Below are 461,373 nucleotides of genomic sequence, written 5' to 3'. Positions count from 1 at the left end.
CGGTTCGCGTACCGCACGGGGGGCGAGGTCCTGCCCGCCTTCGACCTGAGGATCCCGGCGGGCCGGACGGTGGCGGTGGTGGGCGCCACGGGCGCGGGCAAGTCGACCCTGGCAAAGCTCCTGGCGCGCTTCTACGACCCGACGGAGGGCCGGGTCCTCCTCGACGGCGTCGACCTCCGCGATCTCACCACCCCCGACCTCCGGCGCGGAGTCGTCATGGTCACCCAGGAGGCGTTCCTCTTCTCGGGCACGGTGGCGGAGAACATCGCGATCGGCCGCCCGGACGCGACGCGCGCGGAGATCGAGGAGGCGGCGAGGGCGATCGGCGCCCACGACTTCATCGCCGGCCTCCCCGACGGCTACGACACGGACGTGCGCAAGCGCGGCGGCCGGATCTCGGCGGGCCAGCGCCAACTGGTCGCCTTCGCCCGCGCCCTCCTGGCGGACCCGGCGGTCCTGATCCTGGACGAGGCGACGAGCTCGCTCGACGTGCCCGGTGAACGGGCGGTCCAGCAGGCCATGGACACGGTCCTGAAGGGCCGTACGGCGGTGGTCATCGCCCACCGCCTGTCGACGGTCGAGGTGGCGGACCGGGTCCTGGTGATGGAGTCGGGCCGGATCGTCGAGGACGGCCCCCCGTCTGCCCTGGTGACGGGAGACGGCCACTACGCGGGCCTGCACCAGGCGTGGCGGGACAGCCTGGTGGGCTGAGGAGGGCCCCACGGCCGCGAGCACACCCTCCGACGCGAACGGGGGTCGTGTTCGGGCCGCGGGGCTTGATGGGGGGCGCACGAGAACCGGTCACTCCGCCGGGACCCGCACGCGCCGTACATCACGCGGTCCCGAGCGCGGCCCCCGGAGCGCCCCCCACGCCCCCGAAAAACCGGAGTACGCCCCACCGCCCAACTCCCACGGGCGAAAACGCGCCTCCGGCCGAACACCACCCCACGTCCACCCCACAGTTCACGAAACGTCCGCTTAACGAACGCGCCCGTACCAGCAGCGGACGATTTCTGGCCAACTTGCATCCGCACTCCTGACAGGTCCCCGTCATCCCTGTCACTCTCTCCCCGGCTCCCCGAACGAAAGTCCGGAGACCGACGAACGTGCTCAACCGCTCTCCTTGCTCTGCCCGACGGACTCACCCAGGCCCGCCGGTACCCCCCTCGCAAAAGGAGTCCGCGTGAGATCCACGCCCAGCCGTCGCGCCACCGCGACCGGTGCCCTGATAGCCGCCGCCGCCATGATCGCCGTGAGCGTCCAGACGGGCGCCGCCACCGCGGCGGACACCCCGTTCGGCGTCGCGCCCAAGGCCCAGCAGGGCACGTCGGCGAACCCGGGCAAGCTCCCGGCCGACCTCACCCCCGCCCAGCGCACCGCGCTGATCAAGGCGGCCGACGCCGACAAGGCCGCCACGGCCAAGTCCCTCGGCCTCGGCGCCCAGGAGAAGCTGGTCGTCCGCGACGTCGTCCAGGACCGCGACGGCACGACCCACACCCGCTACGAGCGGACCTACGCCGGTCTGCCCGTGCTCGGCGGCGACCTGGTCGTCGAGGAGTCCAAGGCCGGCGTCCGGCAGGGCGTCACCAAGGCGGTCCGCACGGAGCTGAAGAACGTCGACACGACCGCCGAGGTCGCCCCGGCGGCCGCCGAGAAGCAGGCCGTCGGCCTCGCCCGGGCGGACGGCTCCGACAAGGCCGCCGCGAGCCGTGCCCCGCGCAAGGTGGTCTGGCTCGCCGGGGGCACCCCGGTCCTCGCGTACGAGACCGTCGTCGGCGGCCTCCAGCACGACGGCACCCCGAACGAGCTGCACGTCGTCACCGACGCCAAGTCGGGCGCGAAGCTCTACGAGTGGCAGGCCATCGAGACCGGCACCGGCAACACGCAGTACAGCGGCCAGGTGACGCTCGGCACCGCGCCCTCGTACTCGCTGACGGACACCGGCCGCGGCAACCACAAGACGTACAACCTCAACGGCGGCAGCTCCGGCACGGGAACGCTGTTCACCAACACCACCGACGTGTGGGGCAACGGCAACCCGTCCAACAAGGAGACCGCGGGCGCCGACGCGCACTACGGCGCCGCGCTCACCTGGGACTACTACAAGAACGTGCACGGCCGCACCGGCATCCGCGGTGACGGCGTCGGCGCGTACTCCCGGGTCCACTACGGCAACGCGTACGTCAACGCCTTCTGGCAGGACTCCTGCTTCTGCATGACGTACGGCGACGGCGCGGGCAACACCAAGCCGCTGACCTCCATCGACGTGGCCGCGCACGAGATGACGCACGGCGTCACCTCCAACACCGCCGGCCTGGTCTACAGCGGCGAGTCCGGCGGCCTCAACGAGGCCACCTCGGACATCTTCGCGGCGGCCGTCGAGTTCTACGCCAACAACGCGTCCGACCAGGGCGACTACCTCGTCGGCGAGAAGATCGACATCCGCGGCAACGGCACCCCGCTGCGCTACATGGACAAGCCGAGCAAGGACGGCTCGTCCAAGGACGCCTGGTACTCGGGCATCGGCTCGATCGACGTCCACTACTCCTCGGGCCCGGCGAACCACTGGTTCTACCTGCTCTCCGAGGGCAGCGGCACCAAGACGATCAACGGCGTGAGCTACGACTCCCCGACCTCGGACGGCCTGCCCGTCACGGGCATCGGCCGGGACAAGGCCGCGCTGATCTGGTTCAAGGCGCTCACCACCAAGTTCGGCTCCAACACCAACTACGCCGCCGCCCGCACGGGCACGGTCGACGTGGCCAAGGCGCTCTACGGCGCCACCAGCCCCGAGGTGACGGCCGTCGAGAACGCCTGGGCCGCGATCAACGTCGGCGCCCGTCCCGGTGGCGGCAACCCCGGTGGCAAGGTCTTCGAGAACACCGCCGACGTGTCCATCCCGGACAACGGCGCCGCGGTCACCTCGACGGTCAACGTCACCGGCGTCACCGGCAACGCCCCGAGCAACCTCTCGGTCGGCGTGGACATCGTCCACACCTACCGCGGTGACCTCGTGGTCGACCTCGTCGCCCCCGACGGCTCCGTCTACAGCCTGAGCAACCGCTCCGGCGGCAGCGCCGACAACATCGTCCAGACCTTCACCGTCAACGCCTCCTCCGAGGTCGCCAACGGCGCCTGGAAGCTCCGCGTCCAGGACAAGGCCTCGGCCGACACCGGCTACATCAACGCCTTCAAGCTGACCTTCCCGTAAGGCCACGACGAAGTGACGGACGCCCCGGGGGCAACGCCCCCGGGGCGTCCGTGCGTCCTCCGCGGGGTGGAACGCGTGATCAGGGTGCCGCCGTTCGATCTGCGTCCCGCGTCCCGTCGCGGGCGGCTTCTGCGAACCGTGGCGCCCGGGGGAGCAAGGCACCACGGTTCAGGGCGCCCGCCCCGCCCCTACCGCAACAACACCCCCGCCCCCTCCCCCGTCGTCTCCTCCGGCAGGGCCGCCAGGCCCAGCTCGGTCGGGTGGGCGAGGAGGGGGTGGGTGGGCAGGACGCGGACGGTGCAGCCGAAGGAGCCCGTGCGGTCGAGTTCCAGGGTGCCCGCGTACGGGAGGCGGCCCTCCAGGTCGGGACCGCCCGCCGGCTTGAGGGCGACCGTGCGGGGGGCGGTGAGGGTGTCGTCGGCGTCGACCCGGCCGGTGACGGCCTGGACCTCGACGTCGTCGGGGGTGAGGGTGCCGAGGGCGACCCGGACGCGGACGACCGGGGTGGCGCCCAGCTCCGCGTCGGCCACGTCGTCCGCGAGGCCGTCGCCGACCTCGACGCGGTCGACGGTCACCTTGGGCCAGGCCTCCCGGACCCGGGCCTTCCAGGCGGCGAGCTCGCGGGCCCGGTCCGGGGCGAGCGCCCGGCGGGCGGTGGCGGCCGGGGCGTAGAGCCGCTCGACGTACTCGCGGACCATGCGGTCGGCGAGGACCTTGGGGCCGAGGTCGGCGAGGGTGCGCCGGACCATCGCCGTCCAGCCGGACGGGACGCCGTCCGGGCCCCGGTCGTAGAAGCGGGGGGCGACCCGGCGCTCGATCAGCTCGTAGAGGGCGGCGGCCTCCAGGTCGTCGCGGCGCTCCTCGTCGGCGGCGGCCGCGCCGTCGGCGGTGGGGATGGCCCAGCCGAAGTCGGGCTCGAACCACTCGTCCCACCAGCCGTCGAGGACGGAGAGGTTGAGGCAGCCGTTGAGGGCGGCCTTCATGCCGCTGGTGCCGCAGGCCTCCAGGGGGCGCAGGGGGTTGTTGAGCCAGACGTCGCAGCCGGGGTAGAGGCCGCGGGCCATCGCCATGCCGTAGTCGGGCAGAAAGACGATCCGGTGCCGGACCCGGGGGTCGTCGGCGAAGCGGACGAGCTCCTGCACGAGCCGCTTGCCGCCGTCGTCGGCGGGGTGGGCCTTGCCGGCGACGACGAGCTGCACGGGCCGCTCGGGGTGGAGCAGCAGCGACCGCAGCCGGTCCTTGTCGCGCAGCATCAGGGTGAGCCGCTTGTACGAGGGGACGCGGCGGGCGAAGCCGATGGTGAGGACGTCGGGGTCGAGGACGGAGTCGGTCCAGCCGAGTTCGGCGGCGGCCGCGCCGCGCTGCCGCCAGGAGGCCCGCAGCCGGTCCCGTACGTCGGCGACGAGCCGCTCGCGCAGGGTGCGGCGCAGGTCCCACAGCTCCCGGTCGCTCGCGTCGGGGCCGAGCGGGCCGACCTCGGGGGCGACCCAGGTGGGGGCGTGGACGCCGTTGGTGATGGAGGTGATGGGCACCTCTTCGGGGTCGAATCCCGGCCATAGTCCGGCGAACATGGCGCGGCTGACGGCGCCGTGGAGGGTGGAGACGCCGTTGGCGCGCTGGGCGAGGCGCAGACCCATGGCGGCCATGTTGAAGACGCCGGGTTCGCCGCCGAGGGGGGTCTCGTCGCCGAGGGCGAGGACGCGGCCGGTGTCGACGCCGGGCAGGGCGCCGCCCTCGCCGAGGTGGCGGGCGACCAGGGCGCGGTCGAAGCGGTCGATGCCGGCCGGGACGGGGGTGTGGGTGGTGAAGACGGTGCCGGCCCGGACGGTCTCCAGGGCGCTGTCGAAGTCGAGCCCCTCGCCCTGGAGTTCACGGATGCGTTCGAGGCCGAGGAAGCCGGCGTGGCCCTCGTTGGTGTGGAAGACCTCAGGGACGGGGTGGCCGGTGAGCCGGGTGTACGCGCGGACGGCGCGGACGCCGCCGATGCCGAGGAGCATCTCCTGGAGGAGCCGGTGCTCGCTGCCGCCGCCGTAGAGACGGTCGGTGACTCCGCGCTCGCCGGGTGCGTTCTCCTCGACGTCGGAGTCGAGCATGAGCAGCGGGACGCGGCCGACCTGGGCGGTCCACAGGTGGGCGTGCAGGCTGCGGCCGCCGGGCAGGGCGAGGGTGACGCGGGCGGGGGTGCCGTCGGGCTCGCGGAGCAGGGTGACGGGCAGCTCGCCGGGGTCGAGGACGGGGTACTGCTCCTGCTGCCAGCCGTCCCTGCCGAGGGACTGGCGGAAGTAGCCGTGCCGGTAGAGCAGCCCGACGCCGATCAGGGGGACGCCGAGGTCGCTGGCGGCCTTGAGGTGGTCGCCGGCGAGGATGCCGAGGCCGCCGGAGTACTGGGGCAGGGCCGCGGCGACGCCGAACTCGGGCGAGAAGTAGGCGACGGCGGCGGGCAGGTCGCCGGACTGCTCCTGGTACCAGCGGGGGGCGTGCAGATAGGCGTCGAGGTCCTCGGCGGCGGCGCGGAGCCGGGCCAGGAAGTCCTGGTCGGCGGCGAGCGCGGCGAGCCGGGGGGCTTCGAGGGAGCCGAGGATCCGGACGGGGTCGGTGCCGGTGCCGGGCGGGGTGCCCGGACCGGGGGTGCCGAGGGAGTCGAAGAGGGCCCGGGTGGGCTCGTGCCAGGACCAGCGCAGGTTGCGCGCCAGGTCGGCGAGGGGTCGAAGGGTGTCGGGGAGGACGGGGCGCACGGTGAATCGACGGATTGCCTTCACGTGTTCCACCTTCGCAGGCGAGTACGGACCGGAGCGGACGCACCACGCTGTGTGTCCGGCATGCCGCTCCGATGGTAGCCCCGACCGGATCGGAGCAACGGGAACCGACGGGTACGGAAAGCCCTGTGACGGACCGGGCGGGAGCAACGTCCTGATGCCACAGGGGCGGTGACGGCCTCGTGTCCGACTTCAACCCTGGCCCGATTTGCTACGACCGGGTAGTTAACAAAGCGCCGGATTGCCCGAGGGTGCACCATGGGAAGGCTCCTCCGGTAACGCCCGGCACGCGCCCCTTCCTGACCCCCTTTCACCCCCTCGGTTCGGCCGTCCGGGTGAACGCGGACGGGAGAGGGCACGCCCCCGGCCCGCCGGCCGTCGGCGGAGCTAGAAAGAGCGCACCACCACCCGCACCCCCGTAACCCGTCAGGTGATGCTGTGAATCCGCTCATGGGACGCATTCCCGTACTGGACGTCCGCCCACTGGTCGACTGCGGCCGGCGCCCCGCGAAGGCGGTGGCCGGAGAGACCTTCGAGGTGACGGCGACCGTCTTCCGCGAGGGACACGACGCGGTCGCCGCCAATGTCGTGCTGCGCGGCCCGTCGGGCCGTCCCGGCCCCTGGATCCCGATGCGCGAACTGGCCCCGGGCACCGACCGGTGGGGGGCCGAGGTCACCCCGGACGCCGAGGGCTCCTGGACGTACGCCGTGGAGGCCTGGAGCGATCCGATCGCGACCTGGCGGCACGCGGCGAGGATCAAGATCCCGGCCGGGATCGACTCCGAACTGGTCCTCGCCGAGGGGGCCGAGCTGCACGAGCGGGCGGCGAAGGGCGTCCCGAAGAAGGGCGGCGGCCGGGAGGCCGTGCTCGCGGTGGCGGACACGCTGCGCGACCCGTCCCGCCCCGCCGCCGTGCGGCTCGCGGCGGCCCTGGCCCCCCGGGCGGTGGAGGTCCTGGACCGCCATCCGCTGCGCGAACTGCTCACCTCCTCGCCGAAGTTCCCCCTCCAGGTGGAGCGGGAGCGGGCCCTGTACGGCTCGTGGTACGAGTTCTTCCCGCGCTCCGAGGGGGCGCGGACGGTCGGGGGGCGCACGGTCCCGGGGAACTTCCGCACGGCCGCCGAGCGGCTGCCGGCGGTGGCGGCGATGGGCTTCGACGTGGTGTACCTGCCGCCGGTGCACCCGATCGGCGAGACCCACCGCAAGGGGCCGAACAACTCCCTGTCGGCGTCGCCGAGCGACGTGGGGGTGCCGTGGGCGATCGGTTCGCCGGAGGGCGGGCACGACGCGCTCCACCCCGACCTGGGCACCTTCGAGGACTTCGACGCCTTCGTGGCGCGGGCCCGGGAGCTGCGCCTGGAGATCGCGCTCGACTTCGCGCTCCAGTGCTCGCCGGACCACCCGTGGGTGGAGAAGCACCCGGACTGGTTCCACCACCGCCCCGACGGCTCGATCGCGTACGCGGAGAACCCGCCGAAGAAGTACCAGGACATCTATCCCATCGCGTTCGACAAGGACATGGACGGGATCGTCGAGGAGACCGTGCGGGTGCTGCGGCACTGGATGGACCACGGGATCCGGATCTTCCGCGTCGACAACCCGCACACCAAGCCGGTGGTGTTCTGGGAGCGGGTCATCGGGGAGGTCAACAAGAGCGATCCGGACGTGATCTTCCTGGCGGAGGCGTTCACCCGGCCCGCGATGATGCGGACCCTGGGCGCGATCGGCTTCCAGCAGTCGTACACGTACTTCACCTGGCGCAACACCAAGGAGGAGCTGACGGAGTACCTGACGGAGCTGTCCCGGGAGACGGCCGCGCAGATGCGGCCGAACTTCTGGGTGAACACCCCGGACATCCTGCCCGGCCTCCTCCAGAAGGGCGGCCGGCCCGCGTTCGAGGCGCGGGCGGTCCTCGCGGCGACGCTCTCGCCGTCCTGGGGCATGTACGCCGGGTACGAGCTGTGCGAGAACACCCCGCTGCGGGAGGGCGGCGAGGAGTACCTGGACTCGGAGAAGTACGAACTGCGGCCCCGTGACTGGGAGTCGGCGGAGCGCGCGGGGCGGACGATCACCCCGCTGATCACGAACCTGAACCGGATCAGGCGCCGCCACCCGGCCCTGCGCCGACTGCGGAACCTGACCTTCCACGAGGCGGACAACCCGCAGGTGATCGCGTACAGCAAGCGCTCCGGTTCGAACACCGTTCTGGTGGTCGTCAACCTCGACCCGCACCACACCCAGGAGGCGACGGTCTCGTTGAACATGCCGGAACTCGGCCTGGACTGGCACGAGACCGCACCGGTGCGCGACGAGCTCACCGGCGACACCTATCACTGGGGCAGGTCCAACTACGTGCGCCTGGAACCGGGCGTCGCGCCCGCCCACGTGCTGGCCCTGCGACCGTCCCCGCAGACCGGAGGGTCACCCACCTCATGACTGTCAACGAGCCCGTCCCCGACAAGTTCGAGGACACCCCCGCCAAGGACCGCGATCCCGAGTGGTTCAAGCGGGCCGTCTTCTACGAGGTCCTGGTCCGTTCCTTCCAGGACAGCAACGGCGACGGCGTCGGCGACCTGAAGGGCATCACGTCCAAGCTGGACTACCTCCAGTGGCTGGGCGTGGACTGCCTCTGGCTGCCGCCGTTCTTCAAGTCCCCGCTGCGCGACGGAGGTTACGACGTCGCCGACTATACGTCCGTGCTCCCGGAGTTCGGCGACCTCGCCGACTTCGTGGAGTTCGTGGACGCGGCCCACCAGCGCGGCATGCGCGTGGTCATCGACTTCGTCATGAACCACACCAGCGACCAGCACATGTGGTTCCAGGAGTCGCGGCGCGATCCGGACGGGCCGTACGGCGACTACTACGTCTGGGCCGACGACGACAAGCAGTACCCGGACGCCCGGATCATCTTCGTCGACACGGAGACCTCCAACTGGACCTTCGACCCGGTGCGCAAGCAGTACTACTGGCACCGGTTCTTCTCGCACCAGCCGGACCTCAACTACGAGAACCCGGCGGTGCAGAAGGAGATCCTGTCCGCGCTGAAGTTCTGGCTGGACCTGGGGATCGACGGCTTCCGGCTCGACGCGGTGCCGTACCTGTACCAGGAGGAGGGGACCAACTGCGAGAACCTCCCGGCCACCCACGCCTTCCTGAAGCGGGTCCGCAAGGAGATCGACGACCACTACCCGGACACGGTGCTGCTCGCCGAGGCCAACCAGTGGCCGGAGGACGTCGTCGACTACTTCGGCGACTTCCGGTCGGGCGGCGACGAGTGCCACATGGCCTTCCACTTCCCGGTCATGCCGCGGATCTTCATGGCCGTGCGGCGCGAGTCCCGCTACCCGGTCTCGGAGATCCTGGCGAAGACGCCGGCGATCCCGTCCGGCTGCCAGTGGGGCATCTTCCTGCGCAACCACGACGAGCTGACGCTCGAGATGGTCACGGACGAAGAGCGCGACTACATGTACGCGGAGTACGCCAAGGACCCGCGGATGCGGGCCAACATCGGCATCCGGCGCCGACTCGCCCCGCTCCTGGACAACGACCGCAACCAGATGGAGCTGTTCACCGCGCTGCTCTTCTCGCTGCCGGGCTCGCCGGTGCTGTACTACGGCGACGAGATCGGCATGGGCGACAACATCTGGCTGGGCGACCGGGACGGGGTGCGGACCCCGATGCAGTGGACGCCCGACCGGAACGCCGGCTTCTCCTCCTGCGACCCGGGCAGGCTCTACCTTCCGGCCATCATGGACCCGGTCCACGGCTACCAGGTGACCAACGTCGAGGCGGGCATGGCCTCGCCCTCGTCGCTGCTGCACTGGACGAAGCGGATGATCGAGATCCGGAAGCAGAACCGGGCCTTCGGCACGGGGACGTACACGGAACTCCCGGCGTCCAATCCGGCGGTGCTCGCGTTCCTGCGCGAGGACGGCGACGACCTGGTCCTCTGCGTGAACAACTTCTCGCGGTTCGCGCAGCCGACCGAGCTGGACCTGCGGCGCTTCGCGGGCCTGCACCCCATGGAGCTGATCGGTGGCGTGAAGTTTCCTGCCATCGGTCAACTCCCGTACCTCCTGACCCTGGCGGGACACGGGTTCTACTGGTTCCGCCTCAAGAAGGACTGAGACCGCGACGGTTCGGCCACGTCCGCGGCGGGGCGGTTTCGCCCGTCCCGCCGGGGGCACTGTGAACGACAGCACGATTCAGGTCCATACGGGCCTTCTTCCCGGGCCCGTACGGATCTTCCCTTTCCGACACGTCCCGCACATCCGGACAGTCCAAGCCGCCATCCGGGACACTCTGCGCATTTGAACGTATACGAACGCCAACTGCGCGCCCCGGGGAAAGGACGCGATGCCATGCCGGAGACCGCATCCGACACCCGGGCCCCGGACGCCCTCCTTCCGTCCCTCGCCCCCCTGCTCCACGAATGGCTGCCACGGCAGCGCTGGTTCGCGGGCAAGGGCCGCCGGGTCACCGGATTCACACTGGACGCGGCCACGGAGCTGCTGCCGCTGGACGGCCCGGGGCCCGGCCTCCTCCATCTGCTCGTACGAGTCGAACAGCCGGGCCGCCCGGCCGGTTCGCCCTCCGACTGCTACCAACTGCTCCTGGGCGTAAGGACCCAGCTCCCGCCCCGCCTCGCCCCCGCCCTGATCGGGCGGATCCGGCAGGGGCCGCTCGCCGGGCGGGCCGTCTACGAAGGGCTGCGCGACCCGCGGCTCGCCGGGCTCCTCTACGAGCGGCTGCGCACCCCGGGCCGGACCGGTCCGCTGCGCTTCCACGCCACCACCGCCCTGCCGGCCGCGCTCGCGCCCCGCGTGCTCGACGCCGAGCAGTCCAACTCCTCGCTCGTCTACGGCGACGCGTACATCCTGAAGATCTTCCGGCGGGTCAGTCCCGGCGCCAACCCCGACCTGGAGCTGCCGCTGGCGCTCAGCCGGGCCGGCTGCGCCCGGGTGCCCGCGCCGGTCGCCTGGTTCGAGTCGGGGGCCGCGACCCTCGGCGTCCTCCAGCCCTATCTGCGGGACTCCCGCGACGGCTGGCGGCTCGCGCTCGACGCGCTGGCCGACGGGCGGGAGTTCACCGGCGAGGCGCGGGACCTCGGACGCGCCACGGCCGAGGTGCACCTGGCGCTCGCCGGGGCGCTGCCGACGCGGCGGCTCGGCAAGGCCGAGGCCGAGCTGCTCGCCGACGCGATGGACCGGCGGCTGCACGCGGCGGCGCAGGCCGTGCCCGCGCTGCTGCCGCACGTGCCGGGGCTGCGGGCCGTCTTCGCGGCGGCGAGCGGCGCCGCCGGGGCGGGTGCGCTCCAGCGCATCCACGGCGACCTGCACCTCGGGCAGACCCTGCGGGGTTCCGACGGGGCCTGGGCGGTGATCGACTTCGAGGGCGAGCCCGCGAAGCCGCTGGACGAGCGGCGCAGCCCCCAGCCCACGGTCCGGGACGTCGCCGGGATGCTCCGCTCCTTCGACTACGCGGCCCGCACCCACCGGCCGTGGAACGCCGACTGGGCGGCCCGCTGTCGCGACGCCTTCTGCACCGGCTACGCGGAGGCGGCGGGCGCCGACCCCCGCTCGGACCCGGCGCTGCTGCGCGCCTACGAGACCGACAAGGCGGTGTACGAGGTCGTCTACGAGGCCCGGCACCGGCCGGACTGGCTGCCGGTGCCGATGGCGGCGATCGAACGGCTGGCGGCGATCCCGTGAGTACCCCGTTCGGAGCAGCGGGCCCGTCCCGCGGGCCCCGTCCCACCCGCGAGAACCCCCACCGGCCCCGTTCGGCCGAGTGTCCCGGGGTCCCCGCGGCCCGTTCCACAAGCGTGTTCCCCACGAATCCCCCCTTTCCCTCTCCCGTCCTCCAGGAGGCATCCCCGTGACCGCCCGATCCGCAGGAAAGACGTCCACAGCCAAGAAGGCGCCCGCGTCGGCCACTGCCAAGAAGGCGTCCGCGGCGGACCTGCTCGCCGTGCGGAAGGAGCCGGCGCCGGAGCGGCCCGCCGTGCGGAAGGCGCCACCGCTCGACCCGGGCGACCGGGCCCGGCTGCTCGCCGGGGAGCACCACGACCCGCACGGGGTGCTCGGCGCGCACCCGGTGCGCGGCGGGGTGGTGGTGCGGGTGCTGCGCCCGTACGCCCGGGAGGTCGCCGTCCTCGTCAAGGGCCGCCGGATCGTCCTCCACGACGACGGGGACGGGCTCTTCTCCGGGCTGCTGCCGCTGCTGCGGAAGGTGCCGGCGTACGAGCTGCGGGTGCGGTACGACGAAGGCGCCGAAGGTACGGAGCTGGAGGTGCAGGACCCGTACCGCTTCCTGCCCTCGCTCGGCGACCTCGACCTGCACCTGATCGGCGAGGGCCGGCACGAGGAGCTGTGGAAGGCGCTCGGCTCCCGGATCATGACGCACGAGGGCGTGACCGGCACCCGGTTCGCGGTCTGGGCGCCGAACGCGCGCGGGGTGCGGCTCACCGGCGCGTTCACGTACTGGGGCACGGGCCTGCCGATGCGCTCGCTCGGCTCGACGGGCGTGTGGGAGCTGTTCGTGCCCGGCCTCGGCGAGGGCACGGTCTACAAGTACGACATCGCCCGGCCCGACGGCTCGCACACGCTGCGGGCGGACCCGATGGCCCGGCGGACCGAGTGCCCGCCGAACACCGCGTCGATCGTCACCGAGTCGCACCACGCGTGGAGCGACGGCGAGTGGATGGAGCGGCGGGGCTCCCGCCCGGCCCACGAGGCCCCGCTGTCGGTGTACGAGGTGCACCTGGCGTCCTGGCGGCCGGGGCTCACCTACCGCGAGCTGGCCGAGCAGTTGCCCGCGTACGTGCGCGACCTCGGTTTCACGCACGTGGAGTTCATGCCGGTCGCCGAGCACCCCTTCGGCGGCTCGTGGGGCTACCAGGTGACGGGCTTCTACGCGCCGACGGCCCGGCTGGGCACCCCGGACGACTTCAAGTACCTGGTGGACGCGCTGCACCGGGCGGGGATCGGGGTCCTGATGGACTGGGTCCCGGCGCACTTCCCGAAGGACGACTGGGCGCTCGCGGAGTTCGACGGGCGGCCGCTGTACGAGCACGAGGACCCGCGCCGGTCGCACCACCCGGACTGGGGGACCCTGGAGTTCGACTACGGCCGCAAGGAGGTGCGGAACTTCCTGGTCGCCAACGCCGTGTACTGGTGCCAGGAGTTCCACATCGACGGCCTGCGGGTGGACGCGGTCGCCTCGATGCTCTACCTGGACTACTCGCGCGAGCACGGCGAGTGGGTGCCGAACGAGTTCGGGGGCCGGGAGAACCCGGACGCGGTGGCGTTCCTCCAGGAGATGAACGCGACCGTGTACCGGCGCTGCCCGGGGATCGTGACCTTCGCGGAGGAGTCCACGGCCTGGGACGGGGTGACGCGGCCGACGGACCAGGTGGGTCCGGGCGGCTTCGGCGGCCTCGGCTTCGGCATGAAGTGGAACATGGGCTGGATGCACGACTCCCTGGAGTACGTGCAGAAGGAGCCGGTGCACCGCAAGTACCACCACAACGAGATGACGTTCTCGATGGTGTACGCGTACAGCGAGAACTACATCCTGCCGATCTCGCACGACGAGGTCGTGCACGGCAAGCGGTCGCTGGTGTCGAAGATGCCGGGCGACTGGTGGCAGCAGCGGGCCAACCACCGCGCCTACCTGGGCTACATGTGGGCCCACCCCGGCAAGCAACTCCTGTACATGGGGCAGGAGTTCGCGCAGGGCGGGGAGTGGTCGGCGGACCAGGGGCCGGACTGGTGGCTGCTCGACCCGGCGTACGGGGCGGCGGACGACCACCGGGGCGTGCAGAACCTGGTCCGCGACCTGAACGCGGTCTACACGGCGTCGCCGTCGCTGTGGGAACGGGACACCTCGCCCGAGGGGTTCGAGTGGGTGGTCGGGGACGCGGCCGACGACAACGTCTTCGCGTTCCTGCGCTTCGACGGGCTCGGCTCGCCGCTGCTCGCCGTGTCGAACTTCTCGCCGGTGGTGCGGCACGACTACCGGCTCGGGGTGCCGGACACCTTCGCGGCCTGGACGGAGGTGCTGAACACGGACGCGGGCCGCTACGGGGGCTCGGACGTGGTCGGCACCGACCCGGTGAAGACCGAGTCGGTGCCGTGGCACGGGCGGCCGTCCAGCGTGCGGATGACGCTGCCGCCGCTGGCGACGGTGTGGTTCAGGCCGGCTTGAAGGGCGCGGCGGGCGTGAGCCCCGGTCTCAGGCCGGCCTGATCACGCCGAGTCGCTGGGTGGCCCGGGTCAGCGCCACGTACAGGTCGTTCACGCCGTGCGGGGCGCCGGCCCGGATGCCGTCCGGGTCGACGACGAGGACCGTGTCGAACTCCAGGCCCTTGGCCTGCCGGGGGTCGAGCAGGACCACCGGCCGGGTGAGGTCGGGGGCCGGGCCGTGGTCGGCGTCCGGGAGGGCGGCGGCCAGGGCGGGATGCAGCTCCGGCGGGGCGATCACGGCGAGCCGTCCGTCGGGGCGCCGCTCGGCGGCCACCGCGTCGGCGGCCTCCTTCACCGGGTCCTCGACCGTGCGGTCCCAGGGCTCGACCCCGGTCGAGCGGACCGAGCCGGGCGGCTCGAAGCCGGGGTCGTCCGCGCGTCGCACCTCGGCGGCGACGGCCATGATCTCGGCGGGGGTGCGGTAGTTGACGCCGAGCCGGACCAGGTCCCAGCGGTCCTCCACGTACGGGCCGAGAACGTCCTGCCAGGCGCCGACGCCGGCCGGGTCGCCGGTCTGGGCGGGGTCCCCGACCAGGGTCATGGAGCGGGTGGGGCTGCGGCGCATCAGGAGCCGCCAGGCCATCGCGGAGAGCTCCTGTGCCTCGTCGACGATGATGTGCCCGAAGGCCCAGGTGCGGTCGGCGGCGGCCCGTTCGGCGGCGGTGCGGTGGTCGGCCTCCTCGTGCCGCTCGGCGAACCGCTCGGCGTCGATGATGTCGTGGGCGGAGAGGACCTCGGAGGCGTCCTTGTCCTGCTCCTCCTTGTCCTCGAACTCGTAGGTGCGGGAGGCGTAGGAGACGTCGAGGACGCCCTGCGCGTACTGGATCCGCTTCTGCCGCTCGGCCTCCTGGGCGGCCCGGGCCGCCGAGTCGTCCTCGCCGAGCAGCTCGGCGGCCTCGTCGAGCAGGGGCACGTCGGCGGGGGTCCACGCGTCGCCCTCGCGCCGGATCGCGGCGGCGTCGGCGTCGGGCAGGTGGGTGGGGTCGGCGAGGTAGCCGGCGAGGAACTCCTGCGGGGTGAGGGCGGGCCAGAGGGTGTCGAGGGCGGCGTACACCTCGGCGTTCGCGGCGATGCCCTTGGCGAGCAGGGCGATGTCGTCGGGGCCGAGGAAGTTGGGGCCGCCGTAGGGGTCGGCGCCGATCCGGTCGGCGAGCTGCTCGGCGAGGGCGTCGAGGATCCGGAAGACGAAGTAGGGGCGGGCGAGGTTGTGCGGGAGGGCGGTCTCGCGGGCCTTGTGGCGGGCCTCCAGGGCCATGTCCCAGTCGACGACCAGGTCGCCGTCCTCGTGGGGGACGACGAGGGGCTCGCCGCGCTCGGGGACCCGCTGGTGGTCCCGTACGGCGGCGGCGAGGGCGTCGGCCATGGCGGCGGAGCCCTTGACGGCGGCGGCGCGCGGGGTGTCGGTGCCGGTGGCGCGGACGCCCGGGAAGAGCTCGGCGGGGGTGGCGAGGAGGACGCCGGTCTCGCCGAGGGAGGGCAGGACGTTGCCGATGTAGCCGAGGAAGGCGGGGTTGGGGCCGACGATGAGGACGGCCCGGCGGGCGAGCTGCTCGCGGTGGGCGTAGAGGAGGTACGCGGCGCGGTGCAGGGCGACGGCGGTCTTGCCGGTGCCGGGGCCGCCCTCGACGACGAGGACGCCGCGGTGCGGGGAGCGGATGATGGCGTCCTGCTCGGCCTGGATGGTCTGCACGATGTCGTGCATGCGGCCGGTGCGGGCGGCGTCGAGCGAGGCGAGCAGCACCTCGTCGGCGTCCCGGCTCTCGTGGCCGGTGCGGGTGGCGTCGGCGAGGTCGAGGACCTCGTCGTGGAGGGCGGTGACCGTGCGGCCGGTGGTGCTGATGTGGCGGCGGCGGGAGAGGCCCATCGGCTCGTACCCGGTGGCGAGGTAGAAGGGGCGGGCGACCTCGGCGCGCCAGTCGACGACGAGGGGGGTGCGGTTCGGGTCGTCCTCGCGGATGCCGAGCCGTCCGATGTGGTGGTCGCGGCCGTCGCGGAAGACGAGCCGGCCGAAGCAGAGGCCGCTCTCCCCCGCGTTGAACGCGGCGAGCAGCCCGGACTGCTCGGCGACCATCACGTCCCGTTCGAGCCGGCCCTGGTTGCTGCCGGTGCCGGGGGTGCGCAGGGCGCGGTCGACGGCGGCCTCGGCCTGGTCCCTCAGGTCGTCGAGTCGGGTGTAGAGATCGGTGATGAATCGCTGTTCATTCCGAAATTCCTCGGTTGACAATTCGACTCCCGGCGCGATACAGTGCGTTTAGTGAACTTCTCCGTGTTACTGCTGTGCATAGACACGGAATCCATAAATATACGCGATGCAATACCCCGACTGTCAATTCTAGTCGGGGTATTTCTGTATGCACTGCGGGAAACCGGGGCCGGCCCGGTGGGGCCTAAGCCAGCACGTCCTCCAGCTCCTCCAGGAGGCGGCGCTTCGGGCGGGCGCCGACCAGGGACTTCACGGGCTCGCCGTCCCGGAAGACCATGAGGGTCGGAGTGGCGAGGACCCCGTACCTCACCGTGGTCCCGGGGTTGCGGTCCACGTCGACCTCGACGATCCGCAGGCGCGCGGCCTCCTCCTCGGCGAGCGCGCCGAGCACCGGCTTGAGCTGCCGGCACGGCCCGCACCACTCGGCGGTGAACTTCACCAGGACCGGCAGCCCGGAACCCAGCACCTCCGCGCCGAAGTCCGCGTCCGTCACCTCGGTCACGCCCGTCGTGTGCGTCGTCATGTCCGTCACTCCTCTTCCTCCGCGGTTTTCCCGGTGGCTTTCTCGATGGCTTTCCCCGTGGCCAGTTCGCAGCGGGGCTCCGGGCCGTGCGGCAGTTCCGCCTCGGCCCGCAGGAGCTGGGCGCCCACCTGGGCGCGTACCGCCCGGAGCTGTTCGATCAGCCCGTCCAGCTCGGCGACCTTGCGCCGGTAGACGGCGATCGACGCGGGGCACGCGTCCCCCGCCGGGTGCCCCGCGCGCAGGCAGTCGACGAACGGCCGCGTCTCCTCCAGCTCGAACCCGAAGTCCTGAAGGGTCCTGATCTGCTGGAGGAGCCGCAGGTCGTCCTCGTCGTACGTCCGGTGCCCCAGGTCCGTGCGCCGGGCGGTCAGGAGACCGCGCGACTCGTAGTACCGCAGGGTCCGCGGGGTGGTCCCGGCCCGCTCGGCCAGCTCTCCGATGCGCATGTCCCCGACGGTAGGCCTTGACGTCGGGGTCAGGGCAAGGGCCGGTGCTCCGGGGAGGTCGGCCGGCCGCGCGGCTCCCGTGACCCGCCGTAACCATGAAAGAGCAGGAGATCAGCGTTCCCGGCCCGCGCGGGTGGGGTACGCGTGAAGGCGGCCGGTCTCGTCCATCCCGGTAGGGCGTTCCTCGCGCGGCCCGCACTCGCCCGGGTCGGCGTGCCAGTACGCCGGGGCGTGAGCTCCTGTGGCGGCGCCGTCGGGGATCGGCTCGGCCTGGCCGGTGATCGGCCGACCGCAGTACGAGCAGCGCTTCACCGGGCTGCCTTCCTCTCCTGGGCCTTGTGGCACGGGCAGTCGCAGCGTTTCGGGGGGAACAACGAGGGTGGCGCCGACGTAGACCGGGCCGGTCTTGCACCACGCGTGCTCGCCGAACCGGCAATCGGGCCGGATGACTTGCCCAGTGGGTGCGGCAGCGCTCACCGTGCGGCCTCGGGGCGGTAGGCGTCCTCGACGGCCGCCCTCAGGGCGGTGACGTCCGTGAGCCAGGTATCGCCGGGGCAGATCCGCCAGAACGGCCCCGGCCCGGCCGTCCGCCGCGCGGGCGGTACGAGCACCTTCACGCCCACTCCGAGGACGGTGGTGTTCGTGATGTCCCACCCGGCCGCGGAGCCCGTCGGCACGAGCCAGTACAGGGCCCGGTCGTCCTCGATGACGGCGCCGGAGCTGGTGCCGAGGGTCGCCAGGGCGAGGAGACCGATACTGCGCGGGACGCGGACGGCGTCCCAGGCCCGGCCGGCGGGTTGCGCCGCGGTCGCGGCGCCGAGCTGTAGTGCGGGTGATGTCATCGCCGCCTCCGTTCGGTGGGGTTCATCGTCGCCACCGGACACGAACGCACGCGATGACTTTCACCGGACTTTCCCAGGCTGAGAACTGGACCTATGGCCACTCATGAGGGTCAACGCTGGTGTACGTAGCGACTTTTGGCGACACTGAAACACGCACCCGAGGAGGTGGGCCATGCCGAAACCCGGCAACACCAAGCTCGTCGCCGCGCGCGTCGCGGCCGGCTATCGCTCCCAAGAGGCGTTCGCCGCCGCCTTGGACGTCACCGTCCGACAGGTCGGCCGCTGGGAGTCCGCGAACCCGCCCTGGCCCCAGCCCCTCCACCAGGAACGCCTCACCCGGCTGCTCGGCCAGAGCCTCACCGACCTCGGCTTCACCCCGCCCACCGGCCGCGTCGAACCCTCCGCCCCACGCCCCGGACACCTCGCCGCCCCGCGCGGCACCGGGTCCGTCCCCTCACAGAGCCGCCCCGGCATCCATCCGGCGGCCGTGGCCGATCACTACACGAGCGCCGCCATCGCCCACCGGGGTCTGTACTGGACGGTCGCACCGTCCGCGCTTCACCCCTCGGTCCTCGCGCACGCCGGACTCGGTCACGTCCTCCTCCAGGAGACCGCCGGGGCGACCCGGCAGCGCATCGCCACCGCGCTCGCCGAGACCTACCTCCTCGCCGGACGGATCGAGTTCTTCGACGTGCAGCAGCCCGAGCGTGCCGCCGACACCTGGGTCCGCGCCCTCCAGGCCGCGGGCGAGGCCGACGACCCGCTGCTCGGTTCCGCGATCCTCGCGCACACCGCGTTCATCCCCGGGTGGCGGCAGCAGCACGACGAGGCCGCCGAGCGGATGACGGCCGCCCGCACGTACGCCCGCCGGGGCCCGGCGTCCGCACTGCACCTGGCGTGGCTCGACGCGGTGGAGGCCGAGTGCGAGACCCGCTGCGGCAACACGCGAACCGCCCTGCACCTGCTGCGGCACGCGCAGACCCTTCTCGCCGACGCCACCGGGCCGGGCGCCCCGGAGTGGCTGAACTGGTTCAGCCCCGCACGGCTGGCCGCGTTCAAGGGGAACACCGAACTGAAGGCCGGCCTCCTCCCACAGGCCCGCGACACCCTCCTCGGCGCCCTGGACTCGATCCCCTCCGGCGAGGACAAGCAGAAGTCCGTCATCCTCGGAGACCTGGCCGCCGTCGAGGCCGCGGCCAAGCGCCCCGAGGAGGCCTGTGCCTACGCGCTGCGAGCGCTCGCGCAGCTACGGGACACCTGGTACGCGACCGGCATGGAACGGGTCCGCGAGGTACGACGCGCCCTGATGCCGTGGCAGCACGAACCGTGCGTGCGTGACCTCGACGACCAGTTGTACGGGTGGGAGACGACCGTCAGCGCGCTCGTTCGTTGAACCGGGCGATCTCCTCCGGCAGTTCGGTGAGGCTCTCGACCCGGAAGGTCGGGAGCTTCTCCGCTTCCTCGGTCCGCCACTGGATCGTCGCCCACGGGCCGCGGCGCACGAGCGCGGTCTCCATCCCGGCCGCGACCGCGGGACGCAGGTCGTTGTCGACGCGGTCGCCGACGTAGAGGATCTCGTGGTTCTCGTACGGCACGACCTCGGCGACCCGTACGAAGAACTCGGGATCGGGCTTGCTGGCCCCCCAGTCGTCCGAGGTGCCGATCAGGTCGACGTCGTCGGTGAACAGCTCCCGCAGGATGCCGCCCGCGCGCACGGTCTGGTTCCCGGCGATCCCCAGCCACAGCCCGTCCGCGCGGAGTCGCGCGAGCGCCGGACGGACGTCGGGGTAGAGGTCGTCCTCACCGAAGTGCTCCGGCCGGCCGGCGGCCGCGCGGGCCTCACGCTGCTCGTAGAGGTCGAAGCCGGGCCGGAACTCCTGGAAGACGTCCCGGTAGTCGCGGCCCTGGGCGATGACGGCGCCGAACACGGCGGCGAAGGTGTGGCGGGGGACGCCTAGCCAGTCGGCCCAGGTGCCGTACTCCCGGGTCTCGTCCACCAGGCACTCGCCGACGTCGAAGACCACTGCGCGAATCGTCATGGGCCGGATCCTACGGACCGGGTGGATACACGTGGAGACACGGGTCACACTTGTCCGATCTCTGCGCTGTCGGTCTCACCCCTGTGGGCGGCCCCGTAAACGACCTCTGTTCAGGGGCCTCCGGGGCAGTCAGGATGATCGACATGCGATAGGGCGAGGTCGGGCAAGTCGTCGCACGACCAGGGCTCACCGTCGTACTGGAAATCATCGCTGTTCTCCCACGGTGGTTCCGGATCACCTACGGCCGGACTGAACGCCATGGCGGGCGAGCACACATCGCTTGGGTGTGCCCCTGAGCGGTCCGCTCCCCGCGTCCCTCACCGTCACAGCGTCGGGTGAGGTCGACCTCTTCAGTTTCTGATCAGTGACAGCCCTACTGGGATTCCTCGGAACCGTCCTCGCTCGCTCCGGCGATCTTGCCACCGACGAACACCACGCCCAGCCCGAGAGCGGCTACTCCAGCGGCTGCCACCACCTTCATCCCCGCCCCCAGGAACTGCTTGCTCTCGCTGTCCTTCTCGGATACCTGCCGCACGTTTCGGTCGAGGCGATCGTGGAGGGCCTCCCGTTGTTCCCAGGTGAGGTCGTCCCGACCGAGGTCGGCCCGCAGGGCATCCCTCTGATCCTGTGAAGCCTGGTAAAAGCGGTTCTGACTGTTCTCGTTGGCTGCAAGAGTGGACTTGTGAGCCTCTGTGACCGCATCCATGTCGGCCTTGGCCAGGTCCTTGAAGGCGGGGAACTGCTCGATGAGCTTGAGTCGCACTTCGGTGGCCATCTCGGGCATCGCCGCCGCGAACTTGAGCACCTTGTCCTTGGACAGGTTCCGCCAGTTCGGGATACCCAACTTCCGCTTGATCGCTGCTTCGTTCACGTCGCCCATTCCCTGACTCCGTTCGTCTTCCCATGAGGCATCCCGGATAGTAGCGGTGCCCGCCGACGAGCCCCTCTTACTCGCCCCCGGCCTGTTCGCCATGGCTCTGTGAGCCGCATTCGGGGGCCGGGTGCACCCGTTGTGCATCAGTCACCAGCATGCTGAGACCGACGATCGCATGGTCAGGACGGCACGACCCCAGGAATCAGCCCATCCCTGAAGGCCGGTCATGGTCGGGCACCCGGGCCGGTCCCAGGCCGAACTCGCAGATCTTCGAGCATCGGGCGTCGCCGTCGGTCACGGTGTACTGGCATACGGCATCGGGCGCTCAGCCGAGCCGCTCATGCGAGATGGAGCGCCTTTCGCGCTGCCGCACCTCACTCAAGGCTCGTGTTCTGATCGGCACCCTCCGGGAGCCGATGGAAGACGACGACCGGGAGAACGCAGTCGGTTGCCCTCGGGTAGTCGGCGTAGCCAGGGGCCGTGGCGACGGCGGTGGCCCGCCAGGTCTCCGTGCCGAGTTCCACGGTGGCCGTGGGGTTCACGAAGGTATTGCGGTACCAGCCGGGGTGCCGGTCCGAGCCGCCGGCCGGGCTGACGACGAGGAGCTGGTCGCGGTTCCTGTCCTCGTGCTCCACGAAGCCGAGCGGTGTCGTGTGTTCCCTTCCGGACCTGGCGCCGGCGGTGAGGAGGAATACCCCTCCCTCGAAGGGGCCGCCGAGGCGTCCGGCGTCGGTGCGGAATTCACTGATGATCTCGGTGTTGGAGTGGAGGGGCGAAGCCGTCGCCAGGTTCCTCTTGCCTCCGCCCCTTCGCTTTCGAGCGCGGACCGGCGCGCGGCGCGAATCCCCCGTTCCAGCCGCGCGCCCCGCCGGGCGTCAGGGGTGTTTCCGGTCCGGCGGCAGCAGGGGCTTTCCCTCCACCGGGGAGGAGAGCACGATCGAGGTCGTGGTGCGGCCGAGGGCCGAGGTCTGTTCCAGGACGTCTTCGAGGTGGACGGTGTCGGTGACGGCGACCTTGAGGATCCAGCAGTCCTCGCCCACCACGTGGTGGGTCTCCAGGACCTCGGGGCGCGCGAGCAGTTCGAGGGTGCGGGGGTGCTTGAGGGTGTAGCCGCCGTGCGGGTTCACCCGGATGAAGGCCTGGATGCCGTAGCCGAGGCGGGCCGGGGAGACCCTGGCGCCGTAGCCGGTGACCGCGCCGCTCTCCTCCAGGCGGCGGACCCGTTCGGTGACGGCCGCCGGGCTGAGCCGGACGCGGCGGCCGAGCTCGCTGAGCTTGATCCGGCCGTCGGTCTGGAGGAGGTCCAGGATCTGCCGGTCGATGGGGTCGAAGGCCGCGTAAGGGGCCGCCGAGGTTTCATCGGCGCCGGCCCGCGAACGCCGTGGTTCCTTCGGTGCGATGACCGGGACGCCCATGTTTCCCCCTTCAGGCGGCGAACGCTCAACGTAACACTTGTCGGCAGAGGCGAGGGAGTGGGAATTCATGGACGTTCTGGTCATCGGCGGGAGCCGCTATTTCGGCAAGCGGGTCATCGCGCTTCTGCGGCAATCCGGGCACCGCGTCACGGTGCTCAACCGGGGTTCCTCCGGAGTGCCTTCCAGTGGGCTCTCCGGCGTGCTCCCCCGTGTGCTCTCCGGGGGGATCGAGCACCTCGTGGCCGACCGCGACGACGAGGCCGCGCTCGCGTCCGTGCTCGCGGGCCGCTCCTTCGACGTCGTCCTCGACCAGGTCTGCTACACCCCGCCCCAGGCGGAGATCGCCCTGCGGGTCTTCGCGGGGCGCGTCCGGCGCTACGTGATGACGTCGACGGTGGAGGTGTACGGGGACGAGGACTCTCCCGTACCGCTCCCGGAGACCGCCCTCGACCTGGCGTCGGTCGTCGTCGACACGGGCGCGCCCTGGGACGATCCGGAGTTCCGCGACGCCCGTTACGGGGAGGGCAAGCGGCAGGCCGAGGCGGTGTTCGCGGCCGGGGCGCCGTTCGCGTGGAGCTCGGTGCGGGTGGCGCACGTCCTCGGCGGCGACGACGACTTCACCGGCAGGCTCGACCACTACGTGCGGCGCGTCCGGGACGGCGAGCCGATCGCGGTGCCCGCGGTGAACCGTCCGGCGACCTACGTGTACGTGGAGGAGATCGCCGCGTTCCTCGCCTGGGCGGTGGAGGCGGACTTCACCGGGCCGGTGAACGCGCACTCCCACGGCCCGCTCCACACCGCCGACCTCTGCGCGGAGATCGAGCGGCAGGTGGGCGGCCGGACGGTGTTCCGGGAGGTGGGGGTCGGGGCGGGCGGGGAGTCCGGGGCCGGGGAGGTGGAAGCCGGGGAGGACGGGATCGGGGAAGCCGGGGCCGGGGAGGCCGGGGCCGGGGAGCTTTCGCCGTTCTCCTTCGTCCGTTCCTACGGGATGGACAACTCCCGTGCCACCGCGCTCGGTTACTCCTTCACCCACTCCTCCGAGTGGCTCCCGAGGGCCGTCTCCGAGGCGGTCCGGGCGGCCGGGATCGCCGGGGCGGGGCGGTGATGTCGTTCCGGACGCTGGGGGACGTACGGGTCGGGGCGGTCGGGCTCGGCACGATGCCGCTCTCCATCGAGGGGCGGCCCGACCCGGCGCGGGCCGTCGCCACGGTGCACGCGGCCCTGGACGCGGGCGTGACCCTGCTCGACACCGCCGACTCGTACCACCCGCCGGGCGGCGCGCCCGGTGAGGGCGAACTCCTCGTGGCCCGGGCCCTGGCCTCGTACGGGGGCCGTACGGACGGGATGCTGGTGGCGACGAAGGGCGGGCGGGGGCGGACGGCCGACGGCGGCTGGACCGTGGACGGCCGGCCCGCGCACCTGCGGCGGGCGGCGGAGGCCTCGGCCCGGCGGCTCGGCGGCGACGCGATCGGCCTGTACCAGCTCCACAAGCCGGACCCGGCCGTCCCGTACGCCGAATCGCTCGGCGCGGTAAGGGAGTTGCTGGACACGGGCACGGTCCGGCTCGCCGGGGTCTCGAACGTGGACACCGGGCAGATCCTGCTGGCCCGGGAGGTCCTGGGCGACCGGCTCGTCTCCGTGCAGAACCGGTACTCCCCCGCCGTCCGGGACGGTGAGGCGGAGCTGCGGCTCTGCGCGGAGCTGGGGCTCGCCTTCCTTCCGTGGAGCCCGCTGGGCGGGATCTCGCGCAGCTCCCTGGACGGGGCGTCCGCGCTGGAGGAGGACCCGGAGTTCGGGGCGTTCCACCGGGTGGCCCGGACGCGCGGGACCAGCCCGCAGCGGGTGGCGCTCGCCTGGCTGCTCTCGCTCTCGGAGACCGTGCTCCCGATCCCGGGGGCCAGCCGCCCGGAGACGGCCCGGGACTCGGCGGCCGCGGCCGGGCTCGTCCTGACCGAGGAGGAGCTGACGGAGCTGGCGGTACGGGGGTGAACGGGAGGGCCCCGGCCGCGCGTGGCGACCGGGGCCCTCCCGTTCCCGGGGCCCGGATCCGGCTCAAGGCCCGGGACTCGGGGGGCTCTTCGCGGGGGCGGGGCCCGTTCAGACGGCCGCCGGGGTCTTCTCGCCCTCCCCGTCCGCCCGCTGGTCCGGGACCGGGGTCGGGGCGTGGTCGTCGACGAGGGTCCTCTCGTCGAAGGGGATCCGGCCGGCGAGCACCTCGGTCACCCGCGCCTTGTCGATCTCCTTCGTCCACGTGCCGACGAGGACGGTGGCGACGGCGTTGCCGGCGAAGTTGGTGAGGGCGCGCGCCTCGCTCATGAAGCGGTCGATGCCGACGATCAGGCCCACCCCGTCGACCAGTTCGGGCCGGTGGGACTGGAGGCCGCCCGCGAGGGTGGCGAGGCCCGCGCCGGTGACGCCCGCCGCGCCCTTCGAGGCGATGATCATGAAGACGAGGAGGGAGACCTGCTCGCCGATCGACAGCGGGTCGCCCATCGCCTCGGCGACGAAGAGCGAGGCCATCGTGAGGTAGATGGCGGTGCCGTCGAGGTTGAAGGAGTAGCCGGTCGGCACGGTGATGCCGACGACCGGCTTGGAGACGCCCAGGTGCTCCATCTTCGCGATGAGGCGCGGCAGCGCCGACTCGGAGGAGGAGGTGGAGAGGATCAGCAGGAACTCGCGGCCCAGGTACTTCAGGAGGGCCCAGACGCTGATCCCGGCGACCAGGCGCAGGATCGCGCCGAGCACGACGAAGACGAAGATTCCGCAGGTCAGGTAGAAGCCGATCATGATGACGGCGAGGGACTTCAGAGCGTCCACGCCGGTCGCGCCGACGACGGCCGCGATGGCGCCGAACGCGCCGACCGGGGCGGCCCACATGATCATGGCGAGGATGCGGAAGACCAGCTGCTGGATGTGCCCGATCCCCCGGAGCACCGGCTCCCCTGCCGCGCCCATCGCCTGGAGCGCGAAGCCCGCGAGGAGGGCGACCAGGAGGGTCTGGAGGACCTCGCCCTCGGTGAAGGCGGAGACGAGGGTGGTGGGGATGATCCCGAGGAGGAAGTCGGCCGTGGACTCGCTCGCGCCCTCCGCCTGCTTGGCGCCGGCCTCGGCCAGCTCCTTGGTGAGGTGGAGGCCGGAGCCGGGCTCCAGGAGGTTGCCGACCAGCAGGCCGATCGCGAGGGCCACCGTCGACATGAGCAGGAAGTAGCCGAGGGCGAGGCCGCCGACGGCGCCGACCTTCGCGGCCTTCCGGACCGAGCCGACGCCGAGCACGATCGTGCAGAAGATGATCGGGGAGATCATCATCTTGATGAGGTTGACGAAGCCGGTGCCGAGCGGCTTGAGCTCGACGGCGACGCCCGGTGCCAGGAAACCGACCGCGATGCCGAGCAGTACGGCGCCGATGACGGCCAGATACAGATAGTGGGTGCGGTCCCGACGTGCGGCCACGGGGGTCCTCCTCGTGCTGGTGGGTGTCCCCCGGGCGTCCGCGTCCCGGTGGACCTCCGCGACTATCCACCAGCCTGTGACGCGGGTCACGGTTGCGTACGTTTCGTTCATGGCCGAAACGAAGGGGGCGGGGGCCGGGCGGGGCCGCGCCGCCGCCCCGGGCGGCCGGACGTGCACACTTACCCGCATGCGTGTGCCCCTCCGCCGGCTCTCCCTCCTCTCCCGGCTCCCCCGCCCCCGCAGCCTGGCCGGCCAGCTCTTCGCGATGCAGGTCGTGCTCGTGGCGGTCGTCGTGGCGGGGTGCGCGGTCTTCGCGTACCTCACGGACCGGGCGCAGGCCGAGGAGACGGCGCGGCGCCAGGCCACGGCCACCGCCGCGGCCGTGGCCGACTCGCCGTCGGTGGCCGTCGCCGCGCGCTCGGCCGACCCGTCGGCGGCGCTCCAGCCGTACGCCGAGTCGCTGCGCCGCCACGCGGACGTCGCCTTCGTGGTGGTCATGGCCCCGGACGGCACCCGCTGGACGCATCCGGAAGCGGACCAGATCGGGCGCACGTACCTCGGCCACATCGAGCAGGCGCGGCGGGGGAAGGTCTACTCCGAGACGCACCTGGGGGTCCTCGGGCCCTCCGTGCGGACGGTGGCGCCCGTCTTCGGCGCCGACGGGCGGGTCGTCGCCCTGGTCAGCGCGGGCATCACGATCGAGCGGATCAGCGCGCAGGTGCGGGAGCAGGTGACCGCCCTGCTCGGCATGGCGGGCGCGGCGCTCGCCCTCGGCGGGGCGGGGACGTACGTCGTGAACGCGCGCCTGCGCCGGCACACCCACGGCATGAACGCGACCGAGCTGAGCCGGATGCACGACTACCACGAGGCCGCGCTGCACGCCGTGCGGGAGGGGCTCGTGATGCTCGACGGGCGGCGGCGGATCGCCCTGATCAACGACGGGGCGCGGGAGCTGCTCGGTCTGGACGAAGGGGTCGTGGGGCGGCCGGCGGCCGACCTCGGCCTGCCCGCGCCGCTGACGGGGGCACTGCTGTCCTCGGAGCCGCGCGTGGACGAGACGCACCTGACGGACGAGCGGGTCCTCGTCGTCAACACCCGCCCGGTGGTGGGCGGGGAGCGGCGCGGCACCGTGGTCACGCTGCGGGACCGCACGGAGCTCCAGGCCCTGTCGGGCGAGCTGGACTCCGAGCGGGGCTTCACGGAGGCGCTGCGCTCGCAGGCGCACGAGGCGGCGAACCGGCTGCACACGGTCGTCTCGCTGATCGAGCTGGGCCGGGTGGCGGAGGCGGTGGAGTTCGCGACGGCGGAACTGGAGCTGGCGCAGGCGCTCACCGACCGGGTCGTGGACGCGGTCGGCGAGCCCGTCCTCGCCGCGCTGCTGCTCGGCAAGGCGGCGCAGGCCAACGAGCGGGGCGTGGAGCTGGTCCTCACCGAGGACAGCCGCATCGACGACGGGCGGGTGCCGGAGGCCCTGCCGGCCCGGGACCTGGTGACGATCCTCGGCAACCTGATCGACAACGCGGTGGAGGCGGCGGGCGGGACGCCGCACGCGCGCGTGACGGTCACGGTCGCGGCCCGCGCGGGGGACGGCGAGCTGCTGCTCCGGGTCTCGGACAGCGGCCCCGGCGTCCGCCCGGCCGACCGGGACGCGGTCCTCGGCCGCGGCTGGTCCACCCGCGGCCCGGGCCGCGGCCTCGGCCTGGCCCTGGTCCGCCAGGCGGTCTCCCGCGCCGCGGGCACGCTGGTCCTCACGGACGGGGAGGGGGGCGGGGCGGAGTTCACGGTACGGCTGCCGTTGCGGGGGGCGGGGCCTGCGGGGGCGGACGGGGGAGTTGATGCGGGGGCGAACGGGGGAGTCGGCGCGGGGGCGGCACGGGGGTCGGTGCCGGCGCCGCGGGAGGGGAGCGGGTCCGGGGCGGGTGGCGCTCCGGGCGCGGGTGATGCCCTGGACTCGGGTGGCGCCTCGGGCGTGAGCGGCGCCTCGGGTACGGGCAGGGCCCCGGGCACGGGTGGGACCCCGGGCACGGATGAGTCCCCGGACACGGACGAGGCCCCGAGCGCGGGTAACGCCCCAGGTGTGGACGGCATCCCGGACCCGGGCGGGTCCTCCCGTACGGGCGAAGGCGTCCGCGCGCGTGGTGGCGACGGGTCCGGCGGGATCGAGGTGGTGTCGTGAGTGCCGCTCCCCTCAGGGTGCTGGTCGTCGAGGACGACCCCGTGGCCGCCGACGCGCACGCGCTCTACGCCGGGCGCGTCGAGGGCTTCGCCGTCGTCGGGGTCGCGCACTCGCGGGCCGCCGCCGTGCGGGTGCTCGACCGGACGCCGGTCGACCTGATCCTGCTCGACCTGTACCTGCCCGACGGCCACGGCCTCCAGCTCCTGCGGGCGCTGCGCGCCGCCGGGCACGCCGCCGACGTGATCGCGGTGACCTCCGCCCGGGACCTGGCGGTCGTACGGGAGGGCGTCTCCCTGGGGGTCGTCCAGTACGTGCTCAAGCCCTTCGCCTTCGCGACCCTCAGGGACCGCCTCGTCCGGTACGCCGAGTTCCGGGCGGCCGCCGGGGAGGCCTCCGGGCAGGACGAGGTGGACCGGGCGCTCGCCGCGCTGCGGGCCCCGCACCCCGCCGCGCTCCCCAAGGGCCTGAGCGCCCCCACCCTGGAGGCGGTCACCCGCACCCTCCGGGCCGCCCCGGGCGGGCTCACCGCCGCCGAGGCGGGGGCGGCCCTAGGGATCTCCCGGATCACCGCGCGCCGCTATCTGGAGCACCTCGTCACCGAGGGCCGGGCCGTGCGGGCGCCGCGGTACGGGCAGATCGGACGGCCCGAACTCCAGTACCGCTGGCTGGAGGGATCCGCGCGCGGTCACTGAACAGGCGAAACGGTGTTACCGGGCGGTTCCCACGTTCCTACGAACCTCTGGCCTTGGGGGAACGCACCGTATCCACCCGTCACCCTCCGCACCTACGGTGGCCGCGTGCACAGACCCACCCCTCCCTTCGACGCCCAGGCCGCGCGCCGCCTGCGCGAGGGCCTCGGCATGGCCCACGGCCACGTCGCGTACGGCCTGCGGGCGCAGTACGGCGTCCTCGCCACCCCCGAGACCGTCCTCGCCTGGGAACGCGGCCGGGCGGTCCCCACCGAGCAGGAGCTCACCGCCCTCGCGGGCGTCCTGTGGTGCTCCCCCGCCGAGCTGATCGCCGCCGCCTCCACCCTGCGCGAGCACCGGGTGGCGCGCGGGCTCGCCCCCGAGGAGCTGGCGCGGCGGGTGGGGCTCGCGGCCTCCGCGTACCAGCGGATGGAGGACGAGGGGCGCTGGCGCGGCACCGAACGCCAGACGGCCGCCCTCGCCGAGGTCCTCGGCCTCGGCCCGCGCGCCCTGATCACCGCGACCGGCGGCGACGAGCGCCTCGCCGAAGTGCTGCGCGACGCGGTCACCACCCGCTGGCAGGCGTACGTGAAGCCGGTGGCGCGGACGGTCCCGCTGCCCAGGCGGACCGTGGAGTCGGCGCTCCAGCGGCTGCACACGGAGTACAACGCCCGGATGGCGGCGGTCAGCAGTTGGGGCACCCCGGGGACCACGGGCGACGAGGGACGCGCGTACCTGGACGAGGTCGTCGACCACTTCTGGGCGGCCGCCGGAACGTGACCGGGAGCGTGGGCCCACGCCTCGCACGGGTGCCGTGGGACGGCCCGTACCCTTCGAGCGGTTCCACGACTTCCTTGACCCGGGCGGCCGTCGGACCGCCGACGGCGGAACCGTGCGGTGGAGCCGGCCACAGCCCACAGGCCCTGATCCCACAGGCCCTCAGTCCCGGCGGTCGAAGTCGAAGAGCTGGCCGGCGGCGTCCGGGGCGCAGAGGGCCTGGGCGAGGCGGGACCAGGGGGCCGCGCGGTCGCCGACGACGGTGACGCAGCCGCCGGGGGCCGCGGAGCCGGCCGGGACGATCCGGTAGCCCCGGACCGGGGTGCCGTACGGCTCCAGGGAGAACTCCTCGATCCGGGTGGGGTCGCCGCACTCGGAGTCCTCGTACGGCGCGTCGGGCACGCGCCGGCCGGAGGGCAGTCCGGAGCAGCCGGCGCCGTGGTCGGGGTGGTCGGAGGCGATCCGCCACCGGCCGTCGCCCCTCTCCACGAGCGCGTACAGCGGGACGTCCGCGGCGGCGCACGGCACCTGGCGGATCTGGCCGGTCCGGGAGCCGCGCCGCTCGCCGAGGCAGAAGTCGGTGCCGACGACCCGGACGAGCACGTCCCCGGCGGCGGGGGCGGTGGGGGTACGGGGCGGGTGCCCGGTGTGGCCGTCCCGCAGGAAGGCGACGACGCTGACGCCGGCGAACACGAGGGCGGCGACCGCGACCAGCGGGACGAGGAGGCCGCGTATGCCGCTCATGCCGTGCATGCCGCTCATGCCTTGTATGCCGCGTATTCGGAACCGGTTGCCGGGGCCGGGGCCCGGGGGGTCGTCGGCGGGGGCGCCGGGCCAGAGGGGCGGGGAGTCGGGGGTGTTCTCAGGGGTGTCCCCGGGGGTGTCCTCGGAGGTGTCTTCGGGGGCGGGTGGCTCCTCGTGCGCCGGGCCGGTTTCCTCCGGGGCCGTTCTCTCGGGGTTCTCTTCGGTTGGGGCAGGCCCCTCCGGGTCCGGATCCGGGCCCTCCTCGTCCCCCCGCCGCCCCGCCAGTTCGCTCCGTACCGTCCGCCACTGCTCCAGCGCGGCCGGGCCGGTCCCGCACGCGCGGACGAAGGCGGTCAGGAGTTCCTCGCGGGGCAGGGTCGTACGGGACAGCATGTTCGCCACCGTCGAGCGCGGCAGGACGTCCCCCCGCGCCTCCGCCCGCGCCGAGAGCTCGCGGTACGTCAGACCCGACCAGTCCTTGAGCGCCTGGAGGCGCGCGAGGAACTCGGCGGGGCTCCGTGCGCCCCTCGGGTCGGGGACGTGCTCCCCCGGCGTCATCCGCGCCTCCCCCTTCCCCCGGACGGGCGGACGGCGTTGGGACGTGTCCGGGACAGGCCCCAAGCCTTGTTGATCTCGCGCTCCGGCTCAAGAGTGGAATCCGGCATTTACGGGGCGGTGCCGCACGGGAACGGCCCCGACCGTCCACGGGGGGACGGTCGGGGCCGCTTTCGGCCCACGGGCCCAGGAGGTCCGTAGGCCCGGAAGGTCCGTAGGCCCGGAAGGTCCGTAGGCCCGGAAGGTCCGTAGGCCTAGAAGACCGACTCCGCCTCGCGCATGCGGTCCGCCGGAACCCTCTTGAGCTGGGTCACGGCCTCCGCGAGCGGCACCATCTCGATGTTCGTGCCGCGCAGCGCCGTCATCCGGCCGAAGTCGCCGCGGTGCGCCGCCTCCACGGCGTGCCAGCCGAAGCGGGTGGCGAGCACCCGGTCGTACGCGGTCGGGGTGCCGCCGCGCTGGACGTGGCCGAGGATGACCGGGCGGGCCTCCTTGCCGAGGCGCCGCTCCAGCTCGACGGCGAGCTGGGTGCCGATGCCCTGGAAGCGCTCGTGGCCGAACTGGTCGATCTCGCCCTTGGCGTACTCCATGGAGCCCTCGGCCGGGTGCGCGCCCTCGGCGACGCAGATGACGGCGAACTTCTTGCCGCGCGCGAAGCGCTCCTCGACCATCTTGACGAGGTCGTCGACCTCGAAGGGACGCTCGGGGAGGCAGATGCCGTGCGCGCCGCCGGCCATGCCGGACTCCAGGGCGATCCAGCCGGCGTGGCGGCCCATCACCTCGACGACCATCACGCGCTGGTGGGACTCGGCGGTGGTCTTGAGGCGGTCCATGGCCTCGGTGGCGACGCCGACGGCGGTGTCGAAGCCGAAGGTGCGGTCCGTGGAGGAGATGTCGTTGTCGATGGTCTTCGGGACGCCGACGACGGGCATGCCGGCGTCGGAGAGCATCCGGGCGGCGGTCAGGGTGCCCTCGCCGCCGATCGGGATGAGGACGTCGATGCCGTACTGGTGGGCCAGGTCGGAGGCGGACTCGGCGGCCTCGCGCAGCCGGTTCCGCTCCAGGCGGGCCGAGCCGAGGATGGTGCCGCCGCGGGCCAGGATGCCGCTGACGGCGTTGAGGTCGAGGGGCCGGAAGTGGCCGTCGAGGAGGCCCTTGAAGCCGTCCTCGAAGCCGATGACCTCGTCTCCGTGGCCGGTCATCGCCCGGTGCACGACCGACCGGATCACTGCGTTCAGGCCGGGGCAGTCGCCGCCTGCGGTGAGGACTCCGATGCGCATCGTGCTGTGTCTCCTGCTCGGTCGCGGTCCGTGTGAGCCGGGGCAATTCTCACACGCCGGGCCCGAGGGGCGCGCTCGTCGCCGTTCCGCGCGTCCTTCCGGGCGGGCCCGCGGAGGCCCTCCGGCGGCTTCCCGGGGCCCCTTCCGCCGGTCCCTCCGACGGGCCTCCGACGGGCCTCGGGCCGGCCTCCCGGGGCCCTTCGGCCCGGACTTCCGGGCCCTTCGTCCGGCGGGCGGCTTAACCACCGCCAGGGGTATTGTCAAGGGGGTAATGCCGCCCTATCGGGGCTTTCCGAGCCCTTTTGATTGACGTACGGGCCGGGAAGGCGGAGCTGGGGCACCGCCCGGGCCCTTCCGCAGGACTGGACAGGAGACCACGGCGTGACGCGCAGCGTGTACGTGACCGGGATCGACCGCGGGGACGGCCGCCAGGTCGTCGAGCTGGGAGTCATGGAGCTCCTCACCCGCCAGGTGGACCGGGTGGGGGTGTTCCGGCCGCTGGTGCACGACGGTCCGGACCGGCTCTTCGACCTGCTGCGCGCCCGCTACCGGCTCTCGCAGGACGCCGCGACGGTCTACGGCATGGACTACCAGGAGGCGTCCGCCCTCCAGGCCGAGCGGGGCACCGACGAACTGGTCTCCCGGCTCGTCGACCGCTTCCACGCCGTCGCCCGCGACTACGAGGTCGTCCTCGTCCTGGGCACCGACTTCGCCGCCACCCAGCTTCCCGACGAGCTGGCGATCAACGCGCGGCTCGCCAACGAGTTCGGCGCCTCCGTCATCCCGGTGGTCGGCGGCAAGGGCCAGTCGGCGGAGTCCGTGCGGGCCGAGGCGCGCAACGCCTTCCGGGCGTACGACGGACTCGGCTGCGACGTGCTCGCGATGGTGGTCAACCGGGTCGCGGCCGAGGACCGGGAGGCCATCGCGGAGCGGCTCGCGGCCCGGCTGCCCGTGCCCTGCTACGTCCTGCCGGACGAGCCGGCCCTGTCCGCGCCGACGGTCGCTCAGATCACCCACGCGCTCGGCGCCACCGTCGTCCTCGGGGACGACGCCGGGCTCGCCCGGGACGCCCTGGACTTCGTCTTCGGCGGCGCCATGCTGCCGAACTTCCTGAACGCCCTGACGCCCGGCTGTCTGGTCGTCACCCCCGGGGACCGGGCCGACCTGGTCGTCGGCGCGCTCGCCGCCCACTCGGCCGGCACCCCGCCGATCGCCGGAGTGGTGCTGACCCTGAACGAGCGGCCCAGCGAGGAGATCCTGACCCTGGCGGCCCGGCTCGCGCCCGGCACCCCGGTCGTCTCGGTCGCCGGGAACAGCTTCCCGACGGCCGCCGAACTCTTCGCCTTGGAGGGCAAGCTGAACGCGGCCACGCCGCGCAAGGCGGAGACCGCGCTCGGTCTGTTCGAGCGGCACGTGGACACCGCCGACCTGCTCAAGCGGATCTCGGTGGCCCGCAGCGGCCGGGTCACGCCGATGATGTTCGAGCACGAGCTGCTCGAACAGGCGCGGGCCGACCGGCGCCGGGTGGTGCTCCCGGAGGGCACGGAGGAGCGGGTCCTGCGCGCGGCCGACGTGCTGCTGCGCCGGGACGTGTGCGACCTGACCCTGCTCGGGGACGTGGAGACCATCCGCAAGAAGGCCGCCGACCTGAGCGTGGACCTGCGCGACACGCAGCTCATCGACCCGCACACCTCGGAGCTGCGGGACGCGTTCGCGGAGAAGTACGCGGCGCTGCGCGCCCACAAGGGCGTGACCGTGGAGCTGGCGTACGACGTGGTGTCGGACGTGAACTACTTCGGCACCCTGATGGTCCAGGAGGGCCTGGCCGACGGGATGGTGTCCGGCGCGGTGCACTCCACGGCGGCGACGATCCGCCCGGCCTTCGAGATCATCAAGACGAAGCCGGACGCGTCGATCGTCTCGTCGGTCTTCTTCATGTGCCTGGCGGACAAGGTCCTGGTGTACGGCGACTGCGCGGTCAACCCGGACCCGAACGCCGAGCAGCTCGCGGACATCGCCGTCCAGTCGGCGGCCACCGCGGCCCGGTTCGGCGTGCAGCCGCGGATCGCGATGCTCTCGTACTCCACGGGCACCTCGGGCTCCGGCGCCGACGTCGACAAGGTGCGGGAGGCGACCAAGCTCGTCCGGGAGGCGCACCCGGAGCTGCGGATCGAGGGGCCCATCCAGTACGACGCGGCCGTGGAGCCCTCGGTGGCGGCGACGAAGCTGCCGGGTTCGGAGGTGGCGGGCCAGGCGTCCGTGCTGATCTTCCCCGACCTGAACACCGGCAACAACACGTACAAGGCCGTGCAGCGTTCGGCCGGCGCCGTGGCCGTCGGCCCGGTGCTCCAGGGCCTGCGCAAGCCCGTGAACGACCTCTCGCGCGGCGCGCTCGTCAGCGACATCGTCAACACGGTCGCCATCACGGCGATCCAGTCCCAGGGTCAGGAGCTCCCCGCATGACCGCGCCCACGTCCACGTCCTCGGCCTCGGCAACGTCCGCGTCCGCGTCCGTTCCCACCCGCGTCCTGGTCCTCAACTCCGGTTCCTCCTCGCTGAAGTACCAGCTCATCGACATGCGCGACGGCAGCCGGCTGGCGCAGGGGCTCGTGGAGCGGATCGGCGAGGAGACCTCGCGGCTCGTGCACACCCCGCTCGGGGCGGAGGACGGGGGCCGGCGCGAGAAGGACGGTCCGATCTCCGACCACTCGGCCGCCCTGAAGGCGGTCGCCGGGGAGCTGGCCGCGGACGGCCTGGGCCTGGACTCCCCCGAACTGGCGGCGATCGGGCACCGGGTGGTGCACGGCGGGCTGCGGTTCACCGAGCCGACCGTCGTGAACGGCGAGGTGCTGGCGGAGATCGAGCGGCTCGTCCCGGTGGCGCCGCTGCACAACCCGGCGAACCTCATCGGCATCCGTACGGCGATGGTGCTGCGGCCCGACCTGCCGCAGGTGGCGGTCTTCGACACCGCCTTCCACACCACGATGCCGGAGGCCGCGGCCCGGTACGCGATCGACGTGGAGACCGCCGACGCGCACCGGATCCGGCGGTACGGCTTCCACGGCACCTCGCACGCGTACGTCTCGCGGGAGACGGCGCGGCTGCTCGGCAAGGAGCCGGAGGAGGTGAACGTGATCGTGCTGCACCTGGGGAACGGGGCGTCCGCCTCGGCGGTGCGGGGCGGCCGGTGCGTGGACACCTCGATGGGCCTGACGCCCCTGGAGGGCCTGGTCATGGGGACCCGCTCGGGCGACATCGACCCGGCGGTCACCTTCCACCTGCGGCGGGTGGCGGGGATGTCGGCGGACGAGATCGACGTCCTGCTGAACAAGCGGTCGGGCCTGGTGGGGCTCTGCGGCGACAACGACATGCGGGAGATCCGCCGCCGGATCGACGAGGGCGACGAGCGGGCGGCGCTCGCCTTCGACGTCTACGTCCACCGTCTGAAGAAGTACATCGGGGCGTACTACGCGGTGCTGGGCCGGGTGGACGCGGTGGCGTTCACGGCGGGGGTCGGCGAGAACGCGGCGCCGGTGCGGCAGGCGGCGATCGCGGGTCTGGAGGAGCTGGGTCTGGTGGTGGACGCGGAGCTGAACGCCGCGCGTTCGGACGGGGCGCGGATCATCTCGCCGGAGTACGCGCGGGTGGCGGTCGCCGTGGTGCCGACGGACGAGGAGCTGGAGATCGCGCGCCAGAGCTACGCGCTCGTACGGGGTACGGACGCACCGGACGGGACCGCTCGGGAGGCGCTCGTACGGAGTGCGGAGGGCTCGAACGAGTGATCGCTTGAGCGGCCGCCCGCCCATTTGTACTTTCCGCCAGTCGGAATATTCCGCAGTGAAACAAACCGATAGGATCCGCCTCATGCGCCGTTCCAAAATCGTCTGCACGCTGGGCCCCGCCGTCGACTCGTATGAGCAGCTCAAGGCTCTCATCGAGGCCGGCATGAACGTGGCCCGATTCAACTTCAGCCACGGCTCCCAGGCAGAACACCAGGAGCGGTACGACCGCGTCCGGCAGGTCGCCGCGGACACCGGGCGCGCCGTCGGCGTCCTCGCCGACCTCCAGGGCCCGAAGATCCGTCTGGAGACCTTCGCCGAGGGCCCGGTCGAGCTGGTGCGCGGTGACGAGTTCACCATCACCACCGAGGACGTCCCGGGCGACAAGTCGATCTGCGGCACCACCTACAAGGGGCTGCCCGGCGACGTCTCCAAGGGCGACCAGGTCCTCATCAACGACGGCAACGTCGAGCTGCGGGTGGTCGAGGTCGAGGGCCCCCGGGTCCGGACCATCGTCATCGAGGGCGGCGTCGTCTCGGACCACAAGGGCATCAACCTGCCCGGCGCGGCCGTCAATGTCCCGGCCCTGTCCGAGAAGGACGTCGACGACCTGCGCTTCGCCCTGCGGATGGGCTGCGACATGGTCGCCCTGTCGTTCGTCCGGGACGCCGACGACGTCAAGGACGTCCACAAGGTGATGGACGAGGAGGGCCGCCGGGTCCCCGTCATCGCCAAGGTGGAGAAGCCGCAGGCCGTGGAGAACATGGAGGCCGTCGTCGCGGCCTTCGACGCGGTCATGGTGGCCCGCGGCGACCTCGCCGTGGAGTACCCGCTGGAGAAGGTCCCGATGGTGCAGAAGCGCCTGGTGGAGCTCTGCCGCCGGAACGCCAAGCCGGTCATCGTCGCCACCCAGATGATGGAGTCGATGATCACCAACTCGCGTCCGACCCGCGCCGAGGCGAGCGACGTCGCCAACGCGATCCTGGACGGCGCGGACGCGGTCATGCTGTCGGCCGAGTCCTCGGTCGGCGCGTACCCGATCGAGACCGTCAAGACGATGTCGAAGATCGTCACGGCGGCCGAGGAGGAGCTGCTCTCCAAGGGCCTCCAGCCCCTGGTCCCGGGCAAGAAGCCGCGCACGCAGGGCGGTTCGGTCGCCCGCGCGGCCTGCGAGATCGCGGACTTCCTGGGCGGCAAGGCCCTGGTCGCCTTCACCCAGTCCGGCGACACGGCCCGCCGCCTCTCGCGCTACCGCGTCCAGCAGCCGATCCTCGCCTTCACGACGGACGAGAACACCCGCAACCAGCTCACCCTGAGCTGGGGCGTCGAGTCCTTCGTCGTCCCGCACGTGGACAACACCGACGCGATGGTCGACCTCGTGGACGCCGAGCTGCTCAAGCTCCAGCGCCACAACGAGGGCGACACCATGGTCATCACGGCCGGCTCGCCCCCCGGCGTCCCCGGCACCACGAACATGGTCCGCGTCCACCACCTCGGTGGCGGCGAGCGCGCCTGACGCTCCGCGCCGGACGCGTGTGACGGTGCCCCGGTCCCGTACCCCTGTGGGTACGGGACCGGGGCACCTGTGCGTCCGGGTCAAGTGGTGACCTCGACGCCGTCGGAGTTCCATGCCCGGCTGTGGCCGGGCCCGCGCTCGGCGACGGTCACCATGCCGGGCGCGTACACGACGTCGCCGGCGACCTCACCGTCCGGGACCGGGGGCCACTCGACGTCGAGATGGTCCCCGGGGTCCAGGTCGTACTCCATGCCCGAGGGCTCGAACTGAACAACGAGCGGGGCCTCGACGGCCGATACTCGAAACCTCATCTGCTGCCTGTTCTTTCTTCCGCGGTGCGGCGCGCACCGCTACCAGTTCTTCAGGATGTACCCCATCAGGTCGGCGCGAGGGCCGGCACTGGGGTTCTGCGGAGTCACCTTGCGGATCTTGTCGTAGTACGCGAACACGGTCTCGATCTGGCTGCGCGTGAAGCCCGCCTGCTTGAGCTTGGCGATGTGCGCCGGGTTCATCAGTGCCAGGTTGTCGAGCTTGTTGGCCCACAGCACACCCCGGCCGAGCTGCGGCACGGATGTGAAACCGTGGGCTTCCGCCACGGCCTTCACCGCCGCGAGCTCATCCGTGACCTGGGCGGCCGTCCTGGCCGTACGGGCGGCACCGGCGGCCGCCTCGGCAGACAGTCCGGCGCTCTCGGCGGCGGCGACGGCCTCGGTCACACCGGAACCCGCCACGGCGGCCACCCTGATCGACCTGATCAGCTTGGCCGCGACGCCGATCACCGCCGGAGTGACGACGGCCGCGGCCCACAGGCAGCCGCTGACCTTGTGGTTCCAGCAGTCCACGAAGTCCTGCGTCAGACCGCGGGCGAAGCCTTGGAGCATGGCCGTGGTCAGGTCCCGCCCGGAGACGTGCACCTTGCGCTGTTCGGTGATGTCGATTGGCGCGGAGTCAACGTACTGCACGTCTAGGTCGCCGACGCACTCGGCGAGGGACACGTCCGGGAACTGGCAGACCAGGACGAAGTACAGCATCGTGCCGGTCACCCGGTAGTCGACCGTATAGTCGCAGCCATTAGTCCCGGTGCAGAAGCCGTCGGACGAGGCCGTGGTCGACACCCCGTACGGAACGCCGATGACCTCCGCCGCTCCGGCCATGCCGTCCGTGGACGCCTGCTCGACCTGGTTGGTGTCGCGTTGTGCCTGCTCGGTGCGAGTGGCCACGTCCTGCGCCTCTTGGGCCGAGTCCTGCGCCCGCGACACCGCGGCCTCGGCCGTGGTGGCGTCCTGTTCGGCCCGGTCGGCGACCTCGCGGGCCGTGGACGCGTCGGTCTCCGCTGCTCCGGCGGCGGCACGGGCCGAGGAGGCGTCGCGCTCGGCGTCGGTCGCCGAGGCGTCCGCCTGCGCGGCGTGGTCGCCAGCCGTGTCGGCCGCCCTCTGCGCTGCCTCGGCGTCCGCCTTCGCCTGCTCGTGATAGGCGATGGTGTTGGCCTCGGCCTTCTTCGCCGACTTGGCCGACGCGTCGGCCTGGTTGGCCGAGACCTGCGCCGCCGCCGCCGACTTGGCCGCCGCCGCGGCGTACTCGGCCGCCTGGGCCGCCGCCTCCGCCGCGGCCTTGGCATCCCCGGACGCCTTGGCGGCTAGCGCCTTGGCCTCGACTGCCGCCTTGGCCGCTTGGGCGGCCTTGGCGTTCGCGACGGCCACCTGCTGCGCCGCCGAGTCCTTCGCCCCCTGGCCGATGAGTACGGCGAGGCCAGCGGAGGAGTCGGTCTCCTTGTACGGGGAGCCCAGCTCGATGGCGTCGTTGGCCGGCTTGATGACCTGGGCCGCCGAGTCCCGGGCCGCCGAAGCGGCCTGCGCGGTGGACACCGCGAAGCCCGCGGTCTTCACCGCCGCGGCGCCGGCCGCAATGGCCTCGGCCCGGGCAGAGGTCGCGTGGCCGCGCGCCTCGGACGCCTTCTCCCGCGCGGTGGCCGCCTCCACCTTGGCGGCGGCGGCGTTCGTCTTGGCAGCCTGGGCCGCGTCGATGGCGTCGGCCGCGGCCGCGGTGGCCTTCTTTACGGCGGCCTCGGTGACGGCCACGTCCGCCTTCGCAGCATCGGCCGCGGCCTGCGCCCGCTTATGAGCTCCTTCGGCACGGGTCGCGGCGGCGCGCGCGTTGGCCGCCGCCGTGGTGGCCTCGTTGGCGGCCGACCGGGCGTTGCCCGCCGCGATGGTCGCCTGGTCGGCGGCGGTACGGGCCTGGGTAGCGGCGGCACGGGAGGCCCCGGCCGCCGACGTGCCCGCGTCCGCGTCCGCCTTCGCCTCCAACGCGTAGGCGCGGGCGACCGCGGCGTCCCGCTCACCCTCGGCTCGCAGGGCTCCGTCACGCGCCGTGGCCGCCCGCCCCTCGGCCTCAAGGGCCTCGTCCTTCTTCAGGGAAGCGGTGTTACCGGCGGTCTGGGCGGCGCTCAGCCTGTCGGCAGCCGTCTGGCGTTCTCTCTGGGCGGTGCTGTTCGCCTTCGCCGCCTTGGCACGTTCCGCGTCGGCCAGTTCCTTCTGGGTCTTGGCGTACGCGGCTTCCGACTCGGCCTTCTTCCGCTTGGCGTCCGCGTCGGCGGCGGCCGTCTTCGCCTGCGCCTCGGCGGCCTTGGCGCGGCCCTCCGCGTCCTTGGCCTTGGTGGCGTTCTCCGCGGCCAGCTTCGCCTGGTGGGCGGCGCCCTCAGCGGCGGCCTTGGCCTGTGCCTCGGCCTCCTCGGCGGCCTTGCGGCGGAACTCGGCCTTCATGGCGTGCGCCTGCGTCTCGGCGAGTGCCATCAGCGTCTTGCTGTCCGACGCCGATGCACGGGTGGCGTTCGCCGCCGTCTCGGTCGCCTTGAAGGCCGCCTGCGCGGCGGCGGCGGAGGCCTTGGAGATCTGCACGGCCTGCTGCCCGTACATCAGACCGCGACCGCGCGGCAGGCCGGCGGCGTCGGCGACGGCGTACGCCTCGCCCTTCGCCTTGTCCGCCCGCGCCGCCTCGACCTGGGCGGCGAGCGCGGCGCGCCCGGCGACGAAGACCCGGCCCTGGGCCCGCTCCCGGGCGCGTTCGATGTTCGTCTTGACCTCGGCGAACTCGGTGGCCGTCGGGTAGAACATCGTCGAACTCGGAGCTTGCTTGAGCCAGTGGGCCTGCCAGTCGGTGAGCCGGCTCGCGATGAGGGACTGGCCAAGCGCTTCGCCCATCGCCTGGGCGGCCACCCTCAGGTGTCCGGACGCCTTCTCCTCGGCGTCCATGATCACGGCCCGCTGGGTCTTCTGGCCGGACAGCTCGTTCTGCCATTCGACGGAGGCCTGGACAACCTCGGCGCCCAGCACGTTGTTCGGATCATGCGGGTTGTCCGTCGTGCAGGAGGCGAAGCGCGCCTTGAGCGCCTCGACGTCGAGGCGGAACTCCATGGTGTCCGGCTCCGGCGCGGTCGTCGGAAAGCCGCCGTGCTGGAGGAAGATGCGCGCGTCGTCCGCGTACATCCGGTGCATGAGGGACATGGCGTCCAGCGCTTGCCGCTCCTCGTAGTCCTCGTAGCGGTCCTCGGAGTAGCGGGCCGCGGCTATCGCGTTGACCGCGTCGACCGACTCCTTGTTCGCGACCGGCGTCTGGTCCGTGAGGTAGAGGTCGGACTCGGACTGGAAGTACATGGCGGCCAGTCCGGCGGTGAGCCCGATGGTGGAGAAAGGATTGTCCTCGTCGTAGATCCACTCGAAACCGGCCACCGTGTAGCCGGGCGGGGTTGTCTGCGCCGGGATGTCCAGGGAGCTCTCCCAGACGTCGACCCGGGCGTTCAGTTCACGGAACTTGGCCAGCGTCCAAGCGTCGTCCTTGTCCCAGGCGTTGGTGAGGGGGGTGTTGCCGTCCTGCCAATGGTTGCTCTCAGCCGCGGTGTGGAGTTCGGCCTCTGTACCGTTCAGGCCTTTGCTGGAGACGGCCTTGAGTTCCCGACCGCCCCTGCGGAGCGTCAGGTTGAGCAGACACTGCTCGGCGCGCATCCGCTCGTCGGCGTCCAGGTCGTAGGGGTTGTACTTGTATGCCGGTACGTCGGTCAGGACGGCGGCGGGAGCCATGGGCTCCGTCTGCCTGGGCAGTTGATTGCTCGTGAGGGACACTGCGAGCGCGGTGGTCAGGGCGGTCGCGCTCAGCAACCGCGTCCATCCGCGGGAGGCGCGGCGGCCACCCGGAGGTGCGTACGTACGCATGGTGGGTCAACCGTTCGTATACGGAGGTCGTGGAAGGGGCGGGCGCACCGTCAGAAGAGGGTGTCGAAGGCGGCCCAGCCGCCAGTGCCGATCTGCACGCGGGGCGCGAAGGGGGCGCCGGGATTTCCGGTGCCCTTGAAGAGCCAGAGCAGACCGGCCGTGTCCGCGGCGATCAGATCGGTCCTGCCGTCGCCGTCGTTGTCGCCCGCGGAGGCGATCATTTTGTGGACGTTCCAGCCGGTGCCCACGGTGAGCCGTGCTCCGAGCGCCGCGTTCGCGACGGCGTTGCCCGTGCCCGGGTAGATGTAGAGGGTGCCGTCGGTGCCACGGGCGACCAGGTCGGCCTTGCCGTCCCCGGTGTAGTCGCCGCGCCCGGCCAGGGCGCTCATCCCGTTCCAGCCACCGGTCCCGATCTGCACCCGGGCCGCGAGGGTGCCGTCGGCTCGCCCCTGGTAGAGCCACAGGGTCCCGTCGGTGCCGCGGGCGACCAGGTCGGGGTGGGAGCTGCCTCCCATGTTGCCGACGGACACCAGTAGGCTGTACTGGTCCCAACCTCCGCCGATGAGCCGCGTGTCGCCGCCGCGCTCGGCGGTGTAGTAGAGGGAGGTGCCACTGCGGTGGTAGAGGTCGTTACCGGCCCCGCCCTCGGACAGGTTGGCCTGGACCAGCGCGTCGGCGTCACCCCAACCCCCGCCCATGTCCACCAGAGACTTGAAGCCCGGTGCGGTTCCCTTGGGCTCGTAGTCGTAGAGACGGCCGGACTTGCGGCCGAAGAGGGGGAACGTCACGGGGCCGGGAGCGGCCTGGACCTGCTGGGCCGCAGCCGCGTCCGTACGGTCACTCCACGGGAGCGATGCTCTCGTGACGGTGAACAAGGCGGCCAGTGCGGCACTCAGGGCGATCGCGCAGATCACCGCTCTCCGGAGCGGATGATCGATCGTACGAGACATAAGCGTGGTGGGTCCTCACAGGTTCTACCTGCGCGGGACGCACGGAGGAGCACTGCACGACGGCCGCCCCCCGACGCCCGCACGCCGAGGTGGTCGACCTCAGTGAGACTGAAAATAGAACACCAGTTTGACTGAGTAAAGATCTTTTCAAGCCTGGGCAGAACCATGGGCCGCATCCCACGAAGTGAGTGCGGCCCATGGCGTGGTGCGGCTCCCGGAGTGGTACGGGGGTCAGCTCGGCTCGATCGTGTTGCGCAGGCCCGGGATCCTGAGGGTGCCGCCGAACTGGCCGGCCTGCTTGATCTTCACGTCGGTGAAGATGGCGAGCGGAACGTCCAGCGGGGGCGGGGACTCGGGGCCGAAGGTGACCGGGATGATGCCGAAGAGGTTGCCCTTCAGCTCCTCCGTGTACATGGTCACCGTGCCCCCGGTGATGGTCGACGGGGTGTCGGTCCTGGTGGCGCGGACGTGGGCCGAGCGGCCCTCGGAGTGGTCCGTTATCTGGTGCAGGTGCTCGATCTTCACCGTGGTGGCGGTGAACTTCAGCGCCTTCTTGATCTTCCCGCCGTAGGTCTTCACCTCGACGATGCCGTGGTACTTCAGGCCGAGGAGCGTGAGCTTCGAGCTCTCCAGGATCCACGGCTCGTCCGGGAGCAGCGGGATGCCGGGCTCCACCTCGGCCGCCGCGAGCGCCGCGTCGTCGCGCTCGGGGCACGGGAAGCGGGGCTTGGCGCCCTCGGGTATGTCCTCGTCCTTCTTGGCGTCGAGGCCCTGCGCGCTCTCCGGCAGCTCCTCGGTCTCGACACCGGCCTTCTCGGCCGCCCCGCGGATCGCGGCCTTCGTGCGCTCGGCCGCCGGGTCGGCGGTCGGCTTCGGGGCCGCGGCGGCCTTCCGGCCGGCCGTCGGGTCGGCCGCCGTCTTCGGCGCGGTGGTGGTGGCCGGGGCGGTCGGAGCCGGGGTCGTCGGCGCCGTCGTGGGCGCGGCCGCCGGCTTCTCGTCCGGGCCGTCGAAGAGGTCCTTCAGCGCGTCGCCCAGGCCCAGCGGGTCCAGCGGGTTCTTCGACTTCGCCGGCGTGGGTGCGGCCGTCGGGGTCGGGGTGGCGGCGGGCTTCGGGGCCGTGGTGGCGGCCGGCTTCCGCTGCGTGGTCGCCTGCTCGGTCGCGGTCGCGGTCGGCGTCGGCGTGGCGGTGGCGGAGGGAGTGGCCGAGGGGGAAGCGGTCGCGGTCGCCGAGGGGGTGGCCGTCGGCTTCTGCTTGTCCGTCTCCTTCGCCGTCTCCGAGGCCTCCGGCGTCGGCTCGTCCGAGCGCGTCACGCAGGGGCCGGGGGCGAAGGGGATCTCGTCGTCGGCGAGGGCGACCTTGGGCGTGAGGCCCATGCCCACGAACACCGCGGTCGGCATGGCGGCCAACGCCATCGCCTTGCCCGCGGGGCCCTGGATCCTGTTCAGCAGCGTCTTGCGCGGGGCCGCGTGGCGCGGTCCGCCCTTCGCGAGCGCCGACTGGGTCTCGTCACCCCGCACTGTTCCTCCCACCGTTGGCGTCGATCGTCTTGTCGGTCGTGTGGTGCTCCGGTCCGCGCTGGTCCGGAAGACCGGCCGTCAGCACGGCCCCGGCCTCCGCGGAGGTCTCCGGCTCGCCGGCCTCCTCCGTGTCCGCGATCTCCCCGGCCGGGGGCGCGGGCGCCCAGGCGATGGACATGCCACCGCCGATGAGGGCGAGCAGGAACCCGACGCCGAAACCGCCGAAGTTCGACACGGGGATGGAGACCAGTCCGAGGACGATCGTCGCGACGCCCGCGAAGACGCGTACGGCGGGCTGGAACCACATCATCAGACCGAGCGTGATGAGCAGGACGCCGATGATCAGCGCGCTGGATCCGGCGGTCGTCTTCATCGCGAGGGTGACGTTGCCGAGCCGCATGTCCCCGTAGGGGAGGTAGGCGATCGGCACGCCGCCGAGCAAGGTGAGCAGTCCCGCCCAGAAGGGCCGGGTCTGCCGCCAGACCTTGAACCGGTTCTCCTTCTGGGGGACTTCACGGGAGGCGGGGATCTCGGCGCTCATGGAACAGCTCCCTGGAAGCGGTGTTGCTGAAGAAAGGTGGAGAAGGGTGCCACGGGTGGGACCGCGCGCGGCGGCCCCACCCTGCGGACGGATCGGTCCCGGTGGACCGGTCAGTCCTTGTAGCACTCCGCCGAGGTGCCCCGGTGCAGGGACAGGCTCAGGTCGGGGAGCTTGAAGGTGGCGGCCGTGGTGGCCCACGCCTTCTGGCGCACGTCGGTGAGCTTCGCCTTGTCGGCGCGCTGGCCGAAGCCGTACGGGTTGGCCTTGGTGTTGGGCTGGATGCCCGGCTTGCCCGCGGACTTCGGGAGCGAGCCCGCGGCGACGCCGATGTCGATGTTGGTGAACTCGGCGTCGGCCTTCAGGTCGGAGACGTCGAGGTAGATGCCCTCGGCGTAGACCTGCTCGCTCTCCGTGCCCTTCTTGGCCGCGGCGCTGTCGCCCGCCGTCAGGCGGAGGGTGACGTCACCGATGAACGGGATCTTCGGCGTCACGACGGACTGGCACATGTTGGTGATGTGCGCGGTGGAGAAGCCGGAGACGGCGACCGGGGCGGCGAAGTCCTTGCCCTCCAGGTCCTTGCCGGCGTCCACGCTTCCGTACTGGACGAAGTCGTCGCCGACGAGGCTGTCGGCCTTCACCTTGAACTCCTGGCCGGAGATGCTGAACGACGCGGCCAGCGCGCCCTGCGCGAGCCCGACGCCGATCGCTGCCGTCGCGGCCACGCTGGGCACCATGACGACGGCGAAACGCTTCCATCTGGTCCCGCCACGAACCTGGGACTTCATGAGAATCCTCCTTCTCGGACGTACATCTCCAGAAGGGGCGTGGGCCCGATCTGCGATGGGAGAAGAGCTACGTCCTCGGGAAGGAGAGCGCCGAGGCATCAGAACGACGCGATGCGCTGCGCGTCCGAATCACCGGCGATCACCCCCGAGCGACAACCATGGGCCACGCGGTGCGCGTGGCCTGTTCGGACAGGCCCCGTTCGGTGAGAGCGGGAACCCCCCTGTCCGCGACCGGTGCCGGAGCGCCGGTCCACCCGGTGGGGACCCTCCCCGCGATCCCGGTTGGTTGCCGGGGTCGTGCGGTTCGGACCGAGCGTGGCCGATCGTGGTCCATTCGGGGCGCCCGCACAAGGGGGTTCGTTACTGGCTAGTAACGGGTGGATAACCACGTCATGGCGGGACGGGACCGAACGGGCACACAGGGTGTGTTCGAAGGGAGGGGAATGTCAGGAGATCGCCTGATGAATCCGGACAGAACGTCTGGTTCGATTTACTGCAAGTAACAGCGGCCGCGATTACCAAGTTTTGGTAAAGCGCGGCCGCCGTTTGTCACCCCGATGCCAAATCACCGGGCGATCCGGCGCACGGGAAGGGGCTTCGGAACGCCCTAGAAGAGCACGCGCGCCAGGGCCTGCCGGGCCGCCGTCACCCGCGGGTCGTCGGCGCCGATCACCTCGAACAGCTCCAGGAGCCGCAGCCGCGCCGCGTCCCGGTCCTCGCCGGCCGTGCGGCGCACGGCCTCCACCAGGCGCCCGAAGGCGTCCTGCACGTGGCCGCCCGCCAGGTCGAGGTCGGCGGCGGCGAGCTGCGCGGTGACGTCGGCCGGATCGTCCGCGGCGTCCTTGCGGACGGCGCCCGGGTCCAGGTCCTGCACGCGGGCCAGGAGTTCGGCCTGCGCGAGGCCGAGCTTGGCCTCCGGGTGGGCCGGGTCGTCGGCGAGCACGTTCTTGTACGCCTGGACGGCGCCGGCCAGGTCGCCCGCGTCGAGCGCGACCATGGCCGCCTCGAGGAGGGAGTCGTACGGGCCGGCCGGGCGCGCGGCGGGGGCCGAGGGGTCGGCGTCCGCGTCCACGGCGATCCCGGTGAGGCCGAAGCGCTCCTCGCCGACCGCGATGAGCTGGTCGAGGGTCTCGCGGATCTGGGCCTCGGGCACCGCGCCCTGGAAGAGCGGCAGCGCCTGACCGGCGACCACCGCGAAAACGGCCGGAATTCCCTGGATGCCGAACTGCTGCATCAGCATCTGGTTGGCGTCGACGTCGATCTTCGCGAGCAGGAAGCGGCCGTTGTACTCGACGGCGAGCCGCTCCAGGAGGGGGCCGAGCTGCTTGCAGGGCTCGCACCACTCGGCCCAGAAGTCGAGGACGACCGGGACCTCGGCGGAGCGCTGGAGCACGTCGCGCTCGAAGCCCGCCTCGTCGACGTCGATCACCAGGGCGGACGGGGGCACGGCGGCCGTTCCGCCCTGCCGGGCGGCTTCGGCGCGCGTCTGCTCCGCCTTCGCCTTGGCCTCTCCGGCCGCCTTCACCGCGGCGAGGTCGACGACGCCGCTCATGGACATGTTTCGGGGCTGCATGGCTACATCCTCCCCCCTCCGCGCGCGTAACCGTTAAGCCGTGGCCGAACCGCGCCGTCCACCCGCCTCCCGCCGGTGTGCGAGACGCGCGGACGACACGGTCGCCCGTCTTCTGTTGTCTGGTTTCGCGCCGGGTCCCCACCCGGCACCATGGTTGTCGCTCGGGCCGCTCAAAGCCTTTCGCTACGAGTCGTAGCGTAACTGCCGGGGCGGAGGCGGCGGGAGGGCGTGCGGCCGATCCGTACGGTGAACTGCCTCACATCGCGGCCCTCTGGTGCCCTACCTACTGGCGGGTATGGTCGTCGTCCATGTGCAGCCGTACCCACCCCCGCAGCAGCCGCACCGGCCGCCCCCGCTCCACCGAGGCCGACGAGGCCATCCTGGAGGCGACGCGGGCGGCCCTGGTCGAGCTGGGCTGGTCCAAGCTCACGATGGGGGACGTCGCCGGCCGCGCCGGGGTCGCGAAGACGACCCTCTACCGCCGCTGGGCCAACAAGAGCGAGCTGGTGGTGGACGCGGTCGCCGTCCTCTTCGACGAGCTCGAACTCCCCGACCTGGGCTCGCTGCGGGCCGACATCGAGCACGTGGTGCTCCAGTTCGCGGCACTCCTCGAACGCCCCGAGACCAAGACGGCCCTGATGGCCGTGGTCGCCGAGTCGACCCGGGACGAGCCGCTGCGCGAGCGCATCCGCGCCTCCATCGTCGACCGCCAGAAGCGGCTCGTCCTGGAGGGCCGGATGCGGGCGCAGCGGCGCGGCGAACTCCCGGCCGACCGGGACCTGCCGGCCGTCGGCGCCACCGACGACCTGATCTTCGACGTGATCGCGGGCGCGGTCGTGCACCGCGCCCTGGTCAGCGCCGAGCCGGTGGACGGGCCGTGGGTGGCGCGCCTGTCGGCCCTCCTGGTGGGGGGCCTGGGCGCGGCGGCGACGGCCGGGGGCTGAGAGGACTTACGGACACGCGGGAGGGGCGGTACGGGACTTCCCGTACCGCCCCTCCCGCGTGCCGGATGCCCGTCAGAAGCCCGGGGGCTCCGTGTAGACGCCCCACTCGTCGCGCAGGGCGTCGCAGATCTCGCCGAGGGTGGCCTCGGCGCGGACGGCCTCCAGCATGGGCCCGATCATGTTCGAGCCGTCGCGGGCGGCGGCCAGCATCGCGTCGAGCGAGGCGCGGACCTCGGCGTCGTCCCGGCGCGCCTTGCGCTCGCCGAGGATGCGGACCTGCTCCCGCTCGACCTCGTGGCTGACCCGCAGGATCTCCAGGTCGCCGGTGACGGAGCCGTGGTGGACGTTGACGCCGACGACCCGCTTGTCGCCCTTCTCCAGGGAGCGCTGGTACTGGAAGGCGGACTCGGCGATCTCGCCGGTGAACCAGCCGTCCTCGATGCCGCGCAGGATGCCGGAGGTGATCGGGCCGATCGGGTGCTGCCCGTCGGGGTGGGCGCGGCGGCCGCGCTCCCTGATCCGGTCGAAGATCCGCTCGGCGTCGGCCTCGATGCGGTCGGTGAGCTGCTCGACGTACCAGGAACCGCCCAGCGGGTCCGCGACGTTGGCGACGCCGGTCTCCTCCATGAGCACCTGCTGGGTGCGCAGCGCGATCTCGGCGGCCTGTTCGCTGGGGAGCGCGAGGGTCTCGTCGAGGGCGTTGGTGTGGAGGGAGTTGGTGCCGCCGAGGACGGCGGAGAGGGCCTCGACCGCGGTCCGCACGACGTTGTTGTACGGCTGCTGGGCGGTGAGGGAGACGCCGGCGGTCTGGGTGTGGAAGCGGAGCCACTGCGCCTTGTCGGTCTTCGCGCCGTACACCTCCTTCATCCAGCGGGCCCAGATCCGGCGGGCGGCGCGGAACTTGGCGATCTCCTCGAAGAAGTCCAGGTGGGCGTCGAAGAAGAAGGAGAGGCCGGGGGCGAAGACGTCGACGTCGAGGCCGCGGGAGAGGCCGAGCTCCACGTAGCCGAAGCCGTCGGCGAGGGTGTACGCCAGCTCCTGCGCGGCCGTCGCCCCGGCCTCGCGGATGTGGTAGCCGGAGACGGAGAGCGGCTTGTACGCGGGGATCTTCGCCGCGCAGTGCTCCATCAGGTCGCCGATGAGGCGCAGGTGGGGCTCGGGCTCGAAGAGCCACTCCTTCTGCGCGATGTACTCCTTGAAGATGTCGGTCTGGAGCGTGCCGTTGAGCACGGCCGGGTCGACGCCCTGGCGCTCGGCGGCGACGAGGTACATGCAGAAGGCCGGGACGGCGGGCCCGGAGATCGTCATGGACGTCGTGACGTCGCCGAGCGGGATGTCCTTGAAGAGGACCTCCATGTCGGCGGCGGAGTCGATGGCGACGCCGCAGTGGCCGACCTCGCCGAGGGAGCGGGGGTCGTCGGAGTCGCGGCCCATGAGGGTGGGCATGTCGAAGGCGACGGAGAGGCCGCCGCCGCCGGCGGCCAGGATCATCTTGTACCGCTCGTTGGTCTGCTCGGCGTTGCCGAAGCCGGCGAACTGGCGGATGGTCCAGGTCCGGCCGCGGTAGCCGGTGGGGTGCAGTCCCCGGGTGAAGGGGTACTCGCCGGGCCAGCCGATGCGCTCGAACCCCTCGTAGGCGTCCCCGGGCCGGGGGCCGTAGACGGGCTCGACGGCGTCGCCGGAGAGCGTGGTGAAGTCGGCGTCCCGCTTGCGGGCCTTGTCGTAACGGGCCTGCCAGCGACGGCGGCCTTCCTCGATGGCGTCAGCGTCCATGCTTCGAATTTACTAGGACGTCCTAGTAAATGTCGATGGCAGACCCCGCGCCGGTGTGGCGCGGGGTGGGGGTTACGCCTGGGCCGGGACCGGCCGCGCGCCGCTGACCAGCGGAAGGGTCTCGCGGTGGACCCTGCGCTCGACGAAGAAGGCGGCGAGCGGAATGGTGCCGGAGACCAGCACCCACAGCAGCTTCTGGAACGGCCAGCGCGCCTTGGAACCCAGGTCGAAGGCGAAGACCAGGTAGATGATGTAGAGGACGCCGTGGGCCTGGGAGACCGCGAAGGTGAGGTCCTCGCCCGTGTGGAAGCCGTACTTGGCGACCATGCACGCGCACAGGATGAGGAGCATGACCGCGGTCACGTACGCCATGACGCGGTAGCGGGTCAGCACGCTGGATTTCATGCCGTCGAGCGTAACCGTACGTTCCGGGCGATCTTCGCGCGGGTCAGGCCTCGTCGAAGTCGTTCGCCGCCACCCGGAGCGGGCGGAGCATCGCGAAGATCTCGGCGCACTCCTCGGCGTCGTACGCGCCGAGGCCGAAGTCCATCCCCATCAGGTCGCGGGTCGCGGCCTCGACCACCTCGCGCCCCTTGCCGGTGATGGTGGCGAGGGTGCCGCGGCCGTCGTTGGGGTTGGGGCGCTTGGCGACGAGACCGGACTTCACGAGCCGGTCGACCGTGTTCGTCACCGAGGTGGGGTGCACCATCAGCCGCTCGCCGATCTTCGACATCGGCAGCTCGCCCTCCTTGGAGAAGGTGAGCAGGACCAGGGCCTCGTAGCGCGCGAAGGTCAGGCCGTACGGCTTGACGACGGCGTCGACCTCCGCGAGGAGGATCTGGTGGGCGCGCATGATCGAGGTGATCGCGGCCATCGAGGGGACCGGTCCCCAGCGCTTCTGCCAGAGTTCGTCGGCGCGGGCGATGGGGTCGAAGGGGAGACTGAGCGGCTTCGGCACGCGTCGACCTTACCCATGGGGAACATGGCGGTCAGCCCCGTCTCGTCCTTCGGTCGCCCCGGCCGCCCGCAGCTCCGCGGCGGCGGCGAGGAGGCAGAGCGTCCCCACGACCCCGGTGCCCGCGACGACCGTGTGCACGGGGACGAACTCGGCCGCGAGCCCGGCCCCCGCCATCCCGAGGCCCTGGACGGTCATCATGCCCGCCGTCATCAGGGTCATGGCCCTCCCCCGCCGCTCCTCGGGGACGGCGGCGACGAACCAGGCGTCCAGGCCGAGGGTGTACGCGCCGGTGGCGCCGGCCAGGAAGAGCGCGGCGGCGGCGAGGACGACGCCGGGCTCGACGGCGTACAGGAGGTAGGGCAGGACGCCGGTGACGGCGAGCGGCACCACGATCCGGGAGCGGGCGGCGGCGGGCAGGAGGGAGCCGGCGAGCAGCTCGCCCGTGATGGTGCCGACGGGCAGCGCGCACATGAGGAGGCCGAGGGCGGCGGTGGAGACGCCGGTCTCGTCGGCGTAGGGGGCGGCGAGCGCCTCCGGTACGACGGCGAAGAACGGCGGCACCCAGAACATCACCATCAGGGCGCGCACGCGCCGGTCGCGCAGGACGGCCCAGGTGCCGGAGAGCCCGCCCGCGGACCCGGCGCCCCGGGCGGGGCGGCGGACGGTGCCGAGGCGGAGCAGCAGCGCCGAGGCGAGGAAGGTGGCGGCGGTGACGACGAGGGCGCCGCGCGGCGGGACGACGGTGAGCAGGACGCCGCCGGCGGCGAACCCGGCGAGCAGGGCGCTCTGGGAGACGATCCGCAGGAGGGAGCGGCCGAGGACGAAGAGGTCGCCCTCGCCGAGGACGTCGGCGAGGGTCGCCGCGCGGGTGCCGTGGAAGACGGGCGAGACGACGGCGATGGCGCAGCGCAGCGCGAGCAGGGCGGCGACGGGGGTGGCGGGGACGGTCATCAGGACGACGCAGGCGGCGCAGACGAGGTCGCAGACGACGAGGATCCGGCGGGGCGGGAGGCGGTCGGCCAGACCGGCGAGGAGGGTGCCGCCGAGGAGGTGGGGGAGGAAGCCGAGGGCGAAGGTGAGGGAGGAGAGGAGCGGGGAGCGGGTGAGGTCGTAGACGAGCACGGTGAGCGCGAGCTCGCTGACGACGACCCCGAGGAGGGAGAACAGGTGCGCCACGAACACGAACCGGAACTCCCGCACGCGGAAGAGGGCCCGGTAGCCGGGGCCGGCGCCGGGCACGTGGGCGGCCTCCGGCGGGTGGGCGGACGGGGGCACGGGCGTTCCGGTGGGCGCGGAGGCCCCGGCGGGCGCGGAGGCCCCGGCGGGCGCGGGCGTCTCGGTGGTCTCGGGTGCGGGCGCCCCGGTGGTCGTGGGCGCGGGTGTCCCCGGACCCCGGGACGTGGCGGGCTTCGGCATGGGCGCAGGGTGCCGTCGGGAGGGGCGGGGTGCCTAGACTTTCGGATCCAGGCGAATGTTCCGGAGGGGCCGTGCCGTACCACCTGCGTTTCGGGGAGGCCGACCCGCTGCGGATCCGGTTCGCGATCTCGCCGCTGTGGGAGACGCACTCCGCCGTGCGGGTCCTCGCGCGGCCCCGGCAGCAGGGGTACCACCTGCCCTGGATGCGGCGGATCGCGGGCGCCGCGCGGGGGCTCGACCTGGGGCCGCTGCACCTGCTGATGCCGGCGCGCGGGCACAGCCCTGACTTCCTGTACCCGCCGCCGCTGGGGCCGGCCGCCTCCTTCGAGGAGGAGATCGGGGCCGTGCGGAGGACCGATCCGGCGCTCGTCCTGGACGACTTCGAGCGGGCGCTCGCCGCGACCCCGGGGGCGGCGGAGAGCGACGGGGGGCGGCGGATGCTCGCGGACCCCGCCGGCGCGGTGGAGCGGCTCGCCGGGCTGCTGGAGGCCGCGTGGGAGGCGCTGGTCGCGCCCGACTGGCCGCGGCTGCGGGCGCTCCTGGAGGCGGACGTGGCGTACCACTCGCGGCGGCTCGCGGAGGGCGGGCTCGAACGGCTCCTGGGCGAGCTGCACCCGTCGTTCGACTGGGCGGCGGAGACGGCGACGCTCCGGGTGGGCTACCACGGGGAGCACGTGCGGCCGCTGGACGGACAGGGCCTCGTCCTGATGCCGTCCGTGTTCACCTGGCCCGAGGTGGTGAGCGGTTTCGACCCGCCGTGGCAGCCGACGGTGGTGTATCCGGCGCGAGGGATCGGCGGGCTGTGGACGGACGCCCGGGACCGCACCCCGGAGGTCCTGGGGCGGCTGCTCGGCCCGGTGCGGGCGGACGTGCTGTGCGCCCTGACGGAGCCGATGGGGACCACGGCCCTCGCCCACCTCCTGGGCCGGGCGCCCTCCACCGTCTCGGCGCACCTGGCGGTGCTGCGGGACGCGGGGCTACTCGCCTCCCGGCGCTACGGCCACCAGGTGCTGTACGAGCGGACCCCGCTGGGCCTCGCGGTGTCACAGCCCCGGCCGTGACCCGCCGGACGGGGCCCGGCGGGCGGGCCCGCCCTGCCGTCGCAGGGTGTACGCGACGGCCCTGCGGGCGACCGGGTTCAGCTCCTCGACCGCGGCCGTCAGGGCGCCGAGCTGCTCCAGGGCGGTGAGCGCGGCCTCGGCGCCCGCCGGGTCGACGCCCTCGTAGAGTTCGAGGCCCACGAAGGAGGCGGCGACCGCGCGGGCGAGCCCGGCGGGGTCGGTGAACCCGGCGAGCGGGGTGGGCGCGAGGACCCGGGTGAGGACCTGCTCGATCTCGGCGATCCACAGGTCGAGCCCGGCGGCGGTGGCGGGGGCGAGCCGGGGGTGGGTCTGGGCGCCGGCGAGCAGTTGCCCGAGGAAGGCGACGTGGCCGGCGTCCCGTTCCTCGGCGTGCATCTCGCGTCCGAAGGCGAGCAGTTCGGAGAGGCTGCCGACGGACCGGAGCCGTTCCCGGTGGCGGGCCACCCGCTGTTCGGCGCCGCGCCGGCAGGCGGCGGAGAGCAGTTCGTCGACGGAGCCGAAGTGGTAGAAGACGAGGGCCTGGTTGACTCCGGCGGCGGTCGCGATCGCGCGGGCGGAGGCCTTGGCGATGCCCTGCTCGACGAGGGTGCGCAGGGCGCCGTCGAGCAGCTTCTCCCGGGTCTCCAGACTGCGGGCGTCCTTGGCCCCGGCCCGGCCCTCCGGGGTACGGGCGCCCCCGGCCCGCTCCTCCGCCGCGCTCCCGGTCCGCCCGCTCATGTCCGTGCCTCCTCGCGCACCGGGCGCAGCCCCGCGCGCACCCCGTGGGAGCGTACGTCGGCGTAGGAGGCGGTGAAGGACCCCTCGTACCCGAAGAGCGGGCCGAAGCGGCGGTTGACGACCCGTACGGAGATCCGGAAGCGGCCCGCGTCCTCGTCGAAGGACTCGCGGACCTCTGCCCGCCCGCCGAGGAGTTCGGGGACGCGCACGTCCAGCGGGCCCTCGCGGAAGCGGTGTTCGCCGGATCGGACGAGGAGCGAGCCGTCCGGCTCGGCGGACAGGTGCAGGTCGCTGGCGAGGTGCTGGTGGGTGCCGAGGTAGTCGAGGACGCAGCCGCGCTCGGGGCTGTGGACCATCGTGGCGTCGAAGCGCCGGGGCCCGCCGGGCAGGTCGAAGGTGCGCACGAAGGTGACGGTCTCGCGCCCGTACGCGTCGGCGTAGGGCACGTTCTCGATGGTGAAGGGGACGTCGCGGCCGGTGCGGGGCAGCAGGATGTTCCGGGTGGCGCCGAGCGCGAGGAAGGGCTTCACGAAGGCCCGGCCGTGCCAGATCCGGTCCATGACGCCCCGGCCGACGCACAGTTCCCCGCTCGCGAGCCCCACCGAGAAGCGGCGCCGGAGCTCCGGGTGCAGCCGGCCGAAGGCGGCGTCGCCCATGGCGGTGCGGAAGATCGAGGTCACGGCTGCTCCAGGGTGTCGAGGAGGCGGGGCTCCCGGGTGCGGGCGGGCGGGACGCGCAGGCAGCGCCGGGCCGCGGGGACGCGGGACGAGGGCGGTAGGAGGAGGGCGGCGGCGCAGGCGAGGGGCAGGGTCGCCGCCGCGCCGGGCCCGGCGGCGCAGAGGGCCACGAGCAGGGCGCGGGCGGCGAGTTCCAGGAGCCAGCGGTCGCGGGAGCGCTCGGGGGCGGTCCCGTGCTCGCACCAGAGCCGCAGCCGGTCGAAGGACCAGGCGGTGGCCCAGCCCATGAGGGGCCGGAAGAGGAGGCGGTCGGCGGCCCGGCCGAAGCGGCCCCAGCGCGGCCGGTAGTCGTAGCCGGTGAGGAAGCGGACGCCGTCGGCGGTGGGGACGTAGCGCCAGTAGCCGCTGCCCTCGGCGAGGAGCGAGAGCGGGTGCGCGGAGGCGAAGCGGAGGGCGGAGACCCGGTCGCCGCCGGCCCGGTGGCGCTCCCCCGCGGAGACACCGGTGCCGGCGACGACCAGGAAGGGCAGGACGCGGGTCGCGTAGCGGAAGCGCCGGGGTCCGTCCCCGGCCCCGGCCCCGTCCTCGTTCCCGTCCTCCGGGAGGAGGGCGATCTCCGTGAACCGCAGGTCCCACCGCTGGTGGCGGCCGGGATCCTGGGTGCGCTCCCAGAGCGTCTCCGGGTCCGTGCGGATCCGCGTCTCGACGTACAGACCCATGGCGTTCCCCCGCCCGCTCGTCCGGGGTTTTGAGCGACTGCTCAAAACTGCCCACGGGCGAAGGTAGCCGATGTTGAGCACTCGCTCAACCAGCGGGCACGAAGAAGCCCCCGCCCCGGAGGACCCGGGACGGGGGCTTCGCACGGAAGCGGGGGCGCTCAGCCCTCCAGGTGCCGCTCGACGGTGGCGACCTTGCTGTGCAGGCCGTCCGTCACGCCGGGGCGGATGTCGGCCTTGAGGACGACGGAGACGCGGGGCGCGCGGGCCTCGACGGCGGCGACGGCGCGCTTGACGACGTCCATCACCTCGTCCCACTCGCCCTCGATCGAGGTGAACATGGCGTCGGTGCGGTTCGGCAGGCCGGACTCCCGGACGACCCGGACGGCGTCGGCGACGTACGCGCCGACCTCCTCGCCCACGCCGAGGGGGGTCACCGAGAAGGCGACGATCACGCGTTCACCGTGCCCTCGCGGCGGGCGCGGGACGCGATGACCGCGTCCTCGGCCTCGCGCTTCAGCCTCCGCTCGGCGTAGAAGCCGCCCAGGGGCAGGACCGAGAGGACGAAGTAGAGGGCGGCGGTCCCGAAGCTCCACTTGGTCCGGTTCCAGGCGTCCAGCCAGAAGAGGACGTACAGGACGAACAGGATGCCGTGGATCGCTCCCATGACCGGCACCGCGTTGAACTCCGTCGTCCGCTTGAGCACCGAGCAGACGAGCAGGAGCAGGAACGAGACGGCCTCCGGCGCGGAGACGAGCCGGAGCCGGTGGAGGGAGGAGGCGGTCTTGATGTCCACGGAGGGGATCACCTTCGTTCGGTCTTGTGACGCGATCTTGTGAACGGATGCACAAGGGCCCGTCCATTGTGCACGGCGACTTTGCTGTTCCTTTAGGCGGGTCCCCAGTACCTTCGGGCCGTGGCAACGTTCCGACTGCAAGGCAGCAAGGTGCTCGCCGTCTCCCTGACCGGCGACGCCGTGAAGGCGAAGAACGGCTCGATGGTCGCCTACGACGGCCAGATGGCGTTCAAGAAGATGAGCGGCGGCGGTGAGGGCCTGCGCGGCATGGTGACCCGCCGGCTCACGGGTGAGCAGATGGAGGTGATGGAGGTGCGCGGGCAGGGGACCTGCTGGTTCGCCGACCGGGCCTCCGAGATCAATCTCGTCTCCCTGCACGGCGACAAGCTGTGGGTGGAGGCCAGCAACCTGCTCTGCACCGACGCGGGGCTGCGCACCGGCACCACCTTCACGGGCCTGCGCGGCGGGGCCACCGGCAACGGCCTCTTCACCACGACGGTGGAGGGGACGGGCCAGGCGGCGCTCCTGTCGGACGGCCCGGCGGTGGTGCTGCGGGTGACCCCGCAGTACCCGCTCCAGGTCGACCCCGGCGCGTACATAGCCCACCAGGGCAACCTCCAGCAGCACTTCCAGTCGGGTGTGACCTTCCGCACCTTCCTGGGCGAGGGCGGCGGCGAGGCCTTCCAGATCCGCTTCGAGGGGGACGGCCTGGTGTACGTCCAGCCCAGCGAGCGGAACACGATCGGGGGCGACGTCTGATGCCGTTCCGCGAGATCAACTCGAAGATGGTCGAGGCGACCGTCGTGCCGGGGCAGCGGCTGTTCAGCCAGCGCGGCGCGATGCTGGCGTACCGGGGCGAGGTCGGTTTCACGCCGAACACGGCGGGCGGCCAGGGCGGCCTGATGTCGATGATCGGGCGCCGGGTGGTCGGCGAGGCGACCCCGCTGATGACGGTGGAGGGCAGCGGCACGGTGATGTTCGGGCACGGCGGCCACCACATCCAGGTGATCGCGCTGACCGGCGACACCCTGTACGTGGAGGCCGACCGGCTGCTCGCCTTCGACGGGACCCTGGAGCAGGGCACGATGTTCATGGGCTCGCAGGGCGGGGTCATGGGCATGGTCCGCGGCCAGGTGACCGGCCAGGGGCTCTTCACCACCACCCTGAAGGGCCACGGCTCGGTGGCCGTGATGGCGCACGGCGGCGTGATCGAGCTGCCGATCGTCCCGGGCCGTCCGGTCCACGTGGACCCGCAGGCGTACGTGGCCCACCACGGCGACGTGCGCAACAAGCTCTCCACCGCGCTCGGCTGGCGCGACATGGTGGGGCGCGGCTCGGGCGAGGCGTTCCAACTGGAGCTGAGCGGCAGCGGCGCGGTGTACGTCCAGGCCTCGGAGGAGAAGCTGTGAGCACCCCTGTGATCCACGACCCGCACACGCTGCCGTCGGACGACAACGTCAACCCGTACACCTTCTGCGTGGAGCTCAAGGGCTCCCAGTGGTTCCTGCAGAAGGGCAAGATGATCGCCTACTACGGGCGGATCGAGTTCAACGGCATCGGGCACGGGCGGCTCGACCGGCTGGTGCGGACCTCCTTCCACTCGCCGCTGCACGCGAGCGACTGGGTGGTGGCCGAGGGCAGCGGCAAGATGCTGCTCGCGGACCGGGCCTTCGACGTGAACTCCTTCGACCTGGACGAGGGCAACCTGACGATCCGGTCCGGGAACCTGCTGGCCTACCAGCCGACGCTGGCGCTCAAGCAGTCGATCGTGCCGGGCTTCGTGACGCTGATCGGGACGGGCAAGTTCGTGGCCGCGTCGAACGGTCCGGTGGTCTTCATGGAGCCGCCCCTGCGGGTGGACCCGCAGGCGCTGGTCGGCTGGGCGGACTGCCCCTCGCCGTGCCACCACTACGACCACGGCTACATGACGGGCGTGATGGGCGGCGTACGGGCCCTGACGGGTCTGGGCGGCACCTCGGGCGAGGAGCACCAGTTCGAGTTCGTGGGGGCGGGCACGGTGCTGCTCCAATCGACGGAGCTGCTGATGGCGGAGCGGGAGACCGGTGCGCCCCCGGCCCAGGCGGGTGTCCCCGGCGGCCACGGCGGGTACGGTTCGGGCCACGGACAGCAGGGCTCGACACCGCGCCTTCCCGGCCAGCTCGGGGACCTCCAGCGTCGCTTCGGGCTGTGAACGGTAGTCTGCGGAGTGTGACGCCACCGAACGCCCGCGCCGGTGGTGCGGCGGGGGCGGCGTCCGGGTGGGGCCCCGGGTGCGCGGCGTCACGCTCCCAGACTTCGTCAAGAATTCAACTTCTTAGGTAGAATCCATACATGGAGACCGAGACGGCCACCCCGTGGCTCACCGACGGCGAGCAGTGTGCCTGGCGCACCTTCCTGGACGTCCAGAGGATGCTGACGCACCAGTTGGAGAAGGACCTCCAGCCCTTCGGCCTGACGATGAACGACTACGAGATCCTGGTGAACCTCTCGGAGTCGGCCGAGCGCCGGCTGCGCATGAGCGACCTCGCCTCGGCCACCCTCCAGTCGAAGAGCCGCCTCTCCCACCAGATCACCCGGATGGAGAACGCCGGCCTGGTCCGGCGCGAGAACTGCGAGTCCGACCGGCGCGGCCTGTACGCCGTCCTCACCGACCAGGGCATGGAGACCATGCGCAAGGTCGCCCCGCACCACGTCGACTCGGTGCGCAGGCACTTCATCGACCAGCTCACCCCCGAGGCGCTCGGCGACCTCCACGAGTCCCTGAAGCCGATCGCGGAGCAGTTGCGCGGACGGCGCGGCAAGCCGTAGCCCCCGTACGGGAAAGGGCCTCCCCGAATCGCCGGGGAGGCCCTTCCTCGTACGGTGCCGCTCAGGTGCCCGTCAGCTCCGCCACCAGCTCGTCGGCGGCCGCGTACGGGTCGAGGCCGCCCGCCGTGATCCGCTCCGCGAGCGCGTCGAGCCGCCGGTCGCCGCGCAGGTCCCCGATCCGCTCGCGCAGGGCCGTGACCGCGATGGTCTCGACCTCGCGGGCGGCGCGGGCCCGGCGGCGCTCGGCCAGGACCCCGTGCTCCTCCGTCCAGGCGCGGTGCTTCTCCAGGGCCTCCACGACCTCGTCGACGCCCTCGCCGCGGGCCGCGACCGTCTTCACGATCGGCGGCCGCCAGTCACCCGGGCCGCGCGCCTCGCCGAGGCCCAGCATGTGGTTGAGCTCGCGGGCGGTGGCGTCCGCGCCGTCCCGGTCGGCCTTGTTCACCACGTACACGTCGCCGATCTCCAGGATGCCCGCCTTCGCGGCCTGGATGCCGTCGCCCATGCCCGGCGCGAGCAGGACCACGGAGGTGTCGGCCTGGGAGGCGATCTCGACCTCCGACTGCCCGACGCCGACGGTCTCCACGAGGATCACCTCGCAGCCGGCCGCGTCCAGGACCCGGATGGCCTGCGGGGCGGACCAGGCGAGGCCGCCCAGGTGGCCGCGGGTGGCCATGGAGCGGATGTAGACGCCCGGGTCGGAGGCGTGGTCCGACATCCGGACCCGGTCGCCGAGCAGCGCCCCGCCGCTGAACGGGGAGGACGGGTCGACGGCCAGGACGCCGACCCGCTTCCCCGCCCGCCGGTAGGCGGTGACGAGCGCGGACGTCGAGGTGGACTTGCCGACGCCGGGCGAGCCGGTCAGGCCCACCACGTACGCGCCGCCGGTGAGCGGCGCGAGCGCCGCCATCACCTCGCGCAACTGCGGGGACCCCCCCTCCACGAGCGAGATCAGCCGGGCCACGGCCCGGGGCCTGCCCTCGCGCGCCTGGGCGACGAGTGCGGGGACGTCCACCATGTGCGGAACTCCTTGCCTGGGTGCTTACTTGCCGGAGACGCCGGAGACACCGGGAACACGGACGATCAGGGCGTCGCCCTGGCCGCCGCCGCCGCACAGGGCCGCCGCGCCGACGCCGCCGCCGCGCCGCTTGAGCTCCAGGGCGAGGTGGAGCACGAGGCGGGCGCCGGACATGCCGATCGGGTGGCCGAGCGCGATGGCGCCGCCGTTGACGTTCACCTTGTCGGTGGTGACGCCGAGGTCCTTCATGGACTGGACGGCGACCGCGGCGAAGGCCTCGTTGATCTCGATCAGGTCGAGGTCGTCGACGCCCAGGCCCTCCTTCTTGAGGGCGTGCAGGATCGCGCGGGACGGCTGCGACTGGAGGGAGTTGTCCGGGCCGGCCACGTTGCCGTGGGCGCCGATCTCGGCGATCCACTCCAGGCCCAGCTCCTCGGCCTTGGCCCTGCTCATCACGACGACGGCGGCGGCGCCGTCGGAGATCTGCGAGGAGGTGCCGGCGGTGATCGTGCCGTCCCTGGTGAAGGCCGGGCGGAGCTTGCCGAGGGACTCGGCGGTGGTCTCGGCGCGGATGCCCTCGTCCTTGGCGAAGATCACCGGGTCGCCCTTGCGCTGCGGGATCTCGACCGGGGTGATCTCGGCCTCGAAGACGCCGTTCTTCTGGGCGGCGGCGGCGCGCTGGTGCGAGAGGGCCGCGACCTCGTCCTGCTCGGGGCGCTCGATGCCCAGGCGGGTGTTGTGCTTCTCGGTGGACTCGCCCATGGCGACGCCCTCGAAGGAGTCGGTGAGGCCGTCGTACGCCATGGCGTCGAGCATCTCGATCGCGCCGTACTTGAAGCCCTCGCGGGACTTCGGGAGCAGGTGCGGGGCGTTGGTCATCGACTCCTGGCCGCCGGCGACGACCACGTCGAACTCGCCGGCGCGGATGAGCTGGTCGGCCAGGGCGATGGCGTCGAGCCCGGAGAGGCACACCTTGTTGATGGTGAGGGCCGGGACGTTCATCGGGATGCCGGCCTTGACGGCGGCCTGGCGGGCGGGGATCTGACCGGCGCCCGCCTGGAGCACCTGGCCCATGATCACGTACTGCACCTGGTCGCCGCCGATGCCGGCCCGGTCGAGGGCGGCCTTGATGGCGAAGCCGCCGAGCTCGGCGCCCGAGAAGGACTTGAGCGAGCCGAGCAGGCGACCCATGGGCGTGCGGGCGCCCGCGACGATCACTGAGGTGGTACCGGTCGTTCCAGACATGAGGCACGGCCCCTTGGGATGAGAAGTGAACGAGGGTTTACCGCCAATGTACTGAGCGGCCCGGCGCCCGGTCATCGGCCCGACGGTGTGACGGCGCGCACGTTGCGTAACCACTCCTCCGGGGTTGCACTGGAGCCATGCTGACGCGAATCGACCACATCGGGATCGCCTGTTCCAACCTCGACGCGACCGTCGAGTTCTACCGCGCGACCTACGGTTTCGAGGTCTTCCACACCGAGGTCAACGAAGAGCAGGGCGTCCGCGAGGCCATGCTCAGGATCAACGGGACCTCGGACGGCGGGGCCTCCTACCTCCAGCTCCTGGAGCCGACCCGGGAGGACTCGGCGGTGGGCAAGTGGCTCGCCAAGAACGGCGAGGGCGTGCACCACATCGCCTTCGGCACCGCCGACGTCGACGGCGACGCCGAGGCCGTCCGGGGCAAGGGCGTCCGGGTGCTCTACGACGAGCCGCGGACCGGCTCCATGGGCTCCCGGATCACCTTCCTGCACCCCAAGGACTGCCACGGCGTCCTCACGGAACTGGTCACCTCGGCGAAGCCGTCCGCTGACCCCTCCTCAGCGGAGCACTGACCTCCGGATTCCCGGCCCGGTAGAGTGGGCGGCTCCGGGCCGGGGCCGGTCGGGGCCGCTCCGCGTGGCACCCAAGTCGGGATGTCGGGGTCGTCCGATCTGCCACGATTCCCCGGGGGCCCGTCTCCGGCCGAGGGGACGGCGCTCTGGAGTGTTGCGACCAGGGTTGGGGTCTCCCCTGCTCGAACGCGTTGAGAGCTCGGGGAAGGATGGACCGCGCAGTGCGGGGCTACGAACGCCAGGAGAGCCACCGAGCTGAAGACGACCATCTCGCCCGGTTCGAAGCCGAGATGGACCGGCTGAAGACCGAGCGGGAGAAGGCCGTCCAGCACGCCGAGGACCTCGGTTACCAGGTCGAGGTCTTGCGCGCCAAGCTCCACGAGGCGCGCCGCACCATCGCGTCCCGGCCCTCGTACGACAGCGCCGACATCGGCTACCAGGCCGAGCAGATGCTGCGCAACGCCCAGGCGCAGGCCGAGCAGCTCCGCCAGGACGCCGAGCGGGAGCTGCGCGAGGCCCGCGCCCAGACCCAGCGCATCCTCCAGGAGCACGCCGAGCACCAGGCGCGGCTCCAGGCCGAGCTGCACAACGAGGCCGTCCAGCGCCGCCAGCAGCTCGACCAGGAGCTGAACGAGCGCCGCCAGACCGTCGAGGCGCACGTCAACGAGAACGTGGCCTGGGCCGAGCAGCTCCGCGCCCGTACGGAGTCCCAGGCCCGCCGGCTGATGGAGGAGTCCCGCGCGGAGGCCGAGCAGGCGCTCGCCACCGCCCGCGCCGAGGCCACCCGGCTCGCCGAGGAGACCAGCCGCCGCGTCGGCGCCGAGGCGGAGGCCGCCCGCGCCGAGGCGGAGGCGATCCTGCTGCGCGCCCGCAAGGACGCCGAGCGGCTGCTCGCCGGCGCCGCGGGGCAGGCGCAGGAGGCCACCAGCCACGCCGAGCAGCTCCGCTCCTCCACCGCCGCCGAGACCGACCAGGCCCGCCGCCAGGCCACCGAGCTGTCCCGCGCCGCCGAACAGCGCATGCAGGAGGCCGAGGAGAGGCTGCGGCTCGCCCGCGCCGAGGCCGAGAAGGCGCTCACCGAGGCCAAGGAGGCCGCCGCCCGGCAGCTCTCCTCCGCCGAGTCGGTCAACGAGCAGCGCACCCGTACGGCCAAGGCGGAGATCGCCCGGCTCGTCGGCGAGGCCACCAAGGAGGCCGAGACCCTCAAGGGCGAGGCCGAGGAGAAGCTGCGCGAGGCGACCGCCGAGGCGGAGAAGCTGGTCGCGGAGGCCTCCGAGAAGGCCCGTACGGCCGCCGCCGAGGACTCCGCCGCCGCGCTCGCCAAGGCCGCCCGCAGCGCCGAGGAGATCCTCACCAAGGCGTCCGAGGACGCCCGGGAGACCACCCGCAAGGCCGCCGAGGAGGCCGAGCGGGTCCGCCGCGAGGCCGAGGCCGAGGCGGACCGGCTGCGCTCCCAGGCCGAGGAGCAGGCGGACGAGCTGCTCGGTTCGGCCAAGGACGACACCAAGGAGTACCGCGCCAAGACCGTCGAGCTCCAGGAGGAGGCGCGGCGGCTGCGCGGCGAGGCCGAGCAGTTGCGCGGCGAGGCCATCGACGAGGGCGAGCGGATCCGCGGCGAGGCCCGCCGCGAGGCCCTCCAGCAGATCGAGGAGGCGGCCAGGACCGCCGAGGAGCTGCTGTCCAAGGCCCGCACGGACGCCGAGGAACTGCGGACGAAGTCCGGCGCGGAGAGCGAGAAGGTCAAGTCCGAGGCGATGGAGCGCGCCCAGACGCTCCGGGCCCAGGCCGAGGAGACCCTGGAGCGCACCCGCGCCGAGGCCGAGCGGCTGCGCGCCGAGGCCGAGGAGCAGGCCGAGTCGGTGCGGACCGCGGCCGAGGAGGCCGCGGCGACGCTGCGCGCGGACGCCGAGCGGGCCGCCGAGGCCCGGCGCGCGGAGGCCGCCGAGGAGCTGGCCCGGCTGCACGCCGAGGCCGGGGCGAGGGTGGCGGCCGCCGGGGAGGAGCTGACCGACGCGCGCGCCGAGGGCGAGCGGATCCGGCGCGAGGCCGCCGAGGAGACGGAGCGGCTGCGGACCGAGGCCGCCGAGCGCATCCGTACCCTCCGGGAGCAGGCCGAGCAGGAGGCCGAGCGGCTGCGGACCGAGGCGGCGGCGGACGCGGGCGCCGCGCGCGCCGAGGCCGAGGCCGTGGCCGTACGGCTGCGCACGGAGGCGTCCGACGAGGCCGAGCGGCTGCGGACCGAGGCCCAGGAGACCGCCGACCGGGTGCGGGCGGAGGCCGGGGCCGCCGCCGAGCGGGTGGCCGCCGAGGCCGCCGAGGCGCTGGCCGCCGCGCAGGAGGAGGCCGTACGGCGCCGCCGGGAGGCCGAGGAGACGCTGGAGTCGGCCCGTTCCGAGGCCGGCCGGGAGCGCGAGCTGGCCCGGGAGCAGTCCGAGGAGCTGCTCGCCGCCGCCCGCAGGCGGGTCGAGGACGCCCAGACCGAGGCGCAGCGCCTGGTCGAGGAGGCGGACGCGCGGGCGACCGAGATGGTCGCGGCGGCCGAGCAGACCGCCCAGGAGGTGCGGGACTCGGTGGCCGGTCTGCGCGAGCAGGCCGAGGAGGAGATCGCCGGGCTGCGGTCGGCGGCCGAGCACGCGGCCGAGCGGACCCGCACCGGGGCGCAGGAGGAGGCGGACCGGGTCCGCGCCGAGGCGCACGAGGAGCGGGAGCGGGCGGCCGGGGACGCGGCCGGCATCCGGGCGCGCGCCCAGGAGGAGTCCGAGGCGGCGAAGGCGCTGGCCGAGCGGACGGTCACGGACGCGCTCGCCGAGTCGGAGAAGCTGCGGTCGGACACCGCCGAGTACGCGCAGCGGGTGCGGACCGAGGTGACGGACTCGCTCGCCGCGGCCGAGCAGGACGCGGCGCGCACGCGGGCGGACGCCCGGGACGACGCGAACCGGATCCGTTCGGAGGCCGCGGAGCGGGCCGAGACGGTGGTCGGCGAGGCGCGGGCCGAGGCGGACCGGCTCACCGCCGAGGCGGTCGAGCTCATGGAGACCACCGAGCAGGACGCCCTGCGCATCCGTACCGAGGCCGAGCAGGTCAGGGCGGACGGCGAGGCGCACGCGGAGGCGCTGCGGGCGGCCGCGCTCGCGGACGGCGAGCAGGTCCTCGACGAAGCCCGCAAGGCCGCCGACAAGCGCCGCGCCGACGCCGCCGAGCAGGCCGACGCCCTCATCGCCGAGGCCACCGGCGAGGCCGAGCGGCTCACCCGCGAGGCGGCCGGGCTGGCCGAGCGGGTCACCACGGAGGCGCGCGCCGAGGCGGAGCGGCTCACCGCCGAGGCGGTCGAGCTCATGGAGACGACCGAGCAGGACGCCCTGCGCATCCGCGCCGAGGCCGAGCAGGTCAGGATCGACGGCGAGGCGCACGCCCAGGCCCTGCGGGCCGCGGCGCTCGCGGACGGCGAGCAGGTCCTCGACGAGGCCCGCAAGGCCGCCGACAAGCGCCGCAGCGACGCCGCCGAGCAGGCCGACGCCCTCATCGCCGAGGCCACCGGCGAGGCCGAGCGGCTCACCCGCGAGGCGGCCGGGCTGGCCGAGCGGGTCACCACGGAGGCGCGCGCCGAGGCGGAGGCCACGGTGGGTTCCGCGCGGCGGGACGCCGAGGAGGTCCGCGCCGGGTCGGAGCGCCTGAAGGCGGACGCCGAGGCGGCGGCCGAGCGGATGCGCGCGGAGGCCCGCGCGGAGGCAGACCGGGTCCTGGACGAGGCGCGGGAGGCCGGGGCCAAGAAGCGCGCGGACGCGGCCGAGCAGGCGGACCAGCTCGTCGCCAAGGCCCAGGAGGAGGCGCTGCGCGCCACCACGGAGGCCGAGTCGCAGGCGGACCTGATGGTCGGCGCGGCCCGCAAGGAGGCCGGGCGGATCGTCGCCGAGGCGACCGTCGAGGGCAACTCCCTGGTGGAGAAGGCCCGTACGGACGCGGACGAGCTCCTGGTCGGGGCGCGCAGCGACGCGACGGCGATAAGGGAGCGGGCCGAGGAGCTGCGGGGCCGGATCGAGGGCGAGATCGAGGAGCTGCACGAGCGGGCGCGGCGCGAGACGGCCGAGCAGATGAAGACGGCCGGCGAGCGGGTCGACAAGCTGGTGAAGGCGGCGACGGAGCAGCGCGCCGAGGCCGAGGAGAAGGCGAAGGAGCTGGTCTCCGACGCGAGTTCGGAGGCGAGCAAGGTCCGGATCGCCGCGGTGCGGAAGGCCGACGGGCTCCTCAAGGAGGCCGAGCAGAAGAAGGCGTCGCTCGTCGCGGAGGCCGAGGCCATCAAGGCGGAGGCGCAGCGGATCCGGGCCGAGGCCGAGGCCGAGGCGGCGGAGACGATCGCGGAGGGCAAGCGCGAGCTGGAGGTGCTCGTGCGCCGGCGCAAGGACATCAACGCCGAGATCTCCCGTGTCCAGGACGTCCTGGAGGCGTTGGAGTCTTTCGAGACCCCGGGCGGCGGGAAGTCCTCCGGTTCGGTGGGCGCGAGAGCGGGGGCCTCGGCGGGTTCCACCCGGACGAGTGGCAAGTCCCAGGACGGCTAGCCACTCAAAAGGCTGGACATTCTCCCGACCAAACAGGCATACGCTCGATGACACGCCGCTTCGGCCCCTAGGATTCCCTCTAACACCTCACCGGTCTCATTCGACAGGAACCCCATGAGCGACACTTCCTCCCCCTTCGGCTTCGAGCTCGTGCGGCGCGGTTACGACCGCGGTCAGGTGGACGACCGCATTACCAAGCTCGTGGCCGACCGCGACAGTGCTCTTTCGCGCATCACCTCTCTGGAGAAGCGCATCGAGGAGCTCCACCTCGAAACGCAGAACGCCCAGGCACAGGTCACCGACGCCGAGCCGTCGTACGCGGGGCTCGGCGCCCGGGTCGAGAAGATCCTCCGGCTCGCCGAGGAGGAGGCGAAGGACCTGCGTGAGGAGGCCCGTCGCGCCGCCGAGCAGCACCGCGAGCTGGCCGAGTCGGCCGCCCAGCAGGTGCGCAACGACGCGGAGTCGTTCGCGGCGGACCGCAAGGCCAAGGCCGAGGACGAGGGCGTCCGGATCGTCGAGAAGGCGCAGGGCGAGGCCAACTCGCTGCGCGCCGAGGCGCAGAAGGACGCGCAGTCGAAGCGCGAGGAGGCCGACGCCCTCTTCGAGGAGACCCGCGCCAAGGCCGCCCAGGCCGCCGCGGACTTCGAGACCAACCTGGCGAAGCGCCGCGAGCAGTCGGAGCGGGACCTGGCCTCGCGTCAGGCGAAGGCCGAGAAGCGCCTGGCGGAGATCGAGCACCGGGCCGAGCAGCTCCGCCTGGAGGCCGAGAAGCTGCGTACGGACGCGGAGCGCCGGGCCCGCCAGACGGTGGAGACCGCGCAGCGCCAGGCCGAGGACATCGTGGCCGACGCGAACGCCAAGGCCGACCGGATCCGCAGCGAATCGGAGCGCGAGCTGGCGGCCCTGACGAACCGCCGGGACTCGATCAACGCGCAGCTCACCAACGTCCGCGAGATGCTGGCGACGCTGACCGGTGCCGCGGTGGCGGCGGCCGGCTCCCCGATCGACGACGAGCGCCAGGCCGGCGTCCCGGCCCAGCAGACGCGGTAACGGCCGTCCGGGCGACGCCCGGCCACGTCTCGCGGAACCCCCCGTCATTCCGGTGGCGGGGGGTTTCGCGCGCCCGTAGGTTGGACGCATGATCGAGCTGGAGGGCCTGACCAAGCGCTACGGGACGAAGACCGCGGTCGACCACCTCTCCTTCCAGGTGCGGCCCGGTGTGGTCACCGGCTTCCTCGGGCCGAACGGGGCGGGCAAGTCGACGACGATGCGGATGATGCTGGACCTGGACAACCCGACGAGCGGGACGGTCCGGATCGACGGACGGCACTACCGGGAGCTGCACGAACCCCTGAAGCACATCGGGGCGCTGCTCGACGCCAAGGCGATGCACGGCGGCCGTTCGGCCTACAACAACCTGCTGTGCCTGGCGCAGTCGAACCGCATCCCGCCGAGCCGGGTGGACGAGGTGCTGGCCCTGGTGGGTCTGACGCCGGTCGCGCGGAAGAAGTCGAAGGGTTTCTCCCTCGGCATGGGGCAGCGGCTCGGCATCGCCTCGGCGCTCCTCGGTGATCCCGAGATCCTGATGTTCGACGAACCCGTCAATGGTCTGGACCCCGAGGGAATTCACTGGATCCGCAATCTCATGAAGGCGTTGGCGGCCGAAGGCCGGACGATCTTCGTTTCCAGCCATCTGATGAGTGAAATGGCGCTGACGGCCGATCATCTGATCGTCATCGGACAGGGAAAGCTGCTGGCCGACACGTCGATGGCTGATTTCATCCAGCAGAATTCCCGGAGTTATGCGCGGCTGCGTTCGCCGCAGCGGGAGCGGTTGCGGGACGTGCTGCACGCCAACGGCTTCGTCGTGGTCGAGGCGGGCGGCGGCGCCCTGGAGGTGGACGGGGCGACGACCGAGAAGCTGGGCGAGCTGGCGGCGGAGAACGGACTCGTGCTGCACGAGCTGAGCTCCCAGCGCGCCTCGCTCGAAGAGGCGTTCATGCAGATGACGGCGGGCGCGGTGGAGTACCACGCGCACGGCACCGACGTACACGGCGGCGCGGCGGCGCCCGGCCCCCTGTGGGGCGCGACCTCCGAGGGAGACTGAACGATGGCAGTGGCGTCCGCGGTCCTCCAGTCCGAGTGGACCAAGATCCGGACGGTGTCGTCGACCGTCTGGACGCTGGCGAGCGCGCTGCTCGTCACGGTGGTGATGGGCGCGGCCCTGTCCGCGGTCCTGGCGTCCCAGTTCGACGACCTGAGCGAGGCCGAGCGCCTCACCTTCGACCCGACCGTGGTCAGCTTCTCCGGGATGATCCTGGGCCAGCTCGCGATGGTGGTCTTCGGCGTCCTGGTGGTGGGGACCGAGTACTCCTCCGGCATGATCCGCACCTCGCTGGCGGCCGTGCCCCGGCGGGGGTCCTTCCTCTTCTCGAAGATCGCGGTGGCGGGCGTGCTCGCGCTCCTGGTGGGGCTGGTGACGAGCTTCCTCACTTTCTTCCTGGGACAGGCGCTGCTCGGCGACCACGGGACCACGATCGGCGCGGAGAACGTGCTGCGGGCGGTGGTCGGCGGCGGGATCTACATGGGCCTGATCGCGGTCTTCTCCATGGGGGTGACGGCGATGCTGCGCTCGTCGATGCTCTCGCTCGGCATCCTGATGCCCTTCTTCTTCCTCGTCTCGAACATCCTCGCGGCGGTGCCGAAGGCCAAGGAGGTGGCCCGCTACTTCCCGGACCAGGCCGGATCGAAGATCATGCAGGTCGTGCCGGGCGCCATGGACTCGGACAAGGCTCCGTACGGCCCCTGGGGCGGGCTCGGGATCATGCTGCTCTGGGTGGCCGCGGCGCTCCTCGGCGGCTATCTGGTGCTGCGGCACCGGGACGCCTGACCCCCGGTCCGCCCCCGGTCCGTCCCCCGGTTTTCGCCGGAACCGTCAACGGCTGGATAAGCTCCTAGCTCATACGGGGGGCTTCGGCCGACGGACGCCGCGCCCCGGCACGGATGCGACCGACCTGTCGATGGGGCTGCAGAATGATCGAGGCAGTCGGCCTGACGAAGCGCTACGGCGCCAAGACGGCCGTGTACGACCTTTCCTTCCGGGTGAGACCCGGTGTGGTCACCGGCTTCCTGGGGCCCAACGGCTCCGGCAAGTCGACGACGATGCGGATGATCCTCGGGCTCGACCGGCCCTCCGCGGGCCACGTGACGATCGGCGGCCACCCCTTCCGGCAGTTGCCGAACGCGCCCCGGCAGGTGGGCGCGCTCCTGGACGCCAAGGCCGTGCACGGCGGCCGGAGCGCGCGCAGCCACCTCCTTTCGCTCGCCCAGCTCGCCGGCATCCCGGCGCAGCGGGTCGACGAGGTCCTCGGCGTGGTCGGCCTCCAGGACGTGGCCAAGCGGCGCTCGAAGGGCTTCTCGCTCGGCATGGGCCAGCGGCTCGGCATCGCGGCGGCGCTCCTCGGCGACCCGCAGGTGCTGCTCTTCGACGAGCCCGTCAACGGTCTGGACCCCGAGGGCATCCTCTGGGTGCGCAACCTCATGAAGAAGCTGGCCGCGGAGGGCCGGACGGTCTTCGTCTCCAGCCACCTCATGAGCGAGATGGCGCTGACGGCCGACCACCTGATCGTGATCGGCCGGGGGCAGTTGCTCGCGGACATGAGCGTCAAGGACTTCATCTCGGCGAACTCCGCCGACTTCGCCCGGGTGCGGACGCCGGGGACCGAGCCGGCGCAGCGGGAGAAGCTGACGGCGGTCCTGACGGAGGCCGGCGGCCAGGTCCTCTCCGAGCCGGACGGGGCGCTGCGGGTGACGGGCCTGCCGCTGCCGAGGATCAGCGACCTGGCGCACGACGCGGACGTACGGCTCTGGGAGCTGTCCCCGCACCAGGCGTCCCTGGAGGAGGCGTACATGCGCCTGACGCAGGGCGCCGTGGACTACCGCTCCACCGACGACCGGCTCGCCCACCTCCAGCCGCCGCTCCAGCCCGGACAGCCGGGATACGGGGCGCCGCCGCAGCCGGCGGTCCAGGACGTGCCGCAGCAGGGCTGGTACGCCCCGCCGCCGCCCGGGCAGAACCCGTACGCCACGGCGCCGCAGGCACCCGGCGCGCCCGGCCACGCGCCCGCACCGCATCCGTACGCCCCTCCGGCCCGGCCGCCGGCCGCCCCCCGGCCGAGCGACACCCCCAAGGACGCCCGATGACCGCCCCCGCCCACCCGCGGCACGCCCCGGCGCCGCACGCCTACGTCTCCCCCATCCCGGTCCGCCGGGCCCACCTCGGGGACGCCCTCGCCTCCGAGTGGACGAAGATCCGCTCGGTGCGCTCCACGGTGTGGACGCTCGGCGTCATGGTCCTGCTGATGGTCACCATCGGCCTGGGCGTGGCGGCCATCGCCTCGACCTCCGAGGCCCCGATGGGCGAGGAGCCCGCGCTCGCCTTCGGCTTCTTCGGGATGCTGCCGGCGTCGATCTGCGTGATCACGCTCGGGGTGCTCACGATCGCCTCGGAGTACGGCACGGGCATGATCCGCACGACGCTGACGGCGTGCCCGAGCCGGGCCCGGGTCCTGACGGCGAAGGCGATCGTCTTCTTCGTGCTGGTCTTCGCGGTCACCACGCTGGTGGCGACGCTGGTCGCCCTGGCGCAGGTCGCCATGGTGGACGCGGCGGAGCCGACGGGCGGCGAGTGGCTGCGCGCGACGGTCGGCGCGGGCGCCTACCTGGCCGCGCTCGGTCTGCTGTCGCTGGCGATCGGCACGGTCGTCCGGCACTCGGCGGGCGCGATCACGGTGATGATCGGTCTGCTGCTCCTGCCGCTGGTGGCGGCCCTGTTCATGTTCTCCGCGGCGCTGAAGTCGGTGCAGGAGTGGCTGTTCATGTACGCGATCCCGTCGCAGATGATCGCGCTCTACAGCACGCACCCGCCGTTCGGCGAGGACGGTCCGGCGGGCTGGGAGCCGCTGCTGATCATGGGCGGCACGGCGGCGGTGGCGCTGGCCGGTGCCTACGCCCTGCTGAACAGCCGGGACGTGTAGCCGGTCCGGTACCCCTCAGTACCTCGGCGCGTTGCGGGACCGCTGCACCCGGCTGGTGCGGCGGTCCTTCGCGTTCCAGCAGGCCTTGTGCCAGTGGCGCCGGTCGTCCACTCCCCCGTACTCCGGCCAGGCGACCACGTGCGGGGCGCCGGGCGGGATCTCCTGGTCGCAGCCCGGGCAGCGGTAGCGCTTGCCGGGCGCGCTGGCGCCGGCGACGAGGCGGACGTACCACTCCTCGCCCTGCCAGCTCTCGGTGCGCTGCGCCCCGCCGTACCGGTCGCCGTGGTCGCCCTGCGGCTCGGACTGGTCGCGGCCTCGGGCGCGGTTGTGACGCGGGGACACGGGCACACCTCACGGGATCGGGGAACACGGACGGTTCCGTCCAGCCTACGGGCCGCCACGCGGTGCCCCGGGCCCGGTGGGCCGGGGCCGGTCGAAAATCGCAAGAACTTCATGAACGGCCGTTGCCTTTGGCACGTGTCAGGCGTTGATGCCAGTGCGAGGGGGAGATTCGCGTCGGCCGCAAGGAGGCACAAGGCGATGCGCGTGGGTACGTTCGTTCTGGCCGCCCAGTTCCCGGGCCAGGGGCAGGGTGAGGCGCTGCACCGGGCGGTGCGGACCGCCGAGGTCGCCGAGGAGGCGGGGCTCGACTCCGTCTGGCTCGCCGAGCACCACTTCGTGCCGTACGGGGTGTGTCCCTCGGCCGTGACGCTGGCGGCGCTGCTCCTCGGCCGTACCCGGCGGCTGCGGGTCGGCACGGCGGTGAGCGTGCTGCCGACCGTCCACCCGGTCGCCCTGGGCGAGCAGGCGGCGCTGCTGCACCTCACCTCGGGCGGCAGGTTCACCCTCGGGGTGGGCCGGGGCGGGCCCTGGGTCGACCTGGAGGTGTTCGGCGCGGGCCTGGAGGCGTACGAGGAGGGCTTCCCCGCCTCCCTCGACCTGCTGCTCCGCTGGCTGACCGAGCCGCGCGTCGGTGCCGAGGGGGAACGGTTCTCCTTCCGGGAGGTGCCGGTGGTGCCCCGGCCGGACGAGCTGATCGGCGGGGAGCCGGCCCCGGAGGTGGTGGTGGCGTGCACCTCGCCGAAGAGCGTGCGGCTGGCGGCCGAGCGCGGCCTTCCGATGCTGCTCGGGATGCACTGCGGCGACGAGGACAAGGCCGAGATGGTCGCGGCCTGGACGCGCTGGTCGCGGGAGTCCGGGCGGGATCCGGACGAGACCGCCCGGATCGGCTCCCACCACGTGTCGGCGGGCGTGGCCCAGTTGGCGGACCGGCGCGAGGACGCGGCCGAGGCGCTGGTGAAGGCGATGCCCGGCTGGCTGAGGCAGGGGCTCGACGCACATGTGACGGTGGACGGCCGGCACCGGTCGATGCGGGACCCCGTGGCGTACACGGAGCTGCTGTGCGGGCTGCACCCGGTGGGCACGCCCCGGCTCGCGGCGGACCGGCTGGCGGCGACGGCGGAGCGCACGGGCATCACGCGCTTCGCCCTGCTCGCGGAGGGCTCGGGCGACCTCGCGGCGACCGAGGAGAACGTCCGGCGCCTCGGCGCGGAGGTCCTGCCGCTCCTGGTGTGAGGCGGTGTGGTCCTGCTCTTCCGGTGACCGTGCTGCCGCTCCGGCATCCCTTCGCGCCGGTGCGCGTCGACCCGCACCGGCCCCCTTCTCCCGCGACGGGGAGCGGCAGCAGCATGTCTCAGCAGTCGCGCAGTTCCGGGGACTGGTTCAGGAGCTGTCCCCTGATGGAGGTGAAGCGGGCGAGCCGGTCGTCCACCGCCGGGTCCAGCGGGAAGACCGCCACCCGGTGGCAGTTCTGGAAGGCGAGACGCACGCCGAAGTGCCGCTGCAGGGCGCCACGAATGGCGTCGCTCGCGAGCGCGCGCAGCAACTGACCGCGTGCCTGCTCGTTCGGCGGCGGCGTCTGGTTGTCGGCGAACTCTCCGCCGTCGACCTTGAGCTGGGCCACCAGAGAGCTGATCATCTCCCATGCGTAGGGCAGGGAGGTCCGGACGCAGTCGACGAAGTCGGCTTCGTCGACCTCGCCTCGCTCGGCCTGTTCCAACAGGGCCGGTGAGACGTCGAGCGACATGGGTTCTCCTCTCGCGACCCCGCGGGCGGGGTCTTGCGGGCAGGGCCGAAGGCCGGGCCGTGCGCCACGCAGCGTGCACGGACGACGACCTCCAGCTTCCACGGTAAGCGCGCAGTCCTGGCCGCACCAGAAGATGGCGAACACAACCGGCTGATAACCGACGGGTGTTCGGCTCATGAAGATCCCTGTCCGGGGTGCGGTCACCACCCGGCCGCCGCCCGAATCGCGCGGAAGAGCGCCCGTCTTGTAGCGTTGCCGACCATGCGTCTCGTCATTGCCCGCTGTTCCGTCGACTACGCGGGCCGGCTCACCGCCCACCTGCCCTCCGCGCCCCGTCTGATCCTGGTCAAGGCAGACGGAAGCGTCTCCGTCCACGCGGACGACCGGGCGTACAAACCGCTCAACTGGATGTCCCCTCCGTGCACGCTGAAGGAGGGCGTCGACACCGAGTCCGGCGTCTGGACCGTGATCAACAAAGCGGGCGAGAAACTGATCATCACGATGGAGGAGATCCTCCACGACTCCTCGCACGAGCTGGGCGTGGACCCGGGCCTCATCAAGGACGGGGTGGAGGCGCACCTCCAGGAGCTGCTCGCCGACCGCATCGAGACCCTCGGCGCGGGCTACTCCCTGATCCGCCGCGAGTACCCGACCGCGATCGGTCCCGTGGACATCCTGTGCCGGGACTCGGACGGCGCGACGGTCGCGGTGGAGATCAAGCGGCGCGGCGAGATCGACGGCGTCGAGCAGCTCACCCGCTACCTGGAGCTGCTCAACCGCGACCCGCACCTGGCGCCGGTGAGGGGCGTCTTCGCGGCGCAGGAGATCAAGCCGCAGGCGCGGGTGCTCGCGACGGACCGCGGCATCGGCTGCGTGGTCCTCGACTACGACGCCCTGCGCGGCATCGAGGACGACAAGCTGCGCCTGTTCTAGGGGCGGCGGTACGACGGACGGGGCCGGCCCCGGGTGCGGTGGACGCGCCCGGGGCCGGCCCCTTCTTCCGTATGCCGGTACGGGGTCAGGCGGGGGTCTGCGTGGAGCCCGCGGGGGCGGGCGGGCCGCCGAGGGAGGCGGAGGCGGAGTTGCCGGGGCTGCCCTCCTGGGACGTGGAGGTGCTCGGCTCCGGCTCCGGTTCGGTGGCCGGTGGGGTCGTCGGGGTCGTCGGCGGGTCGACCGTGGGCTTCGTCGGCGGCTTCGTCGTCTTCGTCGGCGAGGTGGTCGGCTTCGGGGACGTCGTCGTCGGGTCCGGGGTGGTCGGCCCCGTCGACGGCGTCGTGGGCCGCGTCGTCCCCGCCGGGTCCGTCGTGGACGACGGGTCGCCCGAGGGCGAGGAGGAGGACGGGCCGCCGGTGGTGCCGGGGCTCGTGGAGGAGGACGGCGGGGCGCCGCCGGAGCCGGAGGGGCTCGGGGTGCCGGAGCCGGTGGGGCCGTCCGTCTCCCCCGGTGCGGGGTCCTCGGGCGTCTCGTCGGCGTCGGTCTCCTCGTCGGGGACGCCCTGGGTCGGGGTGCTGTCGGAGGTGACGCGCTGCGGGGCGGAGTCCTCGGCGTTGCCGGAGGTGGCACCGAGGGTCACGACGGTGCCGAGGACCGCGACGAGGAGCGCGCCCGCGCCGACGGCGACGAGGTTGCGGCGGGCGCCGTGGAGGATGCCGGAGCCGAGGCCGGGGCGGCCGTCCCCCGCGACGGGGACGGGGCGCGTGGCGGGCGCCGGGCCCTTGTCGGCGAGGCCGGAGAAGCCGGGGAAGGAGGGGGCCGGGCCCCGCACGGGTCCGCCGGGCAGCGGGGCCGTGACGGGCTCCGGGGCCGGGAGGACGGCGGGGCGGGCGGCCGGGGTGCCGCGCGGCGGGGAGACGGGCCCCTCGGCACGGAGCGCGGCCGGGACGGCGTGCTCCCCGGAGAGGTCGGCGACGAGGGCGAGGGCCCGGCGGCCGGCGACGGTGCCGCGCTTGTCGGCGAGCGCCCCGCGCATGCCGATGGAGGCCTCCAGTTCGGCGCGGGCCCGCTCCAGGTTGCCCGCGCAGATCGCGAGGACGCCGAGCTCGTGGTGGAAGTAGGCCTCCTCCGCCACGTCCCCGGTCAGCCGGGCGGCCTCCTGTCCGGCGCGCAGGGCGCGCTCCCAGGCGCCCCAGTGGAGTCCGGCGGCGAAGGCGGGGGCGGCGGCGCGGGCGAGGAGGACGGCGGTGGCCCGGCGCTCGGCCCCGGTCTCGGTGCCGTCGGCGTTCCCGTTGCCGGTGCCGGTGAGGAGCGCGGTGAGGGCGGCGAGCAGGGCGTCGGCCTCGGCGGCGGCCCGCTCGGGGGTGACGGAGGGGTGGGCGGCCCACCAGGCGTAGTGCTGGGCGGCGGTGTGGGCGCGGTCGGCGGCCTCGTGCTCGTACCCCTGGGCGAGGAGCTGGGTGAGGACCCCGGCGGCGAGCCGGTGGCGGGGGCCGGCCGGGGAGAGCAGGCCGCAGGACAGGAGTTCGCCGAGGGCGGCGTCGGCGTGGGTGTCGCCGACCAGGGCCGGCAGGTGGGCCTGGTGCGGGAGTTCGCCGCCGAGGGCGACGGCGAAGCGCAGGGCGGTCTGGGCGGAGCGGCTGAGCCGGGAGGCGAGGAGGCCGGCGGGGGCGGCGCCCTCGCCGAGGCTGGGCAGGGGTATCTCGCGCAGTTCGACGTCGGGGTCGTCGACGCCGTCGAAGGCGGCGGCCGCGGCCTGCGCCGCCGCCGCGGGGTCGGTGGGTCCGAAGGCCTCTTCGAGGGCGCCGAAGGCGTCGAACTCGGCGGGGGTGACGCGCAGCCGGTCGCGCTGGCGGAGCAGGGCGCCGGCCTGGACGAAGCGGAGGGGCAGGCCCTCGGACTCGAACCACAGGTCGCCGGCCCAGTTGGCCTCCTCGTCGCTGAGGGGGCGGCCGACGGCGCTCTCCAGGAGTTCGAGGGCGGCGCCGCGGCCGAGGCCGGCGAGGAGGACGTCCTCCAGGTGGGCCCCGGCCGAGGGGGCGGGGGTGTCGGGGGTCACGGCGAACAGGAAGGCGCACTCGGGGGCGGCGGCGAGGAGTTCGTCGAGGGCGACGCCGCCGAACTCCAGGTCGTCGACGACGACCACGGCGCCGACCTCGCGGAGCCGGGCGAGGAGTTCGGGCCGGTCGGGGCGGTGGCCGGGGGCGTACCGGACGGCGGCGAAGAGCTCGTGGAGGAGTTCGCCGGGGGCGCGGTGGTGGCCGGAGAGGCGGACGACGCCGTCGGGGGCGAGGTCGGCGCAGTCGGCGGCGACCGCGTCCAGGAGGGCGGTGCGGCCGGAGCCGGGGACGCCGAGCAGCCGGGCGGAGCGGCCCCGGCCGAGGATCGCGGTGAGCCGCTCGCGCTCCTCCTGGCGTTCGAGGAGCGGCAGGACGGGGGCGGCCGGGCCGGGCGGTACGGGCGGGGCGAGGGCGCGGGCGGCCTCGGCGCGCTCCTCGGGGGTGCGGGGGCGGGGGGCCTCCGGCTCCTGCCCGGGCGGGCAGGGTTCGATCTCGCTGCCGTCGACGGGGTTGACGGTGAGGAGGAGCCCGCCGGAGACGAGCCGGACGACGCGGGCACGCACGGGCGCGGCCGCGGGTGCGGGCACGCCGCGGCCCTGACGGGCCTCCTCGCCCTCGGTGTCGTGACCGTACTCCTCCGACCCAGGGTTGATCGGGTCCATGGTCCTAGCCCCCAAGAAGCGGTGTGCGGGCCCGCCGGGTGGGTCGCGTCCTCGTACGGACGGCCAATGTGCGGACGGCCGAAACCCTAGACCGTGGCCGGACGGCCGGGAACAGTCGGGGTGGTCCCGAGACCAAGACGTCATGGTCTCGTGAGGATCGGGCGTGACGCCCGGTGCGCGCCGTCGGTCCGCTCCGGCCTCCCCGGAGGGGGCGGGTCTCAGACCCGGGGCAGCGATTCCAGGGCGAGGCCGCCCTCGATGGCGAGGATGCGGTGCAGCCGGGTGGCGACGAGGAGGCGCTGCATCTGGGGCGGCACCCCGCGCAGGACCAGGCGCCGGCCGCAGCGGCCGGCCCGCCGGTGGGCGCCCATGATGACGCCGAGACCGGTGGCGTCCCAGGAGTCGAGCCCTGTCAGGTCGAGCACCAGGTCGCCGACTCCGTCGTCGACGGCCGAGTGCAGGACCGTACGGGCGTCCGCCGCGCTGCGGACGTCGAGGCGGCCCCCGACGACCAGCTCGACGTGGTCGCCCCTGATGTGCATATGCGCTCCCCGAGAGTGCTCCGTCTTCGCAACAACTGACTGCCGCGTCGGCAGAAGCGTTGCGCCTTGTCAGCGATCCGGTACCGAAATTCACCCCACGGAGTGAGGCGGGGTGGGCGGGCCGGGTCCGGTGGCCGTGCCGCGGGCCCGTGTGCCCGTGCGGGCGGGGCCCCGACGGCCCCGGTCCGCTCAGTACGTGTAGTAGCCCTGCCCGCTCTTGCGGCCGATGTCACCCGCGTCCACCATCCGGCGCATCAGCTCCGGCGGCGCGAACTTCTCGTCCTGGGACTCGGTGTAGATGTTGTTCGCCGCGTTCACCAGGATGTCGATGCCGGTCAGGTCGGCGGTGGCGAGCGGGCCCATGGCGTGGCCGAAGCCGAGCTTGCAGGCGGTGTCGATGTCCTCGGCGGTGGCGACGCCCGACTCCTGGAGCTTGGCGGCCTCGACGACGAGGGCGGCGATGAGCCGGGTGGTGACGAAGCCGGCGACGTCGCGGTTGACGACGATGCAGGTCTTGCCGACGGACTCGGCGAACTCGCGGGCGGCGGCGAGGGTGGCGTCGCTGGTCTTGTAGCCGCGCACCAGCTCGCAGAGCTGCATCATCGGGACCGGGGAGAAGAAGTGGGTGCCGACGACGGCCTCGGGGCGCCCGGTCACCGCGGCGATCTTGGTGATCGGGATCGCGGAGGTGTTGGAGGCGAGGACGGCGCCGTCCTTGGCGACCTTGTCGAGCGAGCGGAAGATCTCGTGCTTGACGTCGAGGTTCTCGAAGACGGCCTCGACGATCACGTCGGCGTCCGCGACGGCTTCGAGCTCGGTGGTGGCGGTGATCCGGCCGAGCGCGGCCTCCGCGTCGGCGGCGTCGAGCCCGCCCTTGGCGACGAAGCGGTCGTACGACGCCTTGATGCCGTCGGTTCCGCGGGTCAGGGCGGCGTCGGTGACGTCCCGCAGGACGACGTCCCAGCCCGCCTGTGCCGAGACCTGTGCGATGCCGGATCCCATGAGTCCGGCACCGATGACGGCGAGCTTCCTGCCCACGATGTTCCACCCCTCCGCGCCTGTTCACTTCTGGCTCTCCGGCGGAGATTAGCGGTCCGGGGGCGCCATGTGACCGCTAAGTAATGCGCGTCACGCCCTCTTTGACGGACGTCACACCCGCGACAGGCGGCGGGCGCGGCCGTTCAGACTCGTACGGCGTACGTCAGGACCTTGTCGCCCAGCAGCTCCTCGATCTCGTCGAGGAGGACGAGCGCCTCGCGGGAGACGGCGGTCGCCCGGCGGCCCGCGGTCATCTCACCGGTGATGTAGGCGACGACCGTGTTCTCGATCCAGGCGAGCTGGCCGCCGACGAGGAGCGGCAGCGGGTCGTCGGCGGCGGCGCCGGTCTCCTCGCGGAGGGCGGTGACGACGGCGTCGCGGACCTGTTCCTGGAGGTGGAAGAGGCGGGCCTTGAGGGTGGGGGCGTGCTCGATGACGTTCATGAAGGCGTCGAAGCCGTCCATGAGTCCGTACGCGGGCGACACGGCCCCGATGTCCTGGCGCAGTTCCCGCAGGACCGCGTGGGCGGCGGACTCGCCCCGGTCGCGGCCGCGGATCATGCGGGCGAGGCGCAGGGTGACGCCGTCCATCCGGTCGAGGAACAGGTCTTCCTTGGCGGGGAAGTAGTTGTAGACGGTGTTGACGGAGACGTCGGCCGCCTCGGCGACGTCCGCGACCGTCACGCCCCCGAAGCCGCGCTCCAGGAAGAGCCCGGTGGCGATGTCGGAGATCCGCTGCTTCGTCTCGCGCTTCTTGCGCTCCCTGAGTCCCTCGGCCATGCCCCCATCCTAGGCACCCTGAAATCTTGCTCCCTCATTAATTTTGGAGGGATTGCAATTTTGGGGTGCCTCTGTTTTTCTGGGCGCATGCCCCTCATCAGCACGGCCGGGCTCGCCCGGACCTTCATGACCAAGAGCGGTCCCGTGGAGGCCGTCCGCGGAATCGACCTGACCGTCCGGTCCGGCGAGATCGTCGGCCTCCTCGGCCCCAACGGCGCCGGCAAGACGACCACCCTCCGGATGCTCACGACGCTCCTGCCGCCCACCGGCGGCGCCGCCACCGTCGCCGGCCACGACCTCGTGCGGGACCCCGCCGGCGTCCGCCGGCGCATCGGGTACGTCGCCCAGTCCGGCGGCCTCGACCCCCAGGAGACCGTCCGCGCCGAACTGGTCCTGCAGGCCCGCCTGCACGGCATGGACCGGACGGACGCGGCGGCCCGCGCCGGGGAACTGGCGGCGGACCTCGGCCTCACCGACCTCCTCGACCGGGGGACCCCGGCGCTCTCCGGCGGCCAGCGCCGCCGGCTCGACCTCGCCATGGGGCTCGTCCACCGCCCGGAGCTGCTCTTCCTCGACGAGCCGACGACCGGGCTCGACCCCGGCAGCCGCGCCGGCCTGTGGGCGCTCGTGCGCCGCCTGCGCGACGAGCACGGCACCACCGTCGTCCTCACCACCCACTACCTGGACGAGGCCGACGCCCTCGCCGACCGGCTCGTGATCGTGGACGGGGGCGCGGTCGTCGCCGAGGACAGCCCCGCCGGACTCAAGGCCGCGCACGGCGCGACCACCCTCCAGGAGGCCTTCCTCGCCGTCACCGGGCGCGACCCCGCCCCCGCCGACCCCTCCCCCGCAGCCGTCTAGGAGACCTCCGATGCCCCTGCTCCACGACACGGCGCTGATCTTCGGCCGGTACGCCCGCCAGACCCTGCGCTCCCCGTTCCAGATCCTCTTCGGCGTCCTGATGCCGCTGCTCCACCTGCTCTTCTTCGGGCCGCTGCTCACCGGCCTCCCACTGGGCCGCGAGGGCGACTCCTGGCAGGTCCTCGTCCCCGGCCTGCTGCTCCAACTGGGCCTCTTCGGCGCCTCGTTCGCCGGGTTCTCGATCATCATGGAGAAGAACTGGGGCGTGCTCGACCGGATGCGGGCCACCCCGGTGAGCCGGCTGGCGCTGCTGCTCGGCCGGGTGCTGCGGGACGCCGCACTCTTCGTCTTCCAGGCGGTGCTGCTCGTCCTGGCGGCGCTGCCGATGGGCCTGAGGGCGCCGCTCCCGGGGGTCCTGATCGGCTTCGGCTTCGTGGCGCTGCTCTCGGTGGCCCTCGCCTCCCTCTCCTACGCGCTCGCCCTGAAGCTGCCGAGCCCGCAGGCGTTCGGTCCCGCCGTCAACACGCTCGCCATGCCGATGATGCTGCTGTCGGGCCTGATGCTGCCGATGGCCCTCGCCCCCGGCTGGCTCGACCTGCTCTCGCGCCTGGTCCCGTTCCGCTACCTGGTGGACGCGGTCCGGGAGGCGTACACCGGCCACTACACGACCCCGGCCGTGCTGTACGGGGTGCTCGTCGCCCTCGCCCTGGCGGCGCTCGCGGTGACGATCGGCACACGGACGTTCCGGAGCGCGGGCGCCTGACTACGCTGGCGCCATGGTCAATCTGACGCGCATCTACACCCGTACCGGCGACAAGGGCACCACGGCGCTCGGTGACATGAGCCGGACCGCCAAGACGGATCTGCGGATCTCGGCCTACGCCGACGCCAACGAGGCGAACGCCGTGATCGGTACGGCGATCGCCCTCGGGAAGCTCGACGAGGAGGTCGTGAAGGTCCTGGTCCGCGTCCAGAACGACCTCTTCGACGTCGGCGCGGACCTCTCCACCCCCGTCGTGGAGAACCCGCAGTACCCGCCGCTGCGGGTGGAGCAGTCCTACGTCGACAAGCTGGAGGCCGACTGCGACCGCTTCCTGGAGGAGCTGGAGAAGCTGCGCTCCTTCATCCTGCCGGGCGGTACGCCCGGGGCGGCGCTGCTGCACCAGGCGTGCACGGTGGTCCGGCGGGCCGAGCGCTCGACCTGGGCGGCCCTGGAGGTGCACGGCGAGACGATGAACCCGCTGACCGCCACGTACCTCAACCGCCTATCGGACCTGCTCTTCATCCTCGCGCGCACGGCCAACAAGGAGGTCGGGGACGTGCTCTGGGTCCCGGGCGGGGACCGCTGAGGCCTTCTCGGGGGTCTTCCCGGGGGCCGTCCCTGGGTGGTCGTTCCGGGGGCGCTTCCCGGGGTCCTTCTCCGGAGCCTTCTTCGGCCAGATCGCGTAGCTGAGCGCGATCAGGCCGTGGATGCCGGCCGCCCGCCAGGCGACGAGGATCCAGCTCCGCAGGCCGTCGGTGTTCCCGTCGTCGCCGACGTACCGGGCCGCCAGGAGCAACAGGCCCGAGGCGACGGCGGCGGCGGTCACCGAGCCGAGCCAGACCGCCCCCTCGTGGCGGGCGCGGGCCATGCCGTACCGCGGGGGTTTCACGGGCGGCGGGGCGCCGCCGAGGCGGTGGGCGGCGTGGCCGTCGAGCCACTTCACGGTCCGGTGGCCGTGGCCGACGGTGTAGCCGATGTAGAGCGCGGCGAGGCCGTGCCGCCAGTCGGGGTCCGCGCCGTTCTTCAGGTCGATCGCGGTGACGACGAGGAGCAGGACCTCCAGGAGCGGTTCGCACAGGAGCAGGGCCAGGCCCGTCCGGGGCATCTTCAGCAGGTAGCGGACGGCGAGACCGGCGGCCAGCAGGACCCAGAAGCCGACCTCGCAGACGACGATCAGCGTGACGATCACGGGGGTTCCCCTTTCGGTTCCCCCTCAGCGTCCCGCGGGACCGGACGCGGTTCGTCGTCGCCGATGACGAATCCCGTCTACATCGTTCGACGGAGGCGCGGATCGGCCCGGACGAGGAGGTCGGAGCGGGAACGGGCGTGTTGGATGAGGACGTGACGCTCCCCCGCCCGCACCGCTTCGACCTGCTCATGGGCTCCCTGGGCCTCGCCTGCGGGCTGCTCCTGTGGTCCTTCGGCCTCTACACGACGGGCGACCGCCTCCTCGACCAGCGGTGGGCGCCGCTGGTCCCGCTCGCGGCGACGGCCGGGGCGGAGGTGGTGCGCCGGACGCTGCCGCGGACGGCGCTGGGCGTCGCCACGGCCGCGATCGTCGCCGACCAGTTCACCCACGGGAACCTGGTCACGATCCTGATGTTCACGGACGTGGTCTACGCGGCCGTCGTGTACGGGAACCCCGCCTCCGCGCGCCGGATCCCGTACACGACGGGGCTGGTCACGGTCGCGGTGACGGCCGGCTTCCTCCTCTGGTGGCAGAACGCGATCGCCCTGGTCGTCGGGGTGCTCACCGGCATGGTCTCCTTCATGCCCGCCCTGACGGGCGCCGCCGTGCGCAACCACCGGGAGGCGGCGGAGGCCGCCCGGCTGCGGGCCGAACAGACGGCGCTGCTCGCCGAGATGGACCGGACGCAGGCGGTGGTGGCGGAGCGGGCCCGGATGGCGCGGGAGCTGCACGACGTGGTCGCCAACCACCTGTCCGCGATCGCGATCCACTCGACGGCCGCGCTCTCGCTCGACGAGCCGGACACGACCCGGCGGGCCCTGACGGTCATCCGGGAGAACAGCGTGGCGGGCCTGTCGGAGATGCGCCGGCTCATCGGGCTGCTGCGGGAGGGCGGCGAGGACGCGGAGCCGGCGGCCGCGCCGACGCTGGCCGGCCTGGACGCGCTGCTCGCCCAGGCCGGGGCGAACGGCGGGCCGAGCGGGCTCTCCTTCGTGCTCGACGACACCCGGGAGGAGGGACGGGGGCTCCCCGTGCCGGTGGAGCTGGCGGCGTACCGGATCGTGCAGGAGTCGCTGACGAACGCGCTCAAGCACGCGGCGCCCGGCGAGGTCCGGGTGCTCCTCGCCCGGGAGCCGGGCGCCCTCGCGGTCGAGGTGACCAGTCCGTACGGGGAGCGTCCGGGACCGACCGCGCCCGGCTCGGGGGCGGGCCTGGTGGGGATGCGGGAGCGGACGGCCCTGCTCGGCGGGGCCTTCGAGGCGGGTCCGGCGACGGACGGCGGCGGCCGGAGCCGGTGGCGGGTGCGGGCGGAACTGCCCGTGGACGTGAGCGACGAGGAGCGGGCATGAGGGCGCGGACGGCAGACGCCGGGGAGCGGGCATGAGGATGCGGACGGCAGACGCCGGAACATGAGGATGCGGACGGCAGACGCCGGGGAAGCGGACACGACGGTGCGGGCAGCGGTCGCCGGGGAGCGGGCATGACGGTGCGGGTGGTGGTCGCCGAGGACCAGAGCGCGGTGCGGGCGGGCCTGGTGCTCATCCTGGGCAGCGCGCCGGACGTCGAGGTGGTCGGAGAGGCGGCCGACGGGGAGCGGGCGGTGGAGCTGGCGCGCGAACTGCGCCCCGATCTGGTCCTGATGGATGTGCAGATGCCCCGGATGGACGGGGTGACGGCGACCGGGATCGTGGTCGCGGAGGGCCTCGCGGACGTGCTCGTCCTGACCACCTTCGACCTGGACGCGTATGTCTTCGGGGCGTTGCGGGCGGGGGCGGCGGGCTTCCTCCTGAAGGACGCCGACGCCCGGGAGCTGATCGAGGCGGTGCGGACGGTGGCGCGCGGCGAGGGGTTGATCGCCCCGGCGGTGACGCGGCGGCTCATCGCGGAGTTCGCCGCGTCCGGGCGGCCCGCCGGGCCGGGGCGGGGGACGGACCCCGCCGTCCTGGACGCCCTGACGCCCCGGGAGCGGGAGGTCCTCTCGGCGCTCGGCCGGGGCCTGTCGAACGCGGAGATCGCGGTACGGCTCGACATGGCGGAGGCGACGGTGAAGACGCACGTCAGCAAGGTGCTGGGGAAGCTGGGACTGCGCAGCCGGGTCCAAGCGGCCGTGCTGGCACAGGAGTTGGGCGTGTAGGAGCACCCGCTGACTTTGGTCTGGACCTCTTGACGATTGGTCCAGACCTTCCTACGCTCGCGGGGCGCGCGCATCTCCACGGACCACCCCCACCCCGTCCGCAACTTGAGGAGCACCGTTGAGCACTCAAGCACCGACGCGCAGAGCAGGGTTCAGACACCGGGCCGCTGCCGGTCTGACCGCCCTCGTGCTGCCGCTGGCCGCCATGGTCGGCCTCGCCACCCCCGCCGAAGCCGCCACCTCGGCCACGGCCACCTACACCAAGACCCAGGACTGGGGCACCGGCTTCGGCGGCAACTGGACCGTCAAGAACACCGGGACCACCACCCTGACCTCCTGGACCGTCGAGTGGGACTACCCCACCGGCACCGCGGTCACCTCCGCCTGGGACGCCACCGTCACCAGCTCCGGCACCCACTGGACCGCCAAGAACGTCGGCTGGAACGGCACCCTCGCCCCCGGCGCCTCCGTCTCCTTCGGCTACAACGGCACCGGCTCCGGCGCGCCCAGCGGCTGCAAGATCAACGGCGCTCCGTGCGACGGCTCCACCCAGCCGGGCGACAACCCGCCCTCCGCCCCCGGCACCCCGGTCGCCTCGAACGTCACCGACACCTCGGTGAAGCTCACCTGGACCGCGGCCACCGACGACAAGGGCGTCAAGAACTACGACGTGCTGCGCAACGGCACGAAGGTCGCCACCACCACGGGCCTCACCCACACCGACACGGGCCTGACCGCCGGCACCGACTACAGCTACTCGGTCGTCGCCCGCGACACCACCGACCAGACCGGCCCCGCCGCCGGCCCGGTCTCGGTCCGCACCACCGGGGGCCCGGACGTCCCGCCGCCGCCGAACGCGGTCAAGCTGGGCTACTTCACCAACTGGGGCGTCTACGGGCGCAACTACCACGTGAAGAACATCGTGACCTCGGGCTCCGCGTCCAAGATCACCCACATCAACTACGCCTTCGGCAACGTCCAGGGCGGCAAGTGCACCATCGGCGACTCCTACGCCGACTACGACAAGGCCTACACCGCCGACCAGTCGGTCGACGGCGTCGCCGACACCTGGGACCAGCCGCTGCGCGGCAACTTCAACCAGCTCCGCAAGCTGAAGAAGGCCTACCCGCACATCAAGGTCCTCTGGTCCTTCGGCGGCTGGACCTGGTCCGGCGGCTTCGGCCAGGCCGCGCAGAACCCGGCCGCCTTCGCCCAGTCCTGCTACGACCTGGTCGAGGACCCGCGCTGGGCCGACGTCTTCGACGGCATCGACCTGGACTGGGAGTACCCCAACGCCTGCGGTCTGACCTGTGACACCAGCGGCCCGGCGGCCTTCAAGAACCTGATGCAGGCCGTGCGCGCCAAGTTCGGCTCCACCAACCTGGTCACCGCGGCCGTCACGGCCGACGCCTCCTCCGGCGGCAAGATCGACGCCGCCGACTACGGCGGCGCCGCCCCGTACTACGACTGGCTGAACGTCATGACGTACGACTTCTTCGGCGCCTGGGACGCCAAGGGCCCGACCGCCCCGCACTCCCCGCTGACCTCGTACGCCGGCATCCCGCAGGCGGGCTTCAACTCCGCCGAGGCGATCGCCAAGTTCAAGGCCAAGGGCGTCCCGGCCAAGAAGCTGCTGCTCGGCATCGGCTTCTACGGACGCGGCTGGACCGGCGTCACCCAGTCCGCCCCCGGCGGCACGGCCACCGGCGCGGCCCCCGGCACGTACGAGGCGGGCATCGAGGACTACAAGGTCCTCAAGAACACCTGCCCCTCCACCGGCACGATCGCCGGCACCGCCTACGCCCACTGCGGCACCAACTGGTGGAGCTACGACACCCCGGCCACGGTCACGTCCAAGATGTCCTGGGCCAAGGGCCAGGGCCTGGGCGGCGCCTTCTTCTGGGAGTTCAGCGGCGACACCACCAACGGCGAGCTGGTCGGCGCGATCAACAGCGGCCTGAGCTAGCCCGTACGGGAACGAAGAAGCGGGGGACGGCGCAGCACGCCGTCCCCCGCTTCCGTCGTCGTACGGACCTACGCGACGTTCACCCTCTGCCCCGGAGGCGCCGCCTCCAGCCAGGCCATGAAGCCGGTCCGGGCGTCCTCGCTCATCGCGAGCTCCAGACGGACGCCCTCGTACATGCAGGGCTGGATCACCGCGTCCGAGAGCAGCGCGAGCTCCTCCTCGCCCGCCGGCATCCGGCGCTCCAGGGCCACGATGGAGGAGCGCTCCAGGACCCGGCGCGGGCGGGGCGCGTACGAGAAGACCCGGAACCAGGCGATCTCGTCACCGCTGTAGCGGGCGACGCCGTACACCCAGCCCTTGCCGGCCGGATCCGGCTCGTCGGGGACGTTCCAGCGCAGGGAACAGTCGAACGTCCCCCCGGCCTTCTGGATCAGTCTCCGGCGCAAGCCGAAGACGAAGAGCCCGATCACCACCAGTGCGACGACCAGGCCGCACACGAGCAGAGCGAGGAACATCTTCACCGACCTCCTCGCTGCGTCCCGTGGCCGGACCGGCCGGCCGAACCGAATACACCCTGCACCTGCATCGCCTCAGCCGCGGCACGGTCTGGAAAATTCCAGCCGTGCCGCGGCTGAGGGCACTACTCCGCGCGGACCGTCAGCGGACCGCTACCGCGCGCAGCCGGACGTCGGCGCGCCGCTCGGCGGCGGCGTCGGAGTCCGACTTGGCGCGCTCGAGCGCGCGCTCGGCGCGCTGGGCGTCGATCTCGTCCGCCAGCTCGCAGACCTCCGCGAGCAGGGACAGCTTGTCGTCGGCGAACGAGATGAATCCGCCGTGGACGGCGGCGACGACGGTCTCGCCCTCGCTCGTACGGATGGTCACCGGGCCCGACTCCAGCACACCGAGCAGCGGCTGGTGGCCGGGCATGACGCCGATGTCGCCGGAGGTGGTACGCGCGATGACCAGGGTGGCCTCGCCGGACCAGACACTCCGGTCCGCGGCGACCAGCTCGACGTGCAGCTCAGCAGCCAAGGGTGGCTCCTCGGGTCACCACCCGGCGGTCGTGCCGGGTGTTGGGGTTGATTCTAGGGGGCGTGGAGAGGGGGGCGGGACGGATCCCGCCCCCCTGAGGCGAGCACGGGGCTCAGGAGACGCCGAGCTCCTTAGCGTTCTTCTTGAGGTCCTCGAGACCACCACACATGAAGAAGGCCTGCTCCGGGAAGTGGTCGAACTCACCGTCGCAGATCGCGTTGAACGCGGCGATCGACTCGTCGAGCGGAACGTCCGAACCGTCCACACCGGTGAACTGCTTGGCGGCGTGGGTGTTCTGCGACAGGAAGCGCTCGACGCGGCGCGCGCGGTGGACGACGAGCTTGTCCTCCTCGCTGAGCTCGTCGATGCCGAGGATCGCGATGATGTCCTGGAGGTCCTTGTACTTCTGCAGGATCCCCTTGACGCGCGTGGCGGCGTCGTAGTGCTCCTGCGCGATGTAGCGCGGGTCCAGGATCCGGGACGTGGAGTCCAGCGGGTCCACGGCCGGGTAGATGCCCTTCTCGGAGATCGGACGGGAGAGGACCGTCGTCGCGTCGAGGTGGGCGAAGGTGGTCGCCGGCGCCGGGTCGGTGAGGTCGTCGGCGGGGACGTAGATCGCCTGCATCGAGGTGATCGAGTGACCACGGGTCGAGGTGATGCGCTCCTGGAGGAGACCCATCTCGTCGGCCAGGTTCGGCTGGTAGCCCACCGCGGAGGGCATGCGGCCGAGCAGGGTCGACACCTCGGAACCGGCCTGGGTGAAGCGGAAGATGTTGTCGATGAAGAACAGCACGTCCTGCTTCTGCACATCGCGGAAGTACTCCGCCATGGTCAGACCGGCGAGGGCCACGCGCAGACGGGTGCCCGGGGGCTCGTCCATCTGGCCGAAGACCAGGGCGGTCTTGTCCAGAACGCCGGACTCCTCCATCTCCGCGATGAGGTCGTTGCCCTCACGCGTGCGCTCGCCGACACCGGCGAACACGGAAACGCCCTCGTGCAGCTTGGCCACACGCATGATCATTTCCTGGATCAGAACGGTCTTGCCGACACCGGCGCCACCGAACAGACCGATCTTTCCACCCTTGACGTACGGGGTGAGGAGGTCGACGACCTTCAGACCGGTCTCGAACATCTCGGTCTTCGACTCGAGGTCCGCGAACGCCGGGGCCTTGCGGTGGATGGACCAGCGCTCGCCGACCTCCGACTCCGCCTCGGGCTCGTTCAGGATCTGGCCCAGCGTGTTGAACACGCGGCCCTTGGTGACGTCGCCGACGGGCACGGTGATGCCGTCGCCGGTGTCGACCACGGGGGCCTGGCGGACCAGACCGTCGGTGGGCTGCATCGAGATGGTGCGGACGATGCCCTCGCCGAGGTGCTGCGCGACCTCGAGGGTCAGCGTCTTGAGCTTGCCCTCCTCGGCCGGGTCGGCGACCTCGACGTGCAGGGCGTTGTAGATCTCCGGCATCGCGTCGACGGGGAACTCCACGTCGACGACCGGGCCGATGACCCGGGCGACGCGGCCCGTGGCGGCGGCCGTCTCAACAGTGGTCGTCATTACTTGTCACTCCCCGCGGTCGCGTCGGCCAGGGCTGCGGTGCCACCGACGATCTCGCTGATTTCCTGGGTGATTTCGGCCTGGCGGGCCGCGTTGGCAAGTCGGGAGAGGTTGTTGATCAAGTCTCCCGCGTTGTCGGTGGCCGACTTCATCGCGCGGCGCGTGGCGGCGTGCTTGGAGGCAGCCGACTGGAGCAGCGCGTTGTAGATCCGGCTCTCGACGTAGCGCGGCAGAAGGGCGTCGAGGACGTCCTCCGCCGACGGCTCGAAGTCGTACAGCGGACGGAGGGTGTCCGGCTCGCCGGCCTCCTTCGCCACCTCGTCGAGGCTGAGGGGCAGCAGCCGGGCCTCGATGGCCGTCTGGGTCATCATCGAGACGAACTCGGTGTAGATGATGTGGAGCTCGTCCACACCGCCCTCGGCCGTGTCCTTCTCGATCGCCTCGATCAGCGGTGCCGCGATCTTCTTGGCGTCCGCGTACGTGGGCTCGTCCGTGAAGCCGGTCCACGTGTCGCTCAGCTTCCGCTCACGGAAGTTGAAGTGCGCGACACCGCGGCGACCGACGACGTAGACGTCGACCGCGCGGCCCTTGCCCTCCAGCTCCTTGATGAGCTTCTCCGCCGCCTTGATGGCGTTGGAGTTGAAGGCGCCGGCCAGACCGCGGTCGCTCGAGAGGAGCAGGACCGCGGCACGGCTCGGGTTCTCCGCCTCGGTGGTCAGCGGGTGCTTGTCGTTCGCACCCGTGGCCACCGCCGTGACCGCGCGGGTGAGCTCGGTCGCGTACGGAGTCGACGCCTGCACCTTGCGCTGCGCCTTGACGACGCGCGAGGCGGCGATCATCTCCATCGCCTTGGTGATCTTCTTCGTCGCGGTGACGGATTTGATGCGACGCTTGTAGACCCGGAGCTGCGCTCCCATGAGTCAGGTCCCTTCCGTCGTCACTTCGAGACGTTGACGGCGGCAGGGGCGTCCGCGCCGAGCAGCTTGCCGTCGGACGTCTCGAACTGCTGCTTGAACTCCGCGATGGCGTCGGCGACGGCCGTGAGGGTGTCGTCCGACATCTTCTTGCCCTCGCGGATGGAGGTCATGAGACCGGAGTGGTTCTGACGCAGGTACGCCAGGAGCTCGGCCTCGAAGCGGCGGATGTCGGCGACCGGGACGTCGTCCATCTTGCCGGTGGTGCCGGCCCAGACCGAGACGACCTGGTTCTCCGTGGCCATCGGCTGGTACTGAGCCTGCTTGAGCAGCTCGACCATCCGCTGACCGCGCTCGAGCTGCGCCTTCGAGGCCGCGTCCAGGTCGGAACCGAAGGCCGCGAAGGCCTCCAGCTCACGGAACTGGGCGAGGTCCACGCGGAGGCGGCCGGCGATCTGCTTCATCGCCGGGTGCTGGGCGGAGCCACCGACTCGGGAGACCGAGATGCCGACGTTCAGGGCCGGGCGCTGGCCGGCGTTGAACAGGTCGGACTCCAGGAAGCACTGGCCGTCGGTGATGGAGATGACGTTGGTCGGGATGAACGCCGAGACGTCGTTGGCCTTCGTCTCGACGATCGGCAGACCGGTCATCGAGCCGGCACCCAGCTCGTCCGAGAGCTTCGCGCAGCGCTCCAGGAGACGCGAGTGCAGGTAGAAGACGTCACCCGGGTAGGCCTCACGGCCCGGCGGGCGGCGCAGCAGCAGCGACACGGCGCGGTAGGCGTCGGCCTGCTTCGACAGGTCGTCGAAGACGATCAGGACGTGCTTGCCCTGGTACATCCAGTGCTGACCGATGGCGGAGCCGGTGTACGGCGCCAGGTACTTGAAGCCGGCCGGGTCGGACGCCGGGGCGGCGACGATCGTCGTGTACTCGAGCGCACCGGCCTCTTCCAGGGCGCCGCGAACGGACGCGATGGTCGAGCCCTTCTGGCCGACGGCGACGTAGATGCAGCGGACCTGCTTGTTCACGTCGCCCGAGCGCCAGTTGTCGCGCTGGTTGATGATCGTGTCGACGCACAGCGCGGTCTTGCCGGTCTGACGGTCGCCGATGATGAGCTGACGCTGGCCGCGGCCGACCGGCGTCATGGCGTCGACGGCCTTGTAGCCGGTCTCCATCGGCTCGTGCACCGACTTACGGGCCATAACGCCCGGGGCCTGCAGCTCGAGGGCGCGGCGGCCCTCGGTCGCGATCTCGCCGAGACCGTCGATCGGGTTGCCGAGCGGGTCGACAACGCGGCCGAGGTATCCCTCGCCGACACCGACGGAGAGGACCTCGCCGGTGCGCTGCACCGACTGCCCCTCCTCGATGCCGCTGAACTCGCCGAGGACGATCGCACCGATCTCGCGCTCTTCGAGGTTCAGCGCGAGACCGAGGGTTCCGTCCTCGAACTTCAGCAGCTCGTTCGCCATGGCCGAGGGAAGACCCTCGACCTTCGCGATGCCGTCGCCGGCCAGGCTGACCGTGCCGACCTCCTCGCGCGAGGCCGCGTCCGGCTGGTACGACTGGACAAAGGTCTCCAGTGCGTCCCGGATCTCCTCCGGCCGGATCGTGAGCTCCGCCATCTGGGTTCCCTGCTCTCCTTGTTGGGCCCGAAGTTTCTTAAGGGGTCTGGGGGCCGACCCCCAGGAATCTTCTGCAATCTCTGCACGGCCCAACCGGGCCGCTGGTGATGCTGTGATGCTGTTCTGCTGTGGTGACCGCGTCAGCCGGCCAGTCGACGGGTCGCCTCGTCGAGGCGCTCCGCGATGGAGCCGTTGATGACCTCGTCGCCGACCCGCACCGTGATCCCGCCGAGGACCGCGGGGTCCACGTCCAGGTTCAGGTGCATCTCGCGGCCGTACAGCTTGGCGAGGACGGCTCCGAGGCGCTGCTTCTGCCGGTCCGACAGCGGCACCGCCGAGGTGATGACCGCGACCATCCGGTCCCGGCGCGCCGCGGCGAGCTTGGACAGGGACTCGAGTCCCGCTTCCAGGCTACGTCCCCGGGGCTGGGTCACCAGACGGACGACCAGGCGCTCGGTGGTCGCGTGGGCCTTGCCGCCCAGCAGGCTGCGGAGCAGCGTGCCCTTGGCGGTGGCCGTGGCGGCCTTGTCCGTCAGCGCCGAGCGGAGCCCGTTGCTGGAGGACACGATCCGGGCGAAGCGGAACAGCTCGTCCTCGACGTCGTCGAGCGCGCCCGCCTTCTGCGCCGCGGTGAGGTCCGCGGTGTTCGCCAGCTCCTCGGTCGCGTCGACCAGGTCGCGCGAACGCGACCAGCGCGAACGGACCATCCCGGACACCAGGTCGGCGGTCTCGCCGCCCACCTGACCGCGCAGGAGTCGCTGCGCGAGTTCGGCCTTGGCCTCACCCGGCTGGGCGGGGTCGGTCAGGACCCGGCGCAGCGACACCTCGCGGTCGAGCAGCGCGGTGACGGCGGCGAGCTCGTCCGCGAGCTTCGTCGCGTCGACCGGGGTGTTGTCGGTCAGCGCGTCGAGGGACTCGCGGGCGGCGGCCAGTGCCTCACGGCTCGCTCCGTTCATCGGACGGCCTCGGCCTTCTCCTCGAGCTCGTCGAGGAAGCGGTCGATCGTGCGGCTCTGGCGGGCGGTGTCCTCGAGAGACTCGCCGACCAGCTTGCCGGCCAGGTCGGTGGCGAGCTTGCCCACGTCCTGGCGCAGCGACGCCGACGCGGACTTGCGGTCCGCCTCGATCTGCGCGTGCCCGGCCGCGATGATCTCCTCGCGCTGGCGCTGGCCTTCCGCCTTCATCTCCTGGATGATCGCGGTGCCCTGCTCCGTCGCCTCCTGGCGAAGACGCGCGGCCTCGTGGCGGGCCTCGGCGAGCTGGGCCTTGTACTGCTCCAGCACACTCTGAGCCTCGATCTGGGCCGACTCGGCCTTCTCGATGCCACCCTCGATGGCCTCGCGGCGCTCGTCCAGAACCTTGTTGATGTTCGGGAGGAGCTTCTTGGCGAGGAAGCCGAAGACGATGACGAAGGCGATCAGGCCGATGACGAGCTCGTCAAGATGCGGGATCAGAGGAGGCTGGGGCTCCTCCGCCGCCGCAAGAAGCAGAGCGTTCACATCAGTGCCTTCCGTAAAAAGAATCGGGCTGTCGGTCCGGGCTTACTGGTAGACGAAGCCCATGACGATGCCGATGAGGGCGAGCGCCTCACAGAAGGCGAAGCCCATGATCTGGTTGGTGCGGATCAGACCGGCGGCCTCGGGCTGGCGGGCGAGGGCCTGCGTACCGTTACCGAAGATGATGCCGACGCCGACGCCGGGGCCGATCGCGGCCAGGCCGTAGCCGATCGAGGCGACGTTGCCGACGACGTTCTCCTTGGCGCCGGCGGCGAGGTTGACCATGTCGAGAGCAGCGGACATGCCGTTACTTCCTTCTCTTTCAATGACCCGGTGGGGGTTGGCCACCGGACGACTGTTGGCTTGGGGGTGGAGCAGCGGGACCGGGTCGGGCTCAGTGGTGCTCGGAGAGCGCGCCCTGGACGTAGCTGCAGGCCAGGAGGACGAAGACGTACGCCTGGACGGCCTGGATGAAGAGCTCGAACGCGGTCATCACGAGGACCATCACGAACGAGGCGCCGGCGTAGACGAAGCCCAGGCCGTTCATGAGGTACCAGGTGGCCAGGGAGAACATCACGATGAGCAGGTGACCGGCGAACATGTTCGCGAACAGTCGGACCGCGTGCGTGAAGGGCCGGATGAGGAGGTTCGAGAAGAACTCGAGCACGATGACCATCGGGAGGATCGCGCCGAGCGACTTGTCGTAGCCGACGATGTTCTTCCAGCCGCCCACGAAGCCGTGCTTCTTGAAGGTGAGCGAGATCCACATGACGTACACGATCAGCGCGAGACCGGCCGGGAAGGCGATCAGCGAGGTGACCGGGAACTGGGCGAGCGGAACGATCGACCAGAGGTTCATGATCCAGACGAAGAAGAACAGCGACACCATGAAGGGGACGTACTTCTCGCCGTCCTTCTTGCCGATGATCTCGTAGACGATGCCGCGGCGCACGAAGTCGTAACCGGCCTCGCCGACCATCTGGAGCTTGCCGGGGATCAGCTTGGGCTTGTTGAAGGCGGCCCAGAAGAACCCGACGACCACGATGGAGCCGAGGATGGCGAGCAGCATCGGCTTGGTGAACTCGATGCCGCCCACCGTCGCGATGGGCTCGTACATGAACGTGTGCAGGCCCGGCGCCGGGAAGCCACATCCGGTGAAGATGTGGCAATCCGGGTCGAAGGCAAGCGTCTGGTCAGCACTCACCGCGGGCTCCTTCAGCGTGGCGCATAGGTACGGCAACCTCGTTGTGTCGGCGCGGCACGCAGCCGCGGGTCGGCACTGGACTGGTCTTACGGATAAGGGGGCGGCGGTTCGGCTTCGAGCCTCGCGCTGGGACAGGCGTCTCGGATGCCCGCGCCCGCAGTGCCGCAGTTGGCACCGGACGATAGCAGGAAGCCGAAGGCGGCTTTATCCCGGCCCTACCCTTCACGACTTCGACCCCGTGTTCGCGGGGTCGATGTAAGCGATCTTGGCCTTCATGTAGGCCCGCGCCTGAGCGGCGACCCACACGATGGTGGTCGCGAGCAGCGTGAAGGCGAAGGCCTTGAAGTCGAACAGCGTGGTGTTCTTGAGCAACGCCAGGAAGATGAAGAGCACCAGGAGCTGGGCCGTGTAGAGCATCAGCCCCATCGCCTGGAACAGGTGCGGGAAGGACTTGGCCGTCCGCTGGAGGACCAACTGCCCGATCCCCATGAAGAGGACGACCACCAGGGTGCCGACGACCGCGCCGAGCGCCCCCTTGCCACCGGCGACCACCCCACTGACGACCGTGGCGATCGCGCCGACGGCAACGGTGGGGACGGCGGTGTGCAGGAGGATGCGTGCGTCGTTGGACGGCATGGCGGTGTCTCCGCTTGGTGGAGGGGGCGATGGTGTCGTCATGGACGAGCGTAAGCCCGGTCCGAGGTGGGTCTCGGGGCCAACGGACCGTCGCACTACGGTCTTTCGGCACTGTCGCCGGGTCTCGTGAACGGTATCACAAACTATTTGAATAGGTCTTTACCCATAAGGTGTGCCAGTTGTCACACATGAGGGTTACACCGCGCGTGTGTGCACGACAGCGGGGCGCTATGTCTGCTAGTGGGCGCCGCTGCGGCTTTCGTCAACCCGGCGTTCCGGCCTTCCGCCGGTCGGTGAAGCGCGCGCGGTTGCCGATGGCGGTGGCGCCGTTGACGCCGGCGGGCACCGGGATCCGCTCGTCCTCCTCGGCCGCGGCCGGCTCGGGAGCCGTCTCCGGGTCCGTCTCCGGGGCGGGGGCCGGCTTGCGGCGCCGGTAGCGGGGCGGCACCACGGACTCGGCCCAGCGGGGGGCGCGCGGCCTGAACCGCGGCAGCAGGAGCAGCACCAGGCCGATCGCGCTGAGCGCGACGACCCCGAGGACGATCCACATCGAGGTCGAGTGGACCGAGTACGCCAGCGTCCCGAAGGCGATCAGGGCCGACCAGAAGTACATGATCAGCACCGCGCGGCTGTGCGAGTGCCCGATCTCCAGGAGCCGGTGGTGCAGGTGGCCGCGGTCGGCCGCGAACGGCGACTGGCCCTTCCAGGTGCGGCGCACGATCGCCAGGACCAGGTCCGCCATCGGGATCGCGATGATCGTCAGCGGCAGCAGGAGCGGGATGAAGACGGGCAGGGCGGCGTGGGTGGCCTCGCGGGTCGAGCCCTCGAAGAGCCGCAGGATGTCCGGGTCGACCTGGCCGGTGATCGAGATGGCGGAGGCCGCCAGGATCAGGCCGATCAGCATCGAGCCGGAGTCGCCCATGAAGATCCGCGCCGGGTGCATGTTGTGCGGCAGGAAGCCCAGGCACATGCCCATGAGGATGGCGGCGAAGAGCGTCGCGGGGGCGGCGGCCTCGATCGTGTAGCCGTACCAGAGGCGGTAGGCGTACAGGAAGAAGGCCGCGGCGGCGATGCAGACCATGCCGGCGGCGAGGCCGTCGAGGCCGTCGACGAAGTTCACCGCGTTGATCGTGAGGACCACCAGGGCGACCGTGAGGAGCGTGCCCTGCCCGGGGGTGAGGGCGACGGTGCCGATGCCGGGGATCGGGAGCCACAGGATCGTCAGGCCCTGCGCGACCATCACGCCGGCCGAGATCATCTGCGCGCCCAGCTTGATGAGCGCGTCGAGCTCGAACTTGTCGTCCAGGACGCCGATCAGCCAGATCAGCGCGGCGCCGGAGAGCAGCGCGCGGGGCTCGTTGGACAGCTCGAAGACGCTGCCGAGGTTCTGCAGGTGGGCGGCGACGAGCAGGCCCGCGCACAGCCCGAAGAACATGGCGATGCCACCGAGCCGCGGAGTCGGTTCTCGGTGTACGTCGCGGGCGCGGATCTCCGGCATCGCCCCGGTCGCGATGGCGAACTTGCGCACCGGTCCGGTGAGCAGGTAGGTCACCGCGGCCGTGACGCAGAGCGTCAGCAGGTAATCACGCACGGGCTGCCCCACAGGAATCGCTGGCCATCTCAGCCCCACACCCTAGCCGTGCCGTCCATGTGCTGGGAGACACGCGGGGCGCCCGGACGGTTGCACCGGGCCTCCGATCAGTGTGCGTACGGCGGAAATCGGCCGGTCAGCGCGCGTACGTCCGCCCGTACCCGGGCCGTCTCCTCCGGGTCGTCGCGGAGCGCGGCGGTGAACAGACCGGCGATCCTGGCCATTTCGGGGGTGCCCATGCCCTGGGTGGTGACGGCGGCCGTGCCGAGCCGGATCCCGCGCGCCTCCCCGTGCGGGAGCGCGCAGGTGTCGAGCACGATGCCGGCGGCGGCGAGCCGGGCGCGGGCGGTGCGCCCGTCGACGCCGAGGGGGGCGGGGTCGGCGGTGATGAGGTGGGTGTCGGTGCCGCCGGTGGTCACCGCGAAGCCCTCGGCGGCCAGGGCGGCGGCCAGGACCCGGGCGTGCTCGACCACCCGGTGGGCGTACGCGGTGAACGCGGGGGCCTCCGCCTCGCCGAGGGCCACGGCCTTCGCCGCGATCGTGTGCATCTGGGCGCCGCCCTGGCTGAACGGGAACACCGCCCGGTCGATCCGGCCCGCGAGCTCCTCCCCGCACAGGATCATTCCGCCGCGCGGGCCGCGCAGCACCTTGTGGGTGGTGGCGCAGACGACGTCGGCGTACGGGACGGGGCTGGGGGCCGCTCCCCCGGCGACCAGGCCGATGGTGTGGGCCGCGTCGGCGATCAGATAGGCGCCGGTCTCGTCGGCGATCCCGCGGAAGACCTCGTAGTCGAAGTGGCGGGGATAGGAGATGGAGCCGCAGACGATCGCCTTGGGGCGGTGGTGGCGGGCGAGGGCGGCGACCTGCTCGTGGTCGACGAGCCCGGTCTCGGCGTCGACGCCGTAGGGGACGAAGTCAAACCAGCGGCCGGAGAAGTTGGCGGGCGAACCGTGGGTGAGGTGCCCGCCGTGCTCCAGACCCATGGCGAGGACCGTGTCACCGGGCCTGAGAAGGGCCGCGTACGCCGCCAGGACGGCCGAGGAGCCGGAGTGTGCCTGGACGTTCGCGTGGTCGGCTCCGAAGAGCGCGGTGGCCCGTCGCACGGCGATCCGCTCGACGGCGTCGGCGTACTCGCAGCCGCCGTGGTGCCGGGCGCCGGGGTAGCCCTCGGCGTACTTGTTGGCGAGACGGGAGCCGAGGGCGGCGAGGACGGCGGGCGAGGTGAAGTTCTCCGCCGCGACGAGCTGGAGGCTGTCGGCCTGCCGCCGCTCCTCGCCGAGCAGCACGTCGGCGACCTCCGGGTCCTGCCGGCGCAGGACGCCGAGCTCGTCGTCGGGGGGCGCGGTGACCGGCATGGCACCAATGTAGGTACCCCGGACCGGACGCGCGCGCCGAGCACCGAAGCGCTCAGCGCCGCGCCGTCACCCCGGTCAGCGCCGTCACCACGGGGTCGAGCGCCTGGTTGATCTCGTCGCCGATCGAGCGGAAGAACGTGATGGGGGCGCCGTACGGGTCGTTGACCTCGTCCGCGTCCGGGGACGGGGCCAGGAGCCAGCCGCGGAGGGCCGCGGCCGCGCGGACCAGGGCACGGGCGCGTTCGACCATGCCCTCGTCGCGCGGGTCCGGGAGCGTGGCCGGGTCGATGGCGCGGACCAGGCGGGTGAACTCCTTCAGGGTGAAGGTGCGCAGGCCCGCCGAGTGGCCCATCGAGATGACCTGCGCCCGGTGGTCCCGGGTCGCCGTCAGGACGAGGTCCGCGCGGATGACGTGCTCGTCGAGGAGCTCGCGGCCCACGAAGCCGGTGTGGTCCGCGCCGAAGTCGGCGAGGACGAGTTCCGCGTTGGCCTCCATCGGGGCCCCCTCGTGGCCCCAGGTGCCCGCGCTCTCCACGATCAGGCCGCCGCCGAGGGGGTCCCCGAGCCGGTCGCTCAGGGCGTGGCGGGTCAGCCGCTCGGTGATCGGCGAGCGGCAGACGTTGCCGGTGCTGACGTGGAGGATGCGGAAGGTGTCGCTGTCGTCGTGCCCCGCTATGCCACGCCCCTCAGGGGCGGTCAACTGGCCACCTCGAGGTCGGGTACGACCTTCCGGAGCTCCTCCGCGGAGAGCGCTCCCTGTCGCAGCAGCACCGGCACCGGGCCGGTCACGTCGACGATGGACGAGGGGACGTTCCCGGGCGTCGGACCGCCGTCGAGGTACACGGAGACGGAGTCACCGAGCATGTGCTGCGCGGCGTCGCAGTCCTCCGGCGACGGGTGGCCGGTGAGGTTGGCCGAGGAGACGGCCATCGGGCCGACCTCGGTGAGCAGCTCGATCGCGACCGGGTGCAGCGGCATCCGGACGGCGACGGTGCCCCGGGTGTCGCCGAGGTCCCACTGGAGGGACGGCTGGTGCTTGGCGACCAGGGTGAGAGCGCCGGGCCAGAAGGCGTCGACGAGCTCCCATGCCTGCTCGGAGAAGTCGGTGACCAGGCCGTGGAGGGTGTTCGGGGAGCCGATGAGCACGGGCGTGGGCATGTTGCGGCCCCGCCCCTTGGCGGCCAGCAGGTCGGCCACGGCCTCGCCGCTGAAGGCGTCCGCCCCGATCCCGTACACGGTGTCGGTGGGCAGCACGACCAGCTCGCCCCGGCGGACGGCGGACGCGGCCTCGCGCAGGCCGGTCAGTCGGTCGGTCGCCTCGTTGCAGTCGTATCGCCGTGCCATCAGTTCCCGGCCTCCTCGTACGCGTGGTTCGTCATGGCGACGACGGTCGGGGCCGTCATGGCGTCGCCTTGCGGGCGGTCGCGAAGCGCGGCCGGTTGTTCAGGTCGGGGTGGTCGGCGGCGTCCGCCCAGCCGGCCTCCTCGTTGAAGATCCACGGCACCTGGCCGCCCTGGGTGTCCGCGTGCTCGATGACGACGAGGCCGCCGGGGCGGAGCAGGCGGTGGGCGGTGCGCTCGATGCCGCGGATGGTGTCGAGGCCGTCCTCGCCGGAGAAGAGGGCCATCTCCGGGTCGTGGTCGCGGGCCTCGGGCGCCACGTACTCCCACTCGGTGAGCGGGATGTACGGCGGGTTGGAGATGACCAGGTCGACCTGGCCGTCGAGCTCGGGCAGGGCGGTCAGCGCGTCGCCCCGGTGGACGGTGACGCGGGAGCCCTCGGCGTTCTTGCGGGTCCAGACGAGGGCGTCCTCGGAGAGCTCGACGGCGTGCACGCGGGAGCGCGGCACCTCCTGGGCCATGGCGAGGGCGATGGCCCCGGAGCCGGTGCACAGGTCGACGATGAGCGGCTCGACGACGTCCATGGCGCGCACGGCGTCTATGGCCCAGCCGACGACCGACTCGGTCTCCGGGCGCGGCACGAAGACGCCGGGGCCCACCTGGAGCTCCAGGTAGCGGAAGAACGCCCGCCCGGTGATGTGCTGGAGGGGTTCGCGGGCCTCGCGGCGGGCGACCGTCTCCCAGTAGCGGGCGTCGAAGTCCGCGTCCTTGACGTTGTGCAGCTCCCCCCGCTTGACGCCGTGCACGAACGCGGCGAGCTCCTCGGCGTCGAAGCGCGGGGAGGGGACGCCGGCGTCGGCCAGCCGCTGGGTGGCCTGGGCCACCTCGGCAAGCAGCAGACTGCGGGGGCCTGGGGGTCGCCCCCCAGAAAGTGACTGCACGCTGGTCCTCCGTGGTGCGGGGTGGGGCTTGGGGGAAGCCGTACGGGGTCTCGGGCGGCTCCGGACTCCGTACGGCCCTTGCGGGTGCCTTACGCCGCGGCGAGCTTCGCCGCCGAGTCGGCGTCGACGCAGGCCTGGATCACCGCGTCCAGTTCGCCGTCGAGCACCTGGTCCAGGTTGTACGCCTTGAAGCCGACGCGGTGGTCCGAGATGCGGTTCTCCGGGAAGTTGTACGTCCGGATCTTCTCGGAGCGGTCGACGGTGCGGACCTGGCTGCGGCGGGCGTCGGCGGCCTCGGCCTCGGCCTTCTCCTGGGCGGCGGCGAGGAGCCGGGAGCGCAGGATGCGCATGGCCTGCTCCTTGTTCTGGAGCTGGCTCTTCTCGTTCTGGCAGGAGGCGACGATGCCGGTCGGCAGGTGGGTGATGCGGACGGCGGAGTCGGTGGTGTTGACCGACTGGCCGCCGGGGCCGGACGAGCGGTAGACGTCGATCCGCAGGTCGTTGGCGTGGACCTCGACCTCGACCTCCTCCGCCTCGGGCGTGACGAGCACGCCGGCGGCGGAGGTGTGGATGCGGCCCTGGGACTCGGTGGCGGGCACGCGCTGGACGCGGTGCACCCCGCCCTCGTACTTGAGCCGGGCCCAGACGCCCTGGCCGGGCTCGGTGGCGCCGTTGCCGCCCTTGGTCTTCACGGCGACCTGGACGTCCTTGTAGCCGCCCAGCTCGGACTCGGTGGAGTCGATGATCTCGGTCTTCCAGCCGACGCGCTCGGCGTACCGGAGGTACATGCGGAGCAGGTCGCCGGCGAAGAGCGCGGACTCGTCGCCGCCGGCGCCGGCCTTGATCTCCAGGATGACGTCCTTGTCGTCGCTGGGGTCGCGCGGGACGAGGAGCAGGCGGAGCTTGTCGGTCAGCTCCTCCCGGTCCTTCTCCAGCAGCTTGACCTCGGCGGCGAAGTCGGGGTCGTCGTGCGCCAGCTCGCGGGCGGTCTCGATGTCGTCACCGGTCTGCTTCCAGGAGCGGTAGGTGCCGACGATCGGGGTCAGCTCGGCGTAGCGCTTGTTCAGCCTGCGCGCGTTCGCCTGGTCGGCGTGGACCGAGGGGTCCGCCAGCTTCTTCTCGAGGTCGGCGTGCTCGCCGACCAGTTCCTCGACCGCCTCGAACATCGGGGGCTCCTGGTTTTCGTCAGTTGCTACGGGGACGCCAAAGCGCCGGTCCCGGCCACCCGCGCGGGGCGACCGTGGACCGGCGCAGGGGCTCGCTACTTGCTGGCGGAGCCGGCGGCCTTGCCGAAGCGGGCCTCGAAGCGGGCGACGCGGCCGCCGGTGTCGAGGATCTTCTGCTTGCCCGTGTAGAACGGGTGGCACTCGGAGCAGACCTCGGCACGGATGGTGCCGTCGGTGAGGGTGCTGCGGGTGGTGAACGACGCGCCACAGGTGCAGCTCACCTGGGTCTCGACGTACTCGGGGTGGATCTCGCGCTTCAAGGTGTCTCCTATGTTCCGGGAGGGCTCCGGGTCGCTACCGCGGGTTGCGGCATGCGTGAACCGGGGCCGACGTACCAGTCTGCCAGGACCGGCCGCATCTCCCCAAACCGGGGTCGGGCCGGAGGTATTCCCGGGCTATCCCACGATGCCGTCGGCCGCCCCGGTGGCGGTGTCCTCCGTGGCGGAGGCGGGGACGGCCGCGTCGTCCTTGAGGGCCTTCCAGACCTGCCCGGACTGCTTCTCCAGGGGGACGACCCGGTTGGGGTCGATCCGGTCGTACGCGACGGGCAGGGTGACCATGTGGACGTTCCCGGCCCCGATGCCGGAGAGGCCCCTGGCGAAGCCCGTCAGCTCTTCGACGGAGTCGAGTTCGGAGTCGGGGGTGATGGCCCTGGTGGCGGCGTCGGCGAGGCCGAGGAGCTTCGCGGGGTCGCTCAGGACGCCGATGTCCTTGACCTGCGCGACGAGGGCCTTCACGAAGGCCTGCTGGAGCTGTATGCGGCCGAGGTCGCTGCCGTCCCCGACGCTCTTGCGGGTGCGGACGAGGCCGAGGGCCTGCTCGCCGTCGAGGGTGTGGGGGCCCGGCGCGAGGTCGAGGTGGCTCTTGTCGTCCTGGATGCGCTCGGTGGTGGTGATCTCGACGCCGCCGAGTTCGTCGATGATCTCCTTGAAGCCGGTGAAGTCGACCTCGACGTAGTGGTCCATGCGGATGCCGGACATCGCCTCGACGGTCTTCACGGCGCAGGCGGGGCCGCCGACCTCGTACGCCGTGTTGAACATGGCGCGGCGCCGGCCGGGAACGTCGGCGCCCCGGGCGTCGGTGCAGTCCGGCCTCGTGACGAGGGTGTCGCGGGGTATGGAGACGACGCTGGCCTTCTTGTGGCCCTCGTGGACGTGGACGACCATCGCGGTGTCGGAGCGGGCGCCGCCCTCGTCCTTGCCGTAGGCGTCGTTGTCGCCGGAGCGCGAGTCGGAGCCGAGGACGAGGATGTCCATCGAGCCGTCGTCGACGTCGACGGGGCGCTGGGGGCCGAGCTGGGCGTTGATGTCGACGCCCTGGATGTTGTGGTCGAGCTTCAGGTAGTACCCGTACCCGCCCCCGGCTCCGCCGAGGAGGAGGACCACGAGGGCCCCGGTGAGGAGGAACGTCGCCTTGCGGCGTCGGCCGCTGTTCGTCTGCTCGGTCATCGCCCGTCCTTCGGCCCTGGATTCACCTTCTGTGACGGCGGTGCGTCCGAAAGGGTTGCACGCGAATTCCCGGGCCCCGGGCGGGAAATGACACCGCGCCCACCGTGCGGGCACGGTGGGCGCGGTGGTCGGCGCAGGTCACGGCGGGGCTGCGGGCCGGGGCCCGGCCCCGCCGTGTGACGTGGATCTCGTGGACCGCGTCAGTCGTTGTTGTTCGCTCCGGGGGTGGTCTTCTGGATCTGGAGGAGGAACTCGCCGTTCGACTTGGTCTGCTTCATCTTGTCGAGGAGCAGTTCGATCGCCTGCTGCTGGTCGAGCGCGTGCAGCACGCGGCGCAGCTTCCAGGTGACGGCGAGCTCGTCGCTGCCGAGGAGGATCTCCTCCTTGCGCGTGCCCGAGGCGTCGACGTCGACGGCCGGGAAGATGCGCTTGTCGGCGAGCTTCCGGTCGAGCTTGAGCTCCATGTTGCCGGTGCCCTTGAACTCCTCGAAGATCACCTCGTCCATGCGCGAGCCGGTGTCGACGAGCGCGGTGGCCAGGATGGTCAGCGAGCCGCCGTCCTCGATGTTGCGCGCGGCACCGAAGAAGCGCTTCGGCGGGTAGAGCGCGGTCGAGTCGACACCACCGGACAGGATGCGGCCCGAGGCCGGGGCGGCGAGGTTGTACGCGCGGCCCAGACGGGTGATCGAGTCGAGCAGGACGACCACGTCGTGACCCAGCTCCACGAGGCGCTTGGCGCGCTCGATGGCCAGCTCGGCGACGGTGGTGTGGTCCTCGGCCGGACGGTCGAAGGTCGAGGAGATGACCTCGCCCTTGACCGACCGCTGCATGTCGGTGACCTCTTCCGGACGCTCGTCGACCAGGACGACCATCAGGTGGCACTCGGGGTTGTTGTGCGTGATCGCGTTGGCGATCGCCTGCATGATCATGGTCTTGCCGGTCTTCGGCGGGGCCACGATCAGACCGCGCTGGCCCTTGCCGATCGGCGACACGAGGTCGATGATCCGCGTGGTCAGCACGCCCGGGTCGGTCTCCAGGCGGAGCCGGTCCTGCGGGTAGAGCGGGGTCAGCTTGTTGAACTCCGGGCGGCCGCGGCCGGAGTCGGCGGCCATGCCGTTCGCGGAGTCCAGGCGGACGAGCGCGTTGAACTTCTCGCGGCGCTCGCCCTCCTTCGGCTGGCGCACGGCACCGGTGACGTGGTCGCCCTTGCGCAGGCCGTTCTTGCGGACCTGGGCGAGGGAGACGTACACGTCGTTCGGGCCGGGCAGGTAGCCGGAGGTCCGGATGAACGCGTAGTTGTCGAGGATGTCGAGGATGCCCGCGACGGGGATCAGGACGTCGTCGTCCGCGACCTGCGGCTCGCCGGCCTGGAAGTCGTCGCGGCCACGGCGCCCGCGGCGGTCGCGGTAGCGGCCGCGACGGCCCCGGCGGCCGCCGGCCTCGTCGTCGTAGTCGTCCTGCGGACCGGCCTGCTGGCCGCCCTGCTGACCCTGGCCACCGCCCTGACCCTGGCGGTCCTGGCGGTCCTGGCGGTCCTTGCGCTGGCCACCGCCCTGCTGGCCGCCGCCCTGCTGGTCGTCGCCCTTGCGGTCGCGCTGGCGGTCCCGGCGGTCGCGGCGGTCACCGCGCTCGCCGCGGTCCCGGCGGCCGCGGCCCTCGGCGCCGTCGACGGCGCCGTCGGTCCGGGTGTCGGTCTGCGCCTCGGCCCTGGCCTCGCGGTTCTCGGTACGGGCTTCCGTACGGGCCTCGGTCTTGACGGCCTGCGCGGTCTCGGCCGGGGCGGCGCCGTCCGGCGAACCGGCGGGGGCCGTGGCGCGACGACGGCGGCGCTCGCCGGCCGGCTGGTCGTCGCCGGCGCCCTGCTCCGACGGGGTCTTGGGCGAGGGCTGGCCCGGGATGTCGATCTGCTGCTGGGCGGGGGCCTTCTCGGCCTTCTCCGCCTTGGGGGCGGGGGCCTCGACGGCCGGCTCGGCGGCGGTCTCGCCCGTACGGGCCTTGGAGGTGGCGCGGCGCTTCGGCTTGGTCTCGGCGGCGTCGGCGGCCTTGGCCGGGGCGGCGGAGCCCCCTCCGGCCTGCGCCTCCTTGATGACCTCGATCAGTTGGCTCTTGCGCATGCGCGCGGTGCCCCTGATGCCGAGGCCGGACGCGACCTGCTGCAGCTCGGCCAGGACCATGCCGTCGAGGCCGGTGCCGGAGCGGCGGCGCCGTGCGGTGCCGCCGGTGGCAGCACCTGCGGCGGGCGCGGCGTTGTCGACACTGTTGTCGGCAGTCACGCCCATCAGATCGGTGGTGTCGCTCACGAAGGGTCCTTCCCTGGAGCGGACGTCGGCCATCTGGCTCGGCGACCGGTTGTGCTGTCCGGCAGGGTCCTGGTGTGTGGACCGAGTCCGGGGCGGTGGTCCCGCCGGGTGCGGCGGAAGAGAGGAAACGTGCTGTGGGTCCGGCCCGAGGCCCCCTGCTCGGCCCTCACGAGAGAAGAGCGAGGGGTGTCGTGCCGGTTCCGGAGCGTGCTCGAAACTGCTCAGGCGGGCTGCTCAGGCAGTTGGGGAGGCTCCCGGAAGAATGGGTGGTCCCTGAGGGGACACTGCGCACCGCTCCACAAAGAGGTCGGGTGCAGACTTGAGGTTAACACTACCGGCTCCAACACACATTCCCCCTCTCCCTCACCGGCAATCTCCTGACCCGGGCGCTGCCCGGCGCCCCGGCCCCGTCACCTAGGGCGCCAGCGGCAGGACGCACGCGCCGGACGCGTCGAGGTCGAGCCGGTTCGCGGCCCATCCCTCGCCCGCGAGCAGGGCGACCTTGTCGGCGGTCCCCCGCTCCGCCAGGGCGAGCACCGTGGGGCCCGCGCCGGAGACGACCGCGGGGACGCCGTCCGCGCGCAGGCGGTTCACCAGGGCGACGCTCTCGGGCATCGCGGGGGCGCGGTACTCCTGGTGCAGCCGGTCCTCGGTGGCCGCGAGCAGCAGCTCGGGGCGGCGGGTCAGGGCCTCGACGAGGAGGGCGGCGCGGCCGGCGTTGGCGGCGGCGTCCACGTGCGGGACGGTGCGCGGCAGGAGGCCGCGGGCGGTCTCGGTCAGCACGGGCTTCCCGGGGACGAAAACCACCGGAACGATGGAATCGGAGGGCTCCATCCTGATCGCCCGCGCCGCGCCGGACTCGGTCCAGGCGAGGGTGAATCCGCCGAGGAGACAGGCGGCGACGTTGTCGGGGTGGCCCTCGATCTCGGTGGCCAGCTCCAGGAGGGCGGCCTCGTCGAGCTTCGCGTCGCCGCCTATGGTCACGGCGCGGGCGGCGACGATGCCGGCGCAGATGGCTGCGGAGGAGGAACCGAGGCCGCGTCCGTGCGGGATGCGGTTGGCGCAGACGACCTCCAGGCCGCGCGGCTGCCCGCCGAGCAGGTCGAAGGCCGTGCGCAGGGAGCGTACGAGCAGGTGGCTCTCGTCGCGCGGGAGCGTCTCGGCGCCCTCTCCGGCGATGTCGACGTGCAGCCCGGAGTCGGCGACCCGGACGACCACGTCGTCGTAGAGCCCCAGCGACAGGCCGAAGGCGTCGAAGCCCGGGCCGAGGTTGGCGCTGGTGGCGGGGACGCGCACCCGTACGGCGGCGGCGCGGAACGCTGGACCGGCCATCGCTCGATGACTCTCCTTGATTGCGACAACGGGTATTTCAACGGGTATTTCAAGAGAAGTACACCGGGACCCGGCGGGCCGTTTCGGCCACGGGGGCGACAACGGCAACGACACCGCGCATATGCGTCGGGGCGGGTCGGTACAGCCTATCGAAGGAAGGTTCTGTGGCGACATAGGGCGCACAGGAGGCGCACGATGCGTGTCGCGGGCAACCTGTGCCCCTCTGTGCGTTCCTGATCGGGTTTCGCTCCGTGCGCCTTCCCCCACGGGGGACGCTCCGGCGAAGGAGGCGTCCCCCGCGGGAAGGAACGGGATCAGGCCAGGCCGAGGCGCTCGGCGGCGGCCGCGGCGTCGACCGGGACGGTGACCGGCTGCGGCGCGCCGGCGACGGCCCAGTCGGGGTCCTTGAGGCCGTTGCCGGTGACGGTGCAGACGATCCGCTGGCCGGGGTCGACCTTGCCCTGCTCGGCCGCCTTCAGCAGACCGGCGACCGAGGCGGCCGAGGCGGGCTCGACGAAGACGCCCTCCTGCGCGGCCAACAGGCGGTAGGCGCGCAGGATCTCACGGTCCGTCACCTCGTCGATGAAGCCGCCCGACTCGTCGCGCGCGGCGATCGCGTAGTCCCACGAGGCCGGGTTGCCGATGCGGATCGCGGTGGCGATCGTCGAGGGGTCCTTGACGACCTCGCCGCGCACGAGCGGGGCGGAACCGGAGGCCTGGAAGCCCCACATGCGGGGGCGGCGGGTGGCGAGGCCGTCCTCGGCGTACTCGCGGTACCCCTTCCAGTACGCGGTGATGTTGCCCGCGTTGCCGACCGGGAGGACGTGGATGTCGGGGGCGTCGCCCAGCATGTCCACGATCTCGAACGCGGCGGTCTTCTGGCCCTCGATGCGGACCGGGTTGACCGAATTGACCAGCGCCACCGGGTAGTTGTCGGAGAGGCGGCGGGCCAGGGTGAGGCAGTCGTCGAAGTTGCCGTCGACCTGGAGGATCTTCGCGCCGTGCACGAGGGCCTGGCCCATCTTGCCGAGCGCGATCTTGCCCTGGGGCACGAGGACGGCGGACACCATCCCGGCGCGCACCGCGTAGGCGGCGGCGGAGGCCGAGGTGTTGCCGGTGGAGGCGCAGATGACGGCCTGCGCGCCCTCCTCCTTGGCCCGGGTGATGGCCATGGTCATGCCCCGGTCCTTGAAGGAGCCGGTGGGGTTGGCGCCCTCGACCTTGAGGTGCACCTCGCAGCCCGTGCGCTCGGAGAGGACCTGAGCCGGAACGAGCGGCGTACCGCCCTCACGGAGCGTGACGACCGGCGTCGCGTCCGTGACCGGAAGGCGGTCCCGGTACTCCTCGATGATGCCGCGCCACTGGTGGGTGCCCTTGGTGGTCATGGGTCCTTACTCCCCTTCAACACGCATGATGCTGGCGACACCGTGCACGGTGTCGAGCTTGCGCAGCGCCTCGACGGTCCCGGAGAGGGCGGCGTCGGGCGCGCGGTGGGTGACGACGACGAGGGAGGCCTCGCCGCCTCCGTCCTGTCGACCGTGCTGGCGCACGGTGTCGATGGATACGCCGTGCTCGGCGAAGACCGTCGCGACCTGGGCGAGGACGCCCGGCTTGTCGGCCACGTCGAGGCTGATGTGGTACCGCGTGACGACCTCGCCCATGGAGCTGACGGGCAACTGGGTGTACGCGGACTCCCCGGGGCCGTTGGCCTCGTTGAGCTTGTTGCGGCACACGGCGACGAGGTCGCCGAGCACGGCCGAGGCGGTCGGCGAACCGCCGGCGCCGGGGCCGTAGAACATGAGCCGCCCGGCGGCCTCCGCCTCGACGAAGACCGCGTTGTACGCCTCGCGGACGGAGGCCAGCGGGTGGCTGAGGGGGATCATCGCGGGGTGCACGCGTGCGGTGACGGACCCGCCGTCGGCGGCCCGCTCGCAGATGGCGAGCAGCTTGATGGTGCAGCCCATCTCCTTGGCGGAGGCGAAGTCGGCGGCGGTGACCTCGGTCATGCCCTCGCGGTAGACGTCGTCGAGGCGCACGCGCGTGTGGAAGGCGATCCCGGCGAGGATGGCGGCCTTGGCGGCGGCGTCGAAGCCCTCGACGTCGGCGGTCGGGTCGGCCTCGGCGTACCCGAGGGCGGTGGCCTCGTCGAGCGCCTCGGAGTAGCCGGCGCCGGAGGTGTCCATCTTGTCGAGGATGAAGTTCGTCGTGCCGTTGACGATGCCCATCACCCGGTTGATCTTGTCGCCGGCGAGGGACTCGCGCAGCGGCCGGACCAGCGGGATGGCGCCGGCGACGGCGGCCTCGTAGTACAGGTCCTGCCCGTGCCGCTCGGCGGCCTCGTGGAGGGCCGCGCCGTCCTGGGCGAGCAGCGCCTTGTTGGCGGAGACGACGGAGGCGCCGTGCTCGAAGGCGGTGGTGATGAGGGTGCGGGCCGGCTCGACGCCGCCGATGACCTCGACGACCACGTCGACGTCCCCCCGTTTGACCAGGGCGGTGGCGTCGGTGGTGACCAGTTCCGGGGCGATGCCCTCGCGGACCTTGTCGGGCCGGCGGACCGCCACGCCGGCGAGCTCGACCGGGGCGCCGATGCGCGCGGCGAGGTCGTCGGCGTGCGTCGTCATGATGCGCGCCACCTCTGAGCCGACCACTCCACAGCCCAGCAGCGCCACCTTCAGCGGACGCGTACGCATCATCCGACCTCGTTTCTCGTCCTGCTTCGTATTTCTACGTTCGTGTTTCCGGAGTCCCTGCGGTGAGGACCAGTCTCACTCACCGGACGGGGGATTCCGCCCCTCGTCCGGATCGTGAGACATGGATTCCAGCACCCGACTATTTCATCATCCGACGTCCAGACGCAGGAGATCTTCCTCCGTCTCGCGGCGGACGATGACGCGCGCCTCGCCGTCGCGGACGGCGACGACGGGCGGGCGGAGCGCGTGGTTGTAGTTGCTGGCCATGGAGCGGCAGTACGCGCCGGTGGCCGGCACGGCGAGGAGGTCGCCGGGCGCCAGGTCGGAGGGCAGGAAGGCGTCCCGTACGACGATGTCGCCGCTCTCGCAGTGCTTGCCGACGACGCGGGAGAGCATCGGCTCGGCGTCGCTGGTCCGCGAGACCAGGCCGACGCTGTACTCGGCGTCGTACAGGGCGGTGCGGATGTTGTCCGACATGCCGCCGTCGACGCTCACGTACGTCCGCAGCCCGTCGAGCGGCTTGATCGTGCCGACCCGGTAGAGGGTGAAGGCGGTGGGCCCGACGATGGCCCGCCCGGGCTCGACGGAGATGCGGGGGGTCCGCAGCCCGGCGGCCTCGCACTCCCTGCCCACGATCTCGTTCAGCGCCTTGGCGATCTCGTGCGGCTCGCGCGGGTCGTCGTCGGAGGTGTACGCGATGCCGAGGCCGCCGCCGAGGTCGATCTCGGGCAGTTCGACGCCGTGCTCGTCGCGCACCTCGGCGAGGAGCCGCACGACGCGGCGGGCGGAGACCTCGAAGCCGGCCATGTCGAAGATCTGCGAGCCGATGTGCGAGTGGATGCCGACGAGTTCGAGCCCGTCGAGCTTCAGCGCCCGGCGCACGGCCTCGGCGGCCTGTCCGCCGGCGAGCGCGATGCCGAACTTCTGGTCCTCGTGGGCGGTGGCGATGAACTCGTGCGTGTGGGCCTCGACGCCGACGGTGACGCGGATCTGCACGCGCTGCCGCTTGCCGAGGGACTGGGCGGTGTGGGCGACGCGGACGATCTCCTGGAAGGAGTCGAGCACGATCCGCCCGACGCCGGCGCTCACGGCCTTCTCGATCTCCTCCTCGCTCTTGTTGTTGCCGTGGAAGGCGATGCGCTCGGCGGGCATGCCGGCGGAGAGGGCGGTGGCGAGCTCGCCGCCGGAGCACACGTCGAGGTGGAGCCCCTCCTCCTGGAGCCAGCGCACGACGGCCCGGGAGAGGAAGGCCTTCCCGGCGTAGAAGACGTCGGCGTCCGGCCCGAAGGCCTCGGCCCAGGCGCGGCAGCGGGCGCGGAAGTCGTCCTCGTCGAGGAAGTAGGCGGGGGTGCCGAACTCCTCGGCGAGGTCGGTCACGCTGATCCCCCCGACCGTGGCGACCCCGTGCTCGTTCCTCCCGACGGTCCGGGACCACACCTTGGGGTCGAGGGCGTTGAGGTCGCTGGGCGGGGCGGAGTAGTGGCCCTCGGGGAGGACGTCGGCGTGACGGGGCCCTGCGGGGTGGGCGGAACGGCTCATGTCTGCGTCTGCTCTTTCAGATCCGATCGGGTGCGCTGATGCCGAGCGCGGAGAGGCCACCGGCGAGCACCGTCCCGGCGGCTTCGGCGAGCGCGAGCCGGGAGCGGTGGGCGGCCGAGGGTTTCTCGTCGCCGAGGGGCAGGACGGTGTGCTGGAACGCGAGCAAGGCGTCGGCGACGGCTTCGAGGTGCCGGGCGACCCGGTCGGGGGCGCGGTGGCGTGCGGCGGAGAGGAGCGCGAGGGGGTGGTCGCGGAGGAGTCCGAGGAGCACCGGGTCGTCGCATTCCCCCGGCTCGGGCGGGAACCCGAGCTGCCGGGCGTTGACGAGCAGCCGGCGGGTGCGGGAGTGGGCGTACCTGACGCGGAAGAGCGGGTTGCGCTCGTGCGGGACGAGGAGGGGGGCGGGGTCGAGGGGCCGGTCGTGGGGAGCGGCCCGCAGAAAGGCCCAGCGCGTGATGTCGTCCCCGTACGCGCCCGGCTCGCCGGGCCGCACGTGCATCCGCTCGCCGTCGTGTGCCCCGACCTCGACGTCGGCCCCCTGGGAGCGCAGCAGCCGGGCGAGGGTCCCGACCACGAGGACGGCACGGGGACCGTCGCCCCCGGCGAGACGGACGGTGGTCCCGGCGAGGGCGGCACCGTGCCCGTACGAGGTCCCGGCGGCCAGGACCTCCCGTACGAGATCGGCGTCGGCGTCACCCCGCAGGGTGAAGTTCAGGAACCCGGGCCCGGTGATCTCGACGGCCCGGAGCCCGGGAACGCCGCGGAGCCGCTCTTCGAGGATCCCGGCGACGTCGAGGGCGCTGCGCCCGGCAGGCCGGGCGAGGGCGAGCGCGATGTTGCTGGCGTACTCCCCCGCTCCCCCGGGCCGGGCCCGCTCGATCGTCGCCCGGGAGGGCACGTCGACCCGCAGAGCACCGTCGCCGACCGCGCGGCGCACGGCGTGCAGCACGGTGAGGGAGAGCTCCGCGGGGGTCACGGGACAAGCGTAGGGGAGGAGGGGGGTGCCGACGCGAACCGGTTTCGCCATGCGGGCAACGGGGCACGGGCGCGGGCCGCGCCCCGGGGAGCGGATCAGTCGGGGCGGGACTCGCCGAGCCCTTCGACGGCACCGTCGAGAAGCGCGTCGCGGTCGGTGTCGCGGAGGCCGTCGTGGCCACCGTCCCGAAGCCCGTCATGGCCACCGTCCCGGAGGCCGTCCTGGGACGCGTCGGCCGCGGCGGCCGGCCTGGCTCCGCGGACCACGGCCGGTTCCTCTCCGGTGTCCGGCCCGACCGCGTCGGGACGCTCCCGCCGCTCGCGGTGCATCAACTGCCGCACGACACGGACGAGCTCGGCGGGCTCGAAGGGCTTGGCGAGGAAGGCGTCGACGCCGGGGGCGGCCCCGTCGGCGACCTCGCCGCAGGCGCTGATGAGGGCGACCGGCAAATCCCGGGTCCGGGGGTCGGCCCGCAGCCGCTCGGCCGTCCTGATCCCGTCGAGGCGGGGCATGACGACGTCGAGGGTGACGACATCGGGCCGAACCCGATGCACGACATCCAGACACTCGGCACCATCGGCCGCGGTCACGACCTCGAACCCCTCGAGTTCGAGATTGACCCTGATCAACTGCCGGATCACCTTGTTGTCGTCGACAACGAGCACCCGGCCGGACGCGCCTGACACACGAACGAGAGTAGGCCGCCCCCGACGACCGCGTCCGGCTTTTTCCCACTTCTGACCCGTGCGGGGGACACGCCCCCCGGTGACACCCCGGAAATACCTGTTCACAGGCACGCCCCGGGAGCTGGTAGGGTTCTACCCGTCGCCGCCGAACGCGGCGGACGCCCCCGTAGCTCAGGGGATAGAGCAACGGCCTCCGGAGCCGTGTGCGCAGGTTCGAATCCTGCCGGGGGCACTTCGCGAGAAGTGCCAGACAGGCCCCGTGATCAGCGGAAACGCTGAGAGCGGGGTTTTGTTGTGTGTGCGGGCGGGCATCCCTCGTCCGCGGTCCCCCCAAGCGGTCGATCCGAGTGGGCTTGTCATCGCGATAGGGCACCGTGCGGTTGCCCTGTACGCGGTCGGGGAAGTCCAGCACGGTGACCGGAACCGCTGGTGATGACGTCCACGCGTCGCAGCCCCCCTTCTCCTCTCCCCTTCCTGCTTCCCGGCAATGTCAGCCAGAGGCCGAAGATGGTGCGCCGCAGTCGGTGCTGGACGCCCACTGACCGTACGACCGCCAGAAGATGGGCCATGAGGCAAGCCAAAATCACGCTACTCGCCGACCGAAAAGACGAGGGTGCGCGTAGAAGGGCGCATCCGTCCCGTGAAGGCCGGAGACGGTGGTGACGGTCATCGCCCCTCCCAGGCCGGATGCCCGAGTGGACGGACGAAGATCCTGGCTTGCCCTGCTGGAGGGCCCGAGGTCTGGGAGTGGCACGGGCCCGGGAGGTCTCGCGCCGACAGGCCCGCGCGACCGTTTTCAGCGATACCGATCAATCGTTCTTTCCACAGAGCACCCGGTGGTACTCGACGCGCTCCGGTTCGATCCGGTGCCGGGGGTCGAAACGCAGCTCGTACAGGACCTCGTCGTCCCTGGTACGCCGCACCCTCCATTCCGGGTCTATGTAGATGGCGAGCCGATCGAACTGCTTGTGATGGTTGGGGCACAGGCACAGCATGTTGCTGAGCTGATCAGGGCCGTCATGCGGACTACCAATGCCCTGGATGTGGGCGGCCTCGCTGTAATGACCGACGAGGACCTCCAGCGGCTCCGAGCACACCTGGCAAGTGTCCTGGTGCCATTCCTTGACCTGCTTGATCAAGTCCGGGTTCCGTTCAGGACGCGTCCCCGTGACCGGGCGGCGCTTCACCGGTCCGGCGACCCCGTCGATCACGGCCGTAGCCTCGTCCAGCACCTCCTCGGTACCTCCGCTGGCACTGAGATAGCCACCGAGCCCGACGCGGTCAAGAACGAGCGGCCGAACAGCGGCCGGGAAGTACCTCGAGCTCAGCAGCTTGACCGCCTCGGCTCGGACACGTGCCTTGCGCAGCAGAGCAGCGGCGTCCGCCACGAACCCGGCCCTGGCTCCGGCCGCTCGAAGGGCTCTGGGTCCAGGGTCCTTGATGTCGTCCGCGATGCCCTCCAGTTCCCAGACTCCGCTGCTGCGCAGGTGGGAGAAGGGGTAGTGAGGGGTCGCCTGAGAACCGCCGCCGAACTCCGTCAGCAGCGTGCCGACCTCGTGCTCGAACACGTCCCAGGGCGCGAGCCTCTCCGCGCCTGCAGCCACGCGGCCGATGGACCAGAGCAGCGCGAGCGGCTTGTGCGGGGAGGGGCCGTCCTGCCGCGTGTGCGTCCGGAGGGCACCGAAGGCGTGGAGCAGCGCCTGCCTCTCCAGCTTGGACGGCGACACGACCGTCGACCGGCGGAGGGTAGGCAGCCCCGCGGTGGTAGCCGGCGCCGACCACGGCACACCGTGTTCGTCGATGAAAGCGCGCCGCTTCTCAGCGGATTCCAGGCGCAGACTGCGCAACGCGCCGTTGATCCCGAACGCGGCCAGGACAGGTCTCGCGTCCACCTGGAATTCGACCACGTCGCCGAGGGCGATCATGTGCTCCCAGGCGGCACCGTCTTCCTCATCCTTGCCCCAGAGTGCTTCGGCCAGGCGCGTGTTCCGGAACTTCTCCGTGATGGTGGCCCGCGCGATGAACTTCCACTGGTTGTAGAAGAGCACTTCGTCGCCGACCCGGCAGTTCCGCAGCGCTTGCCCCTTGGTGTTCCCTTCTGACGCGGCAGGCGTCGCACCCCAGAACCGCGCGGCACTGCCCTTCGGGAAGAGTTCTGCCAGCTTGGCCGCTTCCTCGCCCAGAAGGTGCTCGTAGTCCGCGAGGTTCACGCCTTCCTGGACGGTGTGCCGAAAATGTGCGCGCCCGCCCTTCCGGATACCCCGCGGCTGGAGCAGCCACTGAATGCCGCCACCCGCGACCGTTTCCCCATTGGACTGCCCCACCCCGTCGATCGTCATGGTGACCAGAATAATCGCGGGCACTGACAGCACTGCCGGACTTGATCGATTCCCGCCAACTCGGGATCCCGGCCCGACCCCACCCCTTACGATTTGAGACGAAGCTCGGACTCCGAGCAGGCACGAAATCAGCAGAACCGGCACGAAGAGGGACAAAACATGCGGGACGGCCGGTGGGTGACGGTCACCGAATCCGAGTTCCAGCATGAGCGGCGGGGCCTCGATGCCATCCGCCAGAAGCTCCGGGACAACGACCCCTGGCATGCCTGGTCGAACTTCACTTTCACCGCCGGCACCGGCCACGTCCGCGAGGTCGACCTCTTGGTGATCGCCCCGGGCGGGGTGCACCTGATCGAACTGAAGGACTGGCACGGCTCGGTCGAGTCCCGCAACGGCACCTGGCTGCAGACCCAGCCCGACGGACGCCAGATCTCCCACGGAAATCCCCTCCACCTGGCGAACAAGAAGGCCAAGGAACTCGCCTGGCTGCTCAAACAGCACGGCGAGCCGGTGTGGGTCTCGGAGGCGGTCTGCTTCACCGACTCCTCGCTGAGGAACCGCCTGCCCGCCCACGACCAGCACGGCGTCCACACCGTGCACCAACTGATCCAGATGCTGGAGGAGCCGCCGCGGGACGAACGCCGCCGTATCGACGGACCGCGGTCCCACAGGATCGCCAAGGCTCTCGAGAAGATCGGCATTGCACGCAGCGACGCCGAGTACAAGGTCGGCCCGTACCTCCTGCACCGCAAGTCGTTCGACTCGGGCCCGACCTGGGCGGACTATCTGGCCCAGCACAGCGACCTGCCCGAGGCCGCCCGTATCCGGGTGTACCTGCGGGAGCGCGGTTCGGACACGGAGATGCGGGCATCGGTCGAGCGGGCGGCACGGCGCGAGGCCGCCGTGCTGCGCCGGTTCCGGCACCCCGGAGTTGTACAGCTCAAGCAGTACGACCCGACCGGACACTCGGCGGGGCCCGCTCTGATCTTCGACTACGACCCGCGCACACTCCGCCTGGACGAGTACCTGATCCAGTACGGGGAGAAGCTGGACGCGCTGAGCCGGATGGCACTCGTCCGCCAGCTCGCCGAGACCATGCGCTCGGCACACAGCCGACGGCTCTACCACCGCACCCTGTCCGCCCACGCGGTCCACGTCATGCCGCGCGGCCGGGGCTCGGGCAGGGAGGGCGACGACGCCGGCTGGCTCGCTCCGCACCTCCAGATCTCGGACTGGCAGGTCGCCGTCCAGCGCAGTCCTGAGCAGGTAGGGCCGAGTAGCGGCGAGCGGTTCGCTCCGACCATGCTCTCGCGCGCGGGCGCACATCTCGCGGAGGCCGCGGATCCGTATCTCGCGCCCGAGCTGACCGCTCCCAAGGCCGACCCGGTGGCACTGGACGTCTACGGCCTCGGAGTCCTCACATATCTCCTGACCACCGGCAAGGCCCCGGCCGCCAGTCAGGCCGAGCTGATGGCCCGCTACGAGGCGGGGGAAGGGCTGCGCCCCAGCGCGGTTCTGGACGGTCTCTCGGAGTACATCGACGAGCTGGTACAGGCGGCGACGGCATACGACGTGTCGGCCCGGCTGACCTCGGTGGACGACTTCCTGGAGATGCTGGAGGTGGTGGAAGGGGTCCTGACCGAGCCTTCCCCCTCTGTTCAGCCTCCGCGTCCGGCCGAGCCCGCGCCCGTGCCTGTCCCCGAGAAGGATCCCTTGGAAGCGGTGGCGGGCGATGTCCTCGCCGGTCGCTGGGAAGTCCGTCGTCGGCTCGGCACCGGTTCGACGAGCCGCGCATTCCTCGTACGGGATCTCACCGCGGGTCCCGAGGTCCGCTTCGCGAAGTCGCTCGCCGTCCTGAAGGTAGCCGTCTCGGAGCGGAGCGGCGAGATCCTCAAGCGTGAGGCCGAGGTGATGGGGCGGCTGCGTGCCGACTCGCGGATCATCCGGCTGATCGAGCCGGAGCCGCAGAGCATCGGCGGCAGGACCGTTCTCGTCATGGAGTACGTCGGTGACGAGCGCGAGGCCGACGGCACACCGGCCGAGCCGGGCGCGACCCGGACCCGCCGCCGCGAGGAGACCGTCGCCCGCCAGCTGCGGGAGTTCGGCCGTCTCTCGGTCGACCAGCTGGAAGCGTACGGCGACTACCTGTTCGGCGCGGTGGACTTCCTCGAGGGCGAGGGTGTCTGGCACCGCGACATCAAGCCGGACAACATCGCGATCCGCATCCGCCCGAACCGCACCCGCGAGCTCGTCCTGATCGACTTCTCGCTCGCCGGATACCCCGTACAGGAGACCGAGGCGGGTACGGACGGCTATCTGGACCCGTTCATCGGCACGCTCACCAACCGGTCGGTGTACGACGCGCACGCCGAGCGCTACGCCGTCGCCGTCACGTTGCACGAGATGGCCTCGCGCGAGCTTCCGGTCTGGGGCGGTGGCAAGGTCTCGCCTCGGCAGACGAACGCGGAGAAGGAGCCGTACCCGGCCATCGCGCACGACGCGTTCGACCCGGCGGTCAAGGAGGGACTCGTCGAGTTCTTCCGCAAGGCCCTGCACCGGAACGCCGCACAGCGTTTCAAGGACCTGAAGCCGATGCGGGACGCGTGGAAGAAGATCTTCCTCGCGATGGACGAGGCGAAGCCGTCGTCGAAGCGCTCGCGTCCGCAGGACGAGGGGAAGTCCGCCTTCGAATCCGCTGACGCCTCGATCGCCGTGGCGGAGGAGGAGAGCGCGGAGGACCAACGCGACCGCCTCGCCGCCGGTGTCGACCGCGCCACCTCGATCTCCGCCTCGGGTCTGAGCCCGGCTGCCGAGTCCTTCGTCTACGGCCTGCAGGTCAATACCGTCGGCCAGCTCCTCGACTACAGCCAGCGGACCCTGGTCAACGCCCCGGGGCTCGGTGCGAAGACCCGCAAGGAGGTCCTCGGCCGGATCAAGCAGTGGCGGCAGCAGCTCGCCGAGCAGCCGGCCGCGCCGCTCACCCCCGAGGGCCGCAAAGCGGCGAAGGAGGAGTTGTCGGCAGCCGAGGCCGCTGTCGCCATCGCCGTGGCACGGACCGGCGCGGGCGGTGACAGTGAGCGTGCCCTCCGTACGGTCAGCCTGGACGCCCTCGCGACGATCTTCGTACCGGAGCTGAAGAAGGACGGCTCGAACCGCAACGAGTGCGAGATGGTCCGTCTGCTGCTGCGCCTCCCCGACGAACAGGGCGTACTGCCCGAGATCGGGGTCTGGCCCAAGCAGAAGGACGTCGCCGAGGCACTTCACCTGTCGGCCGGCCGGATCCCGCAGATGCTCAAGACACAGCGCGGGCGCTGGAAGCGGCACGCCGCCGTGCAGGCCCTGCGGTCCGAGACCCTGGAGCTGCTGCACGAGCTGGGGCGCGTCGCCTCCGCCGCCGAGATCGCGGACGCCCTCGCGGTGCGCCGTGGCACGGAGCTCCAGGAGCGGGAGCAACGGCGGGCACTGGCGCTCGCGGCGGTGCGTGCCGTCGTGGAGGTCGAACAGCTGACTCCGGACGAGGCCGCGTTCCGGCACGCCCCGAACCGGGACGCCTCCGACGAGGCCATGGGCGCCGGGTTGCTCGCCCTTGAGGTCGGCGACGAGGACGCACCGGAGACCCCGTCCGCCCCCGGGCTGCTCGACTACGCCCAGCGCCTGGGCCGCGTCGCGAACCGGCTCGCCAAGCTGGACACGCTGCCGACCTCGACGACCGTGCTCACCGAGCTGGGCTCGATCCCCCCACCGAGCACGGCGGTGGAGTGGGACGAGCGCCGTACGGTCGAGCTCGCCGCGGCCGCCTCGCTCAATGCCGCCGCGACTCCTCGTCTGGAGATCTACCCGCGTGACCTGCCGCTCGTACGGGCGCTGCGGCTGACCCAGGCCGGTCTGGTCCGGCTCATCCCGGGTCTGGCCCGCGAGCACCAGCCCGGCCTGACGGTCGACGACATCCACGAGCGGGTACGGGCCCGCTTCCCCGAGCTGCTCGACGAGCGCGGCGGCCACTCGCTCCCGAGGGACGGCCGGCTCACCAAGGCCCTCAAGGACGCCGGTTTCGACCTTGAGCTGTCGACGCGGGCGCGTATGCGGTCGTCCCGGTATCTGCCACGGCAGACGAAGGACGACTCCAGCTTCGTGACCCTCGGGAACCTGCGGAAGCCCACCGCCTTCTTGTCCGAGCACCGCTACGCCGACGATCTTCAGCTCGCGGACGCGGTGACGGCCGAGGAACGGCTGCTCGCCTCGGCGCCACGGGACGGTTTCCGGGTGCTGACAGTACGGACCGGTCTCGCGCCGGAGGCGATCGAGGAGGTGACGGGCACCCGCTTCGGCGCGGAACCCGTCTCGGTGACCGAGCTGTTCCTCGAGGCACTGCACGAGCTGGTGGACCGGAGGCCGAAGCCGACCTGGGAGACGATCCTGCGGGCGGATGTGGCGGAGCCCGGTTCGAGGGCGGCGATGAAGTTCGCCGAGTACGCGGGAACGGCGTGGGGCGCGGTCGAGCCCCGGCTGACCGAGCTGCTGTCGAGCGGTGTGCGGGTCCCGCTGCTCCTGACGGACGCGGGCTCGCTGGCACGGTACGACGCGATGGGCGTCCTGAACCGGCTCGCTGAGCGATCGCGTGGCGGCGGGCGCGGCCTGTGGCTGCTGTGCCCGCAGGACGACCCGGCGCGTCCGCCTAGGCTGGGGACGGTGGCGGTGCCGTACCAGGCGGGGCTCGGCGAGTGGGTCGTACTGCCCGACTCGTGGGTGGAGAACGCCCACCGGTCGGGAGCGCGGCGGGGCGGTGGCGCGCGGGGCGCTGATGGATTTGGGACTACGGGGATCACCGGGACGACCGGGGCTATGGGAGACGAGGCGAAGTGATCGACCGCGATGCGCTGAAGGCCGACCTGATCAAGCAGGTCAAGGCGGTCGAGGGGGACCTCGGCAGGCAGGTGAAGGACGGCGAGGCCGTCGCCAAGCCGCTGCTCACCGAGTACAAGAAGCTGCTGAAGGCCGATCGCGAGGGCACCCCGGAGTGGGACGCGTGGCTGGAGCCCCGGATCGCCGGGTTCGAGGACGACCGCGCCGAGCGTGTCCGCGTCGCGGGGCGGCTGCTGAACGAGCATGACCGCGCGTTCAATCTTGGTCGTACGGCAGCGTCCTGGAACGCATGGCTGGACGAGCGGATCACGCAGGTGGCGGTGGCGTGGGTGCTCGGCACGGTGTTCGTGCGCTTCTGCGAGGACAACCTGCTGATCCCGGAGCCGTACCTGGCGGGCCCTGACGCCGAGCGCCGGGACCTGGCGGAGGCGCGGTACGCGCAGTACGTGGCCGACGAGCAGGATCCGACGTTCCGTGGGTGGCTGGAGCGGGCCTTCGAGGAGATCGGCGCGGGCGAGGCCGGCAAGCTGCTCTTCAACAAGCGGCGGAATCCGCTGTACCAGATCCCGCTGTCGCACGACGGGGCGCGGGCACTGGTGGAGTTCTGGCGGGAGCGGGACACCGCCGGCCTGCTGGTGCACGACTTCACGGACCCGCTGAACGAAGACGGCACGGAGGGGTGGGACACCCGGTTCCTGGGTGACCTGTACCAGGACCTGTCGGACGCGGCCCGGAAGACGTACGCACTGCTGCAGACGCCGGAGTTCGTGGAGAAGTTCATCCTCGAACGGACAATGGACCCGGTCGTGCGGGAGATGGGCGGGCGCGTCGGCGAGCTGAAGATGATCGACCCGACGTGCGGGTCCGGTCACTTCGTGCTCGGCGCGTTTAAGAAGATGGTGAAGCTGCTGGGTGAGCGGCAGGTGGGCGTCGAGCTGCACACGCGCGTGCGAATGGCGCTGGAAGCGGTGCATGGCGTGGACCTCAACCCGTTCGCCGTGGCCATCGCGCGGTTCCGACTGCTGATGGCGGCGATGGCGGCGGCGAACATCCGGACGCTGGCGGAGGCGGGACGGTACGACTGGCCGGTGCACCTGGCGGTGGGCGACTCGCTCATCAAGGTGCGGCAGATGGAGTTCGGCCTGCTGGGGGCGGCGGGGCAGGGAGATCTGGAGTTCGTCGCGGATCAGCGGGATGAGCTGGCGGAGTTCTCTTACTCGACGGAGGACATCCACGAGGACCAGTTCAAAGGCATCTTGGAACTGGGGCGTTATGACGTGGTGGTTGGCAACCCACCTTACATCGCCGTGAAGGATAAGAGCCTTAATGCTCTCTACCGAGAGCTGTACAAGTCCTGTTCGGGAAAGTACACACTATCGGTACCGTTCGCCGAACGATTCTTCCAGCTCGCGAAGGTTGGGGAACCTGATGGCCGCGGATTCGGAATGGTGGGGCAGATCACTGCAAACTCCTTCATGAAGAGGGAGTTCGGCACGAAACTTATCGAGGAGTACTTCACGCACAAGGTCGAACTAACAGAGGTGATTGACACTTCAGGGGCTTACATCCCTGAGCACGGAACACCTACTGTGATCTTGATTGGGCGCCGCAGGGCAGGAAGTAGTCGCGGAGAAACAATCCGCACAGTGCGAAGCATCCAGGGAGAACCCGCCGTGCCGGACGACCCGGAGGACGGCTTGGTTTGGGGTGCAATTATCGATCAGATCGACAAGCCTGGTTCAGTCAGTCCGTGGGTGTCGGTTGGCGACCTGGAACGCAATCGCTACTTTGGAAAACAGCCCTGGATCTTGACAGATGGCGGCCTGGAGATGGTCGAACAGCTTGCACTTCGGTCAAAATGCACCCTCAAAACCATTTCCTCCGAGGCAGGGATTTCCGCTGTAACTGGAGAAGACGACCTCTACCTCCTCCCCCTCAACGGTAGCGCGAACCGGACGCGCGTCGAGCACACCCGCCCTATGGTGACTGGGGATGCCGTCCGTGATTACCGGCTAACTCCAGCTTATCAAGCAGTATGGATGTACGGGGAAGACTTTAAGGTGCTTCCACTAGCACAAATCCCTACCACCGAAAAGTACCTACGACCCTACTGGTCTAACATTTCCCGCCGCCGCCGCTTCGGAACACCGATGCTCCAAAAGGGAGCAACTTGGTACGAGTGGCAAGAGCTTTACCCTTCCAAGCTCAAAACTCCGCTGACGATTACATTCGCTTTCGTGGCAACGCATAATCATTTCACGCTGGACCGAGGCGGAAACGTCTTCATCCGAACCGCACCGGTCATCAAGCTGAAGGAAGACGCGAGCGAAGAGGTTCACATCGGCCTGACGGGACTATTGAACAGCTCCGCAGGCTGCTTCTGGCTGAAAATGGTCAGCCACAGCAAGGGAACAGAGGGCCACCAGTCTGGCATCAAGACGGAACTCTGGGAACAATTCTACGAGTTCACGGGGACAAAACTGCAGCAGTTCCCGATCCCTGACAGGTACCCCACCTCCCTGGCTTCCACTCTTGACGACTTGGCTCACGAGCTGAGCTCTGCCGCACCTAGCTCACTGGTGCATACAGACGCGACCCCCACAGCTTCATCGCTCCTAGCAGCCCATTCCGTGTGGGAGGATAGTCGCGCCCAGATGATTGCTCTCCAGGAGGAACTGGACTGGCGGGTCTACTCGATCTACAGCCTGCATCCCGATGACCTTTGTGCTCCGAAGGATCAAGTCCCCAATCTCGCCCTTGGTGAAAGAGCCTTTGAGATCGTGCTTGCTCGGCGGGTTGAGGCCCAAGAGGCATCCGGCGAGTGGTTTCACCGTCATGGGGCCAAGGCCATTACCGAGATGCCCGACCACTGGTCCGATGCCTATAAGGCCGTCGTTCAGAAGCGCATCGATGTGATCGAGACCAGCCGTGCCATTGGCATGATCGAGCGGCCCGAATACAAGCGGCGCTGGGCGACCGAGGGCTGGGACGTGCTTCAGGAGCGCGCCCTCAAGTCCTGGCTGCTCGATCGGATCGAGACGCGTGACTACTGGTTCGACGGGAACGGCCAGCCAGCCATCCTCGCCCTGCACCAGCTCACCGACCTACTCTCCCGCGACGAGGACTTCGTGTCCGTCGCCGAGATCTACGCGCCCCGACAGGAACTCGCGACCGTCGTTGCGGATCTCCTCTCCAAGGAGCACGTCCCCTTCCTCGCCGCCCTGCGCTACAAGCCCGCCGCGCTCAAGAAGCGCGCCGACTGGGAGCACGTCTGGGACCTCCAGCGGCAGGAGGACGCCGCCACCGACGAGTCCGAGAAGCGGAAGATCCGGGACTCAATCCCCGTGCCGCCGAAGTACACCTCGGCGGACTTCCTCAACGCCTCCTACTGGAAGGCGCGCGGCAAGCTCGACGTGCCCAAGGAGCGGTTCATCTCGTACGCGACCGGGGCCATCTCCGGTACGCCCCAACTGTTCGGCTGGGCCGGCTGGGATCACCGTGAGCAGGCGCAGGCGCTCGCCACGTACTTCACCACCCACGACGAGCTGTCGACCGAGGAGCTGACCCCCCTCCTCGCGGGACTGCTTGAACTCCAGCCCTGGCTTACCCAATGGCACAACGAGTTCGACGGCCTGTATGGCGGCTCCCCCGCAGCCTTCTTCGAGGGTTACCGGGCTGCCAAGCAGGGCGAGCACGGTCTGACCGACGACGACCTGCGCGACTGGCGTCCTCCGGCCGCCACCCGAGGCCGCCGGCCGGCCAAGGGCTGAACCTCGCCGTGGCTCCTCCTCCCCACTCGGAGGAGGAGCCACCGTCGTCAAGAACCCGGTCGCGCGCTGTAGAGCGGGAGTCCGGTTGTGGTGAGCTCGCCTCCCAGCTCCTCGGGGAGCGGGACATCCTCGCTGTACCTCCCGTGTACGACCGCCTTGTACTCGCCCTCTCCCGGGCGAGTGAACAGCGACCACGTGCCCGTGCGCGGATCGATCTGCAAGACTCGAGCGACGCGCGCGGCCGCGTACCAAGCGGTCTTCTCGTTGATCCCTTTCAGCCGCTCGTTCGGTGAGATCACTTTCACCGCCGGCTCGACCGCGTCCGCGTCCAGCAGCCAGCCGTCCTCGTCCTTGAACGAGCGCGGCCCAATGGTCAGGTCCGGGGTCGAGTAGTCGTCCGGGTCCCCCGGCATGGGGACGGATACGTTCTCGTACGCCTCGTGCTTGGCGGCGAGGCCGGGGCGGATGGTGTCGCGTAGGTCGATGACAATCCCGGCCTGCTTGCCACTTGGGCTCGGGGACATCACCAGCGCTCCCCCGATGATCTCCACACGCGTCCCGGTCGCCTGTTCGAGCTTTTCGGCGGCTTCGCGCAGGTGTCCTCGGCGGACTGGAATTGGGTGGGCAGCGGGGCTAACCAAGGTGTCTCTTCCCTGCTTGTGTGGAGCACGTGCGGGCCAGGACCTGATTCGCGAGGAGCCCGCCACTCTAGGACAGTGCCCGTACCGCCAGCGGCTCCGCCGCCGGCACCCGCAGCAACGGGCCCTCGTCCAGACCCAGTACGACCGCCAGCCCGCCCGTCGCGTACCGTTCCGTCCCCACGCTGCGGATCGTGCGCCACTCGCCCCACACCCGTACGGACTGGCCCGCCCGAACCGTGATGGCCGCGACCTCCGTCGTTCTCGGCGGAGGGGCCAGCTCCGGAGCCTTCAGCTCCGCCCACACCGTCTTTCCGATCCCGGCGGCGCGCGGGCTGACACCACACCTGTGCGTCAGCGCGTCCACGAGGATGAGCCCGCGCCCCTCGGTGTCATCCTCCCGGGGCTCCTGGATCTCCGGGCGGCCCTCCCCCGCGTCGCTCACCTCCAGGCGGAGGAGTCCGTCCCCCGTGGAGTGCGCGATCCGGATGCCCACCTGCCGGTTACTCGGCACGCGCACGCGCAGCGCGTTCGTGACCAGCTCGGAGAGGACGAGCTCTGCGGTTTGCACGACGTCCTGACCCGCGCCCCAGTCTCCGAGCACGGCGTTCAGCACCGCCCTGGCTCTGGACGCGCTGCGCAGGCGGCGGGATAGCCGGAAGGCGACTTCGTTGAGTGTGGACACAGCAACCCCCTGAGGGTCGATGACTGCCAATCAAGTCTCGTGGTTCAGGGCGAGGTTCAAGCCTCGATGCCCAGAGAGTGCCGCGATACATCCATCAATGCAACGTTGAATGGATGATCCAGCCCAACATTCATCCGTTTAGGTAATCTGCCGCCACCAAGGCCATGGCCCTGATAGGGAGTTACCTATGACGAACGTGAAGCCATCCACCGTGCTCGGTCGCCAACTCGGCGACGAACTCCGGCGTTTCCGTGAGGCCGCAGGTCTCACGACCGCCGCCTCCGCAGAGGTGCTGGACTGCACCAAGGGCAAGATCAGCCGTATCGAGAACGGACACGTGCCGGTCCGAACGCCCGACCTGGTCGCGCTCATGCACGCATACGGAGTGGACGATCTTGCCGCTCGCGAACGCCTCACGGCGCTGGCTCGGAGGGCCAATCGACGCCGACGTGAAGGCTGGTGGCACGACTATGGCTCCGTGCTCGGTGACTCGTACCGCGATCAGATCGAGATGGAGGCCATCTGCGACAGGATCCGGACCTACCAGGTGCAACTCGTGCCCGGCCTTCTGCAGACCGCGGAGTACGGGCGTGCCGTAACCGTGGCTTCGCGTACCTGGGAGACCGCCGAAGAGATCGACCGCTTCGTCGAGGTCCGCCTTGCCCGGCAGCAGCGGCTCACCGGCGAGGCTCCTATCGACTACTGGGCGGTCCTCGCAGAGGGCGTCCTTCGCCAGGAGGTCGGAGGCCCGACCGTAATGCGGGCACAGTTGGAGCACATGGCCGCCATGGCGGAGCTGCCCAACATCACCATCCAGGTCCTGCCGTTCTCGCGGGGCGCGCACTCGGGTATGTTCGGCCCGTACCTGCTGCTGAGTTTTCCGCAGATGGCGTCGCTTGACCTGGTACTGACGGAGACCCCGACCGGCAACATCTGGACGGAAGGGGAGTCCGAGGTCAATAGCTATCGGGGGCTTTTCGACGACGCACGCACCACTGCGCTGCCTCCGACGGAATCACTCGAGCTGATCCGCCGCATCGCCAAGGAGCACAGACCATGAACGAGGCCCGCGTCGCTCTGTCCGACCTTGCCGGAGCGGCTTGGCGCACCAGTAGCTACAGCGGCGGCCAAGGCGACTGCGTCGAGGTCGCTCCCAACCTCCCCCGCCTCGTCCCCGTCCGCGACAGCAAGCGCCCCGCCGGCCCCGCCCTCGCCTTCACCCCCCGCGCCTGGGAGACCTTCCTCTCCCAGCTGGGCTGACCCCGAGCCGCCAGCCGTAGCCAGCCCGCCCCGCGACCCCCCACCGGTTACGATCGAGGCGGGCCGCAGGCCGTGACAGCAGTAACGCCGGTCTTCAGGCACTCCCCGAGGCCGTACCCATACCACGCGTGACCATGGGGAGCACCCGAGCGCCATCCGTCACCGCCCGCGGCCCGGACGAACGCCCGCCGCACCGGAGACAGCAGGAGACGCTGACAGACATGGCCCCGACCGCCGCCACGGCCCCCCTTCTCCGCGACGTCATCGACATCAAGGACAAGAAGTCGATCTCCACCTCCGACTTCGTCCTTAAGCTCGCCGAGGCCGTCACCGAAGAGGGCAGCGAGCGTGCGCTGCGCGACTACGTCGTCACCGAGCGGCTTCTCGAGAACTTCGACGAAGCCCTCGGGCTGATCAAGGCCGCTCTCGACGGGCACACCTCGAAGGCCGCCTACCTCCACGGATCCTTCGGTTCCGGTAAGTCGCACTTCATGGCCGTCCTGCACGCCCTTCTCCGGGGCGCTCCGGCGGCCCGCGCCCGTGCGGACTTCGACCCCATACTGGCCAAACACGAGTGGCTCGGCACCGAGGGAAAGCGGTTCCTTCTCGTCCCCTACCACATGCTTGGGGCGAAGTCCCTGGAGCAGCGTGTCCTCGGCGGCTACGTCAGCCACGTCAGAGAGCTTCACCCCACCGCGCCCATCCCCCAGGTCTACCGGACCGACGCGCTCTTCGAAGACATCCGTTCGCACCGCCTCCGCATCGGCGACGAGGCGTTCATCAACGGCCTCAGCGAGGCGGAGGCAGACGAGCCCGAGGTCGCTGTCGCCGCCGACGAGGACGAGTGGGGCGACTCCTTCGCCTGGACCCCCGCCCACCTCGACACCGCCCTCTCCGCCGAGGAGCTGGACGGCGGCGAGGTCAACCTCAATCTCGTCAATCCCACCGCCCCCGCCGAGCTGCGCGCCAAGCTCGTCCATGACGCGAGCGTGACCTGGTTCCCCGGGTTCGCCAAGAACGCGGTCGAGGACGAGCACGGGTTCATCTCGCTCGACGCCGGTCTCGCCGTGATCGCCGAGCACGCGAAGTCCCTCGGGTACGACGGACTGATCCTCTTCATGGACGAGCTGATCCTCTGGCTCGCCAACCGCATCCACGACCAGAAGTTCGTCTCCCGCGAAGCGGACAAGATCACCAACTTCGTCGAGGGCGCCGACTCCCGCCGGGCGATCCCGATCGTGTCCTTCATCGCCCGCCAGCGCGACCTGCGTGAGCTCGTCGGCGAGGAGACCTCCGGCGCGGCCGAGACTGCGATCCAGGACAGCCTCAACCTGGCCTCCGGCCGCTTCGACAAGATCACGCTGGAGGACCGCAACCTCCCCCAGATCGCCCACGCCCGCCTCCTCAAGCCGAAGGACGCCGAGGCCGCCGCCAAGCTGGAAGCGGCCTTCGCCAAGATCAAGCGGGTCGGGCCGCAGGTCTGGGACGTGCTGCTCGGCTCGGACGAGGGCACAACCGGCGCGGACGAGGATTCGTTCCGCCTGACGTACCCCTTCTCCCCCGCCTTCATGGACACGCTCGTCCACATCTCCTCCGCCCTGCAGCGCTCCCGTACTGGTCTGAAGCTCATGGGCCAGCTGCTCTCCGAGCACCGCGACGATGCGACGCTCGAGCAGCTCATCCCGCTCGGCGACCTCTACCCAGTGATCGCGGACGGCGGCGACAAGCCCTTCGTGGACGCGCTGAAGGCGGAGTTCCAGGCCGCCGACAAGCTCTACCGCCGCAAGCTGCGCCCGTACCTCTTGGCCACGTACGAGGTCACCGAGGAGGACATCGAGCGCTTCCGGCACCGGCCCGGGACGGTCACCGATCCGCAGCTGGTCAGCCGGTGCGAGGGCTTCATCGGCGACAACCGTCTGATGTGCACGCTGCTGCTCTCCGCGCTCGCGCCGAGCGTGCCGGCGCTCCGGGATCTCACCATCCGGCGGCTCGGCGCGCTCAATCACGGCTCCGTCGTCTCCCCCATCCCAGGGGCCGAGGTCGGTGTCATCAAGGGCAAGGTCGGCGAGTGGGCCGCCAACTTCGCCGAGATCAAGCCGACGGGCACACCCGCCAACCCGGGCGTACGGCTCGAGCTGGCGGGTGTGGACGTGGACTCCGTCATCCTCAACGCCAAGGCCAACAACAACCCGGCCAACCGGCGCGCGCTCGCCCGTCGGCTCCTCGAGGAGGAGCTGGGTGTCGAGCGGCAGGACCAGCTCGGCGCCGACGAACTCCGGTTCGTCTGGCGCGGCTCGAACCGTACCGTCGAGGTCGTCTTCGGCAACATCGCCGACGTGGACCAGCTGCCCGACCACGACCTGGCCCCCGGTCAGGAGGGGTTGTGGCGGCTAGTGGTCGACCTGCCGTACGACGAGGGTGAGACCGGCCCGGTCGACGACGCCAACCGAATGCGGAAGCTCCGCGACCGCCCCGGTGTGCCGCCCCGGACCGTGGCCTGGATCCCCGCCCAGCTCTCGGCCGCCCGCTACAAGGACTTCGAGCGCCTCGTCACCATCGATTACGCGCTCGCCGATCCGCGCCGCTTCGACACGATGTACGCCCAGCACCTCAACGCCGACAACCGGGCGCGCGCCAAGGGACTCCTCGAAGGACAGCGGGAATCGCTCGTCAAGACAGTGAAGGCGGCCTTCAAGCAGGCCTACGGTCTGGCGGCGAAGTCTCCGGCCGACGTCAACGTGTCGTTCAACGAGCACTTCGAGTCGCTGCGCGAGGTGCCGGAGCTGCGGGTCTCCATCGGCCAGTCCCTCAGCGACGGCGCCCGTCACATCGCGGCGAAGCTGCTGGCCCAGCAGTACCCGGCCCACCCCGACCTCGACCCCGACAACACCAAAACCGCCGTGCGGCCCGCCGACGCGCGGACCGTCTTCGGTTACATCCAGGCTGCGGCGGAGGTCGGCGACCGGCAGGCCGAGATCCCCGCCAAGGACCGCACCGTGATGCGGCGGATCGCCGCCCCCCTGGGCCTCGGTCAGCAAAAGGAGGCGTACTTCCGGCTGTCGAACCGCTGGGTCGAGCACTTCGCGCTGCAGGCCCGTACCGACGGCGGTCCCGGCGACCTGAGCGTCGTCCAGCTCACCGACTGGATCGACCGGCCCGAGCCGATGGGGCTCGAACCGTTCCTCGCCAACCTCGTGATCGCCTCGTACGCGGAGATGGACGACCGGGTCTGGGTACGGTCCGGTGCGCTTCTCGATCCCGCGCCCGAGCCGTCGGCCATCAAGCCGATCGACGCCCTCCGCTCGCAGCCGCTGCCGGACGAGTCGGTCTGGGAGGAGGCCGGACGCCGCTACTGGGACATCTTCGGCGAGAAGCCGCCCACCCTGCGCCGTGGCCGCATCGTCGGACAGTTCGCGCGTCAGATCCTCGCCAAGGCGCGGGACTACCAGGGGCCCGCGGACGCGCTGGTCACCGAGTTGGAGGCGCACGCCATACTGCTCGGTCTGGACAGCTCCGACGAATCCGGGCGCCTCGCGCTGGCCCGGCGTTCCCGCGACCTGCTCGACGAGCTGAAGGGCCTGGACCGGGGCGCGGCCGGCAGCACGTCGGCGGCCAAGCAGGTCATCACGGCCTTCGCCTCCTTCGACTTGGGCGAGGTGTCGGCCAGCCGCTACGGCGCTTCCATCAAGCAGGCCCAGCTCGTGGCGTCGGCGCTGACCACGACGGTCTGGGACATGCTCAAGCTGGCACCGAGCTACGGCCCCGAGGGCGAGGCGGTGCTCGAGCGACTCCGCCGTGCGGCCCAGGCCGACCAGCGCACCGAGAACCTCAAGGACGAGCTGGAGCGGGCCGGCAAGTCGATCATCGAGGTGATCCGCCGCAGCCAGGCCGCCGCCACTCCCCCGCCATTGCCGCCCGTCCCGGTCGAGCGGGAGCCGGAGAAGACTCGTACGCCCGACGACATCGACCTCAGCACCGACACCAGTCGGCCTCCCGTGCCCACCAGCCACCCGGCCACCGGTCGCGCCGCGCGCCGCGCCGGAGGCGGCCGGACCACTGCGTCCCAGGCGGTCGCCGAACTCCGCGCCGAGCTGGCCGAGCTCATGGCGGCCGAACCGGACGCGACCGTCGAGATCTCATGGCGGGTGGTGGAGTGACCGCTGCGACTGTCCTGACGACTGCGGTACGGCTGAATTCGGCCACGATCACGCAGTATCTGGCAGCTTCGTCGAGCCTAAGGCCCGGAAAGCAGCGGGCCGTGCTGCTGCGGGCCGCCCCCCAGTGGGACGGCCCGGGCGAGGTCGTCTGGGGCGAGACCCGGCGGGCGCGAGTCGTCGCGGCGCCGTCGCCCCTGGCCGTGTACGAACTCGTACTGGACCATCTGGCGCCGACCGGCCCAGGACCCGAGGTACTGGTCGTTCTGACCGATCGCGAGGAGTCGGAGCTCGGACCGGATCTGCTGGCCAAGATCCACAAGCACCGGGTCAACGCCGTCGACACCTGGGACGTCGTGCGCGAGTCCTTCGGGGCGATCGACACGGACGAACGGCTGAAGGGCGAGAACTGGGCTGCCGAGTCGCTGCTCGACGCCACCCCGCCCGGTGGCTGGCCCACGCGGGGCGGGGGCATCCTGTCCCGGAACGAGGCGCTGGCCGCACTCGCCCTGCGGCGGCTCGGCATCGGGCGGTACGACCCCGACCGCGACGGCACGTCGCCGTCGGCCGACGCCGACGTGCTGGACTTGCCCGCCCTCCTGCGCTGGTCGCAGCAGCCTGGTGGCCCGGACCGTTTCCTGGCCCTGCGAGTGGCGGAGCGCCGGGGTCTCGCGGACTTCCTCGGCGGGGAAGAGCAGGCGGGAGAGGCCGGGAAGGCACTGCTCGCCCTGATCGAGGCCGAGCACGGGCCGGACGCCGTCGCCTTCGGACTGCTGTGCGCGGCCCTGTGGGAGCACGTCGGTACAGAGGCGGATGCCGAGATCTACCGGGCCCGCGGCCGTGCCGAGCGCTGGTTCGGGGAGAAGCCGCCAGCCCAGGGCGAGGCCTTCGACCGACTGGCGGCCGCGTTCGGGCGGGCCTGCGAGGAGTTCGTCTCCGGGTTGCTGCTCACCGGCCGCTCCGGACGTACGGAATTCGACGAGTCGGCTGCAGAAGCGCGGAAGATCACCGGTACGGTCCTGGACCGGGCGGCGACGCTGGTGCGGCAGTTCGGCGCCGAGTCGGCCGAGCGCAGGAGTCCCGTGCTGCGGGCAGGTCTGGAGGCGCGGTTCGCCGAGGTCGGCGAAGCCCTGCGATCGGGAGCCATGGAGCGGACGCTCCAGGCACTCGAGCACGTGGATCGGCATCAGCTGGCGCCGGACCCGGACGAACAGGTTCGCATCAGACGCGCCCGTATGGCGCAGCGCCTGGCCCAGTGGCTGGCCCTCGGCCCGGAGACACAGACGCCGAGTTTCTCGGCCAGGCTCAACCGGCATGTCGATGAGACCGGCTGGGTCGACATGGCGCTGGAGCATGTGCAGGCCGGCGGCGACCCCGATTCCGCACTGAAGTCCGCGTACGACTCACTGTGCGCCTCCGTCCGGGAGAAGCGACGCGAGTTCGACCGGGAATTCGCCCGCGCGCTGGCCACCTGGACCGAGGGTGCCCGGGCCCCGGACTCGATGCTGACCGTCGAGAACTTCCTGCCGACCGTTGTCGCACCGGTGGTGAAGTCAGGGGATCGGCGGATCCTGCTGCTCGTCCTCGACGGAATGAGCGCCGCCATCGCCGCTGAGCTCGGCGAGGAGCTGCGCGAACACTGGGCCGAGTACGACCCGCTGCCAGGAGCGAAGGACGCGCCGCGGCGCCGGGCGATGGCGGCCGCGCTGCCGACCGTCACCGCGGTGTCACGTACGTCGCTGTTCGCGGCCCGGCTCATGCGCGGCGGTCAGGCCGACGAGAAGCGGTTGTTCCCGGCTCACAGGTTCTGGGGCGACGCGCAGGCCGCGGTCTTCCACAAGGACGATCTGCGGGCCGGCAGCGGGGGCGACTGGCTCGGCCCCGAGCTTCTCGAGGCGCTCGCCGGGGAGCGGACCCATGTCGCCGTCGTGCTCAACACGGTCGACGACCGGCTGGCGAGCGAGCAGAAGCTCGGCGACGGCACCTGGCGTCTCGACCAGATAGGAGCACTGCGGTCCCTCCTGCGACATGCCGCGGCCGAAGGCCGGGCCGTGCTGCTGACCAGCGACCACGGTCATGTCATCGACCGCCACGGCGTACGCGTGCACGCCACGGGTGTGGAGTCGGCGCGGCACCGCTCGCCCGGTCAGCCCGTGTCCGAGCCGGAGATCGCGTTGTCCGGGCCGCGTGTCGTCGACGACAAGCCGGGGGGCGAGATCGTGGCGCTCTGGGACACGGACACGCGCTACAACGCACGACGGGCCGGCTACCACGGCGGCGCGGCCCTGGCCGAGTTCACGATCCCCGTACTGGCGTTCCTTCCGTTCGGTGCCACGCCCCCGAAGGGATGGCGAGAGCTGGGGAACCCTCAGCCGTCGTGGTGGCGCCTGGGCGCCGAGACTCCCGTACAGCTGCGGCAGAAGCTGCCCACCGTGCAGCCGCCGGCTTCGAAACCGGCAAGGCGCGCCAAGGCCGAGGCGGCCGCGCTGGCCCGAAGTCATGACTCGTTGTTCGACATGGCTCTGGTCCCCGAGGTCAGCGACGAGGCGCTGTTGTCCCTGCAGGCGGTGTCTCCGGACGACGCTCTGGTCACCGCGCTGTTGGACTCCGACGTTTTCAAGTCCCAGGTGGACATGCTGGCTCGGAAGCCTGACCTGGGCCGGGTCGAGCGAGCCGTGCACGCGCTCATCGACGCGGGCGGGACCTTGCCGATGACCGCGTTGGCCCAGCGTGTCAGCCTGCCCGCCTCGCGACGAGTGGAGGGCTTCGCAGCCGTGCTGGGGCAGCTGCTCAACTACGACGGGATACAGGTCCTGGAGACCTTGCCGGACGGGCGCACCCTGCGACTGAACCTGCCTTTGTTGAAGGACCAGTTCGGGCTTGGTTGATGTGGTGGGCTCGCCGGAGAGTGACGTGGCGGGCTCGCCGGTCCGGGCGAACCCGCCACGTCCTCAGATGTCCGTGACGTACTGACGCATCAACTGGCAGAACCGCTGCAGCTCGTCCTGTAGGTGCGCGGCCAGCGGCTGCGGATGGAAGTGCGCGATCTTGTTCCGGATGTCCCGCACACGATCGAGTTTGTGGACGAACTGGACCCGGTCGACTCCCGTCCACTGGAGGGCGTGCCAGTTCCGATCGGCCTGCGGACGCAGCGATTCCTTCTTGTTCTGGCCGTCAAGCAGCGTCACGTAGTCGCCGAACGAGAGATCGGATATCTGGCCGGTCTGTTGGTTCTTCCGCTGGACGGCACGGATGGCGTCCGCGTCGATGGCCATGCCTAGGCACTTGCGCAGGCGTAGCTCGATCTCACCGATCAGGAAGAACGGCTGGGCCGTCGCCGCGAATCGCTCGGTGATGTCCGCCGCCGTCACGATGCCGCCGATCACCCCGTCGCTCCGGCGGATGAGCGCGTAGCCGTACTTGCCGATCAATGGCAGGAGCGAGAAGAAGTCCTGGGTCTCCTGCGCGACCGACCAGTCCCCCTGCGCCTCTGAGGCATTGGCCAGCGTCGCAGCGGCACCCTGCTCGTACATCCTGGCGACGGACCGCCACGTGACCACTCCTCGCAGGTGGTACTGCCCCTCGATGATGGGGAGTTGTGAGTAGTCGTTGATTCGCATGAGGTGCGTCACCGTGGTCAGCGGAGCATTGGGCGGCAGGCACTCGACCCCGCCGCCGGCAGGGAGGACGTCACCGATACTCAGCGGTCGCTGCGGCAGCGAGCCGCCCGCCGCGTCCTGCACGTCCACGTCTTCGTTCGCCTCGGCCTCAGCCTCAGCTTCTTCGGCTGTCACCGACTCGACCGCCACGATGTGGACCGTGGCGTCGTGGGCGCAGTTGACGAAGTACGGCACCGTCGCGAGACCGGCGTTCCTCAACGTCTGCTCGATGGACGGCACGGTGGACGCGTCGCGGCGGCGCGCGTTGAAGAACCCGAGGAACTCGAGGAGCGACAGCTCCTTCCCCTTGAGATCCTGGAGCTGCTGTCCGCTGGGTGTCTGCGGCATGCCGGCGCTCACCACTCCAGGTTTCCGCGAAGCAGGGTCCGCTTGCCCATCGCAGCCTGTACCAGTTCGAGCAGCTGCTTCGCACGGTTCTCGTAAAACCGGTCGAAGTCCGACGCGTGCAGAGCCGTCGGGTCGATGAGGTGGGTAGCGACGACGTCGTCGAACCACTCGGGACGCATGCCGGACTCGAGCTGCAGCCCCTTGAGGTACGAGGCCGGAGCGCCAGTCATGTTACGGCTCGCCCGCAGGGACAACGGCGTCTTGTTGACGATGGAGTTGACGTCCTTGGCGTGGCGGGCCGCAAGCTTCACGACCATGGCCTTGGGGAAGATCTGGCGTACGTCGACCACATGGCCCACGATGCGGGCAGGGTTGAGAGGGGCCTCCGTGTAGTACCAGTCGACCGCCCCCTGCTTGATCAGGAGCGCGTAGATGCCCTTGTAGGCCGCGCTGTTGCGCGTCGTCAGCCCGTCCAGCCGCTCCTCGAGGAACACGGCGTCATTCACGGTGTCGGGGACGACGGGCAAATCACGCCGGACCCAGGCGACGAGCTGCTCCACATCACGGGTGAAGCGACTCTCGGTCGAACCGCCGTACATCTCACCGAGGACGCCGTTCCAGTACCACTGGCCGATCTTCTCCTCGCCGTCCGTCGTGTCCGTCGCCTCTCCGACAATGGCCCGCACGGCGGCCAGAGGGACGAGCTGGGTGCGGTAGGGCAGGTCCCCTCCACGCACGATGCACTGCCGCTGCAGGAAGGAGCCCACCCAGCCGAAGGCCTCGGCGATCCTCGGGGCGTACTTCCGGAAGTCGGCAAGGGGCAGCTCCAGCAGGTCGCGGCGCTTGCAGGAGACCGCCATGCCGTCACCGGCCTGCTTCCGGTCCCAGGTCCTCAACAGGGCCACGGCCTGAAGGAAGTCGCTGCTGCTCAGTCCGTCGTCCAGGCCTGACTCCAGATCGCCGAACACCGGGTGCCGGGTGGCCAGCTCCGTCTTGATGCGCTTCCATTCCTTGGGCAGCTCGTAGTAGGTCCCGAACTCCTTGACGTGTGTCTTGTTGCCCGCGTAGGTCGCCGTGAGCAGCTCGAAGACGTTCAGAGGCAGGCCGCCCTTGTTCACCCGCTCGAACACCGCGCACACGGCGTCCATGGTGGTGGTGGCGGGGAGGTTGATCATGGGCACGTAAAACGACTGCACATGATTGAGGACGTGCTCCTCGAACTGTGACCAGACATCCCAGTTCGCGTCGTCCAGCTGTACGAACGCCTTGTGCCACACATTCGCCGTCTTTGTATCGAACACGAGATTCAGCGGGAAGAAACCGGCAGCGCATTCTTTTTCGGTCGTACTCAGGTCGAGCACGATCTTGCGGGCGAAGTCCGTCTTGAGGATGCGGTCCTCAGGCACCGAGACGATCGCCTCGTCGCGATCCGCCGGCGTCCCGATCGCCTTGGCGATGTCGATGTAGTACCAGCGCTTCAGATCCTTGCCGCGTCCGTCCACCGTCTCCACCGGCTGCTTCCGGTGCAGTGCCTGGAACAGCGACGTCAGTCGCTGCTGCCCGTCCAGCAGCAGCAGGTCGGGCGTCGTACCGGATGCCGATTCCGCGCCACTCAGCGGCCGCGAACGGAACTCGGCCTCGCCACCGGTCTGGAGGGTCATCGCCACGCCCAGCGGATAGTTGAGCGTCACGGTGGCGAGGAGCGCCCTGATGCGTTCGTCACCCCATTTCCACTCCCGCTGGAAGTCAGGAAGCTGCAAAGCGCCCGATTCGACCTTCCTGAGAAGGTCCTTGAGCTGTGGACTGTCGAGTGACACGCCGGTCGATCCCCCGCCTCGTATGCGAATAGTGCGATGCACGATTGGAGCAATCGGAACGTGCAAGCGTCAACCGGCATTCCCTCGCACGACGGAATGAGACAGGCAGGTCCGGCCGCTCTCGCCCCCTCGCGTACGCGTACCTCGCGTGCTCGCCGCCCGGAAGGCGGCCGCCAGACACGCCGGGATCCGACCAATGGAACACTGGTGGACGTGAGCACCGACCAGCCGCCGCGCCCCTCGCCGCCCGTAAGCGTCGCCCGCCGGCGCGATGTGATCGACGCCCTGCGGCGCGGAGCCGTACCCGAGAGCGGACTCGATCTGCTGGCGACCGGTCTCGGCCGATTCGAGACCGCACTCGACGCCGAACTGGACGCGGTCATTTCGGGCACATCCGTCTTCAAGGCCGTGCGCGGCGAGTACGGCTCGGGCAAGACGTTCTTCACCCGCTGGCTTGGGGAACGCGCCAAACGCCGGAACTTCGCCGTCGCCGAGATCCAGATCTCTGAGACCGAGACACCGCTGCACAAGCTGGAGACCGTCTACCGCCGCCTCACCGAGCGGCTGGCGACCCCCGGTTTCCCGCCGAGTGCCCTCCGATCCGTGGTGGACGCGTGGTTCTACGCCCTGGAAGAAGACGCCCTGGCCGACGGCGTGCCGGAGGAGAAGCTGTCCGACGAGGTCGACCGACTGACGGAACACCGGCTGGCGGAGGTGTCGCTGCACGCCCCCTCGTTCGCCGCCGCGCTGCGGGGCTACCGCACTGCACAGGAGGTCGGCGACGAGGCGACCGCTTCAGCGGTGATGGCCTGGCTGGGCGGGCAGCCGCACGTCGCCGCGTCGGCCCGCAGGGCCGCGGGGGTGCGGGGCGACCTGGACCACTTCGGCGCGTTGGGGTTTCTGCAGGGGCTGCTGACCGTGCTGCGCGATTCCGGGCACGCGGGCCTGTTCCTCGTCCTGGACGAGGTGGAGACCCTGCAGCGGGTCCGCTCCGACGCTCGTGACAAGGCGCTCAACGCGCTGCGTCAGCTCATCGACGAGGTCCACTCGGGGCGGTTCCCGGGCCTCTACCTGGTCATTACAGGTACGCCCGCGTTCTACGACGGGCAGCAGGGCGTACAGCGGCTGGCGCCGCTCGCCCAGCGGCTGGCGACCGACTTCACGACCGACCCGCGCTTCGACAATCCGCGCGCGGTACAGCTTCGCCTGCCCGGCTTCACGCTGGATTCCCTGGTGGGCCTGGGCCTCACGGTCCGCGACCTCTACGCGAGCGGGTCCTCGGCCCCGTACCGGGTGGTGGCGTCCGCCGACGACGCGTACATCGCGGATCTGGCCCGGGCTGTGGGCGGGGCGCTGGGCGGCAAGGCCGGGGTCGCCCCACGGCTGTTCCTCAAGAAGCTGGTGGGTGACGTCCTCGACCGGATCGACCAGTTCGACGACTTCGATCCGCGTCGGCACTACGCGCTGACCGTGAGCTCGACGGAAATGAGCGATGTGGAACGCAACGCGGCGGCAGGCAGCGCCGACGAGGTGGAACTGGAGCTCCCGTGAGCGAGGGCTTCGAACCGGTCGACCTCCTGCATCCCGGTCTGGTGCACCACATCGTCAACACGCTGGGATGGTCTGGACTCCGTCCCCTCCAGGAGGAGTCGATCACGCCGCTGTTGAACGGTTCGGACGCCGTGCTGCTCGCCCCGACGGCGGGCGGGAAGACGGAGGCCGCGTCCTTCCCCCTGCTCTCCAGGATGGAGCAGGCGCGGTGGAGCGGCACGTCGATCCTGTACGTCTGCCCCCTGAAGGCACTCCTGAACAACCTGCTGCCCCGGCTGGAGACGTACACGTCCTGGCTGGGGCGGACGGCGGCACTGTGGCACGGCGATGTGCCGACCTCCCGGCGCAAGCGCATCCTGCGCGAGCGACCGGACGTCCTGCTGACCACACCGGAATCCTTGGAAGCCATGCTGGTCAGCGCGAACGTCGACCACCAGACCTTCTTCTCCGGGCTGCGCGCGATCGTCGTCGACGAAGTGCACGCCTTCGCCGGTGATGACCGAGGCTGGCATCTGCTGGCCGTACTGGAACGGCTGGAGCGCGTGGTCGGACGGCCCGTCCAGCGTGTCGGGCTGTCAGCGACCGTGGGCAATCCCGAGGAGCTGCTCAAGTGGCTTCAAGGATCAGGGGCTGGCAAGCGGCCTGCTCAGGTCGTGGCGCCGCATCTGCGTGAAGAGACCCCGGTGCTGCCGCCGTCCGGTGACGTGCAGCTCGACTACGTCGGCTCCCTCGCCAACGCGGCGACAGTGATCGCGGCCCTGCACAAGGGCGAGAAGCGCCTGGTGTTCTGCGAGTCGCGCAAGCAGGTGGAAGAACTCGGCGCGAGCCTGCGGGCCAAGGGCGTGACGACCTTCCTCTCCCACGCCTCCCTCTCCGCCGACGAGCGACGCCGGTCCGAGGAGGCCTTCGCCGAAGCCCGCGACTGCGTCATCGTCTCGACGAGCACACTGGAACTGGGCATCGACGTGGGCGACCTGGACCGTGTCGTCCAGATCGACGCACCGGGCACTGTCGCCTCGTTCCTGCAGCGCCTCGGGCGCACCGGGCGCCGACCGGGGTCGGTACGGAACTGCCTGTTCCTGACCACCGACGAGGCCGGGTTGCTGTCGGCCACCGCGCTCTTGTCGCTCTGGGGCCGGGGCTGGGTCGAACCAGTGACCGCACCGCCCGAACCCCGGCACATCGCGGCTCAGCAGATCCTCGCCCTCTGTCTGCAGGAGCACCGGGTGGGCGACAGCCTGTGGCCGGAATGGTGGGGAGGGCTGGGCCCGTTCGGTCCAGCTGCGGCACCGATCATCGGCCACTTGCTCTCCGAGGGGTATCTGGACCGGGACGGTGACATGCTGTTCGTCGGCGCCGAGGCCGAGAAGCGCTTCGGACACCGAAACTTCATGGACCTTACAGCCGTGTTCACCGCGGCGCCGGAATTTACCGTGCTCTCCGGCCGTACCGAGATCGGGTCGACAGACCCCGCGCTGTTGACGGACCAGGTCGTCGGGCCGCGGCGGCTGCTCCTCGCGGGACGCAGCTGGCAGGTCACGTACATCGACTGGTCACGGCGTCGCTGCTTCGTCGAGCCGGCGGACGGTGGGGGGCGGGCGCGCTGGGGGGGTCTCGGTTTGCCCCATGGTTCGTCTCACGCCCTCACGCGAGCCGCACGCGAGGTCCTGCTCGGAGCCACCCCTCCGGTCACTCTGACCCGGCGCGCTGAAAGCGCCCTGGAGCAGGCGCGGGAAAGGAACGCCGAACTGGTCCATCCGGGCGGTTCCTTGATCGTGAGAGGAGGACGGGACACCAACATTCGCTGGTGGACCTGGGCCGGCTACCGGGCCAATGCCACACTCGCGGCCAGCCTCGGCTCCGTCACCGATCCGATGCAGCGCCCGACCGCCACCCACCTTCGCCTTCGCGAGGACATCACTCTCGAGGAATGGACCAAGGCCAAGGCAGAGGCCGCCGACCAGTTGTGTCTGCCGGTCGTCGACCCCAAGGCTCTCTCCGGCCTCAAATTCAGCACAGCGTTGCCACCTCGCCTGGCCGAAGCCACACTCGCCGCCCGCTTGGCGGACCTCGAAGGCGCCGCCGCGATCCTCCAGGAGTCGACGAGGTTCACATGGCTCGCGACGTAGAGGGGCCTTTCCGGCCCTCGCCTCAGGTCTTGGTGTTGAGCAGGTGGCGCCTAGGTGGCCGACGTACATCAGGCCTGTCCTGGGACCGTCGTCGTAGAAGTGCGGTCTGGGGCGATGGTGTTGCCCAGGCCGATCTTCAGATGCGCCTGCAGGAAGACCTTTCCGTCCGGATGGACCTCCTTCGGGACCCGCAACATCCGTTCCATCCGCAGTCTGTCGTTGTGGATGCCCTGATCCGGCTCGCGCATCGCGACTTTGGCAGCCGGGAACGGACGGTCCCTGGGTTCCTTCCCCTTGCACCAACCGAGGAAGTCGCCGCAGGTCGGGCCCTTGGCCGACGCTTCGGCAAAGGGGCTGAGGGTCGGTAAGCCGTCCCAGGCCACGGAGAGCCAGTTGTCCACCGACTGGCTGCCGAGTTCCTCTGATGATCTTCACCTTGCCGGTGAAACGGAGGTCCGGCAGTTCGCCGAACATGTTGAGCAGGTCAGAGAAGATCTCCGGATAGTCGATGCCAGGAACGACGGGGTTGCGAACGCGAGGGAGTGGTGACCCGCTTCGGTCAACCTGCTCTGGAGGAATCGCACCTGCCTCTGCACGGTCTGGGACTGGTCGTAAAGCTCCTCGTTCTCGCCGCGCAGTTGGTCCGCGGTGAAATCGACCGTGTCGAGATCGGCATTGAGTTCGCTGACCTTCTTCGCCTGTGCCGCCTCGGCGTCGCCGGCCTCGTCAAGCATCCCCTGGAGCGTCGCATTGTCGCTCGTCAGCCGATCGAGGTCAGAACCGTGCGTCTGAGGACGCGGCCTGGTCCGCTGAATCGGCAGTGATTCCAGCGCCTCCGGCAATGGGTGTCGCAGAGCCAGGCGCTAGGACAGCAGGCAAGGGCTTCGCGCCCGGACGACATGGGCCTCGATCGTCCTACGGGACATCACCGGATGACGTTGGGCATCGGGTTTCCAGGCAGGATCGACGTCCGGGAGGTAGATGCGGATGCCGCCCCCGAACACGAGGGGGACGCGATGGCCTCGTTGAACGCGACCCGGGCCTCGGGGGCAGGACGTACAGCATGGCGAGGCCGAAGAGGAATCTGAATGCCGTCTCCACGGTCGACTCCGCCCAGTTGTCGACGTCCTCTCCGTAGGGGATGCTGGCGATGACGATCGGCAGCCGTCTCTCGGTGTTGCGGAGTTCCTCGATGACTTCCGACATGTCCTCCGGCTCGATAAACGGCGGCCTCGTCTTCACTTCCGCCAGGCCGTCCCTGGTGTCGATCGAGTCCAGGAGCAGGCTGGCGATACCGGTGTGTTCGCGGGAGTGGAGAACCAGTTCGGCGAGGAAGGGTGGTTCTCGACGTCGACCTGGATTCACGCGCGGTCCTCATCGTCCTGGAGGTCGGTCCGGACGACGAGGGTGGACTGCCGGGCCCCGATCTGTAACGACGGCGTCTCCCGCATCCGCCAACGTGTGTACGCGGCATGCCGACCGGACAAGGAGTCCTGGTCCAGGGTCACATGGGGGGGCAATGTCGCTGCGGCCCTCGTCGAGCGCTGAGACATTATAGCGCTTGCTCTCCAGCCAGGCGTGCAACTGACGTTCCGCGTGTGCGGAGGTGATGCCGAAGTCCTGCGGGGTCGATATGACCATGCGGTAGCCGTGAGTCTCCACGGGTGATCTTTTCGGGGCCGTGGATCGATGTCGACCTGCGGCTCGGAGCGTACTGAGGAGTCGATGGATCATGTCCCGGGGCCACGGGCACCGCGGCAACGGAACTCCAGCGGTACCAGGTCCATGGGCTGAGCCTAGGTTCGAGGAATCGGCCAAATACTGCGCTTCGATCAGATCGCTGTCAGTAGTGGTGTTTTCACCGGGCGTCCCCTCGAGTCCACGGGAGGAGAGACATCGCGGGGGGCATTGTCCAGGCGGAATCCCCACTCATCTGCGGGGCAAGCTGCCGCCCGGCGTCGCGTGGGGGCTGCTTGGCGCGGCTCTGTAGGAGTCTGAGCCTCCGCTCCAGCGCGCCTTGCTCCCTCTGGACGAGAAGACGGCGCGAGTCCGGTCGCACAGGACCCGGAGCACGGGCCTGTGCGGTGGGTGAAGCGCCCGATTCCCGTGAAGCTATGGCAGATCACGGTGCGGCATCGGCAGGAGAACGCGACGTTCGTCCGGGTCCGGCCGGAGGGGTGAGCCGGCCTCGGGAGCGACGCCGGTCGGTGATCCATACGCCCAGGCGGTCGGCTCCGGTCGATCGTCCCTCCGCCACACCTCCGGACCCCGTCCATCGCTCGTCCGCCCTCACCGCGAGCCCCTTGCCGCCCCGGCGGGGGCCCCGGGCTACGCGCCGTTCCCGCTGTCGCGGCGGGTCATCGTTCGCGCCCGCCCTCGGGTCAGTACGCAGGGCAACTGCCTTGCTCCGCAGCGTACATGGCGCAAAGAGAGCGGAAGGCGGGGCTCCCGCGGGGTGGGTATCGGCGGTACGGCCTTGTTGTCCGTCCTGTGGTGCACACTTGCTGCCTGGTACAGCGCTCACGGGGAAGGCGGCGGCGATGCTGACGGGGATCGAGGAGGTCGACTGGGCCTCGCTGGGGCATGCGTACGGCCCCGCGGACGACGTGCCGGAGCTGCTCCGCGGACTCGCCTCCGCCGACCCCGCCGAGCGGGAGACGGCACTCGACGGCATGTACGGGGCGGTGCACCACCAGGGCGACGTCTACGACTCGACGCTCGCCTGCATCCCCTTCCTCCTCGAACTCGTCGCCGACCCCGGGGTGCGGGACCGGGGCGGCATCGTCGAACTCCTCACCAGCATCGGCGGGATCGAGCTGGACGACGAGGAGGAGCTGGGCGAACTCCCGGGCATGGAGGGGGAGTTCATCCCCGCCGCCAACTACGCCATGGCCGCCGCCGCCATCGCCGCCGGGGCCGGCGTCTTCCTCGGCCTCGTCTCGGACCCCGACCCCGAGGTGCGGCTCGCCGCGCCATGCGCGCTCGCCTCGCTGCACCCCGAGCCCGCCCGGGTGCTGACCCTGCTGCGGGAGCGGCTCACCGTCGAGCGGGACACCGAGGTGCGGCTCGCCCTCGTGGCCGCCGTCGGGCAGCTCGCCCTGCGGCACGCGTCGCTGCGCGCCGAGACCGTCGAGTGGCTCGGCTGGCTGGCCCGGGCCGCCCAGGACCCGGGGCTCCGGCTCGCGGCCCTCGCCCAGCGGGCGCGCTGCGCGCCGGGCGAGATCCCCGACGACGTCGTGCCGTGGGTGACGGGGCTGTTGGAGGAGATCAGGACCGCGCCCGCCACCGGGACGGGGCCCGGCACCCCCCGGGACTCCGCCCCCACGCTCATCGGGCAGGTGCGCGAGCTCCTGGAGGAGCACGCGGCCGGGCGGCCCGCCCCCTGGACCGAGGAGCTGCTGCGGACGCTGCACGCCGCGCTCGACGACCGCGTCGACGACCGGATCGCGCTGGTCCTCGCCCAGCTCCGCAGCCCCGACCGGTGGCAGCGCGCGGACGCGATCTGGCTGTGCGGAAGTCTGATACGGGTCTGGCGCGGGCGGTACGAGGAGGTCGTCCGGCTCGTCGGCGAGCAGCTCCACGATCCCGAGCCCCGGCTCCGGGAGGCCGCCACCTCCTTCCTGGAGCGGCTCTTCGAGCTGGGCGCGCCCGCCGCCGACGCGCTCGCGGCGCGCCTGGCCTCCGCTCCCCCGGGGCCGGCCGGCGGGTACGGCGCCGTCGGGCGGTCCGGGCGCGAGGGGGCGCTGCTCGCCCTCGCCCGCGCCGGGGACATCCGCGCGGTGCCGCTGCTCGCCCGCGCCCTGGAGGGAGAGGACGAGGTGCGGCGGGAGCTGCTGTACGCCACGGACGGCCTCGGGCCCTCGGCGGCGATGCTCGCTCCCGCGCTCCGGCGCCGGCTCGCCCGGGTCGAGCTGGACGAGCGGCTGTACGACCGGGCGGCCCCGCTGCTGCACGCCCTGGCCGCCGTGCGGGGCGCCCAGGCCCTCCCCGAGGTGCTGCGGGTGCTGCGCGGCGCGTCCGCCAACCGGCGCGACCGGGTGCGGGAGGCCGCCCTGCGCACCCTCGCGGCCTTCGGGCCCGCCGCCCGGGAGGCCGTACCGGAGCTGCGGGAGCTCCTGGCCGACGGGTCGGCCGCCGTCTCCGCGGCGGCGGCGCGCGCCCTGTGGGCGGCCGAGGAGGACACGGCGGAGGCGCTGCCGGTCCTGGAGCGGTGGCTGCGGCCGGGTCTGCCAGACGCGGACCGGTGCGCCGCCGCCCGGGTCCTCGGCGAGATCGGCCCCGCGGCGGCCTCCGCGGCCCCGGCCCTGCGGCCCGCCCTCGCCTCGCGGGACCCGTGGGTGCGGGTCCGCGCCGCCGCGGCCCTGTGGCGGGTGACCGGAGAGGCGGAGGAGGTCCTTCCGGTGCTGCTCGCCGCCTGGGAGGAGAACCGGCACGCGCGCGTGGACATCGCGGAGTGCCTGGCGGAGATGGGCCCCGCCGCCTCGGCGGCCCAGCTCGTCGTCCTCACCGAGCTGACCCGCAGACGCCGCCACAACGCCCGCGAGGGCGGTTCGGGCACGCACGACGTCCACCTCGACGAGAAGCTCCTCACCCTGTGCCGGGCCGCCCTCGCCCGGATGGAGCGGGGCGCGTACTGAGGGGTGCGGGGCGCGTACCTGAGGGGTGCGGGGCGCGTACCGAGGAGCGCCCGCGGGGCGCTCCCCACCGCGGGGGCGGATCCGACGCAGGGGCAAAAAGGACTCCGGCTCACATAAGGTCTTCCGCATAAGGTCTACGGGGAGAAGAGCAGCCCGTCGACGACCGGGGAGCAGGTGGGCACGTGGGACCGCGCGGAGTGCACGTCGCCGTCGGCGCTCTGTGCGTCCTGGGCGCCCTCGCGCTCGCCGGGTGCGGCAGCGCCGGTACGGGCGGCCTGGAGAGCGCCGGGCCCACGAGCCCCGCCGTGGGACCCGTACGGCTCTGGCCCGATCTGCCGCCCGCCACGAACCCGCCGATCGACTACGGCGAGTCCGACATCCAGCGCGTCCCCGGGATCGCGGTCGCCGGCGGCGACGTCCGCTCCGTCGATGCGGTGGAGGTCGTCCGCGCCGAGGTGCGCGCCCACCCCGACGCGCGCAGCGGCGCGGACGGGCTGTACGAGGAGACCGCCCGCGCGGTCGAGGCCTGCGTGAGCGCGCCCGCCGCCTGTCCGGTCATGCGGCCGTACTACCGCGACCTCACCGGCGACGGCCGGGACGAGCTGATCGTCGGGATCCGGATGCCCGAGCAGCAGGTCGCCGTGCGGGTCTACCGCGCCGAGAAGGGCGGGCTCACCCGGATCATGTCCACCGTCGACCAGGTCATCACCGTGGAGCTGGCCGGCCGGGACCTGATCATGCGGGTCGGGTCGGCCGGCATCCCGGGGTACGAGTACCGCACCGCCTGGTCCTGGGACGAGCGGCAGGGCAGCATGCTGCCCACCCGGGACGAGATCGTCCGGGCGAGGCCGCCGGGTGGGCCGCCGGCGGGCGGGCGTCCTGGTGACGGGCGCCTTCCCGGGAACCGGCCTTCCGGGGGCCCGTCCTCCGGCGACCGGGCGTCCGGCGACGCGTCTTCCGGCGACCGGCCTTCCGGAAGTCCACCTTCCGGAGGCCCGGCTTCCGGCGCCCGGCCGTCCGGGGACCGGCCCTCCGGCGCGGGCCCGGCACCTTCCCCCGTACCCCCCGCCCTGGCCGCACCCCCTCCCCCTCCGGAGGAGACCCCGTGAGGGCGTTCCGGCGGCCCGCCTGGACCGCGACGCTCACCTGGAAGGCCGCCGTGTTCATCGCGGTGATGTGCTGCGCCCTCGCCGCGCTGCTCGGCGCGCTCGTCCACGTGTCCGTGACCCGGCAGACCGTGGACGACGCCCGGGAGAAGGCGCTGGTCCGGCTCGGTGAGGTCACCGACCTGTACGAGGCGGGAGAGCCGCTCCCCCGGTTCGCGGGCGTCGACCCGCCCGGCCTGCCGGCCCCCCTGCGGGCGCTCGCCCTGCGCGGCGAGCGCGGCACGGTGGTCGCCGACCGCGGGGGCCGGCCGGCGATGTGGGCGGCGGGCCCCGCCGACGGCCGGGCCCTCGCCGTGCGCCTCGACCACTCGCAGAGCGCCGAGACGATCGACGCGCTCGGCCGTTCGCTGCTCGGCTCCTCCCTCCTGGCGATCGGGGCGACCCTGGTCGTGGGCGTCTTCGCCGTCACCCGGGTCACGCGCCGGCTGCACCTCACCGCGCGGGTGGCCCGCCGGATCAGCGCCGGCGACCTCGACGCGCGCGTGGACGACCCGAGGACGAAGGACCCCACCCGCCCCCAGGACGAGGTGGCGACCGTCTCCGGCGCGCTCGACACCATGGCCTCCTCCCTCCAGCGGAAGCTGCAGAGCGAGCAGCGGTTCACCGCCGACGTGGCGCACGAGCTGCGCACCCCCCTGACCGGGCTCACGGCCGCGGCCGAACTGCTGCCGGAGGGACGCCCCTCGGAGCTCGTACGGGACCGGGTGCGGGCGATGCGCGGGCTCACCGAGGACCTCCTGGAGATCTCGCGGCTCGACGCCCGCAACGAGACCGTGGACCTGGCGGTGCACGAACTGGGCCCGCTGGCCGAACGGGTGGTCCGCGCCTCGGGCACGGAGACGGAGGTGCGGATCGTGCGGGACGCCCCCGTCGAGACGGACCGGCGGCGCCTGGAGCGGGTCCTCGGCAACCTGGTGGCCAACGCGCACAAGCACGGGGCGCCCCCGGTGGTGGTCACGGTGGACGGGCCCGCGGTGACCGTGCGGGACCACGGGCCGGGGTATCCCGCGTACCTGCTGGAGTCCGGGCCGCAGCGGTTCCGCACCGAGAGCGGGAGCAAGGGGCACGGCCTGGGGCTGACCATCGCGGCGGGACAGGCGGAGGTGATCGGCGCCGAGCTGGTCTTCGCCGCGGCGCCCGGCGGGGGCGCCGAGGCGCGGCTGCGGCTCCCCGCGTACGTACCGCCCCTGCCGGATCCCCCACCCGGCCCCTCGTCCGGTTCTTGGCCCGGCCCCTCGTCCAGTCCTCGGCCGGGTCCCCCGCCCGGTCCCCGCCGGAGGGGGCCGGGCGGCGGGAACGGCTGAGGGCGCCGGGAGACCGCGAGAGGAGCGCGGCGGCACACCGTCGCACGGCACACCGTCACACAAAAGGGACATAGCGCATACCGCTTGCTACGTTGCGCCCATGACCGCACCGCGAACGCCCGCGCCCCCGCCCGGCGTACGCGTCCCGAAGCGCCGCGGCGTGGAATTCTCCCTCCTCGTCTGCGCCGTCCTCATCGCCGTCTACGGTTACGCCGCGGTCGGTCTCGCCCGCGGCGGCGCCGTGCCGCCGGACGCCGCCCGCTACGGGGCCGGGCTCGGCCTGCTCGCGCTCGTCGCCCACCTCGCGGTCCGCTTCGGCGCCCCGTACGCCGATCCGCTGCTGCTGCCGATCGCGGTCCTGCTCAACGGCCTGGGCCTGGCCCTGATCCACCGGCTGGACCTGGAGACGCCGTACGACCGGGCCGCGACCACCCAGCTCGTCTGGTCGGCGCTCGGCGTGACGCTCTTCATCCTGGTGGTGCTGCTGCTGCGCGACCACCGCACCCTCCAGGGGTACGCGTACGTCTGCGTCGCCGCCGCGCTCGCCCTGATGCTGCTTCCGATCTTCTTCCCCGCCGTGAACGGCGCCAGGATCTGGATCAGGATCGGCGGGCTCTCCTTCCAGCCGGGCGAGTTCGCCAAGATCCTGCTCGCGGTCTTCTTCGCCGCGTACCTCGCCGCCAACCGCAACGCGCTCGCGTACACCGGCCGCCGGATCTGGCGGATCCAGTTCCCCTCGGGGCGGGTCCTCGGGCCCGTGGTGGCGATCTGGCTGCTGAGCGTCGGCGTCCTCGTCCTGGAGCGGGACCTCGGCACCTCGCTGCTCTTCTTCGGCCTCTTCGTGATCATGCTGTACGTGGCGACCGGCCGGACCGGCTGGGTCGCGGTCGGCCTGGTGCTCGCCTCCGCCGGCGCCTTCCTGGTCGGCTCGCTCGAACCGCACGTCCACGGCCGGGTGCAGGACTGGCTCGACCCCTTCGCCTCGATCCGGGCGGGCGACGGGCCGGGGCAGCTCGCCCAGTCCCTGTTCGCCTTCGCGGCCGGCGGGATGCTCGGCACGGGGCTCGGCCTCGGCCACTCCGTGCTCATCGGCTTCGCCGCCAAGTCCGACTTCATCCTGGCGACGGCCGGCGAGGAGCTGGGGCTCGTCGGCCTGAGCGCGCTCTTCCTGCTGTACGCGCTGTTCGTCGGCCGCGGCTACCGCGCCGGCCTCCTGCTGCGCGACCCCTTCGGACGGCTCCTCGCGATCGGGCTCGCCTCGATCGTGGCGCTCCAGGTCTTCGTGATCGCGGGCGGGGTGATGGGGCTCATCCCGCTGACCGGCATGGCGATGCCGTTCCTGGCACAGGGAGGCTCGTCCGTGGTGACCAACTGGGTGATCGTCGCCCTCCTCGTCCGGGTCAGCGACTCGGCGCGCGCGCCGCGGCCGGAGCCGGCCGACACGGGCGAGCCCGCACGGGTCAAGGAGGGCGCCGCGTGATCGTGTGTGTGCCCGCCCCCGCGACCTCGCGCATCCCGTGCGCCCCGTACGCCCCGTGCGCCCCCGGGGAGGCCCGGTGACCCGCTACATCCGGCGCGCCGCCGCGCTCTGTCTCCTGCTCCTGGCCGCGCTGCTCGTGAACGCGGGCCGCGTGATGGTCGTCGAGGCCGGGTCGCTGAACGACGACCCGGCCAACCGGCGGATCGCGATCGGCCGGTACGCGCAGCCGCGCGGCGAGATCGTCGTCGACGGGAAGCCGGTGACGGGCTCCCGGGACAGCGGGCAGCAACTGCGCTGGGAACGGACCTACCGCCAGGGGCCGTTGTACGCGCCGCTGACCGGCTACGCCTCCCAGACGTACGGCACGACGCTCGTCGAGGACGCCGAGGACGCGGTCCTCGCGGGGACGGAGCCGATGCTGGCGCCGTTGCCGCTCCTGAACGGCCTCACCCGGGGACGGGAGCCCGGCGGCGACGTGCTCACCACGATCCGGGCCCCGATGCAGGAGGTCGCCTTCCGGGGGCTGGACGGCAAGCGGGGCGCGGTGGTGGCGGTCGAGCCGGCCACCGGCCGGATCCTGGCGCTCGTCAGCTCGCCCTCGTACGACCCGGGGGTGCTCTCCGGGACGGGCCCGGGGGTCACGGGGGCCTGGCGGCGGCTGAACTCCTCGCCGAGCCGGCCGATGCTGAACCGGGCGCTGCGGCAGACGTACCCGCCGGGCTCGACGTTCAAGATCGTGACGGCCGCGGCGGCCCTGGACGCGGGCGTGGTGCGGGACGTGGACGCGCCGACGGACACCCCGGACCCGTTCGTGCTGCCGGGCACCCGGCAGGTGCTGCCGAACGAGGCGAAGGGCTGCGGCGACGCCTCCCTCGCGTACGCCCTCCAGTGGTCGTGCAACACGGTGATGGCCGGGCTCGGGGTGGAAGTGGGCCTGACGGGGATGGTCGACGCGGTGGAGCGGTTCGGCTTCAACGACCCGGCCCTCCGGGTGCCGTCGTGGGTGGCGAGGTCCACCTTCGACCGGGAGATGAGCACGGACCAGCTCGCGCTGTCGTCGATCGGGCAGTTCGACACGACGGCGACCCCGCTCCAGATGGCGATGGTGGCGGCGGCGGTCGCCAACAACGGCGAGATCGCCCGCCCGCACCTCGTCGACCGCACGACGACCTCCGGCGGCGCGACCGTGGAGCGGACCGCCCGCCGGAGCTACCGGCAGGCGATGAACCCCTCGACGGCGCTCCGGCTCCAGGAGCTGATGGTGCGGGCGGTGGAGGAGGGGACGGGGACGAACGCGGCGATCCCGGGGGCCCGGGTCGGCGGCAAGACCGGCACGGCCCAGCACGGCTTCGGCAACACCGGCACCCCCTACGCCTGGTTCATCGCCTGGGCGCAGGGCGAGGACTCCGCCCGGCCGGCGGTGGCGGTGGCGGTGGTCGTCGAGGACGCGGAGGCCTCCCGTACGGACATCAGCGGGGGCGGGAGCGCGGCGCCGCTCGCGAAGGCGGTGATGGAGGAGGCGCTGCGGCTGGAGACGGAGGGGAGGGGGTAGGCCGCGGGACCTTACGCGGTCGTCCCCCGCCCCGCCTCCGGAGGTCCCTGCCCCGCCTCCGGAGGCCCCTGCTCCGCCCCCGCCCCGATCGCCTCCGCGACCTCCGCCACCCGGTCCCGCTCCTCCCGCGCGAAGCGCTCCGCGTCGAGCCGTTCCGCGACCTCCTCGTCCTGGGTCATCAGCAGGTCGAGGTGGGAGTCGCCGAGGTCGAGGACGCCCATGTCCAGGTAGGCCTTCTGGAGGCGCGGCCCCCACAGGCCGATGTCCTTGACGCAGGGGACGATCCGGCTGAAGAGCAGCTTGCGGAAGAGCCGGAGGAACTCGCTGCGCTCGGTCAGCTCCCCGGCCTCCTTGCGCGGGACGCCGAAGTTCACCAGGACGTCGGTGGCGCGCAGCCGGTCGCGCATCAGGTGGCAGCCCTCGATGACGAACTCCTCGCGCTCGCGGAGCTCGGCGTCCGAGAGCTGCCGGTAGTGGTCGCGCAGGGCCATCCGGCCGAAGGCCACGTGCCGGGCCTCGTCCTGCATCACGTACGCGAGGATCTGCTTCGGCAGCGGCTTGTCGGTGGTGTCGCGGATCATGCCGAAGGCGGCGAGGGCTAGGCCCTCGATGAGGACCTGCATGCCGAGGTAGGGCATGTCCCAGCGGGAGTCGCGCAGGGTGTCGTCGAGGAGGCCCTTGAGGTTGTCGTCGATCGGGTAGAGCATCCCGACCTTCTCGTGGAGGAAGCGGCCGTAGATCTCGGCGTGCCGGGCCTCGTCCATGGTCTGGGTGGCCGAGTAGAACTTGGCGTCGAGGTCGGGGACGGACTCGACGATCCGGGCGGCGCAGATCATGGCGCCCTGCTCGCCGTGGAGGAACTGGCTGAACTGCCAGGAGGAGTAGTGGCGGCGCAGCTCGCCCCGGTCCTTCTCGGTCATCCGGTCCCAGTACCGGGTGCCGTGCAGGTCCAGGGCCTCGTCGGGGGTGCCGAGCGGGTCGTACGGGTCGACCTCCAGGTCCCAGTCGATGCGGGTGGCGCCGTCCCACTGCTTGTCCTTGCCCTTCTGGTAGAGGGCGAGGAGGCGGTCGCGGCCGTCGTCGTAGTCCCAGGAGAAGCGGGCGGCGCCGGCGGCCGGCACGTCCCAGACGGCTCCGTCGGGGGCGTTCGCGTAGAGGTCGTGCGTCGACATGGACGACTCCTTCTTCCGGCCGGCTTCGGTCCGGCCCCAGCAGGCTCACACGCTGTTGACGGTCCGTCAACAAGCCGTACGAGTTCGTGCGCGAAGGATTGACGGCTCTGCTGACGAGCAGTCCAATAACGGGTGACCCACGGCAACGCGACGGCGAGCAGCGCGAGGTGTCCCCGCCATGACCCCTTCCCACGAGCCCGACCTCACCCTCGTCCGGGACGCGCTGGGGCCCCTGCGCGACCGCGAGCAGGTCGCCGCGCGCCTCCTGGAGTCCTCGCGCAGGCACTCCTACGACCCCGACACCGAGCTGGACTGGGACGCGCCCTTCGAGGAGGGGAAGTGGTTCTGGCCGCCGGAGCTGGTCTCCCTCTACGGCACCCCGCTGTGGCGGCGGATGTCCGAGGAGCAGCGGCTCGGCCTCTCGCGCCACGAGGCGGCCTCGCTGGCCTCCCTCGGGATCTGGTTCGAGATCATCCTCATGCAGTTGCTGGCCCGGCACATCTACGACAAGCCGCTGACCAGCCACCACGTGCGGTACGCGCTGACCGAGATCGCCGACGAGTGCCGGCACTCGATGATGTTCGCCCGGCTGATCCGGCGCGGCGGGACGCCCGAGTACCCGGTGCCGCGGGTCCACCACAACCTCGCGCGGGTCCTGAAGACCGTCTCCACCACCCCGGGCTCCTTCGCGGCCACGCTGCTCGGCGAGGAGATCCTGGACTGGATGCAGCGCCTGACGTTCCCGGACGAGCGGGTGCAGCCCCTGGTCCGCGGGGTGACGCGGATCCACGTGGTGGAGGAGGCCCGTCACGTGCGGTACGCCCGCGAGGAGCTGCGCCGCCAGATGGTGACCGCCCCGCGCTGGGAGCGGGAGCTCACCCGGCTGAGCTGCGGCGAGGCCGCCCGGGTCTTCTCGGTCTGCTTCGTCAACCCGGGGGTGTACGCGGCCGTGGGCCTGGACCGGCACGAGGCCGTCGCCCAGGTGCGGGCGAGCGGACACCGGCGCGAGGTCATGCAGGCGGGCGCCAAGCGGCTGACGGACTTCCTCGACGACGTGGGGCTCCTGCGGGGGCCGGGGCGCCGGCTGTGGAAGGCGTCGGGGCTGCTGGCGTGAGGAAACCGGACGGCGCGCCCGGCCGGAAGGGCGCGCGGTTACGCTGCGGAGCATGACGAGTCCCGCCACGCCCGCCTACCGCAGGCTCAGCGTCGAGGAGCGGCGCGGCCAGCTCCTCGAAGCGGCCCTGGGGCTCTTCGCCCACCGGACGCCCGAGGACGTCTCGCTCGACGACGTCGCCGAGGCGGCCGGCGTCTCGCGGCCCCTCGTCTACCGCTACTTCCCCGGCGGCAAGCAGCAGCTCTACGAGGCCGCCCTGCGCTCCTCCGCCGACACCCTGAACCGCTGCTTCGCCGAGCCGCTCGACGGGCCGCCCACGGAGCGGCTCGGCCGGGTGCTCGACCGCTACCTGGTCTTCGTCGACGAGTACGACGCGGGGTTCAGCGCCCTGCTGCGCGGCGGCAGCGTCGTCGAGACCCCCCAGACCACCGCGATCGTGGACGAGGTGCGGCGGGCCGCAGCGGAGCAGATCCTCCTCCACCTGGGGGTGGAGCGGCCGGGCCCGCGCCTCGGGATGCTGGTGCGGACGTGGATCGCCGCCGTGGAGGCCGCCTCGCTCATCTGGCTGGGCGAGGAGAAGCAGCCCGCGGCGGCGGAGCTGCGCGACTGGATGGTGGACCACCTGGTCGCCCTGCTCACCGCGACGGCGGCGGGCGACGCGGAGACGATGGGGGTCGTTCGGCGGCTGCTCGCCCAGGAGACGTCTGAGGGGCCGGTGGCGGACCTGGCCCGCCGGGCGATCCCGGTGGTGAGCGAGGCCGCGCACCTGCTGTGAGCCGTGCGCGGGGACGGTGAGCCGTGCGCGGGGACGGTGACCCGTCACGGGCGCGGCGGGAGAGACTGGAGGGGTGAGAAGCGAGAACACCCCCTTCCGCGGCGGGCCCCTGGACGGCCGGGTCCTGCCGGTCCTGCTCGGCCCGACCGGCCATCCGCCGAAGTGGTACGAGGTCCCGGTCCCGGCGCACGACGGGAAGCCGCCGACGGTGTACGCCTACCGGCGCGAGCCCGCCGGGTACACGAAGCGGCTCGGCCTCCAGCGCGGCTGGGTGTACGCGTACGCCCCCGGGGGCCGGGAGCGGCGCGAGCCGAGGTGGCCGTGGTCGAAGCCGGGCGGGAGGCCGGGGGGCCCTGGCCCGACCGGATGAGTCCGACCCGATGAGTCCGACCCGATGAGTCCGACCGGATGAGTCCGACCCGATGAGTCCGACCGGGTGAGGACGCCGGACGCGCCCCCATTCATACGGTAATCGGATGAAGTGAACCGTCATCATCCCCGTGGAGGTGGTGACGTGTCACGAGGACTTCTGCGCACGGTCTGTACGGGAGCGCTCGCCGCGCTGACGGCACTCGCGGGGGCGGCCCCGTCGGGCGCCGACCCGGCGGACCCGCCGGTGGAGCCCCCGGCCGGAGCCCCGATCGCCCGGCCGGCCCCGGAACGGGAACCGGTGGGCCCGGTGGACCCGAAGGTCCCCGACGCACCCACCCCGACCACTCCTCCGAAAGACACGGAACCCGACGACGCGGCCGCACTCGCGCCCCCCGGCGGAACCTCGGTCACCGGCCTGCTCACCCGCCTGCGCACGCTCTACCGGCAGGCCGAGGAGGCCACCGAGCGCCACAACGCCGCCGAGGAGGCCCTGAAGCTCCGGACCGCCGACGCGAAGGGGCTCGCGGCCCGGCTCACGACCGCGCGGGCTGCCCTCGACCGGGAGCGCGCCGAGGCCGGGCGGATCGCCCGGGAGCAGTACCAGGGGCGGTCGGAGCTCTCCTCGTACCTGGACGTGCTCTTCGCCCCGGACCCGCGGGCGGCGATGGACCGGGAGCGGCTGGCGGCCCGGGAGGGACGGGACCGGGCCGGCGCCGTCTCCCGGCTCGAACGGGCCGCCCGGCGGGCCGACGCCCTGGCGGGCGCCTCCCGCGAGGCCCTGGACCAGCAGCGCCGCCTGGCCGCCGAACAGCGCACCCGGCGCGACGAGGTCCGGACGAGACTGAAGGAGGTCGAGAAGCTGCTCGCCGGCCTCTCCCCGACCCAGCTCACCCGGCTCACCGAACTGGAACGGACGCAGACCGCGGGCGCACAGCGCGAACTGCTGGGCTCCGGAGTCCTGGACGGCCCGCGCACCCCGTCCCGGGCGGGCGCGGAGGCCCTGCGGTTCGCGGTGGAACAGCTCGGCAAGCCGTACGAGTGGGGGGCCGAGGGCCCGGAGGCGTACGACTGCTCGGGGCTGACGCAGCGGGCGTGGGCGGCGGCGGGCCGCGAGATCCCCCGCACCAGCCAGGAGCAATGGGAGACGCTCCCCCGGGTGTCCCTCTCGGAACTGCGCCCCGGGGACCTGGTGGTCTACTTCCCGGGCGCCACGCACGTGGCGGTCTACCTCGGCGAGGGCCTGGTGGTCCAGGCACCGCGCCCCGGCGCGAAGGTGAAGGTCTCCCCCGTCGCGGCGAACCCGCTGCTCGAAGCCGTACGCCCGGACCCGGACGGCACGGCCCTGGCGTCGTACGCGCCACCGGACCTCCCGGAGGACGCGGGGGACGGCGGGGACGAGGGCTTCGACCGCGCCTGAACCGCCCGGTCGGGCGCTCAGTCCACGAGCGTGAGGAGCCCGATCACCCAGATCGCGACGTTGAGCAGGACCCCCACCGCACAACCACCGCCCACGAGCACGCCCATGAGCGTCCGTCCGCCGGGCTCCGGCGCGGAGTACCCGTCCTCCGGCTCCTCGTACGAGGCGGGGTCGTCCCAGTCGACCGCCCGCCCCAGCTCCCCGGCCCGGGCGGCCCGCACCGCCGCCAACCGCCCCTCGGCGAACGCGGTGGCGGCCAGCGCCTCGGGCCCGCGCCAGGCGAGGGCCTTCATCCGCCGCGCGGCGGACCCGTACCGCGCCTCGAACGCGGCCGTCTCGTCCTCCCGCCGGTCCTCTTCGAGATACATCCAACGCCCGGCCTCCGCCGCGTCCCCGTACAGCCGGTACACCTCGGCGAGCCGGCGCCGCAGCGTCAGGTCCCACGGAAAGGACGACACGAGCCCCCGCAACCGCTGCCGCGCCACGGGCACCCGCCCGGCGGCCAGGTCCGCGTCGACGCGGGCGAGGGTGTTCGAAAGAGACATGCCCCCATGATCGAACAGAACGGGCCACGGCCACGACCGGTTTTCGGCGGTCGCGGCCGTGGCCCGCCCTTGTCAGTTCCGGGTCAGCGACGCCAGGTACGCGCCCGTCTTCTCCGGTTCGTAGAAGAAGTCCTCGAAGTCGGACGGGTCGTCGAAGCCGTTGGCGAAGCGGTCGGCGGCGGGCTGGAGTCGTCCGGCGGCGCCGAGGAGGTTCAGGACGTGCTCCGGGGGCGGGGACAGCATCGCGTTCGTCCACTTGGTGACGTGCCGGGCCGTCTGCCAGTAGCGGTCGAAGGTGGCGTTCATCCAGGCCTCGTCGAAGGGCGCCTCGCCCTGTTCGACGATCGAGGCCAGGTACGCCGCCGCGCACTTGGAGGCCGAGTTGGAGCCCTGGCCCGTGACCGGGTCGTTGGCGACGACGACGTCCGCGACGCCGAGGACCAGGCCGCCGCCGGGGAGCCGGCCGATCGGGTTGCGGACGGTCGGGGCGTAGCGGCCGGCGAGGGTGCCGCCCGCGTCGGTCAGTTCGACCCTGGTGGCCCGCGCGTACTCCCACGGCGTGAACCGCTCCATCAGCTCCAGCGTCAGGGCCAGGTGCTCGGAGGGGTCCTTGACGCCCTTGAAGACGTCGAGCGGGCCGCCGGGGATCCCCTCCCAGAAGAGGATGTCGGCGCGGCCGCCGGTGGTGAGGGTCGGCATGACGAAGAGCTCGCCGACGCCCGGGACGACGTTGCAGCGGACCGCGTCGAAGTCCGGGTGCTCGGGGCGCGGGCCGAGGCCGTGGACGTACGCGACGGCGAGCGCCCGCTGCGGCTCGGTGTACGGCGAACGGGAGGCGTCCCGCTCGAACATGGAGACCAGCTCGCCCTTGCCGGCCGCGACGAGCACCAGGTCGTAGTTGCGGGAGAAGTAGTCGAGGTCCCCGACGGCCGCGCCGTGGATGACGAGCTGGCCGCCGCGCTGGGCGAAGGTCTCCATCCAGCCGGCCATCTTCACCCGCTGGTCGACGGACTGGGCGTACCCGTCGAGCCTGCCCACCCAGTCGATGAGGCGGGAGGAGTCGGGGCCCGCGACCGAGACGCCGAGGCCCTCGATCCGGGGGGCCTGGGACTCCCAGAAGTTGAGCCCGAGGTCCCGCTCGTGCTGGAGGGCGGTGTCGAACATGCACTGGGTGGACATGACCCGGCCGGCGCGGATCTCGTCCGCCGTCCGGTTCGACATGAGGGTGACCTCGTACCCCCGCGCCTGCAGTCCGAGGGCGAGCTGGAGGCCGGACTGTCCGGCCCCGACTATGAGTATCTTCCGCATGGGTGGTGCTCCTGGCGTGGCGTGCGTGAGGGGGAGGCGGGCTATTCGGGGGTGGCGTCCAGGGCGTGCGCGACCATGGCCAGCAGGGTCTCGACGACGCTGTAGCGCTTGCGCGCGTCCATGATCACCACGGGGACGTGCGGGGGCACGGTCAGCGCCTCCCTGACGTCCTCCGCCTCGAACGACTCGCTGCCCTCGAAGTGGTTGACCGCCACGATGTACGGGAGTCCGCAGCTCTCGAAGTAGTCGAGGGCCGGGAAGCAGTCGGTGAGGCGCCGGGTGTCGGCGAGCACGATCGCGCCGATCGCGCCGCGCACCAGGTCGTCCCACATGAACCAGAAGCGCTGCTGTCCCGGCGTGCCGAAGACGTAGAGCACCAGGTCGTTGTCGAGCGTGATCCGGCCGAAGTCCATCGCCACCGTGGTGGTGAGCTTGTCCGGCGTGGCGGTGAGGTCGTCGGTCTCCTCGCTCGCCCGGGTCATCAGGGCCTCGGTCTGGAGCGGGGTGATCTCCGAGACCGCGCGGACGAAGGTGGTCTTGCCGACGCCGAACCCGCCCGCGACGACGATCTTCGTCGCCGTCGGGGCGCGGGTGTGGTCGAGCTGCCAGTCCTGGGCGCCCTCCTCGGCATCCGGTTCGAGCGGATCGGGGCGGGGCTGGGCGGGGATGCCGACGGCCACCGGGGCGGCGGGGTCGGCTTCGGCGACGCTTCCGGGGACGGGAACGGTCCCGGAGACGGCGGAGGCGTCAGAGACGACGGAGTCCACTCAGCACCCTTTCGAGGAGCGCGCGGTCGGGCTGGCCGGTGCCGTGACCGGTCCCGTACACACGGATCTTTCCCTGGTCGGCCAGGTCGCTGAGCAGCACCCGGACGACCCCCAACGGCATCTTGAGGAGCGCCGAGATCTCCGCCACCGTCCGCATCCGGCGGCAGATCTCGACGATGGCCCGCATCTCCGGCATCAGGCCGCGGGCGCCGGGCCCGCCGTCCGTCAGGACCTTGCGCGCGGCGGGCGCTTCGAGCGCCGCCACGAAGGTCTCGACGAGCAGGACGTGGCCGAAGCGGGTCCGGCCGCCGGTGAGCGAGTAGGGGCGCACGCGCGCGGGGCGGCGTCCCTCCCCGCGTACCGGCAGCCTGAAGGCGTGCGGGGCCGGGGCCGCGGAGGACATCGCCGTCACCGGGGGCCCTCCAGCGATTTGCGCAGCTCGCTGCGGACCTCGGGGGTGAGGACGTGGCCGGCGCGGCCCACGAAGAGCGCCATGTGGTAGGCCACGACGCTCATGTCGCAGTCGGGCGTGGCGTGCACGCCGAGCAGCGAGCCGTCGCTGATCGACATGACGAAGACGCTGCCCTCGTCCATCGCGACCATGGTCTGCTTGACCCCGCCGCCGTCCATCAGGCGCGCGGCGCCGATGGTCAGGCTGCCGATGCCGGAGACGATGGTGGCCAGGTCGGCGCTGGAGCCGCGCGGCCCTCTGGCCCGAGCGGCCCCGTCGGCCCCGTCGGCCTCATCGGCGGCCGGGGTGCCCTGCTGGGTCTCCGGGTCGGAGGACAGCAGCATCAGGCCGTCCGAGGAGACGACGGCGACCGAGCGGACCCCCGGCACCTCCTCGACCAGATTCCCCAGCAGCCATTGCAGGTTGCGGGCTTCCGTACTCAGTCCGAACGTTCCCGTCGCGGTCAACTGCGTGCCTCCTCGACTGTGTCCCCCGTCTTCTCCTCTGTACGTGCAGTCCTTGCGTTCGCTATCCCCGCCGCGCCCGTCCCCGGCGCGTTCGTCCCGGGCGCGTTCGTGCCCGGCGCACCGATCTCCGCCTCCACGTCACGGCGGCCGGCCTCGGCGCCCCGGTGGAAGCCGCCGAGGCGGCGGCGCAGGGCCTCGGGGTCCACGCCGCCCTTGCGGGGCGCGGCGGCGGGTCCGGCCCGGCGCACCACCTGGGGGGTGCGCTTGGGCAGGCCCTTGTCGGTGACCCGCTCCCACTGCGCGGGGCGCGGCCCGGGAACCGGCGGCTGGTCGACGGCCGGCTCGGGGGCCGGGTGGACGGCGTCGGGACCGGCGGCGCCTGCACCGGCGTCCTCGTCGGCGGCGCGCTCGTGGAGGTCCGGCTCCGGCGGCGGGGCGGGCAGCCGGACCTGGAGCGTGGTCTCGGAGACGGACTCCGGGGCGAGGGCCCCTTCGCGTCCGTACGACTCCGGGGCGAGGGCCCCTTCGTTCTCGTACGACTCCGAGGGCGCGGGCTCCGGCTCGGGGGCGTGCGCCTCCTCCACCGCCCGCCGGGGTTCCAGGCCGTACGCCTCCTCGGAGACGGCCTCCGGCCCGTACGGCTCCTCCGGCTGCCCCCCGGCAGGCTCCGCCTCCGCGAGCGCGCGTTCCGCCGCCTCCACCAGGGGGTCGCGGGTGCGGGACGGCAGGGTGTTGGAGTTGGCCTCCGCGACCGAGCCGGGGAGCTGGATCACGGGCCCCGTGCCCGCGGCCCGTACGGGCTCCGTCACGGCGGACGGCGGGGCGGTGGGCAGCAGGGGCAGCGGCAGGACCACGACGGCCGCCGTGCCGCCCGGCTGCTGCTCGCGCAGCTCGACGCGGACGCCGTGGCGGGCGGCGAGCAGGGCGACGACCCGCATGCCGAGCCCCTCGCCCTCGAAGGCGTCGGGGTCGGCCTCGGCCAGGCGGGCGTTCAGCCCGGCGGCGCGGGCGGGGGTCATGCCGATGCCGGAGTCCTGGACGGAGAGCATCACCTCGCCGGTCTCCAGGAGCCAGCCGGAGAGCTGGACCCCGGCGTCGGGCGGCGAGAAGGAGGTGGCGTTCTCCAGGAGTTCCGCGACCAGGTGGCTCAGGTCGTCCGCGGCGAAGCCGGCGACCTGGGCGTGCGGCGGCAGGGACTGGATGGTGACCCGCTCGTACCGCTCGATCTCGCTGACGGCGGCGCGCAGCACGTCGACGAGCGGGACGGCCCCGGCGTGGCCGTGGACGTGCTCGTGGCCGGCGAGGACGAGGAGGTTCTCGCCGTGGCGGCGCATGACGGTCGCCATGTGGTCGAGCTTGAAGAGGGTGCCGAGGCGGTCCGGGTCCTGCTCGCGCTCCTCCAGCTTCTCGATGACGCCGAGCTGGCGCTCGACGAGCCCGAGGTTGCGCAGGGAGAGGTTGACGAAGGTGTGCCGGACGGTGCCGCGGAGCTTTTCGAGCTCGGCGGTGAGGAGGGCGACCCGCCCCTGGAGTTCGGCGCGCTGGGCGGCGAGCTCGGCGGCGAGGGCCTCCTTGTCGGCGGCCAGGTCGGTCCGCTCGGCGGTGAGGTGCCCGGCGCGCGCGGCGAGCCCGGCGAGCTTGCCGTGCAGGGTGTTGAGGGAGCGGACGGCCTGCGCGAACTCGTCGTTGCGGCCGGTGAAGCGGACCGGCTCCTCGGCGGCCGGGTCGGGGGCGGCGGCGAGCCGGGCGGCGCCGATGCGGAGCACGGCGAGCGGCCGGGTGAGGCTGCGGGCGACGTAGGTGGAGACGCCGACGGCGAGGAGGAGGCAGCCGCCGAGGTAGGCGAGGCGCAGTTCGAGGGCGGTGACGTCGTCGTCGCGGAGCGCGGAGAGGCGGTCGACGCGCTGGGCGGCGAGGGTGGACTCGACGCCGCGCATCTGCTCGACGCGGGCGGAGAGGGCGGCCTCCAGGGCGGCCGGGTCGGTCGCGCGCTCGGCCTCGGTCAGCCGGGGCTGGTCGGTGAGGGAGGCGAGGGAGCGCTCGGCGTTCTTGACGTCGGGTCCGGTGACGGTGCCGGCGAGGGAGTCGCGGGCGGCGGCGCCGGCGGCCTGGTCGAAGTCGCCGAGGGCGGCGAGTTCGCGGACGCGGGCCTGCTGGGCGGCGGCGGTGAGCCGGTCGCGGGTCCGGTCGGCCTCCGCCGTGCCCTTCGGCTCCTCGGGGACGTAGGTGCCGGTCGTGGCGTCGTAGCGGAACTCGCCGGTGGGCTCGGGCTGCGGCACGGCGAGCGCGGCGAGGAGCAGGCCGCGGGTGGCGGAGGCCTGTTCGACGGCGCGGCCGAGGGCGGCGGGGGCGCGGGTGGCCTCGGTGAGCGAGGTGTCGGCGGCGCGGGCCGGGGTCCGGTCGGCCAGCTCGTCGGCGAGGGCCTGGAGCTTGTCGATGACGTCGGAGTACGCCTTGTGGGCCTCCAGGGCCGTGCCCTTGCCGGTGAGGGCGGCGCGGCGGACGGAGGGGACGCCGGCGAGGTCGCGGCGGAGTTCGGGGGAGGCGGCGGGGCGGATCTCGTCGATCTGCCGGTCGACGCGGGTGGAGCGCACGTCGGTGACCCGGCGCTTCTTCCCGGCGTCGCCGGTCTGGGCGTCGCGGCCCGCGGCGATGTACGCGACGACCTCGTCGCGCTCGTCGGCGAGGGAGTGCGCGAGGGTGACGGCCTGCCGGTCGAGTTCGGCGAGGGTGACCAGGCGCTGGGAGTCGGTCAGCTCGGCGGAGGCGGCGAGGACCGCGGGGGCTCCGGCGGCGAGGACGGTCACGCCCACGAGGGCGACGCCGAGGACGAGGCGGTTGCGGACGCGCTTGGCGCGGCCGGCGGGCTGGATGGGGGCGGTGGGCTGCGCGGGGGCGGTCGGCTGCGTCGGGGCGGGCGACGGGATCCGGGCGGACGACGGGGCCTGGGCGGACGGCAGGGTCCGGGCCGGGTCGGCGGCCGTGCCTCCGGCGGGGGCCGCGGCGGTGCCGCCCCCGGCCGGCGGGACACCGGGGCCCTGGCTCCGCGTGCCGTTCTTGCTCCGAGGCCGCTTCATCTGCACCGGTGCTCGCATTCTTGACTCGTCCAGCCACAAAGCAGAGGTGACGGCCGATCACATGGAGCGCCCCCACCCCCGATACGGCTTCCGACCATTCCAGCGCTTCCGGGAAGGGGACGGGCATCGGCCGCTCCGCCACCCGAACGAGTGAACAACACTCCGGAGTTGGCGAACAACTTCCTCCGACCGGGTCCCGGGGCCCCGGGACGGCCCCGGTTGGATCTTCCGCGCGGGCTTTGGCAGGATGCCCGCCCGCAGCTCTGCGGGGGCGTCCGTTCCGCCCCCGCCGTCACGTCCGCCGTGTTGGTACAGGCCTTTTCGCGTCATTCGCGGGTCCGGTGAAGGGTTCGGCGGGGGCGGGTGCGGGGCCGGGCACACTGGGCTCCATGCGCAGTGACGTCGCCTCCCTTCCCGGCAGCCCCGAACGCCCCAATGAGGACTGGGCGACCACCGTCCTGTCCGCAGCGGAGGGCAGGGGGGCGCTGGTCCTCCTCGACGGGGTCACGCCGCCCGCGGGGGACGACGGCTGTGTGCACGGGGTGCCGTGGTTCACCGCCCGCCTCGGTGGGACTTTGACCGAACTGTCCGCTTCCCGCCCGGACCTGCCCCTGTCCGAGATCCTCTCCGCGGCAATCCGGCGCACTGCGGAAGCCCATCGGGGGACCTGTGACCTTTCTCACGTACGGACGCCTCAGGCAACCGTGGTGCTCGCCCGCTGGGACGGGGCGGTGGTGGAGCACCTCGTGCTCTCCGACTCGGTCCTCCTCCTGGAGGCGCCGGACGGGGCGGTGCGGGCGGTCCTCGACGACCGGCTCGACCGGGTGCCGGTCGAGGTGCTGCGGTCCGTGGCGGCGACGGACCGGCTGCGGAACCGGGAGGGCGGCTTCTTCACGGCGGCGGCCGATCCGGCGGTCGCGGGACTCGCGGTGACCGGGACGTTCCCGCGCGCGGAGGTCCGGGCCCTGGCGGCGCTCACGGACGGGGCGAGCCGCTGGGTGGACCTGTTCGGCGCGGGCGACTGGGCGGACTGCCTCGGCGTCCTGCGCACGGAGGGCGCGCCCGGCCTGCTCCGGCGGGTGCGGGAGCGGGAGCTCGCGGACGCGGAGGCGGGGGGCGTACGGCGCTGGAAGCTGCACGACGACGCGACGGCGGTGTACGTGGAGCCGGGGCCGTAGGGGGTTCCGGGCCACCGGCCCCGGGGCTTGCGCCGTGCGGAGCCCTCAGCCCTCCGACCGTACGTTGAAGTGGTTCAGGAGCCGGGCCAGCTCGGCGACCTCGGCGCGGTCCCAGTCGGCGAGCTTGCGGACGTAGCGCTCGCGCCGGGCGTCGCGGACGCGGCGGAAGCGGTTCCGGCCCTCCTCGGTGAGGCGGACGAGGGAGGCGCGGCCGTCGGCGGGGTCGGGGTCGCGGGCGACGAGCCCGAGGTCTTCGAGGGCCCGGAGCTGGCGGCTCATGGTCGCCTTGCCGACGCCGAAGTACCCGGCGAGTTCGGTGGCCCGCTGGGGCCCGGCGTCGTCGAGGCGCACGAAGAGGCCGTAGGCGGCGGGCTCCAGTTCGGGGTGGACCTCACGGGCCATCTCGCCGGACTGGGCGCGGGCGCGCCGCAGGAAGACCGCCAGCTCGCGCTCCAGGGCGAGGAACTCCCGGTCCACGGGAACGGCGCCGACTCCGCCGGGGGACGCCGGAAGGGTTCCGCCTTCACCGGGGGCCGGCGGGATGCCCTCGCTCGCGCCGGGGGCCGGTGGGGCGCCCTCGCCTTCGCCGGGGGTCGGTGGGGCGAGCCGGCCTTCGCCGGAGGTCGGCGGGGCGCCCTCGCCTTCACCGGAGGTCGGCGGGGCGAGCCGGCCCTCGCCGGAGGTCGGCGGGGTACCCCCGCCCTCACCAGGAACCGATGGAACGGTCCGGCCTTCGCCGGGGGCCGGCGCGACGGTCCGCCCCCCGCCGGAGGTCGGCGGGACGCCTCCGGCGTCACCGGGGGCCGACCGGGCGCGCCCGTCCTCACTTCCCGTACCGCTTCCGTGCACGTCAGCGCCTCCCACGTGTTCCCCGGTGGCGCGCCTCCGCCACCCCGGCGGCCTTTCGGCCGCTGAAAGTTTCTTCCCGTCGCGGCCGTTTCCGCAGCTCTTCCAGTATTTCGCAGGCGTAGACCAACGGCGGCGGCCGGGCCCCCTTCCACGGGGCGGGTCTACGTGCGTAGCGTCGTTCCCACCCCCCTGATGACATGTCCACACCAGGACTCGTCGTCTCCTCTCCCCACGAGCCTTTCGGAGGCACGCGATGCGTGTGCACAGATCCGGAACGACCCTCGCCGGCGCCGCCCTGGCGGCCCTGGCCCTCCTCCTGCCCCTCGCCGGCTCCGCCGGTGCCGCCCCGGACGCGGGCGCCCGGCAGGTGCCCGCGCGCGGCACCGCCAACATGGGCATGGGCGTCCTCGCGCACGACGGGCGCGGCGACGCGTCCGGCGGCGCGTCGGTCCAGGCCGTCCAGACGGAGGGCGTGGACGTCTCCAGCCACCAGGGGAACGTCGCCTGGTCCACGCTGTGGAACAGCGGCGTCCGGTGGGCCTACGTCAAGGCCACGGAGGGCACCTACTACAAGAACACCTCGTTCACGCAGCAGTACACCGGCTCGTACGACGTCGGCATGATCCGGGGCGCGTACCACTTCGCCACCCCGGACACGACGGGCGGCGCGGCCCAGGCGGACTACTTCGTCGACAACGGGGGCGGCTGGTCGAAGGACGGCAGGACCCTGCCGGGCGTGCTCGACATCGAGTGGAACCCGTACGGCGCGACCTGCTACGGCAAGTCCCAGGCCGGGATGGTGTCCTGGATCCGCGACTTCCTGAACCGCTACAAGGCCCGGACCGGACGGGACGCCGTCATCTACACGGCGACGACCTGGTGGACCCAGTGCACCGGCAACCACTCCGGCTTCGGCGCCACCAACCCGCTGTGGATCGCGCGGTACGCCTCCACGGTGGGCGAACTCCCGGCCGGCTGGGCGTACCACACGATGTGGCAGTACACCTCCACCGGTCCGACGGTCGGCGACCACAACCACTTCAACGGGGACCTCTCGCGCGTTCGGGCGCTCGCGAACGGCTGACGCCTCCCCGTCACCCCACTTCCCGGCGGCCCCCGGGAGCGCACCGCGCGCTCCCGGGGGCCGCTCCCGCTTTTTCCCGTCATCCCCTTGCCCATTGGTATGGACCAATGCGAGGCTCTACGGCGGTCGCCCGGGTTTCAACTTCCGTGCGCCCCGCGCGCGTTGCTCGTTCCGTACTCCCCCACGCACGAGAGAGAGCCCCCGCATGCCCTCCCTGCCCTCCGCCCGGCCTTCCGCCCGCCGCACCGCCGCCGCCGCAGGCGCCGCGGCCCTGTCCGCCGCCGCGCTCGTCGGTCTCACCCCCACGGCGGCCAGTGCCCACGGAGCCGTCTTCAACCCCGTGAGCCGGCTGGCCGCCTGTTACGCCGAGGGCCCCGAGACGCCCAAGTCGCAGGTCTGCAAGGACCTCGTCGCCGACTCCGGCACCCAGCCGCTCTACGACTGGAACGAGGTCAACATCGCCAACGCGGACGGACAGCACCGGACCCTCATCCCGGACGGCAAGCTCTGTTCGGCGAACCGCGAGAAGTACCGGGCCCTGGACTGGGCGCGCACCGACTGGCCGGCGACGGCGGTCGCCGCCGGGTCGTTCGACTTCAAGGTCCGGGCGACGGCGGCCCACTCGGGCACCATGACCGTCTACATCACCAAGGCCGGCTTCGACCCGACCAAGCCCCTGAAGTGGTCGGACCTGGACGAGACCCCGGTGGCGGTCTACCAGACCACCCGCACCGCCACCGACGGCTACTACAACTTCACCGGCACCCTGCCGGCCCGCACCGGCCGCCACGTCGTCTACAAGGTGTGGCAGCGCAACGACAGCCCCGAGGCCTTCTACAGTTGCTCGGACGTCACCTTCGGCGGCACGGCCCGGGCCGGTACGGCGGCCAGGGCCGGGGCCACGACGCAGGCCCAGGCCCCGACCGAGGCGAGGATCGCGGCGGGCGCCGCCCTGTCCACCGTGAGCCACGCGGGCCACGGCGGCGACGAGCGGCCCCCGGCGCTCTCCGCCGAGGCCGCCGGGACCTCCTCCCCCCTGACGCCGGCCCTCGCGGGCGCGGGCGCCCTCGCCGCCTTCGCGGCGGGCAGCCTGCTCCTGGGCCGCCGCCGGAACACGTCCGCCTCCTGACGCGCCCCCACGCGTCACCGGCGGCGCCGCCAGGCCCGACGGGGCCGGGCGGCGCCTAGGAGCCGGACGCCCCGGGCGGGAAGAGGGCGGTGAGCCGGGGCAGGGCCCACCCCTCCCGCCCGGACGCCCCGCGCTCCTCGTCCTCTTCCCGCTCCTCCCCCTCTTCGTCCTCCGCCTCCTCGGCTTCCTCCGCCTCCTCGACCGCGTCGAGGAACTCCTCACCGTCGTCGTCCTCCTGGCCGGTCAGCTCGTCGTACGCGTCCTGGGCGACGTAGTCGAGCTCCTCCCACTCGGGCCACTCGTCGTCGTCCCAGTCGTCGCGGTGGCGTCCCGCGAGCGCCCGCACCTCGGGCAGGTCGGCCAGCGCGTCCGGGTCGGCGAGCACCGCCTCGTACACCTTCCGGCCCTGGCCCACCAGCCAGAGCGTGAAGTAGTGGAAGCCGTCGTCCGTGCAGCGGCCGCCCTCGATCCGGTCCGCCGCCCTCCACAGCGCACGCGTGTCGGCCGCCTCGCACGCCTTCTCCAGGCGCACCTGGAACGCCACGCTCTCCTCGGCCGGGCGCCGCAGCAGCTCCCCCTCCAGCCACTCCAGCCGCTCGTCCCGGGTGCCGGGGCGGCTGCTCAACTCCTCGATGAGAGCCCAGAAGGCGTCTTCGTTCATGCGTACGATCATGACAGTCGGGACTGACATCGCGGACCCGGCCCCGCCCTCGCCCCGGACCGGCCTCCGACCCGGCCCGGACCGGCGCCCGGACCCGCCCCACGTTCCGCGCCCGGACCCGCCCCACGCCCGCGCCCTGACGCGCCGGAGCGGGGCGTCCCCGAGGGAACGCCCCGCTCCTGACCGGGGGTTACGCCGCCGCGCCCACCGGCACCTCCGCCGGGGCGAGGGCGATCTCCAGGACCTGCCGGACGTCCGTCACCGGGTGGACCTCCAGCTTCTCCAGGATCTCGGCCGGGACGTCGTCCAGGTCGGCCTCGTTCCGCTTGGGGATCACGACCGTCGTGATGCCCGCCCGGTGCGCGGCGAGCAGCTTCTGCTTCACGCCGCCGATCGGCAGGACCCGGCCGGTGAGGGAGACCTCGCCGGTCATGGCCACGTCCGTGCGGACGAGCCGGCCGCTCAGCAGGGAGGCGAGGGCGGTCGTCATCGTGACGCCCGCGCTCGGCCCGTCCTTGGGGACCGCGCCCGCCGGGAAGTGGATGTGCACGCCCCGGTCCTTGAGGCCGGTGACGGGCAGCTCCAGCTCCGCGCCGTGCGAGCGGAGGAAGGAGAGCGCGATCTGGGCCGACTCCTTCATCACGTCGCCGAGCTGTCCGGTGAGGGTCAGGCCCGCGGCGCCGGTCTCCGGGTCGGCCAGGGAGGCCTCCACGAAGAGGACGTCACCGCCCGCGCCGGTCACGGCGAGGCCGGTGGCGACGCCCGGCACGGACGTCCGGCGCTCGGCCGGGTCCTGCGCGGACTCGGGCACGTGGTGCGGACGCCCGATCAGCTCCCGCAGGTCCTCGGGGCGGACCGCGAACGGCAGCTCCCGGTCGCCCAGTTCGTGCTGGGCCGCGACCTTCCGCAGCAGCCGGGAGATCGACCGCTCCAGGGTGCGGACGCCCGCCTCGCGGGTGTACTCGCCGGCCAGCTTCCGCAGCGACGCCTCCTCCAGGACGACCTCGCCGGGCTCCAGGCCCGCCCGCTCCAACTGCCGGGGCAGCAGGTGGTCGCGGGCGATGACGACCTTCTCGTCCTCGGTGTAGCCGTCGAGCCGCACCAGTTCCATGCGGTCGAGGAGGGCCTCCGGGATGGACTCCAGGACGTTCGCGGTGGCCAGGAAGACCACGTCGGAGAGGTCGAGCTCGACCTCCAGGTAGTGGTCGCGGAAGGTGTGGTTCTGCGCCGGGTCGAGGACTTCGAGGAGGGCCGCCGCGGGGTCGCCGCGGAAGTCGGAGCCGACCTTGTCGATCTCGTCGAGCAGGACCACCGGGTTCATGGACCCGGCCTCCTTGACGGCGCGGACGATCCGGCCGGGCAGGGCGCCGACGTAGGTGCGGCGGTGGCCGCGGATCTCCGCCTCGTCCCGGACGCCGCCGAGGGCGACCCGGACGAACTCCCGGCCCATCGCGTGGGCGACGGACTCGCCGAGGGAGGTCTTGCCGACGCCGGGCGGGCCGACGAGGGCGAGGACGGCCCCGCCCCGGCGCCCGCCGACCACGCCGAGGCCGCGGTCGGCGCGCCGCTTGCGCACCGCCAGGTACTCGGTGATCCGCTCCTTCACGTCGTCCAGGCCCGCGTGCTCGGCGTCGAGCACCGCGCGGGCGCCCCGGATGTCGTACCGGTCCTCGGTCCGCTCGTTCCAGGGCAGTTCGAGGATCGTGTCGAGCCAGGTGCGGATCCAGGAGCCCTCGGGGGACTGGTCGCTGGACCGCTCCAGCTTCTCGACCTCCTTGAGGGCGGCCTCGCGCACCTTCCCGGGCAGGTCGGCGGCCTCCACGCGGGCACGGTAGTCGTCGGACTCCTCGCCCTCCGCCTCGCCGTTGAGCTCGCGCAGTTCCTTGCGGACGGCTTCGAGCTGGCGGCGGAGGAGGAACTCGCGCTGCTGCTTGTCGACGCCCTCCTGGACGTCCTTGGCGATGGTCTCGGCGACCTCCTGCTCGGCGAGGTGCTCGCGGAGCTGGGCGGTGGCCAGGCGCAGCCGGGCGACCGGGTCGGCGGTCTCCAGGAGTTCGACGCGCTGGGCGACGGTCAGGAAGGGCGAGTAGCCGGAGTTGTCGGCGAGGGCGCCGACGCCGTCGATCTGCTGGACGCGGTCGACGACCTGCCAGGCGCCGCGCTTCTTCAGCCAGGTGGTGGCGAGCGCCTTGTACTCCTTGACCAGCTCGGTCACGGAGCCGGGCAGCGGGTCGGGCAGGTTCTCCTCGACGGCGGTGCCCTCGACCCACAGGGCGGCGCCGGGGCCGGTCGTACCGGCGCCGATGCGGACGCGGCCGCGGCCGCGCACGAGCGCGCCCGGGTCGCCGTCGGACAGGCGTCCCACCTGCTCGACGGTCCCGAGGACGCCGGTCCCGGCGTAGGTGCCGTCGACGCGGGGCACGAGCAGCACCCGCGGCTTCCCCGCTCCGGGCCGTGCGGCCGCCTGGGCGGCCTCGACGGCGGCCCGTACGTCGTTGTCGGACAGGTCCAGCGGCACCACCATTCCGGGCAGCACGACCTCGTCGTCGAGCGGCAGCACAGGCAGAGTGAGCGGCGCGGACGCCATGGACTCGGAAGCCATGATCTCCCCTTCGGCAGTCAAGTTGAGCTGTACCGACTCAATGCTTGTGAGCCCGTAGATGTTCCCGGACGCCTGTTCGCTGTGAGCGATCACTCTCGTGCACCCCTCGAACGGCCTATGTAATACCCCTATGGAGATGCGAGCCATTACATCGGCGTGGGTGAGGGGCTGGACCGTCTCCCGGGGCACTCCGGCCGCCGTCGACCGGCCCTGGGGGCACCGGATCGACGTGGGCCTCCCCCGGCACGTCCTGCGGCACGTGTTGCCCGCGCCCGACGCGGCCACCGTCGGCGCGCTCTGCGAGCGGCTCACCCGGCCGTACACCTGGCTCAAGGTGATGGCGGACGCCGAGGAGGTGGCGCCGTGGATCACCGAGGGGTGGACGATCCCCGACGACCCCGGCTTCATGATGGTCAAGCGGCTGGACCCCGGCGCCCGCCCCGCGCCGCCCGAGGGGTACGCCCGGACCGTCGAGTTCCGGGACGGCGTCGTCCGGGTCCGGATCCACGCCCCGGACGGCACCCTCGCCGCCCGGGGACAGATCGCCCCGACCGGCGCCACCGCCGTCGCGGACCGGATCGAGATGGACGCGGCGCACCGGCGCCGGGGCCTCGGCGCGAACGTCGTGCTCACCCTGGAGGCCGAAGCCGCCCGGGCGGGCGCCGCGACCGGCGTCCTCTCCGCGACCACGGACGGCCGGGGGCTCTACGGGGCGCTGGGCTGGGAATACCGGGGGCCGCTGACCGGGATCGTACGGGGCGAGGACTGAGCGCCGAACGTGCCGGACGCTCCGGACGCGCCGGGCAAGAGTGGAATCCGGCCGTCCGGCTGCGCCGGGGCGCTCCGCCGGGCATGCTCCTCCCATGACGAGAGGCGCGTGGGGAAGGCGATGCGGGGCCGCACTGCTTGCGGCGGCCCTGGCCGGCGGTGCGGCCGGCTGCGGAGCGGACGCGGGGGCCGGGGCCCCTCCGGTGCCGGGCGCGCCGGGGACCACGGCCGGGCCGGGCTCCCCCGGCGCCACGACCGGAACGGTCACGCCGGACACTCCCGGTCCCACCACCACACCGGGCTCCCCAGGCTCTCCCACCACGCCCGACACTCCCCGGCAGGACCCCCGGCCGGGCGAGGTCCTCGTCCAAGTGGTCGTCACCGGTGGTTTCGCCGGGGTGCGGAACCGGCTCGTCGTCCACCGCGACGGGGAGTGGACGGTCCGCTCCGGCGACAAGCCGCCCCGGACCGGCCGGCAGACCGCCGCCGAGGCCGCCGAGCTGCGCGCGGCCCTGGAGGACCCCGCCTTCGCCCTCGTCCCGGCGCGGCCGACCGGACGGCCCGTCGCCGACGGCTTCCGGTACGAGGTGACCCATCGCCACCGCGTGGTCGTCGCGGGCGACGACGACCGCCCGCCCGCGCTCCAGCGCGTCTTCGACGCCCTCCCGGAGGGCGGCCCGCCGACGAGCCCCTGAGGCCGCCCCCGCCCGCGGCCCCCGCGAACCGTGAACCGGATCGGGGCCCGCCCGCGACAGAGAGGGCGTGAGACTGTCGCGCCCCGCGGGGGGGAGGCCCCTCCGGGGGCGACGAGGACGACGCGGCGCTGCTGCGCGCGGTGGCCCGGGGGGACACCGAGGCGCTCGCCGTGCTCTACGACCGGCACGCCGGCTGGCTGCACGCCCGGCCGGCCCGGCGCTGCCCGGACGAGGAGACCGTGCGGGAGGTCCTCCAGGACACCTTCGTCACGGTCTGGCGCTCGGCCGGCGGACACCGGGGCCGGGGCGAGGCGGGCGGCTGGCTCTGGGTGATCGCCGCCCGGCGCCTGGTGGACGCGCGGCGGGCCGGGGCCCGCGCCGCACGAGCCTCGGCCGCGCCGGAGCCCGCCGCTCCCGTCCCGTCCGCCGAGGACCGGGTACTCGCGGGTCTGGAGTACGGGGAGGCGGGCGCCGCCCTGGACCGGATCTCGCCCGAACTCGCCGAGGTCCTGCGCGCCACCGTCGTCGACGGCCTGACGACCCGTGAGGCCGCCCACCTGCTCGGCATCCCCGAGGGCACCGTCAAGACCCGCCCCGGTGACGTCGAGCTGCCCGACCCCTGGGAGGACACGACCCGCAGCCGGCTCACCCGCCCCGACCTGTACCGGAACTCGGCGGTGACCTGGCTGTTCTCGGCCACCTGCGGCCCCACCGCCGCGTCGGCGGGCGACATCCACCTCGCCGTCACCGAATGGCTGGCGCCGACCCCCGGCGACTACGGCCCCGACACCGCCTCCGCGCAGCCGTACATCGACCGGCTCCGCACCAAGTCCCCCGCCGAGCAGCGTGCTTACCTCATCCGCTACCTGGCGGCGGACGCCTGCGACCCGGACGGGGTGCCCGTTCCGTGAGGTCCCTCCCCCCTCTTCTCCTCCACTCCCGTTCCCACGCCCTGCCCGGCGCGCTCGTCGCCCTCGCCGGTACGGCGGCGGTCGCCGCCGGGACGTTTCGCTGGCTGGAAACGATCCCCGGCTCCGGTCCCTCGGACCGGCTCCCGGTCGTCGTCCTCGGCCCGCTGCTCGCGGCGGCCGCCGCCGGCACCTGCCTGCGCACGCCGAGCGACGAGCTGGACCGGACGGCGATCCGCGCGTGGTGGCCGCGCCGGCTCGCCCACCTCCTCGTCCCGGCCGCGCTCGCCGCGCTCCTGCTCGCCCTGGCCGTGCCCGGCCACCCGGCGGAGTTCGGCGCGCCGGCGGCCGTCCGGAACACGTTGGGCCTGGCGGGCCTCGCGGCGGACTGGTGGGCCTGGGTGACGCGGCCGGGCCCGCAGGGCGGGGCGTGGACGGCGGCGGCGGCCGCCTTCGCGGCGGGCGCGGCCCTGTACGCGTGGCGGGGCGCCCGGCGCGGGGCCGGCGGGCGTTGAGGCGGGAACCCGGCGGGCGCCGAAAGGCCGGAACAGGACGCCGGGCGGGTCCGTGGGCGGTGCGGCCCGGGCGCCCGGCGCGTGACCTCCCGGGGGTGGGTCGTGGCCGGGTCGGGGCCGGGTGGGGGGCGGCGGGAGGGCCTCCCGGGAGAGGGGGCGGGCCACGACCGCCCGTTCCCGTAACGCGTTTGTCGTCGTCACCGCCGTCCGGCGAGGATGGCGGGCACCACCCGACGAGACGACGAGAGCGGAGCGACCGACGATGTCAGGACCCGTGACCCTCGACCGGCGCGAAGGACCCCACGGAGAGGTCGTCCTGCGGCGCCGCGACGAGCACTACGAGATCATCGCCAACGGCACCTTCCTGATGGACACCTCCGACGGGCGCTCCGAGCGGCTCCTGGTCGACGCGGCCCTCGCCGCGCTCCCCGAGGCGCGCCGGGCCGGCGCCTCCGTCCTCGTCGGCGGGCTCGGCGTCGGCTTCTCCCTCGCCCACGCCGCCGCCGACCCCCGCTGGGGCCGGATCGTGGTCGCCGAGCGCGAGGAGGCGATCATCGACTGGCACCGGCGGGGCCCGCTCGCCGCGGTCTCCGGGGCCGCGCTCGCCGATCCCCGGACCGTGATCCTGCACACGGACCTCGTCGCGCACGTCCACACCTCCGCCGACACCTACGACGCCCTCTGCCTCGACATCGACAACGGCCCCGACTGGACCGTCACCGAGGACAACGAATCCCTTTACTCCGCCCAGGGGTTGGCGGCCTGCGCCGCCCGTCTGAACCCCGGCGGGATCCTCGCCGTGTGGTCCGCGCGCCCCTCCGCGGATTTCGAAGCAACCTTGCGGAATGCCGGATTCAGCGGGGTACGGACGGAAGAGGTGCCCGTTGCCCGGGGCGTCCCGGACGCGGTCCACCTCGCGGTCCGTCCCGGCTGACTCCTGGATAGCCTGGACACCGCCGGTACCTCTAGGCTGCTGCACCGACATCGGCGACGCGAGGCGGGGCAATGGAGCAGACACACACCACTCACCACGGTGCGGCGGCCACTCCGGGGGCCCAGCGGCGCGTCCTGGTGGTCGAGGACGACGCCACGATCGTCGAGGCGATCTCCGCCCGGCTGCGCGCCGAGGGCTTCCTCGTGCAGACCGCGACCGACGGGCCCGCCGCCGTCGACGCGGCCGAGGCCTGGCAGCCCGACCTGATGGTCCTGGACATCATGCTGCCCGGCTTCGACGGCCTGGAGGTGTGCCGCAGGGTCCAGGCCCAGCGTCCCGTCCCGGTCCTCATGCTGACCGCCCGCGACGACGAGACCGACATGCTGGTCGGCCTCGGCGTCGGCGCCGACGACTACATGACGAAGCCGTTCTCGATGCGCGAGCTGGCCGCCCGGGTGCACGTGCTGCTCCGCCGGGTCGAGCGGGCCGCGCTCGCGGCGGTCACCCCGCGCAGCGGCATCCTGCGCCTGGGCGAACTGGAGATCGACCACGCCCAGCGGCGGGTCCGGGTCCGCACCGAGGACGTGCACCTGACCCCGACCGAGTTCGACCTGCTCGTCTGTCTGGCGAGCACCCCCCGCGCGGTCCTCTCCCGCGAGCAGCTCCTCGCCGAGGTGTGGGACTGGGCGGACGCCTCGGGCACCCGGACCGTGGACAGCCACATCAAGGCGCTGCGCCGGAAGATCGGGGCCGAGCGGATCCGCACGGTCCACGGCGTCGGCTACGCGCTGGAGACCCCGGCGCCATGAGCCCCCGCGGGCCCGGAGGGCCGGAGCAGCCGAGGGGACCGGGAGGGCCGGGAGGACAGGACGGACGGGGCGGGCCGGACGGGCCTGGTGAGGTCCGTGGGCCCGGTGGGGCCGGTGGATTCCGTGGGCCCAGTGGGTTCCGTGGCGGGCGGCGCCGCCGGATCGCGATCTCCATCAAGACCAAACTCGGCGCGCTCGTCGTCGGGGCGGTCCTGCTGACCTCCTGCCTCGCCCTGGTGGCGATCCGCACGTCCACCGAGTTCCGGTACATCACGATCTTCGCGATGATCGCGACCCTGCTCATCACCCAGTTCGTGGCGCAGTCCCTGACGGCCCCGCTGGACGAGATGACCACCGTGGCCGGCACGATCTCGCGCGGCGACTTCAGCCGCCGGGTGCGGGGCGCGGACCGGCGGGACGAGCTGGGCGACCTCGCCTCGACGATCAACCGCATGGCGGACGACCTGGAGGCCGTGGACCGGCACCGCAAGGAGCTGGTGGCCAACGTCTCGCACGAGCTGCGGACCCCGATCGCCGCGCTGCGCGCCGTCCTGGAGAACGTCGTGGACGGGGTGTCCGAGGCCGATCCCGAGACGATGCGGTCGGCCCTGAAGCAGACCGAGCGGCTCGGGCGGCTCGTGGAGACGCTCCTGGACCTGTCACGCCTTGACAACGGTGTCGTGGCCCTGCGGGGCAGCCGCTTCGAGGTCTGGCCGTACCTCTCGGGGGTCCTGCGGGAGGCGAACCTCGCCGCGTCCCAGCGCGGCCTGTCGTCCACCTCGGGCCTGCACAACCGTACGGACGTGCACCTGCACCTGGACGTGTCGCCGCCCGAGCTGGTCGCCCACGCGGACACGGAGCGGCTGCACCAGGTGATGGCGAACCTGATCGACAACGCGGTGAAGCACTCCCCGCCGCACGGCCGGGTCACCGTGCGGGCCCGGCGCGGGCCGTACGCGGACTCCCTGGAGCTGGAGGTCGAGGACGAGGGCCCCGGCATCCCGGAGTCGGAGCGGCACAAGGTCTTCCAGCGGTTCAACCGGGGCTCGGCCTCGCGCCGGCAGGGTCCGGGCAGCGACGGCGGGACGGGTCTCGGGCTCGCGATCGCCCGCTGGGCGGTCGATCTGCACGGCGGCGAGATCGGTGTGGCCGAATCATCACGCGGGTGCCGCATCAGAGTCACTCTTCCGGGCAGTCGTCCACCGACGGATTGACGTAGGGTTCGAACCGGAAGAACACGTTCTGCGTGTACGTGGGCAGGACCTGCGCGCACGTGAGCGGGGTGCGATCAGGGGTGCGGCCGAAGAGGGCCGTGCCGATGCTTTTCCGTACCCTCACACCAGCGGAACCACGCTTGTTTCCCGCCATTCACGGCTCCGAAACACCCCGTCAAGTGTGACTTGCGCGACGTTGGAGTGCCCGGCCTGCACCTCCCGGCCGGACAGGCGTAGCCTTTATTTCCGCTGTCCATCACCTTGTGAAGCGGAAGAGGGCGGTTGCCGCCGTGTCGTCTCAGTCCCCCAGTACCCCGAGCTCCCCGACCGACCAAGACGGGCAGGGCCAGAACCCTGCGACCGCCTTCGGTGCCAATGAGTGGCTCGTCGACGAGATCTACCAGCAGTACCTCCAGGACCCGAATTCGGTCGATCGTGCCTGGTGGGACTTCTTCGCCGACTACAAGCCCGGAGCGTCGGAGACCCCGGCCGCCCAGGCGCCCACCCAGAGCCCGCAGGGCACGCCGAGCGCTCCCGCCGCGCCGCAGACGGGCCCCGCACAGGCCGCGCCTGCCGCTCCGGCCGCCGTGCCCGCCCCTGCTCCGGCTCCCGCCGCCCAGAAGCCGGCTCCGGCCGCCGCCGCCCCGGCCGCGGTGAAGGCGACCCCCGCGGCCGCCCCGGCCGCCAAGCCGGCCGCCGCCCAGGCCGCGCCGGCCGCCGCGAAGCCCGCCGCCGCGAAGGCCGCCCCGGCCTCCGAGGCCCCGGCCGGTCCCGAGCTGATCACGCTGCGCGGCCCCGCCGCCGCGGTCGCGAAGAACATGAACGCCTCCCTGGAGGTGCCGACGGCCACGTCCGTCCGCGCCGTCCCGGTGAAGCTGCTCTTCGACAACCGGATCGTGATCAACAACCACCTGAAGCGCGCCCGGGGCGGGAAGATCTCCTTCACCCACCTCATCGGCTACGCGATGGTGCAGGCCATCAAGGCCATGCCGTCCATGAACAACTCCTTCGCGGAGAAGGACGGCAAGCCGACCCTGGTCAAGCCGGAGCACGTGAACTTCGGCCTCGCGATCGACCTGGTGAAGCCCAACGGCGACCGCCAGCTCGTCGTCGCGGGCATCAAGAAGGCCGAGACGCTCAACTTCTTCGAGTTCTGGCAGGCGTACGAGGACATCGTCAAGCGCGCCCGCGTGGGCAAGCTGACGATGGAGGACTTCTCCGGCGTCACCGTCTCCCTGACCAACCCCGGCGGCCTCGGCACGGTCCACTCCGTGCCGCGTCTGATGCCCGGTCAGTCGGTCATCATGGGCGTCGGTTCGATGGACTACCCGGCCGAGTTCCAGGGCACCTCCCAGGACACCCTGAACAAGCTGGGCATCTCGAAGGTCATGACCCTGACCTCGACCTACGACCACCGGGTCATCCAGGGCGCCGCCTCCGGCGAGTTCCTGCGGATCGTCGCGAACCTGCTCCTCGGCGAGGAGGGCTTCTACGACGAGATCTTCAAGGCCCTGCGCATCCCCTACGAGCCGGTCCGCTGGCTCCGCGACATCGACGCCTCGCACGACGACGACGTCACCAAGGCCGCGCGCGTCTTCGAGCTGATCCACTCCTACCGGGTCCGCGGCCACGTCATGGCCGACACCGACCCGCTGGAGTACAAGCAGCGCAAGCACCCCGACCTGGACATCACCGAGCACGGCCTCACCCTGTGGGACCTGGAGCGCGAGTTCGCGGTCGGCGGCTTCGCCGGCAAGTCGATGATGAAGCTCCGCGACATCCTCGGCGTGCTCCGCGACTCGTACTGCCGCACCACCGGCGTCGAGTTCATGCACATCCAGGACCCGAAGCAGCGCAAGTGGATCCAGGACCGCGTCGAGCGCCCGCACTCCCGCGTGGAGCGCGAGGAGCAGTTGCGGATCCTGCGCCGCCTGAACGCCGCCGAGGCCTTCGAGACCTTCCTGCAGACGAAGTACGTCGGCCAGAAGCGCTTCTCCCTGGAGGGCGGCGAGTCCGTCATCCCGCTGCTCGACGCGGTCATCGACTCGGCCGCCGAGTCGCGCCTCGACGAGGTCGTCATCGGCATGGCCCACCGCGGCCGCCTGAACGTCCTGGCGAACATCGTCGGCAAGTCGTACGCGCAGATCTTCCGCGAGTTCGAGGGCAACCTCGACCCGAAGTCGATGCACGGCTCCGGCGACGTCAAGTACCACCTGGGCGCCGAGGGCACCTTCACCGGCCTGGACGGCGAGCAGATCAAGGTCTCGCTCACCGCCAACCCCTCGCACCTGGAGGCGGTCGACCCGGTCCTGGAGGGCGTCGTCCGCGCCAAGCAGGACGTCATCAACAAGGGCGGCACGGACTTCACCGTCCTGCCCGTCGCCCTGCACGGCGACGCGGCCTTCGCCGGCCAGGGCGTCGTCGCCGAGACGCTGAACATGTCGCAGCTCCGGGGCTACCGCACCGGCGGCACGGTCCACATCGTCATCAACAACCAGGTCGGCTTCACCGCCGCCCCGGAGTCCTCGCGCTCCTCGATGTACGCGACCGACGTGGCCCGCATGATCGAGGCGCCGATCTTCCACGTGAACGGCGACGACCCGGAGGCCGTGGTCCGCGTCGCGCGGCTCGCCTTCGAGTTCCGCCAGACGTTCAACAAGGACGTCGTGATCGACCTCATCTGCTACCGCCGCCGCGGTCACAACGAGGGCGACAACCCCTCGTTCACCAACCCGCAGATGTACAACCTGATCGACAAGAAGCGTTCGGTGCGCAAGCTCTACACCGAGTCGCTCATCGGTCGCGGGGACATCACCCTGGAGGAGGCGGAGCAGTCGCTCCAGGACTTCCAGGGCCAGTTGGAGAAGGTGTTCGCGGAGGTCCGTGAGGCCACCACCGCCGCGCCGTCCTCGGTGCACGTCCCGGACGCCCAGGCCGAGTTCCCGGTCGCCGTCACCACCGCGGTCTCCCAGGAGGTCGTGAAGCGGATCGCCGAGTCCCAGGTGAACGTCCCGGAGCGGATCACGGTCCACCCGCGTCTGCTGCCGCAGATGCAGCGCCGCGCCGCGTCCATCGACGACGGCACCATCGACTGGGGCTTCGGCGAGACCCTCGCCATCGGCTCCCTGCTGATGGAGGGCACCCCGGTCCGGCTCTCCGGCCAGGACTCCCGCCGCGGCACCTTCGGCCAGCGCCACGCGGTCCTGGTGGACCAGGAGACCGGCGAGGACTACACCCCGCTGCTCTACCTGACCGAGGACCAGGCCCACTACAACGTCTACGACTCGCTGCTCAGCGAGTACGCGGCGATGGGCTTCGAGTACGGCTACTCGCTGGCCCGCCCGGACTCCCTGGTCGTCTGGGAGGCCCAGTTCGGCGACTTCGTCAACGGCGCGCAGACCGTCGTCGACGAGTTCATCTCCTCGGCCGAGCAGAAGTGGGGCCAGACCTCCGGCGTCACGCTGCTCCTGCCGCACGGCTACGAGGGCCAGGGCCCGGACCACTCGTCCGCGCGCCCGGAGCGCTTCCTCCAGATGTGCGCCCAGGACAACATGACGGTCGCCATGCCGACGCTGCCGTCGAACTACTTCCACCTCCTGCGCTGGCAGGTGCACAACCCGCACCACAAGCCGCTCATCGTCTTCACCCCGAAGTCGATGCTGCGCCTGAAGGCCGCGGCGTCCAAGGTGGAGGAGTTCACCACCGGCGGCTTCCGCCCGGTGATCGGCGACGAGACGGTCAGCCCGGCCGACGTCCGCAAGGTCGTCTTCTGCGCGGGCAAGGTCTACTACGACCTGGAGGCCGAGCGTCAGAAGCGCGGCGTCACGGACACGGCGATCATCCGTGTGGAGCGCCTGTACCCGCTGCCGGGTGCCGAGCTCCAGGCCGAGATCGCCAAGTACCCGAACGCCGAGAAGTACCTGTGGGCCCAGGAGGAGCCGGCGAACCAGGGTGCCTGGCCGTTCATCGCGCTCAACCTGATCGACCACCTCGACCTGGCGGTCGGCGCGGACATCCCGGCGGGCGAGCGCCTGCGCCGGATCTCGCGTCCGCACTCCTCCTCCCCGGCGGTCGGCTCGGCCAAGCGCCACCAGGCGGAGCAGCAGCAGCTCGTCGACGAGGTCTTCGACGCCTGATCCCGTACCGCTCGCGCGTGACGGGCGGAGGCCCGGCGCCCCACCAGGGGTGCCGGGCCTCCGGCGTTCCCGGACCCGGGCGGGCGGCGGGGGCGCGCGGGACACGGCCTATCCTGATCGCATGTACTTCACCGACCGTGGCATCGAGGAACTGGAGAAGCGGCGCGGCGAGGAGGAGGTCACCTTCGAGTGGCTCGCCGAGCAGCTACGGACGTTCGTCGACCTCAACCCCGACTTCGAGGTGCCGGTCGAGCGCCTCGCGACCTGGCTGGCCCGTCTGGACGACGAGGACGAGGACGACGAGTAGGACGCCGCCGCGTCCCCGGACGCCGTGCGGTCACCGCTCCCTGAGCCGGTCGTACGCGAGTCCCAGGGCGCCGTGCGCGACGAGCAGCGCCCCGGCCGCCGCCCAGCCGCCGCTGCGCCGGCCGGCGCCCCAGAGCAGCAGCGGCACCCCCGCCGCGAGCTGCGCCCCGCCCAGGACACGCGCCCGCGTGCCGCGCAGGTACGGGCCGAGGGGCCCCTCCTCCACCACGTCGAGCTCGGCGCGGACGGCGTCCTTCCAGCCGGTCCGTTCGAGCTGTTCGGCGCCCTGCGCGAGGGCGACGGAGCGGAGCCGGTCGGCGTGGTCGCCGGGGGCGAGGCCGGTGGGCAGGGCGAGGCCGGCGCGGGCGAGGACCGCGACGATCCCGACGAGCCGGCTGTGGGCGTCGGCCTCCGGGTCGGGCCCGGTGAGCGGTTCGAGGGCCTGCACGTCGAGGACGGGGTCGAGGGCGAGCCGGGCGGCGAAGGTGCGCATGGCCTCGTCCTCGCCGACGGGGGTGCCGTCCGCGAGCCATGTGTAGCCGACCGTGCGGCGGAAGCCGGCGGCGAGGGTGAGCCCGGCCCGGTCGCGGTCCCACCACAGCGCGACGACGGGCCAGGTGGCGGCCGAGACGGCGAGGGCGGTGGCCCAGCCGGTGACGACCTGTTCGACGGGTTCCCCGCCGTGGAGCCAGGGCTTCCCCTCCGGTACGAGCACGCTCCAGCCGGTGCCGGCGGGGGCGAGGAGCAGGCGTTCCCCGAGCAGTTGGGCCGGCGGCCGGACCGCCGGGGGTTCGGCGCGGCAGAGCAGCAGCGCGCCGACGGGGTGCGGTCCGGATGTCGCATTCATGCCCCTACGCTAGGCCAATTTGTCCGCACAAGGAGGTAATTGCCCTCCTCCCTAGGGGGAGAGTCAGGGTTGACTTCATCAGGCCGCGATATATCGTGTTGTTCGAAAGACGCGATATGTTGCGTTGCCGATGCGGGAGGTCAGCACCATGACTGAGTGGTCCGTCGCCGAGCCGACGAAACTGGCACCGGCCGACCCCGTGACGCGCCTGCGGATCCGCGTCGTCAACGGCACGGTGAACGTGGTGGGGACGGACGAGAGTTCCGCCCGTGTGGAGATCTCCGAGATCGACGGCCCGCCGCTGATCGTGTCGCAGGACGGCTCCACCCTGACCGTGGGGTACGAGGACCTCCAGTGGAAGCACGTCCTCAAGCTGTTCGACCGCAAGGAGTACCGGCGCCGGGCCGTCGTCTCCGTCGCCGTCCCCGCGGGGGCCGACGTCGAGGTGGGCGTGGTCGGCGCCGAGGCCGTCGTCTCCGGCATCCGGGGGCGTACGGAGGTGCGCGGCGTCAGCGGCGACACCACCCTCCTGGGGCTCTCCGGCCCGGTCCGCGCCGAGAGCGTCTCGGGGAGCCTGGAGGCCCAGTCGGTCACGGGCGCCCTGCGGGTCAACTCGATGACCGGGGACGTGACGGTGATCGAGGGCGCCGGCGTCTCCGTGCGGGCCGAGACGGTCAGCGGCGACATGGTCGTCGACCTCGCCCCGGCCGGGCCCGACGGCCCGCCCGCCGACATCCGGCTCACCAGCGTCTCCGGCGAGGTCGCCATCCGGCTCCCGCACCCGGCCGACGCCCGGGTCGAGGCGAGCACCACGAGCGGCTCCGTGTCGAACGCCTTCGAGGACCTGCGGGTCGGGGGCCAGTGGGGCGCCAGGACCGTCACCGGCACCCTCGGTCCGGGCCGCGGCACCCTCAGGGCCACCACCGTCTCCGGCTCCATCGCCCTGCTCCGCCGCCCCGAGGCGGACGAGGACACCGGCGCCGGCCCCTCCTCCACCCCCTCCGCGACCGGAAAGGTGCTCTGACATGCCGCCCGTCTTCGCCCACGGCCGCCTGCGCCTCTATCTGCTCAAACTGCTCGACGAGGCCCCCCGCCACGGCTACGAGGTGATCAGACTCCTGGAGGAGCGCTTCCAGGGCTTCTACGCGCCCTCGGCCGGCACGGTCTACCCCCGCCTGGCCAAGCTGGAGGCCGAGGGGCTCGTCACCCACGCCAGCGAGGGGGGCCGGAAGGTCTACTCGATCACCGACGCGGGCCGCGCCGAACTGGCCGGGCGCGGCGCCGAGCTGGACGACCTGGAGCGGGAGATCCGCGAGTCGGTGTCGGAGCTGGCGGCGGAGATCCGCGACGACGTGCGCGGAGCGGCCGGCCGGGTCCGCAGCGAGATGCGCGCGGCGGCGGGCCGGGCCGGGACGGCGGAGGCCTCCTCGTTCACCGACGCCAAGGAGGAGCTGCGCCGGGTCGGGCAGGAGTGGAAGCAGCAGGCCCGCGAGGCCCGCGCGGAGGCCCGGTCGGCGCGCCGCCAGGCGAAGGAGTTCCAGCGGATCGCCCAGCAGGTCCAGGAGGAGGTCCAGGACCACTTCGCGCGGGGCGACTGGCCCAAGGGGGTCTGGGAGGGGATCTCCGGCATCACGGCCCAGCTCGGGGACCTGGTGACGGGCACGACCCACCCGAAGGCCGGTGCCGCCGGACAGGAGCCGCCGTTCGCGGCGGCCCCGGCCGGCGAGGCCCCGGAGTGGGCGCGGGACGTGGAGGGTTCGGGCGATCCGGCCCGCGACCTCGACCGGCTCCTCGACCGCTTCCGCGACGAGGTCCGGGACGCCGCCCGCGACCACGGGGTGACCCGGGACCAGGTGACCGAGACCCGGAGCCACCTGGCCGCGGCGGCCCACCGCATCACGGACCTGCTGCACCCCGACAGGAAGGGGTGAGCGGCCGGGAGCGAAGGGCCGCGGGCGGGCGACCGGGCACGGTGGGCGGCCTGCGCGGTACGGACCGTCGGCGCGGCCCCGGCGTCAGCGGCGGGTGACCGTGACCGTCACCCGGGCGTCCGGGGCCGCGAGGACCCGGGCCCTGCCCCGGCCCTCGCGGAGGACGAGGGCCGCGCCCCGGGCCGTCACCCGCCAGTCGCCCGGCGGCAGGGAGAGTTCGGTGACCCGGGAGCCCCGGCGCCCGGCGGCGTCGTACGAGAGGCGGTAGACCCCGGTCCCGGGGTCGTACGCAGCGGAGCGGACCCGGCCCGCGACCGCCTCCGCGTACGGCTCGGCGGTCAGCTCCTTGTTGGTGCGGAAGGCGCCGGCGCCGTCGACCGCGCAGTAGCCGCCGCCGTAGCACCACACGTAACCGGCCCAGCCGGAGCCGTAGCGGCCGAGGGAGGACATCGCGTCACGGTAGAAGCGGTTCATGTTCGGCAGGGAGTTGTTGAGCGGCCCCCACTCCCCCACCACCACGGGCACCTCGTACTGCTCGGGGTAGCGGGTGACGGCCCGCTCGTAGGTCTCGATCCAGCCGGCGGCGGGGTCGTAGTCGGCGCCCGCCTCCATGCCGGTGTTGTAGAAGTGCGGGGCGTAGACGACCTTCGGGTCGTGGATCCGCCCGAGCCCGGTGGGCACGCCCTCGCCCACGACGGGGGTGGGCTCGACGAAGATCCAGGCGTCCCGGTCGACCGCGCGGACGGCGTCGGCGAGCCGGTTGTAGAGCGGGGTGAGCTGGTCCCGTTCGATGCGCCGGGCCGCCGTCACCAGGTCCTCGCCCTCCCGGACCTCCCCCATCGGCTCGTTGATCAGGTCGTAGCCGAGGACGGCCGGGTGGTCGTCGAAGCGGCCGGCGAGCACCCGCCACATGCGGGCCTGGGCGCGCCTCAGGTCCTCGTCCTCGTACAGGTGGGTGAAGGCCCGCTGGACGGCGGGCTCGAAGTACTCGGAGAACCAGTCGTCCGGGCGCGGGGTGAAGGGCAGCCCGTCGGTCCTGGTCGCCCACGCGGGGATGCCCCGGTGGCCGAACGCGGGCCCGAAGACGTCCTGGTGGGCGTCGAGGAGGACCTTGACGTCGTACTTCTCCGCCCAGTCCAGGATCCGTTCGATCTTCCGCAGATAGGCCTGGCTGTACTGGCCGGGCCGGGGCTCCAGGTCGTCCCAGAAGACCAGGAGGCGGGCGAAGCCGAAGCCCTTGGCCCGCATGTCGCGGAAGTGCTTCTCGGTGACGGCGGAGAGGGCGGCGTCGCCCCGGTTCGCCTTGTCCTCGACGTTCCAGCCGCGCAGGGTGAGGGCGCGGCCGTGCTCGTCGGTGAGGGCGGGGATGCGGCTGCCGCCCGTGGCGCCGGCACGGGGCTCGGCCCCGGGCTCGGCACGGTGCTCGGCGTGGGCGGCCGTCGGGGTGAGCAGCGCGGCGACGACGGCGCTCGCGAGGAGAACGGTTCGCCAGGTGGTGCGCGAGGTGGTTCGCAGCAAGGGGGACCTCCGGCACGACGGTGTGTTCGGGGTGCGCGTGCCGGAGATCCCATCAGTACTACTGACGAGTCAACAAGAGGGCGTCGGGAGAACTTCAGGAGGTCGTCAGGACGACCTTGCCGAAGAGGTCGCCGGCGGCCATCTTCTCGAAGCCCTCGCGCGCCCGGTCGAGCGGCAGGACGTCGTCGATGACCGGGCGGACGCCGGTGGCCGCGCAGAAGGACAGCAGGTCCTCCAGCTCGTCCTTGGAGCCCATCGTGGAGCCGACGACCTTCAGCTCCAGGAAGAAGATCCGGGTCAGCTCGGCGTGCGAGGGACGGTCGCCGCTGGTGGCGCCCGAGATGACGAGCGTGCCGCCCGGTCGCAGCGACTTGACCGAGTGGGACCAGGTCGCGGCGCCGACGGTCTCGATGACCGCGTCCACGCGCCCCGGGAGCCGCGCACCCGGCTCGTACGCCTCGACGGCGCCCAGCTCGACGGCCCGCTTGCGCTTCTCCTCGTCGCGGCTGGTGGCGAAGACCCGCAGGCCGGCCGCCTTGCCGAGGGCGATCGCGGCGGTGGCCACGCCGCCGCCGGCGCCCTGCACGAGGACCGAGTCCCCGGGGCGTACCCCGGCGTTGGTGAAGAGCATGCGGTACGCGGTCAGCCAGGCGGTGGGCAGGCAGGCGGCCTCCTCGAAGGAGAGCTCCTTCGGCTTGGGCAGCACGTTCCAGCGGGGGACGGTGACCCGCTCGGCGAAGGTGCCCTGGTAGCGCTCGGTGAGGATGGAGCGGGGCTCGTCCGGGCCGACCCCGTGACCCGTCTGGCCGATCACGGAGTGCAGGACGACCTCGTTGCCGTCCTCGTCGATCCCGGCGGCGTCGCAGCCGAGGATCATCGGCAGATTCTCCTCGGGCAGGCCCACTCCGCGCAGCGACCACAGGTCGTGGTGGTTGAGGGAGGCGGCCTTGACGGTCACGGTGGTCCATCCGGCCCGCGCCTCGGGTTCGGGGCGTTCGCCCAACTCGAGGCCGTTCAGCGGCTGGTCACGGTCGATTCGGGCGGCGTAGGCAGCGAACATGGCCCCGACCCTAGGGCGCGCGGGCGGGCGGGGGAACCACACCCCGGTGTGACCCGTGTCGCCCGGCGGCCCCTGGACACCGGGACCGCCCCGGTACGAGCGCCCGGCCGTCGCTCCCGTACGGGCTCCGTCCGTACACCCGTACGCCGAAGGGCCCCGTCCCGGCGTGCGGAACGGGGCCCTTCGGACGTACCCACCGGGCGGGCGCGTCAGCGGCGGGCGACGCCCTCGGCGCGGGCGGCGGCGGCGACCGCGGCCGTGACGGCCGGGGCGACCCGCTCGTCGAACGGCGACGGGATCACGTAGTCGGCGGCGAGCTGGTCGCCGACCACGTCCGCGAGCGCGTTCGCCGCGGCGATCTTCATGCCCTCGGTGATCCGGGAGGCCCGGACCTGGAGCGCGCCGGCGAAGATGCCGGGGAACGCGAGGACGTTGTTGATCTGGTTCGGGTAGTCCGAACGGCCGGTCGCCACGACGGCCGCGTACTTGTGCGCGACGTCGGGGTGGACCTCGGGGTTCGGGTTGGCCATCGCGAACACGAAGGCGTTCGGGGCCATGGCGGCGACGGCCTCCTCGGGGACCGTGCCGCCGGAGACGCCGATGAAGACGTCGGCGCCGGCGAGGGCGTCCTCCAGGGAGCCGCTCAGACCGGCCTTGTTGGTGATCTCGGCCAGCTCGCGCTTGACGTCCGTGAGGTCCTGGCGGTCGCGGCTGACGATGCCCTTGCGGTCGGCGACGGCGACGTCGCCGAGGCCGGCCTCCAGGAGGAACTTCGCGATCGCGACCCCGGCCGCACCGGCGCCGGAGATGACCGCGCGCAGGTTGCCGAGGTTCCGGTCGGTCAGCTTCGCCGCGTTGCGCAGGGCCGCGAGCGTGACGATCGCGGTGCCGTGCTGGTCGTCGTGGAAGACCGGGATGTCGAGGCGCTCCTGGAGCTTGCGCTCGATCTCGAAGCACCGCGGGGCCGAGATGTCCTCCAGGTTCACGCCGCCGAAGGAGGGGGCGAGCCGGACGACGGTCTCGACGATCTCGTCGGTGTCGGTGGTGGCGAGGGCGATCGGGACCGCGTCCACGCCGCCGAACTGCTTGAAGAGGATGGCCTTCCCCTCCATGACCGGGAGGGAGGCCTCCGGGCCGATGTCGCCGAGGCCGAGCACCGCCGTGCCGTCGGTCACGACCGCGACGACCTGGGACTTCCAGGTGTAGTCGTTGACCAGTTCGGGCTGCTCGGCGATCGCGGTGCACACCTTGGCGACGCCGGGCGTGTACGCGAGGGACAGGTCGTCCTTGTTCCGGACGGGGACGGTGGCCTGCACGGCCATCTTGCCGCCCCGGTGGAGGGCGAAGACAGGATCGAAGGGCTCCTCGGGAGCTTCCGTACCGCTGTCGTTACGAGGGTTGACGATCTCCGCTGCCATTGGGTTGACCCCTTGAGTCTGTTTCATTTGAGGGTGGCCGCTCCCGGTTGAGGAGGGGTGGGAGGCACCGCGGCCGCCTTGTCTGGCAGCCGCTCGGGCGCGCCGCACAACGCGCCCTGAGCCCCGGATGAGGGGTGTAAGGATCCTTCTTACCGGACGGACGGCACCGCAGACGAGTCCATACCCGTTCGGTGACACGACTCATACCGAGAGCATCCGGGCACGTACGGGTGATGACACGTCACACGATGTCCGCATAGATGCCCAGGGCACCCGATTGGCGGCCTTCTCGTCGTCCGAATGGCGAGATCAACCGGAGATTCTTCGGTGCGGGGAAAGGGATTCCGCAGAAGGTCCGGCCTTGATGGAGCGGTCTGTCGCGATTCGCGGGTCACCCGTTACCCGATTTTGACATCCGTGGCCGTCTGTTTGAGGCAGTCCGAATGGCAAGATGCCGTAATCACACGAGGCCGCGACACTCGAAGATGCGTACGTGGCCACCTGGCATCTCCCTGATACGCCGGAGGAACCCGACCATGACCGCACGCTCCACGCGCTGTACGACCGCCGCCAAGACCCGCACCTCCCGTCTTGCCGCGGTCGCCGCCATCGCGGTCGCCGGCTCCATGCTGATGACCGCCTGTGGCGACCAGACCGAGGGCGGCTCGGCGGAGGGCACCTCGTCCTCGCAGAAGCCCGCCTCCACCGCGCCGCTCTTCTCGAAGCTCCCGGCCGACATCCAGAAGTCCGGCGTCATCAAGGTCGGCACGGACGCCTCGTACGCCCCCATGGAGTTCACCGAGGGCGGCAAGATCGTCGGCGTCGACCCCGACATCGCGCAGGCGCTCAGCAAGCAGCTCGGCGTCAGGCTGGAGTTCGTCTCGGGCACCTTCGACGGCCTGATCACCTCGATCTACAGCGGTCGCCAGAACCTGATCATGTCCTCGATGACGGACAACAAGAAGCGCCAGGAGGGCCTGGACGACAACGGGAAGAAGATCGGCAAGGGCATCGACTTCGTCGACTACTTCAGCTCCGGCGTCTCCCTCCTGGTCAAGAAGGGCAACCCGCAGGGCATCAACTCCCTCGACGACCTCTGCGGCAAGACCGTGGCCGTCCAGCGCGGCACGATCTACGAGGACACCTTCAAGGCGCAGGCCACCAAGTGCGGCGACAAGAAGCTGACCATCCAGGCCTTCGACACCGACGCCGAGGCCCAGACCCGCGTCAAGGCCGGCGGCGCGGTCGCCGACCTGAACGACTACCCGGTGGCCGCGTACATCGCGAAGACCTCGGGCGGCGGCAACGACTTCGAGGTCGTCGGCAGCCAGAGCGACGTCGGCCTCTTCGGCATCGGCGTCTCCAAGGACAAGCCCCAGCTCCGCGACGCCGTCAAGGAAGCGCTCGACGCCATCATCAAGGACGGCTCCTACGCCGAGGTCCTGAAGAAGTGGGACGTCGAGGACAGCGCGGTCACGTCGGCCACCGTCAACGCCGGCAAGTGACCTCGTCGCACCACTGAAGGGCAGTCGTCATGACTGACAAGATCCACAAGGACCCGGCCGCCGCTCCGGCCGGGTCCGGCCCGTCGGGCACCACCCCGTACGAGGCGATCAAGGCCGTCCCCGTGCGGCACTACGGCCGCTGGGTCAGCGCCGTGGTGGTCGTGGTCCTCCTCGGCTGGCTGGCCTACGCCTTCTCCCAGGGCAACATCATCTGGGACACGGTGTGGGACAAGGTGTTCGATCCGTCGATCATCAGCGGCCTGTGGAACACCATCCTCATCAGCGTCGCCTCGATGGCGCTCGGCCTCGTCCTCGGCATCCTCTTCGCCGTGATGCGGCTCTCCAAGAACCCGGTCACCGGCGCGGTGGCCTGGCTCTACATCTGGTTCTTCCGCGGCACGCCGGTCTACGTGCAGTTGCTCGTCTGGTTCAACCTGTCGCTGATCTTCCAGTACATCGACCTCGGGCCGATCTACAAGAACGAGACCGTGGACGTCATGACGCCGTTCATGGTGGCCCTGCTCGGCCTCGGCCTGAACGAGGGCGCCTACATGGCGGAGATCGTCCGGGCGGGCATCCAGTCGGTCGACGAGGGCCAGACCGAGGCGGCGCACGCGCTCGGCATGTCCCAGACGAAGACCATGGGGCGGATCGTCCTTCCGCAGGCCATGCGGGTGATCGTGCCGCCGACGGGCAACGAGTTCATCAACATGCTGAAGACCTCGTCGCTGGTCTCGGCCGTGCAGTACACCGAGCTCCTGCGGGCCTCGTCGAACATCGGCAACACGGCCGGCGCCGTGATGGAGATGCTGTTCGTCGCCTCCATCTGGTACCTGGCGCTGACCAGCGTCTTCAGCGTCGGCCAGTACTACCTGGAGCGTCGCTTCTCCCGCGGTTCGACCCGCAACCTGCCGCCCACCCCCTGGCAGCGGATCAAGGCGAACCTGAGCACCTTCAAACGATCGGCGGTGTCCGGATGACCGGCGAGCCCATGGTCAAGGCGGAGGGCGTCCACAAGTCCTACGGCGCCGCCCACATCCTCCGGGGCATCGACCTGGAGGTCCGCAACGGCGAGGTCTTCTGCCTGGTCGGTCCGTCCGGCTCCGGCAAGTCGACCTTCCTGCGCTGCATCAACCACCTGGAGCGCATCGACGCCGGCCGGCTCTCGGTCGACGGGCACCTGGTGGGCTACCGCCAGAAGGGCGACAAGCTCTACGAGCTGAAGGACAGCGAGGTCGCGCTCCAGCGCCGCGACATCGGCATGGTCTTCCAGCGCTTCAACCTCTTCCCGCACATGACGGCCCTGGCCAACGTCATGGAGGCGCCCGTCCAGGTGAAGGGCGAGACGAAGGCGGTGGCGCGCGAGCGCGCCGAGCGCCTGCTCGACCGGGTCGGCCTGCGGGACAAGATGGGGAACTACCCCTCGCAGCTCTCCGGCGGCCAGCAGCAGCGCGTGGCGATCGCCCGCGCGCTGGCGATGGAGCCGAAGCTGATGCTCTTCGACGAGCCGACCTCGGCGCTCGACCCGGAGCTGGTCGGCGACGTCCTCGACGTCATGCGGGACCTGGCCGAGTCGGGCATGACGATGGTCGTCGTCACGCACGAGATGGGCTTCGCCCGCGAGGTCGGCGACTCGCTGGTCTTCATGGACGGCGGCGTGGTGGTCGAGTCGGGCAACCCGCGCGACGTCCTGGGCAACCCGCAGCACGACCGGACGAAGGCGTTCCTGTCCAAGGTGCTGTAGGGCGCACGGGAAGGGGCGGTACGGGATCTCCCGTACCGCCCCTTCGTCCGTCTCCGCCCCGGCTACTTCACGGCGAGGAGCAGGGTGTCGGAGGGCGAGGCCCAGACGGTCCGGGCCTCGCCGAAGCCGGCGGCGCGCAGGGTGTCGGCGTGCCAGCGCGGCGAGGGCATGTCGCCGTCGGCGTGCTCACCGTAGATCTCGAAGCGGCGGGCGGTGGGTCCGGCGAGGACGGGGTCCTTGCCGGCGAGGGCCCACCAGTCGGCCCAGTCGAGGACCCCGGCGGCCTTCTCGCGGTCCATGCGCGCGTGCCGCTGCGCCCGCTCGGCGGCGTTGATGCGGGGCGTGGCCCCGTCGATCATGTGGTCGGCGTTCATGAGGACGCCGCCGTCCCGGACGAGCCCGGCGAGCTGCCCGTAGAGGACGGCGAGGGGCTCGCTGTGGAGCCAGTGCAGGGCGGTGGCGGTGAGGACGGCGTCGTACGCGTCGTACGGCAGGTCCGCGGCCCACGCGGGGTCCTTGAGGTCGGCGGTCACGAAGGTGACGCGCTCGTCCCCAGCGAAGTACCCCTCGGCGATGGCGAGGAGGGCGGGGTCGAGGTCGACGCCGGTACTGGTCGCCTCCGGGAACCTCTTGAGGAGCCGATCCGTGATACTTCCCGTACCGCACGCGAGGTCGAGGACGCGGGGCTTCGGCCCCACGAGCGCCTCGACCATGTCGAGCATCACGCGGAACCGCTCTTCGCGGTCCGGCATGTACCACTCCTGCTGACGGTCCCAGCTCTGCTGCCAGCCCGCCCAGTCGGTTCCGGTCATCGCCGCGCCCTCCCCACTTCGTAATACCCTCGAAGGGGAAACAGTCGTTACCCCCTTCGACCGAGACACTAGCCCGCCGAAGTAAGGACTACAAGTGGAACTGGCCCATTACTCGGATTTCGCCGTGCGTCTGGTCAACACCGAGGAGCCGACCCGCGGCAAGGACGCCCTCACCTCGGTCGAGGTGGTGCGGGACCTCTTCGGCTCGGCCTCCCAGATGGCCCGGCGGGTCACCGAGGCGGACGTGCCCCGCTTCCGCGCGATCCGGGCCCGGCTGCGGGCGGTCTTCACGGCGGCCGACGAGGGCGACCACACGGGGGCCGTGGACCTGCTGAACTCCCTGCTCCTGGAGTTCCCGGTCAGCCCCCAGATCTCGGGCCACGACATCCTCGACGAGGAGGGCCGGCCGCGCTGGCACATGCACCTCGCCGACCACTCCTCGAACGCGACGACGGGGTACGCGGCCATCTGCGCGATGGGCCTCGCCTTCCACCTCACCGAGTTCGGCGCGGACCGGCTGGGCCTGTGCCAGGCGCCGCCCTGCCGCAACGCCTACCTCGACACCTCGACCAACCGCTCCCGCCGCTACTGCTCGGACCGCTGCGCGACCCGCGCCAACGTGGCGGCCTACCGGGCCCGCAAGCGCCTGGAGGCCGGGCGCACGGACCGCACGGGCCTGACGCACGAGACGAGCCAGGAGAGCACCACCCCGGCCGAACGCTGACGCCCCGGCGTCACCGGCCGGTACCGCGCCCGGACCCGCCCGAGCACGAGTTCGGGCGGTACGGCCCCGAAGACCCGGCTGTCCCCCTCGGCGTCCGGATTGTCGCCGAGCACCCACCAGCCGCCGTCGCGTCGCTCGATCAGACGCTTCACGACGAGCAGGTCCTGCTGGAGCGGATGGCGCAGCACGGCCACGCTCCCCGGCCGCGGCCGCCCGCCGTAGTGCACGAGCAGCCGGTCCCCGTGCAGCAGCGTGGGCACCATCGACACGCCCGTCACCTCGGCGATCCCGAACGGAGCCCCGGCCTCCCCCGCCAGCTCCCGCCCCGACCCGCTCATCCGGGACCTCCCGATCCACTCGTCCACTCGTACACGAGTCCCATGGTGACCCTGGACTTTTGACCTAAGCCCCAGGGGGCGCCCGAGAAAACGCCCTTCTCACCGAGTAATGTCCCACCTGAGAAGACGATCACGAGGAAGGACGGCTCAATGCTCTCCCGCCTGTTTGCCCCCAAGGTGAAGGTCAGCGCCCACTGCGACCTCCCGTGCGGCGTGTACGACCCGGCCCAGGCCCGCATCGAGGCCGAGTCCGTCAAGGCTGTCCAGGAGAAGTACCAGGCCAACGAGGACCCGCACTTCCGGGCCCGCGCCACGGTCATCAAGGAGCAGCGCGCGGAGCTCGCCAAGCACCACGTCTCGGTGCTCTGGAGCGACTACTTCAAGGCCCCGCACTTCGAGAAGTACCCCGAGCTCAACCAGCTCGTCAACGACACCCTGAAGGCCCTCTCGGCCGCCAAGGCGTCGACGGACCCGAAGACGGGCGAGAAGGCGCTGGAACTCATCGCCGAGATCGACCGCATCTTCTGGGAGACGAAGAAGGCCTGACCTTCCGTCCCCGCTCCGAAGGGGCACGACCGCTCGCCGGTCGTGCCCCTTCGGGCGTTCCGGGAGACGGGTGGGGGATCGGCAGGAGAGTGCGCGTCCGCGCGCGGCGGGCGTGCCAGGGGCTCCGGGTCCCGTTCGCTCACGCCGGTGTCAGGCACGGGCCCACCGAGACCTCCGCCGCCGCCCCCTGGCCCCGTAACCACTCGCGGTACGGGGCGGCGCGCAGGGCCGCCTCGCGGTAGGCGGCGGCGAGTTCCGCGTACAGGACGTCCAGGGGCGCGCCCGGGCGGGCGTACAGCAGGAGGCGGACCGCCAGGGGGTCGCCGCGCAGGGGGCGGACGGCCATGTCCTCGCGCGGGCCCGAGGTCGGCTGGCAGGGGGCGACGGCCTCGCCGAGGGCGATGAGCGAGGCGGCCGTGTGGTAGTCGCCGTGCAGCAGCGGCGGGTCGATGCCGGCGGCGTGCAGCACCCGGCGCAGGCCGTCCCACTCGCCGTCGACGGTCGGATCGACCATCCAGTGGTCGTCGGCGAGGTCGGCGAGGTCCACGACGGGCCGGGCGGCGGCCGGGTGGTCGCGGGCCATGGAGACGAACTGCGGTTCGCGGGCGACCAGGACGCGTCCCGTGAGGCCCTCGGGGACCCGTAGCGGACAGCCCTCCACCTCGTGCACGAAGGCCACGTCGAGCTGGCCGGCGGCGACCATGCGGAGCAGCGCGTGGGCGGAGACGTCCACCCGCAGGCCGACCTCGGTGCCGGGCAGCCGCTGGCGGAGCCGGCGCAGCCAGCCCGGGAGCGCCCGGCTCGCGGTCGAGCCGACCCGGAGCCCGGGACCGCCGGCGCGGGCGACCGCGGCCCGGGTCTCGGTGACGAGCGCGGCCATGTCCGCGACCAGGGGGCGGGCCCGGCTGAGCAGCGAGCGGCCGAGCGGGGTGGGGCGGCAGCCGGTGCGGCCGCGCGAGAAGAGCTCGGCGCCCAGGGAGTTCTCGATCCGGCGCAACTGGGTGGTCAACGAGGGCTGGCTCATGCCCAGTTGACGCGCCGCCTTGTGCAGGCTGCCCGCGTCCGCGATGGCGCAGAGCGCGCGCAGATGTCTCACCTCCAGCTCCATGCCCCGAGGGTAGGGCGGCTCCCTGAGACACACCAGATACCCGGAACCCCTCAATCACCTTTCATTCCAAGGTGGTTGACGGGACGGGGCGAGGTGATGCGGTGGGGCTATCGGGGGTTGGCATCATCCCCGCGCGCCCCGGCTCCCTCCAGACTCTCCCCAACCCCACATAGGAGGAGCCCCCCATGCGTCATCCCAAGGTCCTCACCGCCGCGTTGACCTCCGTCCTCGGCCTCGGTCTCGCCGCCTCCCTCGGCGCGGCCCCGGCCGCCGCCGCGCCCGACGACCGGGCCGTGTCCGCCGGCCACGCCGCCGTGGCGTACGCCGGTTCGGCCGAGGAGGCCAAGGCCAACCAGGCCTTCTTCGAGGCCGTCGTGAAGTCGGTGGCGAAGAAGCGGGCCGCCGCTCCCGGCGCGGCCGCCGTCACCGTCGTCTACAGCGCCGCCAACGCGCCGAGCTTCCGCACCCAGATCGCCCGCTCGGCCCAGATATGGAACAGCTCGGTGGCGAACGTCCGTCTCGTCGAGGGCGGCAGCCCCGACTTCTCGTACTACGAGGGCAACGACTCCCGCGGCTCGTACGCCAGCACCAACGGTCACGGCAGCGGCTACATCTTCCTCGACTACCGGCAGAACCAGCAGTACGACTCGACCCGGGTGACCGCTCACGAGACCGGGCACGTCCTCGGCCTCCCGGACCACTACAGCGGTCCGTGCAGCGAGCTGATGTCGGGCGGCGGCCCCGGCACGTCCTGCCGGAACTCCCAGCCGAACGCGCAGGAGCGTTCGCGCGTCGACCAGTTGTGGCGCTACGGCCTCGCCTCGGCCCTCAAGAACTGACGGGGCAGGAGTACGAGTACGGCGGCGTCCCTCCCCGGGCGCCGCCGTTCCCGTTCCCCGAAGTCCCGCCCCGGGGCCCGCGGTCCGTCAGGCCGGCTGGAGGAGGCCGCGGCCGAAGTCCGTGCCGGGCGGCAACTGGCGCCGGACCCGGTCGAGGGCCCCCTCGAAGTCGCCGCCCGCGACGCACGCCTCGAAGGCGGCGCCGCCGTAGTGCAGCGTCAGGCTGAGGTCGGACCGCTCGCCGAGCGTCAGCAGGCAGCTCAGCGTGGCCCGCTGGGAGGCGCCGTCCGCGACGACGGGGAGCGGAAGGTCCCACTCCAGGACGCAGCCGGTGAGGGCCCGTCCGTCGGCGGCGGTGAGCGCGGCGAAGCCCTCGCCCGCGTACTCGGTCCCCCTGATCCGGACGGCGACGTGCCGTCCGTCGGCCGTGATGGCGATCGCTTCCGCGCCGCTGCGGTCCCGGTACCAGCCGGTCCAGACTTCCGTCGACTCCGATGACATGCGCGGACTGTAGCGGCACGACCGGCTCCACCGCGCGTCCGGTCACCCCGGGGCCGGACTTCTCCCGATCTCGTCGTCCTTGCCGGTCACGTGCGGTGTCGCGGCTTCCGCACCTTCACCGCCCTCGCGCTCCTCGTGGAGCGGGCACTCCGGGTCGCGGCAGGGCTGCACCTCCCACTCCGGCACCCAGGCCCCGAGGACCTTGTGCCGGGCGGCCAGTACGGTGCGCGGTCCGCCGCAGGCCGGGCAGGGGTGCTCGGCCAGCGGGTCCCGCGTCGTGCGAGACACCTCGTCGCCCATGTCTTCAGGGTAGGACGCCCCGCCCGCGTACGCCTCCGTACGCGCGTACGCACCCGCCCGCGGGCGCTACCGCTTCCTGGAGTACCGGCGGACGAGCACGCCGTTGTCGAAGGTGCGGACGTCGTCCAGCTCGAAGTCCCGGGGTTCGAAACCGGCGCCGAACATCGGCATGCCGGTGCCGTACACCTGCGGGTAGGTCTTGATGATCAGCTCGTCGATCTCGTCGACGAGTTCGCCGGCGACGGTGGAGCCGCCGCAGAGCCAGATGTCCAGCGGGCCGCCCTCGGCCTTGAGTTCGCGGACGCGGCTCACGAGGTCGTCGCGGATCAGCTCGACGTCCGGGTGGGGCGACTCGGCCGTGGAACGGGTGGCGACGAGCTCGCGCAGGTGGCTGTAGGGGCTGGTGACGCCGATGTCCAGGGCGAGCCGGTACGACCCCATCCCCTGGATCACGGTGTCGAAGCGCTCGTTGGGGCCGTCGATGCCGAGGGCCTCCCGCGCCTGGGTGGGGACCGTCTCCGGGTACTCGGCGTTCATCCACCGGAGGTACGCCTCGTCCACGTACTTGTACATGGAGGTGGCGTCGCCCTCGGGGTCGCCGATGAAGCCGTCGATGGTGCAGGCGATGTAGTAGGTGAGCTTGCGCAAACCGGTCCTCTTCGTTCGGGGGCTCGGACGTGGCCGCTTCCGCAACCACGACAGTTATAGTGCTTCACTTGTAGTGGTTGCGCAAGCCCTATCGTCGGCGTGAACACGCTCAGCACGGATGGAGCCCCAGGTGGCGAGAAACCCGGAACGCCGTACGGCCCTGCTCGACGCGGCGATCGAGGTACTGGCGGACGAAGGGGCCCGCGGGCTGACCTTCCGGGCGGTCGACGCCCGGGCCGGGGTCCCCACGGGCACCTCGTCCAACTACTTCACCGACCGGGACCAGTTGCTCTCCCAGGTCGGCGACCGGATCTTCGTACGGCTCACCCCGGAGCCCGGCGCCGTCGACACCGCCATGCGGCCCGCGCCCAGCAGGGAGCTGATGGTCGAGCTGATGCGCTGGCTCGCCCGGCGCATGGCTGCCGAGCGCACCTGCTACCTGGGACTCTTCGAACTGCGTCTTGAGGCCGTGCGCCGCCCGGAGCTGCGGACGCAGCTCACGAAGGTGCTCCGCTCCGACCTGGACGAGAACGTCCGGCTGCACCTGGACTCCGGGATGCCCGGGGACGCGGACACGGTCCGGCTGCTCTACTTCGCCCTCACCGGGCTGCTGTTCGACCACTTCACCGTCCCCAGCCTCCACGGCGAGCGGGACCTGGACGACCTGATCGAGACCGTGGTCAACCGCGTCGTCCCCGAGGCCTGACCGCCTCCGGGCCCGGGGCGGGCCCCGGCACGGGAACGGGGCTCGGCGCGGGAAGGGGGCTCGGCACCGGAGCGGGGATCGGCACCGAAGCGGGGCTCAGCGCGTGCGCCGGGTGACGAACTCCGCCAGGGCGAGCAGGTCCCCCGCGGCCACCGGGTCCGGGACCGCCTGCGCCAGGTGCTCGACGGCACGGCCCATCCGCTCGGCCGCCTGGGCCTGCGCCCAGTCGCGCCCGCCGGCCCGCTCCACCGCGTCCGCCGCCGCCCGCACCCCCGCCGCGTCGAGGGCCGGACGGGAGTACAGCTCGGCCAGCTCCTCCCCCGCCGGGGTCCCGGAGGTGAGCGCCGCCACCACGGGCAGCGACTTCTTGCGGGCGGCCAGGTCGGCCCCGGCCGGCTTGCCCGTGCGCTCCGGGTTCCCCCAGATGCCGATGAGGTCGTCGATCAGTTGGAAGGCGAGGCCCGCCTCCCGGCCGAAGGCGTCCATCGCCGCGACCTCCTCCTCGCCCGCGCCCGCGTAGAGCGCGCCGAGGGCGCAGGCGCAGCCGAGCAGCGCGCCGGTCTTGGCGGTGGCCATCGCCGTGCACTCGTCGAGGGAGACCTCGCGCGGGCCGCGCCGCTCGAAGGCGCAGTCCGCCTGCTGTCCCGCGCAGAGCTCGATGACGCAGGCGGCGAGGCGCGCGGAGGCGGCCGCCGAGGCGGGGTGCGGGTCCTCGGCGAGCAGCCGCAGGGCGAGCGCGCTCATCGCGTCGCCCGCGATCAGCGCGTCCGGGATGCCGAAGACCGTCCAGGCGGTGGGCCGGTGGCGCCGGGTCGGATCCCCGTCGACGATGTCGTCGTGGAGCAGGGTGAAGTTGTGCGCGAGCTCCACCGCGGCCGCGGCCTTCACGGCGCGGGCCTCCTCGGCGCCGAGCGCGCGGGCCGCGGCGAGGACGAGGGCGGGCCGGACGGCCTTGCCCGCCTGCCCGGCGGCCGGGGTGCCGTCGGCGTGCTCCCAGCCGAAGTGGTACATCGCCACCCGTCGTATGGAACCGGGCAGGGTCTCGACGGTCGAGCGGAGCTGGGGCTGGACGGCGGCCCGCGTCCGGTCCAGGAGCGCCGCGGCCCCCTGGCCGCCGGTGGCGGCGCCCGCGCTGGTCATGGTCACGGTCACTTCCTTCGCGTCCTTCGCCGCGGTCGTCCGCCGCGGCGGGCCGGGACGCCCGGGGGCGGGAGGGTCCACTCCCCCGCCCCCGGGCGCCGCGGGCTCAGCGCCAGCGGCTGACCTCGACGTTCTCCAGGACGCCGAGGGCGTCCGGGACGAGGACCGCCGCCGAGTAGTAGGCGGTGACCAGGTAGGAGATGATCGCCTGCTCGTCGATGCCCATGAAGCGGACGGAGAGGCTGGGCTCGATCTCGTCGGGGATGCCGGTCTGGTGCAGACCGATCACGCCCTGGTCGGCCTCGCCGGTGCGCATGCAGATGATCGAGGTGGTGCGGGCGTCCGAGACCGGGATCTTGTTGCACGGGTAGATCGGCACGCCGCGCCAGGTCGGGATGCGGTTGCCGTTGACGTCGATGGTCTCGGGCACCAGACCGCGCTTGTTGAGCTCGCGGCCGAAGGCGGCGATGGCGCGCGGGTGGGCGAGGAACATCTTGGAGCCCCGGCGGCGGGAGAGCAGCTCGTCCATGTCGTCCGGACCGGGGGCGCCGTCGTGGGGCTGGATCCGCTGCTCGTAGTCGCAGTTGGAGAGGAGGCCGAACTCCTTGTTGTTGACGAGCTCGTACTCCTGGCGCTCTCGGAGGGCCTCGACCGTGAGCCGCAACTGCTGCTCGGTCTGGTTCATCGGCTGGTTGTAGAGGTCGGCGACGCGGCTGTGGACCTTCAGGACGGTCTGGGCGACGCTCAGTTCGTACTCGCGGGGCGAGGCGTCGTAGTCGACGTACGTGTGCGGGACGACGGCCTCGCCGACGTGGCCGGCGGAGAGGTCGATGGCGGCCTCGCCGTACTTGTTGGTGCGCTGCTCGGGCAGGGCGGCGACAGCCGCGAGGTGGGTGGCGAGCGAGCCGGCCCGGTCCGCGAGGTTGCGCACGTCGGCCCGGGTGAGCTCCAGGACCGTGCAGGCGGTGGCGGCCCGGGCGGTCCACTCCCAGGTGGCGTCCTCGCGGATCAGGGCGGTCTCGCCGAGGTAGGCGCCGTCGGCGAGGACGCCGAGGACGGCCTCGTCGCCGTACGGCCCCTCGCCGATCTGCTCGATCCGGCCGTGGGCGAGGAGGTACACCCGGTCGGTGGGGGTGCCCGCGACGGCCAGGGTCTCGCCCGCCGCGTACTCCCGCTGGGTGCAGCGGGAGGCGAGCTCGGACAGCGCGTCCTCGTCCTCGTAACCGCGCAGGGCGGGGAGTTCGCCGAGTTCGGCGGGGATCACCGCGACGCGCTCGCCCGTCTGGACGAAGGTGACGCGCCCGTCCCCCACGGAGTAGCTGAGCCTCCGGTTCACCCGGTACGTGCCGCCCTGCACCTGGACCCACGGCAGCGTCCGCAGCAGCCACCGGGAGGTGATCTCCTGCATCTGCGGGGCCGACTTGGTGGTCGTGGCGAGGTTCCGCGCGGCGGCGGTGCCGAGACTCTGCTGCGGCGCCTGCTGCTCCGCGAGGACCTCGTCGCCAACCGAACCTACGGACATGGAACTCCCTCTCGTATGACTGAGTTGCGTGAGAAGCCTTTCAGTACGCAGCGTGCCGGCGCCATTACACGATCGAGTGGGACTGTTCGAAGATCTTCGGGGCATGTCACCGGTTTTCCCACCGGACGGTCGAGCCCCGGCCACCCCTCCGGTCCCGTGTCCGGATCGGCTCGCACACGATCCGAACGGATGGCGGCGGAGCGATGTGCTCCGGTACTCCGGAGGTCCATTCCGTCCCCCGGAAGGAGTCGCCATGGCTGCCCCCATGTCCGCGAACAGGTTCCTCACCGCGCTGCGCGGCGAGGGCCTCACGGTCGTCCAGGTCGGCGCCTGGACCACCCACAACCGCAACCACAAGGGCCCCTGGGGCCCGGTGCACGGCGTGATGATCCACCACACCGTGACCCGGGGCACGGCCGGCACCGTCCGGATCTGCCGGGACGGCTACGCGGGCCTGCCGGGGCCGCTCTGCCACGGCGTGATCGCCAAGGACGGCACGGTCCACCTCGTCGGCTACGGGCGCGCCAACCACGCCGGGCTCGGCGACGACGAGGTGCTCCGGGCGGTCATCGCCGAACGGGGCCTGCCACCCGACAACGAGGCCACCACGGACGGCAACCGGCACTTCTACGGCTTCGAGTGCGAGAACCTCGGGGACGGCGTGGACCCGTGGCCGAAGGTCCAGTTGGAGGCCATCGCGAAGGCGGCGGCGGCCGTGTGCCGGGTGCACGGCTGGACGCACCGGTCGGTCATCGGCCACCTGGAGTGGCAGCCGGGGAAGTCGGACCCCAGAGGCTTCACCATGGCCTCCATGCGGGAGCGGATCGCCGAACGGATGCGGTAGCCGGGGCGGCGGGGGCCGGGAGGGGGCGGGGCGTCCGGGACGGCAGGGCTTTCGGGCGCCGGGGCCGGGTGCCGGGGCCGTCCGGAGGGGGCCGGGGCGTCCGGGAGTCGGGCCCTTCGGGCGCCGGGGCTTCCGGGCGACACAATGGTCCCGTGAACGCGTTCGACCTCTCCCGGCTGCGGCCCCGGATCCCCTCGCCCCTGGAACCGGTGGAGGACGAACGTTTCACCCGGCGCGGCCTCGTGCTGCTCCTGAAGCGCGAGGACCTCATCCACCCCGACCTGCCGGGCAACAAGTGGCGCAAGCTCGCGTTCAACCTGGAGGCGGCGGCCGGGCGGCCCGTGCTCACCTTCGGCGGGGCGTACTCCAACCACCTGCGGGCGACGGCGGCGGCCGGCCGCCTGCTGGGCTTCCCCACGGTCGGGGTGGTCCGGGGCGACGAGCTGGCCGGGCGCCCGCTCAACCCCTCCCTGGCGCGGTGCGCGGCGGACGGGATGCGCCTGGAGTTCGTGGACCGGGCCACGTACCGCGCGAAAAGCGACCCCGCCGTCCTCGCGGCGCTCTTGGAGCGTGCCCCCGCGGGCGCGTACGTCGTCCCGGAGGGCGGCAGCAACGCGCTCGCCGTGCACGGTTGCGCGGAGCTGGGCCGGGAGCTCGCGGGGGCGGCGGACGCGGTCGCCGTCGCCTGCGGCACGGGCGGCACCCTGGCGGGCCTCGCGGCCGGTCTCGCCCCCGGGCGGCGGGCCCTGGGCTTCCCGGTCCTCAAGGGGGGGTTCCTGGGCGGGGAGGTCCGCGCCCTCCAGGAGGCGGCGTTCGGCGGCCCGCGCGGCGACTGGTCCCTGGACGAGCGCTTCCACGGCGGGGGCTACGCGCGCGTGTCCCCGGCTCTGGAGGCGTTCACACAGGACTTCGAAGAACGGCATGAACTCGCCATCGAGCGACTGTATGTGGCCAAAATGCTGCACGGGCTCGTGACCCTGGCGGAGGAGGGCGCGTTCCCCCCGGGCACCCGGATCGCGGCGGTGGTCACGGGCGCCCCGGACGGGGTTCAGCCGTCGGTCTCCTCGCGGTAGGCGGCCGCCTCCTCCAGGTCGAGGCGGCGGAGCAGGACGCGCATCATCTCGTCGTCGATCCGGCGTGCGTCGCGCAGGTGCACGAAGACCTCCCGCTCGGCGTCGATCATCTCGCGCGAGAGGCGCCGGTAGGTGTCGTCGGCGGTCTCCCCGGTGACCTCGTTGACCGACCCGAGCCGCTCCCAGACCGCGTTGCGGCGCCGTTCGAGCACGGTCCGCAGCCGGTCGGCGAGGGGCGGCGGCAGGGCGTTGCGCTCGTCCGCGAGGAGCTCGTCGAGGCGCTCCTCGGCGGCCTGCGAGGCCTCGCTCTGGGCCTGCGCCTCGGCGAGCGTCTCGGCGTACCGGTCGCGCCCGGGGAGCTTCAGGAGCCGGATCAGGGGCGGCAGGGTGAGGCCCTGCACCACCAGGGTGCCGATCACGGTGGTGAAGGTGAGGAAGAGGACGAGGTTGCGGGACGGGAACTCCTCGCCGTCGGCGACGACGGGGATGGAGAAGGCGATGGCGAGCGAGACCACTCCGCGCATGCCGGCCCAGCCGACGACGAGCGGCGCCTTCCAGTCCACCCCCGGCTCCCGCTCCCGGACGCGGGCGGAGAGCCACCGGGGCAGGAAGGTCGCCGGGTAGACCCAGAGGAAGCGGACGAGGACCACGGCGACGAAGACGCCGACCGCGTACCCGGCCGCCTCGCCGACGCCGTACCGGCCGAGGCCCTGGACGACGTACGGGAGTTGGAGGCCGATCAGGGCGAAGACGGCGGATTCCAGGACGAAGGCGACCATCTTCCACACGGCCTCCTCCTGGAGGCGCGTCGCGAAGTCGACCTGCCAGGCGCGGTGGCCGAGGAAGAGGCCGACCACGACGACGGCGAGGACCCCGGAGGCGCCGACCTCCTCGGCGGCCGCGTAGGCGACGAAGGGGATGAGGAGGGAGAGGGTGTTCTGGAGCAGGGAGTCCCGCAGGTGGAGGCGGAGCCAGTGGATGGGGACCATGAGGACCAGGCCGACGCCGATGCCGCCGACGGCCGCGAGCGCGAACTCGCCCACCCCGCCGGCCCAACCGACGCCCTCGCCCACGGCCGCCGCGAGGGCGACCTTGTAGGCGGTGATCGCGGTCGCGTCGTTCACCAGGGACTCGCCCTGGAGGATCGTGGTGATCCGGTTCGGCAGGCCCAGCTTGCGGGCGATGGCGGTGGCGGCGACCGCGTCCGGCGGGGCGATCACCGCGCCGAGCACGAGGGCGGCGGTGAGCGGCAGGTCGGGCACGAGGACGTACGCGAGCCAGCCGACGGCCACGGTGGCGAAGAGGACGTACCCGACGGAGAGCAGGGCGACGGGTCGGACGTTGGCCCGCAGGTCGAGGTAGGAGGAGTCGACGGCGGCCGTGTAGAGGAGCGGGGGCAGGATCAGCGGCAGCACGATGTGCGGGTCGAGCGTGTAGTCGGGGACGCCCGGGACGTACGAGGCGGCGAGCCCGGCGGCGACCAGGAGCAGCGGGGCGGGCACCGGGGTCCGGCGGGCCGCGCCCGCGATCGCGGCGCTCGCCGCCACCAGCCCCACCAGTTGCAGTGCGTCCATGCCGCCGCCCGCCCTCTCGTCCGTACCGCGACGTAACCTGGCCATCATGAGCGAGTGCCCCCACCTTGCCGAACTGCCGCGCCCCGAACCGGCGCCGCTGGCCGACACCTGTCCCGAGTGCCTTGCGGACGGCACGCATCCGGTCCAGTTGCGGCTCTGCCTGACCTGCGGGCACGTGGGCTGCTGCGATTCCTCGGTGGGACGCCACGCGACCGCGCACCACGCCTCGACCGGACACCCGGTGATGCGGACCTTCGAGCCGGGCGAGCGGTGGCGCTGGTGCTTCGTGGACGGCGCGATCGTCTGACGGTTGCGCGGCGGGCGGTTCGACGGGCTCCCGCTTGGGTACGTCACCCCTCCGCCGGTCGCTCGGTTCCGTTGTCCACAGGCCTCCGTCCACCGTCCGCGTCCATGGGCCTACCATGGGTGACGGGTCGTGACGGGGGCGGGGAACGCGCGGCGACACGGCGGGACGGATCGCGATAGCGTCACGGCGGACTGCGCAGTTCCCTGCGTACCGCCCGGTTCGGGGGCCTCTCCCCCGGGCCCCGAATGAGTTTGTGCCACCTTGGAGGTGAGGGTGTCCCAGATCGCAGGCGAGCCCGGGACCCAGGACTTCGTGGAAGTCCGGCTGCCCGCTGCGGGTGCCTATCTGTCCGTGCTGCGTACGGCCACGGCCGGCCTCGCGGCGCGCTTGGACTTCACCCTCGACGAGATCGAGGACTTGCGGATCGCGGTCGACGAGGCCTGCGCCATCCTGCTCCAGCAGGCCGTGCCGGGATCCGTCCTCAGTTGCGTCTTCCGGCTGGTCGACGACTCGCTGGACGTGACGGTCTCCGCCCCGACGACGGACGGCCGCGCTCCCGAACGCGACACCTTCGCCTGGACGGTGCTGTCGGCGCTGGCCGGGAAGGTGGAGTCGTCGGTGGCCGACGACCGTACGGTCTCGATCAGCCTGTACAAACAGCGCGGCGCGGGGCCAGGCCCGGCGTGAGGAGCGGGGACGCGACGGCCGGCATCCCCGGGCAGAAGGCGCGGCCGCATGAGGTCGCTACGGAGCGGGCGGACCAGATGAGCGAGCACGAGCAGCAGCACGAGGGCGCCGGGGCGCCGGGCGTGCCCGAGGGCCCCGCGAAGGCTCCCGGGGTCCGGGAGGCCGGCGTCGGCGGGATCGACGTCGACGGGGTCGACGGGGTCAACGGGGTCGACGGATCCGGCAAGGTCGACGGATCCGGGGAGGCCGGGGCCGCCGGGACGGCGACGGAGGCCGGGACCGGGACCGGGGCCGGCGACAAGTCCACCGGATCCGAGGACGGGGACGAGGACAAGGCCGGGGCCGACGAGGCTCCGGAGACCCACGCCGTCCCGGTCCCGCACGACCGGAACGGCGCCCGTGCCCTCTTCGTCGAACTGCGCGAGCTGCCGGAGGGCTCCCCCGAGAAGGCTGAGCTGCGCAACCGGCTGGTGCGGATGCACCTGCCGCTGGTGGAGCACCTGGCCCGGCGCTTCCGCAACCGCGGCGAGCCGCTGGACGACCTGACGCAGGTGGCGACGATCGGCCTGATCAAGTCGGTGGACCGGTTCGACCCGGAGCGCGGGGTCGAGTTCTCGACGTACGCGACCCCCACGGTCGTCGGCGAGATCAAGCGCCACTTCCGGGACAAGGGCTGGGCGGTACGGGTGCCCCGCCGGCTCCAGGAGCTGCGGCTCTCGCTGACCACGGCGACGGCGGAGCTGTCCCAGCAGCACGGCCGCTCCCCGACCGTGCACGAGCTGGCCGAGCGGCTCGGGATCTCGGAGGAGGAGGTCCTGGAGGGTCTGGAGTCGGCGAACGCCTACTCGACGCTCTCCCTGGACGTCCCGGACACCGACGACGAGTCGCCGGCGGTGGCGGACACACTGGGCGCGGAGGACGAGGCCCTGGAGGGGGTCGAGTACCGCGAGTCGCTCAAGCCGCTCCTGGAGGACCTGCCGCCCCGGGAGAAGCGGATCCTGCTGCTTCGCTTCTTCGGGAACATGACCCAGTCGCAGATCGCGCAGGAGGTGGGCATCTCACAGATGCACGTCTCCCGGCTGCTCGCCCGGACGCTGGCGCAGTTGCGGGAGAAGCTCCTGGTGGAGGAGTAGAACCCGGCCCTGTCTGTTCACGGGGTGTCGCTCACAGGACGACGTTCACGGGGCGTCCTGTCCGGGGCGCCGGATGCCGAGCGCCTCGGTCGTGGCCGGGTTCACCAGGAGGACGAGCCCGGTGACGGCCAGGACGCCGAGGACGACGCCCGCCGGGATCATCGCGCTGTTCGCCTGGAGCATCTGCCAGGCGACCGGCAGGGCCAGGATCTGGGTGATGACGGCCGGTCCGCGGCTCCAGGAGCGGCGCAGCCACAGGCCGCGGGCGGCGGCCAGCGGGATCAGGCCGAGCGCGACGAGCGTCACGGCGCCCGTCACCGCGCCGGTGAGGTCGCCGGGCCTCCCGGTCAGGGCGTTCACCAGCATGTAGACGCCCCCGGCGACGAGTCCGAGCGCCTCGGCGCCGGCCACGGCCGCCGCGGCGGCGAGACGGGTGGGACGGGGGGCCTGCTCCGTACCGCTGACGGGGGTCTGCTCCGCACTGCTCATGGAAGGCAGGGTAACGGGGCCGCCTCCGGGACCGCCGGGGCCGGGTGCGGTCGGACGGGCCGTGAGCGACACCGGAGCGACATCGCAGTGACGCCGGGGGCGGGGCCGGGGCCGGGTCCCGCGGAACGGACCGGACTGGGCCCGGTACCGCCGGGTAGGTACGCTGGCGACCATGCGCGCACTTCTCGTGGTCAATCCGGCAGCCACCACCACCAGTGCCCGCACCCGTGACGTCCTCATCCACGCCCTTGCCAGCGAGATGAAGCTGGAGGCGGTCACCACCGAGTACCGCGGACACGCGCGTGACCTGGGCCGACGGGCCGCCGAGTCCGGGAACATCGATCTGGTCGTGGCCCTCGGCGGGGACGGCACGGTCAACGAGGTGGTCAACGGCCTGCTGCACGGCGGGCCCGATCCGGACCGGCTGCCGGACCTCGCGGTCGTCCCCGGCGGGTCGACCAACGTCTTCGCCCGCGCGCTCGGGCTGCCGAACGACGCCGTGGAGGCGACCGGCGCCCTGCTCGACGCGCTGCGTGAGGAGCGGACACGGACGGTGAGCCTCGGGCTCGCGTCCGGGACGCCGGACACGGAGGACGAATCGGTGCCGTCCCGCTGGTTCACCTTCTGTGCCGGCCTCGGTTTCGACGCGAGCGTCATCGGCCGGGTCGAACAGCAGCGGGAGCGCGGGAAGAGGTCCACGCACGCCCTCTATCTGCGCCAGGTGGTGCGCCAGTTCCTGGGCGAGACGAACCGTCGGCACGGCACGATCACCCTGGAGCGCCCCGGCGAGGAGCCGGTCGAGGACCTGGTCCTCTCCATAATCTGCAACACCTCTCCCTGGACCTACCTGGGCAATCGTCCGGTGTACGCGTCACCGGAGGCCTCCTTCGAAACCGCGCTGGACGTGCTCGGGCTGAGGCGTCTCTCTACCCCCGCGGTGGCCCGGTATGCCACCCAGTTGCTCACTTCGTCCCCGGAGCGCGGGCCCCGCGGCAAGCACGCCGTGTCCCTGCACGATCTGACCGACTTCACCTTGCATTCGAAGGTCCCCCTCCCCCTCCAGATGGACGGAGACCACCTCGGGCTGCGTACGAGCGTGACGTTCACAGGCGTTCGCCGTGCACTGCGTGTGATTGTGTGAGTGGAAGGGCCCAAAGTCCTTTCACTCGAACGTTTAGGCGCGCATCCACCCCTAAGAAGTACGGCTGTGACCTAGCCGACACCGAGGAATCAAAAAAAACTTTCCAGAAGGGGTTGTATCCGCTGCCGAGGTTTGCGAGTCTCTTCTTGGCGATCGGGACGGCCCGCAAGACCGGCCTCCACTGAGAGCCAGAACCCCTCCTCAGTCCAAGGACCACACCAGTTCATCTGGCAGTCGGCCCTTCCCTTGCGGGGGGATTCGTGAAAGCGTTCACATTCACAAGCAACCTGCACGTAATACCAAGAGAGGTAGCAGCCATGGACTGGCGTCACAACGCCGTTTGTCGTGAGGAAGACCCCGAGCTGTTCTTCCCCATCGGCAACACCGGTCCTGCGCTGCTGCAGATCGAGGAAGCCAAGGCCGTCTGCCGCCGCTGCCCCGTCATGGAGCAGTGCCTGCAGTGGGCGCTCGAGTCCGGCCAGGACTCCGGCGTCTGGGGTGGCCTCAGCGAGGACGAGCGCCGCGCGATGAAGCGCCGTGCCGCTCGCAACCGGGCGCGCAACGCCAGCGCCTGACGCCCCACTTACAGCCTCAGGCGAGCGGCGCACACATCGCGTGTGCAATCACCGCCCTTGAGTCGCAGCGCGCAGTAGTAACCCACAGCATTCGAGCCCCGGACCGAATTCCCTTCGGTCCGGGGCTCGCTGCTCTGTTCCGCCGTCCGCTTTCCGGTCCTGTTTCCGGTCCCGTTCACCCGGGCCGTTTCTCCGCCGCGACGGCGGCGGAGGTCACTTCTGGGGCTGTACGGGAATGTCGAGGACCACCTTCGTGCCGCGCTCCGTGCCCGGCAGCATGTCGAAGGTTCCGCCCAACTCCCCCTCCACCAGGGTCCGTACGATCTGGAGGCCGAGGTTTCCGGCCCGCTGCGGGTCGAACCCCTCGGGCAGACCGCAGCCGTCGTCCTTGACCGTGATGAGGAGACGGGCGTCGGTCCGGGCCTCGCCGCGGACGGCGGAGACCTCGACCGTGCCCTGCTCCCCCTGCGCGAAGGCGTGTTCCAGGGCGTTCTGCAAGACCTCGGTCAGGACCATGGAGAGCGGAGTGGCGACCTCGGCGTCGAGGATGCCGAAGCGGCCGTTGCGCCGGCAGGTGACCTTGCCCGGGGAGATCTCCGCGACCATCGCGATGACGCGGTCGGCGATCTCGTCGAACTCCACGCGCTCGTCCAGGTTCTGGGACAGCGTCTCGTGGACGATGGCGATCGAACCGACGCGCCGCACGGCCTCGTTGAGGGCCTCGCGGCCCCGGTCGGAGTCCATCCGGCGGGCCTGGAGGCGGAGCAGGGCGGCCACCGTCTGGAGGTTGTTCTTCACCCGGTGGTGGATCTCCCGGATGGTGGCGTCCTTGGTGATCAACTCGCGCTCGCGGCGGCGCAGTTCGGTGACGTCCCGGAGCAGGACGAGCGAACCGATGCGGGTGCCCTTGGGCTTGAGCGGGATCGCCCGCAACTGGATCACCCCGCCGTTGCCCTCGACCTCGAACTCGCGCGGCGCGTAGCCGGAGGCCAGGGTGACCAGGGCCTCGTCCACCGGGCCGCGCGAGGGCGCGAGTTCGGCGGTGATCTGGCCGAGGTGCTGGCCGACGAGGTCGGCGGCGAGGCCGAGCCGGTGGTAGGCGGAGAGGGCGTTGGGCGAGGCGTACTGGACGATGCCCTCCGCGTCCAGGCGGACGAGGCCGTCGCCGGCGCGGGGCGAGGAGTCCATGTCGACCTGCTCGCCGGAGAAGGGAAACGTTCCGGCGGCGATCATCTGGGCGAGGTCGGAGGCCGACTGGAGGTAGGTGAGCTCCAGGCGGGAGGGGGTGCGGACGGTCAGCAGGTTGGTGTTGCGGGCGATGACGCCGAGGACCCGGCCCTCGCGCCGCACGGGGATCGACTCGACCCGCACCGGCACCTCCTCGCGCCACTCCGGATCGCCCTCGCGGACGATCCGCCCCTCGTCGAGGGCGGCGTCGAGCAGCGGGCGGCGGCCGCGCGGGACCAGGTGGCCGACCATGTCGTCCTGGTAGGAGGTGGGGCCGGTGTTCGGCCGCATCTGGGCGACGGAGACGTACCGCGTGCCGTCGAGGGTCGGGACCCAGAGGACGAGGTCGGCGAAGGAGAGGTCGGAGAGCAGCTGCCACTCCGACACCAGCAGGTGGAGCCACTCGAGGTCGGAGTCGCTCAGGGCGGTGTGCTGGCGTACGAGGTCGTTCATGGAGGGCACGGTGCGAGCGTACCCGCGGAATTCGGGGGCGGTGAACCTGGATCTCCGGGGCCGCGTGTTGGAGTATGGGCCGGGAAGGACCGCGTTCCTGTGGATGGACAGACAAGAATGGTCTAGTCCACAATGAACGCAACGAGCCTCCATCCTCCCCGCACAGGAGGGTGGAACGAGGTACCCGACGCTCTCTGCCCTGACTGCGTCGAGACCTCCCACACGGCCGAGGGACCGCACACCCCCGGCCGGGCAAACTCCGGGCTGCGGTGCCGGGCGGGCTGAGGGTCCCGCCGGGCGCCGCGGCCCGCGGGTGTTTCCGGGGCCTCGCCGGGATCGCCGCCGGACCCGCGGCCGGGGGCCCAGCCGGACCCGCCACCGGAGGCCTACTCCCCCGCCTCCCCCGCCGGCCAGGCGCGCATGGCCGCCTCGGCCACCGCCGCGAGTTCCTCCGCCGTCGCCCCGTCGCGGGCCTGCTGCGACATGCCCTGGAGGACGGCGCCGCTGAAGCGGGCGAGGGCGCGCGGGTCGGTGCCGCTTGGAAGCTCGCCGGACTCCACGTCCCGGCGGATCCGGTCCTCGAAGAAGGCCAGGTTGGCGTTCCTGCGGTCGCGCAGGGCCTCCTCGACCTCGGGGGTGGAGCAGTTGGTGGCGGCGGAGATCACCAGGCAGCCGCGGGGGTGGCCGGACCCGGTGAAGAGTCCGGCGGCCTCGCGCAGCATGCGGCCGACGGCGTCCCGGGCGGTCGGCTCCTCGGCGAAGGCGCGGCCGCCGTAGGCCCCGTGCGAGAGCACGTACGTCTCGACGACCTCCTCGAAGAGGGTCTTCTTGTCGCCGAAGGCCGCGTAGAGGCTGGGCGCGCTGATGCCCATGGCGCGGGTGAGGTCGGAGACGGAGGTCGTCTCGTAGCCGTGCTCCCAGAAGGCCATCGTGGCCTGCTCCAGGGCCGTGGACCGGTCGAAGGAGCGGGGGCGGCCGCGCTGTCTCGTCACCATGGAGTGAATTCTATAGCGCGCGCTAAGGAAGTGGGGTACGGTCTTTACATAGCGACCGCTACAGATATGAGGGGGGCGTCGCCATGGACGTGCTCGACGTGAGGACGACGGGGAAGCTGACCGGGAAGACGGCCCTGGTCACGGGCGGCAGCCGGGGCATCGGCCGCGGGATCGCCGAGCGACTGGGGCGCGACGGGGCGCGGGTCGCGGTGCACTACGGGACGAACGAGGCGGCGGCGAAGGAGACGGTCGCGGCGATCGAAGCGGCCGGCGGCGAGGCGTTCGCGCTCGGCCAGGAGCTGGGGGTGCCGGGGGACGCGACGGCGCTCTGGGCGGCTTTCGACGCACGGGCGGACGGGCTGGACATCCTGGTGAACAACGCGGGGATCGGCGCGTCGAACCCCTTCGCGACGATCACCGAGGAGGAGTTCGAGCGGGTCTTCGCGGTGAACACGAAGGCGCCGTTCTTCCTGGCGCGGCTCGGCGCGGAGCGGCTGCGGGACGGCGGCCGGATCGTCAACGTGTCGACGGGACTGACGAGGACGGCGTTGCTGCCGGACCTGATCGCCTACTCGATGTCGAAGGGGGCGCTGGACGTCCTCACCCGGGATCTGTCGAAGCTGCTGGGCCCGCGCGGGATCACGGTCAACTCGGTGGCGCCCGGGATCGTGGCGACGGACAACACGGCGTGGCTGGAGGGCGACGAGGAGGCCAGGGCGCGGGCGGCGGGGTACTCGGCACTGGGCGGGATCGGAAGCACGGCCGAGATAGCCGACGTGGTGGCCTTCCTGGCCTCGGACGACGCGCGGTGGGTGACGGGGGCCTGGATCGACGCCACGGGGGGTTCGCTGACCTGAGCCGCGATCGACGCCACGGGGGGTTCGCCGACCTGAGCCGCGATCGACGCCACGGGAGGTTCGCCGACCTGAGCGCCGGGGCCGCGCGCCCGGGGTCCGAGTGGCTGACGAGGCGGGTGCGGCAGACGATGGGAGCGGGGCCGTCCGGGGGGCGGAACGGCATGGGAGAGGAGCCTCTCCTCTGCTAGATTTGACCTTAGATTGGTCTATACCACCGGACCCCTTCCCAGCCCCTCACCAGATCGGCAGGCACAGCGTGGAAGTTGTCATCGTCAAGGACGCCAAGGCGGGCGGAGAGCTCATCGCGGACGGCATCGCCGACCTCCTGCGCCGCAAGCCGGACGCGCTGCTCGGCGTGGCCACCGGCTCGACTCCGCTGCCCATCTACGACGCCCTGACCGCCCGGGTCAAGGCCGGCTCGGTGGACGCCTCGCGGGCCCGGATCGCCCAACTGGACGAGTACGTCGGCCTGCCCGCCGGGCACCCGGAGTCGTACCGCTCCACCGTGCTCCGGCAGGTCGTCGAGCCGCTCGGGCTCTCCCCGGAGGCCTTCATGGGGCCGGACGGCTCCGCCGAGGACGTCCAGGCGGCCTGCGAGGACTACGACCGGGCCCTGCGCGACGCCGGCGGCGTGGACCTCCAGATCCTCGGCATCGGCACCGACGGGCACATCGGCTTCAACGAGCCGTGCTCCTCGCTCGCCTCCCGGACCCGGATCAAGACGCTCACCGAGCAGACCCGGGTGGACAACGCGCGCTTCTTCGACGACGACATCGAGCAGGTGCCGCACCACGTCATCACCCAGGGCATCGGCACCATCCTGGAGGCCCGCCACCTGGTGCTGCTCGCCACCGGCGAGGGCAAGGCCGAGGCCGTGGCGCAGACCGTCGAGGGCCCCGTCGCGGCGCTCGTGCCGGCCTCCGCGCTCCAGCTCCACCCGCACGCCACGGTCGTCGTGGACGAGGCCGCCGCCTCCAAGCTGAAGCTCGCGGACTACTTCCGCCACACCTTCGCGGACAAGCCCGCCTGGCAGGGCATCTGAACCCTCCGGAGCCCGCGGTGACAGCGTGAAGGGGCCCGGCACCCGAGGGCGGGTGCCGGGCCCCTTCGCGTACGGGCGGCCGGGGCTGCCGTCAGGCGCCGGTTCCGACGACGGCCTCGGCGGCGGCGCGGCCGCAGACCCGGGCCGCGCCGTGCGTGGCGATGTGCAGGGCCCCGCGGGGCTCCGCCTCGTTGAGGCCCATCTCGACCACGACGGTGTCGGGGCGGGCCGCGAGCAGGCCGTCCAGGGCCCGGATCATCCACGGGTGCCGGTGGAGGTCGCGTACGACCGCCACGACGCGCCGCTCCCCCGCGGCCGCGAGGGCGGTGTCCGCGGTGGTCTCGTCGTACGAGCCGGTCTCCGTGCCGGGCAGCAGGCGCTCCAGCTCGGCGGCGATCCCCCAGGGGGTCTCGTCGCCGACGGCGAAGTTCGCGACCGGGGTGAAGGAGGCCACGTAGGGGGCGCTGGTGACCGGGGTGTACGGGCGCTCCCCGCGGGTCACCCTCAGGGCCCGGCGGGCGGCGACGAGTCCGATGTCGGCACCGGGCGCGGTCCCCTCCTGCACTGCCGCGCCCGGCACCGATCCAGCCCCCCTGGCCCGGTGCGCCTGGGTCCAGACCGCCAGGGCGCGCACGCGCGCCGCGGCGTCGGCCAGCCGCTCCTCGGGCAGTTCACCGGTCCGTACCGCGTTGACGAGCGCGTCGCGCAGTCGCAGCACGGTGTCCTCGTCGCACAGCCCGCCGCCGACGCAGATGGCGTCGGCGCCCGCGGCGATGGCGAGGACGGATCCGCGCTCGATGCCGTACGTCGCCGAGACGGCCTGCATCTCCATGCCGTCGGTGACGATCAGCCCCTCGAAGCCCAGCTCCTGGCGCAGCAGACCGGTGAGGATCTGCGGGCTCAGGGTGGCCGGGCGGTGCGGGTCGAGCGCGGACAGAAGGATATGCGCGCTCATGACCGCTTTGGTACCCGCGGCGACGGCCGCGCGGAAAGGCACCAGCTCACGGGCGTGCAGTGTGGCGAGGTCCACATCGATCCGGGGCAGCGCGTCGTGCGAGTCGACGTTGGTGTCGCCGTGTCCGGGGAAGTGCTTCGTGCAGGCCGCGACCCCGACGCCCTGGAGGCCGTCGACGTACGCCACGGTGTGCCGGGCGACCAGGTCCGGGTCCGGCCCGAAGGACCGGACGCCGATGACCGGGTTCTCGGCGTTGGAGTTGACGTCGGCGGAGGGGGCCCAGTTGAGGTCCACCCCGCACTGGGCGAGCCGGCGGCCGAGCTCGCGGGCCACGGCCCGGGTGAGCTCGACGTCGTCGACGCTGCCGAGGGCGTAGTTGCCGGGGAAGGACGAGCCCTGCTTGACCTCCAGGCGGGTGACGTCGCCGCCCTCCTCGTCGATGGCGACGAGGACGTCGTCCCGTTCGGCCCTCAGTTGCGCGGTGAGCGCGGTGAGCTGCTCGGGGGTGACGATGTTCCGGCCGAAGAGGCCGACCGACGACAGGCCCTCGCCGATGCGGCGGAGCAGCCAGTCGGGGGCGGTGGTGCCGACGAAGCCGGGCTGGAGGACCGTGAGCGCGTCACGCGTCAGGGTGTCCGAGCCGTGTACCAGTGTCGTCATGGGGATCCGTTATCCCTTCACCGCGCCGGCGGTCATGCCGCCGACGGCCTTGCGCTGGACGAAGATGAAGACGATCAGCACGGGGAGCGCGAAGAGGGTCGAGGCGGCCATGGTGGCGCCCCAGTCGCTGCCGAAGGCGGTCTGGAACTCGGTCAGCCAGCGGGTCAGGGTCTGCGACTCCCGGTCCTTGTTGAGCATCAGGATCATCGCGAACTCGTTCCAGGCCGTGATGAAGCCGAAGATCGAGGTCGACATCAGACCCGGGGCGAGCAGCGGGAAGATGACCTTGCGGAAGGCCTGGCCGCGGGTGCAGCCGTCGATCTGGGCGGCCTCCTCCAGCTCCACCGGGACGGCGGCGATGAAGCCGCGCAGGGTCCAGATGGTGAAGGGCAGGACCATCACGAAGTAGATCGCGGTGAGCATCGGGATGCTGTTCAGGAGGTCGTTCTCGCGCGAGATCATGTACATCGCGATGACCATGACCTCCCAGGGGGCCATCTGCGCCATCATCACGACGAGGATGATGCCCTTGCGGCCCCTGAACCTCATCCGGGCGAGCGCGAAGCTCGCGGCGAGGGCGACCAGGAGGGCGAGGAGCACGGCGCCGAGGGTGACGGTGAGGCTGTTGCGGACGTAGGTCCAGAACAGGTCGACACTCGTGGAGGTGCCGTAGTTCTCCAGGGTCGGCTTGAAGAAGAAGACCGGGTCCTTCGTCAGGATCTCGTGCTGCGGCTTCAGCGAGGACGAGAACATCCAGTAGACGGGGAAGACGAAGACGGCCGCGACGACGAGCGCGACGACGTTCTTGACGACCGCGCCGGCCGTGAGCTTCTTGCGGGTGCGCAGCTTCTGCGGGGCGGAGGCCGGGGCGCCCAGCGGGGCGGCGGCGTTCTGCGGGGCGGGGGCGGGGGCGGTGGCGCTCACAGCTCGTCCTCCTCCTTCAGGATCAGGCGGAAGTAGAAGGACATGATCGCGACGAGCATCACGATCGTGAGGACCGAGATGGCCGCGGCGACGCCGTAGTGGAACTGGCCGACGCCCTCGATGTAGGCGAAGACGGGGAGGGTCTCCGAGGCGCGGTTGGGGCCGCCCAGGTTCATCGCGTAGACCTGCGTGAACGCCTTGAAGATCCAGATGATCTCCAGGAACGTGGTGATCATGAAGAAGGACTTCAGGTTCGGGAAGACCACGGCCCAGAAGGTCCGCCAGCCGCTCGCGCCGTCCATCTTGGCGGCCTCGTACAGCTCGGTGCCGACGGTCGTCAGGGCGGCGTACATGTTGAGGGCGACGAACGGGATGGAGCCCCAGACCAGCAGGATCAGGGAGATGGTGAGGGTCGAGAAGCCGGTCTCGAACCAGTTGTGCTGCTCGTAGCCGGAGAAGCCGAGCGTGCGCATCATCCAGTTGGCGACGCCGAACTGCTCGTCGAAGAGCCAGCGGAAGACGGTCACGGAGGCGACGATCGGCATGGCCCACGCGAGGACGAGGGACAGCGAGAGCACCAGCCGCATCTTCTTGCCCAGGCGGTCGAGGAGCAGGCCGATGCCGGTGCCGATGACCATGATGAGCACGACGTTGACGGCGGTGAAGACGGCGGAGCGGAGGGCGACGGTCCAGAACTGCGAGTCGCCCAGCAGGTTGGTGTAGTTGTCGAAGCCCGTCCACACCGTCTCGCGGGTGATGAACTCCTTCCGGTTGAGCGACTGGAAGGAGAGGATCACATTGCGGATCAACGGGTAGAGGAGCAGTCCGGCCATGGTGAGCAGGGCCGGTGCGACGAGCAGGTACGGCAGCAGCCCGCTGGGCAGGGAGCGTCTCCCGCGCGAGGGCTGAAGGACTTCCTTCGGGCCGGAAGAGGCCGGCGGGGGAGTCTGAGACGTCCCTGCCGCCCTTCCGGGCGCGTCCTGGGTGACGGCGGCCGCCGTCCCCGGGGAGTCCACGGTCATGGTCTTATTCCTCGCGGTCTTGGGGCTCCCGCGCCCACCGGGTCGCGGCCCTGGGGAGCGGGCCACTGGTCGCTGCGGAACCCCGGTGGTGCGGCCGGTGTCGCACGGCCGCACCACCGGGGTCGCGGATCACTGCTGGTTGATGCGCTCGTTGATGACCTTGTCGGCGGCCTCGGCGGCGGCCTTGGCGTCCTCGCCCTTCAGGACCTTGCTCATGTAGTCCTTGATCGGGTTCGGGGCGGTCTCGACGTTCGCCCAGCCCGGGGTCACCGGGGTGACCTTGCCGGAGACGGAGGAGGCGGCCATGGCCTCGGCGAAGGAGCCGGCGGCCGGCTTGAACTGCGCGGCGTCGGTGTTCGGAAGCAGCGCGCCCTCGGTGGCGGCGGCGTACTTCGTCATGTACTCCTTGCCGGCGGCCAGGGCCAGCCACTCCTTCGCGAGCTCCTTGTTCTGGGAGCGCTCGGCGATGGCGAGGTTGGAGCCGCCGAGGAAGACGGAGCCCGGCTTGTCGGCCGTCTTGCCCGGGATCGGGAAGTAGCCGAAGTCGGCCGTCTTGCCGGCCTTCTTCATGGCGTCGATCGCGCCGCCGGCCTCCCAGCCGAGACCGATCCAGGACGACACGCCGCCCTTGGGAACGACGTCGGTCGACTGCTGCGGGGTCGCCTCGTCCTTGTCCTTCGGAGCGGTGGAGTAGGACGCCAGCTCCTTGTAGAAGTTCATGGCGCTGACGGCCTCGGGGGAGGACAGGTTGCCCTTCCACTTGTCGCCGTCCTTGACCGCGAGGTCGCTGCCCTCGTCCCAGATGAGACCGGCGAGGACGTACCAGGACTGGCCGGGCAGGTAGATCGCCTGCGACTTCGGGTCGGAGGCCTTGAGCTTCTTCAGGCCCGCGATCCACTCGGCGCGGGTCTTCGGCGGGGTGACGCCGGCCTTCTTGAAGGCGGCCTTGTCGTAGATGACGACGCGGTTGGCGGCGTACCACGGGGCGGAGTAGAGCTTGCCGTCCAACTCGTTGGAGGCGACCATGCCCTTGTTCCAGCCGTCGTAGCCGAGCGTGGCCTTGTCGCCGCTCAGGTCCGCGAGACCGCCGGTGACCGCGTAGCCGGCGGTCTGGGTGTTGCCGAGCTCCAGGACGTCCGGCGGGGTGTCCTCGGAGAGGGCGGTGGTGACCTTCTCCTGGATGCCGTTCCAGACCTGCTTCTCGACCTTGACCTTGACGCCGGGGTGCTTGGCCTCGAACGCCTTGTTGACCTCGGCCATCCAGGCGTCGGGCGCCGAGCCGTCCATGACCCAGACGGTCAGGTTCTTGTTGCCCCCGGCCGTGCCCTTGTCGCCGTCCTTGGCCTTGTCGCTGTCGGAACCACATGCAGCGATGGAGACCATCATGCCCGCGACGCCGATCGCCGCGATGAGCTTGCGCTTCACGCCACCCTCCTCAGGGATGCCTGCAACCCCCCTGCCCACCGCGCGAAGACATACGTCGGGTAATGCTCGTGGGGCTGGGACCTGGTCTTTAATGGTTTAGACCAGTACTCGGAGCTTGGCCTAGACCTTTTTGGGTGTCAAGGGTGCGCAAGACGGGTAAGGGCGTCCGTTATCGGACCGACATCTGGTCGACACCCGGCCACGACCGCCGGATTCACGCCAGTCGCCGCCCTCCCCGAGACGCCGTGCGCGCCCCGGCGGACCGGAGGATCCCCTCCGTTCCGCCGGAAGAAGCCTCTCACCTCTCGGCCGGAATGGCCTAGACCAACGGGGGATATCACGGTGTATAAGAAGCAGGGAACGACTCCTCCTCGCCGGCGGTCCGCCGACGCCCCACCGGAGCGGCACGGATCGGCAGGAGAAACCGTGGTGGTACGGCAAGCGTGCCACCATGTGAGCCGCGACAGACGGAGGAGCCGGTGACGGCAACAGCACAGGAGTCGGGAAGGCAGGCCATGGCCACGGACGCGGGCAGCACGGAGACAGAGAGCGGGACGCCCACCCGTACCGCGCGCGTGCCCAAGTACTACCGGCTGAAGCGGCACTTGCTCGACATGACCGAGACCCTGCCGCCCGGCACGCCCGTCCCGCCGGAGCGGACGCTGGCCGCCGAGTTCGACACCTCCCGCACCACCGTGCGCCAGGCCCTCCAGGAGCTGGTCGTCGAGGGGCGCCTGGAGCGCATCCAGGGCAAGGGCACCTTCGTCGCCAAGCCCAAGGTCTCCCAGGCGCTGCAACTCACCTCGTACACCGAGGACATGCGCGCCCAGGGCCTGGAGCCCACCTCGCAGCTCCTCGACATCGGCTACGTCACCGCCGACGACACCCTCGCCGGGCTGCTCGACATCTCGGCCGGCGGCCGGGTGCTCCGCATCGAGCGCCTGCGGCTCGCCAGCGGGGAGCCGATGGCGATCGAGACCACCCACCTGTCGGCGAAGCGCTTCCCGGCCCTGCGCCGCTCTCTCGTCAAGTACACCTCGCTCTACACCGCGCTCGCCGAGGTCTACGACGTGCACCTCGCCGAGGCCGAGGAGACCATCGAGACCTCCCTCGCCACTCCGCGCGAGGCCGGCCTGCTCGGTACGGACGTGGGCCTGCCGATGCTGATGCTCTCCCGCCACTCGCTGGACGCGCAGGGCGAGCCGGTGGAGTGGGTGCGGTCCGTCTACCGCGGCGACCGGTACAAGTTCGTGGCCCGCCTCCGGCGCCCCCACGACTGAGCGACCACGCGCATCCCGCGCGACGGCCGCGCCCCCGGCGGGTGCGGCCGTTTCGCGTTTCCGGGAATGTCGTATTCCCGTCCCTCGGCACCGCGGACGACCAAAGAGGACCGCTTCCGACAAAACGCATCCGTTATGCGGACGGGGGTTCCATGAAGCGGACGCGTCCCCTAGATTTCCCCAGCATTACCGAGGTGATCAGCGAGGGGACGGAATCGCCATGTCAGAAGTGGCACAAGGGAAACAACCGACCATCACCCCCCTGCGGGTGGTGATCGCGCTCTGCCTCGTCGCCCCGTTCGTGGCGATGCTCTGGGTGGGCTCCTACGCGAAGGTCGAACCCCTCTTCGCCGGCATCCCCTTCTTCTACTGGTACCAGATGCTCTGGGTGCTGGTCTCCACCGCGCTCACCATGATCGCGTACAAGCTGTGGCAGCGGGACCAGCGGTCCCGCGAGGGGGGTGACGCGCGATGAAGGACGGCGTGAACGGCGTGGCGCTCGGCGTCTTCGTCTTCTTCTTCGTGGCCGTCACGGTCATGGGCTTCCTGGCCGCGCGCTGGCGCAAGGCCGAGAACGAGCACAGCCTCGACGAGTGGGGCCTGGGCGGCCGGTCCTTCGGCACCTGGGTGACCTGGTTCCTGCTCGGCGGCGACCTCTACACCGCGTACACCTTCGTCGCCGTCCCGGCGGCCATCTACGCGGCGGGCGCGGCCGGCTTCTTCGCCGTGCCGTACACCATCCTCGTCTACCCGCTGATCTTCACCTTCCTGCCGCGCCTGTGGTCGGTCTCGCACAAGCACGGGTACGTGACCACCTCCGACTTCGTCCGGGGCCGCTTCGGCTCCAAGGGCCTGTCGCTCGCGGTGGCGGTCACCGGCATCCTCGCCACCATGCCGTACATCGCGCTCCAGTTGGTCGGCATCCAGGCCGTCCTGGACGTGATGGGCGTCGGCGGCGGCGAGGACACCCACTGGTTCGTCAAGGACCTGCCGCTGCTCATCGCCTTCGGCGTCCTCGCGGCCTACACGTACTCCTCGGGCCTGCGCGCCCCCGCGCTCATCGCCTTCGTCAAGGACACCCTGATCTACATCGTCATCGCGGTGGCGATCATCTACATCCCGATCAAGCTGGGCGGCTTCGACGAGATCTTCGCCAAGGCGGGCGAGGCGTACGCGCAGACCAACCCGGCGACCGGCAAGCCGCGCGGCGCGCTCGTCCCCGGCGAGGCCGGCCAGTGGACGTACGCGACGCTCGCGCTCGGCTCCGCGCTCGCGCTCTTCATGTACCCGCACTCCATCACGGCGACGCTGTCGTCCCGGAGCCGCGAGGTCATCCGCCGCAACACCACGATCCTGCCGCTGTACTCCCTGATGCTGGGCCTGCTCGCGCTGCTGGGCTTCATGGCGATCGCCGCCGGGATTCAGGTGAAGAACGGCCAGCTCGCCATCCCGCAGCTCTTCGAGACCATGTTCCCCGACTGGTTCGCGGGCGTCGCGTTCGCCGCGATCGGCATCGGCGCGCTCGTCCCGGCCGCGATCATGTCCATCGCCGCGGCCAACCTCTTCACGAGGAACATCTACAAGGACTTCATCAAGAAGGACGCCACCCCGGCGCAGGAGACCAAGGTCTCCAAGATCGTCTCGCTCCTGGTCAAGGTCGGCGCGCTCGCCTTCGTCCTCACCATGGACAAGACGGTCGCGATCAACTTCCAGCTCCTCGGCGGCATCTGGATCCTCCAGACCTTCCCGGCCCTGGTCGGCGGCCTGTTCACCCGCTGGTTCCACCGCTGGGCGCTGCTCGCGGGCTGGGCCGTCGGCATGGTCTACGGCACGGTCGCCGCCTACGGCGTCGCCAGCCCGACCCAGAAGCACTTCGGCGGCTCCTCCGCCGAGATCCCCGGCATCGGCGAGATCGGCTACATCGGCCTCACCGCCTTCGTCCTCAACGTCCTGGTCACCGTGGTCCTCACCTTCGTCCTCAAGGCCCTCAAGGCCCCCGAGGGCGTCGACGAGACCTCCCCGTCGGACTACACGGCCGACGCCGGCGACCCCGGCGTGCAGGTCGAGATGGAGAAGGTCACCGCGCCGACGCACTGACGCCACCCGCAGGAAAGGGCCCGGGACCTCCACCAGGAGGCCCCGGGCCCCGTCGCGTCACCGGCAGGCACACTTCCCCCATGGACTTCACGATCAGGGCCGTACGGCCCGAGGAGTACGAGGTGCTCGGCGAGCTGACCGGACGCACCTACCTGGACGACGGACTGCTGGCGCACGGGGCGGAGGACTCCTATCTGGAGCTGCTGCGGGACACGGCGCGCCGGGCCCGCGAGAGCGAGGTCCTCGTCGCGGAGGACACCCGGGACGCGGCGGGCCGGATCGTCGGCGGCGTGACCTTCGCCCGGGGCGGCACCCCGTGGGCCGACATCGCCGTGCCCGGCGAGGCCGAGTTCCGGATGCTCGCGGTCGCGCGGGAGGCCCGCGGCCGGGGCATCGGGGAGGCGCTCGTACGGACCTGTGTCGACCGGGCGCGGGCCCTGCCGGGGTGCGCCCGGATCGTGCTCTCGACGGGCGCCGAGATGGCCGCGGCGCACCGGATCTACGAGCGGATGGGCTTCGTCCGCACTCCGCACCGGGACTGGGAGCCCATCCCCGATCACTCTCTGCGCACCTACTCCCTGGACTTCTGAGCCCAAGTCCCGTCCAGGGGGCGACACAACATGTGGGGGGTGCCACGAGTGGCGCCCCCCACATGTATGCTCGTCCTCGCTGTCGACGCAGGGGAATCCGGCGCGAATCCGGAACTGTCCCGCAACGGTGTACTTCGTGCGGTTTCGTCCGGGGTGAGTCCGAACACCTGCCGACAGCGCGCCCGGTCCTTCCGTTCCGGGTGCCACAGACGTCCGGGCCTCGCGGAGTGGGCCGGTGGACGCGGCGCGTCATGCCTGGACGCCCGCCCGTCCGCCCTCCCCCGCCGAGGCCCCGAGCCGAGCGAGGGAGAGCCCCCACGTGACCATCGCGCCCGCCGATCCGGCTTCGGCCGAGGCTTCCGCGGTCGAGAGCGACGGCCCCGGGACCGTACTGCTGCGGACCCTGACCGACCTCACCGCCGATCTCCCCGACACCGACCCCGGCAGGGTCGCCGCCGCCGCGCTCCGCGGCCGCAGCGCCGCCGCGGACGAGGCGGAGCTGCGCGAGCTGGCCACCGAGGCGGCCGCCGGTCTGATCGCCGAGGACCCGGCGTACTCCCGGCTCGCCGCCCGGCTCCTCACCATCACCATCGCGGACGAGGCCGCCTCCCAGGGCTCGGTGAACTTCTCCTCCTCGGTGGCCGTCGGCCACCGCGAGGGCCTGATCGCCGACCGCACCGCCGAGTTCGTCGCGCTCCACGCCGACCGCCTCGACACCACGATCGACCGCGCCGGCGACGACCGCTTCGGCTACTTCGGCCTGCGCACCCTCTACTCGCGCTACCTGCTGCGCCACCCGATCACCCGCAAGGTGATCGAGACCCCGCAGCACTTCATGCTCCGCGTCGCCTGCGGCCTGGCCGAGGACGACAGCGTCCGCGCGCTCGACGAGGTGGCCGCGCTGTACGGCCTGATGAGCCGCCTGGACTACCTGCCGTCCTCCCCCACGCTCTTCAACTCCGGCACCCGCCACCCGCAGATGTCCTCCTGCTACCTCCTGGACTCCCCCCAGGACGAGCTGGACTCCATCTACGACCGCTACCACCAGGTCGCGCGCCTCTCCAAGCACGCGGGCGGCATCGGCCTCTCGTACTCCCGCATCCGCGCCCGCGGTTCGCTGATCCGCGGCACCAACGGGCACTCCAACGGCATCGTGCCGTTCCTGAAGACCCTCGACGCCTCCGTCGCCGCCGTGAACCAGGGCGGCCGCCGCAAGGGCGCCGCCGCCGTCTACCTGGAGACCTGGCACGCGGACATCGAGGAGTTCCTGGAGCTCCGCGACAACACCGGCGAGGACCAGCGCCGCACGCACAACCTGAACCTGGCGCACTGGATCCCGGACGAGTTCATGCGCCGCGTGAACGCCGACGCCGAGTGGTCGCTGTTCTCCCCCTCGGACGTGCCCGAGCTGGTCGACCTGTGGGGCGAGGAGTTCGACGCCGCCTACCGCAGGGCCGAGGCGGCCGGCCTGGCCCGCAAGACGATGCCGGCCCGCGACCTGTACGGCCGGATGATGCGGACCCTGGCCCAGACCGGCAACGGCTGGATGACCTTCAAGGACGCCTCGAACCGGACGGCCAACCAGACCGCCGAGCCCGGCCACACCGTCCACTCCTCCAACCTCTGCACGGAGATCCTGGAGGTCACCGACGACGGCGAGACCGCGGTCTGCAACCTGGGCTCGGTCAACCTCGGCGCGTTCGTGGTCGGTTCGGACATCGACTGGGAGCGCCTGGACGAGACCGTCCGCACGGCCGTCACCTTCCTCGACCGGGTCGTCGACATCAACTTCTACCCGACCGAGCAGGCGGGCCGCTCCAACTCCCGCTGGCGTCCGGTCGGCCTGGGCGCCATGGGCCTCCAGGACGTCTTCTTCCAGCTCAAGCTGCCCTTCGACTCCCCCGAGGCGCGGGCGCTCTCCACCCGCATCGCCGAGCGGATCATGCTGGCCGCGTACGAGGCCTCCGCCGACCTCGCCGAGCGCAACGGCCCGCTCCCGGCCTGGGAGAAGACCCGCGCCGCCCGCGGCGTGCTGCACCCCGACCACTACGACGTCGAACTGAACTGGCCGGAGCGCTGGACGGCCCTGCGCGAGCGGATCGCCGCCGTCGGCATGCGCAACAGCCTCCTCCTCGCCATCGCGCCGACCGCGACGATCGCCTCGATCGCCGGCGTGTACGAGTGCATCGAGCCGCAGGTCTCCAACCTGTTCAAGCGCGAGACGCTGTCGGGCGAGTTCCTCCAGGTCAACTCGTACCTCGTCGACGAGCTGAAGAAGCTCGGCGTGTGGGACGCGCAGACCCGTGAGGCGCTGCGCGACGCCAACGGCTCGGTGCAGGGCTTCACCTGGGTGCCGGCCGAGGTGCGCGAGCTGTACCGCACGGCCTGGGAGATCCCGCAGCGCGGCCTGATCGACATGGCCGCCGCCCGCACCCCGTTCCTGGACCAGTCGCAGTCGCTGAACCTGTTCCTGGAGACGCCCACCATCGGCAAGCTGTCGTCGATGTACGCGTACGCCTGGAAGCAGGGCCTGAAGACGACGTACTACCTGCGCTCCCGCCCGGCCACCCGGATCGCCCGCGCCGCCCAGGCGTCGACGGCGGCCGCCGCGCCCATCCCCGTCCAGCAGGTCGCCGACCCCGACGCGGTCGCCTGCTCCCTGGAGAACCCCGAGTCCTGCGAGGCCTGCCAGTAATGAGCTCCACCGAACAGAAGAACCTGCTCGACCCGGGCTTCGAACTCACCCTCCGTCCCATGCGCTACCCGGACTTCTACGAGCGCTACCGGGACGCGATCAAGAACACCTGGACCGTCGAGGAGGTCGACCTCCACTCGGACGTCGCCGACCTCGCGAAGCTCACCCCCGGTGAGCAGCACATGATCGGCCGCCTGGTCGCCTTCTTCGCGACCGGCGACTCGATCGTGGCGAACAACCTGGTCCTGACGCTCTACAAGCACATCAACTCCCCCGAGGCGCGGCTCTACCTGAGCCGGCAGCTCTTCGAGGAGGCCGTGCACGTCCAGTTCTACCTGACGCTGCTCGACACCTACCTGCCCGACCCGGACGACCGCGCCGCCGCGTTCGACGCCGTCGAGAACATCCCCTCCATCCGCGAGAAGGCGCAGTTCTGCTTCCGCTGGATGGACTCGGTCGAGAAGATCGACCGCCTGGAGACCCAGGCCGACCGCCGCCGCTTCCTGCTGAACCTGATCTGCTTCGCGGCGTGCATCGAGGGCCTGTTCTTCTACGGCGCCTTCGCCTACGTGTACTGGTTCCGGTCCCGGGGCCTGCTGCACGGCCTGGCGACCGGCACCAACTGGGTCTTCCGCGACGAGACGATGCACATGAACTTCGCCTTCGAGGTCGTGGACACCGTCCGCAAGGAGGAGCCCGAGCTCTTCGACGACGCGCTCCAGCAGCAGGTCACCGACATGCTGAAGGAGGCCGTGGAGGCGGAGCTCCAGTTCGGCCGCGACCTGTGCGGCGACGGCCTGCCGGGCATGAACACCGAGTCGATGCGCGAGTACCTCCAGTGCGTCGCCGACCAGCGCCTCCAGCGCCTCGGCTTCGCCCCGGTGTACGGCTCGGAGAACCCGTTCTCCTTCATGGAGCTCCAGGGCGTCCAGGAACTGACCAACTTCTTCGAGCGCCGCCCGTCCGCCTACCAGGTGGCGGTCGAGGGCTCGGTGGACCTGGACGAGGACTTCTAGGACGTACGGGAAGGGCCCCGCACCGGCATCGGTGCGGGGCCCTTCCGCGTGTGCACGCGCGCGTGGATCAGTCGTTCGGGACCGTCTCGTAGCGCGGGGTGCCCTCCTCCATCTGGCGCAGGGCGTCCTTGCGGTCCCGCTTGGAGAGGCGGTCGATGTAGAGGCGGCCATACAGGTGGTCCGTCTCGTGCTGGAGGCAGCGGGCGAAGTAGCCGGTGCCGCGGACCTTGATCGGGTTGCCCTGCGGGTCCTTGCCGTGGACCTCGGCGTAGTCCGGGCGGGCCAGCTCGGCGTAGGCGGTCGGCACGGAGAGGCAGCCCTCGTTGGACTCGTCCAGGACGCGGCGGTCCGCCGGCAGCTCCTGGAGCACCGGGTTGACCACGACGCCGGTGTGCCGGACGCCCTCGTCGTCCGGGCAGTCGTAGACGAAGACCTTGAGGTCCACGCCGATCTGGTTCGCGGCCAGGCCCACGCCCTCGGCGGCCTTCTGGCTGGCGAACATGTCGTCGATCAGCGCCGCGAGCTCGTCGCCGAACTCGGTGACGTCCTTGCACTCCTTGTGCAGCACGGGGTTGCCGACGACCGTGATCGGGCGGGCCTTGCCGCGTTCACGGTGGGCGAGCTCGCGCGCCTCGCAGTCCTCCGTGTCCACGACGAAGCCGTCGTTGATCTGCGTCTGCTCGTCCGTCTCCTGCTGCGCCATGTCCGGCCGCGCCTTCCTGAAAACCCGATTCCGTCGGAGGACAGCCTACGGGGAAGGGACGGGCCGCTCAGCAGACCTCTTCGAGATCCCGCCACTCGCGGCTGTCCGGGCTGTCCGCGACCCAGCCGTCGAGGAGTCCGCGCACGAGCCCGGCCGGGGCCGCGATGCCGCACTCCCGCTCCGGCACCCACAGCTCGCCGGGCGAGCGGTGGCCGAGCGGCCCGGGGTGCCCCGGCTCGCTGTGGTCGTGCGGGTCGGAGTGCTCGCCCTCGCCCTCGGCGCTCGGCATGGTCGACTCCGAACAGGCGCGGCAGAGCAGCCGCACGGAGGACGACCAGTCCTCGGCGGCGAAGCCCGCCTCGGCGGCCAACTGCTCCAGGGCGTCCCGGTCGGCCTCGGTGGCGGCCTCCAGGAGGACCACCCAGGTGGGGACGGGCGAGGGCGCCCACAGCTCGATCTCGTCGAAGACCGGGTAGGAGGGTCCGGCGGTGGTGGTCCGCTCGCCGTTCGGCACGCCGTCGTGGAGGACGACCTCGCCCCAGCGGCGCCCGGAGGACGGCAGCGGGATGGAGAGCACCTCCATCCGGGCCGGGTCGAGCCGGCGGCCCCACACGACCTCGGCCTCGCCCTCGGGCGAGAGCCGGACGGCGGCGCTGCCCAGGTCCATGCCGGCGGGCTCGCCCGTGCCGGAGGCGGCCCCGGGCACCCGCAGTCCGTACGCCTGCCAGGCGCGGCGGGCCAGCGGCCAGTCCTGGAGCGCGGTGGCGGCGATGCCGACGTTCCACCAGTCGGGAGCGCCGGTCTCCTTGTCGAGCAGGGCGACCGCGCGCAGCCCGGCGGCCCGGGCCTGCTCCCAGTCGTGCCGGAACTTGTGCAGCAGCGCCAGGTTGAACCAGGACTCGGAGAGCCAGGGCTCCAGGTCCGCCGCCCGCGTCAGGAGCGCGCCCGCGTCCTCGTACCGGCCGTCGCCGATCAGCGTGAACGCGCGGTCGGTGGCCTGCCGCCACGAGGCGGAGGGCCGATGCCGTACCTTCCCGAAGATCTTCACGATTCCCGCCTGCCGGTCGCTTCACCCTCTTGTTCGCATCCAACCATGCCCGGTCGGACGCGCGCTCATTACCCATGGGTTACCCAGGGACGACCGGGGTCATCCCGGCGGCCCCGCCCCGGGCCAGGACCCTGGCCAGGCACTCGACCACGTCCGGGTGGTGGTCCCGGGCGGTGCCGAGCCGGAGCCGCTCCAGGGCGTCCAGGACGGCGCCCGCTCCCCCTCCTGCCCCGGTTCCCGGCCCGGCACTCGTCAGGTCGTCGTAGGCGTTCACGGTCCGGACGATCCGGGCGGGCAGCGGCTGCTCGCGGTACGGGTCGGCCTGCCGCTCGACGATCACGGCGACGGCCGGCGGGACCCCGGTCCTGCGGACGACCTCGCCGCCCAGGAGCGCGATCCGGCGCTGCTCCTCGGCCGGCAGGAGGGCGGTGGCGCCGCCCTCGACCGGGTCGACGAGGGAGAGTTGGCCGATGTCGTGCATGAGCGCCGCGTGTTCGAGGACGGTCAGCTCGGCCCCGGAGAGGCCCAGCTCGCGTCCGACGGCCGCGCTGAGGGCGGCGACCCGGTGGGCGTGGCCGGGCGGGGTGCAGCCGGCGACCTCGGTCGCCCGTGCGAGGGAGGCGATGGTCTGCCGGTTGACGGTGCGCACGGCCTCGTACCGCCGGTGGGAGACGTGGGTGAGCAGCAGCGGGACGGCGAGCACGGGCAGGGCCCACAGCCCGGCGGCGGCGACGCCGAGGGCCATGACGGCGCCGGTGGCGCAGACGGCGGAGCCGATGCCGGGGAGGGCGCGCAGCTCGTCGCGGAGGAGGGGCCCGTACGGGAATCCCGTACGGGCGCGGAGCAGGAGGGCGGCGAGCACGGCGTCGCACAGGGCGGTCAGGACGAGCAGGAGCCCGAGGAAGAGGGCGTACGGGGGTCCCTCGCCGAGGTGCCGGACGACTGCGCCGGAGTTGTAGAGGGGCTGGAAGCAGAGCGCGGCGAAGCCGACGGTGAGGAGGCGGCGGGCGAGGTGGTCGGGGCCCGGGGTCCGGCCCCGGGCGAGGTGGGGGACGATCCCGGCGAGGCCCGCGGCGGTGACGACGGCGACGGTCTGGAGGACGCCGTGGGTGGTGGCGTTCCCGGCGCTCTGCCCGAGCAGGGCGTACGCGAGGGCTCCGGCGGCGGCGAGCGGCGCGGGTTCCCGCTCGCCGGGGGCGGCGCCCCGGCGGGCCAGCTCGCCGAGGGCGACGAGGGCGCCGAAGGCGAGCGCGTTGCCGGGCTGCTCGACGCCGTGCCAGAGGGTGGCGCCGAGGGCGGTGAGGCCGAGGAGCAGGGCGGCCGCGCGGACGGCGCCGACGGTGGCGGTGCCGGGCCTCACGCGCGCTCTTCCGAGGGGGTGGAGGACGCGGAGGACGAGGACGGGGCGGACGCCTCCCGGGCCTTGGGGACGCCCCCGCCGGACGGGGTCTCGTCGGCGGTGACGGCGGGCCGCCAGCCGTGCCGGTCCAGGGCCCGGACCAGGGCGCCGACCATCCGGGGGTCGAAGTGGGTGCCGGCGCACCGCTCCAGCTCGGCGACGGCGACGGGCACCGGCCGGGCGCGGCTGTAGGAGCGGTTGGAGGTCATGGCGTCGAAGGCGTCGGCGACGGCGACCATCCGGGCGAACTCGGGGATCTGCTCCCCGCGCAGGCCGTAGGGGTAGCCGCTGCCGTCCATGCGTTCGTGGTGGTGGAGGATCGCGGCCCGGGCCTCGTCGAGGAAGCCGATGCCCCGGACGATCTCGTGTCCGTACTCGGGGTGCAGTTCGATGACCCGGCGCTCCTCGGGGGTGAGGGGCCCGTCCTTGCGGAGCACCCGGGTGGGCACGCCCAGCTTCCCCACGTCGTGCAGGATGCCGGCGAAGCGGACGGCGTCGAGCCGGTCCTCGGGCATGCCGAGTTCGCGGGCGATGAGGACGGAGGCGTGGCCGACGCGCTCGCTGTGGCCCCGGGTGTAGCGGTCCTTGATGTCGACGGCCTGGACGAGGGCGCGGATGGTGGCCCGGTGGGCGGCGCGCTCGCGGTGGTACTGGGCGAAGACCCAGCAGGAGATGTACATGGGCAGGAGCACGAAGAGCCCCGCGACCGGCCCGTGGCTGCTGCGCCACAGGACGGCCATCATCAGCCCGGCGAGGCCGTGCACGGCGTGCGGGGCGAGCGCCCGGCCGAGCAGGCCGTGCCAGGCGGCCCGCGCGGGCAGTCCGTCGGCGGTGGCGCGGATGCCGCCGTCGAGGGCGGTCAGGACCAGGCAGAAGGCGAGGGCGGCGGCGCCGGCGGGCAGCAGCGCGTACGGGAGGTCGGGGGCGCTCCGGTCGTGGCCGAGGGCGGCCGGGCCGCCCAGGGCCCCGGCGGCGTGGGCGGCGGCCCAGGCGGCGAGGGCCGTGGCGGCGGCCCGCCAGGCGCGGCGCGGCGTGGCCGGGGGCTCCTCGACGCGGGTGAGGAGGCTGCCGGGCACGGCGGTGAGCGCGGCGGCGGCGGGCGGCAGGAGCAGCGCGGCGGCGAGGAGGACGGGGAAGAAGGAGCCGGTGCCCATCGGGACGGAGCCGCCGAGCGCGCGGCCCAGGAGGGGGCAGCGGGCGGGCAGCTCGCAGAGCGCGTACAGGGCGGCGAGGAGCGCGATCGACTCCCAGGGCGCGCCGGGGCGCAGCGCGGGCAGGACGCACGCGCCGGCGGCGAGCAGGGTACAGCCGATGTACACGCGGGCCGCCGGGGGGACGACCTTCACACCCGTCATCCCCGTCACGCTAGCGAGTCGGGCGGCCCGCGACGGCGCGCCGGGACCGATTCGCACCATCGGGTGATACAAGCCGACTTACGCCGGAGGCCGCCGTGACGCGATCACGACGGCCTCCGCCCGGGACGCGGGCCGGGCGCTACTCCTGCGGCGCGGGCGCGCTCGCCGTGACGTCCTCCTCGGGCGCCAACTGGCCGGCGCGGATCAGCTCGATCCGGCCCATGACCTTGGCCCGCAGGTCGGTGGGGACGTCGTCACTGCCGCAGCAGCGCTTGACGAGCTTCTTCACCGCCTGCTCCAGGCCGTACTTCTCCAGGCACGGGGAGCACTCCTCGAAGTGCACCTCGAACTTGGTGCAGTCGCTGTCGGGCATCTCGTGGTCGAGGAACTCGTAGAGATGGTCCAGGACCTCTGAGCAGTCCGTCTCGTGCGGCTCTCCGCAGCTCATGAGCCCGAGCCTTTCAGATCGTTCGACGACTCTCCGGCGCCCGCGGGAACCAGCCCGCGGTCGCGGGCGTAGTCCTCGAGCATGCCGCGCAACTGGCGGCGGCCCCGGTGCAGCCGGGACATCACCGTACCGATGGGTGTCCCCATGATGTCCGCGATCTCCTTGTACGCAAAGCCCTCGACATCGGCGAGGTAGACGGCGATGCGGAACTCCTCGGGGATCGCCTGCAGCGCTTCCTTCACGTCGGAGTCGGGAAGGTGGTCGAGCGCCTGGGACTCGGCGGAGCGCAGGCCGGTCGACATGTGCGACTCGGCGCGGGCGAGCTGCCAGTCCTCGATCTCCTCGGCGGCGCTGCGCTGGGGCTCGCGCTGCTTCTTGCGGTACGAGTTGATGAAGGTGTTCGTGAGGATGCGGTACAGCCACGCCTTGAGGTTCGTGCCCTCGCGGAACTGGTGGAAGGACCCGTACGCCTTGGCGTAGGTCTCCTGCACCAGGTCCTCCGCGTCCGCGGGGTTGCGCGTCATGCGCAGCGCGGCCGAGTACATCTGGTCGAGGTAGCCGAGGGCGTCCCGCTCGAAGCGCGCGTTGCGCTCCTCGGTCGTCTCCTCGGGGCCGTCGTCGGTCCCTGTGTCGGTCCCAGTGACCGGACCCACCTCCTCCAGCGCGCCGGCGAGCCCGGGGGCGGACCCGCTCGTTTCGGAGGATAGACGAGGAACCGCTCCGCCCGCCGCCCGAATCGAGGCGCCCTTGGGCGCGGGCAGCACCGTCCAGTCGAGGTCAGCGCCCTGCGCGCGCTCCGGGCAGATGGTCGAACCCATGCGACGGACTCCCTCTCCTTGCTCTTCCCTGCTGTCGTACGACGTACGGAACAACAGTGCTCCCCCGCCCGGCATTCCCGGTGCGGGGGCGCGGCGGACAGGGCGTCAGCGCAGGGCGCCGAGCCACTCGGCGACGCCGTCCACGAGGAGCCCGAGGGCCTCCTCCTGACCGAGGGGGGCGCGCTTGGGCAGGGCGAAGCCGTGGTCGCCGTACGGGACCTCGACGAGGCGGTACGGGCCGTCCGGGAACTCCCCGGGGCGGCCGAAGGGGTCGCTGCCGCCCTGGACCACGAGGGTGGGCAGGCCGGTGCCGAGGAGCTCGCCGGCGCGGGACCTCTCCGGCTTCCCCGGCGGGTGCAGCGGGAAGCCCAGGGCGAGGACGGCCGCCGCGCCCAGCTCGCGGCCGGTGCGGCAGGCGACCCGGGCACCGGCGCTGCGGCCGCCCGCGACCACGGGGAGGCCGGGCTTCGCGAGGGCGGGCCAGAGGCCGCGCCAGGCGGTGTCGAGGGTCTTGGGGACGGGCGCGAGCTTCTTGCCCGCGACCCGCCAGGGCTGTTCGACGAGGGCGACGGTCACGCCCCGGGCGGGCAGGGCCCCGGCCAGGGCCCGGAGGTCGCGGGCCTCGGTCCCGCCGCCGGCGCCGTGGCCGAGGGCGAGGACGGTCCGCGGCTCCGTGCCCGCGTCCGGCTCGTACCAGGTGACGCGGGCGTCGCCGGCGTCGGTGGGGACGGTCTCACGGCGCGTCGCCCCGTCGGTCGGGACGGTCTCGCGGCGCGTCGCCCCGTCGGTCGCTTCATCGGTCACGCCCTCATCCTGCCGCGCGGGCGGCGGTTCAGAAGAGCGTGCCCTCCTCCGGGCCCTCCAGCTCCGTCAGGAGTTCGGGGCCGTTGTTGCGGACGTTGCTGACGGCCGTCGGCACCGGGTAGGCCCGCATCAGGCCCTCCGGCGGCGGGGCGAGCAGCCCGCGCAGCTCGTCGGGGTCGGTGTTCTCCGGGGAGAGCCAGGCGTCCCAGCGGTCCTCGGTCAGCATCAGCGGCATCCGGGGGTGGATCTCGGCGAGCGAGCGGGGCCCCTCGGCCGGGGCCACGCCCAGCGGCCCGGTCTCCGCCTCCGTGGTGATCACCGAGCAGGTCACCCACCAGGAGGAGGGGTGGTCGTCGGGGAGGGTCCGGTCGCGCCAGAACTCGTACAGGCCCGCCATCGCGAAGACCGAGCCGTCCGCCGGGGTCACGAAGTACGGCTGCTTCCGCGGCCGCTTCTTCTTCCCCTCGACCTCCAGGTCCCGCTCCGCCGTCCCGGTCACCCATTCGTAGTAGCCGTCGGCGGGAATGACGCAGCGGCGGGAGGCGAAGGCCCGCTTGAAGGAGGGCTTCTCGTGGAGGGTCTCGGCCCGCGCGTTGATCATCCGGGCGGCGCCGTCCGGGTTCTTCGCCCAGGAGGGGACGAGTCCCCACTTCAGGGTGCGCAACTGGCGAACCGGTTCCTTGGAATCCGCGTCCTTCAGAGGACGCTCCAGAACGGCCCAGACCCGTTTGGTGGGGGCCACGTTCCAGTCGGGGGCCAGGGTCTCCTCCGGGTCCCACCGCTCCACCCCGAAGGTCTCCACGAGGTCCTCGGGCCGTCGACTCGATGCAAAGCGTCCGCACATACGTGCCACACTGCCACGATCCCGCCCGCGACCGAGGAGCCTTCAGCCGAATGAACGACGTCCTCGGCATCCAGCCCGCCCCGGACGAGTGGATCGTCTGGCTCACCGCCGGCTGCGCGCTGTGCCTGGTCCTGTTCCGGCGGCTCTGGCTGCCGGCCCGCAACGCGATCACCATCGCCCACGAGGGCGGGCACGGCATCGTGGCCCTGGCCGCCGGCCGCCGCCTCGAAGCGATCCGGCTGCACTCGGACACCAGCGGTCTGACCGTGTCCCGGGGCCGCCCGACCGGCCTCGGGATAGTCCTCACCCTGGCCGCGGGCTATCCGGCGGCCCCGCTGCTCGGGCTCGGCGGCGCGGCCCTGCTCGGCACCCACCGGACCACGCTGCTGCTGTGGGCGGCGACCGCGCTGCTCCTCGCGCTCCTGGTGATGGTCCGCAACGCGTACGGGATTCTCACCGTCCTGTCGACGGGCGCCGCGTTCCTCCTCGTCTCCCTGTTCACCGGGCCCGACGTGCAGGGGGCCTTCGCCTGCGCGGCGGTCTGGTTCCTCCTTATGGGCGGTGTCCGGCCGGCATTCGAACTCCAGGCGAAGCGGCGCCGGGGCGGCACACCGGACTCGGACGCGGACCAGCTCGCGCACCTCACCCACGTGCCCGCCGGGGTGTGGCTGGTCTTCTTCCACACGGTGTCGATCTGCTGCCTGATCGGCGGCGGGCGCTGGCTCCTGCGCTTCTGACGCCCCCGTACAGTGAGGGCATGACCGCAGCAGCTTCCCCGCACACCGACCCGTCCACCGACCTCTGGCCCGCTCCGTACGCGCGTGGCGCCGTCGACGCGACCGTCACCGTGCCCGGGTCGAAGTCGGTCACGAACCGCGCCCTGGTGCTCGCCGCCCTCGCCGCCGAGCCCGGCTGGCTGCGCCGCCCCCTGCGCTCCCGGGACACCCTCCTGATGGCCGAGGCGCTCCGTACGCTCGGTGTGGGGATCGAGGAGGGCGTGGGTCCGGACGGGTCCGGCGAGGCCTGGCGGATCATCCCCGCGCCGCTGCGCGGCCCCGCGGCCGTCGACGTCGGCAACGCGGGCACGGTCATGCGCTTCCTGCCGCCGGTCGCGGCGCTCGCGGACGGCCCGGTGCGCTTCGACGGCGACCCCCGCTCCCACGAGCGCCCGCTGCACGGCGTGATCGACGCGCTGCGCGCGCTGGGCGCCCGGATCGAGGACGACGGCCGGGGCGCGCTGCCGATGACCGTGCACGGCACCGGCGGCCTGGACGGCGGCGCGGTCGAGATCGACGCCTCCTCGTCCTCCCAGTTCGTCAGCGCCCTGCTGCTCTCCGCGCCCCGCTTCAACCAGGGCGTGGAGGTGCGGCACGTGGGGTCGCGGCTGCCCTCGATGCCGCACATCCGGATGACGGTCGACATGCTGCGCGCGGTCGGCGCCCGGGTGGACGAGCCGGAGCACGGTGGCGAGCCGGACGTGTGGCGGGTGGCGCCCTCCGCGCTGCGCGGCCGCGACCTGGTCGTGGAGCCGGACCTGTCGAACGCGCAGCCGTTCCTGGCGGCCGCGCTGGTGACCGGCGGCCGGGTGACGGTCCGGGACTGGCCCGCGCGGACCACCCAGCCCGGTGACGCGCTGCGGGAGATCTTCACCGAGATGGGTGGTTCCTGCGAGCTGACCGAGGCGGGTCTGACCTTCACCGGCACGGGCCGGATCCACGGCATCGACGTGGACCTCGGCGAGGTCGGCGAGCTGACCCCGGGCATCGCGGCGGTCGCTGCCCTCGCCGACTCCCCGTCCACCCTGCGCGGGGTCGCCCACCTGCGGCTGCACGAGACGGACCGGCTCGCGGCGCTCACCAAGGAGATCAACGAGCTGGGCGGGGACGTGACGGAGACCGAGGACGGTCTGCACATCCGCCCGCGCCCGCTGCACGGCGGCGTCTTCCGCACGTACCACGACCACCGGATGGCGACGGCCGGCGCGGTCATCGGCCTGGCGGTCGAGGGTGTGGAGATCGAGGACGTGGCGACGACCGCCAAGACCTTGCCCGACTTCCCGACGATGTGGACCGAAATGCTCGGGGTCTGAGCGATGCGGCGCTACGGCAAGAACACCGACGAGGACGACATCCGCCAGCGGCCCAACCGCAAGGGGACCCGTCCCCGGACCAGCATCCGGCCGAAGCACGAGGACGCCGTCGAGGGCATGGTCCTCACCGTCGACCGGGGCCGCCTCACCTGTCTGGTCGGCGACCGGCCCGTGACGGCGATGAAGGCGCGCGAGCTGGGCCGCAAGGCCGCCGTGGTCGGCGACCGGGTGTCGCTGGTGGGCGACCTGTCCGGCGAGAGGGACACCCTCGCCCGGATCGTGCGGATCGGGGAGCGCTCCTCGGTGCTGCGCCGCACGGCCGACGACGACGACCCGTACGAGCGGGTGGTCGTCGCCAACGCCGACCAGTTGGCGATCGTCACCGCGCTCGCCGACCCCGAGCCGCGGCCCCGGCTGATCGACCGCTGTCTGGTCGCCGCGTACGACGGCGGCCTCTCCCCGCTCCTCGTGCTCACCAAGTCGGACCTGGCGTCGCCGGACGCGCTCCTGGAGATGTACGGGGCGCTGGGCGTGCCGCACGTGGTGACCACCCGGGACGAGTTCGTCGACGGGGCCGCCGCCGAGCGGGTCCACGAACACCTCAAGGGCCGGACCACCGCGTTCGTGGGGCACTCCGGCGTCGGCAAGACGACCCTCGTCAACGCCCTGGTGCCGCCGGAGCGGCGGCGCACCACCGGCGTGGTGAACGCGGTCACGGGCCGCGGCCGGCACACCACGACCTCGGCGCTCGCCCTGCCGCTCGACGACGAGGAGGGCGGCTGGGTGATCGACACCCCGGGCGTGCGCTCCTTCGGCCTGCACCACGTCGACCCGTCCCGGGTGATCCTCGCCTTCCCCGACCTCGTGCCGGGCACGGAGAACTGCCCGCGCGCGTGCAGCCACGACGAGCCGGACTGCGCCCTGGACGCGTACGTGGCGGAGGGACACGCCGATCCGGCGCGCCTCGTCTCGCTGCGGCGGCTCCTGGCGACCAGGGAGCGACGCGAGGGGGACTGAGGCGCGAGGGGGCCGAGCCGTCCGCGTTTACGCCCGTTCGGTACAGGTAAGTGCATAATCGCACCGAGTGCGACGAAGCAGTCACCGACGGCGTGGGAGGCACTGACGATGGCGTGGCTGCTGGTGGTGGTGGCCGGGTTCCTGGAAACGGGCTTCGCGGTCTGCCTCAAGCTCTCTCACGGGTTCACGCGCCTGTGGCCGACGATCGCCTTCGCCTCCTTCGCCCTGGGCAGCTTCGGACTGCTCACGCTGGCGCTGCGGAAGCTCGACGTGGGTCCGGCGTACGCGGTGTGGACGGGGATCGGCGCGGCAGGGACCGCGATCTACGGCATGGTCTTCCTGGGGGACGTGGTCTCCACGCTCAAGATCGTCTCGATCACCCTGGTGATCGTGGGCGTCATCGGGCTCCAGCTCTCCGGCTCCGCGCACTGACCCTCCGCCCTCCGCGCCCCCGCGGCCGTTCCGTACGGCACCGGGGGCGCGACGACGTGGCTGAGGGCGGTCCTGACGGCGAGTTCGCACCCCGCCGCCCACCGCTCGTCCGCGCAGGCCACGACGGCCGCCACCAGTTCCCCCGGCGCGGGCGGCCCCGCGTCGGCGCGGCGCTGGGCGGGGACGGCCGCGGGCCGGGCGCCCGGCCTGGCCGGCCGGGGCGCCGGGAGCCGCGCGTCCCAGGCGCCGGTGAGCAGGGCCCGCAGGACCGGCCGGGCGGCGGCCCGGACCACGATCCACTCGGCGAGGGCGGCGAGGGTCCGGCCGGGCGGACCCGGGGCGGCGAGCAGGTGCCGGACGCCCTGGAGGTAGGCGTCGGCCTCCCGGCGCACGAGCGCGCGGGCGAGCCCGTCCTTGCTGCCGAACTCGTTGTAGAGGGTCTGCCGGGAGACCCGGGCGGCGGTGGCGAGGTCGGCCATCCGCACGGCGGACCACGGCCGGTGCGCGAGCGCGGCGAGCGCCGCGTCGAGCAGGGCCTCGCGGGCAGTCGGCATCGGCGCCTCCCGGGCCGTACGGTTCGGTGCGGGGACCGGCACGCTCCGTGCGCGGGCCCGTACACAGCGTCGGCAGGCGTGCGCGCGCTGTCAAGGAGCCGGGGCGTCCGTGGACGGTTCCGCCGACCGCGATCACCCGGGGATAGAGTGCCGACCATGGCCGATTACCACGATGACCTGCGCCTCGCCCACGTCCTCGCCGACGCCGCCGACGCGGCCACCATGGACCGCTTCCAGGCGCTCGACCTGAAGGTCGAGACGAAGCCGGACATGACCCCGGTGAGCGAGGCCGACAAGGCGGCGGAGGAGCTGATCCGCGGTCAGCTCCAGCGGGCCAGGCCGCGCGACGCGATCCTGGGCGAGGAGTACGGCGTGGAGGGCTCGGGCCCGCGCCGCTGGGTGATCGACCCGATCGACGGGACGAAGAACTACGTGCGCGGGGTGCCGGTCTGGGCGACCCTGATCGCGCTGATGGAGGCCGGGGAGACGGGCTTCCAGCCGGTGGTGGGCGTGGTGTCGGCCCCGGCGCTCGGCCGCCGCTGGTGGGCGGCGAAGGGCCTCGGGGCGTACACGGGCCGCAGCCTGGCCTCGGCGTCCCGGATCGGGGTCTCGAAGGTCGCCTCCCTGGCGGACGCCTCGTTCGCGTACTCCTCGCTGAGCGGCTGGGAGGAGCGGGGCCGCCTCGACGGCTTCCTGGACCTCACGCGCGCGTGCTGGCGGACGCGAGCGTACGGCGACTTCTGGCCGTACATGATGGTCGCGGAGGGCTCCGTGGACATCTGCGCGGAGCCGGAGCTGTCGCTGTGGGACATGGCGGCGGTGTCGATCGTGGTCCAGGAGGCCGGCGGCACGTACACGGGCCTGGACGGGCGGCACGGGCCGCACAGCGGGAACGCGGCGGCCTCCAACGGCCTGCTCCACGGCGAGCTGCTCGCGTACCTGAACCAGCGGGCGCCCGAGGAGGGCTGACCACCCCTCAGTAAGGGGCCCGGCGCTCCCGGACACCCCGGCGCGCTCCCGGGAACGCCTCGCGCGCCCCCTTGTCGGGCCCCTCCCCCGGTGCCACTCTGAGACTCCCCCCACTTGTGAACTTGTGAAAGAGTTCTCGAACCGGAGGTGGTCCCTTCCATGCTCGTCCGCGACGCCATGAGTCCCGTGACCCTCACCATCGGCCCGGCCCACACCCTCCGCCAGGCGGCACGACTGATGTCGGCGCGCCGCGTCGGCGCCGCCGTCGTCCAGGACGGGGATTCCGGCGGCATCGGCATCCTCACCGAGCGCGACATCCTCGACGCCGTCGGCGCCGACCGGAACCCCGACCACGAGACCGCCGACGCCCACACCACCCGGGACGTCGTCTTCGCCGCGCCCACCTGGACGCTCGCGGAGGCGGCCGAGGCCATGACCCGCGGGGGCTTCCGCCACCTGGTCGTCCTCGACGACCACGGGCCGGTCGGGATCGTCTCCGTGCGCGACATCGTGCGCTGCTGGATCCCGGTGCACAGCGCCGGTGCCGGCGCCGCCGCCTGAGCACGTGCGAGCGGGCCGGCCCCTTCCCGTACAGATACGGGCGGGGCCGGCCCTCCTCTCCTCGGCAGGCCGCCGTCAGCCGCGCAGGGCCTGGACCGCGGTCTCCAGCCGCTTGCCGAAGTCTCCGTCCGCGCTGCGGAAGTTGTCGATCGCCCGCTCGGCGATGCCATCGCGCGAGACCTTGGCGATGAAGCCCGCCAGGTTCTCGACGAGGCGGCCCTTCTCGTCCTCGGACATCAGGCGGTAGAGGTTCCCCGCCTGCACGAAGTCGTCGTCCTCGGCGTGGAGCGGGGCGGCGTGGTCACCGGTGGAGCCCGTGACCGGGACCGGCTGCCACAGCGGACGGCCGGTCTGCCGCGGGCCGCCGAAGCTGTTCGGCTCGTAGTTCTTCGCGCCGCCGTGGCGGCCGTCGTAGAGGAACCCGTCGCGCGCGTTCGTGCGCGCCTCGGTGGCGTGCGGGCGGTTCACCGGCAGGTGGTCGGCGTTGATGCCGACGCGGTAGCGGTGGGCGTCGCCGTAGGCGAAGAGGCGGCCCTGGAGCATCTTGTCGGGGGACGGGCCGATGCCCGGCACGAAGTGCGCGGGGCTGAAGACCGACTGCTCGACCTCGGCGAAGGCGTTCTCCGGGTTGCGGTTGAGCTCCAGCTTGCCGATCTCGATCGGCGGGTGGTCCTCGTGCGGCCACACCTTGGTGAGGTCGAACGGGTTGAAGCGGTAGGCCGCCGCCTCGGCCGCGGGCATGATCTGGACCTGCACGGTCCAGCTCGGGAAGTCGCCGCGCTCGACGGCCTCGCGCAGGTCGCGCTGGTGCGAGTCGGGGTGCTCGCCGGCGAGCCGGTCGGCCCCGGCCCGGGTGAGGTTCTTGACGCCCTGGTCGGTCTTGAAGTGGTACTTGACCCAGAAGACCTCGCCGGCCTCGTTGTTCCACTGGTACGCGTGCGAGCCGTAGCCGTTCACGTGGCGGTACGAGGCGGGGATGCCGCGGTCGCCGAAGAGCCACTTGACGGCATCCCTGACGAAGAAGACCGGGGTGTTGTTGCCGACGAGGTCGTAGTTGCCCTCCTCGGTGTAGAACTTCAGCGCCCAGCCGCACGGGTCGCGGACCGCGTCGGCCGCGCCGAGGCTGCCCGCGACGGTGGAGAAGCGCAGGAAGGTCTCGGTCTCCTTGCCGACCCCGGAGAGGAATGCGGCGCGCGTCCACCGCGAGACGTCCCGGGTCACGGTGAAGGTGCCGTAGGCGCCCGCCCCGCGCGCGTGGACCACGTTCCCCCACTGCCCTGAAGACGTGGGGGACCCCCACCGGGATGCGCTCGCGGTTGAAGCGGGCGAGCTTCTCCAGGAGGAGCTGGTCCTGGAGGAGGACCGGTCCGCCGACGCCCGCGGTCTCGCTCATTGGACAAAGTCCAAGTCAATTCCAGATCCAAAGTCACACTTGTTCGCGATCTTGTCACCGACTGTTAGGCTGGCCCTCATGAGCGACCTGTTGGAACGACTGCGCGGACGTGGCTGGCGCATGACCGCGCAGCGGCGCGTCGTGGCCGAAGTCCTCGACGGGGACCACGTCCACCTGACCGCCGACGAGGTCCACGCGCGCGCCGTGACGCGGCTGCCGGAGATCTCGCGCGCGACCGTCTACAACACGCTGGGCGAGATGGTCACCCTCGGCGAGGTCATCGAGGTGGCCACCGACGGGCGCGCCAAGCGGTACGACCCGAACGCCCACCGTCCGCACCAGCACCTGGTCTGCGGCCGGTGCGGCGCGATCCGCGACGTGCACCCGGGCGGCGACCCGCTGGCGGACCTGCCGGACGGCGAGCGCTTCGGCTTCACGATCTCCGAGGTCGAGGTCACGTACCGGGGCGTCTGCCCGAGCTGCGCCACGCCGGCCTGACCCGAACGCGAGAAGCCCCCGCTCCGGCGGGGGCTTCTTCATGCCCCGGTCCGGATGCACGTGCCCAGGTCCGGATACGACGAAGGCCCGGATCCGAGTGCATCGGATCCGGGCCTTCGTTTGCTACTGAGTAGCGGGGACAGGATTTGAACCTGCGACCTCTGGGTTATGAGCCCAGCGAGCTACCGAGCTGCTCCACCCCGCGTCGGTGAACCCAATCTTACGGCTCCTCCGTCACCGACGCAAATCCGTTAACGCCCGCCGCCTCCGGCCCCGCTGTCACGCCGTGAGTTCCTGGTGCAGCGCCTCGCTCAGCCGCGCCGCCCGCTCGGCGACCTCCGCCGGGCCCAGCTCGACCGCGCGGGCGCACCAGCGGCGCCCCTCGGTGAGCTCGCCCCGGCGCGCCGCGAGCAGCGCGAGCCGGAGCGCGGCCCGGCCGTGGCCGGCCCGGGCGGCCCGGGTCCACCACAGGGACGCCTCGCGCTCGCTGCCCTCGCGGGCGAGGAGCAGGCCCAGGTTGAAGGCGCCGTTGCGGCTGCCCGCCTCGGCGGCCTCGCGGTACCAGCGGTCGGCCTCCGCCAGGTCGCCCCGCGCGGCGGCGAGCATCCCGACCCGCACCTGGGCGCGCCGGTGGCCCTGCCGGGCGGCCCGCTCGTACCACTCCTCGCACTCGCTCTTCTCCTCGCGGGAGGCGCCGAGCACGGCGGGGCCGGGCTCGGGGCGGCGCGCGTCGAGCACCGAGGCGAGCCGGAAGGCGGCCTCGGCGCTGCCGCCGCCCGCCGCGCACCGCAGGTGCCGCTCGGCGGTCAGCTCGTCGCCGTCGCGCAGGGCGGCGATGCCGACCTGGAGGGCGGCCTCGGTGTGCCCGGCGGCGGCGGCCCGCTCGTACCAGACGAGGGCCGTGCGGTCGTCGTCGCGGCCCGCGTGCAGGATGCCCAGGTTGAAGGCGGCGTCCACGCTGCCGGCCTCGGCGGCCTTGGAGAACCACGGCTCGGCGCCGTTCGCGTCGCCGGCCTGGAGGAGCAGTACGGCGAGCGCGTTGGCCGCCTCGCGGTGGCCCGCGTAGGCGGCCCGCCGGTACCACTGCTCGGCCTGCGGGATGCGGTCCTGGGCGGCACAGAGCAGCCCGAGGTTGTAGGCGCCGTTGACGTCCCCGGCGTCCGTGGCGGCCCGGTACCAGCGCTCGGCGGTCTGCTGCTCGCCCCGGGCCGCGTGCAGGGCCCCCAGGGCGTTGGCGGCGTTGCCGTCGCCGTCCTGGGCGGCCCGCAGCCACCACACGGCGGCGCTCTCCTCGTCGCCCGCGTCGCGGAGCAGGAAGCCGAGCGCGCAGGCGGCCCTGGCCTCGCCCTCCTTGGCGGAGCTGAGGTACCAGCGGCCGGCCTCCTTCAGCTCGCCGCGCTGCTCCAGGAGGACCCCGAGGTGGAGCGCGGCCCGCCGGTGCCCGCGCGCGGCGGCCTGCCGGAACCACTGCTCGGCCTCGGCGAGTTCACCCACGGGCTCGGCGGCCGGACCGTCCGGCGCGGCGCCGGGGGTCGCCCCCGCGGCGCTCTTGACGGCCTCGGGAACCGGGAGCCGGGTGCCGGTGGCGTGCGGGCCGCGGGGCGTCTCGGTGGCGCGCCGCTCCAGGGCCATGGCGAGCCGGTAGGCGGCCTCGCGGTGCCCCTGCTCGGCGGCGGCGCGCAGCCAGCGCTCGGCCCCGACATCACCGCGGTGCTCCAGGAGGTCGGCGAGGGCGTACGCGCCGAGGGCGTGGCCCTGCTCGGCGGCCTGGCGCAGCCAGTACTCGGCGGCGGGCTCGTCGCCGCGCTCGCGGTGGTGGCGGCCGAGCGCGTGGGCGGCGGGGGCGGAGCCGGCGACGGCGGCGACCCGCCACCAGCCGGCGGCCTCGTCGGCGTAGCCGCGCTGGTGCAGCAGGACGCCCAGGTTGTTGGCGGCGGCCCGGTCCCCCTCGGCGGTGGCGGCGCGCAGGTAGGGCTCGGCGCCGTCGAGGTCGCCGCGGCGCAGCAGCATGGCGCCGAGGGCGCTGATCGAGGCGAGGTCGCCGCGCTCGGCGGCGCGGCGGTGCCGGGCCTCGGTCTCGGTCTCGTTCTCGGTGTCGGCATCGGCCACGGCGGTGGTGCCGAGGCCCGGGTCGGCGGCCCCCGCCGCCTCGATGATCTCGTCCGCGGCATTCCTGGCATGCCGCTGCACAAACCGCCCTGTCTCCAACAGAGTTGCCCTGTCCCCCATAAATACCATCGTCGCACCACCCGCCACCCGAGCACACCTGGTAAACCGCAGCCAGTGAGGTCACTCAGCGTTTTGTCGACATGCCCACAGAGAGACAAGTCAAACACGACTCACGCCAACTCGCCCCTTCCCTACCGCTCTTCGGTACCCCGTGGCACGTCGACACACGACGAGGGCCCGGATCCTTATGGATCCGGGCCCTCGTTTGCCACAGAGTAGCGGGGACAGGATTTGAACCTGCGACCTCTGGGTTATGAGCCCAGCGAGCTACCGAGCTGCTCCACCCCGCGTCGGTGACGTAACAGTATCACGACGCGGAGGTGGAAAACCTCAGGTCAGCCGCCTGGTCACGGGGCCTTGAGCTTCGCCCCGGCCTCCGCGGCCCGCTGGAGGGCCGCCTGGAGGTCCTCCTGGGCCTTGCCGTACGCGCCCCAGTCCTGCTTCTGCAGGGCGGCCTCGCCCGCGTCGTACGCCTTCTGGGCGTCGGCGATCGCCTGCTTCAGGGCGGCGTCGTTGGACGTCGGCGGCGGAGGCGTGGTGCCCGGCTGGTCCGGGTTCGGCTGCTCCGGCGTCGGCTGCGTCGGCGCGTCCACCCCGAAGACCGCGTTGAGCGCCTGGGTGAGGTTGTCCTCGAACACCGTGGTGTCCTTGGTCGTGTCACCCGCGGGCTGGTCCGCGTCCACGTACGAGACCGCGACCTTCTTCAGGAGCGGGTAGAGCGCGTTCCGTCCCTGGGCGTACACCGGCTCCACGTACAGGAACCCGCCGTCGAGCGGCACGGTCAGCAGGTTGCCGTACTGGATGTCGGAGTCGGCGCCCTTGAGGTCCCGGACGAACTGGGCCACGGACGGCAGACCGTTCAGCTTGCTCTGCACCTGGGCCGGGCCCGGCACGTCCTGGGTGACCCGCAGCAGTCTCAGCCGGCCGTACTCCTTGCTGGTGGCGTCGGCGTCGACCGCCATGAAGCCGCCCAGGTTGGGCCGCCCGTTCGGCGTGAACGTCGTCGTCAGCGAGAAGCGCTGCGCCGTGTCCCCGGGCATCTTCATGCTCAGGTAGTACGGCGGGACCGCGTTGCCGTCCTTGTTGGTCGGGTCGTCCGGCACCTGCCAGGCGTCCGAGCCGCTGTAGAACTGCGCCGGGTTGGTGACGTGGTAGCGGGTCAGCAGCTCGCGCTGGACCTTGAACATGTCCTGCGGGTAGCGCAGGTGCTCCAGGAGGTCGCCCTTGATCGCGGACTTCGGCTGGACCGTGTCCGGGAAGGCCTTCATCCAGGTCTTGAGGACCGGGTCCTCGGTGTCCCACTGGTAGAGCTTCACCGTGCCGTCGTAGGCGTCGACGGTGGCCTTCACCGAGTTGCGGATGTAGTTGACCTGGTTCTGCTGGGCGACGACCGTGCGCTGCTGGTTGCCGACGGTTAGGGAGTCGGCCGTGGTGTCGCCGAGCGTGGTGCGCGAGGCGTACGGGTAGCCGTTGGTCGTCGTGTACGCGTCGACGATCCACTGGATCCGGCCGCCGACGACCGCCGGGTAGGCGTCGCCGTCGATGGTCAGCCAGGGCGCGACCGCCTCGACGCGGTCCTTGGGCGTGCGGTTGTAGAGGATCCGCGAGCCGTCGCCGATGGCCCCCGAGTAGAGGATCTGCGGCTCGCTGAAGGCCACCGCGTACGCGGCGCGGTTGAAGGTGCTGGAGAGGCTGACGCCGCTCTTCTCCTTGTAGCTGGTGGTCTTCTCGCCGTTCTCCTCGTAGTCGAGCTCCCGCTGGGGGCCGCCCACGATCGAGTACTGGTCGGTCTTCTCGCCGTAGTAGATCCGCTGCTCGTACGTCGGGAGCTGACCGGTGGTCGGCAGTCCGGACTCGGTGAAGACCGGGGAGCCGTTGGCGTCCGTCTGCGTGCCCGCGGCCATGATCGCGCCGTAGCCGTGGGTGTAGGTGAAGTGGTCGTTGATCCAGTTCCGCTTCGGGATGCCCCGGATGTTGAGCTCGCGGAGACCGATGACGGTGTCCTTGCCCTGGTAGCGGTCCACGTCCAGGGTGGTCGGGAACTGGTAGTACTTCCGCTTCTGCTCGAGCTGCTGGAAGGTGGGCGAGACGATGTTCGGGTCGAGGAGGCGGTAACTGGCCGCCGTGTCGGCGTCCGCCCGCAGCCTGGCCTTGTCCTTGACCGTCGACTTGCCCGAGTAGTTCTCGGGCTTCGTCCCGTCGATCGCGTACGCCTTGCGGGTCGCGTCGATGTTCTTCTGGATGTACGGCGCTTCCTTGGCCTGCTCGTTCGGCTGGACCTGGAACTTCTGCACGATGGCCGGGTACAGGCCGCCGATCAGGACCGCGGAGAGCACCATCAGGCCGAAGCCGATCACCGGGAGCTGCCAGGTGCGGCGCCAGAGCGTCGCGAAGAACAGCACGGCGCAGATCGCGGCGATGCAGAAGAGGATGGTCTTCGCCGGCAGGTAGGCGTTGGCGTCGACGTACCGCAGGCCCGTCCAGTTGCCGGTGGCCTTGAAGTCGCTGGACTTCACGGCCAGGCCGTACCGGTCGAGCCAGTACGCCACGGCCTTCAGCGACACGAAGACGCCGAGCAGCACCGAGAGGTGGCCCGTGGCCGCGGCGGTGGCGCGGGCGCCCGGGCTGGTGATCCGCAGCCCGCCGTACAGGTAGTGCGTGAGCGCGGCGGCGATCAGCGACAGGACGGCGGCGGCGAAGCCGAACGCGAGGAGGAAGCGGTACCAGGGCAGGTCGAAGGCGTAGAACGACACGTCGAGCCCGAACTGGGGGTCCTTCTGACCGAACTTCACGCCGTTGACCCACATCAGCCAGGTGCGCCACTGGCCGGAGGCGGAGGCGCCGGCGATCAGGGCCACCAGGGCCGTGACCGCGAGCAGCACCCACTTCTTGAAGGGGGCGAGGCCCATCCGATACCGGTCGAGGCTCTGCTGCTCGAGGGACATCGCGCTGAGCGGCGGCCGCAGCCGGTAGGCCAGCCAGATGTTGAGGCCGACGGCGAGCCCCATCAGGAGGCCGAAGACCGCGAAGAGGCCGATCTTGGTCCACAGGGTGGTGGTGAACACGGACGAGTAGTGGACCGAGCGGTACCAGAGCCAGTCCGTCCAGAACCCGGCGAACATCACGAACGCCATGGCCAGGACGGCCAGCACCCCGAGTGTCATGAGCAGGGTACGGGCCCGCCGGGACGGCCGGCCGACTCTCATCCTTGGCCCTGACGGGCCTCCGCCGCGGTCCGGCATCTGGAAAGCCAACGTGCGCCCCTCGGTGTTGATGCGTCTCGGTGTCGATGCGTGTCGATGCTGCTGGTGGGTCTGACAGCAGGCCCCGCGATCGTAGGGCCCACTGATGCAACTTACCGAGGCTTTACCTAGTTCCCGGCTTCGGGGAAAGAGGAGGCAGGATATTGGTCATGTCCAACGTTTCCCCCTCCGGCCCGGCGATGGCCGCGAGCCCCCTCACCCGCGCGGTGCTCGAGATCGACGAGTACGCGTCGGGCCTCGGCTGGGACCAGCCCGCCCGCCTGTTCGCCCTGGTCGACACCGCCCGGCTGCGCGCCCGGGAACCCAAGCTCGCCTCCCAGCTCGGCCTGGGCGACGACGCCGCCTCCTACACCCCGATCGAGCAGGACAAGCTGCCGCGCGGGAAGCCGCTCGACGAGTTCCTCGGCACGATCGCCTGGCCCGACGCCGTCGCCGGCTGCGCCATGACGGTGGAGCGGCTCATGCTGCCCCCGTCGGCGGAGGCCCAGGTGCCGCAGGGGCTGAGCGAGAAGCAGCTCGCCACGTGGGTGGCCGGCCACCCCGACCGCCAGGAGGTCCGGATGACCGTGGCGGTGCTGCGGGGCGGGGCGCGCGAGGCGGCGATCCGGCTGCGCGAGAAGGACTCGCCGACCGAGGTCCTGACCGGCCCGGACCTGGTGCCGGGGCTCGCCGAGGCGCTCGCGGCCACCTTCGAGGGCTGAGGACCCGTACGCACGCGAAGAGGAGGGCGCCCCTGCCGGGGCGCCCTCCTCGCTTCTTCCGCGTGCTCTCAGCCCTTCGCGCAGCGCGGCAGGGACGCCGTGTCGCCCTTGCGGAGCTTCTCCAGGGACTTGGTGGCGTCGTCGATGGTGTCCACCTTGACGAGGGTGAGTCCGTCGGGGGTGTCGGAGGCGGCCGCGGCGCAGTTGTCGGCCGGGGTGAGGAAGTACTCGGCGCCCGCGTTGCGCGCGCCGACCAGCTTCATCTCGATGCCGCCGATCGGGCCCACCTCGCCCTTGTCGTCGATGGTGCCGGTGCCGGCGACGAACCGGCCGCCCGTGAGGCTGTCCGGGGTGAGCTTGTCGACGATGCCGAGCGCGAACATCAGTCCGGCGCTGGGGCCGCCGACGTCGGCCAGCTTGATGTCGATCGTGAACGGGAAGACGTGGTCGGTGCCGGCCTGGATGCCGACGACGGCCCGGTCGCCCTCCTCGGAGGTGGTGGTCGTGATGACCACCTTCCGCGTGGCGGTCGGCTCCTTGCCCGCCTTCTCGGCGGCGGCCGCCTCCTTGGCGGGGACGATCGTGAACTCGACCTTCTGACCGGGCTTCCGCTTCGTCACCTGCGCGGCGACGCCGCTCTGGCCGGTGATCGGCACACCGTCGACGGCCTTGATGACGTCCCCGGCGTGCAGCTTGCCCTCGGCCGGGGCGCCCTTGACCACCGTGCCGACGACTACCCGGGAGACCACCGGGATGCCCAGCTCCCCGAGGGCCGCCACCTTGGCGCTCTCCTGGGACTGGGAGAACTCCTCGGCGTTCTCCTGGCTCGACTGCTCCTCGGTCTTGCCGTCCGGGTAGAGCGTGTCGTGCGGCACCACCACGTTGTCGTGGGCGAGCCAGCCGTAGACGGCCTCGACGGCGTTCATCCGGTAGTCCGCGCCGGTGACGCGGACCGTCGTCATGTTGAGGTGGCCGTCGGTCGGATACGTCTTGCGTCCGGAGATCTGGAGGACGGGCTCCCCCCTGGCCTCACCGAGGGTGTTGACCGTCGGTCCGGGGCTCATCTCCGCGTACGGCACCGGGATCAGAACGCCGGCGATGAGCAGGCAGATCAGGACCAGGGTGGAGGCGAGCATCGTCGCGGTGCGGCGTGGCATGGAACGACAGTACGGGACTCGCCTGTGGGCGCACCCCCGGGGCGGGTCCGTACGAGGCGGCCCGCGTCAGCCGGAGGAGGACGGGGTGACGGCGGTGGCCGCCGCGGCCGGTTCGCGCTCGTGTCGGGCGGAATCGGCGAGGATGGGGTGGGCGCGTTCCATCGCGTCCCGGAAGCGGGCGTAGCCGGCGAGTTCGGCCACGTCGCCCGTCGTCTTGTTCCTCGAAGCCCAGCTTCCCCATATCGCCGCGCCGACGACTGCGAAAAGCGGAATCAGCAACCAGGCCAGCGCTGCCATTCCGACCTCCCATCCCCAGTGAGTTGATCAGCAGACTGTTTCATCCCTGCCGTCAACGCTCGCGCGCGGGGGTCGGTTACGCAAATCGGGCGTTCGGCTACGCCGTGTCGGCGCGTCGCCTTGCTTCCCGGCGCGCCCTAGCAGGCACCCACCCACTCCTCGGTTCCGTCCGAGAAGGTCTGGTGCTTCCAAATGGGTACTTCGTGCTTGAGGTCGTCGATCAGCTTCCGGCAGGCCTCGAAGGCCTCCGCGCGGTGGGGGCAGGAGACGGCGACGACGACCGCGATGTCGCCGACCTCCAGGTCGCCCACGCGGTGGACGGCGGCCAGGGCGCGGACCGGATGGTTCGCGACGACCTTCTCGGCGACGCGGCGCAGCTCCGCCCCGGCCGTGGGGTGGCAGGAGTAGCCGAGCGCGTCGACGTCCGCGCCGGCGTCGTGGTTGCGCACGGTGCCGACGAAGAGGGTGGTGCCGCCGGAGGCGTCGTCCCCGACCGCCCGGAAGACCTCGTCGACGGAGAGGGGGGTCTCCCGGATCGCGAGGAGCTTGATGGGGTCGGCCGCGGCCCGCTCGCCGGGGTGGTCAGACGTCAGTGCCATGAGCCCATCGTGCCGTACGCCGCCGACAACCCGGAATAGCAGTTTCGACCGGCGCTCCGGACCCTCCGTAGGAGGGTCCTACAGCCGGCCCCGCGACCGGTCGGCCCCACGACGACGGTGAGGGGATCAGATCCCGCGCCGCTTCCGCATCTGCCGGACGAGCGCCGCCGTGCCGAGCAGCGCCACCGTCGCCCCGGCCGCGCCGGCCGCCGTCGCGTCCTTGCGGCCCAGGCGGCGCCCGGCGACCGTGTGGCGGCCCTCGACCTCCGCCAGGAGCGCGGCGAGGACCTCCTCGTTCGTCCACTTCGGCCGCCAGCCGGCGTCGTGCAGCCGTCCGACGCTCACCACCCAGGGGTGCATGGTGTACGCGAGGTCGCCCGCCGGGGACGGGGTGAGGCCGATCCGGTGGAGGCGGGCCGCCGTGCCGAGGGCGACGGCGGAGGGCAGCTCCATGCGCCGGATCCCGGAGAGCTCCTCGACCTCCTCCTGCTCCAGCCAGCCCTCGCAGCCGACCGCGAACTCCCCGTCGACCTTCCCCAGGGCCGCGTACTCCAGCGCGCTCACCAGGTCCTCGACGTGGCAGAACTGCCAGGTGGGCCGGGAACCGGCGACGACGAGCAGCCGGGGCGACTCGAAGTAGCGGGTCAGCGCCGTGTCCGTGCCGCCGACGAGGACGGCCGGGCGGACCACGGTGACGTGGAGTCCGGGGTGCGCGCGGGGCGCCCGGCGGCCCAGGCGCTCGATCTCCAGCAGGTCGCCGACGCCGGTGGCCTCCGCGGTGGCCTTCAGCTCGGCGTCCTCGGAGAGCGGGACGTCGTTGTCGGGCAGCGCGCCGTAGACCATCGCGGAGGTGCAGAGCACCACCCGGTGGACGCCGGCGGCCGCGGCGGCGGTCAGGACGGTCTGCGTGCCGCGCACGTTGTAGGCCGTCCGGGCCGCGGGATCGGTCTCCAGGTCGAGGTCGACGGCGAGGTGCACGACGACGTCGGCGCCGCGCAGCTTCTCGGCGATGGCCGGGTCGCGCACGTCCAGGACGTGCCACTGCGCCTCGGGGACCTCGCCGCGGCGCTCGTCGATGGCGACGACCCGCTTGACCTCATCGGAGGCGGCGAGGCGCCTGGTCAGCAGGTCGCCGATGCCGGAAGCGGCGCCGGTGACCGCGACGACGGGGCCGCGCGCGGTGGACCGGGTCGAGTGGTTTCGCGCTCCGCGAACCTGTGGATCTGGGGAACTCACCGGGCGTCTCCAGCGGTTGTCTTCAGTACGTACGCCGCATGACGTACGGACCAGGTGGCGTCCATCCTGCCGCAGGGCACGCCCCGGCGGAGCACCGAGCCCGTTTCCGGCCCGGATGTCTACGCTGGTGGTGTGCGGAGCCTGTCGCGGGCAGGCTCTGGTCGGGCAGTCGCCGTCGGCAGGAGGCCGGCGGCCCTACGAGCCGAGGAAACCTGTGAGTGACACCCCATTCGGATTCGGCCTTCCGCCGGAGGAGCCGGAGGACGGCGACGAGGGCAAGAAGAAGGACCCCGCCGGAGGTGGCCAGGGGTCCGGTGGCCAGGGCGGCAACCCGTTCGGGGCGAACCCGTTCGGTTTCGGCGCACTGCCGGGCATGGGCGGGCCGGGCGGGCCCGGCGGCGCGGACAATCCGTTCGCGGCGATGTTCGGCTCGCTGAACCCCAACGACCTGGGCGCGGCCTTCCAGCAGCTCGGGCAGATGCTGAGCTACGAGGGCGGTCCCGTCAACTGGGACATGGCCAAGCAGATCGCGCGCCAGGTGGTCGCCCAGGGCACCCCGGACGGCACCAAGGACGCCAGCGTGGGCCCGGCCGAGAAGTCCGCGGTCCAGGAGGCGCTGCGCCTGGCCGACCTGTGGCTGGACCAGGCGACCTCGCTGCCCTCGGGGGCGAACGTCGCCGTGGCGTGGAGCCGCGCGGAGTGGGTCGAGGCGACGCTGCCGGCGTGGCAGCAGCTCGTGGATCCGGTCGCCGAGCGGGTCGGCACGGCGATGGGCGACGTCCTGCCGGAGGAGATGCAGGCCATGGCGGGCCCGCTGATCGGCATGATGCGCTCCATGGGCGGCGCCATGTTCGGCCAGCAGATCGGGCAGGCCGTGGGCGCGCTCGCCGGCGAAGTCGTCGGCTCGACCGACGTCGGCCTGCCGCTGGGCCCGGCCGGGCGCGCCGCGCTGCTCCCGCTGAACATCGAGGCCTTCGGCAAGGACCTGGGCGTGCCCTCGGACGAGGTGCGGCTCTACCTGGCCCTGCGCGAGGCGGCCCACCAGCGCCTCTTCGCGCACGTGCCGTGGCTGCGGGCGCACCTGTTCGGCGCGGTCGAGGGGTACGCGCGCGGGATCAAGGTCGACACCTCCAAGCTGGAGGAGGCGGTGGGCCAGCTCGACCCGACGCACCCCGAGCAGCTTCAGGAGGCCCTCCAGCAGGGCATGTTCCAGCCGGAGGACACCCCGGAGCAGAAGGCGGCCCTGGCCCGTCTGGAGACGGCGCTCGCGCTGGTCGAGGGCTGGGTGGACGCGGTGGTCCACGAGGCCGCCAAGACCCGCCTGACCTCGGCGGACGCGCTGCGCGAGACGCTGCGCCGGCGCCGGGCCTCGGGCGGTCCCGCCGAGCAGACCTTCGCGACCCTGATCGGTCTGGAGCTGCGTCCGCGGCGGCTGCGGGACGCGGCGCGCCTGTGGGCCTCTCTCACCGACGCGCGCGGGGTCGACGGCCGGGACGGCCTGTGGGAGCACCCGGACATGCTGCCGACGGCGACCGACCTGGACGACCCGGACGGCTTCGTGCACCGCGAGCACCTCGACTTCTCCGAGCTGGACAAGATGCTCGGCGAGGCCGCGAAGGGCGACGCCCCGAAGGGTGACTCCCCGAAGGGTGACTCCCCGGAGGACGACGGCCGGGACGGGACCGGCGGCGGGGACGGCAAGGAGTGACCCTGCACGACGACGCGGTCCTCGTGCTGAAGGAGTACGGGGGCCAGGAAGAGCTGCGGCAGGTCTACCTGGACCACCTGGACGCGCATCCGGACGGCATGTACAAGCCCTGCTCGGCCGGTCACCTGACGTCCAGCGCGCTGGTGGTCGACCCCGCGCGGGGCAGGGTGCTGCTGACCCTGCACAAGAAGCTGGGCATGTGGCTGCAGATGGGCGGCCACTGCGAGCCGGGCGACGCGACGGTCGAGGCCGCCGCGCTGCGGGAGGCGACGGAGGAGTCCGGGATCCCGGGGCTCGTCCTGCTGCCGGGCGGCCCGGTGCGGCTCGACCGGCATCCGATCCCGGCCCCCTGCCACTGGCACCTGGACGTGCAGTACGCGGCCCTGGCGCCGGCGGAGGCGGTGGAGCGGATCAGCGAGGAGTCGCTCGACCTGCGCTGGTTCGCGTACGAGGACGTGGCGGGCGTGGCCGACGCGTCGGTGGTCCGCCTCCTGGAGGGCACGCTGGCGCGGCTGTGAGGACGCGGGAAGGGGGCGGGCGCCCGACCGGCGCCCGCCCCCTTCTCCGTACCCCCTCCGTGCCCCCGGCTAGCTCCAGGCGTTGTTCTGGTTCTGGCCGTGGGCGCCGTGCTGTCCGGCGCCGTACTGGGCGGCGATGCCCTGGCCGATGGCCGCGTGCTGCGGGGGCATGACCTCGCTGGGCTGGACGAGGGCGAAGCCCTGCCCGAGGAAGCTGAGCTCCCAGCCCTCGCCGGTGTCGCCGCGCCGGCGGCGGACGCTGGAGTTGTGCGTCTGCGCCTGCATCTGGACCCGGAGCCCGGTGGACCAGGCGACGATCGCGTCCGCGTCGACGCTGACGTACTTGTCGGGCGTGACCTGCATCATCAGCGGCTGCCCGGAGGTCATCAGGGCGACCTTGCCGCGACCGGAGATGTTGAGCTGGTACTTGCCGGAGCCGGAGACGCCGTACTGGCTGTCGACGGCGATGACCTCGGTGTGGAGGGTCGAGTCGAGCGCCAGGACGTAGGCGCTGTCGACGGTGAGGCCCTCCTGCTCGACCTCCACGACGTGGACGTACTGGGCGAGGTTGGCGAGGTAGACCGTGCCCTGCCCGGAGCAGCGCATCAGGTCGAGGCCCTCACCGGTGCGGGCGCGGGCCCGGCGCTGGTTCGCGGTCTGGTACTCGCCGTCGAAGTCGATGAGCCCCTGGTAGGCGACCATGGCGCCCTTGCGGGCGAGGACGTCGTCCTGCCCGGTCAGGCTGACCCGCAGGAGCTGCGGGTTCTGGACGACGTACCGCTCCTGGCTCTGCTGTTCGGCGTGGTTGAAAAGCGGGCTCTGCATGGTGTGTTCTCGCTCCCCCTCAGCCCCGGGCCCGCAGGCGGTCGGTGCTGTCCTCGCTCGGCTGTACGACGACGATGCCCTGGCCCGAGAAGGCCATCTGGTACGCCTCGCCGCTGCCCCGTCCGATGAGGGAGGAGGCCTTGAAGCTGCGCTTGCCCTTGACCTTGAGCGCGGGCGACCAGGCGACCAGCGCGTCGGGGTCGACGTACGTCTCGTCCTCGCCGCGGCCGCAGTCGACGACGATCGGGGTGCCGCGCGAGGTGAGCGCGACCCAGCCGGTGCCGGCGATCGTCACGTTGAACAGGCCCTGGCCGGCGAACTTGGCGAGGCCCTTGACCCGCTCGACGCCCCACTGGAGGTGCGCGTCGAAGGCGAGGAGGTTGGTGCCGTTGACCGACAGGGAGTCGTTGTTCAGGTTGATCACGACGACGTCGGCGCCGTAGTCGGCGAGGTAGAGCAGTCCGTCGCCGGAGCACTTCATGATCGGCGCGCCTTCACCGGTGACCCACTGCTGGGCGTACTGGCGGACGGCGGGCGGGTTGGGCTCGTAGGTGATGAAGCCCTCGTAGGCGACCATCGAGCCCGACCGGGCGTAGAGGTCCTGGCCGCTCGCCATGGCGACCTTGAGCATGGCGCTGCCGTGGTTCTCCATCCGGGCCGCGACGGGGGTCGGGACGTAGCCCGCGAGTTGCTGGTTCATGGCTTCGGGCTCCCTCAGACCTCGTAGGGCTGGACGACGACGAAGTTGCCGGGGGCGCCCCGGAACTGCAGGTTCACGGTCTCTCCGCTGTGGCCCGGGTAGGCGTTGCGGCGCAGGCGCACCTGGCTGGAGAGGACGACCTGGGAGGCCGACGACCAGGCGACGACGGCGTTGCAGTCGGCGAAGGTGGTCGGCGTGACCGGGAGGACCACGGGGATGCCGCGGGTCTTGACGACGACCGTGCCGCTGCCCTGGAACTGCATGGTGAACAGGGCGCCGCCGGGGATGCCGTGGCCCTCGATGCGGCGGACCTCGTACTGGAGGGTCTCGTCGAACGCCAGGACGTTCTCGGCGGAGACGCAGATGCCGTCGCCCTGGAGCTCGATCGGGTGCAACTGGGCGCCCTCCTCGGCGAGGAAGACCTGGCCGCGGCCGGTGCAGCGCATGAGCTGCATCTCCTGGCCGGTGGCGTTGCCGACGATCCGGCCGGCGAAGCCCGCGCCCTTGTAGCCGAAGTCGACCTTGCCCTGGTACATGACCATGGAGCCCTGCCGGGCCAGGACGGGCGTGCCGCCCATGCCGAGGTCGACCCGCATGAGCTGCTGGTTCTGCGGGGTCCAGCGGGAACCGGTGGCGGTCTCCTTGTACGGCGCGAGCGCGGCGGCGAGGCCCGCGCCGGTGGCGGGGACGCCCTGGGGCACGCCCGCGTGCTGCTGCCCGAAGGCGGGCGGCTGCTGGCCGTACGGGGGCGGGGTCTGCCCGTAGGGGGGCTGCTGGCCGTACGGCTGCTGGTGCCCGTGGGGCGGGGTCTGCGGCGGCTGGCCGTGACCGGGGTACTGGCCCGGGGGCTGCCCGGGGACCTGCCCGTACGGGGGCGGCGTCTGCCCGTACGGGGCGGGGGCCGGAGCGGGCGGGGGCACGGGGGCCGGGGCCAGGGGCGCGACCATCGTGGGCGCCGTGTGGACCGGCGGCGCCGGCGGGGCGGGCGCGGGGGCCGGGGCGGGCGGGGCGCCGAACGCGGGCGCGGGTGCCGGGGCGCCGAAGGCCGGGGGCGCCGTCGCCTGGGGCGGCGGGGCGAAGCCGGGGGCGGCCGCCTGTTGCTGCGGGGCGGCGGGCTCCTCCTCGGCGACCTCGCCGCCGAAGTTCCGCAGGAGTGCTTCCAGACCTCCGTCGAAGCCCTGGCCGACGGCGGCGAACCGCCAGACGTCCTTGAGGTAGAAGTCGCCGAGCATCACCGCGCGCTCGGTGGAGAACTCCGCTCCGGTGAACGCGTACCGGGCGACCTCCTCGCCGCCCGCCACGATCCGCAGGTGGCCGGGGCCGATCTGGGACATCTGGCCGGCGCCGTCGACCGTGGCGGTGAAGGACAGCTTGTGGATGTGCGCGGGGATGCGGTCGAGGGTGACGCGGAAGGACTCGGTGTCGCCGGCCTGGGCGCCGAGGAGCTGAATGGACTCCTCGGGCGACTTCGGCTGGTTGAAGAAGACGAAGTAGCGGTCGTCCGAGAGTCGCTCGTCGGCGTCGAGGCCGAAGCAACTGATGTCGAAAGTCAGTCCGGGCGCCGCGATCTGCACGCCCACGTACAGATCGGTTCCCGCGGTCAGATCACTGATCTTGGCCTTGTGGCCGCGTTGGAATTCCCTGGCCATGCGTAACGACCGTCCCCCATCCCGAATGGCGAATGCTCGCGCCAGGCTAACCGCTGCGTGCGACATCGAGACAGGCAAGGTGGTTTTCGGTACGGAATCGGGAAATCCGTGCGCCGCCGCGTGGCGGCGCCGTCACTCCTCGCGAGCGTCGTCCTGGTCGTCCTGGTCGTCCTGGCGGTCCGGAAGGTTCGGGAGGCGCTCGGCGGCGGCCACCCCCTCCAGGTAGCCCCGGGCCCGCTCGGTGCGGGGGTAGGCCTCCAGGAGCCGCCAGAACCGGGGGCCGTGGCCGGGGACGAGCAGATGGGCCAGCTCGTGCAGGAGGACGTAGTCGACGACGTACTCGGGCATGCCCTGGAGCCGGTGGGAGAGGCGGATGCTGCCCTCGGAGGGGGTGCAGGAGCCCCAGCGGGTGTTCTGGTTGGTCACCCAGCGGACCGAGCCGGGGCGGGCCCGGCCGTCGAAGTACTGGTCGGACAGGCGGCGCGCCCGCTCGGTGAGCTCGCGGTCGCCGAGGACGCTCCGGCTCTCCTTGGCGGCGAGCTTGTCCAGCATGACGCCGACCCAGCGCCGCTCCTCCGCCTCCGACATGCGGGCGGGGATGAGCACGATGGTCCGGTCGCCCTCGCGGTAGGCCGAGACGGTCCTGCTCCGCCGCGCGCTCCTGCGGACCTCGACCGCGCTCGTCCCCGTGTCGCGGGGCGGCTTGCTGGTCACGCTGCGTCGTGGATCGGCGGGCACGGCCCCGACGTTACCCGCTGCCGGGGCGGTTTCGGGAACGGTCCGGCCGCATCGCGCCCCATTTGAATGACTAATCCCCCGGCCTGTGGACAACTTTCGGCAGCGGTCGGAGCGACGGGGCATTCTCACTCACGGACGACGGAAAAGCCGTTGTCGATCATGAATACGGTTCATGGTGTGCGGTTCATGGCGTGCGGATCACTGATCACCGGTCGGCGATCACGGCACGCGGACGGACGGGGGCGGGAAATGCATCCGATGGTGAAACCGGCGCTGCGGCGGGCCTGGCGGAGCCTGCGGTGCGTCCAGTTCGGGGTCACCCCGGCCCACGCCGTGGTGCTCGATCCGGTCGGTCCGGAGACGGAGGCGGTGCTCGGGCTGCTCGACGGGACGCGCGGGGTCGAGCTGCTGCGGGCCGAGGCGCGGACGCTCGGTCTGCCGGACGGACGTCTGGAGGCGCTCCTCGGCCGCCTGGAGTCGGCCGGGCTCCTCACGGACGCCGCGACGGGACGGCCCGGGAGGGCGGGGCCGGCCGCCGGGGCGGCGGGCGCGGCCCTCGATCCGCTCCGGGCCGATCTGGCCTCCCTCTCCGTGGTCCACCCCGCGCCGGAGGGGGCGGCGGGGGTCCTGGCGACCCGCCGGGCCCTGCGCGTCCAGGTCCGGGGCGCGGGGCGGGTGGGGGCGACGGTGGCGGCCCTGCTCGCCGCGGCGGGCGTGGGCCGGGTCGAGGTGCTGGACTCGGGCCGGGTCGAGCCCTGGGAGACGGCGCCGGGCGGCCTGCCGGAGGAGGCCGTCGGCGAGCGCCGGGCGACGGCCGCCCGACGCCTGGTCGGCCACTGGTCACGGGGCGGACCACGCGGGGCCCGGCGCTGCGGGGGTGGAAGCGGACCAGGTGAAGGCGGTGCCGGACCGGGCGGCACGGACGGCGGACCGGGCGGCACGGGCGGCGGACCGGGCGGCACAGGCGGCGGGCCGGGCGGGGGAAACGGTGGCGCGGGTGAAGGGAGCGGTGGGGCCGGGCTTTCACTCGTGGTGGTGACGCCCCGGGACGGTCTCGGCGCGTACGTCCCCGATCCGCTCCCGGCCCAGCGGTGGATCTCCACCGGCACCCCCCACCTGTACGCCGGGGTCGTCGAGGCCACGGGGACGGTCGGCCCGCTCGTGCTGCCGGGCGGCACGGCCTGCGCCCGCTGCCTCCAGGAGGAGCGGACGGACCGGGAGCCGGTCCGTCCCCGGCTGCTCGCCCAGTGGCGCTCCGGCGCCCCGCATCCGCTGCCGGCCTGCGACCTGGCGCTGGCCACCGCGGTGGCGGGCCTGGCCGCCGCGCACGCCCTCGCCTTCCTCGACGGTGACCTCCCGGCGAGCACGGGCACCCGCTGGGAGGCGTCGCTGCCGTTCCTGGAGTGGCGGGCGGAGCGGCTGAGACCCCATCCGGCCTGTCCCTGCGGGGCGGCGCCCCGGGGGAAGGGGGAGCGCGCCTCGGCAGCGGAGGACGCGCACGACACAATGGCGGGGAAACGGCCCGCGCGGCACGGCAGTCTGGGTTTTGGAGGGGCGCATGTCTGATCTTCCCCGGAAGGCGGTCACCCGGACCGCCAAGTTGGCCGCGTTGCCCCTGGGCTTCGCGGGCCGGGCCACCTGGGGCCTGGGCAAACGGATCGGCGGCAGGTCCGCGGAGATCGTCGCCCGCGAGCTCCAGCAGCGCACGGCCGACCAGCTCTTCAAGGTGCTCGGCGAGTTGAAGGGCGGGGCCATGAAGTTCGGGCAGGCCCTCTCCGTCTTCGAGTCGGCCCTGCCGGAGGAGGTCGCCGGGCCGTACCGGGCGGCCCTGACGAAGCTTCAGGACGCGGCGCCGCCGATGCCGACGCGGACGGTGCACGCGGTCCTGGAGGAGCGTCTCGGCGCCGACTGGCGGGAGCTGTTCCTGGAGTTCGAGGACAAGCCGGCGGCCGCGGCCTCGATCGGGCAGGTGCACCGGGCCGTGTGGCACGACGGGCGCGAGGTCGCGGTCAAGGTGCAGTACCCGGGCGCCGGGGAGGCGCTGCTCTCGGACCTGACGCAGTTGAGCCGCTTCGCCCGGCTGCTCGGCCCGCTGGTCCCGGGCATGGACATCAAGCCGCTGATCACCGAGATGCGGGACCGGGTCTCCGAGGAGCTGGACTACGGCCTGGAGGCGACGGCCCAGCAAAGGCACGCGGAGGAGTTCGAGGACGACCCCGACGTGGTGGTCCCGGCGGTGGTGCACCAGTCGGAACAGGTCCTGGTGACCGAGTGGATGGAGGGTCTTCCGCTCGCGGAGGTGATCGCGGACGGCACCCGGGAGCAGCGGGACCGGGCGGGCCAGCTCCTCGCCCGCTTCCTCTTCTCCGGCCCGGCGCGCACCGGTCTGCTGCACGCCGATCCGCACCCGGGGAACTTCCGGCTGCTGCCCGGGGCCGGGGAGGACGAGGGGCCGGAGGGCTGGCGGCTCGGCGTCCTCGACTTCGGCACCGTGGACCGGCTGCCGGGCGGGCTGCCCGAGACGATCGGCACCTGTCTGCGGATGACGCTCGCCGGCGACGCCGAGGCGGTCTACGACCTGCTGCGCGCGGAGGGCTTCGTCAAGGAGACCGTCTCGCTCGACCCGGACGCGGTCCTGGAGTACCTGCTGCCGATCATCGAACCGGCCGAGGCGGACTCCTTCCTCTTCACCCGCTCCTGGATGCGCGCCCAGGCGGCCCGCATCGCCGATCCCCGCTCCCCCGCGCACCAGTTGGGCAAGCAGTTGAACCTGCCGCCCTCGTACCTGCTGATACACCGGGTGACGCTGAGCACCATCGGGGTGCTGTGCCAACTGAACGCGGCGGTCCGGCTGCGCGACGAACTGGACGCGTGGCTCCCGGGCTTCGCGCAGCCGGAGCCGACACCGACGCCGACGGAGCCGGAGGACGGGGAGACGGAGGAGGGCTAGGGGCTGTCCGCCCCGCGCGGGGTCACCACCAGGAGGAGTCGAGCCTGCCCTCGATGGCGCGGAGGTTGTCCCGGGAGCAGTCCTCGCAGAAGTACACCCGGCGGCCGTCCTCCACGGAGAAGGTCCAGGTCAGCGGCAGGATGTCGGCGGTCCTGCCGCAGCGCGCGCAGGTGAGGGGCTCCTCGGGGGCACCGGCGTCGTTCATCCTCGCGACGATAGCCCGGCCGGGCGCCCGCGGTCCCGCGCAACGCACCGCGGGGGCCGGTCCCGACGGACCGGCCCCCGCGACGGCGCCCCGGAGGGCGCGGGTTCTCAGTGCATGAGGGCCATGGCGAGCGCGCGGCGGGCGCGCAGCGAGACGCGCTCGGCGCGGCGCTGCATGCGCCGGGCGGCGACCAGGCGCACGGCCTGGCGTTCCGCGTCGGCCTCGCGCCGTCGGTCGTGCATATGGGCACGAGCCAGGGCTTCGGGGATGAGTTGCATTTCACGGGTCCTGTTCTGACGCGCCACGGGAGCGGCGGCGGGGGAGAAGGCTGAGGTCGCGGAGCCGGCGGGCTCGCTGGGGGAAGAGGTCATCGGGGCCTGCTTCTGGGGATCGTGCGTGTGGGGGCGGTCGATGGTTCCGGTGGCGTTCATGCCGCGACCGGGTTCTTGCGCGGGCGACCACGCGGCCGCTTGCGGGCGACGACCACGCCCTGGACGAAGAGCTCACCGCCCCAGACGCCCCACGGCTCGCGCCGCTCCTTGGCGCCGGCGAGGCAGGCGGCCACGAGCGGGCAGGTCTGGCAGAGGGACTTCGCGTACTCCACGTCCGCCGGCGACTCGGCGAAGAAGACCTCGGGGTCGTAGGAGCGGCAGGGGACGGGGACGCCGAGGTTCTCGATGGCGTCGTCGAGCGCGGTGAGCGCGGTGAGGGGGGTCAAAGCGGGGTCCTCCGTGAGGCCGGGCTGGGAGATCGATTCGGAAGGCGGTACGGACGGGGCGTGCGCTTCGAGTTGCACGGTGTTCTTTCCTCGTCTGGTCGTTCCGGCCTGTTGGCCGGTGTTTCGGCTGGTACCGGGTGTTTCTGTCCCGAGGCCCCTTCTCCCGTCCGTCCCCGTTCGGAGACGGACCGTCCCCGTTCGGGGACAAACAGAAGGGCCGCGGATCCCGGGTGGGGTTCCGCGGCCCTGAAGGCGCCTGCCTGATCCTGGATCAGGCTGGATCACTCCAGGGTTCGAGCCCACGGAAGGCCCACATCGTGTGGTGCATCGTCTGCTGCTGGGTGCCGGCACCGGTCGCCGCAAAGGCATAGGCCTTGGCCTTGGCCTTGCCGGCTGCTCCTGCTTCCAGTGCCTTGGTCGGTCGCTCATTGCGCAGGGCCACGGAGGGCCGCAGCTCCACGGCGGCGGACGTGCCGAGGCCGGAGAGACCGGTGGTAGGCAGACCGGTGCCGATGAACGCCGAAGCCGAGAGGCCGAGCGTGCAGGCGGAGACGACCGAGCGATCGGTCATTTTGGCGGTGCTGACGAAGCTGGCGGTGCTGGTCTGAATCGTGTAGCTGATCACTGGAATCGCCTCCTCTCGGCGTCTCGGAGGGCTCGGGTGCGAGCCGGACCCTCATGTTTATTTGGACAAGTACAGCACGAAGACAGGGCTTCGAAGAAGCCGCCGTTTCCGTGGTTAAGAACCTATGGGGCTTGACGGGGCGGGCGCAAACTATTTTTCCGACGAGTTTTCCTCAGAGCTCGTCGACCCCCGTCCCTCCCTCCTCACCTGCGCAGATGGCCAGGACATCGGCTCCGAAGCGGTTCAGCTTGCGGGTGCCGACGCCGGCGATCGAGGCGAGCTCTCCGCCGGTGGCGGGGACCCGTTCGGCGATCGCCATGAGCGTCTTGTCGGTGAAGACGCAATAGCCGGGCTGGCCGAGCTCCCGCGCCCGCTCGGCGCGCCAGTCGCGCAGCCGCTCGTACAGCCCCTCGTCCATGTCCGAGGGGCAGTCCTCGCAGCGCATCAGCTTCATCGCGCCCGCCTCGGTGAGGGTCGCGCCGCAGACCCGGCAGAGGACGGGGCCGCGCGGCCTGCGCCGGGCGGGGGCGCTCCCCCGCTCGGCGAAGCCGGGGCCGCCGTGGCCGGTGGTCCCGAGGGAGCCGGAGCCGGGGCGCAGGCCCTTGAGGAAGCGGGAGGGGCGCCGGGAGGGGCGGCCGCCCGGGGAGCGGGAGAGGGCCCAGGAGAGCGTGAGGTGGACCCGGGCGCGGGTGACGCCCACGTACAGCAGGCGCCGCTCCTCCTCGACCTGCTCGTCGGTCCTGGCGTAGGTGATCGGCATCATGCCCTCGGTGAGGCCGACCAGGAAGACGGCGTCCCATTCGAGGCCCTTGGCCGCGTGCAGCGAGGCGAGGGTGACGCCCTGGACGGTCGGGGCGTGCTGGGCGGCGGCCCGCTCGTCGAGTTCGGCGACCAGGTCGGAGAGGGTGGCGCCGGGCCTGGCGCGGGCGAAGTCCTCGGCGAGCCGGACGAGGGCGGCGAGGGACTCCCAGCGGTCGCGGACGGCGCCGGAGCCTGCGGGCGGCTCGCCGGTCCAGCCCTTGGTGGAGAGGACCGCCCTGACCTGCGCGGGCAGGTCCTCGGCGTCGTCGAGGAGGGAGTCGTTGCCCCCGGCGCGGGCCGCGCCGCGCAGGGCGACGCCCGCCTCCCGCACCTCCTGGCGCTCGAAGAAGCGTTCGGCGCCGCGGAGCTGGTAGGGCACCCCGGCGTCGGCGAGGGCCTGCTCGTAGATCTCGGACTGGGCGTTGATCCGGTAGAGGACGGCGATCTCGCCGGCCGGGACGCCGGCGGCGATCAGGTCGCGGACGCGGCGGGCGGTGCCCTCGGCCTCGGCGGGCTCGTCCACGTACTCCGCGTACACCGGCTCGGGTCCCGGGTCGCGCTGGGAGATCAGCTCCAGGCGGTGCTCGGCGGCCCGGCCGCGGGCCTGGGAGAGCAGTCCGTTGGCCAGGTGGACGACCTGGGGGGTGGAGCGGTAGTCGCGGACCAGCTTGACCACGGTGGCGCCGGGGTGCCGGGCGCGGAAGTTCAGCAGGTGGTCGGGGGTGGCGCCGGTGAAGGAGTAGATCGTCTGGCTGGCGTCGCCGACCACGCAGAGGTTGTCGCGGTCGCCGAGCCACAGGTCGAGCAGCCGCTGCTGGAGCGGGGAGACGTCCTGGTACTCGTCGACCACGAAGTGCTGGTACTGGCGGCGGACCTGGTCGGCGATGTCGTGCCGGTCCTGGAGGATGCCGACGGTGAGGAGCAGCACGTCCTCGAAGTCGATCACCGAGCGGTCGCGCTTGAGCTGCTCGTACGTGGCGTAGATCTGGCCGATCTCGGCCGGGTCGCGGGGGGCGTCCCTGAGGGCCTTGGCGACGACCGCCGGGTAGTCGGCGGGGACGGTCTGGGTGACCTTGGCCCACTCGATCTCGCCGGTGACGTCCCGCAGCTCGTTCCGGTCGAGCCGGAGCCGGCAGCGGGCCGCGGCCTCGGCGACGAGTTGGACCTTCCGCTCCAGGAGCCGGGGCAGTTCGCCACCGATCGCTTTCGGCCAGAAGAACTGGAGCTGGCGGAGGGCCGCGGAGTGGAAGGTGCGGGCCTGGACGCCGCCCGCGCCCAGGTGCCGGAGCCGGCCGCGCATCTCGCCCGCGGCGCGGTTGGTGAAGGTGACGGCGAGGACGCCGGCGGGCTGGAGCACGCCCGCCCGGACCCCGTACGCGATCCTGTGCGTGATGGCCCGCGTCTTGCCCGTGCCGGCTCCCGCGAGGACGCACACCGGGCCGCTCAGGGCGAGCGCGACCTCGCGCTGCTCGGGGTCGAGCCCGTCGAGCACCGCGTCGGCCGTCTCCGGGACCCGGGGGAAGAGAGTGGAGTGCGTTGCTGCTGTCACCCCGCCATGCTGCCAGGTCCCGTGGGGTGGGTGCGGCGGGTTGTCCACAGGCGGGAGGTGCCGGTCATACGAATCCGGGGCGGCGGGGCCGGGCCCCCGGCCGGTGCGGCTCCGGTCCGGAGCCGGTCCGGAGCCGGTTCCGGGAATGGGACGGACAGGGCGTACGTTCTCCTTCTCGGACCCCGTCAGCGAAGCAAGCGAAGAACCAGAGGAGCGCCTGGCCATGCAGGGCACTGTGACGATGTACAGCACCACGTGGTGCGGCTACTGCCGTCGGCTGAAGAGCCAGATGGACCGCGAGGGCATCGCGTACACGGAGATCAACATCGAGCAGGACCCGGACTCGGCGGCCTTCGTCGAGAAGGCCAACGGCGGCAACCAGACCGTGCCGACCGTGCTCTTCCCGGACGGTTCCACCCTGACCAACCCGAGCCTCGCGCAGGTCAAGCAGAAGATCGGCGCCTGAGCCTCCGCCACCCCTTCGCGGTGGCCGAAAAGAGCCCCTGCCGGACACGCCGTCCGGCAGGGGCTCTTTCACGTGCGCGCAAGGCCGCGCGGATCAGACCACGTCGCCCGGCTTCGGGAGCGGTCTGCCGTACCAGCGTTCGATCAGGCGGGAGGCGATCGAGATGCCGTACGGGGGGAGGACCTCGCCGGCCTCGAAGGCCGCGGCCAGCTCCTCGCGGGAGAACCAGCGGGCCTCGTGGATCTCCTCGCCGTCCACGGTGATCTCCGAGGAGGTGGCGCGGGCGAAGAAGCCCAGCATCAGGCTGGACGGGAAGGGCCAGGGCTGGCTGGCGACGTACTCGACCTCGCCGATGGTGACGCCCGCCTCCTCGAAGACCTCGCGGACCACCGACTGCTCGATGGACTCGCCCGGCTCGACGAAGCCGGCGAGGGTCGAGAAGCGGCCCTCCGGCCAGTGGACCTGGCGGCCGAGCAGGGCCCGGTCGTGCTCGTCCGTGACGAGCATGATCACCGCGGGGTCGGTGCGCGGGTAGTGTTCGGCGCCGCAGGCCTGGCAGCGGCGGATGTGCCCGGCCGCGGCGATGACCGTGCGCTCGCCGCAGCGCGAGCAGAACCGGTGGAGGCGCTGCCAGTTCTCCAGGGCCACGGCGTGCACCATCAGGGCGGTGTCCCGGTCGGAGAGCAGCAGCCCGGCCTCGCGCAGCCCGGCGGGGCGGGCGGACTGGTCCATGCGGCCGGGCAGCGAGTCCTTCTGGAGCGCGAAGTAGGAGACCCCGTCGGCGTCCGTGCCCAGGAAGTAGCGGTGGGTCTCGGTGACCGGGGCCTCGAACGCCGGGGTCATGACGAGTTCGGTGGTGCCGTCGGGCCGGTCGTCGATCAGCACCTGGCCGCCGGAGACCACGAAGACCCGGGTCGTGGGGTGGCTCCAGGCCGCCGCGAGCCACGCCTCGTCGAGGCGGTGGTGGGCGGCGCGGTCGATGCCGCTCGGGGCGGTGAGCGAGATCGGGCGGTCCGCGGGCGGGGTCGCCGGGGGGTTCTCCTGGGCGTTCTCCGGGACGGAGGCGGTCGCCGCGGTCGGCGCGTTCCCCGGGGCCGACGGGGCCGACGGGTCGTTCGGGGCCGGCGCGTTCTTCAAGGTGCTCACAGGTTGCTTCCAATCCCCCGGTTCGGTGTGGTGGGTTCAGCGCTCGGCGGCCCGGAGGGCGACGGGCAGGTCGCCCCAGAGATGAGCGGTCGTCTCGACGCCCTTCATGAGGAGGTCGAGCTCGACCTTCTCGTTCGGGGCGTGCCAGCCGTCGGACGGGACGGAGATGCCGAGGAACAGGACGGGCGCCTCCAGGACGTCCTGGAGGTCGGCGGCCGGACCCGAGCCGCCCTCGCGGGTGTAGCGGACCTCGGCGCCGTCGAAGGCGCGGCTCATGGCCCCGGCCACCGCCTTCAGGGCGGGGTGGTCGAGGGGGGTGAGGCAGGGGCGGGTCGGGGCGCCGAAGACGATCCCGTACCGGATCCCGGCCGGGACGAGTCCGGCGAGCCAGTCCCGTACGGCGAGTTCGATCCTGGCGGGGTCCTGGCCGGCGACGAGCCGGAAGGAGAGCTTGAGGTGGGCGGAGGCGGGGACGATCGTCTTGCCGCCGGGGCCCTGGTAGCCGCCGCCGATGCCGTTGACCTCGGCGGTGGGGCGGGCCCAGACCCGCTCCAGGGTGGAGAACCCGGCCTCGCCGAGGGTGCCGTGGGACTTGGCGGTGCGCAGCCAGGCCGCCTCGTCGAAGGGCAGCTCGGCGACGAGGGCCCGCTCGGTGTCGGTGAGCTCGGTGACCCCGTCGTAGAAGCCGGGGATCGCCACGCGCTCGTCGGCGTCGTGGAGGGCGGCGACGATCCGGCCGGCGACGGTGGCCGGGTTCGGCACGGCGCCGCCGAAGGAGCCGGAGTGGATGTCCTGGTCGGGGCCGTACAGCTCGATCTCGCAGTCCGCGACCCCGCGCATGCCGGTGCAGACGGTGGGGGTGGTCTCGGACCACATGCCGGTGTCGGAGACGATCACGGCGTCGGCGGCGAGCCGCCCGGCGCGGGCCTCGACCAGCTCGCGGAAGTGCGGGGAGCCGGACTCCTCCTCGCCCTCGATCAGGAGCTTGAGGTGGACGGCGGGGGCCGTGCGGCCGGTGGCGGCGAGGTGGGCGCGGACGCCGAGGGTGTGGAAGAACACCTGGCCCTTGTCGTCGGCCGCCCCGCGCGCGTACATCCGGCCGTCGGTCACGGTCGGCTCGAACGGGTCCGTGTGCCAGCCGTCCTCGCGGGCGGCGGGCTGCACGTCGTGGTGGCCGTAGACCAGGACGGCCGGGGCGTCCGGGTCGTCCGAGGGCCACTCGGCGAACACGGCGGGGGCGCCGGCGGTCTCCCAGACCTCGACCGTCGTGAAGCCGGTCTCCGTGAGCTTGGCGGCGAGCCAGTCGGCGCTGCGCCGCACGTCACCGGCCCGCTCGGGCTGCGCCGAGACGGACGGGATGCGCAGCCACTCGGCGAGGTCGTCGAGGAAGGCGGCGCGGTGCCGCTCGATGTACGCGCGCACTGCGTGGACGGCGCTGTCCGGGGTCTCGCTCATACATATGAGCCTATCCGGCGTCCGGGGGTGCCCCGCCCAGCAGGAGCGCCTCCAGCTCGGCCCGGCCGGGTAGCCGGGCGGGCCGGGCGACCTCACCCGTCCGGACGTACACGAAGGCGGCGGCCACCTCCTCGGGCGCGAGGCCGTGCTGCTCGGCCCAGGCGAGCCGGTAGATCGCGAGCTGGAGCGGGTCGGCGCTGCGGGTGCGGCTGGTCTTCCAGTCGACGATCTCGTACGCGCCGGTCTCCGGGTCCCGGTAGACGGCGTCGATCCGGCCCCGGACGACCCGGCCCGCGAGGGTGAGGTGGACGGGGACCTCGACGCGGTACGGGGTGCGGCGGGCGTACGGGGTGCGGGCGAAGGCCTCCTTCAGCTCCTCCAGGTCCCGTTCGTCGAGGATCTCGGGCTCGCCCGCGAACTCCTCGCCGCCGGGCAGCTCCTCCGGGCCGAGGAACGGCAGCGGCAGCTCCTCGTGGCGGGACTCCACCCACGCGTGGAAGCGGGTGCCCCGGCGGGCGGCGGGCTGCGGCGGCTTGGGCAGGGGCCGGGCCAGCTCCCGCGCGAAGCCGTCGGGGTCGGCGGCGAGGTGGAGCACCTGGGAGGCGGAGAGGTACGCGGGCAGCAGCACGTCCCGGGTGGTGGCGCGGGCGCGGCGGAGCTCGGTGGTGAGGGAGGTGAGGTCGCGGTCCCAGGAGGCGATGGTCCTGGCGTCCTCGGGGGTGAGGGCGCCGGGGTCGTCCGGGGCGCCGGGCCCTTCCCGGGGCTCCTCCGGGACCTCGTGCGCCTCGGGATCCGAGACCTCGTGCGCCTCGGGATCCTCCGGTTCCGGGGTCCTCGGGCCCGGCACCGCGTCCGCGTGGGTGTCTTCGGGGAGGGACTCCTCGTCCTCCTCCGAGACGGGCTCCTCGTCCCAGACCGGCTCCTCGTCCTCCCAGGGGTCCTCGGAGCGCGGCTCCCGGGGGGCGGGTGCCGTGCTCGTGGGGCGGTGCTCCTCCGTTCCCTCCTGCGGAACGGCCGTCCACAACCGGTCCCGGACGAGCGCGGCGGCCGCCCGGCGGCGCGCGAAGGACTCCCGGTCCAGCGGCAGCGGCCAGGCCCGGTCCCGGTCGGCGTCCGCCAGGGTCGGGTTCTCCGCGTCCTCCTCCGGCGCGTCCGCCCAGGCCTCGATCTCGCCGTGGCCGGCCGCGCAGTGCTCGTACAGGGCCAGGAGGAAGTCCGAGGGGCCGCGGGGCTTCTTCTGGCTCGGGCCCCACCAGTGGCCGGAGCCCAGGAGGAGGGAGCGGGGGCGGGTGAAGGTGACGTACCCCAGGCGCAGTTCCTCGGTGTGCTGGTGCTCGCGCATGTCGGCCTTGAAGGCGGCGAGGGACTTGGCGTCCCAGGCGTCGATCGACGGGAGCGTGGCGGCGTCGCCGCGCAGGGCGTGCGGGAGGACCTGCGGCTGGGAGGTCCACGCCTCGCGCGCGCGTGCGCTGGGGAACTGGCCGGTGACGAGGCCGGGGACGGCGACGACGTCCCACTCCAGGCCCTTGGACTTGTGGGCGGTGAGGACCTTGACGGTGTTCTCGCCGCCGGGCAGGGCGCTGTCGAGGCCCTTCTCGAACTGGACGGCCGTGCGCAGGAAGCCGAGGAAGGCGAGGAGGGTGGCCTCGCCGTCGAGGGAGGCGAAGCCGGCGGCGACGTCGAGGAAGTGGCCGAGGGTCTCGCGGCGGCGGGCGGCGAGGGCGTGCGGGGAGGCGGAGAGCTCGACCTCCAGGCCGGTCGTGGTGAGGACCCGGTGCAGCACGTCCATGAGGGGGTCCGCGAGCGAGGTGCGCAGGGAGCGCAGTTCGGCGGCGAGGCGGGCGAAGCGGACCCTGGCCTCGGCGGAGAAGGCCAGGCCGTCGTCGGGGGTGCCGCCGGAGTCGAGGAAGGTGTCGAGCGCGTCGGCGAGGGAGATCACCTCGGCCGGGTCGACGCCCTCGACGGCGGCGGCGAGCCGCTGCTCGGGGTCGGCCTCCTCGCTCCCCCGGTGGACCAGGAGGCGGGCGCGGCGGCCGAGGAGGGCGAGGTCGCGGGGGCCGATCCGCCAGCGGGGGCCGGTGAGGAGCCGTACCAGGGAGGCATTGGCGCCCGGGTCCTGGAGGACCTCGCAGACGGCGACGAGGTCGGCGATCTCGGGCAGGTGGAGGAGGCCGGAGAGGCCGACGACCTCGACGGGCACGTCCCGGGCGACGAGGGCCGCGTGGATCGCGGGGAAGTCGGTGGCGGTGCGGCACAGGACGGCGATCTCGCCGGGTTCGCGGCCGGTGCGGACGAGGTGGGCGAGGGAGTCCGCGAGCCAGTCGATCTCCTCGGCGTGGGTGGGCAGCAGGGCGATCCGCACGGTGCCGTCGTCCTCGGCGCCGGGCGCGGGCCGCAGCGCCTCCACGCCCGCGTGCATGGCCCGCAGGGGGGTGGCGAGGTCGTTGGCGAGGTCGAGGAGGCGGCCGCCGCTGCGCCGGTTCTCGGAGAGCGCGTGGCGGCTCGCGGGGCTGCCGTCGCGGTGCGGGAAGTGCTCGGGGAAGTCGTCGAGGTTGGCGACGGAGGCGCCGCGCCAGCCGTAGATGGCCTGGCAGGGGTCGCCGACGGCGGTCACGGCGTGTCCGGTGCCCTGGCCGAAGAGGCCGGAGAGCAGCAGCCGCTGGGCGACGGAGGTGTCCTGGTACTCGTCGAGGAGGACGACCCGGAACTCGTCGCGCAGGATCGTGCCGACCTCGGGCCGGGTGGTGGCGAGTTCGGCGGAGCGGGCGATCTGGTCGCCGAAGTCGAGCAGGTCGCGGGAGCGCTTGGCGGCGCGGTAGCGGACGACGAGGTCGAGCAGCTCGCGGCGGGCGGCGGCGGCCTCGGGGACCTTGCGCAGCTCGGCGTTGCTGAGCTTGGCGCCCGCGAGGGCGGTGAGCAGCTCGGCGTCGTACGCGCGGAGCCGGTCGGGCGGTACGAGGTGCTCGGCCAGCTCGGCGTCGAGGGCGAGCAGGTCGGTGATGAGGGTCGGGAAGGACCGGGTGAGCGCCGGGTACGGGCCGGGGGCCTCGCGCAGCACGCGCGCGGCGAGCTGGTAGCGGGTGGCGTCGGCGAGGAGCCGGGAGGTGGGCTCCAGGCCGATGCGGAGGCCGTGGTCGGTGAGGAGCTGTCCGGCGAAGGCGTGGTAGGTGGAGATGCGGGGTTCGCCCGGCGGGTTGTCGGGGTCGATCGCGTCCGGGTCGGTGACGCCGGCGCGGGCGAGGGCGGTGCGGACGCGCTCGGCGAGTTCGCCGGCGGCCTTGTTGGTGAAGGTGAGACCGAGGACCTGCTCGGGGGCGACCTGGCCCGTGCCGACGAGCCAGACCACGCGGGCGGCCATCACCGTCGTCTTGCCGGAGCCGGCGCCGGCCACGACGACCTGCGGGGCGAGCGGCGCGGTGATGCACGCCGTCTGCTCCGGGGTGAACGGGATGCCGAGCAGCTCCTTGAGCTCCTCGGGGTCGGCGATGCGTGCGGTCACCGGAAGAGGCTAGCGGGGCGGTCGGACAGCGCCGGCCGGGTGCGGGGCTTCCGGGCCGGGAGTTCCGGGGGCGGGGCCCGCGCGCGCGTGACCGACCTCTCTTTCCGACGGGGCGTCACACACGCGTGCGCGTGGCCGGTCGCCGGTGCCGGGCCCCTCGCTGTTCGCTCCGCTCTCTCTGCTCGATCTGCTCACTCCAGCGGCTCTGCTCGCCCTACTCGATGACGTGCCGGCCCTCCGGCCTGGCGCTGCACGAGGCCCGGAAGGAGCAGGTGGCGCAGTGCTGGCCGGTGGTGGGGGTGAAGCGCTCGTCGAGGACCCGGCCGGCGGCCCCGGCGAGCAGCTCCCCGACCCACTCCCCGGACAGCGGCTCCTGCGCCTGCACCTTCGGCAGGGCGTCGCCGCCCTCCTTCTTCGGCGCGGCCTGCCGCAGTTGTACGAGTTCGGCGCCGCCCGGCTCCGGGCGGCGCCCGTCGAAGACCTCGTCGAGGGCGCCCTCGCGGACGGCGAGCTGGTAGACGGCGAGCTGCGGGTGGCGGGCGACCTCGTCCCTGGTGGGGGCGGACTTGCCGGTCTTGAAGTCGACGACGTAGGCGCGGCCCTGCGCGTCGGTCTCGACGCGGTCCATGGAGCCCCGGATGCGGACCTCGTACTCCCCCGCCTCCAGGGTCACGTCGAAGTCGTGCTCGGAGGCGGCGGGGGTGCGGCCGGCGCGGTCCATGACGTGCCAGCTCAGGAAGCGTTCGAGCGCCACGCGCGCGTTCTGCTTCTCCTGGGCCGACTTCCAGGGGGCGTCGAAGGCGAGGGCGTCCCAGACGGAGTCCAGGCGGGCCATGAGGACGTCGAGGTCGGCGGGGGTGCGGCCGGAGGCCACCTCGTCGGCGAGGACGTGGACGACGTTGCCGAAGCCCTGGGCGGCGGTGGCGGGGGCGTCGGCCTTGACCTCGCGGCCCAGGAACCACTGGAGGGAGCAGGTGCTGACGAGGTTGTCGAGGGAGCTGGGCGAGAGCGCGACCGGCCGGTCGCGGTCGCGGAGCGGGGTCGTGGCGCGGGTCGGCTCGAACAGGCCCCACCAGCGGTCCGGGTGCGCGGCCGGGACCAGCGGCTGGCCCTCGTCGTCGGTGAGGGCGGCGAGCCGGGCGAGGCGGTGGGCGGCGGCGTCGCGGAGCGCGGGCGAGGCGTCCGGGTCGACGGTGGTGGCGCGCAGCTCGGCGACCAGCGCGGAGACGGCGAGGGGGCGGCGGGGGCGGCCGGGGACGTCCTTGGGCTCGGCGCCGAACTCGGTGAGGAAGCGGGAGGGCTGGTCCCCGTCCTCGGCGGCGGCCTTCACGGCGGTGACGACGAGCCGGTCACGCGCGCGCGTGGCGGCGACGTAGAAGAGGCGGCGCTCCTCGGCGAGGAGGGCGCCGGGGGTGAGGGGTTCGGCCAGTCCGTCGCGGCCGATGCGGTCGGCTTCGAGGAGGGAGCCGCGGCGGCGCAGGTCGGGCCAGAGGCCCTCCTGGACCCCGGCGACGACGACGAGGCTCCACTCCAGGCCCTTGGAGCGGTGCGCGGTCATGAGCCGGACGGCGTCCGGGCGGGTGTGGCGGCGGGTCAGGGTGTCGGCGGCGATGTCCTGGGCGTCGAGCTCTTCGAGGAAGTTGACGACGCCCCGGCCGCCGACGCGCTCCTCGGCGCGGGCGGCGGTCTCGAAGAGGGCGCAGACGGCGTCGAGGTCGCGGTCGGCGTTCCGTCCGGCGGGGCCGCCGCGCAGGGCCGAGCGCTCCAGGCGGCCGGACCAGGGGGTGCCCTTCCACAGCTCCCAGAGGGCCTCCTCGGCGGTGCCGCCCGCGGCGAGCAGCGTCCGGGTGTCCCGGAGGAGCCTGCCGAGCCGCTGCACGCCGTGGGTGTACGCGGTGTCGTGGGCGACGAGCCGCTCGGGCTCGGCGAGCGCGCGGGCGAGCAGGACGTCGGAGGGCGGCGGCACCTTGTTGCCCGCGGCCCGCTCCTCGTCCCGCAGCGCCCGGCCGAGGCGGCGCAGGTCGGCCGGGTCGACCCCGGCGAGGGGCGAGGCGAGCAGCGCGAGCGCGGTCTCGGTGTCGAGCCACCCGCCGTCGCCGTGGCGGTCGGGAGCGGTGCCGGTGGCCGTCTCTGCGCCTGTCTCCGCGTCTGGGCCTGCGCCTGTCTCCGCGCCTGGGCCCGTCTCTGCGCCTTCGTCCGGGCCTGCCTCCGCGTCCGCCTCCACGCCTGACGAATCATCAGGAGACGGCTCGTCAGGAGCGGTCCCCCCGTCGGTGACGGTCCCGTCCGGAGTCGTGTCGTCCCCGGAGCCGCCCGGCGTCCCCGCCGCGGCAGGGGCCCCCGCCCCCGACACCGCCCGGAGGGCGAGCAGCAGCGGGGCGACCGCCGGTTCGTGGCGGAGGGGGGTGTCCGCCGCGTCCGTCTCGACCGGGACGCCCGCCGAGGTGAGGGCGCGGCGCAGGGCGGGCAGGGAGGCCCCTGCGCGGGCGAGGACGGCCATGTCCTGCCAGGGGACGCCGTCCTCCAGGTGCGCGCGGCGCAGCAGGTCGGCGATGTTCTCGGACTCCGCCGAGGCCGTCGGGTAGGTGTACGCCTCCGCCCGGCCCCCGTCCCGTACCGCCGTCAGCTCCCGGTGGGCGCGGACCCGGTCGGCGGGGAGCCGGGGCATCGGCATCCGCCGGGCGAGCTCCCGGGTCGCGGCGAGGAGCCGCGCGCCGGAGCGCCGGGAGGTGCCGAGGACGCGGATCCCGGCGCCGCCGAAGGAGTCGGGGAAGTCGAGGATGCCGTTCACGTCGGCGCCCCGGAACGCGTAGATGGACTGGTCCGGGTCGCCGAAGGCGACGACCGTGCTCCGGCCGCCCCCCGCGAGCGCGTGGAGGAGCCGGACCTGCGCCGGGTCGGTGTCCTGGTACTCGTCGACGTACACCGCGTCGTACCGGGGCGGGGTGACGCTCCCGGCGAGCAGGACGGCCCGGTGGACCAGCTCCGTGTAGTCGAGGACGCCCTGGAGGTCGAGGACGTCGAGGTACTCGGCGAGGAAGCCGGCCGCCGCCTTCCAGTCGGGGCGGCCGACCCGGTCGGCGAAGCGGGCGAGGGCGTCCGGTTCGAGGCCCAGTTCCCGCGAGCGCGCGAGGACGGCCCGCACCTCGTCGGCGAAGCCCCGGGTGGTGAGGCAGGCGCGCAGTTCGTCGGGCCAGCGGATGCCGCCGAGGCCGCTCTTCTCCAGGTCGATCTGGCCGGCGAGCAGCTCGCGCACGGCGAGGTCCTGTTCGGGGCCGGAGAGCAGGCGGAGGGGTTCCGCGAAGAGCCCGGCGTCCTGGTGGGCGCGGATCAGGGCGTAGCAGTACGAGTGGAAGGTCGTCGCCTGGGGCGGGCGGCGGCCGCCGAGCCGGGCCGCCATCCGGTCGCGGAGTTCGACGGCGGCCTTGCGGCTGAAGGTGAGGACGAGGAGGCGCTCGGGGTCGGCGCCCTTCTCCACGCGGGCCGCGACCGCCTCGACGAGGGTGGTCGTCTTGCCGGTGCCGGGTCCGGCGAGGACGAGGAGCGGTCCGGAGTCGTGCTCAACCACTTCCCGCTGGACCGCGTCCAGTCGAGGGGGATCCAGCGGGGCCGGCGCGGTGCGCACCAGTCGGTACGCGCCCGGGGTCCGCTGCCGTCCCGGACCCGGGTGCGGCTGTCCCTGGTGCGGCGGCGTACGCCGGGTGGTGGAGGAGGAGCTCACGTGGATCGCCGGTCCTGGTGGGTGTGGTGGTGCGGGTGAGGCGGCCGGGTGCCGTGGCCGCCCCGGAAGACGCGAACGACGACGTTACGCGAAGCCGGGCGGCGGCGAGCCGCACTCCGCACCGCTTCCCGTACCGCGCCCGGTCCGTCCGCCCCGCCCGGCCCGCACCTCCTGGGCGGATGCCCTCACGTGTGAGTTCCGGCACCCCCGCCGACGTCCGCACCGCCGTCCGCCCCGGCCTCCGCACCCGCGTCCGCGCCCGGGGCCGGCACCCCGTCCCAGCGCGCCCGCCGCATGTCGATCCTGGGCACGTGCCCCTCGGACGCCGGGCCCGCCTGCCGCAGCGGCGTGCCCTCCTCGCGGTAGTGGGCGAGGGCCCGCGGCTCGGCGCCGGGCAGCAGCGTGCCGTCCGCGCGGACCACGCGCCACCACGGCGCCGCCCCGCCGTACAGGGCCATCACGCGGCCGACTTGGCGCGGCCCGCCCTCGCCCAGCCACTCGGCGATGTCGCCGTAGCTCATCACGCGGCCCGGCGGGATCGCGTCCGCGACGTCGAGCACCCGCTCCGCGTACGCGGGCAGCTCCCCGGCCACCGGCCCGGTCCGCTCCTCCGGCACCTCTCCGGCCTCCCCCACGGGCCCCTCCAGCCTCGTCCGTCCCGTCGCACGGGCCCCTCCGGACCCGTCCGTCCCATCCTGCCTCACTCCACCGACATGGCCCTGATGCCTCCGCCCGGGAGCTCTTCGTGCCACCATCGTGCGGGCGGTGACTGGTGATACGAGATCAAGAGCGACAAGAACGACACGAAGAAGAACGCGTACGAGGACGAGAGCGACACGGCGCGCGGGCAGGGACGGACAGGGTGATGGGGCAGGAGACGCAGCCTCCCGAGGAGGGCAGGGCCGACGTGCCCGAGCGGGTCTCCGGCGACGAGCCGCTGCTCGCGGCCCGGGTCCACCGGCCCTCCGACCTGATGCGGCTGCTGGGCGGCCTGCTCGCGATCGGGCTCGTGCTCGCCGTCGCCGCGTTCGCGCACTTCACCACCTCCGGCCTGGAGAAGGACATCAACGCGGGCGCCGGCGGCGCCCCCGACGTCTTCGTCAAGATCGCCGGTCTCGTCTCCTCCATCGCCGTCCTCCTGGTCCCGGTCGCCTTCGCCATCGAGCGGCTGATCAAACGCGACGGGCTGCGGATCGCGGACGGCGTCCTCGCCGCCGTCCTCGCGCACGGCGTCACCCTCGCCACCGACCTCTGGGTCGCCGAGGCCGCGCCCGGCACGATCCGGGACGCGCTGACCCAGCCGCAGTCCGGGGGCGGTCTGACCGACCCGGTGCACAACTACCTCGCCCCGGTGATCGCGTACATGACCGCGGTCGGGATGGCCCGCAGACCCCGCTGGCGGGTGTCGCTCTGGGCGGTGCTGCTGCTCGACGCGTTCACGATGCTGGTGGCCGGGTACACCACGGCGCTCTCGATCGTCCTGACCGTCCTCATCGGCTGGACGGTGGCGTACGGCACGCTGTACGCGGTCGGCTCCCCGAACGTCCGGCCCACCGGCCAGACCCTGCTCGCCGGTCTGCGCCGGGTCGGCTTCCGGCCGGTGACGGCGCTGCGCGCGGAGGGCGTGCCCGACGCCGCCGACAGCGGGGACCGGGGCCGCCGGTACATCGTGACCCTGGAGGACGGTCCGCCGCTCGACGTCACCGTCGTCGACCGGGAGCAGCAGGCGCACGGCTTCTTCTACCGCGCGTGGCGGCGGATCAGCCTGCGGACGATCACCACCCGCCGCTCCATCGTCTCGCTGCGCCAGGCCCTGGAACAGGAGGCGCTCCTCGCGTACGCGGCGATCGCCGCCGGGGCGAACGCGCCGAAGCTGATCGCCACCTCGGAACTCGGCCCGGACGCCGTGATGCTCGTGTACGAGCACATCGGCGGCCGCAGTCTGGACGCGCTGGACGACCACGAGATCACCGACGACCTGGCCCGCAGCGCCTGGCGGCAGGTGAAGGCGCTCCAGTCGCGCCGGATCGCGCACCGCAGGCTCACCGGGGACGCCATTCTGGTGGATCGTTCCGGCAGGGTGGTCCTCACCGATCTGCGGGGCGGCGAGATCGCGGCCGGCGACCTGGTCCTGCGGATGGACGTCGCGCAACTGCTCACCACCCTCGGCCTGCGGGTCGGGGCCGAGCGGGCGGTCGCCGCGGCCGTCGAGGTGCTCGGTCCGGACACCGTCGCGGGCTGTCTGCCGCTGCTCCAGCCGATCGCGCTGAGCCGCTCCACGCGCGCGACGCTGCGGAGACTGGCCCGGGAGCGGTCGGCGCGGGAGCGGGAGGCCGTCCTCGAGGCCTCCGCGGCGGCCAAGCGCGAGCGGGAGCTCGCCAAGGCCGAGGCCGCCGGGACCGCCGGGACCGCCGACAGCCCGGACCACACGGCCGTACGGATCCCGGCCAAAGCCGGGAGCAAGGCCGAGAAGGCCGAGAAGAAGGCGGACAAGAAGGCCGAGAAGCGGGCCCTGGACACGGCGCTCGACGAGGCCCGCGAGGAGGACCTGCTCGCCCAGATCCGGCAGCAGGTGCTCCTGATCCGCCCGCAGGCCCCGGTGGAACCGGTGCGTCTGGAGCGGATCAAGCCGCGGACCCTGGTCAGTCTGATCGCGGGCGCGGTCGCCGCGTACTTCCTGCTCTCGCAGATCGCCAGCACCCCGCTGTCGACGATCAGCGAGGCGGACTGGCGGTGGGTGGCGGCGGCGGTGCTGTTCTCGGCGCTGAGCTACGTCGCGGCGGCGATGAGCCTGCTGGGCTTCGTGCCCGAGCGGGTCGGGTTCCGGCGGACGGTGGTGGCGCAGGTCGCCGGCTCGTTCGTGAAGATCGTCGCCCCGGCGGCGGTCGGCGGCGTCGCCCTGAACACCCGCTTCCTCCAGCGGGCGGGGGTCCGGCCGGGGCTCGCGGTGGCCAGCGTCGGCGCCTCGCAGCTCTTCGGGCTCGGGGCGCACATCCTGCTCCTGCTCTCCTTCGGCTATCTGACGGGGACGGAGAAGTCGCGGTCCTTCACCCCGTCGAGGACGGTCATCGCCGGACTGCTCACGGTCGCGGTGCTCGTCCTGGTGGTGACGGCGATCCCGTTCATGCGCAAGTTCGTGTCGACCCGGCTGCGCTCGCTCTTCGCGGGCGTGGTGCCGCGCATGCTGGACGTGCTCCAGCGGCCGGTGAAGCTGGTGACCGGCATCAGCGGGATGCTGCTGCTCACGGGCGCGTTCGTGCTCTGCCTGGACGCCTCGATCCGGGCCTTCGGCCACGACAGCCAATCGATCAGCTTCGCGAGCGTGGCCGTCGTCTTCCTCGCGGGCAACGCGCTCGGTTCGGCGGCGCCGACGCCGGGCGGCATCGGCGCGGTCGAGGGCGCGCTGATCGGCGGCCTGGTGACGGTGGGGCACCTGCCGATCGAGGTCGCGACCCCGGCCGTGCTCCTCTTCCGCCTGCTCACCCTGTGGCTGCCGGTCCTGCCGGGCTGGCTCTGCTTCGGCTGGCTGACGAGACGCGAGGCGCTGTAGGGGACGGGGAGCCGGAGAGGACGGGGAGCCGGAGGAGACGGGGAGCCGGAGGAGACGGGGCGCGAGGCACCGTCGCGGCCGGCCCGACACGCCCGGGCCACCCGCTTGGCCCCCCTCCCGCGCGAACGCGCGACCGACGGCCCACCATGGATCCATGCCGACCTCCGCAGCCCACCGCGCCGCTCTGCTCGCCGCCTCCGCCGTGCTGCTCGCCGCCGGCTGCTCGGACGGGGGGAGCGACGCCTCGGAGCCGCCGAAGGAGTCGGGCCCCAGCGGCCGCCCCGCGCTGACGGCGCAGAAGCTGTCCTGGGCGCCCTGTCCGCCGCCGTCCCCGGCCGAGGGCGGCGGGCCCGCCCCGTCCGCGCTCCCCGGCGGCGGCGCCTGGGAGTGCTCCTTCCTCCAGACCCCGCTCGACTGGTCGAAGCCGGAGGGCGAGACCATCGAGCTGGCCCTCATCCGGGCCCGCGCCCGGGACGCCTCGCGCCGGATCGGCTCGCTCGTCTTCAACTTCGGCGGCCCCGGCGGCTCCGGCGTCACCGGCCTGCCCAGCTTCGCCGAGGACTACGAGACCCTGCGCGGCCGCTACGACCTGGTCTCCTTCGACCCGCGCGGGGTGGGCCGCAGCGACCCCGTCGAGTGCCTCGGCGACAAGGAGCTCGACGCGTACTACGCCCTCGACTTCACGCCCGACGACGCGGCCGAGGAGCGGACGCTGTCCGACGCGCAGAAGAGGTACGCGGCCGGCTGCGAGAAGGACTCGGGCCCCTCCCTGCCGCACGTCGGCACCGAGAACGCCGCCCGGGACATGGACCTGATGCGCCAGGTCCTCGGCGACGAGAAGCTGCACTACTTCGGCATCTCGTACGGCACGGAGCTGGGCGGCGTCTACGCCCACCTCTTCCCGAAGAACGTCGGCCGGGCCGTCTTCGACGCCGTCGTCGACCCGGAGGCGGGCGTCGAGGACGGCGCCCTCGGCCAGGCGAAGGGCTTCCAGCTCGCCCTGGACAACTTCGCCCAGGACTGCGTGGACCGGGGCGACGAGTGCACGCTGCCCGGCTCCAGCGTCGCCGAGATCGAGACCTTCGTCACCGACCTCCTGGCGTCCCTCGACAAGAAGCCGATCGCCGGCATCGGGGACCGCAAGCTGACCCAGACGCAGGCCACCAACGGCATCGCGCAGGCCCTGTACTCGAAGGAGTTCTGGACCTATCTGGAGCAGGGGCTCGACGCGGCCGACGGCGGCGACGGGGCGCTGCTCCTCTCGCTCTCCGACTCGATGAACGGACGCAGCCAGAACGGCTCGTACAGCAACATCCAGGCCGCCAACGCCGCCATCAACTGCGTGGACTTCAAGGAGCGCTACACCCTCGGCCAGGCGAAGGAGCGGCTCGGCGGGTTCCGCGAGGCCTCCCCCGTCTTCGGCGACTTCATGGGCTGGTCGCTCGCGGGCTGCTCGCAGTGGCCGGTGCCGGGCGCCTGGGAGCACCCGGACGTCTCCGCGCCCGGCTCGGCGCCGATCCTGGTGGTCGGCAACACCGGCGACCCGGCCACGCCGTACGAGGGCGCCCGGGCCATGGTGAACGCGCTCGGCAAGGGCGTCGGCGTGGAGCTGACGTACGAGGGCGAGGGGCACGGCGCCTACAACGGCGGCAGCGCGTGCGTGAAGAAGGCGGTGGACGCGTACCTGCTCGACGGGAAGGTGCCGAAGTCCGGGACCGTCTGCAAGTAGCGGCCCTCACAAAGGACCCGCCGGAAAAGATCTCGAAAAGCGGAATGCCTGCCGGCCGGAAACCGTGATGGTTTCCGGCCGGCAGGCATTCCGGAGAAATGCGGGCCTCGGGCCCGGGGGTCAGATCCGCGGACCGTGGCCGTGGTAGTAGCCGCCGACCTCGTCGTGGTAGCCCGGGTTGCCGAGGTGCTTCTCCTTGTCGAACTCCGGGGCGCTCTTGATCTCGTCCTTCGTGCGGGCCACGTGGACGGTCTCGTTGGCGGTGTCGATGTGCTTCACCGTGCCCGCCGGCAGCAGGACCTCCTTGCCGAAGATCCAGACGCCGGTGTCGACCACGATGTACTGCGAGTCGACGTCGTTGGAGTGCTTGTCGACCTTCCCGATGTGGCCGTCGGTCGCCTCGACGCGGTAGCCCGTGATGTCCGTCCCGGCGTCGTAGCCGGAGGCGGATCCGTAATTCCACACGTTGTTTTCGGGGGTGGTCACGAGAATCCTCCTGAAACGAATGCGATGTCCGGGGTCATCGGGTCCGGTTGTCCGACCGGCCCTGCACTCCTTCTCTCTCGGATTCTCCGGCTCAAACCCGGGAATTCTCACGCCGCCCCGTCCGGAAATGCCGGAGGGGCCGGGGGGGCCCCGGGGCCCCCCCCCCCCGCCCCCCCCCCCCCCCCCCGGGGGGGCCGCCCCCCCCCCCCCCGGGGGGGGGGGGGCGGGCGCCCCCCCCCCCCCCGCGCCCCCCCCCCCTCCCCCTCCGGCGCCCCCCCCTTTCCTGTGGTGCTGCCCCCGGTCTCCACCCCCCACCCCCCCACCCCCCCCCCCCCCCAAAACGACCTCTAAGAGCCGGCACTTGGGCAGCGAGAAGAAGAGACACCACTGTGGATACGGAAGCGATTCCGGATCTGGAGCGCATGTCCCTCCTGTCTACATTCTGAATGTGAGCAACCTGTGAGGGTTGCGTGGTCGCGGTGGTCGTATCTGGTATATGCCAGTGGCATGAACCTCTGGTGTTTCCGTGGGATCCAGGCAGTTGACTCGACACGATGGGACCGTGCTCTGGAGGAACCGGCCTGTCGCACAGCCCGGCTCGACGGTTCCTGTTCACCCCGTTGTGGCGAACGTCGTCGCACGGTCACGAGACGGGGACGGCCCCGTCCACCACGATGACGGGCGGGGCCGTTTTGCTGCTCCAGCTCCAGGACCTGCTCTGGGGCGGGTCAGTCGCGGGGGCTGCACATGCGGGTCATCGCGTCGGTCATCTCCTGGGCGACGGTGGGGGAGTAGCCGCGGGTGCGGTAGGTCTGGGTGAGGACGTCGGGGCCGTACTGGAGGAGGATCTCGGCGTCCTCGCGGGTCTTGCCGAGCGCCCAGTGGACCAGGAGCGCCCAGGGCGTGCCGTCACTGACTGCCTGCGCGAGGCGGGCGTCGACGAGCGTCCGGGTGTCGGCGGGCGTGCCGGTGGGGTCGAGGTCCTCGGCGAGGTCGAGCCAGCGCTGCACGTCCGCTTCGGGGAGCGCGGCGAGGTAGGGGCCGAGGCCGTGGAGTGCCGGCGGCTGGTGCGTGGTCAACGGGTTCTCCTCGCGTTCGTGGTGCGGGTGGTGCAGCCCCGGGGCAGCGGCCGTGTCCGCCGCCGCCCCGGGGTATGGGGGTGGGTTACTGCTCGTCGGGGTCGCCGGGGGGCCGGTCCTCTTCTCCGGAGCCGGGACCTCCGAGCCCGGCGGCGAAGGCGCGGAGCTGGGACGGGAGCGCTGCCGTCGCCTCGTGGAGGGAGGCAGCGGCATAGTCGGCGGCTACCCGTTCGGGGCTGGTGTAGCCGGTGCGTTCTCCGGTTTCGTAGAGCTCGACGAGGGCCTGGCTTGATCTTTGACGTGCATCGTCGAACGGTGCGTCGTACTTGATCGCTCGGTCCGGTAATCGCCCTACGTGGAAGCGGCCTTCGTCTGAACACGTGCTCCGACCAAGGAACGCGCATGTCCAGCACGAAGGCCGTGAGGATGGGCCTGCTGCATCACGATGCGCGGCGAGAGCCGTTGGCCGAACTGTCACGCTTCCGGGGCGAGTCCTACTCCTGCCTCACCGCTCGTTCGGATGCCCTGTTCGAGCTGGCGGACGCGGTGTTGCGCGGGGACGGGACGGTGAGGTCGCCGGCCGAGCTGTCGCTGGTGGGCGAACACCCCGCGGGCACGGCGGGCTCTATGCCGCGCCGACCCGAGGCCAGGTCGACGCGGGCCGAATGCGACAGGCCCTGGCTTCGGTGCCTCTGCCACGAGCCGCTGACGGCCGGCTGGTCCTGGCCGTCGACGTCACCTGCCGGCTGCGGCCCGACGCTCACACCTCACCCCAGCGGATTCTGTGTCGTACCTACGGCCGTGGCAAGGAACAGCACATTCCCGTTCCCGGCTGGCCCTACTCGATCGTCTGTGCGCTCGAGCCCGGCCGCAGCTCGTGGACCGCGCCGCTGGACGTATTGCGGTCCCGCCCCTGGAGACGACACCGCAACCGCCACCGCCTGACAGTTGCGCGAACTGGTCGAGCGGCTGATCGTCGCAGGTCAGTGGGAGAGTGGAGATCCGGACGTTCTCGTCATCGCGGACGCCGGATACGACGCACCCCGCCTCGCCTTCCTGCTGAAGGATCTGCCAAGGATCTGCCGGTGCAGGCGCTGGCCCGGATGCGGCGCTCTCCGCGCAGACGGAGGCGGGCCGGCCGAAGGTCGGCGTCGTGACAGTCCCTGCCACGTCCTCTCCGGCGGCCGTGCCGGCTCCCTTTCGCCGCGCGAGGAGGCGGACCGGCCCCCTTCCGCCGAACGGGTGCTCCGGGCGGCAACGGCCCCCGGTCGCCCTCGCCTCACCCCCAGCGTTCGGACAGTTGGGCGGAGAACGCCTCCGGGGTCACCGCGTAGCCGCCCGGGCCCAGTACCGCGATCGGGGCGCCGTCGGCGAGTACGGTCGGTGTCGACTCGACGCCGTCGCGCTCGAAGGCGGCGGAGACGGTGCGTGCCCAGGGCAGGTAGACGCCCCCGGACACCTTGCTCGTGAACGCCCCGGTGGCCAGGCCCGGCACCTCCCCGGCCAGCTTCAGCAGCGTCTTCTCGTCGGCGAAGCCGTCCTCCTCCTCGGGCGGCTGTTCGGCGTAGAGGAGCCTCAGGTAGAGCGCGAACGGCTCGCTCCCCTCGTCGAGCGCCGCCCCCAGCGCGGCCAGGGCGTGCAGCGACCCGCTGCCGCCGGCGTCGTCGTCGAGGAAGGTCGCGAAGTGGTACTCGACCCGGAAGCGCCCGGCGTCGGCCGCTTCCCGGATCACCGTGCCCAGGCCGTTCTCCATCCGCTTGCAGTACGGGCAGCGAGGGTCCAGGTACACGCCGAGCACGTGCGCGGCGCTCTCGTCGCCGTAGCGCACGACGGTGTTGCCGGGGCCCGAGGTGTGCGCGGGGACGGGCGTCGCCCCGCCGGGGGTGTCAGAGGTCATGCGGCCAGACTGCGCCCGCCGCGCCGCCCGCGCAAAAGGAGCGCCCCCGGCGTGGAGGCGCGTGACGGCTGCCGTACGGGTTACACGCAGGGACCGTGGGCGGGGGTCAAGGGCCTTGGAGTGAGGGGAGGTTGGCGGGGTGAGAGGGCGGCCTGTGTATGCGAGCTCGGACACGGTCCTGGATGCCGGCCCGGACAGGGACCCGGCCCGTGTGGCCGGAAACGATGTCCTGATTATTGACGTTCTTTTTTGAAAAGACGGGTACTCGGAGCCGCACACAATCGAACCGGATGAAGCGGAATTCGTTGTTCCGCAGGGAAGGGGACGTCATGGCCGTACGCATCCTGAGGAAGCACACCGTTCTCGCCGCAGCAATGGTCTGCGCGGGTGCCACCGCTCTCGTCGGCTGCGGGGACGGCGACTCGGACGAGGCCTTCGCCGGGAAGAGCGCCGACGCCATCGCGGCCGAGGCCGTGAAGGCGACCCGTGACGCCGACTCCGTCCGGATCACCGGCACTTCACGGGCACAGGGCGCGCCCGCGGCCGTGAAGACGGAGTTCCAGGTCGACGAGAAGGACAACTGTCTCGGCACGATGTCGATGAACGACGCGAAGGCGGATGTCCGGCAGGCCGGCCAGAACCTCTACGTCCGGGGCAACGAGCGGTTCTGGCAGAACGCCCTGCAGGGCCGGCCCGGCACGGACACCGCGATCGACCGGCTCCAGGACAAGTGGGTCAAGAGCGGGCCCGGCGACAAGTCCACCCAGGGCATGTGCGACAAGCAGGCCCTCCTGGCCGCCATGGACAGCGACAAGTCCGAGCGCGACGGCATGCGGCGCGGTGCCACCACCGAGGTGGACGGCAAGGACGCCCTGACGCTCACCAAGCAGCAGGCCGACGGCGAGAAGCTGACCCTGTACGTCGCCACCGAGGGCGAGCCCTACATCCTCAAGGCCGTCTCCGAGGGCGGCAAGCAGCCCGGCGAGACGCTGTTCAGCGACTACAACGAGAAGGTCGAGGTGGAGCAGCCGCCGGCCGGCGAGGTGGTCGACCCCAAGACCGTCACCGCGAACGGCTGACCGCGACTCTGCACCGGAGGCCGTACGGGGGCGTGGGGACCTGACGGATGTCGTTCGGGACCTTCGTGCGCGGTCGCGGCGGCACCGTACCGTCCCCCGTTCGGCCGTTCCCGGACCGAGTCGAGGTATGAGGACGAGAAAAACAGCGCACCGCCTGGTGGTGTGTTCCGCGCTGTTCGCGCTGGTCGCCGTGACACCCGTACCGGCTCAAGCGGTGGAGTCCCGGCCGGTGCCCGTCACGTCGAGCGACAAGTACGCGCTCAAGTCCGTGGGCGCGGGCGGACTCCGTCGGCTCCTGGCAGAAGTTCCAGCTCGTGTACCTGGGCGAGGAGAACGCGAGCGACGCCGGGGGCCGTCCCGCGCCCGCCTCTCCCGCTCCGTCGGCCGACTTCCGCGTGATGACGTGGAACGTCTGCGCGAACCACAACTCCGACTGCGGGAACCACCGGGTGGAAGGCCCCGCCCTGGGTGCCCGGATCACCGACCGGATGGGTACCGCGGCGGAGACGCGGCAGTACCGTGCCGTGTTCCTCCAGGAGATGTGCGAGTCGCAGGCCAAGACCATCGGGACGTGGCTGGAGGGAAAGACGGGAACCGGCTGTGCGGTGCCGGACGAGAACCTCTGGTACACGTCGTACGACCTGCCGTCGCCGCAGAACAGGGCCATCGGAACCGACTGGGTCCGCATGGAGTAGCGGACCGCGATCTGCGCCGTCCTTCCGTCCCAGGCAATGCAGTTCTGCACGGCCCACTTCAGCGCCGGGCTGCCGACGGACGACGCGGACGGCTCGAAGCGCAGGGAACAGGCCGCGAAACTCCAGGAGATCGTCCACTCGTACACCCGGCCCGGCTGCCGGACCGTCTACGGCGGTGATCTCAACTCCGTCCCGCCGGGCTCCGCCTCGACGGACGTTCCCGAGGACGTCATGACGTCGGCCTACGCGGCGGACGAGGAGTGCGACGAGGGCCTGTCGGCCGCACGGCCGCGTGACCGCCGGTGGCCTTGACGGCGGCCTTCCGAACACCCGGCGCCGATCCGGTGCGCCGGGTCCGGCCCTCAGCCGTGGAGCGCCCAGGTCTCCGGTAGGCCGAGGTCGGCGTAGAGGTGGCGACGCTGGTCGGGGGTGAGGGTGGTGGTGACGGCGGCCAGGGTGCGGTGCTCCTCGCCCGGTGTCGCCCCGACGGCGCCGCGGACGATCGCGGTGCGCGTCGGGGGCGGCAGGGCGGGCAGCATGGCGCGGAGGTCCGCCAGGGTCTCGTCGGCGGTGCGGGAGGCCTGGAAGGCGGCGAAGACGGCTTCCAGCTCGTCCTCGGTGGTGTGCTCCCACAGGGCCGGCATCGCGACGGTCTCCTCGGCGTGCAGGTGGACGAGGTAGGCGGAGACCATCTCGTTGAGGGCCAGGTACAGCTCGTGCCGGGCTTCCGGCAGGCCGTCGGCGGGAGTGGCGGGCAGGTCGCGGGCGCGTGCGTCGAGCGCGACGAAGGCGGCGTCGAGGCGGACGTGTTCGGCGTCCAGAGCGTCGGCGGCGGCCGGGGCGCGCTCCCGCAGCAGGGGGTGGATGAAGGTGTCCTCGTGGTCGGCGTGCCGGCGGAGTTCCCCGGTCAGGGCGAGGCAGCGTTCGGCGTGCGCCGTGAGGGCGCCGGGCTCGTCGAGGTCGGCGGCTCCGAGGTCGGCGGCCAGCGCGAACATGCGGGCGCGCTGTCCCATGTGAACATTCCGGTAGAGGTCGGTCCTGGGCATGTCGTGTCCTGGGGGATCGAGAACGGACGAGATGACAACATGTTGCGCTTAGGGCAATGTGTTGTCAAGAGAGGGGAGTGCGTGATGCCCGACCAGGCGGCTCTGCTGATCGCCGACGTCTACGAGGCGGCCGGCGCGCTGCGGCGGCTGGGTGAGGAGACCGCCGGCGCGGAAGGACTCACCCAGGCACGGTGGCAGGTGCTGAGCGTCGTGTCCGAGGAGCCGCTCACGGCCCCCCAGGCCGCGCGGCGCCTGGGCGTCAGCCGACAGAACGTCCAGCGCGTCGCCCATGACCTCGTGGCGCTCGGGCTGGCCGATCTCGCGGTGAACCCGGACCACCGGTCCTCGCCCCTGCTGACTCCGACGCCCGCCGGCAAGGACGCGCTGGCCCGCGTGACCGCACGGGCCGAGGAACGGCACCGCTCCCTCTTCGCGGACCTCCCCGACGAGGAGATCCGCGCCACGCGCGCCTCCCTCCGCCGCCTCCTGGCCGCCCTGGACGAGCAGGAGGGGACGTCGGGCCGCCGTTAGGGAACGTCTTGCCGGCGTCCGCCGATCGTGGGCGAGCGAGGCGGGAGCGGCGCTCTCCCGCCGGGCGCCGCGCTCCCCGGGTTGCGGGAACCGCCCCGGGGCGCTCCGCTCGTCCCTGCGGGGCGCATGTGCGCGCGAGCGCTGGGAGGCGGCGATGGAGGACGAGCGGATCGGGCTCGCCGAGGTGCTGGCCGCGGCGGAGGACGCCGCGCCGGTGGCCTCGCTCGCCGTGGTGGCGCGCAACCTGCGCGACCGGTTCGGCGCCCGGTACGTGTCGTTCCTGTTCCTCGACATCGTCGGCCGGAAGGTGGTGCGGGCCACCGAGGAGACCGGGACCCGGCAGGGTCACCGAGGAGACCGGGACCCGGCAGGGGCGCCGGGCCGACCGGGTCCCGCTGGCCGGCAGCGTCTACGAGGAGGTCCTGCGCACCCAGAAGTTGATCCGGGTCGGGGACGGGGGCGACGGGCAGCGGGTCCTCGCCCCGGTCACCAACCGGGGCGACGTCATCGGCATCCTGGAGCTGTTCGTGCCCGAGGCCACCGACGGAGTCCTGGAGCAGGTCGAGGAGGCCGCGCACGCGCTGGCGTACATCGTCGTCACCGACCGCCGCTTCACCGATCTGTACCACTGGGGCCAGCGCACCACCCCCGTGAGCCTGGCCGCCGAGATCCAACGCCGGCTCCTGCCCTCGGCCCCCTCCATGGAGGCGGCCGAGTTCGCCCTCGTCTGCGCCCTGGTCCCCGCCGACAGCGTCGCCGGCGACACCTACGACCACGCCCTGGACCAGGACACGCTGCACCTGTCGGTCACCGACGCCATGGGCCACGACGTCGAGGCCGCCCTGATGGCCACCCTCCTGGTCAACGCCTCCCGCGGCGCCCGCCGCGCCGGAGCCGACCTGGCCGAGCAGGCACTCCGGACCCACCGGGCCATGCTCGACCACGGTCGGCGCACCTTCGCCACCGGCCAGCTCCTGCGCATCGCCCTGGACGGCAGCGGCGCCCGCCTCGTCAACGCCGGACACCTGTGGCCCCTGCGCCTGCGCGACGGCCGGGTCGGGGAGGTCCCCCTGGCCGTCGACCCACCTTTCGGCATCGCCGCGCGGTCTCCCCACCGGGTGCAGGAGTTCGATCTGAGGCCCGGTGACCGCCTCGTGCTCTGCACCGACGGCGCGCAGGAGCGCCGGACCGAGTCGGTGGACCTGCCCGGCCTGATCCGCGACACCGCCGCCGAGCGCCCCCGCGAGGTCGTCCGGGCCCTGGCCGCCGCGGTCGCCGACGCCGCCGGCGGCCACCTCCAGGACGACGCCACCATCGTCTGCCTGGACTGGTACGGCCCCCGCGCCGGAGGACGGCACGCCCACGCCGGCGCGGACGCGTAGGAGCACCGCCTTCGCGCCGGAGGCCGCCGCGGCCGTCAGCCCAGAGAGAGCGGGATCCGTACGCCGGCCCCGGACAGGGCGGTGCTCTCCGCGGCGCTCGGCGCGCGACGGCCGGTTCCCACGAGCAGCGCGTCCGTGTCGGACAGGGCGGCGGGGAACGGCGTCCCGGCGATCCGCTCCAGAAGTGCGCGCGCGGCCGCCAGACCCTCCTCGGGCGGTCGGGGCGCCCGGGGCAGGCGCGCGACCAGGTCCAGGTGGTGCAGCGTCCACTCCAGGACGTAGGCGGAGAGGTAGTCGGCGACCGTGAGCACCTCGCCGCGGGTACTGACCCGCCCGCCGGGGTCGGCGAGCGCGGCCGCGCGTCCGGCGGCGGAGCCGACGTCGTCGAGGTGGAAGGCCAGCAGTCCCGGATCCCCGTAGGCCGCGGCGAGCCGTACGGTCAGCGCGTCCAGCGGATCGTCGCCGGTCGGCGGCGTGTCGGAGACCTCCCAGTACGTCGCGGCGTCGCGCGTCGGAGGAGAGTCGGCGGGCGTCGCGAGGGTGATCAGGACGTCCTGGGCGTCGATGACGAGGTGGCACACCAGGTCGCGCACGAGCCAGTCGGCGCAGCCCGAGGGCCGGGCGAAGTCCTCGTCGGCGAGACCGGCGACGGCCGCGCGCAGCGCGGTCCACGAACGTGAGAAGTCGTCCACGCCCCGCAGGCTACCCGCGCCCGCCCGCCCGCCCGCCCGTAGGAGTGAACGGCCGCCGCGAGCGGGCCATCAGGTGCCGGGAAACGGGAACAGGCGTCGTACGGCTGCGCCGGGCGCCGGGCGGCCGGTGCCCGCCGCAGCCGTGCCCTCCGGCACCCGAACCGAAAGCGATCGCACATGAGCGACACCAGGCCCCTCGCCCTCGTCACCGGCGCCTCCAGCGGCATCGGCTTCGAGCTGGCCAAGCAGTTGGCCGAACGCGGTTACGACCTCGTCGTCAACGCCGAGGACGACGCGCGGCTCCAGCGGGCGGCCCAGCAGGTCCGAGCGGCCGGAGTCCGGGTGGAGGTGGTCCGGGCCGACCTGCGCGACCCCGAGCAGACCGAGCGCCTCTTCGCGGCGGCCACCGGCCTCGGCCGTCCGCTCGACGTCGTCGTCCTGAACGCCGGCGTCGGGCAGGGCGGGGCGTTCGTCGACACCGACCTGGCGGACGAGCTGGAGATCGTCGACCTCAACGTCCGCTCCACCGTCCACCTGGCCAGACTGACCCTCCGTGACATGGCCGCCCGCGGCCGGGGCCGTGTCCTCGTCACCTCGTCCATCGCCTCGACGATGCCGGGCTCCTTCCAGGCCGTGTACAACGCCTCGAAGTCCTTCCTGCAGTCCTTCACCGAGGCCCTGCAGAACGAGCTCGAGGACACGGCCGTCACCCTGACCTCCCTGATGCCCGGTCCGACCGAGACCGACTTCTTCCACCGCGCCGACATGGACGACACCAAGGTCGGGCAGCAGGACAAGGACGATCCCGCCCAGGTCGCGCGGCAGGGCCTGGACGCCCTCTTCGCCGGCAAGGACAGGATCGTCGCGGGCTCGGTCAAGACCAAGGCGCAGGCCGCCGCCGCCAAGGTGCTGCCCGACAGCCTGAAGGCGGAGGCCCACCGGAAGACGGCCGAACCCGGCTCCGGCGACGAGAAGGACGAGAAGGACGAGAAGGACGAGAAGTAGGGGCGAGCGGCCCGGACCGAGGAGGAAGACGTGTCCCCACAGGAGAACGGCCCGGTCCTGGTGGCCGACGCCGGATCGTCGAGCCTGCGCCTGACCGTGTTCGGCGGCGGTGGCGAGGTCCTCGCCGAGCACCACGACGACACCCCGCCGGGGAAGGGTGCCCCGGACGCCCTGCGGCGCCTCCTCGACGAGGCGCCCGCCCCGGTGGCCGTCGGCCACCGCATCGTCCACGGCGGGCCGGAGCTGCGCGGCCACACCCCGGTCGACGACGAGGTCCGCGCGCGTCTGGACCGGGTGGCCGACCTCGCGCCGCTGCACGTCCCGCCGGCCCTGACGGTCCTGGACGCGGCACGGGACCTGCTGCCCGACGTCCCGCACGTCGCCTGCTTCGACACCGTCTTCCACGCCGGCCTGCCCGCCGCCGCACGGGAGTACGCGGTGCCGGAGGAGTGGCGCGAGGGGTACGGGCTGCGCCGCTACGGCTTCCACGGCCTGTCCTACGCCTGGGCCCTCGACCGGGCCGCCGAACTCCTCGGCCGCCCCGCCGACCGGCTCCGGTTGGTGATCGCGCACCTCGGCGGCGGCTGTTCCGTCTGCGCCGTGCGGGAGGGGCGCAGCGTCGACACGACCATGGGGTTCACCCCGCTGGAGGGTCTGGTGATGAGCCACCGCAGCGGCAGCGTGGACCCCGGCGCCCTGACGTGGCTCCAGACCCGGCACGGCCTGACGGCCGACGCCGTCGAGGACGCGCTGAACCACGAGTCCGGTCTGCTCGGCCTCTCCGGGACCTCGGACGACACGCGCGACCTCGTCCGCGCCCGGGCGGCGGGGGACGAGCGGGCCGCGCTCGCCCTGGACGTCTTCGCCCACCACTGCCGCCGCGGCATCGCGGCGACGGCCGCGTCCCTGGACCGGCTCGACGCCCTGGTCTTCACCGGCGAGATCGGCGAGGACCAGCCCGAGGTGCGCGAGGAGGTGTGCGCCCGGTTGTCCGTGCTCGGCCTCTCCGGCGGCCTGCGGCCGCTCGTCGCCGAACGCCCCGAGATCGTCAGCGAGCCCGGCGCACGGGTCCCGGTCCTCGTCGTGCCCACCGGGGAGGCCCGGCAGGTCGACCGCGAGACCCGGGCCCTTCTGGCGCGTCGCTGAGACCGCGGGGCCCGGGCGCTCCTGGTGCGTCGCCGAGACCGCCAGGCCCCGGCCTTCCCGGCCCGTCGCCGAGGGGGAACGGCGGGCGCGGGGCAGGCGTCAGCGCCGGGCGCGGCGGCGGGCGACGATCAGGCCCAGGGCGATCCCGGCGAGCAGGGTGACCGCCAGGACGGTCCACAGGGGGAGCGTGACCTCGGGGACCCACAGGCGGACGGTAACGGAGCCGGTGTTGGCGGCGATGAACCAGACGGCCAGGGCCGCGAGCAGCACGAAGCCGAGGGTGCGCAGCCGGACGTCCCGCCCCTTGACCGTCACGCTCGACGGCGGGTGCTCTTTCGCCGTTCTCTCTGCCATGCGATCAGTATCGGGCGGTTCGTCCGGTCGGGCCATCCGGGCGCGGCGGGGACGCCGCCGCCGGTCTCAGGAGGACACGCGGTCCCGCAGGGCGGTCTGCCAGGCGGGGGAGGGCGGGGTGGGTTCGGTCTCGGGGCGGCGGCCGCCCTGCGCGAAGAAGTCCACCAGGGGCAGGAGGGCCGCGCCGACCGTGACGGCCTCGGGGCCGAGGGTGCCCAGGCCGATGCCGGTGCGGCTGGCCGGATACCTGAGGGCGTACTCCCGGGCGTAACCGGTCACGGTCTCCAGGAAGCGGGCACCGAGCTGGAGGCCGGCCCAGCCGCCGACGAGGATGCGTTCGGGCTGGAAGAGGTTGATCAGGTCGGCGAATCCGGCGCCGAGGAACTCGGCGGTCTCCTCCAGGACGGCGAGCGCGGTGGCGTCCGGGGGAGTGCCGGCTCCGGCGGGGTAGGCGGCGGAGAGCATCGCCGTCAGGGCCGTCTCCTCGTCCGCGCCCTCCGGGGGCCGCCCGCCCGCCTCGCGCCAGCGCTCCAGGAGCGCTTCCGCGCCCGCGTACGCCTCCAGGCACCCCTGCGAGCCGCACCGGCAGCGGCGACCCCGTACCCGTACCGTCAAGTGCCCCCATTCGAGGGCCCGTCCGGGTCCCATCGGATCGGTGACGACGCAGGCGCCGACGCCGGAGCCGAAGAGGACCACGACGGCGCTGCGGGCGCCGCGCCCGGCGCCGAACCACATCTCGGCCTGGCCGAGGGTCTTGGCGCCGTTGTCGATCCAGTACGGCACCGAGGCGGGCAGCTCCACGTGCTCGCGCAGCAGCCGCTCCAGCGGGACGGCGTCCCAGCCGACCGTCTGGCCGTGCACGACCGCGCCGTCCTCCGGGGTGCGGGCCACGATGCCGGGCACGCCGACGCCGACGCCGAGCAGGCGCTCGGCGGGCACCTCCGCGGTCCGCAGCACCTCCGCGATCCCCTCCCGCAGGTGCGCCACGACGAGGTCGACGTCGTAGCGCGCGGTGCGCGGCCCCGAGCTGGCCAACGGGCGTTCGGTGCGGGCGAGTTCGGTGAGGGCGAGGTCGAACAACTCGATCCTTATCCGGGTCTCGCCGATGTCGACGCCGATCATGAAGCCGCTGCCGGGCGTGATGCGCACGAGGGTACGGGGGCGCCCGCCGGCCGAGTCGACGCTGCCCGCCTCCTCGACCAGGCCCTCCGCGACGAGTTCGGCGACCACGTTGCTGACCGAGCCGGAGCTCAGCCCGGTGGCGGGGCCCAGCGTGAGCCGGCTCATCGGTCCGTCGAAGTACAGCCTGCGCAGAACGGCGGTGCGGTTCTCGCGCCGCAGGTCACGCACCGTGCGGCCACTTCTCGCGTGCACTCTGGTCCCCGTCTCTCATGTCGTTCGTTTCAACATACCCGCAGTACAAGCCTTGACGCGACCTTCTCATGGGGTTTAACTCACATCCTAAATTAAGCCGATGTTACGGAGAGCGGTCCAGGGGCTCCCCGTGTCGGCCCTTCCCTCGTCCCCGAAAGGGCCCAGGAGCCATGCGCAGAATCAGAGCCGCTGTCACCGGTGCCGTCACGCTCTCCCTCGTCCTCACCGCCACCGCCTGCGGCGGGGGAGAAGACAGCGGGTCCTCCCCGAAGACCCTCACCTACTGGGCCTCCAACCAGGGCGCCAGCCTGGAGGTCGACAAGAAGGTCCTGCAGCCCGAGCTCGACCAGTTCGAGAAGGAGACCGGCATCAAGGTCAAGCTGGAGGTGATCCCGTGGTCCGACCTGCTCAACCGGATCCTCACCGCGACCACCTCCGGCCAGGGCCCCGACGTCCTCAACATCGGCAACACCTGGAGCGCCTCCCTGCAGTCCACCGGGGCCCTCCTGCCCTGGGACGAGAAGAACTTCGGGGCCATCGGCGGCAAGGACCGCTTCGTGGACTCCGCGCTCGGCTCCACCGGCGTCTCCGGCCAGGACCCGGCCGCCGTCCCGCTCTACTCCATGGCCTACGCGCTCTACTACAACAAGCAGCTCTTCAAGGAGGCGGGCATAGCCAAGCCGCCGACCACCTGGGACGAGGTGGCCGAGGCCGGCAAGAAGCTCGGCGCGAAGGGCAAGAACGGCATCGGCGTCGAGGGCTCCAACCTCTCCAACAACATCCACCAGGTCTTCGTCCTCGGCAAGCAGCACGGGGCCGACTTCTTCACCGCCGACGGGAAGCCCGACTTCACCTCCGACGGCGCCGTCGCCGCCGTCAAGCAGTACGTCGACCTCATGGCCGCCCAGAAGATCGTGGCCCCCGGCAACGCCGAGTACGCCCAGAACCAGTCCCTCAGCGACTTCGCCAAGAACAAGACCGGCATGGTCCTGTGGCAGACCCCGTCGCAGACCTTCTCCGCGCAGGGCATGGGCCCCGACGAGTGGGGCGTCGCCCCCGCCCCCGTCCCGTCCGGCAAGCCGGGCCAGGGCAAGCAGACCAACTCGATGGTCGCCGGCATCAACCTCGCCGTCTTCAAGAACACCAAGAACCGCGACGGCGCGCTGAAGTTCGTGAAGTACCTGACGAGCGACGAGGAGCAGATCGCCCTCAACAAGGCGTACGGATCGGTCCCGCCGGTCAAGAGCGCCCAGCAGGACGCCGCGTTCTCCGACCCCTCGCTCACCGTCATCCGCGACACCCTCTCCAGCAGCGCCGCCGCCCTGCCGCAGGTCCCCGAGGAGTCCCAGTTCGAGACCGTCGTCGGCACCGCGGTCAAGGAGCTCTTCGCCGACGCCGCCGCCGGCCGTCCGGTCACCACGGAGTCCGTCCGGGCCAAGCTCGAAAAGGCCCAGCAGCAGATGCCCAAGAAGTAGGCCGCACCCACCATGACCGAAACCGTCGTCACTCCTCCGAGTGAGCGGACGGTGCGCAAGGCCGCACCCGGAGAGGCGCGCACCCCGCGCCGCTCCGGGCGCCGCCGCATCGCACTGCCGTACCTGCTGCTCCTGCCCGCCCTGCTCCTCGAACTCCTCGTCCACCTCGTGCCGATGCTCATGGGCATCACCATGAGCTTCCGCGAGCTCACCCAGTTCTACGTCCGGAACTGGTCCGAGGCCCCCTGGTCCGGGTTCGACAACTACGCCGTCTCGATCGACTTCGACGCCCCCGTCGGACAGGCCCTCCTGAAGTCCTTCCTGACGACCTGTCTGTTCACCCTCCTCTCCGTCGGACTGTGCTGGCTCCTGGGGACGGCCGCCGCCGTCTTCCTCCAGGAGAACTTCCGCGGCCGGGGCTTCCTGCGCACCCTGTTCCTCGTCCCGTACGCCCTGCCGGTCTACGCCGCCGTCATCACCTGGGCGTTCATGTTCCAGCGCGACAACGGCCTGGTGAACCACGTCCTGCACGACCAGCTCGGCATCGGCGACAGCCCCGCCTTCTGGCTCATCGGGGACAACAGCTTCTGGGCCCTCCTGATCGTCTCCGTCTGGAAGGGCTGGCCCTTCGCCTTCCTCACCGTCATGGCGGGACTCCAGAACATCCCCCGGGACATGTACGAGGCCGCCGCCCTCGACGGCGCCGGCGTGTGGAAGCAGATCCGGCACATCACCCTGCCGTCCCTGCGCTCCGTCAACCAGGTCCTCGTCCTCGTCCTGTTCCTGTGGACGTTCAACGACTTCAACACGCCGTTCGTGCTCTTCGGCAAGGCGGCCCCCGAAGCCGCCGACCTGATCTCGCTCCACATCTACCAGTCGTCCTTCCAGACGTGGAACTTCGGCACCGGCTCGGCCATGTCCGTGCTGCTCCTGCTCTTCCTCCTCGTCGTCACGGGCGTCTACCTCCTGCTCACCACCCGCGGAAGGAAGACCTCCGATGTCTGAGCACGCGGTCCGCCGCACGGCCCCCCGGTCGCCCATGGCGGCGCCCCGCTCGTTCCTGTGGACCCGGCGGATCTTCCTCACCCTGCTCACCGCGTTCGTGGTGCTGCCGGTGTACGTGATGGTCTCCAGCTCCCTGAAGCCCCTCAAGGACGTGTCGGGGAAGTTCGAGTGGTTCCCCTCCGGGCTCACGCTCCGCCCGTACGTCGACATCTGGGAGACGGTCCCGCTCGCGGACTACTTCGTGAACTCGATCGTCGTCGCGGGCGCGGCCACGGTGCTCTCGGTGATCGTCGCGATCTTCGCCGCGTACGCCGTCAGCCGCTACTCCTTCCGCGGCAAGCGGGTCTTCACGGTGACGGTCCTCTCGACGCAGATGTTCCCCGGCATCCTCTTCCTGCTGCCGCTCTTCCTCATCTACGTCAACCTCGGCAACGCCACCGGCATCGCGCTCTTCGGCTCGCGCGAGGGCCTGATCCTCACCTATCTGACCTTCTCGCTGCCGTTCTCCATCTGGATGCTGACCGGCTACTTCGACTCGATCCCGCGCGAGCTGGACGAAGCGGCCAAGGTCGACGGCTGCGGGCCGATCAAGGCGCTGTTCCGCGTGATCATCCCGGCCGCGACGCCCGGCATCGTCGCCGTCGCGATCTACGCCTTCATGACGGCCTGGGGCGAGGTCCTCTTCGCCTCGGTCATGACCACCGACTCCACCCGCACCCTCGCCGTCGGCCTCCAGGGCTACGCCACCCTGAACGACGTCTACTGGAACCAGGTGATGGCCGCCTCCCTGGTGGTGAGCGTCCCCGTCGTCGTCGGGTTCCTGCTCCTCCAGCGCTACCTCGTCGCCGGCCTCACCGCGGGTGCGGTCAAGTGACGTCCTTCTCCCCGCCGACCACGAAGAGGTTCTCCGTGTCCGAATCCACCGGTCCCCGCCCCGCGCTCGACCTGGAGGCCTTCCCGCCGTCCTTCGCCTGGGGCACGGCGACCTCCGCCTACCAGATCGAGGGCGCCGTCGCCGAGGACGGGCGGGCCCCCTCCATCTGGGACACCTTCTCCCGGGTCCCCGGTGCGATCGACAACGGCGACCACGGCGACACCGCCTGCGACCACTACCACCGCTGGCGCGAGGACATCGCCCTGATGAAGGAGCTGGGCACCGACGCCTACCGGCTCTCCGTCGCCTGGCCCCGCGTCGTCCCCGGCGGCGACGGGCCCGTCAACAAGGCCGGGCTCGACTTCTACGACCGGCTCGTCGACGGCCTCCTCGACGCCGGCATCACCCCCTCCGTCACCCTCTACCACTGGGACCTGCCGCAGGCCCTCCAGGACCGGGGCGGCTGGACCGTCCGCGAGACCGCCGAGCACCTCGCCGCCTACACCACCGCGGTCGCCGAGCGCCTCGGCGACCGCGTCACCCGCTGGGCCACCCTCAACGAGCCGCTCTGCTCGGGCTGGATCGGCCACCTGGAGGGCCGGATGGCCCCGGGCCTCGCCGACCTCACGGCCGCCGTCCGCGCCTCGTACCACCTGCTGCTCGGCCACGGCCTGGCCACCCGGGCCCTGCGCGCCGCCGCCCCCGGCGCCCGGATCGGCCTGGTCACCAACCACTCCACCGTCGCGCCCGCCTCCGACCGGCCCGAGGACCTCGCCGCCGCGGCCCGCATGGACGGCCACACCAACCGCTGGTGGCTCGACCCGGTGTACGGCCGCGGCTTCCCGGCGGACATGCGCGAGCTGTACGGGGTCGAACTCCCCGAGAAGCCGGGCGACGCGGAGCTCATCGCCGCCCCGCTCGACTGGCACGGCCTCAACTACTACTTCCCGGTCACCGTCGCCGACGACCCCGAGGGACCCGTCCCGCACGCCCGCGAGGTGCGCCTGCCCGACGTGCCCCGCAGCGGCATGGACTGGCAGATCGACGCCGGCGGCCTGGAGGCCCTCCTGCTGCGGCTCACCGAGGACTACGGCGTGCGCGAGCTGTACGTCACCGAGAACGGCTCGGCCTTCCCCGACGCCGTCGGTCCCGACGGAGCCGTCCACGACCCGGAGCGCACCGCCTACCTGGAGGAGCACCTCGCGGCCTGCGCCCGCGCCGTCCGCAAGGGCGTCCCGCTCGCCGGGTACTACGCCTGGTCCCTGCTCGACAACTTCGAGTGGGCCTACGGCTACGACAAGCGCTTCGGGCTCGTCCACGTCGACTACGCCACGCAGAAGCGGACCGTGAAGACGAGCGGCCGCCGGTACGCGGACGTCATCCGCGCCCACCGGGAGGCCACCGCCGGCTGAACCGGCACTCCGCCACGGGCCTCCGGAGGGCCGCCCCGAGACCGCTCGGGCGCCCTCCGGAGGCCGACGCACGCCCCTTTTCCCGGAGAGGTGCGGGGAGCGGTCGGGCGGACTCGCGCACGACGGGGAGCGGTCGGGCGGACTCGCGCACGAAGGGGAGCGGTCAGGCGGACTCGCGCACGACGAGGGACGGCGCGAACACCTTCGAGGCGGGCCCGGACCGCACGCCCTCCAGCTCCTCGACCAGGAGACCGGCCATCGCGGCCGCCATGCGCTCCACCGGCTGGCGCACGGTGGTCAGCCGGGGCCTGGCCCTGCGCGCGGCCGCCGAGTCGTCGAAGCCCACGACGGCCACCGCGCCCGGGACGTCCACGCCCCGCTCGCGCAGGTACTGGCAGGCGCCCTGGGCCATCAGGTCGTTCGCGGCGAACACCGCGTCGAGGTCCGGGTGCTCCCGCAGCAGCTCGGCCATGGCGCGCCGGCCGCTGTCGACCGTGAACCGGCCCCGTACGACGGGCACGTCCGCCACGCCGCGGGCGGCCAGCGCCCGGCGGAAGCCGTCCAGGCGCGCGCCCGCCGCGGGGGCGGTGACCGGCGCGGCGATGGTGACGGGGCGCCGCCGCCCGGTGGCCCACAGGTGCTCGGCCGCAAGACGCGCCCCGGCGTCGTTGTCCAGGTCGACGAATCCGTGCCGCTCGCCGTCGCGGGGCCGGCCGAAGAGGACCGTGGGGAGGCCCGCCCCCACCAGCATCGCCGGCAGCGGGTCCTCGTCGTCGATCGGCACCACGAGGGCCCCGTCCGCGCCGCCCTGCCGCAGGTACTCCACGAGCTGGGCCCTGGCCTGCTCCGACTCGGAGACGAGCAGCACCGGCTGGATCGCGCGCTCGCGCAGCACGGGCAGGACGCCGTCCACGACGCGTCCGAAGAACGGGTCGGAGAAGACCCGGGCGGCGAAGGCCCCGTCCCGCGCGGAGAGCACGAGGGCGACGGCCCCGGTCCGCCGCGTCACGAGGGAACGGGCGGCCTGGTTGGGCGTGTAGCCGGTGCGGGCGATGGCGTCGCGCACGCTGCGCTGGATGTCGGGGGCCACGTTCCGCACCCCGTTGACGACGCGGGACACCGTGGCGCGCGAGACCCCCGCCTCACGTGCGACGTCTTCCAGAGTCGGTGCTCGATTCCCCACCTCCGCACTTTAACGGTGCCGCGTGTCCGGCGGGGGAGCGGTCCGGGTCCGGCCGGAACCCATCGGTGTCGTGACTTAATGAAAGCCAAAAGAAAAGTCGTGTCACACGCCTTGACCGTCAACTGGCCCTGCGTGCAAGGTTTCGGAGAGCGCTCTCCCACGTTTCCCCCATGTATCCCAGAGGAGACCCATGTCCTCCGTCGGGTCCCCGCCGGTCCTCCGGCGTCCCGCCCCCACCGTCCGACGGGCCACCGTCGGCGCCCTCGTCGCGTCCCTGGCCGGCGGCCTGCTCGCCCTCGGCCCCGCCACGACGGCCCAAGCGGCCCCCACCCTGCTCTCCCAGGGGAAGACCGCCACCGCCTCCTCGACCGAGGGCGCCGCCTACGCCGCGTCCGCCGCCGTCGACGGGAACCTCACCGGCACCCGCTGGGCCAGCCAGTGGAGCGACAACCAGTGGCTCCAGGTCGACCTCGGCCGCAGCGCCACGCTCAGCAGCGCCACCCTCCTCTGGGAGGGCGCCTACGGCAAGGGCTACCAGATCCAGGCCTCCGAGAACGGCACCGACTGGCGGACCGTCGCCACCGTCACCGCCGGCGACGGCGGCACCGACGAGGTCTCCCTCTCCGGCACCGGCCGCTACGTCCGCATGAACGGCCAGACCCGCGCCACCGGATACGGCTTCTCCCTCTGGGAGTTCCAGGTGTACGGCACCACCGACGGCACCGGCCCCACCCTCCCCGGCGGCGGCGACCTCGGCCCCAACGTGCACGTCTTCGACCCCTCCACCCCCGGCATCCAGGCCAAGCTGGACCAGGTCTTCCAGCAGCAGGAGTCGGCCCAGTTCGGCAACGGCCGGCACGCCTTCCTCTTCAAGCCCGGCACGTACAACGGCCTCAACGCCCAGATCGGCTTCTACACCCAGATCGCCGGCCTCGGCCTGCGCCCCGGCGACACCACCATCAACGGCGACGTGACCGTCGACGCCGGCTGGTTCAACGGCAACGCCACCCAGAACTTCTGGCGCGGCGCCGAGGGCCTGACCCTCAACCCGGTCAACGGCACCGACCGCTGGGCCGTCTCCCAGGCCTCCTCCTTCCGCCGCATGCACGTCAAGGGCGGCCTCAACCTCGCCCCGAACGGCTACGGCTGGGCCAGCGGCGGCTACATCGCCGACTCCAAGATCGACGGCCAGATCGGCAACTACTCGCAGCAGCAGTGGTACACCCGGGACAGCTCCATCGGCGGCTGGTCCAACAGCGTCTGGAACCAGACGTTCTCGGGCGTCGAGGGCGCCCCGGCGACCTCCTTCCCGGAGCCGCGCTACACCACGCTCGACACCACCCCGATCTCCCGCGAGAAGCCCTACCTCTACCTCGACGGCAACGAGTACAAGGTCTTCGCGCCCGCCAAGCGCGTGAACGCCCGCGGCACCACCTGGGCCAACGGCACCCCGCAGGGCACGTCCGTCCCGCTCAGCCAGTTCTACGTGGTCAAGCCGGGCGCCACCGCCGCCACCATCAACCAGGCGCTCGCCCAGGGCCTGCACCTGCTCTTCACCCCGGGCGTCTACCACGTCGACCAGACCATCAACGTGAACCGCGCCAACACCATCGTGCTCGGCCTCGGCCTCGCCACGATCATCCCGGACAACGGCGTCACCGCGATGAAGGTCGCCGACGTCGACGGCGTCCGGCTCGCCGGCTTCCTGATCGACGCGGGCCCGGTCAACTCCCCGACCCTCCTGGAGCTCGGCCCGCAGAACGCCTCCGCGGACCACGCCGCCAACCCCACCACCGTGCAGGACGTCTACATCCGCGTCGGCGGCGCCGGTGCCGGCAAGGCCACCACCAGCGTGGTCGTCAACAGCGACGACGCGATCATCGACCACACCTGGGTCTGGCGCGCCGACCACGGCGAGGGCGTCGGCTGGGAGACCAACCGCGCCGACTACGGCGTCCGCGTCAACGGCGACGACGTGCTCGCCACCGGCCTGTTCGTCGAGCACTTCAACAAGTACGACGTCGAGTGGTACGGCGAGCGCGGCCGCACGATCTTCTACCAGAACGAGAAGGCGTACGACGCCCCCAACCAGGCCGCCATCCAGAACGGCGCCACCAAGGGCTACGCCGCCTACCGGGTCGACGACTCCGTGAACACCCACGAGGCCTGGGGCCTCGGCAGCTACTGCAACTACAACGTCGACCCGAACATCCGCCAGGACCACGGCTTCAAGGCACCCGTCAAGCCGGGCGTGAAGTTCCACAGCCTCCTGGTGGTCTCCCTCGGCGGCATGGGCCACTACAACCACGTCATCAACGACACCGGCGCCTCCACGGTCCCGGCCGGCACCTCCACCGTGCCCTCGACCGTCGTCTCCTTCCCCTGACGGTCCCCCGGGGCGCGCCCGACCGGCGCGCCCCGGCCCCCCGCTCCTTCCGGGCGGCGTTCCAGGTCCCCGCCACGCCGCCCGGAAGGCAACCCCCTCCCTCCCCCTCCGCCCAGGAGAAGTCCATGACCACCGCTTCGACCGCACGAAGGCGGGCCCGCGCCACGGCCTCGCTCGTGTCCCTCGGCGCCCTGCTCGCCGCCTCGGCCACCGTGCTGACCGCGGCGCCCGCCACCGCCGCCGAATCCCTCCTCTCCCAGGGGAAGACCGCCACCGCCTCCTCGGCCGAGGGCGCCGGCTACGCCGCGTCCGCCGCCGTCGACGGCGACCTCACCGGCACCCGCTGGGCCAGCCAGTGGAGCGACAACCAGTGGCTCCAGGTCGACCTCGGCGCGAGCGCGAACGTCAGCCGCGTCGTCCTGAACTGGGAGGGCGCCTACGGCAAGGCCTACGACATCCAGCTCTCCGACAACGGCACCGACTGGCGCACCGTCAAGTCCGTCACCGCGGGCGACGGCGGCACCGACGAGCTGACGGTCTCCGGCACCGGCCGCTACGTGCGCCTCCAGGGCGTGGCCCGCGCCACCGGATACGGCTACTCCCTCTGGGAGTTCCGGGTCTACGGCGAGAACGGCACCACCCAGCCGGGGCCCGGCGGCGCCGTCCGGGTCACCGGCTCCCAGGGCAACTGGCGACTGACCGTCGGCGGACAGCCGTACACCGTCAAGGGCCTCACCTGGGGCCCGGCGATGGCCGACGCCCCCCGCTACATGCCGGACCTGAGGTCCATGGGCGTCAACACCGTCCGGACCTGGGGGACGGACGCCGCCAGCAAGCCCTTGCTCGACGCGGCGGCCGCCCAGGGCCTCAAGGTCATCAACGGCTTCTGGCTCCAGCCCGGCGGCGGCCCCGGCGCCGGCGGCTGCGTCAACTACGTCACCGACACGACGTACAAGAACAACATGCTCACCGAGTTCGCCAAGTGGGTCGACACCTACAAGTCCCACCCGGCGACCCTGATGTGGAACGTCGGCAACGAGTCCGTCCTCGGCCTCCAGAACTGCTACGGCGGCACCGAACTCGAAGCCCAGCGCAACGCGTACACGACCTTCGTCAACGACGTCGCCAAGAAGATCCACTCCATCGACCCCGACCACCCCGTCACCTCCACCGACGCCTGGACCGGCGCCTGGCCGTACTACAAGCGCAACGCCCCCGACCTCGACCTGTACTCGATGAACTCCTACGGCAACCTCTGCAAGGTGCGTCAGGACTGGATCGACGGCGGCTACACCAAGCCGTACGTCATCACCGAGGGCGGCCCCGCCGGCGAGTGGGAGGTCCCCAACGACGCCAACGGCATCCCGGACGAGCCGACCGACGTCCAGAAGGCCGACGGCTACACCAAGGCGTGGGGCTGCGTCACCGGCCACCAGGGCGTCGCCCTCGGCGCCACCCTCTTCCACTACGGCCTCGAACACGACTTCGGCGGCGTCTGGTTCAACCTCCTGCCCGACGGCCTCAAGCGCCTCTCGTACTACGCCGTCAAGAAGGCCTACACCGGCTCCACCGCGGGCGACAACACCCCGCCGGTCATCACCGACATGACCGTCACCCCGGCCTCCGCGGCCCCGGCCGGACGCGAGTTCACGGTCCGCGCCGACATCCGCGACCCCGACGGCGACCCCGTCACGCCCAAGATCTACCTCAGCGGGAACTACGCCAACGGCGACAAGCGGCTCGTCGACGCGCAGTACCGCTCCCTGGGCAACGGCACCTTCGCCGTCACCGCGCCCGAGAAGCTCGGCGTCTGGAAGGTCTACGTCCAGGCCGAGGACGGCCGAGGCAACGCCGGCATCGAGACCAAGTCCGTCAAGGTCGTCGCCCCGCCCGTCGCCGGCACCAACATCGCCCTGGGGAAGCCCACCACCGCCTCCTCCTTCCAGGCCTCCTACGGCGACTGCCCCTGCCCCGCCTCCAACGCCACCGACGGCAACGCCGGCACCCGCTGGGCCAGCGACTGGAGCGACCCGCAGTGGATCCGGGTCGACCTCGGCTCCGTGCGCTCCTTCAACCGCCTCCAGCTCGTCTGGGACCCCGCCTACGCCAAGTCCTACGAGGTCCAGGTCTCCGACGACGGCAACGCCTGGCGCACCCTCCACACCACCACCACCGGCAACGGCGACATCGACACCATCGAGGCCGGGGCCACCGCCCGGTACGTCAAGCTCCAGCTCACCGCACGCGGCACCGGCTGGGGCTACTCGCTCCACGAGTTCGGCGTCTACGCCTGACGGTCGGCGCCACCCCCTCGGCGCCACCCTCCTGACGGGTGGCGGGGCCCGCCGCTCGGCCCCGCCACCCCGGCACCACCGCACGGGAACCCACCACACCGGTCGCGTGGCGCCCCCGCGTCCACGCGCAACCATCCCCACGGGCAGGAGATCCCCATGAGATCGAGTCCGAAGCGGCTCTCCGCACTCCTCGTCGGAACGGCCCTCATCGCCAGCGTCCTCGGCATCGGCACCATGGCCTCGGCCACGGACCCGGGCGGCGGCATCCCGCCCGCCGTCGCCGCGGCCGTCAACCACACCGGGCACCAGATGGCCGCCTCCACCCAGGCGTCGGGCGACGACGCCGACGGGGACGGCTACATCCCGGCCGTACCCCAGGTCACCGGCGTCGTCCCCTCCACGGCCACCCCGCCACCGGCCTACCACCACGAGTTCCAGGCCGGCTGCTCCGTCACCCACACCGCGCCGGACGACCCGATCGTCTACCCGGGCCAGTTCGGCAAGTCCCACGACCACACGTTCATGGGCAACACCTCCACCAACGCCGCCAGCACCACCGGCTCGCTCTACGGAGGCAGCACCACCTGCAAGGCGCCCGCGGACGCCTCCGCCTACTGGATGCCCTCGCTGTACAAGGGCGACCAGAAGATCCTGCCGGTGGGCCCGCAGGTCATCTACTACAAGGCCGGCGTCACCGACTACCGGAGCGTCCGGCCCTTCCCGAAGGGCCTCCGCTTCGTCGTCGGCAGCCCGACGCAGACCGCCCAGGAGTTCCGCGCGCACAAGGGCTTCGTCGAGGGCTGGGAGTGCGGCGACAGCTTCTTCAACACCGACATCCCGGCCACCTGTCCGAGCCGGCCCGACGTCCAGCTCAACCTGCGCATGCAGGCCCCCAGTTGCTGGGACGGAAAGTACCTCGACACCCCGGACCACAAGAGCCACATGGCCTACCCGGTGGTCAAGCCCGGCACCAACGACAACATGTGCCCCGCCTCCCACCCGGTCGCCCTGCCGATGATCGAGTTCAAGATGGCGTGGCCGGTCAACGGCGACATGAGCCAGGTCCGCCTGGCCAGCGGCCGCGGCTACTCCTTCCACTACGACTTCTTCAACGCGTGGGAGGAGCGCACCCTCAAGGCCCTGGTCGACCACTGCATCGTCGGCGGCCTGCAGTGCGACACGCGCGGCTTCGACCTGTACCGCCCCGAGCGCGGCGTCGTACTGGACGAGAACCACCGCCTGCCCTGACCCGACCCCCGCACACCACCGACGCACCACCAGCGCACGACCGGAACACGGCCCGGACGCCCGCCACGGCGTCCGGGCCGTGTGCGACCGGGGAGCGCGGACGCGGGCGACGCGGGACAATGGCCCGGTGAGTCCCGTGCCGTCGTGAGAGGGCCCCGGCATGACCCGAACCCGTCGTCGTACCCGTCTCGCCGTCGCGACCGCCGCGACGGCGGTCCTCGCGGCCCTCGGCTGCGGACCCCTCCCGAGCGGCACGGCGGGCGCGTCGACGGCCCCGGCCACGGTACGTCAGCCGTCGGTCGCGCCCCCGGCCACGCCTTCGGCCGTCTCCCGGCCCGCCGCCGAGCCGTCCCCCTCGCCCGTCCCCGAGGCCCGTCCGCGCCGGGCCGAGCTGGACATCCCCTCCATCGGGGTCGCGGACCTGCCCGTCCTGCCGTACGAGGGCACCAGCGACGACCGGGCCGGCACCCGGATCCAGGACCGCGGAGTGGCGGCGAGTCCCCATGGCGACCGGGGCGGGGTCGGGCCGGGCGACGTCGGCAACTACCTCGTGACGGCGCACCGGCTCTCGGCCGGCGGGCCCCTGCGCCTGCTCCCCGAGGTCGAGGAGGGCGACACGGTCGTGGTGACGGCCGACGACGCCGTGTACGAGTACCGGATCGTCGACACCCGCTCGACGTCCTTCCGGTCCGCCGCCTCCCTCGCCGAGCAGCGCGCCCCCGTCCCCGGGGAGCCCGGCGAGGAGCCCACCCGGGCGATGATCACCCTCTCCACCTGCGCCACGCCCGAGGACGACGCGGCCGGCAACCACTGGCGGGACGCCCTGGGCAACCCGGAGCACCGCATCGACAAGATCGGCGTCCTCGTCGCCACCCGCCCGGCCGGCGGGGCGACCCCTACGGCGTCCCCGTGACCCGAGCGGGCCAGGTGAGCCACACGTACGCCACCGGCTGGGCGGCGTTCCACCCGGCGGCCTCGTCGGGGTCGACCCGGACGAAGCCCGCCCCCTCGTAGCAGCGCAGCGCGACGGCGTTGTCCGGGTGGACCCGCAGGAAGACGTCGTCGAAACCGGCGCCCCGGGCCCGGCCGAGCAGCGCCCGCGCGAGGACCCGCCCCACGCCCCGGCCGCGCGCCGGCGGCGCCACGACGACGCGCGCCAGCTCGGCCTCGTCCGCCTCGGTGTCCGTCCACACCTCGCCGTACCCGAGCAGGGCCCCGTCCCCGTCTCCGTCCCGGTCCTCGACGAGGACGTACCCGTGCACCTCCGGGTCCTCCTGCCACCCGGCCACGGTCTCCCCGGTCACGGGGAACTCCCGGCGTCCGCACCACAGGAGGACCTCCTCGGGCGAGGCGGGCCAGCCCGCCACGGTGGCGGCGTGTTCCGCGGTGAAGGGCAGCAGGTCCATGGCGCGTTCCTCGGGGGCTCGGTGTCCGGGCGGGCCGACCCTACGCGGCCCCGCGCGGCCCGTGCCGGGCCGGGGGCCCTCAGACGGTGATCAGGGGCCCTCAGACGCCGATCAGGTGTTCCTCGTGCGTCGGCAGGGTCTCCTCCCCGGCCCCGCCCCGGACCACGAGGACGGCCGTCGTGTCGTCGTCGAGGCCGTGGGCGCCGTAGCGGGCCAGGTCCTCCTTGAGGAGGCCCGGGATCCGGTCGGCCGGCTCGGCCGCCCAGCCCCGCAGCCGCTGCTCCAGGGGGTAGAACGCGCCGCACCCGTCCCTGGTCTCGCTGACGCCGTCGGTGAACATCAGCATCCGGTCACCGGGGGCGAACGGCACCTCGTCCACCGTGAAGGGCGCGTCGACCGGAACCGGCAGGTGGATCGGGACGGAGGGCGAGGACAGCTCCACCGTGCGCACCACCGGGCCGCGCTGGACGACCGGGGCCGGATGGCCGCAGCTCAGGAGCCGTACGACCGGTTCGTCGTCGGGGATCTCGGCGAGCAGGACGGTCGCGAAGCGGTCGGCCGCCGTCGACTCCGGGGCCCGCTCCGCGTAGCGGGCCATGCTCGCCTCCAGGCGCTCCGCGATCGCGGGCAGGCCGGGGGCCGTGTACGCGGCCTCGCGGAAGGAGCCGAGCAGCAGCGAAGCGGCCTCCACGGCCGCGAGCCCCTTGCCCTGGACGTCCCCGAGCATGATCCGTACGCCTCCCCGGACCTTCAGGGCCTTGTAGAAGTCGCCGCCGACGTGCGCGCCGGCCGCTGACGCCTCGTACAGCAGCCGCAGGTCGACGCTGCCGAGGCGCCGGGGCAGCGGGCGCAGCACCGCCCACTGGGCGGCCTCGGCGACCTCGCTCACCTGGCGCAGCTCTACCTCCCGCCGCTGGCGGGCCTGGCTGGACAGGGCCGCGGCCAGGGTGACGACGGCCAGGACCGTCTGGCCCGCCAGGAGCGCGGGGAAGAGGCGCTCGCCCCGGCCCAGGGCGAGCAGCGTGGTCGTCCCCATCGCCAGCGCGCCGACCGCGAGCGTGCCCCGGGCGCCCCAGGTCACCGCGGCGAGCGCGGGGGCGGCGATGAGGAACCGGTCGAACCGCTCCTCCGGCGCGGTGAGCACGTCGGCGAGGGGAGCGGCGGCCAGGACGAGGAAGGGCAGCGCCCGGCCGAGGAGGTAGCGGAACTCCGCCCGGCGGCGGGGACCGCGGTGGGCGGGGCGGGAGGCATGGGCGGGGCGGGAGGCACTGGCCGTACCGGCTGTACCGGCGGCTCCGGCTGTACCGGCGGCTTCGGCCGGACTGGTTGTAACGGTCGGGCCGACCGTGCCGGCCGCACCGGCCGCACCGGCTGTTTCGGCCGGACCGGGCCGCCTCGTGTCCACGGATCCGCGCACCTCGCCGCTCCCTCCTGTGTCTCCGGGGCCGTCGCGCGTGGCGTTCGGCCGTCGTGGCCACCTTCCACCCCGCGCGGTCCCGGCGGCAGGTACCGAAGGCCCCCGGGGTCCGGGACCTCCGGTCCGGGCCGTCCGGCCGCGGGCCCCGGGCCGTTCAGGGCGCCACGTGGTAGTACCGCGTACAGGCGAGGACCATCCCGTCGTCGGTGATGCTGAAGAAGTCGACGAAGCGCAGCTCCCGCCCCCCGCCGTCCGGATCGACGCACCGGCCCGCGGCCACCACGCTGCGGTTCTGGGCGACGACGCGGTCGATCTCGTGGCGGCCCCTCGGCGGGGTGTGGCCGAGCCGGGCGCGCAGGACCGCCGTACGGCCCCGGACGGGAGGCATCCCGGGCAGCTCGAACACCACGCCGTCGTGCAGCAGGGAGGCGCACGAGTCCAGGTCGCCGGCGTCGAGGTAGTCGTAGACGAGGCGCACGTGGTCGACGCCCGCGGCGGTGACCAGGTCGATCCGGCCCGGCGGACCGATGGTGGTGTCATCGTGGAGGTTCAACGGCTGAGCCCCTTTCACTCTCGGTGCAGGATTCTGGGGGGCGTCACCAACTCCGGGTTATCACCCCTCTATCTCCGACCGGGATCTTCACGGCATGGACAGGGCGGGGGTGGATGTGGAGACTGTCCTCACTTGGGTCCCAAGTGTCAACTCATTTGTTTCGTGGGGGAATCGGTGACTGACGGCACAGGTGAGAGAGACCCGGGGCTCCCGGACGTGTCGCGCCTCCCCTTCCGGCTCCTCGGACCGCTCCAGGTGCACGGCCCCGCCGGACCCCTGCGGGTGCCCCCCGGCCGGCAGGAGGTGATCCTCGCGGCCCTGCTCCTCGACGCCAACCGGGTGGTCGGCACCCCCCACCTCGTGGACCTCATCTGGGAGGACAACCCGCCGGAGACCGCCCGCACCCAGGTGCAGATCTGCGTCTCCCGCCTGCGGAAACTGCTGGCCGCGGCGGCCGGGGAGGCCACGATCACGACCCGGCCCCCGGGCTACGTGCTGCACACCGAGGCGGGCAACGTGGACGCGGCGCTCTTCACCGGCCTCGTGTTACGGGCACGGCGGCTGCGCGAGCAGGGCGCGCCCCGGGAGGCCGTGCGCCTGCTGAGGAGCGCGGTGACCCTGTGGCAGGGCGAGTGCCTGTCCGGCCTCGACAGCGGCCCGCTGGCGAACCGGGCGCGCCAGCTCAACGAGGAACGGCTGTCCGCCACCGAACTCCGCATCCAGCTCGAACTCGAACTCGGCCGGTACGACCGGCTCGTGGGCGAACTCCAGATGCTCACCCACGAGCACCCGCTGCGGGAGAAGCTGCGCGGCCAGCTCATCCAGGCGCTGTACTGGTCGGGCCGGCAGGCCGAGGCCCTGGAGGCCTTCCGGGCGGGCCGGCGGATCCTCGCCGAGGAACTGGGCCTGGAGCCCGGCCGGGAGCTCCGCGCCCTGGAGTCGGCGATCCTGGCCGGCGCCCTGCCCCCGCCCGCCGGCCCCGGGCCGGACCGGCCGCCCGCCGCAGCGGCGGCGCGCGAGCGGGAACGGACGGGGGTCCACGACGAGCCCGCGGGGAGCGAAGGGGGCGGGACGCCGCAGGGCGAAGAACCGACCGTCCCCGCCCAGAGGTCCGCCCCCGCCCAGGAGTCCGTCCCCGTCCAGGAGCCCGCCCCCGTCCCGGAGGCCGTGCGCCAGGACACCGTCCCGCACCAGCTCCCCGCCGCCGTGGCCGACTTCGTGTCGGACGAGGCCCGGACCGCCGCCCTGGAACGGGCGCTGACCGGGGGACCGGACCGCACCACGGTCGGACTCGCCGCCATCACCGGCAAGCCGGGCACCGGCAAGTCGACCCTCGCCGTGCACGTCGCCCACACCCTGGCCGAGACCGGCTTCCCCGACGGGCAGCTCTACTGCGACCTGCGCGGCACCACCGGCACCCCGGCCACCCCCGCCGAGGTGCTAGGCCGCTTCCTCCGGGCCCTCGGCATCCCCGGCCAGCTCATCCCGGAGTCCCCGGACGAGCGCGCCGAGATGTACCGCACCCGGCTCGCCTCCCGCCGGGTCCTCGTGGTCCTCGACGACGCGGCCGGCGAGGGCCAGGTGCTGCCGCTGCTGCCCGGCAGCCGGGGCTGCGCCGTCCTCGTCACCGGCCGGGCCCGCCTCACCGCCCTCCCCGGCGCCCACCGGGTCGAACTGGACGTCCTCGACGAGGACATGGCCCTCGAACTCCTGGCCAGGATCATCGGCCGGGAACGGGTCGCCGGGGAGGCCCAGGCGGCCGAGGCCCTGGTCCGCACGGTCGGACGGCTCCCGCTCGCCCTGCGGATCGTGGCCGCCCGGCTCGCCGCGCGCCCCCACTGGACCCTCGCGTCCATGGTGCAGCGCCTCGCCAACGAACGGCACCGGCTCGACGAGCTGACGCACGGCGAGATGACGATGCGGGCCAGCCTGTCCCTCACGTACGAAGGCCTCGGACCGGACGACCGCCGGCTGCTGCGGCTCCTCAGCATGGCCCAGGCGCCGACCCTCCCGAGCTGGCTGGCGGGCGCCCTGCTCGACGACCGCCGCCCCTTCCCCTCCGACCTCATGGAACCGCTCGTCGACGTGCAGATGCTGGACGTCGACGGGGTCGAGCGCACCGGCGGCTTCCGGTACCGCTTCCACGAGATCATCCGGGTGTACGCGCGGGAGCAACTGGCGGCCCACCACCCGCCGGAGGTGCGGCGGGAGGCGCTCGCCCGGATGGCGGGCGGCTGGATGCACCTGACCCAGCAGGCCCACCGCACGGTGTACGGGGGCGACTTCACCGTCCTGCACGGCGACGCCCCGCGCTGGGAGCCGCCCGCCTCGTACACCGAGGAGGTCCTGGCCGACCCGCTGGCCTGGCTCGACGCGGAACAGACCGCCCTGTGCCGGATGGTCGAGCACGCCGCCGACGAAGGACTCCACGACCTCAGTTGGGACCTCGCCACCTCCCTCGTCACGCTCTTCGAGGTGCGGGGCCACTACGACCTGTGGGAGCAGACGCACCTGCGGGCCCTCGCCGCGGTCCGCAAGGCGGGCAACCTGCGGGGCACCGCCGCCGTGCGCGCGTCGCTCGGCTCGCTCTACATGAGCCGCAACCAGTTCGACACGGCACGCCAGGCGCTGACCTCGGCGCTCGACGTCTTCCAGGCGCTCGACGAGCCCCGGGGCGAGGCGCTGTGCCGGCGCGACATGGCGCTCATCGCGCGCACCAACGGCGACGACGCCTCGGCCCTGGAGCTGTACCGCAGGTCCCTGGCCGACTTCGACCGGGCCGGGGACGTGGTGGGCCGGGCGATCGTCCTGACCCAGAGCGCCCACATCCGGATGCGCCAGGGGGAGACCGACGCGGCGCAGACGCAGCTCGACGAGGCGCTGGAGATCTACGAGGGGGTCGGCTACACCGGCGGCCGGGCACGGACCCTGCGGCGCGTCGGACAACTGCTCCTGGCACAGGGCCGGAGCGATCTGGCGGTCCTGACCTTCACCGAGGTGCTGGAACTCTGCCGGGACTCCGGCGACGTGATCGGCGAGGGGCACCTGCTGCGCGACCTGGGCCACGCGTTCGCGGTGATGGGCCGTCCCGACCGGGCCAGGGACTTCTACGACCGTGCCGTGGCCGCGCGGGAGGAGATCATGGACCTGAGCGGGGGTGCGCTGGTGCGTCTTGACCTCGCCCGGATCCTCGGGGAACCGGGGCGTTCCCGGGAACTGCTCGCTCCGGCCGTGGAGGTCTTCCGCGAGCGGCGGATGGGGCGGGAACTGGCGGAGGCGAAACGATTGCTCGGAGCCGGCTGACGCCGTGGGGCGGTCGTGAGCGGGGCCGAGCGGGGGTGCGGCCGGGGGTGACCCGGAGGTGGGACCGGGGACGTGATCCGGGGGTGCGACCGGGTCAGTCCCAGGGGTTGTTGTCGGTGCTGCCCGCGGTGCCGGTGCCGGTGCCGGCACCCGTGCCCGTTCCGGTGCCGCTGCCCGTACCCGTGGTGTCGCCGGATCCGTTCCCGTAAGGGGCCGTCGTCACCGTGCCCGTGGGCTCGTCCGCCCAGCTCGCCTGGGCGCCGACGCCGGTCACGAGCACGATCAGGGCGGAGGCGACGGCGGTGCGGAGGGCGGTGCGGGCGGCGGTGGTCTTCGACATCGGATTCTCCCTCTCGGTGGGGCGGTGCTTCCTTGTGACCACCACGCTAGGAACGACCGGATTCACGGCACCGTCCGCTGCCTTATCACCCCACTATCACGGCGCGGTCCCCGCTTTCACCGGCGGGCGGCCCGCTATCACCGGAGGTCCCGCACCGCCCCCACCAGGGGGTTAGTCACGGGATGTCCCCTGGATAGCCCCGTCCTCACGATGGAGAGCAGCAGACGGCGGGGCCCTTGCGCCAGCCGGCGGCCCGACCGGGCCGCCGCCAGGGCCCCGCCCCGACTCGACCAGTGGGGGCTCTTCATGGCGACGACCATTCTTTCCCCGGAGGACACCGCCGCGGCCACCGCCGCGCTCGGCACCCTCATACGCGGCCACCGGCTCCGCATCGGCCTCACCCAGCGCGAGCTGGCCGACCTGTCCACCATCAGCGTCCGCGCCATCCGCGACCTGGAGAAGGGCAAGGCCCAGCGGCCGAGAACCGACACGCTCCGGCTCATCGCCGACGCCCTGCGCCTGGGCCCCCGGGCCCGCACGGCCCTGGAGGAGGCGGGGCGGCGCGGCCACCGCGGCGGCGGAGGCGCCCGGTACCTGTCCCTGGAGCGCTCGGCACCCCCCGTACCCCTGCACCCGCTGATCGAACGGCGGGCCGAGGCCGCCGTCGTCGCGGAGGAACTGCGCTCCGGAACCGAACGGCTGATCACCGTCGTGGGCCTGAGCGGCGTCGGCAAGACCAGACTCGCCCTGGAGGCGGCGGCCCGACTGCACGACGCCGGCCTCCCCGTGCTGTGGCACACCGCCCCTGGGGCGGTCGCCGACTGCCTGCCGGCCGACGACGACCCGCTCGCCGCCCCGACCGCCGACTGCGCCGCCTTCCTGCACGGCGAAGGTCCCGCCGACGCCGTTCCCGCCGAGCTCACCGGCCTGCTCGGCGACCGCGCGGCGCTCCTCGTCCTCGACGGCGCCGACACCGCGCGGCTCGACTTCCAGCGCCTCGGCCGGCTGCTGCGCGAACTGCCCGGACTGCGCCTCCTCGTCACCGCCGACACGCCCTGGGACGTCCCCGGCGAACGCCTCTTCCTCCTCGCCCCCCTGGAGGCACCGGCCCCGGCCGGCAGTGCCCGCCCCGACGCCCCCGCCACCCGGTTCTTCCTCGACCGGCTCCGCCGCGTCCGCCCCGACATCGTCCCCGACGACCGGGCCCTGACGGACATCGCGTGGGTCTGCCACCGCCTCGACGGGCACCCGCTCGCCCTCGCCGCGGCCGCCTCCTGGCTCACCGTCTGCGACCTGCCCACCCTGCGCGGCATCGTCGAGTCCGACCCCGCCCCGCTCCTCGACCACCTGGCCGACGGCCGGTCCGGCTCCCACCTCCGGGAGAGCGTCGGCCGGACCCTGGCCGCGCTGCCCGCCGGCCACCGGAGCCTGATCGCCGAGCTGTGCGCGGCCGGCCGGGACGAGTTCCTCCTGGAGGACGTCGTCCGGTCGACCGGCCTGCCCCTGCCGCACTGCGGGCGCATGGTCCGCGACCTCCTCGTCGGCGGCGTGATCCGGTCCAGCACGGACGGCGGCCGCTCCGCGTTCCGCGTGCTGTGCGTCGTCCGGGCCGTCGCCTCGACGACCGCGTGCGCCTCGACGACCGCGTGCGCGCCGGCGGCCGATGTCGCCGCTCCCGCCGGGACCGCTGCCGCCGCTCCTGCCGGGACCGCTGCCGCCTGACTGCCGCCGCGCTGCCGAACCGCTCGCGTACCGCCGGAGCAACTGCCGCTCCCGGCCCGCACCCACGGGTTGTATGGCCACTGCCCCGCCTCCGGCCGCCGCGCCTTCCTCTCCTCCAGGAGCCCTCCATGCCGTTCGACACGCCCGTCGCACCCGCTCCGGCCGCCGTCCGGTTGCCGCTCTCGGTGGCCCAGCGTGACATCTGGACGGCGCACGCCCTCGACCCCACCGGCGTCAAGTACAACGTCGCCGAGTGCCGCGAGATCATCGGCCCGGTCGACCCGGAGCTGATGGCGGCGGCCTGGCACCGGCTCGTCGAGGAGGCCGACTTCCTCCGCATCCGCGGCTTCGAGGACGACGGCGAGCAGGTCCGGCAGGTCGTCGACCCCGACGCCGGCACCCGCCGCCTCCCGTTCATCGACGTGAGCGCGGCCGACGACCCCGAGGCCGAGGCCTGGCGCCTGATCGACGGCCTGATCAGCACCCCCTTCGACCTGGCCCGCCGCCCGCCGGTCCGCTGCGCGCTGATCAAACTGGGCGAGGAGCGGTTCTTCTACTTCTACGGGTTCCACCACCTGGTCGTCGACGGCGTCGGCGTCTCGATGGCCCTCGCCCGCCTGGTCGAGCTGTACGAGCGGGCGGTCGCGGGCGAACCCTGGGGACCCTCCCCGTTCGGGAGCCTCGCCGACCTGCTCGCCGAGGACGCCGCGTACCGGAACTCCGACCGGGCCACCGCCGATCTGGCCGCCTGGCGGGAGCACCTCGCCGGTGCCCCCGACGCGCCCGCCGGCCTCGTCCGGGGCACCGGCCGGGCCCCCGCCGCGCACGGCGGCCTGCCCTTCGCGCGCCGCAGCGCACGGGTGTCCGCGGCGGACGCCGACCGACTGCGGTCGGTCGCCCGGGGCGAACGGGTCTCCTGGTCGGTCCTCCTCGTGGCCCTCTTCTCGGTCTACCTGCACCGCGTCACGGGCCGCGAGGAACTGGTCCTCGCCCTGCCCGTGACGGGCCGCACGACCCGGCAGGCCCGCAGTACGCCCGGCATGCTGTCGAACGTGGTGCCGCTCCGGCTCCGGGTGCGGCCCGAGGAGACCCTCGCCGCCCTGGTCCGCTCGGCCTCCGCCGAGGTCAAGCACGGGCTGCGCCACCAACTGACCCGGTACGAGGACCTGTGCCGGGACGCCGGGACCGTCGACGGCTCCCGCCGCCTCGCCGCGCCCGTCCTCAACATCATGGGCTTCCACGCGGAACTCACCGTGTGCGGCAGCCCGACCCTCAACCACAACATCAGCAACGGCCCGGTGGACGACCTCGCCGTCGCCGTGCTCGACCTCGGCGCCGAGCACGGCCTGCGGATCGACTTCGACACCCCGCTCGACGGCGTCGACGTGACGTCCGTCGCCGCCCACCAGGACCGCTTCGCCGCCTTCCTCTCCACCGTCCTCGCCACGGACCGGCCGGCCGGGCGCCGGATCGCCGACCTCGACGTCCTGACGGAGGCCGAACGCGCCCTGCTCACCGGCCCGTGGGCCGGCCCCGTCAGCAAGGCCGGTACCGCCCCCACGACCCTCGTGGCACGCTTCGAGGAGCAGGCGGCCCGCCACCCGGACGCCACCGCGCTGATCGACGGCGAGCGGAGGGTCACGTACGCCGAGCTCAACGCCGCCGCCAACCGCTGGGCCCGCCACCTGAGTTCACGCGGTCTGGGGCGCGGAGACCTGGCGGGCGTCCTCCTGGAGCGCGGCATCCGCTTCGCCACCGCCCTCCTCGCCGTCCTCAAGACCGGCGCCGCCCACGTCCTGCTCGACCCCGACTTCCCCGACGAGCGCCTCCGCGCGGCGGCCGACGACGCCGGCATCCGCCACCTCCTCACCCGCCCGTCCCTCGCCGGACGCCTCGAAGGACCCTGGACGGTCCACACCGAGGCCCCCGGTGAACTCCTCTCCCACGGCCCCGGCAACCCCGGCCTCCCCGTCGCCCCCGACGACCCCGCCTGCCTGATGTTCACCTCCGGCTCGACGGGCCGGCCCAAGGCGATCCTGTCGTCCCACCGGAACCTGGTCTCCACCCTGATCGGCCAGCCCTACCTCCCCACCGGCCCGGACCAGGTCTACCTCCAGTGCTCGCCGGTCTCCTGGGACGCGTTCAGCCTGGAGCTCTGGGGCGGCCTCCTCCACGGCGGCACCGTCGTCCTCCAGCCGGGACAGAAACCCGAACCCGCCCTCGTCGCCGAACTGGCGCGCCGCCACGGCGTCACCACGCTCCTGCTGTCCGCCACCCTCTTCAACTACCTCACCGACGAGCACCCGGAGGCCTTCGACACCGTCACCACCGCCTTCACCGTCGGCGAGGCCGCCTCCCCGGCCCACGTCCACAAGCTCCAGCGGCTCAGGCCCGGCATCGAGGTCGTGAACGGGTACGGGCCGGCCGAGGTGATGATCTTCGCCACCACCCACACCGTCGAGCCCGGCGAGCGCCCGCACCCCGCGATCCCGATCGGAACCCCCCTCGTCGACAAGGCAAGTCACGTCCTCGACCCCCGTCTGAACCTGTGCCCGCCGGGTGTCACCGGGGAGCTCTATCTCGCGGGTGAGGGCCTGGCCCACGGCTACCTGGGCCGGCCGGACCTGACGGCGACCCGTTTCGTGCCGAACCCGTTCGGACCCGGTCGCCTTTACCGGACCGGTGACCTGGTCCGCTTCGACGGCGAGGGCCGTCTCGTCTACGAGGGCCGGGCGGACGACCAGATCAAGATACGGGGCTTCCGCGTCGAGCCGGGCGAGACCGAGGCCGCGCTCCTGACCCACCCCCGGGTCACCCGGGCCGTCGTCACCGTCCACGAGAAGCGCCTCGCCGCGTACGTCGTCGCCGACGGCGACGTACGCCCCGAGGAGATCCGCAAGCACGTGGCGGACCGGCTCCCCGAACACCTCGTCCCCACCTATCTGACCCTCCTCGACCGACTGCCCGTCACCCCCAACGGAAAGATCGACAAACGGGCCCTGCCGGCCCCGGCGGCCCTCCTCGCCACCCGGCGCGCCCCGCGCACCCGGACGGAGGAGACCCTCGTCGCCCTCTTCGGCACGACGCTGGAGACGACGGACCCGATCGGCATCGACGACGGCTTCTTCGCCCTCGGCGGCCACTCGCTGCTCGCGGCACGCCTGACGAACCACATCGCGGACGCCCTGGGCGTGCGGCTCACGATCCGGGACGTGTTCGAGAACCCGACGCCGGCGCGTCTCGCGGAGCTGATCGCGGGGGCGCAAGGCGTACGGGACGTCCTTCCGCCGCTGGTCGCGGGCGAGGGCACGGACGGGAACGGCGCCCTGCCCCCGGCCTCGTACGCACAGCGGCGCCTGTGGCTCCTCGCGGGCATGGACGGGGACAGCGCGGCCTACAACGTGCCCATGGTGGTACGCCTGGAGGACGGCGGGCTCGACGTCGGAGCCCTGGAAGCGGCACTGGGGGACGTGGTGGAGCGGCATGCGCCGCTGCGGACGGTCTTCGAGGGCGTGGACGGCGAACCGCGCCAGCGGATCCTCCCGCCGGACCTCGCGAGGACGACGGTCCGACGGCGGCGCGTGGAGACGGCACACCTGGACGCCGAACTGGCCGCCGAGGCGGGCCGGGTGTTCGACCTGGCTGCGGAGATCCCGGTGCGGGCGGTGGTGTTCGACCTGGAGGACGGGTCGGCGGTGCTCCTGCTGGTGGTGCACCACATCGCGACGGACGGCGTGTCGAGCGGCGTGTTCTTCGCGGACCTGGAGCGGGCCTACGAGGCCCGGGTCGGGGGAGCGGGGAGCAGTGTGCTGGAGCCGTTGACGGTCCAGTACGCCGATTACGCGGTCTGGCAGCGGCGGGTGCTGGGCGACGCGGACGACCCGGACAGTGTGCTGGGGCGGGACCTCGGCTTCTGGCGCGGCGCGCTGGAGGACCTTCCGGAGGAGCACGGGTTGAGCCTGGACCGGCCGAGGCCGGCGCGGGCGTCGCACCGGGGCGGAGAGGTCGAGGTCGATCTCGGTACGGGGGTCTTCGAGCGGGTGGTCGCGTTCGCGCGGGCGGAGGGGTGCACGCCGTTCATGGTGGTGCACGCGGCGCTGGTCGCGGCTCTGACCCGGTTGGGTGCGGGGTCCGATCTGGCGGTCGGTTCGCCGGTGGCCGGCCGCGGAGACCGGGCGTTGGACGATCTGGTCGGGTTCTTCGTGAACACGCTGGTCCTGCGGACGGACAGTGCGGGTGATCCGACGTTCCGCGAGCTGCTGGGCCGGGTGCGTACCGCGGACCTGGACGCGTTCGCGCACCAGGAGACGCCGTTCGATCTGGTCCTGGAGGCGGTCAATCCCACCCGTACCCTCTCGCGTCACCCCCTCTTCCAGATCTGCCTGGCCCTCGAATCCGAGAGCGGCCCGGCGTTCGGGCTGCGGGGCGTGCGGACCGGGCCCGTCGAAACGGTCTCCAACGGATCCGCCAAGTTCGACCTGGAGTTCTTCCTCCGCTCCGACGACGAGAAGTCGCTCCGGGCCACCGTGCTCTTCGCCGCCGAGCTGTTCGACGAGGTGACGGTACGGCGCATGACGAGGATTCTCGGGGACGTACTGGCGCAGGTGCTGGACGAGCCGGGTGTACGGCTCTCGGGCCTGGAGGTGCTGTCCGGCGCGGAGCGCGAGCTGCTGACCGGTCCGTGGGCCGGGACGGCAGCGGACATCGGGGACGTGTCGCTGGTCGGGCGGTTCGAGGAGCAGGTCGCCCGTCATCCGGGCCGTACCGCTCTGGTCGACGGTGAGCGGAGGATCACGTACGCCGAGCTGAACGCCGCCGCCAACCGCTGGGCCCGGTACCTGAGTTCACGCGGTCTGGGGCGTGGTGACATGGCCGGTGTGTTCCTTGAGCGGGGGGCGGACTTCGCGGCTGCGGTGATCGCGGTCGTCAAGGCCGGGGCCGGTTACACGCTCCTGGACCCGGACTTCCCCGACGAGCGGCTGCGTTCGGCCGCCACCGACGCCGGCATCGGCGTCCTGGTCACGAACCCCCGTCTCGCGGGACGCCTGGAGGGCCCGTGGCAGACCGTCTCCTGCTCGCCCGAGGAACTGGAAGGCCTGCCCGGGGAGAACTTGGGCACGGAGCTGACCGGGGACGACGTGGCGTGCCTGATGTTCACGTCGGGTTCGACGGGCCGGCCGAAGGGGATCCTGTCGTCGCACCGGAACCTGGTCTCGACGGTGAGCGGTCAGTCCTACGGCCGGTTCGGTCCGGACGAGGTGTTCCTCCAGTGCTCGCCCGTCTCCTGGGACGCGTTCAGCCTGGAGTTCTGGGGGGCGCTGCTGCACGGCGGAACCTCCGTACTCCAGCCGGGGCAGCGGCCCGAGCCCGTACTGATCAGCGAGCTCTCCCGCCGCCATGGCGTGACGATGCTCCAGTTGTCGGCGAGCCTGTTCAACTTCCTGGTCGACGAGCACCCGGAGGCCTTCGCCACGGTCACGGTCGCCTTCACCGGCGGCGAGGCCGCCTCCCCGGCGCACGTGCACAAGCTCCAGCGCCTCAAGCCCGGCCTTGAGGTGGTGAACGGTTACGGGCCGGCGGAGTCGATGGGCTTCACCACCACGCATCCCGTCGATGCGGCCGACCACCCTCACACCGTGATCCCGATCGGAACTCCGCTCGTCAACAAGGGCGGTTACGTCCTCGACGCCCATCTGAACCTGTGCCCGCCGGGTGTCACCGGCGAGCTCTATCTCGCCGGTGAGGGTCTGGCTCACGGCTATCTCGGCCGGCCGGACCTGACGGCGACCCGTTTCGTGCCGAATCCGTTCGGAGTCGGTCGTCTCTACCGGACCGGTGACCTGGCCCGTTTCGACCGGGAGGGCCGTCTCGTCTACGAGGGCCGGGCGGACGACCAGATCAAGATACGGGGCTTCCGCGTCGAGCCCGGTGAGACCGAGGCCGTGCTCCTGACCCATCCCCGGGTCACCCGGGCCGTCGTCACCGTCCACCACGATCGCCTCGCCGCGTACGTCGTCACCGACGGCGACGTCCACCCCGAGGAGATCCGCAAGCACGTGGCGGACCGGCTCCCCGAACACCTCGTCCCCGCGCACGTCATCGGCCTGGAGCGGCTGCCGCTCACGCCGAACGGCAAGATCGACAAGCGGGCCCTTCCCGAGCCGGCCGCCGTCGCCGTCTCCGGCCGCGCCCCGCGCACGCCCCTCGAAGAGACCCTGCTCGCCCTCTTCGTCCGCGTCCTGGACACGACCGCCGACCTCACCGTCGACGACGACTTCTTCCACCACGGCGGCCACTCGCTGCTCGCGGCACGCCTGACGAACCACATCGCGGACGCCCTGGGCGTACGGCTGACGATCCGGGACGTGTTCGGGAGTCCGACGCCGGCGCGCCTCGCGGAGCTGGTCGCGGCGGAGGAAGGCGTACGGGACGTCCTTCTGCCGCTGGTCGCGGGGGAGGGGGAGAAGGGAGACGGACTGCCCCCGGCGTCGTTCGCGCAGCGGCGGCTGTGGCTCCTCTCGCAGCTCGACGGGGACAGCGCCGCCTACAACGTGCCGATGGTGGTGCGCTTCGAGGGCGGCGGGCTGGACCCGGCCGCGCTGGAAGCCGCGCTGGGGGACGTGGTGGAGCGGCATGCTCCGCTGCGGACGGTCTTCGAGGGCGTGGACGGCGAACCGCGCCAGCGGATCCTCCCGCCGGAGCAGGCACGTGTGCGCGTGGAAACACGCCGGACCCAGACCGGTCTCCTCGAAGCGGAGCTGACTGCCGAGGCGGGCCGGGTGTTCGACCTGGCTGCGGAGATCCCGGTGCGGGCGGTGGTGTTCGACCTGGGAGACGGACCCGCGGTCCTGCTGCTGGTGGTGCACCACATCGCGATCGACGGCGTGTCGAATGGTGTGTTCTTCGCGGACCTGGAGCGGGCGTACGGGGCCCGGGTCGGGGGAGCGGGGAGCAGCGTGCTGGAGCCGCTCACCGTCCAGTACGCGGATTACGCGGTGTGGCAGCGGCGGGTGCTGGGGTCGGCCGACGATCCGGACGGCCTGCTGGGGCGGGACCTCGGGTTCTGGCGCGGCGCGCTGGAAGGCCTTCCGGAGGAGCACGGGTTGAGCCTGGACCGGCCGAGGCCGGCGAAGGCCTCGCACCTGGGCGATCAGATCGAGGTCGACTTCGGTGCGGAGGTGTTCGAGCGGGTGGTCGCGTTCGCGCGGGCGGAGGGGTGCACGCCGTTCATGGTGGTGCACGCGGCGCTGGTCGCGGCTCTGACCCGGTTGGGTGCGGGGTCCGATCTGGCGGTCGGTTCGCCGGTGGCGGGGCGTGGAGACCGGGCGTTGGACGATCTGGTCGGGTTCTTCGTGAACACGCTGGTCCTGCGGACGGACAGTGCGGGTGATCCGACGTTCCGCGAGCTGCTGGGCCGGGTGCGTACTGCGGATCTGGACGCGTTCGCGCACCAGGAGACGCCGTTCGACCTCGTCCTGGAGGCGGTCAACCCCACCCGTACCCTCTCGCGTCACCCCCTCTTCCAGATCTGCCTGGGCCTTGAGGCGGGCAGCGCGCCACAGTTGAACCTGGCCGGTGTCCGTACCTCCGAGGTCTCGGGCCTCGCGAACGGCTCGGTCAAGTTCGACCTGGAGTTCCTGCTCCGCTCCGACGACGGCCGGCGCCTGCACGGAGCGGTCCTCTTCGCCGCCGAGCTGTTCGACGAGGTGACGGTACGGCGCATGGTGACGGTCCTCGGGGACGTACTGGCGCAGGTGCTGGACGAGCCGGGCGTCCGGCTCTCGGGCCTGGAGGTGCTGTCCGGCGCGGAGCGCGAACTGCTGACCGGTCCGTGGGCCGGGGTGACGGCGGACATCGGGGACGTGTCGCTGGTCGAGCGGTTCGAGGAGCAGGTCGCTCGCCATCCGGGCCGTACCGCTCTGGTCGACGGTGAGCGGAGGATCACGTACGCCGAGCTGAACGCCGCCGCCAACCGCTGTTCCCGGTACCTGAGTTCACGCGGTCTGGGGCGCGGTGACATGGCCGGTGTGCTCCTTGAGCGGGGGGCGGACTTCGCGGCTGCGGTGATCGCGGTCGTCAAGGCCGGGGCCGGTTACACGCTCCTGGACCCGGACTTCCCCGACGAGCGGCTGCGTTCGGCCGCCACCGACGCCGGCATCCGCCACCTCCTCACCTGCCCGTCCCTCGCCGCGCGCGTCGACGGACCCTGGACGACCCACACGGAAGCCCCGTCCGGACTCTCGTCCCTCGACTCCCGCAACCTCGGTCTGCCGATCGGTCCCGACGACTCCGCCTGCCTGATGTTCACGTCGGGTTCGACGGGGCGGCCGAAGGGGATCCTGTCGTCGCACCGGAACCTGGTGTCGACGGTGAGCGGTCAGTCCTACGGCCGGTTCGGTCCGGACGAGGTGTTCCTCCAGTGCTCGCCGGTGTCGTGGGACGCGTTCAGCCTGGAGTTCTGGGGCGCGCTGCTGCACGGCGGAACCTCCGTACTCCAGCCGGGGCAGCGGCCGGAACCGGTGCTGATCAGTGAGTTGTCCCGTCGACACGGGGTGACGATGCTCCAGTTGTCGGCGAGTCTGTTCAACTTCCTGGTGGACGAGCACCCGGAGGCCTTCGCCACGGTCACGGTCGCCTTCACCGGCGGCGAGGCCGCCTCCCCGGCGCACGTGCACAAGCTCCAGCGCCTCAAGCCCGGCATCGAGATCGTCAACGGCTACGGCCCCGCCGAATCGATGGGCTTCACGACCACCCACTCCATCGCCCGTGGCGACGAGCCGCCCGCCCTCGTCCCGATCGGAACTCCGCTCGTCAACAAGGGCGGTTACGTCCTCGACGCCCATCTGAACCTGTGCCCGCCGGGTGTCACCGGCGAGCTCTACCTCGCCGGCGAGGGCCTGGCCCACGGTTACCTCGGGCGGCCCGACCTGACCGCCACTCGCTTCGTGCCGAATCCGTTCGGACCGGCCGGTGGGCGTCTCTACCGGACCGGTGACCTGGCCCGTTTCGACCGGAACGGCCATCTTCTTTATGAGGGCCGGGCGGACGACCAGATCAAGATACGGGGCTTCCGCGTCGAGCCGGGAGAGACCGAGGCCGCGTTCCTGACCCATCCCCGGGTCACCCAGGCCGTCGTCACCGTCCATCGCGACCGGCTCGCCGCCTACGTCGTCACCGACGGCGACATCCCTCCGGAAGAGGTCCGGGGGCACGTCGCCGAACGGCTCCCCGAGCACCTCGTCCCGACCCATCTCACCTTCCTGGAGCGGCTGCCGCTCACGCCGAACGGCAAGATCGACAAGCGGGCCCTTCCCGAGCCGGCTGCCGTCGCCGCCTCCGGACGCGCCCCGCGCACGCCCCTCGAAGAGACCCTGCTCGCCCTCTTCGTCCGCGTCCTGGACACGACCGCCGACCTCACCGTCGACGACGACTTCTTCCACCACGGCGGCCACTCGCTCCTGGGGGCCCGCCTCACCAACCACATCGCCGGTGCCCTGGACGTGCGGCTCACCGTCCGCGACGTCTTCCAGCACCCGACCCCCGCCCGGCTCGCCGCGCACATCGACACGCTCAGGGCCGCCGCCGTCCCGGCGAAGAAGGCCCGGCCCGCCCTCCGCCGCCGTACCGAGACAGAACGGATCAGCTCATGACCTCCTCCTTCCCGGACTCCGCTGTCGTCCCCGCGCCCGAAGACGTCGTCTGGGACCTTCCCGGGGACGCCCCGCACCGCCTGTCGCTCCTCGTCCTCCCGCACGCGGGAGGCAACGCCCACGCGTACAGCGCGTGGCGCGAGCACCTGCCGGCCGACGTCCGGCTGCTGATCGGCCAGTACCCGGGCCGGGGCGCCCGCTACAGCGAGGACCTGCCCGAGTCCGTCGACGACCTGGCGCTCCCCGTGGTCGACGCCCTCCCCTCGGACACCGGCCCCCTGGTGGTCCTCGGGCACAGCATGGGCAGCCTGGTCGCCTTCGAGGTGACCCGGGCCCTCCAGGCCGGCGGCCGCACCCCGCACGGGCTGATCGCCTCCGCCTGCCGGGCGCCCGTCCTGCCCAACCAGTGCCCGGTCCGCCCCGAACTGTTCGACGACGACCAGCTCGTCGCCGCCATCAAGGAGCGCGGCGGCACCGACGACGGCATCCTCGACGACCCGGAGCTCCGCGAGATCGTCCTGCCGTCCATCCGCGCCGACTTCGCCATCGACGACGTCTACCGGTGCACCGCCCCGAGCGTGCGGCTCGACTGCCCGGTCACGGTCTTCGGCGGCGACGCCGACCCGATCGTCCCGGTCGACATGCTCGGCGGCTGGTCCCTCGTGGCCGGTCACCCGGTCGAGCCCGAGGTGCTCCCCGGCGACCACTTCTACTTCCAGCAGGACCTGCCCGGCTTCTTCGCCCGGCTGAACCCGGTCCTCGACGCCCTGCACGCCTCCGCGGCCACGGCCGCCTGACCCGCGCCGCAGGTCGACCCCGCCCGCCCCCCTTTCCACTTCCACGGAAGACGAGGAACCCGTCATGACCACCTTCGCCCCCAGCCCGGCCACCGCCGGCGTCACCGTAGTCCGGGAGCCGGGCAAGCCGGCCGTCCTCCACACACCCGCCTTCGGCACCATGGCCGAGGCCACCGCGTGGCTGTCCGACCGGCGCGCCGACATCCAGGCCGAACTGCACCGCTCCGGCGCGGTCCTCCTGCGCGGCCTGCCCGTCACGGACGCGGCCACCTTCGCCGAGGCCCGGGACGCGCTGATCGCCGAGCGCGCCGGCTACAAGGAGAAGGCCACCCCGCGCACCGACTTCGGCGAGGGCGTCTTCTCCTCCACCGACCTGCCCGCCGCCCAGCCGATCCGCCTGCACAACGAGAACAGCTACACCCTCGACTTCCCCGGCGTGCTGCTCTTCGGCTGCGTCACCGCCCCCGAGACGGGCGGCGCGACCACCGTCGGCGACATGCGGAAGGCCCTCGCCGCCCTCCCGGAGGACCTCGTCGACCGGTTCGCCGAGGCCGGCTGGCTCCTCGTCCGCAACTACGCCGACCTCGCGGGCATGCCCTGGCGCAAGGCCTTCTCCTCGGAGGAGCCGGCGGGCGCCGAGGCGTACTGCGACGCCCACGCCATCGGCTACGAATGGCTCGACGAGGACACCCTGCGCACCCGCCAGCGCCGCTCCGCGATCATCACCCACCCGGTGACCGGCGAGCGCGTCTGGTTCAACCACTTCGCGTTCTGGAACGCCCGCAGCCTCGACGAGGACGTCCGCGAGGTCCTCACCGAGACGTTCGGCGAGGACGGCCTGCCCTTCCAGACTCTCCTGGGCGACGGCACCACCCTCACCGACGCCGAGGTGGACGCCGTCAACGACGCCTACCAGGCCGTCACCGTGCGGGAGACCTGGCAGGCCGGCGACCTGATGCTCGTCGACAACATCCTCTGCGCCCACGGCCGGGAGTCGTACACCGGGGACCGCAAGATCCTCGTCGCCATGGGCGAGCCGGTGCCGCTGTCCGCCTGCTCCCCGACCACCGCCCCCTCCACCGCCCCGTACGGAAGGTGAGCCCCGCCATGACCGCCGTCCTCCCCGAGCGCCCCGCCGCCCTCTCCGCCCCCCTCGCGGGGGAGCACCACATCGCGGGCCCCTGCCCCTGCGGCACGTGCGCCGCCGCCGGCACCGGCGCGGCCGACCTGCTCGCCCGGCTCGCCACCGCCCCCGGCGGCCGTACCGCCGTCGTCGCGGGCGACCGCACCCTCACCTTCGACGAACTGCGTGCCCGGGCCGCCGCGTTCGCCGCCGGGCTCACCGCCCTCGGCACCGGCCCGGAGAGCGTCGTCGCGCTCTGCCTGCCGCGCGGCGCCGACCTCGTCACCGCGATCATCGGCACCCTCACCGCCGGCGCCGCCTACCTGCCGGTCGACCCCGCCCTGCCCGCCGAGCGCCGCCGTTACCTCGTCGAGGACTCCGGCGCCGACCTGGTGGTGACGGACGGCACGGCCGGATCCCCCGCCCCCGGCGCCCGCGCCGTGACGATCGCCGAGCTGACGGACGTACGGAACGGCACCCGCACTCCGTACGCCCCCGTCCCGGTCACCGCCGGCACCCTCGCCTACGTCATCTACACCTCCGGCTCCACCGGCCGCCCCAAGGGCGTGGAGATCGGCCGCGGAGCCGTCTCCCTGCTGCTGCGCGAGCTCGAAGGGGCGGGCGCCGCCACCGGCGAGGGCCGCCGGGTCGGCTGGAACGCCTCCCCGTCGTTCGACGCGTCCGTGCAGCAGTGGGTACGGCTCTGCCGGGGCGACACGCTCGTCATGATCGACGAGGAGACCCGCCGCGACCCGGCGCTCCTCGCCGCCCTGATCGACGAGCGGGCCCTCACGGACCTGGACGTCACCCCGTCGCACGCCGACCCCCTGCTCGACCTGCTCACCCCCGGCGGCGGCCCGCGCCCGCTGACCCTCCTCGTCGGCGGCGAGGCCATCGGCCCGGCGCTGTGGGACCGCCTGGCCGCCGCCCACGCCTCCGGCCTCCTGCGCGCCCTCAACGTGTACGGGCCCACCGAGTGCACCGTCGACGCCACCGCCGGGTGGATCGACCGGCCGGGCGAGCCGCACATCGGCACCGCCCTGCCCGGGCTCCGGGCCCGGCTCCTCGACGAGAACCTCGCCCCGGTGGGAGAGGGGGAGGCCGGCGAGCTCTACCTGGCCGGTCCGCGCGTGGCCCGCGGCTACCGCAACCGCCCCGGCCTGACGGCGGAGCGCTTCGTCGCCGACCCGTCCGGCGTCCCCGGCGGACGCATGTACCGCACCGGCGACCGCTGCCGGCTGCTGCCCGACGGCCGACTGGCCTACCTCGGCCGGGCCGACGGCCAGGTCAAGCTGCGCGGACACCGCATCGAGCTCCCCGAGATCGCGGCCGCCCTCGCCCGGGTGGACGGCGTCGCCGAGGCCGCCGTGGTCCTCGGCGAGGACGCGGGCGGCACCCCTTGCCTGATCGCCCACCACCGGGGCGGCGACGCCGCCGCGCTCCGCACCGCGCTCGCCGCGGCCCTGCCCTCGTACATGGTCCCGGCCGCGTACGTCGCCGTGGACCGGTTCGCCACCACGCCCAGCGGCAAGCTCGACCGGGCCGCGCTCGCCACCCGCGTCGAGACGCCGAAGGACCGGGCCGGGACCGCCGGTCCCGCCGAGGGCCTGACCGGTACGGCGGAGGAGCTGATCGCCCGCGTGTGGACCCAGGTCCTGGGCGCCGCGTCGATCGGCCCCGACGACAACTTCTTCAAGCTCGGCGGCCACTCCCTGCTCGCCATCAAGCTGGTCTCCCGGGTCCGGGCCGAACTCTCCGTGGCACTGCCCGTCAAGGCCGTCTACGCCCACCCCCGGCTGCGCGACCTCGCCGCCCACATCGAGGCGCTGACGGCCGCGAAGGATGCCTGACCGCGGTCCCCGACCCTGCCTCCGACTCCGACTCCGACTCCGGCCCCGACCTCGCCACCGGCTCACCCACCCGCCTCCGCCACTCCCGAGGAGCAGCAATCGTGATCCCCCTGTCCTACGCCCAGCGCCGGCTGTGGTTCCTGAGCCGGCTGGAAGGTCCGTCGTCGGCGTACAACGCGCCCGTGGTGCTCCGGTTGGAGGCGATGCCCGATCCGGGTGTGCTGGAGGCCGCGGTACGGGACGTGGTGGGGCGGCACGAGGTGCTGCGGACGGTGTATCCGGCGCGGGACGGCGAGCCGTACCAGCGGATCGTCGACGCCCCGGAGGTGTGCTTCGAGGTCGAACGGGGCGTGCCCGGCGGGGAGGTGGAGGCGCGGGCGACGGAGTTCGCCCGGACGGCGATCGACGTGACGGCCGAACTCCCTCTGCGGGTGAGGCTGTTCGGGGTGGAGGACGGGACGGCGGTGCTGGTGCTGCTCGTCCACCACATCGCCACGGACGGGTGGTCGGTGGGCTGCCTGCTCGCGGACCTGGACGCCGCCTGCCGCGCCCGTGCCGAGGGGCGTGCCCCCGACTGGGAGCCGCTGCCCGTCCAGTACGCCGACTACACCCTCTGGCAGCGGGACATGCTCGGCGACCCCGAGGACCCCGACAGCACCGTCCACGAACAACTGGCCTTCTGGCGCGAGGCGCTCGACGGCGTCCCGGCGGAGACGCGGCTGCCCGCCGACCGGCCCCGGCCGACCGAGCCCGGCCGGCAGCGGGGCGCGGTGGTCTCCCTGGACCTGGACGCCGGGACCCACCAGGCCCTGACCGGCCTCGCCCGTGCCCGGCGGGCGACGTTCTTCATGGTGGTCCGCTCGGCGCTGTCCCTCGCCCTGCGGGCGGCGGGGGCCGGGTCCGATCTGGTCGTGGGGACGCCGGTGGCCGGGCGGCCCGAGGAGGCGCTGCACGATCTGGTCGGGTTCTTCGTGAACACGCTGGCGCTGCGCACCGACCTCTCGGGGGATCCGACGCTCGGCGAACTGGTGGAGCGGGTGCGGGACGCGGACCTGGCGGCCTTCGCCCACGACGACCTGCCGTTCGACCTGCTCGTGGAGGACCTGAACCCCGAGCGGACCCTCGGCCGCCACCCCTTCTTCCAGGTCATGGTCAGCGCACGGACCGCGCAGGACGCCCCGTACCGCCTGGGCGGCATACCGGCCGTCCTCGACGGGGCCGACCTGGCCACCGCCAAGTTCGACCTCTCCTTCGACTGCCTGGAGCGGTTCGGCCCGGACGGCGCGCCGGACGGGCTGGGGCTCGGGCTCCAGTACGCGACCGACCTGTACGACGAGGAGACCGCGCTCCTCCTGCTCGACCTGTTCCGGCGGGCGTTGAGCGCCCTCGCCGAGCGGCCGGACAGCACGCCGCTGGAGCGGGTGGAACTGCTCACCGACGAGGAGCGCCGGGGGCTCGACCGGCGCCACCGGGCGCTCGCCGCCGCCCGGCACCGACGGGCCGGTGCCGGGAAGGAACCGCGCGACGGCGAACGGACGCGCGCCGCCACGGACCCCCGGGAGGAGATCCTGCGCGGACTGTTCGCGGAGGTCCTGGACAAGGACGAGGTGCTGCCGGGGGAGAACTTCTTCAAGCTCGGCGGGCACTCCCTGCTCGCCGGAAAGCTCACCAACCGCGTTCGCGGGGCCCTCGGGCTCCAGGCCGCCCTCCGCGACGTGTTCCTCGCCCCGACCCCGCGCCAGCTCCTGCGACGGCTCGACGAGCAGGACACCGGGCCCGCCCGCCCGGTCCTGCGGCCCGTGCCGGAGGAGCGGCGGCCCGAGCGGATCCCGCTCTCCTACGCCCAGCGCCGGCTGTGGTTCCTGAGCCGGCTGGAAGGTCCGTCGTCGGCGTACAACGCGCCCGTGGTGCTCCGGTTGGAGGCGATGCCCGATCCGGGTGTGCTGGAGGCCGCGGTACGGGACGTGGTGGGGCGGCACGAGGTGCTGCGGACGGTGTATCCGGCGCGGGACGGCGAGCCGTACCAGCGGATCGTCGACGCCCCGGAGGTGCGGGTGGAGGTCGAGGACCGCGTCCCCGTCGGCGAGGCGAAGGCGCGGGCGACGGGGTACGCCCGGACGGCGATCGACGTGACGGCCGAACTCCCGCTGCGGGTGAGGCTGTTCGGGGTGGAGGACGGGACGGCGGTGCTGGTGCTGCTCGTCCACCACATCGCCACGGACGGGTGGTCGGTGGACTGCCTGCTCGCGGACCTGGACGCCGCCTGCCGCGCCCGTGCCGAGGGCCGCGCTCCCGACTGGGAGCCGCTGCCCGTCCAGTACACCGACTACACCCTCTGGCAGCGGGACCTCCTCGCTACCGAACACGACTTCCTGGGCAGCCGGTTGGCCTTCTGGCGCGAGGCGCTCGACGGCGTCCCGGCGGAGACGCGGCTGCCCGCCGACCGGCCCCGGTCGGCCGAAGCCGGGCAGCGGCGGGGCGACGTGGTGACCACGGAGGTCGACGCCGGCGTGCACAAGGCGCTCGGTGGTCTCGCCCGTGCGCAGCGGGCGACGTTCTTCATGGTGGTCCGCTCGGCGCTGTCCCTGGCCCTGCGGGCGGCGGGGGCCGGGTCCGATCTGGTCGTGGGGACGCCGGTGGCCGGGCGGCCGGAGGAGGCGCTGCACGATCTGGTCGGGTTCTTCGTGAACACGCTGGCGCTGCGCACCGACCTCTCGGGGGATCCGACGCTCGGCGAACTGGTGGAGCGGGTGCGGGACGCCGATCTGGCGGCCTTCGCCCACGACGACCTGCCGTTCGACCTGCTCGTGGAGGACCTGAACCCCGAGCGGACCCTCGGCCGCCACCCCTTCTTCCAGGTCATGGTCAGCGCGCAGACCGCCGGGGCGGCGCAGGACACGGCCCGTGCCCTCGGCGGCATCCCCGGCACCCTGGACGGCGCCGACCTGGCCACCGCCAAGTTCGACCTGAGCTTCCACTGCGCCGAGACGCTCGACCCCGACGGCGCACCGGGCGGCGTGCTGCTCGGACTCCAGTACGCGACCGGGCTCTACGACCGGGACACCGCCCTCCTCCTGCTCGACCTGTTCCGCCGCGCCCTCACCGCCCTCGCCGAGCGGCCCGCCGACACGCCCCTCGACGCCGTCCGCCTGGTCACCGACGAGGAGCGCCGGGACCTGGACCGGCGCCACGAGGCCATCGCCGCCGCCGAGCGGAGCCGTACCGCGGTCGGAAAGGGGGCGCGGGACGGGGCCCGTGCCGTCACGGACCCCCGCGAGGAGATCCTGCGGGGACTGTTCGCCGAGATCCTGGACCGGGAGGAGGTGCTGCCGGGCGAGAACTTCTTCAAGCTCGGCGGACACTCCCTCCTCGCGGGCAAGCTCACCAACCGGATCCGCAAGGCCCTCGGCCTCCGGGCCGCCCTCCGCGACGTGTTCCTCGCCCCGACCCCGCGCCAGCTCCTGCGGCGGCTCGACGAGCAGGGGCAGGGGGCCGGACCCGCCCGCCCGGTCCTGCGGCCCGTGCCGGAGGAGCGGCGGCCCGAGCGGATCCCGCTCTCCTACGCCCAGCGCCGGCTGTGGTTCCTGAACCGGCTCGAAGGACCGTCCGCCACCTACAACATCCCCGTCGTGACCCGGCTCCGCCGCCCCCTCGACCCGGCCGTGTTCGCCGCCGCCCTCGCGGACGTCGCCGCCCGCCACGAGGTGCTGCGCACCGTCTACCGCTCCGTCGACGGCGAGCCCCACCAGCAGGTCCTCGACGGCGCCGTGCCCGTCCTCGAACAGGTCGCGGCCGCCGGGCCCGAGGAGCTGCGGGCGGCCGTCGACGAGGCCGCCGGACACGTCTTCGACCCGGCCGGCGAGATCCCTTTCCGGGCCCGGCTCGTGACCGGCGCCGACGGCGGCCAGGTGCTGGTGCTGCTCCTGCACCACATCGCGGGCGACGGCTGGTCCACCCCGTGCCTGCTCGCCGACCTCGACACCGCCTACCGCGCCCGCGCCGAGGGCCGCGCGCCCGACTGGGAGCCGCTGCCCGTCCAGTACGCCGACTACACCCTCTGGCAGCGCGACCTCCTCGACGGACGGGGGAGCGAAAGCGGCCTGGCGGGCGAGCAGTTGGCCCACTGGCGCGACGCCCTCGACGGGCTGCCGCCGCTGCTCGCCCTGCCCACCGACCGGCCGCGCCCGGCGGAGAGCGACGGGGCCGGCGCGCTCACCGCCCTCGACGTGAGCGCCGCCACCCACCGGGCCCTGCTGCGCCACGCCCGGAGCAGCGGCGCCACCCTCTTCATGGTCGTGCAGGCCGCCCTCGCCGCCCTCCTCACCCGGCACGGCGCCGGCACCGACCTCGCGATCGGGACCACCGTCGTCGGCCGCACCGACGACGCGCTGCACCCCCTCGTCGGCTTCTTCGTCAACACGCTGGTGCTGCGCACCGACACCTCCGGCGATCCCGCCTTCACCGACCTGGTCCACCGCGTCCGCGAGGCGGACCTCGCCGCCTACAGCCACCAGGACCTCCCCTTCGACCGGCTCGTGGAGCACCTCAGCCCGCACCGCTCCGCCGCCCACGCCCCGCTCGTGCAGGTGATGCTCCAGGTCCACGCCGCGACCGCCGCCTCCGGCACCCCGAACGTCCTGGACGGCGAACCGCTCGCGTTCCGGGCCGTCGGCGCCAAGTCGGACCTCACCTTCGCGCTCACCGAGCTCACCGACGCGGACGGCGCCCCGGCCGGACTGCGCGGCGCCCTCGAATACACCACCGCCCTCTACGACGAGGACACCGCCCGTCTCCTGGCCCGGCGCCTCGCCGAGACCCTCGACGCCTTCGCCGCCGACCCCGGACTCCCGCTGTCCGGACCCGCGTACGGCCCGGCCGCCCCCGCGGGACCGGAGGCCGTACGGGACGGGAAGGGGCGCCCCGTACCCGTACGGGTGCCCGGCGAGGTGTACGAGCCGGTCCCCGGCGGCGGTGACCGGCCCACCGGCCGGCGGGCCTTCCCGGCCGCCGACGGCACCCTCCGGCCCGTCGCCGTCCTCACCGCGGGCGGCTATCCGGTGGAGCCGGGCCGCGTCGAGGCCGTCCTCACCGGCCGGCCCGGCGTGACGGGGGCGAGCGTCGCCGTCCGCGACGACCGGCTGTACGCGTACGTCACCCGCGTCCCCGGGGGCGCCGGCGAGGCGGAGCTGCGGGCCTCGGCCGCCGAGCTGCTGCCCGAGTACCTGGTCCCCGCCCGCGTGGTCGTCGTGGACGAGCTGCCCGCCCCGGGCGAGCACCCCGGCCTCGTTCCGGCAGGGGAGGGGCCGGGCGCGGCGGCCCCGGGCGGCCGGGAGGAGGAGCTGCTCGCCCTCTTCCGCGGGGTCCTCGGCGGCCGGACCCTCGGCCGGGACGACAACTTCTTCAAGTCCGGCGGGCACTCCCTCCTCGCGGTCCGGTTGCTCAACCGGATCCGCGCCGAGTTCGGCCGCGACCTCACCCTGCGGGACGTGTTCCGCAACCCCACCGCGGCCTCCCTCGCCCGACGCCTCGCCGAAGCGCCTCCCGTGGCGGGCACGGCGGGGAAGGCGGGCGGAGCCGGTACGCCGGGCGGAGCCGGCACGGCGGGTGCGGCCGGTACGGCGGGGAGGGCGGCGCCCCGCCCGCCCGCCGCCCCCGCGCTGCGGCGCCGCACCCGGGCGGGGGCGCGCCAGGGCCGCTGACGGCCCGGCACCGGCAGCTCCGGGCGGCTCCTTCTGCCGCCCGGAGCTGCCGGGCCGACTGCCCCGGGAGCGAGCGGGCCGCGCCTAGCGTGAAGGGCACGGAGGCGAGAGGAACCGTTCGCCCCGGTCTCTCGGCCCCTTACCGGAGGAACCCAGCATGCCCCCCAGCGGAACGGACGACCTGCTCGACGGCGGACCCTCTCCCGCCCCCGCCCCGCCCGTGCTCGACCTGATCGCCCATCAGGCGCGCACCCGCCCCGACGCCCCCGCCCTGGTCCACGCCGGCACCCGGCTCACGTACGCGCAGCTCGCCGCGGCCGTGGACGGAAGGGCCCGGGAGCTCGCCGCCCTGGGCGCGGGGCCCGGCCGGCTCGTCGCCCTCCACCGGCCCCGGGGCGTCGACGCGATCGTCGGCCTCCTCGCCGTCCTCACCACCGGCGCCGCCTACCTGCCGCTCGACGTCCAGGCCCCCGACGCCCGCAACGCGGCCATCCTCAAGGACGCCTGCGGCGACCTGGCCCCCGCCCCGGCGGAGGTCGCCCGGCACGGCGAACTCGTCCTCGGCGGACCCGGTACGGAGCCGGGCGCCGCCTACGTCATCTACACCTCCGGCTCCACCGGCACCCCCAACGGCGTCGTCGTCGCCCACGACTCCCTCGCCCACTTCGTCGCCGGAGCGACCCCCGCCTACGGCATCGGTCCCGACTCCCGGGTCCTCCAGTTCAGCCCGCTGCACTTCGACGCCAGCGTCCAGGAGGTCTTCCCGACCCTCGGCGCGGGCGGCACCCTCGTCCTGCGCACCGACGACATGCTCGACGTCGGCGAACTCCTCGCCGGCTGCGAGCGCCACGGCGTCACCCTCCTCGACCTGCCCGCCGCCTACTGGCACGAGCTCGTCCACGTCCTGACCACCGGCTCGGTCCGCCTCCCGGACCACCTGCGCACCGTGCTCGTCTACGGCGAGGCCGTCCTGCCCGAGCGGATCGCCCAGTGGCGCGGCCTGGCCGGCGACCGGATCCGGCTCCTCAACGGCTACGGCCCGACCGAGACCACCGTCGTGGCCACCGTCGCCGACCTCACCCGGCACGCGTCCGGCCCCGTCCCCATCGGCCGTCCCCTGCCCGGCGTCCGCGCCGCCGTCGTCGCCGGTGAACTCTGGCTCCTGGGCGGCGGACTGACCCGCGGCTACCTGCACCGCCCCGAGCTGAACGCCCGCCGCTTCACCACCCTGGACGGCGAGCGCGCCTACCGCACCGGCGACCTCGTCACCGTCGGCGAGGACCGGCAGATCCTCTACCACGGGCGCCTCGACGACGAGGTGAAGATCGGCGGCCAGCGCATCGACCCCGCCGCGATCGACTCCGTCCTCGCCGGACACCCCGCCGTCCGGGAGGCCGCCGTCGTCGCCCAGGAGGACGACGGGGGCGTCAAGCGGCTCGTCGCCTTCGTCGTCACCGAGGGCGGCACGGGAGCGGAGGAGCTGCGCGCCCGGGTGCGCGACCGGATGCCGCCCGCGGCCGTGCCCGCCGTCAGCACCGTCGTCGCCCTGCCCCGCACCAGCTCCGGCAAGATCGACCGGAAGAGGCTGCGCACCACCGACCCGCGCCTGCCCGTCGTCCACGAGGAGCCCCTGCCGGCCGGGGACCGGGTGCCGCTCTCCCACGCGCAGCGGCGCCTCTGGCTGGTCAACCAGTTCGACGGCCCGTCCGCCGCCTACAACATGCCGGTCGTCCTCCACCTGGACGAGGCGCCCGACCGCACCGCCCTGGCCGCCGCCGTCACCGACCTCGCCGAACGGCACGAGGTGCTGCGCACCGTGTTCCTCGCGCCCGGCGACGAGCCCTACCAGCACGTCCTGGCCCCCGGCGCCGTCCGGCTCCGCACCGTCGAGTGCCCCGCCGCCGAACTCCCCGGCCGGGTCGCCGCCTTCACCGCCGAGACCTTCGACCTCTCCCGCGAACTGCCCCTGCGCGTCGCCCTCTTCCTGCCCGACGAGGGCCCCGGCGCCACCCTCGCCGTCCTGCTCCACCACGTCGCCGGCGACGGCTGGTCCCTCACCCCCCTGATGACCGACCTGGCCCGGGCCCACGCCGCCCGTACGGAGGGCCGCGCCCCCGACCGGGAGCCGCTGCCCGTCCAGTACGCCGACTACACCCTCTGGCAGAACGACCTCCTCGGCACCCCGGACGACCCCGACTCCCTCACGGCCCGGGGCCTGGCCCACTGGCGGGCCGCCCTCGACGGCCTGCCCGGGGCGACCGACCTGCCCCTCGACCGCCCCCGGCCCGCCGTCCGCGACCACGCGGGCGCCCAGGTGACCACCGCCCTCGGACCCGGCGTCCACGCCCGGCTCGTCCGCCTCGCCGAGGAGCACCACGCCAGTGTCCTGATGGTCCTCCAGGCCGCCCTCGCCCTCGCCCTGCGGGCGGCCGGCGCCGGGGACCGCGTCGCCGTCGGCACCCCCGTCGCCGGACGCGACGACGAGGCCCTCGACGACCTGGTCGGCTTCTTCGTCAACACGCTCGTCCTGCCCGCCGACACCTCCGGCGAGCCCGCCTTCACCGGCCTCCTGAGCCGGGTCCGCGACACCGTCCTCGCCGCCTTCGACCACCAGGGGCTCCCCTTCGACCTCCTCGTCGAACACCTCAACCCGCCCCGCACGCCCGGCGTCCACCCCCTGTTCCAGGTGATGCTCACCCTGCGGACCGCCGGGACCGGCGAGGAGGCCTTCCGGTTCGGCGGGGCCGGGGGCCGGTTCGCCGCGGACGGCCCCGTCACCACCAAGTTCGACCTGACCGCCGCCTGCGAGGAGCTCCGCGACGCGGACGGCGCCCCCGCCGGACTGCGGATCGCCCTGGAGTACGCCACGGACGTCCTCGACGAGGACACCGCCCGGCTCCTCCTCACCGCCCTGGAACGCGCCCTGCGCACCGCCGCCGACCGGCCCGGCGACCCCGTCCCGGACACCGCGCTCGTCACCCCCGCCGACCGGCTCGCCCTCGACGGGCGGCGCGCCCGCACCGCGGCCCGCGCCGCCGAGACGGCAGCCGAGGAGGCCCTGGCCGCCGCGCACGCCGGCGCGGAGCCGCCCCCGGCCCACGTCGACACCCTGTGTGAGCTGTTCGCCGAAGTCCTCGGCCTGGACCGGGTGGACCCGCACGAGGGGTTCTTCACCATCGGCGGCCACTCCATGAGCGGCGTGCGCCTCGCCAACCGGATCCGCGCCCGCCTCGGCGCCGACGTACAGGTCCGCGACCTCCTCCTCGCCCCCACCCCCGACGCCCTCGCCCGCCGCATCGCCGGCCGGGAGGCCGCCCCGGACCCCGACGGCACCGGCGCCGGCGGGAGCGTCCGGTCCCGGCCCGTCCCGCGCCCGGACCGGCCCGCCCGGCTCCCCCTCTCGTACGCCCAGCGCCGCCTGTGGTTCGTCGACGCCCTCGAAGGCCCCGGTGCCTCCTACAACATCCCCCTCGTCCTGCGGCCGGCCGCGCCGCTCGACGCGGACGTCCTCGCCCGGGCGCTCACCGACCTCTCCGACCGCCACGAGGTGCTCCGCACCCGCTACCGGTCCGTCGACGGCGAACCCCACCAGGAGGTCCTGACCGGGGTCCGGCCCCCGCTCGACGTGCGGACCGTCCCCGCCGCGCGGCTCCCCGAGGCCGTCGCCGGGGCCGCCGGACACGTCTTCGACCTGGCCGAGGACACCCCGCTGCGGGCCACGCTGCTCAGCTCCGGGGACGACGGCCCGCACGGCGACGGACAGGTCCTCGTCCTCCTCGTCCACCACATCGCCGCCGACGGCTGGTCCACCGGCCCCCTCCTCGCCGACCTCACCACCGCCTACCGCGCCCGCGCCGAGGGCCGCGCCCCCGGATGGGAGCCGCTGCCCGTCCAGTACGCCGACTACACCCTCTGGCAGCGGGACCTGACCGACGGGCCCGCCGCCCGCGACCACCTGGAGTTCTGGGAGGAGACCCTCGCCGGCGCGCCGCCCGTCCTCGAACTGCCCGCCGCCCGGCCCCGGCCCGCCGAGGCCACCCACCGCGGCGGACACGCCCCCGTCACCCTCGACCCCGACACCCACCGGGCCCTGGAGGCCCTGGCCCGGCGCAGCGGCACCACCCTCCTCATGGTCCTCCAGGCCGCCCTGGCCGCCGTCCTCACCCGGCACGGCGCCGGCACCGACCTGCCGCTCGCCACCATGACCGCCGGACGCGACGACGAGGACCTCGGCGACCTGGTCGGCTTCTTCGTCAACACCCTGGTGCTGCGCACCGACACCTCCGGCGACCCCACCTTCGCCGAACTCCTCGACCGGGTCCGGCGCACCGACCTCGCCGCCTACGCCCACCAGGAGCTCCCCTTCGACCGGGTCGTCGAACACCTCAACCCCGTCCGCACCACCGCCCACCACCCGCTGGCCCAGGTCGTCGTCCAGCTCCACCACGACTACACCCGCGACGCCCCCGGCGCCGCCGCCACGCGCGGCCTCTTCCGGGAGGGCGGCCCCGCCCTCCTCGACACGGTCTCCACCAAGTTCGACCTCACCTTCGCCCTGACGGAGCTGCGGGACGCCGACGGGGGCCCGGGCGGCCTGGCCGGCGGCCTCGAATACGCCACCGACCTGTTCGACGCCCCCGCCGCCGCCCTGTTCGCCGCCCACCTGGACCGCACCCTGCGCGCCGCCGCGGCCGACCCCGGCGTACGGATCGGGGACGTCGACCTGCTCACCGACGCCGACCGCCTCCGGCTCGGCGCCGCGTACAACGACACCGCCACCGTCCTGCCCGAGGGGCCGGACACCGTCCACGGGCGGATCGCCCGCCGGGCCGCGCGCACCCCCGGCGCCCCCGCCCTCGTCACCGACGACGAGACCGTCACGTACGGCGGACTCGACGCCCGCGCCGACGCGCTCGCCGCCCGCCTCCGCGCGGCCGGAGCGCGCCGGGGCGACACCGTCGGCGTCCTCCTCGACCGGGGCGCGCCCCTGGTGGTGACGGCGCTCGCCGTCCTCAAGTGCGGCGCCGCCTACCTGCCGCTGGACCCCCGCCTCCCGGAGGCCAGGATCCGGCTGATGACCGAGGACGCCGGGGCCCGCCTGGTGGCGACCGACACCGCGCACGCCGCCGCCCTCCCGGACGGCTTCCCCGCCGCCGTACTCGCCGTCGACGCGCCCGCCGGGCACGACCCGGCGCCGGACGCGTCCGAAGCCCCGCGCGCCACCGGCGACGACCTGATGTACGTGATGTTCACCTCCGGCTCGACCGGCCGGCCCAAGGGCGTCGGCGTCACCCACCGCAACGTCCTCGAACTCGCCGCCGACCGCGACCTCGCCGTCGGCGGACCCCGGCGGATGCTGGTGCACTCCGCGACCGGCTTCGACGCCTCCGTCTTCGAGACCTGGGTGCCGCTGCTCGGCGGCGGCAGCCTCGTGATCACCCCCGGCGACGGCACCGACCTCGCCGAGACGGCCCGCGCCGTCCACCGGCACGGCGTCACCGGCGCCTACTTCACCGCGGGCCTCTTCCACGTCATGGCCGACGAGGGCCTGGACACCCTCCGGTCGCTGCGCGAGGTGTGGACCGGCGGGGACGCCGTCTCCCCGGCCGCCGTCCAACGGGTCCTCACGCACTGCCCCGACACCGTCCTCGTCCACTCCTACGGACCCACCGAGACCACCTTCGCCTCCCACAACCAGTGGTTCACCACCGGACAGCGCACCCTGCGGGGCGCCGGCGTCCACCTCGGGCAGCCCATGGACAACACCCGCAGCCACGTCCTCGACGACGCCCTGCGGCCCGTGCCGCCCGGCGTCCCCGGCGAGCTGTACGTCGCGGGCGCGCACGTGGCCCGCGGTTACGTCGGCCGCCCCGGCACGACCGCCGAGCGGTTCGTCCCCGATCCGTTCGAGAACGACGGCAGCCGCATGTACCGCACCGGCGACCGCGTCCTGTGGACCCCCGACGGCGAACTCCGCTTCCTCGGCCGCGCGGACGGCCAGATCAAGCTGCGCGGGGTACGGATCGAGCCCGGCGAGGTCGAGCGGGCGCTCGCCGAACACCCCGCCGTCGGACAGGCCCTGGCCGTCGTCCGCGAGGACCGGCCCGGCGACAGGACCCTCGTCGGCTACGCCGTCCCCCGCGCCGGCGGCACCGTCACCGAGGCCGAACTCCTCGCCGCGGCCCGCGCGACGCTCCCCGAACACCTCGTGCCCTCCGCGGTCGTCGTCCTCGACGCCCTGCCGCTGACCGTCAACGGCAAACCCGACCGCGCCGCGCTGCCCGCTCCCCACCGGCCCGCCCCGGCGGCGGGCGGACGGCGGCCCCGCAACGCGCGCGAGGAGGTGCTGTGCGCCCTGTTCGCCGAGATCCTCGACGTGCCCGAGGTCGGCATCGACGACAACTTCTTCGCCCTGGGCGGCCACTCCCTGCTCGGCGTCCGCCTGGTCCACCGCATGCGCGGCGTCCTGGGCGTCGAGCGCACCGTCCGCGACCTCTTCCGCCTGCCCACCCCCGCCGGGCTCCTCGGCTCCTCCGGGGAGGGGACGGGGGAGGACGGCACGGCCGGTGCCCTGGGCGTCCTGCTGCCGCTCGGCACCCGGGGCACCCGCCGCCCGCTCTTCTGCGTCCACCCCGGCACCGGCGTCGGCTGGGCCTACGCGGGCCTCGTCCGCCACCTCGGCGACGACCAGCCGCTCTACGCCCTCCAGGCCCGCGCCCTGCACGACCCCGGCCACCGGCCGCGCTCGGTCGAGGAGATGGCCGACGACTACCTGGAGCGGATCCGCCGGATCCAGCCCTGGGGGCCCTACCGGCTGCTCGGCTGGTCGTACGGCGGCATCGTCGCCCACACCATGGCGGTACGGCTCCGCGAGGCCGGCGAGCACGTCGAACTCCTCGCCCTGATGGACGTCCACCAGACCGGGCCCGGCAGCGTCTCCGTCCTGCCGCCGGAGGAACGGACCGCCGGGGCGCCCCCCGAGGGCCTCGCCGTGGCGCCCTCCGAAGACCTCGCCGAGGACCTCGGCGGGGCGATCGCCCGGATCCGCCGCGAGGACCCCGTCCTCGCCGGGTTCTCCGACGCCGAGCTGCGGGCGGTGCTCCGCGCCTCCGAGACCCACGCCGGGCTCATGGCCCGGCACGTGCCGGGCGTCGCCGACACCGACGTGCTGTTCTTCACCGCCCGCAGACCGGGGGAGCCGGAGGGCGCCCTCGCCGCCACCTGGATTCCGTTCGTCCAGGGAATCGTCGACAATCACACCGTCGAATGCGGCCATCTCGAAATGGCCGGACCCGAACCGCTCGCGCACATCGGAAGAATTCTCTCGGAGAAACTCTCCGCCCTGCAGAAGAAGGAAATGAGGAGCCAGTCATGAGTGATTCCGTCAACCCGTTCGACAACGTCGAGGGCACCTTCCACGTCGTGGTGAACGACGAGGGCCAGCACTCCCTGTGGCCGGCCTTCGCGGACGTCCCCGGCGGCTGGACCAGCGTCCACGGGCCCACCGGCAGGACCGAGGCCCTGGAGTACGTCACCACCCACTGGACCGACATCCGCCCGCGCAGCCTCGTCGCCCAGTACGCCTGACGCCGTCCCGCCGGGGGAGACCCGGAAGGCGCCGCGCCCCGTTCTCTCCACGGGGCGCGGCGCCTTTTCCGTTTCCCGGCGGCGGGATGCCGGAACGGAAACGCGAAGAAGAAAGTGCCGGTCCTTGCTGCCGCTCCTACTTCCCCTCCGAGGGCGTTCCGAAATCTATTCTTCAGGCATGAAGATTCTCTTGAGCGGAACCGCGTCGGATTCCCATACGTGGAATCTGGTGTACCTCGGGCTCTTCCTGGAGGAGCTGGGGCACGAGGTCGTCGGGCTCGGTCCCTGCGTGGACGCCGAGCTGCTCGCCGCCGCCTGTCTGCGGCACGCCCCCGACGCGGTGGTGCTCAGCAGCGTCAACGGACACGGCTACCGCGACGGCCTCACCGCCGTCCGCCGACTGCGCGCGGAACCCGCCCTCGCCGCGCTGCCCGTGGTGCTCGGAGGGAAGCTCGGCGTCGCCGGCCACCGCCAGGAGGCGGACGTCGCCCGCCTGACCGAGGCCGGCTGCGACGCCGTCCTCGGCGAGGACCTGAACGCCTTGCGGGTCTTCTTGGCGACCGGGGTGCGCCGGGAGGTCGCGGGGGCGCGCCGAGGTGCGGCCGAGCCGCTCCGGGAGCCCGCCGGACCGCGCCGGGAGACCGCCGCGTCGCTTCGGGGGGTGCCGGCTTGACCGCCGTCGACACCGCCCCCGTCCCCTCCTTCGGGGCGTTCGTCGCGGATTCCGCCGCCGCCGGACGGCTCGTCGTCCAGCCCCGCATGGGCTTCGGCGACCCGGGCCGGATGCGGGCCGGGCTCGCGCGGACGCGGGCCGCCACCGCCCACACCGTGGGCACCCTGACCGTCGACAGCTACACCCGCGTCGGCGACCTCGCCGCCGCCCGCGCCGCCGTCGCCGAGGGCGCCTCCCTCAACGGCTACCCGATCGCCACCCACCCCCCGGACACCACCCGCGACCTCCTCGAAGGGCTGCACGACGAGGCCTTCCCCGTCCAGGTCCGCCACGGCTCCGCCCGGCCCGGCACCATCGTCCGGGCGCTCACCGCCGCCGGCCTGACCGCCACCGAGGGCGGCCCCGTCTCGTACTGCCTGCCCTACGGCCGCACCCCCCTGCGGGAGTCCGTCGAGGCCTGGGCCCGCGCCTGCGACCTGCTCGCCACCACGGCCCGCCCCGGCACCACCCCCCACTTGGAGAGCTTCGGCGGCTGCCTGCTCGGCCAGCTCTGCCCGCCCGGCCTCCTGGTCGCCACCAGCGTCCTGGAGTGCCTGTTCTTCGCCCAGTACGGGCTGCGCAGCGTCTCCCTGAGCTACGCCCAGCAGACCGACCCCGGCCAGGACGAGGAGGCCGTACGGGCCCTGCGCCGCCTCGCCGCCGAGTTCCTCCCCGCGGGCGTCGAGCACCACGTCGTCCTCTACACCTACATGGGCGTCTTCCCCCGCACCGAACGCGGCGCCACCCGCCTCCTGGAGGCGTCCGCCCGCCTCGCCGTGCGCTCCGGGGCAGGCCGCCTGATCGTCAAGACCGCCGCCGAGGCGCACCGCATCCCCACCGTCGAGGAGAACGTCCGCGCCCTGGAGACCGCCGCCGCGGCCGCCGCGCTCGCCGGCCCCCCGGAGCCCGACCCCACGGCGGACGGGAACGGTGAGGTGTACGAGGAGGCCCGCGCCCTGATCGAGACCGTCCTCGGCCTCCACCCCGACCTGTCCCGCGCCCTGCCCGCCGCCTTCGCCCGGGGGCTGCTCGACGTCCCGTTCTGCCTCCACCCCGACAACCCCGGCCGCTCCCGCGGCTTCATCGACCCCGCCGGACGGCTCCGCTGGGCCCGCACCGGCGCCATGCCGATCCCCGCCGACCCCGCGGCCGACGCCACCCCCCTCACGGCGGACGGCCTGCTCACCGCCCTCCACCACGTCGCCGGCCGCTACGACGGCCCGGGGCGGCACGGCGGCGAGGGCGACGACGAGGACGGCCACGACCGACCGCGGGCCACCCCGCTCGCCGTCTGAACGCCCACCGCCCGGCCCACCCGCACCCACCACGAAGCCCCGCCCACCCGCACCCGCCCCGAACAGGAGCCCCGCCATGGACCAGCCCCGCCCCGCCGACGCGCCGACCGCACCGGCCGCACCGCCCCCGCTCGGCGAACACCTCCGCTCGCCGCAACTGCGCACCGCCATGCTCGTCCAGCAGGAAGTCCTCCGGGCCACCCGCGACTTCCTGTACGACCAGGGCTTCACCGAGCTCCTGCCGCCGCTCGTCGGCCCCGTCACCGACCCCGGCGGCCGCGGCGCCAAGGCCCTGGACGTCGACTACTACGGGCACCCGTACAAGCTGATGACCAGCGCCATCCTCTACAAGCAGGCGTCCCTGCGCGGCTTCCCGAAACTCTTCTACATCGCCCCCAACGTGCGCGTCGAACCCGAGGAGACCGCCACCACCGGCCGCCACCTCGTCGAGTTCCACCAGATCGACGTGGAGATCGCCGACGCGAGCCGCGAGGACGCCCAGGAGATCGCCGCGGGCCTGCTCACCCACGTCACCGAGCACGTCTGGACGGCCGTCCCCGACCTCCTCACCGGACTCGGCCGCCAGGAGCGCGACTTCGCGGACGTCCGCGCCGGGAAGTACGACGTCCGCACCCACGACGAGGCCGTGGCCCGCCTCCTGGCCTCCGGCCACCCGCAGAACCCCGACGGCGAGATCGACTGGACCGGCGAACGGCTCCTCTCCCTGGAGAGCGACCGCCCCTTCTTCGTCGACGACTACCCCAAGGGCTCCCGGGGCTTCTACGACCGCGAGGACCCCGAACGCCCCGGCGTCCTGCGCAACTTCGACCTGATCGCTCCGCACGGCTACGGCGAGCTGGTCTCCGGCAGCGAGCGCGAGTCCGACTACGCCACCCTCGTCACCCGCATGCGGGAGAGCGGCGAGAACCCCGCCAAGTACGCCTGGTACCTCAAGGAGGCCCGCGAGGGCATCCCGGCCAGCGCCGGCTTCGGCATGGGCCTCCAGCGCCTGGTCCGCTTCCTCACCGGGCTCGACGCCCTCTGGCAGGTCAGCGCCTACCCGAAGCTCCCCGGGGCGGTGACCCCGTGACCGGTCTCGCCGCCCCCGGCTTCCCCGAGGAGGCCGTACGCGCCCGGGCCCGGCGCGGCACCGCGGAGGTCTTCCCCGACCCCGCCGCGTACGGCACCCGGCTCTTCGGCCCGAACGGCACCGGCACCGGCACCGCTTCGGACTTCGGTTCCGGCTCCGGTTCCGGCGACGCCCTCGACCGGGCGCGCGTCGTCCCGCCCGTCTTCATGCCCGAGCGCCTGGAGAAGCTCATCGACCTCGCCCGCGAGCCGGAGTTCACCGACGTCGACCTCACCACGCGCACCGGGGGCTTCACCGCCCGGCTGCCCCTCTACCTGTCCGCCTTCGGCTCCACCCGCGCCGGCAGCGGCGACCTCGCCGTCCACGCGAGCCGGCAGGCCGCCCGCCTCGGCATCCCCATGGTCATCGGGGAGAACATGATCCCCGTCCACGGTTACCGCCGGGCCGGCGACGCCACCCGCTCCGCCCTCCTCGCCCGCGTCGAGGCCTACCTCGACGCCGCGCCCGACGGCGCCGGCGGCATCGTCGTCCAGCAGTCCACCGAGGACGCCGACTCCGAGGTCTGGAACCTCCTCTACAGCGACCCCGGCACCCGCCCCCTCCTGGAGACCGGCCGCCTCGCCTTCGAGCTGAAGACCGGCCAGGGCGCCAAGCCCGGCCTCGGGGGCATGACCGTCGTCGACCGGGCCGAGGCCGAGCAGCTCGCCCGCCGCTTCACCGTCCGCGAGGCCTTCGGCCCGGAGGACGGGCGCCGGCTGCGCTGCGCCACCCCCGGCACCTTCACCGACGAGATCCTCCGCCAGCAGCTCCGCTTCATGCGCAACAACTTCCCCAGGGCCCGCACCTGGGTGAAGTTCCACCCCGGCCGCGACATCGCCCACGCCGCCCGCACCGCCTGGGAGGCCGGGGCGGACGCCGTCACCGTCGACGGGGCCGAGGGCGGCACCGGCTGGGCCCCGGGCGTCTTCCTCGACCAGGTCGGCCTGCCCCTCGGTGAATGCCTGCGCCGCATCGGGCCCCCGGCCGGGTGCCTCCTCGCCAGCGGGGGCATGTGGGAGGGCGGACGCGTCCTGCGGGCCCTCGCCCTCGGCGCCACCGCCGCCGGTCTGGGCCGGGCCGCCCTCGTCGCCGTCGACGAGGATCCCGAACACGGCCTGGAGCGCCTCGTGGAGAGCATCGCCCTCGAACTGCGTCTGCTCGTCAGCGCGTTGGGCAAGTACGCCGTGACCGCCCTCGGCCCCGAGGACCTGTGGTGGCCCGATGGCCCCCACGCCGGTCACACCGCCGGCCTCCCGGTCGGGGCGACGCCGTGACCGCGCGGCGTACGGTCCACGCCCGCTTCTCCGTACGGGAACTCCCCGGCATCACCGTGACCGCCCCCGACGAGGGAACCGCCGCCGCGGCCCGGCGCACCGCCCAGCGCGCCCTCACGGAGGCGGGCCGGGGCCACCTCGGCGGCCGGGTCGAACTCCGCGCCCCCCGGACCGCCGTCCGGGGCCCGTGCCGGCGGCACGCGGTCCGTCGGGCCGCCGACCGCGCGGTGGCCCTCGCCGTCGCCGCGTGCCTCCGCGGCGACACCACGGGCGTCCACGTCCCGATCCGCCCACCCGCCCCGCCCCGCACGCCCCCGCGCTGACGCGGAGCCCTCCCGACGCCCACCCGCCCCGCCCGCACGTCCGCCCGCCCGTCCATCCGCGTGCCCGCACGCGTCCCGCCCCCGACGACAGAAAGCCGACCCCATGGCAACGACGACCCCCGCCCCTCCCGCGCCGCCCGGTGCCAAGCCCTTCGTCGACTGGCCGCGCGTCAGCAGCCTCGTCGTCGGGCAGGCCGCCGTCCAGGCGGGCAGCTTCGCCCTCCTGATCGCCATGAGCTGGACCGCCGTCCAGCTCGGCGGCCGCGGCGCCGTCACGGCCGTCACCCTCGCCGCCACCCTCCCGCGCGCCCTGCTGCTCCTCTTCGGCGGCGCCCTCACCGACGCGCTCGGCCCCCGGGCGGTCCTGCTCCGCGCGACGAGCGTCCGCGTCGCCGTCCTCGCCGCCGGGGCGCTCGTCACCGTCACCACCGAGAGCCTGTGGCCGCTGATCGCCCTCGCCCTCGTCGACGGCGCCCTCCTCGGCCTCACCGGCCCGGCCTCCGGGGTCCTGCTGCCCCGCCTCGCCTCGCAGGAGCAGCTCGGCCGCGCCAACTCCCTCTTCTCCATGGTGCTGCGCCTGGCCCCCATCGCCGGATCGCCGCTCGGGGCCTGGCTCGTCGTCGCCGGCGGCCTCCCCGGCGCCGTCGCGGCGGCCGCGATCGGCTGCGCCGTCTGGCTGGGCTGCGCCGCCCACGTCACCCACGGCATGACCCGTCCCGCACGCACCCCGCAGGGCCCCTCCCTCCTCACCCGGTCCGGCGACGGCTTCCGCCTCCTGGCCGCCCACCCGCGCCTGCGGTGGATGTTCGTCGCCTGCTTCTGCATGGACCTGGCGTTCCTGTGGCCGGCCGAGGTCGCGCTGCCCCTGCGCGCAGCCGACCGGGGCTGGGGCATCGGCGCCGTGGCCCTGGTCCTGGCCGCCTTCAGCGCCGGCGCGCTCGCGTCCGCCGCCCTCGGCGCGGTCCTCGCCCACCGCATTCCGGCGCACGCCAAGCTCGTGGTGACCGGCACCGGTCTCGCGGCCGGCATGGCGGCCATGGCGCTCGTCCCCACCGCCCCCGCCCTCGCCGCCACGGCCGGCGCCGTCGGCCTCCTCTCCGGCCTCAACGGACCCGCCCTCATCACCGCCTACCAACAGGCCGTTCCCGAAGGGCGGATGGGCGCCGCGATGTCCACCTTCACGCTCTCCGGAATCGGCGCGGCGCCGCTCTCCCTGGCCGTCTTCACCCCCGTCTCGCTGCACCTCGGGGTGACCGGGACCTGGCTGCTCTGCGCGGGCCTCGCCCTCCTCTCCCCGATCGCCGCCGCCCTCGCCCTGCGCGGCAGCGGCAGCGAAAGCGCCACCGGCACCGGCAGCGGCACCGGCACCGGCAAGGAGACGGACCCGGCCGCCGCGCGCGCCGGCGCCCCCGCCCGTACCGCGCAGGAGTCCACCGCCCCTTCCGTGTGAGGCAGACATGATCCAGTCGGTCCTTCCGCCCCCGCCCGCCCCTCCACCGTCCGGCCCCCCTCCGGCGAGCGGCCCGCTGGCCCCCGCCGCGCTGCCGCTCCTCACCACGGCCCTGCCCGCGCTCCCCGGCCTCCGGCCCGCGCGGCCACAGCTCTGGCTGGTGGCCACCGACGCGCACCGGGAGACCGTCGGCCGGTACGCGTCCCTCGTCCTGGACGGGACGGAGCTGACCCGCGCCGGCGAGTTCCGCCGGCCCGGCGACCGGGCCACCTACCTGTGCGCCCACGCGGGGCTGCGCCGTCTGCTCGGCGCCCACCTGGGGATCGCGCCCCGGGCCGTGTCGGTGGCCCGGGCGCCCTGCCCCTGCTGCGGCGAGCCGCACGGCCGTCCCGTACTGCCGGACGGGCGCCTGCACTTCTCGCTCTCGCACTGCGAGGGACTGAGTCTGATCGCCCTCGCGTCCACGCCGGTCGGGGTGGACATCGAACGGGTGCCGGCCCCGCACACGGTGACCGAGGCGGGGGAGGTGCTCCACCCGGCGGAGGCGGCGGAGCTCGCCGCCCTCGCCCCGGCCCGCCGTCCCGCCGCGTTCGCCCGGGTGTGGACCAGGAAGGAGGCCTATCTGAAGGGTCTCGGGATCGGCCTGGGCGCCGACCCGTCGGCCGACTACGTGGGTGCGGGACCCCTCCCCGCCGCCCCGGCGGGATGGCTCCTCGCCGATGTCCTCGTCCCGGACGGCCACCACGCCGCCGTGGCCCTGCGCCTGTGAGGCCCGGGGTCGTCCGCCCCCCCTGCCCGGAGGAGGCGGACGACCCGGGACGGGAAAACGGCCCGTCGCGTTCTCCGCCTCGGGAACCATTCGCCGTGCCGCGCTCCTCCCGAGGTCGGACACGATCGTGGCCCGGCGGAGGATTCGCCCAACTCGCCGGTGAGCAAGGGTGCATGAGACCGCATCATCCGCCTCCCCCAAGGATCTGACCCACGGTGAGAAACAGGCGAACAGCATCCCTCGTGGCCATGGGCGTCGCCGCGGCGCTCCTGCCCGCCCTCACGCCCGCCGCCTCCGCGGCCGCCCCGGTGCTCCGGACCGCCGACGGCCCCCTGGCGCAGTACACGCAGCAGAAGCCGCGCTGGAAGCGCTGCGACGCCGAGGGGCCGGCGGACTTCGAGTGCGCGACGATCAAGGTGCCGCTCGACTACGCCCGTCCGAACGGCGGGAAGCTCGACGTCGCGATCTCCCGCACGAAGGCGACCAGCGCCAAGGACCGGCGCGGCGTCCTCCTCCTCAACCCGGGCGGCCCCGGGGGCATAGGCCTCGACATGCCCCTCTACCTGGCGCCGGACCTGCCGGACGCGGTGAAGAAGCGGTACGACCTGATCGGGTTCGACCCCCGGGGCGTCGGCCGGAGCTCCCCGGTGGGCTGCGGTCTCAACGACGACGAGCTGAACTGGCAACGCCCGTACAAGGCCGAGACGTTCGACAAGGACGTCCGTCGGGCGCGGACCGTCGCCGAGAAGTGCCGGAAGCGCAACGGAGCCGTCCTGCCCCACCTCGGCACCCGCAACACCGCGCGCGACATGGACGTGATCCGCGCCGTGCTCGGCGAGAAGAAGATCTCGTACCTCGGCTACTCCTACGGCACGTACCTGGGCGCGGTCTACACGCAGCTCTTCCCGAAGCGGGCCGACCGGTTCGTCCTGGACAGCGCGGTCGACCCCGAGCGGATCTGGCGGGGCATGATCCAGGTGTGGGCGGAGGGCGCGGAGCCGGCGTTCAAGCGGTGGACCGAGTGGACCGCCGCCCGGAACGCCACGTACGAGCTGGGCCGCACCCCCGCCGAGGTCCGCACGACCTTCTGGAACCTGGTCGCCGGGGCGAACCGCAGGCCCGTGCCCCTCGACGGCATGCTCCTGAGCGGTGACGACATCCGCTCGCTGCGGGCCGTGTTCTTCTCCGTGGAGGACGCCGCCGAGACCGTCGTCCGGCTCAAGGAGGCCGCCGCCGGCAGGACCCCGGCCCCGGCCGCGAAGTCCTCGCGGATCCTGCCGACCGCCCCCGTCCCGCCGTCGTTCGCCCGCGCCGTCCCGTCCGACAACGGGGACGCGAGCTTCTGGTCCGTGGTGTGCGCCGACACCCGCGCCTGGCCGCGCGACCCGGAGCGGTACCGCCGCGACGCGATCCGGGACAGGGCGAAGTACCCGCTGTACGGGGACTTCGCCTCCCACATCAAGCCGTGCGCGTTCTGGGGGCCGGGCGCGGAGCCCGCGACGAAGGTGGACAACACCGTCCGCGCGCTCGTCCTGCAGAACGAGTGGGACCCCCAGACGCCGCTGGTCAGCGGGCAGGGGATGCGCCGGGCCCTGAAGGGCGCCCGGATGGTCACGGTCCTCGACGGCCTGGGCCACGGCGTCTACGGCGCCAAGTCCTGCGCCGACAAGGTCGCCACCGCCTATCTCGTGACGGGCGGGCTGCCGGCCGAGGACCTGTCCTGCCGGACCCCCGCGGGCCGGAAGCCCGGCGGCCTGCGGCTCCCGCCGTCGGCGACCCCGGCCGCCCCGGGCACCCCGGCCGTCCCCGGGCTCCCGGGCCGGCAGGACCGTTTCTGACCGCTTCCGGCTGATTCCTCACGGCCGCCGCCGACGACGAGGCCCCCCGTCCACCCGGTGTTCCCCGGGCGGGCGAGGGGCCTCTCCTCGGGTCACGCCAGGTCGAAGAGCGCCGTGAGGGCCGCCCGCAGCGTCTCCTCCGGGTCCTCCACGGCCCCCTCGGAGCGCCACGCGACGAAGCCGTCGGGCCGGACGAGGACCGCCCCGCCCTCCGTGACGCCGTGGGCCCCCGCCCAGTCCGCACCGTCCTGCGGGACCAGATCGGCGTCCGGCCCCCCGCCGATCCGGTACGAGTCCAGCGGCACCGACAGGCGGTCCGCCACCCGGGCCGCCGCGGCGTGCCACGCGCCCGTGCCGCCCGCCGAACTCAGCAGCACCGGGAACCGCTCGTACAGGTCGAGCGTGGAGATCCGCTCGCCGGACCGGTCCAGCCACAGGTGGGGCGACCGGGACCCCGGCTCGCCCGTGAGCCGCAGCGCGTCGGGCAGGACCGGCAGCGCCCCGTCGGCGCCCAGGACCGCGCCCCGCGGGTAGCGGTGGCCCAGGACCACGTTCAGGATGCCGCCCTTCCTGCCCGCCGCGCCGACACCCGGGTCCGGCGCGTACCCCGGGTGGCTGTGCTCGACCGAGCGGGACGAGGCGCGGGCGCTGGTCGCCTCCGCGACCGGGCGGCGCTCCGCGTCGTAGGACGCGAGCAGGCCCGGACCGGCCCAGCCGTCCAGGACGGCGGACAGCTTCCAGGCGAGGTTGTGCGCGTCCTGGATGCCGGTGTTGGAGCCGAACGCCCCGGTGGGCGGCATCTCGTGCGCCGAGTCCCCGGCCAGGAACACCCGCCCCCGCGCGTACCGCTCGGCCGTCCGCTCGGCGGCGTGCCAGGGGGCCCGGCCCGTGATCTCCACGTCGAGGTCCGGCACGCCCACGGCCCGGCGGATCTGCTCCCGGCACCGCTCGTCGGTGAACTCCTCCAGGGTCTCGCCGCGCTCGGGGTGCCAGGGCGCGTGGAACACCCAGCGCTCCCGGTTGTCGACCGGCAGGAGGGCCCCGTCGGCCCCCGGGTCCGTCAGGTAGCAGACGATGAAGCGCCGGTCGCCGACCACGTCCGCGAGGCCGCGGGAGGTGAAGGTGACGCTCACGTTGTGGAACAGGTCGCCCGGACCGTTCTGACCGATGCCGAGCCGTTCGCGCACGGGGCTGCGCGGGCCGTCCGCCGCGACGAGGTACTCCGCGCGGATCGTGGTGTGCTCGCCGGTCTCGCGGCTCTTGACCTGCGCGGTCACTCCTCCGGCGTCCTGCTCGAAGGACATCAGCTCCGTCGCGTACCGCAGGTCCCCGCCCAGTTCGAGGGCGCTCTCCCGCAGTACGGGCTCCAGGTCGTTCTGGCTGCACAGGCACCATTCGGCGGGGCTGAAGCGGGCGAGGCCGCCGCCGGGGTCGATCTCCCTGAACAGCCACTCGCCGGCGTCCCCGACCAGGCTCGGGGCCTGGAGGATGCCGTTGTTGCCGGCCAGGACCGACGCGGCGTCCCGGACGCGCTGCCGCACTCCGGCGCCCCGGAAGAGCTCCATCGTGCGCACGTTGTTGCCGCGTCCGCGCGGATGGATCGAGGTGTCGGCGTGACGCTCGACGAGCACGTGGGGCACGCCGAGGCGGCCGAGGAACAACGAGGCGGACAGTCCGACCAGAGAGCCGCCGACGATGAGGACGGACGTGCGGACGTCCTCGCCGGACCCTTCGCATCGGTTCATCGAGTGCCTCCAGCGTCACCTGTGACGCGAGTCGGGGGTGGGATGGAGATCCATGCCCTCCGGAAACCGCTTCGTGCGTCCGGGGCACCCGAATGACGCGCGGTTCACTCATCCGCACCGTGGGAGTCGCGCGACCCGCGAAGACGCGCTGACGATCGGCACATGACGGCCCCTGCCCCCTCGGCACGGCGGTCCCTCCCGGCTTCCCCGGAGCAGGTCCCCTCAAGAGAACACCCGAGAAGACCCCGAGAAGCCTCCGAGAAGCCCCCGAAGGAAACTCCCGAAGAAAGAAGAGGTGCGCCGGATGACCGTTTCGGCACGTGTCTCGCAATCGGCGTTCGACGGCTCCAGGCTGCGCGTGATCCTGCTGCTCGACCTGTACGAAGGGGCCCAGCAGCAGTTCCTCGAAGCGTACGAGCTGATGCGCAAGCAGGTCGCCGCCGTCCCCGGACACATCAGCGACCAGCTCTGCCAGTCCATCGAGAACCCCTCGCAGTGGCTCATCACCAGCGAGTGGGAGAGCGCCCCGCCCTTCCTCGCCTGGGTGAACAGCGAGGACCACGTCGAGGTCGTCAAGCCGATGCACAGTTGCGTCCGGGACACCCGGTCGACGCGCTACAGCATCCTGCGGGAGACCGGCGGCGGCCGGCCGCTCACGGCGGACGCGGCCCCCGCGGAGCTGCAGGCCGCGGTCCGCGTGGGCGACGGGGTGGCGCGCCACGCCCTCACCTTCACCGTCAAGCCGGGCTCGGAGTCGAAGGTCGCGGAGATCCTCGCCGGCTACGACTCGCCCCGCGCCCAGGTCGACGAGACCACCCGGCTGCGCCGCACCTCCCTCTTCATGCACGGCAACCGCGTCGTGCGCGCGGTGGAGGTGGAGGGCGACCTCCTCACGGCCCTGCGCCACGTCGCCCGCCAGCCCGAGGTCCGCGCGGTGGAGGAGGCCCTCAACCCGTACCTGGAGCAGGAGCGGGACCTGACCGACCCCGAGTCGGCGCGGGTCTTCTTCACCCGGGCGGCGCTGCCCGCCGTGCACCACGTGGTGGCCGACCGGCCCGCCCCGGCCGGCCTGCGGCGCCACGCGCTGTACTACCCGGCGAAGGAGGGCCGCGGCATGGAGCTGGCCCGGCTGCTCGCCGAGCAGGACGCCACCGCGGCCGGAGAGCCCGACAACCCGGTGTACGGCAGCACCGTCTTCCACCGCGACGACATCGTCGTGCGCCTCGTCGACATCACCGGCGACGTCGACCTCGACCCCGTCGCCTCCCTCGGCCTCAAGGGCCCCGGGAAGGCCGAGGAGCTCGAACGGCTCCTCGACGGCGCCGCGATCGGCGTCGAGGGCTCCCTGACGACGGACCGCAACATCAACCGGCTCCTGTCGCACGCCGACATGCTGCCCGTCACCGACCGCACCTCGGCGGACTCCTGACCGACGGCCGCGGCCTCCCGCCCGGACGCCACCGCCCCACCCGGAGGTTTCACCCATGCCCCACCAGCAGCCCCTCATCGTGAGCCTGGACGAGACGGAGCCCAACCGCAGGCGCGGAGGTGACCTGCGGGCCATGCTCACGCCGGCCGCCGTGGGCTCCACCAGCGGCTTCATGGGCCTGGCCATCGTCAAGCCCGGCGAACGCATCGGCGAGCACTACCACCCGTACTCCGAGGAGTTCGTGTACGTCGTCTCCGGCGCCCTCGAAGTGGACCTGGACGGCGAGACGTACGCCCTCCGGTCCGACCAGGGGCTCCTGATCCCGATCGACGTGCGGCACCGCTTCCGCAACGTCGGCGACGAGGAGGCCCGCATGGTCTTCCACCTGGGCCCGCTCGCCCCGCACCCCAGCCTCGGCCACGTCGACACCGAGGAGACGGCGGCCGCCCCCGTCGGACCGCAGTTGACCGTGGGCGGCCCCGGTCAGGTCCCCGAACGCACCGGGGCCATCGAGTGAACCGGCGCGTGGCCGTCACCGGGATCGGAGTGGTCGCCCCGGGCGGCACCGGCACGGCGGCGTTCTGGAACCTCCTCTCCGAGGGCCGCACCGCGACCCGCGGCATCACCCTGTTCGACCCGGCCGGCCTGCGCTCGCGCATCGCCGCCGAGTGCGACTTCGACCCGCTGGCGCACGGCCTCGACCCCGAGCTGAGCCTGCACGCGGACCGGTACATCCAGTTCGCGGCGGTCGCGGCCGGGGAGGCCGTCCGCGACTCCGGGCTCGACACCGCCGCCGAGGACCCGTGGCGCGTCGGGGTCTCCCTGGGCAGCGCCGTCGGCGGCACCACCCGGCTCGAACGCGACTACGTCCTGGTCAGCGCGGGCGGAGAGCGGTGGGACGTGGACCACCGCGCCGCCGACCCCAAGCTGCACCTGGCGTTCTCGCCGAGCACGCTCGCCTCGTTCGTCGCCGAGCGCTTCGGCGCCCGCGGCCCGGTGCAGACGGTCTCCACCGGCTGCACCTCCGGCCTCGACGCCGTCGGCTACGCCTTCCACACCATCCAGGAGGGCCGGGCGGACGTCTGCATCGCCGGGGCGTCGGACTCGCCGATCTCCCCGATCACCATGGCCTGCTTCGACGCCATCAAGGCGACCTCGCCCGACAACGACGACCCCGAGCACGCCTCCAAGCCCTTCGACGACCGCCGCAACGGCTTCGTCATGGGCGAGGGCGCGGCGGTCCTCGTCCTGGAGGAGTACGAGCACGCCCGGGCGCGCGGTGCGCACATCTACTGCGAGATCGGCGGCTACGCCACCTTCGGCAACGCCTACCACATGACCGGTCTCACCGGCGAGGGCCTGGAGATGTCCCGGGCCATCGACAGCACGCTCGACCAGGCGAGGCTCGACCCCACCCGGATCGACTACGTCAACGCGCACGGCTCGGGCACCCGGCAGAACGACCGCCACGAGACCGCCGCCGTGAAGCGCTCCCTGGGCGCCCACGCGTACGACACCCCCATGAGCTCCATCAAGTCCATGGTGGGACATTCGCTCGGGGCGATCGGCGCGATAGAGGTGGCCGCCTGCGTCCTCGCCCTCCAGCACCAGGTGGTGCCCCCGACGGCGAACTACGAGGTCCCCGACCCCGAGTGCGACCTGGACTACGTGCCGCGCACCGCCCGCCCCCGGAAGCTCAGGAACGTGCTCTCCGTCGGCAGCGGCTTCGGCGGCTTCCAGTCCGCCGTGCTCCTGACGGAGCCGGCAGGGAGGACACGATGAGCACGGAGCAGCCCCAACGCGCCGTCGTCACCGGCATCGGGGTGATCGCCCCCAACGGCCTGAGCGCCGACACGTACTGGAAGTCCGTCCAGGAGGGCATCGGCGTCCTGGACCGGATCACCCGCGAGGGGTGCGAGCACCTGCCCCTCAAGGTCGCGGGCGAGGTCCGGTCCTTCGACGCCTCGACCCTCATCGAGGACCGCTTCCTCGTCCAGACCGACCGGTTCAGCCACTACGCCATGGCGGCGGCCTCGCTCGCCCTCGACGACGCCGGTCTCGGCCGGGACGCTCCCGAGGACCCCTTCTCCATCGGGGTGGTCACCGCCGCCGGGTCCGGCGGCGGCGAGTTCGGCCAGCGGGAGCTCCAGAAGCTGTGGGGCCAGGGCTCCAAGTTCGTCGGCCCGTACCAGTCCATCGCCTGGTTCTACGCCGCCAGCACCGGCCAGATCTCCATCCGGAGCGGCTTCAAGGGCCCGTGCGGCGTGGTCGCCAGCGACGAGGCGGGCGGCCTGGACGCCCTCGCCCACGCCGCCAGGGCCGTACGGCGCGGGACGGGCGCGATGGTCGTCGGCGCCGCCGAGGCGCCCCTCGCCCCGTACTCGATGGTGTGCCAGCTCGGCTACCCCGAGCTCAGCACCGTCGAGGAGCCCGACCGGGCCTACCGCCCCTTCACCGCCGGGGCCTCCGGCTTCGTGCCGGCGGAGGGCGGCGCCGTGCTCGTCGTGGAGGACGAGAACCGCGCCCGGGACCGGGGGACGGCCGTCCGGGCCGTCGTCGCCGGACACGGCGCCACGTTCACCGGCGCCTCCCGCTGGGCGGAGTCCCGGGAGGGGCTCGCCCGCGCGATCCGGGTCGCCCTCGACGAGGCCGGCTGCGCCCCGGAGGAGATCGACGTCGTGTTCGCCGACGCCCTGGGCGTGCCGGAGGCGGACCGCGCCGAGGCGCTGGCACTCGCCGACGCCCTGGGCGCGCACGCCGCCCGCGTGCCCGTCACGGCGCCCAAGACCGGGATCGGCCGCGCCTACTGCGGGGCCCCCGTCCTGGACGTCGCGGCCGCGGTGCTCGCGATGGAACACGGCCTGGTGCCCCCCACCCCGAACGTGTTCGACATCTGCCACGACATCGATCTGGTGGTGTCGCGCGCCCGCCCCGCCGAGCTGCGGACGGCCCTCGTCCTCAGCAGGGGCCTCATGGGATCCAACGCCGCGCTGGTCGTGCGCCGCGGCGACGAGACCGCCCGGTAGGACCGGGCGGAAGAAGGAGAACAGAGATGAGCATCACCGAACTGACCTTCGAAGAGCTGGCCGCGCTGGTCAAGCAGTCGGCGGGCGTCACCGTCGCCCCCGAGGACCTCCGCAACGCCGCGGACGTGCCCTTCAGCGCCCTCGGCGTCGACTCGCTCGGCCTGCTCGGCATCGTCGGCGAGCTGGAGAACCGCCACGGCGTGGCGCTCCCGCCCGACGCGGAGCGCAGCAAGACCCCGGCCGACTTCCTCGGCCTCGTCAACAGCACCCTCACCACCGGAGTCTGACGTGTCAGGTCACACCGACAACAGCGTCACCATCGACGCCCCCCTCGACCTCGTCTGGAACATCACCAACGACCTCGAGAACTGGCCCTCCCTCTTCAGCGAGTACGCCTCCGTCGAGGTGCTCTCCCGCGAGGGCGACACGACGACCTTCCGCCTGACCATGCACCCGGACGAGTCCGGCAAGGTCTGGAGCTGGGTCTCGGAGCGCACTCCGGACCGCGCGCGGCGCACCGTCACCGCCCGCCGCGTCGAGACCGGCCCCTTCGCCCACATGGACATCCGGTGGGAGTACGAGGAGACCCCGGCCGGCGTCCACATGCGCTGGGTCCAGGACTTCGCGATGAAGCCGGACGCCCCGGTCGACGACGACTGGATGACCGACAACATCAACCGCAACTCCCGCACCCAGATGGCCCTCATCCGGGACCGCATCGAGCAGGCCGCCCGTGAGCGCCGGCCCGCCCCGGTCCTCTCCGACTGAGCAGACCGAGCGGACCGAGCGGTCCCAGGAAGGAACGCCCGATGCACCACGCCCTGATCGTCGCCCGCATGGCGCCCGGCTCGGCGCCCGCGATCGCCGACGTGTTCGCCGCCTCGGACGGCGGTGAACTGCCCCACCTGATCGGCGTCTCGCGCCGCAGCCTCTTCCAGTTCGGCGACGACGTCTACCTGCACCTCATCGAGTCCGAGCGGGACCCGGCGCCGGCCATCGCGAAGCTGACCGGACACCCCGAGTTCCGGGACGTCAGCGAGCGCCTGTCGACGTACGTCAGCGCGTACCACCCGGAGACCTGGCGCAGCCCCAAGGACGCCATGGCGCAGTGCTTCTACCGCTGGGAGCGGGACCCCGCCTCCTGACCGGTCCCGGAGCACGGGAAACCCGAAGGCCGCCGGCCCCGCGAGAAGCGGAGCCGGCGGCCTCGGATTTCCCCCGCCGCGCGGGGGCCTCGCCGGTCAGGCGGGGACGGTGCACTCGAAGGCGTGGAGGTACGCGTTCACCGGGCGGACCTCGCCGACGGCGAGCCCCGCGTCCGTCAGCCGCTCCAGCATGCTCTCCCGGGTGTGCTTGGCCCCGCCGACGTTCAGGAGCAGCAGCAGGTCCATGGCCGTCGTGAACCGCATCGAGGGCGTGTCGTCCACGAGGTTCTCGATCACGACGACACGGGCGCCGGGCCGCGCCGCCCGCCGGACGTTGGCCAGCGCCCTGCGGGTGCTGTCGTCGTCCCACTCCAGGATGTTCTTGAGGACGTACACGTCGGCCTCGACCGGGATGTCCTCCCGGCAGTCCCCGGCCACGACCCGGGCCCGGGAGGCGAGCGCGCCGCCCGCCCGCAGGCGCGGGTCGGCGTTCCCCACCACGCCCGGCAGGTCGAGCAGCGTGCCCTCCAGGGCGGGGTGCCGCTCCAGGAGGCTCGCCAGGACGTGCCCCTGGCCGCCGCCGATGTCCGCGACCGACGCCGCGCCCGACAGGTCGAGCAGGTCGGCCACGTCCTGCGCGGACTGCCGGCTCGACGTGGTCATGGCCCGGTTGAACACGTACGCGGACTCGGGCGCGTCCTCGTTGAGGTACGGGAAGAACTCCCTGCCGTACACGTCCTCGAAGACGCTGCCGCCGGTGCGCACCGCCTCGTCGAGCTTCGGCCAGACGTCCCACGTCCACGGCTCGGTGCACCACAGGGCGATGTACCGCAGGCTGTGCGGGTCGTCCTCGCGCAGCAGCCGGGACATCTCCGTGTGCGCGAAGGTGCCGTCGGGCTGCTCCGCGAAGATCCCCTGGCAGGCCAGGGCGCGCAGCAGCCTGCGCAGCGTCCGCGGCTCGGCCTGCACGGCCGCCGCCAGGTCCTCCACGCTCGCGGGCGCGTCCTGGAGGGCGTCCGCCACGCCGAGCCGGGCCGCCGCCCGCACGGCGGCGGCGCACGCCGCTCCGAAAACGAGCTCCCTCAGCCGCATGGGCGGCGGGGGAGCGGGGTCGACGGTCCTCACCGGGTCAACGGTCGTCATCTGTGGCCCTGCCTTGTCTTTCGTGCCGTGGGGGGGTGGGGGAGGAGGGAGGAGCAGCTCAGCACATGCCCGCGGGCTCGGAGACCCCGCAGGTGTTGCCGCGGAAGGAGTTGCCCGCGCCGGTGTCCCTGTCGGCCAGGTCGGCCGTGCCGTTGCGGAGCACGACGTTGTCGCGGATCTCGTTGCGCTCGTTGAGGGCGCCCACGAAGCTCTTGAACAGCACGATCCCGCCCGACAGGGGGGAGGTGCCCTTGTTGTCCTCGACCCGGTTGTCGGCCACCAGCGTCTCCTCGGCGCCGGTGAGGACGATGCCCGAGCCCTGGAGGAAGGGCAGGCGGGGGGTCTTGGGGCAGTACTTGTTGTTGGCGTGGACGTGGTTGTGGCGCAGGCGCATCGCCCCGGCGCGCGGCGTGGACTCGTCGCCCACCACGAACACCGCGGCGCAGTTGCCGGTCGCCTCGTTGTGGTCGACGGTCACGTTCCGCAGCCGCCGCACGGTGAGGCCGATGCGGTTGCCGGACAGGCGGTTGTGGCTGATCTCCGTGCCACCGGTGTCGACGGCCCCCTCCTCCGTGTCGGTGGTGTTGGACACGAAGAGGCCGGCGTCGCCGTTGTCCCGGGCGGTGTTGTGGCTGAGCACGGAGCGGACCGAACGCTCCTGGGCGATGCCCCAGTTGCCGTTCTTCTCGGCGGTCACGCCCCGGACCGTCAGCCGGTCGGTGCGGGACGCCCACAGGCCGTTGCGGGCGAAGTTCCGGAGCGTCAGGGTGCGCACGGTGACGCCCTCGACGGGCCGCTGGGCGGTGCCGGTCACACAGACGCCGTGGCCGGCCACGGCGCACGCGCCGGAGGCCGCCTTGCCGGGCACGATGACGGTGGGGGAGGCGGACGAGCCCCGCAGGGTCAGGTTCGGGGTGGTGATGGTGACGCTCTCGCGGTAGGTGCCGGGGGAGAGGACGACGCTGTCCCCCGGCCGGGCCGCGTCCACGGCCCTCTGGATCGATTCGCCGGGCTTCACCCGGTGCACGGTCCGGGAGGCGGAGGCGGCCTCCGGGGCGGTGGGCGGGGCGGCGCCCAGACCCGTGGTCGCGGCGGCCACGGCGCATGCCACGAGGGCGATCTGTCGTTTGGTCATACGGCGAAGCTATGAGCGGGCCCACCGCCCCGCCACCGCTGATCACCCGGCCGGGCTGCCCGTCCCCCGAACGCCGACCGGGCCCGGACCGGACCCCGACCGGACACGGCTCCGGGCCCCGTTCCGTACGCCGTCCCGTGCCCGGCCCGTACCCCGGCGCCGCCCCGGCCCCGTACCTCCGCCGGAGGCGGGCGCGGCGGACCGGGCGTCACCTGATCCGCCGTCAGCCCCTCACCCGTTCGCCGTCCGGGCGGAATCGTTCCCGCCGCCCCGGCCCACCGTCGTGACCTGCGGCGACGGCGTCGCGGACGGCGGCGGGGAGGGCCGACCGGGCGACGGACCCGGGCGCCGTTCGCGTTGCGGCGGTCGACGCGGGGCCGTTCCCTCGTGCTCGGAGCACAGCACAGGAGCCGCGCGGACGAGCCGGGCGGGAACCGCTCCCCGGAGGAGAAACACCATGCGTCTCGCCCGTACCGGCGCCACGGCCGCCCTGATCGCCACCGCCCTGGTCCTGTCCGCCTCCCCCGCCCCGGCCGCCGAGGACGACACCACGATCACGACGGCGGGGAACGTCCGCGTCGACCCGGGGACGGCGTCCCCCGGCAGCACCGTCACCGTCAGCACGACCGCCTGCGGCAAGGAGACCTACGGCAAGGGCGAGTCCGAGGCGGGCGGGCCGTTCCACCTCCTCCCGGGCGACCGGGAGGGCGTCCTGACGGGCGAGTTCCAACTGCCCGAGGGCGTCGGGTCCGGTACGGACACCGTGACGCTCAAGTGCCCGCCGCGGACGAAGCTGACCGCCACCTACCGGATCTCCGGCCGTCCGAACGGCGCCGTCGAGGCCGGCCTCGGCGGGACCGCGGGCAAGGAGTCCGAGTTCGGCCTCGGCTGGCTCCTCGTGGGCGCGGCCGTCGCGGGCGGGGCGCTCAGGATGCGCCGGCGCGCCGCGGGCGCGGGGACCCGGGCCTGACGCGGACCGGCGGCCCCCGGCCGCGGTACGTCCCGCCGCTCAAGCCGCTCGCCTGGGCGGCGCTCGCCGGCGCGCTGCTGCTCGCCGACTCCCTGGGCGGCCACGGGACCCCGCCGCCCGCGGCCCGGCTCCGGCCGCAGGACGCGCGGACCGCCGTGCGGGACGCCGCCGAACGCACCGGCTCCGCCGCCGCGCCGCTCCCCGCCTCGGATCCGGTACGGGTCCGGATCCCGGCCATCGGGGTCGACGCCCGTCTGATGCGCCTCGCACTGGACGGGGAGGGGAGGCTGGAGCCGCCTCCCCCGAACCTCCCGGCCTTCGCCGGCTGGTACGCCCGCGGGACCCCGCCCGGCGCGCCCGGGACGGCGGTCCTGACGGGCCATCTGGACACCCCCGCGGGCCCGGCCGTCTTCTACCGGCTCGGCGCCCTGACGCCGGGCGACGGGATCGCGGTCGAGCGCGCGGACGGCCGCACGGCCCTCTTCACGGTCGACGCGGTGGAGGAGTACCCCAAGGACCGCTTCCCCGACGACCGGGTCTACGGCGGTTCCGGCCGCCCGGAGCTGCGCCTGATCACCTGCGGCGGCGACTGGTCCGGCGACACCGGCTACCGGGCCAACACGGTCGTCTACGCCACGCTGACCGGCACGGACTGATCCCGCCCCGGCCGCGCCCGCGCGGCCGGAACCGCACGAGTGCATCCGCCGGCGCCCCGGTCCCCGAAGAGGGGTCGTCGGCGGAGGCGTTCGGAGCCCGCCGGGACGGAGGACGGGAGGACAGTGCGGTGATCGACGTGGAGCGGACCGTGGTCGTGGCCGCCCCCCTCGACGACGTGGTCGCGTACCTGGAGGACTTCGCGCACACCGTCGAGTGGGATCCGGGGACGGTCCGGTGCGTCCGGCTCGGCGACGGGCCCGTGGCAGCCGGGTCGACCTGGCGGAACACCTCCCGCTTCCGCGGCCGGGAGACCGAACTGGTCTACCGCCTCGCGACGCGCCGACGGGCCCGGCTGGTCTTCGTGGGCGAGAACGGGACCGTCACCGCCACCGACGACATGGTCTTCGACGCCCTCTCGGAGTCGGTCACCCGGCTCACCTACCGGGCCTCCCTGCGCTTCAAGGGCCTGGCGCGCCTCGCCGAGCCGTTCCTGCGGGCGGAGTTCGGCCGGCTCGCGGACGCGACCGCCGCACGCCTCCCGGCAGCCCTCGCCGCACGCCTCTCCTGAGCGGAGGGCCCTCAGGGGGAAGCGTCCCGGGGAGTCGTCACCGGCACCAGGAACAGCTCGTCCGCGAAGCACCAGGCCCAGTCCTCGTCCGGGGCGAGGGACACCGCCACCGGATGCCCGGTCGCGAGGTGGTGGGCGTGGGCGTGCGCCCCGGGGGAGCTGTCGCAGCACCCCACGTACCCGCAGGTCGCGCACCACCGCAGCCGCCGCCAGGTCCGGTGCCGCGCCGCGCACGCCGCGCACACCGCCCCGGGGACGGGGCCGGGCCCCGCCGGCGCGTCCAGGTGGGCGCAGCGGCGGGGCACCGTCCGGCCGCCGTCGGGCGCCTCCCGCCAGACCGGCGGCGGAGCGGCCGGCCCTCCGGGACCGTCCCCGGGGGCGGGATGCCCGGTCACCGCTCCGCACCTCCCGTCGCCCCGGTCCGGCCCGCGTGCGCGGCTCCGTCGCCGCCGAGGCGTTCCAGGAGCGGGGCGAGGAGGTACGACTCCACCGCGCCGGCCGGCTCCGCGCCCCGGGGCAGGGGCGGAGGGGTGCCGACCACGGCGCGGTCGGCGAAGCCGTTGTCCAGGTGGGGCATGCGCACGTCCAGGACGGCGACCCCGGCGCGCCGCGACTCGCGGGCCGCGACGCCGAGCCACGCGGCGAGCGCGGTCTTGGCCGCCGCGTAGTCGGCGGTGCCGGACGGCGGCCGGTCGACGACGACTCCGGTGACGGCGCAGACGGTGCCCCCCGGCGGCAGCACGCGCAGGGCCCCGCGGACCACTGCCATGGGGGCCAGGGCGTTCACCGCCACGAGGTGCTCGGCGGCGGACTCGGGCATGTCCCGGGCGGCTCCGAAACCCGCCACCCCCAGGGCGACCACGACGGCGTCGAGACCGCCCAGGACGTCGGCGGCCCAGGGGGCGAGCACCTCGCAGGCGCCCAGGTCGTAGGCCTCGAAGACGTGGTACGGGAGCCCGCCCAGGGCCTGCGACGCCCCGGCGAGCCGCGTCCGGTCGCGGCCGGCCAGCGCCGCCGACGCCCCCAGGCGGGTCAGCCGTTCCGCGGCGAGTCCGCCGACGGTGCCGGTGGCCCCCACCACCAGGACGCGCCTTCCGTCGATGCGCATGCCGCCTCCTCGCCCGGGACCGGTTCGCGGGCTCCGCCCGTACTTCGGCGCGGGCGGGGCCACCGGATGCGGGGGAGGGGCGAGGACCGTTCGGAGGGCCGACGGTCCCGGGGCCCGCTCACTCGAAGAACTTCAGGCTCCAGCCGGTGTCCGTGTTCGCGCCGGGGACGTTGGCGCGCCGGTAGGTGGTGCCGCCCCACCAGCAGAAGCCGCCGGTGTACCAGGAGCGGTTCTCCCAGGCGTACGGCGTCCCCTTCGGCACCGCGTGGAACATCAGCGGGAACGTCGGGCCGGCCGGCGGGCTGGTGGCGATGTCGCCGTCGAGCAGGACGAAGCTGTGGTGGCCGGGCCCGTCGACGTGCAGCGTCGGGTCCCAGCCGGACATCATGGCGTCGCGGTGGGAGCCGAAGAGGCAGCCGTTCGACTTGTACCAGTCCCACACGTACGTCGGGTCGCCGCCGGCCCGCAGCCGCAGGTCGGCCAGGCAGTACCGGTCGCTCCAACTGCCGTTGGCGGAGTACACGACGTGCAGTTGCCCGTTCGGGTCCTTGATCGCCTCGGGGGACTCGTTGATGTACGGGTCGCCGACGACCCGCTCCCAGGGCTCGCGCGGCTGCGAGATGACGTACCGCGCCCCGGTCGGGGTGGTCGGGGTGCTCATCCGGGCGATGTAGAGGTTCTGCTCCACGTCGGTGTCCCCGGCCCAGCCGGACCACACGAACCAGCGCTGCCCGCCGAAGGTGAACAGGGTGCCGTCGATGGCCCACTTGTCGTCGGGCAGGGCGAGCCGCGTCTCCGCCGTGTATCCGCTGTCCGGGCTCGCGGAGCTGATCGCGTACATCCGGTGGGCGGCGCCCCGGCCGGCCGTGAAGTAGACGTGGTAGCGGCCGCCGTCACGCACGATCTCCGGGGCCCACACCTCGCCGAGGTTCCGGCCGTCGGTCCAGATCCGGCGGGCGGGGGCGGTGGCGAGTCCGGCCGTCGAGGAGGCCTGGCGCACGTCGATGCCATTGCCGGTCGACTGCACCGCGACGTAGGTGGAGCCGACCCGCAGGACGCTCGGGTCGGCGGCCCGCAGCGGGGTCTGTCCCGCCTCGGCGGGAGCGGCCCCGGGCAGGGCCGCGACCAGGGCGAACAGCAGGGACAGGGCCAGGACGAGGACTCCGGAGGGGCGTCGCGCACGTTTCATGGGGGCTCCCGGTGGGGCGGGCCGACACGGTTTACATCGATGTAATCCTGCGCTCGCAGCATCGTGGCTGGAGGTGGGCATGTCAATATGGGAGCGCTCGCACGGTGTGCGCGGAGACGCGCGCACCGCAGGGTGGGGGCGAAGGAAATTGTTTGTTTCCTTTCGGTTGCTGGGTGATTCCGTTCGTAACTGTTTCCTGTTAGGTTCCTCCCCACCTCGTCCGCCGCCGAGGACCGGGGCGCTCCGCCCCTCGGACCCGTCCGGGTCGGCAACCCACCGGACGGGCCCTCGCCCGAGTCACCCGTCAACACCGCACGGACTCCCGCACGTCGACCGGCCGGACGGCCCCGACGCGTGCGCGGAATCCGGGCGCCGTCCTGCCCGGGAGGAACCCGATGCGACGCGTCGTCGCCTGCCTGGCGGCCCTGTTGACGATGGCCGGAGGCCTGCTCTTCGCCGGAACCACCGCAGCCTCCGCCGCCGTCGTCCCCAAGACGCCGCCCCTGACCACCCCGTGGACCGCACAGGTGTCCACCACCAATCCCCTGCCGGAGTACCCGCGTCCCCAGATGACGCGGCCCGACTGGCAGTCCCTGAACGGAGAGTGGGAGTTCCTCAACCCGCCCGCCGACGCCTCCGGCAACGTCGACCGCAACGCGGCCCCGCCGCTCGGCCAGACCCTGCCCGAGCGCATCCTCGTCCCGTACCCGGTGGAGTCCGCGCTCTCCGGGATCATGCGCAACGACAACCGCGACCTGATGTTCTACAAGCGCTCCTTCACCGTCCCCCAGAACTGGTCGGGCCGCCGCGTCCAGCTCCACTTCGGGGCCGTCGACCACGAAGCCACCGTCTGGGTCAACGGCACCCGCGTCACCAGCCACAAGGGCGGCTACGACCGCTTCGAGGTCGACATCACCCCGCAGTTGCGCGCCGGCTCCAACGAACTGGTCGTCCGCGTCTACGACCCCACCGACGGGCGCGGCGAGAAGCAGCCGGTCGGCAAGCAGACCAACAACCCCAGCGGCATCTTCTACACGCCCACCTCCGGCATCTGGCAGACCGTCTGGCTGGAGCCCACCCCCGTCTCGTCGATCCACTCGGTCGACATCAGGCCCGACCTCGCCACCAACACCGCACGGGTCAAGGTCTTCACCCGCGGCGACGTCGGCGGCCACACCGTCCTCGCCGAGGCCCTGAACGGCACCCAGGTGGTCGGCACCGCCACCGGCGGCTTCACCGAGTTCTCCGTCCCCGTCCCGAACGCCCGCCGCTGGTCGCCCGACGACCCCTTCCTGTACGACCTCAAGGTCACCCTCCTGGGCGCCTCCGGCGCCGCCGTCGACACCGTCACCAGCTACTTCGGCATGCGCGAGATCGGCAAGAAGCTCGTCAACGGCGTCATGCGCCCCACCCTGAACGGCGAGTTCGTCTTCCAGATCGGCACCCTCGACCAGGGCTTCTGGCCCGACGGCCTCTACACCGCGCCCACCGACGCCGCCCTCGCCTCCGACCTCCAGAAGCACAAGGACCTGGGCTTCAACATGGTGCGCAAGCACATCAAGGTCGAACCCGCCCGCTGGTACTACCACGCCGACCGGCTCGGACTCCTGGTGTGGCAGGACATCCCCTCCACCCAGGCCTTCGACGCCAACCGCACCCCGGCGCAGATCGCCCAGTTCGAGACCGAGGCCCGCGAGATCGTCGACGAGCACCGCTTCTCCCCGGCCGTCGTCGCCTACGTCCCCTTCAACGAGGGCTGGGGCGAATGGAACCTCGACGACACCCGCCGGGTCACCACCGACCTGGAGAACTACGACCCCGGACGCCTGATGAACGCCCACAGCGGCTACAACTGCTGCGCCTCCAAGGGCGATCCGGGCACCGGCGACATCATCGACTGGCACGTCTACACCGGGCCCGACGCGCCCCGGCCCTCGGCCACCCGGATCTCCGTCCTCGGCGAGTTCGGCGGCATCGGACTGCGCACCTCCGGCCACGAGTACAGCCCCAACGGGCAGTTCTTCGCCTACGAGCAGGTGGCGAGCGCCGCCCAGCTCAACGACCGGTACACCGGCATGGTCCGCGACGTGCAGTCGCTCATGACCACCAAGGGCGTCTCCGCCTACGTCTACACCGAGATCACCGACGTCGAGGGCGAGTACAACGGCCTGCTCACCTACGACCGGCGGATCCAGAAGGTCGACACCGCCGCCCTGCGCGCCGCCCACGGCACGCTGATCGCCGCCTCCCGCAACCTCAACGCGACACCGGGCCACACCCTCGGCCACGTGCGCTCCTTCCGGGTCACCACACCCGGCTACACCGACCGCTACCTGCGGCACGCCGACTCCCTGGCCCGCACCGACGTGCTGACCGGCGCCTCCGCCGACGGGGCCCGCCAGGACGCCTCCTTCCGCACGGTCGCCGGACTCGCCGACCCGCGCTGCTACTCCTTCGAGTCCGTGAACCTCCCCGGCCGCTACCTGCGCCACTCGGCCGGCCGTGTGCGGCTCGACGCCCCCACGGGCGGGTCGTTCGCGGCCGACGCGACCTGGTGCGCCCGCACCGGACTCGCGGCCGGCGGCACCTCGTACGAGTCGCTGAACTTCCCCGGCTCGTACCTGCGGCACTACGCCGACAACGTGTACCTCGCCCGCGGCGGCGGCTCCAACCCCTGGGACGCGGCCTCCTCCTTCGCGGCGGACGCCACCTGGAACACGGGGGAGCCGGCCCTGTGGCGCAGCTCCGTCCTGCTGCCCACGGACGTGCGGCGCTCGCTGCGCGTCACCACCTGGGGCCACACCGACCGCTACCTGCGCCACGCCGACAGCCTCGCCCGGACCGAGGTCGTCAACGGGAGCAGCGCCGCCCTGCTGAAGCAGGACGCCACGTTCACCGTGCGGCGCGGCCTCGCCGACTCGTCCTGCTACTCCTTCGAGGCGGTCAACTACCCGGGCCGCTTCCTGCGGCACGCCAACAGCCGGGTGGGCACCGCCGCCGACGACGGCACCGCGCTCTTCCGGCAGGACGCCACCTTCTGTGCCCGGCCGGGCGTCGGCGGGACCGGCGTCACCTTCGAGTCGCTGAACGTCCCCGGCGCGTACCTGCGCCACTTCGACTCCGCGGTGTCCATCGCCTCCGGCGCCGGAAGCGGCGGCTTCGACCGCCCGCAGACGCTCACGGCCGACAGCAGTTGGACGCTCGAAGCCCCCTGGGCGCCCTGACGGACCCCGACGGAAAGAGAAGCGGGTCCTTCCGGGCGCCACCGCCCGGAAGGACCCGCTCGCTCATGTGCCGATCACGGCTTACGGCCTCTCGGCCGTGTGCAGCGCGGCCACCTCCTCGGAGGAGAGCGCCCGGTCGAAGGCGCGCACCTGGTCGACCGAACCGTTCCAGAAGTCGACGTTCCCGCCGCCCCACCTGGCGCGCCCGACCGCGAGCGGGCCGGTGCTCACGTCCGCCGGACCCGGGGCGGCCGTCGCCACGAGCGCGCCGTCCACGTACAGCCGGATCTCGTTCCTCACGGCGTCCCGCACGCCCACCAGGTGGTACCAGCGGCCGAGTTCGGGTGTCGTGGCGTACCGGGCGCGGTTGCCGCCCGGGGTGCTGAAGGCGAAGGCGCCCTGCCCGTACTGGAGGTAGAAGGGGTTCTCCCGGCGCCGGCCGTCCTGGCTGACCACGGTCGCGTAGTTGCCCGGCAGGGCGTCGAGGGTGGCCCACGCGGAGACGGTGTAGCTCGTGGTGGTGTCGACGACGGGCCCGTCGGTCTGGGCGAAGCGGCCCTCGCCGTCGAACTTCAGCGCGCTGCCGCCGACGCCCGGGGCCCACGTGGTGCCCTCGTTCAGGGTGAGCGGACGCTCCTGGGGGCCGGAGTCCCGCGCGGTCGTGCCCGTGCCCTCGTCCAGGGACCAGGAGGCCCCGCCCTTCAGCGGAGCGCGCTGCCCGGCGGCCGCGCCCGCCGCGATCACCTCGCGGTTGATCGCGCGGACCCGGACCGGGTCGACCTTGATCTCCCGGCGGTCGTACGTGTAGAGGCCGTTGAGCTCGTTCTCCAGGTCGGAGATCTGGGTGTAGACGGAGCCGGACAGCTCGGCCCCCGCGGCCTCCAGGTAGAACTTCTCGGTGTTCTCGACGTACTTCCGGGTCAGCGCCTCCTTGTCGGCGACGCCGCTGTAGATCACGGTCGGGGCGCCGGGCCACATGTGGCCGGGGGTGCGCAGGGTGAAGCCGCCGTGCTCGCCGTCCATCGCGGCCCGGTGGTCCGGGTAGGGGGCGTCGGTGTTGTCGTAGTCGTGGTGGTCGAGAACGTCACCCCTGCCGGAGTCGCCCTTGGAGTTGCAGCAGTTGACCCCGCTGTGGGCGTTGACCACCCGGGACGGGTCGGCCGCCTTCACGGCCTCGGCGATCCGCCCGGTCTCCTCCCGGTCCCACTCGCCCCAGCCCTCGTTGAAGACGATCCAGCCGATGACGGACGGCGAGTCGTGGTGCTGGCGCATCATCTCGCGGCCCTGGTCGACGAAGGCCTGGCGGCCGGCCCCGTCGGTGAGGTTCCCGGAGACGAAGTCCTGCCACACCAGGAGCCCGAGCCGGTCCGCGTGGTAGAACCAGCGCGGCGACTCCACCTTGATGTGCTTGCGCACGGCGTTGAAGCCGAGCTTCTTGTGGGCCTCCAGGTCGAACGCCAGCGCCTCGTCGCTGGGCTGGGTGTAGAGGCCGTCGGGCCAGAAGCCCTGGTCGAGGGTGGCGAGGGAGAAGACCGGCTTGCCGTTGAGCACCAGCTTGGGGAAGCCGCCGACCTTCTCGACCGCGATCTTCCGCATGCCGAAGTAGCCGTCGATCCGGTCGGAGGACCTGCCGTCGGTCAGGCGCACCTCCAGGTCGTAGAGGTACGGGTCGTCCGGGCTCCACAGGTGCTGCTGCGCGACCGGCAGGCGCAGTTCCTCGCCCGCCGGGCCGGTGGTCCGGCCGACGACCCGGCCGCGGGCGTCGCGGGCCACGGCCTCCACGCGCGCCCCGGCCGAGGCGCGGGCCGACTCGACCCTCACGGCCAGGGTGCCGGTGTCGATGTCCGGGGTGGTGACGACGTCGTCGATGGAGACGGGGGCGACGGGCTCCATCCACACCGTCTGCCAGATGCCCGAGGACTGGGTGTAGAAGATGCCGCCCGGGGCGGTGGACTGCTTGCCGGTCGGCTGGTTCGGGCCGCCGGTGTCGGTGACCGCGACGACGATCTCCTGCGGGCCCTTCGCCTCGAGGGCGTCGGTGACGTCGGCGCTGAAGGCGTTGTAGCCGCCGGTGTGCTCGGCGACCCGCTTGCCGTTGACCCAGACGCGGGCCTCGTAGTCGACGGCGCCGAAGTGGAGCATCAGCCGGTCGCCCCCGCCCCGCTTGCCCGCCCTGCCGATCCTCCAGTCCTTCGGCACGTCCACGAGGCGCCGGTAGACCATGTGGTCCTCGTGCCGCTCGATCCCGGAGAGCTGCGACTCGACCGGGAACGGGACGGTGATCCGCTCGTCCAGGTCCTTGCCGAAGACCGGCGTCTCCCCGGCCTCCGCGCCGGCGAACTGCCAGGGGCCGTTGAGGTTCTTCCACCTGCTCCGCACCTGCTGCGGGCGCGGGTACTCCGGCAGCGGGTGCTTCTCGTCCAGTTCGTCGCCCCACGCGGTGGTGAGCCGGTGGGTGGAGGCGTTGGACGCCGAGCGCAGGATCCGGGGCACGGTCTCGTCCCCGTTCCTCAGCCCGCCGAGGCCGTCGTAGTCGACGCGTACCCGCTGGCCCTTCTGGACCGGTTCCGCGAGGTCGACGAGGACGCTGTTCCGGTCGCCCGGGGCGACGCGGACCTTCCTGACCGGCATCGGGGTGGTGTCGGCCTCGACGGTGAGGTGCTCGGCCACCTTCTCCAGGCCGCCCACCCGGTGGTCGAACCGCAGCCGCAGTTGGCGTCCGTTCGCCGGAACGGTCGGCTCCACCGGGTAGACCTCGAAGTCGGCGGGCGGGGTGAACGCGGACTCCGGCACGAGCTGCTTGGGCAGCGCCGGCGTCGACCAGCGCAGGAACATGTTCGCGCCGCCGACGTCCTGGAACATCTCCAGGCGGAAGTCGTGCTTCTCGCCGGCCTTCAGGTGGAGGGGCGCGCCGGTCTGCTCCCGGTCCCAGTCGGGCACCCAGTGGTCGATGACCGGCCGGCCGTCGACGAAGAGCCGGAAGCCGTTGTCCCCGATGCCGTGGAAGGTGTAGTCGCCGGTGACCGGGGCCTCGATCCGGCCGGTCCAGCGGGCGGTGGTGTGCTCGGACCGGCCGGTGAGCGACTGGAAGGTGCCGGTCAGGCCGGAGAAGTCGATCTGCGGGTCGAGGGAGACGCCGCCGAGCTCGGCGAAGTCCCGCGCGCCGGGCGCCGACATGCTGAAGTACTCGCCCTTCAGGCCGTGCACCTCGACGGCGGCGTCCCGGGCGGACGGGGAGACGGCCGTGGGGGAGGAGGCGGGCGCGGCCGAGGCGATGGCGGCCGGGGCGCCGAGGGGCAGCACCAGGGCCGCCGCGGCGAGCAGCGCCCACGTTCCGGTGCGGGATCGGGATCGGGTTGTTCGTCGTGTCATCGAATCTTTCCTCGGGGAGAGGGGAATCGGAGCCGGACCCGGGTCGGGACGTGACGGTGGAGCGCCCGGCGAGGAAGCGCGTTCGCCTCGGGGGCGCGGGGCCCGGCGGTCGCCGCGGGGCGGCGCACGGCCCGCCCGTACGTCGGCACGGGGGTGTCGGCGGGGGGCGTACGGCCGTCATTCCAACGTTGGAAATCGCGTGCAGCCGAAATGACAACACGCGGTGCGGAGGCTGTCCAGACCCCGGACGGGGCGGTGCCGACGACCCGTCACCCGGCGTGCCGTTACGGCCGCTTCGTCTCCGGGACTCATTCCGGAAACGTTGCCCCCGGCCTCTTGCAGCGCTCGCCGAAGCGCGGTTATAACGTTGTAAAGCCAGAGCGGCCGCCCCCTCGGACGGTCGCTCCGGGCCGTGATGTTCCCAGGTCGGGGCCTTGATCCAGAGCGATCGAGGCCGTCGCCGGCCGTGCACCGAAGGTCCGCCGGCCCATCGCGGCGGACCGGCTCCTCTTCCCGCCCCGCGCGACCGCACGCCACTCGGCGGTGCTGTCCCCCCGCCAAGGAGTGTCCTTCCGATGAACCCTCTGTCGACCCTTCCGCGCAGATCCCGCACGCTCTCCGTCGCCTGCGCCGTCGCGGCCTCCGCCGCGCTCGCCCTCTCCGGCTGCGCCAAGTCGGAGACCGCGGACAACGCGGGCGGCGACAACGGCCAGGGCGCCCAGACGGTTCAGACGCCGACCGCGTCCGCCGCCGGACCGGGCTGCACCCTCACCGCCTACGGCGCCCCGAAGCTCGACCTGAAGAACGCGATCGTCGGCTTCTCCCAGTCGGAGAAGGAGGCCAACCCCTTCCGCATCGCCGAGACGCGGTCCATCAAGGACGAGGCCGCCAAGGTCGGCGTCAAGAAGCTCCTCACCACCAACGCGCAGTCCCAGTTGTCCAAGCAGATCAGCGACATCCAGGACATGCTCGCCCAGGGCGCCCAGTTCCTCATCGTGGCCCCGCTCAACTCCGACGGCCTGGAGCCCGCCTTCCAGGCCGCCGCCGCCAAGAAGGTCCCCGTCCTCACCATCGACCGCAAGGTCAACGCCACCGCCTGCGAGGACTACCTGGCCTTCCTCGGCTCGGACTTCGTCGAGCAGGGCAAGCGGGCCGCCGACGCGATGGTCGAGGCGACCGGAGGCAAGGGCAAGGTCGCGATCCTGCTCGGCTCCTCCGGCAACAGCGTCACCACCGACCGCACCAAGGGCTTCGTCGACCAGGTGAAGGCCACGGCCCCCGGCCTGGAGATCGTCGCCCAGCAGACCGGCGAGTTCGCCCGCGACAAGGGCCAGCAGGTCATGGAGCAGCTCATCCAGTCGAAGCCCGACATCACGGCGGTCTACGCCGAGAACGACGAGATGGCCCTCGGCGCCGTCACCGCCCTGAAGGCCGCGGGCAAGGCCCCGGGCAAGGACGTCAAGGTCGTGTCCATCGACGGCACCCGCAATGCCGTCCAGGCCCTGGCCAACGGCGAGTTGAACGCCGTGATCGAGTCCAACCCCCGCTTCGGCCCGCTGGCCTTCGCCACCGCGCAGAAGTTCTACGCCGGCGAGGGCATCCCCGAGGACGTCATCATCTCGGACCGCTCCTACGACCCGGCCAACGCCAAGGCGTCCCTCGGCGGGGCGTACTGACGTGAGGCCGGCGGGAACGGCACGACCGGTACGGGCGCGAAGCCGGTACCGGCGTACGACCGGTACGGCACGTCCTGCGCACCGCCCCCCGATCCGTACGGGCCGGTGCCGTGGTTCCGGCGGGAACCGCGGCCCGGTCCGTACGCCCACCGGCCCGGGCCTCCGCCCGGCCGCGGGGCCGCCCCGCCTCCCCGCCCGCAGCGGTCTCGCTCACCGCCGCGCGGCGACGGGGGCGGCCCCACCCCTCCTCACCACACCTCTCCGGAAGGCCACGTTCATGGCACCCCCCGAAACGGCGGCGTCCGCGGCGAGCGGCACCGCGCCCCCGGCCGCCCCGACGGTGCTGGAGGCCCGCGGCGTCGGGAAGCGCTTCCCCGGCGTGGTCGCCCTCGACGACGTCTCGTTCACCCTCCGCGCCGGCGAGACCCACGCCCTCGTCGGAGAGAACGGCGCCGGCAAGTCCACCCTCATCAAGGTGCTGACCGGCGCGCACCGCCCGGACGGCGGCGAACTGCTCCTGTCTGGACGGCCGGTCCGGTTCGCCCGCCCCTCCGAGGCGCAGGAAGCGGGCATCTCCACGATCTACCAGGAGGTGAACCTGGTCCCGCTGATGAGCGTGGCCCGGAACATCTTCCTCGGCCGGGAGCCCAAGAACCGCCTCGGCCTCATCGACTTCGCCCGGATGCACGCCGAGGCCGCGGAACTCCTCGGCGGCTTCGGCGTCACCGTCGCCCCCCGCCGGGCACTGAACACCCTGGGCATCGGCACCCAGCAGATGGTCGCCCTCGCCCGCGCGGTCTCCGTCGAGGCCCACGTCGTCGTCATGGACGAGCCCACCTCCTCCCTGGAGCCGCGCGAGGTCGAGACCCTCTTCCGCGTCATCGACGACCTGCGCCGGCGCGACATCGCCGTGGTGTACGTCAGCCACCGCATGGACGAGCTGTACCGGATCTGCGACCGGGTCACCGTCCTGCGCGACGGCCGGCACGTCCACACCGGCCCGCTCGCCGAACTCGACCGCGTCCGGCTCGTGTCCATGATGCTGGGCCGCGAGATCTCCGAGGTGCGCCGGCACGGCGTGACGGGCTTCGGCGCCGAGGACCACGACATCGCCCGCGAACCGGTCCTGACCGCCACCGGCCTGACCCGCCGCCACCAACTGGACGACGTCTCCCTCGCGCTCCGCCCCGGCGAGGTCCTCGGCCTCGGCGGCCTGCTCGGCTCCGGCCGCAGCGAGACCGCCAAGGCCCTGGCCGGCGCCCTGCCCCTGGACGCGGGCGAGGTCCGCGTCGGCGGCACCCCGCTCGGCCGCCTCTCCTCCGCGCGCGCGATCCGCGCCGGGATCAGCCTGCTCCCCGAGGACCGCAAGGCCGAGGGCATCGTCCCCGGACTCTCCGTCCGCGAGAACATCGTGCTCGCCGCCCTGCCCCGGCTCTCCCGCGCCGGCGTCGTCTCGCGCGAGCGGCAGGACCGGGTGGTCGACGTCTTCATGAAGCGGCTGCGGATCAAGGCGTCCAGCCCCGAGCAGAAGGTCGGCGAACTCTCCGGCGGCAACCAGCAGAAGGTCCTCCTGGCCCGCTGGCTCTGCCTCGAACCGAAGGTCCTGCTGCTCGACGAACCCACCCGGGGCATCGACGTCGGGGCCAAGGCCGAGGTCCAGGCCCTCGTCGACGAACTCGCCCGGGAGGGCCTCGCCGTCCTCCTGATCTCCTCCGACATCGAGGAGCTCGTCGAGGGCGCCGACCGGATCGTCGTCCTCAGGAACGGCGCCGCCGCCGGCGAACTCGTCGGCGAGAACGTGTCGGAGGAGGCCCTGCTCGCGGCCCTCGCCGACCACGCGCCGCCCGCCGGAGGCGACCCGGGCCCCGTACCCCTCGCGAAGACCACCGAGACCACCGAGAGCCCCGAGAACACCGACAAGACCGTCAAGACCGACCCGGGCGCCCCGGCCGCCGAGGAGGACCCCCGATGACCACCCAGGCCCCCGCGGCACCGGCCCCCGCCGCCGGGACCCGGCCGAACGCCGCCGCGTGGTTCCAGGAGTACGGCGTGTACGCCGCCGTGGCCGCGCTCCTGCTGTTCAACGCCCTGTTCACCGACCACTTCCTCACCGCCGACAACCTCCGCACCCAGCTCGTCCAGGTCGCCCCGATCGTCATCGTGGCCCTCGGCATGGCCCTGGTGATCGGCACCGAGGGCGTCGACCTGTCCGTCGGCTCCACCATGGCCCTGGCCACGGCGCTGCTGCCGCTCTACCTCGGCTACGGACTCGTCCCCGCCCTCCTCGTCGCCCTCCTCGCGGGCGCCGTCGTCGGCGCGATCAACGGCACCCTGGTCTCCGTGGTGGGGCTGCAACCCATCGTCGCGACCCTCGCCCTGTTCGTCGGCGGCCGCGGCCTCGCGCTCGTGACGGCCGACGGACAGCTCAAGCAGATCGTCAACCCCGACCTGCTCGCCCTCGGCACCGGCAGCCTCCTCGGCGTCCCCCTGGTCGTGCTCGTCGCCGGGGCCCTGGCACTCGCCGTCGCCCTCCTCGTCCACCGCACCACCTTCGGCCGCCAGGTCGTCGCCATCGGCGGCAACCGCGCCGCCGCCACCCTGGCCGGCCTGCCCGTGAAGCGCGTCCTGACCGGGGTCTACGTCCTGTGCGGCGTCCTCGCCGCCCTCGCCGGGGTCCTCGCCACCGCCCGCCTCACCGCCAGCGACCCCTCCTCGCTCGGCACCCTGATGGAACTCTCCGCCATCACCGCCGTCGTGGTCGGCGGGACCCCGCTCAGCGGCGGCTCCGTCCGCGTCCTCGGCACCGTCGCGGGCGCCCTGCTCATGCAGTTGCTGCGCGCCACCCTCGTCAAGCACGACCTGCCCGACTCCACCGCCCAGATCGCCCAGGCGGCCATCATCGTCGCCGCCGTCTACGTCGCACGGGAGCGCCGATCCCGATGAACCCCACCTCCTCCCTCACCGCGCCGGGGACGGGCGCCCCCACGCCCGCCGACGCGGCGAAGACCGGCTCCGCGGCCACCGGCACCTCCGCCCCCGAGCGCCTCCTCTCCCTGGTCCAGCGCCAGGGCGTGCTCGCCGTGCTCCTCCTCGTTGTGCTGATCGCCTCCTTCGCGTATCCCACCTTCCCCACCCTCGACAACGCCCGCGGCGTCCTCGTCCAGGCCTCGTTCCTCGCGGTCGTGGCCCTCGGCATGACCCTGGTGATCATCACCGGCGGCATCGACCTGTCCGTCGGCTCCGTCTTCGCCCTCGGCGGCGTCCTCGCCGCCTGGGCCTCGCAGTGGGGCCTGCTGCCGGCGCTCCTCGTCCCGCTCGTGGTGTGCGGCGCGATCGGTCTGCTCAACGGCCTGCTCATCGCCCGCGCCGGCATGGCGCCCTTCATCGTCACCCTCGCCTCGCTCCTGGGCGCGCGCGGCCTGCTGCTCGCCCTCACCCACGAGGGCGCCACCACCTACCTGGTGCCCAAGGGCTCGGCGTTCGCCGCGCTCGGCCAGGGCGACGTCCTCGGCTTCGGGTACCCGATCCTCGTCGCGCTCGCCCTCTTCGGCGCCGGCGGCGTCGTCCTCCAGCGCACCTCCTTCGGCCAGACCCTGTTCGCCGTCGGCGGCAGCGGCGACGCGGCCACCCTCATGGGACTGCCCGTCGCCCGCGCCAAGGTGACGGTGTACGTGCTCAGCGGCCTGCTCGCGGGCTTCGCCGGGGCCCTCAACGCGGCCCGCCTCTCCTCCGGCGTGACCATCATCGGCACCGGCATGGAGCTCGACGCCATCGCCGCCGTCGTCATCGGCGGCACGCTCCTGGTCGGCGGCGCCGGCTCGGTGAGCGGCACCCTGTGGGGCGTCCTGCTGCTCGCCGTCATCCAGAACCTCATCAACCAGATCGGCTCGCTGAACTCCTCGTACCAGTCGGTGGTCAGCGGAGGCTTCCTGATCCTCGTCGTCGTGGCGCAGCGGTACGTTTCACGGAGCAGAAGAACGCTCTGACGCCGGAGCCAACCCCACCCGGACCATCCGGACCACCGGTCCGCCCGGTCAGAGCCGAACCAGAGGAGTTCCGTGGGCGTCAGCCTCAAGGACGTCGCGCAGCGGGCCGGCGTGTCGATCAAGACCGTGTCCAACGTGGTGAACAACTATCCCCACGTCACCCCCCAGATGCGCGCCAAGGTGCAGCGGGCCATCGACGAGCTCGGCTACCGTCCGAACCTCACCGCCCGGCACCTGCGCAAGGGCCGCACCGGCATCATCGCCTTCGCCGTGCCCGAGCTCGGCAACCCGTACTTCGCCGAGCTGGCGGGCGCCGTCATCGACGCCGCCGCCCAGCACGACTACACCGTGCTCGTCGACCACACCGCCGGACTGCGCGAGCGGGAGCTCCTCGTCTGCCAGGAGTTCCGCTCCCACGTCATCGACGGCCTCATCCTCAGCCCCATCCACCTGGAGAACGACGACCTGCTCGCCCGGCAGGAGACCTCGCCGCTCGTGCTGCTCGGCGAGCGCGAGTACGAGGCGCCGTACGACCAGATCGCCATCGACAACGTGGCCGCCGCCCGCAGCGCGGTCCGGCACCTCCTCGACCTCGGCCGGCGCCGGATCGCCTTCCTCGGCTCCCGCACCGGCCGCGAACGCCAGCCCGCCCACCTGCGCCTGCGTGGCTGGCGCGAGGAACTCACCGCCGCGGGCGTCGAGCCCGACGAGGACCTGGTCGTTGCCACCGACGGCTACGGCCGCGGCGACGGGGCCGCCGCCATGGCGGAGCTCCTCGGACGGGGCGCGCGGCCCGACGCCGTCTTCGCCTACAACGACCTGATCGCCCTCGGCGCGATGCGCACCCTCGCCGAACGCGGCCTGCGCGTCCCCGAGGACATCGCCGTGGTCGGCTTCGACGACATCGAGGAGAGCCGCTACGGGGCCATCGGCCTCACCACCGTCCGCCCGGACAAGCAGGCCATCGCCCGGCACGCCGTCGACCGGCTCGTCGCACGCCTCGCGGGCGGCACCGTCACCGAGCCCCGCCGCATCAGACCCGGCTACCGGCTCGCGGTCCGCGAGTCCACCGGCGGCGCCCACACGGTCGCCCCGGCCCCCGGGGGAGGGGACGCGGACTGACCGCCGCCCGCCCCGCCCCCGCGCCACACTTCCCCCACCCACCCGTCCCGAGGACTCCCCATGCCCCGACCCACCGTCCGTCACCGGCCGTTCGGCACCACCCCGGAAGGGGAGGACGTCACGCTCTGGCGCCTCGCGTCCTCCTCCGGCGTGTACGCGGAGATCCTCACCTACGGGGGCGTCCTGCACGCCCTCGGCGTCCCCGACGCCGCCGGCCGCACCGGGAACGTCGTCCTGTCGCTGCCCACGCTCGACCGGTACGCCGAGAAGAGCCCGTACCTCGGGGCGCTGATCGGCCGCTACGCCAACCGCATCGCCCACGGCCGCTTCCCCCTCGGCGGGACGGTCCACGAGATCCCCGTCAACGACCGGGGCCACGCCCTGCACGGCGGCCCCCGGGGCTTCGACGGCAGGGTGTGGGAGGCGGAGCCCTTCACCGACGGCGACACGGCCGGACTGCGGCTGCGCCTGCACAGCCCCGACGGCGACATGGGCTTCCCCGGCGCGCTCGACGTCACCGCCACGTACGCGCTCGACGCCGCCGGCACCCTCGCCCTGGACTGCGCGGCCACCACGGACCGCACGACCGTCGTCAACCTCAGCCACCACGCCTACTTCAACCTGGCGGCGGACGGCGGGGACGTCCTGGACCACACCCTCGGGGTGGACGGCGCCGGATACCTGCCCGTCGACCCCGACGGCATCCCCCTCGGCCCGGTCGCGGACGTCACGGGGACCCCCTTCGACCTGACCTCCCCGCGCCGCCTCGGCGACGGCGTCCTGGCCGGCGGCGACGAGCAGGTCCGCCGCGCCGGCGGCTACGACCACTGCTGGGCGCTCTCCGGCGGGGAGGCGGGGGAGACCGCCGTGCCGCGCCGGGCCGCGCGGCTCGCCGCCCCGGGCGGGACGCGCGCGATGGAGGTGTGGACGACCGCCCCCGGGCTCCAGGTCTACACGGCCAACCAGCTCGACGGCACCCTCACCGACCCCGAGGACCGCCCGCTGCCCCGCCACGGGGCGGTGTGCCTGGAACCCCAGCACTTCCCCGACGCCCCCAACCGCCCCGCGTACCCCAGCGCGGTGCTGGAGCCGGGGACCACCGGCCGGCGCCGCACCGAGTTCCGCTTCCCCGGCCTGCCGGGGTGAGGCTCCTCAGACCTCGGGGGACTTCTCGGTGACCCGCGTCCCCGGGTGCGCCAGGGCGAACAGGAAGGCCACGGCCAGCGCGATCGCCATGCCGTAGAAGACCCACTGGTTCGCCTCGGCGAAGTCCATGCGGATCGCGTCGCCCGCGCCCTGGAGCGCCTTGGCGACGGGCCCGTCCCCGGTGGGCGCCCGGCCGTCCGGATGGCCGGTGACCGCCTCCGCGACCCTCCCGGCCGTCGCCTCCGCCTCGGCCGGCGGCAGACCGCGCCCGGTGAGCGTGTCGGTGATCCGGTGCGCGGAGACGTGCGCGAGGACGGTGCTGAAGACGGCCATGCCGATGGCCGCCGCGTAGTTGCGGACGGTCTGGGTGATGCCGGTGACCTCGCCGTACGAGGCGCCGATGGAGCGGTTGACGGCGTCCGTGGAGGCGGGGGCGAGCAGGAAACCGATGCCGGCGCCCGCCATGGCCGCGTACGGCCACTGGTCGTGCATCGACAGGTCGGTCAGCTTCTGGGCCCACAGGTAGAAGCCGACCGCGCCGAGCGCGCAGCCGATCTTCATGGCCGGGCGGGCGCCGCGCTTGTCGAGGATCTTGCCGCCCCACTGGGAGGCGATGCCGAAGCCGATGAAGAAGTACAGCAGGAACAGCGCGGCCTGGTTCGGCGAGGCGCTCAGCGACACCTGGGCGTACACCGACGCGAAGAAGAAGACCGGCACGAAGGCGAGCATCGCGAAGAACAGCACGAGGCTGTCGATCGTGAACGCCCGGTCCCGGAAGACGTCGAAGTTGATCAGCGGCTGCGCGGTGCGCCGCTCGTAGGCGTGGAACAGCACCAGGACGACCGCGCCGCCGACGACGCAGGCCCAGGTCGCGACGCTGCCCCAGCCCCAGGACGACGCCTGCTGGAAGCCGAGCACGCCCAGGCCCATGCCGACGGCGACCAGGACGGCGCCGACGACGTCGAGGCGTTCGCGGCGACGGCTCTCGGGGACCCGGGCGAGCACGGTGAGCACGATCGCGACGACGGCGACCGGCACGTTCACCCAGAAGATCGCCCGCCAGGTCCAGGCGGTCAGCCAGCCGCCGAGCAGCGGCCCGATGGCCGTCAGGGCGCCGGAGAGCCCGAAGAACAGGGCCAGCGCCCGGCCGCGCCGCTCCACCGGGAAGACCGCGATGACCACGGCGAGCGCCGCCGGGAACATCAGCGCGGCCCCCAGGCCCTGCGTGGCACGGAAGATGATCAGCCAGGTCAGCGCGAAGTCCCCGGAGGGCACGCAGCCGCACAGCGCCGACGAGATCACGAAGAGCAGCGTCCCGGTCAGCATGACCCTGCGGTGTCCGAGGATGTCGGAGAGCCGCCCGCCGAGCGCGAAGAACGCGGCGAGGGAGAGCAGATAGGCGTTGACGACCCACTGCATCCCGGAGGCGGAGAGGCCCAGCTCGGCCGTGATGTTCGGGGCGGCGATCGAGACGATCGTCTGGTCGATGAACGTCATCGACACCGCGAAGAGCATGGCCGCGAGCGCCAGCTTCTGGCGGGGAGCACGCGAGACGGCAGCGCCGTCCCGCGTGGCCGTGGAGTTACCAGCCATGCTTCGATGGTCTCCCCGGACCTCCGGGCGTGCATGCCGAGCCGTCGCTCCGGCGGCCCGCGAGGCGTCGGACGCGGAAGACCGAGCCGACGAACTCCGCGAGGAGCCGTTCCTCGAGCGGCCGCGGCATCGCGTCGAGCAGGACGAGCACCGGCGCCGTCCGCATGGCCGGGCCCCCGTCGCCGTCGAGCCCCGCGAACGCCGGGACGGCGGCGATCCCGTCCGGGCCGAGCCGGCCCGGGGTGAGCCGCGTCTCACCCGCCCCGCACGGCCTTGCTATGCAACTCGTTGCATAGCAAGATCGGGCGCATGGCGCTCGACCACGCGATCCTCGTGTCCCTGCTCGAGAAGCCCGGATCCGGCTACGAGCTGGCCCGGCGCTTCGAGCGGTCCATCGGATACTTCTGGACCGCCACCCACCAGCAGATCTACCGCGTGCTCAAGCGCATGGAGGGCGACGGCTGGATCGACGTCCGGGACGTGCCCCAGCAGGGGCGCCCGGACAAGAAGGAGTACTCCGTCGCCGGACCGGGGCGGGACGCGCTCTCCGCGTGGCTGCACGAACCGATCGAGCCCGAGAGCGTGCGGCACGACCTCGCGGTAAAGATCCGGGGCGCCGCCTTCGACGACCCGGGCGTGCTGATCGGCGAGGTCGAGCGGCACCGGAAGGCGCACACGGACCGCCTCGCCCACTACCTCGCGGGCGAGACCCGCGACTTCGGGGAGCCGGGGCGGACGGCCGGCGGTCTCCTCGACGCGGAACGCGAACTCCAGCACGTCGTGCTGCGGGGCGGCATCGCGTACGAACGCATGATGATCGCCTGGCTCGACGACGTCCTCGCCACGCTCGCCCGCTTCGGGACCGGGCGCTGAACCCGGGACCCTCCCGTCCCTCCTCGCACCCTTCACCACCACCCCTCACCACCACCCCCCATCACGAGCCGGAAAGGCGGACGTCATGGCCGACCCGCTGCTGTTCAACCCGCACACCTACGACCCGGCGCACTTCGACCCGGAGACCCGCCGGCTCCTGCGCGCCACCGTCGACTGGTTCGAGGCGCGCGGCAAGCGCCGGCTCATCGAGGACTACCGGACCCGCGCCTGGCTCGGCGACTTCCTCGCCTTCGCCGCCGAGGAGGGCCTCTTCGCCACCTTCCTCACCCCGTCCTCCGCCGCCGGCGAGGACGAGGGCGACAAGCGCTGGGACACCGCCCGCATCGCGGCCCTCAACGAGATCCTCGGCTTCTACGGCCTCGACTACTGGTACGCCTGGCAGGTCACCGTCCTCGGCCTGGGTCCGGTCTGGCAGAGCGGCAACGCCGCCGCCCGCGACCGCGCCGCCGCCCTCCTCTCCCAGGGCGAGGTGTTCGCCTTCGGCCTCTCGGAGAAGACGCACGGCGCCGACATCTACTCCACGGACATGCTGCTCACGCCCGACGGCGAGGGCGGCTTCCGCGCCACCGGCTCCAAGTACTACATCGGCAACGGCAACGCCGCCGGACTCGTCTCCGTCTTCGGCCGCCGCACCGACGTCGAGGGCCCCGACGGCTACGTCTTCTTCGCCGCCGACAGCCGCCACCCGGCGTACCACCTGGTCAAGAACGTCGTCGACTCCTCGAAGTACGTCAGCGAGTTCCGCCTGGAGGACTACCCGGTCGCCGCCGAGGACGTCCTGCACGCCGGCCGCGCCGCCTTCGACGCCGCCCTCAACACGGTCAACGTCGGCAAGTTCAACCTATGCACCGCCTCCATCGGCATCTGCGAGCACGCGATGTACGAGGCCGTCACCCACACGCACAACCGCGTCCTGTACGGCCGCCCCGTCACGGCCTTCCCGCACGTGCGGCGCGAGCTGACCGACGCCTACGTCCGGCTCGTCGGCATGAAGCTCTTCAGCGACCGGGCCGTCGACTACTTCCGCACCGCCGGCCCCGACGACCGCCGCTACCTCCTCTTCAACCCCATGACGAAGATGAAGGTGACCACGGAGGGCGAGAAGGTCATCGACCTGATGTGGGACGTCATCGCCGCCAAGGGCTTCGAGAAGGACAACTACTTCGCCGAGGCGGCCGTGGAGATCCGGGGCCTGCCGAAGCTGGAGGGCACCGTCCACGTCAACCTGGCGCTCATCCTCAAGTTCATGGGCAACCACCTGCTCGACCCGGTCGCGTACGAGCCCGTCCCGACCCGACTGGACGCGGCCGACGACGCGTTCCTCTTCCGCCAGGGCCCGGCCCGCGGCCTCGGCTCGGTCCGCTTCCACGACTGGCGCGCCGCCTACGACGCGTACGCCCACGTCCCCAACGTCGCCCGCTTCCGCGAACAGGCCGACGCGCTCTGCGCGTTCGTCCTCAAGGCCGCCCCGGACGAGGAGCAGAGCCGCGACCTCGACCTGCTGCTCGCCGTCGGCCAGCTCTTCGCGCTCGTCGTCCACGGCCAGCTCGTCCTGGAGCAGGCCGCCCTCACCGGCCTCGACGAGGACGTGCTCGACGAGCTGTTCGCCGTCCTGGTCCGCGACTTCTCCGCGCACGCCGTCGAGCTGCACGGCAAGGACTCCGCGACCGAGCAGCAGCAGCTCTGGGCGCTCGACGCCGTCCGGCGCCCCGTCGTCGACGAGGCGCGCTCGGGCCGCGTCTGGCAGCGCGTCGAGGCCCTCTCGGGCGCGTACGAGATGACGCCCTGAGCCCTCCCGGCTCGTCCACCATGTGGAAGGGCGACTGAGACGGTCGGGGCCTCTGCTATCGTCCGGCCCATGCAGCACACCGCCACCCTCGCCATGATGCGAATGATGCCCCCGCCCCCGGAGGCGCTTCGCTAGCGAAGCCGTGTGCGCGCAGGACGCGACGGACCCTCCGGAAACGGAGGGTCCGTTTTTTGTTGCCCGGAACCGGAACCGGAACCGGAACCGGAACCGGAACCGGACCCGGCCACCGGGTCCGCGAGCCGGACCCAGACCCCGCCCCCCACTCCCACCGCACGTCTCCCGACAGAAGGGCGAAGTACCGCCATGACCCTTCCCCCGGTCGTCTCCCTCACCGACTGCTCCGACCCCAATGCCCTCGCCCGCCAGTCCACCCGGATCGCCGCCCTCTTCGGCTCCACGCCGACCGTCCTGCCGCTCGGCGGACCGGACCCGGAGGGTGCCGCCGCCCTCACCCTGCTCGACCTGCTCCGCTCCACGGACCTCATCGGCGGCCCCAGCCGCCCGGTCGTGGTGCTCGTCAACATCGCGCCGAGGGACGGGCACTGGCCCAACGGCGTGCCCTTCTGCTCCTTCCGCCACGGCGACCACCTGGTCGTCAGCACCCTGAACCAGCGGGTCCTCGCCCCGCTGGCGGCCTACCTGGACCTGACGGAGGTGCGGGTCACCGACGTCCGCGAGGTGCTGGAGGCCGCCGCCGGCGACTGGGCCGAGCTGACGCCGGCCGAGATCGAGGAGATGGTACGGACCCAGTTCCGCAGCCTGTGGTACGCGCCCCTGCTGGCCCGCTGGCTGGTGGACGGCCACCCCGTCCCCGCCCGGACGACGGCGGTGCGTCCGCCCGTCGACGACGACGTACGGATCGCCGTCGTCGACAACTTCGGCAACTGCAAGCTGGACCGCCCGGCCGCCGACCTGCCCGGCTACGCCACCGCCGAAAGCCTGCTCGTGCGCAACCGGCTCGACGGCCGCGACGTCCCGGTGCGCTGTTACGACCGTCTCCCCGACGTCCCGCTCGGCGAACCCGGAATCACCGTCGGGAGTTCCGGTGTCGGATTCGCCGAACTGGTGGTCCGCGGCGGTTCCGCGGCAGATGTCTTCGGCCTGCGCCAAGGCGATCGAGTCATTCATCTCACTGGCTGACATGTTATCAACGCGTTACTCCGGAAGCGGTCTTCGAGATTGACGCCGCTCTCCGTCGAACGGAATGCTGAAAAGCATGTCCGGAACTCTCCTGCTGGTACGCCGCCGCCACGTGGACCACGTGCGCTGCGCGGCCGATCTGTGTCGCTGAGCACACAGCACCGGCCCTCCTTTCCCGTACTTCTCCCGGACTTCCCCCGAAGGACCTCTGATGTCCCGCACCCGCATGTCTCTCGCGGCTTCCGCCGCCATCGTCGTCGCGCTGACGGCGGTCGGCTGCGCTCCCCAGCCGCAGAGCACCCCCGGACCGGCCGGCGCCGAGAAGGCCGCCCCGTGCACGACCGACAATCCGAGCCTCCACGAGCGCGGCCGGCTCACCGTCGCGACGGATTCCCCGGCCTACGAGCCGTGGTTCGACAGCAACACCCCGTCCAACGGAAAGGGCTTCGAAAGCGCCGTGGCCTACGCGGTGGCCGAGAAGCTGGGGTTCGCACGCGACCAGGTGAAGTGGGTCGTCGAGCCCTTCGCCCATTCCTACGCCCCCGGGAAGAAGGCTTTCGACTTCGACATCAACCAGATCTCCATCACGCCGCAGCGTGCGAAAGCCGTCGATTTCTCCACCAGTTACTACACGGCCAATCAGGCCGTCCTGACGCTCGACGGATCCCGGTTCGCGAAGGCCACGTCCCTGAGCGCCTTCAAGGACGCCGAGATCGGCGTGCAGGTCGCGACGACCAGCTACCAGGCCGTGCTCGACCAGATCAAGCCCTCGAAGCGGCCGAGCGTCTTCAGCACCACCAAGGACGAGGTCACCGCGCTGCGGAACGGCCAGATCGACGCGATCGTCACCGACCTGCCCACGGTCTTCTACCTGGCCGGGGCGGAGCTGGAGAACGGCGAGATCGTCGGCCAGTTCGGCTACGCGGGCGGCACCCCCGAGAAGTTCGGCCTGCTCCTGCCGAAGAACAGCGGGTACACCTCCTGCGTCAACCGGGCCCTCGACGCGCTCAGGGCGGACGGAACGCTCGCGAGGCTCACCACGCAGTGGCTCTCCGCCTCGGCGAACGTCCCCGAGCTGAAGCACTGACGGGCGGACCGTGGACATCAGCAAGACGGCCGCACCGGACCGGCCGGCCGGATCCCCGCTCGCACCCGACGCCCTCTACCGGCCCAGCGACCACGAGCGGGAGCGGCAGCGCCACCGCCGCTCCCGCAAGCGCCGCCACACCTGGATCTCCCTCCTGTGCACCCTGCTCGGTCTGACGGCCGTGGGCGCGGCCGCGGTCGCCTCGCCGGGCTGGGAACGCGTCGACAGCCTGTTCTTCGACGGCGCCGAGCTCCGCTCCGCCTTCCCCGACCTCCTGCGGGGCTTCTGGCTCAACATCCAGATGTTCCTCGTCGCCGAGGTGCTGATCCTCGTCCTGGGGCTGCTGATCGCCCTGGTACGGGTCACCCGCGCACCGGGTCTCCAGCCGCTGCGGCTCGCCGCCACCGTCTACGTGGACGTCTTCCGCGGCGTGCCGACCCTGCTCCTCGTCTTCCTCGTCGGCTTCGGACTGCCGGCGCTCCAGCTCCAGGGCACCCCCTCCGAGCCGTGGGTCCTCGGCGTCATCGCCCTGGTCCTCTCCTACACGGCCTACGTCGCCGAGGTGTTCCGGGCGGGACTGGACTCGGTCCACCCCGCGCAGCGGAACGCCGCCCGGGCCCTGGGCCTCGACGAACGGCAGACCCTGCGGCACGTCGTGCTGCCCCAGGCGGTGCGCAACGTGCTCCCACCCCTGCTCAACGACTTCATCGCCCTGCAGAAGGACACCGCGCTGGTCGCCGTCCTCGGCCCGCTCGAAGCGCTGCGGGCCGCGCAGATCAAGGCGGACTACGACTTCAACTACACCCCGTACCTGGGAGCGGCCCTCTTGTTCATCGCGGTGACCATCCCGCTCACCCGCCTCGCCGACCGGCTCCAGCGGCGGGCCGCGCGGCGCACCCGGGCGGGGGCGGACCGATGAGCGGACCGCTGCTGCGCATCCGCGGCCTCCGCAAGCAGTACGGGGAGCGGCTGGTGCTGCGCTCGGTCGACCTGGACGTCGCCGAGCACCAGGTCGTCTGCCTGATCGGCGGTTCGGGCTCGGGCAAGTCGACCCTGCTGCGCTGCGTGGACCTGCTGGAGGTCGTCGACGACGGCACCGTCCATCTGGGGGATACCGAGCTGACCGACCCCCGGCTGGACCCCGACGTCGCCCGCAGGCGGATCGGCATCGTCTTCCAGGCGTACAACCTGTTCCCGCACCTGAGCGTGCTGGACAACATCACGCTCGCGCCCCGCCAGGTCCACGGCGTCCCGCGCAGGAAGGCCGAGGGCTCGGCCCGGGAGCTCCTGAACCGCCTCGGGCTCGCGGACAAGGCGCACGAACACCCCGACCGGCTGTCCGGCGGACAGCAGCAGCGCGTGGCGATCGCCCGCGCCCTGGCCACCGAGCCGGAGCTGCTGCTCTTCGACGAGATCACCTCCGCCCTCGACCCCGAACTGGTCGGCGAGGTCCTGGACGTCGTCGCCGACCTCAAGGGGCGCGGCCTGACCATCCTGATGGCCACGCACGAGATGGACTTCGCCCGGCGGGTCGCGGACCGGGTCTGCTTCCTGGAGGGCGGCGTGATCGTGGAGCAGGGCACGGCGGAACAGGTGCTCACCGCTCCGCAGGAGGAGGCCACGCGGCGCTTCCTCGCCCGCGCGCTCGACCGTCCCTGACCCCGCCCCTCCCGCGGACCGCGAAAGCCGGCGCCTCCTCCGCCCGAGGATCGTCCTCGTCGGGCAGGATCTCCGCCGGCTCGGAGTACGGCGGGAAGAACGCCTTGGCCCCGCGGGCCACGTAACGCTTCCACGCCCCTCGTACAGGGCGTGGAAGCGTTTGTACGCCTCGGATCCGCCGCCCCGCCGGCACTCGGCGCACCACCCCGGCCGGTCCGATCGACCAGCTTGGTGCGCACGTGCCGAACCGGGGGCCCGATGTCCGGTTCGGCTCCAAGAGATTTCCGCACACACGGGAGTCGAACGGTGACGTCACACGACGATGACGCGGCGTCCGCGTGTGTGTCCGGCCTTGCTGTCGAGGTGTGCCGCCGCGGCCTCGCCGAGTGCGTACGACCGCGCGACGGGGATGTGCAGCTTCCCGCGCGCGATGAGGGCCGCGGCCTCGGCGAGCGCGTCCGGCACGCTCCCGGCCACGCCGGAGAAGCGGACGCCGAAGGCGGACGCGCCGAGATCCGCGATGGTGACGACCTTGCCCGGGTCCCCGGTCAGCTCGACCAGTTCGGGGACGACGCCCGAGCCGGACAGGTCGAGGGCGGCATCGACGGGACCGAGCCGCCGCACACGTTCCGTCCAGCCGTCGCCGTACGTCGTGGCGAGGGCGCCGAGGCCACGCAGGTAGTCCTGGTTCGCGGCACTCGCCGTGCCGATCACCTCGATGCCGCGGTCGCGGGCGATCTGCAGCACCGCCGAGCCGACTCCCCCGGCCGCGCCGCTCACCAGCAGGGTCTGCCCCGGCTCCACGCCGACCTCGCGGATGATGCGCAGGGCCGTCTCCACCACGGACGGGTATCCGGCCGCCTCCTCGAAGGTCAGGCCCCCGGGCATCCGGGCCCAGGCGCCGAGCACGGCGAACTCGGCATACGTGTCCGTGCCTTCGCCGAACACATGGTCTCCGACCTCGACGTCCTCGACCCCTGCGCCCACCTCGTCCACGATCCCGGCGGCGTCGATGCCCACCCCCGCGGGCAGCTCGGTGGGGTGCGCTCCCAGGACCTGGCCCTCGCGGATCCGCCAGTCGACGGGGTTCACACCTGCCGCCCGTACGGCGATACGTATCCGGCCGGGGCCCGGGTGGGGCTTCTCGGCGTCGATGAGACGGAGGACGTCCGGGCCGCCGAATTCGGCGAAGCTCACTTTCTTCATGCGACCGACCGTAGCACTAACGGTTAGTGTTTTGGAGTCGTTAGGTTTGCGTACTCGGTGGCGCTGATAGCGTGGGCGCATGACCGTGCCCACCGGACGCCGCGAGCGCAAGAAGGCCGCTACCCGCCAGAAGATCGCCGACGCGGCCCTGCGGCTGTTCCTGGAGCGCGGATACGACGCGGTGGGCATCCGCGACGTCGCCGCCGAGGCCGACGTCGCCGTGACCACGCTCTTCTCCCACTTCGCCTCGAAGGAGGCGCTGGTCTTCGAGCAGGACGACGACTTCAGGGAACGCCTCGTGCGGGCGGTCGCGGACCGGGGGCCGCGGGAACCGCTCATGCCCGCGCTGCGCCGCGAGGTCCACGCGATGGTCCGCCACTGCTCGGCGGAGGGCGCCGCCCCGATCTGGCGCATGATCGACGCGTCGCCCGCCCTGCGCACGTACGAGGAGTCCATGCGGCTGCGGCACGCGGACGCGCTGGCGACCGCCATCGCCGCCGAGCTCGCCCTGCCGGAGCCGACGACGGCGTGCCGCACGATCGCGCGGTTCGTGCTCGACGCGTACGCGCTGGGCCGCGAGGCGGCCGAGCCGGAAGCGGCGTTGGACGAGGTGTTCCGCATGGTCGAGGCGGCCTGGGAGGTCGCCCGGCCGCGCTGACCCGAGGCCGGCCGCCGAGTCGCAGCAGCGCGTCGTAGGCCTGCTGGACGGGGTGGTCGCCGCCGCCCGGGGCGCAGTCGGCCGGCGCGACGACGGCAGCCCTCGTCGTCCCTGCGCCCGCGGGGATGCCCCCCATGCCCCGGCGGAGTTCACCGCCGAGGTGATGACCCACCGGACAGGGCTCGGGGATACCGCCAAAGGCCGGTTCCCGTACCGCTTCCGGGTAGAAGGGCCGTCAACGGTTGTCCTGCCGTGCGAGGGCAAGAGGGGGTGGCGATGGAAGCGGCCAAGTGGTCGGTGGACCGTGAGCGCCTGGAGCAGTGGGTTCCCGAGGGGGAGCGGATGACGGCCGGCTGCGCGGTGACGTACGGGCGCTCGATGGGGGGCTTGGTGCCGCGGCGCGCCTCGCTTCTGCTGACCGACCGCCGGGTGCGTGTGCTACGCCACCGGGGCAATGACCGCCGGTATGCCATACGTGGTGTTCTGTTCGAGATCATGCGCGGTGAGGCCGAGGCGGTGTGCAGTGATCCACGGGCGCGGGTGGAGTTCGACAAGGGACAGGAAATCGAGCTGCGCCGGCACGACGGCGGGGTGGAGCGCCTGCTGATCAGCCAGTGGGATGCCGTGCACGCTGAGGCCCTGTACGCGGCGTTTCCTCCTGAGGGCCGTGATCCGCAGTGACGTGACAGCGCCTCCCTTCCGCACCGTCGGCCCGGTCTGCGCCGGTGGATCTCCCCTCCTTTCCGGCGCGCCCGGCTTGGTCCGGTCCAGCTCCCGGCCCGTGAGCGTGCCCGGCGCACCTTCGGCGCAAACGCGACCTCCTCGACTGTCAGCGACGACCCGATGACCAAGAGCCGTCCCCGCGTTCGCGGGGGTGTCGGATGCGCCGGGCACTGGGGCGGCGGGGGAGCGAGCCGGTGACCCTGCCCGTGCCGAAGCTTCCGCCCTTCCCGCTCCGTCGGTCCCCGGACCCCGACCGGTGGTGCCGTCACGCCTCCCTGCCGGTGGGAAGCGACATCGCTTCCCACCGGCGCAACGAGCAACCCGGTGGACCTGTGCGGTCACGGCCCTAGTCGAGCGGGTCGAGCGTCACGTACGCCTGCTGCGGGTTGCCGTCGTGCACCAGTGACTCGTGCGCGCCGACGTCGTCGAAGGCGAAGCCGTACGCCTTGCCGTCCACCATCCGCTCGTGGATCGCGCGGGAGTAGTGGTTGGTCACCGCGTCCTTGTAGAACCCGGCCGACGAGGCGTCCGGCTGGTTGGGGTTGGTGAGCAGGGTGGAGCGGTTGTACCCCGCGCAGAGCGTGCGGGAGATGGGGCCGCGCACCTGGTCGTTCGGGGCGTCCAGGAGCTTGTAGCAGCCGAAGACGCTGTCCGAGTCGGGCTTCTGGAAGGAGGTGACGACCTGGCCCGACCCGTTGGTGAAGTTCATGACGTTGCCCGAGACCCGCCCGTAGTACTTCACGGACGGCTGGTTCGCGAAGGGCGTCACGGTCAGGGTCGACGTGGCGTACTTGCTCCAGACCCGGTTGATGTAGTCGTTCATCGCCCCGGCCGGCAGCCCGCCGGCCTCGATGCCGTGGCCCGGGGCGAGCGCGCGCAGCACCGTGCCGTCGGAGCGGGTCTGCACCAGGCCGCCCCAGCCGCCGGGCTGGGCGCGCAGCGCGGCGAAGAAGCCCCGGTACCCGCCGGGCTTGAGGCGTCCCGCGTTCGCGACGGAGCCGTCGGGGCGCTTCACGCCCACCGCGTACGGCACCGAGACCATGTCGACCTGGGTGCTGTTGAGCCAGAGGCCCGCGTCGTTGAGCGTGTACTCGGACCAGTTGAAGAGGATGTTCCTGTTGGGGTCGCTCGGGTTCTGGACCGCGGGCTGCACGAGGCCGCCCGTCGCCACCTTGAAGTTCAGCTTCTGGCCGTAGCTGAAGTAGACCCGGCCCGAGAACTTCGGCAGCCGGATCGTCATCGACTTCCCGTTGGCCGGACCGGCTATGGAGGCGTCGGGCGCGGGGCTGGGGACGGAGCCCCCGGCCGGCCAGGGGTGGAAGGTCCCGTTGGCGTCCGCCCACCCCTGCCGGCCCGTCGAGAGCTCGGTGCCGAGGTTGTAGACGTACACCTGCTCCCCGCGACCGGAGTTGTTCGTGAAGGTGAGCGGGATGGTCGTGGGGACGGCGGCCTCGACGGGGCCGGAGGAGACGGCGACGGTGACGCCGGTGCCGGCCAGCGCGGCGGCCGCCAGGAGGGGGATGAGTCGGACGCGCGTGCGCCTGTGACGTGCGGACACGGGGGCTCCTCGGGGGTGGGGGGAATCCGTGTGGGGGGAATCCAGGGGGACCGCGCTCCGGAGAACGCGCTTGAGAGCGCTCTCAAGAATGGAAGGGTGGGATGGGCCTGTCAATGGCCGCGACGGATCCGGCGGTGGTCGGCGGGGCGCCCCCACACCGCCCTCCCGACGTGCGAGCGACAGAATTTGATCGGTTTATTGCATTTCAGGTACGACCGTCGGTCGCTTTGTGCAACCGGAGTGACCGGTGGGGGTTGTCCTTTCGGCAAAGTCACACGGGCAACCCGAACTGACTATGCTCACCGGTGTGTTGCGCTGCGCTCACAGCGAGTCATGAACGTCGTGGGCGCGGACGGAGTACAGCCGTGAGGGAAAGCGCCCGTCGGCGCGATTCCCGGAGCGGCCCCCGGGTTTCCGCCCGTCGGGTTTTCATCGGAGCACGCGTACACATGCCCGAATGAAGTCCGTCTCCGTCCCCTTCGGCGCACCGCACCCCCACGGTCCGCTCATTCCAGACTTCTTAGGGACCCTCCTGATGGTTCGTGCAGGTTCGATTTCCAGATCCCGGCCGGCTCCGGTCGTCCGGGAATGGCTCCTCCCCCCGGGAGTTCTGGCGGGAGCCTCCCTGATCGCGCTCCTCCTTTCCCCTGCACAGATACGGACACCGGTCGCCTGGTGCGGTCTCGCCGCGGTCGCCCTGACGGTGCTCACCTCGGCCGGGACCGCGCGCCGGGTGCGCTCGGCGGAGGCGGCCCGCCACACCCGGGCGAGGGCCGAGGCGGAGAGGTACTACGAGCAGCGCGAGGCCGCCCTGCTCGGACGCCTCGCCGACCAGCGGGCCACCACCGTCTGGCTCGCCGAGGAGCTCCTGCCCGCGGCCGTCGCCCGGCTGAAGAGGGGCGACCCCGCCTCCGACATCCTGCGCGCCGTCGACTTCGGCAAGCACCTCGACAAGGAGTTCGCCGAAGCGCTCAAGGGCGCCCTGCGGGCCCTCCTGGAGGCGGTCGAGGCCGAGGAGCACACCCGCGACGCCTCCCAGCGGGCGCTCGTGGCGGTCGCGCGCCGCGTCCAGGCGATCGTGCACCAGCTCGCCAAGGACCTGCACGCCATGCAGATCCTGCACGGCAACGACATCGTGGTCTCCCGCGGCCTCCAGGACGTCGACCACCGCAACGCCCTGATCGGCCGCCTCGCCGCCAGCATCGCGGTCCTGGGCGACGCCCGCCCCGGACGCCAGTGGTCGAAGACGATCCCGCTCTACGACATCCTGCGCGGAGCCATGTCGCGCATCGTGGACTACCCCCGCGTCAAGCTCCAGGCGGTGGCGGAGGTGGCCGTGGTCGGCCCCGGCGCCGAGCCGCTGATGCACCTGTTCGCCGAACTCCTCGACAACGCCACGTCGTTCTCGCCGCCGCACGCCCCCGTGGAGGTCACCGCCAACGAGGTGCCCTCCGGCGTCGTCGTCGAGATCGAGGACCGGGGCGTCGGCCTCACCGAGGAGGTCAGGCAGCGCGTCGAGCGCGTCATGGCGCAGTCGCAGCGCACCATCCAGCTCGCCAGCCTCGGCGAGGTGACCCAGCTCGGCCTCCCCGTCGTCAGCCGCCTCGCCCGCGAGCACGGCTGCGAGGTCCACCTGCGCACCTCCGCCTACGGAGGCGTACGGGCCGTCGTGCTCGTCCCCCGGAACCTGATCACCACCATGCCCCCGTCCGCCCTGCGGCCCGACGACTTCGCCCGCAGGCGCGCGAACGGCCCGACCGGCCCCGTGAGCGGACCGTACCGGCCCGCGGGCGGCCCGGCCCGGCCCGCGCCGGTGCCCACGCCGACGCCCCCGCCCCTGCCGTCCCCCGCCCTCGCCATGGAGACGGGCGAGGTCAGGAAGGCCCCCAACGGCCTCCCGCAGCGGCGGCGCGAGTCGCCCGTCCCGATCCCGGTCGTAGTGACGGGCCCCACGCCCCCCGCCGTACCGGCCTCCTCCAAGCCGTCGCCCCAGCCGGGCCTGATGTGGGAGGCGTTCAACGGCGAGAAGAAAGCGGCCGCCGATCCCTCCCCTTCCCCCCACGAGCCTTCAGATGAGGTCGAGTAACATGCAGCCACTGCCCAACATGGACTGGATGCTCACGGAGCTCGTCAACAGCGTTCCGTTCGTACGCCACGTGGTCATCCTCTCGGCGGACGGACTCAGCATCGGGCAGGCGAACACGGCGCCCGACACCGCCGACGCCATCGCCGCCGCCTGCTCCGGCATCCAGAGCCTGGCCCGGGCCATCGCCCAGATGTTCCCGCACGGCGACGGCTCCACGCGGATGGTCGGCATCGAGGCGGACGGAGGCTACTTCTCCCTGATGGCGGCCGGCCCCGGCGCCTACCTCGCGGTCCTCGCCGACCAGGAGGTGGACGCCGGACTGCTCGGCGACCGCATGCGGACGCTGGTGGCCCGGATCGGCCAGCACATGACCAGCCCGCCCCGGCAGGACGTCAGGCAGGCGATGTGACATCGGAGAATCCGGGCCCCTGGAATGAAGGCAACCCCGTTCCGCTCTACGTCATCACCGGCGGCTCCGGTTCCTCGCCCAAGGGCTTCAACCTGGTCACCCTGATCGTGGCGCGGTCGGCGCCCGACCCCTCGATGCAACCCGAGCAGGCCGCCATCCTCACGATGTGCGCGTACCCGCTCTCGGTGGCCGAGCTGTCGGCCTACCTCAGCCTTCCGTTCAGCGTCGTCACCGTGCTGCTCGTCAAACTCGTCGAGAACGAACGGGTCGAGGCCATCGCACCCGTGCCGGTGGCGGCCTTCCCCGAACGCGGCCTACTGGAGGCGGTGATCCATGGACTACGCAAGCTCTGACACGCTCGTTCCCGGCCCGCGCGGCACCGACAAGCTGCTGCCGCACAGCGCCAGGGGCGTCAAGGTCGTGATCGTCGGCGGCTTCGGCGTCGGCAAGACGACCATGGTCGGGACGGTGAGCGAGATCCCGCCCCTGACCACCGAGGAGACCATGACGCAGGCGGGCGTCGGGATCGACCACAACCCCGGCGCCGAAGGCAAGAACACCACGACCGTCGCGCTGGACTTCGGACGGATCAGCATCAACCAGGAGCTGGTTCTCTACCTGTTCGGCACCCCGGGACAGGAGCGCTTCTGGTTCCTGTGGAACGGCATCTTCGAAGGGGCGCTCGGCGCGGTGGTCCTCGTCGACACGCGCAGGATCGAGGTCTGCTTCGAGGTCATCACCCGCCTGGAGGACCGCCGCGTCCCCTTCGTCGTGGCCGTCAACACCTTCCCGGAGGCCCCGCAGTACCCCGTGGAGGAGCTGCGCACCGCCCTGGCCCTCGGCGAATCCGTGCCCCTCGTCACCTGTGACGCACGGGACCGGGCGTCCTGCCGCGACGCCCTGCTCTCGCTGATGGACTACCTGCACACCCTCGTCGCCGCCCAGGAGACCGCATGACCTTCCCACCCGCCGAACACGCCACCGCGCAGGCGGGCCGGATCCCGCCCCCCGGCTGCCCGGCCCACGCCGTCGCCGGGACCGACGGGGCGACCCGGCTCTACGGCGAGGCGGCGGCCACGGACCCCATGGGCCTCTACGAGGAACTGCGGGCCGCCCACGGCCCGGTGGCGCCCGTCCTGCTCGACGGCGACGTGCGCGCCTGGCTCGTCCTGGGGTACCTGGAGAACCGGGACGTGGCCAGCCGCCCGACCCAGTTCTCCCGCGACCCCCGCGTCTGGCACGGCTGGCGGAGCGGGGAGATCGACCCCGCCACCTCGCCGCTCATGCCGATGATCGGCTGGCGCCCCGACTGCGTCTGCGCGGACGGCGAGGAGCACCAGCGGCTGCGCGGAGCGGTCACGGCCGGCCTCAGCCAGTTCGACCACCGGGGCGTCCGCCGCCACATCACCCGCTTCGCCCACCAGGTGATCGACGGGTTCTGCGAGAAGGGCGAGGCCGAGCTGGTCGGGCAGTTCACCGAGCACCTGCCCATGCTCACCCTCATCCACCTCCTCGGCATGACGGACGAGGAGGCCCCCGAGCTGGTGCACGCCGCCCGGGACCTCTTCAAGGCCACCGAGACGTCGCTCGCCAGCAACGCCTTCGTCCTGGAGAGCCTCGAACGGCTCGTCGCCGCCAAGCGCGCCCACCCGGGGCACGACATCGCCTCCGCCCTGATGGCCCACCCCGCCGGCCTCACGGACGAGGAGGTCCAGCACCACCTGCGCCTCATCCTGCTCGCCGGATACGAGACGACCGCCAACCTCATGTCCAACGTCCTGCGGATGGTCCTCACCGACCCCCGGTTCCGCGGTTCGCTGGCCGGCGGTCAGATGACCCTGCCCGAGGCCGTGGAGCAGGTCCTCTGGGACGAGCCGCCGCTGATGGTGTGCCCGGGCCGCTGGGCCAACAGCGACACCACCCTCGGCGGACAGGAGATCAAGGCGGGGGACATGCTCCTCCTCGGCCTGGCGGCGGGGAACGTCGACGAGACGATCCGGCCGGACCCCGCGGCCCCCGTGCACCACAACCGGGCGCACCTGTCCTTCAGCGCCGGTACGCACGAGTGCCCCGGTCAGGACATCGGCCGCATCATCGCCGACGCCGGCATCGACATCCTGCTCACCCGGCTGCCGGACGTGGCCCTCTCCGTACCGGAGGAGAGCCTCGCCTGGCGCTCCAGCACCTGGGCCCGGCACCTGACGGCGCTGCCCGTGAGCTTCTCCCCGCGTCCTCCCCGGGCCGACGACGGCCCGGCCCCGCTCCCGGCCCCGCCCGTCCAGAGCGACGGGGTCCCGCCGGTGCCGCCGGTTCCGGCGGGCGCCCCCGCGGGGGCGCGCCGGCCCGAGGCCCGCGCCTCGTGGTGGACGCGCGTGAAGCGCCTGCTGGGCGGACGGTAGGAGCCGACGGCGGCGGGGGGTCCGGACCCCCCGCCGCCGTCACTCCTGGAAGGAGACGTCCGAGGCGGTGTAGCGGGGCGCGCCGGTGTACCAGGCGTGGATCCCGGACAGGAACCCGCAGGCCCCCCGGAGCCAGGCCTCCAGCTCGGCCTGCTCGGCCGGGTCGAGCCCGGCCCGCCGGACCAGGAGCGGCACCTCGTTCCGCCGGAGGTGCTCGAAGTCCCGCAGCCGGGCGTTCACCAGGTTCAGGGCGGCGGGCACGGCGTCGTGGAGGGCGATCCCGAGGGACGCCCCGACCACCACGACCAGGTTGTTGACGTCGTTCTCCTCGTGGACCTCCCGCTCGTAGGAGGCGATGTCGTTCGCGAGGCCCATGAAGTCCATGAAGGCGTCCAGGAGGGCGCGGACGGTCCGGCCGTGCCGGATCTGCTCGGGTATGCGCGCGCCGGTCGCCAGCTCGACGGAGTAGGGGGCGGTGTGGGCGGCGAAGCTCTCCCGCCGGAACGGGGCGTAGTCGATCAGGTGGGGGACGCGGCCGGTGCGGCTGTTGGCCAGCTCCTCGACCCCCGCGTCGACGTACCTCGCCAGGGCCCGGTTGAAGTCGTGCCGCCAGTGGGCGAGTCCCGGCGGGAAGAGGTGCTGCTGGAGATCGGCGATGCCCCGCTCGACGGCGTTCACCGGCTCCGGCAGCCGGGCGTCGGGCTCTGGCCGCAGGAAGGCGTGCAGCCGGGCGGTGAAGAGCCGCGCGCCGGGCAGGTCACCGGTCTGCTTGAAGGCCGAGGCGAAGTGGTCGTCCCAGGCCAGGGCCCATATGTTGAACCGGTGGTTGAGCCGGAGGGCGGGCAGCGGGGCGTCGGGGAGCGTCCAGGCGGTCAACTGGTCGACGGTCATGGCGTGGAACTTCGCCCGGGACCATATGGCCGGGTGGCCGGGCAGCTCCCCGTACCCCTCCAGCATGCCCATCTCGCGCGCCCAGGTCTCGCTCTCCCGGTGCAGGCTCGACAGGTACGGGTTCACCCGCAGCGGGTGGGGCATCCACAACTGCGGGGGCTCGACGGTGCGCACGGTCATGGGGACCGACCTCCTACTCTCCTCGGCCCGCCACGGCATGCGGACCACCATGGGGGCGGCCCGCCCGGGGGAGGGGGCGCGCCGCGCGCGCCCGTACGTGACGACGACCGCCCCGGCCGCGAGGCCGGACGGTGCCCGCCTCACAACCCTCCAAACCTGCCCGTCACGAACGGCCGGCAATCACCCGACATTCGCTGACTCACCATCAGAACAGGTTCGCTCCCGGAACGGAACGGTCCTCCTCGTGCACTTTCCATGAACCGGGGACAAGAACGGTCACTCCACCGCCCCTCACGTGGCATCCACGGAGGTGACCGACGCCCTCCCGCCCACGCCGGACACGGGTCTCCACCGGGCCGTCGAGGCCGGGGACCGCGGACGCCGGGACCCCGCGCGAACCCGCGAAGGCCCTCGGCGGCCCCGCGAGGGCCATCGGCGGTCGGCTCTTTTCGGCTACTCGCCGCGGTGCGTCGACCGGTCGCCGTCCTCCGGCGGCCTCCCACTGCCGCTGCCGCCGGCCCGCTCCGCTCACTCCACCGTCCCCCACCACGCCCCCGTCCGCCCCGCCCCCGGGGCCGGGTGGTCGGGGAGGCGGGTGTCCAGGGCGAGGCGGGAGACGATGCGGTAGCGGTCGCCGCGGTAGAGGGAGCGGACGTACTCGACGGGGCGGCCGGTCGTGTCGGAGGTGGTCCGGTCGAAGAGCAGGGCGGGGGAGAGGACCGGGACGCCCAGGAGGGCGGCCTCCTCCTCGCTCAGGACGGTCGGCTCGATCGACTGCACCGCGTGGGCCGTGCGGATGCCGCGCCGCTCGCGCAGGTGCGCGTAGAAGCCGCCCTCCATGTCGGCGGCGGTGAGACCGGGGACCAGGTCGGCGGGGACGTGGAGGTGCTCCAGGGCGATCGGGGCGCCGTCGACGTGCCGGAGGCGGGTCACGTGCACCAGCTCCGCCGCCGGGGAGACCGCGAGCCTCCGGCCGATCCGGGCGCCGGCCCGTACCGTACGCAGGTCGAGCACCGTGCTCGTCCAGTCGCCCCGGCTCCGGGGCGCGCCCGCGCCCCGGTGCTCGGCGACCAGCTCCTGCGTGACCTTGTCGGGCGCGACGAACGTGCCGCGGCCGTGCTCCCGTACCAGCAGGCCCGTCGCCACCAGCTCGTCGACGGCCGCGCGGAGCGTGGGGCGCGAGACGCCCAGGGTCGCGCAGAGGGTGCGCTCGGAGGGGATGGCGTCGCCGGGGCGGCGGCCGTCGATCACGGTCAGCAGGTGCTCCCGCACCCGTTCCCGCTTGAGCTCCATGCCCGCCCCTCCCTGCCGCGCCGTCCGTCGCGGGTCAGTATGCATCCCCCTCGGTGGAGGAGGTCACGACCCCGTCGCGGGTGAAGTCCAGGCGGGAGACGATGCGGTACCGGTCGCCCCGGTAGACCGAGTGGACGTACTCGACGGGCCGGCCCTCCGCGTCCAGGGTGAGCCGCTCGATGAGGAGCGCGGGGGAGAGGACGGGGACGTCCAGGAGCGCGGCCTCGTCCTCGCTGACGACGGTCGGCTCGATCGACTGGGTCGCCTCCTTGACCCGGACCCGGTGGTGCTCCCGCAGGTGGTCGTAGAGGTCGCCCGCCTCCAGCTCCTCCGGGGTGAGCGCGGCGCCGACGAGGTCCGCAGGGATGTGCAGGTGCTCGATGGCCATGGGCGAGCCGTCGACGAGCCGGAGGCGGGCGACGTAGAGCAGCTCGGCGGCGGGGGAGAGGCGGAGCCGGCGGCCGATGCGGGCGCCGGCCCGGATCGTGGCGGACTCCAGGACGGTGCTGGACCAGGTGCCCGAGGCGCGGGGCACGGCGAAGGCCGCCTCGTCCGGGGCGAGTTGCTGCACGATCTTGGCGGGGGCGACGAACATGCCGCGGCCGTGCTCCCGTACGAGCGCGCCCGTGGCGACGAGTTCGTCGACGGCCGCGCGCAGGGTGGGACGGGAGACGCCGAGGGCGGCGCAGAGGGTGCGCTCCGACGGGATGGGGTCGCCCGGGCCGCCCGCCTCGATCAGGCCGAGCAGGTGTTCCCGTACCCGCTCCCGCTTCAGCACTCCGCTGGAGGAGCCGTCCTTCATGCCGTTCTCCCTGACTGATCAGTTGATCCTGACTGGTCAACTGGTAAGTCCGATGGTAACCCGGCACCTTGACCTGTCGTCGAGTGAACGGCACATGTTTTCTGGGGGATTGACGGCCGGAACGGACCGTGCCACCTTCTGCTCACACGCCTGACCACTTGACCAATTGGTCAAACAAGCAGCGAGGTGCCCGTGAACATCCGTCCCCTCGGCAGAACCGTCGCCCTCGCGGTGACCGTCGTGCTCGCCGCCACCGCCTGTGGCGGCTCCGACGACCCGAAGGCCTCCGGAGGGCCGGAGAAGGTCACCGTCTGGATCATGAAGGACAGCGTCACCGACGCCTTCCTCGACCGCTTCCGCACCGGCTTCGAGGCGGAGCACCGGGGCATCGACCTCGACATCCAGATCCAGGAGTGGGACGGCATCGGCGAGAAGGTCACGGCCGCCCTCGCCAGCAAGGACGCCCCGGACGTCATCGAGGTCGGCAACACCCAGGTCGCCCAGTACGCGGCCAGCGGCGGCGTCCGCGACCTCAGCGACAAGGTCGCCGCACTGAACGGCGCCGACTGGCTGCCCGGACTCGCCGAGCCCGGGAAGGTCGACGGCAAGCAGTACGGCATCCCCTGGTACGGGGCCAGCCGCGTCGTGATCTACCACAAGGACCTCTTCGCCGCGGCCGGCGTCACCCCGCCGAAGACCCAGGAGGAGTGGCTCGCGACCACCGCCAAGTTGAACAAGGGCAAGACGCAGGGCATCTACCTCCCCGGCCAGAACTGGTACACCCTCTCCGGCTTCGTCTGGGAGGCCGGCGGCGACCTCGCCGTCCAGGACGGCGGGAAGTGGAAGGGCGCGCTCGACACCCCGCAGGCCCTCGCGGGCATGGACTTCTACCGCAAGCTCCAGGCCCTCGGCAAGGGACCCGAGGACGCCGACGAGTCCAAGCCCCCGCAGGCCGAGGTCTTCGCCAAGGGCGACGTCGCCCAGGTCATCGCCGTCCCCGGCGGCGCGAAGATCGTCGAGGAGATCAACCCCGCCCTCAAGGGCAAGCTCGCCTTCTTCCCCATCCCGGGCCGCACGGCCGGCAAGCCCGGCGCGGTCTTCACCGGCGGCTCCGACTTCATCGTCCCCGAGGCCTCCACCCACCCCGACGCCGCCTACGAGGTGGTCGAGGCGCTGGCCGGCGAGAAGTGGCAGACGGACATGGCCAGGACCATGAGCTACGTCCCCAACCGCACCTCCCTCGCCCGGGTCGTCCAGGACGACGAGGGCACGGCCGTCATGGCCGCGGGCGCCGCCCAGGGCAGGGCGACCCCCAACTCCCCGCAGTGGGCGGCCGTCGAGGCCACCAACCCGATCAAGCAGTACATGACCGCCGTGCTCACCGGCACCGACCCCGCCGCCGCGGCGCGCACCGCGTCCGAGAGCATCACGAGGACCCTCGGCTCGTGAGACGTCCCCACGGGCCGGCCCTCCGGCCCTACCTCCTCGTCGCCCCGACCGTCCTCGGCGGAGCGCTCCTCCTCGGCTACCCCCTCGTCCGCAACCTGCTGATCTCCTTCCAGGAGTACGGCATGGGGGAACTCATCCGCGGCGGCGCCGGGTTCACGGGGCTCGACAACTACCGGACCGTCCTGGCCGACCCCATGTTCTGGGAGGTCGTCCGGCGCACCCTCTGGTGGACCCTGGTCAACGTCGCCCTGATCATGGTGATCGGCACCCTGGTCGCCCTGATGACGCAGCGGCTCGGCCGGCGCATGCGGATCCTGGTGACCAGCGGGCTCGTCCTCGCCTGGGCCAGCCCGGTCATCGCCACCACGACCGTCTTCCAGTGGCTCTTCGCCTCCCGCCTGGGCGTGGTCAACTGGGTCCTGGTCCGCCTCGGGTTCGAGTCCTTCGAGGGCTACTCGTGGCTGGCCGACGGCCCCGCCGCCTTCACCGTCCTGGTGCTGCTCGTGGTCTGGCAGTCGGTCCCCTTCGTCGCCATCACCCTGCACTCGGCGCTCCTGACCGTCCCCGCCGAGCTGTACGAGTCGGCCCGGCTCGACGGGGCCGGCGCCGGGCGGATCTTCCGCTCGGTCACCCTGCCCCTCCTGCGGCCGGTCTTCGGCCTGGTCCTCTGCCTCGAAGTCATCTGGGTCTTCCGCTGCTTCGCCCAGATCTGGGCCGTCACCAAGGGCGGCCCCGGAGAGGCGACGACCACCCTGCCCGTCTACGCCTACCGGGTGGCCCAGTCCCTGCACCGCTACGACCTCGGGGCGGCCGTCTCCACCCTCACCGTCCTCATCCTCGTGGCCGTCCTGATCGCCTACTTCCGCCAGTTGCTCCGGCAGGAGGCCGACCGGTGACCCTCGCACGCCCCGCCCCCACGGGACACCGGCCGGCGACCTCCGCCCGCCCCGCCCCGGCGGGACGCCGCCGGACGACCCCCCGCGCCCTGCGGCGGCTCCCCCTGAACACCGCCGCCGTGATCGTCTTCCTGCTGGCCGTCTTCCCGGTGTACTGGATGGTGCTCACCGCCTTCCGGCCCACCCGCGACATCCAGTCCGAGACCCCCGGATTCCTGCCCCTCTCCGTCACCCTGGAGCACTTCGAGCACGCCGTCGCGGCGGACGGCTTCTGGATCTTCTGGCGCAACAGCCTGCTCGTGACCGCCGGTTGCGTCCTGCTCGCCCTCGTGGTGGCCCTCGCCGCGGCCTACGCCGTCGCCCGGATGCGCTGGCGCGGCCGGCGCGCCTTCCTCCTCATGGTGTTCACCGCCCAGATGGCGCCCTGGGAGGCGCTCCTCATTCCGATGTACGTCATCGCCCGGGACGCCGGCCTGCTCGACCGGCTCGTGACCCTCAGCCTGATCTACTTCATGATCACCCTGCCCTTCACCGTCGTCACCCTCCGCTCCTTCCTGGCCGGCATCCCGGCCGAACTGGAGGAGGCCGCACAGGTCGACGGCTGCACCCGGGCCACCGCCTTCCGCCGGGTGACCCTCCCGCTGCTCGCCCCCGGCCTGCTCGCGACCTCGCTCTTCGGATTCATCACCGCCTGGAACGAGTTCGCCTTCGCCAACATGCTGATCATCAAGGACCAGGACGACCGCCCCCTGCCCGTGTGGCTCTCGTCCTTCTCCAACGTCTTCGGCACCGACTGGGGCGCCACCATGGCCGCCTCCACGCTCTTCGCCCTGCCCGTCCTCGTCCTCTTCCTGGTCCTGCAGGGCCGGGTCGCCGCCGGAATGACCGGCGGAGCCGTGAAGGGATAACGCACCGCGATGCCCCTGCCCCGCCTCCTCCCCGAACCCACCCACCTCTCGCCGCTGCCCGGCCGGTTCACCTTCGACGCCGCGACCGCCCTCAAGGTCACCCCCGGCGCCGAGGGCGCGGCCCGGCTGCTGCGCACCCTGCTCGGCCCGGCCACCGGCCTGCCGCTGCCCGCCCGCCCGGACGGCTCCGTCGTCCTGGCCCTCGACCCCGCCCTCACCGGCCTCGGCGAGGAGGGCTACGGCCTCACCGTCGGCCCCGAGGGCGTCCTGCTCCGGGCCGCCGGCCTCCGGGGCCTCCTCGCCGGCGTCCAGACGCTCCGCCAGCTCCTGCCCGTCGAAGCACTCGCCGACGGGCCCGTCGGCGGCGTCGCCTGGACCGTCCCCTGCGTGCAGATCACCGACACCCCCCGCTTCCCCTGGCGCGGCTCCATGCTCGACGTCGCCCGCCGCTTCCGCCCCGTCTCCTACCTGCGCCGGTACGTGGACCTCCTCGCCCTCCACAAGCTCAACGTCCTCCACCTCCACCTCACCGACGACCAGGGCTGGCGCATGCCGGTCGCCGCCCTGCCCCGCCTCACCGAGATCGGCGGGACGCCCCACGGCGGCGCCTACACCCGCGCCGAACTCGCCGGCCTGGTCGCCTACGCGGCGGAGCGCGGCATCACCGTCGTGCCCGAGATCGAGATGCCCGGCCACGTCCGCGCCGCCCTCGCCGCCCACCCCGAGCTCGGCAACACCCCCGGCCGCACCTATGACGTGTGGGACCGGTGGGGCGTGTGCGACACCATCCTCGGCGTCCACGACACGGCCCTCGACTTCTGCCGCACGGTCCTGGACGAGGTGATGGACGTCTTCCCCTCCCCGTACGTCCACATCGGCGGCGAGGAGTGCCCCACCACCGAGTGGCACACCTCCCCGGACGCCCTCCGGCGGGTCGCCGAGGAGGGGCTGTCCGGCCCCGACGCCCTGCACGGCTGGTTCATGGAGCGGATCGGGAACCACCTCCTGCGGGCCGGCCGCCGGCCGCTGAGCTGGACCGAGAACGGCGCCGACCTCCCGGCGTACTTCACCGTCATGCCCTGGCGCGACTCCGACCACGGCCGCACCGCCGTCCGCCGCGGCCACCAGGTCGTCATGGCGCCCCACCGCACCACCTACCTCGACTACCCCCAGTCCACCAGCCCCGCCGAGCCGCCCGGCCAGGCCGGCGAGGTGGTCGACCTGCGGACCGTCCACGGCAACGACCCGGCCCCGGCCGACTGGAGTCCCGAGGAGGCCGCCCGGGTCCTCGGTTCCCAGGTCCAGTTGTGGACCGAGTACGTCCCCACCGCCGCGCACGCCGAATACCTCACCTTCCCCCGGCTCTGCGCCCTCGCGGAGGTCGTCTGGACCGGCCGCCACGACTGGCCCGGCTTCCAGGAGCGCCTGCGCCACCACAGGACCCGGCTCGACGCCCTCGGGGTGCCGCGCCGTCTCTCCACCGCAACCCCCGTCCCCCAGACCTGACACCTCCGAGGAGAGGAATCCCCATGAGCGACCAGACCAGGACGCGCACCCCGCGTCTCCGTGCCGCGCTCGCCGTCGCCGCCGTGACCGGGCTCGGCGCCACCGCCCTCACCGTCCTCCCGGCCGCCGCCGCCGGCGAGGCCGTCACCGTCCAGTACCGCCAGAGCGCCACCGGGAGCGACCAGGTCGAGCCCTGGCTCAAGGTGGTCAACACCGGTACGAAGAGCGTCCCGCTCAGCCAGGTCAAGGTCCGCTACTACTTCAAGGCCGACGCGGGAGCCTCGTACACCTACGCCTGCTCCTGGGCCGTGAAGGGCTGCGCCAACGTCACCGGCACCTTCGGGACCCTGGCCAACCCCACCGCGACCGCCGACCGCTACCTGGAGGTCGGCTTCACCGCCGGGGCCGGCACGCTCGCCCCCGGCACGGACACCGGCGACATGCAACTGCGCTTCCACCGCTCCAACTGGCAGCCGCTGAACCAGAGCGACGACTACTCCTTCGGCCCGGCGCAGACCGCCTACGCCAACTGGACCAAGGTCACCGCGACCGTCGGCGGCGTCCCGGTCTGGGGCACCGCCCCGGCCGGCAACGACCCCACCCCGACGCCCACGCCGACCGACCCGACCACCCCGCCGCCCACCGGCGCCGCCCTCTTCGACGACTTCGACTACACCGGCCACACCGACCCGGCGATCGGCGCCCACGGCTGGAGCGTCCGCTCCAACGCCGGCGGACCCGGCGTGCCCGGCGCCACCTGGGCCCCCGAGAACGTGACCTTCGCCAAGGAGGGCACCAACTCGATCATGAACCTGCGGACCTCCACCGCGGGCACGGGCGAGTCCACCAAGCACACCGAGGTCCTCACCCAGGCGACGAAGTTCAAGAACGGCACCTACGCCGCCCGGGTCCGCTTCTCCGACGCCCCGGTGTCGGGCCCCGACGGCGACCGGATCGTGCAGACCTTCTTCACCATCAACGACCTCAAGGCCCCGATGGCCGACGACTACGCCGAGTACGACTTCGAGTACCTGCCCAACGGCGGCTGGGGCGAGCCCGCCAACATCCTCTACACCACCTCGTGGGAGACCTACCGGCCCGACCCCTGGGAGGCCGTCAACCAGCACTCCGAGTCCCGGACCAGCTACAACGGCTGGCACGACCTCGTCCTGACCATCGACGACACCAGCATCGTGTACTACGTCGACGGCCAGGAGTTCGGCCGGCACGACGCCCGCTACCTGCCCGAGCGCCCGATGTCGATCAACTTCAACCAGTGGCTGATCGACCTGGCGGGCCAGACCTCGACGAGCCCGCGCTCCTACGACCAGAAGGTCGACTACGTCCTGCACGTCAAGGACCAGGTCCTGACCCCGGCCCAGGTGGCCGCCAAGGTCGCCGCCTACCGCTCGGCGGGCACCGCCTTCCAGGACACCGTCCCGGCCCCGTAACCGGTACGGCCCCGGCCTCGCCCCGTCGTGCGCGCGTGCGACGGGGCGAGGCCGTTCCTCACCCGTACGGGCCCCGCCGCCTCGCCCGCCCCGCCGCCCCGGGGGAGGGTCGACACCGGGGCCGTGCCCGACCGCCCGCCCGCGCCGCGTCCGTTCACCGAAACCGGAGGTCAGCCCGTGCCGGCATCGAAGCGCTCCAAGGTCCACCTGGTCGGCGGCGGCATCGCCTCGCTCGCCGCGGCCGCCTTCCTCGTCCGGGACGCGGGCGTGCCCGGCGAGAACGTGCGGATCCTGGAGCAGTCGCCGGTCGCGGGCGGTTCACTGGACGGCGCCCCCGCCCCGACGCGCGAGGGCGGTCACGTCACCCGGGGCGGCCGGATGTTCGAGGACGAGCACGACGTGTGCCTGTGGAACCTCCTGGAGACGATCCCGACCCTGGACGACCCGGCGGTCTCGGTGCGGCAGGAGATCCGCGCCTTCAACATCGAGCACCCCACCCACGCCAGGGCCCGGCTCATCAACGGCGACCGCACGATCGCCGACGCCTCGCGGCTCGGCCTGGACGCCCGCGACCGCGCCGACATGACCCGGCTGCTCGCCCTGCCCGAGCGGCTGATCGGGGCCCGGCGCATCGACGACTTCTTCCAGCCGCACTTCTTCACCACCCCCTTCTGGTGCATGTGGCGCACCACCTTCGCCTTCCAGACCTGGCACTCGGCCGTCGAGCTCAAGCGGTACTTCCTCGCCTTCGTCCAGGAGTTCGACCGCATCCACACCCTGTCCGGGGTCCGGCGCGGCAGGTACAACCCGTACGACTCCGTCGTCCGCCCCCTCCAGGAGTGGCTCACCGCCCGGGGCGTGCGCACCGACTTCGGCGTCACCGTCGCCGACGCCGACTTCTCCGGGCCCGCCGCCCGCCGCCTCTCCCGCCTGCACCTGGAGCGGGACGGCGCCGGGGCCGGGACGATCGAGCTGGGCGAGGACGACTACGCCTTCCTCACCCTCGGCTCGATGACCGCCGACACCGCCTACGGCGACGACACCACCGTCCCCGAACTGGTCCGCGACAAACGGGACGGCTCCTGGCGGCTGTGGGAGTCGATCGCCAAGAACGCCCCCGACTTCGGGCGCCCCCACGTCTTCTGCGGGAACATCGACGAGACCAAGTGGGAGTCCTTCACCCTCACCATGACGAGCGGCGTCCTCCTGGACCGCATCCAGGAGTACACGGGCAACGTTCCCGGCGAGGGCGCCCTGATGACCTGGAAGGACTCCCGCTGGCTGCTCTCGGTCGTGGTGCCGGTCCAGCCCCACTTCCGCGACCAGGAGGAGAACACGTACACGCTGTGGGGCTACGCCCTCTTCGGCGACGTCCCCGGCGACCACGTGCCGAAGAAGATGGACGACTGCACCGGCGCCGAGGTCCTCGACGAACTCCTCGGCCACCTCGGCTTCGACGACATCGCCGACGAGGTCCGGGAGACCACCCGGGTCACCACCGTCCAGATGCCCTACGCCGACGCCCAGTTCCAGCGCCGGGTCGCCGCCGACCGCCCCCTCGTCGTCCCGGACGGGGCACGGAACTTCGCCTTCCTCGGCCAGTTCGTCGAGATCCCCGAGGACGTCGTCCGCACCGCCGAGTACTCGGTCCGCTCCGCCATGATCGCCGTTTACCACCACTTCGACGTCGACAAGGAGATCCCGCCGACGTACCACGGCCTCTCCGACCCGGAGGTCGCCTGGTCCGCGTTGAGAACCGCCCTTGCCTGACGTGCCCGCCCCCGACCCGCCCGCCACGGAGGAGGGACCCATGAACGCGGAACCCGACGGGCACCCCGGCCCCGGCGCGCCGGACCGGTGGGACGAGGCGGTCCTGGACGCCGTCTTCACCCAGTCCGACATCGGCCTCCACGTCCTCGACACCGACCTGCGCGTCGTCCGCGTCAACCCGGTCGCCGTCGGCGTCCGCGGCCTCCCGGCCGAGCGGATCGTCGGCCTGCCCGCGGCGGAGGCGTACGCCCCCCTCGGCGTGGACGTCGACGAGGCGATGCTGCGGGAGGTCCTCGCCACCGGCCGCCCGGCGCTCGACCACCTCGTCAGGGGTCACCCGTTCACCGACCCGCGCAGCGAGTACGTCTTCTCCGTCTCCGCCCACCGCCTCCAGGACGACGCGGGACGCGTCCTCGGCGTCGTCCTCACCAGCACGGACGTCACCGAACGCGAACGGGCACAGGCCCGCCTCCGGCTGCTGCACGACGCCCACGAGCGGATCGGCTCCAGCCTGGACGTGGAGCGCACGGCCCGGGAACTGGTCGACGTCACGGTGCCGCGGTTCGCCGACACCGTGGTGGTCGCCCTCACCGACGCCGTCCTGAGGGGGAGGGAGCCCGGCCTCCGGTCCCACGACCCGGCCCCCCTGCTCCGCTGCACCGCGACCGGAGGCACGGACACCGGCCCCCGGATCCCGACGGCCGGCGCCCTCCTGCTCCCGGGCGTCTTCGGGAAGGTGCTGCCGACGGAACCCCGGGTGCTCCCCCCGGAGCAGGACGACGGGTCCGGGGGCACGAGGATCGTGGCCCCGCTCCTCGTCCGGGGACAGGTCTTCGGGGCCGTCGTCTTCCAGCGCGCGGAAGGGGCCGAACCGTACGACGAGGAGGACCTCGAACTGGCCGACGGCGTCGCCACCCGCACGGCGACCTGCCTGGAGAACGCCCTGCGGTTCACCCGCGAGCACATCGTCATGACCGCGCTCCAGAGCTGGCCGCTGCGCCAGGAGGAGGCCACCCAGAAGGCCGTCGACGTCGCCCGGCGCAACCAGCCCGACGGCAGCGGCGTCGGATCCTGGTACGACGTCATCCCCCTCTCGGGGGCCCGGGTGGCGCTCGTCGTCGGCCAGGTCGACCGCGCCGGGCTCAGCGCCGTCGCCACCATGAGCCGGCTGCGGACCGCCGTCTACAGCCTGACCACCCTCGACCTCGACCCGCACGAACTGCTCGCCCGCCTCCACGCCACGACCCTCCGGCTCGCCGGGGAACAGGAGACCGGGCCCGGGGGAGACGGCGCGACGGCGAGCTGCACGGTCGCCGTCCACGACCCGGTCGGCGGACGGCTCGACATCGCGCGCGCCGGCACCTCGCTGTTCGCCGTCGTCCGCCCCGACGGGTCGGTCGACACCCGGCCGGTCGACGACGGCCCGCTGCTCGGCGCGGAGGGACCGCCCTTCGCCTGCGCCTCGCTGACCCTCCCCGAGGGCAGCACCCTGTGCATGGCGCCGGGCGGGGGCGGCCCGCGCACGGAGGACCTGGTGAACGCCCTCGCGCACCCGGGACGCCCCCCGGAGGCCATGGCGGACGACGTCGCCCGGCTCCTCGCCCCCGACCGCGTCCTGCTCGTCGTCCGCACCCGGCACCTGTCGCCGCACGAACTGGCCGAGTGGAGCATCCCCTTCGACTTCTCCGCCGTCGGCGTCGCGCGCCGGCACGTCGAGGAGCAGCTCCGGAAGTGGGACCACCCCGCCGACCCGTTCACGGCGGCGCTCGTCGTCAGCGAACTCGTCACCAACGCCGTCCGCTACGGCGCCGCCCCGGTCACCCTCCGCCTCATCACCGACGCCACCACCCTGACCTGCGAGATCACCGACGCCGGCCAGGCCGCCCCCCACCTGCGCCACGCCAAGGCCGTCGACGAGGGCGGCCGGGGCCTGCTCATCTGCGCCGCCCTCGCGGACAACTGGGGCATGCGCTACTCGGCCGAGGGCAAGACGGTGTGGGCCGAGATCGGGGCCGAGGGGGCGGAGGGGACGGGCGGCTGAGCTTCGTCAGTTGCCGCCCGACGGCAGGTTCTCCTTGATCTTGGCGATGGCGAAGCCCCAGCCCTGGGAGACGGTCGGCTTCCCGGGGACGGCGACCTCCTCGGGATTGGTCAGCACGTCGAGGAGGACCGGCCCCGGCGTGGCGAAGGCCCGGCGCACGGCGGCGTCCAGGTCCGCCGGGTCCGTGACGCGGATGCCGGTCAGGCCCACGGCCTCGGCGACGGCGGCGAAGTCCGGGTTGTCGAGGACGGTGCCGAACTCCGGGAGGCCGGCCTGCTCCTGTTCGAGCTTGACCATGCCGAGGCGGCGGTTGTCGAAGACGACGAGCTTGACCGGGAGACGCTCGGACCGCAGCGTCATGAGGTCGCCCAGGAGCATGCTCAGACCGCCGTCGCCGCAGAACGCCACGACCTGGCGGTCGCGGTCCCAGAGCTGGGCGCCGAGGGCCTGGGGCATGGCGTTGGCCATGGAGCCCAGGTTGTAGGAGCCGAGCAGCCGGCGGGTGCCCCGCATGCGCACGAAGCGCGAGAGCCAGACGGTGGCCATGCCGGTGTCGGAGGTGAAGACCGCGTCCTCGGCCGCGTGCCGGTCCACGGCCGCGGCGAGCGCCTCGGGCCGGATCTCGTGGTCCCGGTTGTCGAACATCGCCCGCACCCGCCCCACGAGCCGCTTGTCGTGGTCGGGACGGGCCAGACCGGCCTGCTCCTCCTCCCACTTCAGGAACCGCTCGCGGGCGTCGTCGAGGTGCGCGCGGTCCTCGACCGGCGCGAGCAGCGGCAGCAGGGCCCGCAGCGTGGCCCCGACGTCCCCGGCGAGCCCGACCTCCACCGGCACGCGGCGGCCCAGACGCTCCTCCCGCAGGTCGATCTGCACCACGCGGCAGTCCTCCGGATACCAGTCGCGGTACGGGAAGTCGGTGCCCAGCATGAGCAGGGTGTCGCAGGCGTCCAGGGCGTGGGCGGCGGCCGGGTTGCCGATCAGGCCCGTCTGGCCGACCTCGTAGGGGTTGTCCGCCTCGAAGCCCTCCTTGCCCTTGAGGGTGAGCACCATCGGGGCCGAGAGGTGCTCGGCGAGGCGCAGCACCTCCTCCCGGGCGCCCTGCGCGCCGCGCCCCACGAGCAGGGTGACCCGCGAGCCCTCGTCGATCAGCCCGGCGGCCTCGGCCAGGGCCGGGTCGTCGGGACGGGTCACGGCCGGGCGGGGGAGCGCGAACCGTACGGGACGGTCGTCCTCGACCTCCTGGTCCCCGAGGTCCCCCGGCACCGTGAGGACCGCCACGCCGCCGCGGGTCACGGCCGCCCGGACGGCGGACTCCAGGAGCCTCGGCATCTGGGACGGGGAGGTGACGGTGGCCCGGTACACGGCCACGTCCCGGAACAGCAGGTCGTTGTCCACCTCCTGGAAGTAGTCGCCGCCGACCTCGGACAGCGGGACCTGGCCGCAGATCGCGAGCACCGGGGCGCCGCTCTTGGCCGCGTCGTACAGCCCGTTGAGGAGGTGGACCGAGCCCGGCCCCACCGTTCCCATGCAGACGCCGAGACGGCCCGACAACTGGGCCCGCGCCCCGGCGGCGAAGGCGGCGGCCTCCTCGTGCCGGCAGCCGACCCAGTCGACGCCGTCCGTGGTGCGGATGGCGTCGGTGAGGGGGTTGAGGGCGTCGCCGACCACGCCGAAGACGTGGCCGACGTCGAGGTCGGCGAGGGCGTCGACGATCACCTGGGCGACGGTACGTGTCACGGGAAGTCCTTCCACGGGGGTACGGGCGTTCCCCCCGCGCCTGCCCGCCAGGACGGAGCCGATGCGGGGATCGTCCGGGAACGGGCCGTTCCGGGGCGATCGGGGCGGGCGGGGCGTGGAGCCGCGTCCGGCGGGCAGGCGGGCCGGGAACACCCGTCCGAGCCGAGGAGCGGCCGTGGAGATCTCAGGCGTCATCGGCGCCCTGGTCGTCGGAGTGGTCATCGGGGTGCTGGGCCGGCTCGTCGTCCCCGGCCGCCAGCACATCGGAATCCTGTGGACCGTCGTCGGCATCGCGGCGGCGCTCCTCGGCACCGCGCTCGCGCGGGCGACGGGGCTCGCGCACACCTCCGGACCGGACTGGACCGAGTGGGCGGCGCAGGTCCTGCTCGCGGCCCTCGGCGTCGCCGCGCTGACCCGGGTGAAGGCACTCGACCGGTCCCAGCCCCCAAGTGCGGCCCCTTTCGCCCCGTTTGGGGGACGGGCACCCGGTAACACGGGACGGAAGAAAGCCACGGCCCGTCCGTCGGAGAGCGGTGCGGAGCGCAGGTCGGCGGCCGAGGAGCCGGGGGAGAAGAACAACAGGAGCAGCGGTGGCGGGCCGCGTCGCCGCACTCCGTCCCACCGGGAGGAGAAGCAATGAGCACGTACGTCTACGGCATCGCCCCCGCCGATCGGAAGCTTCCCGACGACATCGAGGGCATCGGCGACCCCCCGTTGCCCGTGCGCACCGTGCGCGGCGGCGATCTGGTGGCCCTGTGCAGCGACGCGCGGATCGAGGCGGAGGCCCAGCGCCGGGACCTCCTCGCGCACCAGCACGTCGTGATCGAGGCCGGCAAGGACGGCCCGGTCCTGCCCCTGCGGTTCGGCAGGATCTCGCCCGACGACGCCACCGTCGCCGCGGTCCTGGAGGAGCACCACGACGTCTACCTGGAGCGCCTGAAGACGCTCGCCGGCAAGGACGAGTTCAACCTCAAGGTGCACCACGACGAGGAGGCCGTCCTCCACGCGGTGCTCGCCGACGATCCCGGCCTGACGGCCCGGCACGGCGCCGGCTCCACGGCGGACGGCGGAGACCACGCGGAGGGGCCCGCCTTCGACGAACTGCTCGCGCGGGCCGTCGCCGAGCGCCGGAAGAGCGACGTCGCCCTCGTCGAGCGGACCCTCGCGCCCTACGCGGCGGCGGTGGTGCGCGGCCCCGGCGCCACCGGGCACCTCGCCGACCTGTCGTTCCTCGTGGAGCGCGACCGGCAGGACGCGTTCCTGGAGGCCGTGCGCGCCCTCCACCAGGAGCACGAGCACCTGAGGGAACAGGTGATGGGGCCGCTGCCCCCGTACAGCTTCGTCGAAGCGGGCTGATCCCGTGGGACCGCTCGTCCAGGCCCGCCGGGAGGCCGTGTTCCCGGGCCGCAGGGAAACGGGGCAGGAGTCATGAACGACGAACCGCTGCTGTACGTGTACGCCGTCGTCCGGACCGCCGACGCCCAGGGGCCGCCCACCGACCCCCCGCCCGACGTGACCCTGGGCGGAGGACTCGCGACCGTCGAGCACCGGGGCCTGACCGCCGTCGTCGAACCGGTCCCGGCGGCCGACTTCGCCGAGGCGCCCCTGCGCGAACGGCTGGAGGACCCGGCCTGGCTCGCCGTGGTGGCCAGGGCCCACCACGCCGTGCTGGACGCCACGAGCCGGCGGACCACCACCGTCCCCCTGCGGCTCGCGACCGTCCGCCGCGGTGAGTCGGGCGTGCGCCGCTTCCTCGAAGAGGGGGAGAGCGGCCTGTCGGAGGCCCTCGGCCGGGCGACGGACACGCGTGGGCCGGAGAACGAAGCGTACGCGTACGCGGACGAGACGTCGGCGACACGGCCGCCCGCATCACCCCCGACGGGAATCCGGAAGGATGAGGAACGGCGGATCGGCGAACTCCCGGAAAAAGGGTTTGTTCCCGCCGGGCTTGGCTACACGAAAAGCATGAGCGGATCGGAAAAGAGCAACGAGAACCGGCCCCGTGGGGACGGCTCAGGCACTCCCGCGGACGGCACCGGGAACAGCGGGGCACTTCCCGCGCCCCTCGCGGAGAAGACCCTCGCGGCCGCCCACGCGGTCCGGGGCGCCGGCGGCGTCGTGTGGACCGCCGTGCGCGACCGCAAGGCGCTCACCGGCAGCACCGCCGTCGGTGCCGCGGCCGCGCTCACCGGGGCGTACGCCCTCGGGCGCCGGGCCGGACGCCGCTCGCGCGGCCCGCTCTCCCGGCTCATCGGCGGCCGCATCTGACACGGCGGAGGAGGGCGGCTCCGGTCTCCCGGAGCCGCCCCCTTCCCCGACTCGAAGACTTTCCGTCGCCCACCGGAAACCGGGACGGCCGGTCGGAATTCCCCGGAGTAATCCGGGGGACGACCTCCCCGGTGAACGGCACAGCGGGCGGCGGGTACGCAAAAATTCGGAGGTTGTAAAAATGGTTCCTCTTCTTCTGGTTCTTCTGCTCGCGCTGATCCTCTTCGGCGCCGGTTTCGCCGTGAAGGCCCTCTGGTGGATAGCCGTGATCGTGCTCGTCGTCTGGCTGCTCGGCTTCGTGGCCCGGCCGAAGGGCGGCTCGGGCCGCTGGTACCGCTGGTAGCCCGCACCCCGCCGGCACCGGCCGCGCCCGCCACCGACACCGGTGGCGGGCGCGGCCGCGTGCCCGGGTGTCCCGGACGGGCGCGGCCGTGTGCCCCTCGGGCCCCAGACGGGCCTGGCCATGTGTGCCCGGGGGTTCCGGAAACGACGGAAACCCGGCGCGCCCTCCACGAAGGGGCGTGCCGGGTTTCCGTCGTACGGAATCAGGCCGTCAGCACCGAGTCGTCCTCGGGACGCGCACCGGGCAGCCGGTGACGGGCGGCGACCAGCGCCGTGTCCACGTCACGCGTCCCGGTGGAGACGCACAGCGTGTACGCGATGTCGTCCAGGCGCTGCTGCACCTCGGGGCTTCCGTTCTCCGCGTGCAGCACCCTCAGCGTCTCGTACTGCTCGATCAGGTTGCTCAACACCGCGGGATGGGCCATCAACACAGTGGGTCTCCCCTCGCCGTCAGGGCGCCGACCGCCCGGTTCGATGCGCCGCTTACCCCGGCCCCCGCGTTGTATGCGATCGGAAGGCGGGAGTCGGTGGCGAGTGCACGACACCCCTGACCCGGTCCTTCCCCTCCGCACCGGCGCGTTCCGGCCGTTCGATCCCCCATGGCCCTCCTCGCGACGATCACGGGGGAGTAGGGTCGTCGTTTATTGTCGTATGACAACGGTCCAGGTCGGGGTCGTACCGGGGGAGCGGCGGCCCGACCTGCGGCCGTGGTTGTGTTCAGGCCCACCGTGGTGCCTGGCGAGCGAACGAGGATGAGGCATGTCTGAGACGACGATCGAGGGCTCCTCGGCCGCGCGGCGGCCGGGGCCGGCGGCCGTGGGAGAGGCGGAGCTGCGCCAGCTCCTGGCCGGTCTCACCGCCGTGCGCGACGGGGACTTCGGGACCCGTCTGCCCGACGAGGCGGGCGGGCTCCTGGGCGAGATCTCCGGCGTCTTCAACGGCATGGTCGACCAGCTCTCCCTCTTCACCTCCGAGGTGACGCGCGTCGCCCGCGAGGTCGGCACGGAGGGCACCCTGGGCGGCCAGGCCGAGGTCCCCGGCGTCTCCGGCACCTGGGCCGACCTCACCGACTCGGTCAACGCGATGGCCGGCAACCTCACCACCCAGGTCCGTGACATCGCTCACGTCGCCACCGCCGTCGCCAAGGGCGACCTCTCCCAGAAGATCGACGTCGACGCCCGCGGCGAGATCCTGGAGCTCAAGAACACCATCAACACGATGGTCGACCAGCTCTCCTCCTTCGCCGACGAGGTCACCCGCATGGCCCGCGACGTCGGCACCGAGGGCATCCTCGGCGGCCAGGCGGACGTGAAGGGCGTCTCCGGCACCTGGCGCGACCTCACCGACTCCGTCAACTCCATGGCCGGAAACCTCACCGCGCAGGTGCGCTCCATCGCGCACGTCGCCACCGCCGTGGCCAAGGGCGACCTCTCGAAGAAGGTCGACGTCGACGCCCGCGGCGAGATCCGGGAGCTGAAGAACACCATCAACACGATGGTCGACCAGCTCTCGGCCTTCGCCGACGAGGTCACCCGCGTCGCCCGCGAGGTCGGCACCGAGGGCAACCTGGGCGGCCAGGCCACCGTCCGGGGCGCCTCGGGCACCTGGAAGGACCTCACCGACAACGTCAACGTGATGGCGTCCAACCTCACCGGTCAGGTGCGCTCCATCGCCCAGGTCGCCACCGCCGTGGCCCGCGGCGACCTCTCCCGCCGGATCACCGTGGAGGCGAAGGGCGAGGTCGCCGCGCTCGCCGACACCATCAACACGATGGTGGACACCCTGTCGGCCTTCGCCGACGAGGTGACGCGCGTCGCCCGCGAGGTCGGCACCGAGGGCCGCCTCGGCGGCCAGGCCCGGGTGCCGAACGTGGCCGGCACCTGGAAGGACCTCACCGACAACGTCAACTCGATGGCGAACAACCTCACCGGTCAGGTCCGCAACATCGCCCAGGTCACCACCGCCGTCGCCAACGGCGACCTCTCCAAGAAGATCGACGTCGACGCCCAGGGCGAGATCCTGGAGCTGAAGACCACCATCAACACGATGGTCGACCAGCTCTCCTCCTTCGCCGCCGAGGTGACGCGCGTCGCCCGCGAGGTCGGCAGCGAGGGCCGCCTCGGCGGCCAGGCCGAGGTCGAGGGCGTCTCCGGCACCTGGAAGCGCCTGACCGAGAACGTCAACGAGCTGGCCGGGAACCTCACCCGTCAGGTGCGCGCCATCGCCGAGGTCGCGAGCGCGGTCGCCGAGGGCGACCTGACCCGCTCCATCACCGTCGACGCCTCCGGCGAGGTGGCCGAGCTCAAGGACAACATCAACGCGATGGTCGGCTCGCTGCGCGAGACCACCCGGGCCAACCAGGAACAGGACTGGCTCAAGTCCAGCCTCGCCCGGATCTCCGAGCTGATGCAGGGCCACCGCGACCTCGCCGTCGTCGCCGAACTCGTCATGGACGAACTGACCCCGCTGGTCTCCGCCCAGTACGGCGCGTTCTACCTCGCCGAGGACGGCACGGGGGGCGTCGAGCTCAAGCTCGTCGGCTCCTACGGGCGCCCCGCGGACAGCCGCGACCGCTTCCGCCTCGGCGAGTCCCTCGTCGGGCAGGCCGCCCGCAGCCGCCGCACCATCGCCGCCGAGAACGTCCCCGGCGACTACGTGTACATCTCCTCCGGCCTCGGCCAGGCCTCCGGAGGCAGCCTGATCGTGCTCCCGATCGTCGTCGAGGACCAGGTCCTGGGCGTCATCGAACTGGTCTCCTTCACCCCCTTCACCTCCGTGCACCGGGACTTCCTGGAACAGCTCATGGAGACGGTGGGCGTCAACCTCAGCACCATCGTCGCCAACGCCCGCACCGACGAGCTCCTGGAGGAGTCCCAGCGCCTCGCCGACGAGCTGCGGGCGCGCTCCGAGGAGCTCCAGGTCCAGCAGGAGGAGCTCCAGCGCTCCAACGCCGAGCTGGAGGAGAAGGCGGCCCTGCTCGTCTCGCAGAACCGCGACATCGAGGCCAAGAACCTCCAGATCGAGCAGGCCCGGCAGGAGCTGGAGGACCGCGCCCAGCAGCTCTCCCTCGCCTCCAAGTACAAGTCCGAGTTCCTGGCCAACATGAGCCACGAGCTGCGCACCCCGCTCAACAGCCTGCTCATCCTGGCCCAGCTCCTGGCCCAGAACCCGACCCGCAACCTCACGGCCAAGCAGGTCGAGTACGCCGGCATCATCCACTCCGCCGGATCCGACCTGCTCCAGTTGATCAACGACATCCTCGACCTGTCCAAGGTGGAGGCCGGGAAGATGGACCTCAACCCGGAGCGGGTGGCGCTGCGCCGCCTCCTCGACTACGTCGAGGCGACGTTCCGGCCGCTCACCTCGCAGAAGAGCCTCACCTTCACCGTCTCCACCGCAGCCGGCGTCCCCGTGGACCTCGTCACCGACGACTCCCGGCTGCGGCAGGTGCTGCGCAACCTGCTCTCCAACGCCGTCAAGTTCACCGAGCGCGGCAGCGTCGAGCTGAGCATCGAGCCCGCCGCGGACGACGAGCTGCCCGCCACGGTCCACCGCGGCGGCCCCGTCGTCGCCTTCCGGGTCAAGGACACCGGCATCGGCATCGCGGCCCAGCACCTGGACGCCATCTTCGGCGCCTTCCAGCAGGCGGACGGCACCACCAACCGGAAGTACGGCGGCACCGGCCTCGGCCTGTCCATCAGCCGGGAGATCGCCTACCTGCTCGGCGGCGCCCTCACGGTCGCCAGCGAGCCCGGCGAGGGCAGCACCTTCACCCTCTACCTGCCGGTCGCCCGGGCCGACTTCAAGGAGCAGTCCGCCCACGCCCCGGCCGTACGGTCCGACGAGGACGAGGAGCCCGCGGCGCTCTCCGACGCCTCCGCCGCCCGCCCCGCCCTGCTCGCCGCCCCGCCGGCCCGGCAGACCCGCCGCCTCCTCGTGATCGAGGAGCGCCCGCGCGGACTCCTCTCGCTCGTCGCCGAGAACGCCGTCGTGGAGCTGACCGCCGGCCGCGACCGCGCGGACCGCGAGGACATCGAACTGATCACGGCCGTGGGTCCCCAGGAGGCCGCGACCGCCCTCGCCACCCAGCCCTTCCACTGCGTCGTGCTCGAGGTCGACATGGCCCACGGCGAGGCCCTGCAGTTCCTGGACGCCATGGACGGCGACGAGGCGCTGCGCACCGTGCCCGTCCTCGCCCACAACAACCGCAGGCTCACCCCCGAGCAGGAGCGGGCCCTCCAGACGCGCGCCCGCCTGCGCCCCCTCGAACTGCTCTCCAGCCTCGACGAACTGCGCGAGCGGATCGCCCTGCACCTGTCCGCGGACCAGCCGGGCGACGTCGTGCCCCTGGTGCGCGGCGAGCACCGGCCCCCGGCGCCGCAGACCATCGACACCGCCCTGCAGGGCCGCACGGTCCTCGTGGTCGACGACGACGCCCGCAACCTCTACGCCCTGAGCGGCATCCTGGAGCTGCACGGCATCAAGGTCCTGCACGCCGAGAACGGCCGCAAGGGCATCGAGGCGCTGGCCGCGCACCCCGACATCGACCTCGTCCTGATGGACGTCATGATGCCGGAGATGGACGGCTACACCGCCACCGCGAAGATCAGGCAGATGCCCGCCCACACCGGGCTGCCCGTCATCGCGGTCACCGCCAAGGCCATGCCGGGGGACCGTGAGAAGAGTCTCGCCTCCGGCGCCAGCGACTACGTGACCAAGCCGGTCGACGCCGACGACCTCATCGCCTGCATCCGCCGGTGGCTGAACGACTGACGGGCCGCGGGCCCCGCCCGGCCCCTCCCCGCCCCGCCACCCCCCTCCCCTCCCTTCCGCCCGCGGCCCCGGCCGCCGTCCCCGAGGAGTCCGCGTCATGAGTGCTCCCCACCGCCACGGCGGGTACCCCGCCGTCGGTCCCCACGGGGACGGCGCTCCGACACCGGCCGGGCCCACCGCGCCCCCGCCCTCCCGGGAGGAGGAGCGGCACCCGGCGGACGACCACTCCGCCGTGGGCCGGCTGGCCGCGACGGTGGAGCGGCTGCGCGGGGAGGTGCGCGCCGCGCACGCCGCGGCCGAGGGGCGCGCCCTGGTCGAACTCGCCAAGGGCGTCATCGTCGAGCGGCTCGGCTGCGGCCCGGCCCAGGCCGCGAAGCAGCTCACCGAACTGGCCGCCCAGGCCGGGCTCTCCCCCCTGGAACTGGCCGCGGACATCATCAACCAGGCCGCCCACGACCGGGTCGCCGAGGTCGCCGACGACTTCGTCAAGGCCGTACGGCACACGGACGGGCCGGGCGCGGACCCCGGGGCCGACGGACCGGCCGGGGCCGGCGGGTCGGTCGCCGTGCGCCTGCGCACGGCCGAGAGCGCCGCGCTCAACGCCGGCGACAGCCAGGCCGTCGCCGAGTCCCTCCTCGAACACGCCCTCGCGCCCCTGGGCGCCACCGCCGTCGCCATCTGGACCACCGGCCCCGACGCCTCCCTGACCCTCTGCGGCCACGCGGGCTTCGGCGCCGACGAGCCCGCCCGCTGGCGGTACGTGCCGCCCGGCGTGGCCACCGTGGCCCGGGAGGCCCTCACCGCCCGCAGGACCGTCCGGTTCCCCTCGCTCGCCACCGCCGGCGTCCCCACGATCGGCCACGCGCGCCACCCCGAGGGCGGCCGGGTGGCGGTGCCCGCCGGGACCGGCGGGCGGATCCACGGCGTCCTGGAGATCTGCTGGCCCCGGCCGCTGGAGCCCCAGCCGCAGGCGGTGGAGCGCCAGATCGAGGCCCTGGCCGAACTGTGCGCCCACACCCTGGAGACCCTCCCCGTGCAGTCGGTGCGGACGCGGGCGCTCTCGCCCGGGGCCGCCGGGGCGTCGGAGCTCGTGGAACTCGCCGACGGCCTCTACGACCCCGCCCTGGTCCTCACCCCGCACCTGGACGACGAGGGGCGCCTGCGGGACTTCCGCATCCGCCACGCCAACGAACACTTCCAGGACCCGGCGGGCCGCTCGCGCGGCGCCGTCGACGGGGCCCTGCTCCTGGAGGCGTATCCCACCACGGCCGGCGAGAACGAGCTCTTCGAGCGGATCGAGCGCGTCTACGCCACCGGGGAGCCCTTCCGCGCCCGGCGGACCCGGCTGACCGCCCTCGTGGACCAGGTGCCGCTCGCCTCCGTCGCCGACCTCAGCATCAGCCGGCACGGCGACAGCGTGCTCCTCATCTGGCGCATCGAGGACGAGACCGCCCGGCTCGCCAGCCTGCTCCAGCACGCCCAGCGCCTCGGCCGGATCGGCGGCTTCGAGGAGGACGTCCTGACCGGGGAGATCACCTGGAACGGGCAGCTCTTCGACCTCTTCGGGCGGGACATCACCGAGGGTCCGGTCCCCCTGCGCGACCTCATCGCCCACGCCCACCCCGACGACGCGGTCGCCATCGGGCGCTTCCTCCAGGCCGTGTTCCAGCAGCGGCGGGCCAGCTCGACGGCCTTCCGCATGCTCCGCGGGGACGGCGTGACCCGCCACATCCGGGTGATCGCCGAGCCCTCCCTCGACATCGACGAGCGGCTCCTCGCCGTGCGGGGCGCCTACCAGGACATCTCCGCGCAGCACTGGACGGAGGTCGCCCTGGCGGCCACCCGCGACCAACTCGCCGTCACCGAACAGGAGTCGGCGGAACGCAACCGGCTGGCCCTCCAGCTCCAGCACGCCATCATGCCGCCGACCAAGGCCCCGCTCGACGCCCCGGGCCTCGACGTCGCCGTGCGCTACCGGCCCGCCGAGACCGAGGCCCTGGTCGGCGGCGACTGGTACGACGCCGTCGTGCTGCCGTCCAAGAAGATCCTGCTGTGCGTCGGGGACATCGCGGGCCACGGCATCGAGGCCGCCACCGGCATGGTCGTCCTGCGCAACGCCCTGCGCGGCCTCGCCGTGACCGGGGCGGGCCCCGGACAGCTCCTGTCCTGGCTGAACAACGTGGCCCACCACCTCACCGCCCAGGTCACCGCCACCGCCGTCTGCGGCGTCTTCGACCCCACGACCCGCACCCTGCGCTGGGCCAGGGCGGGACACCTCCCGCCCGTGCTCGTACGGGGCGACCGGGCCAGCACCCTGCCGTTGCTCCAGGGACTGCTGCTCGGCGCCCTCTCCGAGGCCGAGTACGAGGAGGCGGAGATCCAGTTGGAGCCCGAGGACACCGTGCTGATGTACACCGACGGCCTCGTCGAGCGGCGGGACACCTCCGTGCACGACTCCCTGGACCAACTGCTCGCCACGGCGCAGACGCCGGCCGACGGCCTGGAGCGGCGCCTCGACCTGCTGCTCACCCACAGCAAGTCCGACACCGACGACGACACGTGCCTGATCGGAGTGCGCGTCACCTGACCGCACGCCCGACCGACCATCATCCCCATCCGTGGAAAGCAGGAAAGCATGCCCGAGCGCGAAGTGAATCTGGACATCGAGGTGGAGGTCCGTGACGACGACACGGCCGTCCTCTCCGTGGGGGGCGAGCTCGACGTCGAGTCGGCCACCTTCCTCCACCACCACCTGGCCAACCAGTTCCTGCACGGCCGCCGCCACCTCGTCCTGGACCTCTCCGCCCTGGACTTCATGGACTCGTCCGGCCTGAACGTCCTGATCAGGGCGGGCCGGGACGCGCGGGAGTCCGGGGGCGACCTGCACCTCGCCGCGCCGACCCCGGCCGTGCGCCGCATCCTGGAGATCACGGGCGTGACGATGACCACGCCCCTGCACCCCGACGTGACGGACGCGCTCGTCGCGGCCGGGCACGAGGGCTAGCCGCAGGGAAGTGCGGCCCCGCCGGACGGACGGGACCGCACCATGGACGGAGACGAGAAGGAGAAGCCGGAACACGTGGTCGAGATCACCGGTGTCGAGCAGGCACTGCGCCGTGCCGCTCCGCACCTGCTGGTGGGCGTCGTGGCGGACGCCCTGCGGAAGCAGTGCGGGGCGCTGCGGGTGGAGCTCCGCCTCGCCGACTACGCGCTGCGCTCGCTCCAGCTCGTCGAGCGCGTGCCCCACGCGGCCCCGCCGGTCCTCATCCACGGCAGCCCGCAGGGGCGCGCCTTCGGCGCCCAGGAGCCGTACGTCACGCGCGAGACCGAGGCCGTCTCCGTCCACCTGCCGGTCACCGTCCGGGGGGACCGGATGGGCGTCCTCACCGTCGCCCTGCCGGCGGGCGTCGACCTCGTGCCCCTGCTGCCCGAGCTGCGGCACGTCTGCGGGGCGCTCGGCCACGAGATCCTGGTGGCCGAGCGCGACACGGACCTGTACGACCTCGCGCGGCGCGCCACCCGGCTGACGCTGGCGGCCGAGATGCAGTGGCAGCTCCTGCCGGGCCGCTCCTGCTCCCGTCGCGAGTTCGCCCTCGGCGCGCACCTGGAACCCGCCTACGCGATCTTCGGGGACAACTACGACTGGTCGGCCTCGGCCGACCACCTGACCCTGACGGTCACCAACGGGATGGGGGAGGGCATCGAGGCCGCCCTCCTGACGAACCTCGCCATCAACGCGCTCCGCAACGCCCGCCGCGCCGGCCTCGGCCTCGCGGACCAGGCGGCCCTGGCGGACCAGGCCGTGTACGCGCAGTACCGCGGCGAGGCCTTCGTCTCGGTGCTCCTGCTGCGCTTCGACCTCGCCACGGGCGAGGTGGAGGCCGTGGACGCCGGATCGCCGCGCCTGTGGCGCCTGCGGGACCGCTCCGTCGAGCCCGTCTCCTTCGAGGCCCAGTTGCCCCTGGGCATGTTCGAGGACACCGTCTACACGCCGCAGCGCCTCGCGGTGCGCCCGGGGGACCGGCTGCTCTTCGGCAGCGACGGGGTGTACGACGCGGCCTCCCCCGACGGGGAGACCTACGGGGACCGGGCGCTGGCCCGCGCGCTCACCGCCACGAAGCTGCTGCCGTCCTCGCAGGTCCCGGGCGCGGTCCTGCGCGAGCTCGCCGCCTACCACGGCGACGCCCCGCTGGAGGACGACGCGCTCGTCGTCTGCCTCGACTGGCACGGACGGCAGGAGGGGGACGACTCCGGTCTCCCGAAGCCCGCCGACGCCTGATCGGGTCTCCCGGATCCATCCGTGACCCAGTGTCAACAGTTGCCGTGTGGCAACTGTATCCTTGGGGCAACACCTGGCTCGTGTCCGGGGTGGACACGTCGTGGGCGAGCAGAGGGTGACACGTGGGACATGGGCTATGCGACCGGACGGCGCGCGCGGCGCCCGGGGGTCAGGCGGACCGCACGTCCTTGAGCGGCGCGCCCCGGCGCACCGGGGGCGCCGACGGTCTCTCCTTGTCCAGCGCGTCCTGGAAGCCCGTCAGGCCGCGCAGCAGCGCCTTGCGGCTCGTCGGGGACATGCCGGAGATGACGGCGAGCAGGGCCTCCTCCCGCTGGACCCGCAGGTCGCGCAGGTACGCCTTGCCGCGGACGGTCAGGTGCAGTTCGAGCTGCCGGCGGCTGACGGGGCTGGGCAGCCGCTGCACGAACCCCAGCGCCTCCAGGCGGTCGCACATGCGGCTCACCGAGGGCGGCGCCGAACCGAGCAGTTCTCCCAGGGCGCGGAGGTTGATGCCCTCCTCGCGGTCGAGGCTGTAGAGCACGCGGAGCTGAGACGCCGACACCGGTGTCGACGACACCATGTCCCGGCCGCGCTCCCACAGCACCTCCAGAAGCTCGATGAGCTCCCGGGCGGCCTGTGCCGTCTCCTGCGGCTCCCGCGGGGACGGGGCGGGGTTCGTGTCCATGGCTATCGACACTCCTCAGGCGTCCGGGGCGGAAGGCGTCGGTCACGCGACGCGCCGGTCATCTCCACATCTCTCCAGAAGGCGGTAAGGGTTCGGTGGATCGACACGTGCCAGTGGAACGCGCTCTGCGCGGGGCGCCGCCACACCGCCTCCTGGACTCCCTCCGTGTCGATCTGGCACGGCGATTCGCCGCGCTCTCCGCCGATCTCCTGCTCGTCGACTACGGGCTCACGTCACTGCGACCCGTCGAGCCCGTGCAGGCTCCGTCCGGGTTGCGGCACGTGGCCGTGGGGCCGGGGCCCGCAGGTCGCGCCCTTTCCACACAGCAACCATATCTTTTCGGTGGTGACGGGCCCACGGCGACCGCGTACCTTCCTGTGACGGTTCGCGGCGAACGGTGTGGCGTCCTCGTGGTCGTCCTGCCCCCGGACCGGGCCACTCCCGCGGTGACCGAGGAGCTCGCCGACGTCGCCGAGACGCTGGGACACGCCCTGCGCGTCGCCGACCGCCACACCGACCTGTACCACCGGACGCGCAGGGCCCGTGCCCTCAGCGTCCCGGCGGAGATGCAGTGGGACGTGCTCCCCGGGCAGGCCTGCACCGGTGCGGAGTTCGACCTGCACGCCTACTGGGAGCCCTCCTACACCTCGGGCGGCCACGTCCTGGACTGGTGCGCGACCGAGGAGGAGCTCACCCTGGTCGTCGCCAACGGCACCGGGCCCGGCGCCCCGTCCGCCCTGGTGAGCAACCTCGCCCTGAACGCCATCCGCAACGCCCGGCGCGCCGGGCTCGACCTGGTCGGCCAGGCCAGCCTCACCGACCAGGCCCTCTACGGGCAGCACCGGGGCGAGCGGCCCCTCTCCGCCCTCCTGCTGAGCTTCGCCCGCGCGACCGGCGAGGTGCGGGTCGTCGATGCGGGCTCGCCCACGGTCTGGCGGGACCGCGACGGGGCGACCGGGCGGATCGACCTGGAGCGCCAGCTCCCCCTCGGCATGTTCGAGGACACCGTCTACGCCACCCAGCGCCTGCGCGTCCTCCCCGGCGACCGGCTGGTCTTCGTCGCCTGCGACCGCGGCGAGCTCCTGCCCGGCGGCGACGCGGCCCTCGACCGCCCGGTGCGCCGCGCGATCGAACGGACCCGCCGCACGAGCTGCGCCGACACCCCCCGAGCCGTCGTCCGCGCCCTGCGCGAGGAGGCCCCCGGCGGACTGCCCGACGACGTTCTCGTACTCTGTCTGGACTGGTACGGCCGCGACCCCGCCGAGCGGCGCGCGGTCGGCGGCGAGGAGAGTGAAGGCCTTCCCGGCCCTCCCGCCGTATGAGTGCGGTCGCGTCCGCGTTCTCGGATGCGGACGGTGTGGAAATCGCAAAGGAGGGAAGGTGCGCAGGATGAGGTACGGAGCACGGCACCGAGCCGTGTGAGGGGAGGCAGGCCGATGACGGACGCGATCGCCGCGGAGCGCGCGACACAGGAGCCCTTGCTGTACGCGAGTGTCGACTACGACGGTACGGACGCCGACGACGGCATGGTCGCGTCCGCCCGCGACTTCACCGCCGACTTCCTCACCGCCTCCCCGGCCACGGGACGCCGACCGGTCGCCCGCGAGCGCGTCGACCTCGCGCGCCTCGTGGTCAGCGAACTGGTCACCAACGCCGTGCGCCACGCGCCCGGCCCCTGCCGCCTCCTCCTCGAACTGTTCGAGGACGCTCTGGAGATCTCGGTCTTCGACGGCCTGGAGACCTCTCCCGTTCCCCGGGGCCACGACCCCGGCCGCATCGGACAGCACGGCGTCGAGATCGTCGTCGCCGTCTGCGAGAGCGTCAGCGTGGAGCCGCACCCGTCCGGGAAGCGGGTCAGGGCGCGCCTCGCCCTCGTCTGAACCCCACCCCGGCGGAGGGCCGACGCCGCTCCGGGAAACTTTTTTGAAAACGTGCGCATGCTCCGCGAGAGCCGGGGTATGCGGGCCGTCCGGGGGAAGACGGGTTGTCGACGATAGAGGGGGTCATCGGAGTGCTGACCACAGTGCTGACCGAGACGAATGCCGCTGCTGAGAAGACCGTGGGGGGCCTTCCCGTCCTCGAAGCCCCCGACAAGGTGGCGCCGAAGGACGCGCGCGAACTGTCGAAGGTCTTCTTCGACCGGATGGCGGTACTGGAGGAGGGAACCCCCGAGTACCAGTACGCCCGCAACACGCTGATCGAGATGAACATGTCCCTGGTGCGCTACGCGGCCGGCCGCTTCCGGGCCCGCGGCGACGACATGGAGGACATCGTCCAGGTCGGCACGATCGGACTGATCAAGGCGATCGACCGTTTCGACATCTCCCGCGAGGTGGAGTTCACCACCTTCGCCGTGCCCTGCATCGTGGGGGAGATCAAGCGGTTCTTCCGTGACACCTCCTGGGCCGTCCACGTTCCCCGCCGCCTCCAGGAGGCCCGCGTGGAGCTGGCCAAGGCGACGGAGGAGCTCAGCTCCCGCCTCGGCCGGTCGCCGAGCGTGGCGGAGCTCTCGGCCCTGATGAACCTCTCCGAGAACGAGGTCATCGAGGCGCGGATCGCCTCCAACGGCTACAACTCCACCTCGCTCGACGCCGCGGTCGGCGGCGAGGGGGAGGAGGGCGGCGCCATGCTCTCCGACCTCATGGGAGAAGAGGACCCGGCGCTCGCGCTCTTCGAGGACTTCCACGCGCTCGCCCCCCTCGTCGCCGAACTCGGCGAGCGGGACCGCCTGCTGCTCCACCTCCGGTTCGTCGAGGAACTGACCCAGTCGGAGATCGGCAAGCGGCTCGGCATCTCCCAGATGCAGGTCTCCCGGCTGCTTTCCCGCAACCTGGCCCGCCTCCGCAAGGGCATGCTCGCCCCCATGGAGTGACGGTCCCCTCCCTTTACCCTTCCCACGGGAACAGAACGGCCTCACCGCCCCCCTTCCGGTGAGGCCGTTTTCCCGTGCCGCCGTCCCCTTGCCGGGGTGGTGCGCGGGCCCGCTAACCTGTGGCCGCATGCAGCCACAAGAGCCTCACGCCGCCCCGGCCGTCCCCGAGCGGCCCCGCAAGCGCACCGGGACCATAGCGCTCTCCCTCATCGCCGGGCTCCTGCTCGGCGTCGCGGGGACGGGCGCCGCCTGGATGCTGAGCGCGGACGGCGCATCCGCCGGCGGAGGCCCGGAGGCGGACGCGCGCGCCGCGTGCCGGGCGCTCGACGGGTTCGACCCGGCGACGTACGCGGAGAAGGGCCCCGCCGGCGAGATCGCCGTCAACCGTTACGCGGCGGCCGACTCGCTCTCCACGTCGGCGGCGACGGGCGACGCCCGGTACAAGCCGCTCGCCGAGGCCGTCCGCACCTCCCGGCAACGGTTCTCCATGGTCTTCCGGTTCGACGAGACGGTGAAGAAGGACCTGGACCGGGCCCGCACGTTCTGCGAGGACCTGTAGCCCGGCCGCACGCCGGCGGACCGGAGGGCTTTCCATAGCGCGCCCCGGGCCGCCGTGCCCCCGGAACCGGACGGTAGCCCCCTGTATCGGGGAAACGGCCCGGGCCCCCGGGCCCCTCGGACTATCGTGCCTCCCATGAGCCCGGACGAGATCGACCCCGGCCACGAGTGGCCCCTGCCTCCGCCCTGGATGTGGGACTGCGACGAGTGCGCCGACCTCTACCGAACCATGCGGGACGTCGGCGACCGGATCGCCGAACTCCGCCTCACCGGCGAACGCGGCGTCGACTGGGACCCGTTCGACAGCACCGTCACCACCCAGATCGCCCTCGGCGCGCACCTCGCCGCCCGCCACCGCGACCTCCTGCCCGACTGGGACCCCGCCTGCGCGACCTGCGCCCGTCACCGGGAGCGGATCGACGCCGAGCGGGAACCCGGCCCGCGCCGGGACCACGACGTCCGCTGCGGCGGCGAACACCTCGCCCGCCACGTCTACGCCCCGCCCCGGACCGTCGGACTGCTCTGAGCCGCCGGATCCCCGTCAACGACGAAGGCGAGGAGATCGCTCTCCTCGCCCTGCTCAACTTATAGCGCACCGGGGGCCTTGCGGCAAGGCCCCGGTCGTGCCGCAGAATCGTCGGTCTCGGCCACGACCTGCGGAAAGAGGAGCACGATGGACACGCGGTACGTCTGGGACCTCCAGGAGATCGACGGGACGCAGGTCGCGGTCGTCGGGGGCAAGGGCGCGCACCTGGGCGCGCTGTCGCGGATCGACGGCGTCCGCGTGCCGGCCGGCTTCTGCGTGACCACGGACGCCTTCCGGCGGGCCCTGGCGGGAGCGCCGTCGCTCGACGGCCTGCTCGACCGGCTGTCCCGCCTGGACCCGGACGACCGGGAGGCGACCCGTACGCTCAGTGCGGAGGTCCGCCGGGCCGTTGAGGCGCTCGCCGTCCCGGACGACGTCGCGGAGGCGGTCACGGGCGCGCTCGCCCGGTTCGGCGAGCACGACGCCTACGCCGTCCGCTCCAGCGCCACGGCGGAGGACCTGCCGACGGCCTCCTTCGCCGGCCAGCAGGACAGCTACCTGAACGTCGTGGGACCGGCGGAGGTCCTCCGGCACGTCGGCCGGTGCTGGGCCTCGCTGTTCACCGAGCGGGCCGTGACCTACCGGCGGCGCAACGGCATCGACCACCGCACGGTCCGCATGGCCGTGGTCGTCCAGCGGATGGCCTTCCCCGACGCGGCCGGCGTCCTCTTCACGGCCGACCCCGTCACGGGCGACCGGCGGGTCGCCACGGTGGACGCCGGCCTCGGGCTCGGCGAGGCCCTGGTCTCCGGCCTGGTGAACCCGGACGTCTTCACCGTCCGGGACGACGAGGTCGTCGCCGAGACGATCGCCGTCAAGCGCCACGCCCTCCAGCCCCTGCCCGGCGGCGGCACGCGGGAGGTGGAGGTCGACGCGGAGCGGCGGGAGCGGCCGGCGCTGACGCGCGGTCAGGTCCTGCGGCTGGTGCGGCTCGGACGGCGCATCGAGGCCCGCTTCGGCCGCCCGCAGGACGTCGAGTGGTGTCTGGTCGACGACGACTTCCGGATCGTCCAGAGCCGGCCGATCACGACGCTGTTCCCCGTCCCCGAGGCCGGCGACCGGGACAACCACGTCTACGTCTCGGTCGGTCACCAGCAGATGATGACCGACGCCATGAAGACCCTGGGGCACTCCATGTGGCGGCTGACGGCCATGGTCCCCATGCACGAGGCCGGCGGGCGCCTGTTCGTCGACGTCACCCGGCGCCTCGCCTCGCCCGCGAGCCGCGCCGCCCTCCTGGACGTCGTCGGCAAGGGCGACCCGCTGATCAGGGACGCACTGGAGACCGTCCTCGACCGCGACGACTTCCCCCTGCCGCTCCCCGACGCCGCCCCTGCCGGGCCCGCGGGTCCCGGGACGCCCGCGCCCGCCCCCGTCGAGGCCGATCCGGCGATCGTCACCGCGCTGGTCGAGCGCAGCCGGACGTCCGTCGCCGCGCTGGAGCGCGACATCCGCACGAAGACCGGGCCGGAGCTGTTCGACTTCCTCCTCGAAGCCTTCGAGGAGCACAAGCGGGTCCTCTCCGACCCGCTGAGCTTCCGGGCCCTCATGGCGGGGATGGAGGCCACCTGGTGGCTCAACGACAAGCTGGAGGAGTGGCTGGGAGAGAAGAACGCGGCCGACGCGCTCACGCTCTCCGCCCCCGGCAACGTCACCTCGGAGATGGGCCTCGCCCTGCTCGACGTCGCGGACGCGATCCGCCCCCACCCGGAGGTCGTGGCGTTCCTGGAACGCGTCGGGGACGGCGACTTCCTGGACGAGCTGCCGAAGCTCCCCGGCGGGGCCGGGGCCCGCGACGCCGTCGAGGCCTATCTCGACCGGTACGGCATGCGCTGCGTCGGCGAGATCGACATCACCAGGCCGCGCTGGCGCGAGCGCCCCGCCGCGCTCCTGCCCGCGATCCTCGACAACGTCAGGAACTTCGGACCCGGCGCCGCCGAGCGGCGCTTCGAGCAGGGCCGGCGGACGGCCCTGGAGAAGGAACGGGACGTCCTGGCCCGACTGCGGGACCTGCCCGACGGGGAGCGGAAGGCCGCCGAGACCAAGCGGATGATCGACCGGGTCCGGACCTTCGCCGGATACCGCGAGTACCCGAAGTACGGCATCGTGAGCCGCTACGCCGTCTACAAGCGGGCCCTCCTCGAAGAGGCCGCGCGCCTCGTGCGGGCCGGTGTGCTCTCCGACGCGGAGGACGTCTTCCACCTCACGTTCCAGGAGTTCCGCGAGGCCGTGCGCACGCGGCGGGTCGACGAGGGGCTGGTCCGGCGGCGCGAGGAGGCGCACCGGGCGCACCGGGCGCTCACCCCGCCCCGGGTGCTGACCTCGGACGGCGAGGCGCTCAACGGGTCGTACCGGCGGGACGACGCGCCGGCCGGCGCCCTCGTCGGCCTGGCGGTCTCCGCCGGCACCGTCGAGGGCAGGGCCCGCGTCGTCCTCGACATGGAGGAGGCCGACCTGGAGGCGGGCGACATCCTGGTCACGGCCTACACGGACCCCAGTTGGTCACCCGTGTTCGTCGGCATCACGGGCCTGGTCACGGAGGTCGGCGGTCTGATGACCCACGGCGCGGTGATCGCCCGGGAGTACGGTCTGCCGGCCGTCGTGGGCGTCGACGGGGCCACCCGGCTGATCCGGGACGGGCAGCGGATCCGAGTGCACGGGACCGACGGGTACGTCGAGATCCTCTCGTGAGGCCGTGACCTCCCCGTCCGGGCCCGCCGGCCCGTCACTCCGGCCCCGTCCGCACCGGGCGCCGGAGCAGGTAGGCCCCCGCGCAGGCGACGAGCAGCAGCATGCAGCCCGTGAACACCAGGCCCGCCCGCTCCAGGCCGAGCGGGCCGGTCAGCAGGCCGACGCCGATCACGGGGAGCGAGATGCCCGTGTACGCGACCAGGAACAGGGTCGAGATCACCGCCGCGCGACGGTCCTCCGGCGCGGCCCCGGCGACGGCCGACAGGGCCGCGCGGAAGGTCAGGCCCTGCCCGGTGCCGCCGACGACGGCGGCCAGGACGACGAGCACGAGCAGGTCGGCGGCGAGCGCGCCCGCCAGGAGCGCCAGGCCGGCGAAGAGCACGGCGCAGCCCAGGGGCAGGGACCGGGACACCCCGACGCGGCCGACGAGGAACTGGCCCGCGGTGGAGGAGAAGAAGGCGAGGGCCACGATCAGGCCCGTCACCGCGTGGTTGTCCACGTGCAGGAAGCGGGCGAGGAATGCGGGGCTGACCGAGGTGAACACCCCGAACAGGGCGAAGCCCACGAAGGAGGCGAGCGCCGCCGGCACGAACACCCGGCGGACCGGCCCGGGCAGGGCCGGCCACCGGGGCCGTACGGCGGACAGCGGCCGGCGCTCCCGCACGGTCTCCGGCAGCCGCAGGACGACGAGGGCCGACAGCAGCGCCAGGACGAGGTGCACGGCGAACGGCAGCAGCAGCGGCTCGGGGGCGTACTCCGCGAGCAGCCCGGCGAGCAGGGGGCCGCAGCCGAGGCCGCCCATGTTGGCGGCCGTCGCCACGAGCGTCGCCCGGGACGCGCCGCCCGGCGGGGCCAGGTCCATGACGTAGGCGGTGGCGGCGCCGGTGAACAGGCCCGCCGACAGGCCCGAGAGCAGCCGGCCCGCGTACAGCCACCCCAGGCCGTCGGCGCACAGGAAGCAGACGGCGCTCGCCACCGCGAACCCGAGGCCCCAGAGCAGCGTCGGCCGTCTGCCGACCGTGTCCGAGGCGTTGCCCGCGAGGAGCAGCACGCCGATGACCCCGAAGGCGTACACGGCGTACACCACGGTCACGGTCAGCTCGGAGAACCCGAACTCCTCCTGGTAGAGCGGGTAGAGCGGCGTCGGCAGCGTGGTGCCGGCCATCCCCACGACGAACACGGCCCCGCCGAGCAGGCACCGGAGCCACCCTTGACGATCACCAACCATGCCGCCGACCGTAACTCCGGCGCGGGGCCCGGCGCGGGACCCCGTGGTCAGCGCGCGCCGAAGACCTGCGTCCAGTAGGGCCCGCCGTCGCCCGTGTGCAGGCCGACGCCCAGCTCCTTGAACGAGCAGTTCAGTATGTTCGCGCGGTGGCCGGGGCTGTTCATCCAGGACTCCATCACCTGCTCCGCCGTCCGCTGGCCCATCGCGATGTTCTCGCCGTAGGTCGACCAGCCGTACCCGGTGGCCGTGACGCGCTCGCCGGGCCCGGCGCCGTCCGGGTTGGTGTGGTCGAAGAAGTCCCGCGTGGCCATGTCGTCGGAGTGGCCCTGGGCGGCCCGGGCCAGGAGGGAGTTCCCGGTGACGGGGCCGCAGCCCTCCTTGGCGCGCTCGGCGTTGACCAGGGCGATCACCTGCTCCTCGACGGAGGTGTGACCGGAGTCCTGCTTCGTGGCCGTGGGGCTGCTCGGGGCCGTCGGCGTCTTGGTGACGGGCGCCTGCGTGGGCCTCCGGGTCGGCCGGTCCCGCACCGGCCGCGAGGTGGTCGGCGCGGCGGTCGTCGGGGCGGCCGAGGCGGAGGGCTTGGCCTTGGCCCCGGGCGTGGCGGTGACGCTCTTGCTGGGGCGCGGCGTGCCCGACGGCGTGGCCGTCGGGGTGACCGGGGCCGAGGTGCCGGCCGTGGTGGGGACCGTGTCCGGGGCCGACGCGGGGACCGTGAGGTCCACGGTCGAGGCGCGCGGCGCGTCCAGGGCCGTCAGGTCGTCCTCGTCGGGACCGTTGACCAGGGTGAAGGCCCCGCCGGTGACGGCGGCGACCGCCATGCCCGCGGCGATGACCACGCGCCGGCGCCCGCTCTGCTGCTGCTGTCGCCTGCGGCGGCGCGCGTTGCGGGCGCTGCGGGCGCCGAGGACGGGGGAGGGGCTCGCCCCGGGCGCCCCCGCCGACTCGTATCCGGTCGGCTCGTATCCGGCCGGTTCGTATCCGGTCGTTCCGGCCTGCTCGTACCCGGTCGTCCCGGCCGGCTCGTGGGCGTACTCGGCCGTTTCCGCCGTTTCATAGGCGTACGCGGGCGTTTCCATGGTTGCGTGCGCGTATCCGGATGCTTCGGCCGGTTCGGACCCGTACGCCGGGGAGCCCACCGGCTCGTACCCGGTCGGGTACCCGGCGGGGAACCCGGTCGAGGCGGCGAGGTCGAAGCCCGCGCGCTCGCGGAGGGACGCGAACAGGAGTCCGGCCGGGGGGACGAGCAGCAGTCCCGCGAGCAGGCCCTCGGCCGGGTAGAGACCGTGGGACAGGCCGGCGCAGTGCACGCACGCGCGGGCGTGCCTGGCTATTCGCTTGCGCCAGAGCCCGGACGGACGGCCGTCCCATCCGCCGAGCTCGTACCGCAGGTCGGGGCAGGGCGGGTTCTCCGTCAGCGCCCGGACGACGACGCGGGCGGCTTCCAACTGCGCCTTCATGCGCTGGACGCGCACCGCCGTGTGCTCCGGGGACAACTGGAGGGCGGAGGCCACCTCGTACCGGGTCAGGTCGCCCGTGCACTCCAGCCACCACAGGGACAGCAGGGCCCTGTCGTCCGGCTCCAGCCAGCGGGTCGCCTCGGCGGTCTCGCGCCGCTGGCCGGACAGGTTCAGCCGGACCACCGTCAGGCCGACGAAGTCGGCGCCCGGCTGGGGGAGGTCGCGGGCGTCGTCGAGGCCGCCCGTGACGAAACCGTTCTGCTGCCGGTGCCAGTGACTGCGGACCACGTTCATCGCGATGGCCACCAGCCAGGACCTGAAGCTGTCCGGGGCGCGCAGGTCGCCGAGCCCGGCGAGCGCCCGCAGCATCGTCTCCTGCACGACGTCGTCCACGTCGTGGTGACCGTTCATCGCCCGGCCCACGATGTTGTAGACCAGCGGCAGGTGGTGGGCGAGCAGCCGGTCCTGCGCCTGCGGATCCCCGCCCTGCGCCGCCCTGACCAGCTCCGTGAGCTGCTGTGTACTCATGCTCGAATCACCCTGCCTGTTCCGGTCGTCCTCGGGGGCCAGCACATGGGAGACCACCGGGTGCCGGGCCGATAACAGAAATCCCCCGGCTTTCCGGAGGAGATCCGGGAAGCGGGGGTCGGCCGGTGGGGCCCGGGGTCCTCGGGAGCGGTGGTATGACGCCGTGGTCCGCGCACGCGCCGACGGGAGGGACGGGGGACACGCGGACCTCCTCGGCGTGCGTGGACGGAAGCGCCCGGGTACGGCGTGTCCCGGGCGGGGAGCGCGCCCCACGGTAGCGGACGGGTCGGGGGCGCGGGCCGCCGGTCGCCGGACGTGCGTCGGCCCCGTCCTCGTCGGGGCCGAGGACGGGGCCGGTCGCGGGGCCCGTGGACGGGCCGTGCGCGCGTCGTGCGCGGAGTGGTGCGGGGCCGGGTGACCGGTCCTCACGCCGTTACGCGTGACGTCGCGAGTTGCCGGTGAGGAGGCGGTAGAGCAGGAGCAGGATCACCGAGCCGATGATGGCCGCGATCCAGGTGGACAGCTCGAAGAAGCCGTCGACGGAGTCGACGCCGAAGATCACCTTGCCGAGCCAGCCGCCGAGCAGGCCGCCCGCGATGCCGAGCAGCGTGGTGATGATGAACCCGCCCGGGTCGCGCCCCGGGGTCAGGGCCTTCGCGATGAGGCCCGCCAGCAGTCCGATGACGATCCAAGCGATGATTCCCATGGGTTCCGTCTCCTTCGCGTGTGCCGTTCGGCCCGTTCCGTCCTTATCGAACGCTTACATGGAACGCATGCGCGGAAACCGCGAATCCAAACCCCTTTCGGCGGAAATCAGGTGCTCGCCGGGGTGTCCCCGGCCGACCGCACCGACGACAGGGGCTCCGCGATGTCCTCCAGGGAGCGGCGCTCGGCGTTGACCGCCAGGAAGGCGGCGACGAGACCGGCCGCGCACATCAGCCCGGCGCCGATCTGGAAGGCGAGGACCGTGTCGCCGACGACCCCGGACGCGGTCAGGTCCGCGAAGAGCAGCGGGCCGCTGATGCCGCCGGCCGCCGTGCCGAGGGCGTAGAAGAAGGCGATCGCCATCGCGCGGGTCTCCATCGGGAAGATCTCGGAGACGGTCAGGTACGCGCTGGAGGCGCCCGCCGACGCGAAGAACAGCACCACGCACCAGCAGGCCGTCATCGTCGTGGCCGACAGCGAACCCCGGTCGAAGAGCCAGGCGGTGCCGAACAGCAGGATGCCGGAGAGCAGGTACGTCGACGAGATCATGATCCGGCGGCCGACCGTGTCGAAGAGCTTGCCGAGGAGCAGCGGCCCCATGAAGTTGCCCGCGGCGATCACGGCGAAGTAGTAGCCGGTGCTGCCCGTGGGCACGTCGAAGAAGGTGATCAGGATGGTGCCGAAGCCGAAGGTGATGGCGTTGTAGAGGAACGCCTGGCCGATGAAGAGCGAGAGTCCGAGGACCGCCCGGCGCGGGTAGGAGTGGAAGACGGTCTTGGCGATCAGGCCGAAGCCGATGCTCTTGCGCTGGTGGATGGTGATCTCGCGGTCCGGCGGGGGCAGCCGGACGCCCTTCTCCGCCTCGATCTCCTTCTCGACGGAGTCGACGAGTTCCTCCGCCTCGTCGCCGTAGCCGTGGATGAACTGCCACCGCGGGCTCTCCGGGACGTGCCGCCGCACGAGCAGGATGACCAGGCCCAGGACGACGCCGAGGGCGAAGCTGAGCCGCCAGCCGAGGTCTTTCGGGAAGATGTCGGTGTCCAGCATCACGATGGACAGCAGCGAGCCGCCGATCGCGCCCAGCCAGTAGCTTCCGTTGATGATGAGGTCGACCCGGCCGCGGTAGTGCGACGGGATCAGCTCGTCGATGGCCGAGTTGATGGCCGCGTACTCGCCGCCGATGCCGAAGCCGGTGAGGAACCGGAAGAGGAAGAACCACCAGGACTCGAACGACAGCGCCGTCATCGCGGTCGCCGCCAGGTAGACGACCAGCGTCACCATGAAGAGGCGTTTGCGGCCGTAGCGGTCGGTCAGCCAGCCGAAGAACAGCGCGCCGGAACAGGCGCCGGCCACGTACAGGGCGGCGGCCACGCCGGTGATCTGCGCGGCGGTGATGTCCAGGCCGCTGCCGTCCTCGGCGATGCGGCCGGCGACGTTGCCGACGATCGTGACCTCGAGGCCGTCCAGGATCCAGACGGTGCCGAGGCCGATCACGATCATCCAGTGCCACTTCGACCACGGGAGGCGGTCGAGGCGGGCGGGGACGGCGGTGGTGACCGTCGACGTCTCTCCCGGGCCCGGTGCGGGCGCCCGTGACACTCCAGAAGCCATGGCTGGTTCCCTCTCCGTCGCGTGATCCCCCACAGAACCCCTTCCCCCGGGTGCCCGGAAGGCGGTGGCCCATGCGGGTGAAGAACGCGCCGCGCGGGGGCGGAGAGGGTGCGCGTCAGGGGGCCAGCAGGGCCAGGGCGGCGGCGTGGCCGTCGAGCGGGGGCAGGTCGGCGAGGCGGAGGCCGGGGACCGGGGCCGGCCGGTCGGCCGCGCCCACGTACGGCTCGACGGCGCCCCGCGCCAGGCCCACGCCCGAGACCTTGAGCGCGGCCTCCTTGCGGGCCCAGCAGCGGGCGAACGCGGTCGGCCGGCCGGAGTCCGGGAGGGCCTCCAGCTCCGCCCGCTCGCGGGGGTGGAGGGCGCCGACCAGATCCCGTACCAGGCCGTCCGCCGGGACCGTCTCGACGTCCACGCCGACCGGCACCGGCGCGACCGCCACCAGGATCCGGTCCCCCGAGTGGGAGAGCGAGAAGTGCACGTCGTGGCCTTGGACGTACGGCTTGCCGTGCGGGCCGCCGCAGCCGACGCACGGCTGCCGGAGGAAGACGAGGCGCTCCGGGGGCTCGCCCACGTGGTGGCCCAGGACGAGCCGCAGCACGACGTGGGCGACCCGGTGCCGGTCCGCGTCCACCGGGAACAGGAACCGGGCGGCCCGGGCGCGCTCCTCGTCGTCGAGCACGGACGCGAGCGCGCGGGCCCGTGCCGCGGCCTCCGACACGCTGGCCGTCACCACCCCCGGGTGGCCCGGGACTTCCTCGTAGAACATGACAGGTCAGAATACCTGTTCGGTCGTCGTGACCACCGCGCAGCGGCCCGCCGCCCACTCCAGGGCCATCTTGTGCTCGCGCTCGGAGAAGTCGGCCACGGCGTCCGCGACGACGAAGGCCTGGATGTCGCTCATCCACGCGTCGCAGGCCGTCATCAGGACCCCGATGTGCGCGTACACGCCGGTGACCACGAGCTGGTCGCGGCCCTGCTCGCGCAGCAGCTCCAGGAGGTCGGTGCGGACGAAGGCGCTGTACTTCCACTTGGTGAGGCGGATGTCGCCGGGCTCGGGCGCGACGGCGTCCGCGATCGCCACGGCGCGCGGGTCGTCCGGGACGCCGGGGCCCCAGAAGTCCTGCTGGAGACCGCGCTGCCCGGGCGTCTGCCCGCCGGGCTGGGCGGTGTAGACGACGGGCACGCCGAGCCGGGCGGCCTCCTTGCGGAGCCGGTTCAGGTTGGCGAGCAGCGCGGTGAGCGGCTCGGCGCCGTGATCGAACGGGGCCAGGAAGTGGTTCTGGAGGTCGTGCACGAGGAGCACGGCACGGTCCGGGTCGACGGTCCAGTCCACCCGGTTGGCCGGCAGGTCGCCGGGGCGGGGCATCGGGTAGGGCGGGACGGCGGGGAGGCTCATGACGGTCCGTTTCGAAGAGGGTGGGGCGGGGGTGCGGGAGGCGGGCGGTCAGGCGCCCGCGCCCTCCGCGCGGAGGTCCTTCTTGGAGATCTTCCCGACGCCCGTCGTCGGGAAGGCGTCGACGAAGACGATCCGGTCGGGGACCTTGTAGGCGGCGAGGCCGCGCTCCCGGACGAAGCGCTTGAGGGCCAGGGCCTTGACCTCCTCGGCGTCCCGACGGCGGATCACGTACGCGCAACTGCGCTCGCCGAGGTACGGGTCGGGCTCGGCCACCACGTTGGCGTCGTGCACCGACGGGTGGGCCAGGAGGTGGTTCTCGACCTCCTCGGCCGCGATCTTCTCGCCGCCCCGGTTGATCTGGTCCTTGGCGCGCCCCTCGACCACCAGGTGGCCGCTCGGGGTGAGCCGGACGAGGTCGCCGGTCCGGTAGAAGCCGTCCTCGGTGAACGCGCGGGCGTTGTGGTCCGGCGCGTTCCAGTAGCCGCGGATCGTGTACGGCCCCCGGGTCAGCAGGTGGCCGGTGGTGCCGACCGGCAGGTCCTCGTCCTCGTCGTCGACGACCCTGATCTCGTCGTCCGGGGAGATCGGCCTGCCCTGGGTGGTGACCACCGTGTCCGGGTCGTCGTCGAGCCGGGTGTAGCAGACCAGGCCCTCGGCCATCCCGAAGACCTGCTGGAGGGTGCAGCCCAGGGCGGGCCGGACCCGGCGGGCCACCTCGTCGGCCAGCTTGGCGCCGCCGACCAGGAGCACGTCGAGGGTGGAGAGGTCGTACGCGGAGCCGGGGGCGGCGTCGATCCAGACGAGCGCGAGCGGCGGCACGAGGCCGGTGATCGTCACGCCCTCGTCCTGGATCAGCGGGAACGCCACGTCCGGGGCCGGCCGCGGGCACATGACGACCCGCCCGCCCGCGTACAGCGTGCCCAGCGAACCGGGGGAGGAGAGCGGGAAGTTGTGGGCGGCGGGCAGCACGCACAGGTACACGCTGTCCTCGTCGAGCGCGCAGATCTCGGCGGAGCCGCGCAGCGAGTAGACGTAGTCGTCGTGCGTCCGGGGGATCAGCTTGGGCACGCCGGTGCTGCCGCCGGAGAGCTGGAGGAACGCCGTCTCCGAGGGGTCGCGGTCGGGCAGGTCGACGGGCTCGGCCGGGACGTCGGCGAGCGCCTCGAAGGGTCCGGCGTCCTCGCCGACGACGAAGACGTGCCGCAGCTCGGGGGAGCGGGTGAGGACCGTGGTCGCCAGGGCGCGGTGGTCGAAGCCGCCGTGGACGTCGGGGATCACGTAGGCGGCGGCCCCGGTGAAGGAGCAGAAGTAGGAGATCTCCGACTCGCGGTGGGCGGGCAGCGCGAAGACGGGGAGCGCGCCGAGGCGGAAGAGCGCGAAGACCACTTCGAGGAACTCGGCGACGTTGGGCAACTGGACGACGACCTTGTCGCCGGCGCCGATGCCCCGGGCCGCGAGGCCGGCCGCGAGCCGGTCGGCGCGCAGGTCGAGTTCGGCGTAGGTCCAGGCGCGCCGGGCGCCGCCGGGGCCCGCGTGGTCGACGACGGCGACGCGGTCGGGGTGGGCCTCGGCCCGGGTGCGGAGCATCGTCCCGAAGGTGATGCCCTCCCACCAGCCGGCCGCCCGGTACCGCTCGGCGAACTCCGCCGGCCAGGTGGGGGTGGTGTACGGCTCCTCGCCGGGCGCGCCGGGCGCGCCGGGCGCGGCGGCCGGGAGGGGAGGGGCCGGGGCGGCGGGGAGGGGAGAGGCGGGCGCGGTCACAGCTCGGCTCCCACGGCGTGCAGGAAGGTGCGGAACTTCGCGGCGGTCTCGGCGGTCTCGTCCTCGGGCACGGAGGCGGCGACGACGCCGGCGCCCGCGTACAGGCGCAGCATGCGCTCCTCGGCCTCGGCGCAGCGGATGGTGACGACCCATTCGCCGTTGCCGTCCGCGTCGCCCCAGCCGACGATGCCGGTGAAGAAGCCGCGGTCGAAGGGCTCGGTCTCGCGGATCACCTCGCGGGCCAGCGGCGTCGGGGTGCCGCAGACCGCCGGGGTGGGGTGGAGCGAGGAGGCGATCTCCAGGGCCGACACCTCGGGGTGGGCGAGGGTGCCGGTGACCGTGGTGGACAGGTGCCACATGGCGGCGGTGCGGATCAGCGACGGCCGGGCGGGGACGTCGATGGTGGAGCAGTACGGGGCCATCGCCTGGTGCACGGCGTCGACGACGACCGCGTGCTCGTGGAGGTCCTTGGCGGACTCCAGGAGGGCCGCCGCGCGCCGGACGTCCTCGGCGAGGTCGTCGCTGCGGGGGGTGGAGCCGGCCAGCGGGTTGGAGACGAGCTGGTTGCCGCGCCGGGAGACCAGGAGTTCGGGGCTGGCCCCGAGCAGGGTGCGGCCGGGGCGGGTGGGCAGCGCGAAGGTGTAGCCGCACGGGTCGCGGCGGGCGAGCCGGCGGACCATGGCGGCGATGTCCAGCTCGCCGGGTCCGGTGACCTCCAGGGTGCGGGCGAGCACCACCTTGCTGAACTCGCCGTTCCACATGCGGTCGACGGCGGCGGCGACGCCCTTGGCGTAGTCCTCCGGCGCGGGGTACGGGCGGACGGTCCAGGCGCCGGCGCGGGGCGCGTCGGCGGGCAGCGCGACGAGCGGGTCGGAGGCGAGGGCCGGTCCGGTGCGGACGGTCTCGGGCACGACGAGCGCGGCCGGGGCGTCCTGGTCGAAGGGGATGGCGCCCATCACGACGGGGGCGGCGTGGCGTCCGGCGCGGGCCTCGGCGAGGGTGTCGGCCACCCGTTCGGCGATCGGGTCGGCGCCGTGCGGGACCTCGCTCAGCACGCCGTGGGCGAGCAGGGTCCGGGTGGGCGTGGCGAGGAAGCGGTCGCCGGCGCGGAAGGCGTCGAGCAGTCCGGTGGCGGCGCCGACGGCCGAGGAGCTGGGGGACGCGGCGCGCACGGGCGCCGCGGCGGGCGCGGGGGAGGGCGCGACGAGGGGGGCGGGCGCGGGGGCGGGTATGGAGGCGGACGCGGGCGGGTGCGCGGCGACCTGGGGGACCGTCGACACGGGTGGGCTCCTTGGTTCGGTGAGGTGGGTGGGCGGTGCGGACCTCCGGGGGCCGGGGGGCCGCACCGCGCGGGCCGTCAGCGCAGGGTGGCGCCGCCGTCGACGTAGAGGTCCTGCATGGTGATGTGGCGGGCCCGGTCGGAGGCGAGGAAGACGACCGCCTCCGCGACGTCCTCCGGCTGGGCGATGCGGCGCAGCGGGATGCCGGTGCGGTGGGCGGCGAGGTCGCCGTCGAGGACGCTGTCCGGGACGGAGTCGCCGTCCCACAGGGAGCGCTGCATCGGCGTGTCGGTGGAACCGGGACAGACGGCGTTGCAGCGCACGCCCCGGGCGGCCACCTCCAGGCCCAGGCACTTGGTGAAGGCCACGGCGGCCGCCTTGGAGGCGGCGTACACGCTCATGTCCGCGCGGGGTATCCCGGCGGCGTTGGAGGCGACGGTCACCACGGAGCCGGAGCCCCGGGCGGCCATGCCGGCGACGACGGCGCGCGACAGGTGGAAGACGCCGGTCGTGTTGACCGCGAAGACGTCCGCCCAGTCGCGGTCCGTCGTCTCGACGGCCGGTCCGGTCCGCAGCACCCCGGCGACGTTCACCAGGATGTCCACGGGGCCGAGTTCGCGGGAGACGCGCTCCACGGTCTCCGCCACGTCGTCCGGCGCGGTGACGTCGAGCCGGTACGGGACGACCGGCCCGGCGGCCGGGTCAGCGCCGGCGTCCTCGAACAGCCTGGCGACGCTCCGCTCCAGCTCCTGCTCCGAGCGGTCGGTCGCCGCGACGGTGGCTCCGCGCGCGGAGAGGGCGCGCACCACCGCCTCGCCGATGCCCTGGGCGGCGCCGGTGACCAGCGCCACGCGGCCCGCGAACTCACCGCGCGGGCCGGTGCCGTTCGGCACGGTACCGATGTCGGTGCCGATGCCGGTACCGTTCGACGCGTCGCCGCCCGGCGCCGCGCCGTCCGGCCGGTTCCCGCCCGGTCCGGGTCTGCCCGGTCCGTTGATATCCGTCACGATCTCTCCTCGTACTTAGGTAAGCCTAGCCTAAGTCTCGCTGGTTGCCCATCGGTTCCCGGGGGTCGTTCAAAGGCGCTCGGACTCCGGGGCCTTCCGAACCTCCCCGGCCCGCGCGGAGACCGGCCGCCTCTCCGCGGCGGCCCGCAGCGCCCCGTCCAGGAGCGGACCGATCTCTGCCAGCGCCTCGGGAGCCATCAGCTCGTCGTGGCCCCGGTCGAGGACGTGCTCGGTGAACTCCCCCGACACGTACGCCGGCCACACCGTGCCCGGCGCGTCCTCCGGCGCGGTCGTGCGGGAGGCCGTGAAGAACAGCACGTCGCCGTCGAAGTGACGGGTCGTGCTGCGCGAGAGCAGCCGCACGCAGTGCACGTTGGTGTCCACGATCGCCCGCAGCAGCTCCTCGTCGAACCCGGCGAGCAGGCCCTGGCTGTCCCGGATCGCCGCGACGGCCTCCTCCCGGGACACTCCGCCCCGGCCGGACTCCTCCGCGCCCAGGCCCGCCACCGAGAGCAGGAAGCCGTTCTCCTCCCGTTCCAGGCGCTCGCGCCAGTCCGGCCCGTCCAGGTACGACCAGTCGTCCCGCTCCGGCGGATAGGCGTCGAGCAGCGCCAGGAAGGCGACCTCCTCGCCCCGCTCCCGAAGCATCGAGGCGAGGGTGTGCGCCACCGTCCCGCCGAAGGAGTAGCCCGCGAAGTGGTACGGACCCTCCGGCTGCACCTCCCGGATCGCCGCCAGGTACAGCTCGGCGAGCTCCGCCACGTCGGCCGCGTCCGGCAGCTCCCCGGCCAGGCCCGGCGACTGCACGCCGTACAGCGGCCGGTCCGCGTCCAGGTGGCGCAGCAGACCCGTGTACTGCCAACCGAACCCGGACGCCGGGTGGAAGCAGAACAGCGGCGCCTTCGTGCCCCGTTCGCGCAGCGGCAGCAGCACCCGCAGCGCGTCCCGGCGCGAGTCCGACCCGATCCGGGCCGCCACGTCCGCGACCGTCGGCGCCGACATCACCGTGCCCACCTGCACCGGCACGCCCAGCTCGTCGCGGATGCGCCCCACGAGCCGCATCGCGAGCAGCGAGTGCCCGCCCAGCTCGAAGAAGTTGTCCTCCACGCCGACCCGCTCCAGACCGAGCACGTCCGCGAAGATCCCGCAGAGCAGCTCCTCGCGGGCGTCCTTCGGCGGCCGGCCGCCGCCCGCGTCCGCGAACACCGGGGCGGGCAGCGCCGCCCGGTCCACCTTGCCGTTCACCGTCAGCGGCAGCGCCGGGAGTTCGACGAACGCCGACGGCACCATGAACTCCGGCAGGGTCGCCGAGAGCAGGGCGCGCAGCGCCGCCGTCTCCGCCTCCGGGTCGGTGCGCACCGCGTCCGAGGCGGGCACGGTGTACGCGACGAGCCGCTTCACGCCGTTGGTCCCGGTGTGCACGACCACCGCGGCGGCGGCCACCCCGGGAGCGGCGGCGAGCGCCGACTCGATCTCGCCCAGCTCGATCCGGAAGCCGCGGATCTTCACCTGGTGGTCGGCCCGGCCCAGGTAGTCGATCTGCCCGTCCTCGCGCCAGCGCACCAGGTCGCCCGTGCGGTACATCAGCGTGCCCGGCTCGCCGAACGGGTCGGCCACGAACCGCTCCGCCGTCAGCGCCGGACGCGCGAAGTAGCCCCGGGCCAGACCCGCGCCCGCCAGGTACAGCTCGCCCGGCACCCCGCGCGGCACCGGCCGCAGCGCGCTGTCGAGCACGTAGGCGCGGGTGTTGTGGATGGGCCGGCCGACGCAGGACGAGACGCTCGTCTCCACGTCGGCGCCCAGCGCGTTGATCGTGTACTCGGTGGGCCCGTACAGGTTGTAGCCCATCGTGCCCCCGGTCTCCTCCAGGAGCGTCCAGAGGGAGTCCGGCACGGCCTCGCCGCCGAGCAGGACCAGCGCCGGACGGTGCCGGTCCGCGTCGAGCAGGCCCGCGTCGACCAACTGCTGCCCGTACGACGGGGTGACGTTGACGACGTCGATGCCGACCCGGTCGTAGTGGGCCGTCAGGGCCGCCGGGTCGAGCCGCAGCTCCTCGCCGATGACGTGCACCTCGTGCCCGTCGACCAGCCAGAAGAACTCCTCCCACGACATGTCGAACGCGAACGACACCGTGTGCGCCACCCGCATCCGGCGCCCGCCCGCCAGCTTCACCGCCGGGTCGAAGATCCGCTCCCGGTGGTTGAGCAGCATGTTGACCAGACCCGAGCCCGGCACCACCACGCCCTTGGGGCGGCCGGTCGAACCCGAGGTGTAGATCAGGTACGCCGGGTGGCGGCCGTCGCGCGGCCCGGTCAGCTCCTCCTCCGCGACCGGACCGCCGGACAGCGCCGCAAGCTCGGCGGCGACCGCCGGGTCGTCCAGGGCGAGCGGCGGCACGCCGTCCACGACCGGGACCCGGCCCTTCACGGCGTCCACGGTGACCAGGCAGACCGGCACCGCGTCCTCGACCATCGCGGCAAGGCGGTCCACCGGGTGGTCCAGGTCCAGCGGCAGGTACGCCGCCCCCGCCTTGAGCACCGCGAACAGCGCGACCACGAAGTCCGCCGAGCGCGGCAGGCCCAGGGCCACCGTCCGCTCGGGACCCGCCCCGCGCGCGATCAGCGCCCGCGCCAGGCGGTTGGCCCGCTCGTCCAGCTCCGCGTAGGTCAGCCGCTCGTCCTCGAAGACCAGCGCCGTGGCCTCCGGGGTCCGCGCCGCCTGCCGGGCGAACAGGTCCACGAGCGGCACGTCCGGGACGTCGTGCCCGGTGTCGTCGCCCAGGGCGAGCAGCTCGGCCCGCTCGGCGGTCTCCAGGGTCCGCAGCCGGCCCACCGGCGTCGCCCCGCCCGCCGCGAACTGCTCCACGAGCAGCCGCAGCCGGCCCGCGAGCCGCTCGGCGGTCTCCCGGTCGTACAGGTCCGGCCGGTACGCCAGGCTCAGTTCGAGCGAACGCTCCGGGGTGACCGCCAGGGTCAGCGGGTAGTGCGTGCCGTCGACGCTGTGCGTCCAGCCGATCTGGTGCCGCTCCACGGCCTCCTCGCGCGCCGCGTCGTCGAGCGGCGTGTTCCGGAACACGTACAGCGTGTCGAAGAGCTGGCCGATCCCGGTGCCCTGCTGGATCGGGCCGAGCCCCAGGTAGTGGTGGGGCAGCAGGTCGGCGTGCTCGCCCTGCATCCGGACGAGCAGGTCCCGCAGCGTCTCCGCGGGACGGAGCGTCACCCGGAACGGCAGCGTGTTCATGAACATGCCGATCATCTGGTCGACGCCCGGCACGTCCGCCGGACGGCCCGAGACCGTCGCGCCGAACACCACGTCGTCCCGGCCGGTCATCCCGGACAGAGACAGCGCCCAGGCCGCCGAGAGGACCGTGTTCAGGGTCACGCCGGAGCCCCGCGCGAACGACCGCAGCCGGTCGCTGGTCTCCTCGCCGAGCGCGATGTCCACCACCTCGGCGGTCACCGGCTGCCGCGTCGGATCGGCCGGCGCCACCAGGGTCGCCTGGTCGAGGCCCGACAGGTGGGCGCGCCAGGCGGCCCGCGCCGCCTCGCCGTCGGTGCCCGCGAGCCAGCGCAGGTACTCCCGGTACGGCGTGACCGGCGGCAGGATCTCCTCGCGGCCGCCCGCCCCGTACAGCGCGAACAGCTCCTCGAAGAACAGCGACTCCGACCAGCCGTCGGTGAGGATGTGGTGCTGCGTCACGCACAGCATCCAGCGGTCCTCGGCGAACTTGAGCAGCGTCACGCGCATCAGCGGCGGCGCCGACAGGTCGAAGCGGGTCGCCGCGTCCGCCAGCGAGAACTCCCGCTGCGCCTCGTCCTGCGCGGTCCGGTCGAGCCCCGTCAGGTCGCGGACCTCCCAGGGCAGCTCCCACGCGGCGGGAACCACCTGCACCGGGCCCGGCAGGCCCTCGTGCCAGAACGCCGAGCGCAGGTTCGGGTGGCGGCGCAGCATCGCGTCGAACGCCGAGCGCAGCGCGGCCGTGTCCACGGCGTGCCGCAGCTCCACGAAGTTCTGCATCAGGTAGACGTCCAGCGCCCGGTCGTCGTACTGCGCGTGGAAGTACAGGCCCTCCTGGAGCGGAGCCAGCGGCAGCACCTCCTCGGCGCCCGGGAAGACCTGCTCCAGGACCTTCCGGCCGGCCTCGTCCAGCTCCACGAGCGGGGCGTCCGCGTCCAACGCCGCGGCGGACGCCGCCTTCTCCTCCGGCGTCCGGGCCGCGAGCGCGAGCGCCGCGACCGTCCGCCGCTCGAACACGTCGCGCGGGGTCAGGACCAGGCCCTCCTTGCGGGCCCGGGTCACGAGCTGGATGGAGACGATGCTGTCGCCGCCCAGGGCGAAGAAGTCGTCGTCCACGCCCACCGACGCGAGCCCCAGGACCTCGGTGAAGACCCGGCACAGGGCCTCCTCGCGCTCCCCGTCCGGCGCCCGCGACCCCTCGGAGCCGCCGAACACCGGCGCGGGCAGCGCCGCCCGGTCCAGCTTGCCGTTGACCGTGAACGGCAGCGCGTCCAGGACCACGACCGCCGCCGGGACCATGTAGTCGGGCAGGCTCGCGGCCAGCTCCTCGCGGACCGCCACCGGGTCGGCCGTGCCCGTCACGTAGCCGACGAGCCGCTTCACCCCCGGCGTGTCCTCGCGGACCACCACGGCCGCCGCGCCGACCCCGCCGACCGCCGCGAGCGCGGACTCGACCTCACCGGGCTCGATCCGGAAGCCGCGGATCTTCACCTGGTCGTCGGCCCGGCCCAGGTACTCGATCTCCCCGTCCGCGCGCAGCCGCGCCAGGTCGCCCGTGCGGTACATCCGCGATCCCGGGGCGCCGTACGGGTCGGCCACGAACCGCTCCGCCGTCAGCGCGAACCGGCCCAGGTAGCCGCGCGCGATGCCGTGCCCCGCGAGGTACAGCTCGCCGGTCGCCCCGGCGGGCACCGGACGCAGCGCCGCGTCGAGCAGGTACGCGCGCGTGTTGCCGATCGGCCGGCCCACCACCGGGGTGGCCGAGGCCGCCAGGTCCGCCGCGAGCGCGTCGACCGTGTACTCGGTCGGCCCGTACAGGTTCACCGACATCACGCCGGTCGCCGCCCGCACCGCCGACCACAGCGCCTCCGGCACCGCCTCGCCGCCGAGCAGCAGCAGCGCCGGACGGTGCGCGGCCGGGTCCAGGAGGCCCTGGTCGAGCAGGCCGAGCGCGTACGTCGGGGTGACGTCCATCGTCTCGATCCGGTGCTCCCGCACGTACGAGACGACGAACTCGGCGTCCCGGCGGCCCACCTCGTCCAGGACGTGCAGCTCGTGCCCGGCGACCAGCCAGAACAACTGCTCCCAGGAGGTGTCGAAGCTGAACGACGCCGTGTGCAGGGCGCGCAGGCGCCGGCCGCCGGTCGCCTCGACCACCGGGCCGAAGACGTCCGCGATGTGGTTGGCGTACAGGTTGGACAGACCGCCGTGGGTCAGCACGACGCCCTTGGGACGCCCGGTCGAACCGGACGTGTAGATGACGTACGCCGGGTGCCCGTCCGCGACGGCCGGGGAGGCGAACTCCGCCGGGGCCGCGGCCAGGGCGGCGGCCGTCTCCGGCGCGTCCAGGACGAGCCGCTCCGGCCCGTCACCGGCCTCCGGCAGCAGCTCCAGACCGCGCGCCGTGGTCACCACGCACACCGGACGCGCGTCGTCGATCATCAGGCCGAGCCGGTCCGCCGGGTAGTCCAGGTCGAGCGGCAGGTACGCGCCGCCGGCCCGCAGGACGGCGAGGATCGCCACCACGGTCTCCGCCGAGCGCGGCACGGCGAGCGCCACCACCGACTCGGGGCCCACGCCCCGCGCGGCGAGCAGCGACGCGAGCCGCGCGGACCGCGCGTCGACCTCCGCGAAGGTGAGCGACGCACCGCCGCACACCACCGCGACCTCGTCGGGGGTACGGGCCGCCCGCTCCGCGAACACGTCCGCGACCGTGCCCGCCGGCACGTCCCGCACCGTCCCCGGCCAGCTCCCGCGCACCCGCGCCGACTCCGCCCCGGGCAGCAGGGGCAGCGCCCCGACCGCCGTGCCGGGCTCCTCCGCGATCCGGTCCAGGACGTGGGCGAGGCGGTCCGCGATCAGGCCCGCGCGCCGGTCGTCGAAGACGTCCGGGCGGTACTCCAGGCGCAGCAGGGCCCGCTCGTCCAGGGACACCGCGAGGGTCAGCGGGTAGTGGGTGGCGTCCTCCGCCTCGACCCCGGTCACCCGCACCCCGGCGGCGACGGTCTCGCGCGCCGCCGGGTCCACCGGGTAGTTCTCGATGACGACGAGGGTGTCGAACAGCTCGCCCGCGTCGCTCTGCTTGCGGATGAGCCGCAGCCCCAGGTGGTGGTGGGCCAGGAGGGCGTTCTGCTCGTCGCGGAAGCGGCGGAGCAGCCCCTCGACGGTCTCCTCGTTGCGGACCGACAGCCGCACCGGCACGGTCGTGATGAACAGGCCGAGCATCGACTCGACGCCGGGTATCTCGTCCGGACGGCCCGACACGGTCAGACCGAACAGCACGTCACGACGGCCCGTCAGACCGCCGACGAGCAGGCCCCAGGCGCACTGGATCAGGGTGCTCGGCGTGGTGCCGAGACGGCGGGCCGCCGCCGTCAGACGGGCGGTGGCCTCCTCCGACAGCTCCAGGGACCGCACGCCCGGCCGGACCGGGGTGCGCGCCGGGTCGGGCTCCGCGACCAGCGTCGCCTCCTCGACCCCGGCGAGCGCCCCGCGCCAGGCGGCCTCGGCCGCCGGGGCGTCCTGCTCCTTCAGCCACTTCAGGTAGGCGCGGTACGGGCGCACCGGCGGCAGCCCCGAGGCGTCGCCGTCCGTCGCGTACAAGGCGAGCAGGTCGCCCACGAGGAGCGGCATCGACCAGCCGTCGACCAGGATGTGGTGGACCGTGATCACCAGGCGGTGGTCGTCCCCGCCCACCCGGGCGAGCACCAGGCGCAGCAGCGGCGGCCGGTGGAGCTGGAAGCGGCGGGCCAGCTCGGCCCGGCGCAGCCCGGCGAGCCGGTCCTCCACCGAAGCGCCCGAGACACCCGAAGCGCCGGCAGCACCGGACGAACCGGACGGGCCCGCGGCGCCGCCCTCCGTCAGGTCCACCCGCTCCAGGGCGAAGGGCACCTCCGCCGGCACGAACTGCACCGGCTGCGGCACCCCCTCGTGCCAGAAGCCGGCCCGCAGGTTCGGGTGCCGGCGCAGCAGCGCCGCGGCCGCACGCTCCAGGCGGTCGGCGTCGACGGGGCCCGCGAGCCCCACCGACACCTGCACGGTGTACACGTCGGCCGCCCCGTCGTCGTAGACGGAGTGGAACAGCATGCCCTGCTGAAGGGGGGACAGCGGCAGCATGTCCTCGATACGAGCCTGCATCACTGCTGGGCCCTCCACATTTCTTCGAGCATGGTGATCTGGTTCTGGTCGAGGTCGAGCAGGTCGAGGTCGGACGGGGTGTGCCCGGCGGTGACCCCGCCCGCCGCCCAGGCCGCGAGCGCGTCGAGGGCGGCCGTCCAGCCGTCCGCGAGCGCCGCGACCGTGTCCTGGGACAGGGCGTCGCCCGCCCACAGGAAGGAAGCGGCCAGCTCCGGCCCGTCCGGGCCCTGCTCCACCTCCGCGTCCACCTGGAGGGGGTACGCGAGCGGGGCGTCCGGCTCCGGACCGACGGCGAGCGCGTCGGCCTCCTCGGCCGGCCCCCAGGCGGACTGCCGGGCGGCGGTCTGCCGGCCCAGGTAGTTCCACAGGATCTCCGGGCGGTCCTCCGGGTCGAACAGACCGGCGGTGGCGGCGTTGGCGTACCGCAGCAGCCCGGCGCCGATCCCGCCGTCCGGGACCCTGCGGATCCGCTCCTTGATCTCCTTCAGGGCCGCCCCGGCGTCCTGCGTCCCGCCCACGACCGCACGCGCGTCGTAGGAGTCCGCGGTGAGCCGCAGCGGGTACACGCTGGTCAGCCAGCCGACCGTACGGGTCAGGTCGGCGCCCGGGACGAGGTCCTGCTCCCGGCCGTGGCCCTCAAGGTCCACGGTCAGCCCGTTCGCCGGCTTCCCGTGCCGGGCCGCCCAGTCGCCCGCGGCCAGCGCGAGCGCGGTGAGCAGCGTGTCGTTGACCGTGCCGTGGAAGGCCTGCGGCACGGCCGTCAGAAGGGGCTCGGTGCGCTCGGCGGAGAGCCGCACGGTGAGCCGCCGCGCGGTCGCCACCGTGTCCCGCGCCGGGTCGAGCGCACGGTCCGTCAGGAGCCGCCCGCCGGTCGCGGACTCGGCCAGCCACCGGTCCAGCTCGGCGGTCCGGCGCGCGCTCTGCGCCTCGGCGAGCAGCCCCGCCGTCCACGTGCGCAGCGCCGTCGGCACGGCGTCGAGGGCGGGCGTCCGCCCCTCCGCCGCCGCCTCGCACGCGGCCCGCAGGTCCGGCAGCAGGATCTGCCACGACACCTCGTCCACCACCAGGTGGTGGGCGACGAGCAGCAGCCTGCCCGGCTCGCCGGGACCGGCGTCGAAGCGCACGGCCCGCACGGTCCGCCCGGACTCCGGGTCCAGCTCGCCCGCGGCCCGGTCCGACTCACGGGAGACCAGCTCCCGCAGGGCCTCCGCGCCGAGCCCGGCGGCGTTCACCGTCCGCAGCACCGACGCGGCCGTCAGCGCGCCCACCGGGGCGACCTCGGCGCTCCACACGCCGGACCGCGCCACGGTCAGCACCTGCCGCAGCCCGTCGTGCCGGTCCAGGACCGCCTGGAGGGCCGTCTCCAGGTCCGCGGGCCGCACCCCGGCGGGCAGCAGCACCAGACGGGCCTGGCAGAACCGGCGGTACGCGCCGCCGCGCCCCGCGAACCAGTGCGCCACCGGCGGCAGGACCAGCGGGCCCGTCGCCTGCTCGGCCGGACGCTCCGGGGCCTTGCCCGCCGGGGCGGCGGGCGCGGCGACGGCGGCCAGACCGGCCGGCGTCGGGTGCTGGAACACCTGGCGGGCCGTCACCGTGAACCCGGCCTTGCGGGCCTGGCTGACGTACCGGATGGAGACGATGCTGTCGCCGCCCAGCTCGAAGAAGTTGTCGTCGGGACCTACCACGGGCAGCCCGAGGACCTCGGCCATCAGCCGCGCGAGCAGCTCGGCCGGGGTCTCGGTGGCGGCCACCGGCGCGGTCGGCGCGGCCGTCGCCCGGCGGGGCTCCGGCGGTGCCGGCAGGGCGCGCCGGTCGAGCTTGCCGTTGGGGGAGAGCGGCACGGCCGGGATCTCCATGATCACGGCCGGGACCATGTACTCGGGGAGCCGCGTCGCCGCGTGCGCCCGCAGCGCGTCCGGGTCGAGCGGTCCGTCGCCCGCCGGGACGGCGTAGGCGACGAGCCTGCGCGCGCCCGGCCGGTCCTCGCGGACCACCGAGACGGCACGGGCCACCCCGGGCGCCCCGGAGAGCACCGCGTCGATCTCGCCCAGCTCGATGCGCAGGCCGCGCAGCTTGACCTGGTCGTCGGTGCGGCCGAGGTACTGGAGCCGCCCGTCGTCGTGCCGGACGACCAGGTCGCCGGTCCGGTACATGCGGGACCCGGCGGGCCCGTACGGGTCGGCCACGAACCGCTCGGCGGTCAGGTCGGGGCGGGAGAGGTAGCCGCGGGCGAGCTGGACGCCGGCGAGGTACAGCTCGCCGGGCACGCCGACCGGGACGGGCCGCAGCCGGTGGTCCAGGACGTGGACGCGGGTGTTCCACACCGGGGAGCCGATGGAGGCGGAGGCCGTCGTGGCGCCCGGGAGGGCGGTGGCGGCGGTGACGTCCACGGCGGCCTCGGTGGGCCCGTACAGGTTCTCCAGGGCCACCGCGCGGCCTCCGGCGGAGGCGTGGAAGCGGTCCACGAGATCCGTCGGCAGGGCCTCGCCGCTGCACACCACGAGCCGCAGGCCCGGGCAGTCCGCGATCTCCACGCCCGCGACGAACGCGGCCAGCATCGACGGCACGAAGTGCAGCACGCTGACCCGCCGGTCGCGGATCACTTCGGCCAGGTACTCCGGGTCCTTGTGCCCGTCCGGCCGGGCGACGACGAGCGGCACGCCCTGCGCCACCGGCCAGAACAGCTCCCACACGGAGACGTCGAACGTCGTCGGCGTCTTCTGGAGGACCCGGTCGACGGGCGTGAGCCCGTACGCGTCCTGCATCCACTGGAGGCGGTTGACGATGGCCTCGTGCTCGACCACGACGCCCTTGGGGCGTCCGGTGGAGCCGGAGGTGAAGATGACGTACGCCGGGTGGCGCGGCAGCAGGGGAGCCCGCCGGTCCGCGTCCGTCACCGCGTGCGCGTCCGCGCCGGTCCACTCCGCCGCCACGGCGGCCGAGTCGAGCACGATCCGCTCCGCCGCGAGCCCCGCCGGAAGGTCCGGCGCCGAGGCCGTGTCGGTGAGGACGGCGACCGGCCGGGCCGTCTCGCACATGTGGGTGAGGCGGTCGGCGGGCAGGGTGAGGTCGAGCGGCAGGTAGGCGCCGCCGGCCCGGACGACGGCGTGGATGGCGATGAGCAGGTCGAGCGAGCGGGGCAGGGCCACGGCGACGACCGACTCCGGTCCCACGCCCCGGCCGATCAGGAGTCGGGCGAGGCGGTTGACCCGCGCGTCGAACTCCGTACGGGACAGCTCCTCGTCCTCGAAGACGAGCGCCGGACCCTCGGCCTTCGCCGCGCCCGCCGCCACCAGGTCCGCGAGGGTGCGGGGGCCGTCCACGGCACGGTCGGTCGCGTTCCAGCCCTCCAGGGCGTGCCGTTCGTCCCCGTCCATCAGGTCCAGGGAGGAGACCGGCGCGCCCGGCGCGGCCGCCACGGCGTCCAGGAGGCGGACGAGCCGTTCCACGAGCCGCTCGGCGCCCGGCCGGCCGAAGAGGTCGGTCGCGTACCGCAGGCCGCCCTCGATCCGCCCGTCGTCCTCCGAGCCGCCGAACGCGAACTCCAGGTCGACCTTCGACCCGCCGATCTCCACCGGCAGTTCACGGGCCGCGACCCCGAAGAGCGAGGAGACCTCGGTGGACACCGAGTGGTACGTCACCATCGCCTGGAACAGCGGGTTGCGGGCCTGGGAGCGGGCCGCGCCCACCGCCTCCGCCACCGCTTCGAGCGGCAGGTCGGCATGGGCGAAGCCCGCCAGACCGGCGTCCCGCACCCGGTCGACCAGCTCCGCGAACGTCGGCTCGCCCGACACGTCCGCGCGCAGCACGAGCGTGTTCAGGAAGAAGCCCACGAGCCCGTCGAGCCGCTCGTCGCCGCGCCCGGAGACCGGGGCGCCGAGGGGGACGTCGTCCCCGGCGCCGAGCCGGTGGAGCAGGGCCGCGACGGCCGCGTGCACCACCATGAACATCGTCGCGCCGGAGTCGCGGGCGATCCGGGCGAGCCCGGCGCCCGTCGCGGCCGACACGTCGAACGGGACCACGTCGCCGCCGTGCGTCGGCGTCGCCGGGCGCGGGGTGTCGGTGAACAGACCCAGCTCCTCCGGGACGCCGGCGAGCGCCTCCCGCCAGTACGCGGTCTGGCGCGCCGCCGTCGAGTCCGACTCCTCGGCGTCACCGAGGAGTTCGCGCTGCCAGAGGGCGTAGTCGGCGTACTGGACGGGCAGTTCGGTGAACTCGGGCGCCCGGCCGGCGGCGCGGGCCGCGTAGGCGGTGTCCAGGTCGGCCAGGAGCGGCCCGGTGGACCACTCGTCGGTCGCGATGTGGTGCAGCAGTACGACGAGCACGTGCTCGTGCTCCTCGTCGGAGGCGCTGAGCAGCGTGACCCGCACCGGGATCTCCCGGGCCAGGTCGAAGACGTACCGGGAGGCGGCCTCCGCCTCGGCGGCCAGGTCCTCGGCGCGGACGCGGCGCGCCGCGAACGGCACCCGCGCCTCGCCGGGCGTCAGGATCCGCTGGTACGGCTCGCCGTCGGCCTCCGCGAACACGGTCCGCAGCACCTCGTGCCGCGCCACCAGATCCTCCACGGCGGCCCGTACGGCCCGCGCGTCCACGGGACCGTCGAGACGGACCGCGAAGGGCACGTTGTACGCGGTCCCCGGGCCCCGCACGCTGTCGAAGAGCCACAGGCGCCGCTGGGCGTACGAGAGCGGCAGCCGCTCCGGCCGCGCGACCGGGGCGAGGGCGGGCCGCTCGGAGGCGGTCCGCTCCGCGAGCCGGGCCGCGAGCGCCGCGACCGTCCGCGCCTCGAACACGTCCCGCACCGAGCACTCCACGCCCAGGGCGGACCGCATCCGGCTCGCCGCGCGGGCCGCGAGCAGGGAGTGGCCGCCGAGGGCGAAGAAGTCGTCCTCGACACCGGCCGTCTCCAGGCCGAGCACGGCCGCGACGATCCCGAGCAGGATCTCCTCGCGCGCGTCCCTCGGCGCCCGCGAGGGCCCGGCGACGGCGTCCGGCGGCACGGGCAGGGCCCGGCGGTCGAGCTTGCCGTTGGGGGAGAGGGGAACGGCCGGGATCTCCAGGAACACGTTCGGGACCATGTACTCCGGCAGGCGGGAGGCCGCGTGGGCGCGCACCGCGTCCACGGCGACCGGCCCGTCGCCGGCGCCGACGACGTACCCCACGAGCCGCTGCACGCCGGGCCGGTCCTCGCGGACCAGGGTCACCGCGTGCGCCACGCCGGGGGCGGACGCCACGACCGCGTCGATCTCGCCCGGCTCGATGCGCAGGCCGCGCAGCTTGACCTGGTCGTCGGTGCGGCCGAGGTACTGGATCCGGCCGTCCGCGTGCCGGACGACGAGGTCGCCCGTGCGGTACATGCGGGAGCCGGCCGGGCCGTGCGGGTCGGCGACGAATCGTTCCGCCGTCAGGTCGGGGCGGGAGAGGTAGCCGCGGGCGAGTTGGACGCCGGCGAGGTACAGCTCGCCGGGCACGCCGACCGGGACCGGCTGGAGGCGTCCGTCGAGGACGTGGACGCGGGTGTTCCAGACGGGGGAGCCGATGGAGGCCGACGCCGTGGTGGCGCCCGGGAGGGCGGTGGCGGCGGTGACGTCCACGGCGGCCTCGGTGGGCCCGTAGAGGTTCTCCAGGGTCACCGCGCGGCCCCCGGCGGAGGCGTGGAAACGGTTCACCAGGTCGGTGGGCAGCGCCTCGCCGCTGCACACCACGAGCCGCAGCCCCGGGCAGTCCGCCACGTCCACCGAGTCCAGGAACGCCTGGAGCATCGACGGCACGAAGTGCAGCACGCTGACCCGCCGGTCGCGGATCAGCTCCGCGAGGTACTGCGGGTCCCGGTGGCCCTCGGGCCGGGCGACGACCAGCGGCACGCCCTGGGCGAGCGGCCAGAACAGCTCCCAGACGGAGACGTCGAACGTGGTCGGGGTCTTCTGGAGGACCCGGTCGGCCGGGGTCAGCCGGTACGTGCCCTCCATCCAGGCGAGCCGGTTGACGATGGCCTCGTGCTCGACCATGACGCCCTTGGGGCGTCCGGTGGAGCCGGAGGTGAAGATGACGTACGCCGGGTGGCGCGGAAGCAGCGGGGCCGACCGGTCCGCGTCCGTGACCACGGTGTCGGCCAGGCCGTCCAGCTCCGCACGCACCTCGGGCGCGTCCAGGACCACCGGCTCGGCCTCCACGCCGGCCGGCAGCGCGCCGAGCGACGGCAGGTCCGTCAGGACGCACACCGGACGCGCGGTGTCCGTCATGTGGGTGAGGCGGTCGGCGGGCAGGGTGAGGTCGAGCGGCAGGTAGGCGCCGCCGGCCCGGACGACGGCGTGGATGGCGATCAGCAGGTCGAGCGAGCGGGGCAGGGCCACGGCGACGACCGACTCCGGTCCCACGCCCCGGCCGATCAGCAGCCGGGCGAGGCGGTTGACCCGCGCGTCGAACTCCGTACGGGACAGCTCCTCGTCCTCGAAGACGAGCGCCGGACCCTCGGCCTTCGCCGCACCCGCCGCCACCAGGTCCGCGAGGGTGCGGGGGCCGTCCACGGCACGGTCGGTCGCGTTCCACTCCTCCAGGACCCGCCGCCGCTCGTCCCCGTCCATCAGCGCGGCGGAGGACACGGGCGCGTCGGGCGCGGCCGCCACGGCGTCCAGGAGGCGGACGAGCCGCTCCGTCAGACGCTCGGCGCCCGCGCGCTCGAACAGGTCGGTCGCGTAGCGCACGCCGCAGGTCATGCCGGCACCGTCGGCCTCCTGCGTGCGCCGGAACAGGATCTCCAGGTCGAACTTGGCCGCGCCGCCCCGCACCGGGAACTCCCCGGCGTCCGTGCCGAGCAGCCGGGACAGGTCCGGGCCGCCGCCCTCGTACGCCACCATCGTCTGGAACAGCGGGTGGCGGGCGAGCGAGCGGACCGGCGCGACGGCCTCCACGACGGCGTCGAAGGGCAGGTCGGCGTGGTCGAGGACCGCGAGGCCCGCCGTGCGGGCGCGGTCGAGGAGCTCCGTGAAGGAGGGGTCGCCGGACAGGTCGGTGCGCAGGACGGCCGTGTTGACGAAGAAGCCCACGAGCCCGTCGAGGACGCTGTCGCCGCGTCCCGCGACCGGGGTACCGAGGGGGACGTCGTCCCCGGCGCCGAGCCGGTGGAGCAGGGCCGCGACGGCCGCGTGCACCACCATGAACATCGTCGCGCCGGAGTCCGCCGCCAGCCGGTCGAGGCGGGCCACGAGCGCGGCCGGGAGCTCGGCCGTGACCGTGTCGCCCCGGTGGGTCGGGACGGCCGGCCGGGGCCGGTCGGTGGGCAGCGCCAGCTCCTCCGGCAGCCCGGCCAGGGCGTCGCGCCAGAAGGCGGACTGGCGGGCGGCCAGGGAAGAGGCGTCCGCCGCGTCGCCGAGGAGCGCGCGCTGCCAGAGGGCGTAGTCCGCGTACTGGACGGGGAGTGCGGGGAACGCGGGGGCCCGGCCCGCGAGGCGCGCGGTGTAGGCGGTGTCCAGGTCGGTCAGGAGCGGTCCGGTGGACCACTCGTCGGTCGCGATGTGGTGCAGGAGCACGACGAGCACGTGCTCGTCGTCGGACGTGCCGAACAGCGTGACCCGCAGCGGGAGTTCGTCCTCCAGGCCCAGGGGCTCCGCGATCGTCGCCTCCACCGCGTCCGCGAGCGCCTCCGGGGCCGCCTCGCGGACCGTGAACGGCACCTCGGCCTCGCCGGGCGCCAGGATCCGCTGGTACGGCTCGCCGTCGGCCTCCGCGAACACGGTCCGCAGCACCTCGTGGCGGGCCACCAGGTCGCCGAACGCGGCGCGCAGGGCGTCGGCGTCGGGCCGCTCCCGCAGCCGCAGGGCCAGCGGGACGGTGTACGTGGAGCTCGCGCCGTCCATGTCGTACTGGAACCACAGGCGCCGCTGGGCGTACGAGAGCGGCAGCCGCTCCGGCCGTACGGCGGGGGCGAGGGCGGGCCGCTCGGAGGCGGTCCGCTCCGCGAGCCGGGCGGCGAGCGCCGCGACCGTCCGCGCCTCGAACACGTCGCGCACCGAGCAGGCGCGGCCCGCCGCGCGCACCCGGGCCACCAGGCGCGTCGCGAGCAGGGAGTGGCCGCCGAGCGCGAAGAAGTCGTCCTCGGCGCCGACCGACGCCAGGCCCAGGACCTCGGCGAACGCCTCCGCGAGCCGCTCCTCCGTCTCGCCGCGCGGGGCGCGGGACGGCGCGGCGGCCGTCACGGCGGGCGCGGGCAGGGCGGCCCGGTCCAGCTTGCCGTTGACGTTCACCGGCAGGACGTCCAGGGCGACGACCGCTGCCGGGACCATGTACGCGGGCAGGCGCCCGGCCACCGCGCGGCGCACCGCGTCCGGGTCGGCGCCGCCGGTCGTGTACGCCACCAGGCGCGGCACGCCGGGGACGTCCTCGCGGACAAGGACGGCCGCCGAGGCGACGCCCTCGCAGGCCGTCAGTTCGGCCTCGATCTCGCCGAGTTCGACGCGGAAGCCGCGCATCTTGACCTGGTCGTCGGCGCGGCCGAGGAACTCGATCAGGCCGTCGGCGCGGCGGCGCGCCAGGTCGCCCGTGCGGTACATGCGGGAGCCGGCGGGACCGTACGGGTCGGCCGTGAACCGCTCGGAGGTGAGCACCGAACGGCCCAGGTAGCCGCGGGCGTTCTGGACGCCCGCGAGGTACAGCTCGCCGGGCACGCCGGGCGGCACCGGCCGCAGCCGGGCGTCCAGGACGTGCGCCCGGGTGTTGTCGAGCGGGCGGCCCACCACGGGGGTCGCGCAGTCGGTGACCCGGGCGACCAGGGCGTCCACCGTGAACTCGGTGGGACCGTAGTAGTTCACCGTCTCCACGCCGGTGACCGCGCGCAGCTCCGTCCACAGGGCGGGCGGCACGGCCTCGCCGCCGAGCAGGAACAGCGGGGGGCGGTGCTCGCCCGCGAGCAGGCCCGCGTCGAGCAGGTGGCGGCCGTACGACGGGGTGACGTCGAGCGCGTCGATCCGCGCCTCCCGCACGTGGGCGACGACGGCGTCCGCGTCGCGGCGCCCGTACTCGTCGAGGACGTGCAGCTCGTGGCCCGCGATCAGCCACAGGAGCTGCTCCCACGAGGAGTCGAAGGAGAACGAGGCGGTGTGCAGGGCCCGCACGCGCCGCCCGAGCCGCTCCGCGACCGGGCGGTAGAGCTGCCGCTCGTGGTCCCGGTACAGGTTCGTCAGACCGGCGTGGTGCAGGCCGACGCCCTTGGGGCGGCCGGTGGAGCCGGAGGTGTAGATGACGTACGCCAGGTCGTCCGGGCGGGGCGCGCGGGGCGCCGGGCCCTCGGCGGCGGCCAGTCGGTCCCGCACCTCCGGGTCGTCCAGGACGAGCCGGGACGCGCCGGCCGCGTCCGGGACCCGCCCGTCCACGGCCCGGGTGGTGACGACGCAGACGGGCGCGGCGTCGCCCAGCATGTACGCCAGGCGCTCCTCCGGGTGGTCCAGGTCGAGCGGCAGGTAGGCGCCGCCGGCCTTCAGGACGGCGAAGGCGGCGACGACCGACTCGGCCGAGCGGGGCACGGCGAGCGCCACGACGGCGTCCGGGCCGACGCCCTCCCCGGCGAGCAGCAGCGCGAGCCGGGTGACCCGGTCGTCGAGCTCGGCGAAGGTGAGGCGCAGGTCGCCGCAGACCAGGGCGACGGCGTCCGGGGTCTGCCGGACGCGCTCGGCCAGGATCTCCACGACGGTCGCGCCCGGATGGTCGACGCCGGTGTCGTTCCACCGCTCCAGGAGCGCCCGCTCCTCCGCGGAGCGCAGCTCGTACGCGGAGACCGGGGTCTCCGGGGCCGCGACGGCCTGCTCCAGGAGGCGCAGGAGGCGGGCGGCGAGCGCGTCGGCCGTGGCCCGGTCGTACAGGGCGGACGAGTAGAAGACCTCCAGGTCCAGTTCGTCGCCGTGGGCGCTGTCGGAGAAGGTGACGTCGAGGTCGAACTTGGTGACGCCCGGGTCGGTCCGGTCCACGGCCGCGTCCAGACCGAACAGGGCGCGCACGTCCTGGGTGACGGTGCTGTGCGACACCATGGTCTGGAAGAGCGGGTGCCGGGTGAGGGAGCGCTCCGGGTTGACGGCCTCCACGACCGCGTCGAACGGCAGGTCGGCGTGGTCGAGCGCGGCCAGGTCGGCGCCGCGCACCCGCTCCAGGAGCGCGGCGAACGTCGGGTCGCCGGACAGATCGGCGCGCAGCACCACCGTGTTCACGAAGAAGCCGACGAGACCGTCCAGGGCCGGGTCGGACCGGCCGGCGACCGGACTGCCGAGGGGGATGTCGTCGCCCGCGCCGAGCCGGTGGAGCAGGGTGGCGACGGCCGCGTGCACGACCATGAAGACGCTGGTGCCGGACTCGCGGGCCAGGCGGCGGATGCCGGAGGCGAGCGCGGCGGGCACCTCGTGGTGCACCATGCCGCCCGCGTTGTCGGGCTCGGCGGGCCGGGGCCGGTCGGCGGGCGGGGTCGCCTCGGCCGGGAGCCCGGCGAGCGCCTCGCGCCAGTACGCGGCCTGCCGGGCGGCCGGGGACCCCGGGTCCGCCGGGTCGCCGAGGGCCTCGCGCTGCCAGAGCGCGAAGTCGGCGTACTGCACGGGCAGCGGGGCGAACGCGGGTGCCTCGCCCCGGAGCCGGGCCGCGTAGGCGTGTTCGAGGCCGTTCAGGAAGGGGCCCATCGACCACTCGTCGCTGGCGATGTGGTGGAGGAGGACCACCAGGGCGTCGGTGCCGCGCGCGGTGTCGCGGACCAGGGTGACCCGCACCGGGGCCTCGGCCGACAGGTCGAAGAGGTGGCCGAGGGCCGTCTCCACGGCCGCGTCGACGCGGTCCGCGGCGGTCTCCTCCACGCGCAGCCGCACCCCGGCGTCGGCCGGGGACAGGATCCGCTGGTACGGCTCGCCGTCCTGCTCGGCGAAGACCGTGCGCAGCGCCTCGTGCCGGGCCACCACGTCCCCGAGGGCCGCGTCCAGGGCCGCCGGGTCCAGAAGCGTGCCGAACCGGGCCACGAACGGGATGTTGTACGTGGCGCCGGGGCCTTCGAGCTGGTGCAGGAACCAGAGCCGGTGCTGCGCGTCGGACAGCGGAAGCGTCCCGGGCCGCTGCCCGGCGGTGAGCGCCGGGCGGGCGCCCGTCGCGGTGCGGGCGGCGAGCCGCTCGGCCAGGGCCGCGGGCGTACGGGCCTCGAACACGTCCCGCACGCCGCAGTCGGCGCCGAGCGCGGTGCGCAGCCGGGCGGCGACGCGGGCGGCGAGCAGGGAGTGCCCGCCGAGGTCGAAGAAGTCGTCCTCGGGGCCGGCCGAGGCCAGCTCCAGGACGTCCGCGTACGCCCCGGCGACGATCTCCTCGCGGGCGTCGCGGGGGGTCCGGCCGGCGGTCGCGGCGGACCCGGCCAGGTCGGGCGCGGGCAGCGCGCGCCGGTCGACCTTGCCGTTGGCGGTGAGCGGGAAGGCGTCCAGGACCACCACGGCCGACGGCACCATGTGCGCGGGAAGCCGCTCGCCGACGGCCGCGCGCAGCCCGGCCGCGTCCGGGGCGGCCCCGCCCGCGCCGGTCACGTAGCCGACCAGGAGCGGGGAGCCGGGTATGTCCTCGCGGACCACGACCACGGCCCGGTCCACCTCGGGGCGGTCCGTCAGGGCGGTCTCGATCTCGCCGAGTTCGATGCGGAAGCCGCGCACCTTCACCTGGTCGTCGGCGCGGCCCAGGAAGTCGATGACGCCGTCGGGGCGGCGGCGCACCAGGTCGCCGGTGCGGTACATGCGGGAGCCGGGCGGGCCGTACGGGTCGGCCGTGAACCGCTCGGAGGTGAGCGCCGGGCGGCCGAGGTAGCCGCGCGCGAGCTGGTCGCCCGACAGGTACAGCTCGCCGGGGCGGCCGTGCGGGACGGGGCGGAGCGCCGAGTCCAGGACGTGGGCGCGGGTGTTCCAGAACGGCAGGCCGATGTCCGGGGTGCCGGTGTGCCCGGGGGAGAGGACGGAGGAGGTGGCCCAGACGGTCACCTCGGTCGGCCCGTACACGTTGGTGACCGAGGCGGCCGTGCGGGCGAGGCGCTCGGCGAGGGCGGCGGGCAGGGCCTCGCCGCCGACGAGGACCTTGGTGCGGGCGAGCGCGCGCGGGGCGCCCTCCTCCAGGAGGGCGTGCCACAGCGACGGCGTCGCCTGCATCACGGTCGGCCGGTGGGCCTCGACCAGGGCGGCGAGCGCCGCCGGGTCGCGGACGGTGTCGCGGCCCGCGAGGACGACCGCCGCGCCGCTGATCAGCGGGACGTGGATCTCCAGGGCGGCGATGTCGAAGGAGACCGTGGTGACGGCGACGAGTCCGTCGCCGGGCTCCATGGCCAGCTCGTGTGCCTGCATGCGCAGGAAGTTGGCGAGCGCGGAGTGCGGGATCACCACGCCCTTGGGGCGGCCGGTGGAGCCCGAGGTGTGGATGACGTACGCCGGGTGGTCGCCGTCCGGGGCCGGAAGCGGCTCTGCGGGCTCGCCGGCCAGGTCCGCGAGGGCGGACAGGGCGTCGGGGGAGTCCAGGACGAGGGTCTCGGTGCCGGGCACGTCGGGGGCGTCGGCCGCGGCGGCCAGGGTGGTGAGGACGCACACCGGGCGCGCGTCCTCGACCATGAACTCCAGGCGCTCGGCGGGGTATTCGAGGTCGAGCGGCAGATAGGCGCCGCCGGCTCTGAGCACGGCGAGCAGGGCGACGACGAGGTCGGCGCCGCGCGGCAGGGCGATGCCGACGAACCGCTCGGGGCCGACGCCGCGCGCGGCGAGCAGTCGGGCCAGCCGGTCGACCCGGGCGTCGAGTTCCCCGTACGTGAGCTCCTCGGCGCCCGCGACGAGAGCGACGGCCCCGGGGTGCTTCCGCGCCTGCTCGGCGAAGGCCTCGACGACGGTGCCGGGCGCCACCTCGCGGGCGGTCGCGGCGGCCTGCGCGGCGAGCGTCTCCAGGAGGGCGTCGTCGAGGAGGCCGGGGCGGCCCACGGGGGTGTCGGGGCCGGCGGTGGCGGCCTCGGTGAGGAAGCGGACGAACTCGGCGCAGCGGGCGTCCAGGCCCTCGGCGTCGTAGGCGCGCGGGTTGGCATCGAGCTCGAAGGCGATCCGGCCGGCGGCCGTGTCGTGGCGGACGGCCAGGGTCAGGTCGTCGACCGGTCCGGCGGCCACGTTGTGCACGGTGCCGGGGGCGCCGGCGAAGTCCAGAGCGTTGTCGAAGGCCTTGACGTTGACCATCGGGCCGAGGGGACCCCGGTCGCGGCCGACGAGACCGAGGTCGCGGCGGATGTCCTCGGCGCGGTAGCGCTGGTGGCGGCGCAGGTCGCGCACGCCGGCGGCGACCTCGGCGACCAGCTCGGCCAGCGGGAGGTCGGGGCGGACCGCGACCCGCAGCGGCAGCACGTTGACCACCATCGCGGGCACGGAGAGGGAGGCCGAGCCGAGGCGGGCCATCGCGGGCAGCGAGAGCAGCACGTCCCGGTCGCCGGTCGAGCGGTGCAGGAAGGCGGCGAAGGCGGCCGTCACGGCGTCCGCCCAGGTGGCCTTGGCGGCGCGGGCGAGGGCGAGGACCCCGGCGGTGGCCTCGGGGGTGAGCGCGGCCTCGGCGCGCAGGAAGTCGGGGGCGGCCGGGAAGGAGGCGCCGGCCAGCGGCTCGTGGTCGCCCCGGTCCGCGAGCCGGTCCCGCCAGTACGCGCGGTCGGCGGCGTACCGCTCGCCGTCCCGGTAGGCGGCCTCCTCCTCGACGACGGCGGACAGCGGGCCGAAGGGGGAGGGGGCGGGCTCCTCGCCGCGCGCGAGTGCCGTGTAGACCTCGGCGGTGCGGCGGGACAGGAGCGAGAAGCCGTAGGCGTCGAGCGCGATGTGGTGGACGCGCTGGTACCAGAGCGTGCGGTCCGGGGCGACCCGGTGCAGGGCGAAGCCGAACAGCGGGGCGGTGGCCGGGTCGGCGGGCGCGGCCATGTCGGCCCGCATCGCGGCGAGCGCGGCGGCCTCCGGGTCCGGGGCGCCCAGGTGGTCCACGACCTCCACGAGGGGGCCGCTCGGGGGCGCGTCGGCGAGGACCTGGGACGGCTGCCCGTTCTCGTCCTCCTCGAAGCGGACGGTGAGGGCCTCGCACTCCCCGACGACCCGGCGCAGGGCCGTGGCGAAGAGGTCCGGGTCGAGCGCGCCGTCGACGGCGACGTACTGCCCGACGTTGTAGACCGGGGAGTCGGGGTCGAGCCGCTGGCCGTACCAGACTCCGGTCTGGGCCCCGGTCAGGGCGAGGCGTCGCAGAGCACGCTCGGTCATGGGTCTTGCTCCAGGGGTCACCCGCGGCGGCTCGGGGCCGGCCGCGGGACGGGACGGAGAGGGGGAGGGGAGGGGAAGGAGGGCGGGGCGCCGGGGCGGTGCCGGGCCGGTGGCACCGGCGGCGCCCCGCCCGGTCGGTGTCAGCCGGTGACCGGGGGGAGGTCCTCGGCGGTGACCGGCTTGGCGGTGGTGAGGCCCGTGCCGGTGTGCGTCACCGCGACGAGGGCGTCGGCGGGCGGCAGGTCGCCCCCGGACCCGTCCTCCTCCTCGCGGGGGAGGGTGGCCTTGCGCAGGCCGGGGACGGTGACGGCGACGACCAGGGCCGCCGCGGCGCACACCACGCCGTTGACGACGGCGGCGCCGGCCGGGCTGAACCACTTGGCCACCAGGGCGACTTCGACGTCGCCGACGACGTCGCCCGTGGTGCCCTGGGAGGTGAGGACGCTGACCATGCGGCCGCGCAGCCGGTCCGGGGTGTTGTGCTGGACGAGGGCGTACTCGAGGATCTCGTACACCGTGCCGGCGGCGCCGCCCACGGCCAGCATCGCGAAGGCGACGGCGGCGCTGCCGCTGAGGCCGAAGCCGACGATGGCCAGGCCGCCGGTGAACGCGGCGACGAGCAGCAGGCGTCCGGGGCGGGCGGCGCGCGTGATCCAGCCGCTGGTGGCGGAGACGAGGATCGCGCCCACGGCCGGGGCGGTGTAGAGCAGGCCGAGCATGACGTCGCCGCCGCCGAACCGCTTGTCGACCATCTCGGGGAAGAGGACGACCGGCATGTTGAACAGCGCGTTGATCCCGCCGAGGGCGAGCAGGCCGCCGACGACGCGGTTGCGCACGGCGTACCGGAAGGCCGCGAGCGGCGAGCCCGAGTCCTCGGTGTCGTCGTCCTCGTCGTCCTTGACCGGGGGCAGCGGTCGCAGCCTGAGCAGCAGCAGGGTGGTGATGCCGGTGGTGACGGCGGTGAAGGCGAAGACCGGCGCGGGGCCGGCCAGGGCGAGCAGCACGCCGCCGAGGAACGGGGCGGCGACCGAGCCGATCTCACCGGTGAGGGAGATCAGGGCGCCGGCGGCGGGGAGCTGGTCGGGGCGGACCAGGGTGGGCGCCACGGCCATGAGGGCGGTGACGCTCACTCCGGTGGCGAGTCCGTCCCACGCGACGCACAGGTAGACCGCCCACAGGTGCGGGTCGGGCGTGAAGGCGTTGACCGCGAGGCCGGCGAAGGCGAGGGCGGCGGAGGAGCGGCCCCACAGGATCAGCTTGCGCCGGTCCATGCGGTCGGCCGCCCAGCCGCCCCAGAGGGAGCCCACCAGGACGGTGACGCTCATGATCATGCTGGAGACGGCGACGCCGAAGCTGGACCCCGTCAGGTCGTAGACCTGCTTGGAGAGGGCCACCATGGCCATGCCGAGGCCGAAGAGGGAGACGATCCGGGCGATGAAGATCGCCCGGAAGTCCCGGCTGGTCCGCAGCGGGCCGATGTCGACGAGGAGGTCACCGGCTCGCACGGGACGCTCCCGACGACTGCCCGAGCAGGGCGGCCCACTCGCGGAGGGTGGGACGCTCGGCGAGTTCGACGAAGCCGACCTCGGCGCCGTCGGCGCGCCACGTCTCCACCAGGCTCATCAGCCGGATCGAGTCGAGGCCCTGGTCGAGCAGGCTCTCGTCCGGGTCGACCTCCTCGGCCTCGACGTAGAGCACGTCGGCGACGTCGCGCACGAGCCGTTCCAGGGCGAAGGTCTGCTGTCCGGCCGCGTCGGCCATGGTCTGGGTCCTCTTCCGGTCCGATGGATCAAGCTTGGTTAGGTAAGGCTTACCTAAATCACTATCGTGGAGTCAAACAGGCGGGTGCCGCCACCACGGTCTGTTGGAATGTCAGTGACCAGAGAGCGAGAAGACGTTGAGCACAGCCCTGCCCTGCCCGGAGCTTCCGCCGGCCCCCGCCGCCGTCGTCCGGACCGCCGGGAGCGGCGACGTCGAAGCCCTCCGCGGGCTGTCCCGGCCGTTCGTGCGCGAGGGGTCCCTGCGCGAGCGGACGGCGGCCGAACTGGCCCTCGCGGCCACGGACTTCCTGGTCGTGGAAGCCGGGCGCGGGGACCTGGCGGGATGCGTGGGCCTCCGTGCCCGCACCGACGCGCGGGGCGGCCCGGCGGCCGTGCTCTACAACTTCTGCGTGGCGCCCGGACACCAGGGGCGGGGCATCGGCTCCGCGCTCCTCGACGCCGCCCTCGGGGAGGCCGGCGCGCGGGGCGCGACCCGGGTGTTCACCGCGACCACCGGCAGCGGACTGCTGTTCCTGCGGTACGGGTTCACTCCCGGCGGCGACGAGGAGGCGCCGCCCGTGTGGCGTGCCTCGCTCGACCCCGCGCGCGGTTCCCGGATCCTGGTCCGCGCCCTCGGGTGACGCGGCCGGGCCCTTCCCGGCCGGGGGGACCGGCCGGGACGCGGCGACGTCAGGAGCGGGCGGCGAGGCTCGCCGGACGCAGGTCCGTCCAGTGCTCCTCGGTGTACGCGGCGCAGCCCTGCCGGGAGTCCTCGCCGTGCACCACGGTCCAGCCGTCCGGCACCTCGGCGAAGGCGGGCCAGAGGGAGTGCTGGTTCTCGGCGTTGACGAGCACGAAGTAGCGGGCGTCGTCGTCCTCGAAGGGGTTGGTCGCGGTCATGGGTCTCTCCTCGCGCCGGTGCGGCCCCGCGTGCGGTCGCCCGGTGGGGCGGAGTGCGAGGGGCCGTCGGTTCGTCTCGGTGGGGCGCCCGGGAAGCGGGCGTTTAGGTAAGGCTTACCTAAAATCGCCTAGAGGTCAGTGACTGTCAAGTCACTCCCCGGGGCCCCTCCCGGTGTGGCGGGGGCGTCCGGATCCCGCCCCGCCTCACCCCGTCGAACGGTCCGCGCACTCCTTGGTCCAGGCGCCCGGGGTGCGCCCGAAGTGTCGCCGGAACGCCAGTATGTAGCCGTTCGTGCTCGTGAATCCGACCTTGGCGGCGACCGCGCCCACCTGGTGCCCCTGGTTCAGGAGTTCGAGCGAGTGGTTGAGGCGCACCCGGGTCCGCCACTCGGAGAAGGGCAGCCCGGTCTCGGTGCGGAAGGCCCGCCGCAGGCTGGTGGAGCTGACGTAGAGGCTCTCGGCCCACTCCGTCGCGGTGCGCTGGTCGTCGGGCCTGCGCAGCAGGGTGCCGGCCACGGCGAGGGCGGCCTCGCTGGTCGGGCGGGGCAGCGGGAGCCGCACCTCCCGGCGGGTCCGGACGCAGGTCAGTGCGGCGAACATCGCCGCGTCGTCGGCCCGCGACCCCGCTCCGCGGGTCCGGGCCAGCAGGTGCCGACGGGTCGCGTCGTCGATCCGGATCGCGGTGGTCCGGGCGTGCGGAAGCCGGTGCGCGGCGGGGTCGAACGACTCCGCGAGGACCAGGGACTCGGGGTCGAAGCGGGCGCTGTGCGGGGTCCCGGCCGGGAGCCACAGGCCCAGGGGGGCGGTGAGTTCGTGCGCGCCGTCCGGCGTGGTGACCGTGATCCGGCCCAGGGGCGCGTACAGGAACTGGTGGAAGTCGTGCACGTGGGTGGGGTGCCCCGTCGCCGTGATGGCGTCCTCGTCCGCCACCCGTGTCGTGCCGTCGGCCATGCAGGCCACCCCCCGTGGTCCCGGACCGGACGCACTCCGGCCCCTCGATGTGATCGGTCGGCCTCCGGGTTGGATCCCCGAAGGTTAGGCAAGGGTAACCTAAGTCGCCGTACGAGCCGTGAGAACAAGGACAACAGATGACACAACCGCCCGCGTCGGTGGTGAAAGCCCCGCCGCCGGAAGGGAATCGGGGCGCGCCGGTGGTGCGCACCCGGGCCTCCCGGGGCACGGCCGTCGCCGTGCTCGCCGTCGCGGCGGTGCTCGTGACCCTCGTCGC

General features: G+C 72.9%; 356 protein-coding genes, 3 tRNA genes, 7 pseudogenes and 1 riboswitch (2 of these 367 only partly in view). Of the genes and pseudogenes, 192 read left to right on the top strand and 174 right to left on the bottom strand.

Annotated elements, in window-relative coordinates; translation table 11 throughout:
- Positions 1–711 (top strand): annotated as a pseudogene (locus ACFYNX_RS03970) (ABC transporter ATP-binding protein); its annotated part reaches 2,847 nt to the left of the window's first position; the annotation flags it as partial.
- 472 nt (positions 712–1,183) lie between these two features.
- Positions 1,184–3,211 (top strand): M4 family metallopeptidase, encoded by a 2,028-nt coding sequence (locus ACFYNX_RS03965; protein WP_388657362.1) that lies wholly within the window; start codon positions 1,184–1,186, stop codon positions 3,209–3,211.
- Between the two features lie 188 nt (positions 3,212–3,399).
- On the opposite strand, the gene glgP is transcribed toward ACFYNX_RS03965, so the two are convergent.
- Complete coding sequence (gene glgP, locus ACFYNX_RS03960; protein ID WP_388657359.1) at positions 3,400–5,970, bottom strand: alpha-glucan family phosphorylase; 2,571 nt, start codon at positions 5,968–5,970, stop codon at positions 3,400–3,402.
- A gap of 447 nt (positions 5,971–6,417) precedes the next feature.
- Between glgP and ACFYNX_RS03955 the strand changes: the two genes are divergently transcribed.
- The 4 genes from ACFYNX_RS03955 (at position 6,418) to glgB (ending at position 14,175) form a co-directional block, all read left to right on the top strand.
- Positions 6,418–8,403, top strand: coding sequence for an alpha-1,4-glucan--maltose-1-phosphate maltosyltransferase (locus ACFYNX_RS03955; RefSeq protein ID WP_388657356.1), 1,986 nt, complete (start codon positions 6,418–6,420; stop codon positions 8,401–8,403).
- On the top strand, positions 8,400–10,094 hold the full coding sequence (gene treS / locus ACFYNX_RS03950) for a maltose alpha-D-glucosyltransferase (protein ID WP_365541501.1): 1,695 nt from the start codon (positions 8,400–8,402) through the stop codon (positions 10,092–10,094). The genes ACFYNX_RS03955 and treS overlap by 4 nt, the downstream gene beginning before the upstream one ends.
- A gap of 234 nt (positions 10,095–10,328) precedes the next feature.
- Positions 10,329–11,678, top strand: coding sequence for a maltokinase (locus ACFYNX_RS03945; protein ID WP_125667673.1), 1,350 nt, complete (start codon positions 10,329–10,331; stop codon positions 11,676–11,678).
- A gap of 166 nt (positions 11,679–11,844) precedes the next feature.
- On the top strand, positions 11,845–14,175 hold the full coding sequence (gene glgB, locus ACFYNX_RS03940) for a 1,4-alpha-glucan branching enzyme (RefSeq protein WP_388657352.1): 2,331 nt from the start codon (positions 11,845–11,847) through the stop codon (positions 14,173–14,175).
- A gap of 27 nt (positions 14,176–14,202) precedes the next feature.
- On the opposite strand, the gene ACFYNX_RS03935 is transcribed toward glgB, so the two are convergent.
- The 4 genes from ACFYNX_RS03935 to ACFYNX_RS03920 form a co-directional block, all read right to left on the bottom strand.
- Entirely contained in the window at positions 14,203–16,437 is a 2,235-nt protein-coding gene (locus tag ACFYNX_RS03935) for a HelD family protein (RefSeq protein WP_388657349.1), read from the bottom strand.
- A 163-nt stretch (positions 16,438–16,600) separates the two neighbouring features.
- A complete protein-coding gene (locus ACFYNX_RS03930) occupies positions 16,601–16,939 on the bottom strand; it encodes a thioredoxin family protein (RefSeq protein ID WP_388657346.1) in 339 nt (112 codons plus the stop codon).
- A 5-nt stretch (positions 16,940–16,944) separates the two neighbouring features.
- On the bottom strand, positions 16,945–17,385 hold the full coding sequence (locus ACFYNX_RS03925) for a MerR family transcriptional regulator (protein WP_365541495.1): 441 nt from the start codon (positions 17,383–17,385) through the stop codon (positions 16,945–16,947).
- Positions 17,386–17,858: 473 nt separating this feature from the next.
- The gene (locus ACFYNX_RS03920; RefSeq protein ID WP_388657343.1) at positions 17,859–18,227 is read right to left on the bottom strand and encodes a hypothetical protein; all 369 of its coding nucleotides are present in this window, start codon (positions 18,225–18,227) and stop codon (positions 17,859–17,861) included.
- A 172-nt stretch (positions 18,228–18,399) separates the two neighbouring features.
- Here ACFYNX_RS03920 and ACFYNX_RS03915 point away from each other — a divergent pair, with 172 nt between their 5' ends.
- Positions 18,400–19,620, top strand: coding sequence for a multiprotein-bridging factor 1 family protein (locus tag ACFYNX_RS03915; RefSeq protein WP_388657340.1), 1,221 nt, complete (start codon positions 18,400–18,402; stop codon positions 19,618–19,620).
- Here the strand turns inward: ACFYNX_RS03915 and ACFYNX_RS03910 are convergent.
- The 4 genes from ACFYNX_RS03910 to ACFYNX_RS03895 all read right to left on the bottom strand — a co-directional run bounded on the left by ACFYNX_RS03910 (position 19,601) and on the right by ACFYNX_RS03895 (position 22,555).
- A complete protein-coding gene (locus ACFYNX_RS03910; protein WP_388657337.1) occupies positions 19,601–20,266 on the bottom strand; it encodes an HAD family hydrolase in 666 nt (221 codons plus the stop codon). The two genes, ACFYNX_RS03915 and ACFYNX_RS03910, sit on opposite strands and share 20 nt — an antisense overlap.
- A gap of 373 nt (positions 20,267–20,639) precedes the next feature.
- Entirely contained in the window at positions 20,640–21,146 is a 507-nt protein-coding gene (locus ACFYNX_RS03905) for a hypothetical protein (RefSeq protein ID WP_388657334.1), read from the bottom strand.
- A 368-nt stretch (positions 21,147–21,514) separates the two neighbouring features.
- Positions 21,515–21,889 carry a nitroreductase/quinone reductase family protein gene (locus ACFYNX_RS03900; RefSeq protein WP_388657834.1) on the bottom strand — a complete coding sequence of 125 codons (375 nt, stop codon included), beginning with the start codon at positions 21,887–21,889 and terminating at the stop codon, positions 21,515–21,517.
- 126 nt (positions 21,890–22,015) lie between these two features.
- On the bottom strand, positions 22,016–22,555 hold the full coding sequence (locus ACFYNX_RS03895) for an Lrp/AsnC family transcriptional regulator (protein WP_365541493.1): 540 nt from the start codon (positions 22,553–22,555) through the stop codon (positions 22,016–22,018).
- Positions 22,556–22,622: 67 nt separating this feature from the next.
- Here ACFYNX_RS03895 and ACFYNX_RS03890 point away from each other — a divergent pair, with 67 nt between their 5' ends.
- Positions 22,623–23,660 (top strand): NAD-dependent epimerase/dehydratase family protein, encoded by a 1,038-nt coding sequence (locus ACFYNX_RS03890; protein ID WP_388657332.1) that lies wholly within the window; start codon positions 22,623–22,625, stop codon positions 23,658–23,660.
- Positions 23,660–24,544 carry an aldo/keto reductase gene (locus tag ACFYNX_RS03885; protein ID WP_388657329.1) on the top strand — a complete coding sequence of 295 codons (885 nt, stop codon included), beginning with the start codon at positions 23,660–23,662 and terminating at the stop codon, positions 24,542–24,544. The genes ACFYNX_RS03890 and ACFYNX_RS03885 overlap by 1 nt, the downstream gene beginning before the upstream one ends.
- A gap of 108 nt (positions 24,545–24,652) precedes the next feature.
- Here ACFYNX_RS03885 and ACFYNX_RS03880 read toward each other — a convergent pair whose 3' ends face one another.
- Complete coding sequence (locus ACFYNX_RS03880) at positions 24,653–26,005, bottom strand: cation:dicarboxylate symporter family transporter (protein ID WP_388657326.1); 1,353 nt, start codon at positions 26,003–26,005, stop codon at positions 24,653–24,655.
- A gap of 187 nt (positions 26,006–26,192) precedes the next feature.
- Here ACFYNX_RS03880 and ACFYNX_RS03875 point away from each other — a divergent pair, with 187 nt between their 5' ends.
- The 3 genes from ACFYNX_RS03875 to ACFYNX_RS03865 all read left to right on the top strand — a co-directional run bounded on the left by ACFYNX_RS03875 (position 26,193) and on the right by ACFYNX_RS03865 (position 29,650).
- Complete coding sequence (locus ACFYNX_RS03875; protein ID WP_388657323.1) at positions 26,193–28,181, top strand: ATP-binding protein; 1,989 nt, start codon at positions 26,193–26,195, stop codon at positions 28,179–28,181.
- Positions 28,178–28,873, top strand: a complete 696-nt coding sequence (locus ACFYNX_RS03870) for a response regulator (RefSeq protein WP_388657321.1) — start codon at positions 28,178–28,180, stop codon at positions 28,871–28,873. The genes ACFYNX_RS03875 and ACFYNX_RS03870 overlap by 4 nt, the downstream gene beginning before the upstream one ends.
- 168 nt (positions 28,874–29,041) lie before the next feature.
- Positions 29,042–29,650 (top strand): helix-turn-helix domain-containing protein, encoded by a 609-nt coding sequence (locus ACFYNX_RS03865; RefSeq protein ID WP_365541526.1) that lies wholly within the window; start codon positions 29,042–29,044, stop codon positions 29,648–29,650.
- 159 nt (positions 29,651–29,809) lie between these two features.
- Here ACFYNX_RS03865 and ACFYNX_RS03860 read toward each other — a convergent pair whose 3' ends face one another.
- Together ACFYNX_RS03860 and ACFYNX_RS03855 are read right to left on the bottom strand one after the other, a co-directional pair.
- The gene (locus ACFYNX_RS03860) at positions 29,810–30,949 is read right to left on the bottom strand and encodes a helix-turn-helix domain-containing protein (protein WP_388657319.1); all 1,140 of its coding nucleotides are present in this window, start codon (positions 30,947–30,949) and stop codon (positions 29,810–29,812) included.
- Between the two features lie 251 nt (positions 30,950–31,200).
- Complete coding sequence (locus ACFYNX_RS03855) at positions 31,201–32,226, bottom strand: ATP-dependent 6-phosphofructokinase (protein WP_388657316.1); 1,026 nt, start codon at positions 32,224–32,226, stop codon at positions 31,201–31,203.
- 381 nt (positions 32,227–32,607) lie between these two features.
- On the opposite strand from ACFYNX_RS03855, the gene pta reads away from it, so the two are divergent.
- From pta to pyk, 3 genes are all read left to right on the top strand, one after another.
- Positions 32,608–34,689 carry a phosphate acetyltransferase gene (pta, locus tag ACFYNX_RS03850; RefSeq protein WP_388657313.1) on the top strand — a complete coding sequence of 694 codons (2,082 nt, stop codon included), beginning with the start codon at positions 32,608–32,610 and terminating at the stop codon, positions 34,687–34,689.
- Positions 34,686–36,008 (top strand): acetate kinase, encoded by a 1,323-nt coding sequence (locus ACFYNX_RS03845; protein WP_388657311.1) that lies wholly within the window; start codon positions 34,686–34,688, stop codon positions 36,006–36,008. Before pta ends, ACFYNX_RS03845 begins: the two co-directional genes overlap by 4 nt.
- 82 nt (positions 36,009–36,090) lie before the next feature.
- Positions 36,091–37,521: a pyruvate kinase gene (pyk, locus tag ACFYNX_RS03840; RefSeq protein WP_388657308.1), complete on the top strand. Its 1,431-nt coding sequence runs from the start codon at positions 36,091–36,093 to the stop codon at positions 37,519–37,521.
- 80 nt (positions 37,522–37,601) lie between these two features.
- On the opposite strand, the gene ACFYNX_RS03835 is transcribed toward pyk, so the two are convergent.
- The 7 genes from ACFYNX_RS03835 to ACFYNX_RS03805 form a co-directional block, all read right to left on the bottom strand.
- Entirely contained in the window at positions 37,602–37,832 is a 231-nt protein-coding gene (locus ACFYNX_RS03835) for a hypothetical protein (protein ID WP_388657305.1), read from the bottom strand.
- Between the two features lie 39 nt (positions 37,833–37,871).
- Positions 37,872–41,675: a hypothetical protein gene (locus tag ACFYNX_RS03830; RefSeq protein ID WP_388657303.1), complete on the bottom strand. Its 3,804-nt coding sequence runs from the start codon at positions 41,673–41,675 to the stop codon at positions 37,872–37,874.
- A gap of 104 nt (positions 41,676–41,779) precedes the next feature.
- Positions 41,780–42,517 carry an FG-GAP repeat domain-containing protein gene (locus ACFYNX_RS03825; RefSeq protein ID WP_388657300.1) on the bottom strand — a complete coding sequence of 246 codons (738 nt, stop codon included), beginning with the start codon at positions 42,515–42,517 and terminating at the stop codon, positions 41,780–41,782.
- A gap of 393 nt (positions 42,518–42,910) precedes the next feature.
- Positions 42,911–44,197, bottom strand: coding sequence for a hypothetical protein (locus ACFYNX_RS03820; protein ID WP_388657297.1), 1,287 nt, complete (start codon positions 44,195–44,197; stop codon positions 42,911–42,913).
- Positions 44,187–44,738: a DUF6114 domain-containing protein gene (locus ACFYNX_RS03815; RefSeq protein ID WP_388657294.1), complete on the bottom strand. Its 552-nt coding sequence runs from the start codon at positions 44,736–44,738 to the stop codon at positions 44,187–44,189. Before ACFYNX_RS03815 ends, ACFYNX_RS03820 begins: the two co-directional genes overlap by 11 nt.
- A gap of 110 nt (positions 44,739–44,848) precedes the next feature.
- On the bottom strand, positions 44,849–45,523 hold the full coding sequence (locus ACFYNX_RS03810; RefSeq protein ID WP_388657292.1) for a DUF6230 family protein: 675 nt from the start codon (positions 45,521–45,523) through the stop codon (positions 44,849–44,851).
- Between the two features lie 607 nt (positions 45,524–46,130).
- The gene (locus tag ACFYNX_RS03805) at positions 46,131–47,096 is read right to left on the bottom strand and encodes a tetratricopeptide repeat protein (RefSeq protein WP_388657289.1); all 966 of its coding nucleotides are present in this window, start codon (positions 47,094–47,096) and stop codon (positions 46,131–46,133) included.
- Positions 47,097–47,404: 308 nt separating this feature from the next.
- Between ACFYNX_RS03805 and ACFYNX_RS03800 the strand changes: the two genes are divergently transcribed.
- Positions 47,405–48,040: a TetR/AcrR family transcriptional regulator gene (locus tag ACFYNX_RS03800; protein ID WP_388657287.1), complete on the top strand. Its 636-nt coding sequence runs from the start codon at positions 47,405–47,407 to the stop codon at positions 48,038–48,040.
- Positions 48,041–48,112: 72 nt separating this feature from the next.
- On the opposite strand, the gene ACFYNX_RS03795 is transcribed toward ACFYNX_RS03800, so the two are convergent.
- From ACFYNX_RS03795 to ACFYNX_RS03780, 4 genes are all read right to left on the bottom strand, one after another.
- Positions 48,113–49,813 carry a methylmalonyl-CoA mutase family protein gene (locus tag ACFYNX_RS03795; protein WP_365541463.1) on the bottom strand — a complete coding sequence of 567 codons (1,701 nt, stop codon included), beginning with the start codon at positions 49,811–49,813 and terminating at the stop codon, positions 48,113–48,115.
- 72 nt (positions 49,814–49,885) lie between these two features.
- The gene (locus ACFYNX_RS03790) at positions 49,886–50,218 is read right to left on the bottom strand and encodes a DUF3817 domain-containing protein (RefSeq protein WP_365541461.1); all 333 of its coding nucleotides are present in this window, start codon (positions 50,216–50,218) and stop codon (positions 49,886–49,888) included.
- Between the two features lie 43 nt (positions 50,219–50,261).
- A complete protein-coding gene (locus ACFYNX_RS03785; RefSeq protein ID WP_125663709.1) occupies positions 50,262–50,771 on the bottom strand; it encodes a MarR family winged helix-turn-helix transcriptional regulator in 510 nt (169 codons plus the stop codon).
- A 9-nt stretch (positions 50,772–50,780) separates the two neighbouring features.
- Positions 50,781–52,187, bottom strand: a complete 1,407-nt coding sequence (locus ACFYNX_RS03780; protein ID WP_388657284.1) for an MFS transporter — start codon at positions 52,185–52,187, stop codon at positions 50,781–50,783.
- A gap of 71 nt (positions 52,188–52,258) precedes the next feature.
- Here ACFYNX_RS03780 and ACFYNX_RS03775 point away from each other — a divergent pair, with 71 nt between their 5' ends.
- Positions 52,259–53,248, top strand: a complete 990-nt coding sequence (locus tag ACFYNX_RS03775; RefSeq protein WP_388657281.1) for a DUF5937 family protein — start codon at positions 52,259–52,261, stop codon at positions 53,246–53,248.
- Here ACFYNX_RS03775 and ACFYNX_RS03770 read toward each other — a convergent pair.
- The 5 genes from ACFYNX_RS03770 to ACFYNX_RS03750 all read right to left on the bottom strand — a co-directional run bounded on the left by ACFYNX_RS03770 (position 53,231) and on the right by ACFYNX_RS03750 (position 56,175).
- Positions 53,231–53,986, bottom strand: a complete 756-nt coding sequence (locus ACFYNX_RS03770; RefSeq protein WP_388657278.1) for a TetR/AcrR family transcriptional regulator — start codon at positions 53,984–53,986, stop codon at positions 53,231–53,233. The genes ACFYNX_RS03775 and ACFYNX_RS03770 overlap by 18 nt on opposite strands.
- Positions 53,983–54,666, bottom strand: coding sequence for a DUF4166 domain-containing protein (locus ACFYNX_RS03765; protein WP_388657275.1), 684 nt, complete (start codon positions 54,664–54,666; stop codon positions 53,983–53,985). Before ACFYNX_RS03765 ends, ACFYNX_RS03770 begins: the two co-directional genes overlap by 4 nt.
- The gene (locus ACFYNX_RS03760; RefSeq protein ID WP_388657272.1) at positions 54,663–55,382 is read right to left on the bottom strand and encodes a hypothetical protein; all 720 of its coding nucleotides are present in this window, start codon (positions 55,380–55,382) and stop codon (positions 54,663–54,665) included. The genes ACFYNX_RS03765 and ACFYNX_RS03760 overlap by 4 nt, the downstream gene beginning before the upstream one ends.
- 158 nt (positions 55,383–55,540) lie before the next feature.
- The gene (locus ACFYNX_RS03755; RefSeq protein ID WP_125665817.1) at positions 55,541–55,834 is read right to left on the bottom strand and encodes an MTH1187 family thiamine-binding protein; all 294 of its coding nucleotides are present in this window, start codon (positions 55,832–55,834) and stop codon (positions 55,541–55,543) included.
- Complete coding sequence (locus ACFYNX_RS03750; RefSeq protein WP_125665815.1) at positions 55,831–56,175, bottom strand: DUF3817 domain-containing protein; 345 nt, start codon at positions 56,173–56,175, stop codon at positions 55,831–55,833. Before ACFYNX_RS03750 ends, ACFYNX_RS03755 begins: the two co-directional genes overlap by 4 nt.
- Positions 56,176–56,295: 120 nt before the next feature.
- Here ACFYNX_RS03750 and ACFYNX_RS03745 point away from each other — a divergent pair, with 120 nt between their 5' ends.
- The 4 genes from ACFYNX_RS03745 (at position 56,296) to ACFYNX_RS03730 (ending at position 58,983) form a co-directional block, all read left to right on the top strand.
- Positions 56,296–56,934, top strand: a complete 639-nt coding sequence (locus ACFYNX_RS03745) for an AIM24 family protein (RefSeq protein WP_125665813.1) — start codon at positions 56,296–56,298, stop codon at positions 56,932–56,934.
- Positions 56,934–57,584: an AIM24 family protein gene (locus tag ACFYNX_RS03740; protein WP_388657268.1), complete on the top strand. Its 651-nt coding sequence runs from the start codon at positions 56,934–56,936 to the stop codon at positions 57,582–57,584. Before ACFYNX_RS03745 ends, ACFYNX_RS03740 begins: the two co-directional genes overlap by 1 nt.
- A complete protein-coding gene (locus tag ACFYNX_RS03735; RefSeq protein WP_388657266.1) occupies positions 57,581–58,366 on the top strand; it encodes an AIM24 family protein in 786 nt (261 codons plus the stop codon). Before ACFYNX_RS03740 ends, ACFYNX_RS03735 begins: the two co-directional genes overlap by 4 nt.
- A 140-nt stretch (positions 58,367–58,506) precedes the next feature.
- Positions 58,507–58,983 (top strand): MarR family winged helix-turn-helix transcriptional regulator, encoded by a 477-nt coding sequence (locus ACFYNX_RS03730; RefSeq protein ID WP_388657263.1) that lies wholly within the window; start codon positions 58,507–58,509, stop codon positions 58,981–58,983.
- Between the two features lie 61 nt (positions 58,984–59,044).
- Here the strand turns inward: ACFYNX_RS03730 and meaB are convergent, their stop codons facing one another.
- Both meaB and ACFYNX_RS03720 read right to left on the bottom strand, forming a co-directional pair.
- Positions 59,045–60,001: a methylmalonyl Co-A mutase-associated GTPase MeaB gene (gene meaB / locus ACFYNX_RS03725; RefSeq protein ID WP_388657261.1), complete on the bottom strand. Its 957-nt coding sequence runs from the start codon at positions 59,999–60,001 to the stop codon at positions 59,045–59,047.
- A gap of 24 nt (positions 60,002–60,025) precedes the next feature.
- Positions 60,026–61,246: an acetyl-CoA C-acetyltransferase gene (locus ACFYNX_RS03720; RefSeq protein ID WP_365541437.1), complete on the bottom strand. Its 1,221-nt coding sequence runs from the start codon at positions 61,244–61,246 to the stop codon at positions 60,026–60,028.
- Between the two features lie 137 nt (positions 61,247–61,383).
- On the opposite strand from ACFYNX_RS03720, the gene mce reads away from it, so the two are divergent.
- From mce to ACFYNX_RS03685, 7 genes are all read left to right on the top strand, one after another.
- Positions 61,384–61,836 (top strand): methylmalonyl-CoA epimerase, encoded by a 453-nt coding sequence (gene mce / locus ACFYNX_RS03715; protein ID WP_365541435.1) that lies wholly within the window; start codon positions 61,384–61,386, stop codon positions 61,834–61,836.
- Between the two features lie 221 nt (positions 61,837–62,057).
- Positions 62,058–66,392 carry a polarized growth protein Scy gene (scy, locus tag ACFYNX_RS03710; protein WP_388657831.1) on the top strand — a complete coding sequence of 1,445 codons (4,335 nt, stop codon included), beginning with the start codon at positions 62,058–62,060 and terminating at the stop codon, positions 66,390–66,392.
- A 114-nt stretch (positions 66,393–66,506) separates the two neighbouring features.
- Complete coding sequence (locus tag ACFYNX_RS03705) at positions 66,507–67,442, top strand: cellulose-binding protein (RefSeq protein WP_030218803.1); 936 nt, start codon at positions 66,507–66,509, stop codon at positions 67,440–67,442.
- A gap of 88 nt (positions 67,443–67,530) precedes the next feature.
- Positions 67,531–68,499 carry an ABC transporter ATP-binding protein gene (locus ACFYNX_RS03700; protein WP_125665799.1) on the top strand — a complete coding sequence of 323 codons (969 nt, stop codon included), beginning with the start codon at positions 67,531–67,533 and terminating at the stop codon, positions 68,497–68,499.
- A gap of 3 nt (positions 68,500–68,502) precedes the next feature.
- Entirely contained in the window at positions 68,503–69,282 is a 780-nt protein-coding gene (locus ACFYNX_RS03695; protein ID WP_388657257.1) for an ABC transporter permease, read from the top strand.
- Positions 69,283–69,425: 143 nt separating this feature from the next.
- On the top strand, positions 69,426–70,595 hold the full coding sequence (locus ACFYNX_RS03690) for an ATP-binding cassette domain-containing protein (protein WP_388657254.1): 1,170 nt from the start codon (positions 69,426–69,428) through the stop codon (positions 70,593–70,595).
- Positions 70,592–71,428 (top strand): ABC transporter permease subunit, encoded by an 837-nt coding sequence (locus tag ACFYNX_RS03685; protein ID WP_388657251.1) that lies wholly within the window; start codon positions 70,592–70,594, stop codon positions 71,426–71,428. The genes ACFYNX_RS03690 and ACFYNX_RS03685 overlap by 4 nt, the downstream gene beginning before the upstream one ends.
- Before the next feature lie 15 nt (positions 71,429–71,443).
- Here the strand turns inward: ACFYNX_RS03685 and ACFYNX_RS03680 are convergent, their stop codons facing one another.
- On the bottom strand, positions 71,444–71,770 hold the full coding sequence (locus ACFYNX_RS03680) for an ATP/GTP-binding protein (protein WP_125668317.1): 327 nt from the start codon (positions 71,768–71,770) through the stop codon (positions 71,444–71,446).
- 198 nt (positions 71,771–71,968) lie between these two features.
- Here ACFYNX_RS03680 and ACFYNX_RS03675 point away from each other — a divergent pair, with 198 nt between their 5' ends.
- Entirely contained in the window at positions 71,969–73,003 is a 1,035-nt protein-coding gene (locus tag ACFYNX_RS03675; RefSeq protein ID WP_388657249.1) for an LLM class flavin-dependent oxidoreductase, read from the top strand.
- Positions 73,004–73,121: 118 nt separating this feature from the next.
- Here the strand turns inward: ACFYNX_RS03675 and ACFYNX_RS03670 are convergent, their stop codons facing one another.
- On the bottom strand, positions 73,122–73,514 hold the full coding sequence (locus ACFYNX_RS03670; protein WP_030218823.1) for an SCO5389 family protein: 393 nt from the start codon (positions 73,512–73,514) through the stop codon (positions 73,122–73,124).
- 261 nt (positions 73,515–73,775) lie between these two features.
- Between ACFYNX_RS03670 and nucS the strand changes: the two genes are divergently transcribed.
- Positions 73,776–74,447 carry an endonuclease NucS gene (gene nucS / locus ACFYNX_RS03665; protein ID WP_365541422.1) on the top strand — a complete coding sequence of 224 codons (672 nt, stop codon included), beginning with the start codon at positions 73,776–73,778 and terminating at the stop codon, positions 74,445–74,447.
- An 85-nt stretch (positions 74,448–74,532) separates the two neighbouring features.
- Here the strand turns inward: nucS and ACFYNX_RS03660 are convergent, their stop codons facing one another.
- From ACFYNX_RS03660 to ACFYNX_RS03645, 4 genes are all read right to left on the bottom strand, one after another.
- Positions 74,533–77,169 carry an ATP-binding protein gene (locus ACFYNX_RS03660; protein WP_388657245.1) on the bottom strand — a complete coding sequence of 879 codons (2,637 nt, stop codon included), beginning with the start codon at positions 77,167–77,169 and terminating at the stop codon, positions 74,533–74,535.
- 218 nt (positions 77,170–77,387) lie between these two features.
- The gene (locus ACFYNX_RS03655; protein WP_030210572.1) at positions 77,388–77,711 is read right to left on the bottom strand and encodes an STAS domain-containing protein; all 324 of its coding nucleotides are present in this window, start codon (positions 77,709–77,711) and stop codon (positions 77,388–77,390) included.
- A gap of 189 nt (positions 77,712–77,900) precedes the next feature.
- A complete protein-coding gene (locus ACFYNX_RS03650; RefSeq protein ID WP_365541418.1) occupies positions 77,901–78,749 on the bottom strand; it encodes a 3-hydroxyacyl-CoA dehydrogenase family protein in 849 nt (282 codons plus the stop codon).
- A 143-nt stretch (positions 78,750–78,892) separates the two neighbouring features.
- Positions 78,893–79,528 (bottom strand): TetR/AcrR family transcriptional regulator, encoded by a 636-nt coding sequence (locus ACFYNX_RS03645; RefSeq protein WP_365541417.1) that lies wholly within the window; start codon positions 79,526–79,528, stop codon positions 78,893–78,895.
- A gap of 87 nt (positions 79,529–79,615) precedes the next feature.
- On the opposite strand from ACFYNX_RS03645, the gene ACFYNX_RS03640 reads away from it, so the two are divergent.
- From ACFYNX_RS03640 to ACFYNX_RS03630, 3 genes are read left to right on the top strand one after another with little or no spacing between them, the layout of a single operon-like run.
- Positions 79,616–80,389 (top strand): ABC transporter ATP-binding protein, encoded by a 774-nt coding sequence (locus ACFYNX_RS03640; protein WP_388657241.1) that lies wholly within the window; start codon positions 79,616–79,618, stop codon positions 80,387–80,389.
- A gap of 10 nt (positions 80,390–80,399) precedes the next feature.
- Entirely contained in the window at positions 80,400–81,152 is a 753-nt protein-coding gene (locus ACFYNX_RS03635; RefSeq protein WP_388657238.1) for an ABC transporter permease, read from the top strand.
- A gap of 13 nt (positions 81,153–81,165) precedes the next feature.
- Positions 81,166–81,738 (top strand): cob(I)yrinic acid a,c-diamide adenosyltransferase, encoded by a 573-nt coding sequence (locus ACFYNX_RS03630; protein WP_062752178.1) that lies wholly within the window; start codon positions 81,166–81,168, stop codon positions 81,736–81,738.
- Here ACFYNX_RS03630 and ACFYNX_RS03625 read toward each other — a convergent pair.
- Complete coding sequence (locus ACFYNX_RS03625) at positions 81,655–82,341, bottom strand: hypothetical protein (RefSeq protein ID WP_388657235.1); 687 nt, start codon at positions 82,339–82,341, stop codon at positions 81,655–81,657. The genes ACFYNX_RS03630 and ACFYNX_RS03625 overlap by 84 nt on opposite strands.
- 152 nt (positions 82,342–82,493) lie before the next feature.
- Here ACFYNX_RS03625 and ACFYNX_RS03620 point away from each other — a divergent pair, with 152 nt between their 5' ends.
- From ACFYNX_RS03620 to ACFYNX_RS03610, 3 genes are all read left to right on the top strand, one after another.
- Complete coding sequence (locus ACFYNX_RS03620) at positions 82,494–83,690, top strand: sensor histidine kinase (RefSeq protein ID WP_388657232.1); 1,197 nt, start codon at positions 82,494–82,496, stop codon at positions 83,688–83,690.
- 131 nt (positions 83,691–83,821) lie between these two features.
- Positions 83,822–84,475, top strand: a complete 654-nt coding sequence (locus tag ACFYNX_RS03615; protein ID WP_388657227.1) for a response regulator — start codon at positions 83,822–83,824, stop codon at positions 84,473–84,475.
- Between the two features lie 118 nt (positions 84,476–84,593).
- Positions 84,594–86,441: a glycosyl hydrolase family 18 protein gene (locus ACFYNX_RS03610; protein ID WP_388657224.1), complete on the top strand. Its 1,848-nt coding sequence runs from the start codon at positions 84,594–84,596 to the stop codon at positions 86,439–86,441.
- Positions 86,442–86,509: 68 nt separating this feature from the next.
- On the opposite strand, the gene ACFYNX_RS03605 is transcribed toward ACFYNX_RS03610, so the two are convergent.
- The 25 genes from ACFYNX_RS03605 to ACFYNX_RS03485 all read right to left on the bottom strand — a co-directional run bounded on the left by ACFYNX_RS03605 (position 86,510) and on the right by ACFYNX_RS03485 (position 112,323).
- Positions 86,510–86,956, bottom strand: a complete 447-nt coding sequence (locus tag ACFYNX_RS03605; RefSeq protein WP_365541405.1) for a DUF2550 domain-containing protein — start codon at positions 86,954–86,956, stop codon at positions 86,510–86,512.
- 142 nt (positions 86,957–87,098) lie between these two features.
- Positions 87,099–87,473: a F0F1 ATP synthase subunit epsilon gene (locus ACFYNX_RS03600; protein ID WP_121830196.1), complete on the bottom strand. Its 375-nt coding sequence runs from the start codon at positions 87,471–87,473 to the stop codon at positions 87,099–87,101.
- A gap of 112 nt (positions 87,474–87,585) precedes the next feature.
- Positions 87,586–89,028, bottom strand: coding sequence for a F0F1 ATP synthase subunit beta (gene atpD, locus ACFYNX_RS03595; RefSeq protein ID WP_125661750.1), 1,443 nt, complete (start codon positions 89,026–89,028; stop codon positions 87,586–87,588).
- Positions 89,028–89,945 carry a F0F1 ATP synthase subunit gamma gene (locus ACFYNX_RS03590; RefSeq protein ID WP_125661754.1) on the bottom strand — a complete coding sequence of 306 codons (918 nt, stop codon included), beginning with the start codon at positions 89,943–89,945 and terminating at the stop codon, positions 89,028–89,030. Before ACFYNX_RS03590 ends, atpD begins: the two co-directional genes overlap by 1 nt.
- Before the next feature lie 20 nt (positions 89,946–89,965).
- On the bottom strand, positions 89,966–91,564 hold the full coding sequence (gene atpA / locus ACFYNX_RS03585; protein ID WP_365541403.1) for a F0F1 ATP synthase subunit alpha: 1,599 nt from the start codon (positions 91,562–91,564) through the stop codon (positions 89,966–89,968).
- A 140-nt stretch (positions 91,565–91,704) separates the two neighbouring features.
- On the bottom strand, positions 91,705–92,520 hold the full coding sequence (locus ACFYNX_RS03580) for a F0F1 ATP synthase subunit delta (protein ID WP_365541401.1): 816 nt from the start codon (positions 92,518–92,520) through the stop codon (positions 91,705–91,707).
- Positions 92,517–93,062 carry a F0F1 ATP synthase subunit B gene (locus ACFYNX_RS03575; protein ID WP_125661763.1) on the bottom strand — a complete coding sequence of 182 codons (546 nt, stop codon included), beginning with the start codon at positions 93,060–93,062 and terminating at the stop codon, positions 92,517–92,519. The genes ACFYNX_RS03580 and ACFYNX_RS03575 overlap by 4 nt, the downstream gene beginning before the upstream one ends.
- 42 nt (positions 93,063–93,104) lie before the next feature.
- Complete coding sequence (atpE, locus tag ACFYNX_RS03570; protein ID WP_093874070.1) at positions 93,105–93,362, bottom strand: ATP synthase F0 subunit C; 258 nt, start codon at positions 93,360–93,362, stop codon at positions 93,105–93,107.
- Positions 93,363–93,453: 91 nt separating this feature from the next.
- Entirely contained in the window at positions 93,454–94,263 is an 810-nt protein-coding gene (gene atpB, locus ACFYNX_RS03565) for a F0F1 ATP synthase subunit A (RefSeq protein ID WP_365541398.1), read from the bottom strand.
- Positions 94,264–94,485: 222 nt separating this feature from the next.
- Complete coding sequence (locus ACFYNX_RS03560; RefSeq protein WP_388657217.1) at positions 94,486–94,899, bottom strand: hypothetical protein; 414 nt, start codon at positions 94,897–94,899, stop codon at positions 94,486–94,488.
- 262 nt (positions 94,900–95,161) lie between these two features.
- Entirely contained in the window at positions 95,162–96,490 is a 1,329-nt protein-coding gene (locus ACFYNX_RS03555; RefSeq protein ID WP_365541395.1) for an MraY family glycosyltransferase, read from the bottom strand.
- 107 nt (positions 96,491–96,597) lie between these two features.
- Positions 96,598–97,845 (bottom strand): serine hydroxymethyltransferase, encoded by a 1,248-nt coding sequence (gene glyA, locus ACFYNX_RS03550; RefSeq protein WP_365541393.1) that lies wholly within the window; start codon positions 97,843–97,845, stop codon positions 96,598–96,600.
- Positions 97,846–97,897: 52 nt separating this feature from the next.
- Positions 97,898–98,545 (bottom strand): protein-tyrosine-phosphatase, encoded by a 648-nt coding sequence (locus ACFYNX_RS03545; protein WP_125661778.1) that lies wholly within the window; start codon positions 98,543–98,545, stop codon positions 97,898–97,900.
- A complete protein-coding gene (locus tag ACFYNX_RS03540; protein ID WP_125661781.1) occupies positions 98,542–99,189 on the bottom strand; it encodes an L-threonylcarbamoyladenylate synthase in 648 nt (215 codons plus the stop codon). The genes ACFYNX_RS03545 and ACFYNX_RS03540 overlap by 4 nt, the downstream gene beginning before the upstream one ends.
- A 55-nt stretch (positions 99,190–99,244) precedes the next feature.
- The gene (prmC, locus tag ACFYNX_RS03535) at positions 99,245–100,126 is read right to left on the bottom strand and encodes a peptide chain release factor N(5)-glutamine methyltransferase (RefSeq protein WP_356542724.1); all 882 of its coding nucleotides are present in this window, start codon (positions 100,124–100,126) and stop codon (positions 99,245–99,247) included.
- A gap of 89 nt (positions 100,127–100,215) precedes the next feature.
- Positions 100,216–101,292: a peptide chain release factor 1 gene (prfA, locus tag ACFYNX_RS03530; RefSeq protein WP_388657212.1), complete on the bottom strand. Its 1,077-nt coding sequence runs from the start codon at positions 101,290–101,292 to the stop codon at positions 100,216–100,218.
- Between the two features lie 95 nt (positions 101,293–101,387).
- Positions 101,388–101,612 carry a 50S ribosomal protein L31 gene (rpmE, locus tag ACFYNX_RS03525; protein ID WP_125661789.1) on the bottom strand — a complete coding sequence of 75 codons (225 nt, stop codon included), beginning with the start codon at positions 101,610–101,612 and terminating at the stop codon, positions 101,388–101,390.
- Positions 101,613–101,747: 135 nt separating this feature from the next.
- Positions 101,748–102,800: an LCP family protein gene (locus ACFYNX_RS03520; protein ID WP_388657209.1), complete on the bottom strand. Its 1,053-nt coding sequence runs from the start codon at positions 102,798–102,800 to the stop codon at positions 101,748–101,750.
- Positions 102,801–103,000: 200 nt separating this feature from the next.
- Positions 103,001–105,100 (bottom strand): transcription termination factor Rho, encoded by a 2,100-nt coding sequence (gene rho, locus ACFYNX_RS03515; RefSeq protein ID WP_388657206.1) that lies wholly within the window; start codon positions 105,098–105,100, stop codon positions 103,001–103,003.
- Between the two features lie 414 nt (positions 105,101–105,514).
- Complete coding sequence (gene thrB, locus ACFYNX_RS03510; RefSeq protein ID WP_125661798.1) at positions 105,515–106,432, bottom strand: homoserine kinase; 918 nt, start codon at positions 106,430–106,432, stop codon at positions 105,515–105,517.
- 314 nt (positions 106,433–106,746) lie between these two features.
- Entirely contained in the window at positions 106,747–107,817 is a 1,071-nt protein-coding gene (gene thrC / locus ACFYNX_RS03505) for a threonine synthase (protein ID WP_365541388.1), read from the bottom strand.
- A 6-nt stretch (positions 107,818–107,823) separates the two neighbouring features.
- Positions 107,824–109,125, bottom strand: coding sequence for a homoserine dehydrogenase (locus tag ACFYNX_RS03500; RefSeq protein ID WP_388657202.1), 1,302 nt, complete (start codon positions 109,123–109,125; stop codon positions 107,824–107,826).
- Positions 109,126–109,269: 144 nt separating this feature from the next.
- Positions 109,270–110,661, bottom strand: a complete 1,392-nt coding sequence (gene lysA, locus ACFYNX_RS03495; protein WP_388657199.1) for a diaminopimelate decarboxylase — start codon at positions 110,659–110,661, stop codon at positions 109,270–109,272.
- 16 nt (positions 110,662–110,677) lie between these two features.
- The gene (gene nrtL / locus ACFYNX_RS03490; protein WP_388657196.1) at positions 110,678–111,637 is read right to left on the bottom strand and encodes an ArgS-related anticodon-binding protein NrtL; all 960 of its coding nucleotides are present in this window, start codon (positions 111,635–111,637) and stop codon (positions 110,678–110,680) included.
- Between the two features lie 95 nt (positions 111,638–111,732).
- Complete coding sequence (locus ACFYNX_RS03485; RefSeq protein WP_388657193.1) at positions 111,733–112,323, bottom strand: response regulator; 591 nt, start codon at positions 112,321–112,323, stop codon at positions 111,733–111,735.
- A gap of 160 nt (positions 112,324–112,483) precedes the next feature.
- On the opposite strand from ACFYNX_RS03485, the gene ACFYNX_RS03480 reads away from it, so the two are divergent.
- Positions 112,484–112,555: transfer RNA gene (locus ACFYNX_RS03480), tRNA-Arg, on the top strand.
- A 577-nt stretch (positions 112,556–113,132) separates the two neighbouring features.
- Here the strand turns inward: ACFYNX_RS03480 and ACFYNX_RS03475 are convergent.
- Positions 113,133–114,662: an HNH endonuclease gene (locus tag ACFYNX_RS03475; protein WP_388657190.1), complete on the bottom strand. Its 1,530-nt coding sequence runs from the start codon at positions 114,660–114,662 to the stop codon at positions 113,133–113,135.
- 159 nt (positions 114,663–114,821) lie between these two features.
- Between ACFYNX_RS03475 and pglW the strand changes: the two genes are divergently transcribed.
- Both pglW and pglX read left to right on the top strand, forming a co-directional pair.
- Positions 114,822–119,525: a BREX system serine/threonine kinase PglW gene (gene pglW / locus ACFYNX_RS03470; protein WP_388657187.1), complete on the top strand. Its 4,704-nt coding sequence runs from the start codon at positions 114,822–114,824 to the stop codon at positions 119,523–119,525.
- Positions 119,522–123,295, top strand: coding sequence for a BREX-2 system adenine-specific DNA-methyltransferase PglX (gene pglX, locus ACFYNX_RS03465; protein WP_388657184.1), 3,774 nt, complete (start codon positions 119,522–119,524; stop codon positions 123,293–123,295). Before pglW ends, pglX begins: the two co-directional genes overlap by 4 nt.
- Before the next feature lie 47 nt (positions 123,296–123,342).
- On the opposite strand, the gene ACFYNX_RS03460 is transcribed toward pglX, so the two are convergent.
- Entirely contained in the window at positions 123,343–123,936 is a 594-nt protein-coding gene (locus tag ACFYNX_RS03460; RefSeq protein ID WP_388657182.1) for a Uma2 family endonuclease, read from the bottom strand.
- A gap of 67 nt (positions 123,937–124,003) precedes the next feature.
- Entirely contained in the window at positions 124,004–124,618 is a 615-nt protein-coding gene (locus ACFYNX_RS03455) for an ATP-binding protein (RefSeq protein ID WP_388657179.1), read from the bottom strand.
- Positions 124,619–124,805: 187 nt separating this feature from the next.
- Here ACFYNX_RS03455 and ACFYNX_RS03450 point away from each other — a divergent pair, with 187 nt between their 5' ends.
- From ACFYNX_RS03450 to pglZ, 4 genes are all read left to right on the top strand, one after another.
- Positions 124,806–125,678: a helix-turn-helix domain-containing protein gene (locus ACFYNX_RS03450; RefSeq protein ID WP_388657177.1), complete on the top strand. Its 873-nt coding sequence runs from the start codon at positions 124,806–124,808 to the stop codon at positions 125,676–125,678.
- The gene (locus tag ACFYNX_RS03445; RefSeq protein WP_388657174.1) at positions 125,675–125,878 is read left to right on the top strand and encodes a DUF397 domain-containing protein; all 204 of its coding nucleotides are present in this window, start codon (positions 125,675–125,677) and stop codon (positions 125,876–125,878) included. Before ACFYNX_RS03450 ends, ACFYNX_RS03445 begins: the two co-directional genes overlap by 4 nt.
- A gap of 221 nt (positions 125,879–126,099) precedes the next feature.
- Positions 126,100–130,035, top strand: a complete 3,936-nt coding sequence (locus tag ACFYNX_RS03440; RefSeq protein ID WP_388657172.1) for a phage resistance protein — start codon at positions 126,100–126,102, stop codon at positions 130,033–130,035.
- The gene (gene pglZ / locus ACFYNX_RS03435) at positions 130,017–132,920 is read left to right on the top strand and encodes a BREX-2 system phosphatase PglZ (RefSeq protein WP_388657169.1); all 2,904 of its coding nucleotides are present in this window, start codon (positions 130,017–130,019) and stop codon (positions 132,918–132,920) included. Before ACFYNX_RS03440 ends, pglZ begins: the two co-directional genes overlap by 19 nt.
- Before the next feature lie 63 nt (positions 132,921–132,983).
- Here pglZ and ACFYNX_RS03430 read toward each other — a convergent pair whose 3' ends face one another.
- Together ACFYNX_RS03430 and ACFYNX_RS03425 are read right to left on the bottom strand one after the other, a co-directional pair.
- Positions 132,984–134,051, bottom strand: a complete 1,068-nt coding sequence (locus ACFYNX_RS03430; RefSeq protein WP_388657166.1) for a CBS domain-containing protein — start codon at positions 134,049–134,051, stop codon at positions 132,984–132,986.
- Positions 134,048–135,856 carry a DUF262 domain-containing protein gene (locus ACFYNX_RS03425; RefSeq protein WP_388657164.1) on the bottom strand — a complete coding sequence of 603 codons (1,809 nt, stop codon included), beginning with the start codon at positions 135,854–135,856 and terminating at the stop codon, positions 134,048–134,050. The genes ACFYNX_RS03430 and ACFYNX_RS03425 overlap by 4 nt, the downstream gene beginning before the upstream one ends.
- Before the next feature lie 213 nt (positions 135,857–136,069).
- On the opposite strand from ACFYNX_RS03425, the gene brxD reads away from it, so the two are divergent.
- Entirely contained in the window at positions 136,070–137,407 is a 1,338-nt protein-coding gene (brxD, locus tag ACFYNX_RS03420; RefSeq protein ID WP_388657161.1) for a BREX system ATP-binding protein BrxD, read from the top strand.
- Positions 137,404–139,536, top strand: coding sequence for a DEAD/DEAH box helicase (locus ACFYNX_RS03415; protein ID WP_388657158.1), 2,133 nt, complete (start codon positions 137,404–137,406; stop codon positions 139,534–139,536). The genes brxD and ACFYNX_RS03415 overlap by 4 nt, the downstream gene beginning before the upstream one ends.
- Positions 139,537–139,604: 68 nt before the next feature.
- Here the strand turns inward: ACFYNX_RS03415 and ACFYNX_RS03410 are convergent, their stop codons facing one another.
- Both ACFYNX_RS03410 and ACFYNX_RS03405 read right to left on the bottom strand, forming a co-directional pair.
- The gene (locus tag ACFYNX_RS03410; protein ID WP_388657155.1) at positions 139,605–139,937 is read right to left on the bottom strand and encodes a hypothetical protein; all 333 of its coding nucleotides are present in this window, start codon (positions 139,935–139,937) and stop codon (positions 139,605–139,607) included.
- Between the two features lie 30 nt (positions 139,938–139,967).
- Positions 139,968–140,270: a hypothetical protein gene (locus ACFYNX_RS03405; protein WP_388657153.1), complete on the bottom strand. Its 303-nt coding sequence runs from the start codon at positions 140,268–140,270 to the stop codon at positions 139,968–139,970.
- Positions 140,271–142,076: 1,806 nt separating this feature from the next.
- Here ACFYNX_RS03405 and ACFYNX_RS03400 point away from each other — a divergent pair.
- From ACFYNX_RS03400 to ACFYNX_RS03380, 5 genes are all read left to right on the top strand, one after another.
- Complete coding sequence (locus tag ACFYNX_RS03400) at positions 142,077–144,173, top strand: HEAT repeat domain-containing protein (protein WP_388657150.1); 2,097 nt, start codon at positions 142,077–142,079, stop codon at positions 144,171–144,173.
- 182 nt (positions 144,174–144,355) lie between these two features.
- Positions 144,356–145,282, top strand: coding sequence for a hypothetical protein (locus tag ACFYNX_RS03395; protein ID WP_388657147.1), 927 nt, complete (start codon positions 144,356–144,358; stop codon positions 145,280–145,282).
- Positions 145,279–146,643: an ATP-binding protein gene (locus ACFYNX_RS03390; RefSeq protein WP_388657145.1), complete on the top strand. Its 1,365-nt coding sequence runs from the start codon at positions 145,279–145,281 to the stop codon at positions 146,641–146,643. Before ACFYNX_RS03395 ends, ACFYNX_RS03390 begins: the two co-directional genes overlap by 4 nt.
- Positions 146,644–146,743: 100 nt before the next feature.
- Positions 146,744–148,123 (top strand): FtsW/RodA/SpoVE family cell cycle protein, encoded by a 1,380-nt coding sequence (locus ACFYNX_RS03385; protein ID WP_388657143.1) that lies wholly within the window; start codon positions 146,744–146,746, stop codon positions 148,121–148,123.
- A 76-nt stretch (positions 148,124–148,199) separates the two neighbouring features.
- Positions 148,200–149,675, top strand: coding sequence for a penicillin-binding transpeptidase domain-containing protein (locus ACFYNX_RS03380; RefSeq protein ID WP_388657141.1), 1,476 nt, complete (start codon positions 148,200–148,202; stop codon positions 149,673–149,675).
- Between the two features lie 11 nt (positions 149,676–149,686).
- Here ACFYNX_RS03380 and ACFYNX_RS03375 read toward each other — a convergent pair whose 3' ends face one another.
- Entirely contained in the window at positions 149,687–150,847 is a 1,161-nt protein-coding gene (locus ACFYNX_RS03375; RefSeq protein WP_365541353.1) for a ferritin-like domain-containing protein, read from the bottom strand.
- A 178-nt stretch (positions 150,848–151,025) separates the two neighbouring features.
- Here ACFYNX_RS03375 and ACFYNX_RS03370 point away from each other — a divergent pair, with 178 nt between their 5' ends.
- From ACFYNX_RS03370 to ACFYNX_RS03355, 4 genes are all read left to right on the top strand, one after another.
- Positions 151,026–151,961, top strand: a complete 936-nt coding sequence (locus ACFYNX_RS03370) for a diiron oxygenase (protein WP_365541351.1) — start codon at positions 151,026–151,028, stop codon at positions 151,959–151,961.
- A 52-nt stretch (positions 151,962–152,013) separates the two neighbouring features.
- Entirely contained in the window at positions 152,014–152,736 is a 723-nt protein-coding gene (locus ACFYNX_RS03365) for a TetR/AcrR family transcriptional regulator (RefSeq protein WP_388657138.1), read from the top strand.
- Between the two features lie 73 nt (positions 152,737–152,809).
- Complete coding sequence (locus ACFYNX_RS03360) at positions 152,810–153,106, top strand: hypothetical protein (RefSeq protein ID WP_388657136.1); 297 nt, start codon at positions 152,810–152,812, stop codon at positions 153,104–153,106.
- Positions 153,107–153,250: 144 nt separating this feature from the next.
- Positions 153,251–154,525: an NlpC/P60 family protein gene (locus tag ACFYNX_RS03355; protein ID WP_388657135.1), complete on the top strand. Its 1,275-nt coding sequence runs from the start codon at positions 153,251–153,253 to the stop codon at positions 154,523–154,525.
- Between the two features lie 17 nt (positions 154,526–154,542).
- On the opposite strand, the gene ACFYNX_RS03350 is transcribed toward ACFYNX_RS03355, so the two are convergent.
- The 6 genes from ACFYNX_RS03350 to ACFYNX_RS03325 all read right to left on the bottom strand — a co-directional run bounded on the left by ACFYNX_RS03350 (position 154,543) and on the right by ACFYNX_RS03325 (position 161,158).
- Positions 154,543–155,070 (bottom strand): DUF6584 family protein, encoded by a 528-nt coding sequence (locus ACFYNX_RS03350; protein ID WP_388657133.1) that lies wholly within the window; start codon positions 155,068–155,070, stop codon positions 154,543–154,545.
- Between the two features lie 72 nt (positions 155,071–155,142).
- On the bottom strand, positions 155,143–156,378 hold the full coding sequence (locus ACFYNX_RS03345) for a styrene monooxygenase/indole monooxygenase family protein (protein ID WP_388657131.1): 1,236 nt from the start codon (positions 156,376–156,378) through the stop codon (positions 155,143–155,145).
- Positions 156,379–156,419: 41 nt separating this feature from the next.
- On the bottom strand, positions 156,420–157,145 hold the full coding sequence (locus ACFYNX_RS03340; RefSeq protein WP_388657129.1) for an ATP/GTP-binding protein: 726 nt from the start codon (positions 157,143–157,145) through the stop codon (positions 156,420–156,422).
- A complete protein-coding gene (locus tag ACFYNX_RS03335) occupies positions 157,126–157,548 on the bottom strand; it encodes a DUF742 domain-containing protein (RefSeq protein ID WP_365541520.1) in 423 nt (140 codons plus the stop codon). Before ACFYNX_RS03335 ends, ACFYNX_RS03340 begins: the two co-directional genes overlap by 20 nt.
- A 5-nt stretch (positions 157,549–157,553) precedes the next feature.
- Positions 157,554–158,063, bottom strand: coding sequence for a roadblock/LC7 domain-containing protein (locus tag ACFYNX_RS03330; RefSeq protein WP_365541340.1), 510 nt, complete (start codon positions 158,061–158,063; stop codon positions 157,554–157,556).
- A complete protein-coding gene (locus ACFYNX_RS03325) occupies positions 158,060–161,158 on the bottom strand; it encodes a nitrate- and nitrite sensing domain-containing protein (protein WP_388657126.1) in 3,099 nt (1,032 codons plus the stop codon). The genes ACFYNX_RS03330 and ACFYNX_RS03325 overlap by 4 nt, the downstream gene beginning before the upstream one ends.
- Positions 161,159–161,529: 371 nt before the next feature.
- Here ACFYNX_RS03325 and ACFYNX_RS03320 point away from each other — a divergent pair, with 371 nt between their 5' ends.
- On the top strand, positions 161,530–162,318 hold the full coding sequence (locus ACFYNX_RS03320; RefSeq protein ID WP_388657123.1) for a hypothetical protein: 789 nt from the start codon (positions 161,530–161,532) through the stop codon (positions 162,316–162,318).
- A gap of 45 nt (positions 162,319–162,363) precedes the next feature.
- Here ACFYNX_RS03320 and ACFYNX_RS03315 read toward each other — a convergent pair whose 3' ends face one another.
- Positions 162,364–162,795: a MarR family winged helix-turn-helix transcriptional regulator gene (locus ACFYNX_RS03315; RefSeq protein ID WP_030218967.1), complete on the bottom strand. Its 432-nt coding sequence runs from the start codon at positions 162,793–162,795 to the stop codon at positions 162,364–162,366.
- 625 nt (positions 162,796–163,420) lie between these two features.
- Here ACFYNX_RS03315 and ACFYNX_RS03310 point away from each other — a divergent pair.
- Complete coding sequence (locus ACFYNX_RS03310) at positions 163,421–164,251, top strand: lysozyme (protein ID WP_388657119.1); 831 nt, start codon at positions 163,421–163,423, stop codon at positions 164,249–164,251.
- A 205-nt stretch (positions 164,252–164,456) separates the two neighbouring features.
- Positions 164,457–165,380, top strand: coding sequence for a lytic polysaccharide monooxygenase (locus ACFYNX_RS03305; RefSeq protein WP_388657116.1), 924 nt, complete (start codon positions 164,457–164,459; stop codon positions 165,378–165,380).
- Between the two features lie 55 nt (positions 165,381–165,435).
- Here ACFYNX_RS03305 and ACFYNX_RS03300 read toward each other — a convergent pair whose 3' ends face one another.
- A complete protein-coding gene (locus ACFYNX_RS03300) occupies positions 165,436–166,041 on the bottom strand; it encodes a DUF4240 domain-containing protein (RefSeq protein ID WP_388657113.1) in 606 nt (201 codons plus the stop codon).
- Positions 166,042–166,231: 190 nt separating this feature from the next.
- Positions 166,232–168,643 (bottom strand): endopeptidase La, encoded by a 2,412-nt coding sequence (lon, locus tag ACFYNX_RS03295; RefSeq protein ID WP_388657111.1) that lies wholly within the window; start codon positions 168,641–168,643, stop codon positions 166,232–166,234.
- Between the two features lie 136 nt (positions 168,644–168,779).
- Here lon and ACFYNX_RS03290 point away from each other — a divergent pair, with 136 nt between their 5' ends.
- The 9 genes and pseudogenes from ACFYNX_RS03290 (at position 168,780) to ACFYNX_RS03250 (ending at position 178,929) form a co-directional block, all read left to right on the top strand.
- Positions 168,780–169,412: a GNAT family N-acetyltransferase gene (locus tag ACFYNX_RS03290; RefSeq protein WP_388657108.1), complete on the top strand. Its 633-nt coding sequence runs from the start codon at positions 168,780–168,782 to the stop codon at positions 169,410–169,412.
- 370 nt (positions 169,413–169,782) lie between these two features.
- The gene (locus ACFYNX_RS03285; RefSeq protein ID WP_388657105.1) at positions 169,783–170,106 is read left to right on the top strand and encodes a hypothetical protein; all 324 of its coding nucleotides are present in this window, start codon (positions 169,783–169,785) and stop codon (positions 170,104–170,106) included.
- A 128-nt stretch (positions 170,107–170,234) separates the two neighbouring features.
- Positions 170,235–170,699: pseudogene (locus tag ACFYNX_RS03280) on the top strand (RNA polymerase sigma factor); the annotation flags it as partial.
- Between the two features lie 314 nt (positions 170,700–171,013).
- Complete coding sequence (locus ACFYNX_RS03275) at positions 171,014–171,529, top strand: hypothetical protein (protein WP_388657102.1); 516 nt, start codon at positions 171,014–171,016, stop codon at positions 171,527–171,529.
- A gap of 262 nt (positions 171,530–171,791) precedes the next feature.
- Positions 171,792–172,463 (top strand): spermidine synthase, encoded by a 672-nt coding sequence (locus ACFYNX_RS03270; protein WP_365541323.1) that lies wholly within the window; start codon positions 171,792–171,794, stop codon positions 172,461–172,463.
- Positions 172,464–172,534: 71 nt separating this feature from the next.
- Positions 172,535–173,272: a response regulator transcription factor gene (locus ACFYNX_RS03265; protein WP_062752240.1), complete on the top strand. Its 738-nt coding sequence runs from the start codon at positions 172,535–172,537 to the stop codon at positions 173,270–173,272.
- A complete protein-coding gene (locus tag ACFYNX_RS03260) occupies positions 173,269–174,486 on the top strand; it encodes an ATP-binding protein (protein WP_388657098.1) in 1,218 nt (405 codons plus the stop codon). Before ACFYNX_RS03265 ends, ACFYNX_RS03260 begins: the two co-directional genes overlap by 4 nt.
- Before the next feature lie 290 nt (positions 174,487–174,776).
- Positions 174,777–178,622: a multifunctional oxoglutarate decarboxylase/oxoglutarate dehydrogenase thiamine pyrophosphate-binding subunit/dihydrolipoyllysine-residue succinyltransferase subunit gene (locus tag ACFYNX_RS03255; protein ID WP_388657096.1), complete on the top strand. Its 3,846-nt coding sequence runs from the start codon at positions 174,777–174,779 to the stop codon at positions 178,620–178,622.
- Positions 178,623–178,743: 121 nt separating this feature from the next.
- Positions 178,744–178,929, top strand: a complete 186-nt coding sequence (locus tag ACFYNX_RS03250) for a DUF6104 family protein (protein WP_007266501.1) — start codon at positions 178,744–178,746, stop codon at positions 178,927–178,929.
- A gap of 30 nt (positions 178,930–178,959) precedes the next feature.
- Here ACFYNX_RS03250 and ACFYNX_RS03245 read toward each other — a convergent pair whose 3' ends face one another.
- A complete protein-coding gene (locus ACFYNX_RS03245) occupies positions 178,960–179,775 on the bottom strand; it encodes a hypothetical protein (RefSeq protein ID WP_388657093.1) in 816 nt (271 codons plus the stop codon).
- A 148-nt stretch (positions 179,776–179,923) separates the two neighbouring features.
- Here ACFYNX_RS03245 and ACFYNX_RS03240 point away from each other — a divergent pair, with 148 nt between their 5' ends.
- Both ACFYNX_RS03240 and ACFYNX_RS03235 read left to right on the top strand, forming a co-directional pair.
- Entirely contained in the window at positions 179,924–180,799 is an 876-nt protein-coding gene (locus tag ACFYNX_RS03240) for a DUF4097 domain-containing protein (RefSeq protein WP_388657091.1), read from the top strand.
- Between the two features lies 1 nt (position 180,800).
- Entirely contained in the window at positions 180,801–181,706 is a 906-nt protein-coding gene (locus ACFYNX_RS03235; protein WP_388657090.1) for a PadR family transcriptional regulator, read from the top strand.
- A gap of 84 nt (positions 181,707–181,790) precedes the next feature.
- Here the strand turns inward: ACFYNX_RS03235 and ACFYNX_RS03230 are convergent, their stop codons facing one another.
- From ACFYNX_RS03230 to ACFYNX_RS03220, 3 genes are all read right to left on the bottom strand, one after another.
- On the bottom strand, positions 181,791–183,224 hold the full coding sequence (locus tag ACFYNX_RS03230) for a cellulase family glycosylhydrolase (RefSeq protein WP_388657088.1): 1,434 nt from the start codon (positions 183,222–183,224) through the stop codon (positions 181,791–181,793).
- A 94-nt stretch (positions 183,225–183,318) separates the two neighbouring features.
- Positions 183,319–184,284 (bottom strand): zinc-binding dehydrogenase, encoded by a 966-nt coding sequence (locus ACFYNX_RS03225; RefSeq protein ID WP_388657086.1) that lies wholly within the window; start codon positions 184,282–184,284, stop codon positions 183,319–183,321.
- Positions 184,285–184,493: 209 nt separating this feature from the next.
- Positions 184,494–185,702 carry an NADP-dependent malic enzyme gene (locus ACFYNX_RS03220; RefSeq protein WP_388657083.1) on the bottom strand — a complete coding sequence of 403 codons (1,209 nt, stop codon included), beginning with the start codon at positions 185,700–185,702 and terminating at the stop codon, positions 184,494–184,496.
- 536 nt (positions 185,703–186,238) lie between these two features.
- Here ACFYNX_RS03220 and ACFYNX_RS03215 point away from each other — a divergent pair.
- The 3 genes from ACFYNX_RS03215 to ACFYNX_RS03205 are packed head-to-tail and all read left to right on the top strand — an operon-like array spanning position 186,239 to position 188,951.
- A complete protein-coding gene (locus ACFYNX_RS03215) occupies positions 186,239–187,207 on the top strand; it encodes an ABC transporter substrate-binding protein (protein WP_388657081.1) in 969 nt (322 codons plus the stop codon).
- Positions 187,208–187,236: 29 nt separating this feature from the next.
- Positions 187,237–188,187: an amino acid ABC transporter permease gene (locus ACFYNX_RS03210; protein WP_388657078.1), complete on the top strand. Its 951-nt coding sequence runs from the start codon at positions 187,237–187,239 to the stop codon at positions 188,185–188,187.
- On the top strand, positions 188,184–188,951 hold the full coding sequence (locus ACFYNX_RS03205) for an amino acid ABC transporter ATP-binding protein (protein WP_125662824.1): 768 nt from the start codon (positions 188,184–188,186) through the stop codon (positions 188,949–188,951). Before ACFYNX_RS03210 ends, ACFYNX_RS03205 begins: the two co-directional genes overlap by 4 nt.
- A gap of 62 nt (positions 188,952–189,013) precedes the next feature.
- On the opposite strand, the gene ACFYNX_RS03200 is transcribed toward ACFYNX_RS03205, so the two are convergent.
- Positions 189,014–189,763 (bottom strand): class I SAM-dependent methyltransferase, encoded by a 750-nt coding sequence (locus ACFYNX_RS03200; RefSeq protein WP_388657075.1) that lies wholly within the window; start codon positions 189,761–189,763, stop codon positions 189,014–189,016.
- Positions 189,764–189,857: 94 nt separating this feature from the next.
- Between ACFYNX_RS03200 and ACFYNX_RS03195 the strand changes: the two genes are divergently transcribed.
- Positions 189,858–190,487, top strand: coding sequence for a CGNR zinc finger domain-containing protein (locus tag ACFYNX_RS03195; RefSeq protein ID WP_365541301.1), 630 nt, complete (start codon positions 189,858–189,860; stop codon positions 190,485–190,487).
- On the opposite strand, the gene sodX is transcribed toward ACFYNX_RS03195, so the two are convergent.
- Positions 190,391–190,825: a nickel-type superoxide dismutase maturation protease gene (sodX, locus tag ACFYNX_RS03190; protein ID WP_388657072.1), complete on the bottom strand. Its 435-nt coding sequence runs from the start codon at positions 190,823–190,825 to the stop codon at positions 190,391–190,393. The two genes, ACFYNX_RS03195 and sodX, sit on opposite strands and share 97 nt — an antisense overlap.
- 150 nt (positions 190,826–190,975) lie before the next feature.
- On the opposite strand from sodX, the gene sodN reads away from it, so the two are divergent.
- Positions 190,976–191,371 (top strand): superoxide dismutase, Ni, encoded by a 396-nt coding sequence (gene sodN, locus ACFYNX_RS03185; protein WP_030207400.1) that lies wholly within the window; start codon positions 190,976–190,978, stop codon positions 191,369–191,371.
- Between the two features lie 139 nt (positions 191,372–191,510).
- On the opposite strand, the gene ACFYNX_RS03180 is transcribed toward sodN, so the two are convergent.
- Positions 191,511–192,479 carry a LysR substrate-binding domain-containing protein gene (locus ACFYNX_RS03180; protein WP_388657069.1) on the bottom strand — a complete coding sequence of 323 codons (969 nt, stop codon included), beginning with the start codon at positions 192,477–192,479 and terminating at the stop codon, positions 191,511–191,513.
- A 185-nt stretch (positions 192,480–192,664) separates the two neighbouring features.
- Between ACFYNX_RS03180 and snpA the strand changes: the two genes are divergently transcribed.
- The gene (snpA, locus tag ACFYNX_RS03175; protein WP_388657066.1) at positions 192,665–193,318 is read left to right on the top strand and encodes a snapalysin; all 654 of its coding nucleotides are present in this window, start codon (positions 192,665–192,667) and stop codon (positions 193,316–193,318) included.
- Positions 193,319–193,405: 87 nt separating this feature from the next.
- On the opposite strand, the gene ACFYNX_RS03170 is transcribed toward snpA, so the two are convergent.
- The 3 genes from ACFYNX_RS03170 to ACFYNX_RS03160 all read right to left on the bottom strand — a co-directional run bounded on the left by ACFYNX_RS03170 (position 193,406) and on the right by ACFYNX_RS03160 (position 194,767).
- Complete coding sequence (locus ACFYNX_RS03170) at positions 193,406–193,819, bottom strand: DUF6304 family protein (protein WP_388657063.1); 414 nt, start codon at positions 193,817–193,819, stop codon at positions 193,406–193,408.
- Between the two features lie 42 nt (positions 193,820–193,861).
- The gene (locus ACFYNX_RS03165) at positions 193,862–194,119 is read right to left on the bottom strand and encodes a hypothetical protein (RefSeq protein ID WP_365541291.1); all 258 of its coding nucleotides are present in this window, start codon (positions 194,117–194,119) and stop codon (positions 193,862–193,864) included.
- A gap of 66 nt (positions 194,120–194,185) precedes the next feature.
- Complete coding sequence (locus tag ACFYNX_RS03160) at positions 194,186–194,767, bottom strand: dihydrofolate reductase family protein (protein WP_388657060.1); 582 nt, start codon at positions 194,765–194,767, stop codon at positions 194,186–194,188.
- Positions 194,768–194,897: 130 nt separating this feature from the next.
- On the opposite strand from ACFYNX_RS03160, the gene ACFYNX_RS03155 reads away from it, so the two are divergent.
- Entirely contained in the window at positions 194,898–195,473 is a 576-nt protein-coding gene (locus tag ACFYNX_RS03155; RefSeq protein WP_388657057.1) for a TetR/AcrR family transcriptional regulator, read from the top strand.
- A gap of 96 nt (positions 195,474–195,569) precedes the next feature.
- On the opposite strand, the gene ACFYNX_RS03150 is transcribed toward ACFYNX_RS03155, so the two are convergent.
- Positions 195,570–196,613: a family 2 encapsulin nanocompartment cargo protein polyprenyl transferase gene (locus ACFYNX_RS03150; RefSeq protein WP_388657828.1), complete on the bottom strand. Its 1,044-nt coding sequence runs from the start codon at positions 196,611–196,613 to the stop codon at positions 195,570–195,572.
- Between the two features lie 106 nt (positions 196,614–196,719).
- On the bottom strand, positions 196,720–198,135 hold the full coding sequence (locus tag ACFYNX_RS03145; protein ID WP_365541285.1) for a family 2B encapsulin nanocompartment shell protein: 1,416 nt from the start codon (positions 198,133–198,135) through the stop codon (positions 196,720–196,722).
- 253 nt (positions 198,136–198,388) lie between these two features.
- Here ACFYNX_RS03145 and ACFYNX_RS03140 point away from each other — a divergent pair, with 253 nt between their 5' ends.
- Positions 198,389–198,979: an N-acetylmuramoyl-L-alanine amidase gene (locus tag ACFYNX_RS03140; RefSeq protein ID WP_365541283.1), complete on the top strand. Its 591-nt coding sequence runs from the start codon at positions 198,389–198,391 to the stop codon at positions 198,977–198,979.
- A gap of 152 nt (positions 198,980–199,131) precedes the next feature.
- On the top strand, positions 199,132–200,052 hold the full coding sequence (locus ACFYNX_RS03135; protein ID WP_388657052.1) for a 1-aminocyclopropane-1-carboxylate deaminase/D-cysteine desulfhydrase: 921 nt from the start codon (positions 199,132–199,134) through the stop codon (positions 200,050–200,052).
- On the opposite strand, the gene ACFYNX_RS03130 is transcribed toward ACFYNX_RS03135, so the two are convergent.
- Positions 200,028–201,626, bottom strand: coding sequence for a Na+/H+ antiporter (locus ACFYNX_RS03130; protein WP_388657049.1), 1,599 nt, complete (start codon positions 201,624–201,626; stop codon positions 200,028–200,030). The genes ACFYNX_RS03135 and ACFYNX_RS03130 overlap by 25 nt on opposite strands.
- A 46-nt stretch (positions 201,627–201,672) precedes the next feature.
- Between ACFYNX_RS03130 and ACFYNX_RS03125 the strand changes: the two genes are divergently transcribed.
- The 3 genes from ACFYNX_RS03125 to ACFYNX_RS03115 all read left to right on the top strand — a co-directional run bounded on the left by ACFYNX_RS03125 (position 201,673) and on the right by ACFYNX_RS03115 (position 203,753).
- Positions 201,673–201,933 (top strand): UBP-type zinc finger domain-containing protein, encoded by a 261-nt coding sequence (locus ACFYNX_RS03125; protein WP_125667219.1) that lies wholly within the window; start codon positions 201,673–201,675, stop codon positions 201,931–201,933.
- A 273-nt stretch (positions 201,934–202,206) separates the two neighbouring features.
- On the top strand, positions 202,207–202,620 hold the full coding sequence (locus ACFYNX_RS03120; protein WP_019889334.1) for an anti-sigma regulatory factor: 414 nt from the start codon (positions 202,207–202,209) through the stop codon (positions 202,618–202,620).
- 77 nt (positions 202,621–202,697) lie between these two features.
- Positions 202,698–203,753, top strand: coding sequence for an RNA polymerase sigma factor SigF (locus ACFYNX_RS03115; RefSeq protein WP_388657046.1), 1,056 nt, complete (start codon positions 202,698–202,700; stop codon positions 203,751–203,753).
- Positions 203,754–203,798: 45 nt separating this feature from the next.
- Here the strand turns inward: ACFYNX_RS03115 and ACFYNX_RS03110 are convergent, their stop codons facing one another.
- Entirely contained in the window at positions 203,799–204,242 is a 444-nt protein-coding gene (locus tag ACFYNX_RS03110) for a hypothetical protein (protein WP_388657043.1), read from the bottom strand.
- Between the two features lie 172 nt (positions 204,243–204,414).
- Between ACFYNX_RS03110 and ACFYNX_RS03105 the strand changes: the two genes are divergently transcribed.
- Both ACFYNX_RS03105 and ACFYNX_RS03100 read left to right on the top strand, forming a co-directional pair.
- A complete protein-coding gene (locus ACFYNX_RS03105; protein ID WP_388657041.1) occupies positions 204,415–205,383 on the top strand; it encodes a diacylglycerol/lipid kinase family protein in 969 nt (322 codons plus the stop codon).
- 317 nt (positions 205,384–205,700) lie between these two features.
- Positions 205,701–205,958: a WhiB family transcriptional regulator gene (locus ACFYNX_RS03100; protein WP_003953983.1), complete on the top strand. Its 258-nt coding sequence runs from the start codon at positions 205,701–205,703 to the stop codon at positions 205,956–205,958.
- A gap of 213 nt (positions 205,959–206,171) precedes the next feature.
- Here the strand turns inward: ACFYNX_RS03100 and ACFYNX_RS03095 are convergent, their stop codons facing one another.
- Both ACFYNX_RS03095 and ACFYNX_RS03090 read right to left on the bottom strand, forming a co-directional pair.
- Positions 206,172–207,638 (bottom strand): sensor histidine kinase, encoded by a 1,467-nt coding sequence (locus ACFYNX_RS03095; protein WP_388657038.1) that lies wholly within the window; start codon positions 207,636–207,638, stop codon positions 206,172–206,174.
- A gap of 386 nt (positions 207,639–208,024) precedes the next feature.
- Positions 208,025–208,633 carry a TetR/AcrR family transcriptional regulator gene (locus ACFYNX_RS03090; RefSeq protein ID WP_388657035.1) on the bottom strand — a complete coding sequence of 203 codons (609 nt, stop codon included), beginning with the start codon at positions 208,631–208,633 and terminating at the stop codon, positions 208,025–208,027.
- 83 nt (positions 208,634–208,716) lie between these two features.
- Between ACFYNX_RS03090 and ACFYNX_RS03085 the strand changes: the two genes are divergently transcribed.
- The gene (locus tag ACFYNX_RS03085; protein WP_388657033.1) at positions 208,717–209,490 is read left to right on the top strand and encodes an SDR family oxidoreductase; all 774 of its coding nucleotides are present in this window, start codon (positions 208,717–208,719) and stop codon (positions 209,488–209,490) included.
- Positions 209,491–209,746: 256 nt separating this feature from the next.
- On the top strand, positions 209,747–210,532 hold the full coding sequence (gene nagB, locus ACFYNX_RS03080) for a glucosamine-6-phosphate deaminase (protein ID WP_388657030.1): 786 nt from the start codon (positions 209,747–209,749) through the stop codon (positions 210,530–210,532).
- Between the two features lie 91 nt (positions 210,533–210,623).
- On the opposite strand, the gene ACFYNX_RS03075 is transcribed toward nagB, so the two are convergent.
- The 4 genes from ACFYNX_RS03075 to ACFYNX_RS03060 form a co-directional block, all read right to left on the bottom strand.
- A complete protein-coding gene (locus tag ACFYNX_RS03075) occupies positions 210,624–212,147 on the bottom strand; it encodes a glycoside hydrolase family 3 protein (protein ID WP_388657027.1) in 1,524 nt (507 codons plus the stop codon).
- A 9-nt stretch (positions 212,148–212,156) separates the two neighbouring features.
- Entirely contained in the window at positions 212,157–212,993 is an 837-nt protein-coding gene (locus ACFYNX_RS03070) for a carbohydrate ABC transporter permease (RefSeq protein ID WP_260606505.1), read from the bottom strand.
- Between the two features lie 74 nt (positions 212,994–213,067).
- The gene (locus ACFYNX_RS03065; protein ID WP_365541263.1) at positions 213,068–214,093 is read right to left on the bottom strand and encodes a sugar ABC transporter permease; all 1,026 of its coding nucleotides are present in this window, start codon (positions 214,091–214,093) and stop codon (positions 213,068–213,070) included.
- A 129-nt stretch (positions 214,094–214,222) separates the two neighbouring features.
- Positions 214,223–215,518, bottom strand: coding sequence for an extracellular solute-binding protein (locus tag ACFYNX_RS03060; RefSeq protein ID WP_388657024.1), 1,296 nt, complete (start codon positions 215,516–215,518; stop codon positions 214,223–214,225).
- A 515-nt stretch (positions 215,519–216,033) separates the two neighbouring features.
- Between ACFYNX_RS03060 and ACFYNX_RS03055 the strand changes: the two genes are divergently transcribed.
- From ACFYNX_RS03055 to ACFYNX_RS03030, 6 genes are all read left to right on the top strand, one after another.
- Positions 216,034–216,798: a GntR family transcriptional regulator gene (locus tag ACFYNX_RS03055; protein ID WP_125658612.1), complete on the top strand. Its 765-nt coding sequence runs from the start codon at positions 216,034–216,036 to the stop codon at positions 216,796–216,798.
- 220 nt (positions 216,799–217,018) lie between these two features.
- On the top strand, positions 217,019–217,273 hold the full coding sequence (locus ACFYNX_RS03050; RefSeq protein WP_125658586.1) for a DUF3311 domain-containing protein: 255 nt from the start codon (positions 217,019–217,021) through the stop codon (positions 217,271–217,273).
- Entirely contained in the window at positions 217,270–218,895 is a 1,626-nt protein-coding gene (gene mctP, locus ACFYNX_RS03045) for a monocarboxylate uptake permease MctP (protein WP_365541259.1), read from the top strand. The genes ACFYNX_RS03050 and mctP overlap by 4 nt, the downstream gene beginning before the upstream one ends.
- An 80-nt stretch (positions 218,896–218,975) precedes the next feature.
- A complete protein-coding gene (locus ACFYNX_RS03040) occupies positions 218,976–219,485 on the top strand; it encodes a GNAT family N-acetyltransferase (RefSeq protein ID WP_388657020.1) in 510 nt (169 codons plus the stop codon).
- A 49-nt stretch (positions 219,486–219,534) separates the two neighbouring features.
- A riboswitch (cobalamin riboswitch) is annotated at positions 219,535–219,675 on the top strand.
- A gap of 129 nt (positions 219,676–219,804) precedes the next feature.
- Positions 219,805–222,180, top strand: coding sequence for a ribonucleoside-diphosphate reductase subunit alpha (locus ACFYNX_RS03035; protein WP_365541255.1), 2,376 nt, complete (start codon positions 219,805–219,807; stop codon positions 222,178–222,180).
- Positions 222,180–223,196, top strand: coding sequence for a ribonucleotide-diphosphate reductase subunit beta (locus tag ACFYNX_RS03030; RefSeq protein ID WP_125658574.1), 1,017 nt, complete (start codon positions 222,180–222,182; stop codon positions 223,194–223,196). The genes ACFYNX_RS03035 and ACFYNX_RS03030 overlap by 1 nt, the downstream gene beginning before the upstream one ends.
- A gap of 67 nt (positions 223,197–223,263) precedes the next feature.
- Here ACFYNX_RS03030 and def read toward each other — a convergent pair whose 3' ends face one another.
- The 8 genes from def to ACFYNX_RS02990 all read right to left on the bottom strand — a co-directional run bounded on the left by def (position 223,264) and on the right by ACFYNX_RS02990 (position 230,615).
- On the bottom strand, positions 223,264–223,899 hold the full coding sequence (def, locus tag ACFYNX_RS03025) for a peptide deformylase (RefSeq protein ID WP_388657016.1): 636 nt from the start codon (positions 223,897–223,899) through the stop codon (positions 223,264–223,266).
- Positions 223,900–223,966: 67 nt separating this feature from the next.
- Complete coding sequence (locus ACFYNX_RS03020; protein ID WP_125658568.1) at positions 223,967–224,947, bottom strand: hypothetical protein; 981 nt, start codon at positions 224,945–224,947, stop codon at positions 223,967–223,969.
- 79 nt (positions 224,948–225,026) lie between these two features.
- Positions 225,027–226,307 (bottom strand): HD-GYP domain-containing protein, encoded by a 1,281-nt coding sequence (locus ACFYNX_RS03015; RefSeq protein WP_388657013.1) that lies wholly within the window; start codon positions 226,305–226,307, stop codon positions 225,027–225,029.
- Complete coding sequence (locus ACFYNX_RS03010) at positions 226,304–227,692, bottom strand: HD-GYP domain-containing protein (RefSeq protein WP_388657824.1); 1,389 nt, start codon at positions 227,690–227,692, stop codon at positions 226,304–226,306. The genes ACFYNX_RS03015 and ACFYNX_RS03010 overlap by 4 nt, the downstream gene beginning before the upstream one ends.
- A gap of 148 nt (positions 227,693–227,840) precedes the next feature.
- Complete coding sequence (rsrA, locus tag ACFYNX_RS03005; RefSeq protein ID WP_365541250.1) at positions 227,841–228,149, bottom strand: mycothiol system anti-sigma-R factor; 309 nt, start codon at positions 228,147–228,149, stop codon at positions 227,841–227,843.
- Positions 228,146–228,802: a sigma-70 family RNA polymerase sigma factor gene (locus tag ACFYNX_RS03000; RefSeq protein WP_030207302.1), complete on the bottom strand. Its 657-nt coding sequence runs from the start codon at positions 228,800–228,802 to the stop codon at positions 228,146–228,148. The genes rsrA and ACFYNX_RS03000 overlap by 4 nt, the downstream gene beginning before the upstream one ends.
- Positions 228,803–229,072: 270 nt before the next feature.
- A complete protein-coding gene (locus ACFYNX_RS02995) occupies positions 229,073–229,771 on the bottom strand; it encodes an alpha/beta family hydrolase (protein WP_388657010.1) in 699 nt (232 codons plus the stop codon).
- A 28-nt stretch (positions 229,772–229,799) separates the two neighbouring features.
- On the bottom strand, positions 229,800–230,615 hold the full coding sequence (locus tag ACFYNX_RS02990) for an SOS response-associated peptidase (RefSeq protein ID WP_125658557.1): 816 nt from the start codon (positions 230,613–230,615) through the stop codon (positions 229,800–229,802).
- 50 nt (positions 230,616–230,665) lie between these two features.
- On the opposite strand from ACFYNX_RS02990, the gene ACFYNX_RS02985 reads away from it, so the two are divergent.
- From ACFYNX_RS02985 to ACFYNX_RS02970, 4 genes are all read left to right on the top strand, one after another.
- Positions 230,666–231,352, top strand: a complete 687-nt coding sequence (locus tag ACFYNX_RS02985) for a M50 family metallopeptidase (protein ID WP_388657007.1) — start codon at positions 230,666–230,668, stop codon at positions 231,350–231,352.
- 20 nt (positions 231,353–231,372) lie between these two features.
- Positions 231,373–232,704: a 3-phosphoshikimate 1-carboxyvinyltransferase gene (gene aroA / locus ACFYNX_RS02980; RefSeq protein ID WP_388657004.1), complete on the top strand. Its 1,332-nt coding sequence runs from the start codon at positions 231,373–231,375 to the stop codon at positions 232,702–232,704.
- A 3-nt stretch (positions 232,705–232,707) separates the two neighbouring features.
- Entirely contained in the window at positions 232,708–233,721 is a 1,014-nt protein-coding gene (gene rsgA, locus ACFYNX_RS02975) for a ribosome small subunit-dependent GTPase A (RefSeq protein ID WP_365541243.1), read from the top strand.
- Positions 233,722–233,829: 108 nt separating this feature from the next.
- The gene (locus tag ACFYNX_RS02970) at positions 233,830–234,153 is read left to right on the top strand and encodes a multidrug efflux SMR transporter (protein ID WP_125658544.1); all 324 of its coding nucleotides are present in this window, start codon (positions 233,830–233,832) and stop codon (positions 234,151–234,153) included.
- Here the strand turns inward: ACFYNX_RS02970 and ACFYNX_RS02965 are convergent.
- Entirely contained in the window at positions 234,045–234,707 is a 663-nt protein-coding gene (locus ACFYNX_RS02965) for a TetR/AcrR family transcriptional regulator (RefSeq protein ID WP_365541239.1), read from the bottom strand. The two genes, ACFYNX_RS02970 and ACFYNX_RS02965, sit on opposite strands and share 109 nt — an antisense overlap.
- Before the next feature lie 156 nt (positions 234,708–234,863).
- On the opposite strand from ACFYNX_RS02965, the gene hisN reads away from it, so the two are divergent.
- A complete protein-coding gene (gene hisN / locus ACFYNX_RS02960) occupies positions 234,864–235,676 on the top strand; it encodes a histidinol-phosphatase (RefSeq protein WP_125658538.1) in 813 nt (270 codons plus the stop codon).
- A 159-nt stretch (positions 235,677–235,835) separates the two neighbouring features.
- Positions 235,836–236,237, top strand: a complete 402-nt coding sequence (locus ACFYNX_RS02955) for a cyclic nucleotide-binding/CBS domain-containing protein (RefSeq protein ID WP_125658535.1) — start codon at positions 235,836–235,838, stop codon at positions 236,235–236,237.
- 75 nt (positions 236,238–236,312) lie between these two features.
- On the opposite strand, the pseudogene ACFYNX_RS02950 reads toward ACFYNX_RS02955, so the two are convergent.
- Positions 236,313–237,630 (bottom strand): annotated as a pseudogene (locus ACFYNX_RS02950) (catalase).
- Between the two features lie 78 nt (positions 237,631–237,708).
- On the opposite strand from ACFYNX_RS02950, the gene ACFYNX_RS02945 reads away from it, so the two are divergent.
- Positions 237,709–238,128: a Fur family transcriptional regulator gene (locus ACFYNX_RS02945; RefSeq protein WP_388656999.1), complete on the top strand. Its 420-nt coding sequence runs from the start codon at positions 237,709–237,711 to the stop codon at positions 238,126–238,128.
- 131 nt (positions 238,129–238,259) lie between these two features.
- Here ACFYNX_RS02945 and ACFYNX_RS02940 read toward each other — a convergent pair.
- The 4 genes from ACFYNX_RS02940 to ACFYNX_RS02925 all read right to left on the bottom strand — a co-directional run bounded on the left by ACFYNX_RS02940 (position 238,260) and on the right by ACFYNX_RS02925 (position 243,599).
- Positions 238,260–238,333: transfer RNA gene (locus ACFYNX_RS02940), tRNA-Met, on the bottom strand.
- Positions 238,334–238,407: 74 nt separating this feature from the next.
- Positions 238,408–240,366 carry a sel1 repeat family protein gene (locus ACFYNX_RS02935; RefSeq protein WP_388656996.1) on the bottom strand — a complete coding sequence of 653 codons (1,959 nt, stop codon included), beginning with the start codon at positions 240,364–240,366 and terminating at the stop codon, positions 238,408–238,410.
- Between the two features lie 207 nt (positions 240,367–240,573).
- Positions 240,574–240,647 (bottom strand) — tRNA-Met (locus ACFYNX_RS02930).
- 57 nt (positions 240,648–240,704) lie between these two features.
- Positions 240,705–243,599, bottom strand: coding sequence for a UPF0182 family protein (locus ACFYNX_RS02925; RefSeq protein ID WP_388656993.1), 2,895 nt, complete (start codon positions 243,597–243,599; stop codon positions 240,705–240,707).
- 170 nt (positions 243,600–243,769) lie between these two features.
- Here ACFYNX_RS02925 and ACFYNX_RS02920 point away from each other — a divergent pair, with 170 nt between their 5' ends.
- The gene (locus tag ACFYNX_RS02920) at positions 243,770–244,321 is read left to right on the top strand and encodes a PPA1309 family protein (RefSeq protein ID WP_125658523.1); all 552 of its coding nucleotides are present in this window, start codon (positions 243,770–243,772) and stop codon (positions 244,319–244,321) included.
- A gap of 68 nt (positions 244,322–244,389) precedes the next feature.
- Here the strand turns inward: ACFYNX_RS02920 and ACFYNX_RS02915 are convergent, their stop codons facing one another.
- The 4 genes from ACFYNX_RS02915 to ACFYNX_RS02900 form a co-directional block, all read right to left on the bottom strand.
- Entirely contained in the window at positions 244,390–245,478 is a 1,089-nt protein-coding gene (locus ACFYNX_RS02915) for a PDZ domain-containing protein (protein WP_388656990.1), read from the bottom strand.
- 66 nt (positions 245,479–245,544) lie between these two features.
- Entirely contained in the window at positions 245,545–245,775 is a 231-nt protein-coding gene (locus ACFYNX_RS02910; protein WP_388657863.1) for a hypothetical protein, read from the bottom strand.
- A 137-nt stretch (positions 245,776–245,912) separates the two neighbouring features.
- On the bottom strand, positions 245,913–246,374 hold the full coding sequence (locus ACFYNX_RS02905; protein ID WP_388656987.1) for a molybdenum cofactor biosynthesis protein MoaE: 462 nt from the start codon (positions 246,372–246,374) through the stop codon (positions 245,913–245,915).
- Between the two features lie 126 nt (positions 246,375–246,500).
- Positions 246,501–247,610 (bottom strand): SDR family oxidoreductase, encoded by a 1,110-nt coding sequence (locus ACFYNX_RS02900; protein WP_388656984.1) that lies wholly within the window; start codon positions 247,608–247,610, stop codon positions 246,501–246,503.
- Between the two features lie 214 nt (positions 247,611–247,824).
- Here ACFYNX_RS02900 and ACFYNX_RS02895 point away from each other — a divergent pair, with 214 nt between their 5' ends.
- Positions 247,825–249,318, top strand: a complete 1,494-nt coding sequence (locus ACFYNX_RS02895; RefSeq protein WP_388656981.1) for a zinc-dependent metalloprotease — start codon at positions 247,825–247,827, stop codon at positions 249,316–249,318.
- Positions 249,315–249,836: an NUDIX hydrolase gene (locus ACFYNX_RS02890; protein WP_365541221.1), complete on the top strand. Its 522-nt coding sequence runs from the start codon at positions 249,315–249,317 to the stop codon at positions 249,834–249,836. Before ACFYNX_RS02895 ends, ACFYNX_RS02890 begins: the two co-directional genes overlap by 4 nt.
- Positions 249,837–249,905: 69 nt before the next feature.
- Here ACFYNX_RS02890 and ACFYNX_RS02885 read toward each other — a convergent pair whose 3' ends face one another.
- The 4 genes from ACFYNX_RS02885 to ACFYNX_RS02870 all read right to left on the bottom strand — a co-directional run bounded on the left by ACFYNX_RS02885 (position 249,906) and on the right by ACFYNX_RS02870 (position 253,748).
- A complete protein-coding gene (locus tag ACFYNX_RS02885; protein WP_388656977.1) occupies positions 249,906–250,661 on the bottom strand; it encodes an AIM24 family protein in 756 nt (251 codons plus the stop codon).
- Between the two features lie 19 nt (positions 250,662–250,680).
- Entirely contained in the window at positions 250,681–251,361 is a 681-nt protein-coding gene (locus ACFYNX_RS02880) for an AIM24 family protein (protein ID WP_388656974.1), read from the bottom strand.
- 14 nt (positions 251,362–251,375) lie between these two features.
- The gene (locus tag ACFYNX_RS02875) at positions 251,376–253,010 is read right to left on the bottom strand and encodes a TerD family protein (RefSeq protein WP_388656971.1); all 1,635 of its coding nucleotides are present in this window, start codon (positions 253,008–253,010) and stop codon (positions 251,376–251,378) included.
- Positions 253,011–253,142: 132 nt separating this feature from the next.
- The gene (locus ACFYNX_RS02870; RefSeq protein WP_388656968.1) at positions 253,143–253,748 is read right to left on the bottom strand and encodes a M48 family metallopeptidase; all 606 of its coding nucleotides are present in this window, start codon (positions 253,746–253,748) and stop codon (positions 253,143–253,145) included.
- A gap of 249 nt (positions 253,749–253,997) precedes the next feature.
- On the opposite strand from ACFYNX_RS02870, the gene ACFYNX_RS02865 reads away from it, so the two are divergent.
- Together ACFYNX_RS02865 and ACFYNX_RS02860 are read left to right on the top strand one after the other, a co-directional pair.
- Positions 253,998–255,314: a TOMM precursor leader peptide-binding protein gene (locus tag ACFYNX_RS02865; protein WP_388656965.1), complete on the top strand. Its 1,317-nt coding sequence runs from the start codon at positions 253,998–254,000 to the stop codon at positions 255,312–255,314.
- A complete protein-coding gene (locus ACFYNX_RS02860) occupies positions 255,307–256,698 on the top strand; it encodes an ABC1 kinase family protein (RefSeq protein ID WP_388656963.1) in 1,392 nt (463 codons plus the stop codon). The genes ACFYNX_RS02865 and ACFYNX_RS02860 overlap by 8 nt, the downstream gene beginning before the upstream one ends.
- A 22-nt stretch (positions 256,699–256,720) precedes the next feature.
- Here ACFYNX_RS02860 and ACFYNX_RS02855 read toward each other — a convergent pair whose 3' ends face one another.
- From ACFYNX_RS02855 to ACFYNX_RS02835, 5 genes are all read right to left on the bottom strand, one after another.
- A complete protein-coding gene (locus tag ACFYNX_RS02855; protein WP_365541212.1) occupies positions 256,721–256,903 on the bottom strand; it encodes a hypothetical protein in 183 nt (60 codons plus the stop codon).
- A 107-nt stretch (positions 256,904–257,010) separates the two neighbouring features.
- Positions 257,011–257,334, bottom strand: coding sequence for a hypothetical protein (locus ACFYNX_RS02850; RefSeq protein ID WP_365541210.1), 324 nt, complete (start codon positions 257,332–257,334; stop codon positions 257,011–257,013).
- Positions 257,331–257,699, bottom strand: a complete 369-nt coding sequence (locus ACFYNX_RS02845; protein WP_125667767.1) for a WhiB family transcriptional regulator — start codon at positions 257,697–257,699, stop codon at positions 257,331–257,333. Before ACFYNX_RS02845 ends, ACFYNX_RS02850 begins: the two co-directional genes overlap by 4 nt.
- 193 nt (positions 257,700–257,892) lie before the next feature.
- Entirely contained in the window at positions 257,893–258,246 is a 354-nt protein-coding gene (locus ACFYNX_RS02840) for a hypothetical protein (RefSeq protein WP_388656959.1), read from the bottom strand.
- A 172-nt stretch (positions 258,247–258,418) separates the two neighbouring features.
- Complete coding sequence (locus ACFYNX_RS02835) at positions 258,419–260,539, bottom strand: ATP-dependent DNA helicase UvrD2 (protein ID WP_388657821.1); 2,121 nt, start codon at positions 260,537–260,539, stop codon at positions 258,419–258,421.
- 280 nt (positions 260,540–260,819) lie between these two features.
- On the opposite strand from ACFYNX_RS02835, the gene ACFYNX_RS02830 reads away from it, so the two are divergent.
- Complete coding sequence (locus ACFYNX_RS02830; RefSeq protein ID WP_062752343.1) at positions 260,820–261,062, top strand: mycoredoxin; 243 nt, start codon at positions 260,820–260,822, stop codon at positions 261,060–261,062.
- A gap of 93 nt (positions 261,063–261,155) precedes the next feature.
- On the opposite strand, the gene nudC is transcribed toward ACFYNX_RS02830, so the two are convergent.
- From nudC to ACFYNX_RS02805, 5 genes are all read right to left on the bottom strand, one after another.
- Positions 261,156–262,067: an NAD(+) diphosphatase gene (nudC, locus tag ACFYNX_RS02825; protein WP_365541512.1), complete on the bottom strand. Its 912-nt coding sequence runs from the start codon at positions 262,065–262,067 to the stop codon at positions 261,156–261,158.
- A gap of 177 nt (positions 262,068–262,244) precedes the next feature.
- On the bottom strand, positions 262,245–263,663 hold the full coding sequence (locus ACFYNX_RS02820; RefSeq protein WP_388656956.1) for a dipeptidase: 1,419 nt from the start codon (positions 263,661–263,663) through the stop codon (positions 262,245–262,247).
- A 10-nt stretch (positions 263,664–263,673) separates the two neighbouring features.
- On the bottom strand, positions 263,674–267,162 hold the full coding sequence (locus tag ACFYNX_RS02815) for a UvrD-helicase domain-containing protein (RefSeq protein ID WP_388656953.1): 3,489 nt from the start codon (positions 267,160–267,162) through the stop codon (positions 263,674–263,676).
- Positions 267,163–267,376: 214 nt separating this feature from the next.
- Positions 267,377–270,883 carry an ATP-dependent helicase gene (locus ACFYNX_RS02810; protein ID WP_388656950.1) on the bottom strand — a complete coding sequence of 1,169 codons (3,507 nt, stop codon included), beginning with the start codon at positions 270,881–270,883 and terminating at the stop codon, positions 267,377–267,379.
- A 185-nt stretch (positions 270,884–271,068) separates the two neighbouring features.
- Complete coding sequence (locus ACFYNX_RS02805; RefSeq protein ID WP_388656947.1) at positions 271,069–271,587, bottom strand: MGMT family protein; 519 nt, start codon at positions 271,585–271,587, stop codon at positions 271,069–271,071.
- Positions 271,588–271,748: 161 nt separating this feature from the next.
- Here ACFYNX_RS02805 and ACFYNX_RS02800 point away from each other — a divergent pair, with 161 nt between their 5' ends.
- Positions 271,749–274,433, top strand: coding sequence for a lysylphosphatidylglycerol synthase transmembrane domain-containing protein (locus tag ACFYNX_RS02800; RefSeq protein ID WP_365541200.1), 2,685 nt, complete (start codon positions 271,749–271,751; stop codon positions 274,431–274,433).
- Positions 274,434–274,587: 154 nt separating this feature from the next.
- Positions 274,588–276,162, top strand: coding sequence for an alpha/beta hydrolase (locus tag ACFYNX_RS02795; RefSeq protein WP_388656944.1), 1,575 nt, complete (start codon positions 274,588–274,590; stop codon positions 276,160–276,162).
- Between the two features lie 120 nt (positions 276,163–276,282).
- Here the strand turns inward: ACFYNX_RS02795 and ACFYNX_RS02790 are convergent, their stop codons facing one another.
- Together ACFYNX_RS02790 and ACFYNX_RS02785 are read right to left on the bottom strand one after the other, a co-directional pair.
- On the bottom strand, positions 276,283–276,648 hold the full coding sequence (locus ACFYNX_RS02790; protein WP_388656941.1) for a PRC-barrel domain-containing protein: 366 nt from the start codon (positions 276,646–276,648) through the stop codon (positions 276,283–276,285).
- Positions 276,649–277,376: 728 nt separating this feature from the next.
- Complete coding sequence (locus tag ACFYNX_RS02785) at positions 277,377–277,727, bottom strand: hypothetical protein (RefSeq protein ID WP_388656938.1); 351 nt, start codon at positions 277,725–277,727, stop codon at positions 277,377–277,379.
- Positions 277,728–278,153: 426 nt separating this feature from the next.
- Between ACFYNX_RS02785 and ACFYNX_RS02780 the strand changes: the two are divergent.
- Positions 278,154–278,863: pseudogene (locus ACFYNX_RS02780) on the top strand (transposase); the annotation flags it as partial.
- Between the two features lie 143 nt (positions 278,864–279,006).
- Here the strand turns inward: ACFYNX_RS02780 and ACFYNX_RS02775 are convergent.
- A complete protein-coding gene (locus ACFYNX_RS02775; RefSeq protein WP_388656935.1) occupies positions 279,007–279,624 on the bottom strand; it encodes a thioredoxin domain-containing protein in 618 nt (205 codons plus the stop codon).
- A gap of 329 nt (positions 279,625–279,953) precedes the next feature.
- Between ACFYNX_RS02775 and ACFYNX_RS02770 the strand changes: the two genes are divergently transcribed.
- From ACFYNX_RS02770 to ACFYNX_RS02760, 3 genes are all read left to right on the top strand, one after another.
- Positions 279,954–280,703 carry a hypothetical protein gene (locus tag ACFYNX_RS02770; protein ID WP_388656932.1) on the top strand — a complete coding sequence of 250 codons (750 nt, stop codon included), beginning with the start codon at positions 279,954–279,956 and terminating at the stop codon, positions 280,701–280,703.
- A gap of 314 nt (positions 280,704–281,017) precedes the next feature.
- Positions 281,018–281,398, top strand: a complete 381-nt coding sequence (locus tag ACFYNX_RS02765; RefSeq protein WP_388656929.1) for a hypothetical protein — start codon at positions 281,018–281,020, stop codon at positions 281,396–281,398.
- 36 nt (positions 281,399–281,434) lie between these two features.
- Positions 281,435–281,710 carry a hypothetical protein gene (locus tag ACFYNX_RS02760; RefSeq protein ID WP_388656926.1) on the top strand — a complete coding sequence of 92 codons (276 nt, stop codon included), beginning with the start codon at positions 281,435–281,437 and terminating at the stop codon, positions 281,708–281,710.
- Positions 281,711–281,760: 50 nt separating this feature from the next.
- Here ACFYNX_RS02760 and ACFYNX_RS02755 read toward each other — a convergent pair whose 3' ends face one another.
- Entirely contained in the window at positions 281,761–282,444 is a 684-nt protein-coding gene (locus ACFYNX_RS02755; RefSeq protein ID WP_388656922.1) for a hemerythrin domain-containing protein, read from the bottom strand.
- 84 nt (positions 282,445–282,528) lie between these two features.
- Between ACFYNX_RS02755 and ACFYNX_RS02750 the strand changes: the two genes are divergently transcribed.
- Positions 282,529–282,975 carry a MarR family winged helix-turn-helix transcriptional regulator gene (locus ACFYNX_RS02750; RefSeq protein WP_388656919.1) on the top strand — a complete coding sequence of 149 codons (447 nt, stop codon included), beginning with the start codon at positions 282,529–282,531 and terminating at the stop codon, positions 282,973–282,975.
- Positions 282,976–283,129: 154 nt separating this feature from the next.
- Positions 283,130–284,357 (top strand): annotated as a pseudogene (locus tag ACFYNX_RS02745) (PP2C family protein-serine/threonine phosphatase).
- Positions 284,358–284,392: 35 nt separating this feature from the next.
- Here the strand turns inward: ACFYNX_RS02745 and ACFYNX_RS02740 are convergent.
- Positions 284,393–285,049, bottom strand: a complete 657-nt coding sequence (locus ACFYNX_RS02740; RefSeq protein ID WP_388656916.1) for a maleylpyruvate isomerase N-terminal domain-containing protein — start codon at positions 285,047–285,049, stop codon at positions 284,393–284,395.
- Between the two features lie 177 nt (positions 285,050–285,226).
- On the opposite strand from ACFYNX_RS02740, the gene ACFYNX_RS02735 reads away from it, so the two are divergent.
- Positions 285,227–286,054 carry an SDR family NAD(P)-dependent oxidoreductase gene (locus ACFYNX_RS02735; protein ID WP_388656913.1) on the top strand — a complete coding sequence of 276 codons (828 nt, stop codon included), beginning with the start codon at positions 285,227–285,229 and terminating at the stop codon, positions 286,052–286,054.
- A 30-nt stretch (positions 286,055–286,084) separates the two neighbouring features.
- The gene (locus ACFYNX_RS02730; RefSeq protein ID WP_388656910.1) at positions 286,085–287,200 is read left to right on the top strand and encodes an acetate/propionate family kinase; all 1,116 of its coding nucleotides are present in this window, start codon (positions 286,085–286,087) and stop codon (positions 287,198–287,200) included.
- A 99-nt stretch (positions 287,201–287,299) separates the two neighbouring features.
- Here ACFYNX_RS02730 and ACFYNX_RS02725 read toward each other — a convergent pair whose 3' ends face one another.
- Together ACFYNX_RS02725 and ACFYNX_RS02720 are read right to left on the bottom strand one after the other, a co-directional pair.
- On the bottom strand, positions 287,300–287,554 hold the full coding sequence (locus ACFYNX_RS02725; RefSeq protein ID WP_365549357.1) for a LapA family protein: 255 nt from the start codon (positions 287,552–287,554) through the stop codon (positions 287,300–287,302).
- A 66-nt stretch (positions 287,555–287,620) separates the two neighbouring features.
- A complete protein-coding gene (locus tag ACFYNX_RS02720) occupies positions 287,621–288,928 on the bottom strand; it encodes an ROK family protein (RefSeq protein WP_388656907.1) in 1,308 nt (435 codons plus the stop codon).
- Positions 288,929–289,098: 170 nt separating this feature from the next.
- On the opposite strand from ACFYNX_RS02720, the gene ACFYNX_RS02715 reads away from it, so the two are divergent.
- The 4 genes from ACFYNX_RS02715 to ACFYNX_RS02700 are packed head-to-tail and all read left to right on the top strand — an operon-like array spanning position 289,099 to position 293,694.
- A complete protein-coding gene (locus ACFYNX_RS02715; protein WP_365549352.1) occupies positions 289,099–290,403 on the top strand; it encodes an extracellular solute-binding protein in 1,305 nt (434 codons plus the stop codon).
- A 12-nt stretch (positions 290,404–290,415) separates the two neighbouring features.
- Positions 290,416–291,408: a sugar ABC transporter permease gene (locus tag ACFYNX_RS02710; RefSeq protein WP_365549349.1), complete on the top strand. Its 993-nt coding sequence runs from the start codon at positions 290,416–290,418 to the stop codon at positions 291,406–291,408.
- A gap of 34 nt (positions 291,409–291,442) precedes the next feature.
- Positions 291,443–292,282 (top strand): carbohydrate ABC transporter permease, encoded by an 840-nt coding sequence (locus tag ACFYNX_RS02705; RefSeq protein ID WP_365549488.1) that lies wholly within the window; start codon positions 291,443–291,445, stop codon positions 292,280–292,282.
- Positions 292,283–292,317: 35 nt separating this feature from the next.
- Positions 292,318–293,694 carry a GH1 family beta-glucosidase gene (locus tag ACFYNX_RS02700; protein ID WP_388656903.1) on the top strand — a complete coding sequence of 459 codons (1,377 nt, stop codon included), beginning with the start codon at positions 292,318–292,320 and terminating at the stop codon, positions 293,692–293,694.
- A gap of 163 nt (positions 293,695–293,857) precedes the next feature.
- Here the strand turns inward: ACFYNX_RS02700 and ACFYNX_RS02695 are convergent, their stop codons facing one another.
- Positions 293,858–294,877, bottom strand: coding sequence for a LacI family DNA-binding transcriptional regulator (locus ACFYNX_RS02695; protein WP_388656902.1), 1,020 nt, complete (start codon positions 294,875–294,877; stop codon positions 293,858–293,860).
- 190 nt (positions 294,878–295,067) lie between these two features.
- Here ACFYNX_RS02695 and ACFYNX_RS02690 point away from each other — a divergent pair, with 190 nt between their 5' ends.
- The 4 genes from ACFYNX_RS02690 (at position 295,068) to ACFYNX_RS02675 (ending at position 301,718) form a co-directional block, all read left to right on the top strand.
- Positions 295,068–297,263 carry a discoidin domain-containing protein gene (locus ACFYNX_RS02690; protein WP_365549340.1) on the top strand — a complete coding sequence of 732 codons (2,196 nt, stop codon included), beginning with the start codon at positions 295,068–295,070 and terminating at the stop codon, positions 297,261–297,263.
- 125 nt (positions 297,264–297,388) lie between these two features.
- Positions 297,389–299,557: a discoidin domain-containing protein gene (locus tag ACFYNX_RS02685; RefSeq protein ID WP_388656899.1), complete on the top strand. Its 2,169-nt coding sequence runs from the start codon at positions 297,389–297,391 to the stop codon at positions 299,555–299,557.
- Between the two features lie 156 nt (positions 299,558–299,713).
- Positions 299,714–300,805: a DUF1996 domain-containing protein gene (locus ACFYNX_RS02680; protein ID WP_365549334.1), complete on the top strand. Its 1,092-nt coding sequence runs from the start codon at positions 299,714–299,716 to the stop codon at positions 300,803–300,805.
- A 160-nt stretch (positions 300,806–300,965) separates the two neighbouring features.
- Entirely contained in the window at positions 300,966–301,718 is a 753-nt protein-coding gene (locus ACFYNX_RS02675) for a sortase domain-bontaining protein (RefSeq protein ID WP_388656897.1), read from the top strand.
- On the opposite strand, the gene ACFYNX_RS02670 is transcribed toward ACFYNX_RS02675, so the two are convergent.
- The 3 genes from ACFYNX_RS02670 to ACFYNX_RS02660 form a co-directional block, all read right to left on the bottom strand.
- Complete coding sequence (locus tag ACFYNX_RS02670) at positions 301,702–302,211, bottom strand: GNAT family N-acetyltransferase (RefSeq protein ID WP_388656894.1); 510 nt, start codon at positions 302,209–302,211, stop codon at positions 301,702–301,704. The genes ACFYNX_RS02675 and ACFYNX_RS02670 overlap by 17 nt on opposite strands.
- Before the next feature lie 100 nt (positions 302,212–302,311).
- On the bottom strand, positions 302,312–303,616 hold the full coding sequence (locus ACFYNX_RS02665; RefSeq protein WP_388656891.1) for a PP2C family protein-serine/threonine phosphatase: 1,305 nt from the start codon (positions 303,614–303,616) through the stop codon (positions 302,312–302,314).
- A gap of 166 nt (positions 303,617–303,782) precedes the next feature.
- Positions 303,783–304,181: a nuclear transport factor 2 family protein gene (locus tag ACFYNX_RS02660; RefSeq protein ID WP_365549322.1), complete on the bottom strand. Its 399-nt coding sequence runs from the start codon at positions 304,179–304,181 to the stop codon at positions 303,783–303,785.
- Between the two features lie 216 nt (positions 304,182–304,397).
- On the opposite strand from ACFYNX_RS02660, the gene ACFYNX_RS02655 reads away from it, so the two are divergent.
- The gene (locus tag ACFYNX_RS02655) at positions 304,398–307,484 is read left to right on the top strand and encodes a BTAD domain-containing putative transcriptional regulator (RefSeq protein WP_388656888.1); all 3,087 of its coding nucleotides are present in this window, start codon (positions 304,398–304,400) and stop codon (positions 307,482–307,484) included.
- A 94-nt stretch (positions 307,485–307,578) separates the two neighbouring features.
- Here ACFYNX_RS02655 and ACFYNX_RS02650 read toward each other — a convergent pair whose 3' ends face one another.
- Entirely contained in the window at positions 307,579–307,824 is a 246-nt protein-coding gene (locus ACFYNX_RS02650) for a hypothetical protein (protein ID WP_388656886.1), read from the bottom strand.
- A 306-nt stretch (positions 307,825–308,130) separates the two neighbouring features.
- Here ACFYNX_RS02650 and ACFYNX_RS02645 point away from each other — a divergent pair, with 306 nt between their 5' ends.
- The 16 genes from ACFYNX_RS02645 to ACFYNX_RS02570 all read left to right on the top strand — a co-directional run bounded on the left by ACFYNX_RS02645 (position 308,131) and on the right by ACFYNX_RS02570 (position 345,042).
- On the top strand, positions 308,131–309,546 hold the full coding sequence (locus ACFYNX_RS02645; RefSeq protein WP_388656883.1) for a helix-turn-helix domain-containing protein: 1,416 nt from the start codon (positions 308,131–308,133) through the stop codon (positions 309,544–309,546).
- A 128-nt stretch (positions 309,547–309,674) separates the two neighbouring features.
- Positions 309,675–319,196: an amino acid adenylation domain-containing protein gene (locus ACFYNX_RS02640; protein WP_388656880.1), complete on the top strand. Its 9,522-nt coding sequence runs from the start codon at positions 309,675–309,677 to the stop codon at positions 319,194–319,196.
- Positions 319,193–319,993, top strand: coding sequence for a thioesterase II family protein (locus tag ACFYNX_RS02635; RefSeq protein ID WP_388656878.1), 801 nt, complete (start codon positions 319,193–319,195; stop codon positions 319,991–319,993). Before ACFYNX_RS02640 ends, ACFYNX_RS02635 begins: the two co-directional genes overlap by 4 nt.
- A gap of 64 nt (positions 319,994–320,057) precedes the next feature.
- Positions 320,058–321,092 carry a TauD/TfdA family dioxygenase gene (locus ACFYNX_RS02630; RefSeq protein ID WP_388656875.1) on the top strand — a complete coding sequence of 345 codons (1,035 nt, stop codon included), beginning with the start codon at positions 320,058–320,060 and terminating at the stop codon, positions 321,090–321,092.
- 8 nt (positions 321,093–321,100) lie between these two features.
- Positions 321,101–322,966: an amino acid adenylation domain-containing protein gene (locus tag ACFYNX_RS02625; RefSeq protein WP_388656872.1), complete on the top strand. Its 1,866-nt coding sequence runs from the start codon at positions 321,101–321,103 to the stop codon at positions 322,964–322,966.
- Between the two features lie 101 nt (positions 322,967–323,067).
- Complete coding sequence (locus ACFYNX_RS02620; RefSeq protein WP_388656869.1) at positions 323,068–328,665, top strand: condensation domain-containing protein; 5,598 nt, start codon at positions 323,068–323,070, stop codon at positions 328,663–328,665.
- Between the two features lie 157 nt (positions 328,666–328,822).
- Positions 328,823–336,040: an amino acid adenylation domain-containing protein gene (locus tag ACFYNX_RS02615; protein WP_388656867.1), complete on the top strand. Its 7,218-nt coding sequence runs from the start codon at positions 328,823–328,825 to the stop codon at positions 336,038–336,040.
- Positions 336,037–336,252 (top strand): MbtH family protein, encoded by a 216-nt coding sequence (locus ACFYNX_RS02610; protein ID WP_365540457.1) that lies wholly within the window; start codon positions 336,037–336,039, stop codon positions 336,250–336,252. Before ACFYNX_RS02615 ends, ACFYNX_RS02610 begins: the two co-directional genes overlap by 4 nt.
- Positions 336,253–336,430: 178 nt before the next feature.
- Positions 336,431–336,925: a cobalamin B12-binding domain-containing protein gene (locus tag ACFYNX_RS02605; protein WP_388656864.1), complete on the top strand. Its 495-nt coding sequence runs from the start codon at positions 336,431–336,433 to the stop codon at positions 336,923–336,925.
- A complete protein-coding gene (locus ACFYNX_RS02600; protein WP_388656861.1) occupies positions 336,922–338,259 on the top strand; it encodes a methylaspartate mutase in 1,338 nt (445 codons plus the stop codon). Before ACFYNX_RS02605 ends, ACFYNX_RS02600 begins: the two co-directional genes overlap by 4 nt.
- 76 nt (positions 338,260–338,335) lie before the next feature.
- Entirely contained in the window at positions 338,336–339,349 is a 1,014-nt protein-coding gene (locus ACFYNX_RS02595; protein ID WP_388656859.1) for an asparagine synthetase A, read from the top strand.
- Complete coding sequence (locus ACFYNX_RS02590; protein WP_388656856.1) at positions 339,346–340,662, top strand: glutamate synthase-related protein; 1,317 nt, start codon at positions 339,346–339,348, stop codon at positions 340,660–340,662. The genes ACFYNX_RS02595 and ACFYNX_RS02590 overlap by 4 nt, the downstream gene beginning before the upstream one ends.
- A complete protein-coding gene (locus tag ACFYNX_RS02585; protein WP_365540462.1) occupies positions 340,659–340,985 on the top strand; it encodes a hypothetical protein in 327 nt (108 codons plus the stop codon). Before ACFYNX_RS02590 ends, ACFYNX_RS02585 begins: the two co-directional genes overlap by 4 nt.
- Before the next feature lie 103 nt (positions 340,986–341,088).
- Positions 341,089–342,435 (top strand): MFS transporter, encoded by a 1,347-nt coding sequence (locus ACFYNX_RS02580; RefSeq protein WP_365540463.1) that lies wholly within the window; start codon positions 341,089–341,091, stop codon positions 342,433–342,435.
- Positions 342,436–342,442: 7 nt separating this feature from the next.
- Positions 342,443–343,204 (top strand): 4'-phosphopantetheinyl transferase family protein, encoded by a 762-nt coding sequence (locus ACFYNX_RS02575; protein WP_388656853.1) that lies wholly within the window; start codon positions 342,443–342,445, stop codon positions 343,202–343,204.
- 215 nt (positions 343,205–343,419) lie between these two features.
- Positions 343,420–345,042 (top strand): alpha/beta hydrolase, encoded by a 1,623-nt coding sequence (locus ACFYNX_RS02570; protein ID WP_388656850.1) that lies wholly within the window; start codon positions 343,420–343,422, stop codon positions 345,040–345,042.
- 92 nt (positions 345,043–345,134) lie between these two features.
- Here ACFYNX_RS02570 and ACFYNX_RS02565 read toward each other — a convergent pair whose 3' ends face one another.
- Entirely contained in the window at positions 345,135–346,787 is a 1,653-nt protein-coding gene (locus tag ACFYNX_RS02565) for an FAD-dependent oxidoreductase (RefSeq protein ID WP_388656848.1), read from the bottom strand.
- Positions 346,788–347,091: 304 nt separating this feature from the next.
- Between ACFYNX_RS02565 and ACFYNX_RS02560 the strand changes: the two genes are divergently transcribed.
- From ACFYNX_RS02560 to ACFYNX_RS02530, 7 genes are read left to right on the top strand one after another with little or no spacing between them, the layout of a single operon-like run.
- Positions 347,092–348,216 (top strand): TcmI family type II polyketide cyclase, encoded by a 1,125-nt coding sequence (locus ACFYNX_RS02560; RefSeq protein WP_388656845.1) that lies wholly within the window; start codon positions 347,092–347,094, stop codon positions 348,214–348,216.
- 55 nt (positions 348,217–348,271) lie between these two features.
- Positions 348,272–348,733 carry a cupin domain-containing protein gene (locus tag ACFYNX_RS02555; RefSeq protein WP_125662677.1) on the top strand — a complete coding sequence of 154 codons (462 nt, stop codon included), beginning with the start codon at positions 348,272–348,274 and terminating at the stop codon, positions 348,731–348,733.
- Positions 348,730–349,998, top strand: a complete 1,269-nt coding sequence (locus tag ACFYNX_RS02550) for a beta-ketoacyl-[acyl-carrier-protein] synthase family protein (protein ID WP_388656841.1) — start codon at positions 348,730–348,732, stop codon at positions 349,996–349,998. The genes ACFYNX_RS02555 and ACFYNX_RS02550 overlap by 4 nt, the downstream gene beginning before the upstream one ends.
- Positions 349,995–351,242, top strand: a complete 1,248-nt coding sequence (locus ACFYNX_RS02545) for a ketosynthase chain-length factor (protein ID WP_388656838.1) — start codon at positions 349,995–349,997, stop codon at positions 351,240–351,242. The genes ACFYNX_RS02550 and ACFYNX_RS02545 overlap by 4 nt, the downstream gene beginning before the upstream one ends.
- A 26-nt stretch (positions 351,243–351,268) precedes the next feature.
- Positions 351,269–351,529 (top strand): acyl carrier protein, encoded by a 261-nt coding sequence (locus ACFYNX_RS02540; protein WP_121832942.1) that lies wholly within the window; start codon positions 351,269–351,271, stop codon positions 351,527–351,529.
- Between the two features lies 1 nt (position 351,530).
- Positions 351,531–352,010, top strand: a complete 480-nt coding sequence (locus ACFYNX_RS02535; RefSeq protein WP_125662689.1) for an SRPBCC family protein — start codon at positions 351,531–351,533, stop codon at positions 352,008–352,010.
- A gap of 41 nt (positions 352,011–352,051) precedes the next feature.
- Positions 352,052–352,387: a TcmI family type II polyketide cyclase gene (locus tag ACFYNX_RS02530; RefSeq protein WP_125662692.1), complete on the top strand. Its 336-nt coding sequence runs from the start codon at positions 352,052–352,054 to the stop codon at positions 352,385–352,387.
- A 96-nt stretch (positions 352,388–352,483) separates the two neighbouring features.
- Here ACFYNX_RS02530 and ACFYNX_RS02525 read toward each other — a convergent pair whose 3' ends face one another.
- Positions 352,484–353,530 carry a methyltransferase gene (locus tag ACFYNX_RS02525; protein WP_365540471.1) on the bottom strand — a complete coding sequence of 349 codons (1,047 nt, stop codon included), beginning with the start codon at positions 353,528–353,530 and terminating at the stop codon, positions 352,484–352,486.
- A gap of 58 nt (positions 353,531–353,588) precedes the next feature.
- A complete protein-coding gene (locus ACFYNX_RS02520) occupies positions 353,589–354,665 on the bottom strand; it encodes a nitrous oxide reductase family maturation protein NosD (RefSeq protein WP_388656834.1) in 1,077 nt (358 codons plus the stop codon).
- A 457-nt stretch (positions 354,666–355,122) separates the two neighbouring features.
- On the opposite strand from ACFYNX_RS02520, the gene ACFYNX_RS02515 reads away from it, so the two are divergent.
- The 3 genes from ACFYNX_RS02515 to ACFYNX_RS02505 all read left to right on the top strand — a co-directional run bounded on the left by ACFYNX_RS02515 (position 355,123) and on the right by ACFYNX_RS02505 (position 356,860).
- Entirely contained in the window at positions 355,123–355,635 is a 513-nt protein-coding gene (locus ACFYNX_RS02515) for a sortase (protein ID WP_388656831.1), read from the top strand.
- Positions 355,636–355,790: 155 nt separating this feature from the next.
- The gene (locus ACFYNX_RS02510) at positions 355,791–356,291 is read left to right on the top strand and encodes a class F sortase (protein ID WP_388656828.1); all 501 of its coding nucleotides are present in this window, start codon (positions 355,791–355,793) and stop codon (positions 356,289–356,291) included.
- Positions 356,292–356,419: 128 nt separating this feature from the next.
- A complete protein-coding gene (locus ACFYNX_RS02505) occupies positions 356,420–356,860 on the top strand; it encodes an SRPBCC family protein (RefSeq protein WP_388656825.1) in 441 nt (146 codons plus the stop codon).
- 11 nt (positions 356,861–356,871) lie between these two features.
- Here ACFYNX_RS02505 and ACFYNX_RS02500 read toward each other — a convergent pair whose 3' ends face one another.
- The 3 genes from ACFYNX_RS02500 to ACFYNX_RS02490 form a co-directional block, all read right to left on the bottom strand.
- Positions 356,872–357,255, bottom strand: coding sequence for a UBP-type zinc finger domain-containing protein (locus tag ACFYNX_RS02500; RefSeq protein WP_388656822.1), 384 nt, complete (start codon positions 357,253–357,255; stop codon positions 356,872–356,874).
- Positions 357,252–357,968, bottom strand: coding sequence for an SDR family NAD(P)-dependent oxidoreductase (locus ACFYNX_RS02495; RefSeq protein WP_365540476.1), 717 nt, complete (start codon positions 357,966–357,968; stop codon positions 357,252–357,254). Before ACFYNX_RS02495 ends, ACFYNX_RS02500 begins: the two co-directional genes overlap by 4 nt.
- A 118-nt stretch (positions 357,969–358,086) precedes the next feature.
- Entirely contained in the window at positions 358,087–359,157 is a 1,071-nt protein-coding gene (locus ACFYNX_RS02490; RefSeq protein WP_388656819.1) for a glycoside hydrolase family 43 protein, read from the bottom strand.
- 395 nt (positions 359,158–359,552) lie between these two features.
- Here ACFYNX_RS02490 and ACFYNX_RS02485 point away from each other — a divergent pair.
- Together ACFYNX_RS02485 and ACFYNX_RS02480 are read left to right on the top strand one after the other, a co-directional pair.
- Positions 359,553–361,886 (top strand): annotated as a pseudogene (locus ACFYNX_RS02485) (AbfB domain-containing protein); the annotation flags it as partial.
- Between the two features lie 36 nt (positions 361,887–361,922).
- A complete protein-coding gene (locus tag ACFYNX_RS02480) occupies positions 361,923–362,381 on the top strand; it encodes an AbfB domain-containing protein (protein ID WP_388657818.1) in 459 nt (152 codons plus the stop codon).
- An 81-nt stretch (positions 362,382–362,462) separates the two neighbouring features.
- Here ACFYNX_RS02480 and ACFYNX_RS02475 read toward each other — a convergent pair whose 3' ends face one another.
- Complete coding sequence (locus ACFYNX_RS02475) at positions 362,463–365,753, bottom strand: LamG-like jellyroll fold domain-containing protein (RefSeq protein WP_388656816.1); 3,291 nt, start codon at positions 365,751–365,753, stop codon at positions 362,463–362,465.
- A 575-nt stretch (positions 365,754–366,328) separates the two neighbouring features.
- Here ACFYNX_RS02475 and ACFYNX_RS02470 point away from each other — a divergent pair.
- The 6 genes from ACFYNX_RS02470 (at position 366,329) to ACFYNX_RS02445 (ending at position 373,683) form a co-directional block, all read left to right on the top strand.
- Positions 366,329–367,429 carry an ABC transporter substrate-binding protein gene (locus ACFYNX_RS02470; RefSeq protein ID WP_388656813.1) on the top strand — a complete coding sequence of 367 codons (1,101 nt, stop codon included), beginning with the start codon at positions 366,329–366,331 and terminating at the stop codon, positions 367,427–367,429.
- A gap of 277 nt (positions 367,430–367,706) precedes the next feature.
- Complete coding sequence (locus tag ACFYNX_RS02465) at positions 367,707–369,401, top strand: sugar ABC transporter ATP-binding protein (RefSeq protein ID WP_388656810.1); 1,695 nt, start codon at positions 367,707–367,709, stop codon at positions 369,399–369,401.
- Positions 369,398–370,372: an ABC transporter permease gene (locus ACFYNX_RS02460; protein WP_365540482.1), complete on the top strand. Its 975-nt coding sequence runs from the start codon at positions 369,398–369,400 to the stop codon at positions 370,370–370,372. Before ACFYNX_RS02465 ends, ACFYNX_RS02460 begins: the two co-directional genes overlap by 4 nt.
- Positions 370,369–371,415, top strand: coding sequence for an ABC transporter permease (locus ACFYNX_RS02455; protein ID WP_365540483.1), 1,047 nt, complete (start codon positions 370,369–370,371; stop codon positions 371,413–371,415). Before ACFYNX_RS02460 ends, ACFYNX_RS02455 begins: the two co-directional genes overlap by 4 nt.
- Before the next feature lie 72 nt (positions 371,416–371,487).
- Positions 371,488–372,537, top strand: coding sequence for a LacI family DNA-binding transcriptional regulator (locus ACFYNX_RS02450; RefSeq protein WP_388656806.1), 1,050 nt, complete (start codon positions 371,488–371,490; stop codon positions 372,535–372,537).
- A gap of 60 nt (positions 372,538–372,597) precedes the next feature.
- Entirely contained in the window at positions 372,598–373,683 is a 1,086-nt protein-coding gene (locus ACFYNX_RS02445; protein ID WP_388656803.1) for an aldose epimerase family protein, read from the top strand.
- A 6-nt stretch (positions 373,684–373,689) separates the two neighbouring features.
- Here the strand turns inward: ACFYNX_RS02445 and ACFYNX_RS02440 are convergent, their stop codons facing one another.
- Positions 373,690–375,276 (bottom strand): MFS transporter, encoded by a 1,587-nt coding sequence (locus ACFYNX_RS02440; RefSeq protein WP_388656800.1) that lies wholly within the window; start codon positions 375,274–375,276, stop codon positions 373,690–373,692.
- A gap of 309 nt (positions 375,277–375,585) precedes the next feature.
- On the opposite strand from ACFYNX_RS02440, the gene ACFYNX_RS02435 reads away from it, so the two are divergent.
- From ACFYNX_RS02435 to ACFYNX_RS02410, 6 genes are all read left to right on the top strand, one after another.
- On the top strand, positions 375,586–376,149 hold the full coding sequence (locus ACFYNX_RS02435) for a PadR family transcriptional regulator (RefSeq protein WP_388656797.1): 564 nt from the start codon (positions 375,586–375,588) through the stop codon (positions 376,147–376,149).
- A gap of 85 nt (positions 376,150–376,234) precedes the next feature.
- Positions 376,235–377,959, top strand: a complete 1,725-nt coding sequence (locus tag ACFYNX_RS02430) for an acyl-CoA dehydrogenase family protein (protein ID WP_388656794.1) — start codon at positions 376,235–376,237, stop codon at positions 377,957–377,959.
- Between the two features lie 324 nt (positions 377,960–378,283).
- Complete coding sequence (locus tag ACFYNX_RS02425) at positions 378,284–379,120, top strand: SAM hydroxide adenosyltransferase (protein WP_365540487.1); 837 nt, start codon at positions 378,284–378,286, stop codon at positions 379,118–379,120.
- A gap of 211 nt (positions 379,121–379,331) precedes the next feature.
- Complete coding sequence (locus ACFYNX_RS02420; RefSeq protein WP_388656791.1) at positions 379,332–380,207, top strand: ABC transporter substrate-binding protein; 876 nt, start codon at positions 379,332–379,334, stop codon at positions 380,205–380,207.
- A gap of 10 nt (positions 380,208–380,217) precedes the next feature.
- Positions 380,218–381,126 carry an amino acid ABC transporter permease gene (locus ACFYNX_RS02415; RefSeq protein ID WP_388656788.1) on the top strand — a complete coding sequence of 303 codons (909 nt, stop codon included), beginning with the start codon at positions 380,218–380,220 and terminating at the stop codon, positions 381,124–381,126.
- Positions 381,123–381,866 carry an amino acid ABC transporter ATP-binding protein gene (locus ACFYNX_RS02410; protein ID WP_388656785.1) on the top strand — a complete coding sequence of 248 codons (744 nt, stop codon included), beginning with the start codon at positions 381,123–381,125 and terminating at the stop codon, positions 381,864–381,866. Before ACFYNX_RS02415 ends, ACFYNX_RS02410 begins: the two co-directional genes overlap by 4 nt.
- A 312-nt stretch (positions 381,867–382,178) precedes the next feature.
- On the opposite strand, the gene ACFYNX_RS02405 is transcribed toward ACFYNX_RS02410, so the two are convergent.
- Positions 382,179–383,072, bottom strand: coding sequence for an NADP-dependent oxidoreductase (locus tag ACFYNX_RS02405; RefSeq protein WP_388656782.1), 894 nt, complete (start codon positions 383,070–383,072; stop codon positions 382,179–382,181).
- Positions 383,073–383,151: 79 nt separating this feature from the next.
- Between ACFYNX_RS02405 and ACFYNX_RS02400 the strand changes: the two genes are divergently transcribed.
- Positions 383,152–383,730: a TetR/AcrR family transcriptional regulator gene (locus tag ACFYNX_RS02400; protein ID WP_388656780.1), complete on the top strand. Its 579-nt coding sequence runs from the start codon at positions 383,152–383,154 to the stop codon at positions 383,728–383,730.
- A 276-nt stretch (positions 383,731–384,006) separates the two neighbouring features.
- The gene (locus ACFYNX_RS02395; RefSeq protein ID WP_388656777.1) at positions 384,007–384,411 is read left to right on the top strand and encodes a hypothetical protein; all 405 of its coding nucleotides are present in this window, start codon (positions 384,007–384,009) and stop codon (positions 384,409–384,411) included.
- Positions 384,412–384,799: 388 nt separating this feature from the next.
- Here the strand turns inward: ACFYNX_RS02395 and ACFYNX_RS02390 are convergent, their stop codons facing one another.
- Complete coding sequence (locus tag ACFYNX_RS02390) at positions 384,800–386,011, bottom strand: glycoside hydrolase family 64 protein (protein WP_388656774.1); 1,212 nt, start codon at positions 386,009–386,011, stop codon at positions 384,800–384,802.
- A gap of 703 nt (positions 386,012–386,714) precedes the next feature.
- Here ACFYNX_RS02390 and ACFYNX_RS02385 point away from each other — a divergent pair.
- From ACFYNX_RS02385 to ACFYNX_RS02365, 5 genes are read left to right on the top strand one after another with little or no spacing between them, the layout of a single operon-like run.
- Complete coding sequence (locus ACFYNX_RS02385; RefSeq protein ID WP_388656772.1) at positions 386,715–388,097, top strand: sensor histidine kinase; 1,383 nt, start codon at positions 386,715–386,717, stop codon at positions 388,095–388,097.
- Between the two features lies 1 nt (position 388,098).
- The gene (locus ACFYNX_RS02380; protein ID WP_260607026.1) at positions 388,099–388,506 is read left to right on the top strand and encodes a roadblock/LC7 domain-containing protein; all 408 of its coding nucleotides are present in this window, start codon (positions 388,099–388,101) and stop codon (positions 388,504–388,506) included.
- Positions 388,503–388,859, top strand: coding sequence for a DUF742 domain-containing protein (locus ACFYNX_RS02375; RefSeq protein ID WP_365540493.1), 357 nt, complete (start codon positions 388,503–388,505; stop codon positions 388,857–388,859). Before ACFYNX_RS02380 ends, ACFYNX_RS02375 begins: the two co-directional genes overlap by 4 nt.
- On the top strand, positions 388,840–389,463 hold the full coding sequence (locus tag ACFYNX_RS02370; RefSeq protein WP_125668279.1) for an ATP/GTP-binding protein: 624 nt from the start codon (positions 388,840–388,842) through the stop codon (positions 389,461–389,463). The genes ACFYNX_RS02375 and ACFYNX_RS02370 overlap by 20 nt, the downstream gene beginning before the upstream one ends.
- Entirely contained in the window at positions 389,460–390,905 is a 1,446-nt protein-coding gene (locus tag ACFYNX_RS02365; RefSeq protein ID WP_388656768.1) for a cytochrome P450, read from the top strand. Before ACFYNX_RS02370 ends, ACFYNX_RS02365 begins: the two co-directional genes overlap by 4 nt.
- Positions 390,906–390,944: 39 nt before the next feature.
- Here the strand turns inward: ACFYNX_RS02365 and ACFYNX_RS02360 are convergent, their stop codons facing one another.
- The 3 genes from ACFYNX_RS02360 to ACFYNX_RS02350 all read right to left on the bottom strand — a co-directional run bounded on the left by ACFYNX_RS02360 (position 390,945) and on the right by ACFYNX_RS02350 (position 394,071).
- On the bottom strand, positions 390,945–391,976 hold the full coding sequence (locus tag ACFYNX_RS02360; RefSeq protein ID WP_388656766.1) for a hypothetical protein: 1,032 nt from the start codon (positions 391,974–391,976) through the stop codon (positions 390,945–390,947).
- Between the two features lie 528 nt (positions 391,977–392,504).
- The gene (locus ACFYNX_RS02355) at positions 392,505–393,269 is read right to left on the bottom strand and encodes a GntR family transcriptional regulator (protein WP_388656763.1); all 765 of its coding nucleotides are present in this window, start codon (positions 393,267–393,269) and stop codon (positions 392,505–392,507) included.
- A gap of 34 nt (positions 393,270–393,303) precedes the next feature.
- Complete coding sequence (locus tag ACFYNX_RS02350; RefSeq protein WP_125668240.1) at positions 393,304–394,071, bottom strand: GntR family transcriptional regulator; 768 nt, start codon at positions 394,069–394,071, stop codon at positions 393,304–393,306.
- 192 nt (positions 394,072–394,263) lie between these two features.
- Here ACFYNX_RS02350 and ACFYNX_RS02345 point away from each other — a divergent pair, with 192 nt between their 5' ends.
- The 7 genes from ACFYNX_RS02345 to ACFYNX_RS02315 all read left to right on the top strand — a co-directional run bounded on the left by ACFYNX_RS02345 (position 394,264) and on the right by ACFYNX_RS02315 (position 404,092).
- Positions 394,264–395,520, top strand: coding sequence for an extracellular solute-binding protein (locus ACFYNX_RS02345; RefSeq protein WP_388656761.1), 1,257 nt, complete (start codon positions 394,264–394,266; stop codon positions 395,518–395,520).
- Entirely contained in the window at positions 395,517–396,416 is a 900-nt protein-coding gene (locus tag ACFYNX_RS02340) for a carbohydrate ABC transporter permease (RefSeq protein ID WP_388656758.1), read from the top strand. The genes ACFYNX_RS02345 and ACFYNX_RS02340 overlap by 4 nt, the downstream gene beginning before the upstream one ends.
- On the top strand, positions 396,413–397,324 hold the full coding sequence (locus ACFYNX_RS02335) for a carbohydrate ABC transporter permease (RefSeq protein ID WP_388656755.1): 912 nt from the start codon (positions 396,413–396,415) through the stop codon (positions 397,322–397,324). Before ACFYNX_RS02340 ends, ACFYNX_RS02335 begins: the two co-directional genes overlap by 4 nt.
- Before the next feature lie 9 nt (positions 397,325–397,333).
- Positions 397,334–398,830 carry a beta-N-acetylhexosaminidase gene (locus ACFYNX_RS02330; protein ID WP_388656753.1) on the top strand — a complete coding sequence of 499 codons (1,497 nt, stop codon included), beginning with the start codon at positions 397,334–397,336 and terminating at the stop codon, positions 398,828–398,830.
- 23 nt (positions 398,831–398,853) lie between these two features.
- A complete protein-coding gene (locus tag ACFYNX_RS02325) occupies positions 398,854–400,281 on the top strand; it encodes a cellulose binding domain-containing protein (RefSeq protein WP_388656750.1) in 1,428 nt (475 codons plus the stop codon).
- 177 nt (positions 400,282–400,458) lie between these two features.
- Positions 400,459–402,051, top strand: a complete 1,593-nt coding sequence (locus tag ACFYNX_RS02320; protein WP_388656747.1) for an oleate hydratase — start codon at positions 400,459–400,461, stop codon at positions 402,049–402,051.
- A 40-nt stretch (positions 402,052–402,091) separates the two neighbouring features.
- A complete protein-coding gene (locus tag ACFYNX_RS02315; RefSeq protein WP_388656744.1) occupies positions 402,092–404,092 on the top strand; it encodes a SpoIIE family protein phosphatase in 2,001 nt (666 codons plus the stop codon).
- Between the two features lie 6 nt (positions 404,093–404,098).
- Here the strand turns inward: ACFYNX_RS02315 and ACFYNX_RS02310 are convergent, their stop codons facing one another.
- Positions 404,099–405,829: a thiamine pyrophosphate-dependent enzyme gene (locus ACFYNX_RS02310; RefSeq protein ID WP_365540503.1), complete on the bottom strand. Its 1,731-nt coding sequence runs from the start codon at positions 405,827–405,829 to the stop codon at positions 404,099–404,101.
- 175 nt (positions 405,830–406,004) lie between these two features.
- Here ACFYNX_RS02310 and ACFYNX_RS02305 point away from each other — a divergent pair.
- The 4 genes and pseudogenes from ACFYNX_RS02305 to ACFYNX_RS02290 form a co-directional block, all read left to right on the top strand.
- Positions 406,005–406,256 (top strand): annotated as a pseudogene (locus tag ACFYNX_RS02305) (GlsB/YeaQ/YmgE family stress response membrane protein); the annotation flags it as partial.
- Between the two features lie 209 nt (positions 406,257–406,465).
- Positions 406,466–407,185: a GvpL/GvpF family gas vesicle protein gene (locus tag ACFYNX_RS02300; protein WP_365540504.1), complete on the top strand. Its 720-nt coding sequence runs from the start codon at positions 406,466–406,468 to the stop codon at positions 407,183–407,185.
- Positions 407,186–407,257: 72 nt separating this feature from the next.
- On the top strand, positions 407,258–408,097 hold the full coding sequence (locus ACFYNX_RS02295; RefSeq protein ID WP_388656741.1) for a GvpL/GvpF family gas vesicle protein: 840 nt from the start codon (positions 407,258–407,260) through the stop codon (positions 408,095–408,097).
- A gap of 181 nt (positions 408,098–408,278) precedes the next feature.
- The gene (locus ACFYNX_RS02290) at positions 408,279–408,440 is read left to right on the top strand and encodes a DUF5670 family protein (protein WP_365540506.1); all 162 of its coding nucleotides are present in this window, start codon (positions 408,279–408,281) and stop codon (positions 408,438–408,440) included.
- Between the two features lie 202 nt (positions 408,441–408,642).
- On the opposite strand, the gene ACFYNX_RS02285 is transcribed toward ACFYNX_RS02290, so the two are convergent.
- A complete protein-coding gene (locus ACFYNX_RS02285; RefSeq protein ID WP_388656738.1) occupies positions 408,643–408,870 on the bottom strand; it encodes a DUF5133 domain-containing protein in 228 nt (75 codons plus the stop codon).
- A gap of 328 nt (positions 408,871–409,198) precedes the next feature.
- Here ACFYNX_RS02285 and ACFYNX_RS02280 point away from each other — a divergent pair, with 328 nt between their 5' ends.
- From ACFYNX_RS02280 to ACFYNX_RS02265, 4 genes are all read left to right on the top strand, one after another.
- Positions 409,199–413,212, top strand: a complete 4,014-nt coding sequence (locus ACFYNX_RS02280; protein WP_388656735.1) for a HAMP domain-containing protein — start codon at positions 409,199–409,201, stop codon at positions 413,210–413,212.
- A 97-nt stretch (positions 413,213–413,309) separates the two neighbouring features.
- Complete coding sequence (locus tag ACFYNX_RS02275; RefSeq protein WP_388656733.1) at positions 413,310–415,799, top strand: SpoIIE family protein phosphatase; 2,490 nt, start codon at positions 413,310–413,312, stop codon at positions 415,797–415,799.
- Positions 415,800–415,847: 48 nt separating this feature from the next.
- A complete protein-coding gene (locus ACFYNX_RS02270) occupies positions 415,848–416,216 on the top strand; it encodes an STAS domain-containing protein (protein WP_388656731.1) in 369 nt (122 codons plus the stop codon).
- A 42-nt stretch (positions 416,217–416,258) separates the two neighbouring features.
- Entirely contained in the window at positions 416,259–417,491 is a 1,233-nt protein-coding gene (locus ACFYNX_RS02265; RefSeq protein ID WP_388656728.1) for a PP2C family protein-serine/threonine phosphatase, read from the top strand.
- A 169-nt stretch (positions 417,492–417,660) separates the two neighbouring features.
- Here ACFYNX_RS02265 and ACFYNX_RS02260 read toward each other — a convergent pair whose 3' ends face one another.
- On the bottom strand, positions 417,661–418,176 hold the full coding sequence (locus tag ACFYNX_RS02260) for a MarR family winged helix-turn-helix transcriptional regulator (RefSeq protein WP_125667362.1): 516 nt from the start codon (positions 418,174–418,176) through the stop codon (positions 417,661–417,663).
- Positions 418,177–418,553: 377 nt separating this feature from the next.
- Here ACFYNX_RS02260 and ACFYNX_RS02255 point away from each other — a divergent pair, with 377 nt between their 5' ends.
- The 6 genes from ACFYNX_RS02255 (at position 418,554) to rph (ending at position 424,883) form a co-directional block, all read left to right on the top strand.
- Positions 418,554–419,498 (top strand): PP2C family protein-serine/threonine phosphatase, encoded by a 945-nt coding sequence (locus tag ACFYNX_RS02255; protein WP_388656725.1) that lies wholly within the window; start codon positions 418,554–418,556, stop codon positions 419,496–419,498.
- A 114-nt stretch (positions 419,499–419,612) separates the two neighbouring features.
- The gene (locus ACFYNX_RS02250) at positions 419,613–420,056 is read left to right on the top strand and encodes an ATP-binding protein (protein ID WP_365540513.1); all 444 of its coding nucleotides are present in this window, start codon (positions 419,613–419,615) and stop codon (positions 420,054–420,056) included.
- A gap of 146 nt (positions 420,057–420,202) precedes the next feature.
- Positions 420,203–421,048: an RNA polymerase sigma factor SigF gene (locus ACFYNX_RS02245; protein WP_388657815.1), complete on the top strand. Its 846-nt coding sequence runs from the start codon at positions 420,203–420,205 to the stop codon at positions 421,046–421,048.
- Between the two features lie 127 nt (positions 421,049–421,175).
- Positions 421,176–421,607 carry a hypothetical protein gene (locus tag ACFYNX_RS02240; protein WP_388656722.1) on the top strand — a complete coding sequence of 144 codons (432 nt, stop codon included), beginning with the start codon at positions 421,176–421,178 and terminating at the stop codon, positions 421,605–421,607.
- Positions 421,608–421,742: 135 nt separating this feature from the next.
- Complete coding sequence (locus ACFYNX_RS02235) at positions 421,743–422,132, top strand: hypothetical protein (RefSeq protein WP_365540515.1); 390 nt, start codon at positions 421,743–421,745, stop codon at positions 422,130–422,132.
- A gap of 147 nt (positions 422,133–422,279) precedes the next feature.
- Positions 422,280–424,883, top strand: a complete 2,604-nt coding sequence (gene rph, locus ACFYNX_RS02230; RefSeq protein WP_388656720.1) for a rifamycin-inactivating phosphotransferase — start codon at positions 422,280–422,282, stop codon at positions 424,881–424,883.
- A gap of 34 nt (positions 424,884–424,917) precedes the next feature.
- On the opposite strand, the gene ACFYNX_RS02225 is transcribed toward rph, so the two are convergent.
- The 13 genes from ACFYNX_RS02225 to ACFYNX_RS02165 all read right to left on the bottom strand — a co-directional run bounded on the left by ACFYNX_RS02225 (position 424,918) and on the right by ACFYNX_RS02165 (position 459,246).
- Positions 424,918–426,111 (bottom strand): MFS transporter, encoded by a 1,194-nt coding sequence (locus tag ACFYNX_RS02225; RefSeq protein ID WP_365540517.1) that lies wholly within the window; start codon positions 426,109–426,111, stop codon positions 424,918–424,920.
- A 47-nt stretch (positions 426,112–426,158) separates the two neighbouring features.
- Complete coding sequence (locus ACFYNX_RS02220) at positions 426,159–428,096, bottom strand: sigma-70 family RNA polymerase sigma factor (protein ID WP_388656718.1); 1,938 nt, start codon at positions 428,094–428,096, stop codon at positions 426,159–426,161.
- Between the two features lie 433 nt (positions 428,097–428,529).
- Complete coding sequence (locus ACFYNX_RS02215) at positions 428,530–428,802, bottom strand: GlsB/YeaQ/YmgE family stress response membrane protein (RefSeq protein ID WP_388656716.1); 273 nt, start codon at positions 428,800–428,802, stop codon at positions 428,530–428,532.
- A gap of 107 nt (positions 428,803–428,909) precedes the next feature.
- Complete coding sequence (locus tag ACFYNX_RS02210; RefSeq protein ID WP_388656713.1) at positions 428,910–430,412, bottom strand: MFS transporter; 1,503 nt, start codon at positions 430,410–430,412, stop codon at positions 428,910–428,912.
- 115 nt (positions 430,413–430,527) lie between these two features.
- The gene (locus ACFYNX_RS02205; RefSeq protein ID WP_388656712.1) at positions 430,528–431,178 is read right to left on the bottom strand and encodes a 4'-phosphopantetheinyl transferase family protein; all 651 of its coding nucleotides are present in this window, start codon (positions 431,176–431,178) and stop codon (positions 430,528–430,530) included.
- Positions 431,179–431,184: 6 nt separating this feature from the next.
- Positions 431,185–431,808, bottom strand: a complete 624-nt coding sequence (locus ACFYNX_RS02200) for an isochorismatase family protein (protein ID WP_388656710.1) — start codon at positions 431,806–431,808, stop codon at positions 431,185–431,187.
- A 48-nt stretch (positions 431,809–431,856) separates the two neighbouring features.
- On the bottom strand, positions 431,857–433,569 hold the full coding sequence (locus tag ACFYNX_RS02195) for a (2,3-dihydroxybenzoyl)adenylate synthase (RefSeq protein WP_388656708.1): 1,713 nt from the start codon (positions 433,567–433,569) through the stop codon (positions 431,857–431,859).
- Entirely contained in the window at positions 433,566–434,741 is a 1,176-nt protein-coding gene (gene dhbC / locus ACFYNX_RS02190) for an isochorismate synthase DhbC (protein WP_388657812.1), read from the bottom strand. The genes ACFYNX_RS02195 and dhbC overlap by 4 nt, the downstream gene beginning before the upstream one ends.
- Before the next feature lie 185 nt (positions 434,742–434,926).
- On the bottom strand, positions 434,927–435,742 hold the full coding sequence (locus tag ACFYNX_RS02185; protein ID WP_388657809.1) for a 2,3-dihydro-2,3-dihydroxybenzoate dehydrogenase: 816 nt from the start codon (positions 435,740–435,742) through the stop codon (positions 434,927–434,929).
- Between the two features lie 183 nt (positions 435,743–435,925).
- A complete protein-coding gene (locus tag ACFYNX_RS02180; protein WP_388657806.1) occupies positions 435,926–443,230 on the bottom strand; it encodes an amino acid adenylation domain-containing protein in 7,305 nt (2,434 codons plus the stop codon).
- Positions 443,230–457,485, bottom strand: coding sequence for an amino acid adenylation domain-containing protein (locus ACFYNX_RS02175; RefSeq protein WP_388656705.1), 14,256 nt, complete (start codon positions 457,483–457,485; stop codon positions 443,230–443,232). The genes ACFYNX_RS02180 and ACFYNX_RS02175 overlap by 1 nt, the downstream gene beginning before the upstream one ends.
- 140 nt (positions 457,486–457,625) lie before the next feature.
- Positions 457,626–458,990: an enterobactin transporter EntS gene (gene entS, locus ACFYNX_RS02170; protein ID WP_365540525.1), complete on the bottom strand. Its 1,365-nt coding sequence runs from the start codon at positions 458,988–458,990 to the stop codon at positions 457,626–457,628.
- The gene (locus ACFYNX_RS02165) at positions 458,977–459,246 is read right to left on the bottom strand and encodes a phosphopantetheine-binding protein (RefSeq protein WP_125663372.1); all 270 of its coding nucleotides are present in this window, start codon (positions 459,244–459,246) and stop codon (positions 458,977–458,979) included. Before ACFYNX_RS02165 ends, entS begins: the two co-directional genes overlap by 14 nt.
- Before the next feature lie 136 nt (positions 459,247–459,382).
- Here ACFYNX_RS02165 and ACFYNX_RS02160 point away from each other — a divergent pair, with 136 nt between their 5' ends.
- Positions 459,383–459,886: a GNAT family N-acetyltransferase gene (locus ACFYNX_RS02160; protein ID WP_388656701.1), complete on the top strand. Its 504-nt coding sequence runs from the start codon at positions 459,383–459,385 to the stop codon at positions 459,884–459,886.
- Positions 459,887–459,935: 49 nt separating this feature from the next.
- On the opposite strand, the gene ACFYNX_RS02155 is transcribed toward ACFYNX_RS02160, so the two are convergent.
- Both ACFYNX_RS02155 and ACFYNX_RS02150 read right to left on the bottom strand, forming a co-directional pair.
- The gene (locus ACFYNX_RS02155; protein ID WP_121830477.1) at positions 459,936–460,145 is read right to left on the bottom strand and encodes an MbtH family protein; all 210 of its coding nucleotides are present in this window, start codon (positions 460,143–460,145) and stop codon (positions 459,936–459,938) included.
- 204 nt (positions 460,146–460,349) lie between these two features.
- Entirely contained in the window at positions 460,350–461,096 is a 747-nt protein-coding gene (locus ACFYNX_RS02150; protein ID WP_388656698.1) for an AraC family transcriptional regulator, read from the bottom strand.
- Positions 461,097–461,233: 137 nt separating this feature from the next.
- Between ACFYNX_RS02150 and ACFYNX_RS02145 the strand changes: the two genes are divergently transcribed.
- A protein-coding gene (locus tag ACFYNX_RS02145) for a FecCD family ABC transporter permease (RefSeq protein ID WP_388656695.1) crosses the window boundary here: on the top strand, positions 461,234–461,373 show its start. It continues 931 nt past the right edge of the window; 140 of the gene's 1,071 nt are visible here — the first part of the coding sequence; the start codon lies at positions 461,234–461,236; the stop codon falls past the right edge of the window.

The organism is Streptomyces sp. NPDC007872 (assembly GCF_042868165.1).
In the GTDB taxonomy this organism is placed as follows: Bacteria; Actinomycetota; Actinomycetes; order Streptomycetales; family Streptomycetaceae; genus Streptomyces.
The sequence above is the reverse complement of the archived record's forward strand: the minus strand, read 5'-3'. Positions and strand labels throughout refer to the sequence as shown.

Coding starts and splice junctions, on each gene's coding strand:
- ACFYNX_RS03030 (WP_125658574.1), top strand. CDS start 222,180: ATGAGCTCCACCGAACAGAAGAACCTGCTCGACCCGGGCTTCGAACTC.
- ACFYNX_RS02215 (WP_388656716.1), bottom strand. CDS start 428,802: ATGGGAATCATCGCTTGGATCGTCATCGGACTGCTGGCGGGCCTCATC.
- ACFYNX_RS03580 (WP_365541401.1), bottom strand. CDS start 92,520: ATGAACGGAGCGAGCCGTGAGGCACTGGCCGCCGCCCGCGAGTCCCTC.
- ACFYNX_RS03645 (WP_365541417.1), bottom strand. CDS start 79,528: ATGGCCGAGGGACTCAGGGAGCGCAAGAAGCGCGAGACGAAGCAGCGG.
- ACFYNX_RS02440 (WP_388656800.1), bottom strand. CDS start 375,276: ATGGCTGGTAACTCCACGGCCACGCGGGACGGCGCTGCCGTCTCGCGT.
- ACFYNX_RS03075 (WP_388657027.1), bottom strand. CDS start 212,147: ATGACGACACTGGTACACGGCTCGGACACCCTGACGCGTGACGCGCTC.
- ACFYNX_RS03170 (WP_388657063.1), bottom strand. CDS start 193,819: ATGTCATCGGAGTCGACGGAAGTCTGGACCGGCTGGTACCGGGACCGC.
- ACFYNX_RS03235 (WP_388657090.1), top strand. CDS start 180,801: ATGCCGCCCGTCTTCGCCCACGGCCGCCTGCGCCTCTATCTGCTCAAA.
- ACFYNX_RS03055 (WP_125658612.1), top strand. CDS start 216,034: ATGGCCACGGACGCGGGCAGCACGGAGACAGAGAGCGGGACGCCCACC.
- ACFYNX_RS02965 (WP_365541239.1), bottom strand. CDS start 234,707: ATGCCGACTGCCCGCGAGGCCCTGCTCGACGCGGCGCTCGCCGCGCTC.
- ACFYNX_RS03150 (WP_388657828.1), bottom strand. CDS start 196,613: ATGACCAGCGCGGGCGCCGCCACCGGCGGCCAGGGGGCCGCGGCGCTC.
- prfA (WP_388657212.1), bottom strand. CDS start 101,292: ATGTTCGAGGCGGTCGAGGAACTGGTCGGCGAGCACGCCGACCTCGAG.
- ACFYNX_RS02205 (WP_388656712.1), bottom strand. CDS start 431,178: ATGTTCTACGAGGAAGTCCCGGGCCACCCGGGGGTGGTGACGGCCAGC.
- ACFYNX_RS02350 (WP_125668240.1), bottom strand. CDS start 394,071: ATGAAGGACGGCTCCTCCAGCGGAGTGCTGAAGCGGGAGCGGGTACGG.
- meaB (WP_388657261.1), bottom strand. CDS start 60,001: ATGGTGGACGTCCCCGCACTCGTCGCCCAGGCGCGCGAGGGCAGGCCC.
- treS (WP_365541501.1), top strand. CDS start 8,400: ATGACTGTCAACGAGCCCGTCCCCGACAAGTTCGAGGACACCCCCGCC.
- ACFYNX_RS03220 (WP_388657083.1), bottom strand. CDS start 185,702: ATGGCAGCGGAGATCGTCAACCCTCGTAACGACAGCGGTACGGAAGCT.
- ACFYNX_RS02300 (WP_365540504.1), top strand. CDS start 406,466: ATGAGCACGTACGTCTACGGCATCGCCCCCGCCGATCGGAAGCTTCCC.
- atpE (WP_093874070.1), bottom strand. CDS start 93,362: ATGTCCGCTGCTCTCGACATGGTCAACCTCGCCGCCGGCGCCAAGGAG.
- glyA (WP_365541393.1), bottom strand. CDS start 97,845: ATGCCGGTCACCGCGCCCCCCGACGACGAGCTCGGCGTCCTGCGCCGG.
- ACFYNX_RS02290 (WP_365540506.1), top strand. CDS start 408,279: ATGGTTCCTCTTCTTCTGGTTCTTCTGCTCGCGCTGATCCTCTTCGGC.
- ACFYNX_RS02475 (WP_388656816.1), bottom strand. CDS start 365,753: ATGACACGACGAACAACCCGATCCCGATCCCGCACCGGAACGTGGGCG.
- rsrA (WP_365541250.1), bottom strand. CDS start 228,149: ATGAGCTGCGGAGAGCCGCACGAGACGGACTGCTCAGAGGTCCTGGAC.
- ACFYNX_RS02680 (WP_365549334.1), top strand. CDS start 299,714: ATGAGATCGAGTCCGAAGCGGCTCTCCGCACTCCTCGTCGGAACGGCC.
- ACFYNX_RS03305 (WP_388657116.1), top strand. CDS start 164,457: ATGCCCTCCCTGCCCTCCGCCCGGCCTTCCGCCCGCCGCACCGCCGCC.
- ACFYNX_RS03240 (WP_388657091.1), top strand. CDS start 179,924: ATGACTGAGTGGTCCGTCGCCGAGCCGACGAAACTGGCACCGGCCGAC.
- ACFYNX_RS03905 (WP_388657334.1), bottom strand. CDS start 21,146: ATGGGCGACGTGAACGAAGCAGCGATCAAGCGGAAGTTGGGTATCCCG.
- ACFYNX_RS03065 (WP_365541263.1), bottom strand. CDS start 214,093: ATGACCGTGGACTCCCCGGGGACGGCGGCCGCCGTCACCCAGGACGCG.
- thrB (WP_125661798.1), bottom strand. CDS start 106,432: ATGGCCGGTCCAGCGTTCCGCGCCGCCGCCGTACGGGTGCGCGTCCCC.
- ACFYNX_RS03215 (WP_388657081.1), top strand. CDS start 186,239: ATGACCGCACGCTCCACGCGCTGTACGACCGCCGCCAAGACCCGCACC.
- ACFYNX_RS02690 (WP_365549340.1), top strand. CDS start 295,068: ATGTCCTCCGTCGGGTCCCCGCCGGTCCTCCGGCGTCCCGCCCCCACC.
- ACFYNX_RS02990 (WP_125658557.1), bottom strand. CDS start 230,615: ATGTGCGGACGCTTTGCATCGAGTCGACGGCCCGAGGACCTCGTGGAG.
- ACFYNX_RS02915 (WP_388656990.1), bottom strand. CDS start 245,478: ATGCCACGCCGCACCGCGACGATGCTCGCCTCCACCCTGGTCCTGATC.
- ACFYNX_RS02985 (WP_388657007.1), top strand. CDS start 230,666: ATGAACGACGTCCTCGGCATCCAGCCCGCCCCGGACGAGTGGATCGTC.
- ACFYNX_RS03700 (WP_125665799.1), top strand. CDS start 67,531: ATGATCGAGCTGGAGGGCCTGACCAAGCGCTACGGGACGAAGACCGCG.
- ACFYNX_RS02355 (WP_388656763.1), bottom strand. CDS start 393,269: ATGGAGCTCAAGCGGGAACGGGTGCGGGAGCACCTGCTGACCGTGATC.
- pyk (WP_388657308.1), top strand. CDS start 36,091: ATGCGCCGTTCCAAAATCGTCTGCACGCTGGGCCCCGCCGTCGACTCG.
- ACFYNX_RS02865 (WP_388656965.1), top strand. CDS start 253,998: ATGCATCCGATGGTGAAACCGGCGCTGCGGCGGGCCTGGCGGAGCCTG.
- ACFYNX_RS03130 (WP_388657049.1), bottom strand. CDS start 201,626: ATGGACGCACTGCAACTGGTGGGGCTGGTGGCGGCGAGCGCCGCGATC.
- ACFYNX_RS02760 (WP_388656926.1), top strand. CDS start 281,435: ATGCAGTTCTGCACGGCCCACTTCAGCGCCGGGCTGCCGACGGACGAC.
- ACFYNX_RS03945 (WP_125667673.1), top strand. CDS start 10,329: ATGCCGGAGACCGCATCCGACACCCGGGCCCCGGACGCCCTCCTTCCG.
- ACFYNX_RS02220 (WP_388656718.1), bottom strand. CDS start 428,096: ATGAGTACACAGCAGCTCACGGAGCTGGTCAGGGCGGCGCAGGGCGGG.
- ACFYNX_RS03890 (WP_388657332.1), top strand. CDS start 22,623: ATGGACGTTCTGGTCATCGGCGGGAGCCGCTATTTCGGCAAGCGGGTC.
- thrC (WP_365541388.1), bottom strand. CDS start 107,817: ATGACCACCAAGGGCACCCACCAGTGGCGCGGCATCATCGAGGAGTAC.
- ACFYNX_RS02200 (WP_388656710.1), bottom strand. CDS start 431,808: ATGAGCCTCCCCGCCGTCCCGCCCTACCCGATGCCCCGCCCCGGCGAC.
- ACFYNX_RS02630 (WP_388656875.1), top strand. CDS start 320,058: ATGACCACCTTCGCCCCCAGCCCGGCCACCGCCGGCGTCACCGTAGTC.
- ACFYNX_RS02675 (WP_388656897.1), top strand. CDS start 300,966: ATGACCCGAACCCGTCGTCGTACCCGTCTCGCCGTCGCGACCGCCGCG.
- ACFYNX_RS02970 (WP_125658544.1), top strand. CDS start 233,830: ATGGCGTGGCTGCTGGTGGTGGTGGCCGGGTTCCTGGAAACGGGCTTC.
- ACFYNX_RS02735 (WP_388656913.1), top strand. CDS start 285,227: ATGAGCGACACCAGGCCCCTCGCCCTCGTCACCGGCGCCTCCAGCGGC.
- def (WP_388657016.1), bottom strand. CDS start 223,899: ATGGCGCAGCAGGAGACGGACGAGCAGACGCAGATCAACGACGGCTTC.
- nucS (WP_365541422.1), top strand. CDS start 73,776: ATGCGTCTCGTCATTGCCCGCTGTTCCGTCGACTACGCGGGCCGGCTC.
- ACFYNX_RS03865 (WP_365541526.1), top strand. CDS start 29,042: ATGGCCCACGGCCACGTCGCGTACGGCCTGCGGGCGCAGTACGGCGTC.
- ACFYNX_RS02410 (WP_388656785.1), top strand. CDS start 381,123: ATGAGCGGACCGCTGCTGCGCATCCGCGGCCTCCGCAAGCAGTACGGG.
- ACFYNX_RS02235 (WP_365540515.1), top strand. CDS start 421,743: ATGAGCCCGGACGAGATCGACCCCGGCCACGAGTGGCCCCTGCCTCCG.
- ACFYNX_RS03885 (WP_388657329.1), top strand. CDS start 23,660: ATGTCGTTCCGGACGCTGGGGGACGTACGGGTCGGGGCGGTCGGGCTC.
- ACFYNX_RS03800 (WP_388657287.1), top strand. CDS start 47,405: ATGTGCAGCCGTACCCACCCCCGCAGCAGCCGCACCGGCCGCCCCCGC.
- ACFYNX_RS03140 (WP_365541283.1), top strand. CDS start 198,389: ATGGCTGCCCCCATGTCCGCGAACAGGTTCCTCACCGCGCTGCGCGGC.
- ACFYNX_RS03385 (WP_388657143.1), top strand. CDS start 146,744: ATGACCGCACCGCGAACGCCCGCGCCCCCGCCCGGCGTACGCGTCCCG.
- ACFYNX_RS02775 (WP_388656935.1), bottom strand. CDS start 279,624: ATGACCTCTGACACCCCCGGCGGGGCGACGCCCGTCCCCGCGCACACC.
- ACFYNX_RS03845 (WP_388657311.1), top strand. CDS start 34,686: ATGACCGCGCCCACGTCCACGTCCTCGGCCTCGGCAACGTCCGCGTCC.
- ACFYNX_RS02280 (WP_388656735.1), top strand. CDS start 409,199: ATGTCTGAGACGACGATCGAGGGCTCCTCGGCCGCGCGGCGGCCGGGG.
- ACFYNX_RS03300 (WP_388657113.1), bottom strand. CDS start 166,041: ATGAACGAAGACGCCTTCTGGGCTCTCATCGAGGAGTTGAGCAGCCGC.
- ACFYNX_RS02165 (WP_125663372.1), bottom strand. CDS start 459,246: ATGGCCGACGCGGCCGGACAGCAGACCTTCGCCCTGGAACGGCTCGTG.
- ACFYNX_RS03770 (WP_388657278.1), bottom strand. CDS start 53,986: ATGAGCGGGCGGACCGGGAGCGCGGCGGAGGAGCGGGCCGGGGGCGCC.
- hisN (WP_125658538.1), top strand. CDS start 234,864: ATGGCCGATTACCACGATGACCTGCGCCTCGCCCACGTCCTCGCCGAC.
- ACFYNX_RS03675 (WP_388657249.1), top strand. CDS start 71,969: ATGCGCGTGGGTACGTTCGTTCTGGCCGCCCAGTTCCCGGGCCAGGGG.
- ACFYNX_RS03090 (WP_388657035.1), bottom strand. CDS start 208,633: ATGGTGACGAGACAGCGCGGCCGCCCCCGCTCCTTCGACCGGTCCACG.
- ACFYNX_RS03180 (WP_388657069.1), bottom strand. CDS start 192,479: ATGGAGCTGGAGGTGAGACATCTGCGCGCGCTCTGCGCCATCGCGGAC.
- ACFYNX_RS02315 (WP_388656744.1), top strand. CDS start 402,092: ATGAACGCGGAACCCGACGGGCACCCCGGCCCCGGCGCGCCGGACCGG.
- ACFYNX_RS03640 (WP_388657241.1), top strand. CDS start 79,616: ATGCCCCTCATCAGCACGGCCGGGCTCGCCCGGACCTTCATGACCAAG.
- ACFYNX_RS03760 (WP_388657272.1), bottom strand. CDS start 55,382: ATGGGTCTGTACGTCGAGACGCGGATCCGCACGGACCCGGAGACGCTC.
- ACFYNX_RS03145 (WP_365541285.1), bottom strand. CDS start 198,135: ATGTCCGTAGGTTCGGTTGGCGACGAGGTCCTCGCGGAGCAGCAGGCG.
- ACFYNX_RS03655 (WP_030210572.1), bottom strand. CDS start 77,711: ATGCACATCAGGGGCGACCACGTCGAGCTGGTCGTCGGGGGCCGCCTC.
- ACFYNX_RS03085 (WP_388657033.1), top strand. CDS start 208,717: ATGGACGTGCTCGACGTGAGGACGACGGGGAAGCTGACCGGGAAGACG.
- ACFYNX_RS03050 (WP_125658586.1), top strand. CDS start 217,019: ATGTCAGAAGTGGCACAAGGGAAACAACCGACCATCACCCCCCTGCGG.
- ACFYNX_RS03115 (WP_388657046.1), top strand. CDS start 202,698: ATGAGCGAGCACGAGCAGCAGCACGAGGGCGCCGGGGCGCCGGGCGTG.
- ACFYNX_RS02435 (WP_388656797.1), top strand. CDS start 375,586: ATGGCGCTCGACCACGCGATCCTCGTGTCCCTGCTCGAGAAGCCCGGA.
- mce (WP_365541435.1), top strand. CDS start 61,384: ATGCTGACGCGAATCGACCACATCGGGATCGCCTGTTCCAACCTCGAC.
- ACFYNX_RS02575 (WP_388656853.1), top strand. CDS start 342,443: ATGATCCAGTCGGTCCTTCCGCCCCCGCCCGCCCCTCCACCGTCCGGC.
- ACFYNX_RS03370 (WP_365541351.1), top strand. CDS start 151,026: ATGACCCCTTCCCACGAGCCCGACCTCACCCTCGTCCGGGACGCGCTG.
- ACFYNX_RS03405 (WP_388657153.1), bottom strand. CDS start 140,270: ATGCTTGACGAGGCCGGCGACGCCGAGGCGGCACAGGCGAAGAAGGTC.
- ACFYNX_RS02455 (WP_365540483.1), top strand. CDS start 370,369: ATGAACCCCACCTCCTCCCTCACCGCGCCGGGGACGGGCGCCCCCACG.
- ACFYNX_RS02715 (WP_365549352.1), top strand. CDS start 289,099: ATGCGCAGAATCAGAGCCGCTGTCACCGGTGCCGTCACGCTCTCCCTC.
- ACFYNX_RS03855 (WP_388657316.1), bottom strand. CDS start 32,226: ATGCGCATCGGAGTCCTCACCGCAGGCGGCGACTGCCCCGGCCTGAAC.
- ACFYNX_RS03500 (WP_388657202.1), bottom strand. CDS start 109,125: ATGATGCGTACGCGTCCGCTGAAGGTGGCGCTGCTGGGCTGTGGAGTG.
- ACFYNX_RS03440 (WP_388657172.1), top strand. CDS start 126,100: ATGGCCCCGACCGCCGCCACGGCCCCCCTTCTCCGCGACGTCATCGAC.
- ACFYNX_RS02400 (WP_388656780.1), top strand. CDS start 383,152: ATGACCGTGCCCACCGGACGCCGCGAGCGCAAGAAGGCCGCTACCCGC.
- ACFYNX_RS02445 (WP_388656803.1), top strand. CDS start 372,598: ATGCCCCGACCCACCGTCCGTCACCGGCCGTTCGGCACCACCCCGGAA.
- ACFYNX_RS03165 (WP_365541291.1), bottom strand. CDS start 194,119: ATGGGCGACGAGGTGTCTCGCACGACGCGGGACCCGCTGGCCGAGCAC.
- ACFYNX_RS03210 (WP_388657078.1), top strand. CDS start 187,237: ATGACTGACAAGATCCACAAGGACCCGGCCGCCGCTCCGGCCGGGTCC.
- ACFYNX_RS02705 (WP_365549488.1), top strand. CDS start 291,443: ATGGCGGCGCCCCGCTCGTTCCTGTGGACCCGGCGGATCTTCCTCACC.
- ACFYNX_RS02920 (WP_125658523.1), top strand. CDS start 243,770: ATGTCCAACGTTTCCCCCTCCGGCCCGGCGATGGCCGCGAGCCCCCTC.
- ACFYNX_RS02295 (WP_388656741.1), top strand. CDS start 407,258: ATGAACGACGAACCGCTGCTGTACGTGTACGCCGTCGTCCGGACCGCC.
- ACFYNX_RS03250 (WP_007266501.1), top strand. CDS start 178,744: ATGTACTTCACCGACCGTGGCATCGAGGAACTGGAGAAGCGGCGCGGC.
- ACFYNX_RS03560 (WP_388657217.1), bottom strand. CDS start 94,899: ATGCCGTCCAACGACGCACGCATCCTCCTGCACACCGCCGTCCCCACC.
- ACFYNX_RS03670 (WP_030218823.1), bottom strand. CDS start 73,514: ATGTCGCTCGACGTCTCACCGGCCCTGTTGGAACAGGCCGAGCGAGGC.
- ACFYNX_RS02615 (WP_388656867.1), top strand. CDS start 328,823: ATGCCCCCCAGCGGAACGGACGACCTGCTCGACGGCGGACCCTCTCCC.
- ACFYNX_RS03290 (WP_388657108.1), top strand. CDS start 168,780: ATGCGAGCCATTACATCGGCGTGGGTGAGGGGCTGGACCGTCTCCCGG.
- ACFYNX_RS02560 (WP_388656845.1), top strand. CDS start 347,092: ATGACCGTTTCGGCACGTGTCTCGCAATCGGCGTTCGACGGCTCCAGG.
- ACFYNX_RS03910 (WP_388657337.1), bottom strand. CDS start 20,266: ATGACGATTCGCGCAGTGGTCTTCGACGTCGGCGAGTGCCTGGTGGAC.
- ACFYNX_RS02860 (WP_388656963.1), top strand. CDS start 255,307: ATGTCTGATCTTCCCCGGAAGGCGGTCACCCGGACCGCCAAGTTGGCC.
- ACFYNX_RS03730 (WP_388657263.1), top strand. CDS start 58,507: ATGGAGACCGAGACGGCCACCCCGTGGCTCACCGACGGCGAGCAGTGT.
- sodX (WP_388657072.1), bottom strand. CDS start 190,825: ATGAGCGGGTCGGGGCGGGAGCTGGCGGGGGAGGCCGGGGCTCCGTTC.
- ACFYNX_RS02935 (WP_388656996.1), bottom strand. CDS start 240,366: ATGGTATTTATGGGGGACAGGGCAACTCTGTTGGAGACAGGGCGGTTT.
- ACFYNX_RS02210 (WP_388656713.1), bottom strand. CDS start 430,412: ATGGCTTCTGGAGTGTCACGGGCGCCCGCACCGGGCCCGGGAGAGACG.
- ACFYNX_RS03925 (WP_365541495.1), bottom strand. CDS start 17,385: ATGCGCATCGGAGAGCTGGCCGAGCGGGCCGGGACCACCCCGCGGACC.
- ACFYNX_RS02710 (WP_365549349.1), top strand. CDS start 290,416: ATGACCGAAACCGTCGTCACTCCTCCGAGTGAGCGGACGGTGCGCAAG.
- ACFYNX_RS02155 (WP_121830477.1), bottom strand. CDS start 460,145: ATGACCGCGACCAACCCCTTCGAGGACGACGACGCCCGCTACTTCGTG.
- ACFYNX_RS03475 (WP_388657190.1), bottom strand. CDS start 114,662: ATGACGATCGACGGGGTGGGGCAGTCCAATGGGGAAACGGTCGCGGGT.
- ACFYNX_RS02580 (WP_365540463.1), top strand. CDS start 341,089: ATGGCAACGACGACCCCCGCCCCTCCCGCGCCGCCCGGTGCCAAGCCC.
- ACFYNX_RS02755 (WP_388656922.1), bottom strand. CDS start 282,444: ATGCCCAGGACCGACCTCTACCGGAATGTTCACATGGGACAGCGCGCC.
- ACFYNX_RS02420 (WP_388656791.1), top strand. CDS start 379,332: ATGTCCCGCACCCGCATGTCTCTCGCGGCTTCCGCCGCCATCGTCGTC.
- ACFYNX_RS02685 (WP_388656899.1), top strand. CDS start 297,389: ATGACCACCGCTTCGACCGCACGAAGGCGGGCCCGCGCCACGGCCTCG.
- ACFYNX_RS02465 (WP_388656810.1), top strand. CDS start 367,707: ATGGCACCCCCCGAAACGGCGGCGTCCGCGGCGAGCGGCACCGCGCCC.
- ACFYNX_RS03265 (WP_062752240.1), top strand. CDS start 172,535: ATGGAGCAGACACACACCACTCACCACGGTGCGGCGGCCACTCCGGGG.
- ACFYNX_RS02540 (WP_121832942.1), top strand. CDS start 351,269: ATGAGCATCACCGAACTGACCTTCGAAGAGCTGGCCGCGCTGGTCAAG.
- ACFYNX_RS03605 (WP_365541405.1), bottom strand. CDS start 86,956: ATGTTCCTCGCTCTGCTCGTGTGCGGCCTGGTCGTCGCACTGGTGGTG.
- ACFYNX_RS03695 (WP_388657257.1), top strand. CDS start 68,503: ATGGCAGTGGCGTCCGCGGTCCTCCAGTCCGAGTGGACCAAGATCCGG.
- ACFYNX_RS02365 (WP_388656768.1), top strand. CDS start 389,460: ATGACCTTCCCACCCGCCGAACACGCCACCGCGCAGGCGGGCCGGATC.
- ACFYNX_RS03795 (WP_365541463.1), bottom strand. CDS start 49,813: ATGGACGCTGACGCCATCGAGGAAGGCCGCCGTCGCTGGCAGGCCCGT.
- ACFYNX_RS03835 (WP_388657305.1), bottom strand. CDS start 37,832: ATGAGGTTTCGAGTATCGGCCGTCGAGGCCCCGCTCGTTGTTCAGTTC.
- ACFYNX_RS03320 (WP_388657123.1), top strand. CDS start 161,530: ATGCGCAGTGACGTCGCCTCCCTTCCCGGCAGCCCCGAACGCCCCAAT.
- ACFYNX_RS03790 (WP_365541461.1), bottom strand. CDS start 50,218: ATGAAATCCAGCGTGCTGACCCGCTACCGCGTCATGGCGTACGTGACC.
- ACFYNX_RS02405 (WP_388656782.1), bottom strand. CDS start 383,072: ATGAAGAAAGTGAGCTTCGCCGAATTCGGCGGCCCGGACGTCCTCCGT.
- ACFYNX_RS03125 (WP_125667219.1), top strand. CDS start 201,673: ATGAGCGAGTGCCCCCACCTTGCCGAACTGCCGCGCCCCGAACCGGCG.
- ACFYNX_RS02460 (WP_365540482.1), top strand. CDS start 369,398: ATGACCACCCAGGCCCCCGCGGCACCGGCCCCCGCCGCCGGGACCCGG.
- ACFYNX_RS03875 (WP_388657323.1), top strand. CDS start 26,193: ATGCGTGTGCCCCTCCGCCGGCTCTCCCTCCTCTCCCGGCTCCCCCGC.
- ACFYNX_RS02545 (WP_388656838.1), top strand. CDS start 349,995: ATGAGCACGGAGCAGCCCCAACGCGCCGTCGTCACCGGCATCGGGGTG.
- ACFYNX_RS02880 (WP_388656974.1), bottom strand. CDS start 251,361: ATGAACCAGCAACTCGCGGGCTACGTCCCGACCCCCGTCGCGGCCCGG.
- ACFYNX_RS02425 (WP_365540487.1), top strand. CDS start 378,284: ATGACCCTTCCCCCGGTCGTCTCCCTCACCGACTGCTCCGACCCCAAT.
- ACFYNX_RS03740 (WP_388657268.1), top strand. CDS start 56,934: ATGCCGTTCCGCGAGATCAACTCGAAGATGGTCGAGGCGACCGTCGTG.
- ACFYNX_RS02150 (WP_388656698.1), bottom strand. CDS start 461,096: ATGGCCGACGGCACGACACGGGTGGCGGACGAGGACGCCATCACGGCG.
- ACFYNX_RS03805 (WP_388657289.1), bottom strand. CDS start 47,096: ATGCAGCCCCGAAACATGTCCATGAGCGGCGTCGTCGACCTCGCCGCG.
- ACFYNX_RS02750 (WP_388656919.1), top strand. CDS start 282,529: ATGCCCGACCAGGCGGCTCTGCTGATCGCCGACGTCTACGAGGCGGCC.
- ACFYNX_RS02530 (WP_125662692.1), top strand. CDS start 352,052: ATGCACCACGCCCTGATCGTCGCCCGCATGGCGCCCGGCTCGGCGCCC.
- ACFYNX_RS02275 (WP_388656733.1), top strand. CDS start 413,310: ATGAGTGCTCCCCACCGCCACGGCGGGTACCCCGCCGTCGGTCCCCAC.
- ACFYNX_RS02955 (WP_125658535.1), top strand. CDS start 235,836: ATGCTCGTCCGCGACGCCATGAGTCCCGTGACCCTCACCATCGGCCCG.
- ACFYNX_RS03590 (WP_125661754.1), bottom strand. CDS start 89,945: ATGGGAGCGCAGCTCCGGGTCTACAAGCGTCGCATCAAATCCGTCACC.
- ACFYNX_RS02515 (WP_388656831.1), top strand. CDS start 355,123: ATGCGTCTCGCCCGTACCGGCGCCACGGCCGCCCTGATCGCCACCGCC.
- ACFYNX_RS03200 (WP_388657075.1), bottom strand. CDS start 189,763: ATGACCGGAACCGACTGGGCGGGCTGGCAGCAGAGCTGGGACCGTCAG.
- ACFYNX_RS02875 (WP_388656971.1), bottom strand. CDS start 253,010: ATGGCCAGGGAATTCCAACGCGGCCACAAGGCCAAGATCAGTGATCTG.
- mctP (WP_365541259.1), top strand. CDS start 217,270: ATGAAGGACGGCGTGAACGGCGTGGCGCTCGGCGTCTTCGTCTTCTTC.
- ACFYNX_RS02770 (WP_388656932.1), top strand. CDS start 279,954: ATGGCCGTACGCATCCTGAGGAAGCACACCGTTCTCGCCGCAGCAATG.
- ACFYNX_RS02635 (WP_388656878.1), top strand. CDS start 319,193: ATGACCTCCTCCTTCCCGGACTCCGCTGTCGTCCCCGCGCCCGAAGAC.
- ACFYNX_RS02610 (WP_365540457.1), top strand. CDS start 336,037: ATGAGTGATTCCGTCAACCCGTTCGACAACGTCGAGGGCACCTTCCAC.
- rsgA (WP_365541243.1), top strand. CDS start 232,708: ATGCGGCGCTACGGCAAGAACACCGACGAGGACGACATCCGCCAGCGG.
- ACFYNX_RS03780 (WP_388657284.1), bottom strand. CDS start 52,187: ATGCCGAAGCCCGCCACGTCCCGGGGTCCGGGGACACCCGCGCCCACG.
- ACFYNX_RS02565 (WP_388656848.1), bottom strand. CDS start 346,787: ATGAACCGATGCGAAGGGTCCGGCGAGGACGTCCGCACGTCCGTCCTC.
- ACFYNX_RS02260 (WP_125667362.1), bottom strand. CDS start 418,176: ATGGACACGAACCCCGCCCCGTCCCCGCGGGAGCCGCAGGAGACGGCA.
- ACFYNX_RS02595 (WP_388656859.1), top strand. CDS start 338,336: ATGGACCAGCCCCGCCCCGCCGACGCGCCGACCGCACCGGCCGCACCG.
- lysA (WP_388657199.1), bottom strand. CDS start 110,661: ATGAGCCGTTCCGCCCACCCCGCAGGGCCCCGTCACGCCGACGTCCTC.
- ACFYNX_RS02830 (WP_062752343.1), top strand. CDS start 260,820: ATGCAGGGCACTGTGACGATGTACAGCACCACGTGGTGCGGCTACTGC.
- ACFYNX_RS03815 (WP_388657294.1), bottom strand. CDS start 44,738: ATGAGCGCCGAGATCCCCGCCTCCCGTGAAGTCCCCCAGAAGGAGAAC.
- ACFYNX_RS02850 (WP_365541210.1), bottom strand. CDS start 257,334: ATGAACGCCACCGGAACCATCGACCGCCCCCACACGCACGATCCCCAG.
- ACFYNX_RS03310 (WP_388657119.1), top strand. CDS start 163,421: ATGCGTGTGCACAGATCCGGAACGACCCTCGCCGGCGCCGCCCTGGCG.
- ACFYNX_RS02800 (WP_365541200.1), top strand. CDS start 271,749: ATGGGGCAGGAGACGCAGCCTCCCGAGGAGGGCAGGGCCGACGTGCCC.
- ACFYNX_RS03345 (WP_388657131.1), bottom strand. CDS start 156,378: ATGCGGAAGATACTCATAGTCGGGGCCGGACAGTCCGGCCTCCAGCTC.
- ACFYNX_RS02855 (WP_365541212.1), bottom strand. CDS start 256,903: ATGAACGACGCCGGTGCCCCCGAGGAGCCCCTCACCTGCGCGCGCTGC.
- ACFYNX_RS03520 (WP_388657209.1), bottom strand. CDS start 102,800: ATGACCGAGCAGACGAACAGCGGCCGACGCCGCAAGGCGACGTTCCTC.
- rph (WP_388656720.1), top strand. CDS start 422,280: ATGGACACGCGGTACGTCTGGGACCTCCAGGAGATCGACGGGACGCAG.
- ACFYNX_RS02945 (WP_388656999.1), top strand. CDS start 237,709: ATGAGCGACCTGTTGGAACGACTGCGCGGACGTGGCTGGCGCATGACC.
- ACFYNX_RS03445 (WP_388657174.1), top strand. CDS start 125,675: ATGAACGAGGCCCGCGTCGCTCTGTCCGACCTTGCCGGAGCGGCTTGG.
- ACFYNX_RS02925 (WP_388656993.1), bottom strand. CDS start 243,599: ATGCCGGACCGCGGCGGAGGCCCGTCAGGGCCAAGGATGAGAGTCGGC.
- ACFYNX_RS03915 (WP_388657340.1), top strand. CDS start 18,400: ATGCCGAAACCCGGCAACACCAAGCTCGTCGCCGCGCGCGTCGCGGCC.
- ACFYNX_RS03105 (WP_388657041.1), top strand. CDS start 204,415: ATGCGCGCACTTCTCGTGGTCAATCCGGCAGCCACCACCACCAGTGCC.
- ACFYNX_RS03720 (WP_365541437.1), bottom strand. CDS start 61,246: ATGTCTGGAACGACCGGTACCACCTCAGTGATCGTCGCGGGCGCCCGC.
- ACFYNX_RS03690 (WP_388657254.1), top strand. CDS start 69,426: ATGATCGAGGCAGTCGGCCTGACGAAGCGCTACGGCGCCAAGACGGCC.
- ACFYNX_RS03660 (WP_388657245.1), bottom strand. CDS start 77,169: ATGGACCCGATCAACCCTGGGTCGGAGGAGTACGGTCACGACACCGAG.
- ACFYNX_RS02605 (WP_388656864.1), top strand. CDS start 336,431: ATGAAGATTCTCTTGAGCGGAACCGCGTCGGATTCCCATACGTGGAAT.
- atpA (WP_365541403.1), bottom strand. CDS start 91,564: ATGGCGGAGCTCACGATCCGGCCGGAGGAGATCCGGGACGCACTGGAG.
- ACFYNX_RS03615 (WP_388657227.1), top strand. CDS start 83,822: ATGACGGTGCGGGTGGTGGTCGCCGAGGACCAGAGCGCGGTGCGGGCG.
- ACFYNX_RS02645 (WP_388656883.1), top strand. CDS start 308,131: ATGGCGACGACCATTCTTTCCCCGGAGGACACCGCCGCGGCCACCGCC.
- ACFYNX_RS02180 (WP_388657806.1), bottom strand. CDS start 443,230: ATGCAGGCTCGTATCGAGGACATGCTGCCGCTGTCCCCCCTTCAGCAG.
- ACFYNX_RS02885 (WP_388656977.1), bottom strand. CDS start 250,661: ATGCAGAGCCCGCTTTTCAACCACGCCGAACAGCAGAGCCAGGAGCGG.
- ACFYNX_RS03325 (WP_388657126.1), bottom strand. CDS start 161,158: ATGCGAGCACCGGTGCAGATGAAGCGGCCTCGGAGCAAGAACGGCACG.
- ACFYNX_RS02520 (WP_388656834.1), bottom strand. CDS start 354,665: ATGACCAAACGACAGATCGCCCTCGTGGCATGCGCCGTGGCCGCCGCG.
- ACFYNX_RS02265 (WP_388656728.1), top strand. CDS start 416,259: ATGGACGGAGACGAGAAGGAGAAGCCGGAACACGTGGTCGAGATCACC.
- ACFYNX_RS03335 (WP_365541520.1), bottom strand. CDS start 157,548: ATGTCCTCCGCGGCCCCGGCCCCGCACGCCTTCAGGCTGCCGGTACGC.
- ACFYNX_RS02380 (WP_260607026.1), top strand. CDS start 388,099: ATGCAGCCACTGCCCAACATGGACTGGATGCTCACGGAGCTCGTCAAC.
- ACFYNX_RS02250 (WP_365540513.1), top strand. CDS start 419,613: ATGACGGACGCGATCGCCGCGGAGCGCGCGACACAGGAGCCCTTGCTG.
- ACFYNX_RS03895 (WP_365541493.1), bottom strand. CDS start 22,555: ATGGGCGTCCCGGTCATCGCACCGAAGGAACCACGGCGTTCGCGGGCC.
- ACFYNX_RS02395 (WP_388656777.1), top strand. CDS start 384,007: ATGGAAGCGGCCAAGTGGTCGGTGGACCGTGAGCGCCTGGAGCAGTGG.
- sodN (WP_030207400.1), top strand. CDS start 190,976: ATGCTCTCCCGCCTGTTTGCCCCCAAGGTGAAGGTCAGCGCCCACTGC.
- ACFYNX_RS03920 (WP_388657343.1), bottom strand. CDS start 18,227: ATGACATCACCCGCACTACAGCTCGGCGCCGCGACCGCGGCGCAACCC.
- ACFYNX_RS02330 (WP_388656753.1), top strand. CDS start 397,334: ATGCCCCTGCCCCGCCTCCTCCCCGAACCCACCCACCTCTCGCCGCTG.
- ACFYNX_RS02370 (WP_125668279.1), top strand. CDS start 388,840: ATGGACTACGCAAGCTCTGACACGCTCGTTCCCGGCCCGCGCGGCACC.
- ACFYNX_RS03685 (WP_388657251.1), top strand. CDS start 70,592: ATGACCGCCCCCGCCCACCCGCGGCACGCCCCGGCGCCGCACGCCTAC.
- aroA (WP_388657004.1), top strand. CDS start 231,373: ATGACCGCAGCAGCTTCCCCGCACACCGACCCGTCCACCGACCTCTGG.
- ACFYNX_RS02795 (WP_388656944.1), top strand. CDS start 274,588: ATGCCGACCTCCGCAGCCCACCGCGCCGCTCTGCTCGCCGCCTCCGCC.
- ACFYNX_RS02490 (WP_388656819.1), bottom strand. CDS start 359,157: ATGAAACGTGCGCGACGCCCCTCCGGAGTCCTCGTCCTGGCCCTGTCC.
- ACFYNX_RS02670 (WP_388656894.1), bottom strand. CDS start 302,211: ATGGACCTGCTGCCCTTCACCGCGGAACACGCCGCCACCGTGGCGGGC.
- ACFYNX_RS03955 (WP_388657356.1), top strand. CDS start 6,418: ATGGGACGCATTCCCGTACTGGACGTCCGCCCACTGGTCGACTGCGGC.
- ACFYNX_RS02495 (WP_365540476.1), bottom strand. CDS start 357,968: ATGCGCATCGACGGAAGGCGCGTCCTGGTGGTGGGGGCCACCGGCACC.
- ACFYNX_RS03040 (WP_388657020.1), top strand. CDS start 218,976: ATGGACTTCACGATCAGGGCCGTACGGCCCGAGGAGTACGAGGTGCTC.
- ACFYNX_RS02725 (WP_365549357.1), bottom strand. CDS start 287,554: ATGGCAGAGAGAACGGCGAAAGAGCACCCGCCGTCGAGCGTGACGGTC.
- lon (WP_388657111.1), bottom strand. CDS start 168,643: ATGGCTTCCGAGTCCATGGCGTCCGCGCCGCTCACTCTGCCTGTGCTG.
- ACFYNX_RS02525 (WP_365540471.1), bottom strand. CDS start 353,530: ATGACGACCGTTGACCCGGTGAGGACCGTCGACCCCGCTCCCCCGCCG.
- ACFYNX_RS03205 (WP_125662824.1), top strand. CDS start 188,184: ATGACCGGCGAGCCCATGGTCAAGGCGGAGGGCGTCCACAAGTCCTAC.
- ACFYNX_RS02910 (WP_388657863.1), bottom strand. CDS start 245,775: ATGGCAGCGCTGGCCTGGTTGCTGATTCCGCTTTTCGCAGTCGTCGGC.
- ACFYNX_RS02820 (WP_388656956.1), bottom strand. CDS start 263,663: ATGAGCGAGACCCCGGACAGCGCCGTCCACGCAGTGCGCGCGTACATC.
- snpA (WP_388657066.1), top strand. CDS start 192,665: ATGCGTCATCCCAAGGTCCTCACCGCCGCGTTGACCTCCGTCCTCGGC.
- ACFYNX_RS02360 (WP_388656766.1), bottom strand. CDS start 391,976: ATGACCGTGCGCACCGTCGAGCCCCCGCAGTTGTGGATGCCCCACCCG.
- ACFYNX_RS03630 (WP_062752178.1), top strand. CDS start 81,166: ATGGTCAATCTGACGCGCATCTACACCCGTACCGGCGACAAGGGCACC.
- ACFYNX_RS03270 (WP_365541323.1), top strand. CDS start 171,792: ATGTCAGGACCCGTGACCCTCGACCGGCGCGAAGGACCCCACGGAGAG.
- ACFYNX_RS02430 (WP_388656794.1), top strand. CDS start 376,235: ATGGCCGACCCGCTGCTGTTCAACCCGCACACCTACGACCCGGCGCAC.
- ACFYNX_RS02225 (WP_365540517.1), bottom strand. CDS start 426,111: ATGGTTGGTGATCGTCAAGGGTGGCTCCGGTGCCTGCTCGGCGGGGCC.
- ACFYNX_RS03705 (WP_030218803.1), top strand. CDS start 66,507: ATGAGCGACACTTCCTCCCCCTTCGGCTTCGAGCTCGTGCGGCGCGGT.
- ACFYNX_RS03110 (WP_388657043.1), bottom strand. CDS start 204,242: ATGAGCAGTGCGGAGCAGACCCCCGTCAGCGGTACGGAGCAGGCCCCC.
- ACFYNX_RS02640 (WP_388656880.1), top strand. CDS start 309,675: ATGCCGTTCGACACGCCCGTCGCACCCGCTCCGGCCGCCGTCCGGTTG.
- ACFYNX_RS03095 (WP_388657038.1), bottom strand. CDS start 207,638: ATGAACGACCTCGTACGCCAGCACACCGCCCTGAGCGACTCCGACCTC.
- pglW (WP_388657187.1), top strand. CDS start 114,822: ATGCGGGACGGCCGGTGGGTGACGGTCACCGAATCCGAGTTCCAGCAT.
- ACFYNX_RS03245 (WP_388657093.1), bottom strand. CDS start 179,775: ATGAATGCGACATCCGGACCGCACCCCGTCGGCGCGCTGCTGCTCTGC.
- ACFYNX_RS03350 (WP_388657133.1), bottom strand. CDS start 155,070: ATGTCTCTTTCGAACACCCTCGCCCGCGTCGACGCGGACCTGGCCGCC.
- atpD (WP_125661750.1), bottom strand. CDS start 89,028: ATGACGACCACTGTTGAGACGGCCGCCGCCACGGGCCGCGTCGCCCGG.
- pglZ (WP_388657169.1), top strand. CDS start 130,017: ATGGCGGGTGGTGGAGTGACCGCTGCGACTGTCCTGACGACTGCGGTA.
- ACFYNX_RS02625 (WP_388656872.1), top strand. CDS start 321,101: ATGACCGCCGTCCTCCCCGAGCGCCCCGCCGCCCTCTCCGCCCCCCTC.
- ACFYNX_RS02325 (WP_388656750.1), top strand. CDS start 398,854: ATGAGCGACCAGACCAGGACGCGCACCCCGCGTCTCCGTGCCGCGCTC.
- ACFYNX_RS02175 (WP_388656705.1), bottom strand. CDS start 457,485: ATGACCGAGCGTGCTCTGCGACGCCTCGCCCTGACCGGGGCCCAGACC.
- ACFYNX_RS03860 (WP_388657319.1), bottom strand. CDS start 30,949: ATGACGCCGGGGGAGCACGTCCCCGACCCGAGGGGCGCACGGAGCCCC.
- ACFYNX_RS03260 (WP_388657098.1), top strand. CDS start 173,269: ATGAGCCCCCGCGGGCCCGGAGGGCCGGAGCAGCCGAGGGGACCGGGA.
- ACFYNX_RS02650 (WP_388656886.1), bottom strand. CDS start 307,824: ATGTCGAAGACCACCGCCGCCCGCACCGCCCTCCGCACCGCCGTCGCC.
- ACFYNX_RS03450 (WP_388657177.1), top strand. CDS start 124,806: ATGACGAACGTGAAGCCATCCACCGTGCTCGGTCGCCAACTCGGCGAC.
- ACFYNX_RS03810 (WP_388657292.1), bottom strand. CDS start 45,523: ATGAAGTCCCAGGTTCGTGGCGGGACCAGATGGAAGCGTTTCGCCGTC.
- ACFYNX_RS03225 (WP_388657086.1), bottom strand. CDS start 184,284: ATGTTCGCTGCCTACGCCGCCCGAATCGACCGTGACCAGCCGCTGAAC.
- ACFYNX_RS03100 (WP_003953983.1), top strand. CDS start 205,701: ATGGACTGGCGTCACAACGCCGTTTGTCGTGAGGAAGACCCCGAGCTG.
- ACFYNX_RS02470 (WP_388656813.1), top strand. CDS start 366,329: ATGAACCCTCTGTCGACCCTTCCGCGCAGATCCCGCACGCTCTCCGTC.
- ACFYNX_RS02240 (WP_388656722.1), top strand. CDS start 421,176: ATGCAGCCACAAGAGCCTCACGCCGCCCCGGCCGTCCCCGAGCGGCCC.
- ACFYNX_RS03365 (WP_388657138.1), top strand. CDS start 152,014: ATGACGAGTCCCGCCACGCCCGCCTACCGCAGGCTCAGCGTCGAGGAG.
- ACFYNX_RS03930 (WP_388657346.1), bottom strand. CDS start 16,939: ATGACGACGCACACGACGGGCGTGACCGAGGTGACGGACGCGGACTTC.
- ACFYNX_RS02905 (WP_388656987.1), bottom strand. CDS start 246,374: ATGGCACTGACGTCTGACCACCCCGGCGAGCGGGCCGCGGCCGACCCC.
- ACFYNX_RS03540 (WP_125661781.1), bottom strand. CDS start 99,189: ATGGCACGGCGATACGACTGCAACGAGGCGACCGACCGACTGACCGGC.
- ACFYNX_RS02555 (WP_125662677.1), top strand. CDS start 348,272: ATGCCCCACCAGCAGCCCCTCATCGTGAGCCTGGACGAGACGGAGCCC.
- ACFYNX_RS03400 (WP_388657150.1), top strand. CDS start 142,077: ATGCTGACGGGGATCGAGGAGGTCGACTGGGCCTCGCTGGGGCATGCG.
- ACFYNX_RS03635 (WP_388657238.1), top strand. CDS start 80,400: ATGCCCCTGCTCCACGACACGGCGCTGATCTTCGGCCGGTACGCCCGC.
- ACFYNX_RS02270 (WP_388656731.1), top strand. CDS start 415,848: ATGCCCGAGCGCGAAGTGAATCTGGACATCGAGGTGGAGGTCCGTGAC.
- ACFYNX_RS03375 (WP_365541353.1), bottom strand. CDS start 150,847: ATGTCGACGCACGACCTCTACGCGAACGCCCCCGACGGAGCCGTCTGG.